349 protein-coding genes, 4 tRNA genes, 1 other RNA gene and 4 pseudogenes (2 of these 358 running past the window's edge) are annotated in these 461373 nt (G+C 55.9%); 197 read left to right on the top strand and 161 right to left on the bottom strand.

What is annotated here, in order from left to right:
• The 3 genes from RBB82_RS16010 to RBB82_RS16020 all read left to right on the top strand — a co-directional run.
• On the top strand, positions 1–134 hold the final stretch of the coding sequence (locus tag RBB82_RS16010; protein WP_433971750.1) for a lysophospholipid acyltransferase family protein. It extends 811 nt beyond the left edge of the window; only the last 134 of its 945 coding nucleotides appear in the window; the start codon falls outside the window, past its left edge; the stop codon is at positions 132–134.
• Positions 134–1060 carry a UDP-3-O-(3-hydroxymyristoyl)glucosamine N-acyltransferase gene (gene lpxD / locus RBB82_RS16015; protein ID WP_433971751.1) on the top strand — a complete coding sequence of 309 codons (927 nt, stop codon included), beginning with the start codon at positions 134–136 and terminating at the stop codon, positions 1058–1060. Before RBB82_RS16010 ends, lpxD begins: the two co-directional genes overlap by 1 nt.
• A gap of 87 nt (positions 1061–1147) precedes the next feature.
• Complete coding sequence (locus tag RBB82_RS16020) at positions 1148–1771, top strand: hypothetical protein (protein WP_433971752.1); 624 nt, start codon at positions 1148–1150, stop codon at positions 1769–1771.
• Between the two features lie 74 nt (positions 1772–1845).
• Here the strand turns inward: RBB82_RS16020 and RBB82_RS16025 are convergent, their stop codons facing one another.
• From RBB82_RS16025 to RBB82_RS16040, 4 genes are all read right to left on the bottom strand, one after another.
• On the bottom strand, positions 1846–2859 hold the full coding sequence (locus RBB82_RS16025) for a ferritin-like domain-containing protein (RefSeq protein WP_433971753.1): 1014 nt from the start codon (positions 2857–2859) through the stop codon (positions 1846–1848).
• 13 nt (positions 2860–2872) lie between these two features.
• On the bottom strand, positions 2873–3814 hold the full coding sequence (locus tag RBB82_RS16030; protein ID WP_433971754.1) for a ferritin-like domain-containing protein: 942 nt from the start codon (positions 3812–3814) through the stop codon (positions 2873–2875).
• 93 nt (positions 3815–3907) lie between these two features.
• The gene (gene bshB1 / locus RBB82_RS16035; RefSeq protein WP_433971755.1) at positions 3908–4639 is read right to left on the bottom strand and encodes a bacillithiol biosynthesis deacetylase BshB1; all 732 of its coding nucleotides are present in this window, start codon (positions 4637–4639) and stop codon (positions 3908–3910) included.
• Positions 4640–4714: 75 nt separating this feature from the next.
• A complete protein-coding gene (locus RBB82_RS16040; RefSeq protein WP_433971756.1) occupies positions 4715–6265 on the bottom strand; it encodes a hypothetical protein in 1551 nt (516 codons plus the stop codon).
• Positions 6266–6446: 181 nt separating this feature from the next.
• On the opposite strand from RBB82_RS16040, the gene RBB82_RS16045 reads away from it, so the two are divergent.
• The 3 genes from RBB82_RS16045 (at position 6447) to RBB82_RS16055 (ending at position 10199) form a co-directional block, all read left to right on the top strand.
• Positions 6447–8402 carry a bifunctional homocysteine S-methyltransferase/methylenetetrahydrofolate reductase gene (locus tag RBB82_RS16045; protein WP_433971757.1) on the top strand — a complete coding sequence of 652 codons (1956 nt, stop codon included), beginning with the start codon at positions 6447–6449 and terminating at the stop codon, positions 8400–8402.
• Entirely contained in the window at positions 8402–8641 is a 240-nt protein-coding gene (locus tag RBB82_RS16050; RefSeq protein WP_433971758.1) for an exodeoxyribonuclease VII small subunit, read from the top strand. Before RBB82_RS16045 ends, RBB82_RS16050 begins: the two co-directional genes overlap by 1 nt.
• A gap of 337 nt (positions 8642–8978) precedes the next feature.
• Positions 8979–10199: a glycosyl hydrolase gene (locus RBB82_RS16055; RefSeq protein WP_433971759.1), complete on the top strand. Its 1221-nt coding sequence runs from the start codon at positions 8979–8981 to the stop codon at positions 10197–10199.
• A gap of 75 nt (positions 10200–10274) precedes the next feature.
• On the opposite strand, the gene RBB82_RS16060 is transcribed toward RBB82_RS16055, so the two are convergent.
• From RBB82_RS16060 to RBB82_RS16080, 5 genes are all read right to left on the bottom strand, one after another.
• The gene (locus RBB82_RS16060) at positions 10275–11264 is read right to left on the bottom strand and encodes a polyprenyl synthetase family protein (RefSeq protein WP_433971760.1); all 990 of its coding nucleotides are present in this window, start codon (positions 11262–11264) and stop codon (positions 10275–10277) included.
• A gap of 141 nt (positions 11265–11405) precedes the next feature.
• A complete protein-coding gene (locus tag RBB82_RS16065; protein ID WP_433971761.1) occupies positions 11406–11906 on the bottom strand; it encodes a YajQ family cyclic di-GMP-binding protein in 501 nt (166 codons plus the stop codon).
• A 56-nt stretch (positions 11907–11962) separates the two neighbouring features.
• Positions 11963–12826: a TatD family hydrolase gene (locus RBB82_RS16070; protein WP_433971762.1), complete on the bottom strand. Its 864-nt coding sequence runs from the start codon at positions 12824–12826 to the stop codon at positions 11963–11965.
• A 381-nt stretch (positions 12827–13207) separates the two neighbouring features.
• On the bottom strand, positions 13208–13774 hold the full coding sequence (locus tag RBB82_RS16075) for a DUF4199 domain-containing protein (protein WP_433971763.1): 567 nt from the start codon (positions 13772–13774) through the stop codon (positions 13208–13210).
• A gap of 121 nt (positions 13775–13895) precedes the next feature.
• Positions 13896–14378, bottom strand: a complete 483-nt coding sequence (locus tag RBB82_RS16080) for a response regulator transcription factor (RefSeq protein ID WP_433971764.1) — start codon at positions 14376–14378, stop codon at positions 13896–13898.
• A gap of 42 nt (positions 14379–14420) precedes the next feature.
• On the opposite strand from RBB82_RS16080, the gene RBB82_RS16085 reads away from it, so the two are divergent.
• Positions 14421–14882 carry a cupin domain-containing protein gene (locus tag RBB82_RS16085; protein WP_433971765.1) on the top strand — a complete coding sequence of 154 codons (462 nt, stop codon included), beginning with the start codon at positions 14421–14423 and terminating at the stop codon, positions 14880–14882.
• Between the two features lie 32 nt (positions 14883–14914).
• A complete protein-coding gene (locus RBB82_RS16090) occupies positions 14915–15394 on the top strand; it encodes a cupin domain-containing protein (RefSeq protein WP_433971766.1) in 480 nt (159 codons plus the stop codon).
• A 153-nt stretch (positions 15395–15547) separates the two neighbouring features.
• On the opposite strand, the gene metG is transcribed toward RBB82_RS16090, so the two are convergent.
• Together metG and kdsB are read right to left on the bottom strand one after the other, a co-directional pair.
• A complete protein-coding gene (metG, locus tag RBB82_RS16095) occupies positions 15548–18133 on the bottom strand; it encodes a methionine--tRNA ligase subunit beta (RefSeq protein ID WP_433971767.1) in 2586 nt (861 codons plus the stop codon).
• Between the two features lie 340 nt (positions 18134–18473).
• Positions 18474–19364: a 3-deoxy-manno-octulosonate cytidylyltransferase gene (gene kdsB, locus RBB82_RS16100; protein WP_433971768.1), complete on the bottom strand. Its 891-nt coding sequence runs from the start codon at positions 19362–19364 to the stop codon at positions 18474–18476.
• A gap of 9 nt (positions 19365–19373) precedes the next feature.
• Between kdsB and RBB82_RS16105 the strand changes: the two genes are divergently transcribed.
• The 3 genes from RBB82_RS16105 to RBB82_RS16115 all read left to right on the top strand — a co-directional run bounded on the left by RBB82_RS16105 (position 19374) and on the right by RBB82_RS16115 (position 23491).
• Positions 19374–19450: transfer RNA gene (locus RBB82_RS16105), tRNA-Met, on the top strand.
• 127 nt (positions 19451–19577) lie between these two features.
• Complete coding sequence (locus tag RBB82_RS16110) at positions 19578–20810, top strand: S41 family peptidase (RefSeq protein WP_433971769.1); 1233 nt, start codon at positions 19578–19580, stop codon at positions 20808–20810.
• Positions 20811–20896: 86 nt separating this feature from the next.
• Positions 20897–23491: a penicillin-binding protein 1A gene (locus RBB82_RS16115; protein WP_433971770.1), complete on the top strand. Its 2595-nt coding sequence runs from the start codon at positions 20897–20899 to the stop codon at positions 23489–23491.
• Here RBB82_RS16115 and ribF read toward each other — a convergent pair.
• The 4 genes from ribF to RBB82_RS16135 are packed head-to-tail and all read right to left on the bottom strand — an operon-like array spanning position 23421 to position 26894.
• On the bottom strand, positions 23421–24422 hold the full coding sequence (gene ribF, locus RBB82_RS16120; protein ID WP_433971771.1) for a riboflavin biosynthesis protein RibF: 1002 nt from the start codon (positions 24420–24422) through the stop codon (positions 23421–23423). The genes RBB82_RS16115 and ribF overlap by 71 nt on opposite strands.
• Positions 24422–25207, bottom strand: a complete 786-nt coding sequence (locus RBB82_RS16125) for an MBL fold metallo-hydrolase (RefSeq protein ID WP_433971772.1) — start codon at positions 25205–25207, stop codon at positions 24422–24424. The genes ribF and RBB82_RS16125 overlap by 1 nt, the downstream gene beginning before the upstream one ends.
• 2 nt (positions 25208–25209) lie before the next feature.
• Positions 25210–25824, bottom strand: a complete 615-nt coding sequence (locus RBB82_RS16130) for a DUF1844 domain-containing protein (RefSeq protein WP_433971773.1) — start codon at positions 25822–25824, stop codon at positions 25210–25212.
• A 2-nt stretch (positions 25825–25826) separates the two neighbouring features.
• The gene (locus RBB82_RS16135; RefSeq protein WP_433971774.1) at positions 25827–26894 is read right to left on the bottom strand and encodes a YgfZ/GcvT domain-containing protein; all 1068 of its coding nucleotides are present in this window, start codon (positions 26892–26894) and stop codon (positions 25827–25829) included.
• A gap of 57 nt (positions 26895–26951) precedes the next feature.
• Between RBB82_RS16135 and RBB82_RS16140 the strand changes: the two genes are divergently transcribed.
• From RBB82_RS16140 to RBB82_RS16175, 8 genes are all read left to right on the top strand, one after another.
• Positions 26952–28523: a hypothetical protein gene (locus RBB82_RS16140; RefSeq protein WP_433971775.1), complete on the top strand. Its 1572-nt coding sequence runs from the start codon at positions 26952–26954 to the stop codon at positions 28521–28523.
• A gap of 27 nt (positions 28524–28550) precedes the next feature.
• The gene (mtnP, locus tag RBB82_RS16145; protein WP_433971776.1) at positions 28551–29417 is read left to right on the top strand and encodes an S-methyl-5'-thioadenosine phosphorylase; all 867 of its coding nucleotides are present in this window, start codon (positions 28551–28553) and stop codon (positions 29415–29417) included.
• 75 nt (positions 29418–29492) lie between these two features.
• Entirely contained in the window at positions 29493–30437 is a 945-nt protein-coding gene (locus RBB82_RS16150; RefSeq protein ID WP_433971777.1) for a PfkB family carbohydrate kinase, read from the top strand.
• A 73-nt stretch (positions 30438–30510) separates the two neighbouring features.
• A complete protein-coding gene (locus tag RBB82_RS16155; RefSeq protein ID WP_433971778.1) occupies positions 30511–32130 on the top strand; it encodes a glycosyltransferase family 39 protein in 1620 nt (539 codons plus the stop codon).
• A gap of 44 nt (positions 32131–32174) precedes the next feature.
• Complete coding sequence (gene dapF / locus RBB82_RS16160) at positions 32175–32978, top strand: diaminopimelate epimerase (protein WP_433971779.1); 804 nt, start codon at positions 32175–32177, stop codon at positions 32976–32978.
• Entirely contained in the window at positions 32975–33919 is a 945-nt protein-coding gene (locus tag RBB82_RS16165) for a S66 peptidase family protein (RefSeq protein ID WP_433971780.1), read from the top strand. The genes dapF and RBB82_RS16165 overlap by 4 nt, the downstream gene beginning before the upstream one ends.
• Positions 33920–33936: 17 nt before the next feature.
• Positions 33937–35373 (top strand): UDP-N-acetylmuramate:L-alanyl-gamma-D-glutamyl-meso-diaminopimelate ligase, encoded by a 1437-nt coding sequence (mpl, locus tag RBB82_RS16170; RefSeq protein ID WP_433971781.1) that lies wholly within the window; start codon positions 33937–33939, stop codon positions 35371–35373.
• 45 nt (positions 35374–35418) lie between these two features.
• Complete coding sequence (locus RBB82_RS16175; RefSeq protein ID WP_433971782.1) at positions 35419–36153, top strand: lysophospholipid acyltransferase family protein; 735 nt, start codon at positions 35419–35421, stop codon at positions 36151–36153.
• Here RBB82_RS16175 and RBB82_RS16180 read toward each other — a convergent pair.
• From RBB82_RS16180 to RBB82_RS16225, 10 genes are all read right to left on the bottom strand, one after another.
• Positions 36132–36833: an SPOR domain-containing protein gene (locus RBB82_RS16180; protein ID WP_433971783.1), complete on the bottom strand. Its 702-nt coding sequence runs from the start codon at positions 36831–36833 to the stop codon at positions 36132–36134. The two genes, RBB82_RS16175 and RBB82_RS16180, sit on opposite strands and share 22 nt — an antisense overlap.
• A 1-nt stretch (position 36834) precedes the next feature.
• The gene (locus tag RBB82_RS16185; RefSeq protein WP_433971784.1) at positions 36835–37614 is read right to left on the bottom strand and encodes a slipin family protein; all 780 of its coding nucleotides are present in this window, start codon (positions 37612–37614) and stop codon (positions 36835–36837) included.
• A gap of 80 nt (positions 37615–37694) precedes the next feature.
• Positions 37695–38384: an outer membrane beta-barrel protein gene (locus tag RBB82_RS16190; RefSeq protein WP_433971785.1), complete on the bottom strand. Its 690-nt coding sequence runs from the start codon at positions 38382–38384 to the stop codon at positions 37695–37697.
• A gap of 100 nt (positions 38385–38484) precedes the next feature.
• Positions 38485–39798 (bottom strand): NfeD family protein, encoded by a 1314-nt coding sequence (locus tag RBB82_RS16195; RefSeq protein WP_433971786.1) that lies wholly within the window; start codon positions 39796–39798, stop codon positions 38485–38487.
• Positions 39795–41429: a tetratricopeptide repeat protein gene (locus RBB82_RS16200; protein WP_433971787.1), complete on the bottom strand. Its 1635-nt coding sequence runs from the start codon at positions 41427–41429 to the stop codon at positions 39795–39797. The genes RBB82_RS16195 and RBB82_RS16200 overlap by 4 nt, the downstream gene beginning before the upstream one ends.
• A gap of 105 nt (positions 41430–41534) precedes the next feature.
• Entirely contained in the window at positions 41535–43169 is a 1635-nt protein-coding gene (locus RBB82_RS16205) for an ArnT family glycosyltransferase (RefSeq protein ID WP_433971788.1), read from the bottom strand.
• Between the two features lie 3 nt (positions 43170–43172).
• Entirely contained in the window at positions 43173–43562 is a 390-nt protein-coding gene (locus RBB82_RS16210; protein WP_433971789.1) for a DUF3467 domain-containing protein, read from the bottom strand.
• Positions 43533–43616: transfer RNA gene (locus RBB82_RS16215), tRNA-Leu, on the bottom strand. Before RBB82_RS16215 ends, RBB82_RS16210 begins: the two co-directional genes overlap by 30 nt.
• Before the next feature lie 104 nt (positions 43617–43720).
• Positions 43721–43897, bottom strand: coding sequence for a hypothetical protein (locus RBB82_RS16220; protein ID WP_260734607.1), 177 nt, complete (start codon positions 43895–43897; stop codon positions 43721–43723).
• A complete protein-coding gene (locus tag RBB82_RS16225) occupies positions 43894–44301 on the bottom strand; it encodes a DUF6677 family protein (protein WP_433971790.1) in 408 nt (135 codons plus the stop codon). Before RBB82_RS16225 ends, RBB82_RS16220 begins: the two co-directional genes overlap by 4 nt.
• Before the next feature lie 265 nt (positions 44302–44566).
• Here RBB82_RS16225 and RBB82_RS16230 point away from each other — a divergent pair, with 265 nt between their 5' ends.
• Positions 44567–47398 carry a M48 family metalloprotease gene (locus tag RBB82_RS16230; RefSeq protein WP_433971791.1) on the top strand — a complete coding sequence of 944 codons (2832 nt, stop codon included), beginning with the start codon at positions 44567–44569 and terminating at the stop codon, positions 47396–47398.
• Between the two features lie 23 nt (positions 47399–47421).
• On the opposite strand, the gene RBB82_RS16235 is transcribed toward RBB82_RS16230, so the two are convergent.
• On the bottom strand, positions 47422–48600 hold the full coding sequence (locus RBB82_RS16235) for a M24 family metallopeptidase (RefSeq protein ID WP_433971792.1): 1179 nt from the start codon (positions 48598–48600) through the stop codon (positions 47422–47424).
• Positions 48601–48861: 261 nt separating this feature from the next.
• On the opposite strand from RBB82_RS16235, the gene RBB82_RS16240 reads away from it, so the two are divergent.
• Positions 48862–49071 (top strand): hypothetical protein, encoded by a 210-nt coding sequence (locus RBB82_RS16240; protein ID WP_433971793.1) that lies wholly within the window; start codon positions 48862–48864, stop codon positions 49069–49071.
• Positions 49072–49086: 15 nt separating this feature from the next.
• Here the strand turns inward: RBB82_RS16240 and infB are convergent, their stop codons facing one another.
• The 3 genes from infB to rimP form a co-directional block, all read right to left on the bottom strand.
• Entirely contained in the window at positions 49087–52302 is a 3216-nt protein-coding gene (gene infB, locus RBB82_RS16245; RefSeq protein ID WP_433971794.1) for a translation initiation factor IF-2, read from the bottom strand.
• Between the two features lie 136 nt (positions 52303–52438).
• The gene (gene nusA / locus RBB82_RS16250; protein ID WP_433971795.1) at positions 52439–54034 is read right to left on the bottom strand and encodes a transcription termination factor NusA; all 1596 of its coding nucleotides are present in this window, start codon (positions 54032–54034) and stop codon (positions 52439–52441) included.
• An 88-nt stretch (positions 54035–54122) separates the two neighbouring features.
• The gene (gene rimP / locus RBB82_RS16255; protein WP_433971796.1) at positions 54123–54704 is read right to left on the bottom strand and encodes a ribosome maturation factor RimP; all 582 of its coding nucleotides are present in this window, start codon (positions 54702–54704) and stop codon (positions 54123–54125) included.
• Positions 54705–55060: 356 nt separating this feature from the next.
• Between rimP and guaB the strand changes: the two genes are divergently transcribed.
• Positions 55061–56587 carry an IMP dehydrogenase gene (guaB, locus tag RBB82_RS16260; protein ID WP_433971797.1) on the top strand — a complete coding sequence of 509 codons (1527 nt, stop codon included), beginning with the start codon at positions 55061–55063 and terminating at the stop codon, positions 56585–56587.
• A gap of 36 nt (positions 56588–56623) precedes the next feature.
• On the opposite strand, the gene RBB82_RS16265 is transcribed toward guaB, so the two are convergent.
• The 7 genes from RBB82_RS16265 to RBB82_RS16295 all read right to left on the bottom strand — a co-directional run bounded on the left by RBB82_RS16265 (position 56624) and on the right by RBB82_RS16295 (position 62757).
• Positions 56624–57613 carry a GNAT family N-acetyltransferase gene (locus tag RBB82_RS16265; RefSeq protein WP_433971798.1) on the bottom strand — a complete coding sequence of 330 codons (990 nt, stop codon included), beginning with the start codon at positions 57611–57613 and terminating at the stop codon, positions 56624–56626.
• Positions 57614–57696: 83 nt separating this feature from the next.
• On the bottom strand, positions 57697–59535 hold the full coding sequence (locus tag RBB82_RS16270; protein ID WP_433971799.1) for an ArnT family glycosyltransferase: 1839 nt from the start codon (positions 59533–59535) through the stop codon (positions 57697–57699).
• A 27-nt stretch (positions 59536–59562) separates the two neighbouring features.
• The gene (locus RBB82_RS16275; RefSeq protein WP_433971800.1) at positions 59563–60561 is read right to left on the bottom strand and encodes a DHH family phosphoesterase; all 999 of its coding nucleotides are present in this window, start codon (positions 60559–60561) and stop codon (positions 59563–59565) included.
• Positions 60558–60983 (bottom strand): 30S ribosome-binding factor RbfA, encoded by a 426-nt coding sequence (rbfA, locus tag RBB82_RS16280; protein ID WP_433971801.1) that lies wholly within the window; start codon positions 60981–60983, stop codon positions 60558–60560. The genes RBB82_RS16275 and rbfA overlap by 4 nt, the downstream gene beginning before the upstream one ends.
• 108 nt (positions 60984–61091) lie before the next feature.
• A complete protein-coding gene (locus RBB82_RS16285; protein WP_433971802.1) occupies positions 61092–61388 on the bottom strand; it encodes a DUF503 domain-containing protein in 297 nt (98 codons plus the stop codon).
• Positions 61389–61667: 279 nt separating this feature from the next.
• Positions 61668–62048 carry a YidH family protein gene (locus RBB82_RS16290; RefSeq protein WP_433971803.1) on the bottom strand — a complete coding sequence of 127 codons (381 nt, stop codon included), beginning with the start codon at positions 62046–62048 and terminating at the stop codon, positions 61668–61670.
• A gap of 76 nt (positions 62049–62124) precedes the next feature.
• On the bottom strand, positions 62125–62757 hold the full coding sequence (locus RBB82_RS16295; protein WP_433971804.1) for a class I SAM-dependent methyltransferase: 633 nt from the start codon (positions 62755–62757) through the stop codon (positions 62125–62127).
• A 246-nt stretch (positions 62758–63003) separates the two neighbouring features.
• Here RBB82_RS16295 and RBB82_RS16300 point away from each other — a divergent pair, with 246 nt between their 5' ends.
• The 3 genes from RBB82_RS16300 (at position 63004) to RBB82_RS16310 (ending at position 70717) form a co-directional block, all read left to right on the top strand.
• Positions 63004–64218, top strand: coding sequence for a cytochrome c3 family protein (locus tag RBB82_RS16300; RefSeq protein ID WP_433971805.1), 1215 nt, complete (start codon positions 63004–63006; stop codon positions 64216–64218).
• A 51-nt stretch (positions 64219–64269) separates the two neighbouring features.
• On the top strand, positions 64270–66420 hold the full coding sequence (dcp, locus tag RBB82_RS16305) for a peptidyl-dipeptidase Dcp (RefSeq protein ID WP_433971806.1): 2151 nt from the start codon (positions 64270–64272) through the stop codon (positions 66418–66420).
• A gap of 397 nt (positions 66421–66817) precedes the next feature.
• A complete protein-coding gene (locus RBB82_RS16310) occupies positions 66818–70717 on the top strand; it encodes a TonB-dependent receptor domain-containing protein (protein WP_433971807.1) in 3900 nt (1299 codons plus the stop codon).
• A 65-nt stretch (positions 70718–70782) separates the two neighbouring features.
• Here RBB82_RS16310 and eutC read toward each other — a convergent pair whose 3' ends face one another.
• Positions 70783–71589 (bottom strand): ethanolamine ammonia-lyase subunit EutC, encoded by an 807-nt coding sequence (eutC, locus tag RBB82_RS16315; protein WP_433971808.1) that lies wholly within the window; start codon positions 71587–71589, stop codon positions 70783–70785.
• Between the two features lie 223 nt (positions 71590–71812).
• Between eutC and RBB82_RS16320 the strand changes: the two genes are divergently transcribed.
• A complete protein-coding gene (locus RBB82_RS16320) occupies positions 71813–73603 on the top strand; it encodes an ABC transporter ATP-binding protein (protein ID WP_433971809.1) in 1791 nt (596 codons plus the stop codon).
• A 160-nt stretch (positions 73604–73763) separates the two neighbouring features.
• Positions 73764–74768 (top strand): phospholipase D-like domain-containing protein, encoded by a 1005-nt coding sequence (locus tag RBB82_RS16325; protein WP_433971810.1) that lies wholly within the window; start codon positions 73764–73766, stop codon positions 74766–74768.
• A 34-nt stretch (positions 74769–74802) separates the two neighbouring features.
• Here the strand turns inward: RBB82_RS16325 and RBB82_RS16330 are convergent, their stop codons facing one another.
• Positions 74803–76188 carry an ethanolamine ammonia-lyase subunit EutB gene (locus RBB82_RS16330; RefSeq protein ID WP_433971811.1) on the bottom strand — a complete coding sequence of 462 codons (1386 nt, stop codon included), beginning with the start codon at positions 76186–76188 and terminating at the stop codon, positions 74803–74805.
• A gap of 58 nt (positions 76189–76246) precedes the next feature.
• A complete protein-coding gene (locus RBB82_RS16335; protein WP_433971812.1) occupies positions 76247–78280 on the bottom strand; it encodes an EAL domain-containing protein in 2034 nt (677 codons plus the stop codon).
• Between the two features lie 306 nt (positions 78281–78586).
• Between RBB82_RS16335 and RBB82_RS16340 the strand changes: the two genes are divergently transcribed.
• Genes RBB82_RS16340 through RBB82_RS16350 form a run of 3 tightly spaced genes read left to right on the top strand, consistent with a single transcriptional unit; the run spans position 78587 to position 81999 of the window.
• A complete protein-coding gene (locus tag RBB82_RS16340; protein ID WP_433971813.1) occupies positions 78587–78988 on the top strand; it encodes a BlaI/MecI/CopY family transcriptional regulator in 402 nt (133 codons plus the stop codon).
• The gene (locus RBB82_RS16345) at positions 78988–80379 is read left to right on the top strand and encodes a M56 family metallopeptidase (protein WP_433971814.1); all 1392 of its coding nucleotides are present in this window, start codon (positions 78988–78990) and stop codon (positions 80377–80379) included. The genes RBB82_RS16340 and RBB82_RS16345 overlap by 1 nt, the downstream gene beginning before the upstream one ends.
• A 45-nt stretch (positions 80380–80424) precedes the next feature.
• The gene (locus RBB82_RS16350; RefSeq protein ID WP_433971815.1) at positions 80425–81999 is read left to right on the top strand and encodes a Do family serine endopeptidase; all 1575 of its coding nucleotides are present in this window, start codon (positions 80425–80427) and stop codon (positions 81997–81999) included.
• 67 nt (positions 82000–82066) lie between these two features.
• Here RBB82_RS16350 and fdhD read toward each other — a convergent pair whose 3' ends face one another.
• Together fdhD and RBB82_RS16360 are read right to left on the bottom strand one after the other, a co-directional pair.
• Positions 82067–83008: a formate dehydrogenase accessory sulfurtransferase FdhD gene (gene fdhD / locus RBB82_RS16355; RefSeq protein ID WP_433971816.1), complete on the bottom strand. Its 942-nt coding sequence runs from the start codon at positions 83006–83008 to the stop codon at positions 82067–82069.
• A 123-nt stretch (positions 83009–83131) separates the two neighbouring features.
• Positions 83132–85618: a TIM-barrel domain-containing protein gene (locus RBB82_RS16360; protein WP_433971817.1), complete on the bottom strand. Its 2487-nt coding sequence runs from the start codon at positions 85616–85618 to the stop codon at positions 83132–83134.
• A gap of 240 nt (positions 85619–85858) precedes the next feature.
• Between RBB82_RS16360 and RBB82_RS16365 the strand changes: the two genes are divergently transcribed.
• The 3 genes from RBB82_RS16365 (at position 85859) to RBB82_RS16375 (ending at position 87428) form a co-directional block, all read left to right on the top strand.
• Positions 85859–86122 (top strand): hypothetical protein, encoded by a 264-nt coding sequence (locus RBB82_RS16365; protein ID WP_433971818.1) that lies wholly within the window; start codon positions 85859–85861, stop codon positions 86120–86122.
• A complete protein-coding gene (locus tag RBB82_RS16370) occupies positions 86119–86667 on the top strand; it encodes a hypothetical protein (protein WP_433971819.1) in 549 nt (182 codons plus the stop codon). Before RBB82_RS16365 ends, RBB82_RS16370 begins: the two co-directional genes overlap by 4 nt.
• A 224-nt stretch (positions 86668–86891) precedes the next feature.
• On the top strand, positions 86892–87428 hold the full coding sequence (locus RBB82_RS16375) for a zinc-ribbon domain-containing protein (protein ID WP_433971820.1): 537 nt from the start codon (positions 86892–86894) through the stop codon (positions 87426–87428).
• On the opposite strand, the gene RBB82_RS16380 is transcribed toward RBB82_RS16375, so the two are convergent.
• On the bottom strand, positions 87391–88290 hold the full coding sequence (locus RBB82_RS16380; protein WP_433971821.1) for a DNA-methyltransferase: 900 nt from the start codon (positions 88288–88290) through the stop codon (positions 87391–87393). The two genes, RBB82_RS16375 and RBB82_RS16380, sit on opposite strands and share 38 nt — an antisense overlap.
• 55 nt (positions 88291–88345) lie before the next feature.
• Between RBB82_RS16380 and RBB82_RS16385 the strand changes: the two genes are divergently transcribed.
• The 7 genes from RBB82_RS16385 to RBB82_RS16415 all read left to right on the top strand — a co-directional run bounded on the left by RBB82_RS16385 (position 88346) and on the right by RBB82_RS16415 (position 93692).
• Positions 88346–89236, top strand: a complete 891-nt coding sequence (locus RBB82_RS16385) for a PP2C family protein-serine/threonine phosphatase (RefSeq protein WP_433971822.1) — start codon at positions 88346–88348, stop codon at positions 89234–89236.
• Between the two features lie 52 nt (positions 89237–89288).
• Positions 89289–90149 (top strand): 3-hydroxybutyryl-CoA dehydrogenase, encoded by an 861-nt coding sequence (locus RBB82_RS16390; RefSeq protein WP_433971823.1) that lies wholly within the window; start codon positions 89289–89291, stop codon positions 90147–90149.
• A gap of 98 nt (positions 90150–90247) precedes the next feature.
• Positions 90248–90703, top strand: coding sequence for a MaoC family dehydratase (locus RBB82_RS16395; protein ID WP_260734572.1), 456 nt, complete (start codon positions 90248–90250; stop codon positions 90701–90703).
• Between the two features lie 15 nt (positions 90704–90718).
• Entirely contained in the window at positions 90719–90958 is a 240-nt protein-coding gene (locus tag RBB82_RS16400) for a hypothetical protein (RefSeq protein ID WP_433971824.1), read from the top strand.
• Between the two features lie 84 nt (positions 90959–91042).
• Entirely contained in the window at positions 91043–92119 is a 1077-nt protein-coding gene (locus RBB82_RS16405; RefSeq protein WP_433971825.1) for an MBL fold metallo-hydrolase, read from the top strand.
• 116 nt (positions 92120–92235) lie between these two features.
• Positions 92236–92724, top strand: coding sequence for a hypothetical protein (locus RBB82_RS16410; RefSeq protein WP_433971826.1), 489 nt, complete (start codon positions 92236–92238; stop codon positions 92722–92724).
• Between the two features lie 140 nt (positions 92725–92864).
• Positions 92865–93692, top strand: a complete 828-nt coding sequence (locus RBB82_RS16415) for a rhomboid family intramembrane serine protease (protein ID WP_433971827.1) — start codon at positions 92865–92867, stop codon at positions 93690–93692.
• A 140-nt stretch (positions 93693–93832) separates the two neighbouring features.
• Here RBB82_RS16415 and RBB82_RS16420 read toward each other — a convergent pair whose 3' ends face one another.
• The 5 genes from RBB82_RS16420 to fabG form a co-directional block, all read right to left on the bottom strand.
• Entirely contained in the window at positions 93833–94300 is a 468-nt protein-coding gene (locus RBB82_RS16420) for a GAF domain-containing protein (protein ID WP_433971828.1), read from the bottom strand.
• Between the two features lie 85 nt (positions 94301–94385).
• Positions 94386–94790, bottom strand: a complete 405-nt coding sequence (locus RBB82_RS16425; RefSeq protein WP_433971829.1) for a helix-turn-helix domain-containing protein — start codon at positions 94788–94790, stop codon at positions 94386–94388.
• A gap of 201 nt (positions 94791–94991) precedes the next feature.
• Entirely contained in the window at positions 94992–95789 is a 798-nt protein-coding gene (locus tag RBB82_RS16430) for a methyltransferase domain-containing protein (RefSeq protein ID WP_433971830.1), read from the bottom strand.
• A 67-nt stretch (positions 95790–95856) separates the two neighbouring features.
• Positions 95857–96915 (bottom strand): hypothetical protein, encoded by a 1059-nt coding sequence (locus tag RBB82_RS16435; protein WP_433971831.1) that lies wholly within the window; start codon positions 96913–96915, stop codon positions 95857–95859.
• Positions 96916–97417: 502 nt separating this feature from the next.
• On the bottom strand, positions 97418–98164 hold the full coding sequence (fabG, locus tag RBB82_RS16440) for a 3-oxoacyl-[acyl-carrier-protein] reductase (RefSeq protein WP_433971832.1): 747 nt from the start codon (positions 98162–98164) through the stop codon (positions 97418–97420).
• Between the two features lie 66 nt (positions 98165–98230).
• Between fabG and RBB82_RS16445 the strand changes: the two genes are divergently transcribed.
• A complete protein-coding gene (locus RBB82_RS16445) occupies positions 98231–99826 on the top strand; it encodes an FAD-dependent thymidylate synthase (RefSeq protein ID WP_433971833.1) in 1596 nt (531 codons plus the stop codon).
• Positions 99827–99976: 150 nt separating this feature from the next.
• Here RBB82_RS16445 and RBB82_RS16450 read toward each other — a convergent pair whose 3' ends face one another.
• Positions 99977–100273, bottom strand: coding sequence for an RcnB family protein (locus tag RBB82_RS16450; protein WP_433971834.1), 297 nt, complete (start codon positions 100271–100273; stop codon positions 99977–99979).
• 177 nt (positions 100274–100450) lie between these two features.
• Here RBB82_RS16450 and recA point away from each other — a divergent pair, with 177 nt between their 5' ends.
• Positions 100451–101518: a recombinase RecA gene (gene recA, locus RBB82_RS16455; protein ID WP_433971835.1), complete on the top strand. Its 1068-nt coding sequence runs from the start codon at positions 100451–100453 to the stop codon at positions 101516–101518.
• Positions 101519–101947: 429 nt separating this feature from the next.
• On the opposite strand, the gene RBB82_RS16460 is transcribed toward recA, so the two are convergent.
• Genes RBB82_RS16460 through RBB82_RS16470 form a run of 3 tightly spaced genes read right to left on the bottom strand, consistent with a single transcriptional unit; the run spans position 101948 to position 103666 of the window.
• A complete protein-coding gene (locus RBB82_RS16460) occupies positions 101948–102553 on the bottom strand; it encodes a Spy/CpxP family protein refolding chaperone (RefSeq protein ID WP_433971836.1) in 606 nt (201 codons plus the stop codon).
• A 1-nt stretch (position 102554) separates the two neighbouring features.
• A complete protein-coding gene (locus RBB82_RS16465; RefSeq protein ID WP_433971837.1) occupies positions 102555–103061 on the bottom strand; it encodes a hypothetical protein in 507 nt (168 codons plus the stop codon).
• Positions 103058–103666 carry an RNA polymerase sigma factor gene (locus tag RBB82_RS16470; protein WP_433971838.1) on the bottom strand — a complete coding sequence of 203 codons (609 nt, stop codon included), beginning with the start codon at positions 103664–103666 and terminating at the stop codon, positions 103058–103060. The genes RBB82_RS16465 and RBB82_RS16470 overlap by 4 nt, the downstream gene beginning before the upstream one ends.
• A gap of 129 nt (positions 103667–103795) precedes the next feature.
• On the opposite strand from RBB82_RS16470, the gene coaD reads away from it, so the two are divergent.
• The 5 genes from coaD (at position 103796) to RBB82_RS16495 (ending at position 108919) form a co-directional block, all read left to right on the top strand.
• Entirely contained in the window at positions 103796–104293 is a 498-nt protein-coding gene (coaD, locus tag RBB82_RS16475; protein ID WP_433971839.1) for a pantetheine-phosphate adenylyltransferase, read from the top strand.
• Positions 104294–104346: 53 nt separating this feature from the next.
• Complete coding sequence (locus RBB82_RS16480; protein WP_433971840.1) at positions 104347–105543, top strand: pyridoxal phosphate-dependent aminotransferase; 1197 nt, start codon at positions 104347–104349, stop codon at positions 105541–105543.
• Positions 105544–105611: 68 nt separating this feature from the next.
• Complete coding sequence (locus RBB82_RS16485) at positions 105612–106778, top strand: mannose-1-phosphate guanylyltransferase (protein WP_433971841.1); 1167 nt, start codon at positions 105612–105614, stop codon at positions 106776–106778.
• Positions 106779–106820: 42 nt separating this feature from the next.
• Positions 106821–108257, top strand: coding sequence for a phosphoglucomutase/phosphomannomutase family protein (locus tag RBB82_RS16490; RefSeq protein ID WP_433971842.1), 1437 nt, complete (start codon positions 106821–106823; stop codon positions 108255–108257).
• Positions 108254–108919: an HAD family hydrolase gene (locus RBB82_RS16495; protein WP_433971843.1), complete on the top strand. Its 666-nt coding sequence runs from the start codon at positions 108254–108256 to the stop codon at positions 108917–108919. The genes RBB82_RS16490 and RBB82_RS16495 overlap by 4 nt, the downstream gene beginning before the upstream one ends.
• Positions 108920–109331: 412 nt before the next feature.
• On the opposite strand, the gene RBB82_RS16500 is transcribed toward RBB82_RS16495, so the two are convergent.
• Positions 109332–110111: a FadR/GntR family transcriptional regulator gene (locus RBB82_RS16500; RefSeq protein ID WP_433971844.1), complete on the bottom strand. Its 780-nt coding sequence runs from the start codon at positions 110109–110111 to the stop codon at positions 109332–109334.
• 132 nt (positions 110112–110243) lie between these two features.
• Positions 110244–111575, bottom strand: a complete 1332-nt coding sequence (locus tag RBB82_RS16505) for an MFS transporter (RefSeq protein WP_433971845.1) — start codon at positions 111573–111575, stop codon at positions 110244–110246.
• Positions 111576–111902: 327 nt separating this feature from the next.
• Between RBB82_RS16505 and meaB the strand changes: the two genes are divergently transcribed.
• The 16 genes from meaB (at position 111903) to RBB82_RS16585 (ending at position 131219) form a co-directional block, all read left to right on the top strand.
• On the top strand, positions 111903–113135 hold the full coding sequence (gene meaB, locus RBB82_RS16510) for a methylmalonyl Co-A mutase-associated GTPase MeaB (RefSeq protein ID WP_433971846.1): 1233 nt from the start codon (positions 111903–111905) through the stop codon (positions 113133–113135).
• On the top strand, positions 113135–114271 hold the full coding sequence (gene tsaB / locus RBB82_RS16515) for a tRNA (adenosine(37)-N6)-threonylcarbamoyltransferase complex dimerization subunit type 1 TsaB (RefSeq protein ID WP_433971847.1): 1137 nt from the start codon (positions 113135–113137) through the stop codon (positions 114269–114271). Before meaB ends, tsaB begins: the two co-directional genes overlap by 1 nt.
• 81 nt (positions 114272–114352) lie before the next feature.
• The gene (locus RBB82_RS16520; protein WP_433971848.1) at positions 114353–114571 is read left to right on the top strand and encodes a DUF465 domain-containing protein; all 219 of its coding nucleotides are present in this window, start codon (positions 114353–114355) and stop codon (positions 114569–114571) included.
• Positions 114572–114665: 94 nt separating this feature from the next.
• On the top strand, positions 114666–115325 hold the full coding sequence (locus tag RBB82_RS16525; RefSeq protein WP_433971849.1) for a phosphatidylserine decarboxylase: 660 nt from the start codon (positions 114666–114668) through the stop codon (positions 115323–115325).
• Entirely contained in the window at positions 115325–116179 is an 855-nt protein-coding gene (gene pssA / locus RBB82_RS16530; RefSeq protein WP_433971850.1) for a CDP-diacylglycerol--serine O-phosphatidyltransferase, read from the top strand. The genes RBB82_RS16525 and pssA overlap by 1 nt, the downstream gene beginning before the upstream one ends.
• Positions 116180–116241: 62 nt before the next feature.
• Positions 116242–117291 (top strand): Asd/ArgC dimerization domain-containing protein, encoded by a 1050-nt coding sequence (locus RBB82_RS16535; protein ID WP_433971851.1) that lies wholly within the window; start codon positions 116242–116244, stop codon positions 117289–117291.
• A 154-nt stretch (positions 117292–117445) separates the two neighbouring features.
• Complete coding sequence (gene mak, locus RBB82_RS16540) at positions 117446–118366, top strand: fructokinase (RefSeq protein WP_433971852.1); 921 nt, start codon at positions 117446–117448, stop codon at positions 118364–118366.
• Between the two features lie 152 nt (positions 118367–118518).
• Positions 118519–118605: transfer RNA gene (locus RBB82_RS16545), tRNA-Leu, on the top strand.
• 133 nt (positions 118606–118738) lie between these two features.
• The gene (locus tag RBB82_RS16550; RefSeq protein WP_433971853.1) at positions 118739–120019 is read left to right on the top strand and encodes a tyrosine-type recombinase/integrase; all 1281 of its coding nucleotides are present in this window, start codon (positions 118739–118741) and stop codon (positions 120017–120019) included.
• Positions 120020–120537: 518 nt separating this feature from the next.
• The gene (locus RBB82_RS16555) at positions 120538–120732 is read left to right on the top strand and encodes a hypothetical protein (RefSeq protein ID WP_433971854.1); all 195 of its coding nucleotides are present in this window, start codon (positions 120538–120540) and stop codon (positions 120730–120732) included.
• Positions 120733–120771: 39 nt separating this feature from the next.
• The gene (locus RBB82_RS16560) at positions 120772–121098 is read left to right on the top strand and encodes a hypothetical protein (protein ID WP_433971855.1); all 327 of its coding nucleotides are present in this window, start codon (positions 120772–120774) and stop codon (positions 121096–121098) included.
• A gap of 414 nt (positions 121099–121512) precedes the next feature.
• Positions 121513–123192, top strand: a complete 1680-nt coding sequence (locus RBB82_RS16565; RefSeq protein WP_433975395.1) for an NERD domain-containing protein — start codon at positions 121513–121515, stop codon at positions 123190–123192.
• A 584-nt stretch (positions 123193–123776) separates the two neighbouring features.
• Complete coding sequence (locus tag RBB82_RS16570) at positions 123777–126437, top strand: hypothetical protein (RefSeq protein ID WP_433971856.1); 2661 nt, start codon at positions 123777–123779, stop codon at positions 126435–126437.
• Positions 126437–128296, top strand: coding sequence for a DrmB family protein (drmB, locus tag RBB82_RS16575; protein WP_433971857.1), 1860 nt, complete (start codon positions 126437–126439; stop codon positions 128294–128296). The genes RBB82_RS16570 and drmB overlap by 1 nt, the downstream gene beginning before the upstream one ends.
• Positions 128293–129576, top strand: a complete 1284-nt coding sequence (locus tag RBB82_RS16580) for a hypothetical protein (protein WP_433971858.1) — start codon at positions 128293–128295, stop codon at positions 129574–129576. The genes drmB and RBB82_RS16580 overlap by 4 nt, the downstream gene beginning before the upstream one ends.
• A complete protein-coding gene (locus RBB82_RS16585) occupies positions 129573–131219 on the top strand; it encodes a hypothetical protein (protein ID WP_433971859.1) in 1647 nt (548 codons plus the stop codon). Before RBB82_RS16580 ends, RBB82_RS16585 begins: the two co-directional genes overlap by 4 nt.
• On the opposite strand, the gene RBB82_RS16590 is transcribed toward RBB82_RS16585, so the two are convergent.
• A complete protein-coding gene (locus RBB82_RS16590) occupies positions 131183–135817 on the bottom strand; it encodes a DEAD/DEAH box helicase (RefSeq protein WP_433971860.1) in 4635 nt (1544 codons plus the stop codon). The two genes, RBB82_RS16585 and RBB82_RS16590, sit on opposite strands and share 37 nt — an antisense overlap.
• 131 nt (positions 135818–135948) lie before the next feature.
• On the opposite strand from RBB82_RS16590, the gene RBB82_RS16595 reads away from it, so the two are divergent.
• From RBB82_RS16595 to RBB82_RS16610, 4 genes are all read left to right on the top strand, one after another.
• Entirely contained in the window at positions 135949–136872 is a 924-nt protein-coding gene (locus RBB82_RS16595; RefSeq protein WP_433971861.1) for a hypothetical protein, read from the top strand.
• A gap of 357 nt (positions 136873–137229) precedes the next feature.
• Positions 137230–138147, top strand: a complete 918-nt coding sequence (locus RBB82_RS16600; RefSeq protein WP_433971862.1) for an MvaI/BcnI family restriction endonuclease — start codon at positions 137230–137232, stop codon at positions 138145–138147.
• Between the two features lie 68 nt (positions 138148–138215).
• Complete coding sequence (locus tag RBB82_RS16605; protein WP_433971863.1) at positions 138216–139526, top strand: DNA cytosine methyltransferase; 1311 nt, start codon at positions 138216–138218, stop codon at positions 139524–139526.
• Positions 139513–140265, top strand: a complete 753-nt coding sequence (locus tag RBB82_RS16610) for a hypothetical protein (protein ID WP_433971864.1) — start codon at positions 139513–139515, stop codon at positions 140263–140265. The genes RBB82_RS16605 and RBB82_RS16610 overlap by 14 nt, the downstream gene beginning before the upstream one ends.
• Positions 140266–140778: 513 nt before the next feature.
• On the opposite strand, the gene RBB82_RS16615 is transcribed toward RBB82_RS16610, so the two are convergent.
• Complete coding sequence (locus RBB82_RS16615; protein WP_433971865.1) at positions 140779–141147, bottom strand: histidine triad nucleotide-binding protein; 369 nt, start codon at positions 141145–141147, stop codon at positions 140779–140781.
• A gap of 447 nt (positions 141148–141594) precedes the next feature.
• Between RBB82_RS16615 and RBB82_RS16620 the strand changes: the two genes are divergently transcribed.
• The 6 genes from RBB82_RS16620 to RBB82_RS16645 all read left to right on the top strand — a co-directional run bounded on the left by RBB82_RS16620 (position 141595) and on the right by RBB82_RS16645 (position 151129).
• Complete coding sequence (locus tag RBB82_RS16620; RefSeq protein ID WP_433971866.1) at positions 141595–141978, top strand: plasmid mobilization protein; 384 nt, start codon at positions 141595–141597, stop codon at positions 141976–141978.
• Positions 141959–143947, top strand: coding sequence for a type IV secretion system DNA-binding domain-containing protein (locus tag RBB82_RS16625; RefSeq protein WP_433971867.1), 1989 nt, complete (start codon positions 141959–141961; stop codon positions 143945–143947). Before RBB82_RS16620 ends, RBB82_RS16625 begins: the two co-directional genes overlap by 20 nt.
• 7 nt (positions 143948–143954) lie before the next feature.
• On the top strand, positions 143955–146711 hold the full coding sequence (gene mobF, locus RBB82_RS16630) for a MobF family relaxase (protein WP_433971868.1): 2757 nt from the start codon (positions 143955–143957) through the stop codon (positions 146709–146711).
• A 451-nt stretch (positions 146712–147162) separates the two neighbouring features.
• On the top strand, positions 147163–148368 hold the full coding sequence (locus RBB82_RS16635) for a hypothetical protein (protein WP_433971869.1): 1206 nt from the start codon (positions 147163–147165) through the stop codon (positions 148366–148368).
• Between the two features lie 155 nt (positions 148369–148523).
• On the top strand, positions 148524–149951 hold the full coding sequence (locus tag RBB82_RS16640) for a clostripain-related cysteine peptidase (RefSeq protein ID WP_433971870.1): 1428 nt from the start codon (positions 148524–148526) through the stop codon (positions 149949–149951).
• A 47-nt stretch (positions 149952–149998) separates the two neighbouring features.
• Positions 149999–151129, top strand: a complete 1131-nt coding sequence (locus tag RBB82_RS16645; RefSeq protein ID WP_433971871.1) for a caspase family protein — start codon at positions 149999–150001, stop codon at positions 151127–151129.
• 94 nt (positions 151130–151223) lie between these two features.
• On the opposite strand, the gene RBB82_RS16650 is transcribed toward RBB82_RS16645, so the two are convergent.
• The 3 genes from RBB82_RS16650 to RBB82_RS16660 all read right to left on the bottom strand — a co-directional run bounded on the left by RBB82_RS16650 (position 151224) and on the right by RBB82_RS16660 (position 153850).
• Positions 151224–151391, bottom strand: coding sequence for a hypothetical protein (locus RBB82_RS16650; protein ID WP_433971872.1), 168 nt, complete (start codon positions 151389–151391; stop codon positions 151224–151226).
• Positions 151375–152691 carry a hypothetical protein gene (locus RBB82_RS16655; RefSeq protein ID WP_433971873.1) on the bottom strand — a complete coding sequence of 439 codons (1317 nt, stop codon included), beginning with the start codon at positions 152689–152691 and terminating at the stop codon, positions 151375–151377. Before RBB82_RS16655 ends, RBB82_RS16650 begins: the two co-directional genes overlap by 17 nt.
• A gap of 817 nt (positions 152692–153508) precedes the next feature.
• Positions 153509–153850: a HEAT repeat domain-containing protein gene (locus RBB82_RS16660; RefSeq protein ID WP_433971874.1), complete on the bottom strand. Its 342-nt coding sequence runs from the start codon at positions 153848–153850 to the stop codon at positions 153509–153511.
• A gap of 321 nt (positions 153851–154171) precedes the next feature.
• On the opposite strand from RBB82_RS16660, the gene RBB82_RS16665 reads away from it, so the two are divergent.
• On the top strand, positions 154172–155146 hold the full coding sequence (locus RBB82_RS16665; protein ID WP_433971875.1) for a glycoside hydrolase family 25 protein: 975 nt from the start codon (positions 154172–154174) through the stop codon (positions 155144–155146).
• Positions 155143–156942 carry a GH25 family lysozyme gene (locus RBB82_RS16670; RefSeq protein ID WP_433971876.1) on the top strand — a complete coding sequence of 600 codons (1800 nt, stop codon included), beginning with the start codon at positions 155143–155145 and terminating at the stop codon, positions 156940–156942. Before RBB82_RS16665 ends, RBB82_RS16670 begins: the two co-directional genes overlap by 4 nt.
• Positions 156943–158220: 1278 nt before the next feature.
• On the opposite strand, the gene RBB82_RS16675 is transcribed toward RBB82_RS16670, so the two are convergent.
• From RBB82_RS16675 to RBB82_RS16685, 3 genes are all read right to left on the bottom strand, one after another.
• Positions 158221–159342 carry a PAS domain-containing sensor histidine kinase gene (locus RBB82_RS16675; protein ID WP_433971877.1) on the bottom strand — a complete coding sequence of 374 codons (1122 nt, stop codon included), beginning with the start codon at positions 159340–159342 and terminating at the stop codon, positions 158221–158223.
• 81 nt (positions 159343–159423) lie between these two features.
• Positions 159424–160341 carry an SDR family NAD(P)-dependent oxidoreductase gene (locus RBB82_RS16680; RefSeq protein ID WP_433971878.1) on the bottom strand — a complete coding sequence of 306 codons (918 nt, stop codon included), beginning with the start codon at positions 160339–160341 and terminating at the stop codon, positions 159424–159426.
• Between the two features lie 157 nt (positions 160342–160498).
• Positions 160499–161101 (bottom strand): TetR/AcrR family transcriptional regulator, encoded by a 603-nt coding sequence (locus RBB82_RS16685; protein WP_433971879.1) that lies wholly within the window; start codon positions 161099–161101, stop codon positions 160499–160501.
• Positions 161102–161258: 157 nt separating this feature from the next.
• On the opposite strand from RBB82_RS16685, the gene RBB82_RS16690 reads away from it, so the two are divergent.
• The 8 genes from RBB82_RS16690 to RBB82_RS16725 all read left to right on the top strand — a co-directional run bounded on the left by RBB82_RS16690 (position 161259) and on the right by RBB82_RS16725 (position 181086).
• On the top strand, positions 161259–161888 hold the full coding sequence (locus tag RBB82_RS16690; protein WP_433971880.1) for a TetR/AcrR family transcriptional regulator: 630 nt from the start codon (positions 161259–161261) through the stop codon (positions 161886–161888).
• Between the two features lie 528 nt (positions 161889–162416).
• Positions 162417–163943, top strand: a complete 1527-nt coding sequence (locus tag RBB82_RS16695) for a CoA transferase (RefSeq protein ID WP_433971881.1) — start codon at positions 162417–162419, stop codon at positions 163941–163943.
• A 140-nt stretch (positions 163944–164083) separates the two neighbouring features.
• Positions 164084–165025 (top strand): 3-hydroxyacyl-CoA dehydrogenase NAD-binding domain-containing protein, encoded by a 942-nt coding sequence (locus tag RBB82_RS16700; protein WP_433971882.1) that lies wholly within the window; start codon positions 164084–164086, stop codon positions 165023–165025.
• Positions 165026–165079: 54 nt separating this feature from the next.
• Entirely contained in the window at positions 165080–166027 is a 948-nt protein-coding gene (locus RBB82_RS16705; RefSeq protein WP_433971883.1) for a 3-hydroxyacyl-CoA dehydrogenase, read from the top strand.
• Positions 166028–166205: 178 nt separating this feature from the next.
• A complete protein-coding gene (locus tag RBB82_RS16710; protein WP_433971884.1) occupies positions 166206–167477 on the top strand; it encodes an NAD(P)/FAD-dependent oxidoreductase in 1272 nt (423 codons plus the stop codon).
• A 185-nt stretch (positions 167478–167662) separates the two neighbouring features.
• Positions 167663–168373 carry a MaoC family dehydratase gene (locus RBB82_RS16715; RefSeq protein ID WP_433971885.1) on the top strand — a complete coding sequence of 237 codons (711 nt, stop codon included), beginning with the start codon at positions 167663–167665 and terminating at the stop codon, positions 168371–168373.
• Between the two features lie 92 nt (positions 168374–168465).
• The gene (locus RBB82_RS16720) at positions 168466–169419 is read left to right on the top strand and encodes a D-2-hydroxyacid dehydrogenase family protein (RefSeq protein ID WP_433971886.1); all 954 of its coding nucleotides are present in this window, start codon (positions 168466–168468) and stop codon (positions 169417–169419) included.
• Positions 169420–170787: 1368 nt separating this feature from the next.
• Positions 170788–181086: a neuraminidase-like domain-containing protein gene (locus tag RBB82_RS16725; RefSeq protein ID WP_433971887.1), complete on the top strand. Its 10299-nt coding sequence runs from the start codon at positions 170788–170790 to the stop codon at positions 181084–181086.
• Between the two features lie 140 nt (positions 181087–181226).
• Here RBB82_RS16725 and RBB82_RS16730 read toward each other — a convergent pair whose 3' ends face one another.
• Together RBB82_RS16730 and RBB82_RS16735 are read right to left on the bottom strand one after the other, a co-directional pair.
• Positions 181227–181436, bottom strand: a complete 210-nt coding sequence (locus RBB82_RS16730) for a hypothetical protein (RefSeq protein WP_433971888.1) — start codon at positions 181434–181436, stop codon at positions 181227–181229.
• A 333-nt stretch (positions 181437–181769) separates the two neighbouring features.
• Positions 181770–189734, bottom strand: coding sequence for a SpvB/TcaC N-terminal domain-containing protein (locus tag RBB82_RS16735; protein ID WP_433971889.1), 7965 nt, complete (start codon positions 189732–189734; stop codon positions 181770–181772).
• Between the two features lie 1391 nt (positions 189735–191125).
• Here RBB82_RS16735 and RBB82_RS16740 point away from each other — a divergent pair.
• The 4 genes from RBB82_RS16740 (at position 191126) to RBB82_RS16755 (ending at position 197421) form a co-directional block, all read left to right on the top strand.
• Positions 191126–191827, top strand: coding sequence for a hypothetical protein (locus tag RBB82_RS16740; protein WP_433971890.1), 702 nt, complete (start codon positions 191126–191128; stop codon positions 191825–191827).
• An 869-nt stretch (positions 191828–192696) separates the two neighbouring features.
• Positions 192697–193251: a hypothetical protein gene (locus tag RBB82_RS16745; RefSeq protein ID WP_433971891.1), complete on the top strand. Its 555-nt coding sequence runs from the start codon at positions 192697–192699 to the stop codon at positions 193249–193251.
• A gap of 176 nt (positions 193252–193427) precedes the next feature.
• Positions 193428–196658, top strand: coding sequence for a hypothetical protein (locus tag RBB82_RS16750; protein WP_433971892.1), 3231 nt, complete (start codon positions 193428–193430; stop codon positions 196656–196658).
• A gap of 247 nt (positions 196659–196905) precedes the next feature.
• Positions 196906–197421, top strand: coding sequence for an Imm49 family immunity protein (locus RBB82_RS16755; RefSeq protein WP_433971893.1), 516 nt, complete (start codon positions 196906–196908; stop codon positions 197419–197421).
• Between the two features lie 1743 nt (positions 197422–199164).
• Here the strand turns inward: RBB82_RS16755 and RBB82_RS16760 are convergent.
• Both RBB82_RS16760 and RBB82_RS16765 read right to left on the bottom strand, forming a co-directional pair.
• Complete coding sequence (locus RBB82_RS16760) at positions 199165–200268, bottom strand: IS110 family transposase (RefSeq protein ID WP_433971894.1); 1104 nt, start codon at positions 200266–200268, stop codon at positions 199165–199167.
• Between the two features lie 404 nt (positions 200269–200672).
• Entirely contained in the window at positions 200673–200951 is a 279-nt protein-coding gene (locus RBB82_RS16765; RefSeq protein ID WP_433971895.1) for a hypothetical protein, read from the bottom strand.
• Between the two features lie 190 nt (positions 200952–201141).
• On the opposite strand from RBB82_RS16765, the gene RBB82_RS16770 reads away from it, so the two are divergent.
• From RBB82_RS16770 to RBB82_RS16825, 12 genes and pseudogenes are all read left to right on the top strand, one after another.
• Positions 201142–202110 carry a hypothetical protein gene (locus RBB82_RS16770; protein ID WP_433971896.1) on the top strand — a complete coding sequence of 323 codons (969 nt, stop codon included), beginning with the start codon at positions 201142–201144 and terminating at the stop codon, positions 202108–202110.
• Positions 202111–202609: 499 nt separating this feature from the next.
• The gene (locus RBB82_RS16775) at positions 202610–203038 is read left to right on the top strand and encodes a hypothetical protein (protein ID WP_433971897.1); all 429 of its coding nucleotides are present in this window, start codon (positions 202610–202612) and stop codon (positions 203036–203038) included.
• 289 nt (positions 203039–203327) lie between these two features.
• Positions 203328–204296, top strand: a complete 969-nt coding sequence (locus RBB82_RS16780) for a type IV secretion system DNA-binding domain-containing protein (protein WP_433971898.1) — start codon at positions 203328–203330, stop codon at positions 204294–204296.
• Positions 204241–204510, top strand: coding sequence for a type IV secretion system DNA-binding domain-containing protein (locus tag RBB82_RS16785; protein ID WP_433971899.1), 270 nt, complete (start codon positions 204241–204243; stop codon positions 204508–204510). Before RBB82_RS16780 ends, RBB82_RS16785 begins: the two co-directional genes overlap by 56 nt.
• Positions 204458–204637, top strand: a pseudogene (locus RBB82_RS16790) (hypothetical protein); the annotation flags it as partial. The gene RBB82_RS16785 and the pseudogene RBB82_RS16790, both read left to right, overlap by 53 nt.
• A 9-nt stretch (positions 204638–204646) precedes the next feature.
• A complete protein-coding gene (locus RBB82_RS16795; RefSeq protein ID WP_433975466.1) occupies positions 204647–204937 on the top strand; it encodes a hypothetical protein in 291 nt (96 codons plus the stop codon).
• A 9-nt stretch (positions 204938–204946) separates the two neighbouring features.
• On the top strand, positions 204947–205330 hold the full coding sequence (locus RBB82_RS16800; RefSeq protein ID WP_433971900.1) for a relaxase domain-containing protein: 384 nt from the start codon (positions 204947–204949) through the stop codon (positions 205328–205330).
• Positions 205331–205406: 76 nt separating this feature from the next.
• Positions 205407–205919: a MobF family relaxase gene (mobF, locus tag RBB82_RS16805; RefSeq protein WP_433971901.1), complete on the top strand. Its 513-nt coding sequence runs from the start codon at positions 205407–205409 to the stop codon at positions 205917–205919.
• Positions 205916–207286, top strand: coding sequence for an AAA family ATPase (locus tag RBB82_RS16810; RefSeq protein WP_433971902.1), 1371 nt, complete (start codon positions 205916–205918; stop codon positions 207284–207286). Before mobF (RBB82_RS16805) ends, RBB82_RS16810 begins: the two co-directional genes overlap by 4 nt.
• Positions 207240–207587 carry an ATP-binding domain-containing protein gene (locus RBB82_RS16815; RefSeq protein ID WP_433971903.1) on the top strand — a complete coding sequence of 116 codons (348 nt, stop codon included), beginning with the start codon at positions 207240–207242 and terminating at the stop codon, positions 207585–207587. Before RBB82_RS16810 ends, RBB82_RS16815 begins: the two co-directional genes overlap by 47 nt.
• Positions 207588–207781: 194 nt before the next feature.
• The gene (locus tag RBB82_RS16820) at positions 207782–208345 is read left to right on the top strand and encodes a type IV toxin-antitoxin system AbiEi family antitoxin domain-containing protein (RefSeq protein ID WP_433971904.1); all 564 of its coding nucleotides are present in this window, start codon (positions 207782–207784) and stop codon (positions 208343–208345) included.
• Positions 208346–209395: 1050 nt separating this feature from the next.
• Positions 209396–209974 carry a TetR/AcrR family transcriptional regulator gene (locus tag RBB82_RS16825; RefSeq protein WP_433971905.1) on the top strand — a complete coding sequence of 193 codons (579 nt, stop codon included), beginning with the start codon at positions 209396–209398 and terminating at the stop codon, positions 209972–209974.
• A 252-nt stretch (positions 209975–210226) separates the two neighbouring features.
• Here the strand turns inward: RBB82_RS16825 and RBB82_RS16830 are convergent, their stop codons facing one another.
• The gene (locus tag RBB82_RS16830) at positions 210227–212803 is read right to left on the bottom strand and encodes a PAS domain-containing protein (protein WP_433971906.1); all 2577 of its coding nucleotides are present in this window, start codon (positions 212801–212803) and stop codon (positions 210227–210229) included.
• 661 nt (positions 212804–213464) lie between these two features.
• Here RBB82_RS16830 and RBB82_RS16835 point away from each other — a divergent pair.
• Positions 213465–214367: a 3-hydroxyacyl-CoA dehydrogenase gene (locus RBB82_RS16835; protein ID WP_433971907.1), complete on the top strand. Its 903-nt coding sequence runs from the start codon at positions 213465–213467 to the stop codon at positions 214365–214367.
• A gap of 310 nt (positions 214368–214677) precedes the next feature.
• Here the strand turns inward: RBB82_RS16835 and RBB82_RS16840 are convergent, their stop codons facing one another.
• Positions 214678–215277 (bottom strand): TetR/AcrR family transcriptional regulator, encoded by a 600-nt coding sequence (locus RBB82_RS16840; RefSeq protein ID WP_433971908.1) that lies wholly within the window; start codon positions 215275–215277, stop codon positions 214678–214680.
• A 205-nt stretch (positions 215278–215482) separates the two neighbouring features.
• On the opposite strand from RBB82_RS16840, the gene RBB82_RS16845 reads away from it, so the two are divergent.
• Complete coding sequence (locus RBB82_RS16845; protein WP_433971909.1) at positions 215483–216223, top strand: SDR family NAD(P)-dependent oxidoreductase; 741 nt, start codon at positions 215483–215485, stop codon at positions 216221–216223.
• A 257-nt stretch (positions 216224–216480) separates the two neighbouring features.
• Positions 216481–217617 (top strand): alkene reductase, encoded by a 1137-nt coding sequence (locus tag RBB82_RS16850; RefSeq protein ID WP_433971910.1) that lies wholly within the window; start codon positions 216481–216483, stop codon positions 217615–217617.
• A gap of 49 nt (positions 217618–217666) precedes the next feature.
• Here the strand turns inward: RBB82_RS16850 and RBB82_RS16855 are convergent, their stop codons facing one another.
• Entirely contained in the window at positions 217667–217939 is a 273-nt protein-coding gene (locus RBB82_RS16855; protein WP_433971911.1) for a hypothetical protein, read from the bottom strand.
• A 148-nt stretch (positions 217940–218087) separates the two neighbouring features.
• Between RBB82_RS16855 and RBB82_RS16860 the strand changes: the two genes are divergently transcribed.
• Together RBB82_RS16860 and RBB82_RS16865 are read left to right on the top strand one after the other, a co-directional pair.
• On the top strand, positions 218088–219065 hold the full coding sequence (locus RBB82_RS16860) for an SDR family NAD(P)-dependent oxidoreductase (RefSeq protein WP_433971912.1): 978 nt from the start codon (positions 218088–218090) through the stop codon (positions 219063–219065).
• 148 nt (positions 219066–219213) lie between these two features.
• On the top strand, positions 219214–220758 hold the full coding sequence (locus tag RBB82_RS16865) for a protein adenylyltransferase SelO (RefSeq protein ID WP_433971913.1): 1545 nt from the start codon (positions 219214–219216) through the stop codon (positions 220756–220758).
• 52 nt (positions 220759–220810) lie between these two features.
• Here the strand turns inward: RBB82_RS16865 and RBB82_RS16870 are convergent, their stop codons facing one another.
• Positions 220811–222091, bottom strand: a complete 1281-nt coding sequence (locus tag RBB82_RS16870) for an amino acid deaminase (protein ID WP_433971914.1) — start codon at positions 222089–222091, stop codon at positions 220811–220813.
• Positions 222092–222166: 75 nt separating this feature from the next.
• On the opposite strand from RBB82_RS16870, the gene RBB82_RS16875 reads away from it, so the two are divergent.
• Genes RBB82_RS16875 through RBB82_RS16885 form a run of 3 tightly spaced genes read left to right on the top strand, consistent with a single transcriptional unit; the run spans position 222167 to position 225427 of the window.
• On the top strand, positions 222167–223621 hold the full coding sequence (locus RBB82_RS16875; RefSeq protein ID WP_433971915.1) for an N-acyl-D-amino-acid deacylase family protein: 1455 nt from the start codon (positions 222167–222169) through the stop codon (positions 223619–223621).
• A gap of 56 nt (positions 223622–223677) precedes the next feature.
• Complete coding sequence (locus RBB82_RS16880) at positions 223678–224070, top strand: RidA family protein (RefSeq protein ID WP_433971916.1); 393 nt, start codon at positions 223678–223680, stop codon at positions 224068–224070.
• A gap of 7 nt (positions 224071–224077) precedes the next feature.
• Positions 224078–225427, top strand: a complete 1350-nt coding sequence (locus RBB82_RS16885; protein WP_433971917.1) for a gluconate:H+ symporter — start codon at positions 224078–224080, stop codon at positions 225425–225427.
• A 56-nt stretch (positions 225428–225483) separates the two neighbouring features.
• Here RBB82_RS16885 and RBB82_RS16890 read toward each other — a convergent pair whose 3' ends face one another.
• The 7 genes from RBB82_RS16890 to RBB82_RS16920 all read right to left on the bottom strand — a co-directional run bounded on the left by RBB82_RS16890 (position 225484) and on the right by RBB82_RS16920 (position 233445).
• Entirely contained in the window at positions 225484–225801 is a 318-nt protein-coding gene (locus RBB82_RS16890) for a hypothetical protein (RefSeq protein WP_433971918.1), read from the bottom strand.
• Positions 225802–226121: 320 nt separating this feature from the next.
• Positions 226122–227339 carry a putative sugar O-methyltransferase gene (locus RBB82_RS16895; RefSeq protein ID WP_433971919.1) on the bottom strand — a complete coding sequence of 406 codons (1218 nt, stop codon included), beginning with the start codon at positions 227337–227339 and terminating at the stop codon, positions 226122–226124.
• Positions 227340–227380: 41 nt separating this feature from the next.
• Complete coding sequence (locus tag RBB82_RS16900; protein WP_433971920.1) at positions 227381–227689, bottom strand: hypothetical protein; 309 nt, start codon at positions 227687–227689, stop codon at positions 227381–227383.
• Positions 227686–228645 carry a hypothetical protein gene (locus RBB82_RS16905; protein ID WP_433971921.1) on the bottom strand — a complete coding sequence of 320 codons (960 nt, stop codon included), beginning with the start codon at positions 228643–228645 and terminating at the stop codon, positions 227686–227688. Before RBB82_RS16905 ends, RBB82_RS16900 begins: the two co-directional genes overlap by 4 nt.
• A gap of 242 nt (positions 228646–228887) precedes the next feature.
• Positions 228888–230477, bottom strand: a complete 1590-nt coding sequence (locus tag RBB82_RS16910) for an ArnT family glycosyltransferase (RefSeq protein ID WP_433971922.1) — start codon at positions 230475–230477, stop codon at positions 228888–228890.
• Positions 230478–230562: 85 nt separating this feature from the next.
• Positions 230563–232257, bottom strand: a complete 1695-nt coding sequence (locus tag RBB82_RS16915; RefSeq protein ID WP_433971923.1) for an ABC transporter ATP-binding protein — start codon at positions 232255–232257, stop codon at positions 230563–230565.
• Between the two features lie 258 nt (positions 232258–232515).
• Positions 232516–233445, bottom strand: coding sequence for a cupin-like domain-containing protein (locus RBB82_RS16920; protein WP_433971924.1), 930 nt, complete (start codon positions 233443–233445; stop codon positions 232516–232518).
• Positions 233446–233757: 312 nt separating this feature from the next.
• Here RBB82_RS16920 and RBB82_RS16925 point away from each other — a divergent pair, with 312 nt between their 5' ends.
• Positions 233758–234717 carry a hypothetical protein gene (locus RBB82_RS16925; protein WP_433971925.1) on the top strand — a complete coding sequence of 320 codons (960 nt, stop codon included), beginning with the start codon at positions 233758–233760 and terminating at the stop codon, positions 234715–234717.
• Positions 234718–235344: 627 nt separating this feature from the next.
• On the opposite strand, the gene RBB82_RS16930 is transcribed toward RBB82_RS16925, so the two are convergent.
• From RBB82_RS16930 to RBB82_RS16950, 5 genes are all read right to left on the bottom strand, one after another.
• Positions 235345–237003: an MFS transporter gene (locus RBB82_RS16930; protein ID WP_433971926.1), complete on the bottom strand. Its 1659-nt coding sequence runs from the start codon at positions 237001–237003 to the stop codon at positions 235345–235347.
• A 15-nt stretch (positions 237004–237018) separates the two neighbouring features.
• Positions 237019–238326 carry an HlyD family secretion protein gene (locus RBB82_RS16935; RefSeq protein ID WP_433971927.1) on the bottom strand — a complete coding sequence of 436 codons (1308 nt, stop codon included), beginning with the start codon at positions 238324–238326 and terminating at the stop codon, positions 237019–237021.
• Between the two features lie 27 nt (positions 238327–238353).
• The gene (locus RBB82_RS16940) at positions 238354–239715 is read right to left on the bottom strand and encodes a TolC family protein (RefSeq protein ID WP_433971928.1); all 1362 of its coding nucleotides are present in this window, start codon (positions 239713–239715) and stop codon (positions 238354–238356) included.
• 423 nt (positions 239716–240138) lie between these two features.
• A complete protein-coding gene (locus RBB82_RS16945; RefSeq protein ID WP_433971929.1) occupies positions 240139–240870 on the bottom strand; it encodes an SDR family NAD(P)-dependent oxidoreductase in 732 nt (243 codons plus the stop codon).
• 104 nt (positions 240871–240974) lie between these two features.
• Positions 240975–241721, bottom strand: a complete 747-nt coding sequence (locus RBB82_RS16950) for a glucose 1-dehydrogenase (RefSeq protein WP_433971930.1) — start codon at positions 241719–241721, stop codon at positions 240975–240977.
• A 272-nt stretch (positions 241722–241993) separates the two neighbouring features.
• On the opposite strand from RBB82_RS16950, the gene RBB82_RS16955 reads away from it, so the two are divergent.
• Positions 241994–242287 (top strand): ArsR/SmtB family transcription factor, encoded by a 294-nt coding sequence (locus RBB82_RS16955; RefSeq protein WP_433975396.1) that lies wholly within the window; start codon positions 241994–241996, stop codon positions 242285–242287.
• A gap of 348 nt (positions 242288–242635) precedes the next feature.
• Here the strand turns inward: RBB82_RS16955 and RBB82_RS16960 are convergent, their stop codons facing one another.
• The 3 genes from RBB82_RS16960 to RBB82_RS16970 form a co-directional block, all read right to left on the bottom strand.
• The gene (locus RBB82_RS16960) at positions 242636–243481 is read right to left on the bottom strand and encodes a hypothetical protein (protein ID WP_433971931.1); all 846 of its coding nucleotides are present in this window, start codon (positions 243479–243481) and stop codon (positions 242636–242638) included.
• A gap of 1094 nt (positions 243482–244575) precedes the next feature.
• On the bottom strand, positions 244576–245676 hold the full coding sequence (locus RBB82_RS16965; RefSeq protein ID WP_433971932.1) for a helix-turn-helix domain-containing protein: 1101 nt from the start codon (positions 245674–245676) through the stop codon (positions 244576–244578).
• On the bottom strand, positions 245660–246295 hold the full coding sequence (locus RBB82_RS16970; protein WP_433971933.1) for a hypothetical protein: 636 nt from the start codon (positions 246293–246295) through the stop codon (positions 245660–245662). The genes RBB82_RS16965 and RBB82_RS16970 overlap by 17 nt, the downstream gene beginning before the upstream one ends.
• Positions 246296–246672: 377 nt before the next feature.
• Between RBB82_RS16970 and RBB82_RS16975 the strand changes: the two genes are divergently transcribed.
• From RBB82_RS16975 to RBB82_RS17005, 7 genes are all read left to right on the top strand, one after another.
• Positions 246673–249432 (top strand): type I restriction-modification enzyme R subunit C-terminal domain-containing protein, encoded by a 2760-nt coding sequence (locus tag RBB82_RS16975; protein WP_433971934.1) that lies wholly within the window; start codon positions 246673–246675, stop codon positions 249430–249432.
• Positions 249429–250937, top strand: a complete 1509-nt coding sequence (locus tag RBB82_RS16980) for a restriction endonuclease subunit S (protein WP_433971935.1) — start codon at positions 249429–249431, stop codon at positions 250935–250937. Before RBB82_RS16975 ends, RBB82_RS16980 begins: the two co-directional genes overlap by 4 nt.
• Entirely contained in the window at positions 250934–252400 is a 1467-nt protein-coding gene (locus RBB82_RS16985) for an N-6 DNA methylase (RefSeq protein ID WP_433971936.1), read from the top strand. The genes RBB82_RS16980 and RBB82_RS16985 overlap by 4 nt, the downstream gene beginning before the upstream one ends.
• A gap of 12 nt (positions 252401–252412) precedes the next feature.
• Positions 252413–252742: a hypothetical protein gene (locus tag RBB82_RS16990; RefSeq protein ID WP_433971937.1), complete on the top strand. Its 330-nt coding sequence runs from the start codon at positions 252413–252415 to the stop codon at positions 252740–252742.
• 435 nt (positions 252743–253177) lie between these two features.
• The gene (locus RBB82_RS16995) at positions 253178–253798 is read left to right on the top strand and encodes a hypothetical protein (RefSeq protein WP_433971938.1); all 621 of its coding nucleotides are present in this window, start codon (positions 253178–253180) and stop codon (positions 253796–253798) included.
• Complete coding sequence (locus RBB82_RS17000; protein WP_433971939.1) at positions 253795–254325, top strand: hypothetical protein; 531 nt, start codon at positions 253795–253797, stop codon at positions 254323–254325. The genes RBB82_RS16995 and RBB82_RS17000 overlap by 4 nt, the downstream gene beginning before the upstream one ends.
• Before the next feature lie 41 nt (positions 254326–254366).
• A complete protein-coding gene (locus RBB82_RS17005; protein ID WP_433971940.1) occupies positions 254367–255554 on the top strand; it encodes a DNA polymerase in 1188 nt (395 codons plus the stop codon).
• Positions 255555–256112: 558 nt separating this feature from the next.
• On the opposite strand, the gene RBB82_RS17010 is transcribed toward RBB82_RS17005, so the two are convergent.
• Positions 256113–257858 carry a hypothetical protein gene (locus RBB82_RS17010; RefSeq protein ID WP_433971941.1) on the bottom strand — a complete coding sequence of 582 codons (1746 nt, stop codon included), beginning with the start codon at positions 257856–257858 and terminating at the stop codon, positions 256113–256115.
• 153 nt (positions 257859–258011) lie between these two features.
• The gene (locus RBB82_RS17015) at positions 258012–258257 is read right to left on the bottom strand and encodes a helix-turn-helix domain-containing protein (RefSeq protein WP_433971942.1); all 246 of its coding nucleotides are present in this window, start codon (positions 258255–258257) and stop codon (positions 258012–258014) included.
• Positions 258258–259326: 1069 nt separating this feature from the next.
• Here RBB82_RS17015 and RBB82_RS17020 point away from each other — a divergent pair.
• Positions 259327–260007: a hypothetical protein gene (locus RBB82_RS17020; protein WP_433971943.1), complete on the top strand. Its 681-nt coding sequence runs from the start codon at positions 259327–259329 to the stop codon at positions 260005–260007.
• A gap of 87 nt (positions 260008–260094) precedes the next feature.
• Here RBB82_RS17020 and RBB82_RS17025 read toward each other — a convergent pair whose 3' ends face one another.
• Positions 260095–260334, bottom strand: coding sequence for a hypothetical protein (locus tag RBB82_RS17025; protein ID WP_433971944.1), 240 nt, complete (start codon positions 260332–260334; stop codon positions 260095–260097).
• Between the two features lie 257 nt (positions 260335–260591).
• On the opposite strand from RBB82_RS17025, the gene RBB82_RS17030 reads away from it, so the two are divergent.
• From RBB82_RS17030 to RBB82_RS17040, 3 genes are all read left to right on the top strand, one after another.
• Entirely contained in the window at positions 260592–260813 is a 222-nt protein-coding gene (locus RBB82_RS17030) for a hypothetical protein (RefSeq protein WP_433971945.1), read from the top strand.
• A 592-nt stretch (positions 260814–261405) separates the two neighbouring features.
• The gene (locus RBB82_RS17035) at positions 261406–261726 is read left to right on the top strand and encodes a hypothetical protein (RefSeq protein WP_433971946.1); all 321 of its coding nucleotides are present in this window, start codon (positions 261406–261408) and stop codon (positions 261724–261726) included.
• A gap of 257 nt (positions 261727–261983) precedes the next feature.
• A complete protein-coding gene (locus RBB82_RS17040) occupies positions 261984–262583 on the top strand; it encodes an HIRAN domain-containing protein (protein WP_433971947.1) in 600 nt (199 codons plus the stop codon).
• Here the strand turns inward: RBB82_RS17040 and RBB82_RS17045 are convergent.
• The 5 genes from RBB82_RS17045 to RBB82_RS17065 form a co-directional block, all read right to left on the bottom strand.
• Positions 262571–262816 carry an HNH endonuclease gene (locus RBB82_RS17045; RefSeq protein WP_433971948.1) on the bottom strand — a complete coding sequence of 82 codons (246 nt, stop codon included), beginning with the start codon at positions 262814–262816 and terminating at the stop codon, positions 262571–262573. The genes RBB82_RS17040 and RBB82_RS17045 overlap by 13 nt on opposite strands.
• A gap of 1 nt (position 262817) precedes the next feature.
• On the bottom strand, positions 262818–263978 hold the full coding sequence (locus RBB82_RS17050; RefSeq protein WP_433971949.1) for an RDD family protein: 1161 nt from the start codon (positions 263976–263978) through the stop codon (positions 262818–262820).
• Between the two features lie 410 nt (positions 263979–264388).
• A complete protein-coding gene (locus RBB82_RS17055; RefSeq protein ID WP_433971950.1) occupies positions 264389–265279 on the bottom strand; it encodes a YaaW family protein in 891 nt (296 codons plus the stop codon).
• 182 nt (positions 265280–265461) lie between these two features.
• Positions 265462–267141 carry a hypothetical protein gene (locus RBB82_RS17060; protein ID WP_433971951.1) on the bottom strand — a complete coding sequence of 560 codons (1680 nt, stop codon included), beginning with the start codon at positions 267139–267141 and terminating at the stop codon, positions 265462–265464.
• Positions 267134–267898, bottom strand: coding sequence for an ABC transporter ATP-binding protein (locus RBB82_RS17065; protein WP_433971952.1), 765 nt, complete (start codon positions 267896–267898; stop codon positions 267134–267136). Before RBB82_RS17065 ends, RBB82_RS17060 begins: the two co-directional genes overlap by 8 nt.
• A gap of 53 nt (positions 267899–267951) precedes the next feature.
• Between RBB82_RS17065 and RBB82_RS17070 the strand changes: the two genes are divergently transcribed.
• From RBB82_RS17070 to RBB82_RS17080, 3 genes are all read left to right on the top strand, one after another.
• The gene (locus RBB82_RS17070) at positions 267952–268281 is read left to right on the top strand and encodes a PadR family transcriptional regulator (RefSeq protein ID WP_433971953.1); all 330 of its coding nucleotides are present in this window, start codon (positions 267952–267954) and stop codon (positions 268279–268281) included.
• Positions 268278–269204, top strand: a complete 927-nt coding sequence (locus tag RBB82_RS17075; RefSeq protein WP_433971954.1) for a hypothetical protein — start codon at positions 268278–268280, stop codon at positions 269202–269204. The genes RBB82_RS17070 and RBB82_RS17075 overlap by 4 nt, the downstream gene beginning before the upstream one ends.
• A gap of 655 nt (positions 269205–269859) precedes the next feature.
• A complete protein-coding gene (locus RBB82_RS17080; RefSeq protein ID WP_433971955.1) occupies positions 269860–270216 on the top strand; it encodes a hypothetical protein in 357 nt (118 codons plus the stop codon).
• Between the two features lie 312 nt (positions 270217–270528).
• Here the strand turns inward: RBB82_RS17080 and RBB82_RS17085 are convergent, their stop codons facing one another.
• Both RBB82_RS17085 and RBB82_RS17090 read right to left on the bottom strand, forming a co-directional pair.
• Positions 270529–271956 carry an AAA family ATPase gene (locus RBB82_RS17085; RefSeq protein WP_433971956.1) on the bottom strand — a complete coding sequence of 476 codons (1428 nt, stop codon included), beginning with the start codon at positions 271954–271956 and terminating at the stop codon, positions 270529–270531.
• Between the two features lie 57 nt (positions 271957–272013).
• Positions 272014–272988 carry a hypothetical protein gene (locus RBB82_RS17090; protein ID WP_433971957.1) on the bottom strand — a complete coding sequence of 325 codons (975 nt, stop codon included), beginning with the start codon at positions 272986–272988 and terminating at the stop codon, positions 272014–272016.
• Positions 272989–273261: 273 nt separating this feature from the next.
• On the opposite strand from RBB82_RS17090, the gene RBB82_RS17095 reads away from it, so the two are divergent.
• Both RBB82_RS17095 and RBB82_RS17100 read left to right on the top strand, forming a co-directional pair.
• A complete protein-coding gene (locus RBB82_RS17095; RefSeq protein ID WP_433971958.1) occupies positions 273262–273879 on the top strand; it encodes a PH domain-containing protein in 618 nt (205 codons plus the stop codon).
• Between the two features lie 183 nt (positions 273880–274062).
• Entirely contained in the window at positions 274063–274248 is a 186-nt protein-coding gene (locus RBB82_RS17100; RefSeq protein ID WP_433971959.1) for a hypothetical protein, read from the top strand.
• Here the strand turns inward: RBB82_RS17100 and RBB82_RS17105 are convergent.
• From RBB82_RS17105 to RBB82_RS17155, 11 genes and pseudogenes are all read right to left on the bottom strand, one after another.
• A complete protein-coding gene (locus tag RBB82_RS17105; protein ID WP_433971960.1) occupies positions 274226–275446 on the bottom strand; it encodes a tyrosine-type recombinase/integrase in 1221 nt (406 codons plus the stop codon). The two genes, RBB82_RS17100 and RBB82_RS17105, sit on opposite strands and share 23 nt — an antisense overlap.
• Positions 275447–275550: 104 nt before the next feature.
• Positions 275551–275903, bottom strand: a transfer-messenger RNA (tmRNA) gene (ssrA, locus tag RBB82_RS17110).
• Positions 275904–275980: 77 nt separating this feature from the next.
• Positions 275981–276400 carry an EamA family transporter gene (locus RBB82_RS17115; RefSeq protein WP_433971961.1) on the bottom strand — a complete coding sequence of 140 codons (420 nt, stop codon included), beginning with the start codon at positions 276398–276400 and terminating at the stop codon, positions 275981–275983.
• Positions 276401–276519: 119 nt separating this feature from the next.
• Positions 276520–276957: a CYCXC family (seleno)protein gene (locus RBB82_RS17120; protein WP_433971962.1), complete on the bottom strand. Its 438-nt coding sequence runs from the start codon at positions 276955–276957 to the stop codon at positions 276520–276522.
• Between the two features lie 901 nt (positions 276958–277858).
• Positions 277859–278140 (bottom strand): 4a-hydroxytetrahydrobiopterin dehydratase, encoded by a 282-nt coding sequence (locus RBB82_RS17125; protein ID WP_433971963.1) that lies wholly within the window; start codon positions 278138–278140, stop codon positions 277859–277861.
• Between the two features lie 70 nt (positions 278141–278210).
• Positions 278211–279269 (bottom strand): HD domain-containing phosphohydrolase, encoded by a 1059-nt coding sequence (locus RBB82_RS17130; protein WP_433971964.1) that lies wholly within the window; start codon positions 279267–279269, stop codon positions 278211–278213.
• Positions 279270–279716: 447 nt separating this feature from the next.
• Positions 279717–281138 (bottom strand): bifunctional UDP-N-acetylglucosamine diphosphorylase/glucosamine-1-phosphate N-acetyltransferase GlmU, encoded by a 1422-nt coding sequence (gene glmU, locus RBB82_RS17135; protein ID WP_433971965.1) that lies wholly within the window; start codon positions 281136–281138, stop codon positions 279717–279719.
• Between the two features lie 30 nt (positions 281139–281168).
• Positions 281169–282119: an energy transducer TonB gene (locus RBB82_RS17140; protein WP_433971966.1), complete on the bottom strand. Its 951-nt coding sequence runs from the start codon at positions 282117–282119 to the stop codon at positions 281169–281171.
• A 308-nt stretch (positions 282120–282427) separates the two neighbouring features.
• Positions 282428–282643: a Beta-galactosidase C-terminal domain gene (locus RBB82_RS17145; protein WP_433975397.1), complete on the bottom strand. Its 216-nt coding sequence runs from the start codon at positions 282641–282643 to the stop codon at positions 282428–282430.
• Between the two features lie 15 nt (positions 282644–282658).
• Positions 282659–284416 (bottom strand): annotated as a pseudogene (locus RBB82_RS17150) (beta-galactosidase); the annotation flags it as partial.
• 21 nt (positions 284417–284437) lie between these two features.
• Positions 284438–284608, bottom strand: coding sequence for a hypothetical protein (locus RBB82_RS17155; RefSeq protein WP_433971967.1), 171 nt, complete (start codon positions 284606–284608; stop codon positions 284438–284440).
• A 236-nt stretch (positions 284609–284844) separates the two neighbouring features.
• On the opposite strand from RBB82_RS17155, the gene glgA reads away from it, so the two are divergent.
• On the top strand, positions 284845–286062 hold the full coding sequence (glgA, locus tag RBB82_RS17160; RefSeq protein ID WP_433971968.1) for a glycogen synthase: 1218 nt from the start codon (positions 284845–284847) through the stop codon (positions 286060–286062).
• Between the two features lie 69 nt (positions 286063–286131).
• Here the strand turns inward: glgA and RBB82_RS17165 are convergent, their stop codons facing one another.
• From RBB82_RS17165 to RBB82_RS17180, 4 genes are all read right to left on the bottom strand, one after another.
• Positions 286132–287610 (bottom strand): M16 family metallopeptidase, encoded by a 1479-nt coding sequence (locus tag RBB82_RS17165; RefSeq protein WP_433971969.1) that lies wholly within the window; start codon positions 287608–287610, stop codon positions 286132–286134.
• A gap of 137 nt (positions 287611–287747) precedes the next feature.
• Positions 287748–289385, bottom strand: a complete 1638-nt coding sequence (locus RBB82_RS17170; RefSeq protein ID WP_433971970.1) for a M16 family metallopeptidase — start codon at positions 289383–289385, stop codon at positions 287748–287750.
• Between the two features lie 75 nt (positions 289386–289460).
• Entirely contained in the window at positions 289461–290102 is a 642-nt protein-coding gene (locus RBB82_RS17175; protein WP_433971971.1) for a glycoside hydrolase family protein, read from the bottom strand.
• Positions 290103–290394: 292 nt separating this feature from the next.
• A complete protein-coding gene (locus RBB82_RS17180; protein WP_433971972.1) occupies positions 290395–292914 on the bottom strand; it encodes a glycoside hydrolase family 2 TIM barrel-domain containing protein in 2520 nt (839 codons plus the stop codon).
• 252 nt (positions 292915–293166) lie between these two features.
• Here RBB82_RS17180 and RBB82_RS17185 point away from each other — a divergent pair, with 252 nt between their 5' ends.
• The 8 genes from RBB82_RS17185 to RBB82_RS17220 all read left to right on the top strand — a co-directional run bounded on the left by RBB82_RS17185 (position 293167) and on the right by RBB82_RS17220 (position 309710).
• Positions 293167–294339, top strand: coding sequence for an ROK family transcriptional regulator (locus tag RBB82_RS17185; RefSeq protein WP_433971973.1), 1173 nt, complete (start codon positions 293167–293169; stop codon positions 294337–294339).
• 19 nt (positions 294340–294358) lie between these two features.
• A complete protein-coding gene (locus RBB82_RS17190) occupies positions 294359–295555 on the top strand; it encodes a glycoside hydrolase family 88/105 protein (RefSeq protein ID WP_433971974.1) in 1197 nt (398 codons plus the stop codon).
• Positions 295556–295873: 318 nt separating this feature from the next.
• A complete protein-coding gene (locus RBB82_RS17195; RefSeq protein ID WP_433971975.1) occupies positions 295874–298363 on the top strand; it encodes a 3-hydroxyacyl-CoA dehydrogenase NAD-binding domain-containing protein in 2490 nt (829 codons plus the stop codon).
• 92 nt (positions 298364–298455) lie between these two features.
• A complete protein-coding gene (locus tag RBB82_RS17200; RefSeq protein WP_433971976.1) occupies positions 298456–299637 on the top strand; it encodes a thiolase family protein in 1182 nt (393 codons plus the stop codon).
• 95 nt (positions 299638–299732) lie between these two features.
• Positions 299733–300077, top strand: a complete 345-nt coding sequence (locus RBB82_RS17205) for a hypothetical protein (RefSeq protein ID WP_433971977.1) — start codon at positions 299733–299735, stop codon at positions 300075–300077.
• A gap of 42 nt (positions 300078–300119) precedes the next feature.
• Positions 300120–301940, top strand: coding sequence for an acyl-CoA dehydrogenase family protein (locus RBB82_RS17210; RefSeq protein ID WP_433971978.1), 1821 nt, complete (start codon positions 300120–300122; stop codon positions 301938–301940).
• Between the two features lie 336 nt (positions 301941–302276).
• On the top strand, positions 302277–305234 hold the full coding sequence (locus tag RBB82_RS17215; protein ID WP_433971979.1) for a protease pro-enzyme activation domain-containing protein: 2958 nt from the start codon (positions 302277–302279) through the stop codon (positions 305232–305234).
• Between the two features lie 195 nt (positions 305235–305429).
• Positions 305430–309710: an Ig-like domain repeat protein gene (locus RBB82_RS17220; protein WP_433971980.1), complete on the top strand. Its 4281-nt coding sequence runs from the start codon at positions 305430–305432 to the stop codon at positions 309708–309710.
• A gap of 33 nt (positions 309711–309743) precedes the next feature.
• Here RBB82_RS17220 and ppk1 read toward each other — a convergent pair whose 3' ends face one another.
• Positions 309744–311894 carry a polyphosphate kinase 1 gene (gene ppk1 / locus RBB82_RS17225; RefSeq protein WP_433971981.1) on the bottom strand — a complete coding sequence of 717 codons (2151 nt, stop codon included), beginning with the start codon at positions 311892–311894 and terminating at the stop codon, positions 309744–309746.
• A gap of 164 nt (positions 311895–312058) precedes the next feature.
• Here ppk1 and RBB82_RS17230 point away from each other — a divergent pair, with 164 nt between their 5' ends.
• The 3 genes from RBB82_RS17230 to RBB82_RS17240 are packed head-to-tail and all read left to right on the top strand — an operon-like array spanning position 312059 to position 313186.
• Positions 312059–312634 (top strand): RNA polymerase sigma factor, encoded by a 576-nt coding sequence (locus RBB82_RS17230; RefSeq protein WP_433971982.1) that lies wholly within the window; start codon positions 312059–312061, stop codon positions 312632–312634.
• Between the two features lie 10 nt (positions 312635–312644).
• Entirely contained in the window at positions 312645–312980 is a 336-nt protein-coding gene (locus RBB82_RS17235; protein WP_433971983.1) for a hypothetical protein, read from the top strand.
• A complete protein-coding gene (locus RBB82_RS17240) occupies positions 312977–313186 on the top strand; it encodes a hypothetical protein (RefSeq protein ID WP_433971984.1) in 210 nt (69 codons plus the stop codon). Before RBB82_RS17235 ends, RBB82_RS17240 begins: the two co-directional genes overlap by 4 nt.
• Before the next feature lie 15 nt (positions 313187–313201).
• Here RBB82_RS17240 and RBB82_RS17245 read toward each other — a convergent pair whose 3' ends face one another.
• The 3 genes from RBB82_RS17245 to RBB82_RS17255 all read right to left on the bottom strand — a co-directional run bounded on the left by RBB82_RS17245 (position 313202) and on the right by RBB82_RS17255 (position 316701).
• Positions 313202–314614 (bottom strand): L-fucose/L-arabinose isomerase family protein, encoded by a 1413-nt coding sequence (locus RBB82_RS17245; protein ID WP_433971985.1) that lies wholly within the window; start codon positions 314612–314614, stop codon positions 313202–313204.
• 103 nt (positions 314615–314717) lie between these two features.
• Positions 314718–314960, bottom strand: a complete 243-nt coding sequence (locus tag RBB82_RS17250; protein WP_433971986.1) for a hypothetical protein — start codon at positions 314958–314960, stop codon at positions 314718–314720.
• Between the two features lie 13 nt (positions 314961–314973).
• Entirely contained in the window at positions 314974–316701 is a 1728-nt protein-coding gene (locus RBB82_RS17255; RefSeq protein WP_433971987.1) for a sodium:solute symporter family protein, read from the bottom strand.
• 346 nt (positions 316702–317047) lie between these two features.
• Here RBB82_RS17255 and RBB82_RS17260 point away from each other — a divergent pair, with 346 nt between their 5' ends.
• Positions 317048–317422, top strand: a complete 375-nt coding sequence (locus RBB82_RS17260) for a hypothetical protein (RefSeq protein WP_433971988.1) — start codon at positions 317048–317050, stop codon at positions 317420–317422.
• Positions 317423–317542: 120 nt separating this feature from the next.
• Here the strand turns inward: RBB82_RS17260 and RBB82_RS17265 are convergent, their stop codons facing one another.
• The 5 genes from RBB82_RS17265 to RBB82_RS17285 form a co-directional block, all read right to left on the bottom strand.
• On the bottom strand, positions 317543–318523 hold the full coding sequence (locus RBB82_RS17265; protein ID WP_433971989.1) for a COX15/CtaA family protein: 981 nt from the start codon (positions 318521–318523) through the stop codon (positions 317543–317545).
• 69 nt (positions 318524–318592) lie between these two features.
• On the bottom strand, positions 318593–319444 hold the full coding sequence (proC, locus tag RBB82_RS17270; RefSeq protein WP_433971990.1) for a pyrroline-5-carboxylate reductase: 852 nt from the start codon (positions 319442–319444) through the stop codon (positions 318593–318595).
• Between the two features lie 19 nt (positions 319445–319463).
• The gene (locus tag RBB82_RS17275; RefSeq protein WP_433971991.1) at positions 319464–321263 is read right to left on the bottom strand and encodes a DUF885 domain-containing protein; all 1800 of its coding nucleotides are present in this window, start codon (positions 321261–321263) and stop codon (positions 319464–319466) included.
• Positions 321264–321346: 83 nt separating this feature from the next.
• Positions 321347–322357, bottom strand: a complete 1011-nt coding sequence (locus tag RBB82_RS17280; RefSeq protein WP_433971992.1) for a sigma 54-interacting transcriptional regulator — start codon at positions 322355–322357, stop codon at positions 321347–321349.
• Between the two features lie 114 nt (positions 322358–322471).
• On the bottom strand, positions 322472–322897 hold the full coding sequence (locus RBB82_RS17285) for a BrxA/BrxB family bacilliredoxin (protein WP_433971993.1): 426 nt from the start codon (positions 322895–322897) through the stop codon (positions 322472–322474).
• Between the two features lie 162 nt (positions 322898–323059).
• Here RBB82_RS17285 and RBB82_RS17290 point away from each other — a divergent pair, with 162 nt between their 5' ends.
• The gene (locus RBB82_RS17290; RefSeq protein ID WP_433971994.1) at positions 323060–324082 is read left to right on the top strand and encodes a UDP-N-acetylmuramate dehydrogenase; all 1023 of its coding nucleotides are present in this window, start codon (positions 323060–323062) and stop codon (positions 324080–324082) included.
• Here RBB82_RS17290 and RBB82_RS17295 read toward each other — a convergent pair.
• From RBB82_RS17295 to modA, 3 genes are all read right to left on the bottom strand, one after another.
• Positions 324071–324838 (bottom strand): ATP-binding cassette domain-containing protein, encoded by a 768-nt coding sequence (locus RBB82_RS17295; protein ID WP_433971995.1) that lies wholly within the window; start codon positions 324836–324838, stop codon positions 324071–324073. The genes RBB82_RS17290 and RBB82_RS17295 overlap by 12 nt on opposite strands.
• The gene (gene modB / locus RBB82_RS17300; protein WP_433971996.1) at positions 324828–325514 is read right to left on the bottom strand and encodes a molybdate ABC transporter permease subunit; all 687 of its coding nucleotides are present in this window, start codon (positions 325512–325514) and stop codon (positions 324828–324830) included. Before modB ends, RBB82_RS17295 begins: the two co-directional genes overlap by 11 nt.
• Positions 325515–325579: 65 nt before the next feature.
• Complete coding sequence (gene modA / locus RBB82_RS17305) at positions 325580–326305, bottom strand: molybdate ABC transporter substrate-binding protein (protein ID WP_433971997.1); 726 nt, start codon at positions 326303–326305, stop codon at positions 325580–325582.
• Between the two features lie 74 nt (positions 326306–326379).
• On the opposite strand from modA, the gene thrC reads away from it, so the two are divergent.
• The 6 genes from thrC to RBB82_RS17335 all read left to right on the top strand — a co-directional run bounded on the left by thrC (position 326380) and on the right by RBB82_RS17335 (position 332591).
• Positions 326380–327765, top strand: a complete 1386-nt coding sequence (thrC, locus tag RBB82_RS17310) for a threonine synthase (RefSeq protein ID WP_433971998.1) — start codon at positions 326380–326382, stop codon at positions 327763–327765.
• Complete coding sequence (thrB, locus tag RBB82_RS17315; protein ID WP_433971999.1) at positions 327762–328676, top strand: homoserine kinase; 915 nt, start codon at positions 327762–327764, stop codon at positions 328674–328676. Before thrC ends, thrB begins: the two co-directional genes overlap by 4 nt.
• A gap of 296 nt (positions 328677–328972) precedes the next feature.
• Complete coding sequence (gene trxA / locus RBB82_RS17320; protein ID WP_433972000.1) at positions 328973–329305, top strand: thioredoxin; 333 nt, start codon at positions 328973–328975, stop codon at positions 329303–329305.
• Between the two features lie 146 nt (positions 329306–329451).
• Positions 329452–330849 (top strand): hemolysin family protein, encoded by a 1398-nt coding sequence (locus RBB82_RS17325; RefSeq protein WP_433972001.1) that lies wholly within the window; start codon positions 329452–329454, stop codon positions 330847–330849.
• An 82-nt stretch (positions 330850–330931) separates the two neighbouring features.
• Positions 330932–331906: an ABC transporter permease gene (locus RBB82_RS17330; RefSeq protein ID WP_433972002.1), complete on the top strand. Its 975-nt coding sequence runs from the start codon at positions 330932–330934 to the stop codon at positions 331904–331906.
• A gap of 19 nt (positions 331907–331925) precedes the next feature.
• Positions 331926–332591, top strand: coding sequence for a hypothetical protein (locus tag RBB82_RS17335; RefSeq protein WP_433972003.1), 666 nt, complete (start codon positions 331926–331928; stop codon positions 332589–332591).
• Between the two features lie 256 nt (positions 332592–332847).
• Here the strand turns inward: RBB82_RS17335 and RBB82_RS17340 are convergent, their stop codons facing one another.
• From RBB82_RS17340 to RBB82_RS17355, 4 genes are all read right to left on the bottom strand, one after another.
• Complete coding sequence (locus tag RBB82_RS17340; protein ID WP_433972004.1) at positions 332848–333306, bottom strand: metallophosphoesterase family protein; 459 nt, start codon at positions 333304–333306, stop codon at positions 332848–332850.
• 99 nt (positions 333307–333405) lie between these two features.
• Positions 333406–333885: a hypothetical protein gene (locus RBB82_RS17345; RefSeq protein ID WP_433972005.1), complete on the bottom strand. Its 480-nt coding sequence runs from the start codon at positions 333883–333885 to the stop codon at positions 333406–333408.
• A gap of 66 nt (positions 333886–333951) precedes the next feature.
• Positions 333952–334776 carry an ABC transporter permease gene (locus tag RBB82_RS17350; RefSeq protein WP_433975398.1) on the bottom strand — a complete coding sequence of 275 codons (825 nt, stop codon included), beginning with the start codon at positions 334774–334776 and terminating at the stop codon, positions 333952–333954.
• Positions 334777–334894: 118 nt separating this feature from the next.
• Positions 334895–335230 carry an STAS domain-containing protein gene (locus RBB82_RS17355; protein ID WP_433972006.1) on the bottom strand — a complete coding sequence of 112 codons (336 nt, stop codon included), beginning with the start codon at positions 335228–335230 and terminating at the stop codon, positions 334895–334897.
• 248 nt (positions 335231–335478) lie between these two features.
• On the opposite strand from RBB82_RS17355, the gene RBB82_RS17360 reads away from it, so the two are divergent.
• The 3 genes from RBB82_RS17360 (at position 335479) to RBB82_RS17370 (ending at position 339414) form a co-directional block, all read left to right on the top strand.
• Positions 335479–337293, top strand: a complete 1815-nt coding sequence (locus tag RBB82_RS17360; RefSeq protein WP_433972007.1) for a mechanosensitive ion channel domain-containing protein — start codon at positions 335479–335481, stop codon at positions 337291–337293.
• A 392-nt stretch (positions 337294–337685) separates the two neighbouring features.
• Entirely contained in the window at positions 337686–338171 is a 486-nt protein-coding gene (locus tag RBB82_RS17365) for a hypothetical protein (RefSeq protein ID WP_433972008.1), read from the top strand.
• 238 nt (positions 338172–338409) lie between these two features.
• On the top strand, positions 338410–339414 hold the full coding sequence (locus tag RBB82_RS17370) for an NAD-dependent epimerase/dehydratase family protein (RefSeq protein ID WP_433972009.1): 1005 nt from the start codon (positions 338410–338412) through the stop codon (positions 339412–339414).
• A 141-nt stretch (positions 339415–339555) separates the two neighbouring features.
• On the opposite strand, the gene RBB82_RS17375 is transcribed toward RBB82_RS17370, so the two are convergent.
• The gene (locus RBB82_RS17375) at positions 339556–341649 is read right to left on the bottom strand and encodes a glutaminase domain-containing protein (RefSeq protein ID WP_433972010.1); all 2094 of its coding nucleotides are present in this window, start codon (positions 341647–341649) and stop codon (positions 339556–339558) included.
• 294 nt (positions 341650–341943) lie between these two features.
• Between RBB82_RS17375 and RBB82_RS17380 the strand changes: the two genes are divergently transcribed.
• The 5 genes from RBB82_RS17380 to RBB82_RS17400 all read left to right on the top strand — a co-directional run bounded on the left by RBB82_RS17380 (position 341944) and on the right by RBB82_RS17400 (position 344821).
• A complete protein-coding gene (locus RBB82_RS17380) occupies positions 341944–342705 on the top strand; it encodes a WecB/TagA/CpsF family glycosyltransferase (RefSeq protein WP_433972011.1) in 762 nt (253 codons plus the stop codon).
• 365 nt (positions 342706–343070) lie between these two features.
• Positions 343071–343886: a CAP domain-containing protein gene (locus tag RBB82_RS17385; protein WP_433972012.1), complete on the top strand. Its 816-nt coding sequence runs from the start codon at positions 343071–343073 to the stop codon at positions 343884–343886.
• 175 nt (positions 343887–344061) lie between these two features.
• Positions 344062–344136, top strand: a tRNA-Asn gene (locus RBB82_RS17390).
• 375 nt (positions 344137–344511) lie between these two features.
• Complete coding sequence (locus RBB82_RS17395; protein ID WP_433975399.1) at positions 344512–344658, top strand: hypothetical protein; 147 nt, start codon at positions 344512–344514, stop codon at positions 344656–344658.
• Positions 344591–344821 (top strand): hypothetical protein, encoded by a 231-nt coding sequence (locus RBB82_RS17400; protein WP_433975467.1) that lies wholly within the window; start codon positions 344591–344593, stop codon positions 344819–344821. The genes RBB82_RS17395 and RBB82_RS17400 overlap by 68 nt, the downstream gene beginning before the upstream one ends.
• A gap of 317 nt (positions 344822–345138) precedes the next feature.
• Here RBB82_RS17400 and RBB82_RS17405 read toward each other — a convergent pair whose 3' ends face one another.
• The gene (locus RBB82_RS17405; RefSeq protein WP_433972013.1) at positions 345139–345570 is read right to left on the bottom strand and encodes a glycoside hydrolase N-terminal domain-containing protein; all 432 of its coding nucleotides are present in this window, start codon (positions 345568–345570) and stop codon (positions 345139–345141) included.
• Positions 345571–345738: 168 nt separating this feature from the next.
• Here RBB82_RS17405 and RBB82_RS17410 point away from each other — a divergent pair, with 168 nt between their 5' ends.
• The 11 genes and pseudogenes from RBB82_RS17410 (at position 345739) to fucP (ending at position 363222) form a co-directional block, all read left to right on the top strand.
• Entirely contained in the window at positions 345739–347100 is a 1362-nt protein-coding gene (locus tag RBB82_RS17410) for a glycoside hydrolase family 27 protein (RefSeq protein WP_433972014.1), read from the top strand.
• Between the two features lie 196 nt (positions 347101–347296).
• A pseudogene (locus tag RBB82_RS17415) lies at positions 347297–347425 on the top strand (hypothetical protein); the annotation flags it as partial.
• 10 nt (positions 347426–347435) lie between these two features.
• The gene (locus RBB82_RS17420) at positions 347436–347876 is read left to right on the top strand and encodes a glycosyl hydrolase family 95 catalytic domain-containing protein (RefSeq protein WP_433975400.1); all 441 of its coding nucleotides are present in this window, start codon (positions 347436–347438) and stop codon (positions 347874–347876) included.
• A gap of 620 nt (positions 347877–348496) precedes the next feature.
• Positions 348497–350146 (top strand): tetratricopeptide repeat protein, encoded by a 1650-nt coding sequence (locus tag RBB82_RS17425; protein ID WP_433972015.1) that lies wholly within the window; start codon positions 348497–348499, stop codon positions 350144–350146.
• A gap of 372 nt (positions 350147–350518) precedes the next feature.
• On the top strand, positions 350519–353923 hold the full coding sequence (locus RBB82_RS17430; protein WP_433972016.1) for a TonB-dependent receptor domain-containing protein: 3405 nt from the start codon (positions 350519–350521) through the stop codon (positions 353921–353923).
• A 390-nt stretch (positions 353924–354313) separates the two neighbouring features.
• Complete coding sequence (locus RBB82_RS17435; RefSeq protein ID WP_433972017.1) at positions 354314–357955, top strand: FG-GAP-like repeat-containing protein; 3642 nt, start codon at positions 354314–354316, stop codon at positions 357953–357955.
• Positions 357952–358278, top strand: a pseudogene (locus tag RBB82_RS17440) (carboxypeptidase-like regulatory domain-containing protein); the annotation flags it as partial. The gene RBB82_RS17435 and the pseudogene RBB82_RS17440, both read left to right, overlap by 4 nt.
• A gap of 153 nt (positions 358279–358431) precedes the next feature.
• Positions 358432–359580 (top strand): tetratricopeptide repeat protein, encoded by a 1149-nt coding sequence (locus tag RBB82_RS17445; protein ID WP_433975401.1) that lies wholly within the window; start codon positions 358432–358434, stop codon positions 359578–359580.
• 217 nt (positions 359581–359797) lie between these two features.
• Entirely contained in the window at positions 359798–360763 is a 966-nt protein-coding gene (locus tag RBB82_RS17450; RefSeq protein WP_433972018.1) for an aldo/keto reductase, read from the top strand.
• An 85-nt stretch (positions 360764–360848) separates the two neighbouring features.
• On the top strand, positions 360849–361862 hold the full coding sequence (locus RBB82_RS17455) for a zinc-binding alcohol dehydrogenase family protein (RefSeq protein WP_433972019.1): 1014 nt from the start codon (positions 360849–360851) through the stop codon (positions 361860–361862).
• Between the two features lie 31 nt (positions 361863–361893).
• A complete protein-coding gene (gene fucP, locus RBB82_RS17460) occupies positions 361894–363222 on the top strand; it encodes an L-fucose:H+ symporter permease (protein ID WP_433972020.1) in 1329 nt (442 codons plus the stop codon).
• Between the two features lie 24 nt (positions 363223–363246).
• Here the strand turns inward: fucP and RBB82_RS17465 are convergent, their stop codons facing one another.
• Positions 363247–364290 carry a LacI family DNA-binding transcriptional regulator gene (locus tag RBB82_RS17465; protein WP_433972021.1) on the bottom strand — a complete coding sequence of 348 codons (1044 nt, stop codon included), beginning with the start codon at positions 364288–364290 and terminating at the stop codon, positions 363247–363249.
• Between the two features lie 314 nt (positions 364291–364604).
• Here RBB82_RS17465 and RBB82_RS17470 point away from each other — a divergent pair, with 314 nt between their 5' ends.
• Together RBB82_RS17470 and RBB82_RS17475 are read left to right on the top strand one after the other, a co-directional pair.
• Positions 364605–365153, top strand: coding sequence for a sugar-binding domain-containing protein (locus tag RBB82_RS17470; RefSeq protein WP_433972022.1), 549 nt, complete (start codon positions 364605–364607; stop codon positions 365151–365153).
• A gap of 5 nt (positions 365154–365158) precedes the next feature.
• Positions 365159–367297 carry a glycoside hydrolase family 2 TIM barrel-domain containing protein gene (locus tag RBB82_RS17475; protein ID WP_433972023.1) on the top strand — a complete coding sequence of 713 codons (2139 nt, stop codon included), beginning with the start codon at positions 365159–365161 and terminating at the stop codon, positions 367295–367297.
• On the opposite strand, the gene RBB82_RS17480 is transcribed toward RBB82_RS17475, so the two are convergent.
• From RBB82_RS17480 to RBB82_RS17495, 4 genes are all read right to left on the bottom strand, one after another.
• Complete coding sequence (locus RBB82_RS17480) at positions 367247–368548, bottom strand: enolase C-terminal domain-like protein (RefSeq protein WP_433972024.1); 1302 nt, start codon at positions 368546–368548, stop codon at positions 367247–367249. The genes RBB82_RS17475 and RBB82_RS17480 overlap by 51 nt on opposite strands.
• A 320-nt stretch (positions 368549–368868) precedes the next feature.
• On the bottom strand, positions 368869–369720 hold the full coding sequence (locus tag RBB82_RS17485) for an amidohydrolase family protein (RefSeq protein ID WP_433972025.1): 852 nt from the start codon (positions 369718–369720) through the stop codon (positions 368869–368871).
• Positions 369720–370103, bottom strand: coding sequence for an RbsD/FucU domain-containing protein (locus RBB82_RS17490; RefSeq protein WP_433972026.1), 384 nt, complete (start codon positions 370101–370103; stop codon positions 369720–369722). The genes RBB82_RS17485 and RBB82_RS17490 overlap by 1 nt, the downstream gene beginning before the upstream one ends.
• 6 nt (positions 370104–370109) lie before the next feature.
• A complete protein-coding gene (locus RBB82_RS17495; RefSeq protein WP_433972027.1) occupies positions 370110–370925 on the bottom strand; it encodes a fumarylacetoacetate hydrolase family protein in 816 nt (271 codons plus the stop codon).
• Between the two features lie 205 nt (positions 370926–371130).
• Here RBB82_RS17495 and RBB82_RS17500 point away from each other — a divergent pair, with 205 nt between their 5' ends.
• Genes RBB82_RS17500 through RBB82_RS17510 form a run of 3 tightly spaced genes read left to right on the top strand, consistent with a single transcriptional unit; the run spans position 371131 to position 373506 of the window.
• Positions 371131–371898, top strand: coding sequence for an SDR family NAD(P)-dependent oxidoreductase (locus tag RBB82_RS17500; protein WP_433972028.1), 768 nt, complete (start codon positions 371131–371133; stop codon positions 371896–371898).
• A 15-nt stretch (positions 371899–371913) separates the two neighbouring features.
• Positions 371914–372699, top strand: a complete 786-nt coding sequence (locus tag RBB82_RS17505) for an SDR family oxidoreductase (RefSeq protein ID WP_433972029.1) — start codon at positions 371914–371916, stop codon at positions 372697–372699.
• A 24-nt stretch (positions 372700–372723) separates the two neighbouring features.
• Complete coding sequence (locus RBB82_RS17510; protein ID WP_433972030.1) at positions 372724–373506, top strand: IclR family transcriptional regulator; 783 nt, start codon at positions 372724–372726, stop codon at positions 373504–373506.
• A gap of 90 nt (positions 373507–373596) precedes the next feature.
• Here the strand turns inward: RBB82_RS17510 and RBB82_RS17515 are convergent, their stop codons facing one another.
• Positions 373597–373713: a methyltransferase domain-containing protein gene (locus RBB82_RS17515; RefSeq protein WP_433972031.1), complete on the bottom strand. Its 117-nt coding sequence runs from the start codon at positions 373711–373713 to the stop codon at positions 373597–373599.
• A 369-nt stretch (positions 373714–374082) separates the two neighbouring features.
• Between RBB82_RS17515 and RBB82_RS17520 the strand changes: the two genes are divergently transcribed.
• From RBB82_RS17520 to RBB82_RS17530, 3 genes are all read left to right on the top strand, one after another.
• Entirely contained in the window at positions 374083–376395 is a 2313-nt protein-coding gene (locus RBB82_RS17520) for a hypothetical protein (protein WP_433972032.1), read from the top strand.
• Between the two features lie 65 nt (positions 376396–376460).
• Positions 376461–376964 carry a hypothetical protein gene (locus RBB82_RS17525; RefSeq protein ID WP_433972033.1) on the top strand — a complete coding sequence of 168 codons (504 nt, stop codon included), beginning with the start codon at positions 376461–376463 and terminating at the stop codon, positions 376962–376964.
• 644 nt (positions 376965–377608) lie between these two features.
• A complete protein-coding gene (locus tag RBB82_RS17530; protein ID WP_433972034.1) occupies positions 377609–382438 on the top strand; it encodes a beta strand repeat-containing protein in 4830 nt (1609 codons plus the stop codon).
• Between the two features lie 158 nt (positions 382439–382596).
• Here RBB82_RS17530 and RBB82_RS17535 read toward each other — a convergent pair whose 3' ends face one another.
• From RBB82_RS17535 to RBB82_RS17575, 9 genes are all read right to left on the bottom strand, one after another.
• Positions 382597–383721 (bottom strand): glycoside hydrolase family protein, encoded by a 1125-nt coding sequence (locus tag RBB82_RS17535; protein WP_433972035.1) that lies wholly within the window; start codon positions 383719–383721, stop codon positions 382597–382599.
• A gap of 512 nt (positions 383722–384233) precedes the next feature.
• Positions 384234–387842, bottom strand: a complete 3609-nt coding sequence (locus tag RBB82_RS17540) for an Ig-like domain repeat protein (protein ID WP_433972036.1) — start codon at positions 387840–387842, stop codon at positions 384234–384236.
• A gap of 716 nt (positions 387843–388558) precedes the next feature.
• Entirely contained in the window at positions 388559–391150 is a 2592-nt protein-coding gene (locus RBB82_RS17545) for a glycoside hydrolase family 3 protein (RefSeq protein ID WP_433972037.1), read from the bottom strand.
• A gap of 344 nt (positions 391151–391494) precedes the next feature.
• Entirely contained in the window at positions 391495–392817 is a 1323-nt protein-coding gene (locus tag RBB82_RS17550) for a BatD family protein (protein ID WP_433972038.1), read from the bottom strand.
• Complete coding sequence (locus RBB82_RS17555) at positions 392817–394421, bottom strand: VWA domain-containing protein (protein WP_433972039.1); 1605 nt, start codon at positions 394419–394421, stop codon at positions 392817–392819. Before RBB82_RS17555 ends, RBB82_RS17550 begins: the two co-directional genes overlap by 1 nt.
• Positions 394418–395461: a vWA domain-containing protein gene (locus tag RBB82_RS17560; protein WP_433972040.1), complete on the bottom strand. Its 1044-nt coding sequence runs from the start codon at positions 395459–395461 to the stop codon at positions 394418–394420. The genes RBB82_RS17555 and RBB82_RS17560 overlap by 4 nt, the downstream gene beginning before the upstream one ends.
• On the bottom strand, positions 395448–395921 hold the full coding sequence (locus RBB82_RS17565; RefSeq protein ID WP_433972041.1) for a DUF4381 domain-containing protein: 474 nt from the start codon (positions 395919–395921) through the stop codon (positions 395448–395450). Before RBB82_RS17565 ends, RBB82_RS17560 begins: the two co-directional genes overlap by 14 nt.
• Entirely contained in the window at positions 395918–396847 is a 930-nt protein-coding gene (locus RBB82_RS17570) for a DUF58 domain-containing protein (RefSeq protein WP_433972042.1), read from the bottom strand. Before RBB82_RS17570 ends, RBB82_RS17565 begins: the two co-directional genes overlap by 4 nt.
• A gap of 15 nt (positions 396848–396862) precedes the next feature.
• On the bottom strand, positions 396863–397687 hold the full coding sequence (locus tag RBB82_RS17575) for an AAA family ATPase (RefSeq protein ID WP_433972043.1): 825 nt from the start codon (positions 397685–397687) through the stop codon (positions 396863–396865).
• Between the two features lie 381 nt (positions 397688–398068).
• On the opposite strand from RBB82_RS17575, the gene RBB82_RS17580 reads away from it, so the two are divergent.
• On the top strand, positions 398069–398911 hold the full coding sequence (locus RBB82_RS17580) for an ATP-binding protein (protein ID WP_433972044.1): 843 nt from the start codon (positions 398069–398071) through the stop codon (positions 398909–398911).
• Positions 398912–399295: 384 nt separating this feature from the next.
• Positions 399296–400945, top strand: a complete 1650-nt coding sequence (locus RBB82_RS17585; protein ID WP_433972045.1) for a SpoIIE family protein phosphatase — start codon at positions 399296–399298, stop codon at positions 400943–400945.
• Positions 400946–401945: 1000 nt separating this feature from the next.
• Here the strand turns inward: RBB82_RS17585 and RBB82_RS17590 are convergent.
• Entirely contained in the window at positions 401946–404810 is a 2865-nt protein-coding gene (locus RBB82_RS17590; RefSeq protein ID WP_433972046.1) for a protein kinase domain-containing protein, read from the bottom strand.
• 386 nt (positions 404811–405196) lie between these two features.
• Here RBB82_RS17590 and RBB82_RS17595 point away from each other — a divergent pair, with 386 nt between their 5' ends.
• The 3 genes from RBB82_RS17595 (at position 405197) to RBB82_RS17605 (ending at position 409324) form a co-directional block, all read left to right on the top strand.
• Positions 405197–405766, top strand: coding sequence for a sigma-70 family RNA polymerase sigma factor (locus RBB82_RS17595; protein ID WP_433972047.1), 570 nt, complete (start codon positions 405197–405199; stop codon positions 405764–405766).
• Between the two features lie 90 nt (positions 405767–405856).
• Entirely contained in the window at positions 405857–406693 is an 837-nt protein-coding gene (locus tag RBB82_RS17600) for an MBL fold metallo-hydrolase (RefSeq protein ID WP_433972048.1), read from the top strand.
• 54 nt (positions 406694–406747) lie between these two features.
• Complete coding sequence (locus tag RBB82_RS17605) at positions 406748–409324, top strand: adenylate/guanylate cyclase domain-containing protein (protein WP_433972049.1); 2577 nt, start codon at positions 406748–406750, stop codon at positions 409322–409324.
• 207 nt (positions 409325–409531) lie between these two features.
• Here the strand turns inward: RBB82_RS17605 and RBB82_RS17610 are convergent, their stop codons facing one another.
• The 3 genes from RBB82_RS17610 to RBB82_RS17620 all read right to left on the bottom strand — a co-directional run bounded on the left by RBB82_RS17610 (position 409532) and on the right by RBB82_RS17620 (position 412756).
• The gene (locus RBB82_RS17610) at positions 409532–410785 is read right to left on the bottom strand and encodes a PP2C family protein-serine/threonine phosphatase (RefSeq protein WP_433972050.1); all 1254 of its coding nucleotides are present in this window, start codon (positions 410783–410785) and stop codon (positions 409532–409534) included.
• A 142-nt stretch (positions 410786–410927) separates the two neighbouring features.
• Complete coding sequence (locus tag RBB82_RS17615; RefSeq protein WP_433975402.1) at positions 410928–412205, bottom strand: Gfo/Idh/MocA family protein; 1278 nt, start codon at positions 412203–412205, stop codon at positions 410928–410930.
• Between the two features lie 224 nt (positions 412206–412429).
• Positions 412430–412756, bottom strand: coding sequence for a rhodanese-like domain-containing protein (locus tag RBB82_RS17620; RefSeq protein ID WP_433972051.1), 327 nt, complete (start codon positions 412754–412756; stop codon positions 412430–412432).
• A 179-nt stretch (positions 412757–412935) separates the two neighbouring features.
• Here RBB82_RS17620 and RBB82_RS17625 point away from each other — a divergent pair, with 179 nt between their 5' ends.
• Genes RBB82_RS17625 through RBB82_RS17635 form a run of 3 tightly spaced genes read left to right on the top strand, consistent with a single transcriptional unit; the run spans position 412936 to position 416944 of the window.
• Positions 412936–414393, top strand: coding sequence for a sigma-54-dependent transcriptional regulator (locus tag RBB82_RS17625; protein ID WP_433972052.1), 1458 nt, complete (start codon positions 412936–412938; stop codon positions 414391–414393).
• Positions 414394–414395: 2 nt separating this feature from the next.
• A complete protein-coding gene (locus RBB82_RS17630) occupies positions 414396–416366 on the top strand; it encodes a sensor histidine kinase (RefSeq protein WP_433972053.1) in 1971 nt (656 codons plus the stop codon).
• Complete coding sequence (locus RBB82_RS17635; protein WP_433972054.1) at positions 416363–416944, top strand: hypothetical protein; 582 nt, start codon at positions 416363–416365, stop codon at positions 416942–416944. Before RBB82_RS17630 ends, RBB82_RS17635 begins: the two co-directional genes overlap by 4 nt.
• 236 nt (positions 416945–417180) lie before the next feature.
• Here the strand turns inward: RBB82_RS17635 and secA are convergent, their stop codons facing one another.
• The 3 genes from secA to RBB82_RS17650 all read right to left on the bottom strand — a co-directional run bounded on the left by secA (position 417181) and on the right by RBB82_RS17650 (position 422971).
• Entirely contained in the window at positions 417181–420228 is a 3048-nt protein-coding gene (secA, locus tag RBB82_RS17640) for a preprotein translocase subunit SecA (protein ID WP_433972055.1), read from the bottom strand.
• A gap of 116 nt (positions 420229–420344) precedes the next feature.
• Positions 420345–420890: a hypothetical protein gene (locus RBB82_RS17645; protein WP_433972056.1), complete on the bottom strand. Its 546-nt coding sequence runs from the start codon at positions 420888–420890 to the stop codon at positions 420345–420347.
• A 476-nt stretch (positions 420891–421366) separates the two neighbouring features.
• Positions 421367–422971, bottom strand: a complete 1605-nt coding sequence (locus RBB82_RS17650; protein WP_433972057.1) for a DHA2 family efflux MFS transporter permease subunit — start codon at positions 422969–422971, stop codon at positions 421367–421369.
• 93 nt (positions 422972–423064) lie between these two features.
• Between RBB82_RS17650 and RBB82_RS17655 the strand changes: the two genes are divergently transcribed.
• On the top strand, positions 423065–423475 hold the full coding sequence (locus RBB82_RS17655; protein ID WP_433972058.1) for a MarR family winged helix-turn-helix transcriptional regulator: 411 nt from the start codon (positions 423065–423067) through the stop codon (positions 423473–423475).
• A gap of 45 nt (positions 423476–423520) precedes the next feature.
• Here RBB82_RS17655 and RBB82_RS17660 read toward each other — a convergent pair whose 3' ends face one another.
• Both RBB82_RS17660 and RBB82_RS17665 read right to left on the bottom strand, forming a co-directional pair.
• Positions 423521–424366: a hypothetical protein gene (locus tag RBB82_RS17660; protein ID WP_433972059.1), complete on the bottom strand. Its 846-nt coding sequence runs from the start codon at positions 424364–424366 to the stop codon at positions 423521–423523.
• Positions 424367–424528: 162 nt separating this feature from the next.
• Entirely contained in the window at positions 424529–425338 is an 810-nt protein-coding gene (locus RBB82_RS17665; RefSeq protein ID WP_433972060.1) for a class I SAM-dependent methyltransferase, read from the bottom strand.
• A 345-nt stretch (positions 425339–425683) separates the two neighbouring features.
• On the opposite strand from RBB82_RS17665, the gene RBB82_RS17670 reads away from it, so the two are divergent.
• From RBB82_RS17670 to RBB82_RS17705, 8 genes are all read left to right on the top strand, one after another.
• Positions 425684–427087, top strand: coding sequence for a dipeptidase (locus RBB82_RS17670; RefSeq protein WP_433975403.1), 1404 nt, complete (start codon positions 425684–425686; stop codon positions 427085–427087).
• Positions 427087–427806: a molybdenum cofactor guanylyltransferase gene (locus tag RBB82_RS17675; protein ID WP_433972061.1), complete on the top strand. Its 720-nt coding sequence runs from the start codon at positions 427087–427089 to the stop codon at positions 427804–427806. The genes RBB82_RS17670 and RBB82_RS17675 overlap by 1 nt, the downstream gene beginning before the upstream one ends.
• A gap of 58 nt (positions 427807–427864) precedes the next feature.
• Entirely contained in the window at positions 427865–428785 is a 921-nt protein-coding gene (locus tag RBB82_RS17680; RefSeq protein ID WP_433972062.1) for an ABC transporter ATP-binding protein, read from the top strand.
• Positions 428786–429092: 307 nt separating this feature from the next.
• The gene (locus RBB82_RS17685; RefSeq protein WP_433972063.1) at positions 429093–430607 is read left to right on the top strand and encodes a sugar transferase; all 1515 of its coding nucleotides are present in this window, start codon (positions 429093–429095) and stop codon (positions 430605–430607) included.
• 16 nt (positions 430608–430623) lie between these two features.
• A complete protein-coding gene (locus RBB82_RS17690; protein ID WP_433972064.1) occupies positions 430624–432303 on the top strand; it encodes an NAD+ synthase in 1680 nt (559 codons plus the stop codon).
• Positions 432304–432344: 41 nt separating this feature from the next.
• Positions 432345–433430, top strand: a complete 1086-nt coding sequence (locus RBB82_RS17695) for a thioredoxin domain-containing protein (RefSeq protein ID WP_433972065.1) — start codon at positions 432345–432347, stop codon at positions 433428–433430.
• Between the two features lie 393 nt (positions 433431–433823).
• Positions 433824–434726, top strand: a complete 903-nt coding sequence (locus RBB82_RS17700; RefSeq protein ID WP_433972066.1) for a Crp/Fnr family transcriptional regulator — start codon at positions 433824–433826, stop codon at positions 434724–434726.
• A 667-nt stretch (positions 434727–435393) separates the two neighbouring features.
• The gene (locus RBB82_RS17705; protein ID WP_433972067.1) at positions 435394–435561 is read left to right on the top strand and encodes a hypothetical protein; all 168 of its coding nucleotides are present in this window, start codon (positions 435394–435396) and stop codon (positions 435559–435561) included.
• A gap of 204 nt (positions 435562–435765) precedes the next feature.
• Here RBB82_RS17705 and RBB82_RS17710 read toward each other — a convergent pair whose 3' ends face one another.
• From RBB82_RS17710 to RBB82_RS17720, 3 genes are all read right to left on the bottom strand, one after another.
• Complete coding sequence (locus RBB82_RS17710) at positions 435766–439437, bottom strand: M1 family aminopeptidase (protein ID WP_433972068.1); 3672 nt, start codon at positions 439435–439437, stop codon at positions 435766–435768.
• A 21-nt stretch (positions 439438–439458) separates the two neighbouring features.
• Entirely contained in the window at positions 439459–440340 is an 882-nt protein-coding gene (locus RBB82_RS17715) for an ABC transporter ATP-binding protein (protein WP_433972069.1), read from the bottom strand.
• 123 nt (positions 440341–440463) lie between these two features.
• Complete coding sequence (locus RBB82_RS17720; RefSeq protein WP_433972070.1) at positions 440464–441777, bottom strand: NCS2 family permease; 1314 nt, start codon at positions 441775–441777, stop codon at positions 440464–440466.
• 70 nt (positions 441778–441847) lie between these two features.
• On the opposite strand from RBB82_RS17720, the gene RBB82_RS17725 reads away from it, so the two are divergent.
• Together RBB82_RS17725 and RBB82_RS17730 are read left to right on the top strand one after the other, a co-directional pair.
• Positions 441848–442363, top strand: a complete 516-nt coding sequence (locus RBB82_RS17725) for a cupin domain-containing protein (RefSeq protein WP_433972071.1) — start codon at positions 441848–441850, stop codon at positions 442361–442363.
• Positions 442364–442538: 175 nt separating this feature from the next.
• Positions 442539–444020, top strand: a complete 1482-nt coding sequence (locus RBB82_RS17730; protein ID WP_433972072.1) for a PLP-dependent aminotransferase family protein — start codon at positions 442539–442541, stop codon at positions 444018–444020.
• 25 nt (positions 444021–444045) lie between these two features.
• On the opposite strand, the gene RBB82_RS17735 is transcribed toward RBB82_RS17730, so the two are convergent.
• A complete protein-coding gene (locus RBB82_RS17735) occupies positions 444046–445713 on the bottom strand; it encodes an L-lactate permease (RefSeq protein ID WP_433972073.1) in 1668 nt (555 codons plus the stop codon).
• 176 nt (positions 445714–445889) lie between these two features.
• Between RBB82_RS17735 and RBB82_RS17740 the strand changes: the two genes are divergently transcribed.
• The 3 genes from RBB82_RS17740 (at position 445890) to RBB82_RS17750 (ending at position 451920) form a co-directional block, all read left to right on the top strand.
• The gene (locus RBB82_RS17740; RefSeq protein WP_433972074.1) at positions 445890–447284 is read left to right on the top strand and encodes a glycerate kinase type-2 family protein; all 1395 of its coding nucleotides are present in this window, start codon (positions 445890–445892) and stop codon (positions 447282–447284) included.
• 358 nt (positions 447285–447642) lie between these two features.
• Positions 447643–450480, top strand: a complete 2838-nt coding sequence (locus RBB82_RS17745; protein WP_433972075.1) for a DUF1800 family protein — start codon at positions 447643–447645, stop codon at positions 450478–450480.
• A gap of 9 nt (positions 450481–450489) precedes the next feature.
• Complete coding sequence (locus RBB82_RS17750; protein WP_433972076.1) at positions 450490–451920, top strand: DUF1501 domain-containing protein; 1431 nt, start codon at positions 450490–450492, stop codon at positions 451918–451920.
• Between the two features lie 44 nt (positions 451921–451964).
• Here the strand turns inward: RBB82_RS17750 and RBB82_RS17755 are convergent, their stop codons facing one another.
• Positions 451965–452606 carry an HD domain-containing protein gene (locus tag RBB82_RS17755; protein WP_433972077.1) on the bottom strand — a complete coding sequence of 214 codons (642 nt, stop codon included), beginning with the start codon at positions 452604–452606 and terminating at the stop codon, positions 451965–451967.
• Positions 452607–452729: 123 nt separating this feature from the next.
• Between RBB82_RS17755 and RBB82_RS17760 the strand changes: the two genes are divergently transcribed.
• Positions 452730–453689: a GlxA family transcriptional regulator gene (locus RBB82_RS17760; RefSeq protein ID WP_433972078.1), complete on the top strand. Its 960-nt coding sequence runs from the start codon at positions 452730–452732 to the stop codon at positions 453687–453689.
• A 3-nt stretch (positions 453690–453692) separates the two neighbouring features.
• On the opposite strand, the gene RBB82_RS17765 is transcribed toward RBB82_RS17760, so the two are convergent.
• The 3 genes from RBB82_RS17765 to RBB82_RS17775 are packed head-to-tail and all read right to left on the bottom strand — an operon-like array spanning position 453693 to position 457833.
• Positions 453693–454790, bottom strand: a complete 1098-nt coding sequence (locus tag RBB82_RS17765; RefSeq protein ID WP_433972079.1) for a glycoside hydrolase family 28 protein — start codon at positions 454788–454790, stop codon at positions 453693–453695.
• The gene (locus RBB82_RS17770; protein ID WP_433972080.1) at positions 454757–455086 is read right to left on the bottom strand and encodes a glycosyl hydrolase family 28-related protein; all 330 of its coding nucleotides are present in this window, start codon (positions 455084–455086) and stop codon (positions 454757–454759) included. Before RBB82_RS17770 ends, RBB82_RS17765 begins: the two co-directional genes overlap by 34 nt.
• On the bottom strand, positions 455086–457833 hold the full coding sequence (locus tag RBB82_RS17775; RefSeq protein WP_433972081.1) for a glycosyl hydrolase: 2748 nt from the start codon (positions 457831–457833) through the stop codon (positions 455086–455088). Before RBB82_RS17775 ends, RBB82_RS17770 begins: the two co-directional genes overlap by 1 nt.
• 490 nt (positions 457834–458323) lie before the next feature.
• On the opposite strand from RBB82_RS17775, the gene RBB82_RS17780 reads away from it, so the two are divergent.
• Both RBB82_RS17780 and RBB82_RS17785 read left to right on the top strand, forming a co-directional pair.
• Complete coding sequence (locus RBB82_RS17780) at positions 458324–458830, top strand: DinB family protein (protein ID WP_433972082.1); 507 nt, start codon at positions 458324–458326, stop codon at positions 458828–458830.
• 80 nt (positions 458831–458910) lie between these two features.
• Positions 458911–459471, top strand: coding sequence for a carbonic anhydrase (locus tag RBB82_RS17785; protein ID WP_433972083.1), 561 nt, complete (start codon positions 458911–458913; stop codon positions 459469–459471).
• 125 nt (positions 459472–459596) lie between these two features.
• Here RBB82_RS17785 and RBB82_RS17790 read toward each other — a convergent pair whose 3' ends face one another.
• Entirely contained in the window at positions 459597–460970 is a 1374-nt protein-coding gene (locus tag RBB82_RS17790) for an alpha-L-fucosidase (RefSeq protein WP_433972084.1), read from the bottom strand.
• 174 nt (positions 460971–461144) lie between these two features.
• Positions 461145–461373: the 3' portion of a thioredoxin domain-containing protein gene (locus RBB82_RS17795; protein WP_433972085.1), read on the bottom strand. Its footprint extends 1574 nt past the window's final position; the window shows 229 of its 1803 coding nt (coding positions 1575–1803); its start codon lies beyond the right edge, outside the window — the gene reads right to left on this strand; it ends in the stop codon at positions 461145–461147.

A 461373-nucleotide genomic window follows, 5' to 3' on the forward strand; every position in this document is an offset into this window, starting at 1 on the left:
AGCGCGATGCGGTGACCAATACGGCGGCGTTTACTGCGGCGATCGAAGGGATGATTCGGCAGTATCCTGAGCAGTGGTTGTGGATGCACCGGCGCTGGAAGACGCGACCGCCAGGAGATGAGGGGATCTACTGATGGCGACGATGAGTAAGGTGGCGGACTGGATTGGCGTGAGCGCGCCGTTGCTGGATGTCGAGATCAAGGCGGTCTCGAATATCGAGGGAGCGAGTGAGAACTCGGTGGTGTTTGCCGTGGAGGCGGCGGCGTTGGATAAGGCGCTTCGGTCGAATGCTGGAGTAATTCTTGCCAACAGAAAATTGGAGTCCGGGGAACTGCCGCTGGATCCGCGGGTGTTGTGGGTGAGCGATGCGCGGTATGCGTTTGCGGTGGTGGCACGCAAACTCAAAGGAGAGGTGTTGCGGGCGGGAGTGCATGCTTCGGCGATCATAGGGCAGGGCGTAACGATCGGAGTTGGCACACGGATTGGGCCGGGGGTGGTGCTGGAGGATGGTGTCGTGGTTGGTGCGGATTGCGATGTTCAGGCGCGGGTCACGATCTATGCTGGAACGGTGCTGGGCGATCGCGTGGTGGTGCAGGCTGGTGCGGTGCTGGGTTCTACGGGGTTTGGGTATGTGCGGAGCGAAGAGACGGGCAGGTATCTGATCTTTCCGCAGCAGGGGAGACTGGTGGTGGAGGATGATGTTGAGATCGGTGCGAATACTACGATCGATCGCGGTGCGCTGGGAGAGACGCGGATCGGGCGAGGGACGAAGATCGATAATCTTGTGCACATCGCGCACAACTGTGTGATTGGAAAGAACGTGATTATCGCCGCCCAGACTGGAATTTCGGGGTCGAGCGTGGTGGAGGATGGTGCGATTCTGGGCGGGCAGGTGGGAATAGGAGAGCATGCGACGGTGGGGGCGGGGGTAATTCTCGGTGGTGGAGCGGGTGTGTTGAGCGGGAAAAAAATGCGGGGGCCGGGGGAGGTGTTCTGGGGCAGGCCTGCGCGGCCTTTGAAGGAGTATCTGCGGGATCTGGCGCGGCTCAAACATCGTTGAAGAGCGTACGATTTGATGGTTCGTGGTGGAATTTCTGTGGTGCGTTGGTGGTGATTTGCTGGTGAGTTGTGGTGATAAGCGTGGTGGATGATGGCGATTGTTGTGGTTGGCGGACATACGAGGAATATCGGGAAGACGAGCGTAGTGGCGGGTCTGATTGCCGCGATGCCGGAGATGCATTGGACAGCGTTCAAGGTGACCCAGTTCGGGCATGGGATGTGTTCGGCGAATGGGGAGCCTTGTGACTGCGAGACGGCGGAGCACACGGTGGCGGTGAGTGAAGAACGGATTGGGGGAGACGCCACGACAGATTCGGGGCGTTATCTTGCGGCTGGGGCGGTGCGATCGTTCTGGGTGAGGACGAGGCAGGGAGATCTTTCGGAAGCGATGCCGCGGATTCGTAAGGAGATAGCACGAGCTGAGAATGTAGTGATTGAGTCGAACAGCATCATGCGATTTCTGCGACCGGACCTTTATTTGAGCGTGCTGGACCCTGAGACGGCGGACTTCAAGGACTCGGCGAAGTACTTTCTGGACCGCGCAGATGCGGTGCTGGTAGCGGATGGCGTGTTGGGACGGCCGGAGTGGAAGGGTGTTTCGTTGAAGCTCGTGGAGGGGACGCCGGTGTTGACGATGCGGCCTCCCCTGTATGTAACCAATGAAGTAACTAATTTCGTGAAGGAGCGGTTGCGGGTTCGCGTGGTGGTTTGATTTGATTTCTGGCATAAAAAGAGCCACAGCCTTTGCGGACTGAGGCTCTTTTTATTGATACGAGTCTTTTGAAGCTATGCGATGAGACCGTTGAGGCCATTAGGGAAGAAGACTCCCTGATGGACGGTAGCGGTGGGTGCTGTGCCGGTCACGATTGCGAGTATCTGGGAGGTATTGCGCGACCATCCCAAGGAGTTTTGGTCGCAATCGACGATGGTGGAGGCGGTGAAGGTAGCCGAACCTGTGTTAAGCGCTACCGGTGTTACTGTTACTCCGATGTCGTCTGCCTTGGAGCCTGTGAATGTGACGAACGGAGTGGTGATGGGGTTGGTAGGATCGGGATTCGCGAGTGAGGAACGAGCCGCCGAGATCATTTGGGTCAGAGTGCTGAGTGGTCCGGTGCCACCACCACCATCGAGGCCGTTGATGGTCGTACGGATGAGACCGGCATGGTATGCCTCAACGGCGTGGATGCCCACTGCAGCCGGGAGGATATTGGTCTTGTCGGAGATCAGAGGGGCAGCGCCGTGGTAGGCAGAGACTCCGACGTCTTCGAAGATGTATGCGCCAATGAGGAAGTTGGCGTCGCTGGCGAAGGGATTGAAGGCCGGGCCGATGCCTGCAGCCGTTGCGAGCGTGTTGAAGGAGTTGTACAGATCGATGTTGGGCATCGAAACTGCCTTGGTGGAGAGAGCGCCCTGGAGGAAGCTGACGTGCTTGCCTTCTTCGGTTGCTGTCTCCATCGCATAGGACTGAACGTACGGGAGAGAGAACGGAACCTTGGCGAACGTTGGGCTCAGTGTGACGGTTCCACCGGTGGTTCCGTTGACGCTGATAGGAATCGGCGTCGGCAGTTTGTCGATGGTGACGCCATAGACCGCGAGATTGTAGAACTGCGCCTCGAGGTACTCCAGGTTGAGGGCGAAGTTGAGGATGTCTGAATCGCCGATAGTGGCTTGCGCCTCCGCCTTTTTGGTTGTAAGTGCGCCGAAGGCGAGAGCGGCAAGTGCTGCGCCTCCTTTGGTGAGCATCTTTCGGCGGGTACTGACGATAATTTCATCGAGCTGCTGTGTCTCTAAAGTTGCCATGATGTCTCCGTCCTTAGGAAGCTGTTACTGAGATTTTGCCGTTGAGGCCATTGGGGAAGAATCCGCCCTTGCCCAAGCCTGCTCCGCCAGCCGCGCCATACACGATGTGCAGGACCTGATCGGTTGTGCGATGGAATGCGATGGCGTTGGTGGGATCAGCAGCGACGATACTGCTGACGCTGAGGGCCGTCTCATTGCCGCCACCGAGCATGCCTCGGAGAGCTGAGACCTTGTTGGCGATAGCGATGTACGTCTGATCGTTGGTGGCAATGGATGTACCTACGATCAGGGTGCGGATCTCAGCGGCATGGTAGGCCTCAACCGCTTGAATGCCAGCGGCAGCGCTGAGGATGTTGTTGTTGGTGAGCAGAGGCGCGGCACCACTGTAAGCAGTAACGCCAACATCCTCAAAGACGAAGGCGCCGATTAGGAAGTCGTTGGTTCCGTCAAATGGGTTGAAGGTGGGAGTGGTCGTGATGCCGGCGGCCACGGCCAGAGGAGCGAAGAAGGTGAGGTCGAGAGCAGGACGTGGCACCGGTGTTCCACTGTTTGCCGTGATGGCTGACTGGATGAGGCGGACGTGGTTCAGCTCATCCTGTGCGATCTCGTTGGCGTACTGAGCGTAGGTCGAGTTCGCCCAGGGAACGGCTGCGATGTTTGGAGGAACGATCGTGGTGCCTGCACCGGTGAGCGCATCGGCAGTAGAAAGGCCATGCCCGGTTGCGGCATAGAGATAGAACTCGGCCTCAAGGTACTCGAGGTTGAGGGCGAAGTTCAGGATGTCGTTATCGGGAACGTCCAGCGGTGTTGGTGTCGGCGTTGGTGTTGGGGTTGGCGCCGGTGAACTGCTGCTGCATCCGACAATCAACGCTGATGCTGTCGCAGTACCTGCGCCGGCCAGGAATTTGCGACGCGACAGGGCCTTGTCGATGAGATCATTGAGTTTTTTTTCCACGATTTACCTCTCCTCAGTGCACTGCAGACTGCACACTCGTTCTGATGACGAAGGGCAAGCAGGAACGGATTGCGGAGACGGTGATATTCGTCGCTAGATTGATTGAACAGCAAGGTTCATGACGTCATCAACAAGGCTGACTTCTTTTTGAACGAACGGCTCTGCGTAGCGCACACCTGCGAGCAGACCGTAGTGGCGCGCTGTGGCAAAGGTGCGTTCGCGGATCTCCTCCTCTGGGACGAAGAGGCCGGAGCCCTGCGGCTGAGTGCCGTATTGCGAGCGATATGCGAGGAGAGACTGAAGGCGCTGCTCCACGAACGGTGTGATGTCGACCACGAAGGTGGGGCGCACGTCCGCATAGAGACTGGCGTAGAGAATTTTGAAGGGGCGATGTGGCGGGTTGGCTTCGCCCGATGTGGCGACCTTGGCGAGGCCGCTGATGAAGCAGGCTTCGTAGCCTAAGGTGGCGCTGGTGTAGTGATCAGGATGCCGGCCCTGCCAATAAGGAAGGATGACGACGCGAGGACGAAGGCGTCGAAGGACCGCGGCGAGTTTGAGGCGATTGGCGAGGGTGTTCTCAACGTTGCCGTCGGGGAGATCGAGGGCCTCGCGATGGGCGACGTTGAGGATGCGAGCGGCTGCGTTTGCTTCTGCTTCGCGATCAGCGGCAGTTCCCCGGGTGCCGGACTCGCCTTGAGTGAGGTCGAGGATGCCGGTGCGCCAACCACGGGCGTGCATGGAGAGGAGCGTGCCGCCGCAGGTCTGCTCTACGTCGTCGCGGTGAGCGGCGATAGCGAGTATGTCGACGGTCGGGACGGTGGACATAGAAGGGAGGAGTGGAGGAAGCAGGGCTTAGGCACTTTTGTACGTCCTAAGCCCTATTCGCTCCGTTAGGTGACGTTAGTTGGCTGCGTCGGTGAAGGCGTCCATGTAGGCGACGTCGAGTGCGGTGCCTTGAATGGTGATGTTCTTGTTGTTAATCTCAGAGCCGTCGGCGGTGTTGAAGGCGTGGATCTGTCCACCGTAGGCGGTGTAGACCTTGTGAAGAGTCTGAACCCAGCAGAGGCCGGTCAGGTCGCCGTAGTAGAACTGATTCTGATTGGTGTTGGGGTAAGGAACGGCGACCGTGTTGGACTTGCTTTGCGAGACGGCTGGAATGATCGATGCGCTGATAGGGGTAGAGCCTGACGGCAATGCGACGCGGGTGAGGCAGTTGTAGTTGGCTGTCTGGTCGGTGATGCCCTGGGCGGCGCGGGCTGCACGTTCGCCGGTGGCGCAGAGCTGTGAGCCTACCCATAATGTGTTGTCGTCGGCGAAGAGCATCTTGGTGTGGGTGCCGTCGGAGATGGAGGTGACGCTGGTGATGGTGTTCGTTGCCAGATTGATAGTGGAGAGATTACCCGCGAGAAGACCGTCGGGTTGGATCTGCTGTCCTGAGACGTAGAGTGTGGTTCCGTCGGAGACGGCGGCAGTGACGCCGCCTTGGACGGGTAAGGCGGCGAGGAAGGCGTTTGGATTTGCAGGGGTGTTGTTGGTGTAGGTATTGACCTGAAGCGCGCCGTTCTGCAGATACGTCACGCCGGCGGTCTTGCCACCGCACTCCGGGCCGCAGTTGAGGACGTAGACGGAGTTGCCATCAAGCGAGAAGTAGGCGTTGACGGGGCGATCGAAGGTGGATGGTGCTGCAGGGGCAGCGGGATTGACGCTGTTGACGGCAACGACGCAGTACACGGGGAGGTTGAAGGGTTCGCAGTCAACTGCGCCCGTGACGTTTGCAATAGCCTCTGTTGAGGTCGCATACGGTGTGTTTGCGTTGAGCTTGATGACGCGGTAGATCGCGTCGGAGTTGCGGACCATGGCGAGCACGACGCTGTCGCCGGTGTTGACGACGACCTGGAAGACGTTGGGAAGATTGAGCCCGTAGCTTCTGCCGGTGCTGTTATCGATGATGCCGAGTTGGCCTATGCCCTCTTCTGCCGAATAGATATGGCCAAAGGTCGGTGGGATAGCGAGGCCGGTCGATTTAGTCGGGAAGCTGCCTGCGGAGCCGGTGACGGACTCTTTGCCGTAGTTGATGATCTGAACGTCGCCAAGGGTGTTGGAGTAGACGTAGCCGGTGATCTCAGACGGGAAGTTGAGGATGAGATTGGGAAATCCGGAGGAGTAGCCGCTGATGGAGAAGGAAAGCTTGGTGCCCTGGATGTTGCCGCGCAGGTCGTTCAGCGCATCGAGAATCTGCAGGCTGCCACTGCCGCCGCCGTTCGCGGTGACCCCAACCATGACCCGGTTTGCGAGCAGGCTTGGCGGAATGGGGCGGTTGGCGAAGGTGAACTGTGGGAACTTGTAGAGGATTTCCTGGCAGGATGTGAGCCCGAGCGTAGCGACAGCGATCAGGAGGCCGCAGAAGATCTGGGCACGGAGAGACTGGGTAAAGAGACTTCGATTCTTCAACGGTAACTAACTCCAACCTGAACGCTGCTATATGGTTTTGGCGGCCAATGCTATGTGCCGAGTATAACAAAGGACGCGTCGATCGCCCGTTTGGAAGCAGATCTGCACGTCTGGATTTTGCATTGGTTTGGAGCGCGTCCGGGCCGTGGCTTAGGATAGAGCGAAGCGCTTGGAGACGATCATGGCAGATGAGTTGAATACAAACGCGGGGCCTGGCACCGGACCTGCTGCGGTTGACAGACTGTTTGCAGGCGGAACGGTGTTGTGTGATGGGGCGATGGGGACGATGTTGTACGCGCGCGGGGTATTCATCAACCGCTGCTATGACGAGTTGAATCTGTCTCAGCCAGAGTTGGTCCGCGAGATTCACACGGAGTACCTGCAGGCGGGCGCCGAGGTCATCGAGACGAATACGTTTGGAGGAAACCGCTTCCGGCTGGGTCTGCACGGGCTCCAGGATAAGGTTCGCGAGATCAATTTGGCTGGCGTTGCGCTGGCGCGGGCTTGTGTGAACCAGATACTGGAGAAGCAGGCGAGCGAGGCGTTTGTCGCAGCGTCAATTGGGCCGCTGGGTGTGAGGCTGGAGCCGCTTGGGAAGGTCGGACTGGAGGAGGCGCGAGCTGCGTTTGCGGAGCAGATTCGGGCGCTGGTGGAGGGCGGCCCGGGCGTAGGAGCGGATCTGTTGATCGTGGAGACGATGACGTCGCTGGCCGAGGCGGAACAGGTGATTCTTGCGGCGCGGAGTGAGGCTCCGGGAACACCGGTGATCGTGATGATGACCGTCGATGAGGATGGGAGCTGTCTGGACGGAGCGTCGGCGGAGACGGCTGCGACCAAGCTGACGGAGTGGGGCGCGGATGCGATTGGATGCAACTGCAGCGCTGGCCCGGCGACGGTGTTGAGCGTGATCGAGCGGATGAGGCCGCTGACGAAGCTGCCGTTGGCTGCGATGCCGAACGCAGGGATTCCTCGGGCGGTGGAGGGCCGGACGATCTATTTGACCTCGCCGGAGTACATGGCGAGCTTTACTCGGAAGCTGGTGAAGGCGGGCGCGAGCATCGTAGGCGGGTGTTGCGGGACCACTCCAAGTTACACGCGGGCGATGAAGAGCTCGTTGCGAGCGCTAGATGCGATGGAGGGGGGGGCCCAGGTGATGGAGCGCGCTGGGTCGAACAAGACAGCGGCGATGGCGGGAAGCAAGGTTGAGCCGCCAGCGCTTGCGGGGCGGTCAAAGATTGGCGGGATGGTCGCGGCGGGGGAGTTCGTCACGATGGTGGAGATTGTGCCGCCGAAGGGGATCGACTGCAGCAAGGAGCTGGATGGTGCGGCGCAGCTGCATCGGCTTGGCGTGGATGCGATCAATGTGCCCGATTCGCCGCGAGCGAGCGCGAGGATGAGCGCGCAGAGCCTATGCGTGCAGATTCAACAGCATGTCGGGATCGAGACGATCCTGCACTACACGTGCCGCGACCGGAATGTGTTGAGTATTCAGAGTGATTTGTTGGGGGCGTCGTCGATTGGGCTGAAGAATATTCTCTGCCTGACGGGCGATCCGCCGAAGCTGGGGAACTATCCGAATGCGACAGCGGTGTTTGATGTGGATGCGATCGGGCTGGTGAACATCGTCCACAATTTGAACTACGGATTGGACATTGGGAAGAACTCGATCGGCGAGTCGACGGGTTTTGCGATCGCCGTGGCGGCGAATCCCGGTGTGCAGGATATGGATCACGAAGTGCGCCGCTTTGCCTACAAGGTTGAGGCGGGGGCGGAGTTTGCGATTACGCAGCCGGTATTCGACATGCGCGTGCTGGAGGAGTTTCTGCGGCGGATCGAAGGATTTCGGATTCCGGTGATTGCGGGAATCTGGCCGTTGACGAGCTTGCGGAATGCAGAGTTCATGAAGAACGATCTGCGGGTAAGTATGCCAGAGGAGATTATGAAGCGGATGGGTGCCGTGTCTTCTCCTGAGGCGGGCAGGGCTGAAGGTGTGAAGATCGCGCAGGAGATGCTCGCCGAGGCGCGGCCGATGGTACAGGGGGTGCAGGTGAGCGCGCCGTTTGGACGATACAGTGTTGCCGCGGATGTGCTGGGTTTGAGTGGGGAGAAGGTGGATGGTTTGGTCGAGGTCGCATAATGGCTAACTTTGAGCAGCAGTTAGCGGCGTTGGAGTCGGTGGTGGAGAGGCTGGAAAAGGGAGAGCTGTCACTCGAGGACTCGGTGCGTCTGTTTGAGGAAGGTATCAAGCTTTCGGACGCTTGCAAGAAGGAACTGGAGGCAGCCGAAGGACGGATCCAACTGCTGGTGGATAAGGGAAGTGGCGGGATGCGGGCGGTGGATTTCGATGTTACACAAGAGGGTGGGACAGAGAAGTAATCTGGATTCACGGTCTGAGGTGCTTGATTGGGGCTGCTGCCTGGCGGGACCGATTTTTGCGTAAAGAATGCTCCGAATCAGCCGATAACCATATAGACGACACAAAATAAATGGATTCCGGATCTTTGCCGTTACAACTTCCGGGTCAGAGACCACGCGCGTGGGGCATGATTTTCTAGCACTGTACGTGGGCCAACAGGCCGAACAGTGCAGTGACGACTGCATGTCGCCTCGACTGCGTCGGTTTTAACAATGGGAGTGTGCCTGGCTTCGGCTTAGCCTGACTATTTGTCCCGAGATGAGTGAGATTTCTACACGTTGTTTGGAAGGAGATACATTGAAGGGACTTCGCATGCCCGCTGAGAATCAGCATGCCTTTATGGTTCTTGTTCTTGCCGCGTGTTTTGCTATCTCCGGCTGTGGCAGTGGCGCAGGTTTGACACAGGTTGCTGGCGGCGGTTCAACGGTCGCTCCTCCATCGAATAGCTCTGGGTCAGGAACTACGCCGACGCCTACCCCGGCACCAACACCTACACCAACTCCAACTCCAACACCAACGCCAACGCCAACACCAACGCCAACGCCAACACCGACTCCAACACCGACTCCAACACCAACACCGACTCCAACACCAACACCGACACCAACACCGACTCCTACGCCTACACCAACTCCAACACCGACTCCTACGCCAACACCGACTCCTACGCCTACACCAACTCCTACGCCTACACCAACTCCAACGCCCAAACCTACTCCTGGGCCGAGTGCTCCGGCTAAGAGTGCGAAACGTGGAGTTGCCTACGATCTGTCTTCGCCGCTGGACATTGCAGTGCTTTCGCCTGGGGTGAGCTGGTGGTACAACTGGACCTCGGCTCCGAACTCTGGCGTGTCCGCCGATTATGAGACGCAGTATAGGATGGATTACTTTCCCATGTTGTGGAATGGGAACTTCAATGCGGCAAGTATTGTGACGTATCTGAAGGCGAATCCCGGCATCAAGTACATGCTTGTTCTCAATGAGCCGAGCCAGACGGGCCAGGCGAATATGACGCCGCAACAGGCTGCGGCTCTATGGCCGCAGTACGAGGCGGTCGCTGCGCAGACCGGGGTCAAGATCGTTGGGCCACAGATGAGCTACGGAAACGAGCTCAACACGGCGTATAACACTCCGGTTGCGTGGCTCGATGCCTTTTACGCTGCTTATCAGGCGGCCAACGGTGGCAACGATCCGCAGATCGACTACCTAGGCTTCCATTGGTACGACTATGGCTTGGATGCTCAGCTGGATCTGCTGGACAAGTACAACAAACCCTTCTGGGTGACGGAGTTTGCGAACTGGCATACAGGGGACGGCAGCGCGCAGATTGACACGCTGGCCAAGCAGGAGTCGCAGATGACCAGCATGGTCGCAACATGCGAGAGCCGGTCTGATGTCTTTCGTTACGCGTGGTTCACGGGGCGTTTGAGTCCTGACCCGCACTTCACGAGTCTGCTGGGTGGGACTGGCGTACTAACTCCTCTGGGAACGCTGTACCTCTCGTTGCCAATCCAGTGAAGTAAAACAGGCTTAAGGAAAGCGTGGTGCTCGCCGATTCGATGAGCACCACGTTTTATCTTTTAGCGAGAGCTTTTAGCGGTCGCGGCTGGTGACGAAGCCGGGTACCCAGAGGAGGGCGCGCTTGGCTTCGGTGTCGGGCAGGTCGGCGATGGTGAGGCGGGCGGCTTCGGCGTAGGCGCAGGCGGTGTCCATGGCGTAGTCGATGGAGCCGTGGCGCTGGAGGATCTCGAGGATCTCCGGATGGGAGACGCGGGCAAAGCTGCGGTCGGCAAGTACGGTGCGGATGGCCTCGCGGTCAGCGCCGGTGCCGCGTTCGAGCGCGTGGATGACGGCGAGCGTTGCCTTACCTTCGCGGAGGTCGCTGGCTACCGGCTTGCCGAGGACGTCTTCAGCGGCAGTGAGGTCGAGGACGTCATCGACGATCTGGAAGGCGAGGCCTAGGTTGCGGCCGTATTCGCCGAGCTGCGACTCCATCTCGTCGCCGGAGTGGGTGATGGCAGCGCCAAGCTGCATGGAGACCTGGAAGAGGCAGGCGGTCTTGCGGAAGATGAGATCGAAGTACTCCTCTTCGTTGATGAGGTGGCCTAGCTTCTCGATCTGGAGGAGTTCGCCCTCGACCATCTGCTGGGTGAGCGAGATGAGGAGTTCGAGGACCCGGAAGTTGCGCTCTTCGAGGGCGGAGGAGAAGGACTGCATGTAGAGCCAGTCGCCTGCTAGGACGCACTTGGCGTTGCCCCAGGTGGTGTTGGAGGAGGGGCGGCCGCGGCGGGTGTCGGCCTCGTCGATGATGTCGTCGTGGACGAGGGTCGCGGTGTGGAGCATCTCGACGACGGCGCCGAGACGGATTCGGCTCTGGTTCGTACAGCCGAGGGCCTTGGCGGAGAGCAGGAGGAGCAAGGGGCGAATGCGCTTGCCGCCGCCTGCGATAAGGTACTGGGCGATGTCGGTGATGACCTCCACGTTCGAGGCGGATTGCCGGGAGAACTCCTGCTCGATGGCGGCTAGATCGTCACGGAGGAGGTCGAACACCTCGGCTGCGGTCGCGATGGAGAGCGTGCTCACTTATAAGTCAGAGTATCAGGATGTTCGTTTGGCTTCAGAGTTGGCTCGAAAAAATTGACTACGATGTTCATGTAAGCAAAGGGTTGGCGAATTGGCAGGGCGGAGGGGCTTGCTGCCATTTCGAGTGCCAGTGAGCGCTGGTTAGTTGGAGCGAAAGTTGGTGAACTGGAGTTCGACGCCGATGTCTTTGCCGCGGAGCAGGGCCATGACCTCTTGCAATACGTCGCGGTCTTTGCTGACGACGCGGACCGTGTCTCCCTGAATGCTGGCCTGCGCTTTTTTCTTCGAGTCCTTGATGGCGGCGACGATGATCTTGGCCTTCTCGGAGGGGATGCCCTGGACGAGCTTGATCTTCTGGCGGACGCTGGAGTTGGCGGCGGGCTCGATCTTCTCGAACTCGAGGTTCTTGAGGGAGACGCCGCGCTTGACGAGCTTCTGCGAGAGGATCTCGGTGACGGCCTGGAGCTTGTACTCGTCCTGGCTGGCGAGCTGGATGGTGTCGGTGCCTTCGAGCTCGATCTTCGACTTGGAGTCTTTGAGGTCGAAGCGGGCGTGAACCTCTTTCGAGGCCTGGTCGATGGCGTTTTTTACTTCCTGAATCTCTACTTTGCTGACTACGTCGAAGCTGTTGTCGGATGCCATTGGTTTGTTCCTTCGTCTGTGACTTGTCGAACTCTATTATGTCAGCGCTGAAGAGTTTAGCGCGTTGTGGGGAAGAGATTTTTGAAGTTGTTGGTGGTGAGGGTCGCGAGTTCCTCTGGTGAGATGCCGCGGAGGGTAGCAAGGGCTGCCGCCGTATGGGTGACGAGGGCGGGTTCGTTGCGTTGGCCGCGCAGGGGGATGGGCGCTAGGAAGGGGGCGTCGGTTTCGACGAGGATGCGGTCGGCTGAGGCTGCGGCTGCTGCGTCGCGGATGGATTGGGCCTTGGGGTAGGTGAGGTTGCCGGCGAAGGAGAGGTGGAAGCCTGCGTCGATGGAGCGCTGGGCCTGTTCGACGGTGCCGGAGAAGCAGTGCATGATGCCGCCGTGGGCGATGCCATGGCCGGGATGCGTCCAGTGCTGTTCGATGAGGGCCAGGAGGTCCTCCCAGGCGTCGGCGGTGCCGTATTTTTCTTTGGCCTGAGGGGTGGCGAGCTCGCTGGTGCGGCAGTGGATGATGATCGGCTTGCGGGTCTGGGCGGCGATGTACATCTGGGCGGTGAAGGCGAGCTGCTGGGTTGCGATGTCGGGGTTGTCGAAGTGGTAGTAGTCGAGGCCGATCTCGCCGATGGCGATGCATCTGGGGTCGGCGGCCAGAGCGGTCAGCTTGGCGAGGGCCTCCTTGGTGGCGCTGGTGGCCTCCTGGGGGTGGATGCCCGCGGTGGCGTAGATCTTGGGTAGGTCGGGGCCGTTGGTGGCGTTGGCGATCTCGAGCGCCTGATGCATGGTGGCGGGGCCGTCGCCGATTCCGATGGCGAGGATGGTGTGGACTCCGGCCGCATAGGCCCGGCGGAGGACCTCATCGCGGTCGGTTGGGGTCTCGGTGTAGAAGTCGAGGTGGGCGTGTGAGTCGGTAAGGAACATGTGCGGTACGCCTGCTATATCAGAGGGGTGCCCCCCGGGGTGGTATTAGTTAAACCGCTTGGTTTCAGCGGGTTGCGTTTTTTAGTGACTGCAAAAATGTCATTCTAAAGGGGATGCAGGTAAATATGTCCATTCAAAGGGTTTACGCCTTGAATGGGCAAAAATGCCGGAATCATCCGCCTTTTGATGACCTGTATCCAGTATATCGGGTTCGATATAACTCATGCGCCAGATGCATGTTGTTGTGAGAGATGGGTTTAAGTGGCTTAGGGGCTTGACAGCATTCACTTCAGCGGATGTGAAGGACACGGCGGATTGAGCAGCTGTAGAAGCCGCTGGCATGGAAATACGCTAACGGTTCGAACGATGGACGGCTGGGGCTTACGCCCCGGCCTTTTGGTCAACGTGGATTGTAGCGGTGGCGGTGGGTTTGGCAGGGGCTTTGCGGCGGAGGATGGCAGCGGAGATGAGGGTAATGACGAGGCCGACGGGCAGGGGCTCCATGAAGGTGTAAGCCATGTTGACGAAGGGGTTCTGGTAGAGCTGCTGAGAGTGCTGAATGGCAGCAACCTTCGTTGCTATGTTGGCTGGCTCAAGTCCGGAGGCCTGAACCTTGTGAATCTGCGCGGCGAAGTAACCGTCCATGAAGTGGGGAATGAAGTTGAAGTAGATGATCTCCCAGGTGACGACGTAGCAGACGGTGGTGATGAGGGTGATCAGGATGCCGCAGGCGAAGGCACGGCCGAAGGAGATTCGGCCAGCGAGGGAGTTGTCGCGGTAGCTGCGGATGCCGAAGTAGACGAGCAGGAACGACGCCACCATGTTGGCGTAGCCCAGAATCATGCTGTGGCCGGAGCCGATCTTGTCGGCGAGGAGGACGGAGCCGTCCATAAGGACGGAGATGATGAGGCCGGCGATGAGGCCGAAGGTGAGGACGGTTTTCTTCATGCGAGGCTCCTAAGTGGGAGTGAGGATGGAGTCACGATGCAGTGTAACGGGGTCGGATGTCGTCATCCTTTCGGATGATTTTGCGGGAGTGGAGCGGAAATCGTGCTTTTGGGTGACACGTTCAGGGCAAGAGGCCTAGCTCTTTGCCGCGCTGGACGGCCTGGGTGCGGCGGGCGGCTCCGAGCTTGTCGAAGGTACGGGCGCAGTGTGTCTTGACGGTGTTTTCGGAGACGAAGAGCTGCGTGGCGATCTCGCGATTGCTGAGGCCACGGGCGATCAGAGCGAGGATTTCGAGTTCGCGTGGCGTGATGCCGAGGGTCTGCTGGTGGGCGGTGTTGGGAGCGAAGGAGACTTCCTCTTGGGCGGGGGCAGGGACTTCCGCGGGGACAAGGACTTCTTTGATCACGATCGTTTCGCGGATGACTTCGCGGCGGCGGGTGATGCGAAGGCCGAGCCAGATGCCGAAGGCTGCAAAGAGAATGGCGACGAGTGCGCTGTAGAGCTCGACGGAGTGCTCGATGATGACAAAGCGGTATTCGGTGTATTGGAGGGTGGCGATGAGGAGGCCGCCGACGAGGCCGAAGATGAGGGCGTGGCGCTTCATGATGGGGTTGTGAAGAAGTATATCTCCGCCTAGGATGGCTGGATGAGAGAGACGACCGGGTGGGGAGTGTTTGTGGGGCTGGCGCTGCTGGCTGCGATTGGAAGTGCGCGTGGTTGGACGCAGACACCGGAAGCGGCTTCTTCTGGGACGCTGTCGCAGTCGCGGGTGTATGTGCTGGAGCAGATGCCGGTGCGGAAGATGGCAAACGGTGGCGAGAGTCGTGATGTGTTGCATGGTGCGCTGGCTACGGGTGAGGCGGTGGGGGTGCATGAGTCTGTGCAGCCTGCGGGAGCGACACCCAGTCCGCTGCATACCATACAGCACTCGGAGTTGATCACGGTGCTGGAGGGGACTTTGGAGTTCGACCATGACGCCAAGGAGGAGAAGGTGGGGCCGGGCGGTGTGATCTATGTGGCGATGGGTACGCTGCACCGATTGAAGAATGTTGGAGATGTTCCGGCGAAGTACTGCGTGGTGCAGATTGGTGGGGACACGAAGAAGTAGATGGGGGCGGCGCAATCGCGTAGGATGGCGGCATGAAAAATCTGAACCGGCGTGATGTGTTTTTGGGCCTTTCGGCGATGGTTGCGATGGGTGTGGTGACGGCGGAGGGACAGACGACGGCGTTGCCGGGGGGCAATGTGTTGTCGCACTCGGAGACGTTTCCTTTTGAGAAGCTGCCGGTGAAGAAGACGGCGAATGGTGGGGCGAGCAGAGCCGTCGTGCAGGGTGTTCTGGCTACGGGCGAGACGGTGGAGATGCATGAGACGACGCTGCCGCCGGGACAGATGCCGCATCCGCCGCATAAGCACAGACACTCGGAGTTCATGATGGTGCGGGAGGGGCAGCTTGAGTTCGACAACGATGGCACGCCGGAGAGAGTGGGACCGGGTGGTGTGATCTTTGCGGCGTCGGACGTGATGCATGGGTTGAAGAACGTAGGGGATGTGGATGCGAATTATTTTGTGATTGCGATTGGGCGTGAGTCTGAGTTGCAGAAGGTTGGGGGCCGGTGAGCCGAAGGTTGGTCGGTGTCTCTTTGGCGAATGTAGATGAGTAAGACAAATACGGGGGTCTCTCCACTGCGCGGCGCACGATGGTACTGTGCGCCGCTTCGGTCGAGATGACGATTCCGTAATGGTTACAGTGCGTCTACCTGGTACTTTGTGCTAGCGGAGGCGGGAGCCGAGGGCTATGTCTTCGCCGAAGGTGGCGAGGATGGGTTTGCCGTTTTCGCCTTCGGATGCAGCGAGTAGCATGCCGTGGGATTCGAGGCCGCGCATCTTGCGGGGGGCGAGGTTGGCGATGACGACGATCTTTTTGCCGAGGAGCTCTTCGGGGGTGTACCACTCGGCGATGCCGGAGAGGATCTGGCGCTTTTCGTAGCCGAGGTCGACTTCGAGGCGGAGGAGTTTGTCGGCTTTGGGGATGCGCTCGGCGACGATGATCTGGGCGACGCGGAGGTCGATCTTGACGAAGTCGTCGATGGCGATCTGCGGGGTGTCGGGGATGTTTGACTGGGCAACGGCGTTGGCGAAGACGCCTGAGGCGTGGGCTTCGGTGTGGGATGGGGTTCCGGTGCGCTCGGTGCTGATGGCGTGGCTGCCACCGACGGTGGTGCCGGGAGCGGGTTCGGCGAGAGACGAGGTGCGGGGGGCGGCTCCGGGATGCGTGGGGTCGGTTGGGACCGGTGAGGTGTGGGTGGTGGTCTCGTCAACGAACTTGGAGGGCTTGGGGTGCTCGGGTTGCTGAGGAGCAGAGGTGGGGTTTTCCATGTCGATCATGATTTGTGCGAGTCCTTTGTCCGCTCGGGGGAAGATGGGGCTTAGGGGGCCTAGTTTTCCTGGTTCGAGGTCGTCCAATTGGCCCCATTTCAGGTCACGTAGTGCTCCAGTTTTGGCAGCTTCCTCGATCGAGCCTAGACCCAACTGGGCCCATACTTTGGCTGTTGCGTTTGGGATAACGGGATATAGAAGCGCGGTGATGATGCGAATCGATTCAGCGGCCGTGGAGAGTACGTACGCCAAATTTAGTTCCCAATGTTCCGCTTGCGCTTTCGCAATTTTCCATGGGGCGTGACTGGTTATGAAACCATCCGTAGCGCTCACCAGCCCAAAAACCGAGTCGATGAATTTGCCGAAGGAGTATGAACTCCAATTTTCCGACGCGCTTTCAATGACTTCATCTGCAGCTGACCGAACAGACTCGTTCGATATAGAAAAGGGTGTCGCTGGGTCGACGCTCGTTTGATTTCTGTTTGCGGCTTCAATGTATTTCTCGATCATCGAAAGCGTGCGGCTGACAAGGTTGCCGTAGCCGTTGGCCAGGTCGGCGTTGTAGCGGGTGATCATGGCTTCGAAGCTGAAGCTGCCGTCTTGGCCGAAGGGGATCTCGCGGAGGAGGAAGTAGCGGAGGACGTCGGAGGCGAAGAGGTCTTGTTCGGCCTTGGTTGGCGGTCGCGGTGGTTCGGGTGAAGCAGATCCCTCCGCTGCGCTGCGGGATGACAACAAAGAGGCGGATGCGGAGTTCGGTTCGGTTGCGGCGGAACTGATTGGGGAGGTGGGTACAGGGGGACAGAGAGTGCCGAAGGCGTCGAGGATGGTCTCGGTGCGGACGATGTTGCCCTTGGATTTGGACATCTTGCTGTCGTCGAAGAGGAGCCAGCCGTGGGCGGTGACGGCTTTGGGCAGCATCTTGCGGTTCCACTCTTCTTGCGGGACTTCGTTGGGTTTGAGCGCTAGGAGGAAGGCAGGCCAGTAGATGCAGTGCTGGCGGGTGATCTCCTTGGCCATGAGATGGAGGTCGGCGGGCCAGTAGCGTTCGAATTTGGCGATGTCTTCGGGGGCGTCGCTGCCGTAGCCGATGGCGGTCATGTAGTTGGCGAGGGCGTCGAGCCAGACGTAGATGACGTGTTTTTGCTGCGTCTCGGAGGCGGCGGGCTCGGGGACGGGGATGCCCCAGGTGAAGCTCGAGCGGGAGACGGAGAGGTCGCGGAGGTGCCCTTTGACGTAGGGGTTGCCTTGAGCGCTCCGGCCGATTTTTCCATCTTCCTCAGCTTTGCGGAGAGGATCTGGCGGAAGGTTGGATGGCGTTGGTTTCGAAGAAAGATCATCGCTCTGCTCAAAGAGCGCTCGATCGTATGCAGCCGAAACAAAGGCTTTGACATCGCCGCGGAGGAAGCTGAGGACTTCGTTTTTGCGGGACTCGGGTTGGATGTGGAGGGCGTCGGACTCGATGAGGTCGATGAGGGGGAGCTGGTATTCGCTGAGGCGGAAGAAGAAGTTCTCTTCGGTGACGGTTTCGGTGGGTTTGCCGTCGGGGCCGAGGACGCCGGGAGGGCCTTCGACGAAGATCTCCTCGCCGATGGAGTACTGGCCGGTGTAGGAGCTCAGGTAGATCTGTCCGCGCTGGTGGAGGTCGGCGAAGAGACGCTGGGCGCCGCGCTGGTGGCGGGGCTCGGTGGTGCGGATGTAGTCGTCGTAGGTGAGGCCCATGCGGTTCCAGAGGTTGCGGAACTCGGCGGAGACCTGGTCGGTGAACTCTTGCGGCGGGATGCCGGCGGCTGCGGCGGAGCGTTCGATTTTCTGGCCGTGCTCGTCGGTGCCGGTGAGGAAGAATGTGTCGTCGCCGAGGAGGCGGTGGCGGCGCGCGATGACGTCGGCCGCGATGGTCGAGTACGCGTGGCCGATGTGAGGGCGCGCGTTGACGTAGTAGATGGGGGTGGTGAGGTAGAACTTTTTCGGGGTTTCAGGCATGACGATATGGCCAGTTTAGCAGGGGATTGGTGGGGGCCGCTTGTCGCGTGATGGCTACTGCTGTGCGGCGGCTATCGCAGTTCTCCTGTAGGCGTGATGACGCTGCAACAAGAGATACAGGGATGCTTCACTGCGTTTAAGATGACGGCAGTGGCGGTTTGGATCATTTGGTTGCGGCTGGCGGAGGAACAGCAGATTCCTCCGCTCCGCTACGGAATGACAACAAAAGGGCAATGCAACCGCAACAACAACGACAGGGAGATGGATCCTTCCGCTTCGACGCGCTCAGGGTCAGGATGACGGCTGAAGAAAACTACTCCACAGCTGCAGGAGAACGGCTCTAACGGGTTAAGAGAGCTTCGACGCGGTGGAGGTCTTCTTCGGTGTCCACGCCGATGGTGTCGAAGTCGGTGGGCTCGACGTGGATGGGGATGCCGTTTTCGAGGAAGCGGAGTTGCTCGAGGCGCTCGGTGTGTTCGAGCGCGCTGTGGGGCAGGGTGGGGAAGCGCTCGAGGGTCGCTTTGCGGTAGGCGTAGAGGCCGATGTGCTTCCAGTACTGCGGTATGGTTTGGTCGCGGTCGTATGGGATGGTGGAGCGGGAGAAGTAGAGGGCGCGGCCGTCGGCGGCGGTGACGACTTTTACGGCGTTGGGGTTAGTAATGTTTTCGGTGGTGCAGAGGACTTTGAGGGTCGAGACCTGGGCGTGCGCGTGCCTGAAGGGACGAAGCAGGGCGGTGAGGTGTTGGGGTTTGAGAAGGGGTTCGTCGCCCTGGATGTTGACGTAGATGTCGGCGTGAATGTGGCGCGCTACGGCGTGGACGCGGTCAGTACCACTGGGTAGGTCGGGCGAGGTGAGCTGGACGGGCCAGTTGTTGCGGTGGCAGAGATCGGCGACCTCGTCGGAGTCGGTGGCGATGATGACGCGGTTGAGCTGTGGGCAGGCAGAGGCGGCGTCGAAGACCCAGGAGAGCATGGGACGGCCGGCGATGGTGCGGAGGACTTTGCGGGCGAGGCGCGTAGAGGCCAGGCGAGCCGGAATAACGCCGAGAACGGTCAGGCGAGTTGTTTCATCAGGCTGTGCTTCACCAGGCTGGGAAGCAGCTTTAGAGTCAGGCTTTTCGCCGGGGCGAGTCTCCGGCTTTTCGGTCTGCGGAGAATCAAGTATGATTGGAACTGGCTGTGCCGTGGCGATCGTCTCTCTCCGCAGAGAGTTTGTGCCGGCGTACTCCATACACACATTGGCGGTGTAGCTCAGATGGTTAGAGCGACGGACTCATAACCCGTAGGTCGGCAGTTCGATTCTGCCCACCGCCACCAAAGTGTTATAGCGACTGCCAGCGCACTCTCTATGGTTCGAGAGTATCATTTTGTCTATATCATTTCGTATGCGGGATGCGTCTAACCCCTTGTTGCCCCGGAAGTCCCCATGGAGTCGCTCTGAACTATGCCTAAGATTTCGAAGATCCTTCTTCTCGCCGTTTCGGTAGTTCTGGTCGTCACCGTTTTTCTGGGCGTGAATTCGAGCGGCGTCAGCGCCGCCACCGAGCCGCAGGATGGGGCCTATCGCCAGATCAATGTGTATAGCGAGGTTCTGCGACACATTCAGACGGACTATGTGGAAGAGCCGAATATCAACGCCGTGACCAATGGCGCGTTGCGCGGTTTGCTGGAGTCGCTTGATGCGGATTCGAGCTATCTGACGGCGGATGACTACAAGGCATACAAAGCGGACAAGGGCGGCAAGGCGCAGGTGGGGATCAATGTCTCCAAGCGTTTTGGATATGCGACGGTTGTGTCGGTGACTCCAGGCAGCCCGGCGGACAAGTCCAACCTGAGTGATGGCGACATCATTGAAGCTATTAACGGCCGGGACACGCGGGATATCTCTCTGGCGATGATTCAGTTACTGCTCGAGGGCCAGCCGGGAACGGAACTGACGCTCTCGGTTGTTCGGCCGCGCAAATCGGCTCCGGACAAGATTATTATGACCCGCGTTTCGCCAGCGTTGCCGCCGGTGACGGAGACGATGTATGAGAATGCGTCGATCCTTTATATGAAGCCTGGAATTGTTGATCACGACCACGTGCAGCAGATCGAGATCAAGCTGAAGGGCATGTCGAAGGCGGGGAACAAGAAGATTCTGCTGGATCTGCGCGATGTTGCTGCCGGTGATATGCCAGAGGCGACGCGGCTTGCGAACTTCTTTCTGAAGGACGGCACGATCGCGATTCTGGAAGGACAGAAGGTCGAGAAGCAGACCTTTACTGCCGAAGCTTCGAAGTCGATCAATACGACGGCGCCTGTGGTTGTGCTGGTGAATCGTGGAACGGCTGGTCCTGCGGAGCTTGTAGCCGCGGCTCTGCTGGATAACAAGCGGGCGGATCTGGTTGGTGAGAAGACGTTTGGTGAAGGCGCTCAGCAGAAGACGTTTGAGTTGCCGGATGGTGCGGCACTGATCCTGTCGATTGCAAAGTATGAGTCTCCGTCGGGCAAGAAGATTCAGGACGATGGCGTGACGCCCGGTGTGCTGGTGGCTTCGAACAACGATGAAGCTGCGGTGGCAGAGGACGACACGACGACCGCATCGGAGAATAAACCGCCGCTGCAGAAGCCCAGTGTAACGGTGGATGAGCAACTGACGAAGGCGCTCGATCTCCTGAAAAACAAAGCTGCTTAGTTCAATTTTCTGCCGGTTTTAGAGCGGTCGCTGTAGCACTTTCGCGCAGGCGACAGCGCTGCTCGACATGCTATCGTGAAGGGGCCGTGCAGAGTCTACACCACCGCAGAACAGAAGCATCCGAGAGTGAGGATCTGCCACAGTGGCAACGAGCGCTTCGCCGTGCCACGTTGAATGGTCCTGACTATCCTAGTCGTCGTATTGCGCGACGCGTCACGTTCTTTATTTTGCTCGGACTATCCGCGGTCTTCGGCTCACTTTGCGGCTTGATGCTGGTGTATTCGATCGATCTGCCGCAGATGGACGATCTGGCGCGCTACCATCCGAATACAACGACGGAACTGCTCGATGTGCATGGGAAGGTCTTCGGTTCCTTTGCGCTGGAGCGTCGCGTTGTGCTGCCGTATGCGGATTTTCCCCCTGTGCTGCGACAGGCAATTATCTCGATTGAAGACAAAAGCTTCGAGAGCAACTGGGGTGTGAACCTGGTGCGGGCTGTGGGGGCAGCGTACCGGGATCTGCATTCGAGTGGACGTGCGCAGGGTGCTTCGACACTGACCATGCAGCTGGCGCGCAATCTGTTTCTCTCGTCCGAGAAGACGTATGGTCGCAAGCTGCAGGAGGTTTTCCTTTCGGTACAGATTGAGCGGCGGTTTACGAAGCAGCAGATATTCGAGCTGTACGCCAACCAGATCTATCTGGGGCATGGGACGTATGGCTTCGAAGCAGGGTCGGAGTTTTTCTTCAACAAGCATGTGCGCGACCTGACGTTGCCAGAGGCTGCGCTGCTGGCTGCGCTGCCGAAGGGGCCTGAGGCTTACTCGCCGCTGAAGTATCCGGACCGTGCGTTGCGCAGGCGAAATCTTGTGCTGAGCGAGATGCTCGCGGACCGTAAGATCACGCAGAAGCAGGCCGACGATGCGAGGGAAGCGCCGCTTGGGCTGCATCTTGAGCCACCGGCCAACAGCGTTGCGCCTTATTTTGTGGAGGAGGTGCGGCGGCAACTGGAGAAGCAGTACGGCGTTGAGCAGGTTCATGGCGCGGGGCTGCGGGTTTATACGACGCTCGATCTTGATCTGCAGCAGGTCGCGAACAAAGCCATTCTTGATGGCACGGCGACGTATGAGCGGAGGCGTGGGTGGAAGGGACGGCTTCCGAACGTGGTGCTTGATGGTGCGGATGTGGCGATGTATCGCCATCCGGACTGGGTGCAGCCGCTCGATAAAGGGAGCTACGTTCACGGTGTGGTGACGGAGGTGGCGGCGAAGAAGGTCGTCGTCAAGGTTGGGGCTACGCAAGAGGCTGTGTTGACGCCTGAGGACTGGAAGTGGACGCAGAATCTGGATGCGGATGGCTTTTTGCGCACGGGCGATGTGGTTTACATAAGGGTGGAGAGCATCTCGTCGGACGGGACGCTGCGCGCTTCGTTGCAGCAGGATTCTGGCGCGCAGGCCTCGATGATGGCAGTCGATAACTCGAGCGGTGAGGTGCTGGCGATGGTGGGCGGCAGGGATTTTGCGCTGTCGCAGTTCAATCGCGCGACCCAGGCGCAACGGCAGGTGGGCTCGTCGTTCAAGCCGTATGTGTATACGACGGCGATCGAAGGCGGTTCGAAGCCTACGGACATTATTGTTGATGGACCTACGACTTTCCCGACGCCGAGTGGTCCTTACACGCCGCATAACTATGAGGGTGACTACAAGGGAGCGATGACGCTGCTGAATGCGTTCGCGGAATCGCGCAACATTCCGGCGTTGAAGCTTGCAGCGCGGTACGGCATTCGAAAGGTGATTGAGACGGCGCACCGTTTCGGTATCACGAGCGATATTCCGGCGTTTCTGCCGGTGGCGATTGGTTCGGCAGACATCACGCTGGCGGAGCAGGTTGGAGCGTATAGCGTATTCCCGAACGATGGCATTCGCATTGAGCCGCGCTACATCCGCAAGGTAACGCAATCGAATGGACTGCCGTTTGAGATGACTTCGTCCGATGTGACGGAGGTTATCTCGGTTGAGACAGCGCGCACGATGATGCAGTTGTTGCAGGCCGTGGTGCGACAGGGCACAGGCGTCGCTGCATCGCAGATGAAGCATCCGTTCGGTGGCAAGACAGGGACGACGAATGATTTTACGGACGCGTGGTTCATCGGGTTTTCGCCATCGGTGACGTGCGGGACGTGGATTGGGTTCGACGATCGACAGACGCTGGGAGAGAAAGAGACCGGCGCTCGCGCTGCGTTGCCGATGTGGATGGACTTCATGCGTGCGGCTATTGCGAATAAGCCAAATGAGGCGTTTCCGACTGCTGGTGCGCCGAAGAAGACTTTGGATGTGTCGGTGAATGGTGTGGCAGATGCGGCAAAGCCTGCACGGCCTCCAGTTGCGAAGCCGGATGAAGAAGATCCGGATGCGCCTGCGGGGAGTGCGCCGAAAGCTGTTGCTCCAGTGGCCGCTCCAGCACCTGCGCCTTGGGCTTCTACAACTACGCCTACGCCTACGGTTACGCCTGCGGCTCCGGTCGACCGGCCGAAGGCTTCTGAGGCTCCGCGGCGAGTTGCACCTGTGAATGCTGCTCCGGCTAGTCCGGCTCCAGCTAGTCCGCCACCGGCGACTACGGCTCCAGCAAAGTCGCCAGCGGATCCGCGGAGTGGGGTCTCGAGCCCACCACCCGACATAGATTGAAGTAGCGCTTCGCTTTGGCTACGTCGCGGCCGATCTGCTCTTTGAGGGCTTCGGGGTTTGGCCAGCGCATCTCTGCGCGAAGTCGATGCAGGAAGGTTAGCGTCAGGGGAGTGGACTCGTTCAGCTTAATTGGGTGAAAGTTGAGCAGGTACGACTCGACCGCGAAGGAGTCAGCGCCGAACGTCGGACGATTTCCTACGTTGGTGACGGCGTCGAAGGTTTCGCTTGATGCTCCCACACCCACTGTCAGCGATGTGATGTAGACGCCGTTTGCGGGGAGTAGCTCGGCGTAAGGTGCCAGGTTGATTGTTGGGACGGTGTAGCGCGTACCATAGCCGCGACCTGAGGCCGGTGTGCTGTGCACGGCAAAGCTGCGGCCAAGCAGAGCGCGAACATGGCTGACGTTGCCGTTGGCGATGAGCTGGCGGATGCGGCTTGAAGAGATGGCTTCGCCGCGGAGATGGCGCGGTGCGTAGACACGAACACTGAAGCCGAGTTCGCGGCCAAGTGCTTCGAGGTTCTCGACGCCGGCCTGTGCCTGATAGCCGAAGCGGAAGTTTTCGCCTTCATGAAGTTCTGTGACGTGGAGAGTCTGCTGAAGCACGTCTGTGGCGAAGATGCGTGCGGTCATCCTTGAAAGTTCTTCTGTGAAGGGAAGGATAAGCGTCGCGTCGATGCCTGTTGCCGATAGCAGTTCGAGTTTTTGCGCTAGGGGAGTGATGAGTGGTTGGCTCGATTCAGGCCGTATGACGCGTGCTGGATGCGGATCGAAGGTGATTGCGACAGAGCGCTGGTCGAGCGCCCGCGCCCGCGACACAACTTCGGCGATGACCCACTGATGACCGCGGTGCACGCCATCGAAGTTGCCGATCGTGGCGATCGACGGCCCGAAGTTCGCGGGGACTTCTGCGAGTTGGCGAAATATCTGCATCAGGCGATCTCGAAGTTGATCTTCAGGCCGTCGTAGGCGAGACGGATGTGGGGAGGGAGCAACGCGTCTGTTGCTTCGTGATCGAGGTCGTGGCCCATGTGAGTGAAGTAGGCACGGCGAGGCTTCAACTGCTCTACAAGGGCGACTGACTTTTCAACGTGCGAATGGCTGGGGTGTGGATCGTGGCGAAGAGCGTCGAGGATCAGCACGTCGAGATCTTGCAGCAACGGCATGCTCTCGGGTGGGATGTCGCTCATGTCTGTGAGGTATGCGGCGCCGCCGAAACGGTAGCCGGTAATCTCCTGGCGGCCGTGGGTTACTGGGACACGACGGAAGCAGGCGTGGAAGAGGTCGAAGCCTGATCCGGGGGTCAGGTCGATGCGATGGAGCTCTACCTGTGCGCTGGTGGGATAGCGGTCTTTTTCTCGGAAGGTGTACTCGAAGATGCGCTCGATGTTCCTTGCCGTTTCGTCGTCAGCGTAGATCGGCAGGTTGTCTTTGAGGCGAAAGCTGAGGGGGCGCAGATCGTCAAAGCCCATGACGTGATCGGCATGTCCGTGAGTGTAGAGCACTGCGTCTACGTGGCGGATGCCCTCGCGAAGCGCTTGCGCGTGAAAGTCCGGGCCGGTATCGACGAGGACAGTGTGGTTGTTGTACTGCAGAAGTATGGACGGGCGTGTGCGCCGGTTGCGTGGGTCGGGTGAAGTGCACACGGCACAGTCGCAACCGAGCGTCGGCACTCCCATAGAGGTGCCAGTGCCGAGAAATGTGAGGGTCGCCTCCATCGTTAGCGGACGATGCTGGGGCCGACCGGGCCGGGACGACCTGCGCCGCCTGGGGCTTTGGAGGCGGATGATCGCGCGAGCGCCTGAGTGATCTCCAGGAACGCCATGCGGAGTTCAAAGAGCGCGCTTTCGAGCAGGTTGGTCTCTTCAGGGGCCAGGTTGCCCTTGGTTTTGTCCTCAAGAACGGAGAGCATATCGATGCTCTGACGCGCTCCGAGGATGTCGACCTGGGGCTGCTGGCCCTCCTGCGTGGTGCCGCCCATCTGCATGATGGAGGTCATGTAGACCGATTGCACGAGCTGCGAAAAGTTCATCGTGGGCGGGTGATCCATGCCCGGGTTGGCGGAGCGGATTGCGATGTCGAGCCGTTCAGCCGTCATCTCGTAGGCGCGCTTGGCCTGTTCGTTTTGTTCTGCAGTGGGGGGTGGCGGCAGCTCCGGCTCTTGCGGGGCTTCCGTTGGTGGTGGGGCTTGCGGTGCAGCGGCTGCGGGCTCGGGTGTCGGGGGAGGAGTACGCTCTTCTCTCTCTGGTGAAGGGTCGGCATCGGGCCGCAAGTCTCCATCCATGGTGAACTTGCGACGATCGGTGACGACAAAGGGCTTGTTCTGTTCAGACATGATCACACTCTTTCAGAAGTTTCAGATGCAGCCAGCAGCTCGGAGGCTGCAGCGGCGGAAAAGGGAAGCAAAACCGGTAGTGCGGCACCGCCGGAGTAGACAATTGGTATGCCGCGATCAAGAGCTTCGCGTCTCACGTAGCCAAGTCCGAGTCGTATCGGGCCGCCGATCTCATCTGGAAGCGAAATAGCAGCGACACTCGTTAGCTCACCAACTTGTTTGCCGTCCGCTTCGAGCGGTGCGCCAGCGACTGGAAGCTCGCCGTTGAGGCGAAAGCCGCTGAAGGTGCGATGCACATTGCCGCGCGAACGAATACGTTCGACGATCTCCTGCCCGAGGTAGCAGCCCTTGGAAAAGTGCAGGGCGCGGGTCTGGCCGGTCTCCTGCGGAAGTTCGCGGTCGCGAATATCGGTGCCGTAAAGCGGGTTTCCTTCGAGCATTCGAAGCCAGTTCAGAGATTCGTGTTCGCAATGTGTCGCTCCAGCGGTAGATAGGGCGCCGTGAAGCTTTTCAATCGTTGCGGCATCTGCCCATAGCTCGTACCGCGGCACGAGAGGGCTATGAGCATGGACGACGCTGACCTCAGCGCCTTCCCAAGCAACGGCCTGCATTGATAACGGCTTGAGATTGTCTGCGAAAATACCGATCTGCTGCAGCAGGGAAGCGGCTTGCGGGCCAGCTAACGACAGGCCAGAGCGGTTGGTCGTGATATCCGCTAACTCCACGTCGTCCATGATGATGAAGCGATCGAGCAGCGCCATCAGGCCCGATATTTGTGAGATCTCCGTCTCCATCAGAAGGCCATCCGCGGTGGCAAAGATGGTGGCATCGCCCTGGATACGGCCTTGCACGCTCAGTAGAAAGTTATAGGTGCCCTCGCCGGGGCTCAGTGCCTGGATCGAGTTGGTGACCATTCCGTTCAGCCAACGAACTCGATCATCCCCTGTTACGAGGATCCATCCGACGTTTCCCAGGGGGGATATGCCTGTGCCACGGAGAAGCGCCGAGAGCTGTGAGGCAGAGCTGGATGTCGGTGAAATAGCAGGATCGGATTGGGTGGACGAGGTCATAACAGACGGTACCGAAAACTTGCGTACACTTGATTATAGCGGTGGATTGAGAGGGTCATGTTGCAGCGCGTGCTTTGTGGCAAGAGTGGAGGTTCGGTGAGGTGGGTCGCGGCGGTTGCGCTCTTGTCGATGAGTTTTGCAGCGATGGCGGCGGAGACGACGACCGCTAACGACGCTCAGACTCCGTCAGACTCGGCAAATCAAGCGCCGATGACGAAGGCACAAGCTAAGGAGCTCTTTCGGTCGGTGGATGAGATCCTGAGCTTCGTCAGTGCTGACACTAAACTGCCAATCGATCACAGCGTAAAGCGCAAACTTATCTCTCGTGATGAGGTAACCCACTACCTGAAAGAAAAGTTCGACGAGGACGAGGGAGCCAAACGGATGGAGCGCTCCGAGATTGTGCTCAAGAAGTTTGGGCTGCTCGACCAGGACTTTCATCTTCGTCCATTTCTGCTCTCCCTGTTGACGGAGCAGATTGCCGGCTTCTACGACAACAAGACCAAGACCGTTAATTTGCTGGATTGGATCGAGCCAGATGAGCAGAAGCCAGTGCTCGCCCATGAGCTAACTCACGCGCTGCAGGATCAGAAGATCGGTCTGACGAAGTGGTCGGATGTGAGCCTGAGTGACACCTCGAAAGATGTGCAGGATGACAACCGTCATCTGCAGGTGGATGAGGCCGACACTGCGCGCACAGCGGTTGCCGAGGGGCAGGCCATGGCGGTCTTTATCGACTACACCTTGCGCTCTACGGGCAAGACGCTGGCCGATGCGCCGGATCTCTCCGAGCGATTGAAAGAGCAGGTGACCGACACAAGCGGATCGCCAATCATGGCGCGTGCGCCGTTATTGCTTCAACAGTCACTGATGTTTCCGTACAGCGAAGGGCTGACCTTTGAGCAGGCGATTCTCATTAAGGCGGGCAAAGAGGCGGCGTTCGCCGGTGTCCTGGCCAATCCGCCTTCGTCGAGCTTCGAGATCATTCATCCCAATGCGTATATGGCGCATGCACCGGTGCCTGTGGTCCGGTTGCCGGACATTCATCCGCTGCTGGATCCCGAGTATGTGCCCTACGACATCGGCGTGATGGGCGAGCTTGATGTCCGCATCGTCGCTGAACTCTTTGGTGGCCGGGAGTTAGCAACTGCGCTGGCGCCCGAATGGAATGGGGGCGTGTACTACGCGGCGCAACGCAAATCTGCAGTGACGCCAGCTCAGAGGGCGTCGACCGCATCGATCGGTCTGCTCTATTACTCGCGCTGGAAGAACTCCGATTCAGCACGTTCGTTCATGCGAATCTATGCGTCGCAGATTCCAAGAAAATACTCCAACGTGGTGGAGCGTAAAAAAGACGAGGCCGATGACAAAGAGCTGATCTACTCCACGAACGAGGGCGATGTGTTGATCTCGCGTTCGGGAGATAGCGTCTTCATCGGTGAAAGTTTTGACCTGTCGTTAGCACGTAAGCTGCGTGACCTGATTGTGAGTGTGCAGCCTCACGGGCCGATGCAGCAGGCTGCAGCGCCTATGTCCGAACCGTCGCTTTCGATGGCGCGAATCATTGCCTCGTTCGGTGCGGCCAACGTGAGCAGCCTGCGACGATATACTTCTATAGGGGCTAAGTAAACAGGGTCGCCAGAGGAGCAACGTAGATTGAAGAAGGCAGAGATTGGCATCATCGGGGGCAGCGGTCTGTACGCGATGCCCGGACTTACCAACGTGCGCGAAGAGCGCGTCACAACACCGTTCGGCGAACCGTCCGACGTCTTCGTTCTCGGTGAACTTGAGGGTCGCAACGTCGCGTTTCTTACCCGTCATGGACGCGGGCACCGCATCCTGCCCAGTGAGTTGAACTTTCGAGCGAACATCTTCGCGATGAAGTTGCTCGGAGTTGATACGATTCTTTCGGTTTCGGCGGTGGGCTCACTCAAAGAAGAACACAAGCCAACTGACTTTGTTATTCCAGACCAGTTTATCGATCGCACGTTTGCTCGTGCCTCTACGTTTTTTGGCGAAGGGATCGTCGCTCATGTTTCGTTCGGCGACCCGATCTGCGGGCCGTTGGCTGGTGTGTTGAAGCAGGCTTGTGACACCGTGGGCGTTGTCGGTAAGAGTGGCGGAACCTACGTCTGCATGGAGGGGCCACAGTTTTCTACGCGTGCCGAGTCGAACCTTTATCGCAGCTGGGGTGCAGACGTTATCGGAATGACGAATCTCCAGGAGGCCAAGCTCGCCCGCGAGGCTGAGATCTGCTATGCCACAGTAGCGATGGTCACCGACTATGACTGCTGGCGTGAAGGTCACGACGATGTCACGGTCGATCAGATCGTCGCTGTGATGCACCAGAACGCCGAGAATGCATCGAAGGTCGTACGCGCCGCTGTCGCTGCAATGCCGGCGGATATGACGAAGGGTTGTGCCTGTGTCGATGCACTGAAGTACGCCATTCTCACGGATCGTAAGGCGATTCCCGCGGAGACTCGTAAAAAGCTTTCGCTGTTGCTCGACAAATATCTTTGAGATAGCCCGTCGACGATCAATTTTGTGCTTGAAGGTATTACAAATTACTTAGCTGTTGAAAGCGAAAAGGAGTTTATGGCGATTCTCGTGGTTGGATCGGTTGCATTCGACACTATTGAAACTCCGCATGGTGCGGTGCAGAACTGTCTCGGTGGTGCGGCAACGCACTTCTCTCTTGCAGCGAGTTATTTCACTCCTGTGCGCGTCATCGCTGTCGTCGGGAAAGACTTCACGGCTGAGCACGAGGCTATCTTTACTCGCCGTGGCATCGATATCCAGGGCATCGAGCACATGGACGGCCTCAGCTTCCACTGGACCGGATCCTACTCCGGCAACATGGACGAAGCGAAGACGCTAGGCACCGACTTGAACGTCTTCGAGACCTTTGAACCGAAGATTCCTGACGTTTATAAGGACAGCGAGTTTCTCTTTCTCGCCAACATCGATCCTGTGCTGCAGGCTCGTGTGCGCGGCCACATGCCGAAGGTGCGGATGGTCTGCGGCGACACGATGAACTACTGGATTGCCGACCACGCCGCGAACCTCGCCAAAGTGCTGCGCGAGCTCGACGTGCTGTTGATCAACGATGGCGAAGCGCGGATGTTGGCGAATGAACGTAACCTCGTGCTCGCGGCGGAAAAAGTACTCGCGATGGGGCCGAAGACACTAGTGGTCAAGCATGGTGAATACGGCGCGACCGCTTTCTTTAGTGATCGATCGTTCGGTGGTGGAACGAAGATCTCGCGTCCCTTCCGTGCGCCGGCTCTGCCGTTGTCGGAGGTGATCGATCCTACGGGTGCGGGCGATTCGTTCGCCGGAGGCTTCTACGGATACCTGGCTTCGCAGCCCACTCTTACTCCGGCGGTCTTCCGTACAGCGATGTTCTACGGAGGCGTGATGGGGTCGTTCGCCGTGGAGCGCTTCGGAACGGAGCGGTTGCAGAATGTGACCAAGCAGGAGATCGACGAGCGCTTTAAACTCTTTGTGGAGATCTCGCACCTTGAACACGCGAGCGTCTAAATCGTCTCGATCTGCAAGACGTTCCGGATCAGCGTCGTCCGCCTCATCGGCTCGCGGCGCTGCTTCGGATGTTTTGAAGACAGACCCTGACGCAGTGAGTCCAGCGACGCGCCAGGAGACGTTTCCGATTGCGCTGGGCGCGGTGCTCTTGTCATTTATTGCGCTGATGATCTCGTACTCGCGTGGATACCTTCTGCTCTACGGTGACGCCGTCGCGCATCTTGGCATCGCTCGCCGCATTCTTGACTCGCGAAATCCCGGCCTGGTTCAGTTAGGCGGAGTTTGGCTGCCGCTGCCTCATCTCATAATGCTGCCCTTCGTGCAGAAGATAGAGTGGTGGCAGAACGGGCTTGCCGGTGCATGGCCGTCTCTGCTGTGCTACATCGCAAGCGTTGCGGGACTATATCGTCTGGCGCGCCGGATGATGGTTCCGCGATGGGCCCTTGCTGCGACTGCACTCTATGCACTGAATCCCAACCTGCTTTACCTCTCCACGACCGCGATGACGGAACCGCTCTTTATCGCGCTCCTCATCTGGATAACACTGCTTACGGTCGAGTGTGCGTCGGCCATCCATGCCGCGCGGTACGCTCAGGTTGGCCGTCGCCTTCTTCTGCTTGCACTTTTTATTCCTGCGGCCGTTTACACGCGCTATGACGGTTGGATTCTTGGTGCTGCAGTCTGGTGTGTCCTCACATTCACGCTCGCGCGCCGTGGCGACGTATGGCGCAAAGCCGCACCTTCTTTTGCCGTCTTCACTCTCTTGACTGTGGCAGCACCACTCGGCTGGCTCGCGTATAACCAGCACTTCACGCACGATCCACTCGACTTCATGCGTGGGCCTTACTCCGCGGCGGCTATTGAGAAGAAGACGATGCCGCCAAACGGGCAACATCATCGCGGATGGCACAACCCACTATGGGCGCTCGTCTTTTACACTCGCACTGCGCAGATCGACGCCGCCTTCTGGGAGACTGGCTTCTTGCTGATGGCGGCTGCTGTCACCGGCATGGTATTGGCCATTCGCCGCCGCGTGGCTCTGGCATCGTTATTACTTTGGATGCCGCTGCCTTTCTACATCTACTCGATCGCGTATGGTTCAATTCCTATCTTTATTCCGCAGCTCTGGCCACACTCCTATTACAACTCGCGCTACGGCATGGAATTGCTCCCGGCCCTTTCGATCTTTGCGTTTTTGGCCGCGGCCTGGATTGAGAGCCGATGGAGCGAGACGCAGCCGCTTGCGAAGAGACTCATGCAGCCAGTTGCACTGCTTTTGATTGCGTTGAATACGGTTGGGATGATGCACCATACGCCGCTCGTGCTGAAAGAAGCGATGGTGAACTCCATGACCCGCGTCGGTTTTGAGACGGCACTCGCTCGCCAGCTGCGCGCATTTCCCGATGGAGCAACCATCCTGATGTACAACTCTGACCACGTCGGCGCCTTGCAGGATGCCGCGATGCCTCTGAAGCAGACCATCAATGAAGGAGACTACGATAGCTTCCAGGCCGCACTGGCCGCGCCTGCCGAACACGCAACCTACGTCGTCGCGATCGCCGGCGACCCTGTTGCCGCTGCCGTCGCAGCTCATCCTCAAGGTCTTACCGAGTTGACTATCTTGTGCACCACCGGCCAACCGTGTGCTCGCATCTATCGATCCGATCAACCGGTCTCTAATCCACTGAAGTAATAGTTGTCCACCTCGCATAGTGTGGTGAGGCAGAATAAGAGAACATGATTCCTTTCGTCAAAGCGCACGCCTGCGGGAACGACTTTCTCATTATCGACGAGCCGTTGGCGCAGCGCCGTCACGCCGATCTTGCACGAAAGCTCTGCGCTCGTAACGCCAGCGTGGGCGCTGATGGCATCGAGTTTCTCGACCGCAAACCGAACGGCGAATTCTTTCTCCGGCTCTTCAATGCGGATGGCAGCGAAGCAGAGCTCTCCGGCAACGGAACGCGTTGCGTTGCAGCATGGCTTGCAAGCAGCGAAGGAAAACGGGATGTTGCACTCGGTACTCATGGCGGTCTTCGTACCTGCCACGTCGTCGAAGCGGCTGATCCTGTCTACCTCATCGAGAGCGAGATGGGCGTCCCGCGTGTGATGCAGCGCACGATTGTGATCCCCGGTGTCGGCGATGTTCCCGGGGCCATGGTGAATGTGGGGAATCCGCACTTCGTTCTCTTCGTCGATACAGACGATTTCAGCGCACATGGCCATTCGTGGCAGGAGTTAGGCGCACAGATCAGCACCAGTCCGCTCTTTCCGCATGGCACCAACGTCGAGTTTGTTCGCGTGCTCTCACCTTCGAAGATTGCCTTCCGTATATTTGAGCGCGGCTGCGGTCCGACGACCTCGTCGGGCACTGGCACCTGCGCTTCGTCCGCTGCGGCGATGGTGCTGCGTGGCGTCGATCGCGAACTGACAGCCATCGCCGAGGGCGGACCACAACGGACTGTGTGGAAGTCGAACGACGCAGCGATGCAACTGACGGGACCGGCTGAGATTATCTGCCGTGGTGAGGTGAACGGCCTGTGAGCGCTACCTTAATCAAGCCGCGTGCGCTGAAGCCGGGAGCGACTCTTGCAGTGGTGTCTCCTGCCAGTACGCCGAAGCCCAAACTAGTCGAGCGCGGCGTCACGCATCTGCATAAGCTTGGTTACAAGACCGTCGTTGGGAGCCATGCGAACGACAGCGGGCCACTTTATTACGCTGGCACGCTCGAAGACCGCCTGCGTGATCTTCACGCAGCGTTTGCGGACCCGGCAGTCGACGGGATCGTCTGTACTCGCGGGGGATGGGGATCTGCGGAGCTGCTTCCGCATCTCGATGCTGCGCTCATTCGTGCTAACCCGAAGCCTTTCATCGGTTACAGCGATCACACGTCGCTTCATTGCTGGCTGCACAACGAGGCTAACCTCATCACCTTCCACGGACCGATGGTTGCTGCTGACTTCTCCCGCGAAGATGGTGCAGATGCTGCGAGTTGGGCACACAGCCTACGCGGGGAGAGCGAGTGGTCACTCGGCCCTGCAGATGGTCTGCGTACTCTTCGCCCGGGCCGCGCAAATGGTTTGCTAACCGGCGGCTGCGTGGCCATCTTTGTCGAAGCCCTCGGAACCTCTTACGCGCCGCGCATCGACAACAACAGCATTCTGTTTCTGGAAGATATCGGCACAAAGCCATACCAGTGGGATCGGATGCTTCTGCATCTTCGCTACTCCGGGCTCCTCGAAAAAATAACTGGGATCGTCTTCGGCGACATGAGTCAGTGCGTCTCTCCGGATGAGAACTACTACCTCGAACGCGCGATCTTGCACCGTCTACGCGACTTCGAAGGTCCGATTGCGATTGGGTTGCGTAGCGGTCATGTCAGCAGTTTGAACGTAACGATTCCTCTGGGTGTCGCAGCTGCGCTCGACCTGAACGAACCAGGGAACCCTCAGATACACTTTCTCGAAGCTGCCGTTAGCATCTAAGCTTGAAAAGTCCGGCCATGCAAACCTCAAAGCACATTCACCTCATCGGCATCTGTGGCACCGCGATGGCTTCGCTCGCCGGGATGTTGCAGTTGCAGGGTCACCGTGTCACCGGCTCAGACACCGCGGCCTATCCGCCGATGAGCAATCTGCTTGCTTCGCTCAACATCCCGATTCACGAGCCTTACTCCGAAAAGAATCTCGACCCGCGCCCAGACCTGGTGGTCGTCGGCAACGCGATCTCGCGAGGTAACGTTGAGCTGGAGCACGTCCTCGATACTCGCATTCCATTCTGTTCGATGGCGTCGATTCTGCATGACGAGTTTCTACCCGCTCGCGAATCGCTTGTTGTGGCCGGCACTCACGGTAAGACCACGACGACCAGCATGCTTGCCTGGATCTACGAGGTTGCCTCACGACGGAACACCGCGCTGGCACCATCGTTTCTCATCGGTGGGGTTGCCGAGAACTTCGGCACGAGCTTCATGGTTCGCCCAGCGAAGCCTTTTATACTCGAAGGCGATGAATACGATACGGCCTTCTTCGACAAGGGGCCGAAGTTTCTCCACTACTTTCCCGACGCGCTCATTCTGACACACGTTGAGTTTGATCACGCCGACATCTACGCAGACTTACCCGCGGTCAAGACTGCGTTCAAACGCCTCGTCAACCTTGTGCCTCGGCGTGGACGGATCGTTGCTTATGACGGCAGCGAAAATGTCAGCGAGTGCGTCGAAAAAGCGTTCTGCGCGGTAGAGCGTTATGGCTTCGGCCCGCTATCCCACTGGCGGCTGACTGATCTGCGTCACGAAGGATCTGTCACACGCTGGTCATTGACGCGGGCCGGTGTTCCGTTTGCTGAGCTCATGCTTCCGATGGCTGGCGCGCACAACGCGCTGAATGCCACCGCCGCTGCCGCGTTAGCAGCAGGGCAGGGAATCCCGACTGAGGACATCGTCGAAGCGCTCGCAACCTTCAAGAGCGTCAAACGTCGCCTGGAGGTCCGCGCTGTCGTTGGCGGCGTCACCATCATTGACGATTTCGCTCATCACCCTACGGCTATCCGCGAGACGCTTCGTGCTTTGCGTGAATCTTACCCAGGCCGCCGGCTGTGGGCTGTGCTCGAACCGCGTTCGAACACACTTCGTCGCAACGTCTTCGAGCTTGACCTTGTGGAGAGCCTCGCACTGGCCGACCAGGTGGTGTTGGCCTCAGTCTTTAAGTCCGAAAACATCCCGGCGGCCGAGCGACTGCATCCCGAGCATGTTGTCGCGGCGCTGAATACTCGCAAGATTCCATCCGAGCTGCTGGCCGACGTCGAAGCGATTGTCAAAACGATTGTGCCGCAGCTTCGAGAGGGAGATGTCGTCGCTATCCTCTCAAATGGCGGCTTTGGCGGCATCTATGAGAAGCTGCCTGCCGCCATCGCAAAGCGAGCTCCCGTCACATCGTAGGCGGTCTTTAGGCATCATCGCGATTACGGTATTCTTAAAGATGGAATGTTCGCGACCTTCAAGCTCGTCTTTGTTTACATCACGCTCGGTTCGATCGCCGGCTTTGTCGGCATCCCTTACACGCTGCTGATTGGCGACATTACCCGGCTCTATCGCGCTGCGATGTGGGTCACAAACGCGGGCGTTCGTGCGGCCGGAATCAAAATCGACATCGGTGGGTTCGAGAATATTCCGGCGGGTCGCAGCTGTATCTTCATGAGCAATCACGTGTCGAATCTTGACCCGCCGGTTACAATTCCCCTGATCCCTGGGCGTAGTTCGGTGCTGCTCAAAAAAGAGTTGATGAATATTCCGATTCTGGGCCGCGCAATGCGCATGGCGAAGTTTGTGCCGGTCGAGCGCGGCAGCCGTCGCGATGCTGCGCAGGCGAGCGTTGCAGCGGCTGCAGATGCGTTGCGGTCAGGGCTGCACATGCTGGTGTATCCGGAGGGAACGCGCTCGCTGGACGGAAGGCTCTCGACCTTCAAGAAGGGGCCATTCTTTCTGGCGCAGGAGACCAAGGCGCCGATCATCCCCGTTGCAGTCTCCGGCACCCAGAGCATGATGCGAAAAGGAAGCAGCGCAATTACACCGGAGGTAGCGCGGATTCGCCTGCTTCCGCCTATCGATCCGTCTGACTATGAGACGCGGGATGAGTTGATGCGAGCGGTCAGGAACGCCATTGCAGAGGCGCTCCCCGCTGACATGAAGCCGGCTGATTATTTGACGATGGCGTTGTAACCGTCTGTCTGAAGGTGCTGGCGCATCGCGTCCGCTTCTTTCTTGGTTGCAAACGGCCCAATCTGCACATGAAGGAGTTTGTCCTGCGGCTCATGGCGAACCGTGACGCTGTAGCCTCTGCGCTTGAGGGCTGTAACCAGAACATCGGCGTCCTCCTGATGCGAGACCGCGGCAACTTGAACGAGAGCTACCCCCGCCGATGGCGTTGCGGCTACCGCAGGAACGATCGCGGCGGCCTTTGGTGAAGGCTTTGCGGTGGTTTCGGCGTGTGGGGCAGGCTGTGAATTTGGCAGCGTCGCCTTGACCGGGGTGGGAGCAGGGATCTGCGGACTCTGGTCAGTCGCAGTTTCGGTGTCGGGGGCGTCGGAGATTGGTACCGAAGATTGGCTGGCTCCAGCGGCAGGCTTCAAAGAAACGCGCGCGGTTTGATTTGCGAGGCTTCCCGGAGCTGGTTTGGCGGCTGCGTTCTCCGAACTCGCTGCAACCGGTTCGTCCGCAACTGGTGTCGGGTGTGCCGACTTTCTCCCTAATGAATACCCAAATCCGAAGAAGATCGCGCAGAGCAGCGCAAGAACGAAGAAGATACCAAGGATGGTGGTCGTTCCAAGCGATATCTCGCGATCCTGCTCGCGAGTGTCGTTAAAGTCCAGATCATTATCGACTTCGTATCGGCTGCCCAAGTTAGACCTTCTTTTCCAGCGCCGCGTCGGGCGTGAATGTCTTATTGAACAGGTTCATCAGCTCCATGGGAAGGGGAAAGACGATGGTGGTATTTTTCTCGACACCTATCTCGGTAAGGGTTTGCAGATAACGGAGTTGCAGCGTCATGGGCTGGGTCGCCATCAGCTGAGCGGCCTCAACCAGCTTGGCTGCGGCGTTGAACTCACCCTCTGCGTGGATGATCTTGGCTCTCCGCTCGCGTTCGGCCTCGGCTTGTTTGGCCATGGCGCGGAGCATGGATTCGGGCATATCAACCTGTTTGACCTCGACCGAGACGACTTTGACGCCGAACGGGGCGGTGTGGCCGTCGATGATGGTCTGGATGCGAATATTCAGGGCTTCGCGATGCGCGAGCAGGCCGTCAAGGTCGACTTCACCCAGGACAGAGCGCAGTGTGGTCTGGGCAAACTGAGAGGTTTGATAGATGTAGTTCGCCACTTCGATCACGGCTTTCGTCGGATCGACGACACGAAGCGTGATGACGGCGTTCACCTTCAGGGTAACGTTGTCGCGGGTGATGACGTCCTGCGGCGGAACCTCCATCGCCTCCTGGCGTAGGCTTACGCGAACGATCTGGTCGAGGGGGCGGAAGATCCAGATGATGCCCGGTCCGGCCGCGGCCTGCTTGACCCTGCCCAGACGGAAGATGACGCCTCGTTCATACTCTTTCAGGATATTGAGGGAGTTGACCAGGTAGAGAACGACGATAACGACGGCAAAGAGGAGCGGGAGAGACATCATGGATGTAAACCTTCTGGCGCGCCGGACTGCGCCCGCCGAAGCGATTGTAAAGCAGGCGCATTGGCGTCGCCGCAAATTGCCTAGAAGTGGACGAAAAAGCCGAATCCAGGCTGGAAGTTCGTCGTGTGCTGCTTGATCGTCAGATAGTTCGTCTCAAAGTCCGGCGCGAGGAAGAACTGCTCGCGGAACTGAGCCCGCGCTCCCCAATGCTTCGACAGCATATAGTCGCCACCGATCGTGTAGTAATAGGTTGCGCGCGCCTGGGGTAGCAGGCCCTCACCGCCATTGGGAGTCGGACGGAAGTCCAGCGTTCCCAACCCTGCACCTGCAAAGGGTGTGATGCCATGACGTTCGCGGAAGTGTGCCACATAACCAAACGTGTATTCGGCAGTATTCTGCTGTACGCCGCCCGTCAGCGATGAGCCGGGAAGCGGAGCGCCGAAGGGAGTGAAGTTTTCGGTAAACCGCGCGTACCCATAGTTGAACTCTAAGCCGAAGAGGGGTTTCACCGTGTAGCGGATGGTCACCAGCGGACCGACGGTATTGCTAGGGGTCAGATTGACGGTCGTTGGGACGGTATTGATGATAGCGGTGCCGCTCTCGTCCTTGCCGATGATGACCGAAGCAGCCACTCCGATGTCGAGGCGAGAGAGTTGGTGGTCGAGACCGGGGTTCTGTGAGGTTTGGGCCTTCGCGGTTGACGCCGCCGTCGCTACCAGCAGGCAAAACAGAAGAGCGCGGACACACAACGGGCGAGGCACATTCAACATCAAGACAAAACTCCCTTATCTGGAAACTATTGCGAACTACTGCGAACTGCTGCTCTTCTAGTCTACTCTGGCGTGGGCGCTGGCGGGGCGCTGACACCGGTCAAATCGAATCCTGCGTGGGTTCTACGATCAGAACCAGACCCTCAATGGCGCGCACCGACACGGCAGAACCCGGGGCAAGCGTCGCATGGCCGCGCAGACTGGCCTGCCAGAGTTCGCCCCGAATTTCCACCTGGCCCGTGGGCGCAAGTGGGGTGCGCACGATGGCGGTGCCTCCAATCATCGCCTGAGGCCCCGTGAGGACCTTGCTGCGGCGTGCCCGCAGGGCGATCCAGGCGAGCCCGAAGGAGATCGCGCCAAAGCCCAGCCCTGCCCCCAGGGCAGTCGATGTGTGAACCCGCATCTCGGGGATGGGGCCGTCCACCAGCGTGGCGAGGCCGACGACGAGCGAAACAATGCCGGCAAGCGCAAGCACTCCGTGGCTGGTGAACTTCGACTCCAGCAGCATCAGCACGAAGGCAGCGACCAGCAGGACAATCGCCGTGTGCCGGACCGGCAGAAGATTCAAGCCAAACAGGCCGAGGACAATGAAGAGAGTGCCGAGAGAGCCGGGTACGACAGTGCCGGGAACATTGAACTCGAGGTAGATAAGAAGGGCGCCTAGGACCAGCAGAAGCACGGCAAGATTGGGATCAGCGAGTTTGCTGAGCAGGCGCTCACGCAGGGAGGGTGCCGTGGTCACGATCGCCGCGTCCTTCAGATGCAGAGTCTGGGTGCTGCCGTCGAAGCGATGAATCTCGCGGCCATCGAGCGCTGCCATCAGGGACGCATCATCGGTCGTGACAAGATCGATCAGCTTCAGCTTGAGAGCCTCTTCGTCGCTGTAGGACTTCGAGTTGCGGACGGCGTCCTCGGCGGCCTCCACGTTGCGGCTACGACGACTGGTATAAGAGCGCAGAAAGGCCGCAGCATCGTTCTCGATCTTCTCTTTGAGGATCGGATCGAGCTGACGTCCCTCCACGATCGGATGAGCTGCCCCAGCGTTCGTTCCCGGTGCCATCGCTGCGATGTCTGCTGCTTCGAGAAGAAAGAAACCAGCCGAACCTGCTCTGCTGCCTGTCGGCGAGATGAAGATAACAACCGGCACCGGCGAGTTCTCAATCGCCTCCACCATGACGCGAGTCGACTCGAGCAGGCCGCCCGGCGTGCCCATGGAGACGATGACCGCCTGCGCGTGAAGGTTCGCAGCCTCGCGAAGACCACGTTGGAGATAGTCCGCCGTGATGGGCTGGATCGTGTCGTGGATGGTGAGTTTGACGACCACTCCGGGAGCCGAAGCAGCGGTCAACTTCGCGGGCAGTACACAAGAGATCGTCATCAGCAGCATCAAGACGAATCTCGTGGCGTTGATCATGGCAAACTCTGTCCGCGTGTCTGCAAAGCCTGTCGCATTCCCTGTGCAGCCGGATCTTTCGGATCGAGTTGGAGCGCTTTGCTCACGTTGTCCGCCGAGGACGCTGTATTGCTCGTCTGAAGGTCGATGCGGGCGAGTACAAGGTAGGCGGGAACGTTGGGGCGCAAGTTAAGAGATGTTTGCGCCTCGGCGCGGGCATCTGCTGCGCTTCCGCTGCGTTCGCGCACCTGCGCGAGACCGGCATGCGCATCGGCACTGGACGCATCGGCAGCGATGGCGGCCTGAAACTCACGCTCCGCCTCGGGGATAAGTCCCTCGGCAAGATAGTCGCGACCCAGCTGCGTGTACTGCGTGGCCTGTTCCGCGGGAGGCAGACTCGCCATGCGAATCGCGCGCATCTGGTCAAGCTGGAAGGCGGCCTGCCGGAACGACGCCTCGGAGTAGGTGCGGCGAATGCGCTCGAGTGCATCGAAGTCGGAATCAGTAGCGGTGGTCGTGGCAGCCGCTGTGGGCGAGGCGATCTTTCGACCTGCACTGATGTTGGCCTTCAACTGTGCAGCTTCAGAGTCCGTCGGACGCAGCTTCAGAGCCAAATCGATTTCATGTTGAGCACCTGCGACGTCGCCTCGGCGCAGAAATGCGACGGCAAGGTTGTAGTGGTAGTCCGCGTCGTTGGGATCGGCGGTCGAGGCGCGCTGAAAGAGGGGAACGGCATCGTGGCCCTGGCGGCTGGACGCGACCGCCTGATTATTGACCACCTCGGGAAGTGGAAGGCGGCTCGCAACAAAGGTGAAGGCCGACTCCGCCTCGGCGTACTTTGCAGTGTTGAAGCGAGCGAGTCCGAGGTAGAAGTTAGCTTCAAGGGCGCGCCGGTCGGTGGGTTGAATCTTTGCGAGTGTCGCTGCCGCCTGATCGTACTCTCGATCCGCGTACAGCGCCTTGCCAAGAGCGAGAAGCGCAGCGGAGTAGTTAGGATTCGCCTGCACGGCGAGCTGAAGTCGCTTGATTCGCTCCTGCGACGTCGTTGCGTCCGTGCCGCGAATGTAATTTTCAAACGCGCTCAACTGAACCCCGCCTGAGGCTGCCAGAAAAGTCTGCTGAGCGACGTTGAGGTGTGGATCGATCTGTTTAGCAACCTTCCACGCAATCGCATTTTCAACATCGAAGAGGCGCGGCAGTTCACTCGAGTCTTCGAGCGGCGAGGAAAGCCTCAGCTTTTCCACCTCGAGAACCTGCGCCTGGACGGCAATGCGACCATTTGCAACGGTGTAACTTCCCACGATGACAAAATCTGCATCGAGCGTCTGCGCAATGCGAATGGTCGTCGCGCGCGAGGGCCTGAAGTCGGTTGGAAGGCCAAGATGGTCGAGCGCATACTGGCGGTCTTCGCGTGTAATGGTGAGAAACCCGACCGAAGTCAGACGCTGGTTGAGCGTGTCGGGAAACGAGTCTCCGACCCACGCCAAAGCAGTCTGTCCCGAGCGGTTATCAAAGGGGAGAACCAGCACGACGCGCCCGCCAGTCTCCGATGAGTCCGAAGCCGTTGGGTTCGAAGCCGCAGAGGTCTGTGAGAGCCCGGGGAGGGTGCACAGCAGAAGCAGCAGCAAGACCAGCCATGAGTTCTTGCACATGGAGGTTTGCTGCATCAAGCGTCGGAGAATTGAACCTCGGAGAATCGAGCGTCGGGGAATCGAGCGAACTTGAAGGCGCTTCGTCACAGTGATGAGTATAGAGCGTCAGGGCCTGCGTGGCTCGACCAATGCGGCTTCGACGATGCGGGGGAAGTGGAGCACTGCAGCCCACTCACCCTTTCGATGCGCCTGCCATACGACTTCACCGTGCAGGATCGCCGCCACCTCGGCAGGGGAGAGATCGCGATGGAAGTCGAAGTATTTTGTGTCTGCCGACTCGTTGCGGCGGCCCAGGTCAACGCGGTTTGCCGATGGTGCCCACTTCGTAGAGAAGATGAGGGCCACGTCGTAGCTGCCGGGATCAGCTGCGGCCTTCTGGATCTCCTCCATCGAGAAGTTTTGAATGGCCGTAGTCTTCAGCGGATGGTTCGTATAGCCGAGTTCGGGCCGGTTCAACTCCGAGGTAGCGGGCCACGCTGTCAACACCGTCGCCTGAGGATAGGTGAGGTCGATAAAACGGACTGCCTGCTGATGCAGAACAACAAAGTCGCGATAGGTCAGGTTGTCCTCAGGCGCAAAGGCGTAAGGAGGGTTAACCCAGATTCCCGCAAGGAAGCCTGCTGCGCTGAGTGCAGCGATAAGAGGCCACCGCTCCGGGATGCGCCGTCGCCATGTGTTGACGCAGACCAGCAGAATGAGCGGGTACATCGGCAGAAGATAGCGCGTCAACAGAGCACCGCCGAGTACCGAGAACGCGATCCAGTTGGCCAGCAGAACTACGCCGATTGCCTTCAACGGTGGACGTGCAATTGGTTTGCGCGTGTTGGTTGCGGCAACGGGAATAAACATCGCAGCCACCATGCAGGCGACGGGAACGAACATATTCATGTGCGTCGTCAGATGGAGCAGGCGATGCCACAGGCAGAGAGCGATGCGGTACGCACTAAGGTTCGCAGTTGCGTTGTAGCGAAGGAACTCAGGATTACCGAAGACGAAGCCGGTCTTGTGATAGTGATAGCCGTACCACGCCGCTAACGGAAGAATCGGAACGAGCAGCGCGGCAATCCAGCGAAGATGCAGCCTGCGCGACAGCGGTTCGCCACGCTCTTGAAGGAGGAGAATGCCCTCCCACAGCGCAAGCGCGACCGGCGTGACGATTGCCGTCTCCTTCGAGAGCGCCGCAAGGCAGAACATCAGCGCAGCCCAAAGCGAACTTTTGATGGAGCCCCCATTCGTCGTTGACTCCGAGTGATCGAAGTAAAACGCGAGTCCCCAGAGCGTGAAGGCAGCCGCAAAGATGTCGGCATGAGCCAGCGTGCTCTGCGCAAACCAGACCGGATAGAGCGCGGTAAGAAGAACGGTGACCGCAGCGACGGGAGAACTCGTCAGCGTCCTTGCAAGCTTGAAGACGCCAAGCAGAGCCGCCGCTGCGACCATGCAAACCAACGTCCGCGTACCGCTGACAACGTATCCCGAGAGGTGCCACCAACTCGCCAGAAGAATTGAGGGCAGCGGAGGGTGCGCGTTCGTGACCGTGCTCTGTGGGATCAGCGTGCCGGTACGAAAAAAATCCCACGCAGCCGGAATGTAATAGCCTCCTTCGTCCCAAAAGTAGGGAAGCCGAAGGAGGCGGAGATGGAAGAGGTAGATCGCGACGAAGAAGAGCGGATAGAGCATCCAGAGAGCGATCTCGCGGCTGGGTCTCTGAACGTCTTCGTCGGCGCTGCTTCGAGGTCGCACGCTTTAGTTGACGGGACCTTCGGAGTGGGGGAGTTGCTCGAGCGTGATGGCACCGAACGTCTGCTCGTACTGCGAGAGATTATGGCCGAGCACGTTCCACAAGGCCTTGGCCTGCTGCGGGCTCACGTAGATGCCCTGGAAGTTCTTGACGTTCAGCTCATCGGGGCTGTCCTGGCTCATCGTGCCGAAGACGAGGAAGAAGTCCCAAACGCTCATGCGGACCTGAACGCTGTTGGCGTAGCCGTCGCGATAATCGGGGGCGTTGGTGAGCTTGAGTTGGGGCTGCTTATCCTGCGGCTGACTGGGGTTCTGCTGGCTCATCGAATCTCTTTCGGGGTTGGGTTGCTTGCGACTACTGAAATCTGGTGCGGGAGAAGGGACTCGAACCCCCACGGATTGCTCCGCTTGGACCTAAACCAAGTGCGTCTGCCATTTCGCCACTCCCGCATTCTTCGTGGGCAACACCGTCAGGTGTGCGAAGAAATAAGTGCCTCGACTAGCCTATGGCAAAGGGATGTCGATTGCAACGTCAACCCCACCACGCACGCCGCTTAGTGCTTGATCAGCCACATCACCCAGCTCGCTGCTATCGTACCGCCGACAAACAGAACAAAACAGAATGCGCCGAAGCGAATCATCATGCGCGGCTCAGAGCGCTGCGTGATGCCAAACACAATCGAAGTGAACAGAGAGAAGAGCAGCACTGCTCCAAAGTGAGAGATGGTCACGAGCGCTTCCTCCCGGTTGCCAGCGAGTGCGCGTCGACGGCGGAGATTATATTCAACAGACCGGCCACCACCATGAACTTAGTGCCATAGTCAGCCGTAGCAACCTGCACTGTCACCTGGCCCAGATCGAAGATGCGGGCAAGAACATAAAGAATGCCATTGCCAAGATCACCCGCGAAGTTCAGGATGTCGAGCAGATCGCCGGTGTTCGGCGTATACACCTTGCCCTTCAGCGCGAGCCCGATGGTAAACATCGCGATGATCGAGACCATGATGAGGCCGCCGCGAATCCATTTGCGCTGCATCAGATGCCCCGCGCCGGGAATAAGCCAGCCGGCGATGAGCACCATCGTTGGGAATGAGGAAGATTGCGCGCGCGCTTGTGCCGAGACGTTGGTAGCCATTGCTTATTTGATGATAACAGGATGGTTGCCTGCTATGAATTTGCCCTGGGCAGGCGAGCCGCGAAGTTTCGAAGTTGATCTATCGTGACGTGTGCTCAGTCATGCCCCCGAAGGGGGATTGCAGCAGTCAAGCCGGCGTCGGATGATCTCTGACGAGGAGGCGAAACGGTTAGCTGCGGGTCCAGAAATTTGTTAGGGTTTCGCAAGAAGCACGCCTTCAATCGCCCTCAGATAACACTGTTTCTAATTAACCTCAGGCCATCTAATGCTCTCCCGTTTGACCTTGTTGTTCTCTTTGCTCCTCTTGATCTCTCACGCCTTCCCGCAAACGGGGCCTCGATCGGTCTGCGGACTGCCTCCTCCCGTCTTCCAGTCCGCCCAGCCTAATATCTTCTCCGAGCAGCAAGAGCAATGGCTCGGCGATGCGATGGCCGACTACATTGACCGCGAATACCGCCCTATAAAGAACCCCGAAGAAAACGCCTACCTTGACACCATTGGCGCCCGTCTCCTTGCCGTACTCCCGCCCACGAAGATCCGGTTCCACTTCACCCTCGTCGAATCTCCAGACGTCAACGGCTTTTCGCTCGCCGGCGGCCACGTCTACCTCACACGCAAGCTCGTCGCCAGCGCTCGCAGCGAAGACGAGGTAGCCGGCGTCATCGCTCACGAGATGGGCCACATCCTCTCCCACCAGTTCGCCATCGAGACCACCGCAGACCTCCGCACTCTGCTGGGCGTCACCTCGGTCAGCGACCGCGCTGACATCTATGCCAAATTCCAGCGCCTCACTGACGCCCGTCTGCACGGCAAGCACGCCACCAACGGCGACTCCGACGACAAGCAGGACGAGGCAGATCGCGTCGCCGTCTATGCCGCCGCTGCCTCCGGGTATCGCCCTCAGGCTTATGCCGAGTTCTGGGACCGTTCTTTCTTCGTTGAGGGCAAAACTGGCAGTCGCCTTGGCGATTTCTTCCACACCACCACTCCCTCGCAGAAGCGTCTCCGGCGCATCCGTGGCATCATCGCCGAACTCCCCACCGGCTGTGCCGTCGTCGCCGACAACACCTCCGCAGCCTTTAATCACTGGCACACTCTCGTTGTCGAGGACCAGACCGCAGCGACCCCCACTGCGCAGGCCGTCGCAGAAGTCTCGGCCAACGCAGCCCCAATCGAACTTACCCCACCGCTCCACCTCAATATCGAACGTCTGCGCTTCAGCCGCGACGGTCTGTACGTTCTTGCCCAGGACGAAAGCTCAATCTTTGTCCTCTCCCGCAACCCCTTCAAAGAGATCTTCCGCTTCGATGCCGACCACGCCCTCCCCGCAGACTTCACCCCCGACTCCAAACAGATCGCCTTCTACACCCCCAATCTTCATGTCGAACTTTGGAGCATCGCCCAGCAAAAACTCGTCTCTGCCCACGAGGTCGTCAGCCAGCAACAATGCCTCCAGTCCCTCCTCTCACCCGACGCCCGGACCCTCATCTGTGTCGCCTATCCAGCGGCCGATTTTGAACTCAGAATCCTACTCATCGACGTCGAAACCGGGCATGTCGTCTACGAAAATAAACACTGGTTCCACCCCAACTTCAACTTCGAGTTCTCGGTCTACCTTCGCCGGCTTGAAAACGACACCTCCGGCGTTCTCACCTCAGCATTTTCAGCCGACGGCAATACTCTCCTCTTCGGGCCGGGAGCCGACCGCGTTGCCTTTGATCTCCGCACCCGAACTCCCATCAAAATCGCAGGGGCCCTTACCAGCTACGAATTTCCGGTCACCTACTGCTTTCAGGGCAACGACAAAGTTCTCGCAGTTCACGACTCTCAGCCCGCACAATCAGGCGTCTTCAGCTTCCCGGCAGGCAAGCGTCTCCAATCGCTCAAACTCGGCCTTCCCTCTGTGAGCGCCACCACCAGCGCCGATTACATCACCACCTTCGGCTCCAAAGGAGCCGCAGTCGCCGTCGTCAATGTAAACGCGCCAACATATGTCCTCACGTCCAAGAACCCGGCGATCGACGTATTCGGTGACTCATTCGTCGTAGAGGCTCTTGACGGTTCTTTGGCTCTCGGAAAAGTCAACGATCAGACTGCTGCCAAGGTGCCTCGCGTCAACCTGCCGCTCAGTCAACTCGCTCCTGCAAGCTCCGCAGCTATCTCACCCGACGGCCGCTATATTGCCTACTCCGACCGAACCCGTGGTGCGGTGTGGGACGTTGCCACAGGCAAGCAGATCTTCCTCGTTCGCGGCTTTCGCTCTTCCTCGTGGACCTCCGGCGGTAAGCTTCTCGCCGAATTTACTCAAATTGACAAGGACCAGCCCGCAGTCATCGGGGAACTCGTACCCGAACCTCGCCTGGCCAGGAATATGTCCTATAAGCTTCCCGACAAGGCCCATCTTGAGAACAACTACCTGTTCGAGTGGAAGCAGCCGAATAAGAAAGGCTGGACACTCACCGCTTACTCGTCCACCGACCTCGCCGTGAAGTGGACCCGCCAATTCCCGGACGGTCGTCCCGGTTACACGACCAACGATGGAGACACAGACCTCATCTTCAGCGACCTGATCCAGTCTCCGGCCGCAAAGGAGAGACTCCGCAGTAACCCCACCATCAAAAAGCAGGCAGATGCAGTTAAGCAAAAGGCCGCAGGACGCCTCATTGAGATCGTCAACGCAGAGGACGGCACCACGCGCGCACAGGTTGTTGTCGAAGTGCCCCTCACCTACGAAGGTGTCGGCGGTTTCAACAGGGTAGGTGATCTGCTCTATCTCTCCACCGGAGACAACCGAACCATCGTCTACTCACTCAAGACAGGCGTCCAGCTCCGCCAGCTATTCGGGACAATCGTTACCGCAGACTCTTCCTCCCAGATCATTTGCAGCGCCAACCGCCGCGACGAGACCGTCGTCTCCGACAAGAGCGGTCGTGAACTCCTGCATCTCACTCTTGGCAGCCCGCTCCGCTTCGCCGCTCTTCAGAACCACGGGACTCAACTCCTCGTCCTCACCGCTGACCAGCGTATTCGCCGTTTCACCATCCCAACAAAGGTCTCCCAGGACGACACCCACGGTATAGCTTCAAACGTTCAATGATTGGCGTAAGGGGCTGGAAACCACTAAGCCCGCACTAACTCGGTTTGGATTCGACCAGTAACCTCGGCTTTTCCTTTGCGGGCGATCATGTCGATCTCGCTGCGAATGCCGAACTCTCCTGTGAAATAGAGGCCGGGTTCGACCGAGAAGCAGGTGTTGGGCAGAATGAGGCGCTCGTCGTGAGTCTCAAGGTTGTCGAGGTGCGCGCCGTTGCCGTGTAGTTCGGTGCCGATGTTGTGGCCGGTGCGGTGAGTGAACCAATCGCCAAATCCGGCTTTGCGGATGACGTTGCGTGAGGCATCGTCGGCTTGCCAGCCAGCGATGGGCTGGTTGGCAGCGAAGGCGTCCTGCACGGCCTTGCTGGAGGCGTCGCGAGCGTCCCGGACGGTGTTGAAGATGAGGTGTTCGCGCTCTGTGGGCTCGCGGCCGACAACTCCGGTCCAGGTGATGTCGTACCAGACCGCCGTGGGGTCGTTCGCCAGCTTGGCCCATATGTCGATAAGGACGAAGTTGCCTTGTTTGATTGCACGCGAATTAGCGGCGGTGGGCTCGTAATGAGAGTCGGCGGAGTTAGGACCTGCGCTGACGTTGGGACCATGCTCCCAGATGAGCCCTGCGCGCGACATCCCCTCCTGCAGGTACTGCACCATGGCGTGCTCATCGGTGCCCCCGGCCCGCGCGCGTGTGCCAATCTGCTTCCACGCCGCTGCGAGGATCTCGTCGATGTGCCTCTGCGCGACATAGTGAGTGGCAAGCTGCGCATCGGTGAGGACAGCTTCAAAGTGGCTGACCAAGTCGGCCGAACTAACGATCTCCATCCCGACCTCGTCGCGTAGGAACTCGACCGTTCCCGCATCGACCATAGAGACGTACATGATGGCGTTGCGCGGCGAGTACTGCATGGCGATCTTCTCTGAACCTATCAGTATTCCTTCCAGTCTTTGTTCCAATTCCTGCCACGAGGAATACTCCGTCTTCTCTCCTGGCAGCGAGTCGAGCCTGCCGGATTCGATTCGATGGACAAGCTTCTGCGGTACGCCCCCGCGCGAGGGAATGTAGTAGTACCAACGGCGGGTGACGTGCATGTTCGGATCAAGACCCAGAATGCTGTAGGCGAGTGGGTCGCGGTGGTGGTGATCGTAGAAGAGCCAGCCATCGAGGTTGGCGTCCCGCAAAGCAGACTGAATTGCAGTGAGGTTCATGTCCTCAATCCTAGAGCAACACCGCAGCTGGTGTACGACCGCTTTCGTTTCTTGGTTGTCATTCCCGAAGGGAATCTGCGTTTGAAGTCTCTACGCATGAGGGAGCGTTGTCACCACTCTGTTCGACAACGAAGACAAGGATCGAAGGATAGGGAAGCCTGGTCGCGAAGACGCCTTCCCCCTGACAAATCGCAAAGAATCAAAACGGGAAGACGAAAAAATAAAGTTCAAATTGGTGGCGTATTTTTCGAAGCCAAATAAGTGACCATCAAAACACCACATTCACCACGCATCTCACCACAAATTCACCATCAAAACACCACGTTTTACACCCCATTTTTGCCAAAACCCCCAGCAAAAACGCACATCTACCAGCGCAGAAAAAAGCGGCGGAAAAACATCCATTTGCCAGACATTTTCCTCGGCCGTAAACGTGAAGAGGCCGGGATCGCTCCCGGCCTCTTCGCTTGAATAAGTGAAACCGAACTAAGCGTTGACTGGGTTCTCCGAGTGCGCGGCAGCAGCAGCTGCGGCCTCGCGCTCCTTCTCAGCCTTCTCTGCTTTTCTAGCTGCAGCAGAGTTCTGACCCAGCTCGGCAGCCAGCGTCTCCGTAGTGAAGGACTCGATGACGTCGCCGACACGGATGTCCTTGTGTCCAGCGAGATCAATACCGCACTCAACGCCCTGACGAACCTCGGAAACGTCGTCCTTGAAGCGCTTGAGCGAAGCAATCTTGCCCTTCCAGACCTCGGCTCCTTCGCGCAGCAGACGTACCTGCTGATCGCGCTTGATAAGCCCGTCGGTGACGCGGCAACCCGCGATCTGACCGACCTTCGTGATCTTGAAGACGTTGAGCACTTCGGCGCGGCCAGCGTAGTTCTCCTTGAATACCGGCTCGAGGAGACCGTACATCGCCTTGGTGATCTCGTCCTGCAGCTCGTAGATGATGGAGTGCAGACGAATCTCGACGTTTTCGCGCTCGGCAACTTCGCCGGCCTTGCGATCAGGCCGCACGTTGAAGCCGATAACGACTGCGTTCGAAGCAGAGGCGAGCAGAACATCCGACTCGGTGATAGCGCCGACGCCGGAGTGGAGAACGCGAACGCGAACCTTCTCGGTGGACATGCGCTGGAGCGAGTCGGCAAGAACTTCGACCGAACCCTGCACGTCGCCCTTGAGGATCAGGTTCAGATCCTTCATGCCGGCCTGCTTGATCTGCTCTGCAAGGCCTTCGAGCGAGACGCGGGAGCTCTTGGCGAGTTGCGCCTCGCGCTCCTTCATCTTGCGGTACTGAGCGATGCCCTTGGCCTTGTCGCGGTCTGCCATGACGAGGAAGGTGTCGCCTGCGTCTGGCATACCCTCGAGACCGAGGATTTCAACCGGGGTTGACGGACCAGCCTCCGTGATGGGACGGCCACGGTCGTCAAACATCGCGCGGATCTTGCCGAAGGTGTTGCCGACGATGTAGCTGTCGCCAGTACGGAGAGTACCGTTCTGTACGAGGATTGAAGCGACGGCTCCACGGCCACGATCGAGTTTGGCTTCGATGACGGTTCCGACCGCGGGGCGGTCAGGTTGTGCCTTCTGCTCATTGACGTCGGCGACGAGGCAGATCATCTCCTCGAGCTTGTCGAGGTTGATGTGCTTCTTCGCGGAGACTTCGACGAACTCGGTGTCGCCGCCCATGTTGGAGGGTTGAAGGCCGCGCGCGGTGAGCTGCTGGATGACCTTGGACGGGTTGGCTTCGGGTTTATCGATCTTGTTGACAGCGACGATGATCGGCACGTTCGCGGCGCGGGCGTGGTCGATGGCTTCGAGCGTCTGGGGCATGACACCGTCGTCGGCTGCGACGACGATGACGACGATGTCGGTGACCTTGGCTCCGCGGGCACGCATGCGGGTGAAGGCTTCGTGACCAGGAGTGTCGAGGAAGACGATCTCGCGACCGAAGGCGGGAGAGTCGGGCTTGGTGATTTTGACCTTGTAGGCGCCGATGTGCTGAGTGATGCCTCCGGCTTCGCCGCCTGCGACGTCAGTGGATCGGATGGCGTCTAGGAGCGAGGTTTTTCCGTGGTCGACGTGGCCCATGACAGTGACGACAGGCGAGCGAACGACTTCGACCATGCCGGTGGTGTCTTCGAGGAAGCCTTCGATGGCCTCGTTTTCGAGCTGCTCTTCGACGGAGATGATGGTGGCGTCGGCCCCGAACTGGCGGGCTACATCTTTGACCAACTCGCCTTCAAGGGACTGGTTGACGGTGACGAAGACGCCCTTCATGAGAAGGGTGGCGATCAGATCTTTACCGCGAACGTCGAGTTTTTCGGCGAGGTCCTTGACGCTGATACCTTCAGTGACCGTAATGGTGCGGGTGATCGGCAACGGCTCACGCGAGACAGGCGCTCCACCGAAGCGTGGTGGCGGCTGAAAGCCCTTCATTGGGCCTTCCTTGGTCTTCTCGTAGCGTTGTCCGCCACGGCGTTGGCCAGGACGCGCAGCGGGGCGCATGCCCTCGCCTGGGCCGGGCATTACTCCGGGAGCGCCGCCCGGTGCGCCCGGGCGAGCTCCAAAGCCGGGACGTGGTGCGCCAAAACCAGGGCGAGCTCCGCCTGGGGTGAATCCGGGACGGCCAGGTGCTCCGCCTGGACCACCTGGGCCTCCAGGGAAGGTACGGGTCGGGTGCATCGGGCGGCGAGCACCAGGAGCGCCCGAAGACATCGGACGTGAGCCAGGAGTGCCGGGGGCCTGGGGACGGGGCCGCTCAAAGATGGGACGACCGCGCTGCGGTGTTCCCGGAGCGACAGGTGGCGCTGTGTAGATGGGGCGCGGGCCAGTCTGCGGCATGATGACACGCCGAACCGGCGGGCCTGGAGGTGTGACAGGAGCCGATGGGGCGGCTTCGGCCTCAGCAGTCACGGCAGGCGCCTCTGCTGCTGGCGCTTCAGGGGTAGCCGCTTCGACTTGAGGAGCGTTAGGGGCTGTTGGAGTCGCCGGTTTTGCAGCTGGCGCAGCCTCGCTTGTCGGATGTGCCGGAACCGCGGGTTTTGCTACTGGCGACGCCACGACGACTGGCGGAGTCGCGACGGCCGGGCGTTCAGCGGCTGGCGCAGCCACGGCTGGCGCGGCGACGGCTACAGGACGAGCGATAACTGGGCCGGCGGGTGGTCTGCTCGCTATAGCTGGGGAGGGCGCAGGAGCGACGATGTTTGCACCCTGGCGAGGAAGCGGAACGATGCGCCGAGGTGCTGCAGGTGCAGGCGTTGGCGCGACGTGCACTGGTGCCACATGGGTTGCTGGTGGCGTTAGCGGGGCTGCGCTGGCAGCAGGCGTTGCGACCGGACGCGGTGGCGCTGCAGCAACTATGCTGTGTGCCGGCGGCGGCGCAACGACGGGAGTCGGGCGTGGTGGCGGTGCAGCTTTCGCTGTAGCCTCGGCCTGCTTGCGCTCGAGGATGGCCTTCAGGGCATCGCCTGGCTTGGAGACCTTCGAAAGGTCGAACTTTGGCTTTGTGTCAACTTGCTGCCGGTTCGAACCGCTGCTTCTTCCGCCGTTTTTGAAGTAATCCCGAACTCTTTCGGCCTGATCGGCTTCAATCGAGCTGGAGTGAGTCTTTCCAGACACGCCAATCGCTTCGAGCGCGTCCAGAATAGGCCTGCTCTTTACTTCCAGTTCTCGTGCCAGATCGTTAATTCGAACTTTGCTCATCCGTCCCTTTTCGCTTGCCCTGCGCGGTTAGCTGTTCATAGCAGCCTCATCGTTGCAGGAATCTTTATTGTAAGTGCTCTCACTGGATTTGCAGCAGCTGCGATCCAGGGAATGCTGTGGCGCGTGGCTGAACTGACTAACCACGATCGTTTCCGTCGTCGATACCTTCATCCGAGTTTTCCTGGCTCTCATTCACCAGGCTGTCTACGGAGTCATTGTCCAATTCGATCTGTTCTTCGCGTGCGTCGTTGTCGCTGAAGGCATCGCTGGCCGACTCGGCCTCTTCGCTGTTTTCGATGTCTTCGGTGGAGAGGTTGCTGACCTCTTCTGCTGTACCGACGCCCGCTTCTTCGGCAAGAATTGCCTCTGGTGTCTTTTCCATGGAGCCCTCCTCTGGTTCTACCGCCACGGTCTCAGATGCGGCAGAGACGGCGACCGGCGGGCGTTCTTCGCCTTCTTCGTACTGACCGAAGTAGTGACGAACGGCGACGGAGATTTTTTCTACCGTCTTTTCGCCGATGCCGGGAACTTCCTCGAGCTGTTCGGGGGTCATGTCGGCGAGGGCTTCGACGGTGGTAATACCGGCTGCGATGAGTTTTTCGAGGATGGCCTCACCGAGTTCGGAGACCTGCTCGATTGGGGTCGTCGGACCACCGCTCATGGCCTGCATCTGGCTCTCGACCTCCTGGCGCTTCTCCTCTTCGCTCTTGATGTCGATCTTCCACTGGAGGAGCTTGGCGGCAAGGCGGACGTTCTGTCCCTTTTTGCCGATTGCGAGCGAGAGCTGCGTGTCATCGACGATGACTTCGATCTGTTTTTCGGCCAGGTCGGTGATAGAGACACGACTAACCTTGGCCGGCTGCAGCGCCTTTTCGGCGAAGGTGGTGATCTCTTCCGAAAACTCGATGATGTCGATCTTTTCGCCACGCAGTTCGCGGATGATGGACTGAACGCGCATGCCCTTCATGCCGACGCAGGCGCCGACCGGATCGACGTCCTTGTCGCGGCTCATAACGGCAATCTTGGTGCGCTCGCCTGCTTCGCGGGCGATGGCTCTGATGCTGACAGTGCCGTCGTAGATCTCGGGTACTTCGGACTGGAAGAGGTTCTGGACCAAGGCCGGAGCGGCGCGGGAGACAATGACCTGCGGACCTTTGGCGGCGCGGTCGACGCGGAGAAGGACCACGCGGACACGTTCGCCAACGGCAAACTGCTCCAGGCGAGACTGTTCCCGCTTTGGCATACGGGCTTCGGCCTTCCCCAGATCGAAGATGACGTCCATGGGTTCGAGGCGTTTCACGGTAGCGGTCAGAACTTCGCCTGCACGATGGTTGTACTCGTTGAAGACGGTGTCGCGTTCGGCTTCGCGAACCTTTTGGAAGATGACCTGCTTTGCCATCTGAGCGGCAATACGGCCGAGAGGGGTGGTGTCCTTGTAGAACCGCAGTTCGCCGCCGACCTCAACCTCGGGAGCGAGTTCGCGCGCCTGCTCGAGTGTCATCTGGTTGATGTCGTCCTCGACCTGTTCCGGGGTTTCGACCACCGTCTTGAAGACATAGGCGCGGATCTCGCCGGTTTCGCGGTCCATCTCGGCGCGCATATTCTCCTGCGTTTTGTAGTACTTGCGCGTGGCGAGCGCGATCGCGTCCTCGACGGCGCCCACTACAACTGCCGGCTCGATGCCCTTATCGCGGCTCAACGTCTCAATCGATTGATACAAAACACTTGCCATCGCTCACTCGTCCTTACTTTTTCCCGGAGTTCTCCGGGTATCTCTGTTTGTTTGCCGATTCGAAGGCTGCCTGTGGTGCGAACAGCTTCTAAATCTCCGCGACTAGATTTGCCTTTTCGACGTTCGCCAAAGCGATGTCGACTGTCGACTCTGTCACGGCCTTCTTTGCCTTGCCCTTCTGTTTGACGGCAGAAAGGTCGATCGTCAGTACACCGTCTGTAAACTTCGTCAAACGGCCTTGCCACTGCCTGTTCTTATTCACCGGAGTAAAGGTCTGGAGTTTGACCAGGCTGCCTTGAAACCGGATGTAGTCTGCGGGGCGAAGCAACTTCCGTTCTAAGCCCGGCGACGAGACCTCCAGGGTGTACTCCGCCCCCGGGATCAGGTCTTCTACGTCGAGCACCGTGCCAAAATCCTGCGCAAACAATGCGCAGTCCTCATGAGTAACGCCGGAGAGCATCTCGACCGGCACACCCTTTGGAAGATTCGTCTCCGCTTCACTTGCAGCAAGTTCGGTCAGCTTGGCCCGTTCTGCTGCGTTTTTTTCTACAAAGACGCGCAAGGTACGAAATTTGATGCCGCCCTGAAACTCGAGATCAACAAGCTCCAGGTTGTGGGAGGCAGCGACACGCTCCGCGGTTGCTCGAATTTGATCTAACTGAACTGCCATAAGCTTTATTTCGGTGCAATAGTCCCGTGTGCACAAACGTTTTTAAAGCAAATAAAAAGTGGGCTTTAGCCCACTCATCTCTTCCGTCAAATCACCGGTACGATCACGGCTCTCATACTTACGACGGAACAAAATCGTCTGCAAATTGAATGATACAACTAGTTTTCGCGAAGTTCAATAGCCGCGTCTGTCTGTTGGCCGTGACGAAGCAATGGCAGGTGTTGAGCATGGCACGAAACTTTCGTGAAATTCGGCCATCTGATTTGCTATGGGTCGTTTGCGACTCTACAATCGATGAAATCCCGCGAAATTCAGGCTTCCTGTAAGCCCGGCCCATCGCCTGGAACCATAAAAATATGATTATCTCCCCGATTCCTGAAGCCCTTACGTTTGATGATGTTCTCCTAGTGCCTGCTTATAGCGATGTTGTTCCGACGCAAGTGAGCACCCAGACGCAGTTGACGCGCAATATCACGCTGAGTACGCCGCTCATGTCGGCCGCGATGGACACAGTGACGGAGGCTCGGCTGGCGATTGCGATGGCACAGCAGGGCGGCCTGGGGGTGGTCCACCGCAACCTGACAATAGAGCAGCAGGCGGGAGAGATCGACAAGGTGAAGCGGTCGGAGAGCGGGATGATCGTCGATCCGGTGACGATTGCGCCGGAGCAGTCGATCGCAGACGCGCTGGAGGTAATGCGGAGGTACAAGATCTCCGGTGTGCCGGTGACGAAGAATAAAAAACTGGTGGGAATTTTGACGAATCGCGACCTGCGGTTCGTGTCGCGGACCGATCTGTCGATTGACTCCGTGATGACGAAGACAAACCTGATCACGGTGCCGGTAGGAACGACATTGGAGCAGGCGGAACAGATCCTGCATCAGCATCGCGTTGAGAAGTTGCTGGTCGTCAACGACGACTATGAGCTGAAGGGTCTGATTACGGTCAAGGATATTCAGAAGAAGTTGAAGTACCCGAATGCTTCCAAGGACAGCCAGGGCCGACTGCGGGTCGCAGGCGCGATCGGGGCAACTGGAGATTTTTTGGAGCGGGCTGCGGCACTGGTCGCGGCCAGGGTCGATGCGCTGGCGATTGATTCGGCGCATGGGCACTCGTCGCGTGTGCTGGAGGCGGTCGCAGCGGTGAAGAAGGCGTATCCGCATATCGATTTGCTCGCAGGAAATATTGCCACGTATGAAGGCGCAATTGCACTGATGGATGCCGGGGCCGACGCGGTCAAGGTAGGGATCGGGCCTGGGTCGATCTGCACCACGCGCATGGTGACCGGTGCGGGAATGCCGCAGATTACTGCTATCTCGGAGGCCTACCGGGCAGGACAGGAGCGGGCAATTCCGATTATTGCGGATGGGGGAATCAAGTACTCGGGCGATGTGACCAAGGCGATTGCTGCCGGGGCAAGCGTTGTGATGATGGGGTCACTCTTTGCTGGCGTGGATGAGAGCCCGGGCGAGACGATTCTGTATCAGGGGCGCTCGTTCAAGGCTTATCGCGGAATGGGTTCGTTGTCGGCGATGGCTCAGGGCTCGGGCGAGCGATATTTCCAAGGCAAGGATGATATGGACGATGCTGCGAGCACAGAGCGTCCGTCACTGACGGCTCGGGAGAACGGTGGCTCGAACCGGCTGGCGAAGTTTGTGCCGGAGGGGATCGAAGGGCGTGTACCGCATCGTGGGCCGCTTGAGGGGATGGTGTATCAGCTTGTCGGAGGGCTTCGCTCCGGGATGGGGTATCTGGGGTGCGGGACGATCGCGGAGTTACAGGCGAACGCTCGGTTTATTCGCATCTCGAATGCCGGCCTGCGCGAGAGCCACGTTCACGATGTGATCATCACACGCGAGGCTCCGAACTATCACGTTGAATAGTCCGTGGTGAGTGGATAGCCAGGGTTAGAAACTTGTTTACGACTTGTCCAAAATTATCGCATCGAAGCGGTGGCGTGTGAAGAATCCGAGGTCTTCGTACAGCTTCACCGCCTGATGATTAGCCTCGGTGACGGTAAGGGTGATCGCGGCGAAGTTTGCAGTTGCAAGATGGCGGATGCAATGGCCCAGAAGCGTTCGGCCAAGGCCATGCCCACGGTGAGCCGGGGAGATGCAGAGCTGGGTAATGTGAGCGACATTGCTGGCTACGCGGGAGCAGAGCAACATTCCGACAAGCGTGCCGGTGTGCCGATCGCGTAGCACCCAGGAGGCGTTGGGGTCGAAGACGCCACAGCCGGGAAAGCGAACGATATTGTGAAGAAACCTTAGAGATCCGTGCAGGGAGCAGTACTGATCGTTGATGCGTGCGTCGATGTGGCCGAGGTAGCACTCATGGATCAGCTCCGCGGCAGCTTGATAGAAGTCGGTGGACCAGCGTGTCAGCTCAATCTGGCTCGGGAGCTTCGATTCGTGTTGATCTGCGGTCTTCGTCACGGTGAGGCCGGGCGCGAGCCGTAGATCGTACTCCATGAACAGCCGCGGGTACATTGAGAAGCCAGCTGCGACAAATGGGCTGTTGATCGAGCCGGTGTCATAAAGCAGAAGCTGTGATTCTATCCGCAGGATGCCGGGGGAGTTTTGTAAGAGTTGGAGCAGATGGTGGAGGAGAGTCTGCGTGATTTGAAGCGCCTGCGTTGGATCGTTTGCAACGGCGAAGGCATCCCCAACGACGGCTTTCTGTCCTTCGTAGACGCAAAAGGCAAAGCCGCAGATACGCCCTCGGTCGAGAGCAACAAAGCCGGGCAGAATGCGGGAGTCGAGATATTGAAGCAGGAGTTCGGTGGAGCTTTGATAGTTCCATCGGAGGCGCTGGTCCCAGATGCGCGACTCGGTCTCAAGCAACGGGCGCAACTGACGCGCGGAGAAGTGGCGCAGGTCGAGGATCTCGAGTTGGGTGGCGACAGTCATACCCTTTGGGAAGTCTCCGTTGAGCTTATAGGATTTCCCAGGATAGGAGTGAGTGTTAGGTCAGGCACCCGGTCGCGGAACTTTTAAGGTTGGGCGTAGACGCGGTAGACTTCGAGGCCTTGCGACTCATAGAGAAAGAGGGGTTTGTAGACACGGCCGGCGAGCCAGCGATTAAGTTCGGCGTCGTCGTTTGCCCGAATGACGAGCAGGTGCTCTGCCGCAGGCACTCCGTCGGTACTGTAGTGAACCAGCGGCTGGTTGCGGTAGAACGCGAGTCCGTAGTCCATGTCCCTCTTGATAGCGGAGGCGGTGCTGCCGGGAACCTGGTCGGTGGCGACAAGCATTACGTTGGGGGCCTGTTGCTGGATCTCGCGGGCAAGGGGCCGAGCAGAATAGTTCACGTCAAGCTCTTTTCCGTAGAAACCCAGGAGAAAGACGAGCGTCGCAAGAATAGGCAGCAGGGTGACATTACAGACCTGCGGGATCCCCCAGCGACGTATGGTCAGGAAGACGACTGCTCCAAAGATGAGGGCCGCGGCACCTGCGATCAGTAGCCACTGTGTCGAAGGAATGAGGGTCTCGTACTTCATGTGCTGCGGAGCCAGGGCGAGTACAAAGACCAGAAAGCCACAGGTTGCGGCGTGAGCCCAAAGAAGCCATCGTGGCAGACCATCGCGGCGGCTGCGATTGAGGTAGTCAGCAGTCAGGATGGTGAGTGGAGGAATCGACGGAAGAATGTAGCCGGGCAACTTCGATCCTGAGAAAGAAAAGAAGACGATCGGAAAGAGCGCCCAGAGAACGAGGAACTCGGGAAAGGCATCGCCGGCGCGCGTGTGGCCAAGATAACGTTGCGGGTTGTGCCGCACCTTCCATTCGGCGATGGAGACTTCAACCGAATCGACAAGGGCTCGAACGGCCATGACGGTCCAGGGCATCAGGCCAACCAGAAGAACGGCGATGTAGTACCAGAAAGGTTGGTGGTGTTGGAAGCGGTTGGTGGCGAAGCGTTCCAGATTGTGTTCGAGAAAGAAGAGGCGGTAGAAGGTCGGATTGCGTTTCTGTACGGCGAGGAACCAGGGCAGCACCATCAACAGGTACAGCATAACGCCGGGCCACCAGATTGTCCGACGAAGGAGGGACCACTCGCGCCGGAGACCAGCAAAGAGAAGGATGATGGAAAGCGCAAGAAAGGGAGCGACGGGACCTTTGGCGAGCGTTGCGGCCGCGCCGAAGAAGTAGAGATCAAACAGCCAGAATTTTTTGCCGGTCTCGTACCAGGCATACCACCCGAGCATGCCAATGCAAAAGGGGGCAGCCAGTTGCATGTCGGTGGATGCTCCACGAGCGAAGCTGACAATGGCTACGCAGGAGGCGGTGATCAGTGCTGCATCGAGGTGGCCGCCGGGGCGGAATCGACGCATGTGAAGGAATACCAAAACGACGAGTGCGAGAGTTGCGGAGGAGGAGGGAAGTCGGGCGGTCCAGTCGGAGACGCCAAACTCCTTGAAGAAGCTCATGGCGCGCCAATAATAGAGGGCTGGCTTTTCGAGCCAGGGCTTGCCGTAGAGAATCGGCGTGACCGTGCCGCCGGCGATGCAGTGGAAAGAGTTGCGGATATCCTCGAGCCGGAGGCTGCGAGGGACCATCTTCGCGTTGACTTCGTGGCAGGCCTCGGAGTGAGCGGTGAGCATCTCTCGCGCGATCTGGGCGTATCTCGGCTCGTCCGCGCCTACCAGGCCCAACTGATCGCCACCGAAGGCTGGAACTAGGCCATAGAGCAGAAGGAAGATCGTTACGACGAAGAGGACGATAAACTCGCGTACGGTCGCCGCGCTCGGCAGTTTCAGGTATTGCTGGAGCCACATTGCAGTTGCGCTGTCACTCCTTGCGCCGGAGACGGCGGGATGTTGGATATCGTTCATTCTTTTATGTGGAGCGAGACAAGGCTATCAGAGTCCTGTCCGAAGCTGCGTGAGGATTTGATTGATAGCTGCATCGAGCGGGCCGTCGAGAGTGCATCCGCTGGCGCTGCGATGGCCGCCACCACCGAAGTGCTCGGCAATCTTCGCAACATCCGTCTTTCCCTTGCTGCGGATACTGAGGCGAAACTGACTGACGTCCGGAACCTCTCGTAGAAAAACGGCAGACTCAACGCCTGCAATGCTGATGAGGTAGTTCACGACGCCTTCACAATCCTCGGCGACGGCTCCAACGCTATCCATGTCCTCGCTGGTGACCCACGTCCAGGCGATGTCGTCACTGCATTGGAGGTTAGAGAGCGCAATGCCGAGCAAACGAATCTTACTAGCTGGGTTTGAGTGGTAGATGTCGCGGGCGATCTGGCTGGGGTTTGCTCCGCGATCGGCGAGCTGTTGGACGAGGGCAAACGTGTCGGCTGTCGTGCTGGAGTAAGTGAAGGAGCCCGTGTCGGACAGGATACCGGCGTAGATGCAGGTGGCCATCGAGGGCGTGATGTCGACGTTTGCGGCAACGGCGATGTGGTAGACCATGGCGGCAACGGCGCAGGCGTTTTCGTCGATCCAGTTGACCGAGGCGAAGGCGCGGCCGCTGGCGTGGTGGTCAATGTTGATAAGAGTGCGGTCTTCGAGACCGAGAAGTCCAGTTCGGGCGATGCCGTCACACTCCAACAGGATGGCGGGAGTGTTTCCGCTGGGGTCTATGTCGGTGGCGGAGGGGGTGTGGCGGATACGGTCTACGTTGGGGAGGGTGAGATAGGTGGTGGGAATCGGGTCGGCAAATACTACGTCCGCTTGGCAGCCGAGCTGGTCGAGTACCTCGGCGAGCGCCAGGACGGAGCCGATAGCGTCCCCGTCAGGGCGGGTATGAGAGGTGAGGAGGAAGCGAGGATGGGAGCGGAAGGCCGTCAGCAGATCATCGATTCGGGCTGCGTGCGGCGGAACTTCGAGGATCTGGGTTTTGGGGGTCATGATTTGGCTGGAACCCCTGTGGCCGGTGTGGTCGCGGGCGGTTCCGATGAGATACGCTTCTGCTCGCGCTTGCGGGTACGGGCGAGCAGCTCCTCCATCCGTCCGGTCATCTTCTCGGAGCGGTCGATGGCGAAGGAGAGCTCGGGGACGTGGCGGACGCCCATACGGTCACGGAGCTGGGAGCGGATGTAGGCTCGGGCGGTGGTAAGGCCCTCTAACGTGGAGGCTTCTTCCTCCTCGTTGCCGTGGACGGCGACGAAGACGCGGGCGGACTTGCCGCCAGGCGCGAGGACGACCTCGGTGACGTAACTTGGGGCGATGCGGGGATCGGAGAGCTCACCTTCGAGCATGGCTCCGATCTCTTCGGAGAAGGTGTTGGCGACGCGGTTGCGGTGGTACGTTCTGGCTCGTTGCTCGGGCATATGGTTTTGACTGGGTCGAACGGTTGAGGATATCAAAGTTAGAGCGTCTGGCCTAGCGTGTCTTGTCGATTCCGGCGGGTTTCCTGTGGATTGCGGAGGCGTAAGGCGTTATTCGGGCAGGATTTCCGCGTATGAGTCGACAATTTCGGTACTGGAAGCTGCAGCTATTCGGTGCACAGCCTGGTCAATCAGATGCATTTGTCCGGTCAAATAGTTGGCGGAGGAGGAGATGGCGGCTATTCCCAGTGTAGCGCGGTTCCAGACCACACCTTCGTCGAGCTCCGCTACCGATAAGTTGAAGCTGTGACGGAGTTTATCTTTCATTGAGCGGAGGACTCGGCGGCGGTCCTTGAGGGACTGGGCGTGGGGGATTTCAAGTTCGATGGTGAGTTTGGCTATTGGCATGGGATGGGTACCCCCTCCCCCTCTCGGGTATTTTGGGAGTAAGTCTTTTATTTTGTGTAGCTTGCCTAGTGTATGTAGCTGTAAAATATTCTATCTAAATGACTTACCTGCAAAATATTCTAAATAAACCCTTTATGGGGCTGATGACGTCTTCTCGTAATTCTTTGGGGCCGTTTCTGGGCGGCACGTTTGTCAAGTGGCGGCACTTTTTTTTGTGACCGCGGCTGGTGTTCACGAAGACGAAGTTGGGAGTCGGCAATCTTTAAGCATGCGGGGCTCTTAGCGGACGAGCGTGAGGTAGATGGCCATGCCTATTCCGATTGCAGCCAGGAGGAGGCCAAGGATGACCGCGTCGCGTGAGACTCTGCCGGGGCGCCAGGTGCCGGAGCTTAGCTCGTGGATGAGTTGGAAGTGGCGGAGGACGGCGCTGAGGTTCACGAGGACGCCCAAGGCTACCAGCGAGACGCCGGACCAGAGCGAGATACCTGTGGTGTGGGGAGGGGGATGGGATTCAGAGGCGCTGATCTGACGAAAAAAGAGGCCGAAGCGGCTGACTGCGAAGCCTATTCCCATCAGGCCGAGTCCGGTGCGTATCCAGGCGAGAAAGGTGCGCTCGGCCGCGAAGTAGACTCGTGGATCCTTTTCTGCCGGTTGGTCCATGCAGGGATTGTAAGGCAGGATCGGCTGGTGCAATTCGTGGTGTGATCGCGGTGGTTTGTGGTCAGTCTGTGGTTGTTTAGGGTCGTTCTGTAACGCGTTTCTCGAGGACCCAGGTGGTCATGCAGCGTTGGTTTTGGACTACGGTGGTCTTGATTGGGTCGACGAGTTGGCCATTGAGCTTTGCGGTGAGTTGCATGAGGAATGGTTCGTCGACGCAGAAGCGTTCTGCTCCGTCGGGGGCCAGGTAGCGATGGCCGGTGAGGTGACGGTGGGGCATGCCGATCGTGGAGGCGAGCCGGCAGAAGAAGAGGCCTCCGGGCTTGAGGACGCGCCAAAGGTTTTGCAGCATGGCATGGAAGTGGTCGTCGTCGCGTGAGAAGTGGAGCACGGCGCTGCAGAGGACGACGTCGAAGGAGGCGTCGGGAAAGGACATGCGCTCGATGGGTTCGACGCGAAAGTTTTCTACGGGGAGGGTTGGGGCGAGTGATGCGGCGAGAGCTCGGGTCTGCTCGATGGCTGGTGGATTGTCATCGACGGCGGAGACGTTCCAGCCTTCGCGGAGAAGATAGACGAGGTTGCGACCGGAGCCGCAGCCTGCGTCGAGGATGCGCATGCCGGGTGCGATGTTCCCGCGGAGGAGTTGATCGAAGACGTAAATGTCGATGGGGCCGAACTGCTCTTGGAGGGAAGACATGCGTGTTATTTGCATGATACGGGACCGCTCCGTTGTTTCAGTCGGCCGACGATCTGAAGAGCGCTCGCAACTCAACCGGCGCCCGACAGGCGATCGCGCGAGATTGCGATAGCCCATCGGTAGTCCCAGGAGTCGCGGAGGTTATGGTGACAACTCTCCTACGAGATATGCCTATAGTAAAAAATCATGACGAACGGTCGATCATGGAGAACGAACGGCGGGAGAAGGGCAGGAGCCGAGGTTCTTTCAGGGAGCTTTGAAGTGGGCTTTCGATTTGGTTTTGGATTGGTATTGGGATTTGTTTTAGTGAGCTTGCTTGCCAGAGGTGCACGCGGGGAAGCACCGGCGGCTCGCTTTGTGGGGTCGGAGAGTTGCAAGAGCTGCCACGTCGCGGCGTACAACGGATGGAAGCAGACTCGGATGGCAAATGTGGTGCGCGATCCGAAGGGGCATCCGGAGGCTGTGCTTGCAGATTTTATTCATCCTGATCCGCTGGTCACCTTTAAGCTCGACGATGTTGCGTTTGTGTATGGCAGCCGGTGGAAGCAACGATTTTTTACGAAGCGCGGGGATGACTACTATCCGCTGCCGGCACAGTGGGACGTAAAGAAGGGTCGGTGGCTGCCGTATCACGCGGAGACGGGCACGGACTGGTGGTTGCCGTTCTATGGCCCGAGTAACTTCGACCGACCGACGGGGCCGACGTGTGATGGATGTCATTCGGTGAACTATCACGTGGAGACCAAGCATGTGACGGAGTGGAATGTGGGCTGCGAGAAGTGCCACGGGCCGGGCAGTCTGCATGTTGCTCATCCTACTCGGAGTAACATCGTCAATCCAAATCGTCTCGATTATGTGCGGGGGAACGATACGTGTATCCAGTGTCATAGCCAGGGGCGTCCGGTATCGAATCCGATTGCTGGAAAGTACTTCGACTGGCCGGTGGGCTTTGTGCCGGGAGAGCGGCTGGCCGACTTCTGGCGGCTGGAAGAGTTGAAGCCGGGGGTGACGAACTTTTTTCAGTACGCCGATCTGACCGCGCACAAGAACAGGATGCAGGGGAACGATTTTGTTCAGAGCAATATGTATCACCGGCAGATTCGCTGCTTCGACTGTCACCAGGTGCATAGCAATCAGAACGAGTCGAACCTGAATGCGAAGGGCAATGCTGTCTGCCTGTCATGCCACACGAAGGAGAATCCTGCTGGATTGCAGGGAACGGTGAGCGAGCATACGCATCATGCGGCGGGGAGCGCGGGTAGCCAGTGCGTGTCGTGCCATATGCCGAAGATCGAGCAGACGATTAAAGACAACTATGTGGGGGCGCATACGTTTCGGTTTATAACGCCGACTGAAACGGAGCAGTCGGGGATTCCGAACCCCTGCACTTCGTGTCATACGGATAAGTCGACTGGATGGGCGACGAATGAGCTGCGGAGCTGGAAGACGACTTCCCCTTGGCGGGTGGCTCAATAGTTCATCTACAATCGGAGTTTTGGGAGATGTGACACGTGAGGAGATATGGCAATGCGGAGTTTGCTGCGGTGGGTTTATCTGCCGATGTTTGCGGGAGTGATTGTGAGTAGCGCGCAGGTTGCGGTTGCACAGGCGAAGAGCACGGAGTTTGGTCCGTCGAATCCGTTTTATGCGAAGAGTACGCTGCCGTTTCAGGCTCCTCCGTTCGACAAGATTAAGGACAGCGACTATCAGCCTGCGATCGAAGCCGGGATGGCGGAGCAGTTGAAGGAGATGAAGGCGATCGCGGATAATCCGGCTGCGCCTACGTTTGATAACACGGTTGTTGCGATGGAGAGGACCGGCGCGTTATTTGATCGTGTCATGGCGGCGTTCAGCGGCGTTGCGGGTGCGAATACGAATCCTGAGTTGGAGAGGATTCAGCAAGAAGAGGCGCCGAAGCTGGCTGCGCATCGCGATGCGATTTATCTGAATGAGAAGCTGTTTCATCGTGTGGCAGCGGTGTATGAGGCGCGGGCTTCGCTGAAGCTGAGCCCGGAGGGGCTGCGGCTGGTGGAGGTGAAGTACAGGGATTTTGTGCATGCGGGCGCGAACTTGTCCGACGCGGATAAAGCGGAGCTGAAGAAGATCAATGCGGAGGAGTCGACGCTGTCGAATGCCTTCAGGACCAAGGTGCTTGCAGGGACGAAGGATGGCGCGTACTTCACTGCGGACAAGAGTGCGTTGGCTGGGTTGACGGATGCGGAGGTGAGCGCGGCGGCGACGGCGGCGAAGGATCGGAAGAAAGACGGTTGGGTGCTTCCGCTGCAGAACACGACGCAGCAACCTGCGCTTTCGTCGTTGAGTGCGCGGGGGACGCGGAAAGCTTTGTTTGAGAACTCGTGGACGCGGACTGAGCGCGGCGATACGAACGATACGAGGGAGACGATTGCGCGGATGGCGCAGTTGCGTGCAGCGAAGGGAAAGCTGCTGGGGCATGACAGCTATGCAGGATGGAAGCTGGAAGACCAGATGGCGAAGACGCCGGAGAATGCGCTGAAGTTTATGGACGCGCTGGTGGCGCCGGCGACGGCGAATGCGGCGGATGAGGCGAAGGATATTCAGGCTGTGATCGATGCTCAGAAGAGTGGATTTTCTGTCGAGCCGTGGGACTGGGAGTTTTATTCGGAGCAGGTGCGGAAGGCGAAGTACGATCTGGATGAGTCGCAGGTGAGGCCCTACTTTGAGTTGAACAATGTGCTGCAGAATGGCGTGTTCTATGCGGCGAATCAGCTTTATGGAGTGACGTTTAAAGAGCGCAAGGATATTCCGGTGTGGAATCCGGATGTGCGGGTGTTCGAGGTGTCGGAGGCGGATGGCAAACCGCTGGCGCTTTTCTACTGCGACTACTACAAGCGGGACAATAAGAACGGCGGCGCGTGGATGAGCAACTTCGTCGACCAGTCGAAGCTGACGGGGGCGTTGCCGGTCGTGTTCAATGTGGCCAATCTGCCGAAGCCTGCGGAGGGTGAAGCTGCGCTGATCAGCTTCAGCGATGTGGTGACGATGTTCCACGAGTTTGGGCATGGGTTGCATGGGATGTTTGCGGCTAGTGAGTATCCGAGCCTATCGGGGACTTCGGTGGCGCGTGATTTTGTTGAGTTTCCGTCGCAGTTCAATGAGCATTGGGCGACGTATCCGGCGATCTTCAACCATTATGCGAAGCACTACAAGACGGGTGAAGCGATGCCGGCGGAGCTGGCGGCGAAGATCAAGAAGGCGGAGGACTTCAACCAGGGCTACGCGCTGACGGAGTTGGTGGCGGCGGCGGAGTTGGATATGCAGTGGCACACGCTGCCGGCGGGTGAGGGTTTGCAGGAGCCGGATGCGTTTGAGAAGGCGGCGCTGGCGAAGAAGGGGTTCACGCTGAGCTATGTGCCGCCGCGGTATCGGTCGAGCTACTTTTCGCACATCTGGGGCGGAGGCTATGCAGCGGGCTACTACGCGTATCTGTGGAGCGAGATGTTGGACGACGATGCGTTCCAGTGGTTTCAGGATCACGGCGGATTGACGCGTGCGAATGGCGACCGCTTTCGCGCGATGGTGCTGTCGCGTGGGAACACCGAGGACCTGGCGAAGATGTACGCTGCTTGGCTGGGGAGTGAGCCGAAGATCGAGCCGATGCTGAAGTATCGCGGCTTGGAGAAGACGGCGGCGAAGTAAGTCTTCAGGCGCTGGCGCAGAGTCGATTGGGGGTGGCTTCGACTCTGCGAGTGGTGCGTGAAGCGTGGTGATTTACCTGTTGATATCTGCGTCGTAATTAAACTTTCGCGGACCGCAAAGGTTTCTGGCGTGCGGAGTTAGGCCGGCGTGCGGCTGGCAATTTTTTTGGCGTCGAATTTGCTTCGCAATTTTGACAACTTCAGATATGCTCATTTTCATTCCAAGTTCACACAAGAAATAGAAATTCAGCTGCTCTGAGTTTTTGACTAGTTGACAGTTGCCTGAGCGCAGTCTCAAAGGGCCCGCCATGCTGCCCCTATGCATTCGTGTCTTCGTAAGCCGAGTACAGACAGAAATCTTGATTTGAGCATTCGCTGCACTTCTTTTGGAGCCAGATATGACTATTCGTCTTCGCTGTTGTTTCCTCGTCCTCGTTTGCCAGATGGCGTGCTTTCTTCTGGTGTGTCCTGTGTTTGGGCAGCAGACACTTGGCGGCCTGACGGGTGTGGTTACTGACAATCAGGGCGGCATTTTGTCGGGCACTGTGGTGACGGCGGTGGGCGATCAGACGGGATTGCAGCGGACGCAGACCTCGGGCAGCAACGGGTTCTATGACTTTCAGAACCTGCCGATCGGGACGTACACGCTTACGTTTTCGAAAGAAGGATTTCAGACGCAGAAGATGCAGTCGATTCCGGTGCAGGGCGACCGGACCGGAACGATCAATGCGCAGTTGAGCGTGGGCGCGGTCAATACCGTGGTGAGTGTGGATGCGGTGCCGCTGCTGAATGCTGTGGATACGACAAACGGATACGTTTTGGACAAAGCGCAGATCGATGCGATTCCGCTGCCGACGGGAAGCTTTACGGGACTGGCGATTCTGTCGCCTGGTGTGAACTCAGAGTTGCCGGGAGGGACGGGAGCTCTCTCAGGATTGGGGAACAATCCGATATGGGCAAACGGTCAGCGCGATACCAGCAACAGCTTTGCGTTGAATGGCGTGGATGCGAGCAATCTGTTCAACGGTAAGAGCACCAGCCAGGTTGGTTCGGCGCGTGTCATCAACAGCACTGGTGCTTCGACCAGCAATGGCGGTGGTGGGGTTATTCAATCGGTTGCGTCGGTTTACCTGTCTATCGGTAATGCAATACCGACTCCTGCGCCTGACACGATTCAGGAGGTGCGCGTGAACGCTTCGATGTACGACGCGCAGCAGGGATCGACCTCGGGCGCACACATCGATATGAGTACTGCTTCCGGAACGAACGCATATCACGGCACAGTGTATGGGGAACGTGCGACGAACTGGATTAACGCGGCTCCGTTCTTCTTCAAGAACGATCCCGTCATTCCTGACAACATGAAGAATCCGGATCTGCACCGCTACGTTGCTGGCGGCACGATTGGCGGACCGATCATCAAGGACAAGCTCTTTGGATTTGTTGCTTATCAGCACCTGCAGGTCTCCGATCAAGAGATCGGTGATGGTTTTCTCGCTGTGCCAACGGGGCTTTCTGATACGAACCGTACTGCCGCCGGGTTTGCAGGGATCATCAACGATCCGAATACGGGGTTCGGAACATCGCTCACTGCGGCGAACATCGATAACACCGCGCTCGCTCTGTTTAATTCGCCGTCGCTGCCAGGTGAGCCCGGCAAATGGCTGATACCGAATGACGCCGGAAGGGGTTTAACTCCGACTCATCCTTTCAATGCGTTTCTTCCTGGGACGGGCCGCTTCAAAGCAGACATGGGTGTGGCTAATCTCGACTACAACATCACAAGCAAAGACACACTTTCGCTGAAGTACTACTACCAGCACGATCCCACGCTTGCGCCGTATGCTTACTCGAGCGTTCCGGGATTCACCGAGCACCTCGACTCCGGTGCACAGGTCTTCGCAATTACCAACACGTACCTGGTAAAGCCGAATCTCAGCACGACGCAGACGATGGGGTTCATCCGCGAGAAGACGTGGGTGGACAACGAACAACCCTTCGGTCCGGCTGCGATCCCCGGTGGTTCGCTGGGGACGGTCTCCATCAACGAGTTCGGTTCGAATTACTTTCCGGGTGTGTCGATCGTCAATGTACTGGGCGCGTCTGCGGCCAACGCGGGCCTTTCGAGCACAGGCATCCTGAACATTGGACCGAATGCTGAAGGTCAGGCTCCGAATACCGGGGCATTTCAGAATCGCTGGCAGCCCTCCGGCAACGCCATCTGGACGTTGGGCAAACACACGGTCAGCTTTGGCTTGAGCTACAGCTATACGCAGCTGAACACGATCGACAAGCGTACGAATGCGGGCACCGTCGCGACGGACGACCTGAGCGCCTACGCACAGGGCTACGTGACTCCCGGCAGCTCTTCTACTTCTTTCTATGTGAGTTCTTTCCTGCAGGGCGATGCCAGCCGTTACTATCGCGCCAACCAGGTCGGAAGCTACGTCCAGGACAAGTTCCAGATCACGCCAACGCTTTCTCTCACGGCCGGTCTGCGCTATGACTGGGATGGCGGGCTCAGCGAGAAGAATGGCCGTATCTTCAACTTCGACCCGACTTTGTATAGCTACGACTCGGCGTCGGATGCGATCGTCAATCCGGGCTTCATCATCGCAGGCAACAACAAGAATGGAACCAGCGGCGTGAGTTCAACCACACTGACCGGCCGTCAGTGGGGGCTTGGGCCTCGGCTGGGCGCGGCATGGCAGCCTGAGATGTTCCATAGCAAAGTGGTGGTCCGCACGGGCTTTGGCATGTACTACGATCGTGGCGAGCTCTTCAGCTACTTCTCGCCTGGGTATGCCATTGGCACTGTCACAGGCGGTCCCTTTGGTGTCAATCAGCAGCTTCCATTCGTGACCGCACAGAGCTGTCCTGTGCAGAGTCTCTACAGCTACTACATTCCGACATGCGGCGGCGGCGGCGGAACGGCTCCTCCTGTTACTGCGCCGACGGCTGCAACCGGTAATCTTGCTAACCCCTATACGAACGTTCAAAGTGCGGCGCCGACCAATCCCAAATCGTCCGACCTGAGCAACTACCTGCCGAATATTGCAAGCATCGAGAATGGCGGGCAGCCGATTTCGCTGGGCGTTTATGATCGCGGCAACAAGCTTCCCTATACCTACAACTACACGCTGGACATCCAATGGCAGCCACGCAACGACCTGGCGATTGAGCTAGGCTATGTCGGCAATCTCGGACGTCATCAGGTGATACCGGTTCCGTTTAATCAGCCTGGGATCGCTTCACCTGGCGGTCAAATTCATGGTCAGAGCTACTCTTACGGTTACAACGTGCAGGGAGCCTCCTTGCCGGACGGTACTGGCTACCTCTTTGACTACGAGGGCGGCAACGTCGATCATCGCGTTCCCTATGTTGGCTATGCAGCAGAGTCGATTGACTACAGGGCAGCTGGCGTCGATGCGTACAACGCCCTGACCGCACACATTGAGAAGCGTATGTCGCACGGTCTGCAGGCGGCGGCCTCTTACACCTATTCTCATGCCCTTGATGAGCAGAGCGGTCTAGGCCTGTTTTACAACGGGAATAACCCGCTCAATCTCCGCGACGGATATGCTTCGGCAGACTTCGATCGTACTCACGTCATCAACTTCAACTACCTCTACCGTCTGCCGAATTTTGTGAGCGGCCATACGGTTGAGAGCTACTTTACGAATGGTTGGTCGCTTGTAGGGCTCACCGTTCTGCAGAGTGGACAGCCGTACAGCGTCATTGACTTCAGTGGCGCGGTGGCCAGTGTTTACTACGGGGTGAGCAACGGTATTACGAATCCGATTGTGCCGCTTGCTGCCGGCTGCAATGCAAAGAACGCAAAGACGGGCGCGTCCGGCGCGTTTGGAACACCGGCGCTGAAGGCCTCGTGCTTTACTGTGCCGTTGATTGGCGCGGGTGGACTGGGCGGTGCTATTCCCACCTCCGATCCTTATGAGACCGACTTCACGACCGGCCAGCGAAACATCTTCCGGCAGTCTTTTCAGAAGCGCTGGGATGCTTCCATTGTGAAGACAACTCAGTTCACGGAGCGTTACAGCCTGAAGTACACGTTCGACGTCTTCAACGTCTTCAACACCGCGAGCTTTGATGTGCCGGGCAACGAGGTCTCGCAGAACGAGAACTACAACGGATTCCCGGCTGCAGGAACGCCGGTTCTGCCTACTGCCTGCAATGCAAGCAACGAGGGTTTTTACAACTGCGCGTTTGACCTGGGCACGGTCAGTCATACGATCGGCAGCGCAAGGCAGATACAGATGACTTTGCGGTTTGTTTTTTAGAGTAGCTGGTTGGACCGAATTTATGTGGCTGGCCTGCGTGATGAGCGCGGGCCATTTTTTTAGGATTATTGATTCAGAAGTGGAGGCGTGATCTCTTTGAGTGCTGTACCGGTGAGTTGCAGGCGTTGGGCTTCGCTGCAGTAGAAGGCGATCTTCGCGGCTGCTGTGGCGTAATCGAGGCCAGCGGCGCGGATGTTCGAGATGCAGTTGCGATCGGCGTCGGTGCGGCCTGGGGTTGGATTCCAGGTGATGTAAGCGCCAAGGGAGTCTGGCGAACTGAGGCCGGGGCGCTCGCCGATGAGTATGAGAGATAGGCGAGCTTTGAGGAGAGCACCTATTTGGTCGGCGATGGCGACGCGGGCCTGGCTGACGATGCAGACAGGGCCGAGGGTGCAACTGGCCTGAGCAAAGGTCGGTATGAGGGTTGCGAGGAGCGGGATGGCGTGGTGTTCAATCGCTGTGGCGGAGAGTCCGTCGGCGATGATGATGACGATGTCGCAGGGCGCTGGTTTGAGCAGTGAAGCGGAGCCTGGTGTCAGCGTGCGGCCGAGGTCTGGACGGCGGAGGTAGGTTGTGCGATCGGGTGCCGCGCTGGCGAGGGTTAGGATGGGAGCGGCGAATGCCGGGAGTTCGGTTCGCAGGCGATGGCTCAAGTGGTTGGGGTCGAGTTCGGCTTTGACGGCGTCGCGGGCTTCTGCGTGGGCCAGTTGGAAGTTGAGTACTTCGGAGGTGGCGAGGCTGACGCCGGTGCGACGCAGAGAGACGCGGGCGGGGGTGTAGTTTTGCAGTGCGGTGGAGGCTGTCGCCGGTTTGGGAGGCGATGGATTGGTGGGCTGCACTGAGGGGATCTTCGTGATCTTCGAGGCGGTCATCTGTCGGTTCTCCAAATGCCGGTTCTCCAAAGCGCGGTTGCGCATTAGGTCGATGGACGATGATAGCCGCTGGCTGTGCGTTATGGTTCGCATTCGATGGCCTAATTAAGATCGAATCAGGACTTGTTGGAGAGGAGATGTTGGTTTCTACTCTTTGCATGGCCGGTTGGTCGTACGCTGTAGAGCGTAATGCAAAGTTAGTTTGTGTGTCAGGGCTACTTCTATGTTGCAGTTCATCAAAGGGTTGATCCGGCCTTATCGCAGCACTTTAGTTTTTATCCTTCTGGCAATGCTCGTCGAGACGGCGATGAGTCTGGCTGCTCCGTGGCCGCTGAAGATCATTCTGGACAACGTGGTGGGGGAACACAAGTTATCGCCGTGGCTTCATCATGTGATTGGTGACCTGGTTGGACGTGATTCCAGAATGCATGTGGCGGGGGTGGCTGCGCTGGTCTTTGTTTTAATTGCGGCGCTTGGTGCGATTGCGTCGTATATCGAGAACTATTACACAGAGAGCGTTGGTCAGTGGGTCGCGCACGATCTGCGGATGAAGATGTACGAGCACCTGCAGCGGCTTTCGCTGGGCTACTACAGTACCCATGCGACAGGCACGATTCTGAGTACGATTACGTCGGATATCCAGACGATCGAGGGATTCGCCTCGTCGTCCACGCTGAACATTGTGGTGGATATGTTGACGATCGTCTGCATGCTGGGATTGATGTTCTGGCTCAACTGGGACTTCACGCTGATTGCGGTGGCTGTCACGCCGTTTCTTCTTCTGTTTGTTTCGAGATTCAAGAAGGCGGTGAAGAAGGCGACTCACGAGGTGCGCAAGGAACAGAGTGAGATCGTTGCGGTGGTGCAGCAGGGGCTGGAGTCGATTCAGGCGGTGAAGGCCTTCGGGCAGGAGCAGGCGGAGCAGGCACAGTTGCAGGCGGTGAGCGAGGCGACGGTGAGCGCTGCGCTGAAGGCTCGAAGCGTGAAGGCGCTGCTGTCGCCGGTTGTAACGGTGACTGTGGCGGCTTGTACGGCTATTGTGTTGTGGCGTGGTGCTGCGCTGATCCTTGCAGGGGCGATGACGGTGGGCTCGCTTACGGTCTATCTTGCGTATCTGACGAAGTTCTTCAAGCCGGTGAAAGACCTTGCGACCACGACGAATGCGGTGGCGCAGGCTGCGGTCGGGACGGAGCGCATTCGCGCGATCCTCGACACGGATACGGTCATTCCCGAAAAAGAGGATGGACTTACTCCGGAGACGGTCGCTGGTGAGATTGAGTTTGAGCAGGTGGCGTTTGGGTATGATCCTGCGTACCCGATATTGACGGACGTGAGTTTCAAGATCAAACCGGGACAGTTCATTGGAATCGTTGGGCCGACGGGAAGTGGGAAGTCGACGGTCGTCAGCTTGATACCGAGGTTTTACGATGCGCAATCGGGAGCGGTAAGGATTGATGGGCAGGATGTTCGCGACTACAAGCTGAAGTCGCTGCGGGACAAGATCGGATATGTTCTTCAGGACACCGTGTTGTTCCGAGGTACGATTCTCGAGAACATTGCGTTTGGCCGCCCAGAGGCGACGAAAGAGGAGATTGTTGCGGCGGCGAAGCTCGCGAACGCGGACGAGTTCATCTCGCATATGCCGCAGGGGTACGACACGATGGTGGGTGAGCGCGGGTCGACTCTGTCGGGTGGGCAGCGGCAGAGGATCGGGATTGCGCGGGTGATGGTTCGGAACAGCCCGATTTTGCTGCTGGATGAGCCGACCGCTGCGCTGGACAGCGAATCGGAGAAGCTGGTCATCGATGCGCTGCAACGACTGATGGAAGGAAGGACAGTGATTGCGATTGCGCACAGGCTCAGCACGATCCGGGATGCGGACCAGATTATTGTGATTACCGGAGGAGTTGTGGCGGAGAATGGTACGCACGAAGAGTTGATGTCGAGGAATGGGCTCTATGCGGAGTTGCATCGGACGCAGTTTGATGCAGGGAAGGATAAAGTTCTGGCATAGAGTGCCGTTCTTGCTATGGTTTACTGTTGTTCGCGTAGCGTTTGCTTAGGTTGCTCGGCGTTTGCTTGTCGTTTTCTTGACGTTTGCTTGTCAAGGGCCGCCGGGAGTTGTACAACGGATCAATCACACGTTAGAGATCAGGAATTGAAGGGGAAACTGTATGTCCCGCTCCATTATTGTTTTACCTGACGACTCCGCCAAGCCGATCGTGGAGGCCATCAACGGGGCCAAGGACTCGATCCGGGTCAAGATGTTTCTGTTCTCTGACCCAACCTTGCTTCAGACGGTCCTTGACGCACAGAAGCGTGGCGTCAAGGTTCGCATTATGCTCAACCCGGAGAGGCGCGACGGGGAGAAAGAGAATGACGAATCGCGAAAGATGCTGATCGACGGGGGCGTCGAGGTGATCGATAGTAATCCCCACTTCGATCTGACGCATGAGAAGTCGATGGTGATCGACGATACGACAGCGTTCATTCAGTCGCTTAACTGGGAGACGAAAAATATTACGGAGACGCGTGACTATGCCGTGGTCACCACGCATAAGCACGAAGTGGAAGAGATTATGGAGTGCTTCGATGCGGACTGGAACCGGACGCAGTTCAACGCCGGTGACCATTCTCATCTCATTTGGTGCATCGGCAACGGCCGTCAAAGACTGGGGCACCTGATCGACGAAGCGAAGCATTCGCTATGGCTGCAGAACGAACGTTATCAGGATCCGACCATCATCGAGCACCTTGTACGAGCGAATCGCCGGGGAGTTGAGATCCACATCATGGCGCGGCCACCGCACAAGCTGAAGAAGGAGAAGCTGATCGAAGGCGTTAGCGGTTTGCGCGTGCTGCAGGATCTTGGTGTCAAGATCCATAAGTTGAAACACATCAAACTGCACGCAAAGCTGCTGCTGGCGGATGAAGCGCGCACAATCATCGGCTCGATCAATCTTGCTCCTGGCAGCTTCGATAGCCGTCGCGAGTTAGCGATCGAGGTGAAAGACGACCATATCGTCGATCGTGTTCACAAAGTGCTTCGGCATGATTGGGAGAACTCGAAGCCGCTCGATCTGTCGGATGAGGGGCTTTTGGCTGAGCTGAAAGACAGCGATCCGAATGTCGCAGAGGATCTGGCGTTGTCGACACACAAGCACGATAAAAAGAAGTGAGTGATCGCCGTTGAATGCTCTCCGGTGATCGATACTAGGGGAGCATGGCGGGGATTGCGAGTTGGTGCGGAGCGTTGGTGTTGAGCCACGCTTCGAACTCCGGTGCGGGGCTGAGGTTGAGAAGACGGCGGAGATAGAGGGCGTCGTGGAAGGACGTGCTCTGGTAGTTGAGCATGATGTCGTCTGCTCCCGGAACTCCCATGATGTAGTTGACGCCGGCGGCTCCCAGCATGGTGAGAAGCGCGTCCATATCGTCCTGATCGGCTTCGGCGTGGTTGGTGTAGCAGATGTCGCAGCCCATGGGGAGACCGAGGAGCTTGCCGCAGAGATGGTCTTCGAGGCCGGCGCGCAGGATCTGCTTGCCGTCATAGAGATACTCAGGGCCGATGAAGCCGACGACGGTATTAACCAGCATCGGGTTGAAGTGACGGGCTACGGCGTAGGCGCGTGATTCGAGGGTTTGCTGGTCTACGCCCTGGCCACCGGTGCCACGGTGTGCGTTGGCGCTGAGGCTGCTGCCCTGACCGGTCTCGAAGTACATGATGTTGGGCGAGGGGTTTTCAGCTGTCGGTGCGACGCGGTTTAGGCTGCGGGCCTGCTGATGAGCTTCTTCGATGAGGGCGAGGTTGATGCCGAAGCTGGTGTTGGTCGCTTCGGTGCCGCCGATGGATTGAAAGAGGAGGTCGAGAGGCGCGCCCTGCTGCATGGCCTGCATCTGCGTTGTGAGGTGAGCGAGAACGCAGGATTGGGTGGGGATCTCGTAGCGGCGGCGGATGTGGTCGATGAGGCGGAGGAGCGTTGTGAGGGTTGCTACGTTGTCGGAGACGGGGTTGATGCCGATGACGGCGTCGCCGGAGCCGAGAAGGAGGCCGTCGAGGATGGAGGCGGCGATGCCTGCAGGGTCGTCGGTGGGGTGATTGGGCTGGAGACGGGTGGAGAGGCGGCCGGGAAGGCCTACGGTGGTGCGGAACTTCGTGACGACGGAGATTTTACGCGCGACGAGGATGAGGTCCTGGAGGCGCATGAGTTTGGAGACGGCGGCGGCCATCTCGGGCGTGAGCCCTTGCGCGAGTGCTGTCAGGCTGTCTGGGGTGGAGTCGTCGGAGAGGAGGTAGTCGCGGAGTTCGCCTACGGTGAGGCTGGAGATTGGAGCGAAGGCTTCGGTGGCGGCTTCGGTGCGGCTGGTGTCGACGATGAGGCGTGTGACCTCGTCGGTATCATAGGGGACGACGGCCTCGTTGTGGAAGTGGGTGAGGGGCAGATCTGCGAGCGCCATCTGTGCGGCGACACGCTGCTGCACGCTGGTGGCGGCGATGCTTGCAAGTTCGTCGCCCGAGCGGGCAGGGGAGGCTTTGGCGAGGAGGTCGGCGAGGGAGCTGAAGGTGTAGCGGACGCTCGCGACGGTGTGGGCGTGGGCCATTGGCTACTACGCTAGCAGGTTGAGTGGGTGTTACGGTGGTGGGGGGCTAGCGAAGTTATCAGCGCGCCCCTATTTTGGTCTGGAGTACCAGGTTGAGGTCGGAGAGGCTTTGCAGCTTGCGCTTTTCTTCGTCGATGTCCTGGATGGCGAGGACACCGCCAGCAACTTTTCCGTCGTCGTCGAGGATGGGAACAGCGGTCAGGCTGATCCAGGCACTGGTGCCGTCACTGTAGTGACGAAGATATTCCTTCGGGCCGATGGTTTTGCCGTTCATGATGGCGTTGGCAAGAGGGTACTCGCTGGCCGGGTCGCCGCTATACGAGTCTCGCTCCATGCAATAGTCGTCGATCATGGCTGGAGGAGCGACGACGCTGCGAAGAATGTCGTCGGCGCGAGGATTGCTCATTACGACGTTGCCGTGGGGAGCTCCGGCGATGACGATACCAAACGGAACGGCATCGAAGACAGCCTGCAGCCGAGCTTCGCTGCGACGGAGAGCCTCTACCGCTTGCTTGTGGTCATGAATGTCCTCTACCGTGCCGTACCATCGGATGGCTTTGCCCTGGTCGTCAAGTCGCGGTGCGGCGCGGGATCGCATCCAGCGCCAGACGCCTTCCCGGATCAGGACGCGGTACTCCGAGTCATAGGGCGTGGTGGTGCGGACCGAATGGTTCCACTCGTGAATGGCTCGCGAGAGATCGTCGGGATGGACGATGCGGAACCATCCGCCGTTGGCCATCTCATGACTCGAGATACCTGTCAGTTCTTCGCATCGCGGGCTGACGTCGAGGATTGTGCCGTGGGCGTCGGCGGTCCATGGAACCTGAGGATTGAGTTCGACGGTGTGCCGGTAGTGATCTTCGCTTTCGATGAGCGCTTGTTCGGCTTGTTTGCGCCGGGTGATATCGACGACCGAGATGGAGACGCCGATAACCTCATCGACCTCGTCGCGCGCAGGCTGGTAGGAGATGAGAAAGGTGCATCGCTGACCGGAGCGCCGAGCATCGGGGAGACAGATCTCCAGGGCGGCAGTTGCCTCTCCATCGAGCGCGCGTAAGAGGTAGGGTTCGCACTCGGGGAATTTTTCCGGGAGGATATCGGCGAAGTATCGATTGAGATGGGAGGCGACGGGGAGATTGTGCATCTCGGCGAGACGCTTGTTGACGCTGACGTAACGGAGGTTGCGATCGAGGAAGCCTAAACCTACAGGGACGCCGTCGTAGATGGCGTTGAGTTGGGCGAGGCGCTGGGTGGGTAGCGCTTCGAGGCGTAACGGCAGGGTGGAGTTCGCGGCGGCGGAGCGGGGTTCGGTGAGTGTGGACGGGGGCGGGGGATCGAGCCTGGCCGCGAGGGTCTCAGGGAGCTCTTCGGGAGGTACAGGGCGGCCATACAGCCAGCCCTGGCCGACATCACAGCCGAGCCAGAGGAGCATGTCGGCGATGGCCTGAGTCTCGACCCCTTCGGCTACGGTCGTGAGGCTGAGGCTGTTGCCGAGACCGACGATGGCCGCGGCGATCTTCCGGCTCTCGCGCGTGTGGTCCATGGAACGGACGAAGCTTGCGTCGATCTTCAGCTCGTCGAAGGGAAGCGATTGCAGGTGCCGCAGGCTGGAGTAGCCGGTCCCAAAGTCGTCGAGCGCGAGGCGGGAGCCCTGTTCTTTGAGCTCGGTTGCAATGCGGTAGGCGTACTCGGTATTGCCGACCAGAGCACTCTCTGTGATCTCAAGAATGAGACGGTTGAGCGGGAAGCCGGCTTGCTCAGCGGCGGCGCGGATGTGTTTGGGGAGAGAGAGATCGGTGAGCTGCGTGAGGGAGATATTTACCGAAAGGGTGAGGTGATTGGGGATGTTTCTGGCAGCGTCGAAAGAGGCGCGAAGGAGGTTGCCGGTGAGCAGCCCGTTGAGGCCGGCCGCTTCGGCCAGTGGAATGAATTCGTTGGGAGGGATAAGGCCGCGGCTGGGATGCTGCCATCGCGCTAAGACTTCGAAGCCGCCGAGGAGGCCTGTGCGCAGCTCGACGAGCGGCTGGAAGTACGGAATGATTTCGTTCTTCTCAAGCGCTCTACGCAGATCGTTCGCGTCTTCAGCAGCCATGGTAAGAAACGATACTACGGCTCGGATGCAACTTATACCGGAATCTTCCGGCCTGGAAGCCGCGGGAGCAAGTGTGGCGTCGCGGAATCTCTGTTGAACGGTATTTACTGATGGGCTTGAGGATAGGAGGGGATATGTGCATGAAGCTTTGATGCGGCGATGGTTGAACTGGCGTCATTGGGCGGGATCGCCATCCGGGAGCGAAGTTTTTCAGATTTCGTTGCTAACTAATCGATTAGTTGGTCGTCTTTTGATTAGGACGACTCTCTGAAACCTCTGCCGGGGGAGAGCCTGCGAGGATGATTGATGCCGCCGAAGAAGTCCATCACGTTGACAGAGGCTGAGTTACGGCTCATGAAGCTGCTGTGGAGCCGCGGCGAGTCGGCTGTCGGGGAGCTTGTCTCGGCGATGCCGGATGGGGAAGCGCTGGCCTATAACTCGGTGCTGACGACGATTCGGATCCTGGAGCAAAAGGGCTATGTGCGGCACCGGCAGGAGGGCAGGGCGTTTTTGTACAGTCCCTGCGTCGCTGAGCAGGAGGCGAGCCGGTCTGAGGTTCGTCATATGATGCATCGTTTTTTTGGAAACTCTCGTGAGCGGCTGCTGCTCTCGTTGCTGGGTGATGACGAGGTGACTCCGGAGGAGTTGCAGCGTCTGAAAGAGGCGATTGCTGCGGCGGCGGATGACCGTGCGGGGGACGAACTGTAATGGCGATGGATCTGAGCCTCTTGCACGATGTGGAAGGTCTGTCGCGAATGGCGGCGTCTTCGGTAGTTTCGGGGATTTGGCAGGGCGCCGTGCTGGCGGCGGGGGTAGGGATCTGTCTGCGACTGGTGCCTAAGACGACGGCGGCGATCCGGTTTGCGTTGTGGACGGTGGTGTTTGCGATTCTTGTGGTGTTGCCGCTGTTGCATGCCTATGGATTCCGCGCTGGCAGCGAGATGGCTGGGCATGGCGCGATCGTGCAGGTGGATCCGCGATGGAGCTTTGCCATTGCGGCGCTGTGGGTTGTGGCTTCGCTGGTGCGGGCGGTGAAGCTTGTTGTCGGCGGGGTGCAACTGCGTTGGGTCTGGAAGAGAGCAACGCCGGTTGAGGCTGGTCCTGGTTCTGGTTGCGAAGCAGCGCTGGCCCTGGCTGGATCTCGTGGGGTGACGCTTTGCACATCAACGGATGTCGATCGGCCTAGCGTGATCGGGTTTTTCTCGCCACGGATTCTGATTCCTCGCGAGGTATTCGAACGAGTTACAGCCGCTGAATTGAAGCAGATTGTGCTGCATGAGGTTGGGCACCTGCGAAGACATGACGATTGGATCAACCTGCTGCAGAAGGTAAGCCTGGTGCTGGTGCCGCTGAATCCAGCCTTGTTGTGGATCGAGAAGCGGCTCTGCTTCGAGCGGGAGCTGGCTTGCGATGACGATGTTCTGCGGCTGACAAAGGCGCCGAAGGCCTATGCAACGTGCCTGACGAGTCTGGCTGAGGAACGGCTTGGACGGAGGGCTGCGGCGCTCTCGTTGGGAGCGTGGGAGCGGCGGTCGGAGCTGTCACGGCGAGTGCACAGGATTCTGAGTTGGACGGAAGGAATGAGCAGGACGCGGGCGTATGCGGTGATGAGTGTTGTGACGCTTGGTTTGATTGGCGGAGCAGCTGGGCTTTCGCGATGCCCGCAGTTCGTCTCTTTTTCCGGCGGTGCTGTCGCTCAGCAAGCTGCGGTGCAGAGTCTGCCGTCTGCGGGCTATCCGTCTGCGGGATATCAGGATGTGGTATTTCATCCTGCTGTTGCCTCTTCAGTATCGGGAGCGCCCCATGAGACCCTGCTGAAAGCTTCGATGCCGGTGGATTCATCTCATCGAGCGTTGCCGCCCACGAAGCGAGTTGCTGCCAAAGCTCATCGCAGCGCACCAAAACCGATTCTGATGCGAGCGAAACAGAATCGAGCGATGGTGCAAGGACCGCAACAGCTGCGGAGATGGGTTGTACTGACTGCATGGGATGGGTCGGCGAGGGCAAGGATGATGCTCACGGTGTCGAGTGAGCCTGAAGTTTCTTCTTCGTATGCAGCTGTGCCTACTCCGGACGGCTGGCTGGTAATTCAACTTTAAACACGCAACTCCAACCGTTGTTCTAACCATTTGTGAGGATCGACCATGTCGTTTGAAACTAATAAATTAGTAGGTAAGGCGGGGCGGCTTGCCGTTCCTGCAGGTGCTGCGGTGGCTCTGGTGCTGACTGCGGGGATGTTCTTCCATCACAACGGCGTTCATGCAGCGATGGCGTCGCCTGCGCCGATGGACGACAACAGTGTGTCGTCGCTGGTGGCGTTGGACAGCGCCGTGGAGGCAGTTGCGGCACGCGTCACGCCAGCGGTGGTCAACGTCGCTGTGACGTCGCGTGGTTCTTCGGAGCACGAGGTCGGCGAAGAGCAGGAGCAAGGGCAGGAAGGGGGCCAGGGTCAGATTCAGGGGTTGCCTCCGGGCTTTGCGCAGTTCTTTGGACAGGGACCTCAAGGAATGCAGAGACCGCAGCAGCCGCAGATCGAGCATGGAATCGGCAGCGGGATCATCATCTCTCCCGATGGTTATATCGTGACGAACAATCACGTCGTCGATGGAGCCGTGCAGATCAAAGTGACGCTGCATGACCGGCGTGTGATGAATGCGAAGTTGATCGGCGTGGATAAGCTGACCGACCTTGCGGTAATCAAGGTGGATGCGAAGGATCTGCCCAGCATCGCGTGGGGTGACTCGACGAAGTTGAAGCCCGGTCAGACGGTGTTGGCGTTCGGCAGCCCGTTCGGCTACTTCCAGTTCTCTGTGACGCGCGGAATTGTGAGCGCTGTAGATCGCCCGAATCCTTATCGTGACGATCCGCGGAAACCGGGCGGATACATCCAGACCGATGCTGCGATCAATCCGGGTAACTCGGGTGGTGCGTTGGTGAATGCCCGTGGCGAGCTGGTGGGTATCAACACATTCATCATCTCGAATAGTGGTTCGTTTGCCGGAGCTGGTTTTGCGATTCCGTCGCAGATTGTGCGGGCGACGACAGAGCAGTTGATTAAGACGGGCAGCGTCCACCATGGTTATCTCGGGATCAGCATGAACGATGTGACGCCTGAGAATGCGAGCTTCTTCAATTTGAAGGAGGCGACCGGTGCGATCGTTGCGCAGGTGACGCCTGATTCGCCAGCGAGCCAGGCAGGCTTGAAGAGCGGTGACGTCATCGACGAACTGAACGGACAGAAGGTGGTGAACGGCGGTGCGCTACAGGTTGCTGTGAGCGAGGATACTCCGGGCACGCAGATCACGTTGGGCATTCTTCGCAACGGCTCTCCACAAACTTTGACTCTAAAGGTTGGCGAGTTCCACAAGGATGCAGAGGTGGCTTCGAATGGCGACTCTGCCGGCCCGCAGAAGGGCAAGCTTGGGCTTGCTGTGGCTGAACTGACTCCTGATGTGCGCCAGCAGTTGCATATTCCATCGGAGATGAAGGGCGTTGCGATACAGAGCGTGCGCCCTGCAAGTCCTGCGGACGAGGCGAGCCTCGCTCCGGGAGATGTGATCCTGGAGGTGAATCGTCATCCAGTCGTTTCGGCTGAACAGTTTGTGAACGAGGCTCATGCGAACCCGGCGGGGAAGGATTTGCTGCTTCTTGTGTGGTCACAGGGGGGAGCGAGCTACCGCGTGATACACCCCGATGCGGGTAATCAGAGCGGTATGTAAGTTGAAGTGCGCTTGGGCCGCTGCGATTCATCTCGCGGCGGCCATTTTTTTTGCTTGCGGTTTTACTTCAATCCGCAGAATGTCCGAGAATGTGTTTTGCACCGTGGTAGATGTTGAAGTGATTGTCGCGAAGGAACCCGACCAGAATAATGTCGAAGTCGATCGCAACCTGCACGGCAAGGCTCGATGGAGCACCAACACAGGCGACCATCGAGACTCCGCCCATGAGAGCTTTCTGGAGGAGTTCGAAGCTGGCGCGTCCGGAGAGCAGGAGCAGAGCTTGGCGCAATGGGGTGCGGTCTGCGAGAAACTCCGCGCCGAGGAGCTTGTCGACTGCGTTGTGACGGCCGACATCTTCCTTGACTCCGAGTAGCTCGCCTTCTGAATTGAAGAGGCCGGCACCGTGGATGCCGCCCGTCAGGTTGAAGAGGCTTTGGGCTTCTCGCAGACGATCGGGAAGTCTGGTGAGAGTGTCGGCTTCGATCTGGAATATGTTTTTTCTGCGTGGCGGGCAGACGGTTTGGAGCGCCAGTAGAGAAGCTTTACCACAGATGCCGCAGCTGGAGGTGGTGTAGAAGTTACGCTCAAGATTTGCGAGGCTCACCACGACGTCGGGAGCCAGCTCTACGCGTACGACATTTTTTCCTGGCTGATAGGGAAGCGCGCTGTGTGTCTCTTCGCTCTCACGTGAAGCCTCTCCGATGCTGCTCGCTGCGTAGACAATCTGCTCTATGTCGTTTGAATCGCGCACGACGCCTTCGGTCATGAGGAAGCCCGCCGCGAGGTCGAAGTCGTCGCCAGGAGTGCGCATGGTTACAGAGATGGACTTGACCGATCTTGCACCGATGGCCCCGTGAGCCAACTGAATCTCGAGCGGCTCTTCAACGGCTAACGTGTCCTGCACGCGACGAAAGCTGTGCCCAATCACCTTCTCGATCGTCACTTCATGGGATGAGCGGTTTGCCGGTGGGGCGAGTTCTGAGACGAGATTGGGTGAGGGACTCTTCATGAGCGCTCTGATGCCTCTGTGGAGAGCTTAAATGATGAGGGCCGGCCCTCCGCTTTGATCCCCTACGAAGTGAGGCACTATTTGTTCGGTGCGGCCATTGGGGTTGGCGCGCTCCGCACAGGTCTATTGCAGAATAACTGTTTGAGCTTTGCCGGTATCGGCAACCGTTGCGGCCCAACCTAACTTGGTTTTTTCGAGTGCAGTCGTGCGGCCTTCGACAGTAGCTTGTGAGCGAGCCGGCACAAATCCGACAGCTTCGATTCGCAGCGTGCTCCACCACGGCTTGAAGTTGCCTTCGCGTTGCGGAATGCTCACTGTCAGTGCACCGCTCGCATCGATGCTGCAGGTTATATGCAGTCGCAGATAGGCGCCGTTGCGAAAGTCATAGCTGCTGCCGTCGTCGGTGTAAAGATCGCCGCCGCAGCTCTCGCCCGCAGCTGGCGCAAAGACACGGAGGGTCAGCGGGCCGTTTGGTATCTCGTCTGTCGACTGAACGAGGGGTTGCATCGGCACGATTGCTCCGGCACGAACGTAGACCGGTAGATCACCGAGCCCCGGATGCAGCATCACCGGCTGTAACGCAGGTGCGGTGTCGCGAATCTCCAGGTCCCGTGCGGTGGCGGGGCCTCGCCGGTCCAGCTTCGCACCCGTCCAATAGTCATACCAGATGCCCGACGGCAAATGTAACTCATACGGTGCCACATCATCCGGCAGCGGCGACGCGGCTACAAGGATGGAGGGGCCGAAGAAGAACTCCCCATCGGCATCGAGGTCCAGCGGGTGGCCGTCGCTGGTTGCGTGCGGGTATTCGACGAAAAGTGGCCGCACAATGGGCACGCCATCGCGAGAGGTCTGCTCCGCCGTCGTGTACAGGTAGGGTAGGAGCTGATATCGCTCTTCGATATAGCGCTTGCGGATCGCCTCCTGTTCGGGCCCATCCACCCACACCTCGTGCGTTCGTGTGCCCTTTGCTGCATGATTGCGATCGATTGGTTGAAACGCTGCCAGCATGATCCACTTCGTGAGTAAGTCGGGAGAGGGCGAGCCGCCGAATCCGCCTACATCCGCTCCGGTCATCGCAAATCCGCTCAACCCGAGGTTGAGGATCTGCGGAGTGGTCTGTCGCAGATGATTCCACGTCGCAAGATTGTCGCCGGTCCACGTTGCTGCGTAGCGCTGGCCTCCTGCGTAACTTGCGCGCGTAAGTACAAACGGCCGCTCATTCGGCTTCAGCGCCAGCAGACCGTCCCACGTTGCACGGGAGTTTTCCATTCCATAGAAGTTGTGAATCTCCGGGTGCATCGCGGTGCGTTTGACGAAGCCGGGCTCATCGATGCGATGCTCCACGTCGTCTGGCATCGTCTTTGTTGGGTAGCGAAAGACTGCGGGCTCGTTCATATCGTTCCAGAATCCGGATACGCCGTCCTGCACAAACTCCTTGTACAGCGTTCCCCACCAGGCCCGCGTCTGCTGTCGCGTAAAGTCGGGAAATACTGATGGGCCCGGCCAGACTGGGCCTACATAGTTCTGACCCTTTTCTTTCACGAAGTGATTACCGGCGCTGCCACTGTCGTACGGTGCATAGCCCTGGTTCGGCAGATTGGCGATATGAAGGTCGGTGATGAGCACCGTGTGCAGGTGCTGGGCGGTAAGTTTGCGAATCATCCCTTTAAAATCTGGATACGCTTCGGTATCCACCGTGAATGGGCGGTTCTTGTATTGATAGTCGATGTCCAGATAGATTGCATCGGCTGGAATCTTGTCTGCACGAAGGCGCGCTGCGATCTCTTCCACCTGGGTTTGCGGATAGTAGGTGTAGCGCGACTGTTGGTAGCCTAGCGTCCACAGGGGCGGCAGTGGTGTCGGCCCCGTCAGCCATGCGTATTCGTTGAGCACCTGTTTCGGCTCGGGGCCGTAGAGGAGGTAGTAGTCCAACGGGCCGCCAGGCGCACTGAAGGTCATCCGGTCGGTACGCTCGCGGCCAAAGTCGAAGAACGTTCGGAAGGTGTTGTCGAAGAGCACGCCCAGTGCTCGCCCCGACCTCATCTGAATCAAGAAAGGGATCGACTTATAGATTGGATCGGTGGACTCCTGCCATCCGAAGTTGTCGGTGTTCCACATGACGAATGCCTCGCCAGCGCGATCCAGCGGACCGGGTTTGTCACCGAGTCCAAAGTAGTGATCATCATCCGTCTTGGCCTTCGTCACCTTGAAGCCGTCAGAGCTCCATGCGACGGGTAGCGCGTCATTCTGCAGTGGGTTGCCTGCGAGGTCCGTTACCTTCAGCTGGAGGTTTGGTGACACGGTCACTCGCAACGCAGGTGTGCTAAAGCCGTTGACCTCGGGCGTCACGGCAACACGCGCATTGCGTGCCGCAGGCAATACGGCCCACGAAGCGTCTTCGGCTGGATGACCGGCAGGGAAGACTCGCACCCGCAGCACGTCGGGGCGGAGAGCGTCAACGCGGATCGTCAGCGTGCCACTCGACAGTTCGAGTCCGTTTGGCGTGTGGGCCGACGCAGGCAGTTTGGTCGTTTGAGCCTCGGCTATCGATAAAGAACACAGGGTCAGCGAACCAATCAGCAGGGAGGTGAAGACGGAGCGTCGCATCGGAAGATCCTTTCAAAATCGCGCAGAGACAAACCTGCAGATGAGTCGGTTACCAGCATCGCCAGAACGCGGCGATGATCTGAGTCGGGTCATTTGTTCTCAACAGAAAACTAACATAGTACCGGCTGTCTGCGACGAGAGGGAACTTGCGCAATGGCCAAGGTATCTAAGTGGCCGCGAGTCATTGGCCGATACTAATTTGGGCAGAGTTCAGTTTATTACCGTGGTACATTGGTAAATATGCCAGAGACGAAAAATACTGTCGAGATTGAGCGGATACAAACGGGCGTTCGCATGGAGAAGCGGCTGATCAAAGTTCTGAAAGCTGTCGCTGAGCTGAAAGACATGAGTCTCGGTGATCTTCTGGAAGGAATCGTGCTTCACGCCTTCGAAGGCAAGTCCGCCTTCTCCGCACAGACGCTGAAGGAGATCGACCAGTTCAAAAAGATATATGGCTTGACGCTTCGTGCGGCAGATAGCCATCACCTGAAGGAGCGTAGATGAAATCGACGATCTTACTTGCGGTTGGACTCGCTGCCGGAAGTGTTGGCGCTGGAGAGACTGCCGCAACAGCCCAGACAGACTCGCCACTCGCACATGTCAGCAATAGCTTTCATTTCGCAGTGCCTGCTTCGTTGAGCCGTGCATCGGCTTTTTTTGGCCCAGAGGGGGAGCGGTGCTGGGCAGGAGACCACTGGAACCCGGTGTTTTTGTATCCTCAGCCGGCAAAGGATGTTGAGGGAGCGGTGTTCACGGTGCAGCATGGTCCGCATTCGAGCGTGTGGGTGAATACTCTCTTCGATCAGGCGGGCGGTCGAATGCAGTATGTGTCGTTCGTTCCAGATACGCTCGTGTTCACCGTTGATGTGCGGCTTTCCGCGCTGACTTCGTCGACCACAAAGGTTGAGGTGACTTATATTCGGACAGCGCTCCATGCGGAGGCGAATGAGGATGTGCTCGCTATGGGCAAGCGCGATGGCGAGAATGGACCGGAGTGGCAACAGGCTATCGAACACTGTCTTGCCGCTGAACGGAAGAGCGAGCGCTAACGGGAGAGGCCTCTCGCGACTCAGTTCTGGCTGGCGATGAAACACCTGATTGCTGAAATGGCGAAGACAAATCTGTATGCAGCGTTTTTTGTCGGTGGAAGGGTTGACCTGCTCAGGTACTGAGGTATGCTGGGTAGCACTTCACGCGAGACGCAACCTGCCGAGCTGTAGTTAGCGCACGCGCGTGTGCATGTATGCTTAATTTTTCTCTCAGGAGTGATGTCATGCAGTGTCCCGCCTGCCACAACGAAGTCTCGCCTCAGAGCGCCTTCTGCAGTCAATGTGGCGCTCCCCTTGCATCCGGTGGAGCAGCAAGCGCAGGCTTTCCGCCCCCGCCGAACTACACGAATGCGCCGCCTGCCTACTCCACCGTTCCACCTGCGTATGCTGCCGGGTCACCCCCGGCTACCGGAGCTGGGCTCTCTGAAAATGGTGCTGCTGCGATTGCCTATCTCACGATTATTCCGGCGATCATCTTCCTTGTGCTCGAGCCGTATAACAAGATGCCACTGGTCCGCTTCCATTCCTGGCAGTCGATCGGGCTTGGTGTCATGGCGTTTCTCATTCAGATGGTCGTTACGATCATGGAGATTGCGGTGCACTTTATTCCGGGGATTGTCTTCTTGTTCGGGCTGGTTCACCTCGCGATCGGGGTAGGAATCTTTCTTGTCTGGCTCTTTATCATCTTGAAGGCCGCCAAAGGCGAGTGGTACAAGCTGCCAGTCATTGGGGACTTCGCCGAGAAGCAGGCGCGCGGCTAGTCTTTTTGCGTTTGGCTGCAGTTACGCGCTCGTGCCGAGGGGCATAATGCGCAAGCCGCTTCTCCATCACGGCAACTGCTGCCGCACTCTCATCCACCATCACGAAGCTGCGGCCATGCCTGGCTGCGGCCACGCCGGTCGTTCCACTGCCTGCAAAAAAATCCAGCACCCTCTCCCCGGGATTCGAGTGCACCCGCACGATGCGTTCGAGAATTCCAAGCGGTTTCTGCGTGGCGTATCCGGTCTTCTCCTTGCCGGTTGGCGAGACGATGGTGTGCCACCACACATCGGTCGGAGTCTTGCCGCGCGCTGCCTTCGCCGCGCCCACGAGTCCGGGGGCCATGTAGGGTATTCGATCGCTCTCGTTGAGGTTGAAGGTGTATCGCTTCGGGTCCTTCGTGTACCAGAGGATGTTGTCGTGCTTGGCCGGCCATCGTTTGGTGGCGCGGGCACCATAGTCGTAGGCCCAAATGATCTCGTTCTGGAAGCACTCCCGGCCGAAGATCTCATCGAGCATCACCTTGCAGTAGTGCACCTCGCGATAGTCGATATGGAAGAACAGAGAGCCGGCCGGGGCGAGCACGCGATGCGCTTCGAGCAGGCGCGGCCGCAGAAATCCCAGAAAGTCGTCGAAGCTGTCTCCGTAGCCTGTTCCAGCCGGCTGCTGCGCCAACACCTCCGTGCGGTAGCGTCGTCCACCAAAGCCGACTCGGTCGCCTGCCTCATCGCGGATGGTCTTCATCTGTTTTCTGCTCTGCCGCTTGCCGGTGTTGAACGGCGGATCGACGTAGATCAGCTCTACCGATTCCGCCTCCAGGCCCTGCAAAACGCTGAGGTTGTCCCCGTGCACGATCCGGTTCATTCCACGTATCTCCAGCTCCTAACACTAACGTACCCTTGGACTCTGAGGCGTCAGCGTGTATCTTTCTCTTCGGGCTGTAACCTCAACGATCATGTCGGCGAACCACCTTATCTACGCCATGCTTACCCATCGCGGCCGTGTACGCCATGGCAACGAAGATACCTGCGCGGCCGCACCCGAGATTGGGGCGTTTGTGGTCTGCGATGGCATGGGCGGAGCGGCGGCCGGCGAGATCGCCAGCAATCTTGCCGCCGATACCTTTCTCGCTGTCCTGAGCTCCCCGCCGCAGGGCGAAGCGCAATTGAAGCCGCACGCTCGTCTCAGCGCTGCAATTCAGGCCGCGAATCACGCTGTCTACCAGCAGTCCAGGCAGTCGCGGCAGTTCGCTGGGATGGGAACTACGCTGGTGGGTCTGCTCCACGCACCTCTTGTGAAGGGTAGCAACGGGAAGCCTTCCGCGCCCGGCCGCTCTCCGACGAACCACACCAACTCTCGCGTTACCGATCCTCCGACGCTCTGGCTCGGCCACGTGGGCGACAGCCGCTGCTACCGTTATCGCCGAAGCAGGCTTGAGCAGCTTACCTCCGACCATTCCCTCGTCGAAGAACAGGTGCGTGCCGGCCAGATCACTCAGGAGCAGGCGGCAGAGTCGCCCATGCGGAATTTGATCACGCGCGCCATCGGCTCACAGGCCACAGTCGAGCCGGAGATTCAAAGCCACCACCCACGGCCGAACGATTTGTATCTGCTTGCCTCCGATGGACTGACCCACGAGGTCACCGACGGAGAGATTGTGGAGATACTTGCGGCGATTCCCAAATCGCTGTCAACAGCGGCACTCACCACTGCGTGCGAAGCGCTGATTACGGCTGCAAACCGTAACGGAGGCAATGACAACATCACCGTGCTACTGGTCGGCGTTGCACCAGACATCAGCCGCGTGTGATTCGCCATCAGCCTCCAAACTGCTACACTGCAAAGTCGTCCGAAACACCTTTATGTCCGATACGAAAACGATTGCAATTCTCGGCGCCGGCACGATGGGCAACGGCATCGCGCATGTGTGTGCCCGCTCCGGCTTCAACGTCATCCTTTACGACCTGCAGCAGCCGTTCCTCGACCGCGGCCTCGCCACCATTGAAAAGAATCTCGCTCGCGAGGTTACGAAGAACAAACTGACTCAGCAGCAGGCCGACGATGCGAGAGCCCGCATCGCGCCTACGCTCGACCGCGAAGCTCTCGGCAGTTGCAGCCTCGCAATCGAAGCGGCGACAGAAAAATTCGTCATCAAGGCGGAGATCTTTCGCGATCTCGACCGTATTCTGCCGGCCGATGCGATCCTCGCGTCGAATACCAGCTCCATCTCCATCACCAGGCTCGCCGCGGTGACGAAGCGTCCGGAGAAGGTCATCGGCATGCACTTTTTCAACCCGGTTCCGGTGATGCAGCTCGTCGAGGTGATCCGCGGCCTGCAAACCTCGCAGGCCACCTTCGAAGTTGTCCATGCGCTTTCGGTTGAACTCGGCAAAAAGCCCGTCGAGGTCAACGACGCCGCCGGTTTCATCTCGAATCGCGTCCTGATGCCGCTGATCAACGAGGCCATCTACGCTGTGATGGAGGGAGTCGCGACAGCTGAGGCTGTCGATCAGGTCTTCATGCTTGGCATGGCGCATCCGATGGGGCCGCTGACGCTGGCGGACTTTATCGGCCTCGATGTCTGCGCCGACATTATGCGCGTCCTCGCCGACGGCCTCGGTAGTCCGAAATATAATCCTTGTCCGCTGCTGGTGCGCATGGTCGACGCGGGCTGGCTGGGCCGCAAATCCGGCCGCGGCTTCTACACGTATCCGTCACCATAGTTACGACATAGACACGACCAGCCCACCGGGCCCTACACTGAAGAGACGAAGAAGCCTGAAGCTGTGAGAAGCATCTAATTGGAGAAACAGGAGAAGACATGCCCCACGAGTTTTACTTCGAAGACTTTTACGTTGGCCAGAAGTTTCATTCCATCGGTCAGGCTAAGGTGACCGCCGAAGAGATCAAGGAATTCGGTAGCAAATACGACCCGCAGCCCTTTCACCTGGACGAAGCTGCCGGTGAAAACTCCTTCTTCAAGGGTCTCGCTGCCTCTGGCTGGCTTACCGCTGCTATCGTCATGCGTCTGCGCGTGCAATCGATCACGGTTGCGGGCGGCATGATCGGCGCGGGCGTCGAGGAGATGCGATGGACCGAACCTGTCCGGCCTGGTGATTCGCTTCGTACTGAGATCGAAGTCGTCGGTGTGCGCCAATCCAACTCCCGGAAAGAGTATGGCGTGGTTCGCACGCGAACGCTTGCCTACAATCAGCGCGACCAGGTGGTCATGCGTTCGACTGTCAACTTTCTGGCGCCGGTAAAACCGAAGGCCTGAGAAGCAGGAACGCATATGACCGACGAGCATCTTGCTCTGCTCAAATCAAGCATCGACATGGTCGTCACACTGGAGACCACGGAGGGCGAGCGGTTTCTCGCCCAGATTCTCTTCGTCTTTGAGGGAGAGGAGACCCCAGACGTCTTCTACCTCAAGGTCGAGCCTGATGCGGACGGCAGATTCGTCCCGATAGGAGGCGGCGGCCACTCGACCCTGTTAGCAGACATCGCTGCCGTGCATCGCCTCGAATCGTAATCAAGCGCGCTTAATCGACTGCACGACGAATCAACTTAGTTACCTCGCCCACATACCCACAACCAATCGGCGTATTCTTACCGAATGATGCGTATGACAGTGCTCGCCTCCGGCTCCAAAGGCAATAGCACCGTCATCTCCAGCTCTCGCACCCGCGTTCTGGTGGACGCTGGGCTGTCCTGCCGCGAACTTCTAAAGCGCATGGCTATCGCCGGCGAGGATCCCGGCAAGCTCGACGCCATCCTCATCACGCACGAGCATCAGGATCACATCGCCGGGCTCGCCGTGCTGGCTCGCCGCCTCAAGATTCCTGTCTTCTTCACGGAGCCGACTCACCGCGCCTGGGTTCGCATGCTCACCCCGCGCACGACGATGACCTACGCGAAGTGGCTCGATCACGTGCAGCGCGAAAAAGAGGCTCGTGCCGCCACGATCGCTGCGAGTACCACGGCTGCTGGCCTCGCCTCCCAGATTGCGGCGCAGGCAGAGGCTATCGCCAGCATCTCTGCCGAGGCAGCCGCACTGAATCGATCCGACGATCCTAACGCCACACTCGAGCTTCCCGTTGACCCCGACGAAGAGGATCTTTGCGCCCCCGAAGCAGAGTGCTCCGGAGCCCAAACGGCAGCCGAACCTGCGCAGAAGTCCGACCCGACGCAGCTCCCAGCCGTCGAGTACTTTCACTCCGGCACTCAGTTTTCAATCGGCGACATCGAGATTACCCCCTTCACCATTCCGCATGATGCCGCTGACCCCTGCGGCTTCGTCTTCGAGTCCGAGGGCATACGAATGGCGCTTGCGACCGACCTCGGCTATATGCCTCCCAACGTCAAGGCGGCACTGAAGCGCATCGATGTCCTTCTCCTTGAATCCAACCACGACCTCGAGATGCTTCGCGACGGTCCTTACCCCTGGTCGGTCAAACAGCGGGTTCTGTCGCGCGTCGGTCATCTGTCCAACGATGCCACTGCTGAGTGGCTCGAAAAGGACTACGACGGCGGAGCATCCTGGATCATCCTTGGCCACCTCTCCGAGTCCAACAACGCACCTGAACTTGCTCGCCTTTCCGCTGAAAAGGCCCTTGGTAACCACCCCACTCTGCTCGGTAACCGGATTTTGCTCGCAGGACAGTCGATTCCACTCGATCCGATAGCTCTATAGGTCGTGTAAGTTATTGATTTGCAGCAGGTTGTTTCTAGTGTCCAAATCGTTACTCTTCAATGAATCCTTTCTTTTCTTGGCAGTATCAAACAAGATAGAATGGTGACTACAAACTAATGAAAAAAACAGCGTTAGCATTTCCGCCGAGCCGAAACAACACCACTGCTTGCATCGATCAGGTGGTAGGGGACATTCTCTCCGGCTGGCGTTATGACATCTCGGGCCTGTCCCCAGCGATGCGAACCGACTACGATCAGCATCTCTCAGATTGTGGCCATTGCCGTCGCCGCCAGCGCATCGCCCGCACCATCGACGTTCTCCTGATTAGTGTCAGCACGCTCTCCATCGTCGCCTTTCTGCTGGCTGCAGTCGTCATTCGAAGGGTTGAGCTCGTCACCCACATCAACACCGTACGGCTGCACCTGAATCAGGCTCACGCCGTCGCTATTTCGCTCGAAGCAGTAGCGATAGCCGGCCTTGTCTTCTCGACCCTTCTCTGGGTTCTCGTTGCCGTCGCGACGCCGCTCCCCGGTTTTATCGGCAGCATCGTGCAGGAGCGTATCCCCGCTGATCTCCGCGACCGCTTTACCAAAAATGCAGCCTGATTGTAGCGGATTGATGCGTAGCTACTAGCGGTATTTGTAGCTGCGTCTCGACTTTTTAATCGGCACAACTCTTTTGTTGCGTTCCTTCTCGCTAAGAGGCGCCACGATTTCACCGCTTTTGATAGCGTAGAAGAACAACAATGTCCTCCTCCCCTCCATCTCAAGGCGAAGTTCTTCCACCGCACCCCGGTGGCGCTGCGCCTATTCCTGACTACGAACGCGAGGTTGATCGTCCCAGCTCTCGCGAGCGCGGATGGAACATCCTGGCCACCCCAGGCACCTATATCCTGCTCGGAATCAACGTCGCAGTCTTCTGCTACATGATCTTTCGCGGCGTCTCTCCCAGTAGCCCCACTTCAGCCCAGCTGCTTTACTTCGGCGCCACCAATCCGGAGCTGATTCTCCACGGTCAGTGGTACCGTCTGCTCACCGCGACCTTCGTCCACGTGGGGCTGCTTCATATTGCGACCAATATGTGGTGTCTGTGGAACCTCGGTCTGCTTGGCGAGCCGCTGCTTGGCCCATTCGGCCTGATCGCGGTCTATGTGATCACGGGCATCGCCGGCAACCTGCTCGGCCTCTTCTCCGCAGTCTTCTTCCGTGACTATAGTTCGGTCGGCGCGGGTGCCTCCGGCGCGGTCTTCGGGATCGCCGGAATCCTGATCGTGCTGCTCTCGAACAAAAAGCTTCCGATCCCTGCCTTCGAACTGAACCGTCTTCGCCGGTCGGTCATTCAGTTCGCGGTTTTGAATTTGATCATCGGTATCGGCGCCAACTTCACAAGTATCGTCCGTATTGACAACCACGCGCACATTGGCGGGTTTCTCAGTGGCTTGGCGTTGGGCGTTCCGCTGGTTCCGCGGATGACCTCCGGCCGCACCCGGTACCTCGCTCGACAGAAACTCACCTTCGCCGCTGCTGCTTTCGCGCTTATTCTCTTTGCCTACTTCATCACGAAGCTGCGGTAGCTGTCCCAAAGTTCATTTGTGCGGTGGCATTCCAGCCAACAAATAAACCCAGCCAACAAAGAGACGTAAATAAAGCCCTGACACCCGTCAGAGCTTTATTTGAGAGCAGATTATCTGGTTATCGCGTCTCTATTCCGGGCTCATTCGGCGTTCCTCCAAAAATCTTCAAGCAGATGGGAGCACTCTTCGAGCAGCGCCTGAGATTCAGCGTCAAATGCATTCAGATGCTCGCTTTCTACATCCAGAGTGCCGATAGCTCGATGATCGCGGTCCAGCACCGGGACAATGATCTCTGATTTGGTGCTATCGAACACCGTCAGATAACCTTTGTCACTGGCCACATCTCCCACATTGATGGTTCTTCCTTCAGCGATCGCTCTTGAAGTGATGCCTTCGGTGATGGGAAATCCTGGGCTGGCTGGTGCGCTGTACCCGCTCCATGCAATGTTCATGACCATGCCGCGCCGATAGTGCACGTCATACAGCCCCACCCAGCGATACGGCCCCGCGGCTCGAATCGCATCAGCGATGTACTTCGCCGTGACTGGACGGTCCAGGTCCTGGTCGACGATCGCTCTTAGTCTGTCAAGAAGTTTCGTATCCGGCACCAGTCGATCCTCCGGGTTGAGTCGAGGAGAGGAATACCCCTCATCGTGCGCTGCAACACGCTCGAAAGCCGACAGATTGCCTGTTCTAGGTGAGAGTCGTCTGAGCAAACTTACGCACCATAGCCAGCAGCAGCCTTCGGTCGCTCTCTGACAGGTGCGCCGAGTACCGCTGCACTTGGGTCAGGAACCGAATCTCATCTTCGCCAAGATTCAGCCCGGACATCTCCTTTGCAATGGTCTCTTCGGCGAAGAACTCGGAGAGCTGGAGATCCAGCGCCCGCGCAATCTTCTGCAAGGTCTCGAGCGACGGCACCGTGTGGCCGTTCTCCACCCGCGAAAGGTAGCAGCGCAACAGACCGGTGCGCTTCTCGATGTCGCCCTGCGACATCCCTTTTTGCAGCCGGTATCCGCGTATCGTCGTGCCAATATTCATCGAAATTGAAAGAGCCTCAATCGGCTCGTTCGCCACATCAACAGGGATAGTTTGCATGTCAGCCATTAGCCACAAAGTAAACACCCACAAAGACTTGGTCAATGACTATCTTAGGGGATCGTCGAGTCCGGTACCAGCGCAGGTTCATCCAGAGTCAGTTACCGGCGAAGACCTGAACTCTTACTTGAACCCCAGGGCGCTTTGGAACCGCGCACAACATTAGTGAACCAGTTACTAGCAAGCAAGTAATCGGCCATTCTATCGGTCTCCCACCCAGCGGTAGAAGCTGCAGAGGTCGTCGGCAGAGGCCACATAGTCGACCGCAGTATCCTCCTCAGACATCGGAATCGATCCCGTCCATAGCAACTCGAAGCCCTCGTGGGTATCCAGAAGATGGCCGGCCTCCGGATTGAAGTAAATCAGGTCGAGACTCCCTGGTCGCGCCGCAAACTCGGTGCTGATGCTTTCGATCAATCGCTTCACGACAGGCGCTGCGAAGGGGTTGAACAGATACAAGAGGCAGGGCCCATCGGGAAACACGAACTCGGTTGCATCCTGACATTCGACCTGCACAGGACAGACTGCCCTGCCTGCGGCCGTCCACGCTGCGACATTGTCTTTGGCGATCGTTGCGAGCGAAGGATTCAACTCGACCCCGATTACCTGTCGAAACGGAAACTCCGAGGCCAGCATGACGGCCCGGCCCTTCCCGCATCCCAGATCGACGAAGCTGTAGTCCGCGACTGCGGCGTGGCTTCGGTCGGAGAGCCAGTCAGCAATCGACTGGCGAAAGCGCGAGGGGGCCATTCCGTAGTAAGCGGTGTTGAACACGTCGTTTTTGTGCCCCGTCCGGAGATCGCCACCGCCGATCAGTCCGCTCGTATCGACACCATAACGCGTATCGAATGGATGCAGACGAGGCTTGGAGTCGCCGGCGGTCTCCTTTCGCCGCAATCGCACAAGCACGGTCCGCATCGTTCCGGCGAAACCACGGTGCGCCAGGGACCATCGCGCCTTCGACCATGCCCTTGCAGCTTTGGGGATCAAATCGTTCAACGTTGGCAGTCCAATCCTGAGATCTGGACTGCGTCAGCACCGAAGCGGTTCTTCTGGCTGTCCATGCTCAGCGAAGGTCCCACCGCAGCGCGGGATTGACCAGGGTCTGCAGCAAAAAGTTCTTATTCGGGCTCCGCCACTGGGCGGACCGGCGAAGCGCAAAGACAAAAGGCGACCGCTTCTTCACCACGATATCGATCGCCTTCTCGGAGATGAAGGCATGCCTCATCGAATGGGAGGTCCCGCCTTCAAACGACAGTCTGTTCGTTCCAATCGAGATCTCATGTTCGAGCAGGTAGGCTCGTATCACCGTTCCGACCGAGAACTTGTCCAGCCCTCCGCGGTTCATCTGCCATGCAATCTCCGAAACGCCATGGTGTCTGCGACCGCCCAGCAGGCTCATCCACTGTCCGTCCGGTGTCCTCACTCCGACGCAGAACAGCCCGTCGAGCGCCTTCATGGTTCTGTAACGCCGCTCCAGCGTCGGGAACCTCACCGGATGGGTGGAGGCCTCGTTCAGTTCGACCATCTGTGCCATGCTCAGCGAACTCTTCGCGTCGCTCTCAAACGTGCACATCAGCTCTATTTCCGCCTTTCGGCGGTAGTAGCGAAGATTGCGTCGCGTATGTTTTCCCATCGCGGCCAGCGTCTCGTCCAATGTCTTTTCGAGCAGAATCGTTGCGCCTACCTCGCGTGTCTGCGTCGTCCACAGGAACTTTTTGTCGCCCCCCACTGCGTTGGCAAACCACTCGGGGTCGGTCTCGTCCTCATCGCCCGCAAAGGTCAGCATCACAATCTGCGCGCCGCGCTCCATCAAATAGCGGCAGACCATCGCACAGACCCTGGCCCTGTCGGCTGCAGGCGCGATGACAGCACGGCTGCCATTGAAGTCGCTCGTGCTGAAGACTCTCGAATAAAACCCCATCGCTTTATATTCGTAGATCAAGACCGCGGCTATCAGATCGTTGGCCTCAAGTTCGAACACATTCAAGTCCGACCGAGTCGCCAGCAGTACAAGATACGGAGCCTTCTTCAGATTCTCTGTCGATGTCAGAAAGTATTCCAGGTAGTCCATCGCGCCGGTCTGACCGCAGCGTGCACTCAGATGAATCAGTGATTCTCGCATACGCAGAATCGCACTGCGGTCGCGTAGATGACAAACGTGCGCGGCTTCCACATCGAAACCCCTGAGATGCCCTGCTTCAACACTTGTCGACAACATAGATTAGGTTGTGAATCCGAGTACATTGAGATCAGAGTAAAAATACAGTTGATTCGTTAAGCGGTGGTGCCTCCGAGGCACTTCCCTGACTCTTCGGTCAGTTTGCTGATCAGATAGAGACAACTTCCTAAGACAAACTGCACCTATAGCTGAACTGTACCTATGGCTGAACAACATACGCCAAATTTATCGAACTGGATTCGTTTAATTTCCGTTATTCAACAATGCGGACGGGCGGTCTGTCTGGCTGCCAGTGCTGAGAAGAATATTCGCTTATTCAAGATACGACAGAGTTCGACTCATTTAGTTTTTCTGATATCAGGCTGCAAATCGATTGCTGCAAATAATTTATATAGCAATGAACTGTCTGCTGCTCGATAAAACGTCTCGCCCATCTACCCAATGGTCACCCCATGTGCATACCACCGTTTACATCCAGGGTATGTCCGGTAATGTAACCAGCCTCTTCCGACGCCAGGAAAGCAACGGCGTGCGCTACCTCGAGATCAGTTCCGACCCGTCCCAGCGGAATGAACTGCGCATTCGCCGCCTTCTGTTCCTCCGTCAGCACAGAGGTCATTGCGGTCTCGATAAATCCCGGTGCCACGGCATTCACCGTGATCGTACGGCTCGCCAACTCCCGCGCCAGCGACTTCGTCAGCCCGATCAACCCAGCCTTCGAGGCTGCGTAGTTAGCCTGTCCCGCCTGTCCCGTCTCGCCCACCACTGAGGTTACGTTGATAATCCTGCCCCAACGGCTTTTGACCATCTGCGACATCACCGCCTGCGTCATCAGAAAGGCTCCTGTGAGGTTGGTCGTCAGCACATCATCCCAATCCTTCCGCTTCATCCGCAGCGCCAGGATGTCCCGGGTGATCCCTGCGTTGTTGACCAGAATATTTACGCCACCGCAATGTGCGATGACAGACTTGGCACACTCCTTGATCGACTCTTCGCTCGATACGTCCAGCGCAAAGGCATGCGCGGTCCCCCCGGCGGCCGTAATCTCCGCCGCAACCTCGGCCAGCTTATCGAGATTCCTCGCCGCCAGCGCCAGGGTTGCCCCCGAACGTGCCAACTCCAGCGCACACGCGCGCCCGATTCCCTGTGATGCTCCTGTAACCAATGCAATACGACCTGCGAGAATGCTCATGAATCTCCTTAAAACCAAACCCGTCCATTATACGAATCGGTCTCTTCAAGTATTCTGAGTCTCACCATGTCTGACAGCCAGAAAGACCCCTCCCCGGCGATTACGCCGATCCAACACCCCACCGTCTCAAGCGAGACCGACGTCTACGCCATCCACGGTGCCGACCCCGAAGTCCTCGCCTACGCAATGGCCAAGTACTCCCGCTCGTCTCTCACCATGAAGGAGTCGCTGGCCGAGATCAGCTCTCAGCGCGCCGAGCAGTTCCTCAATACGTTCTACTTTGCCTACGGCCACCGCTCCATCGCCGACCTCGCCCACATCCCCTTTGCCATCGAGCGCCTGTCTCTGCTCGCCGCCATCGAGCTCGTCGACGAGCAGCGCTGGGATGGCCAGGAGCGCTCCACTCGCTACCAGAACTTCCGCCGCTCCGGCTGGTTCACTCCTGCGCTAAGTTCCGAGACGCCTAAATTTACCTCCGCCGTCGAGGCTCTCTTCTCGAACTACGAGAAGATCAGCGCCGGCATGCTCGCTGCCCTCAAGGCCGCGATCCCGCTACCTGAATCGATGAAGCCGGAGGCCTACGAGCGCACCCTCAAGGCCCGCGCCTTCGACGTTGCCCGCTACCTTCTTCCGCTTGCAACCAATACCTCGCTCGGCCAGATCGTCAACGCCCGCACCCTCGAAACGCAGGTCTCTCGCTTGCTCACCAGCGACTTCGCCGAAGTCCGTCAGCTAGGCGAAAAGCTTCGCACCGCCGCCTCCGAGCCTGCATGGAACGTCCAGCATGCTGCCGGCGAGGTTCTCTGTGAAGAGATCTCTTCCCTCGACGCCGACTGCGGCGAGCGCGTCCACGAAGCCTTCCTTCGCCCGGTCAAAACCGCGCCCACGCTGGTCAAATATGCAGCAGCCAACGAATACCAGCGCCAGACTCGCAGCGAACTCGCCCACGCCGCTGCAACACTGATGGGCAATCAGCCCATCGCCGCCGCGCCCGTAGTCGATCTCCTCGACGGCGACGAGCCGCTGGAGGTCGAACTCGCCACCTCGCTCCTCTACCCGCACTGCCACTACTCCTATCGCCAGCTCCGCCACCAGGTCGCCGCGCTTAGCGCGAACCAGCGCGGAGAGATCACCAGTCTCGGCGCAAAACATCGCGGTCGTCACGACGAGCTCCTCCGCAGCTTCTCCTCCGGCCACAGCATGCGCTTCGATATCCTCATGGACATTGGCGGCTTCCGCGACATGCACCGCCACCGCCGCTGCGTCCAGCTCCTCCAGCCCTACACCGATCTCCACGGCTACGACGAACCAATCTGCCCCGGCCAGCCCACGCTCGCCGAAGCAGGCCTCGAAGCAACCTACACCGCCGCCCTCGAAGCCGCCTACGCAACCTATCGCCAGCTCCGCGACAGCGGCGTCCCGGAGGCCGCGCAATCCGCGCAGTACTGCCTGCCGCTAGCGACTCGCTGCCGCTCTCTCTTCAAGATGGACTTCGCCGAAGCGCTATACATCTCCGAACTGCGCAGCGGTGTCGCCGGACACTTCAGCTACCGCCGCGTCGCCTGGGAGATGTATCGCGAGGTTGTTCGCAAGCACCCCTCTCTTGCGCAATACTTCCGCATCGAAGACGTCAATGAGCCGGTAGATCTGTTGCGTCGGTAACACCCAAAAAATAGAGCCGACATGATCAACAGACGGCGCCTGTCGATCATGTCGTCGTCGGCAATCAGTATTTCTTGCCATCTAAATAGAAACCCGCCGCGATTTGAAATCGCGGCGGAATTGGTTTTCACATCTTTAGGAACTAGAAACTTAGTGGATTGTTGAAGCCACAATTGCAGTGGCGATTACTCCTGTCGCGGCTGCGGCGAGAACGTAATTCCCGTCGACTTGGCGCCACTCATAACCACGCGGGGGCGCATTCAGATGATAGTGACGGTAGTCGACCTGTTGACCCCTCTCCCAGTCCTCGTGATTGATGTGGGCACCCTTCTTCCACTCATCATGGCGGACATAGTGATCGTGATCGTGATCTTGAGCAAATGCGAGGCCCGTACTAAGGGTTGCGGCCAAAGTTGAAAACGCTAAAACTTTGCGGATTAGTCTCATGTAGGCTCCTGAAAGGTACGATTCCTTCGAAGCAAGTCATGTTGCCTCAGGAACCAGGATGCCACCGAAAGAAGATCGAGATATGTTCGCTTTTTATTTGCCTTTCCCGTTTTGGATGCTAGAATCCGAAATTGAACTATCAACCTCCCTTTCACCCCCATTCAGGAGAGAAATATCGTGGCAGATGACCGCAGCAAAGCAATAGAACTGGCCCTTTCCGGGCTGGAAAAGCAGTTTGGTAAAGGTTCCATCATGCGGCTCGGCTCGAAGGATGTCGTGCCGATCTCGGTCATCTCTACCGGTTCCATCTCCTTCGACGCAGCCCTCGGAGTTGGTGGCGTTCCTCGTGGTCGCGTGATCGAGATCTTTGGCCCTGAGTCCTCGGGTAAGACCACCATCACCCTTCAGATCATCGCCGAGGCGCAGAAGTCCGGCGGTCTCGCTGCCTTCGTCGACGCAGAGCACGCACTCGACCCTGCCTATGCCGCCAAACTTGGCGTCGACATCGACAATCTCCTCGTCAGCCAGCCCGACTACGGCGAACAGGCCCTCGAGATTGTAGAAGCCCTCGTCCGCTCGAACGCAATCGACGTGCTCGTGGTCGACTCGGTTGCAGCGCTCGTCCCCAAGGCTGAACTCGACGGCGAGATGGGCGACTCCCACATGGGCCTGCAGGCTCGGCTCATGTCGCAGGCTCTCCGTAAGCTCACCGGAACTGTCTCCAAGTCGCGCACCTGCCTCATCTTCATCAACCAGATCCGCGAGAAGATCGGCGTCATGTTCGGCAACCCTGAGACCACGACGGGCGGCAAAGCCCTCAAGTTCTACTCGTCCGTCCGCATCGACATCCGGCGCATTGGCGCAGTCAAGGACGGCGACTCGGTCGTTGGATCCCGCACCAAGGTCAAGATCGTCAAGAACAAGGTAGCCGCTCCCTTCCGCGACGCCGAGTTCGACATCCTCTACGGCGAAGGCATCTCGCGCGAGGGCGACGTGCTCGATCTCGCCGTCCTGCACAACATCGTCGACAAGAGCGGCGCCTGGTACAGCTATCAGGGCGAGCGCATCGGTCAGGGCCGCGAGAACGTCCGTGCCTTTCTCAAGGAGAACAAGGAGGTCTTCGGTCGCGTGGATTCTGAGCTCCGCAAGAAGCTGGGTATCTCCGGTGTCGCGTCAGCCGATGTCCCGCCAGTTCCCGCCGACGGTCCTGTTCAGGCTAAGGAAGCGGTAAAGGCCAGAAAGTAACAGCAAGATGCAGCGTATGAGGCGCCGGCGGTTCTATCTGTCGGCGCTTTGTCGTCTTCCTCTCGACTAACCCCTTTGATAGCAGCCGTCCTAACTTTTCTTAGAGGTCTGTTTTGGGGGGGTGCCCCCCCGGTTGGGTATCGTTAACTTGCTATTTATCAGTGGTTTACGATTTTTAGACTCTGCAGATAGTTGATTCCAAATGGTTTATCGGTAAATATGACTTTCTAAACGAGTTACGCCGATTTTAGTTTCTTTCGCCAATCGAAGTCAAAAGCCCCGGCCTAATTAGCCGGGGCTTCTTTGATCTCTTAATCTAGTTTACCGGATTGATAGATACTCATACGCCAAAGCTAAGTTATTGAACTGTGATGAGTTATTGGGAGTCGGGGCTTGACAGCTTCTCTGATTGCTCTCTCAAAACTCTGCTTAGTCCATCCCTTCGCCACCGCCGCCGGGACCGGCTGGATTTGGGGGGGCACCTGGTCCGCCCTGACCGTCCGGCCCACCACGCATCCTCATGCCTCGGCGGTCGCGCCTTTCTGCCTGCAGCTTGGTCCACTGGTCCGGCGTGAGCACGTTGCGGATGCCAAGCAGCATCTTGGCGTTGGCCTTCTCAAGCTCGGCGCGAGCCTGCGCGGTGTGATCGATCTGCGCGAGGATCTTGTTCGTGTCCGGTGGATTGGCTGCGAGCATCGGCTCCATCAAAACCTCCTGCTTCTCGACGTCGGCCCTGAGGTCGATCAACTGGAGCTTGCTCTGCTGAAGAATGTCGTCCATCTTCTTCTGCTGATCAGGAGTGAGGTTCAGCTTCTGGATCAGGTCCGCATTGTGCCACCAGATGCCTGGAGGCCCGATGCGAAGGCCACCGCGCATCCCATCGCCACCTCCCCATCCGCCGCGGCCCTGCTCCATCTTGCCGCCGGAGGATCCGGGACCCACAGGTGGTGGCCCTCCACCAGGCTGCTGCGCAACCAGTAAAGTTCCGGAGAGAGTTGCAAATAAAACAAGCGAGAGTACAGGCTTCAAGCGCATGTTAGTTCGTCCTTTGGTCGGAAGTAGAGTTTGTCGAAGTTGATCCATCAGTCGGGTCCGCCAACGGTTCCATCGGAGAAGGCACATCCGCAGAGACCTTCTGGTCGATGTCCGCAAGCAAGGCGTCATCCGATTCCGTCTGAGAAGAGACCGCAGCAGCCTTCACAGAAGAGTCAGCGGCAGAGCGCTGCTGATGCAGGGTGATAGGAAAAAGGGCAGCGACGAAGATGACTGCCGCTGCCGCCCAGTAAAGAGGTTGCGAGAGATAGCTGTGAGGAGGCGCAATGGACGATCGTTGCGCGTAGCTTTGAGCAAACTCATGTCGAGCAAATGCGCTCGACGCATCGCGGAAGTGTGAGATGGAATCACGCAGGCTCTTCAGCTCTGCTGAGCAGATCAGGCATGCCTGCAGATGCTGCTCGACAACGTCGGACTCAGCATTGGGCTGGAGTGACGTATCGGCGAGGATCAGGTCGCAGAGTTGATCGTGAGTGAGGTGGAGGTTCATAGGGAATCCTTGAGGTTGGCGTTGTGGCGAGCCCGGATTGTAGCGAGTGCGCGATAAAGATGGGTCTTGACGGTGCTGATTGGCAGGCCGGTGATGCTGGCAATCTCGGAGAGCTCAAGCTCTTCCAGAAAGCGGAGAAGGAAGATGCTCCGCTGACGGTCTGAGAGCTGAGCTACGCTGTCCCACACGATAGCCATCTGCTCGCTGGCGATGAGGCGCGACTCGAGCGAACTATCGCGATGTGGAATATGCGACGAGATGTCGGATACATCGATAGCCGTCTCTGACACCTTCTTCCAGAAGCGAAAACGGTCGGTTCGGGTGTGATCGCGTACCAGGTTTAGCGCGATCCGCATCAGCCAGGTCGAGACGGAGCAATCGCCTCGAAAGCTGCTGCGCGCCGACCAGGCCCGGACGAAGGTGTCCTGAGTGAGTGTCTGCGCCACATCGCGGTCACGAATGGAGATGAGATGGAAGCGGAAGATCCGCTGTTCATACGTGGCAACGATCGCATCCATATCGTCGAGCGGCGTTGCCGACGCCTGCGTGATCGATGGCTGATGCGCAACGGAGAGACTGTCGGAAGTGATGGCGTGTGAGGGCATTGAGAACCGTATTCGAACTGCAGCCACGCTACATTTGGCTATTGGGAGAGACGCTTGGGGGTGTCCGGAAGACTACAGGAATTGGCCGATTTATTTTTTGTCACGAAAGCACGGTATGCTGCTTGATGCATGCATACCGTCAAGGCGATCTACCCTGGAACCTTCGATCCACTCACGAACGGCCATCTCGACCTGATCTCGCGTGGGTCGAAGATTGTCGATCATCTTGTGGTTGCGATCCTTCGCAACTCGGAGAAGGGAACTCCATTATTTACCGTTCCTGAGCGTGAGGAGATGATCTTTGAGGCGACCCGCAGCTTCGGGAACGTCTCTGTGACCACGTTTGATGGACTATTGGTCGATTTTGCGCGCCAGCAGGGAGCGAAGGCTGTTCTGCGAGGCATTCGCGCCATAAGTGACTACGAGTATGAGTTTCAGATGGCGATGATGAACCGAAAGCTCGATCCGGAGCTCGAAACCCTGTTCATGATGCCTGCGGAGAAGTACACCTACGTCAGTTCGCGGCTGATAAAAGGTGTGTTTCAGCTCGGTGGCGACGTTACGGCACTGGTTCCCCCGCTGGTCGTCGAACGCTTGAAGGCTAAGGTCCCAAAACCGTCTAAATAGGCTGTTCCTGGTAGTGGCTTTATCTCAGGGTCCAAATCTGCCAAACTAGAGACATGACCACAGCGACAGCGACCAAGATATTTGCGGACCGCATCGGCCGCATCGAAGTTTCCGCAACCATGGCTATCACCGCGGCGGCGTTGAAGCTGAAGTCCGAGGGCGTGAACCTGGCGGACTTCGGTGCAGGCGAGCCTCACTTCTCCACCCCTCGCCACATCAAGGATGCAGCCATCGAGGCGATCGAGAAGAACTTTACGCGCTACACGAACGTGGCTGGGGTTCCTGAGGTGCGTAAGGCGGTGGTCGATCGCCATGCGTGCGACTTCGGCTCGAACTACACGCCGGACGAGTGCGTCTTCACCACCGGTGGCAAGCTGGCGCTGTTCAATGCGATTCAGGTTCTGGTCGATCATGGGGACGAGGTGATTCTGCCGGTGCCGTACTGGGTCTCCTTCAAGGACATCATTCAGTACGCTGGCGGCAAGGTCGTTCTGGTCGAGAGCAAAGAGGAAGAGAACTTCCGCATTACCGCGAAGATGATTGAAGCGGCGATTACGCCGAAGACGAAGGCGATCATTCTGAATACGCCGTCGAACCCTTCCGGTGCTGTTGTGGCGCCAGAGGATCTGGAAGCGATCGTTCGCCTGGCGCACAAGCACGGCATCTACGTGCTGCTCGATGAATGCTACGTCTACCTCACCTTTACGGGCGAGGTTGTCAGTGGCGGCTCGTTTACCGACTGTAAGGAGCACATCGTTGTGTTGGGGTCGCTCTCGAAGACGTATGCGATGACTGGCTGGAGAGCGGGTTTCGCGCTTGGGCCGAAGGCGATTATTGCGGCGATGAGCAAGCTGCAGTCGCAGAGCACTTCGAACACAGCCAGCATGGTGCAGCGCGCCTCGATTGCGGCGTTGACCGGTTCTCAGGAGTGCGTGTCGGAGATGCGCGCCGACTACATCAAGCTGCGCGATCAGGTGTTGGTTGGATTCAAGACTATTCCTGGGCTTACTTGCACTGTGCCTCAGGGCGCCTTCTACGTGTATCCAAATGTGAAGAACTTTATCGGTAAGGGCGGGATCAAGTCTGCATCGGACCTGGCAGCGAAGCTTTTGAGTGAAGCACATGTTGTCGTTGTGCCAGGTGAGGCGTTTGGCACTGCGGAACATATTCGGCTGTCTTACGCCGTCTCGCACGATGTTGTTGATGAGGGCGTGAAGCGGATGCGGGACTACTTCGCAACGTTGAGTTAGCTGTTGATCTTATGGGTGGATCGCTTTAGCGTATTCGCGGGGCGATCTTTCCATTAAGACGGAGGCGTATGCCCATTGAAGGCAGTAGAACGGAGCAGAAGTTCGCTCCAGTGATTCTTGCAGGTGGCAGCGGAACTCGATTCTGGCCTCGAAGCCGGAAGACGCGGGCTAAGCAGGTGCTGGCGCTCGATGGTGAACGCACCATGATTCAGCAGACGGTGGAGCGACTCTCGCCGGTGGTGGATGCTGACCATGTGTGGGTCATTACCAATAACCTCCTTCATGGCCTGATTGCGGAGCAGCTTCCCGAGGTTCCTCGCGCGCACATTCTGAGCGAGCCTGCGGCGAGGAACACTGCTCCAGCTTGCGCTCTTGCTGCGTTTCTTCTGGAGAAGACCAGTCCAGAGACGGTCATTGGTATCTTTCCCTCAGATCATGTAGTGAAGAACCAGGCTCGCTTTGCGGAGGTCATTCGCGCTGGTATCGCACTGGCTGCGAGCGGCGAGAAGATCGTCGTGCTTGGTGTTCCTCCTACGCGGGCTGAGACCGGTTACGGTTACATCGAGTTGGGCGCGACCGTGAAGCCTTCGGATGTGCCTGTTCCTGAAGTTGCGGTGCGGCGCGTGAAGCGCTTTACTGAGAAGCCCAATAGTGAAGTCGCAGAAGAGTTCGTCGCATCCGGCAACTACGCGTGGAATGGCGGAATTTTTCTTTGGAGCGCACGGACGCTGGCAGATGCAATTCGCGAGCACTGCCCGCAGATGGCGCCGTTGCTTGAAAAGATTGCCGAGGCACATCGTACCTCGAAGGCGGAGTTTGATCGGGTGTTCGCGGAGGTCTATCCGCAGTGCGAGAACATCAGCATCGACTATGCGGTGCTGGAGCCACGCTCGGCCAAAGGGGAGGAAGGTGCGGAGATCTACTGCCTTCCTGGGGACTTCGAGTGGAATGACCTGGGTTGCTGGTCTGCGTTGCATGAGCATGCGTCGGGCTGCCCGCCGGAGAGCGTTTCGGTTGCTAACGTCTTCGAGGGTGACGATCCGTTGTGCATCGCTATCGACTCAAGCGGTAATTATGTGCACGCTCCGGGCAAGGTGATTGCGCTGGTTGGCGTCAGCAATCTCGTTGTTGTTCAGACTAAGGACGCCTTGTTGATTACGACTCGCGAACGATCGCAGGATGTGGGCAAAGTGGTCGCCGAGCTTAAGAGCGCCGGCCGCGAAGACCTGATCTAGTGACCGATTTACAAAGATTGAATACAGGACACTCGACGAGATATGGCAGATTCAGTAGTCAAGTTTGGGACCGACGGCTGGCGGGGCATCATTGCAGATGATTTCACTTACGCGAATGTACGTGTCGCGGCGTCTGCGATTGCGAATTATGTTCTGGCGCATGAGGACGCGTCCGCCGGCGTTTGCATCGCGTATGACACGCGCTTCGGCTCGCGTTCCTTCGCTAACGTCGTTGCTGACGTGCTTGCGAAGGCTGGGATTCCGGTTGCTATGGCTGCTGATATTACGCCGACGCCTGCGCTTTCTTACGCGGTCCGTGAGCGGAAGGCGGCTGGCGGCGTGATGATTACGTCGAGCCACAATCCTGCCGAGTGGAATGGCGTGAAGTATAAGGCGAGCTATGGTGGATCGGGCAAGCCTTCGATTATGGCGTCGATTGAAGGGTATCTTGGTGAGCCACTCGCGCAGGCTGCTCGACCCGCAGCTATTGAGACGGTTGACTTCAATCCGGATTACGTTGCGGCCATCGCTCGGTTTGTCGATCTCGATGCGATTCGTAAGTCGGGTTACAAGTTTCTGATCGACGTCATGTATGGCGCGGGACGGAATGTGATTGCGGGAATCTTTACCGAAGCGCATGTTCCTTTCGTGGAGATTCGCAACGAGATCAATCCAGCTTTTCCGGGGATCAATCCTGAGCCGATCTTGCCGCACATTCGTGCGACGCAGATCGCTGTTACAGCGGAGAAGTGTGATGCGGGACTGATCACTGATGGAGATGCGGATCGCATCGGCGCTGTCGATGAGCATGGCAATGTCGTTGATGCTCATAAGATTTTTGCTGTGCTGTTGAAGTGGTTGCTGGAGCGGAAGAAGTGGCCGGGAGATGTTACGCGGGCGTTCAATACGACGAAGATGCTGGACCGCATCTGTGCGAAGTATGGGCGGCGACTGCATGAGCATGGGATCGGCTTCAAATATGTCTGTGATCTCATGCTTGAGCAGGAGATTCTTGTTGGTGGCGAGGAGTCCGGCGGCATCGGCATCAGCCGACATCTGCCTGAGCGGGATGGTCTGCTGAACTCGCTGCTTCTGGCTAACGTGATGGCCGATGAGAAGAAGACGCTTGGTGAGTTGGTGGCGGCGTTGCAGCAGGAGTTCGGTGAACACCAGTATGGCCGCGTCGATATGCACATTGATGAGGCGTTGAAGCAGTCTGCAATTTCGCGGGCGAAGGCTGGTGTCACGGACTTTGCTGGCCTGAAGGTGCTTCGTGTTGAGACGCTGGATGGCATTAAGTTCTTTCTCGACAATCCGAGCTGCGCCGGGGTGCCGAATGCTGCTGAGACGTGGCTTCTGCTGCGTGCCTCCGGTACAGAGCCGCTGCTGCGGGTGTACTGCGAGAGCTGTTCGGTTGAGTCGGTCGCTCGTGTGCTTGAGGCGGCGCAGGCGTTTGTTCTGCAAGGGAGCACAGTTTGAGCGAGTCGGTACGGGTTGAGACCAAAGGCATCTTGTTTGACATGGATGGAGTGCTGATCAGCTCCATCGGGTCGGTTGTGCGGTGCTGGCGGCAATGGGCGGAGCACTATGACGTGCCGAACGCGGAGATCTATGAGGTGCCGCATGGCATGCGTGCGATTGAGATTGTGAAGGAGCTGCGACCCGACATCGATCCGCAGGAGGGGCTGCGGGTGATTGAAGATATGGAGATGGAGGATGTCTCCGGCCTCACGGTGTTGCCGGGTGTCAGGATTCTGCTTGCGAGCCTGCCGTTGGACCGTTGGGCAATCGTCACCTCGGCTACTCATCGGTTGCTCATCAGACGACTGGAGGTTGCCGGGTTGCCGATTCCGCAACGCATCATCAGCGCCGATATGGTGGAGCGCGGCAAGCCGGATCCGGAGCCGTACCGGCGCGGGGCGGAGTTGCTCGGCCTGCCGCCTGTGGAGTGCCTGGTGATCGAGGATGCGCCTTCGGGTGTGGGTGCCGGCCTTGCTGCGGGCTGTCGGGTGCTTGGGGTGCTTGGAACGCACTCTGCAGAAGACTTGAAAGCTGCTACATGGATCGTGCCGTCGCTTGAGGCGGTAACGGTTGACGCAGATGCTGATGGGCTTAAACTGCGGTTCCTGACGACTATTTGAACTCCCGGTTTCACCACTATCATCCTCCCTGCTTGACCGAGTGAACGCATGGGGACCCCACCCCCCCCAGTATCGGTGGTAAGTACAATCACTGCAATCATTTAGCAAAATTACGTCCTCTAAATTCGTGCAAGTAAAAGGCTTATAGCTAAATTCGTCCAGCGATTGGAGTTACGTCCATTTCGTTCAAAGTTGCATCTTCAAAATATCCAAAAATGCATCATTCCAAATGAGAGAGGCTCCGGAAACAGCCCGGAGCCTCGTTTCGATCTCTAATTCTATTTTAGCGGATCGGATGGAACTCATACGCCACGCAATTGTGCAGGATTGACGCGGTGAATTCTTGTTTTGGGGGTTGACAAGATTTTGGATGGTCCCCTGCCGAGATGTGGTGGGGGACCGTGATTCTGAGTCAGGTTGTTGGGCTTTCGGACGGGGTTGTAGAGCTCGGGGTGCCAGTGGGATTGGTGCCGTTCAGATCGGCTTCGGAGTCCTGGGCGATGCGGGCGAGGTTGAGGTGTTTTTCCATGGCCTGACGGGCCTGAGTGGGGTGATGGGAGCGGATGGCGCGATAGATCTCGCGATGCATCTCGGCGGATTCTTTGAGATCGACGGCGTTCTGCACGGTCTTGCTGCGGTACTCGTAGAGGTTGGCGGTGATGGTCTCCATGAGCGCGCCGAGGATGGGGTTTCCGGAGGCGCGAGCGACGGTGCGGTGGAAGCGGACGTCGTGAATGAGGTACTCCTGCGGGTCGGCGAGGGAGGCATACATCTCGGCGACCTCTTCAGCGAGTTCGGCGATGTGCTCGTCGGTGGCGCGCTCGGCGGCGAGTGCGGCTACGTTGGACTCGATGACGAGACGGGCCTCGAACATCTGCCATGGGAGGAAGCCGTGGAGAGCGCCGAGAACGGAGAGGGAACTGGAATCGAGTGCGGGCGGGCCCGAGGAGACGAAGGTTCCGGCACCGTGGCGGCTCTTGAGGACTCCCATGGCTGAGAGGAAGCCGATGCCGGCGCGGAGGCTGGAGCGGCTGATCTTGAGTTTGCGGGCGAGCTCGCGTTCAGGCGGGAGACGGTCGCCGGGGTGAACCTCGCCTTTGCTGATGAGGGAGCGGACGTGCTCGACGACCTGCATCGTGAGCTGACTGTGGCCGGTTACCTCGTCGAACTGTTCTTTAACCTCTTTTTTCACGCGATACGAAGCTCCTTGCCGAAGTTTGAGAAGGGTAACACGAGAGCAAAGGGGCCGTTGAGCAAATGGTGATAGCGGCTCGGTGAAGTGTTGACTGACATATGATCTACCTCTTACGCAAAGCGAAGGGAGTTAAGCCCTTTGGGGTGCGCCGAGTCTTGGAACGAGTAGTTGAAAGATGAGTAGAGCCGTGATGTAGGCGCAGGCCGCGAGGATAAAGATCGGCATTGGGTGAAGCGAGAAGTAGTGGGAGACAAGCCATGTGAAACATGCTCCGCCAGCGGCTCCGGTGGCGCCACCGATGCCGACGACGGTGCTGATGCTGGTGGATGGGAACATGTCGGTTGGTGTAGAGAAGAGGTTAGCAGACCATCCCTGATGAGCGGCGGTAGCGAGACAGAAGAGGGCGATGGCCGGCCATGCATTATTGGGGAAGAGCGTGTGCATGTGAGGGACGAGCATGATGGGAAGCACAGATACGGCGCAGATGAGGAGAGCGAATTTTCTGCCGGAGTTTACGGTGTGACCGTGCTTCATGCGGAAGCCGGAGAGCCAGCCACCTGCGATAGAACCGATGCTGGCGCAGGTGTAGATGACGATGAGTGGATATTTGACGTGGCTGAGATTGAGGCCGTAGTTGTCGTTGAGGAATTTTGGGAGATAGAAGAGATAGAACCACCAGACGGGGTCGGTGATTCCTTTGGCGATGCAGAAGGCCCAGAAGCCGCGATGGCGCAGAAGGATGGAGTAGATTGGTCCGGCGCCCTTGGTGACGGGGGCGAGGTTTGCCTGAGTCTGCGTGGCACCGCGACGAAGCTTGTTGTAGGGAAAGATGAGCCAGATGACTGCCCAGATGAGTCCCATGGAGCCGGTGCAGATGAAGGCGGCTTGCCAACCCCATTTAGCGGCGACTGCTGCGATGAGGGCGGGCGCGATGAAGGCAGATGCGTTGGAGCCCGAGTTGAAGAGGCCGGTGGCGAGAGCGCGCTCTTCGGAGGGGAACCACTCGGTTGTGGCTTTGATCGCTGCGGGGAAGTTTCCGGACTCGCCGAGGCCGAGAAAGATTCGAGCAATGCAGAAGCCGGCCACGCTGGCGACCATGGAGTGGCTGATGGAGGCGCATCCCCAGACGAGGATGGCGAGGGCGTATCCGGTTTTGGTGCCGAGCTTGTCGATGATGCGGCCGGCAAAGAGGAAGCCGACTCCGTAGGCGATCTGAAAACAGATGAGGACGCGGCCGAAGTTGATGTTGTAGGCGGTCTGATGGGCGGCGTCGAGGCCGGGGATCCAGCCCATGAAATCGAGGTGGAGGAGCGGCTCGATGAGGGAGAAGACCGAGCGGTCCATGTAGTTGATGGTGGTGGCAAGGAAGAGAAGACCACAGACGGCCCAGCGGATGTTGGGTTTATCGGGCGCTGTTGTGGTGAAACCCGGGGCTGGCACACTGGCGGTGTCAATCGGCATGCGGTAGCGGCTCCGGTGGAAGGGTTGGTCTGACCATTAATCGAACTCCGGTGATGGGACCTGATGACTTGGTAGAGTGCGTCGAGGATGAGGATAGTCTTTGGTGGGCTACTTGTGTCAAGCAGACGATGAGGGAGTTTTGTTGCGGTGTGATGTAGATGGATTCGGATTGCGATGAGACGAGTCTGGTTGCTTTGATGTCGGGGAGATCTTCTTGGGTTTTCGAGAATGGTTCGGCCACTGTTGGGTTGGTGGTTTTGAAGATGTCTTGCGCAGCTGGGGCTGGAGGGACGGCTGCGCGGTATCATCGCTGACGTGGATAAAGATTTGCAGGCGGAGATTGGTGAGGTCGCGCAGATGATGGGGCGGCTGCGTGCCGGAGATGTGAGAGCGCTGGCTCGGGCGGTGTCGGTTGTTGAGGACGGCGGGGCGCTGGCGGGTGAGTTGCTTGCGGCTTGCCGGGAGTTTGGCGGGAGAGCGCTGCGGGTGGGAGTGACCGGGCCGCCGGGAGCAGGGAAGAGCACGCTGGTTGATCAGATGGTGAAGTGGCTGCGTGCGGATGGGCAGATGGTTGGGGTGGTGGCAGTGGATCCGTCGAGTCCATATACCGGTGGGGCGCTGCTTGGGGATCGGATACGGATGCAGGGGTTCGCTGGCGATGCTGGTGTGTTTATTCGCAGTATGGCTTCGCGGGGGGCGATGGGTGGTGTGGCGCGTGCCGCTGAGGATGTTTGTGCGGTGATGGAGGCGGGGGGACGGCAGACGATTTTGATTGAGACGGTGGGTGTGGGGCAGGATGAGGTCGATGTGATCGGGCTGGCGGATGTGACGGTGCTGGTGCTCGTGCCGGGGATGGGGGACGAGGTGCAGAGTTTGAAGGCAGGGGTGATGGAGGTGGCGGATGTTTTTGTTGTTAATAAGAGCGATCGTGGGGGCGCGGAGCTGGTGGAGCAGGAGATTGTTGCGATGCAGGGGTTGGCGGCTTCGAGAGGGGGATGGGTGCCTCCTGTGGTGAAGACGGTTGCGACTACGGGTGAGGGGGTGGGGGAGCTGATGGAGGCGGTGCGGGCGTGTGCGGCGCAGCAGGTTGAGCGAAGGGTTCGGGTCGGGTTGGGCGATGTTCGGGTGGATGGGTTGCGGTTGGATCATCTGGGTGTTGCGGTGAAGAGTATTGCGGCGGCGCGTGGGTTTTATGGGGCGCTTGGGTTGGCGGTGAGCCATGAGGAGACGGTGGAGCATGAACAGGTGAAGACTGCGATGCTGCCGCTTGGAGAGAGTCGGATTGAGTTGCTGGAGGCGACCCAGGAAGACTCGACGATTGGGAGGTTTTTGTCGAAGCGTGGAGAGGGGCTGCATCATGTTGCCGTGCATGTTGATGGGATCGATGCGATGTTTGCGCGGTTGACTGAGCAAGGCGTGAGGATGGCTAGTGATGCAGTGAAGGTTGGGGCTGGTGGGCATCGGTATTTTTTTGTGCATCCGGCGAGTACGGGGGGCGTTTTGCTGGAGATTGTTGGGGATGGTGTTGCGTCGTCCGGCTTAAACGAAGGTCGGGAGTGATGCGGCTTCTGTTGATTCATACTGCGGGTGGTGAGGGGAGCGTTGCGCTGGGGGATACGGCGCTGGCGCAGGCGATTGTTGCGACTGAGGCGCTGCCGGGGAGGACTTCGTCGGAGAGATTGGTGCCGGCGGTGCGGCGGTTGATGGAGGCGAGTGGTTTTCGGCTGAGTGAGCTGGCGGCGGTGGTGGTGGTGTATGGGCCGGGATCGTTTACTGGCGTGCGCGTTGGGGTGAGCGCGGCGAAGGGGTTGAGCGAGGCGGGTGGAGTTCCGTTGGTTGCGGTGTCGCGGTTGGCGCTGCTTGCTGCTGCTGTTGATGGAGCGGGTGAAGCGGTGCATGCTGTGCTCGATGCGGGGCGTGGGGAGTTTTATTACGGGGAGTATGTTCGGCAGCGTTGCTTGCGCGAGGCGCTGATGGCGCGGGAAGATGTGATCGCGGCGGCTGCGAGTGGGGTTGTGGTGGTGTGCGAGGAGAAGGTGGCGGAGGCTTTGGCGGAGTTGCGGCCGAAGGTGCTGGAGGAGCCATCGGCTGCGGATGCTTTGCCGCTTGCGTTGGAGAGGATTGTTGCGGGGGAGTTTGATGATGCGATGACGCTCGATGCGAACTATCTGCGGCGAACGGATGCTGAGATTTTTGCGAAGCCTGCGTTGCCGAGAGCGGCGAAGCCTCGCGTTGGGGGTGCGGCGGATCTGGCTGAGGTGGTTGCACTCGAGCGGCGTGTTGTGGAGGCACCGCACTGGGCAGAGGCGGAGTATGGCGCGATTGTCGGAGGTGGTGCGGCGGGTGCTGTCAGGCGTGGTCTGTTTGTTGCGGAGACAGATGAGGGGCTACTGGGTTTTGCAGTCGGGAAGGTGATTCTGTCGGCGGCTGATGGTGTGGGCGAGCTTGAGAGCGTGGCGGTGGATGCGGCGGGCCGGCGGCGTGGAGTGGGAAGGTCTTTGTGTGAGGCGGTTATCGGGTGGTGCAGGGAACAGGGAGCCGTAGAGATGGAGCTGGAGGTTCGCGCAGGGAGCAGCGGCGCGATTGCCTTGTATGAGGGCCTTGGATTTGGTGTTGTTGGGCGACGCGGTGGGTACTATCGAGAGCCGGATGAGGACGCGGTACTGATGCAGTTGAAGTTAGCGGGAATCAAGTAATCCACATTGCCGGTGTTGTTTGCGCTGTGATAGCGTGTCGCCATTATGTGAAACGCTGTCTGTTGCTGGAGGTATTTCCACGTGCAAACTGGCAAGTTTATCGAACTTCCCCATCCTGCGTCTCTACCTTCCATCCAACAATTAACACAAGAACACAGCCTGTATGACCGCAGGCTGAATACGCTGCGCTCGAAACTTTTCCTGACTGACTCCGAGCAACTGGAAGAGGTACGGTTGAAGAAGCTGAAACTCAGTCTGAAGGACGAGATTGAGCGGCTTCGGCGATTAGGAGTGTCGTAAGGGCGCAAGCGCAGGCTTCGGTGTCTGGGTCAGTGGCCGGGGCGGCGGCTGACCTCAGAGTTGAGGTGTGCGAGGCCCTATAATTGAGTCACTTATGGTTCGAGATGGATTCTTCTACGCGTTAGGGCTTGGTGTTGTCGCGGCTGTGCTCTGGTATTTGAGTATGCCGGCTGCGCTGGTGGCTCTTCCGATAGTTCTGGCGGCGTTCTTTTTGTGGTTTTTTCGTGATCCGAATCGGACGATCCCGCAGGCGGCTGGTCAGATCGTTTCGCCTGGCGATGGGGTGGTTACTGAAGCGGAGTGGATCGAGACCATCGGTGGCAGCAGACTGCGGCTCAGCATCTTTTTGAACGTCTTCGATGTGCATGTGAACCGTGCGCCCGTGGGCGGAGTCGTGACCGTGTGCGAGTTTCGCAAGGGCGAGTTCATGAATGCGATGAAGGCAGAGTCTGTGCTGAATAACGAGCAGACGCTGATCACGATCGATGCTGGTGGGTACGAGGTAAGCTTCAAGCAGATCGCCGGGCTGCTGGCGCGGCGGATTGTGTGTAATTTGAAGGTCGGCGATCGAGTGGAGCGCGGCCAACGGATCGGGTTGATCAAGTTTGGTTCTCGAGTGGATGTGTTGATACCGGCTGCGGCAAATCTGAAGGTGAAGACGGGAGCGCGTGTGAAGGGCGGCTCGACTGTACTGGCTGTGCTTCCGGAGCTTACTGCGCAGGCGAAGAGTGCCGCTGCGGCAGTGGTGGCCTGATGGCGGACGGGGCGCAGATAGCCGTCGACGGTAAGGTGAGGCGACAGCCCAGCCGCGGGATGTATGTGTTGCCGTCGTTGTTTACGGCGGGCAACATGGCTGCTGGGTTCTATGCGATTACGCAGAGCATTCAGGGGTCGGCGACGGATCAGAGCTACTTTGACCGGGCCGCGCTGGCGCTGGGTATTGCCGTGTTGTTCGATGGGCTGGATGGCATCATTGCGCGGCTGACCAATACGACGAGCGACTTTGGCAAAGAGTTGGATTCGCTAGCGGACGTGGTTACATTCGGGGTTGCACCGAGCCTGCTGGCTTACATCTGGGGCTTTCGGATGCTGCCGGTGATGGCACATCCGCAGGCGCGGGAGCAGATTGTGCACATTGGTGTGTTCGTCTGTTTCATATTTTTAATTTGCGGTGCGAGCCGGTTGGCACGGTTCAATATCAGCGTCAATCCGCAGCCGCGAAATCCGGGTAGGCCAGGGAAGAAGTATTTTGTCGGCATGCCGATTCCGGCGGGCGCGGGCGTGATCAGTTCGGTGATCCACTTTCAAAAGGGATCGCCGATTGATAATCCCTGGATAGCGGTGGTGTGGATCTGCCTGCTGGTGTTTACGAGCTTCCTGATGGTCAGCAACTGGCGTTTCTGGAGCGCGAAGGAAGTTACGACCGGCGGAAGGCATCCTTTTCAGCTTGTAGCGGTGATTGTATTGATTGGCTCGCTGATTGTGCTGTATTCGGAGTACATGCTGATCATTCTTGCGATGGCTTACCTGGTGTCGGGTGTTGTGGCGCGGTTGGCGTATTCGTGGAGCAGAGGGCGGCGGCGCTCGACTTTTGTGAGTCAGCAGTAGCGTTCGCTCGAGCGTAGGGTCCGGCGCCTGCGAGGCGCATATTTTAAAGATTACGGAAGAACATGACGGATAGACTGGATCGAATCGGAATCGTTGGGGCGTCTTCGCTGGCTGGGAAAGAGCTGAGCGAGGAGTTGGGAGAGTCGCAGCTGGGGGCGTCGGATTTTGTGCTGCTCGATGAAGAAGAGGTCGCAGGACAGATGACTGCGGCTGGGGACGAGGTTGCGTTTATTCAGCGGCTGGAGGCATCTTCGTTCGAGCGAATGGATTTTGTGTTTTTTACAGGTAGTGCAGCGGTGACAAAGAAGCACTGGCACGAGGCTCGCCGTGCGGGTGCCAGCATCATTGATTTAACGTATGCACTGGATGGCGAGAAGGATGTTCTAGTGCGGGCGCCGTGGGTTGCTGAGGTTCTGGCCGACAAGGAGCAGCGGCCTGGGCCTGACCTGAAGACTCCCGCGGTGGTGGCGGCGCATCCGGTTGCAGTGATGCTTGCGTTGGTTGCGGGCAAGCTGAGGGCGAAGCTGGCTTTGACGAGCGTGGCGGCTACGGTGATGGAGCCTGCTTCAGAGTATGGCCGCGCAGCGATGGATGAGTTGCATCAGCAGACGGTGACTTTGCTTTCGTTTCAGACGCTGCCGCGCGAGCAGTATGACGCGCAGGTGTCGTTCAATCTGCTGCCTGCGCTGGGTGAAGCTGCGAAGGTAAAGCTTGGGGTGACGGAAGAGCGTATTCGAAGGCACTATGATGGGCTGGCCGGTGGTGTGTTGCCTGCGTTAGCGCTGCAGATCGTGCAGGCACCTGTGTTTCATGGCTATGTTGCTTCGATGCTGGTGGAGTTTGGTGAGTCGGTAAGCGTGGATGCGGTCGAGGCAGCGCTGGTTGGGGAGCATATCGACGTGGTGAGTAAGGATTCTGATCCGCCGAGCAATCTGAGTGCGGCGGGACAGGAAGACATTATGGTACGAGTGACCAAGGATGGTGGGGACGGAGAGCAGGGACGACGCTTCTGGCTTTGGCTGGCAGCGGATAACCTGAAGCTTTCGGCACTGAATTCGATTGCCTGTGCGACGGAGCTGAGACGGCTGCGTCCGCGTGGAAAGGTGCAGTAAGCATGGGCTCGCGGTAGCCGCGGCGCGCTGGTGACGCATGGGGACCAGGCTGTTCCTCTGCAGGTAGATGCAAGGTTGTTTTTCCAGAAACACTACGCTGCTTTTGTGTCTTGTCGCGAGCTCTGCGTTGAAGGCGGTAGATGAGGAAGATTGAATGACAGATACAGGGATGCGCATTGGCATTGACCTTGGCGGAACGAAGATCGAAGTGCTTGCTATCGATTGCCAGGGCGTAGAGTTGGCGCGGCATCGTGTGGATACGCCTCGAAACGACTACGATGCGACGATCAGCGCAATGGTGGGGCTTGTTCGTCGTATGGAGGAAGAGACTGGAAACACTGGTACGGTGGGGGCTGGGATTCCGGGAAGCATCTCTCGAATTACCGGGCTGGTTAAGAATTCGAATTCGACATGGTTGAATGGACGTCCGCTTCACAAAGACCTGACGGCTGCTCTTGGTCGCGAGGTGCGCGTTGCAAATGATGCAAACTGTTTCGCAGTATCGGAGGCCACTGATGGTGCTGCGGCCGGCGTGCATGTTGTGTATGGAGTGATTCTCGGAACAGGATGCGGTGGTGGAGTCGCGATTGATGGGCGTGTCCATGCCGGTCCGAATGGAGTTGGCGGAGAATGGGGGCACAATCCATTGCCTTGGCAGAGGCCCGAGGAGAATCCAGGACCTGCGTGCTATTGCGGAAAACGCGGATGCATGGAGATGTGGGTTTCGGGGACTGGAATAGCTCTCGATTACAAGGAGGTGACTGGCCGAACTCGAACGACGCGTGAGATTGTCTCGGACTTCGAAGCTGGCGATGAAGTTGCTGCTGCTTCGGTGGAGCGATTCGAAGATCGTCTGGCGCGCGGCCTGGCCAATGTGATCAATATCCTTGACCCTGATGTGATCGTGATTGGCGGTGGGGTGTCGCGAGTGCAACATATCTACCAGGCGCTGCCTGGATTGTTGCCGAAGTATGTGTTTGGTGGAGAAGCTTCGACACCGATTTTGCCCGCGATGTATGGAGATTCAAGTGGCGTTCGAGGGGCGGCATGGCTATGGCCTATTCAACGGTCCTGAGAGGTGCCGACAGGCGAAGGCTATGCGATACTAGAAGACGTAGGATCGTGATTGTTTCGGTCCGACTTCGCAGTTTCTGGTGATGTTTTCGCAAAAGGGGATTCACCAGGTCAACGTGCAAGGTAACCTCGTTGAACGAGATTATCGGTAGTGCCGGGATGGCGGAACTGGCAGACGCAGCGGACTCAAAATCCGCCGAGGGCAACCTCGTGGGGGTTCGACCCCCCCTCCCGGCACCAAATATCTTCAGTAAAAACAATGGTTTACGAAGCATCAAGCCTCTCGATTCGAGAGGCTCTTTTATGGCCTAATGCTGGCACAACCCTTGCACACTTTTTATGATATTTAGAAAGAGCGTGGAGGTGATTGCTGATGTCCGAACATCACACGATTCTCGGCGGCAAAGTGCATGTCTACAAACGTACAAACAGTTCCATCTGGCAGTGTGCGACCTATTTGGCAGGAAAAAATCGGCGCACGACTAGCAAAGAGGACAGTCTTTCGAAAGCAAAAGAGATCGCAGAGGACTGGTACCTGCTGCTACGGGGCAAACTTCGCGACGGAGAGTTGCAGGGCGGGAAATCGTTTCGCGAGACTGCAAAGTTGTACCTGCGCGAATTTGACGTCATGACTCAGGGACAACGAAGCCCAACATACGCGCGAGGACAACATGCGCGCACCCACAACTACCTGATCCCGTTCTTTGGCAGCATGATGCTTCCGGAGATCACAGCCGGCAAGGTCAATGAATATCGAGTCCACCGGCTTGAAGTATCCAGGGCTAAGTGCGGGAAGCCACCTGCCCGAAACACCATGCATCAGGAGATGGTCACGCTCCGTCAAATATTCAAGACGGCTTTGCGGCACGGATGGATCGATCATCTTCCGGACCTGTCAGAGCCATATCGCGCTTCACCGAAGATTTCTCATAGGGCGTGGTTTTCTCCAGAAGAGTACAAGCAGCTATACGAGGCGACCAGAAAGCGAGCTCTTCATCCTAAGCAGCCTCGCTTTCGTTGGGAAGGCGAACAGATTCATGATTTCGTCCTTTTTTCCGCGAACACGGGACTTCGACCCGATGAGGCTTTGCGCCTTCAGTTTCGAGACGTGACTGTCGTCGAAGATGCAGGCAGCGGCCAAACGATCTTGGAGATCGAAGTGAGAGGGAAGCGCGGGGTCGGTTATTGCAAGAGCACCGCGGGTGCAGTGCGGCCGTTCGAACGGTTGAAGGTTCGTCAACGTCCTGATGGTGGGCCGGGACGGTCAGGAAGCCGTACTGCGTCGATGTCCAGTGGGGAGTGGCATGCGCCAGGGCCAACCGACTTATTGTTTCCTAAATGGCCTCGTGACTTGTTCAACGCCATTCTCGAGGAAGAGAAGCTGCGTACAGATCGCGACGGGAAACCTCGGACAGCATATAGCCTCCGTCACACATACATATGCTTACGTCTGCTTGAGGGAGCCGACATCTACCAGATCGCAAAGAATTGCCGCACGAGCGTGGAGATGATCGAAAAGTATTACGCCGCTCATCTGAAGACCCAACTGGACGCTGCGGCCATCAACATCATGAGACCGCGATCGCAGAAGAAGGCAAATGGCAAGAAGGGACCGCAGCGTGTTGAAGCTGTTCCGCTGGCTCGCGAAATGTAGTCCAAGCTGCGAACCCGTCGTTGACGGGTCAACGATGTCGAAGTGGTCAGAGCTCGACCGCCGGATCGTACTTTCGCTGTCTATTTGGTCAGGATGGAACCATCCTGGTTTTGCATTACGCCGACAGAGGGCCGCTTCGGCCCTCGCTTTGGCGGCGCTTTCTGCCCACCGCGTCGTCTTCAGGATCCCAACTCGCACGCAAACGAGAGCCGGACATCGTTTGCGGCAGAGAAACAATTGCAAACTTGCCGACCCTCTATCTCCGAGGCACCAATCGCCCCAACGGAGCTTGAGCCGATGAGTGATCTACAGGACCAAATCGATCTCCATGACTCACGAGGCGGTCGTCATCACGCGGTTCATTCAGGGATCTTCTAACCACGCCAACAATCTCCAAACGCTCAGTTCTGGCAAGCCCAGAGCTATCACAAGCTTGAGTTCACGTGTGAGGCAACAAAGCTATTACAAGCAGGGCGACTCGGTGAAGCGCGACTGGTAAGGCGAACTCGCCGCCAGCCTTGGCTTGGCAGGCGAAATTCCTTCGTTGGAGTTCTCGCGCTTCGCAGACGGCGTTCACACACAAACCGGCGAGCACAGACCGTATCTGGGCGGCGCGTTACAACACTGGCGACGTACTTCAGTACAACAACGGCAGCAAGGCCGAGGGGATCGAGCGCGGCAGCTTCGCGACCGTCCAGTCCGTCGATGCCTGAGTAAACGGCGTCACCGTCTCTTTGGAAAGCGGTTCAACCGTGACCTACGACCCGCGTGGGCTGAAGGGCATTGACGTTTTCTGCGAGGTAGAGAGTGAGTTTGCCGCAGGAGATCGCGTCCAGTTCACAGCACCCAACAAACAGCTTGGCGTTGCCAATCGCGACTTGGGAACCGTCGTCAACCTAGAAGACGGCAAGATGACTCTGCGGATGGACGGCAAATCCGACCGCATGGTGACATTCGGTCCTCAGGAGTTCCGTCAGTTTGACCGCGGCTACGCCATAACCTCACATAGCTCACAAGGTTTTACCGCAGGCGCGTTCTTGCCCACATTGACACCGATTCGTCCCATAGCTTATCAATAATTGCCTCGCTTACGTCGCCATCTCACGCACGTCTGACAACACCCGCGTCCTAAACGAACAATGCTGAAACTCCCGGGAAACGCTTGGAGTCAGACATCACTAAAACGGTGGCAGTTGACTTCCCAAACCAGGATTCGGCAGGACCGGCACAGGGCTCTCTGCACATCGCTGGGACGCGTCCGGTCATGTCCGATATCGCAAGATAAGGCTTCAGCATAGGAATCTAGACATGGTGAGGACACCCTGATTGGCCAGAGGCGCGTTCGGCTTAGACTCTTGAACATCGTGGAGGCAAATGGCTTTACACTTGGTGCGTACTTCAATTCAATTTTTCGTGCGCATGGACCGTGGCTTCGGGTTTAGTTGACCTGGCTCGTCCGGTCTGTGTCGTGAGAGCACCGAGTCACGATGAAAATGATTCCGTCCCAAATTCTTCGGACTGACAGTTCGGCTGAACGAAAGATTTTTGCGATGCTTCAGGAGGTTGATCTTGGCGCCGGCGCAGTCGCATTACATTCGCTAAATTTGCCGCGCCACGAATACAAGAAGTGGGCAGAGGCTGATTTCGTCATACTCTCGACATTCGGGATTTTGCTCCTCGAAGTCAAGGGTGGCGGTGTTTCCTGCAAGAACGGGATGTGGGAGTTCACAAATCGGTATGGTGAGACCTCACGAAAACGCGAGAGTCCGGCGGTACAAGCTCGAACGGCCTTCTTCGCGTTGAGAGACAATTATCTCTTGCCATCCTTCCAGAACGAACTCTGGAACGCCCCCAGTGGTTGGGCTGTCGTGTTCACTGACATACCAAATCTTGGGCTTGTGCCGACGGGCGGCACACCCGACCAGCCGACGGACATTACCTGCTTTTCTGGAGACTGTGTTGGTCACAACACGTTTGCCAGATTCTTGAAAGCTGCGCTCCAGTATTGGGCATCCACGATCAGCGGTAAGACGACTTTTCTACAGCCCGAAGCCATAGCGAAGATGGTCTCGCATCTCAGGCCGAATTTTGAGCAGGTACCTCCGCTTGCGCGCCGTATAGAGGAATTCAGAGAAGACGTAACTCGACTAACAAACGAACAGTACGAGCGATTGGATGAACTTCAGGAAAACGACCGCTTATTCATACGGGGGGGCGCAGGCACTGGCAAGACCTTCCTAGCGGTCGCTTGTGCGAGATACGACCAAAGCCATGGGGCGGATGTGTTATTGACGACGCGAAGTGAGCCCCTTGTTGATTATCTAAAGAGTGCCGAGTTTCCTGCCGGTATCGACATAGCCGCCTACAATGATTTGCCTTCGCTCCTTGAGGCCAGAGGCAAGCCTTGGGATGTTTTGTTGGTAGACGAAGGTCAGGATCTCTGCCAGTTGGATTCTCTCGACATCTTGAACAGCATGGTCTCGGGAGGTCTAGACAAGGGACGCTGGCGTTGGTTTGGAGATCCTAATCAACAAATCTCGCCAAGCTTCCCGCTAGATGTCACTGCGCTCGGCTACCTCGAAGGACTGGGTATGAAGCGCAATCTCAAACAAAATGTGAGGAATACTCCGAAGATTGTTGAGACCATTGAACGCTACTCAGGAGCGACACTCGGAGCGCCTGCCGCGCTCGGGCAAGGGGCCGCAGCGCGATTTCAGGAGCTCAAGGATGGTGAAACATATCCAAGTGCCGTTGCTTCGATAGTCGCATCGTGGACGACCGGTGACTTACCGGTTCCGAGGTCTCATGTGGCGATCCTTGTTCACTCCCAAGACCAGAAACAAGTGATTCTAGACGAGATGAAAGCACGAAAGATTCGATCCGAAAGCCTGCGTCCAGCTGGCAGCCAGAATCGTGACAGCGTCGTAGTGGGAACCGTCGAGGAGTTCAAAGGCCTGGAGAGGCCTCTCATCTGTGTAGTAGGCCTCGGTGATGCGGCCGAACTAGCAGTTCTGGGTGGTCGACTCTATCGAGCGTTCTCGAGAGCCAACCACACGCTAGCCGTGGTTCTGACCCGCGAAGAAACTTCTGGATTAAAGAAGCTAGAGGCAGACGTACTGAAGCGCAGGGATAACCAAATTCAGGAGACAACGTGGCCGCACGCGATGAACTAGTTCAATACTTAAGATCTGTACTCATCGGCCCCGGATTGGGCGAGCCGCATTCCGAATGTGGGGCCGAAAAAGAGAAGATCACTGGACGTCTTAGCCTGGCCTACTCGATGGGGATGCTTTACGCTATGCCCTCCGAATCGGGCGATTCCATAGATCTCGACCCAGAACTCGATGTTGACGAAGTGGAAGGCGACGACGAAGAAACAGATCCACTCAGTATGGCAGGGACGGCAGCGCCATCAGCCATGGGGCTCTCCGTATGCCTATCGGGGGCAGGCCTCTTGGAGATTACTGTCCGCGGGGCTCTCTATAAGTCACTCGGCAAAACAACTCACGCCGATCAATCGTGGGTAAGGGTGCAGCTCACCGATTCTATTCACGTGGTGGGCGACAAGGGACTCGCGAGAACTGCCATTTTCGAGGGACTCGCAGACCTTGAAGTCTTGTCTAGGGCACTCGAAAACGGATGCTCGCTACTTACCGTCAGCGTATGCAACAGACAACAAGGAGCGGGAAGAAAACCAGATCTCTCCAAGGCACTTTTTCAGGTCTCAATTTCTTGCTTGCCCAAGACCGGGATCATCTTGCCATATCCGAGCTCACGCTTTATCCCTCCAACCGCGGAGGAACGAGAGCTCCGACTAATTTACGGCGAACAACGCCCATTTGCCGCTGGTCACGGGGTAGCTGCAGATTGGACCCTCGCAGGTGGAGTTTGTACGGAGGTATGCACGTCCGCGCTGCCCGCTGCTCATGTATGGCGACCGCGCTTCGACAGTTTGCGGGTGGGGCTGAATGGCGAAGTCTTCGAGGCGAAGGGCATTTTCGAAGTCTGTCGTCTGGCGTACACGGAGTTCTCGCCCGCGGAACTCGCGAATAACTTTCAGGAACTCGTAAGCTTCTATGAGCGCTGGATCGAAAGCCAGCACACGATAGAGGTGGAACAGGAGCTAAAGGCGGATTCTCAAGTCATCATCGGAAGGTGCAAGCAGAGCGCGGCAAGGATGAGAGCCGGCATCGAACTCTTGCGGACGAACACGGTTGCATACGAGGCGTTCGCCCTCGCCAATCGAGCGATGTTGATGTCAATGTGTCACGCAAACAGGGCCACGGGAAGAGATCGGCTTGACGGTCGTCAAGGTCCTTTCCCTCTCGGCGATGCTGACTTGAGCCCTATCGACTATAAGGCTCAATCGCAACATGCTTGGCGGCCTTTCCAGCTCGCATTCATGTTGCAGCTCCTTCCGTCACTGATGGACACTCACCATCCAGACCGTGAAATTGTCGACGTTATCTGGTTCGCTACAGGCGGCGGTAAGACTGAGGCTTACCTCCTTGCCGCTGCGTTCGAATTGGTGCGTCGACGCTTGGTTAATGGATTGGCCGGCGGCGGGACCGCCGTCATGAATAGGTACACATATCAATTTCTTACGGCGGATCAGTTCCAGAGAACCGCAGGGATGATCTGTGCGTTGGAGCTAATTCGACAAAGCCTCAGTGGTGACGGGATCAATAGGTTGGGTTCAAGTGAATTCAAGATTGGGCTATTTGCCGGGGAGAAAGTGAGCCCAAACCGGATCGCTTCAGGATTTGACAGTGGGGCCTTTGAGCTCTGCACTTCGCTCTTTGAATCGAAGACACCACGGGCCGAGAACCCTTTTCCAATCGAGAGCTGTCCCTGTTGCGGCACTCTCCTAGTGCCAGACGAGAGGGCCGAAACCCCGGATGGCTTCGTAGACAAATCTTTTTATGGATTCAGTTCAACGGCTAATTCCTTCGTAACGAGATGCCCCGAAGAGGAATGTCCGTTTCACGGGGGACTGCCGATATCGTTTATCGATGAGGAACTGTACCGGAATCCTCCTTCGTTTCTGCTGGGTACCATCGACAAATTCGCGATGATCCCCTGGAATGGGGAGGCGGGGCGACTACTTGGCGTGGGTACCAAATTTCATCCTCCCTCGCTCGTGATTCAGGATGAACTTCATCTCATATCGGGCCCGCTGGGAACTCTCGCTGGAATTTACGAAGCGGCTTTCGAGACAGTGATGTCCGTGGTGGCCAATGGTCGGCCGAAAGTTGTCGGATCAACAGCGACGATCAGAAATGCAGCCTCCCAATGTCGCCGTATCTACGGACGTGAAACCTCTATCTTTCCTTCTCCGGGAATCCGAGCCAAAGATTCCTTCTTTGCAACCCTTGACGAAGGCGAGACATCCAGATCACGACTCTACGTTGGAATCATGGCACAGGGAGTAAGGCCAACCATTGCGGTCTCTTGGGCCATCGCGGCAGTTCTTCAAGGCGTTCAAGATCTTGATGTGCAAGGTCGATTGACCAATCAAGAGCGGGATTCTTACTGGACTCTTATGGCCTACCACAATAGCAAGAGAGAGCTTGGTCGGATCACTAACGCGACGCGTGACGAAATTCCTGCCCGCGTGCAGGTCTACGCATCACGAAGTATCGAACGCCCCATGCCTCTCAAAGTTCTGGAGTTGAAGGCAAACTCAGAGCTTCCCGTGCCTCAGGCTCGGCAACTCCTAGGCCAACGGCATACACCTGAGCTTCCCGCTGTAGATATCGCGCCCTGTACCAGCATCATCTCCGTGGGCATCGACGTAGACAGGCTGGGTCTCATGCTAGTCAACGGTCAACCGAAGCTCACTGCTGAATACATTCAAGCAACCAGCCGAGTTGGACGCGGCAAAGTTCCAGGATTGGTCGTGACGTGTTATTCCGCAGGAAAGCCCCGAGATCGGTCGCATTATGAATCATTCCGTGACTACCACGATAAGTTTTACAGCTTCGTGGAGCCAACTAGCGTTACACCAGGGGCGCTCCCTGCGTTGGAACGCGCACTACACGCTGCTCTCGTCACGGTGGTTCGGCACGCCGGCAGCCTGAAAGACAACGACGACGCGAAGAAGTTCGACCCACAGGAGCCCAAGCTTGCCTCTCTCATTTCAAAGCTAGAGCTGCGCCTGAGACAAGCTTATCCAGAACTCCACGAAGACCTTGAGCGCACCAGGATCTCCTCGTTTCTGGCTGAGCGTGTGAAGGAGTGGACGGACTGGATTGTAGACGGCAAGGATTGGCACAACGGTCTCGTTTACAGGCTACAGCGGAACCAGTCAGGGGCTAGTTTGTTGCTGCCCTTCGGACAAGCAATCGCGGGCCGAATCGGATGGAACACGCTTACCTCGATGCGACACGTAGATACCGAAATAAGGCTGGAGGCGTAATGGTAAAGACACCAACGATCAGAAGCGCTCAACTCATCTCGCCATTTGGAATAGGTTCGCTGTGCGAAGCGGACGGTCAGTCTTTCTTCGTTCGAGGCACTGCGTCATGGCCAAACGAAAACTGGAATCTTCAGCGTCTCGAGCTTGCTGCAATCACGGAGCGAATGCATGCTGGTACAGTTCTGAAACGACCGCTAAAAGCTGTTGCTGTCAGCCGCTTTCCGCGATGGCACTTCTGTCCGAAGTGCCGCCGCATGACGTTTTGGAGCAAGGCGCGCGATGCTCATCAGGATTCTGAGCCACTGCCGCGGCCGCTCTGTGATAACGGGAAATGCCATGACCGGCTGGTGCCCATGCGCTTTGTGGCCGTTTGCGATGGGGGGCATCTCGATGAGGTCGATTGGTACGGGTGGGCACACCGCCGTAATCAACCTGCAGTGTCTGGGGCATGCGACCGAAATGTATCTCGTCTGGCTTTCGATGTGACGGGGCAAAGCGGTGGCGATTTCTCCAGTATGAAGATTACCTGTTCTTGCGGTGCAGCTGCCACGTTGGAAGGCATAAGCGATGGACCATTGCCGCAGAGATGCAAGGGCTACCAACCCGGCGAACAGAGTCCAGACGCTTGTATCGATCCTGAAGCAGCAGACAAGAAACCTCGCCGAATGTTCATGGAGCCAAGAGGATCTAGCGCTCTCCATTTTGCCTCGGTTGTCTCGGCGCTAGACATTTCCGCGAGCAAAATCGCCTCGGGACTCGAAGAAACAGTCGCCAACGATGCGTTGATGAAGAACATGCGCTCCTTAGCTTCTAAGCCAGGGAAGCCAATCTTAGTTGGCCTCGAATTCGTTCAAGAGGATGTTCTTGAGCGAGCCGCTCAACTTGACCTAGATCCCGCAGCTGCATGGCAGGCATTCAAGACTTTAGTCATCGCTGAGAGAGGCGAATCGAACTCTCAACAAGCGGGTGAGACCGATCTTGATCAACGCGACATTCTGGGCGAGGAGTATCCAGTTCTCGCGGATTCTACGGGGATCACGTCTTTAACACTTGTCACCCGGCCCTCCGAAATGGGAGCACAGTATTCCCTCAACGAACTCTTCGACCGTGTTGTGCAGGTTGAGAAGCTTAGAGAAGTTCGCGCCTTCCGCGGCTTTCAGAGGCGGAAACCCGTTGCCGAGAATCCGATGGTCTCCGCGAGTCTCAACCGCGGAGCACCATCATGGCTACCGGCGACTCAAGTTATGGGAGAAGGGGTTTTCGTAGAGTTTTCGAAGAAAGCCTTGAGCGACTGGCTTTTATTGAATAGCACGGAGATTCTCAACTTTTCGGAGGATCAACTCGTCGCTGCAGAGAAGGACAATCTTCCATCAAGACGCGGTTTTCATGCAAATCCCGTTTTCATCATGGTGCATACGTTCGCACACCTACTTATTAATCAATTGTCCTTCGATTGCGGTTATTCTTCCACTTCGCTAAGGGAGCGCATTTACTGCGGCACGGTCAGCGATTTGCATGCTGGAGTCCTCATCTACACAGCGGACTCTGATTCAGAAGGCTCTATGGGTGGCCTGTCTGAGATGGGAACACCGGATCGTTTCGCGGAAACTGTTCGCCGTGCTGTAGAGCGGAGTGAATGGTGTTCTGGAGACCCAGTTTGCCGCGAGCTCGAAGCTCAGGGTATCGGAGGAATGAACCGTGCAGCATGTCATGCCTGCTCGCTCGTCGCCGAAACTAGCTGCACGTTCTCGAACATCCTATTGAATCGGATTCTTGTTTCTGGACGAGGCGGAAAAAACGGGCGTGGCGTGGTTGAACCAAAGGGATTCTTCTCGCCAATGCTGGAGCAGCGCCGGTGAAATTTCCGAATCTAGCCGATCTCGAAAACGAACAACGTCGTATCTACGCATCAGCACCCACGACGGGTTCAATCCTGATTACTGGTGCGCCTGGAACAGGCAAAACGATCATGGCATTTCACCGGGCGCACAAGCTCCGCGAGCTGGGAGCCTTTCCTCAAGTAGTGATGAAGAACAAGGTACTGAAGGCGTACACGGATTCTCGGACAGGGGTTGCAATCGATGTCCCGGTCAGCACGATGGATCAGTGGATACATGCTTGGTGGAAGCGCTTCGGCGATACCCGCTACGCTCCGGGTGAGGGTTATACGAAGAACTGGGAAATGATTCTCCTGCGAGCGCGGGAAGTTTTATCAAGCTGGTCAAATGCCCCCGAGTGCCTAGGCTGGGGACATTTGCTAGTCGATGAAGGCCAAGATTTCCCGAAAGAGCTGTACTACGCTTTAGGTAGGCTTTCTCGAGACAAGACCCTCGAATCTAGGGCGCAATTGACGATCTTTGCGGATGACAATCAACGGATGGATATCGAGTCAAATAGCGAAACCAAGGAAATTAGAGAGTTTCTGTTGATTGAGGGAAACGCCGAAAGGAATTTTGTTCTCAAGAAGAACTTTCGAAACTCCCAAGAGATCGCTCGGTTTGCTTCGCACTTTCGAGTGTCAGCCAATTCTCATGAACTTGAGCTGCCAACCCGGCGAGGAGGGCTTCCACAAGTCATCTTTTCGCCAGAAGACAAGATCCTTATCCCATTCATTGAGCGCAAGATCAAGTCCAACCCGGGGCGTCAGGTTGGCGTCATCGTGCGCGGACTCAATAAGCGAGTAAAGCAGGTCTATAACAAGCTTAGCCATGCTCTGACTGGTTCCAATTTGAAAGTACAAATGTATCTTTACTCCGATCCGTCACATGCCGCTGACAATCTGGATTTCTCTCGACCGGATAGTGTCACCATTCTGAATGAGAAGTCGTCAAAGGGTTTGGAATTCGACATTGTTTTTTACGTTGGCCTTGAACACATTGATCTCAACGCTTCTGGTGGCCTAAACGAGCGGATGTCACTTTACGTGATGGCCTCACGCGCGCGTACAGACCTCACGATTGTCTTCAACGATTTGTCTCCTCAACACCCGTTGCCCGCTTCCGTGGGACTCATGCCCGCTCCACAAGCTGGGCTTTGCCGTTTCGCAGGGCTGGGAGACTGGGATGATCAGACGACAAAAACTCTTTTGAGCGGCGTCCAATGGACCGTGCCGCTAGTTGGATACGAGGGAAGCAAATGAAAAAAGGCAAAGGCCAAAAGATTACAAAGTCATCTGCAACGGAAGTCTTGATCCCGATGCACGCCGATAATTGGGCTTTATCTTTGGGCTCGGGCTACCTCGGGCCAGACCCGTCAAAGGATAGAAGTTCTGACATCCAGACGGGCCTGCGGAATCATATGATCGCATTCCGTGAATGCGTACCGTCAGCGGCTCTCAGCGGTGCATCTTCTGTCGTGCTCTCGGCCTCGCTAGTCGTGCCAACTGGACAAGAAGATCAAGAGGTCATATTCCTCAACGATCTTCTTCGCGTCACAGCCGTGAAAGCTGCAAGGTTTGAAAACGAAGATGAACGCAGGAACTTCATAGCGTCATACTCGTTGTTTCCAGATATTCCCTTAAGGCTAATCGAATGCGTCATTGGAGGGATCGAGAGGCCCCTTCTGGAAATCCAGATTCCTCCAGAGCCTATTGGGAAAGATTTGAGTTCTGCTCGAAAACGCAGAGACTATTTGGGCGGTCTAGCCGCAGGATTGATCACTCTCCTAGAAACGACGCCTTTCGAAGCCGAGGTTTCGCGGCTAATAGGCGCCATCGACAGTCCGGATAATGTTTACGAAATTGCTGCTGATTTACTTAAGTCGTTTCATCCCGATGCCACGCAGGAAGACGAGATGATTTGGTGTACTACCATCGAGGTTCTCTCTGAACGCGCAAGTGAACGGGGCTTCGATCGCGAGGAGCTACTTGAAGAGATCGCTAAGAGGGCGGCCCTTGCATCGGAGACACCTTCTGAAGCACTTAGGGTTTGGGTGGAGACGTGTCAAAAGGTCGTCCGTTCGTTGATTGACCCACCCGCACTCGATGATCGCAGAAGCATCGGACAGCGCGCCGCGTTAGGCGCAATTTTGGCTCCTGATTTTCAGAGTTCATCTATGCTTGGCACGACTATTGAGGTTGGGCCACGTGTGAAGGCGCTGGTAACGACCGCCGCATACGCGTTCGAGGGACTTTCGCGGGTTCCTGGGGAAACCAAGAGTAACCGTGAGCTGCTTGATCTGATCTGTGATCTAGCAGAGGCTCTTGACCATGGTCAATCTATTGAATTGCGACTCGTTCCCAGATCAATCACTAGCGAGTTGAAAGTTATTAGGAAGGTGCTTTTTGGCGGACGCCACGTGCTAACTACCGAACTTGAACCGAATGCCTTCGAACGGTTTGTCATCGAACAGGTTCGCAGTGGAACTGGTGTGGGGCTCTCACCAGAGGGACAGGCGATCGTGCCGAGAAGTGAAGGTTTGCATTCGGCCTTCATCGAGGACTACTTGTACCCGGACGGCCAACCAGGCGTGCGTATCGGTATTCCTGTAGGCGTAGGTACAAACAAGCGAACGGTTCCTGAACTCAACGCTTTTCTTTCAAGGGCATGGGAATTGGCTATTTCGGTCGGTCTCCGCGAAACCCTTAAAGGATCGCAGTATGTCGTGTTCGGCACCATCTCTTTGCTCGAGTTCAACTCGGCGTCGCTCACGCGAAACATCGAAAGGCTTGAGTGGGCAGAAAGACAACTGTCTACGCACGGGGTAAGCCCTGTCCGACCTATTCGGACACGAGCGAAACGAAAGACTCAGCCCAGCGAATCTGGAGAAGTTACAGCAAGTTGATCGTCAGCTTGAGAATCCCATAGGTGAGCGAAGCTATGAAACGCCAAGCTCGTACCGTACTGGGCCATGTTGTCCTCAATGTTGACGATGAGGCACTCCTCCTTGCCTCCATTCAGCTTGCCTCTGAGCCCGCGTCCAACCATTTGTTGATATAGGTTGGCACTAAAGGTGGGGCGGGCGACGTAGAGTGCGCGCACTGCGGGAGCATCAAATCCTTGTGTGAGGACGTTGAAGTTCGTCAAAACTCGAATCCTGCCTGATCGAAATTCTTCAATCGCGTCGGCTCGCGCCCCATCTGGCGTTTGCCCGGTGATACAAGCCGAAGGCACGCCCGCCAATGTAAGCAGACATGCCAATAACTCTGCATGCTGTACCGATGAAGCAAACAAGAGCATCGTCCAGTCTTTTGGCTTGCTAACCATGGACGTCAAGATGTTGATGTTCCGCTCATGATCACGGCCGATACGTTCCTCGAAATCAGGAGTAAGGCGTTTGTATTGCCTAAAGTGAGTCAGGTCGGCTGCTGTTGGCTCGATCGTGGCTCCGCCGAGTGTCTCATGTTGAACCCGCGCAAGAACTCCTAGCTCTTGGAGCGCTTCATGGGGATTAACACTGCCGAAAACGCCGGTATCAAGCTTTCGAGCGTCATAGCGCTCTACCAGTCTTCTCGACTCCTCTTCGTTTCCACGTTCTGGCGTAGCACTAAGGCCGATGAGGGGAGCCTTGTCTTTATTCCGATCCCGTCCAAAACCGGACCATTCCAACAGGGCTGTATAGCTCTTGGTGATGGAGGTATGTGCTTCATCAATCATTAATACTCCAACATCCTTGAGCCAGTCGTAACGTTCGTCTTTACATGCACCGTCAAGTTTTGCCATGGTTGCTACGACGATCTGTATTCCATCAAGCTGGCTCACATAATTCGGGCCCCATAGGCGACTGATGTTGAGCATTGAGGGCATACCGATGGCCGACCAAGCATCGCGCCAAGTCTGCACTGCCTGTTCACATAGTTCATCTTGTTGTGCCACCCAGAGAACCGGTCTAGTGATGAGCCCCGCTGAAATGCCTTTAATCAACCCTTGTACGGCTACCCGCGTCTTACCGGCGCCCGTTGGCAGAGAGATGAAGGCGCGGTAGCCGCCAACTCCGACGAACACTTCTTGCATCCTGTTCGTGATTTCTTCCTGAAAGGAATGAAGAGGAGGTAAAGGTTGAGGACCTCGGACTTCGACAAGTGGCTCACGACGCGGAGAAGGAGTGCCTGCAAACTTGTCGCTGAATCCGAGACTACGGGCAAACTCCCGTGCGCGTGGACTTCCAGCCCAATTGGTCGGTGGAGCAAAGCCGGCAGTCGCGAGCTCTTCACGATAGACGCGGAGCACGTCGGTTCCATAGAGGGCCAATGCTACCTCGCCAACTTCCGCTTCAGATAGCTCTTTGCCGTTTCGATCCGCTTGTACCGCCTCCATGAGGTTGACCGGTAGCTTACGCCGGAGAGCGTCCACCGAAAGGCACTCCACTAGCTTATGAGGGATAGATTCCGAAGTTAGTATCCTTGCTAACCGCTCGGGGCTGATTTTATCGGACTTCAGTATTGCCGCAGTGCCCGACTCCGAGTCGCCGCTGAACTTTGAGGCGAAACTCGCTATTTCTGATTCGCTGATTGCTGCGCCAGTGCTTTGCACAAGATCGCGGAAAAGCTCGGTGTCGCTGAGGGACTCATCAAAGTACGCTAGATTGCCAGCAAGAACAAACCTTCTGGATTCAACTTGCTTGCCTCCCTCCGAGATCTCGTTCACCAATACTGACGTGCAGGATATTAAAAAGATGTTTGCCGGAAGCCTTTCCGCCAACAATGGAAAACGATCTGCTAGCGGAACTTCGGGTCCAGGGTCAACGGGAGATATTTCGACTGCCACCTCCGACCTAGCAATCATCAAACCCCAACGGGCGGCTAGTATCTGCGCTTCAGCGGTATTGGCAGGTAGATACGGCGTCTCTGCGACCCGAAGAGCGTGAACGTCAATCATGCTGACGGCGATTGACACTGTACCTGGAGGGCGATTCTGGTACGTGTCCCCAAGAACACACCTAATCGCTTTAGGGGCAGGCACAACGAGAGAGGCTTTCGCATATAACTTCGCGAGAGCGCTCTCGTCATCAACCGAAAGAGATGTCTCGACCGCTTGTTCCCAATCGGCATGTTTCATAGTGGTGCGGAGAGCAAGACGGTCCGAGATATCCAGATCCAATTCTGCTACCGGTAGGAACAATCGCATCTCCGAAAGATGTGCAGATAATGCTTGGCCAATGGGCTTGATGCCCTCACTTGTGCGCACGTAGCCCCTTCGCCTAAGAAGCCATAAGGCAGGCGAAGGGCTGATCTCGACTGGATCGTATGCTTTCACCGTCGAGTGATACATCTTCCAGAGAGGATCAGGCAGTTCAAGTGCAGCGTGAGTAAATTCCGCTTTACCCTCGACTGACAGCTGGTCGAGCACGGGCAATGGCCCAATGCTTTTGTATCTGTCAAACACGAGGCGTTTTGAGTCCTGCGGTCTGGTCTTCGATTTCGCTACGAATTGGTCAATTGCGAACTGGCGGTAAGCGCTTAGCAATGGCCCCGGCGTTAAAACGTACTCTGGAACGGCGTCGTTTACCGCTCCGAGGGAGCCAAGTAAGTCCAGGTGTTTGGCGTGGTACTGAACGTCAATGGTCACTTCGTCTTCTTCGTTCGCGAGGCGGGGCACGATTGGTCCAGGTAGCAACGTTTGGCCGATCGGTCGGAAGGTGCCGTTCGCCGTGCGGACCATCAGCTTTCCTTGAGTAGCCGGCTCAGTTAGATGACGAAGTGCGTCGTTGCCTGCGCGCTCCGCGAGTTGCCAAAAGCGGTTCCAATGCTGATCCTTGTATGTTTCGAAACCCGTATTGATTAGGGCGGCGAGTTCGCCTGACGGATTCACTACCCTTACGTCAAAACTGAAGAGCGCCCTCAAGGCTGCTTTATCGCTTGCGACTCCTGAGTGAACCACGGAGGCTTCCGCTGTTGTGAGGTCGTACTCGCCTGGCAAAAAGAGGTGATGAGGATCGGGTGATACGAAAACATTGTCTTCCGTTAGGACTATCTTTGCTGTCCTGATGCCTTCCATCTCGAAATCATTGTCGAGAAGCAATTCAGCACAGCGAAGCGCAGCCACTGAGGATCTAACGTTGCCTTTCTGAATCAGCGCCTCTAACCAGATCTGTACAGGGGCAACTTGAGCGGTAGATGGTGCCAACCTTTCTATGCGTCTTCTACGTTGAGCGCGCTCTGTTGAAAGGTGGTTCCAGCGCCGACCCCGAGTTTCGCAACTGCTCCAGAGCTCAAGTGCCGCTTGAGGAAGTTCGCGTGGCGAAAGCTTAAGCCGATCTGGGGTTCTGAGTTTCCCGTCCTGATCAGGCACTGACGGACTTATCTTTGCCAGTTCGTAAACAACATCACTCAAATCACGGTCTGCCCAGTCTATGGGCTCCTGTCCGGGCAGCATGTCGAGGATCACACCTGGATCGTCCGATGTCGTGAGTTCCGGCAGGCTCTCAACAACCAGAGCGGCAGCGGCTCGGATGAGTTGGAAATTGAAAGCCCCGGGAAGAAGATGTAAGCGGTCTTCGTTCGTTTTCCACGGGGCGTTGACGATTCCCGAGAGAGTTGTTTGCTGTTGAGTTGGAAAGAAAGCCCAGAAAGCGCCCCGTGGTGCGGCGCGTTCAAGCGGAACTGCCCAACTGATTGGGATTTCGCCTCGACTCGCGCGGTCACCAGCGTCTGCCCGTGCTCTTTCATCAGGGATAACGACTGTTTTGAAGACTTTCCAGTTGATAGCTCGCCCCTGTTCGTTCAGGGTGAGGATTCCTGGCGCCCGCTTCACGGTAATCAAACGATCAGCGCCACCGTCCCGTTGATCTTGCAGCCTGAGCGACGCAACATGCGGTGCGAACAGCAGGAACTCCGCGGGGAAGTCTCGCAGGGAATTCTTGAGCCAGCTGTGATCTCCAGATAAGGGCAACTTCACCACCGTGGTCGCCCAACGAAGGAGGCTTTCAAGGGTCGGATCATCCGCTGCAGCGCTCCGCGCGTCCAATGGCTGCGCGATTCGTAGGATCGGCAGCCTGTTATTTCCCTGGCACAATGGCCGGATGTGCCTCTCTGCTAATTCCTCACTAAACCCGAAGGATCCAGACTTGCAAAAGAAAGAGGGATTACGACTAAGCCCAAGCACGGACTTGAAGCCCATACCGAAGCGACCAATCTCCGCTCCGCGCTTGTTTGAAACGCTGGAACTCAGGATCACATCGACGCCCTCAGTCTCAATCGGGGCTCCCTCGTTCGCACAGTAAAGTGCGTTTTCCGTGACAAGCAATTCAATTCGACCGGAAGTGGCGAGCATGGCATCGGCCCCATTCTGAACGAGCTCGTACAACTGCCGCTGACCGTACCCTCCGTAGATGATTCCTTCCTCAATGCCCGCATGTTCATTGATGAGCTTCGGGTTCGCTCGATAAGCGTCAAGGCAACGTTGACTCTCGATCTCTACATGCCTGGACACGGTGCTATTCATTGCGCAGTCGTTTCTCCTGAGACTATCTACCCTATCCCAAACCCTGATTTCTGGGCTAAGCCTTATTAAAACAGTGGTATGTCTGAGTCCAGCTAGGTGTAACAGTTTCAATGAAGCGGTACATTGGAGGGATGAACTTGATCGAGACCTTAAGGGCCAAAGCGGTACGTCATGAACGCGGCAAGATACAGTCCTTCGAGGATAGACGGTCAGTTCTGCTTGGGCATCTGGCATCGACATCGGGGCGGCTCACCGCGAAGCAGATCATCGATCTTGGCGATCACCTGTCTGCCGTATTCCAATTGCCAGAAGCTCTTAATAATCGAACCCCGTCCGGCCTAAATGCAGGTGGCTCGATTTGGACCGCGCTGGTGGGCTACTACCTCAACCTTTGCTTAGCCGGAACCGATGCAATCGCATTGACCGGCTCCTTCATTCCCAAGAGCCTCAAGCAAGCCCTCATGGTTACTCATTCCAGTTCTGCATCTACAAAGCTCAACTCTGACATCGACCTGATCGTTGTTAACTTGCCAGGCGCGTCCCTGCAGCACAGCCCTGCACGGCGAAATCCGAGCGCACTCTTTTCGGAGTTTTTTGAGGAAAACTTTCGGAACAGCTCCGCAATCATCATTCAAACAAAGACAAATTGGAACGACAATTCGCAGATCCCTATGCTCTGGAACCTCGTTTACAAGCTGGCGGTAGGCGGGCAGGTTCCTCAGGACGGGATGTCAATTGGGACGGGGCCGTTTCACATAACCGCCCTGAAAGGATTTGGATACGCTTTTGCCACGGTACCGACGCAAAAAAGATTTGTCTCTGTTCAAGCCGAACAGCACTCCTGTCGTCAGGGTTCGGGCAATGTTGACAGGCGCTTACTGGGGACGGCCGTCAAAACAAGGCATCATCTCGTCGCTGAAGGAATTCTTCAACACCGCTTACAACAGGACAAACCAATGTTTCCCCGAACCTCACACGATCGGCGCAGGCTATGTGCAGAGGTGAAGAACAAGCAAGGTATCGTAGACATCGAGGCCTTTGACCTGTTTCGATAAGAGACTGCAGGATCATCGACCTCTGAAGTTTCGACCGACGGGAGTGAAATGCCAATCAGGGCTCTGGAACGCCGAGAAGAGCATACAAGAGAGGTTCTCGCAGGTCTTGTCGGGGAAGTCGCCCTATTGATGCCGACGGCAACTGGACTTAGGAAGTCCATTCTCGACGCGACGATACAAATGCGATCCCTCTTGAAAGAGTCTGGAATCCACGACTACGCAGCGCAAATGCAAGGTGACCTTGGAAAGGTCCTAATCAACGCAGTATTCCTTTCAGAATCAAACAAGATCTCATCTACGGCTAGCCTCTACCGTCCACGCACGAAACATGGTGATCCAAGGATTTGGTTTCGAGGATTGCCATCCTTCGCAGGTCCGGACGAGATTCTTGGGGTCTTTCTTTACGTCGGCGTAATCTACCTAATTAATCTTAGCCAGGTCACCGTTGAATCCATCCGTGAAACTAGAAAGACTGATCTCAGTGAGTTTCTTGAGCAGGTTCGCCGAGATAAGGACCGAGTCTCAGATGAGCTATTGAGTAAGTTACGAGTCATTGCCTCCAGCGGTCCACTTCGAGCGGTTTGCGAAGGCGATACGGCAGTAGGTAGAACCCTTGAGCATGCCCTCGGAATTTTACAGAACCCATCGAAGCAGCCCGACTACCTCGGCATTGAGCTGAAAGCATATAGAGGTAAGCCTAAGCAGGAAAATCGTGCCGGGCTCTTCTCACAGGTTCCCAATTGGTCGATGAGCCGCCTCAAGTCCAGCGCGGAGTTTCTTCGAGAGTTTGGCTACGAGCGACGCGGGCTTCGCCGTCTTAACTGCACCGTCTCCGCCCGGATTGCCAACTCTCAAGGGCTCAGATTTCGATTGGATATGGATGAAGAGGTGCTTCACGAATTTCACCAGCCCACCAACTCCGATTGCGCAATATGGGCTTTACCTCACCTTCACGCGCGGCTGCTTGAAAAGCACCGAGAAACCTTTTGGATACGAGTCCGGTCGACACATTCAGAGGGAATCGAATACTTCGATCTGGAGTCTGTTCGGCATACGGAAAAACCGAGTGTCGTGCAATTCAATGCGTTACTGGGCCTTGGGTCGGTCACGATGGATCACGTGATTAAGGAAACAGCGAGTGGTGGGGCAAAGGACCAGGGATATCTCTTCAAACTGAACAAGCGCGATATTCCTGTGTTGTTCGCGCAGCCCCGCGATTACTCCTTCGGCCAAATTGGTGAAAATACACCTCTTGCTATCAGCAAGTTAGCCTAAAAAAGCCAGGTGGAAAAGTTTTTTGCTAGACTGCCTCTAGTGCAGTGGTTTTGCAACGGAGGTTCCCCATGCGTTCAGACGGCAAACTCGTTTTCGTGGATCTTTTTGCTGGTTGCGGAGGGCTTTCCCTCGGTCTAGAGCAAGCGGGACTTCATCCCATTCTCTTCTCAGAACTAAACAAATCTGCAGCCGAGACATATATCGCGAATCGAGCGGACATGAGAGACCTTTGGGTGCCTGATGTCTACGATTTGGATAAGAAGGAGCTGTCTTCGAAATGGTGGCCCAAGTGGCACGCTCAAGGCATTGCGGACGGAGAGGTCGATCTCGTTTGCGGGGGACCGCCCTGCCAGGGCTATTCCGGAATCGGGCACAGGCGCTCGTACAAGGTCGAAAAGGCGGATATTCCTTCGAACCATCTCTACCTTCAGATGATCGAGGTTATCAAGGCTGTTAAGCCCAAGATGTTTCTATTTGAAAACGTGCGTGGAATCACCTTCGGACGGTGGACAGATACCGGCCAAAAGGGGGAAATCTGGAGCGAGGTGCAGGCCTCCTTTAAGAAGCTGTCTGGATACTACGTGCCGGATGGCGTTCAATTGAATTCAAGCGATTATGGCGTTCCTCAACGGCGTCCGAGAGTGATGATTGTCGGGATACGGAAGGATCTGGTTCATCTTTTCAAGAAGGATCCTCAGGGAGTGGCCGAAGGCCTGCTACCTTCCAAGCTCGAAGGGGTGATGCCTCCCAATCTGAAAGATGTGCTTGGCGATCTAATGGATCCCCTCTACATGGAAAGGGACGCAACCGTCGCTTACCCAGGTTCTCCTAAGACAGCAACGCAGAAGTATTACCGGCAATCTCAGTGTTGTTCTTGTGTCGCCCAAAAAGGCGATCCCCTCACCGACCACGAGTATTCGCAACATAAGCCAAACATCAGGGCCAAGTTTCTTCACATGATCGATAATGAGGGGGCGATTCCGGAAAAGATGCGGACGAAGAAGTTTGCACAGAGAGTTCTGCCCGCCGTCTGGGGAGCGCAGGGGCCGTCACTCACGGTGACTTCCTTGCCAGACGATTTCGTACACTACGAACAGCCGAGAATACCCACCGTACGGGAATGGGCTCGACTGCAAACTTTTCCAGATTGGTATCAGTTCAAGGGCTCGCGAACTACCGGGGGATCGCGCAGGGCGGGTATCCCCACTGAGGGGGTTTGGGATAGAGAAGTACCTAAGTACACCCAGATCGGTAACGCAGTCCCGGTGAAACTCGCCCATGAAATTGGCAAACATCTTGCGACGATCCTCAATAGCGAGTCCGCGGTTCAGATCCGAAAGAAAGCGCCAGCCAAACAAGAGAACCTTGCATTGGTTTAGCTCGCACTTGATGAGCTGGTTTGCCAATAACAAGCGCATCTTCCCATGGCGGGCGTCCGACGCGAGTCTCTTCGTTCAGGTCGTTTCCGAAGTATTGCTCCAAAGAACCCGCGCGGAAACAGTTGCGAAGTTTTTTCCCTCGTTTGTGTTGAAATATCCAGACTGGAAGAGCCTGAGTGAAGCTTCAAACGCCGACCTGGAAAGATTTCTAAAGCCCATAGGGCTGTGGAGACGCCGTGCATCTTCTCTGAAGAATCTTGCCTGCGCAATGGCTGCTAGACATGGCGTCTTCCCTCTCGGTCGCGTTGAAATCGACGCACTGCCAAACGTGGGTCAATACATCGGGAATGCGATAGAAATGTTCAGCTTCGGGAAGCCTGTGCCCCTTCTTGACGTGAACATGGCACGTTTACTTGAGCGATTCTTCGGCTCACGGATATTGGCCGATATTCGTCACGATCCTTATCTTCAACGTTTGGCCGGCCGCGTTGTCGATCTGCAAGAACCTAAGCTGATGAACTGGGCAATTCTGGACTTCGCCTCAAGCGTTTGCAGCATCAAACCGCGATGCGAAACCTGTCCACTCCGAAAAAGATGCAGCTTTTATAAAGCCAACGCGCTAGAAACAACGTCCGGAAAGAAGCTCTTAACGAATGCTTCCGAGTTCGGCCTGTCCCCGCAAACGAAACGGGGCACGGCAGTACGTCCAATCTCTAACTCCACGACAAAACAGGAATAGGTGTTCCAGCTTTCTCGTGCGCCCTCTTCTATCCCTTCCCGCAGGCCTTCGAGATCTTCTTCCGAAAGCTCGATTCGGTTGCGGTGGTCTCGTCTAGATCGAGAGACGAAGCAAGGAAGCGGAGTGCAGGTTCGCTCAGAAGCGAGGAAGCTCTTGGCGAAGGATGCGTCGTAAACCTTCAATCAGCGTAGCCGAAGACGGCCGGAACTGCCCCGTGCGGTTTCTGGGAGCGATTCCGAATGCGGCAGACTGTATAACCAATATGGCGAAGCGACTCTCAAAGCACGGAGAACTCGACCTCTATTAAGAAGCGAGTGGTTGTGGGTACCCGCCAAAGCATGTTGCCGCGTGGATACAAGCGAACCAAGCCTCCGTTATGGCATAGAAGAGGAAGAGAGCCAAACTTCAATATCTAGGTAAACCCGCCGGAGAGCTTACGCTCCTCAGTTGGTGATTTTCAAGAGTCCGGGAGACATGTCGCGGGCTCTTTCCTTTCGATTCCCCAACCGACTGTTAGCCTGGAGGCCAGTTCATATGTCGGCCACCCAGCAGATGCAAATGAAGATGATTGACGGTCTGGCCGCCATCATCGCCGGTATTGACGACGATTCGGTAGCCTTTGCTCAGATTCTCGTCCCGTGCGATCTTCGTCGTTGCAGACATAAGCGAGCCCAAAAGCGCGGCGTGCTCAGCCTCTGCCTTTGCGATCGAAGATATGTGCTGTTTCGGGATGATCAACAGGTGAGTTGGAGCCTGAGGGTTAATGTCCGGGAAGCCGATACAGAACTCGTCCTCGTAAACGCGGTTTGCCGATATGTCTCCGGCCACTATTCTGCAGAAGAGACAATCGGAAGATGCGACATTGCTCGGCGTGATCTTCATTATGGTCGAAGGTAATTTGGATGCTGGCCTGCTGTCCAGAAACCTCTTCGGTTTCTCCCCGCCGATCTCATCCCGCCATCCCGGCCGGCCCTCGCTCGCCGGCTACGCGGCAGAAGACGTTCGCGATAGAGAGGTCCGCGCCTCCTTTATTTCCCCACTCCAACCAAGACCCCAACGGCCGCTGCTGCGCAGCGGTTTTAGGGTGACACGTCACCCCAGAATGGGAGCTGCACAGTAACCCGCGGTTGGCGATCGGGAACTTGCTGAAAACGCGAGGGCAATAGAAAAAGTATAAGAAACGCGGTACTCTTGAAGCGATCGCAGGTTGCTGACGGGGAACCATATGAGTTCCGATCCCTTAGCCCGCTTTCGGCCACGCTGCCCGAAACTGTGCAACGCGCAGGCGATGTGTGGCCTGTGTTCTCCCCTGGTTGCTGGCGGTGATCTATGAAGCCGCCGCTCCGTACAAAATCCGTTGGTACTAAAGTGAGCGAGGCCGAATTCGCCACGCTGGAGGAGCGAGCGCGTTCGGCGGGGCTGACACTGTCGGAGTGGGTCCGGGACGTGCTCCTTTCCGCACCACTGGACGGGGGAGTGGAGTCTGGCGAGGTCATCCTGGCTGAGTTGCTGGCCCTACGGTCTCTGTTCTTAAACCTGAGCTTTCGCACAGCTAAGGGCGAGCCGATGGTTGAGTCGGAGCTGCGCGGTCTGATCGAACGGGCGGATGCCACGAAGGTAGAGAGAGCACGTGAACGCCTGCAGGCCGCCCGTTCGGTCCTGCGGAAAACCCAATCGGAGGAGGTCGAAGGGGATGGCGGAATGGGGGCGTAAAGAGTACTCGAAAGCATGGCCGAGCCAAACGCCGGTGTGGACTTGGGCGGCGATCCTGCTGACGGGCGTGTTCCTTGCCGGCGCGCTGACGATGCAGTACAGGGAGCGATGGACAGCGGCGCAAAAACTGTACCTAACCGATTATCTTAGGAGCGGAACTCTAGGCCGGGGATCGCCGACCGCGACGGGGAAGTACACCTTGCTGGAGGCCGTCGTGGGCAAGGGCCAACGGCTGCTGATCGATGACGAGATCGAGCCGGTGACCGGGCCGGACGGGAGGCACGGGTACCAGCTGACGGATGAGGGCGTAAGCGACGGCATTTTGCGGTTGCAATATGTGACCGGGACGTACAACGACCGAGGGCTGCACACGCTGCTGGGACGGTTCGTGTTCAAAGATCAAAGGACTCGGGACCTGGCAAAGACGCCGGCGGAATGGACGGCAGGGTTCTTCGTCCTGTCACTGTTGGTTGCGGTTCCGAAGGACCGTGCGCGGCGGATGGTTTGGAAGCATGGTCGGCGGTTGCGCGGCCCGGAGTTAGTGAGGACGGCGGAGTTCAACGCGAAGCTGGGTCGTCCCGATGGCATTGCGTTCGTCAATGAGGAGCAGAGTTGGTCGGACCGGCTTGTGCATAAAAATCTTAGCCGCTGGGTACGTATTCCGCGTGACCGCGAGGCGATGCACTTCCTCATCGTGGGCGACAGCGGCACCGGCAAGAGTGCGACGATCCGGCAGCTTCTCTCGCAGATCGCCGACCGTGGCGAAGCCGCAATCGTATACGACCCTGCGATGGAATATCTGCCGCAGTTCTATAAGGAAGGACGCGGCGATGTGGTGCTGAATCCGCTCGATGCCCGATGTCCGTTCTGGACACCTGGCGATGAGGTTCCCCACGAAGCAGAGGCCCTGACCTTAGCTGTTAGCTTGTTTCCGGATCAGGGGCGAGAGAACCGCTTCTTCGTCGAAGCTCCACGCAAAATCTTCGCGCACTTGATCAATCTCCGACCGACTCCGCAAGAGCTTACATACTGGATGAGCAACGCAGACGAGATCGACAAACGAGTCGAAGGAACAGAGATGGCGGCCATGATCGACCGTGGCGCAGCGAACCAGCGAAGCGGTGTTCTGGGGTCCCTTAACATGGTCGCCGACGCGTTCAAGCTGCTCCCGACAGAGAGCGAAACTGACCGACGATGGAGCACCGTCGAGTGGGCGCAGCAGCGCAAAGGATGGGTGTTTATCACATCGAAACCGACGATGCGCGAGCGGATGCGGCCACTGGTGAGCCTATGGCTCGACCTGCTGGTGCTGCGGATGATGAACGACGACACGGCTCGACGCAAGACCTGGTTCGTGCTCGACGAGCTGGCGAGCTTACAGCATCTCCCGCAACTCAAAACGGCGGTGACAGAGAACCGCAAATCGAATAACCCGATGGTACTTGGCTTCCAGGGTAAAGCGCAGGTCGAGGCACTGTACGGACATGTTGCGGAGGCAATGTTGAGCCAGCCAGCGACGAAGATCTTCCTGAAGACGAGCGAGCCGCATGCATCCGAATGGATCTCAAAAGCCATTGGAGAGATCGAGGTAGAACGCTTCCGCGAGTCGCGCGTAAAGGGCGCATTTCCCCGCGGGCGCGAGAGCGAACAGCGTGACATAACTCGTGAGCCATTGGTCATGGCATCCGAAGTTGGTGGACTCGATCCACTGCACGGCTATCTGAAGCACGGCAATCTGGTGGTACAGATGCGCTTCCCGTACATGGAGCTGGCAAATCATGCGGAGAAATTCATCGAGCGAAAGTTAACGCCATTGGTTCCGGTGCCAATAGCAGCAGAGCCTACGGCTGTTGCGGTTGAAAAACCGGTCATGCAGCCTGCCCCGCAACGGAAGTCGCCGCAGGGAGTTTTAAAGAAGCAGGAACAACAGCCAGCGAAGGTGAACGAGCAACATCCATACTTCGAGTGAATCGCTTATGGTGACACTTTCCAAACCGATCAGCTCCGGCCAGGCGCAGGCGTATCACAAAGCGGAGTTTGCCAACGCCAAAGAGAACTACTACACCGAAGGCGAACGTGTGCGCGGCGAGTGGCAGGGCCGGCTTGCGGAGCGGTGGGGGTTGTCCGGCGAGGTGCAGGAGCAACAGTTCACAAGATTGTCCGAAGGCCAGCACCCATCGACCGGAGAGCAGCTTGTGCGTCATCAAACCGCGCGTGAGTATGAGAATGAGCGTGGCGAGATGGTGCGGACGATGGAGCATCGTGCCGGCTGGGATGCGACATTCAGCGCACCGAAGTCTGTATCGCTCACTGCCTTGGTGGGCGGCGACAGTCGTGTGTGTGAAGCCCACCAGGAGAGCGTCAGGACAGCGCTTGACGAGATGGAGAAGTACGTCCAGGCCCGCATAGGTGGCATCGCTCCGGCTCAGACGACGGGTGCATGGGCTGTCGCTAAGTTCGAGCATGACAGTAGCCGACCCGTTGGTGGCTATGCCGCGCCGCAACTTCACACGCACGCGGTGGTATTCAACCTCACCGAGACTGTTGATGGAAACACTCGGGCTCTGCAGCCGCAGGAGCTGTACAAGACGCAGCAGTATGCGACGGCGGTCTATCGCTCGGAGCTGGCATCGCATCTGCAGGGGCTGGGTTACGAGATCGAACGTGGCGAACACGGACAACCAGAGATCAAGGGGTACTCGCGCGAGTATCTGGAGGCGTCGAGCCCGCGGCGGCAGCAGATCGTCGATCACATGGAAGCCCGCGGGACTTCGGGAGCTGGCGCTGCGCAGATCGCGGCCCACCGGACGCGCGATGCAAAGCAGCCGCTCTCCCATGAAGAGGTCCGTCAACGCCATCAGCAGTTGGCCGTCGAGTACGGTGAACAGCCCCAGCGCCTGCTCAGAGAAGCAGCCCGGCGAGATGTCGTAATGCTAAGGCCCGAGTCTTCGCAACGTGCGGCACAAGAGGGCATGAGTTACGCTCGAGAGCGTGGTATGGAGCGCGAAGCTGTTGTGGATGAGCGTTCTCTCATGAGAGATGCGTTGAAACACACGATGGGCGATGCTCGTCTGCCGCAGATCCGCGTCGAATTCGATCGCCGCTCTGCCGACGGGAACCTGATTGAGGTTGAGCGCAGAGCCGGAGTCGGATCTCGTGCGTACACGACCCATGAGATGCAGAGATATGAGCGGGAGATGATCGAGCGCATGAGACAGGGAAGAGATGCACGCGAGGTGTTGGCCGACGGGAGAGTACGGCAGCAAATTATGGCAGAAAACGGGCATCTCAGCGTGAGCCAGCGGCACGCGGTCGAAGCGGTGCTGACAAGTCGTGATCAGATGATGGCCCTGGAAGGTGTTGCGGGAGCAGGGAAGACAACATCACTAACCGTAGTCCGCGACGCTGCGGAGGGTGCAGGCTATGGGGTTGAGGGTCTCGCTCCAACGTCGCGAGCCGCGAAGAAGCTCGCCGAAGCTGGCATCGAGACGCAAACCTTGCAATGTTACCTTGCACGCGGAGAACAGGTCGACGACAGTCAAAAGCGATTCTACGTCGTCGACGAATCGAGCATGGCAAGCACACAGCAGATGCACACGTTTGTGCGGCGGCTAAAGGAGAATGATCGTGTGCTTTTTGTCGGTGACACGCAGCAGCATGAGGCTGTCGAGGCTGGGCGGCCTTATGCGCAGTTGCAGGAGGCGGGTCTGCGCACGGCTCATCTCGATGAGATCATTCGGCAGAAAGACCCCGTCCTGAGAGAAGCTGTCGAGCAGCTCTCACGAGGCGAAGTGCGCGCAGCGATTGGCAATCTTGACCAACAAGGCCGTGTGGTCGAGATCAAAGATCGTGAAGGGCGTATCAGTGAAATAGCGCATGAGTACGTACGCTTTCCTCAGAGCAGCTTGGTCATCTCGCCTGACAATGAATCTCGCCGCGAGATCAATCAGCGCATCCATCGCGCGATGCAGGCAGAGAACAAAGTCAGCCACGAAGAGCATCGCGTGCACGTGCTAAATGTACGGCAAGACATAACCGGCGCAGACCGGCAGCATGCGCAGAACTACGAGAAAGGGGATGTGATCCGGTATTCGAAAGGAAGTAAGCCTCTCGGTTTGCAGGCTGGAGAATACACCCGGGTGACAGCCACGGATCGAAAAACGAACATCGTGACTGTCAAGCGTCGCGGCGGCGAAGAACTGAGTTATGATCCGCGGCGTCTGCAGGGTGTGACTGTCTATCGCGACCACGAACGCAGCTTCGCCATTGGCGACCGTGTGCAGATGACGGCGCCGTTTTATGAACAGAAGCTCGCAAACCGGGAGCTAGGCACGGTCGAGCAAATTGACAAAGACGGCAATCTGAAACTGAAGATGGACTCAGGCAATGAGGTCAATTTCAACGCGAGGAAGCATCCGCATCTCGACTATGGCTATGCGGTGACGAGCCATAGCAGCCAGGGGCAGACCGCAGACCGGGTACTGATTCATGTGGACTCCTCGCAAGCCCTTGGTGAGTTGCTGAACAGTCGCATGGCTTACGTCTCAGTCTCGCGTGCGCAGTTCGACGTCAAGATGTATACAAACGATGCTAAGACGCTCGGGCAGGAGTTAAGCCGGAATGTAACGAAAGCCACAGCACTCCAGGAAACTTCTCAGCCTCAAGAGACGGAACAGCGCATCGGGCCGCAGGCTGTTGATCTAGAAATATCGCAGGGTCTCCGCATGAGTTGAAACCAACTGCGAGGTTCAAGAGCACAACCACTCGGGTGGGTTTACATGTACGGCTTTGTCGCAAATCTTCTGGAGTGAGACCACCAAATTGCCGGGGTTAGTGCAGCATCTGACTCTTTGCGCTCACCCCCGAGTGCCCCCAGGTGAATTTTTGCCTGTTACGTCAGTTATGTCTCAAAGTTTTGCGCCAAATAATCCCCAGTCAATATGTACAGAGGAAAATCCGTTCGCCAGAACAGGCGGTCGCTATTGACACGCGGTAAAACTTGCGATATGACTTGCTTCTGATAATTATAGAGATTCGATCGCGGTAAACGTAATTCCGTGTAACGCGATGAACTTTACAATCATGGTTTACAGATAATTGAATATTTCTTCCGGGCCTTTCTACAAAATAAGTTGAGCCGAACATTTTGTCAGAGGTGCATAAATGCCCCGATATTCACTGCCTATGTTGATTTCGACTTTGCTTTTGGTGTCTTCATACAACCTAAAAGCACAACCAGCCGCTGCTACCACACCTACGACAAATGTTTCTACGCCAGGACAGCAGATTGCTACGATTGAAGGTGTTCCTACGGCTGCAACTGCAGCAAGCCCCCTGATTGGAATCGATGCGTCGGGCAACCTAGATCTATCGGCAGTGTCAAAACTCCTGGCTCAAACCGTGTGCCAGTTGGGTTCATCGCCCTCATGCAACCTCGATAACAAAAGCACATATGTCGTCATCCACGTTCTTGTCTGGGGAGATCCCGCTCCCGGGGGGGACCCCAACACCGCAGTCCAGTCCATAAAGACGACGAATTGGTATGTCTACAGGAATTATGGGACTCGTAAATGGAACAGATGGGGTCAGGGCGATTTCAGCGGCAACAATCGTTTATATGGTGCTTCGAAGATCGTGCTTCTCTACTTACATCTCAATGCAAGTGATTTTGGCCCCCACCCTTACAGCGTGCGTTACCAATTAACGATAGCAAAGAGAATTCCGACGAACCTTCAAGCAGTCTCGCAGTTAGCACAACTGATTATCCCCTCCTCCAAAGTTGCCGCAGCGCCGACGAAAAGCAATCTATGGGGGGGAGGAGTGATCGATGTCGGTTACAAGACTAGCGATATTAAGGTGGATTCATTCCTTGAGACTCCATCGACCACTGGCGCTTCGACTGCAGTCTCCACAAAGTTATCGCCAACTTACTCGCTGATAAATGAGCCGAAGGAATACTGGGACGTGAGCGTCGCAGTGCCCGTACACAGCGTAAGTTCACTGCAGTACACAAGTTCAAATAACACCGTAGTACCTACCCAGATAAGTAAACAAAACGTCTTCGCGGCTCTAGACTTATATTTCCCGCCAATAGACTTAGCTGGGTCTAACTATAGCCTTATTCCGCACCCAATAGTAGGAGTGTCAATGGCGAGTCAACCATTGCATTCGATTCTTGTGGGAGGAGCCATAGGCTTTTCGTTTGCCGAAGTCTATGTTGCAAATGATTTTGTCAAACAACAACTCTTGAACGGGGTAACTTCAGGTGGTGCCGCGACTCCGGCACAGCTGGCAGCAGCTTCCAAGTATAGCTTCACTTCTCAATTCACGATTGGAATAAATCTTCCTATTAAAGCCGCTGTGAGCGCTCTGCAGAAAGCCACAAAATGAATTGCTTACGAATGCCAGAGTTGAACTTGTCTGAACTCTTTCAAAGGCAAAATACCCCGCACGAGATCTGTCGAACCCCGTTCTTGAACCCGTCAGAGTCAACGCGAAAGGTGGAAGTCTCTTATAGATCGAGGTGGGTGCAGTGAGGAGGCGAAATGGGTAAGCTTTATCGCATAATAGTTCACATTTTTATATTTTTCGTCGCGCTCACCATAAAAAGCACTGCACTAGGCGGTCACCAACCAACCGCCATGCCACCTAATGTCGTTCCGTGGACAATTCTTATATTCATGAACGGTGATAACAATCTAGAACCAGATGCCCTGATGAACTTTGGCCAGTTAGCCAAGATCGGCGGCAATGCGGACGTCAATGTCGTCGTTCAACTCGATAGGATCGCGAAATATGCTCATACTCAACCTGACTGGGCGCAAACTTTGCGCTTTCGTGTCACAAAAGGGATGAAGCCTCTACCTTCTAATGCTATGGAGGATATCGGCGAAGCAAATATGGGCGATCCAAAAGTTTTATCCGACTTCGTGACTTGGGGGCAGAGTCATTTTCCGGCACAGCATTACATGCTAATCATTTGGGATCACGGCCAAGGGTGGCGACTCTTCCTAAACACACTCCTCACAAAAGAACGCTCAATGAGACACTCTCGTGCGTATGCCCCGACTGACAATGCTGTCAGTCAGCGATCTGCTACCACCGCGCTTCGATCAGGGGTGGGAAAGGCTGATAGTCAGGGTATCACCGCGCCACTCAACAGTGCTCCAGGAGCAACATTTCGATCCGCTTCAAATGATGAAACTAATAATGATCAGCTTTACGACAGTGAGATTGAATCAGGGCTGAAAAGTGCACTTAACGGTAAGAAGATCGACGTCATTGGCTTTGATGCCTGTTTAATGTCAATGCTTGAGGTCGGCTATGCTTTGCGAGACGTCGGCTCATACATGGTGGGAAGCGAAGAGCTTGAACCTGGCGACGGCTGGAAGTACGATGATTGGCTTTCAGCAATTGAAACTCATCTCCCGCAGGACGGGGCCGAATTGGCTAAAATGACGGTTGCCTCTTACGAAGCAACTTACCAAAACCCAACTGCGGAAACTACTCTCTCAGCATTAGATCTCAGTAAAATCCCGGCGGTGGCATCTTCGGTATCGGCCTTAGCCGATTCGTTGATGACGAACATTGTTCCCAATTTGCAAGCAATTATTACAGCTCGCAACGAAACGTCCACTTACGCGCCGGGGTATCAGTTCTATCATGTTGACATCGTTGAGTTCTTGACTAATCTGCGTGCTCAGGTCACTGATGCTAAGCTGCTGGCCGTGATTTCTGAAACAGAGTCTTCTGTGCGCTCATCCATAATTGCCAACTATGCGGGCACAGCCAGGCAGGGATCTTACGGTTCATTTGGTCTAGCTATCTATTTTCCTGCAACTTCCACCGATCATACAAATGATCCTTTCGCGGAGGGTGGCTATGAGAAAAACAATACCTATTATCCCGTCGATTTTGTGCAGGATTACCACTGGTCCGATTTTCTCCATCAATACTGGAGTAAAGTGCCGTGAGATACATACCGATAGGTTTCATCCGTTGCCTTAGTGCAATAGTGTTCATGATTGCAACTGTTACCTCTAGGCAGATGATCGCTCAAGCCACCATTACTAAAGGCGTCGCGCTCGTCATTGGAAACACAAATTACAAAGTGGGAAGCCTACCTAATGGATCCAATGATGCAAAGGACATGAGTGATGCACTGAAAAGTCTCGGATTTGACGTATTGCTCGAACAAGATGTCAATCTCGAAAATCTAAGGTCGGCCATAAAATCATTCGGCGCAACCGCACAAGCCAGTGGGAAGGTGGCGATATTCTATTTCTCAGGTCACGGTATCCAAGTGAACGGGCAAAATTATTTGATTCCTGTCGATGCAAAATCTATGAAGGAAATGGATGTCAACAACAAGACCGTTTCTTTGCAGACGGTCTTTGATGCCCTTGGTAGCCGAACCGCACCGAACATCATCATATTAGACGCATGTAGAGTAAATCCCTTTTTATCAGGCGCATCTGAGGGATGGGTGAAGGGGCTTATTGCTCCAGCGAATCCGCCTTCCAACTCGGTTATAGCCTTCTCTACGTCTCCGGGCAGCGTAGCAGCCGACGGTGAAGGCACTCACTCACCTTACACAAGAGCTCTCCTAAAGTACATGCGCAGGCCAGGCCAGAACACCGACGAGCTCTTTACAAAAGTCAGGGCCGACGTCGAGGACAATACCGATAACATTCAGGTTCCGTGGGAAAATACTTCGCTCGGTTCGCGTACTATGCTCCGCGACCCCGTATTCATAGAAGCCCAGTTTTCTTCCGCAGACGACGACGCTTTGCTAATGATAAACGGACAGTCAGTGTTGGATTGGAACGAAAACGGAGCCGTTAAGAAACGCATTCAGCTCCAAGGTGGCATCAATGATGTTGTTGTAAAAGTATACAATCAGAGAAGTTACACTGGCGGTATTCCCGGGCTCGGAGGACATCTTCCAGAAGGATGGAACTACGGGCTGATTATGACGAAGATTGATGGCACTCCTCTCTTCCCTGCACTGTCAGGAGGAGAAGACCATCCTGCAGATAATGGAGCACATCACGGCAAATTATTCACGGTAGCTTCAATGAAGATTTTTGTTGATGAGTTTGCAGATAATATTAGCGTGCTCTCAATTAATGCAGCCGCTTGGAAACAATAGCTCAATAGCTGGATTAAAGTGTACTTTCGCGGTCATAGCTTCATCCATCATGGCCGTATAGCTATAAGTTTTTCTTGAATATCGAGCCAATCGATCAAAGCTGACGGGCGAATGCTAAGAGCGACGCTTTTACTTTTATATCGAGGTCTGTCTCGGCCGAGACATTGGTGGTGCCCAGCGAGACGTGCACCAGCCATGCGCGGATATTGTTGATGTCTACTCCGGCGCGAACTGATTCCGCCGCGTCATTGCCCAACGCCATCGGGCGTGCTCACGAGATAAACCGCTCTTTGCACCGGACCCGATGAAATTAGATCCTGAAATTTTAAGTTTGCGTCGCTGGTTCTCGCGACGACATCAATAGTCTCAAAACTTGCATTCTTGCCTTGTATCTTCCAGAAGGTCGTGGATAACGGAAGCTCGACCACGAGATGTTCACCGTATATCAGGTCATACTGCTTAACTACGCTCTTCTCACCAGTGGGTTTATATTCTTGTAGAGGCGCCCAGTAGTGGTAGGTGCAAGGTGATCCCCAAGAGTCTCCATTGAGCGTCAAAGACTTTCCGCCACCGAGTACTTTAACGCCATTGCAACGACTGTATTGACAATTCGGTTGCGTCTCCGCGAATGTGTTGGCTTGGCATGATACCGGCTCTGCAAATTGATGATTGTCATCGACCTTATTCGAGAAGGTAAACGGGAATTGCCTGACGTCACCGTGTTGATTATGGTCATCGGTGGTGCCTGTAAACTCCTGTCTACTGTTGACTGTGACCCATTCCATGATTGGCTCAGTCCACGTGACAGTGACTGCCGAGGCGACCTTCGGCATCAGCGTCACTGAAACTGGCACCTTATAAAAATGCGATTGCTTACCGAAAGGGTGTTCGGAAATGACCTCAACGGTGATCACAATAGGGATGATGGAGATGGCGCGCTCCTTGCCGAAGGGACCGAACACTGAAGCTGGAATACTAATCTCACTTGTATAGGCCCTAACTTTGTTCTCACGAAAGGAACTCAGGGCGTTATCGCCTACCTGAACCGCTTTCACGGCCTGAGATCGCTTACTTGAATCTGTCCCAAAGCCAATTCCAACAAACGTCAGGACGTACGTGCCGTCAGGCTTCTGTAATTGGGTGATGCCCCTAATACTCTGCAATAGAAAATCATACTGTGACCATCTTGCCAAATCACCCGTCAGGGTTGTGATATCAAGGTATGTCGACTCCTTGAGTTCAAATGCTGACGTCTTAAACGTCTTCGATTGGGAGGTGAGCTCCTCAAGACGACTCAAAAGCAATCTATTCTCGGTCGATAGAGCGCCAACTTTTTTGTTCAGGTCAGTTCCGACAGTGATCGCCGCGTTGTTCGCCGCCACACTTAGTTCGTTCGCAGCCTTTACCTCTAATGCATCGCCAGCGTTTCTTGCATTGGCAATTAGGGCGTCACCTGTTTCTTGGGCATTTTGGATGACGTTCTTAGCTATTGGGCCAGAGGCGAAAATACCGGCTAATCCGCAACCAGACAGCAACAGAGCAGGAGATATGCTCAGGAGCATAAGGCACGGGCCTTTTGCAAGCCACGTAAAGTAGGGCCTTCGCATAGATTTCCTCCGTGAGGTGTCCTCAAACGCTTCTTACTTTGAACTTCACCAGCGGAACCTCGGCATAATACCAGTACACCCCACAATCCGTTGCAGTTCGCTATGTAACGGACCCCAGGTCGCAAGGAAACGAAGACGTCAGTTCCCACAAAAAATTATATCCACAACGACCAGCTCGAATCTGGATTTCTCAAAGAGACCACCGGGCTGAACCGCTACAATCACGGTGCCGCGCCGAATGTAAATGTCAGGGCAATACCTGAGTGCAAGTTTGTTGCTACCAGGATCGAAGTCAATCCATTCGCCAGTACGTCACCAAGTTTGTAACCCGGCAGTAACTGATCTCGCCTTACAATTTGCAGCAGAGGCGTAATGAAAATGCTCGTCGGTGTATTGAAAGTGGCGGCCGGCGAGAAACTTTAGGTTCGTGGTTCCCGAAGTTGATCCGACTGCCGCTCTTATCGTTCCATGTAGACCGAAGCTGCTGGCACCCCTCCTATAAGCGAATGTTGAACTGAATAGAATAGAGGGGTGTTATCGAAGGATCCGTCGTTGTTTCCAGTTGAGAAGGTTGGGCTCGCATGCCTCGTTTGAGATGGATGACATCAAGAGACCGGCCATCGCGATCGCCTTCAGGCTCGTTTGTAGTAGCATTCTAATGCTGAACTTCCTGAGTTGAAGTCGAAGCAATTGCAGGTTATACCTGGGAACGGACCACGCGCAGTTGTCGGATGCGTTCCGTGGAACAGTAGATCAGGATGTCATGCGCGGCCTAGGCCTGGACACACTCTCCCACATACGAATGACAGTAAACGCTGCCGCCCCCAATCGCTTGGGGGTGCTTTTGTAGTTCAGTCAGCACTTGATAGGCACGCTGTGGCTCAATATCGAGCGTGCTAGCCGCCGCTGCATATTTTACCCACGGGTTCTCGTCCTGCAGCATTCTTAGGAAAAGGCTAATAGTGATTTCCCTGCGCAACGATCTTTTCTTCCCCATCAAGACGGGCCGCATGATTGGCCCCTTGTGGGTGCCTGTTTCAAGAGCCTCTCCGTAGTCCACTGCCGCTGCCCTGAAGTCTTCCAACAACTTCGCGTCGAAAAATGACTTTTTCATGGAATGATTTTTCTCAGATGTACGCGCAGGGTCAACTCGCCGTCCCCTGCCTAGCGGATCTACGAACATTCAATTTTGGAACCTCCAAAATGGCTACGGTCGCAATGGGTGCGGTCGTGCCGGTATTGATCGCGTCACCGGAGTTAGCAGGCGTACGCGTGGCTTATGAGACTCAAGCAAGTCCAATCAATTCCTAGCGCTTCGGTACGCGCCATGCAACAATATGTGCGAGTTTCGTAGTCGCGCAGCGTCGTCTTATTGGTCACTTTTCACCGTCTGAACGGTCGGTTGCACTATGCTGCCGGGAGCTAGAGGGGTCCGATGAAAAGCAGAACGCTCGTTGCCATGTGCGTAACACTACTGGCGGGATCGACAGCCGCGACACGGGCTCGCCCGGAACCGACCGAATGGAGAAACACCGAGGACTATTCGCGCGGTCAGCTTTTTGAGGAACATTTGGTGGCGACGGCTGCGCCGTTGCTGTACGCGGATCGGTCCAAGGCACTGAACGGTCCATTTGAGTTTCCCAAGAATGCCGCCAATGACGGTGGCAAACCCCGCGCCAATGCGATCTTCGGTATCGATGTCAGCCACTGGTCGTCAGTGGATCCACAATGCAAGGCCCAACTCGATCCGCGTAAGGAGATCGACTTTTCGACGCTCACCGGCCAGCGCATCCGGTTCGTGTATGTCAAAGCGACGCAGGACGTGAATTTTCGCGACTGCCGGTTCGCCGAATATTGGTCGGCGCTGGGCGCCCTGACATCGAAATCGAGGCCGCTGCGCGGCGCGTATCACTTCCTTACCGCGACCAAGCCGAGCCATGATCAAGCGCTGAGCTATGTTCGACTCCGCGCGCAATTAGGCGGCTTTGACAAGGCCGAGCTGCCGTCCGTGCTTGATCTTGAATGGGACAAGACGCCGACCAATCCTGACCGCTGGGTCGGAACGAAAAATGATGCCATCGTTGATGATGCAATCGATTGGCTCACATATGTCGCCAAACAATCGGGCAAAAATCCAATAATATATACGAGCAACGCTTGGCTGAGAGAGCATAACTTCACGGCAGCGCAGCTCGCTCGTCTCAAGCCCTATCGTTTGTGGATCGCGGATTATTCGGAAACGCGCCGCGCAATCGAGCAACCGTCGCGGCCGGCCGGCTTTGCTTGGGTGCTGTGGCAATTCACTGCAGCGTCGAAGCTGAGCATCGGAGCACCTAAGCCGCTCGATGCCTCGATCTTCAAGGGCACTGACGCAGAGTTCGCTGACCTCATGCAGATATCAGGCTCATGAGCACCCGCAACGGTTTGGGGGCGTTTGTTCTCCTGTGCAGTCTCATCTTGATTACGGGCGCGGTGAGCACTCGGGCAGCCTATGCCGAGGACGACGTGCGGTGCTCCAACGGCGCGTTTGTCGACAGGGAAGCGCGCTGCAAGTTCTTTGTCCACTTCGCACCCCGAGACAGCGACACTAAAGATGCGCGCATTCTTGCCGCGTTCGGCCACAATGCGTCGCAAATCCGCAGCATCGCTCTGGTCGTCGGAGTCAGTAAATATAGCAGCAGCTTCGAGAAGGGATCGCTGCCCGCCGCCCATGCTGACGTCGAGCGACTGAAAACCTTCCTCGTCAACCAGCAGTTCGATGAAATCATCGTTCTCGAGGACGAGGCGGCGACCCAGGAAACGATCAGCTACTTTTTAAGCAAGTATGTTGTCACCGAGGCTAACGCATTCGAGGGCCGCGCACGTGTGCTGTTTGCCTTCTCTGGGCATGGGGTCCCAGATGGTGCCGGATCAGCGCTGGCACTGTCGAGTGCGCAGACGACAAGTGACGTTCGCGGCCTCTATCGCTTGAGAGCGCTTCAAGGCGATCTGCAGACCGCAGCAGCGGCAAGTTGGCAGACACTGGGTTTAATCGACGCTTGCTACGGCGGCGATATTTTCGGCGTTGGCTTCGTCGGCGGAAACCCCAACGATTATCACGACAAAGGCGCTTACGTTATCACTGCGGGCAGCAAAGGCAGCCTCACGTGGACGATTGATAAAGGAGGCAGCGTCTTCTTCCAGGCGCTGATCGACGGCATCGAAAACGGGACTGCCAACAGCTTTCCCGTCCAAGTCGTCGATCCGAATAACCCCAAATCTTTAATCAATTATGGTGGCGTTGTCACACAGGGTCAGGCCTTCGCCGAGGCGACGCGAGTAATTCTCGACGTGCAAGCCGGAGTCATCAAAGCAGAGGTGAACCCTGCCGCACTCTCACCGCCATGGGAAGGATCGGTGATGCCCGACAGTGCGTCGACGGGCGCATTCTTCTTTCTTGCTAACACGCCAACAACCAAGGCCGTGCCCATCGCCGAGATCGCCCCCAAGATCGATCCGCGCGAATTTTCAGGGCAAGGCCAGAAGACACAGACGCAGCTCCATTCGTATGTGGTGCGTGGGATCGACGTCAGCCATTATTCGGGCCAAGTCGATTGGCAAAAGGTTGCGGCGAGTGGCATCGATTTTGCCTACGTCAAGGCAACGCAGGGCACTACTCTGATCGATCCGATGCTCCAACGAAATCTCGACGCGCTCCACATCGCCTCACTGCCGCACGGCGTCTATCTGACCTACGACTTCTGCCAGAATCCCGACTTGGAGGTAGAGAACTTGCTGAGGATCGTACCGTACGGGACGGACATGCTGCCGATAGCCCTCGACCTTGAATGGTTCGAAGGCAGCGGCATTAATACGCCGTCTTCGTTCCGCATGCAGATGAAGTGCGCCAATGCTGACATAACTCTGACTAGGAATAATGTGCTTCGGGTCTTGCAGCGCTTGACAGTCGCATACGGGCGCGCGCCGATCATCTTCCTGCCCAGTGTGTCCCGCAATTTGCTCGACACACGGTTCGACGCTTATCCACGCTGGACCGCCGATTACAGCCACGGTTCGAACGAAGCAGGTAGGCCAAGAGATTTGATTTGGACGATATGGCAATACAGCGACAGAGGCGTGATCTCCGGCGTGACAGGACCCACGGATGTGGATGTCTTCGCGGGCGACCAGAAGGCATTTGCGCTTTTCTTGAAAGGCCACCACTGATCTTGGTGAACCTGAGGAACCGAACTTGACCCCTCCCTGAATTCGCGTACTTCAAGTGCAGGGCTAAAATAGAGCGGCAGCTTACCTATTGCAGCAGTTTTACCGCTCGGCCACCGAGGGGGCACGGCCTGGCGCCTTGGGGCCTGACGGGAAATCGGTCTGCCAAGCCTGGCGTTCTAATTCGGTTTCTGGACAGAAAGCGTTGCCCAGTCGGAAACGAAGTTCCTTGAAAACAGGGCGGTCTCAACCGGTCGATGCAACAGTATCTAATCAGCTGATCCACAAATGCTTACCTTGAAGAATCGATCTGTTTGGCTGATTGTGGCCAAACCGTTCCGGGTGATCTAACCCTGGCCAGCGCATTTAGCTTTTGTTTCAACGAATGTGGGAGTGTTGGTCGACCCATTGAGACCGCCGGGGTTATAGGAAATCCCAAACGTAGCTCTGGCCGAGAACTGTTCGATTCCCCAAAGCGCCTACTCGAGAAGTTAACCACATGAAATCCTCCCTCGTGTATTCACTTACTTACTCTAGGTAAAATTTACACATAAACTTACACATTCAGCTGTTGTGTTGGTATAACTAATTCATAATATTGGCGGAACTGGCAGACGCAGCGGACTCAAAATCCGTCGGAAGCAATTCCATGGGGGTTCGATTCCCCCTCCCGGCACCAAGTATCCCATTTGTTTGCAATGATTTGCGAGCATGGAAGAGGCCGACCCGAGTTCGTCCCGGTACAAATACGGTACAGTGCGCATCCTTTTTATTTTGAATAACTTGGGGTATGTGGTGCGTTTCCGCCCATTCGCTAGACTACGTTTGGCTGGCACCCGCTTACGCTAAATTAGCGTTTGCGTGGCAGATAATCGGTCCGCTAAAAGAGGGCACTCGCCTGACAACACCTCCGCGGTGGACTAGCCTCGAGCGACGGTTTGGGAAGCCGCCGGAGCTCTCAGCGGTGACTCTCTGCGGGCAACCTGGTCTTCGCAGGGCTTCTATCTCCCGATTTGCGATATAGCTGCCAGGCTTCAACGACGCAGGCAGGTCTAGCTTGGATCGCCATATCAGAGGTTTGAATCTAGATAGGGTGAGCCTCCCTTGCAGGGACCAAGGCTTATGGCAGGTATCCGTCCTTCTGCCACTGGACGAACAACGCTAGCTGGGCTGCCGTCCAATAAGGTCCGCCGGGCGGCGTGGAAGGCTGCTCACCATTGTGAACAGCGGCTCGCCGGTACGTTTCCTGTGAACTCAAGATCGGAGATCGTTGAGCGCGGATTAATGGACCTCGCGTTTTGACGACACGGGCAAGGCGACATTGAAAGTTGCGCCGCCATCAGGATTGTTCTCCGCCCAGAGCCGCCCGCCGTGGGCTTCGACGATAGATCTTGAGACGGCCAGGCCTATGCCCATGCCCTTTTCCTTGGTTGTCACAAAGGCATCGAATATCTTTTCGGTATCTTGGAGTCCGGTGCCATTATCGATGACCTGGACAACGACCTCGTGCTCCTGTGTAACAAAGGACTTCAGCAGAATCCTGGCCGCATTTGCACTCCCGTCGGTCGCTTCAATCGCATTCGAAACCAGGTTGATAAACAGCTGCTGGATTTGAATACGGTCGACCCAAATTGGCGGCAGGCTACTTTCGATGGACCAGTCAACTTGAACCTGGCGCTTTTTGGGGTCTTCATGGACAAAACGTATGGACTCCCGAATGATGTCCAGAACACTCTCGTCACGCTTCTTGTATGGTCCGCTCCTAAAAAGAGCGCGAATGCGCTGCATGGTCTCATCAGCTAAACGAAGATCTCTCAATATTCGCCCAATCGAGGCGTTTGTTTCGATTAGATCTGGCGGATTGGCTGCCAACCAACGCTTCGCGGCTTGAGCATTTCCAAGCACAGCCATAAGCGGCTGATTAAGTTCATGAGCGATCGATGCTGAGAGCTCAGCTACGGTTGCGATTTTCGACGCTGTGCTGAGCTTGTTGCGCGTATCCCTAAGATGGTTTTCTGCCCGTTTACGCTCATCGATGTCGATCGAGAGACCATACCACTGAATGATCTTGCCGTGGGGATCACGTAACGGTTCGCCCATGGAATGATGCCATCGGTACTCTCCATCTGCACGTCGATAGCGGTGAATCACGTTGTAAGACTCTCCAGTTTCGATTGCCCGGAAGAATGCCTTCGCGCTCTCCTCTCGATCATCAGGATGAAGTCCCTCCCACCCGCGATTAACGAATTCTTCGAAGGACGTTCCACGATATTCAAGAAATCTCTGAGAGAGATGCGTTGGTTCTCCGGCCGGCGACGTTGACCAAAGCATTGCAGGAATCGTTTCGATAATGCCAAGGAGTTCATGCTCTCGCATCTGAAGAGCAGTTTCAGTCTTCTTCATGACCGGAATCCACGCTGCTCGGAATTTCTCCGCCGTTTACGACGTCGATCGGATGCGGTGGGATTAAGCGAGCATTCATATCTACGAAATGAGAGTTTGTGCAATCGCCCAGAGACGTGCAGCATTATCAGGATTCAAAGCATAAGGAGCGACGCCTCCGCTAAAGTCCGACGGGCGTTGGCTAACGGTACTTGCCTCGTTACAATCCTCGAAATAACACCCGCCTATGCCGGCAAGGAGAGGAGATACCGCCACCAGCACCGATGTCGCCGCACCCTGTTGAATTGACTTCCGTCGTTCAGGCGGAGTCTTCAAGCCGCCTGTATGCTTCTGAAGGTTTGTTGCGATAGCGCCCGGGTTGACGGCATTTACAAAAATTCCGTCCTCCATCCAGCGGCGCGTAGCCTCCACCGCGAACAAAACGTTCGCCGTCTTCGATTGTCCATAGGCAACAAACGGCTGATAAGGAAGAAAGTTGAAGTGCAAGTCATCGAAGATGACCGGTGAAATCATATTTGCGCTTGAACTCAGCGACACGACACGCGCACCGTTTGCGGTTGCCAAGAAACGATGTAGTCCGACGGTCAAAGCGAAATGTCCCAGGAAGTTTGTGGCAAACTGCCCCTCGTATCCCTCCCGCGTTCGCACCAGTTCCGGGAGTGCCATGATCCCTGCGTTGTTAATCAGAATGTGAAGGGGACCCCTCCACGCACCAACAAACGCTCTCACAGACGCGAGATCAGACAAATCAAGATGGGCAACAGCGATCTTCGGATTACCGGTTGTTTCTTTGATATTCGCTGCCACGATATTGCCGGCTTCAACGTTCCTGACAGCCAAAGTCACTTCTGCGCCAGTGAGAGCCAACGTCCTGGCGGTCTCGATTCCGATACCGGACGACCCTCCCGTTACGATGACACGGGTTTCGGAAAGATTGATACCATTCACCACCTCTTCAGCGGTAGAGTGAAAACCGAATGTCGTTTTAATTTGAGGCATGTGTTATCCAATTCTGCGGTTCGTGGTTGAAGTTCTATAGCCTGCAAAGCAATCTGCCGAGAGTTTATGCGAGAAAAGAAATCAGTAAAACTCGAGCAGCTGAACGCGCCTTCATCGACTTCCTCTGGAACACCTTCGTGGTTTTTACGAATCGTGCTCACCTCCGACTCCTTGTTGTTTTGATCTGGCAACACGCGCGTATGCAGGTGTTTACCTTCTTCATAAAATCTGCCCGAGAGGGATTCCCCTCTTTCCAGGTGAGCCCAAACAGGAAGAGTACTTCTGAGATTTCTTCGGGCGTGCAAACATTTCTGGCATTCTTGAACTCAGATGAACGGGCTATTGTCTCCGCAAGCTTTTCCTTGAAGGCAACCTTGAATTCCTCGATCTGACTTCCGGACAAGCGCTCTCCTGCTTCGATGACATCGAACGATCGCGGGGTGAACGTCACCAGATGACGTCCGAACCATGCGTCCATCGCGCCCATAAGCCGCTGAACGAGCGCAGTGTCAGCCTTGCCCAATTCTTGTCGAACCAGGTTCAGGCCGTCCTCCAGGTATTTCTGATTCGCAGCCCGGAATATCTCCTCTTTGCTTGAGAAATGGAGATAGAGTCCCTGCTTCGAAATATCCGCGGCGTCAGCCAGATCTTCGATTGAGGTCTTCTTAAATCCCGACTTGCCGAAAACCAGGATAGCCGCATTCAAGATCAATTCTTTCTTGTCCGGCCTGGCTAGCTGGGATTTAGGTTGATTCTTCATTTGACCATATTGACTAAAATGTTCAAATTAGTCAAGTGCGGTGTTAGCATTTAGGGACGAAATCTCGAGCAGATGTGAGCCGAAGGGGAGATTGCGGTTCCAGAAAGCGACAGCACCCCAGGCTTCATTCGCATAAAATGCGAGAATGCTCTCGACTGTGTCAAATTCTGCCCGAGTGGAGCCGCAGCAGGAGCGTGCAACACGGCGGCTTGCGAATTTTCTAGATGTTGCAGCGGTGCTCTTTGCAGAGATCGGCTATGAGGCCACAACCATGACTGCTATCGCTGAGCGTAGCGGTTCAGGGATTGGCACGCTTTATCACTATTTCCCAGACAAGCAATCCATGGCCTTCGCTCTTTTGAACCAATACGCACAGAAACTCGAGGCTTATTGGAAGCCTTTGATGGAACAGGCGGAGACACTGTCCCACACCGCATTTGCGGAAACGTTCCTTGAACGCGTTATCGAATTCCTAAGGGAACGTCCCGCATATCTGCAGCTACTGGCCGCGCCGATCCAGTTTTCTCGTGATCCCGCTGCGCGCAGGGCTTTGCGCGTTGCCATCGCGAATGCCTTTAGAGCGAAGGACCCATCGCTCACCAGCGTAAAGGCTATGTTGGCCGCAAACATCACTCTCCAGATGGTCAAAGGCATGACAACGCTCTACGGAGAAGCAGGTCCGAGGGAGAAGCCTCTCATCATCGCAGAATATAAGAAGGCCCTTACTCACTACCTGGGAAGCATTTTGTCCGAGGACGAGCGGTCTTCAAAAGAGAGGTCACGGTAAGGCAGGCCGTTTCTCGACCGCACCATGAGCTTTAAGGCGCTCGCCGTAGGGGAAACTCGGAAAAGTTGGCACACGACTTAAAGTCAGCTTGCTGGCGGACAAGGACCTGTTTTGCTGCGTGGCTCATACCGAATGGGGCAGACCAGAATAGCCTCTACGACAAAACATCATCAGTGACAGAGATCCATCTTGGCCGTTTCGATCGGGGCGATGCGCACGATAAGACTCTGACGAAGCACTTGGGCAACCAGAATGGGAGCCGAACGCTAGTCCGCCCTGGATCGGCGATGCTCTTTCTTCCGGCGGGCCCGGACGCGCTTCAGTACAAAGAGCCGTTGTCTTGAACCGCTCATACCCGCAAATCTCCGCCATCAGCTCAACATAAACATGTAATAGATCAAGGGTGCTACTTGGCATATTGTCTTATTCGTAAAGCCGAGGGTGCCCTCGGGTTATGGAGCTACGTTGAACTCATGGCGCAGCGTCTCAGAAAAACACGTTGCACTCACAACATCCAGGAGTCTACAAATGCCATCTGTATCCGCGATTAAGGAAGAAACCCAGACCCCAACTCATCTAACTGAGACTATCGTCGACAAACTAAACAATCCCTCCACCTCCTCAGATTTTGATTTGCATGAGGGAGTGAATCAAGTGCTTGCAGATGTCGGAATGTCAGCCGCGGACAGCGGTGGGCAACTAACTTTCTATGGCCAGGACCCGATCATTCCGAGCCGGATCCGGTTTGCAACGACGGCAGGTATAGGGCTTGCCGCCAAAACCATTGCGGCGGCGGCGGTGTGGAGAGACCGAACCGGACAGGGCCAGGACATTCATGTCGACATCCGTAAGGCATATCGACGCTTCAGTGGCTTCTTCGATGGGATCTGGGAGACCATAAACGGGCGCTCTCCCGCAATGGGAGTTTTTGAAAATAGTCCCTTCTTAAAGTTTCCCCTCTTCCGTGAGACACGTGATGGCCGGCATATCACGTGTCTGAGTTTCTATCCTAAAGCGCATCAACGCGCACTCAACTTCTTCCGTTGCAGCGACAGCCTCGAATCACTTCAGAATTCCGTTCTGCAGTGGCGCGCAGATGACCTTGAGGTCGCTGCAGCGGAAGAGGGTTTGATCCTTGGCAAAGTTCGTACTTTTGAAGAGTTCAGCAAGGAGCTGCAGTACACCGAAGTGCTTGCGAAGATGCCCCTAATCTCGGTCGAGAAGATCGGTGAAAGCGAGCCTGTTCCATTCAAGCCAGACGCCAAAGCACCACTTGACGGCATTCGGGCTTTCGGAATGGGGCATGTGATTGCGGGCGCTGGAATGGGACGAGATTTGGCCTTCTATGGCGCCGATGTCCTGAATATCTGGAGGCCTGACAACGCCGAAGTAGAGGCCTTCTTCTGGGACGTTCAGGTTGGCATGCGCTCTACCATTCTGGACTCCTCTAAGGAAGATCGCGCCAAGTTCGATACCTTGCTCAAGGATGCCGACATCTTCTTCATTAACAAACGCCCTGGATATTCGAAGTCCAACGGGCTGGATGCGGAAGAATTGTGTGCGAAAAAGCCAGGACTGATCCACGCCAGCATCGTTCTTCACGGAGAAACCGGGCCGTGGTCGAACCGGCCTGGCTTTGATGAGACTGGTGCAACGGTGGCGGGTATCTTTGCTGCCGAAGGGACTCTCGCCAGTCCGAAGCAGCCGCCTATTAAGCCCATCTGCGACAACGTTGTGGGGTGGCTCGGCACTGTGGGCATTCTCGCAGCGTTGCGCAGGCGCGCCGTGGAGGGAGGAAGCTATAAGGTTGTTGTCTCCCTCACTCGCACTGTGCTCTGGCAGCTCTCGCTCGGCATCTTCGACAAGACCTACGCCCAAACGGCTGCCGGCTCCACGGAAGAACGCACCAATATCGCCCCGGATCTGTTCACCGCAGAGACTCCACTTGGCACATACCAAGGGCTCGACGAGCAGGTCTACCTGTCCAAGTCGCCTGGATCGTTTCGGACCGTGCTCGTTCCGCGTGGATCGAACAAACCTGAGTGGCGGAGTTGATTCGGATACGTGTGTCTCATTTCGGACTGCCTCCAGTCGGATTTGACAAGAGCGCGTTGAGGCGATGGTAGGCGGTCAAGGGAACGCAATGTCAATTCCTGCGGCTTCGTGGCGAAGTTCAAACAACAAGGAGAAGTATCATGGCAAAAATCGAAGAGATCCAAAATGTAGCTATAGTCGGCACAGGAGTCATCGGTGCAAGCTGGGCGGCTTATTACCTGTCCCGCGGATTCAGCGTAGTTGCAACCGACCCCGCGCCGAATGCAGAGGCTAGTCTTCGCAAGTATGTTGACGAAGCCTGGAAGATACTCAGCAAAAACGGACTGTCTCCCAGTGCTTCGCGTGACCGGTTGAGCTTCGCGCCAAGCATGGCTCAGGCGCTCGCCAAAGCGGACTTTGTTCAGGAAAACGGACCCGAACGCCCTGACTTCAAGGCGAAGTTATTCGCAGAGATGGACGATGCCACGCCTCCTGACTCGATCATTGCCTCGAGTTCTTCGGGCATAACTATGGATGTGATCCAGTCCGCGTGCAAGCGCCCCGAGCGGTGTGTGATCGGACACCCTTTCAATCCGCCTCACGTTATTCCATTGGTTGAAGTGGTGGGCGGAGCCAAAACGTCGCCAGAAACGATCGAGAGGGCCATGGCGTTTTATGCGTCGATCGGAAAAAAGCCAATTCGTTTGTTCAAGGCGCTTCCCGGTCACGTCGCCAACCGGCTGCAGGCGGCACTCTACAAGGAAGTGCTCTACCTCATTCAGGAAGGCGTACTGAGCGTCGCCGACGCCGACGTTGCAGTGAGCTACGGGCCCGGGCCTCGATGGGGCGTGATGGGACCAAGCCTCCAGTGGCACCTCGGCGGAGGGGCGGGTGGGATTAAGCATTTTATGGAACACATCATGGGTCCTATGGAGACCTGGATGAAGGCTCTCGGCACCCCGAACATTACGCCGGAGCTGAAGCAGACCGTCGCCGACGCCGTCCTGAAAATTGCTGGCAATCGTTCGGTCGAACAGCTCGCTGCAGAGGAGAACGAGGTCGTCACGGAGCTCCTCAGCAATCGCGCGAACGCTGGTCTCTAATTCTTGGACCTGCGCTTTTGAACGACATTGAAAACAGAACAAGGAGATTTGTACATGAATACGATAACTTCAACACCCGTCAACGCAGGAACTGGTAAGTCAACGTTGTCCGGGCGGCTCTTCTTCCTGGATAACGGAGCCGGTCGCGTGTTGACCGCAAATCCGGACGGTTCTGATTTGAGGACCCTCATCGAGGAAGGTCGAAAAGGGCCGGACGGAGTGGTGATCGACGTTCCCGCCGGACACATCTACTGGACCAACATGGGCAATTTTAAAGAGAATGATGGCGCCATCCTTCGCTCGGATCTCGATGGCAAAAACATCACCGCCGTCGTTCCTCCAGGTGATACATTCACGCCCAAGCAGATCAAACTGGAGAAGAAGAGCGGCAAGCTCTACTGGTCAGATCGCGAAGGTATGAGGGTGATGCGAGCAAACCTGGATGGATCGAAGATCGAAACTCTCGTGGACACGAGCCACGGCGATCCACGCCCTGGGCAAGAGGTGAGGAAATGGTGTGTTGGCATCGCCGTGGATGCTGAAGGCGGCAAGTTTTACTGGACCCAGAAAGGGGCAGGCAACGCCGGTGATGGTCGAATCTTTCGGGCTAACATCAAGATCCCGAAAGGTCAGTCACCCGCGAATCGCACTGACATTGAACTTCTTTATGAAAACCTGCCTGAGCCGATCGATCTGGACCTCGACCTCGCCAATCGGACCCTTTATTGGACCGACCGCGGGGACCCGCCGCGTGGCAACACGGTGAATCGTGCACCGATGGATCCTGAAACAGGGAATCGAAAGGAGCCTGAGATTCTTTTTACGCATTTAGAGGAAGGCATTGGGCTGGCTTTAGACCTGAAAGGCGGTCGCATGTTTATGACGGATTACGCCGGCTCGCTCTACAGCGCCAATATCGACGGATCAAACCGGAAGATGTTGGCGTATGCGCAAGGAAACCTCACAGGCATCGCGTATGTAGAGCTGCCAGCCGAGCATTAACCGAAAACCACGGGTTCGCCATAATCGACATCCCATGCTTTCAGGCTCGTAATGCGGGAAACGCATTACGAGCCTGGAAACAATCTTCGAAAGGCTAGTCGCTTCTAACTGGACTGTGTCTCTGGGGCGTTCCAAAGTAAAGTACCGTCTCAAAAATTAAAGATCTGAGAGCAAAGAGATGACAACGAAAGCTACTCTTGTGGTAATTGTTGGCGGCGGATTTGGCGGACTCGCCGCAGCCAAGGGATTAAAACGCTCTCCGGTCGAAGTGCTACTCATCGATCGCTCCAATCATCACGTCTTCCAGCCCCTCCTATATCAGGTGGCAACCTCGGTTTTGGCCCCCGGTCAGATTGCATCGCCCATCCGAAGTCTCCTGGCTGAGCAGGCAAACACATCGGTGATGTTGGGCGACGTGACCGGCGTCGATGCGGCTTCAAAGCAGGTGATCGTGGATGGCGACGACAAGGTCGGAATCCGGATCAGCTATGACTATCTGATTCTTGCGACTGGGGCGACTCACAGTTACTTCGGCCATGACGAGTTCGCTGCGTTTGCGCCGGGGCTCAAGAGCCTGTCGGATGCTGAATCTCTCCGAAACCATTTACTGGAAGTCTTTGAGAAAGCTGAGATCGAAGACGATCAAGATCGACGCCAGGCCTTGATGACCTTTGTGATGGTCGGCGCAGGACCGACTGGTGTCGAGATGGCAAGCGCAATTGCAGTCATGACCGAAACCACATTCCGAAAAGACTTCCGTCGAATCGATCCGAAGTCAGCCCACATCGTTCTCGCGGATATGGCGTCTCGCCCTCTTGGCACATTTTCGGAGAAGCTGTCTGAAGCCGCAAGGCAGCACATGGTGTCGCTTGGTATCGATGTCCGTCTCGGAAAGCCGGTTCAGGCCATCGACGGAGATGGCGTGGTGATTGGAGATGAACGTATTCACGCAAAGACGGTAGTATGGACGGCGGGTGTTGCTCCTTCGCCGGCGGGAAAATGGCTCGGGTGTGCAGTTGACCGTGCGGGCCGCGTTCGAATTCAACCAGACCTTACAGTCCCCGGTCATCCGGATGTGTTTGTTGTTGGAGACACGGCATCACTCGATCAGGACGGCCGACCGCTCCCCGGAGTCGCTCAAGTTGCGATGCAGCAAGGTAAGTATGCGGCCAAGTCCATCTCCCGCAAGGTGATTGGCCATCCTCCCTTGCCACCATTTCGTTATTTCGATAAAGGCAATCTTGCCGTTGTGGGCAAGAGTTTCGCAGTGCTACAAAGCGCAGGCGTTCAACTCAGCGGCTTTATGGCCTGGCTCGTGTGGGCTCTCATCCACATTCAATTCCTGACGGAGACCAGCCTAAGGTTCAGTGTCTTTCTGCAATGGGTGTGGACTTATCTGAGTGGCAAGCGCGGTGCTCAGCTGATTATCCGGCCGCGGTCGGGCAGTTGAGTCAAGTTGTGTTACCAAGGACCTTCTTATGTCAATCGAAAAGGTAATTACACCGCCTGGGCAAAGGCAATGGACGGACGGGTTGGCAATCAGACTTCATGTCCGAATTGGTCTCTGCGATAAAGGCCAGAAAAACAATCTGCAAACGCTCAGCTTCACTGCCGAGCGCAACGGAGGAAATTTCTATGAACGTATCAACTCAAATGAATGATCCGGAATCAGGTATATCCCCTGACTCCGATGAGGGATCAAGCTGTTTATCCCGCCGCAAGATGATTCTTGGTGGTGCAGCAGTTGTAGCAGCCATAAGTCTGCCGAAGAACAGCTTGGCATCAACGCCACTCTCAACGACAGACCAGCCTTGGAAGAACAACAATGGAAAGGATGACAACGTGAATTCGACAACAGACATACCGGGAACAACGCAAACCTTCGACCCCAGCAACTTCACCGTTGTACCTGCGCGAACGTTTGAAGACTTACGCGTTGGCGAAATCTTTCGCGCACCAAGCCGCACACTCACCGATGCGCACGCCTCGGCCTTCCAGGCAGTTTCGGCTGACAATCATCCTATTCACTACGACGTGGAGTATGCACGGCGTCACGGACACACAGCCCCAGTAGTGCATGGCTTGCAGGTACTTGCGTTCACGGCTCCCGGGGCAACGCTGTTTCCTCAGTACATCGGAGACGTGTTCATCGCGTTTACCGAGGCGTCCTGCAAATTTCTTAAGGAAGTACATGCCGGAGACACGCTCTATTCTGCTCTTGAGATTGTTGCTCTCACCCCGCAGGGAGATAGCGGCCAGGTAACGACGAGGGCCACAGTCCATAACCAGCGCGGTGAACTCGTGCTCTCTGGGGAACACAAGTATCTTCTACGCCGACCCGCCTAATCTCATTGCTAGCAAAACCGTGTGACGTCGTGCGGCGAGTATGATGCCTGCTTTAGGTAATTGGCCGCAATTGGTCCCCCTAGGAGAGATATATGCCAGCCAAGCCTGAACAGATACGCATTGCCATCCTCGATGATTATCAGAACGTTGCCCTTTCAATGGCTGACTGGTCAGCGCTCGACGGACGAGCGACGGTCACTGTATTCAATGACCATCTCGAAAGCACCGATGATGTTGTCGCGCGCCTTCAGCCCTTCGAGATCGTCTGTGTCATGCGAGAGCGCACGCCGATGACGCGCGCGATCATCGAGCGACTACCCAAGCTTCGCGTGATTGCCTCGACGGGGTTTCGGAATGCCTCGATCGACCTTGAGGCCGCTGCAGAGCGAGGCGTGCAGACTCTCAATACTGGCTACAGTTCGGCGCCGACAATCGAAATGACCTGGGCGCTGATACTGGCCAGCTCGCGCAACCTGATTGAAGAGAATGCCGCACTACGCAGTGGCGGATGGCAGCGTCATGTCGGTGACGAAATCGCAGGGCGAACACTTGGCCTGCTCGGCTTGGGCAACATTGGTCGCGAGGTAGCACGGATCGGGAAGGCGTTCGGCATGACCGTCATAGCCTGGAGCCAAAACCTCACCGGTGAGCAAGCGGCTGATGTCGGTGCTGTCAAGGTACCAAAGGACGATTTGTTTCGACGAGCCGATATCGTGAGTATCCACCTGGTTCTGAGTGACCGTACCCGTGGGCTCGTGGGGGCGGCGGAGTTTGCGCTCATGAAGCCGACAGCCCGGCTCGTGAACACGTCGCGCGGACCGATCGTTGTCGAGGCCGATCTCCTCGATGCGCTCAAAAGCGGCAAGATCGCGGGGGCAGGGATAGACGTCTTCGATCAGGAGCCGCTTCCGCTCGATCACCCTTTCCGCAGCCTGCCGAACCTGCTGGCTACTCCACATATCGGCTACGTCTCGCGCAACCTATACGGGCGCTTCTACCAGGACACAGTCAGCAACATTATTCGATGGCTCGATGGTAAAGATTAGAGGACTTCTGCCGGTTTGGGGTCTTGGCGTAAGCGATGATGTAAAGTCTCAAAGCAATGGCTCAGATCACTCAATCAGAGGTCTCACGCGCGACAGGACCGTAGCAGCCTCTCCTTATCCGGATAGATGATTACCACGTTGCTGGCTAACTGCCAAGTGTACGAGATGGCATGTTCCGGAATCGGAACGCTTCATAGCGATGGGCTTGTAGGATGATCTATATATGTAATCTAAACAGTTACATTTGCGGTGCAATAGCGGTACACTCATCAGCTTTTCCGTGTTTCGCTAAATTGCTCTAAATTGCGGTTGCTCAACTACGTAGGGCTATGCTTAATTACGCTAGCATTTCTTCTATTGTCATAGACTTACAGAGATATTAGGAAACTCAAAATCCGTCGGAAGCAATTCCATGGGGGTTCGATTCCCCCTCCCGGCACCAAGTATCCCGTTTATTTGCAATGATTTGAGGGCAGGGAAGTGACGCGACCGCCTTCGTCCGGTACAGATACGGTACAGTGCGCATCCTATTTATTTTGAATAACTTGCGACATTGTAGACGTTTCCGCCCCTTCGCTAGCATACGTTCGAATGGGATTCGCTTATGCTCGATTACGGAGTGCGCGGCGGATAATCGGTCCGCTAAACCGCCAGTGTCTACTTTCGCTCTTTAGCATCAACGCTGCAGACCCGAACAGCGTGGCGCTGTCTGAAAGTGCAACGTGTGACTTCCGCGAAGTGATCCTCGCGTTGGAGATGGTTACCATATTGAGCGCAAGTGCGATTCTCCGATGCTGAGGGATCGCTTTACAGCCTAGCGCGCGTCGATTGACAGAGCGATAGAATTTCAAACACCGGAGTGCGCATCTGTTTCTGTCTGCGATTTGACATCAGGGTATATGCTCTTCGACTATGCCTGAGGTTTCGCCAGGAACGCGCGCCAGATCTGTGCAGCTTCTTTCGAAGAGCGGCAATAGTCCAGCAGCAAAGTTCGAGGAGTTGAAGGAGCGGGGTTCACACGGGAACTTGCCGAACGACGGGAAGGCCTATTTAGTCACCTTATTGGCGAGTTCAAAATCTCAGAACTATTTGCAAGGATGATGAGGCAAAAGAATGAGCTCAAGAGGTGGTCACCAGGGCTGAAGATCCGAAGACAAAGGACACGATGACGTGGCGTGACGCCTACATGCTTGATACCGCTATTGCCGCGTCAAACTAACTGTCTCGCTGGCACAAATCATCGGGCAGTCCAGTTTCTGTGTAGTGGCAGCTCCGAGGGAATATTGCCTTCCAAAAGTTCAGGCGATGTGCAAGTCCATCTCATCGTTCCAGCAATCGAGATTCGTCGGAGGAAAGTGAGGCTCCAAAATGGCCACAATTACCGGCAAAGATTATTTGGTTCGCGGAACAGTCAGCTACAGGAGGGGCGCAGGCGCATCCGGGATGCTCATCCGCGCATACGACAAGGATATGCGCAGCGAACAGCTCTTGGGCAACGAGACGAAAACAGACCACGCGGGAAGGTATCAAATTTCCTACTCTGCCGAGAAATACGTTCGTGCCGAAGCCGGCAGCGCCGATCTCCGCATCAGCGTGTGCGACCCGGAAGGCCGTGAAATCGCGACGTCGCAAATTCTCTTCAACGCATCCGCGGAAGAAGTCATCGACGTTACCTTGCCAGTGAGCTTTGCAGGTCCGACGGAATACGAAAAGCTCGTTGCTGCCATCACTCCCGACCTCCAGGGAATTGCGCTCAATGATTTGACATCGGCCGACATCCAGTTTTTGGCGGGTGACACCAACGAAGATGCCAAGCGCATTGCCTGGATCGCCAGCGCTAATAGGGCAGCTAAGTCGGTAGACGGCATTCCGGCCGAAATCTTCTACGGCTTATACCGACAAGCATTGCCTACCGATTTGCCCGCGCTCAGCAAGAGCAGCCAGAAGACACTGCTTGCAGCCATCCAAAGTTCGATCTCTCAGAATCTGATTCGCACGTTCACCGGCAAGGAAATCCAAGCGTATCTTTCCATTCTTCAGAAACTCGCTGCAGAAAACGAGTTGAAACCTGGGGCCGAGAAGCAGCCGGCGACTTTGGGTGACCTTCTGGCGCTTACTTCGCTCTCGCCCGAAAAGCAAAAGAATTTCGCTGCGGCATGGGTGAGTCGTACTGACACGGGCGATGATTTCTGGCAACGGGCGCAAAAGTCCGCCGGCCTGACAGACGCGGAAACCACGCAGGTCCGCACCACGACAGTTTTGGGAAGCGTTACAGGTGGCTACGTTCCCTTGGTCAATGATCTCCAGCAGAGAATGCAATCCGATCCGGCACTCAAGACTGTTGCCGGCCTCGCTTCTTATGATTTACAAGCCTGGAAAGCGGTAGTGAAGGCCGTTGGTCCACCGCCCGGCGTTACTGGCACAACTTTGCGCGAGCGCATCACAACGTACGCCACGAACGTCGCGAACGCGTTCGAGTTCAACTATCCCACTGCTGTCATTTCCAGCCGCATCCAGCAAGGACTGTTCGGGTTCGACGACAAACAGAAAACGGACCTCGCCACGTTTATCACCAACAACTCCACCATCGAATTTGGCGAGGCCACGAATCCGTTGAGCTCATATTTGAACGGCAAGACCGTGAACTGGACCAGCGTGGAGGATCAGGCCGGAACTACGATTCTTCTATCCAACATAGACCGCATTTCAAAGCTGACTTCTAACGCGAGTCAGACAGCCACTCTGATCAAAGACGGCTACGCAAGCGCCCACGCCGTCGTCTCTGCTGGCAAGCCTTTTCTTCAAGAAAAGTATGGGAACACCTTTGGCCCGACACAGATCGAGCAGATTTGCGATCGCGGTTTGAAGGTCTACAACACCTCGCTTCTCGCCTTCGTCGATAACCACCCCATTCTGCGCCTCCCTCTTCCTTATGTACTGACGGGGGCGACCTTGGCCGATACCGCTTCCATCGACGTGCCCCCGGACTGGCGCTCCATTTTCGGCTCCATCGACATCTGCGAATGTACGGAGTGCAATTCGTTATACGGCCCATCCGCGTATCTGGTGGACATTCTGAATTGGCTTAAGAAAGGAACAACTCTCTCCGGCCTGACACCGCTGGACGTTCTTCTTGGGAGGCGGCCCGATATCGCGCAAGTCGAATTGACATGCGATAACGCCGACACCGAGCTTTCCTACATCGATCTCGTAAACGAAATCCTCGAACAGGCCCTGGTCAGCCGCAGTTGGGAAATGTCTGTTGGCCGCCGCTCCAGAGTCATTACACTTTTAAATCAGGGGCAGATTCCGGATCCTCTACGCCAAGAACTGCTTGCAAAGTTCTACCCGCTGAGCGACTCGGCCGAGGTCGAAGTGATCAAGCCTGGCCGTCGATGGGACCTGCGCGACGCTGGCTGGCGATTCACGCTCACCAGTCAAGGGAGTCACACGTCGTTTCCTCCCGCCCTCGACATAAAGATCACCATCTCAGCGTGGCCACAGACCGGCTGGAAAGAACCCGAACTCGCCGCCAATGCGGAACACCTGACGCCCCTAGCCTACGACAAATTCCTCTCCCAGACCGTTTATCCCGCAACCCTGCCATTCGACCTATGGCTCGAAATGGTGCGCGTTTACCTCAATCATCTTGGTGTTCCGCGCCCGCAATTGATGGAATCGTTTTTCAACGGCGACTTCGATTCCGCAATTGCCAGTCCGGCGATCGTCAACGAATACCTGGGTCTCTCTCAGATAGAAGCCGACATTTGCACCGGAGCTCTCACCCAAGACCCTAACAAACCAATCACCCTCGGAGGCCCCGAGCGCATCTTCGATTTTTGGGGCTTAATTCAGATTGCTTCTGTGCCGGATCCATCGGGAGGCGCCACGCCCATCATTGGCAGCTGGGATTCTGTTTTGCAGCGCGTGGATATCTTCCTCGCTCAATCTGTCCTAAGCTATATCGATCTTCTCGAACTCCTCGAAACCTGGTTCGTCAATCCCGTTGTCCTTGATACCACAACCATCCCTCCCAAGCCCAAGCGTGATGCGCAAGGCCGCGTAATCCGCACGCTGACTCTGGTCTCTTCTGATCCGAACGATCAGACAACCTGCGATCCGCATAAACTGCTCATCAACGGACTCACGCCAGCCATTCTGAAGAATATCCACAGGTTCATCCGGCAGTCTCGCAAACTGGGCTGGATTTTCCGCGATCTGGATCGCGCATTGACAGCGATTCCAGTCGATCCGCCTTTGGATACGCCGGCCCACGGACTTTCAACTCTCCTTTGTCTTTCCCACGCAAATCGACTGGGCGCAAAACTCGACATTCCTACCCAGAATGTTTTCGCATGGTGGTCCGCAACTCTTGACACCAATCTCTACCTCGATCACACCACCGAAACTCAGTCTCTCGTTCCCTCCGTCTACGACTCCATCTTCCGCACGAAAACCGTAACCACCTCGGCAGTCGACGTCTTCGCCTCGACACAGGGCCAGACGGCTCCCCCGGTGGACTATTTCGAACTGAACGCAGACCGTACAGAACTTAACTACATTTCGTCAGGGGCCGCAGATCCCATCCTGCAACATGCGGACCGTGTGATGGCTGCGCTCAACATCGGTTCGAACGATCTGGCGCTTTTGCTCGCCCTGACACCTGCCGAAATCAACGCGATGTCCCCGCTGCCGGGCGGTGTCACGGTCAATCTCGGCTCGATGACGCTATCGTCTCTCTCTTTTCTCTACCGCGTGAGTTCTTTCGCCCGAGCCCTGCAGCTCTCAATTCCTGATTCCATTACGGTTTGGCGCTTGACCGCGCAACCTTCGGTGTTCGGAAGCTCTCTGGATACTATCCGTTTTGCTTACCGCGTATCGACGATTCGCTCCACGAGTTTCACCATCGCCGATCTGGATTACCTTCTGCGCCACGAATTTCTTCCTTCTTCGCCGGCAGCGTCAAATGACCAAACCGTCGCCCTCTTTCTGGAGACACTCCGCGCTGGTCTGCTTCAAATTGCGAAAGACAATACATTCCGCAACGACCCGAGCGATCTTCTGAACGCTACGTCCGACCCAAACGGCGATCTAACACGCTCCAAGCTGGCTCTCCTGAATTGGGATAGCGACTTGACCACGCAAATCGTGACGACTCTAAAAGGTACGCTTACTTATCAGGTCAAGTTAACGAATCCGTTGGCCGCCGGATTTTCCATCCCCAACGCCTCAGAGACTTTTACTGTAACTCTCACAGGAGCTTTGCCTGCGGGATTTTCGATTCCCAGTCCTCTGAATAGCGCCGTGAGCTACGACGCGACGACTCCGAAATTGACCGCCACGCGCTTCTTGACCGCGCCGGAACGAACCCAGTTGATCTCCATAGCCACAGCCGCAAACTTGGTGGCCCTTACGACGGGTGTCAATCAACTTCTGGATTTGCAGGATGGCCTCGACGGCGACCTCAACTACGACGCTGCGGCGCTGACTCTCAGCTTTGTCGGTCCTATGACCGCAAAGCGGAGAGCCGCTCTTGCGAATGCCAATGGCGCCACCGCGGAATTTACCGGCTTTGTCCAGGCGCTGTTCGATGCCCCGCGCAAGTTCATTGCGCGCAACATGAGAACTTTCAGCGTCATCGACTTTTCGCTGGATCTGCCAACCCCCCTGTCCATTGTTTTTCCGGCCTCCCTCGGAGCAAGGGCCTACACAGAATCCGCCGGCGGGACGATGGAGTTGCATTACGTCGGCGTGATGTCGGCACAGGATCAGTCGATCCTGAATTTGCTTTCCGGGGATGTCGGCTACCTGGCGGCGGTCAACACTCTCTTCCAAAAGCCCGTAACAATTGTGCCCGCGCTGGGCGATGCTTTTCTCAACGGCTTCGCAGCTGGAGCTCCACCGCCCTTTGGACCGGACATTTCTGCGCTGTTTGATGGAAACACACAACCAGCTGATCGGTTCGGCATCGTTCTGCAAAAACTTCTCCCTTACTTGAAACAAAAGCTCAGCACCGATCTCGTCGTCCAATCCACGGCGACAGCCTTCCAGTTGGACTCGCGCTCGGCGGAATCCTTGCTCTCCACCTGGCTCACTGCGCAGTTGGATCCACTCAATCCCACCGCCCCGGTACCTTGCCTGAGGGTCTGGCTCGACCCGGCCTTCTCGGAAAGTAACCCGAATTCGACTACGTCGTGGGACAATTTCCCCGCTCAGTTCCTGACATACACCCGTGTTCAAAAAGCTGCGATGGTGGTTTCCAGGTTGAAGCAGACTTTTGTTCAACTCGGTTGGCTCTTCGATCATGGGGCCACTGCCGGATGGTTGGACTTGAACTCGCTCCCCCTGCAGGCCGGCGCGGCTACGGCGTCCTTCGACGCGTGGAGACACACGGTAGCTCTCGCTGCATTGCGTGATGCGCTGCCGGACGGTGAGACCCTTCTTTCGGAGATCTTCGCGATTGCGTATGCGACGGCAGCCCCAGCTGATCCCACATCTCCGATAAGAGAGCTTCTTGTGGACAATCTCGAGTGGAACGCCGATGACTTGACGTTTCTGACCGGGACTCAAGGATTATCCTTTAGCACGCTCTCTTCTTATCAGAACGAACGCGCCTTGCATCGCCTCGTGAATTGCTTCGCGAAGATAAAGCGCTTGGGGGCTTCTGCAAAACAATGCATGCAGTGGTGCGTGACAAAGCTCAAAGTGACCGACGCCATTAGCGCCAAATCCGCCGCCAGAAGCAAATACAACGAAGCGGACTGGCTGCAGCGCGCCAAGCCGTTGAACGACGCTCTGCGAGACAAGCAGCGGAATGCCTTGGTCGCGTACCTCATCGCGAATCCCCAGAAGGATGCGGCAGGCCGCCCGATTTGGAGCGATGATGACGGACTGTACGGCTACTATCTCATCGACGTAGACATGGGAACGTGCATGAAAACGTCCCGTCTGGTGCAGGCCACTGCTTCCGCACAACTCTTCGTGCAACGCTGCCTCTTGAACCTGGAATCGCGCGTTTCCATCGACCCGGATCAGGCGATCGAATGGAATGAATGGCGAAAGTACTACCGGGTATGGGAGGCAAATCGCGAAGTCTTCCTATACCCGGAAAACTGGATCCAGCCTGAACTCCGCGACGACAAAACGCCGTTCTTCAAGGACCTGGAGAGCGAATTACTTCAGGACAATATCACTTCCGATTCTGCTGAGGCCGCCTTCGCCCATTACCTGGACAAACTTCATCAGATCGGACGCCTCGAGATCATTGCGATTTACCACGAAATGGAAGCGGCTACGCCGCAAAATGGGTTGGATGGTGCCATTGATCAGTTGCACGTGGTTGGCCGCACGATGGCAAGCCCCAACTTCTACTATTACCGCAAACTGGAAAACTCCCTGTGGAGTCCATGGGAAAAGATGGATGTCGACATCAACGGCGACCATCTGATTCTAGGTGTGACAAATCGGCGTCTCTATGCTTTTTGGCCCATCTTCAAGGAACAGACGGCGCCTAGTAACTCTTCCCAGCCTCTGAGTTCCAGCGATCTCACGCCGCAACCATCTCTTTGGGAGGTCCAGCTCGCCGCGAGTTCCTACCGCGACGGCCGTTGGAGTGCGAAAAAGCTGTCATCGGACACTCCTCCTCTGAGCTGCCCCAAGATTGACGGCGTTGCGCTCAAAGAGGCTTTCACATTTCGTCGAATTGGCACTCCCGACAACTTCACCATTAATTGTTTCGCGGCAGAGAACATAATCACGGGGCCGGCGCCTATAACTTACCAGCAACCCGTGGATGGTATGACTCCATGGCCGGACCCGAAAACGCCGAGTAACGTTGAAGTCCACGTGGTCGACGCTGCGAATGGCTATCAGCCGATCCCATCAGCCTACGTGACGTTTAATAGCGTGGATCACTCACAAGGAGTCGATGCTCAAGGTAATTGGTATGACTATCCGATCCACACATTTTCCGCCTACACAGACGTGAATGGCCTGATTATCTTCAACGCTGTTAGTCCAGATGACTACGTTTTCGCGGTGACGCCACCAAGTTCGGATTATGATCCTAACTCGCTTGCAGCTATTTCACCGGCGGATCTAACGCAACAGGTTGCGTTAGGAAACATCTATTCGCGCTACTTGTTGCTATCGGGTACGCCACAGTCCCAACCGGCTCAGGCAACCGTGCAGGAACTGGTACTGATCGGCTTCTTCTCCTTGACGTGTGGGGAGCAGTTGGTGACCACCCCGTTCGATGGCAACCAACTTTTCAGCGGCGCCTACGATACATATATCGACGGAATGATGCTCGATTCAAACCGGAACAGCCTCTCCCCTCCGCTCTATCTTTCGCTGGATCAGAGTTTACCAATCTTCACCAAGACACCCGCGCCGTTCAGTCTGCTGTTGCCGAATACCGAGTCGGCTGAATTTGCTAACGATCAATTCTTTCAAGACGATGTCTGCACCTACTACATCAGGCAGGCAGCCAACGCAGTCAAGATTCAATTTGTCGACTTTTATCACCCGTATGTCTGCAATTTTCTCAGTGTCCTTTATGCTAGGGGTCTCGATGGATTGCTGACTCTCGAAACACAACAGCTCTCGGATGCCATCTCGTTGACCCAGACAGTTGCCATCGGCAGAACTTTCTACTTACGCTACGGTTTGTACGTGGCGCCCGGCAGCTTGCTCGACGTTCAGCATCTGCCGCGGGAAATTGTGGACTTTTCTCCTCAGGGCGCCTATTCCATTTACAACTGGGAAGTCTTCTTCCACATTCCGTTCGAGATTGCAGTACGTTTAAGCACAAATCAGCGTTTCGAAGAGGCCCAGGAGTGGTTCAATTACATCTTCGATCCGACCGCTTCCGGCACGCCGACCACGGGCGTTTCCAACCGGGCAGCCAGCTTTTGGAAGTTCAAGCCGTTCCGCGATCTGCTTGCTGACCCGCCACAGACTCTGCAGGATCTATTGAACGACGCCGCGGAATTAGACATTGAGGTGGACGCTTGGACGGCGGATCCTTTCAATCCTCATCTCATCGCACGCCATCGTCCGCTCGCGTACATGAAGTCAGTGGTGATGAAGTACATCGGGAATCTGCTTGATTGGGGCGACATGCTCTTCACCAGCGACACCCGCGAGACCGACGCGGAGGCCACTCAAATCTATATCCTCGCTGCGCAAATCCTGGGCAAACGTCCGGAGCGGCGACCTGCTCGCGCCACCTCCGAGGTTTCCACCTATGATTCCATTACCGCCTCTGGAGTGTCATTCGACCCGTTCTCCAATGCCATGGTGGCCATTGAATCGTTTGTTTTTCCTTCCGGCCCTTCTACCGGAACCTCAAATCCTCCAGTCCAGTTGCCCTATTTCTGTTTGTCAGGAAACGATGTTCTCCTTGGCTATTGGGATCGCGTCGCGGACAGGCTCTTCAAATTGCGCAATTGCATGAACATTGAAGGTATTGTTCGTGATCTGCCTCTATTCCAGCCTCCCATCGACCCGGCGATTCTCGTGCGTGCGGTCGCTGCGGGGGCAGACCTGAGTAGTGTGCTGAGTGACCTGAACGCGCCCCTCCCTTACTACCGCTTCAATGTCCTTCTGCAAAAGGCAATGGAGATGTGCAACGAGGTGAAGTCCCTCGGCGGCGCGTTGCTTTCCGCCCTCGAAAAGCGCGACGCGGAGTCCTTGGCTGCTTTGCGCTCGCAGCACGACATACAAGCGCTCACGGCGATGAAAGCGGTCAAGGAACAACAACTTGCGGAAGCGACGAACAACCTGACGGCCGCACAACAAAGCCTTGCGGTCGTCCAAGTTCGCAAGACCTACTATCAAGGCCTCGTGCAGGCTGGTGCGACCTCGCCCGGCCCGACTCCTCCTTCACAAGGGCAGTTGGGCAAGAACTCACTCAAGCTCAACGCCAACGAATCCCAGCAACTAGACCTAATGGGCCAGGCCCTATCAACCCAGCAAGATCAAACCACAGTCGAACTCCTTGGAGGAATTCTCAGCTTGGTTCCAGACATAAAGATCGGCGCAATTACGACCGACGGCGCATCGTTTGGAGGTTCGCAACTAGGGAATGCCCTTCGCACAGTCAGTTCCTACATGGGCTCCATGGTCTCGATGATGAACTCTATCGCCAGTATGAGCGGAATCGTTGGCGGTCACGAGCGACGATCCGAAGAATGGCAATTTCAGTTGAATCTAGCCACCGCCGAAGTAACGCAGTTCACCACGCAAGTTGCGGCCGCAACCGTGCGTCAGGCTATTGCCCAGGCAGACCTCGATGCCCAGAACTTACAGATCGACAACGCCAATGACGTGGATACCTTCTTGCGCGAGAAATACACCAACCAGGATCTCTACGTTTGGATGATCGGCCAGCTCGCCGGCACCTACTTCCAAAGCTACCAACTCGCCTACTCACTCGCCAAACGCGCTGAGCAGTGTTACCGACACGAACTTGGCCTGGAGGATTCAAACTTCATTCAATTCGGCTACTGGGACAGCCTCAAGAAAGGCCTGCTCGCTGGAGAGCGTCTTGCCTACGACCTAAAGCGGATGGACTCCGCCTACATGGACCAGAATCGCAGGGAATACGAGATTCTGAAACACGTCTCGATCCTCTCTCTCGATCCCTACGCGCTGCTCCAACTGAAAGAAACCGGCGAGTGCACTGTAAATATTCCCGAGTCAGCCTTTGATTTGGATTTCGCCGGCCATTACCTGCGCCGCATCAAATCCGTGGGTCTAACAATTCCGTGTGTTACCGGCCCCTACACCAGTGTTCCCTGCACCTTGACTCTTCTCAAGAGCACGCTGCGTCGCGTCAGTCAAGTGAATTCCGGCTCTGCTGCGTATGCACGCTCATCCACCGACGACACGCGATTTATTGACATACCCGCCGGAACGGAGTCGATCGTCACCAGCAGTGGCCAGAACGATGCCGGTCTGTTTGAAGCCAATCTGCGGGACGAGCGCTTCCTGCCGTTTGAGGGCATGGGGGCAGTAAGCGAATGGCGCCTGCACCTTCCTGCAGATTTAAGGCAGTTTGACTACAACACGATTTCCGATGTCATCCTTCATATGCGTTATACCGCAAGGGATGGCGGCGAATCCCTCCGGGCTGCCGCTGCCGCTGAACTGCAAAAAGCAATCAACGCGGCCGTCAGCGATTCGCAGAATACGGGTGCTTTTCGTCTCTTCAGTGCGCGCCAGGAATTTCCCGACGCCTGGTACCAATTCTCGCAAGCCCTCGCAACGACCGATGCTGCCGGAGCCCCCAAGGCGATCACTTTTCCACTGGCCAAGGAACGATTCCCGTTCGTATTTCGAACCCGAAACATCACTTTAACTTCGATCGATGTCATCCTGAACTTCAGTGATGCATATCTGGCGAAAAACGATCCATCGAAACTCCAATGGACGTTCGCATCAGGGACAAATGCCGTTGCTCCCGTCACCACCAACCCCATTCCTACTCCCAATCCCAATCTGCAGTCGTCCCAATTGGCGGGGACACTTTGGATCGGCAGCAAGGACGCGAACGCCGGGCCGGACAACAACTGGACCTTGGGTTTATGGCTTGGCGCGGGCGTTACCGTACCAAAGGATTTCATCGAGGACATCTTCCTTTTAAGCAAGTACGCGATCGCCTGAGCTGATGGGTCATAAGGGGTCGTGAATGGAAGCGGTCGGTTGCTGCCGGTGGCATACAGAGTCATGAGTCATGACCATCGCGCGATGCCATCAGGTTGCCGGTCGAGTCGACGAGTTGATTCCGGCTCCGGTCACGGATCTCAACTCAGCCCGACGTCTTCCAGAACGAGTATCATTCCGTCGAAACTGCATTTGGTGCAGCGTAGTTTTGCCATGTGGCAGGTGTTGGAAGTGTCGATCCCGTGCGGGCCAGCAGCAAACGGATGCAGTGCGTCGTCATCGACTTCTGTCACCTCGATGAGGTCTGGCGAGGCTTGGCACTTCGGACACTGCCGTCCAGCCGAGATCATCCATTCACATATTTCCTGACGTAGCCTGTCGGTTATTTGCATTGACGTCCTCCCGCAAAGTGGCCTGCACCTAATTCCGAGCGCGTGATTCTGAAAATTTATCCCGTCCGAGGCGCCCTGGATTTCTGCCCTGCCCGCGGAGGAAACTGGACCGGGTCTTTTCCCAACAGGTCGAGCGCACCGTGGACGGGGGCGTGCACGATGGTCGCATCCACAATCGTCCCGGTGCTGATGCGGATGCCCCGCGCCTCGAGATGCAGAGGCTCCCTAGACCAATAAGTCGTCGCGATCCAACTTGTACAACTAGCTGCTCTTTGTCACAATTTATCCTGCTTAGTGAGCCGAGAGCATTAGAGGAGTACCGCCAGCAATCCCAAGCGTGGATCGTAACCAATCACCCGTGTAGCGCATGGTTCTCTTTGCAGTCAAAACCATTATGAAGGCATCTCGGACTATAGGCTTTTCAAATTGTGGATCCTGTTCCCACTTGCTTGTGTTGTAGTTGTGCTCAAATCCCGCATAATCCATGAACTCCCGGTCCTCATCCGACAGTGAGTAGTAGGGCTTCTTCTGAATCTCTGCAACCATCTCATCCTGCTTACGTTCGAACATCGCAAAAGCAACTTGGGCATAGTCTGCTTTGCCCAAGCCTATTCCGCTATGTAGTTCGACCGGTCCAACTTTGGAGTTTGTAACGGTAGGGGGTTCCACTCGGGGAGAAGTAAGATATCTTTCAATTTCGACTGAGAGATTTTGTCCTCTCCGTAGGTCTGACGGAATATTTCTCGGTGCGTCCGGCACACGCTGGGGGACTGCGCCCGCTTCTTGTAATTGCTTTCTGGAGTCCACCACGTTCTTAAGAGCATCTTTCTGTGAGGCTCCTTTTTCAAGTTCCTTGTAGTACGATTTTGTGTCCTCGAACCACTGTGAAGGAGTGGCTGATTTGGTTACACCTGTTCTAGTGTCTCCTATTGCTTCAAGAGTAACCTTTCCTACGCCTTTTCGACCGGCCGGTCTTCTACTGTTGTCTTTTCCCCACGCAGCTTGGTTTATGGCTCTCTCCACTTTCTGACCGCGTTCGTCCGCTGCACGCGCGCGTTTGCTTTTCGTGCTCGCCGCCAAGGCTTCGTGGTATTGAGGGGCAGACGTCCGCTCGGCGCCAGGTTGATTCGTGCGCGAAGCTACTTGATGAATGTGGTCACCCCGAACCTCATCGTAGGGGCCGACTGCCGGAAGGGCGCCCGATGAATCGACGAGCCCGGTCGGGCGGCACAGGCTATAGATATATCGGTTCTCCGATTCGACGGGGTCGCAACTTGCCCACCTTCCCAACCAACATGCGTAATATCGCGCACCGTGATAAGCGAACCCCGTTTCTTCGTCGCGCTCTTTGCCCGTGTATCGGTAGCGTTTGAGGCTGACTTCGGCGGCGCTGCGTCCAGCCTGTACGGATGGATTGCCGTACGGCGTGTATTCTTCGTAGGAAATCAAACGTGCCCGATCGTCGAGTTCCAGGCAGACAGAGCCCAGATGATTCCCAAGTTGATAGCGCTGCGCAGCAACGGGATTGTTCACAGCCTTTGCCGCGTTGATTGTCTGAGTCTCCACGAGCGCGACGCGCTGTTTGTCGTCCATCACGTCCAGAGATTGGCGTTCAAGGTCAACATTGCCACCCGCCGTATATTCTCTGTAAATCTCGAAGCCGCCAAGATACCTGCGCTCGTTTCGACGCGTTCCGCCCTGCGATTCGTTCACTTTTCGGACGCGCTGACCCGTGCCATCGTAAACGTAGTAGGTACTTCCCGGGACCGTATTGCCCGGGGAATTGGGATTCGTCACCTGGCGCGAAGTCCCGCTCAGGCGGTCCAGGAAATCCCATTGCATGGTCGAAAGGTGCGGCATGGAAACGATGTTTCCGTGCCCGTCGTATGCATAATTCTCTAGCGCGGGGTTAGGGCCACTGCCAAATCTCGCTCCGCTGAGCCGGTTGCTTCTCACGCCCGCCTCTATCAGGCTGCCTTCCTTATACAGGTAAGTTCTTGTCCAGCTGCTCCCACCCATCGGAGTGTGGGTCATACTGAGAAAATTCCCCACGTCGTCGTATTCGTAGCCCTCAGTGTAATTCCGCAGCGCTTGAAGATTGGTGAGATCGCGAAATCCCAGGAAGGGATGATCGCGGTAGTTGCTATCTGAGGGGTTGAAAAAGAATCCCGATTGAGTGATGTGTTCGCGCCCCGTCGCGGAAAGCAACCGGTAAATCGCGTCATAAGTGTACTCACAGGCACCGTCAACAATTTGCCCGTTGTAAACCACACGCTGGATCGCCGCATCCGCAATCTGTGTGATATTTCCGATTGGATCATACGTAAAGCTAAGATCCTGCAAGGTGGCCGCGTCGGCGAACAGCGCTTGTGCGGTGCCGTTCAGACCTGCGGCGCGGATGGTCACCAAACGCGTCAGCCGGGATGTCTCATAGTCGTAGGTGTATTCCGTTTTTGTTCCGTTGCCGTACTCGATCAGTTCGCGTTGCCCCTTGGAGTTGTAATCGATGTTGGCCACGAAGGGCGTGGCCGCCGCGGATCCTCTCAAATTTACGGAGAGTCGCTCCAGCAGATTCGCCTCGTTGTATTGCGGAATCGTTGTGCTCTGGTCCGGGGTATGAATCGATACAAAGCGATTCAACGCGTCGTAGAATGTCGTGGTTGTGTAATTCTGCGTCTCCAAAGTATTGGCCAACGCAGTTTCGAGGCTCGTTAGATTCAGCACCACAGCCGCGAACTCCATCTCCACAGCTTTCCAGTCCGGCGCATCCTTGTAGTTGGTTGCAAACCGGCGGGTGCTGCTCAACAGGTTCCCTTTGAAGTCGTACCCTTCGCTCACCAGGATGCCAGCCGTATCCGCGACCAGGAATGGTTTTCCCCTCAAATTAAGCGTCAACGCGGCGGGCGCACCGCCGGTCGCATTGGAATCCGGATGGCTATCGCCGTAGACGGTCCGTTGATACAAAATCTCTCGCGTCGGGTTCTTGGGATCAAACCCCAGGACATAAGAACGCACCATTCGCCGCAACGCGTCATATTCGGTTCGAAAGGTACGCCGCGGTTCGCCCAGCTGTTTTGGATTGTCCCAAATCCTGATCGTCTTGCCGGTGACATCGTTCAATACCCATTTCTCCCCGGCTTCCATACTTAACTGGTGACTGCGATTCCCGGCGATGTCGTAGTCATATTGCATCGTGCTGCGTCCCATCGGGCTGGACGCGTCCACGTGCGCATCTCGTATCTCGCGCTGATTTCCTTGGATGTCCAAGGTCACTCGGGCGGACAAGAACTCGTCCGCGCCCCCCACGGCCTTCCGATTGTGGGCCACAGTCAGGAAAGTTCTGCCCAGCGTATCGAAGTGCTCGGCCGCAGGCGTTCCCTGGTGCGCTTCCGTTTTTTGCGCTGCACTTTGTTCATCCGCTCCCAAGGCCCCACCGCTGCGTTGCTCGTACCACGTTGGCAGGTAATCCGAGTCAGGCAAACGCGTGAAAAAATCTCGGAGCACGTTGTCGGTTTTGGGATCAAGACCGTCCGTGTCATTGACATCCGAGGTTTCCTTCCACCAAGGACCAAATCTCACCTTTTCCCAAGTGTGATTCGGGTGCAGTTTCCCGATAACTCGCTCCACCGGGTCGTAGAAAAGAGTTGTACTCACTCCTACACGAATTGCGAATTCAAACTGATGCGTATTGGAGAAGAACGGTTCGAATTGCTGGACTGGTTTTCCTTTGTTGTTGAAAATCGTCCAACCGCTGCCAACCCAACGCGGGTCTATGGATGGCCCGTTTCTGACGACGGGACCTACCTCGGCGGGAATCTTTTTCTGAATTTCGCGTCCGAACCCATCGGAGTAACTGAAATTGATTTGAATCTTTGTGGCCGGATTGAGCCCGAGGTCGCTGACGTGAGTTTCCCGCACGAGCGTTGCGGCAAAACTTGGCGGGACCTGGCCCGTGGCCGCACCAGCATGGTTTGCCCATCGAGCGTATGCATTCACATCGTAAACAACGCGCGTTGTCGCTGTGCCCAGTAAACCCGCAGCCTGGCCGATCGGATCGGCGTAGAAATCCAAAATCTGTTGCTCGGTCAGATCCGGGTTGAACGTTTTGAAGGAGTCTCCCGGCGTAGGCGTCCTTGACTGGTTTCCCGCGACCGCACTCCCGGCAACCAAGCCCAGCGCATCAAATCGAAACGCGGTCTGATTCCCGTTAGGATCGGTCATCATAGCAGCCTGCAGGACTCGATAGTCATTCTGTGACTGCACCATATTCCCTATCGGGTCCTTGACCGCGACGGTCAGCAAATCGTAGGCATCGTAAGTAACGCGTGTGATCCATCCGTATGGGTCACGCTCGGCCATCGGCATAAAGAAGTGGGTAACAGCGGAAGTTTGATCGCCGGCCAACGGTTGAGGCCTGCCCGCGGGTAGCGGCGTTTCCGTCAAGTCAGAATACAGTCTTTGCCCCGAGGGAATCCACCACTCACCCGGTTTGTCGGAATGGGGAAACCAGCCAGTCGTCACGAAATCGTCGCCCAGCGCATATCCACCTTCCCGACCGAGCACGGAGGCTGGGCTTGGCAGGAATTTCTCTGTTCTCGATTTGTAAATCAGATTCAGAAGAGAAGACGTGAAGGCAAGCTTGTAGGATTCATAGAGCAGTCCGAGCGAGTCCGTTTGTCCCAACACCTTAGGACCCGACAAATCATTGTCGTAATAGAGGTGACGGACTCTTTCGATGGGCCGCCGCCGCGGTCCTGTCAGCGTAGACTCATCCATATTCCAACCCTCATACAGGAGGTCAGTCAGCCCGTCGCTTAGCGGTGCGAGGACATTGGCCACGGTGTTGAATTTCAGAAGGCTGGTCACGTTTGAGGACGTGGGAGCTGGCATGATCTTCAGGATTTCGTACGTAGACGATTCACAACGCAAAGGCGTCCGGTAGTCATCCGGGTCGTCAAGCAGAGGCGTCGTGTACGAATTCTCGGTAAAGGTAACGTGAGCACGTTTTTGGTTGTCTGGGTCTGGTCCGGTCAACTGCGTGCTCGTCGATGGCCGCCTTCTTCCATAACCAATCGCGACAGATTGTTTCACATTGCCGTAAGCATCGACACACAGAATCATGTCGTGACTTACGCGAGGATCGGCCAGATCATATGGCCCAACACGATAAAGTTCGCGCTCGTAGTGGAAATCAACAGTTTCTCGCGCATGTGAGAACACCACGGCATGAGGGTTCATTCCCTTGGGCTGAAGAATCTCAATGGTGAAATTCTTTTCCGATACGAGATAGGGTCTGTCCTGCGCAGTTGTTCCGTCGAGACCATACACTTCCTGCCGGAGCATGGAACCCTTGAGCCCTCGCGCGATTTCCCGCGCTTCTTCCGGCGCTGGTTTGTACCCTTTCAGGATCTTGTCCGGCAGAAGAATCGTCGTAGGCCAGAGCGTGTCGGGAAGCAGCATGGACTCGCGTTCTGCAGCGGAGAAATTCCCCGACCCTCCACCGGAAGCCCATTCCTGGTAGTACTCGTGCTCAAAATGCCTGGAGAGTTTCCCGCCCTCCAAGTAAGCGCCGGTGTGAAACCAGGTCTTCGTCAAAATGGGAGGGACACGTGATGCCTTGCTGAGGTTCAGCGCTCCCGAAGTGTCCGCACTTGCATCGAGCTCCGTGTCCCACTGCTCGATCATTCCAAAGCCGCGGAATTCTCTTTCCGGACCATCAAAATATCCATGGTGGTAGGCGTACCGCGTGACGAAGACGTTGTGGCTCACCGCGTCGCGAATCTTGACTTGTTCAACGCAGTGAACTGGGAACGGTAATTGCGTCACCCATGGCATGCGGCCGTCGAGTTTGTCCCGCAAATAAAACTTTGTGGACGGCGCGTAGCGAACCTCCGTCTCGGCCCCAAGATTGTTGCGAATGCGGGTGAGCAGGTGCGGCTTTTGGCCGCCCATCAGGTCGATGTAGCGCATCGCGCGCTGCGCGTTGCCCGGCAACGGCGAGGACCAGACTAGACAAGCCGTTCCGACGCCGAGTAGATCGAGCGCATGGACAGAAGCTAGATCGTCTACGGCAGGAAATTGGCTCAACGTCCTTTTCTCACTCCAACTGTTACCCGAGTGATTGAAGTAGACCTGCACGCCTGTGCTGTCTAGGTAGATGATGTCTGTGACGCCGGATCCGTCCACGTCGGCCAGGCGAATGCGCCGTCCGTCGAACTGATCCGGAGACTCAAACCACGGCGCATTATCCATCTGCACTTTTCGGCCAAACCGTCCATAACCGAGGCTGGGCCAGTAACAAACCTCACCGTTGCGGACCCGCACGACATCCGTTAGCCCGTCTCCTGAGAAATCCGCAAGAAAGATGGACTCCGTGCCATCCGCGAACAACACGGCAGGGCCCCGGTCTTCGTGCATCGGTTTTGGAGCTGACTCCTCCGGACCAAATCCGGCTTCTGCCAAGGAGGCGTGCCAGCGAAAAACCTGCTCATCACTGATCAAAATATCCGCGTGGCCATTGCCGGTAAGGTCGATGAACTTCAAATTGGGATTGTTCCAATCGAGAACTGGCAATACCTGGAAAGGAGAGAATGGCTTCCAGCCTTTGTGGTCTTCGCGCTTGTAGAATCCTGGTGCTTCGCCCCTGAAGTCCACTAAATCGAGGTGGCCATCACCGGCGAGATCCAGGAATTGCTGGCGTGCGCCTGCGGTCACGAGAGCGGGCTGCTTGGCGAGAACTTCCTGCGCTCCAAATTTTGCCAGCACCCCCGCACTTACCGTGCCAGGAAGGCCGTTGATGGGACTCAGATTTCTTTTGTAAAACCATGCACCGCCTTGCTCGCTGAGAATGCCGGAAGCGCCCTCGCCATCCAGATCGAGCCATTGATAGCGTGTTCCGTCTAACCCGCCAGGAACATTTTCAAGGCTCTGCGGATCGACATCGCGCACCGGTTGTTGAGCGAGTTGGGCCGGATCGAGAACCTGGCTGTACTCGAAGGTTAACGACGGCAGGGATTCCTTGAGATAACGATTTCGCTGGTTCGCGGTGGGTTGGAGTACATGCCCGGATTGCTTGACGCCCGTCATGAATGACGCGATTGGGCTCTCCGAATAGTTAAATTCAGTCGATCGCACCAGATAGTCCGCGACTCCCAGCTCTTGCGGAAAGTGGTGAAACATGAGCGCCCGGCGGCACAGACGATAGGTGCGTACTTCAAAACAAGAGCGGTAGGTCGAGAATGGATCTTGCCGGGCGGCCCAGAATGTTCCGGCGGGAGGATTGATTTGCGCGCGCGCAAATATCTGCTGTTTGGTATCGGGTGGATCCTCAGCGTAGCGTCCCTGGCCATAATCGAACACTAACTCAAACATCCAGGTGCTCGCAGGAAGGAGTGTTGGATCAGTGGCTTGAAGAGTTTTGGCTTCTCGATTGGTCGCACGATTGCCGTACAGGATCCTTTGCAAATACCGGTTGGCAGTGCGGCTGCCGCGCGCCCGGTTGCTTTCATTGGTTAACGCGACGGCGTTGCCTTGGGAGTTCTCAAAAATCCGCTGTTCGTCTTCCTGTTGATAGCAGTAGACGATCACGTTTCCTTTGTCGTCGTAGCTTTCAGAAATTAGCCAGCCAAATATCCGATAGGGTGAGCCGCTTTCCATGATCCGGCTGTTTGCGGATCGCCCGTACCAAGTCGTGACATTGTCGCGGGAAATTGAGCGCCAGAAAATGTCACTCAGGTCGCTATCATTGGTCCATCGCTCTATTCTTGCGAACAAAGGGTCGATCCGAGGCCGGTATTTCCGGATGGAGTACGTCTGCTTGGATCCAAAGAGCCTGCCTGAACCATCACTCAGCGACTTCCAATTTGCATTGGCATCCAGAACAGGGACCAGATCTTCCACACCGGAGAGGATGAACACGTCGGAGTCGGTGTTATCCCGGTACCGCGGCAAGCCTTTATCTGTCTTGCGTTGAATGGACGGCAACGAAAGATTCCAGCCCAATCCAAACGGGCCGTTTCCCGCACCCGAATCGTAGGAAAGCGATAATTGCGGTGTAAAACCAGAGCGGCTTGGGCTGGTAAAGATGGGAACCACAATCGATCCGGTTCCTGTCACTGGATTGGCAGAGAATTTCTCCCCCATGCCGCGAATTGCGCCTCCGCCCTTCGGGACATTGATTTGAGGGGGGGCGAGGAGAAAAGCTCCTCTACTCGGCTGGTTAGTCGCGGTATCGTTTGAGTTGTTCGGATAGTTCACCGGTAACAGCTCCAGAGCAATAGGCTAGGAGACGAACTCTGCACATTACCAGCAGCGCTGGCTTGCGGAAAGCATTCGCGTGAGAATACACCTATTTGGCTCACCAGACAACTCTCCGGTCCTTGGAACTGGGGGAGCGAGACACGAGATTCGTTTGGTCTCTCCGGCTCTTTGCCATAAACCATTCGGTGGCCGCCGAACGTTCTGCTGGCTTCCAACTCATTGGGAAAACTAAGGTCGACTCTTAAACGAACAGCTCGAACACACTCTGCAGCTCTACGAGTCGTTTATCACAATGGACGTCGCGAGTTTGTCTATCCCAGCTCGGGAGCATATGGATTTGGCGTCCGTTGCCAAGGTCCAGTTTACGACGATTTGCTAGTAGTTACGGCTGCCAGGATGTCGCGTTGCTCGTGCAAAGCAAGCCACGTTTCCAGCAGAAAGCCAGTCTGCTCAGGTTGAGGGGCGAGACAGTCGCCGGAAACGTAGAACGACGCGACAGCCTGGCTACGCAATCAGTCTGAGCCGCCACTGGCTGATACGAGAGGCGACAAGGCCGTGCACGCCGCATCACTGTGGGCGCCGACAAGGCGTATGACAGTAAGGATTTCGTGTGCACCGCACGGGAGGCAGGAACCAGCATACCGCCGTGGTTGGTGTTCGGGGGCGCTGCCTATCTAACTTCAAGATAGAGGCTCCTTTTGAGAATGCCCTATCGTTCAGCCGTACACTCCGCCTCCTGGGTTCTCTCAAAAGGCCGCAATTCGGCGCTCTTTTGAGTGCAGTCCTTCATCCTGCTGTTGAATTCGGCGGAGTGAATTTCATTCGAGGCCTTCTCAAAGGCCAGGCCAAGACCGTAAGTTGGTGGCCGTGATCAGCATTTCTTTTCGCCAAATATCTTCTAACTGTCGAGGGGCTCATGGGCTCGCAGTCCCGCGGGCCCGGCGGCCAGTTAACACAGGGCGCGCTCTTTGATGAAAGATGAAAAGCCATATCAATTTGAGGAAGTTGCATGGATTGCTGCTCGTTGTTTTCCCTCTGAACTACTCTCAGTTCGGCCTTTCCTTACGCTTCGATTTGATTACGGTGGCGCGGCGGTTAATCGCCAGGGTATGGCGATGCAACTGGAGCAATCCGCGTTCCTCTAAATCGTATCGGACCAGTCGGGTGCAGCACACACTGCAGTTCATGGGCCGGCGTGGCAGCGAGCCCCTGACTTTCCGCCCCGCACGCGAAGGGTGTGAACGCATCGGTGCCACAGTCGTGCTCGAAGGCACCATCTCCAAACTCGGCAGTGACTACGTGATCGGATTGTGTGCGAACCAGTACGATTCCGGAGATCGGCCGGATGTGGAACAAACTACCCCCAGGTCTAAAGGAACAAATGCTGGATGATTAAGCTTTTGATTTCAGAACTGCACGCCTTAGAGGCTATAGTTCGTTTAGGTAACGGCAGAATTCTGTCTCAGGGAGGACGTAAGATGACCCTCGAAAAAGATGAGATTCTTGTGGAGAACCTGCGGAGATCCCTCGACTTTTACCAGCAAGCGATTGTGTGGTCGATGACTGCGGCGTCAGTCTGTTTGCTACTCTCACTGAGATTGCGCAACCCGAATAGCCCTCCTATTGAGGTGCTTTATGGCGTAGTGAACGTTTCTTTTGGGTGGGCCGTTGCGTTCGCAGCCACTTTTGTTTTTGGCATTGTCGCCTGGTCCGCAATTGAGAATGTCGCACGGATTCTGGGTAGGATGTCTGTTGAAGAGGATTTACGTGAAGCGGTACTCATGTATCCATCATTTGCTACGAACCCGAACAAATGGGTGCGTTTTGGAACAGCGCTGCTGCCGCCATTTTTGGGGCTCGTTGCTTCAGGTATAGAACTGATCAATGAGTCTCATTTACCGGGTGGTCAGCCACTGCTGCATAGGAGTATGGGCCAATGGGTCGGGTGTATTATGTGGCTCCTCGTATTGTTTGGTCCTTATGAAGGAATCATTCGGGGATTGCGGAGCGAGTTTGCCGAGGTCGTGGTTCGACGGACGTCTCGAATCGTAATTCATACCAAGGTCGAAGATCCTGAAGAAAAAGAGTGAGAATCGGCGTTAGAGACGAGGGGCGCCTCAGTTCGCCGATTACCTGCTGGAAATCGTTGCCGCTTATCCGAACGCGGACACCATTCACCTGGTGATGGACAATACTGAAGGGCGGGGAGGTGTGCCGGCAACGCTCTCTGAGGATCTTTTTTCGGCTGTGTTTTATCTTCAGAAGCCACAGAGGGAACTTCGATACGTCTGCTTAGCGATGACGGTCAAGGCTAACTGACGGCTCGATTTCTATGGAGTTTTGGGTACAGGATCAGGTACAGACACCAGTTTTGGCAATTTACGCTGAACTACTCTAAATTACTCATGGCAATGGGTTTAGCTGCTTCATTAATTACGCTCGATTTCTCTTCATTATCATAGATTTACGGCGTTCTCCGGAGATTTACGGCGTTCTCCGGAGACTCAAAATCCGTCGGAAGCAATTCCATGGGGGTTCGATTCCCCCTCCCGGCACCAGATATCCCATTGATTTGCAACAAGTTGCCAGCAGGGAAGCGACCGACACGAGTTCGTGCGGCACAAATACGATACAGTGCGCAGCCTATTTATTTTCAATAACTTGCGTAGTTTGATGCATTTGCGACCATTCGCTAGCGTACGTGCAGTTGAAACCTGCTTACGCTCAATTACGGAATGCGCGCGGATAAAATGTCCGCTGGTCCCAAATATTACTCGCGCATGATCGATTTCCGTCCTAGACTACCCTCACATATTTCTCGGATGCCACAAGCTTCCCGACGTGTATTCCGGCTGCACCGCAACGTTCGCGGGCGAGTCGCTCACCGCCGTTCAGTGCCAGTCAGACGGGGTGGTTCAACCTTCAGATTTTAGCATTGGCCTCGCGGGCAATCGAGAGTATGAGGCAAGAGATTTTGCTCACTGGGTTTGGGACCGGAGTCGCCGACGAACACCCAAGAAGGCCGGCCGCAGGAAACATCGAGGACAACCAGGACGGAAAGGGGGACAGAATGGATCCGATAACGCTCGTCACTTCAGCCATAACTCTGCTGAGTCCATATGTTGCAAAGGGCGCCGAAGAATTCGCCAAGGAACTCGGCAAAGATGCCGCCCCCAAAGTGAAGGAATTGTACGCGTATCTGAAGGGCAAATTCAGCGCAAGTTCAGAAGAATCACAGCTTCTTTCGTTGTTCGAAAAGAAGCCCGAGAAGTACGAGAAAGCTCTCACCGATGTGCTTGAAGAGCGGGCGCGAACGGATCCCGAGTTTGCGGGCGAATTGGAGAAACATGTGAACGGCGTTGGACCTTACATCAAGGTCGTTCAGTCGCTTAAGGACAGCGACAAGGCAGTTGCGGCTGAAGTGAAAAAGGCCCGGGCCGGCACTTTCGACATCGATCAAAATGCGGTCAACGTCAAAGAAATAATCGGATTCAAGGCCGAAGAATCGGGTTGACGCGGGAGTGGCAACCGCAGGAGGCAGGCGACCGAAGCGAAGGTTCAGTCAATTGAACAGCGCTCGAGCGTGAAAGGTCCCTGGATATCTTTTCGTGGTTCCTGCTGTGCGGATCCCGATACTATCCAGACCATCGACGGAATTGCCCGAGCCAAATCCAATTCCAGGATTTCCCCATGGCTAGCAAGACGGCACAACTCACTCACGAATTCGACACTTATATCGCTGAGCGGACAAGCGGATTCTCAGAAAGAAACTGGGTGTTCGAACGCGTTCACGCCTGGTTAGCCGACCCGGGCGCCCCAAGATTTCTGCTTCTCACCGGGGAGCCAGGTAGCGGAAAAACGGCAATCGCCGCACGGCTGGTCCAGTTCTCGCGTGGCGAAGCTCCCGCACCTGCGATTTGTCCGGAGTTCCGCAACGGATTCCTGTCGGCGTCGCACTTCTGCGTTGCGCGCGCCGGGGAATGGATTGACCCATCCAGCTTCGCGCGATCAATCTCGCTGCAATTGGCCGGACGTTTCCCGGAGTTCGCGCAGGAGCTGATCAACGTGGGTGAACGGAGCGTCAACATTCACGTGGTGCAAAACGTGACGAACGCCGGAGTCGTGACGGGAGTGGTCATCGATCTGAATCTGACCGGACTGAATCCGCAGGCATCGTTCAACGCAGTTGTGGCCAAGCCGGTTGCAGGACTCTTTCAGGGCGGTTTCGATGTGCCGATCACCATCCTCGTCGATGGTCTCGATGAGGCGCTGGCATTCAAAGGCGACACAACTATCATCAAGCTGCTCGCCTCTCTCGATCAGCTTCCTGCAAAGGTACGGTTCATCCTCACCAGCCGCCCGGAAAGCGCGGTTGAGAATGAGTTCCCGAACGTGGATAACTTCTATCTATCGGCTGAAGAGCACGACGATGCCAATGATCAGGACATGAAGACCTTTGTACGCAACAAGCTGCGGGGGACGGCTCTGGAAAGGCATTCCGACGAAATTGCGTTCAAGGCCGACCGCAATTTCCAGTACGTGACATTCCTGCTCAGAAGCCTGCCAACGGCTGGCCCCATATCCATCGACGGTCTTCCCAACGGCCTCGACGCTCTCTATGGCGATTGGCTGCGCCGGCTTAGTGACGCTGCAGTGTGGAGGAATGAATACGCTCCAGTGATGGGACCGCTTTCTGTCGCTTTTGAAAGCGTGACCGAGAAACAGCTCAGGAAATACTCGGGATTGAAGGAGAGCGAAGTCTCCTATCGTCTGCTGAACCTGCGCCAGTTTATTGAAGAAACAGCGGGGGGGTATCACCTATATCACCAGTCCATGGTGGACTTCCTCAAACTTCCGGAGATCAAGAGTCCGGGGCGCAGATTGAAGAACGAGTTTTATCTTCCCCGGGCTGAGTGGCACACAAACCTGGCGACTTATTATTTCTGCAACGGCACCCCACATTGGCCGAATTGGGATCTGTATGGCTTCCGATACACTGCAGCTCATCTTGCGGAGGCGGTGCGCGAGGAGCCAAACGGAAATCGGCATGCCCTTGTTCAGCGTCTGGTCAGCCTTGTATCGGATCCCGACTATCGGAAACGACATCAAACAGAGCTCGACGATGTGCCGGCATTGCTGCGCGACCATGATGCAGCCGTCCGTTGCGCCGCACTGGATCAGGACGGCGTTCAGAACCTGATTAGGGCGACGTTCGCTTTGCATACCTTCCGCGAACAGCAGTTGCGTCCCAATGCCTTGTTTGAACTAGCGTCGAAAGGCCAGATCCAGCAGGCAATTCGGCGTCTGGAATTCTTCGATGTGGATGATGACTGGGCTCATGCCGCGCAGTTGATCATCCTCTGGCTGGCGGCAAAGTCAAATCCGAATGATGTTCGATTCCGGTTAGCCAAACTACAGTATCCTCCGGGACCTTTAGAGATCCTTCTCGAACTGGTGCGTGGGTCCGTTGAGAATTGGCCTGCTCCCCCGCGTCCCTTGCTCATGGTTCCAGCACCTTTGGAATCGGATGTTGCGAACCTGGTTGATTGGTTCGGCGGAAAGGGCAGCGATCCCGAGATGCTCCAGCGCCTGGTGAACGACAGCTTCATCGCGGCGTCAGCCAATGGCACCGGTGGTCCCGACTATCTCGCTGCCCACGACGCACCGTTGTTGGTTGCGTTTGCGGCGGCGAACCCGGTAGACGGGGACATCTACCTGCGTAGATATGTCGCGATTCACAGCGGATATCAGTATGTTCAATATCGCAACAGGTCCCTGTGGATCATTCTCGAAAATGTTCTAGCGCACCCTGACCCGGATTGGATTTGCACGAGCTTGCGGGAGCTGGCCACGACGGCTCTTGCAGGAAGTTCTCTGGAGTTCAGAGAGACCCTTCCGCTTACCGTACTTGCCCTGCAGACGGCTTCAGGCAAGCCTGGCGCGAAGGAAGCATTGAGTGCTCTGCAAACTGACGCAATCGAGCAAGCGGCGCGGGTCCCTGATGAGCCGGGAAATCCCGTTAATGTGAACATGCTTACCACCTGGAGATTTCAGTCCACATCGGCCATGCCCGCACCCGGTGACGATTCGTGGGGCGCCCATCGCCGGCGCCTCGCCGCGCATGCGCAGATCCTTGCGCGTCTTCAGAATGACATTCCGGGTGCCGTTGATCTCCTTACCGGAGCGGCCGCTCTGAAGCGGGGTTTCGCCGGCTTCCAGGCACCCGTTTATCTTATGTTGGCCGAAGCATTCCTGATCTGTAACGGCGCGCGTCTGCCGGTCATCGATACGGTTCTCGACATGGCACTGGCCGCAGCTCAAAATGTCCAAGATGCCTCGTTTTGCTTCCGCATGACCTCACGATGCAATGCCATGCGCGAGCGGTGGTGGTCGGCCCCTTTTGACCTGCCGTTGGCAGTGTCCACGCTTGTTGAGAACCCGCACCATGAGCAGTTCACTGCGCGGCACTGCATACTTCAGCCCTTTGTGCATCGTGACGCCAGTTGCCTGCCGATCCCCTTCTCGATGCTTTATGCAGCAAGCCTGGTGTCCATCGCCGAGAGCTATCATCGCCCCCTGGCTGAGGTTCGCAGCGTCAATACAGGGGTTGACGCCGAGGGGATACTCGCACCGGGAACCTGGGTCAATATCCCCGACCCTGGCTTCGCCACTTGGATTGCCGCGCGATTATCCGCCGAAATCCTCGTCGATCAAAACTTGGGGCATGCGCAACGCGAGGTGTTGATGAAGCTCCTGGTTCCAGTAGCCATGCCTAATCCCACCGTCGTCGACCTGGTGATTTCCCGGTTACTGCTGCTGGCGCCTCCCGGAGATGCGGCAGCCTTGGACTCGATCGAACAAATCGTGGGTGCACCCACTATTACTCCGATCGTCGCATTCGAAGCTAATCTGCCCGCATAAACCCGACAGACGGCTTTACCGAACAGCCTCAGTAACGCATGAGGAGCGTGTTTCCCTTTCGGACGATGCTTCCGTAGAGCTCGTTCGGGTGCTCTATACCGTTGCGGACCACCAAGAAATTCAGAACGCCGCACGTTGACCCATCCCTTCAGAAACAGTGCTGCGTTCAGGACATTTTTCAATTTCGGAGCTGCTCATTGTTCATCGTCAGCGAAAAATAATTGGTATCATGAGTGGCGTGAGCAGAATGAACATCCCCCGACATTCATTTGACGTAACAAGAATCGAACGAAACTGGAAGTCGGAGTGCGAACTGGTTCCGATCAAGGTCGATCAGACCCGGAGTGACGCGGCAGCTTTGCCTGATTTAATCGGCGCTAGACTACGAAGGGCGTTTCTCACGGCAGCGCTTCAACCTGAGTCCTCAGATATCGAACGCTTCTTTCGCGATGCGGCGCAATGTGGCGCGGCGGCGTTCGTGCTGGCTCGCAGCGATCGCGAAGTTGATCTTCCTCTGGCTTCCGATGTTGCGATACGTCTGCGAGGACCGGTGCCGCCGTATGCATTCAGTACCGCCAATTGGCTGAGTGCGGTGTGGTGCGCGATGGCGACCAACGACTTTCCTTCTTTGATGAATCTTTGTTACGCATCACCGGATCTGGTGCGGAATTCTCCCAATCGCGACGATGACTTCTCCTATCTCTACGTGGACGCGTCTATATCTCCGGTAAGTGGCCGAATAACCGGCTATCCGGATAGATGATTGCCACGTTGCTGGCTAGCTGCCAAGTGTACGAGATGGCATGTCCTGGCCCCCCGTAAACACCGCTTCGGCTGATTTCTTGAACCGGAACGCTTCGTAGCGATGGGCTTGCAGGATGATCTATATATGTAATCGAAATGGTTACATTTTCGGTGCAATAGCGGTACACTCATCAGCTTTTCCCTGTTGCGCTAAATTGCTCTAAAGTACGGTTGCTCAGCCACTTAAGGCTACGCTTAATTACGCTAGCATTTCTTTTATTGTCATAGACTTACAGAGATATCCGGAAACTCAAAATCCGCCGACCGCAAGGTCGTGGGGGTTCGACCCCCCCTCCCGGCACCAAGATAATAAATGGCTTATATAGAAAATGGCACCTCACGAGGAGGGGCCATTTTTATTTGGTGGCTGTTTTGGTGGCTGTTGGCTTTGAGTTTCTCCTACATTTTGCTTCCGTCGTTATTGCTCCAGCGATTCGATCGATGACCGATAGACGGTGCTCAGGGGACAGGTGTCCTAACTCGCAAGCTGCTGGAGCGTCATGCTCCCAGCTCGACCTACCTTCGTTACCAAGGTTTTTAGCAAGCCGGATGCAAAGCTTATGTGCCGGGCGCAAGGGAGCGGAGTTTTCGCGATTTCTTCCGCTTACCGCCGACGAAGGAGAATCGCCGTCAGTAGGCGGACCGTGCGCATGGTGCATAGGAACAAAAGAATCCTAGTTTCATCTCAACGTTATGGGAGTAGGCACCCCACTCACCGCGGAGCAGGTTGGCATCGCTTCCACAGGGTGGCAGGGAGAGACACCGCTGTGGTACTACATTCTTCGCGAGGCCGACATCTCCACAGGGGGGATTTTCTCGGCCCAGTGGGTGGCCGGATTGTGGCAGACGTGTTGGTTGGGCTCATCAATGCGGACCCGACGTTCTTTCGTCGAAGCCAGCAGCAATGGCAGCCACGAAACACACTGAGCGAACTCCTGGCCTCACAATGAAAAGTTATTCCGCCCATCCGCGAGAACCTTGCGCTAGCGTATGCATTAAAGGTCTTAATCAATCCGACATTGCACGACAGCTTGGAATCTCGCGCCAAGCGGTCTCAAAAACTGTTTCATCAGAGGACTTCAAGAAAGTTTCCATGATGTACCGTTCCGACGTCACATCATCCATCAAAGCTACCAAATCTTCCGCCCGCAGCTGAGTCACCCATCAAACGAAGGCTCAAGCCTGTTCCTCGAAAACGGAGTTTCACGCAATAACCGGATCGAAGTCGGCGCAAACCCGACTCTAAGGGAAACTTCCGGTTTGCCCGTCATCCGACAACAATCCACAAACTTGAGTCTTTCACAACGCTCAATGAGTGCATTGCCCTTCCATGAGAAGGCCGGTCGGTGTCAACCCGTTTTTGTGTAGTTGGGGACAAATTCATCTCCTTCCCGGTCTTCCATGAGAAGGCCGGTCGGTGTCAACCCGTTTTTGTGTAGTTGGGGACAAATTCATCTCCTTCCCGGTCTGAACGCGATTCCTTGCACGCCGAGCTGCCGCTTTTGTCGCCACCCTTCCATCCGCACTCTGTTGTGAGCGTTCCATCGCTCGGTGCAAGTTGGGTGTTCTCGATTTAGCCGGTGCTGCCACCTGTTATTGCGACCTTTCACTCGATCTCGCAGACGGAGTGTTGGGCCAGGCCAATGACGCAGTCACCGGAACTCGGCTTATGACGCTAAACCTCCATACATCTGGAACTGAACTATGCAACCGCCGGCAGTGTAGCCCGGCCACTTGATCGTAGCGGCATATAAACATCTCCGCTCACCCATAGTCGATGCAGCAGGACGGCCAGTTTACGGGCGACCGCTATCACTGCGCGTTTCTTCCCGCGTTTGCCTCCGTGCTCAGCCAGCTTCATGCCCCATCGGCGCAGGTCGCTGTCGACTCCCCAGGGGCCGAGAACGTGGTGCGCAGCCTGCACCAGAAGTGTTCGTAGGTAAGGATCGCCCTCTTTGCTGATGTGCATCTGCGGCTCGCTCTGTCCCGAGTTACGCCTTCCAGGTTGGAGACCCACGTAGCAGGCGGCATCCCGGCTCTTGCGAAAACGGTGTGGATCTTCCAGCGTCAGCATATAGGTGAGGGCGATTAGCGTTCCCACTCCCTTGATCTGCTTCAGCCGCTCCGCTTCTGGATACTTATTCCGCGTCATGGACTCAAGCAGGTGGTCGTACTCGCAGATCCGTTCGCTGACCGACTCTATCTCTCTCATCATCGGTTCCAGTGCACTCTTCAACTCCGGACTCAGATCCTGGGCCGCCTTCGGCTTCATCCCGCGTGCGTTGCATCCGCGGAGCCGCTCTCCGTAGGACTTCGTCAGGCCGCGCGCCGCGTTGACCAACATCGTCCGTGCACGCACCAGAGCGGCTCGCGCACGGATCACCGTCAGGTCCGCTTGGGCCTCCGCGCTTCGATGCTTCACTGGACACAACAACTGTGGATCGATCCGTACCAGTCGCGCAAGCGTTCTAGCGTCGATCCGATCATCCTTGCGCCTGCTCTCCCCGATCAGTCGCACGCTGCGAGCGTGCGCCACGATCGCCTCATGACCGAGCTCGCTAAGCAACCGGCTTACCCACGGTGAATGCGTTCCGGTCTCCAGTGCGATACGGCTCCGAGGCATCGCTCCGAAGATCTCTTTTATCGCCTTGGGCGTCGTGTTCACCCTCTGCTCCATCAGGACGTCACCTGCTTCATCGAGCACGCAATAAAAGCTCGATCTGTCGCCCAGATCCAGACCGACGGTCAGGCGTCGGTCCTGCTTGTTGAGTGTCTGCTGCATCATCGTAGTGGTAAGCTTCTTCATCGCCGGTCTCCTTGTCTCCCGCGCTTCAAGCGCGTCGATAACTTGGGAGCTTAACGCATCCCGCTGGAGACCGGCCTTCTCATCCCATCTGTTATCGCCAACTGAAGACTGAATGAAATTGATTGCCTAGGACAAAAGTCAACTGATAGGGCTCATACGAACGATATTGCGGCAACGTTCGTCCTCGAAGAGATACAAATCCAGCACTCGCGCCAAGACCCACAGAAAAGGATCTTCGAGACCTTTTCTCTTAGCTACGGCGATGCTCCGAAGATTACATGTGTGATGTTCAACCCTGATGATTTCGGACTCAAACTTTTCCTTGCTCCTTCGAGCTCGTCGATAAGCTGGGTTCCAACTCCCATCATGGTGTTTTGGGCGGTGACCGGAACAATATTGAGAGCTCAGATTCGCCTTCCCATAAGGATTATCCTGCGGCCATTCCGCTCCCCTGATAACTGCGGCCAATTCAGGAGGATTGCCGAACCTCCATGTGCTTTTTCACGCTCTTCATTCGAGAACGACAGATCTTCTCCCTTAATGCCTGCCTGTTCGAGCTTGAGGCTCCAGTCGAGTAGGGCAGTTCTCACTGCGTCGACGATCCCCCACGCCTCGCCCGAACTGATGATGACTGCAAAGGGTAGTTCGTACGGGCACCCGAATGCGGCGACTTTTACCTCCATTAGATGTGTGGTACCGCAAAGATCCGTTGATATCCAGTACCGGGCCGGACGGTAAGGAATTTCTCGCTTATCTCTCCAATTTCGGCGGAATATCCATATTCAGAGACGAGATCAACGTCTTTCCCGCGGAGTGGGGAAAGAGACGGACTGGCTGAATCTGAGCACCCGGCACATAAAACAGGGATACCGCATGTCGTACTACAATATGATCGGTAATCTTGAAATTAATCAGGCTTCAAACATTGAGCTGATCGATAAGACCAATCGTGAAGGACTGATAGCAAACCGGGCGAGCAAAGATCTCATTCAGCTCGTCTACGCGATCATCGCGAATATTATCGAAAACCAGTTCATCGGTAAGCGTGACGAGTACAACGCCCTCACGGGGGAGGCTGAACGCGATCCCAAGGTGCTCACCAACTATGTAAAACAGGGTGCCTCACTGGTTAGAGACATCAAGGATCGATATCCCTACGAGGAAGATCCTTACAAGATTCTTGATCATGTCGGCAAGCGCGCTGAAAGAGGGGATGGCCTGGTGAACCTATCAACCTCGCTGAAGAATCTTCAGCAGAGCATCGGTCTGATGGAGGAAGCACAGGATCTGTTCACCGAGCAGGCTGGCTATGGGATGGCTGTTGCTGTTTCTGTGCACGAGATAGCGAAGATCGCAGCGAATTTCTACGCCGGCGTTAATCATCTGCTCAAGTCAGATTCTCCGGATGTAGAAAGTCTGAACAACCTGAAGGAGGCTTCTGCGTCGCTGCAATCGAAACTGCGGCGACTGAGCCCACTTCGCGCGATTAAGAGTGAATCAGAAACAGAATTCAAAATAGTTAAGGTCGTCAGCTTCCTCCTGGAAATCTTCCGGTCCCGTCTTGAAAAGAGCGGCATATCGATCGAGGTAAACGCCAAGGAGAACTTTTCGATCTACGGACGTTACGGAGCGCTGATTCAGATTTTCTCGAACCTTCTGGACAACAGCTGCTACTGGCTGAGCATGGTGCCGAAGGCACAGGGCCGACTCAAGATTGCGATCGATCCGGTCCCGGCATCGACGCCGTCATCCTCCAGTATCTCTTTCAGCCCGGTTACAGCCTGCGTGTGCCGCCGAGCGGCCTTGGGCTCTACATCTGCCGTTACTATATGCGGAGCATGAAGGGCGACGCCTACAGCACGCTTCACAGAGAAAGACTCCAGGGCGTCGAGGGCGCTCAGTTCACACTCGATTTTGCATCGGTTCCGTCTGAACGACCTGCAGGGGAGAAAAAGTAGAGAAATGAGCTATTCCGTCTGCATTATCGACAATGACATCCCCGCCTCCGGCCAGAAGGCCCAAGCGCTGGGAATAACGGACACCGGCCTTCTGAACAGAGCTAATCTGCAGCTCCTGCTTAAGGAGGAAACATGCCGGACGAGATCATCCGCAAACTGGCAGAAACTCTTCTGAATGAGGCCGACGCGAATGGACTCAACCCCAAATGGGATGTCTATGGTTTCACGAATCCCTCTTTCTACATCAACGCTCTGAATGACGGTTTTTTTCGGTCGGATGTGCATGTCTTTGACTGGCAATATCCAGGCGCACAGAACGCCACCGCCACAAACTCCGAGAGCATCCTCAAGGAGATTGTCGAGCGCACTTTCTGCCTGATTTCGTGTTTTCAAAGGCGGATAAGAAAGACGAGATTGAAGCGATCCTGGCCAAGCCGGAATTCCTGCCATATAAGGAGCGGTTGCAATATCTCGACAAAGCAAAGGACGGCACAGACCAGACCGCCATTCTCCTGCAAAGAGCAGACGCGATGTACGCCGCTAATTTTTCTTTCAAATTTGCAAGTGTACTCCGCAACCGCTCGGTTCAGTGCGCAGATCAAATCCTCGCTGACATGGGCGCAGCCTCACTGAACGACGTGAAAAATCTGCCTGCAGATGGCGACAGCGGCAAAAAAGACTTCATTGATTTTCTGGCCGAGAGGTTTCGTACTTCACTTGCCAGCGAGAATATTTATGATCTTGTCGAAAAAATTCCCGCGGCTCCGGCGACAGGCAGTCCTGTGGACGCGAATCTTGCGTCGAACGTCTAATCCTATCGTCTGTACTTTCGCCAGACGACCGGGGATGACCTCGTCAGGCGCGGGGATATTGTCAAGGTCGATGATCGCTTTCTGTTTGTATTATCCGCAGACTGTGATTTGGTTCGCCTATGGGTCAAGAACCTCGGAATCGTGAACGCAGTCGCCCTGCATGATCTGGACAGGGCTAACGCAAGCCTACGTGACCTGCTGACTCTCGTCGTGAAGGCTGACAAGCTCAGCGGAAAAGGGGTCAGCAGTCTTCTGGGCAATGTCGGCGAGCTTTCAGAGGGGCCTTTTTGTGCTTCCGTTTGTTCCTGTCGGCGTGACCCTGAAAAATTTCATCGCGATTCCGAAAGAGCTTGTATCCATCAGAACTCCCACTCCCGACACTTGGACGACTTTTACGGCGGCTCAAAAGAAATATCACCCAATGAAGTATGCGTACTGGAAGGGGGCTGAAAGAATCTGCACTATTTCGGAGCCCTTTCTGACGCCGGTCGTCCAGCACGTTCTTGGCGCGCTTGGCATCGCGCTCATCAATGAGGAGCAGAGCTGGATCGACAAGGTCATGCGCAATGATTTGAGTCGCTGGGCGCGGGTTCCGCGCGAGCGGGAGGCGATGCACTTCCTCATCGTAGGAGACAGCGGCACTGGCAAGAGCGTGGCTATAAGACAGATACTCTCGCAAGTTTGGGAGCGCGGCGAAGCGGCTATCGTGTACGACCCGGCGATGGAATATCTGCCGCAGTTTTATAACGAAGCCAGGGGCGACGTGGTGCTGAATCCGCTCGATACGCGGTGTCCGTTCTGGACTCCCGGCGACGAGGTTCCGCATGAAGCCGAGGCCCTTACGCTGTCCGTCAGCCTGTTCCCAGATCAGGGCCGGGAGAACCGGTTCTTTGTCGAAGCACCGAGGAAAATCTTCGCACACCTAATCAATCTGAGGCCGACGCCAGAGGAGCTAACGTACTGGATGACGAACGCGGATGAGATCGACAAGCGGATCGCCGGGACGGAGATGGCGGCGATGATTGAGAAGGGCGCGGCAAACCAGCGCAGCGGCGTTCTGGGGTCCCTGAACATGGTTGCGGATGCGTTCAAGCTGCTGCCCAGAGAGTCGGAGACGAAGCAGCGCTGGAGCACGGTCGAGTGGGCAAAGGAGCGCAAAGGATGGGTGTTCCTTACATCGAAGCCGACAAATGCGGGAGAGAATGCGCCCGCTCATCAGCCTGTGGCTGGACTTGCTTGTATTGCGTCTGATGAATGAGGAATCGAGTACCCGCAAGATGTGGTTCGTGCTCGACGAGTTGGCCAGCTTGCAGCATCTACCGCAGCTTAAAACGGCGGTGACGGAGAACAGAAAATCGAATAATCCGATGGTGCTGGGCTTACAGGGCAAGGCGCAGGTGGAGGCTCTGTACGGCCACGTTGCGGAGGCGATGCTGTCGCAGCCGGCGACGAAAATCTTCCAAAACCAGTGAGCCTCATGCGTCCGAGTGGATCTCGAAAGCCATCGGCGAGATAGAAATCGAACGCTTCCGCGAGTCGCGGACAGTAGGCCGCTTTCCCGCAAACTCGCAGAACGAGCAGCGCGACATCACGCGGGAGCCGTTGGTTATGTCCTCGGAAGTAGCGGGGCTTGACCCGTTGCATGGCTACCTAAAGCACGGCAATCTGGTCGTGCGGATGCGCTTCCCGTATCTTGAGCTGCCGAACAATGCGCAGAAATTCCTCGAGCGGAAGATGACCGCGACTGCTGCAAGAATGACCGCGCAGCCGGAGCCTGTTGCGGTCAAAGAGGCCGAGCCGGTGATCGAGGCTGCTCCGCTGAAGAAGCCGCCGGTCGCCGTCTCTGAGCAGTTGGAGCCGCCCGCCCAGGTCAATGAACAGCAGCACTTTTTCGAGTGATAAATCGTGGTGACGCTCTCAAAACCGATCAGCGCGGGACAGGCTCAGGCATATCACAAAGAGGAGTTTGCCAACGCCAATGAGAACTACTACACGGAGGGCGAGCGTGTGCGCGGCGATTGGCAGGGCCAGCTTGCCGCACATTTCGGTTTGACTGGCGAGGTCCAGGAGGAGCAGTTCGCCCGACTGTCAGAAGGCCAGCATCCGTTGACTGGCGAGCAACTTGTGCGGCATCAGACGGCGCGTGAATATGAGAACGGGCGCGGTGAGATGGTGCGTTCAATGGAGCATCGCGCCGGTTGGGATGCGACGTTCAGCGTACCGAAGTCCGTCTCGTTGACCGCTCTTGTTGGAAGCGATGACCGGATTAGAGAGGTCCTCGGGAAAGTGTGACGGTCGCGCTAAACGAGATGGAGAGATACGTTCAGGCGCGAATCGGCGGCAACATCCCGGCACAGACGACGGGTGCATGGCTGTCGCTAAGTTCGAACATGACAGCAGCCGACCTGTCGAAGGCTATGCCGCGCCGCAACTTCATACCCATGCCGTTGTCTTCAATATCACCGAAACGGCGGACGGCGACACACGGGCGTTACAGCCGCAGGAACTCTACAAGACGCAACAGTACGCGACGGCGGTCTACCGGTCGGAGTTGGCGGCGCGTTTGCAGGGAATGGGCTACGAGATCGAGCGCGGGGAACACGGCCAGCCGGAGATTAAGGGCTACTCGCGCGAGTACATGGAGGCTTCGAGTCCGCGGCGGCAGCAAATCAAAGATCATCTTGTGGAGCATGGTCGCACCGGCCCTGAAGCTGCGGAGATAGCAGCGCACCACACGCGCGGCAACAAACAGAATCTCTCACACGATGAGGTACGAGCCCAGCATCAGGCGATGGCAACCGCACACGGAGATCAGCCGCAGCGGATTGTTCTAAGATCCTCACAGCGCCCGGTTGTCGAGCTATCCCGGAGGGATCATTGACCGCCGCAGCCAACGGCATGAGCTACGCGGGAGAGCGCGGCATGGAGCGGGAGGCCGTGACCGACGAGCGTTCTTTGATGCGCGACGCTCTTAAGCACACGATGGGCGAGGCCCGATTGCCAGAGATACGCGCCGAGTTCGGGCGGCGGGTTGAGGCGTCGGAACTGATCGAGGTGTCACATCGAGAAGGCGCGGCTGGGCGCACGTTCACAACTCTCGAGATGCAAGGCTACGAGCGCGAGTTTATTGACCGGATGAAGTTGAGCCAGGGCAACCGCGAGGTATTGGTGCACGGCAACGTGCGGCAGCAGACGATGGAGCAGCATCCGCATCTGAGCTTGAGCCAGCGGAGCGCCGTTGACACGGTGCTGACAAGCCGCGACCAGATGACAGCGTTGGAGGGCGTGGCTGGAGCCGGGAAGACAACTTCTTTAGCCGCCGTTCGTGAGGCCGCTGTGAGCGCGGGCTGCAAGGTCGAAGGGCTTGCGCCGACATCGAGAGCCGCGCAGAAACTCGGCGAGGCGGGCATAGAAACGCACACGTTGCAGCATCATCTCGCGCGTGGTGACAGGCCCGACGACGGCCAGAAACGGCTCTATGTAATCGACGAATCGAGCATGGCAAGCACCAAGCAGATGAACACGTTTGTCGAGCGGCTAAGGGAAAATGACCGTGTGTTGTTCGTCGGCGACACGCGGCAGCATGAGGCCGTCGAAGCCGGAAGACCATACGCGCAGTTGCAGGAGGCGGGGCTTCGCACGGCTCGTCTTGACGAGATCATCCGGCAAAAAGACCCGGCATTGAAGGAGGTTGTCGAGCAGCTTGCGCGTGGTGAAGTACGCGACGCCATCGGCAATCTGAATCAGCAGGGCCGGGTGCATGAGATCGGCGACCGGCAGGAGCGTATCGCGGAGATCGCCCGCGAGTATGTGCGTTCGCCGGAGAACACGTTGGTCGTCTCACCCGACAACGAAAGCCGCCGCGAGATCGACGGCAGCATACATCGCGCGATGCAGGACGCAGGCCAGGTGAAAGGCGACGAGCACCGAGTGCATGTGCTCTACGCACGACTGGACATCACTGGAGCCGACCGGCAATACGCGCAGAACTACGAGCGGGGCGACGTGATCCGCTACTCGAAAGGGTCGAAGCCGCTGGGAATCGAGGCCGGGGAATATGCGCGTGTGGCCCGTACCGAGCCGGAGAACAACATCGTCACGGTGACGCGGAAAAGCGGCGAGGAGTTGAGCTATGACCCGCGCCGGTTGCAGGGCGTGACGGTCTACCGACACCGAACGCACGTTTGCAGTTGGCGACCGGGTGCAGTTGACCGCGCCATATCACGAGCAAAAGTTAGCCAATCGTGAGCTGGGCACGGTGGAGCAGATCGACGGAGGCGGCAACCTCAAACTGAAGATGGACTCGGGTCGTGAGGTCGAGTTCAATGCGCGACAGCATCCGCATCTCGACTACGGCTATGCCGTGACCAGCCATAGCAGCCAGGGCCAGACCGCCGACCGTGTGCTCATTCACGTTGACTCCAACCAGGCACACGGCGAGCTGTTGAATAGCCGCATGGCCTACGTCTCCGTCTCGCGCGCGCAGTACGACGTACAGATGTATGTATACGAACGACGCGGCAACGCTGGGCCAAGAGTTGAGCCGTGACGTGTCAAAGTCTGTTGCTCTCGAGGATATGACTATCGCGAAGAGTCTTGATCCTCAGCCGGTTCAGCAGATGGTAGAACAGCCTGGATTGGGCTTGAAACTTAGAAGTGTTGCAATACGTCATCCTTTATAATCAACTAATGACGTTTTAAGACAAACGACCATGACAAACAACATGACGAAGACAATGCGCTATGTTGGCAAGCACGGGATCGTCAGACCCCGCGATCTTGAAGCGCTGGGCATTCCGCGAATATCTTCTGCGTCTGCATCGGCGAGGCAAACTCAGCCGAACTGGTCGCGGCGTCTACACACTACCCGACGCGGCCATCACCGAGAGACATTCCTATGCTGAGGTGACGAAGCGATTTCCAGGAGCTGTTCTTTGCCTTCTGACGGCGCTCGCGTTCCACGAGATCACGACCCAGAACCCCTCTTCGATATGGATTGCCCTGGGGAAGGGAGCCAGAACACCCGCGCTGGAGTCTCCTTCGCTCAGGATTGCTCGGCTGTCCGGGCCATCCCTTACAGAAGGCATTGAGACCCATCGTGTCGAGGGCGTTTCTGTCCGTGTTTACTCCGCTGCAAAGACCGTCGCCGACTGTTTTAAGTTTCGCAACAAGATTGGTCTTGATATCGCAATCGAGGCTCTCAGAGATTGCCTTTCTCAGAGGAAGGCGAGCATCAATGATATCTACCGCTACGCTAAAATTTGCCGCGTCAGCAATGTCATTCGCCCATACATGGAGGCCATATGACGCGAGAGCCCAACAAGAATCCGGCGGCATCCATCCGAGCCAAGCTCCTCTCCCTCTCCCGCGAAAAGGGCGAGGATTATCAGAGAGTGCTCGGCAGGTTCGCCATTGAAAGAATCCTTTATAGGCTGGGGATTTCGTCCTACAGAGATCGCTTTGTGCTCAAGGCGCAACGCTCTTTACGCTGTGGACCGGGGAAACCCATCGACCGACGAAGGACCTGGATTTGCTTGGCGGAGTTCGGGCAATTCGGGCCCTGCGAGAGTATGAGCTTTCCTCGACTGATAGAGCTTGATGGCGTCGGATTTAAGACCAACTTTTTCCCGGCGTCGGTTGCTGCCGACATAGCAGAGAATCCACCAATTCCAGTGCCCTCGGGCTGTTCATGATGCCGCGCGCCACAATCCGTCCAGTGACTAGTGCGTCGGACTGCAAAAATGTCAAATCCGATTTTACAGCCACCGCTTCGTGACGGCTGACTAAAAGTTTGTGGTTCGAAGAGTCAGATGCTCGCGCTGGCGGCTTCTTGCGAACTCCGTGCGGTTGGTTCATAGGACGATCCTCCAATGAGTCGATTGCGTGCAATCGACTTCTTTTAGCGCACGGTACTATGCCAAAAAAACACTTAAAACACGTGATGAACTTGTCGCGATGGCTTGCGCAGTCCACCTTGGAAATGTTCCGTTGCTACGTCTGTGCTTCTCTTCTTTCGTGAACGCTAGTCTGCTTCAATCAAATATGAAGTAATGTTTTCGGGATGCCAAATAACTCTAGCTGGCGGGGACCTCAAACACGTACCCCAAAGGATCAATCGGCGCGTCTTGGATTGTGCCATCCTTCCGATGCCAATGGACAAAAAGATTTATCGCGTTCAGCAAATCTTGCAATCGCCGTACGTTCGCTTGCGTAAATGATGATCTTCTTGTATCTCAGGGCCATGCTGTACTCTCTGATCACGAATCTTTGACAAGAGCCTCGGCTCGGAATAAAACGGAGTTAGTCTCCGTTATGCAGCGGTAGATTACGGGAAAATTCTCTCGGATTCAGGAGTCTATGAAAACTTCAACACCACAAAAAACCGTCCGCAAACCCCGAGCCGATGCGCAGCGCAACCGTGAGCGGATTCTCGAAGTCGCGAAACAGCTTTTTACTCGCCGCGGTGTGGAGGTAAGCATGGACGAGATCGCCAAGCGCTCTAAGATTGGCCCGGGGACGCTCTATCGTCACTTTCCTACGCGCGATGACCTACTGGCTGCTGTCTATATCAGTGAGGTCGAGAAGCTGGCAAAAGCCCAGAAAAAGTTCTCCGCCGAGTTGCCTCCGGTCGAAGCTCTGCAGGCGTGGCTGCTGGTCTTTATTGACTACATTATTGCCAAAAAAATCATTGCCTCGGCGTTGAACGCAATGACCGGCGGTCCTTCTCGGGTTTTTCAGCAGACGAACCGTCTCATGGAAGACGCAGCGAATGCGCTGGCGAGCCGCGCCGTTGCTACCAGAGATCTTCGGCCCGACGTCGATCCAATGGATATGCTGCGTGCCATTTATGGAATTGCCAGCGCAGGCAGCACAGAGGATTGGCCCGAAAAGGCGCGACGTTTTGTAGCGATTCTCATTCAGGGCTCACGGCCTTAAAAAGAAACAACTTCAACTGGCTGCCATATCGAAGGAACTAGGAGCCCGAGACTTACCTGCGTTTCCCAACCGAACTTGCAGATCAGTCACTACAAATCGACCATAGGTAATTTCCAACACAAAATGGGCCACTTTCTGTGTGAAATTTCTGCTTGGGCTAAACCGTAGCAGGAGCCCGCGAGAAGCGAGTTTTCTGGATGCTGCAGTGCGAACTCTTCGTAGAGATCGGCTACGCAGCAGCAACGACGGCTGCTATCGCTGCGCCAAGGATATCTCGGCGTTCAAATGCCGGTGGGGTACTGATCGCGCGCCGCAGGGAAGCTTAACGCTGAACTTGGCTCCATAGTCCGGATTGTTCTCAGCCCATAATTGTCCATCGTGCGCTTCAATAATAGACCGGGAAATGGCTAGACCTATCCCCATTCCTTTTTCTTTGGTAGTTGCAAAGGCATCAAAAATACTCTGAGTATCTTTCAGGCCTGGTCCATTGTCTATAACTTCAATTAGAAGCTCGCTTTCGTTGACGAAAGCGGCCCTGATCATGAGATGAGGCGTCCGGGCGTTGCTTTCCATCGCCTCGATTCCGTTCGAGATAAGGTTGATCAATACTTCCTGAATTTGAATTTGTTCAACTAAGATTGGCGGAAGATGACCCGCAATTTGTACATCAATGAGAATTTCATCTCTCTTCGGGTCTTCATGAACAAATCGTATCGCTTCGCGGATGATCTGTGACGGCCACGCGTGCTTCTTCCTGAGCGGTTGCTGTTTGAACAACGCCCGAATGTGCTGCATCCTCTCGTCGGCAACACGGCCGTCGCGCAGCACTCGTTCTATGGAAGTCATTGCTTCACTAAAATTCGTCGGACTGTTCAATAGCCAGCGCCGTGCAGCCTGAGCGTTTGCGATCACAGCAGTGAGAGGCTGGTTTAATTCGTGCGCGATAGATGCGGACAATTCAGCGACGGTGGCGATACGCGATGCTCGCGCCAGCTTGACGCGTGTTTCCCGTAAATGATCCTCGGCTCGCTTTCGCTCGTCGATATCGATGGCGACCCCAAACCACTGTACGATCTGCCCGTCTTCGTCTCGCAGGGGCTCTGCGCGACTAAGATGCCAATGATAAATCCCGTCTGCTCGTCGGATCCGATGTTCGTTGCTGTAGGAACTGCCGGTCCCAAGAGCCTTCTTGAATTCTTTGACGACGTATTCCTGCTCCTCAGAGTGAGTAGCTTCAACCCATCCCCAGCCCTTGATCTGATCTAGGGTCATTCCAAGGTAGTCACGTGCCTTCTTGTTGACGAACGTATACTTCCCATCAGGTGCCGTCGAATACAAGCTCGAGGGAACCGTGTCCATCATTCTCTGCATCTGATGCTCAGACTGTTGAACAGCGTATTCCGCAGCCTTCTGGGCACTCGTATCGAGCATTATTCCATGAAACGCTATCGTCTTTCCGGTGTCATCGAGGCAAGCGGCAACGCTAGTGTGAAACCATCGGTATTGCCCGTCAGCGCCCATGAAGCGATGGACAGTGTCATATCCAAGGCCTTCAGTGAGCATTCGATTCCAATGCTTTGTAGTTTCCTCAATATCATCTGGGTGGATCAGATCGATCCAACCCTTCTGCTGCAGATCCTCAAGTGTTCTCCCGCCGTATTCGATCCCTTTTTGATTGATGTAGACGATCGACCCGTCTGGCGCGGCCTTGAACAGGACCGCGGGGAGATTCTCGGTAAAAAGACTCAGTTGCAACTCTCTCTCCCTGAGTAACTCTCTTGAGCTGTAGAGCTCATCGATGTCTGTTGTGACACCATACCAGCAACAGGACTTCCCATCCACGCTTGGATATGGTTCTGCGATCGTACGGAACCAGCGATACACCCCATCCGCTCCACGGAGCCGATACAGGTGATCCATGGTTTCCATTTCTTCCGTTGAACGTGCCTGATTTGCCAACGCGCGTTCTTGATCCTCAGGATGGAGATATTTCTGCCAACCCCCACCTTGTAATTCTTGATGTTCGACGCCGATGTAGTTGTGAATAGGTTGATTTGTGTAGGTAATACCCGTCGCAGTTCGAAGAGAGATCATTGCAGGCACTCGTTCCAGCAGTTCTCGCGCCTCATGTTCCGCCGCACGCAGCTCTTGCTCAACCCGTTTGCGATCTTCGATGTCGGTGCCAATGCCGTACCACTTCACAATCCGTCCGTGCTCATCCCGGAACGGCTCGGCAGCAACAACAAACCAGCGGAATTCCCCGTCGGAGCGCCGGAACCGTACCTCATCCTCAAAGGGCACGCCTGCTGCCGAGCACTTGCGAAAAGCCTCAATATGCCGTTCAAGGTCGTCGGGGTGAACTGCGGCCTGCCAGCCCAAGCCGGTCGGGGAGAGACCCGCATACTCGGTCCAACGCCTGTTCATAGATAGATTCGAGCCGTCCGGTAGCGCGATCCACACCATTGCCGGAATGGTGTCCATTACCTCGCGCAGCTCTCTCTTGCTTCGGCGAATGACCTTTTCGGCACTGTCGCGGTTATTTGCAATAACAATGACGACCCAAACACAAGCGACGCACAGGGCAGTCTCCAGGAAGCCTCTATCGACTTTGAACTGAGAGTGAGGTGCGGGTGCAAGGAGAGCTGACACAACTGTAAAGGTACTCGCGGCTAGCTGCGCCTCGAATCTACCGAAACGCTTGACAAGAACCACGATGAAGACAACAGCAACTACTCCGATCGCTTGGACAAACCAGCCGAGCGATGCTGCCAAGAGCATGATCAGTAGCGGTGCGCCGAAATGTCTTAGTTTCCGGGGACCCGTGTTCATAACGTCCGCCCTACTTCCAATCCACATTGCGCGTGGCGTTGGCTGATTCGCTTCAAAGGAATAATTAACGCGGGGGTGGCATTTTGGGTCGACCGCTGGATGCGTTGCGGGTTCTTTTCGGCTCGAGATCCGACGAGTTCAACGTAGCTCTAAGAGCGAGACATCCTCGACTATATGAAGAAGACAATATGTCACTTGGCGTTCATGATCTATTACATGTTTATGTCAAGCATGTCTTGAGCTGATGGAATGGATTAGCAGTTAGGTGTGGTTCAAGGCAACCAAGAAAACAGCTGCCCTATCCCATGTCGACCATAGTGTTGGCATTCCGCGCTTAGCGACAAGATGGAAGGGTGGCAACTTACAGGAACATGTGATTGTTTCGGCACGATGTGATTGCTACTCTCTGGCAGAAAGAGTCGCACTGCCGCGGCCAGGTCTCTGGTCTTATCGAACCGTGACCGTTCCGTGAGGATCGAGCACGACCTGAGTAGAGGGATTGATTTGAGTGTTGAGTACTATTTCGGACTGTCAACAGTTCGGATTTGACAATAGCCAGCTTGGACGGCGGTTACGGAACCGAATCGTTGGGGTTTCTGAAAACCGAGCTATCTGAGTTAAGCGGGGATCAATTGCACTTTGACGGAAGCGAGGACAAGAAGTGAATTCAGGGAAACTCTACATTCTGCAGTACCGGCCAGGTGGCGAAATCATCGAGATGGATCCCGATGGTGGCAATCGTCGCACCTTGCTTGGGAATCTGCTCGGCAATGTTGACGGTATCGCCATCGACAAAAAAACAAAGACGTTGTACTGGACAAACATGGGGCCTGCGATCGGTCCAAGTGAAGGTGAGTTCTTTCAGGCTGACGGTTCGATCGAGTGCATCGGGCTAGACGGTGCTAATCGACGTATGTTGGTTGGCCATGGTCTCACCGTGACGCCTAAGCAGGTAACCGCTGACTTCGACGCGGGACTCTTGTATTGGTGCGATCGTGAGGGCATGCGCGTGATGCGCTCAAACCTCGACGGTTCGAACGTGACTGTTCTCGTCCGCAACGGTGTGTTTCCTGTCGATTCGAACGACGTTATGCGTCACTGCGTCGGCATTGCCATTGATCCGGTCAATCGCTATATCTACTGGACGCAAAAAGGGCCACCGGATGGCGGCAAGGGGCGCATCTTCCGAACCGGGCTTGAAATTCCGGCGGGTCAGCAGCCCGAGAACCGCACGGATATCGAGTTGCTGATCGATCACCTGCCTGAGCCGATCGATCTCGAACTCGACACTAAGAACAACCTTCTCTACTGGACTGACCGAGGCAACCTCGATGGCGGCAACTCTCTAAACCGTGCGCGTATCGGTACCAAGCAGCTGGAAAACCACGAGGTACTCGCAACTGGATTGCAGGAAGGCATTGGGCTGGCTATCGATCACGCCAATCAGCGTGCGTTTACGACAGAACTCGGTGGAGAAGTGCGGGTAGCCTCGCTCACGGCCAATGCGCAATTCACTACGATTGCAAAGTTAGGGATCTTAACTGGAATTGCCTACGTTGTGTAAGCGGCGACGCTCGTCTTGTTAGCCGCTGCTTCAGCTGGGATGGAATCCAGCTGAAGTACGCGTAGTATCGGTCGCTTCGAGAAGGCTAGGAAAGGAATCTGCGAACGCTCAGCTTTACGGCCAGCGCGCGACGGAGGAGATCGCTATGAACCTACCAACGCAAACGAATGATGCGGAGTCAGGTGTTTCCACTAACTCCGATGAAGGATCGAGCCGTTTATCCCGCCGCAATATGATTTTTGGCGGTGCAGCCGTTGTAGCAGCCATAAGCCGCTGCTACAACGGGGCTAAACACAGCTGAAGAAGATGTTCAGCTGTTGTTGACCAATATTTTCTGAAGACCTTTCATGGCATGTTCAAAGATTTCGTCGATGTAAGCATCGGTCAATGGACCTGTACCCATCTGCAAGCGGTAATAGAGGGGAGCGTAGAGCACATCGATCATCGCGTTAGGGTCCACATCCGATCGCAGAAACCCATCCCGGATTCCTTGCTGAAAATAAGCGATGGCCATTATGCGCCTGGGCATCGTCCATCTTTCGCGGAACGCTACGGCAAGCTCGGGATCGAACTGGGCCTCCGCGAGGAGTGCTCGGATGAGCGCCCCGTCTTTACCGCGGAACGCCTTTGCCATAGTACGCATCTGCAGGCGAATGCTGTCTTTATAAGTTTTGGCAGGTACGAACAGGGTGCCGGGATCTACTTTCGACACGAAGGCGTCCATAACGATTGCGGCCTTGTTGGGCCAGCGGCGATAGACGGTCATGCGGCCTACACCGGCAGCGCAGGCAATAGCGTCCATCGTAAGCGCCCGAAAGCCGTGAGCAAGTACAAGGTCCGCCGCAGCCTTCAGAACTGCCTGATGAATTTTGGGGCTTCGAGGCCGGCCAATAGTCGCCCTATTCGTCATTTGGTGCCCTTTTTTCTGCTTCCATCTGGTACAGGTGAAAGCCCAACAATTTCCTGAATCTTTAATGATACGTAGAGTATCTTATCTCTGATAAACGATACGATATGTATCGTATCGTAAAGAAAGTAGGAAGTCTCTCAATAGGCCCAATGTGATCTTGGGACGTTTTTTAGAGAAGTATAGAGTTGCCAATAAAGGAGATTTTATGTCGAACTTGACCAATAAAGTAGCACTCGTTACGGGCGGTTCCCGAGGTATTGGCGCAGCGATTGCGAAACGTCTTGCGGCAGATGGAGCGAGCGTGGCCATTACTTACGCGAAGGACGCCACTTCGGCTGGCGAAGTAGTCAAAGCGATTGAACTCAAAGGTGGAAAGGCGATATCGATCAAGGCCGACGGTGGCGATGCTGCAGCGGTGAAGGCCGCTGTTGATAAGACCGTTGCGACCTATGGTCAATTGGATGTGCTTGTGAACAACGCTGGCACGGCTATTCCGAAGCCATTTGAGGAGACGCCGCTGGAAGAGATGGAGCATGTCCTCAATCTCAACGTCCGTGGCGTGCTGGTCGCGACACAAGAGGCGCTGAAGCATATGAAGAGCGGCAGTCGCATCATTATGATCGGTTCATGTGTCGGTGAGCGCGTCATCGCACCGGGACTTGTTGCATATTCGGCAACGAAGGGCGCCGTGAAGATGTTTGCGCAGGGTTTGGCCAGGGAGATTGGTGCTCGGGGCATAACGGTCAACAACGTTCAGCCAGGGCCGATCGATACGGAGCTGAATCCAGCTGGTGGCGATTGGGCGGTGTCTCAGAAGGCTGCCACGGCGCTCGGCCGGTACGGGCATGTCGACGAAGTCGCTGCTCTCGTTGCATTCGTCGCCGGGCCTGAGTCCTCGTACATTACTGGGGCGAATCTGACGGTCGACGGCGGCACAAACGCGTAATCAACGAGCAGACTCAAGCAGGGTGCCTGCGGCACAAGACCTTCTAGTGAAACAGGTCTTGTGTCGACAGGAGTTCGCGCGACGAGAGTTTGCGCATATAGGCGTGTGACATGTAAATCGATGAATTGCCGTTTAGAGAAGATGTAAACGCTCTTTCCGGTCTGATAAGCGTACGTGCCTATTTTGTTTCGCACCGGCGACGATGGCTTGAAATCCAGAAAAATACTATAGATACGACTTAGAGAAGGGCACTGCAAATGAAGACCACAACGAAATCAGCTCTCTTTACTCCCGTAGAATTCGGGGCGATAAAACTAAAGCACAGGATCATAATGGCCCCCTTGACGCGTTCTCGCTCGGTCCAGCCGAACTCGGTCCCCGGGGATTTGATGGCCAAATACTATTCGCAACGGGCATCCGATGGTGGCCTCATCATCGGCGAAGCTACCAATATCTCCCTTACCAGTCGTGGGTGGTTTGGTGCCCCTGGCCTCTATACGAGCGAGCAGGTGCAAGGCTGGAAGGCTATTGTCGACGCTGTTCATGCCAAAGGCGGCGTCATGTTCGCCCAACTCTGGCACACCGGCCGTTCCTCGCACGTTTCAATGACGGGTGGGGAAACCCCGGTCAGCGCCTCTGTCAATCCTTCGTACTGGGAGGATCCGGCTCGCCTTACTTCCACGCCCAGTGGCTGGATCCAGCCGTCGCCTCATCGTGCACTGACGGTCCCGGAGATCGCCGCAATTGTGGAGGACTACCGCAAGGCGGCAGAGCGCGCCAAACAAGCGGGTTTCGATGGGGTGGAATTGCACGGGGCGAATGGCTATCTTATCGACCAATTCCTCCAGGATGGCAGCAACACGCGTACCGATCAGTACGGCGGCTCGATCGAAAACCGCTCCCGCCTTCTGCTTGAAGCGGTAGACGCGCTTGTTTCCGTCTGGGGTGGCGACCGAGTCGCTGTCCGTGTCGGGCCCGGAGGCACGTTCAACGCCATGCATGACAGCAACCCGGAGCCTCTATTTTCCTACGTTGCCGAGCAGTTAAATGCGTTTGGTCTTGCTTACCTGCATGTCATTGAACCGCGCGTAAGAGGCAATATGCTGATTTACGAGAATCAGGGGCCCGTTGCTGCAGAACAACTGAGGGAGATCTTCAAAGGCAAGCTAGTCGCAGCTGGCGGGTTTGAGCCTGACTCTGCTGAAGAGGCTATCAAGGAGGACATTGCCGACGCTGTAGCGTTCGGGCGTCACTTCATCTCCAACCCAGATTTGCCGAGGCGAATTGAGGAGGGTCTGCCCCTCGCAGAGTATGATCGGGACACCTTTTACACGTTCGAGGCACGCGGTTATAGTGACTACCCCTCGTACACGCCGGAACTTGCCACGAGATAAATGGCTGAGGCGGCATGTAGTCCAATAACAGGAGCATCCAAGCGCGCCTCTATGGGGGCATCCTGCTTGAGAAATCTGCCTCGGCCGCAGCCAGTCTTTCGGCCTCGGTGCGGTAGACGGCTTCCAAAAGCGCGTCACGCATAGGGAAGTCCGGTACACGGTTCCAGATTCCAATTCCGACGCTCTTCGCGGGTTCATCGAGGCTGATGTCTGCACCGGATTGGTGTACGCCTTCTCGGGGCCTCGAGAATGCATTCGCGATGGCGTTGAGCATACGCACGAGGGCTTTCTTGTGATTGTTTGTGAAGTTCTGGCGTTCCATGGGTGAGGCCACTTGTAAGTGGAGACTATCTCCGTTTAGTATTTATTTACGGAGATTGTCTCCGCTTTATCGGAAGGCGAGATCATCGTCAATCAACGCGCAACGACGTTGCAGCTGGAAGCAGTTTTGGCAAGCTCGGGGGAAGAAAATGAAAGATATTTTTGGTGCGACGTCAACGACGGAAGATGTTCTTTCCGGATTAGATCTTCATAGCAAACGGATCCTTGTAACCGGCGTTTCGGCAGGATTGGGCGTGGAAACTGCGCGCTCCCTGGCTGCGCACGGAGCCCAAGTTGTGGGTGCCGCGCGCGATTTGAAAAAAGCAGAGAGCGCAACGGCTGAAGTGAGTAAGGAAGCGGCTGCACATGGCGGTAGCTTCAAACTTGTCGAGCTTGATCTCGCGAGTCTTGCGAGTGTGCGAGCCTCCGCTGATGGGTTGCTGGCAAAGGGGGATCTCTTCGATGTGGTCATCGCCAACGCTGGTGTCATGGCGACTCCATTTGGCCATACTGCGGACGGCTTTGAGACGCAGTTCGGAACCAACCATCTCGGTCACTTCGTCTTTGTCAATCGGATTGCGCCGCTCTTTCGGGCAGGCGGGCGATTGATCAATCTTTCTTCTGCAGGGCACCGTTTCTCGAATGTCGATTTTGAAGATCCAAACTTTGAGCACACACCATACGATCCCTTCGTCTCCTATGGCCGGTCGAAGACAGCAAACATTCTCTTTGCAGTCGCTTTTGATCAGCGTCATCGGGAGCGTGGAGTGCGCGCAGCTGCGGTTCATCCTGGAGGCATCCAGACTGAGCTAGCTCGTCATATGGACCCGAGTCAACTTCAAGCCATGGTCGAGCAAATCAATCAGCAGGCAGCGGCAGAGGGTAAGGAGCCTTTCAAGTTCAAGACAATCCCGCAGGGGGCAGCGACCTCGGTATGGGCTGGAGTTGTCGCTGCAGTTGATGAGATCGGCGGTCGGTATTGTGAGAACTGCCATGTTAGCGATGTCGTTCGGGATGATGCGGTTCTTGGTCTCATGAACGAAGGTGTGCGCGGCTACGCGGTCGATCCAAAGAATGCTGAGGCACTCTGGGCGAAGAGCGAAGAACTCGTCGAAGAGCACTTCTGAAGATGATCGCTCGAGACGCGGGCGTTTAACGCCCGCGTTTCAGCGCCAGTTCCGGTCCCGGTTCTTCGTTGATGGAAGAATCGAAGTGGGCATGTACGGCGCGATTGCTGAGCGGAAACAAAAACAGCCTGGACGCATCTAAAACATAATGACTTCACCAAAGGCTCCCGCAATCTCACCGCGCGTCGGCTCCGGAACCGATCGCTCCACCGTCCGTTTCGGCTTCAAAAACACTTATGCGCGGCTGCCCGAGCGGTTCTATGCGCGGCTGAATCCAGCACCAGTAACGAACCCTCGTCTGGTCAAGGTTAACGTGGAACTGGCTTGCGGTCTGGGGTTGGACCCGGACGCGCTAGCGAGCGCGCAAGGAGTCGAGATATTGGCTGGCAACCGTGTAGCTGAGGGCGCTGAACCTCTGGCGGCGGCTTATGCTGGGCACCAGTTCGGGCATTTCGTGCCCCAACTCGGTGACGGCCGCGCCAATCTACTTGGTGAGGTGATGGGGCTTGACGGCGTGCGCTATGACATTCAGCTCAAGGGCTCCGGTCCGACTCCCTTCTCCCGTGGCGGCGACGGCAGGGCAGCGCTCGGTCCGGTTTTGCGCGAGTACATCGTCAGCGAAGCAATGGCGGCGCTAGGTGTGCCGACCACCCGTGCTCTGGCCGCTGTGACCACCGGGGAACGAGTGCTGCGCGAAACGGTACTGCCGGGAGCCGTACTGACCCGGGTAGCAGCGAGTCATCTCCGAGTGGGTACTTTCCAGTATTTTGCCGCACAGGGCGATACGGAGGGTACGCGTCAGCTCGCGGACTATGCGATCGCTCGGCACTATCCGGAGGCGGCACAGACGAAACGGCCGTATAGATTTCTTTTGGATAGCGTGATTGCCCGGCAAGCGCAATTGATCGCGCAGTGGCTGCTTTTAGGTTTCATCCATGGTGTGATGAACACCGATAACACATCGATTTCAGGCGAGACAATCGACTACGGTCCCTGTGCCTTCATGGAGGCGTACGATCCGGACAAGGTATTCAGTTCGATCGACCGTCAAGGGCGCTATGCGTACGGGAATCAGCCGCGCGCCGCACACTGGAACCTGATACGTCTCGCAGAGGCATTGTTGCCTGTTTTAGTGGATGAGGAAGGAAGCGAAGAGGCTGCGCTCGTCTCCGCTAATGAAGCGCTCGCTGGCTTCGTCCCGCAGTTCGAGGCGGCTCATCGTGCTGGCCTCCGACGCAAGGTCGGTTTCTTGTCGGAGCGCGAAGGTGATGAAACGCTAGTTCAAGATCTGCTAGATCGCATGGCCACCAATCACGCTGATTTCACACTGACCTTCCGCCGACTATGCGATGCAGTAGACGGGCCGATGGGGGACGAAGGAGCACGTGCGCTGTTCACCAAACCTGAGGCCTTCGATTTGTGGGCTGCTGGATGGCGTCTTCGCATGGCGAAAGAGTCTGTATCGGCGCGAGAACGTGCTGCAGATATGCGGATGGCAAATCCCGCATTCATCCCGCGCAACCATATAGTAGAGGCGGCACTCCTGGCCGCTGTCGAGCGACAGGACTTCCAACCGTTCGAGGAACTTCTCGACGTTGTGTCACGGCCCTATGAAGACAGGACGGGACTGCAACGGTATGCTACGCCAGCTCGTCCCGAAGAGTTCGTGAGTCAAACCTTCTGCGGAACATAACAGGTGTGACTCTCTTACTATGTTTATTGTCCAGCCGTCGTTGACGGACTATTTAGAAGAAGGTCTGAATGATATCGATGACCTGATAGTCGGCATTTATCAGTGGCAGCAGACGCCATTTGTCGAAGGTTAGACAAGGGTGCGAAATATCGAAGCCGACCATGTCGCCTACGCGAAGATCGTCCTGTGCGGTGATCTGCAAATATCCATGCTGATCCATCATTTTGGTAAGTGCCCAGTGGGCGGGGGCAGCTTTCGGTGCCGTATCGCCTGGTCTGAAGTGCAATACAGGAGTTGGAAGTCCGGAATCAAAGGCGGCATCGCGCTTGCCCATTCCGATGATCGCCTTCCCGGTTTCGGGTATTGACTGCACATAGGCCCAGACCTGAAGTGCAGGCAGAAGACTTGAATGCATCTGGTGTGCGATAGGATTGCGTCGTTGGATCTTCGTTTGTGCCTCGCGATACGCGCCGACGTCGTGTGTGAGATAGCAGCCGGGGCGTAGAACAATGTCAACAGTATCTCCAAACCCTGCGGCCGAGAATTCTTCGGCAACCACGTCGTACCAAGCAGAACCGGCGCCTGAAAGCAGGATTGGCGATTGTTGGAAGCGCTTCTCGTCAGCGAGCGTTCGGGTGATGCTAACCGCCTTTTGGAGAAAGGCGCGGATGGAAGACTCCTTTTCCAGAACACCTTCATAAATCTCGACACCGCTTAGAATGATGGAATTACTCCAGCGTGAAAGGGCATCCAACACCGCCTGTAAGTGCTGCTCGTCGCGGACGCCAGAGCGCCCCCCCATCACGCCTAACTCGAGCAACACATTAAGACGCTGATTCCGCTTCGAGTAAAACGCTCCAAGCTGTTCGACCTGAGCCGCCGAATCGACGAGGCAGTAGTAAACAAAATCCGGGTCCTCCAGCAGCCGCGCAACGATCGACATATTTTCTTTGCCAACCAGTTGGTTTGCCATGAGAACACGACGTACTCCATGCTTGTATGCGACCAGCGTCTGATCGGCAGTAGCAAGCGTGATCCCCCATGCGCCACCTTGCAATTGCAGCTCAAATAATCTTGGAGCCATGGTGGTCTTGCCGTGCGGAGCCAGTTTGACGCCATATCGGTTAATGAACTGCTGCATCCAGTTCAGGTTGTGCAATATCCTGTCTTTGTACAAAACAGCTGTGGGCAGGCTGAGGTCTTCCCGCAATAGGTTCCAGCCGAGTTGTGCAATGTCCTCGTGTTCGACCGCTTGATCAAGAAAGCCCACACCTTTATTTAAAGGGGCGATGGCGGAAAGGTTGGATGTGCGCGCCGAGACTCGATTTTTCAAGGAATGAACGTCCATAGCAGAGAGTGCGGGAACGAAGACACCGATGGATATAGCCTATATCTTGAAGGAGCCGGGATGCTACGTTGCGACACACTGATCCGTAATGCGCGGGTGCTGGACGGCACGGGCATGGCGTCCGAACTCCTGGATGTCGCTGTTCGTAGTGACAGAATCTGCGAGATCGGCGTTTCTCTTGATTACGAAGCGCGAAAGTCGATGGACGCCGATGGTCTGGTGCTGGCGCCCGGTTTTATCGATGTCCATACCCATGACGACACCGCCGTGATTCGGACGCCGGCGATGCTGCCGAAGATTTCGCAGGGTATTACCACGGTGATCGTCGGCAACTGCGGCATCGGTGCCACTCCAGTAGTGTTGCGCAGCGAGCTCCCTGACCCTATGAACCTACTTGGTGAGGCAGAAGATTTTTGTTATCCGACTTTTGCCACCTATCTCACCGCCATCGGGGCTGCGCGACCTGCGGTAAACGTTGGCGTGCTGATTGGTCACACGGCGCTGCGGAATAATCATATGGACCGGCTTGATCGTGCTGCAACGGAGGCTGAAGCCGAAGCGATGCGCGAGCAACTGCAGGATGCTCTTAGCCGTGGAGCGTTGGGGCTGAGTTCCGGTCTGGCCTATCTCTCCGCATATGCGGCGTCCACGGAAGAAGTGCTAGCGCTGGCAAAGCCGTTGAAGGCGGCAGGCGCAGTGTACACAACGCACATGCGCACTGAGGCAGACGGCATCCTCGATGCGATGAGCGAGGCCTTTGCAATCGGTAGTATCAGCCATGTGCCAGTCATCGTCTCTCATTTGAAGTGCGCCGGCATCGCCAACTGGGGCCGCAGTGGTGAGGTACTCCATGCGCTGGAAATCGCGCGAACGTCGCAACCTGCTGGCTGCGATTGTTATCCCTATGCGGCAGGTTCGAGCACACTCGATCTTCGGCAAGTGGATGAGCGAGTTCACATCACTATTACGTGGAGCACGCCACATCCGGAGGTAGCCGGCCAATCTCTGGCGCAGATTGCCGAGGACTGGCAGACAAGTCAGTTGCAGGCGGCGCAACGACTGCAACCGGCTGGCGCGATTTATCACAGCATCTCCGAGGACGACATGCGCCGAATTTTGCGCCACCCGGCGACCATGATCGGCTCCGATGGCTTGCCTAACGATCCGCGACCACATCCCCGCCTGTGGGGTACTTTTCCTCGCGTGCTTGGGCGATACAGCCGCGACGAAGGACTTTTTTCACTCGCAGAGGCGATCTACAAGATGACCGGACTGCCAGCGCAGAGATTCGCTCTTTCCAAGCGCGGATTCATACGCGAGGGCTATTATGCCGATCTGGTTCTCTTCGATCCGGAGACCATCATTGACATGGCAACGTTCTCCGATCCAATCCGCCCAGCCGAGGGGATCGCGGCCGTATGGGTGAACGGCATTCTCACTTATACGAGCGAAGGAGCGTCGGGGGATCGCGGAGGACGCTTTCTGCCCCGCGGCGAGAGTTCATGGGTTCAGTGATTTCAGTCAGTAGTTCAACGGACGCTTTTCGTGATTTGATCCTTAAGGAGCTCAAGATGAACATCAAGCGGTATGGGATAGAAGGCGGTAAGGGTACCGGTGGTCAACACCTTCCTTTTGCGCGAGCGGTCGAGGCGGACGGATGGCTTTATGTATCGGGTCAGGTTCCAATGATCCACGGTGAGGTTATTGCCGGCAACATTGTTGTCCAGTCGCAACAGGCAATTAGCAACCTGCTATCGATCTTGAATGAAGCCGGGTATGGTCCGGAGCACGTAGTGCGTTGCGGCGTCTGGCTTGAAGATCCGCGCGACTTCTCCTCATTCAATGCCGTTTTTAAAGAGCACTTTGGCGGAAATCCTCCGGCCCGCGCGTGCGTCGTATCGAGCATGGTCGTCGACTGTAAGGTAGAGATCGATTGCGTGGCCTACAAGGCGCCGGGGAACTAATCTGCCAATGGTCGACCACCACAGTATCTTTTTGCTGCTCTCCGCGTGCGTATCGGTCATTGGCCTGATCCTGCTCATTGCCGTCTTCAAACTGAATCCGGTCATCACTCTCATTCTCACCGCCCTATCGCTTGCCGTGGTTGTGGGCATGCCGCCTACCACCGTGATTCATTCCTTTGAGGCCGGTGTCGGCGCGACTCTGGGTCATATCGCGATCGTAGTGGCGTTGGGCACCATGCTGGGCAAGATGATGGCTGAATCGGGTGGTGCAGACCAGATCGCGTATACCCTTATCCGACTGTTCGGCGAAAAGAATATCCCATGGGCAATGGTAGTTATCGGGTTCCTGGTAGGCCTACCTGCTTTCTTTGAGGTAGGTTTCGTGCTACTGATTCCAGTTGTGTTTACAGTGGCCCGGCGTACCGGAACTTCACTTATCCTGGTGGGCCTACCCATGCTGGCTGGACTCTCCGTGGTCCACGGATTGATACCGCCGCACCCCGCGGCGCTCCTGGCAGTAACGATCTACAAGGCCGATGTGGGTCGCACGATTCTTTATGCATTGATCGTCGGACTTCCAACAGCGGTGATCGCGGGACCAATATACGCCAAGCTGATTGCGCCACATGTGCAGCTTGCGGCAGAGAACCCAATGGCACAGGATTTCGTTGGTAACGATGAAGAACGCAGCCTACCAAGTTTCGGGCTCACCTTATTCACCATCCTGCTGCCGGTCCTTCTAATGCTGATCGGGAGTTGGGCAGATGCAATCTCGAAACATGGAAGCGCCTTGAATAATGGATTGCACTTTGTCGGCAACGATGATCTGGCTCTTCTCGTCGGTGTGTTGTTCAGCTTCGTAACATTAGGTCGGATGAGGGGCTTCTCACGAGAAACAATCCTGCGCTTCAGCAATGAATGCCTTGCGCCCACCGCAACCATTACGCTGCTGGTTGGCGCAGGCGGCGGTTTCGGACGGATATTGCTAGATAGTGGAGTATCCAACGCGATTATTGTTCTCGCGATGCGCAGTCACGTCCCCCTGATCCTGCTTGCCTGGACTCTTGCTGCGCTGCTCCGCCTCGCGACCGGATCGGCAACCGTAGCGATGACGACGGCCGCCGGCATTGTGGCTCCGATCGCTTTGAATAGCACGGGAGTTCATCCCGAATTGCTTGCCATCGCCACCGGTGCGGGTTCGCTCATCTTCTCGCACGTCAATGACGGTGGCTTCTGGCTGGTGAAGGAGTACTTCGGGATGAGCGTTGTCCAAACGATCAAGACCTGGTCCGTCTGTGAAACGATCATTTCGGTTATGGCGCTCATTCTCACGCTTGCTCTGTCGTTCGTATTGTGAAGACGCATTCCGTGGTACCGCGAGTCTCAAATATTGTGCTTGACTTGGAGACGGTGTCATGACACTTGCTTGGAGCATGACGGTCGCCCTGAAGGTCTATTGCGATCGCCCGTAGAGTACTCGACCTCAGGCTCGCGAAGTCCCAGGCGCTGTGGAAACTCGTCGGCCTCGTCCGGTGGGGTGTCGAGAGTGGACTGCGCCATCAGGCTGGTCTGTGTGCTTTGCAGAATAAGGTGCGTGCCTATAAAGAGGATTGTTGTGGTGAGAAGATGCGACGCAGAGGCTTCGATCCATGCTTCCTGCATAACCAGAATCGAGACGCAGATGGGAAAGAGCACGATGTAACGAAGGGTAGCTACAGGGAGATTGTTCACTGAGCTTTTGTGTAGATGAGTAAACGGAATGTCCCGTAAGGAGAACAGCAACACGTCGGGGCGTAGAAGAGACAAACATACTGCTACTAGGAATTGCATCGTTGCTATGCGAGAAATCTTCATGCCGGATGGAGAGAGGATGTGAAGTAGAAGCGCCGTACTGGTGCTGATGAGGAATGTGCCAGGCGGTGAAACTAGCTTGGCTCTGGCGAATTATATAACCAAAAAAATAATTTCGCGATCACCTTACGACGTTGGCTCGGTGTTGACGTGGTGGTCATCCCGCAAAGTCCGTCAGGAAGCGAATGGATCTCGTCAACTTATCTCGTGACCGATTTTGTTCTCATGTAGTGCTGCTCCAATATGGTTGAAGCCGCAATGCCCTCAGCACTACCGATACCCGCACTGAAGACCTTGTGACTGTGCCAATCCGACGAGCGCGCATCAACCAAGTCGAAGGAAGCGCATCCCTGGCTTATCAAGCTTGAAATCAGCTCACTCGCGCGTTTATTCCCGATATGTAAAAAGCAATCTCCTGTCACTCGGTCGATATGATTTAGATACTCTACCAATGCGTCGGAAGATATATCTGACATCGCATGGGAGCTGAAAGTAAGATCGACACTTCCGGGGGGCATACTTGCCAGTACGTACGTCGGCATCAGTACAACGTCTACCTCGTCAATGGCCTTCTTCGTCAGATTGTGCTCGCCGAAGAGTAAAAACCTTAGTTGAGGAAAGGCTTTCATGAGGTAGTACGAGGTCAGTGCTATGCTCTCTGGAACATCGAAATCGAGGTAGGTTACTCCTGGCCGGTCACGGAGAAGATAATAAGCCATACCGCCGAACCCGCCCCCAATCTCTGCGACGGTTGCGATTTTAGAGTCGAGCAATGTGTCGATCTTATGTGCGCAATAATGTGCAAACTCGGCACCGACTCTTATGTGCGTTTCTCCAAACAACACACCAAACGGGTTCCCAATATCTGGACCGGCCAAATCATTCAACGTAAAGCGGCCGCCTGTCCTTTCCATCCAGTAGTCAAAACGATGCAGGACAAGGCCCAAATAGAATCGACGGTGAATATCTTTTATCTTTCCCCCAAAATATGCCTTCGACATGCCGTACGGCGCAGTTATCAGGCCCGCGGAACAGGGATCGCGAAAGAAATTCTGGTACATTCCTTTCAATGCTTCGATATCTGATGTGAGTAACGCCCGCATTACGGGGGCTAGACTTTGCTGCTGCACCTGCTGCCACCACTCAGTAGCTCTAAATGCCTCAGGTGCGAACTTTTGCTGTTCCACGGCTCGAATGTATGATGCGCAAACCCTTGCCAGAATTTCTGCATCATCGTCAGCGTGTTGGATACGAGATAAGAAACCGTCAGTAACACTTTGCAGATCGTAGCGCGCATCGCCACGAAAGCGGCGTTCGCTATAAGCAGCAAACTTCCACATACTTAAACGCGCCGCGAATAAAGCTTTCGCGGCTTTTGACGTTCTTAGAGGATGGCGAAGGTATCTCATCTTCACCATGTGACACATCCTCCGGAGACAACGAAGTGTTCAGCAACTCATTATGGATTAAGGAAGCGTAGGATTGCCTGTTCGTCTTCCTTGCTTAGCCCAGCACGCACGCGCATATGTCGAGCAACCGTTCCTGAGATTCTTGGAGAGAAGCCCTGTGGCGTGGTATGGCAGCGCGAACAGTTCTCCTCGAACGCTTTTTGACCATCTCTCTGTTGAGCAACAACATGTACGGCTGTGCTCTTCGACTGATGCTCGCTGTTGTTGACTGTAGTCTTGTTAGCATCTGCCGTCTGTGATAGTCCCGGCATTGCGATCAAAATCAGGAGGCTAAAAAAAGTACGGCTCGCAATCTTCATGATTTACCTCTCCACGCTGGAAAGAGAAAGCGATAAACGATACCGGTCTCCCAGATGTTGACATTGCCGGTGGAAGAAAACTGCCGCGCATAGGTTGTGTTGAGCCTGACCTCATGCGGTAGGTGATACGCCAGTCCGAAGTCTACTCTCTGCGTGTTCGCTGCGGGTAGTTCATCGCTCGGATCAGGAGCATTTCGAAATGTCTGCTGCAGGCGAAAGACTGGTTCCAGTCTTCCGATCAAACTTTCCTCGCCATGGATTTGTGATAAGCGGTAATCCGCCTCTGCCCAATAACCCTGCGAATGCGGCCCGTGGGCCCACTCTGAGCGAATCCTCAACGGACTATTAATGGGTTCCCACCATACGTGCATCCCAACGGCATTTGTCTGGTTATGCTCCAACGATCGGCCATAGGATGTTCCTACTTCAAGCCCCTTCTTTGGGAAGTAAACATTTAGTTGTCCCCCCGACGAACGTTGTGATTGGAACTCTTTCGTTGTGCTGCCGGCTGAGAAGTACGCCGCATAGCTGATCGAGACGTTCTCCGTCGAGAACGCATTCCCTCTTAACATCGCACCAGTACCGCTGGCATTCACCATGGTCCCGATACCAAAAATTAGTGGACCATCTAAATTGTTGATCCAGATTGGACTGAGCCGTTCATTGTAGGTTCCGAATGGCGTCAGGAAGTACCCCCCCACTAGCGTTACATGCGAATTGGCAATGTAGTCGCCTTGCAGATACGACAACCCCAGGAAGGTTGAGTGGTTGTAGCCTTGCCCATTGCCCTGCGGGGAAAATGTCTCCACCACATTCGCCCGAGATTCGATCAGCAGATGCTGGCCAATCGGAGCCGCAAGCACGGGTGTCAATATTGGCTGGTATGTCGTATTACCGCCCGTTGTATTCGTAAAAAAGCCAGCACCTCCCGAAAGAAGGGGGATATCCTGGGCCATTAGATCTACCGCAAGAGATGATAAACCTAGAATTAGCAGTATGGCGCCAATTCGTCGCGGAAGTTTGCGACAGTTGAACCCTGGTGAGAGACACATAATGAATCAAATTTATCCTCCTGCCTCTGGGAGTGTGTCACTGCATGATCGAGACTCTGTCATTTGATTGTCATAGAGGTGAGAGCCGATTCAGATTCCGTCCACCAAAACAAAGGGTTAAAGTCGGTCGGCGCGCATGAATTTTTTTAGCTCCCTACACAGTGATTCGAATCGAAGTTTCCTCCGATGGCCTTCTGGTCGCTACCAAGAGTTCCGTTGCGCTGCCAAATCTCTCCTCCAGAAACAACCCTAGCCAAGTGGTAGTTTGTGGCAACATATTGGCGGAACGGCTTTAGGTTGTCTGTCGCACAATTGGATTGATTTAGCTCGGGATAGAGAAAAATATATCTTGTACGGTGACGAGTCATGGAAGAGAGCAAATCATTAACCTGCTGCGGTCGAGTAAAGTCACTCGGCGTCACAAAATCTAGAGGGCCAGGGCTCTCCAAAGACAGGGCAAAAGCCATAGTCGGGTCGTTAAAAAACGTATCGCCTGAGTTCGTATGCTGAGCAAGCCACCATATTTTTTCATATTGCTTGTCGTTTACTAATGCCACACTCCCTGTCGGCAGACTGACTATAGTATGTCGATGTAGCTGCCGAGCAATCGGAAGATAAATGACAGCGAATATTGTAATGATCCACAGTACGGTCCTTGCCCGGCGATACGGTCCGCCAGTACGTTCACAAAGCCATACACAGAGAATCACAGCAGGAGGGGCAACGACACATAGCCGGAGAAACGTCGGCGCACTCATGACCGAAACGAAGAGTGCAGTTCCCACCGAGGTCAGGAGAAATATATTTCTCCATTCGGTGTGGCGCATACTCTTCTTATTTTTCACTAGCCGGTATGTACATAGCACATAGATAAGCGGCAGGACAGCATGAATAAATGAATATGGAATTAAAGAAACGAGATCGCCTGCTCCATGCATTGGAGGCTTCTGAAAAAAAGTCTTATAGGTATTGCCTTCATTGTGATGAAAAAAAACAACCGGAAAATAAATTGTCCAGTATGCGATCGTGCGAAGACCAACCATATGGGCGTAGGGTCCGACTACAAAGGCTAATACGGCTACGAATGGCATACACAGTAGAAGTAGCTCGCGGAGGAGATATGTGCTCTGCTCATCTTCACGATTTGTCCATGAAAGATAGATGCCAAATGCAAGCAATGCGAGCCCGCCATGCATCTGTGTGAAAAGTGCTGCGATGCCGCATGAGATTCCCGCGGCAAGTATCCTGCCCTGGCTTCTGCCGCGCAATAGAAAGCCTACTGCGATCAATACAAATAGGGTGCTCCACCAGTGATGTGTCGCATCGAGTGCACTATTGAAATCGATTACGAGAAAGAGCACTGCCGCTAATATCGCGGATGACCCACTGAGAACTCTGCTGGAAATCCAGAGTACGACCCAAGCAAGACATAACCCCAATACAAGCAGAATCGCTTGCACCAGCCACTGGTGCACTCCGAGGAGTCGAAAGATTCCGGCATATAACAGATCGGTTCCGGGAAAGATGAAAGTAAAGAAGTCCCGATAGGGGAGCTCTCCATGCAGAATACGAAGAGCGTGCAGAAAATAGTGCGCTTCGTCGCCAAGGGTTAAGAAGGGTGTAGCGGGAAGATAAAATGTCTTTAAGTAGAGAAACAATATTAAGGCGAAAGAGAATAGGAGGATTTCGACTCGACTTAGATTTGCTGGATTTGATTCAATCTTAGAGATCTTCATGGCAATGTCGTTCTCTCTCTGCGTCGGTTCATTTATCTGCGAAACGTCCGTGATTCAGCTATTTAGCAACCTGACCTCGAGTACTTCACATGATTCTGTCGCCTTCTCCCGGTGCAAGAAAGAGGTTGGCTTCGAGGCCATGTTGACGGTCATAAAGTTCGTGGTAGCGGCCGTCGATACGGTAGAGTGAATCGTGGGTGCCACGTTCGACAATCCTTCCGCTCTCGATTACTAAAATCTGATCGGCGCGCCGAATGGTGGATAGTCGATGAGCAATGACAAACGTTGTGCGTCCCTGCATAAGATAGTGCAGGCCGTTCTGGATCAGGGCCTCAGACTCTGAGTCGAGCGAACTGGTGGCTTCATCTAGAATGAGAATACGTGGATCGGCAAGTATGGCGCGGGCAATCGAGATGCGCTGGCGCTGACCTCCAGATAACCGAATGCCGCGTTCACCAACGATGGTTTCGTATCGCTCCGCAAAACGTTCGGCGAATTCGTCAACGCGGGCGATGCGGCAGGCCTGTATGAATCTTTCCTCGGTTGCCTCAGGACGGCTGAAGAGAATGTTCTCTCGTACGGTGCCATCGAACAGGAAAGTATCTTGCAGCACAACACCGAGTTGCTGCCTAAAGCTACTTAACCGAATGCTGCCGAGGTCAATACTATCGATTGAGATGTGGCCGCCTGTTGCAGTGTGAAAGCCGCAGAGGAGCGATAGGATGGTCGATTTTCCAGATCCAGAAGAGCCAACAAGGGCGGTAACGCTGCCCGGCTTAGCTTCAAAGCTAATGCTATGAAGGACTGGCTTGTCCGGGACATAAGCGAAGGTAACATCTTTGAAAGTGACCTCTCCGCAAATGGAGTTGATCTCTTGAGTGCGTTCTGGCTCACTGCCCTCACCGCATTCATTGAGAATATCTGCGGTACGATCTAGACCGGCGATGGCTTCGGTAAGTTGAGTGCCAATGCTAACCGACATCGCAATAGGCGCAACCATAAAAGCAAGCAACATGGTGAACTCAACGTAACCACCAACATCAAGACGATGCATCTTTACCTCTCGTGCACCTAGATACATGATGAGTGGGCCGAGTACTCCAAGGACCACTGTCTTGCAAAGTGACATGAAGGCTTGCGCCTTGATTGAAAGGGTGATGTTCTGAAGTAGGCGATTTGTGCCATCAGAGAAGACGCGTGCTTCGCGTGCTTCGGCGTGGTAACCCTTGACTACCCGCACGCCGCCAAGCGACTCCGTCAGGCGGCCGGTAACCTCGGCGTTTATTCGAGAGCGCTCGCGAAAAAGGGGCCGAGTCACCCCAAATGCCCTTTTCAAAAACCAACCGAAGGCAATGACAATGCATATCGTGAGGATTGTCATGAGTGTACTGATGTGGATGAGGATGGCAATCGCGATAATTGCAGTAAGAATTCCTCCAAGGAAATCCAGAAGGCCCGCACCAATGAGGTTACGCACACTTTCAGTGTCAGTCATGATGCGGGCGACCAGTGTCCCGGTATGGTTATCGTCGTAGAAGGAGATCGGTAGACGGCCGACGTGCTCCTGTACCTGTGCTCGAAGCTCCGCGACAAGGCTCTGGCCTGCGACGGACAGATAGCGATCTAAGATGTAAGTGATGGTGGCTGAGATAAAAGTCGCGCTGGCGACAACGCCGATGATTAAGGGAAGTTTATCGAGTTGATGTTGGTACATCACATCGTTGATAAGGTAGCGCGATGAAATTGGTACCGCGAAGCTGCAGAACCGCTCTACCATCATCAGTAGGAGGCTACCGGCGAGAGGCCATCGCCGAGCCCTTACAAGTTTCCAAACCTCATTCCTTGCTTTACCGAACGTCTGCCCGGAACGCGACGTCTTCTTGCAAGGATCAGACGGAGGCCGCTCAACGGTCTCTTTTGTGCGGCCGAAGCCCGAGTAACAGGAAGAGGGTGGCATACTATAAACCAGTTATGTTGGGTTAACTTCCACCTACCGTTGCCGACACCGTCGAGGTAATTCCGGCTTCAACATGTGGCGTTACTCGCCATGCATTGTCGGCTCATCTCCCTTCGCTTTCAATCGTTTTAATCTTGTACTCGCTGCATGCGTCAGAGTAATTGCGGACGCCTTCACAGAGTCAACAAGCGGTGAGCTTCCTAGGGGCCGTGGTTTCAGCCCCATTTTCCTCAGGTAGTAATTGGCTTGGTAAACGTTCTTGCGTAACGTATCCTTATATTGATAATTGATGCTGAGAGAAATTGAGATGGCATCTCCATTTTTCAACCAGTGTGGATTGTTCAGCGGTATATGAACTCCCGCCCCTGGGCGCAAGGTAAAGACTTGGGCGCGGTCTTCATGGGCCAGTGGATACGTCGCTGCATAATTGTCCTCCGACCAGAATCGCTCCAACTCCTCTTCTGGTAACACCTCTCTGTCATTGCGATCGAAGATGTGAATCTGCTTTTCGCCACTGACCTGCATCAGAAAATTGCAGATTGGATCAACGTGATACATGGTCACACGTCCCGGCGAAGTGATGTAAATATCCGCTTCTTGGGTCTTCTTGTCGTCGTCGACTACGCGACCGCTGAGCCTCTTCACCTCCGATAGGCAATCCTCAAGAAGCTGTCTGTAAGCAGGATCTTCATCTACTCGCAGAGCAGCGATCCAGGCTCCGGCATTTTCTAAAGAGTCGAAGACTTCTTCTACAGGCCTTGTCCGCTCCGGGACAGACTCTAGACTCTGGTCGACACGAATTTCACCGGCGTTGTAATAGACGTTCTTCTTGGTTGCAGGACTAGTCAGCAGCTTTCGAAGGCGTTCACGCGAGAACAAGGGGTGGTCCGATGTTAAGTTGTGTCTGAATTCGAAAGATCTCTCGTCGAAGTCTTCCTTGGAAGTGGGATAGTTAAATTCGAAGATATTTTCTTTTAAATTTAGATCTTCTTTAAAAGCTCTTGCTGACATATACCTCCTGCGACACTCACCACACAGGTAAACTCTTGACACCTTTTGTCTCAGATTTGGAACAAGGCAACAAGCTTGATAATAGTCGTCGAACGTTCGCTAGAGGCCGCTTCAATAGCTGTGGTTGTCTTTTTCTTGTCACGAAATTGTCAAATGATAACTACTAAGAACCAAGGCCGGTGACAAGTCGTGCCAGCAAGATAGATCATTACCTTGTGGCGGTCTGACATAACGATGAATGCCCCACTTGGAGCATCGCGCGTTTCGTGATTATGTCGATTTTAGCGGAAGGTAGATGAGAAGAGGATTCACATGTCAGCAAGGCTAGAACGTGTTTTTCACTGCGACCCCGAGGTCTTCAGGCAGAACTTCAACCATTTACCGCATGAAGTTAAGCACACGCTGACACCCCATCCTCTATTTAAACTTCCAGCACTTGCGGAGCTTGCCCAGAGAGTTGCGGCACGCAAAAATCCACACCATCCGCAAGGTGACATTCACGTCGATCGAGAGCCAGCACCAACAAATCGTAAGGTTCATTTACACAACTGGCCACAAAAGAACGGTATCTCCAAATTGGTAGAGGACATTGAAGACGGGAAAACCTGGATTATCTTGAAACACATTGAGCGCGAACCCGGTTATCGTGAGGTCTTCGAAAACTGCATCTGCGACATCCTGGATCTTACTGGTAGTGGGATTGTCGAGAACATCAAGTGGTTTGAAGCTATCCTCTTCATCACTTCTCCCAATCGAGTTACCAAATATCACATTGACCGCGAGTGTTCTTGGTTACTTCAAATCCATGGTAATAAAGACATTCACTTTTTTGACCGGTCTGACAAAGATGTGCTGCCCGACGAAGAGCTCGAGCAGTATTGGATGTATAACAATCGTTTTTCGGCGATCTACAGACCACAGTATGAATCGCGCGCTATTGTCCACCACATGCGTCCAGGCACTGGCGTACACAGCCCCGTAAACACGCCACACTGGTTGCAAAACGACAACAATGTATCTGTTAGTCTCAGCATTAACTTCCAATTTCACGAAAGCGCTTGGGAGAATCTTTTTAAAGCGAACTACTACCTCCGTCGAGTTGGACTCACTCCTACGCCGCCGGGGAGGAATCGCTTTGTAGATCGCGTTAAGAGAAGCACCTACACGGCCGTTCAAAGCGTCCGGCGCAATATTAAAGGCATTCCGGACGTTCGCACTGCCGACTCGCGTCAGGACTACAACCGTATCGTGAGGCTCCTTGCCTCGCGCTGAACAGCGATGCAAAGCGCTGATATTCACGGATTGTGTAATTCAACTGATTAAATAATCTCAATTTATCCGATACGCACGACTTCATACCGCTCTGCGGACAGTGTGCCTGATGGTTCTGAAGTAGTTCGTCTTTACTTTCATGCAATGGATATGCGAAGGGCAATCGGTGCGGCGACTCATTTGGTCCCGACAGAATTCAGTGAGGGCATCGCAAAAAAAAATCATTTTCTGACTACGAACGGCCATCGCATCGTGTGAACGACGAGAGAGTTCAGATGTTGAGAGCGCTTCGTTTCTCAGTCTCTGCATTGCAGAGAATCTTCTCAGACTTGTTGTTCATCGGTTCGGCGGGCCGAATTATCTTCTGGCTATCGAACTGAAAGTTCGACGATCCGATTCAGAATACGCAGGATGCTGAACTTCGCTTTGGCATGTCTTGACTGCAGTGTGCAGAAAACACATGAAAGCCTGTGATTGGTGTACTCCCTACACGAGGAAGGAACAATAAGTGTGGATCATTCTGCTCCCACTCTCTATGTCTGTTTCGCTGGGGATAGGGTATTCTTCTGCAACAGAATTGTAGCTATGAGTCATAGAGTGATCGTCGAAAATGAATCAGCTTATCCCTCACCACAAGTGGAAGTGAGAGCGTACGGGTGAGGGCTCGTTCTTTAGGCGCGTTGCTATTATCACGCAGAGGATGACGACACTTAGAACAGCAAGACCGAAGTAAATGTCGATGTAGGAGAGCAGCCGACTTTGCGTTATCACGTTCGATTGGAAGATTTGGATCGCACCCAAAGTGGGATTGCTGGATGCTCCGCCATCGCGCGTGATCAGGCTGGAGTATTGCGAGAGGGTTGATTGAAGCGTTGGGTCAAGGCGATTGGCCACATCAACCAGACGCGCCGAGTGCAACGTCTGGCGGTGGTCGAACATGACGGTTGCGGCGGTGACGCCAAACGTGTTTCCCAATTGTCGAACGAAAAAATAACTTGTGGAGACGTCGTTCAAATCCGAGAACGCGGCCTGGCTCGTGGCAACGTTGGAAGCGCCTATCACAAGAGGTGCTATGGACAGTCCTTGCAGGAAGGTCGAGAGCGCGAGGAGCCACGTCGGGGTAGTAGGCGTCCAGATGTAAATGAAGTTGACGCAGGCGGCGCACATCATCAATGCGCCGACAGCGACCACTTTGGATCCACCAAGCCGGGGTAGAACGTAACGGACTGTAACTAGGAGGCCGACTCCCAATCCCGACGTATACGCTGAGATGAAGCCGCCCGTTTGAGTGGCGCTGTAATCCTGCACATTGCGCAGATATTGAGGCAAGACGAACAGACCTGCGCCCATCATCGCGCCGACGATAGCCACGATCACAATGGAGGCTCGTAACGGAGTTTGCCGCCAGACGGTGCGCAGATGCAAAACAGGCGCCGGATTTTCAGGCCTCCAGTCCCACCACAGGAAACCTACAAAGCAAAGGACTGCCACGAGCAGGAAACACACGATGAAAGGCGACTGAAACCAAAGATCACGCTCACCCCTGCTGAGTGCAATTTGCATAGAGCCAAGTGCGGCGATCAGCAGGCCCGCGCCCCAAGCGTCGACGTATGACTTCTCGCTGCGTAAGTACAGTTGTCCCCACGGTACATGTTTCCAGACCAGAAATGTGCCGATAGCGAGAAAGGGGAAATCCAACAGGAAGGCATAGTTCCAGCGCAACGTATCGGAGATCCATCCCATGGCGATGGGATAGATTACTTCGAAAATCGAGAGTTCCAAGTAAAGCAAAGATACCGCGAAGACGCTGGCCTTACCTGGGAACATCAGGCGGATAAGGATAACGGTGCGAACCAAAAATGCTCCACCGCCAAAGCCCATGACGACTCGTGAGATGAGCAGAAGCCTAAGGCTGTGTGGACTGCAAAAACAGCCGATTGCTCCTGTAGCGTACAACGCAATGCTGAGAAGCAGGTGGCGCCGTGCGCCGAGAACGCGACTCATCCAATAGCTGATCGCCATAGAGCACAAAAAGCCGAGGTTGTAGAGGATAATCACCCAACTGACGTCGTCCGAGCTGCCAGCCACGTTGCCTTGCAAGTCCGGGAGCAGGACGTTGATTGAGAGTCGATTCGAAATTTCGATTGCTGTGACCAGGCCAACGCTGAGCAGAATGATGAGTCTGCTTTTCTGAGAGAGTTGGGCAAGCGATTGGGTTATCCGCCGGCCGTATTCCTCTTCCCAGGGTTCGAGATTGCTAAGGTTGTTTCCAGCAATATAGCTCATGACATTTCCGTTATTTCAGCGAGTGTAAATCGTAGCCTCTACGTTCATTCCCGGACGCAGGACTAAACGAAAGTCGCTGCTCTGTTTCACAAGAATTTTCACCGGGAGCCGCTGCACCACTTTGATAAAGTTGCCGGTGGCGTTCTGCGGAGGCAAGAGCGCCTGCCGCGAGCCGGCCGCGCCGGCAATCGAGTCTACGACACCATCGAAGTCGCGGTCGTAGGTGTCGACGTGAATTTTCGCGCGTTGACCAGGATGCACGTTTTTCATCTGTGTTTCCTTGAAGTTCGCGGTTATATACACCTGATCAAGTGGCACCAGCGTGAACAGTAAGTTTCCGGGCAGCACGTACTGTCCAAGGTGTACCGTCAGCTGAGTCACTTGGCCAGAGATAGGCGCTCTAATTGTCGTGTAATCAAGATTTAGCTCGGCCTGGTCCCGCACGGCTTTGGCCCGCTCGACGGCCGCTTCGGTTGATTTGTACGTTGCCTCGGTGATCGGAACCTGTTGCTCCTGAGCCTTCGATTCCAGCAGCAGCGATTGCGAGCGCGCAACTCTTGCTTTTGACGAGTTCATCGTGGCTCGCGCGATCTCCACATTCTGCTGTGCGGCGGCGAGTTGCTGCTCGGCGGCTGCAAGATCATTTTGTGCGACGCGTGCGGTAGCGTCTACGGCGTCGAATTGAAATTTAGAAACGTCGTTTGTTTGCAAAAGCGGCTTGTAACGTTCGAGGTCGGCCTGTGCACGTTCGTTGGTTGCGCGTTTGGCGGCGACCTCAGCTTTTGCTTGAAGCAGATTTGCAGTGGCGGTACGTTCCAGTTGGGCCTCCGACATCGCATAGTCGGCAGCATCAGATTCGTGCTGCGCCACGGCTCCTCCGGTGCTGTGCGTTGTGGTGCCACGCGTTAGTCCAATTTGAAGTTCGGCTGATTTTGACTGGGCTTCGGCAAGATCTAGAGCAGCTTTTGCCTGATCGAGTTCTGCCTTGTATTCGCGCGGATCGATCTGCACCAGCACATCTCCGATTTTAACGTTCACATTGTCGTCGATCGGCAACGCGACGACGTAACCAGACACCTGGGATGCGACGGCTGTGATGTGAGCATCTACTTCTGCATCGTCAGTTGAGACGCGTCCTAGCCAGATGTACCAGGTTACAAGCAGGATGAGTAGAAGTCCGATAATGCCAAACTTCGCAGGGCGGGGAAGTTCGCGAATCGCTTTACCCGCCGTAGCTGGCAAGGAAGGTATGGTGTCCATCGCTGATGCCGACATTGGTGGGGGCTCTGGCGATGCAGTGGGTGGTGTGGGTATTGAGCTCATTGGCGCGATTTTCTTTCGGCGGTTCCTTTATTTGGCATATGTGTTCTGCACCTCGCCCATCGCTCGAGCCAGATTCACTCTGGACTGGTTAAAACGGTATAGCGCATCGATCTGATTGGAGTTCGCGCGTGCCAGCGCATCCTGTGCGGTGACAACTTCAACGTTTGTAGTAACTCCGGCTGCAAAACGGCGATCAGCCTGCGCGACCTCGTCGTTCGCGAGCTGAAGCCCCAGATTTGCGACTTCGACGTTTTTACGTGCCGCGTCGAGCTCATCGGTCGCCGACTTCACCTCACGAACGATACGCGCTTCCAAGAGCTGACGATTCTCCTCAATACGCTTTTGCTCCAGGTCTGCGAGGGCAATTTCGGCGTGAATCCGCCCACTAGTGAAAAGCGGAACGATCAAATCGATCTGATATCTGTACGCGGGAACGCCATTGTCGAACCGAGAGCCCTGGTAGAGCCAGAATCCGGAAAACCCTATCTGGGGCACGCGCTCTTCAGAAGCCGATCTACGTTCCAGATTCGCGATACGCTCCTGCGAAGCCTGTGCCTGCATCTCCGGGCGGCTTGCCAATGCTGTGTTGATGGCTGCTGTTTTTTCAAAATCAGGCAAATCGAAGAACTTCAATTTGTCGGTGACTACCGGCTCCTTGTCGCGTGGAAGATTGAGCAGTTCCGCCAGAACATAGTTAGTGGTGTGCGTCGAAGTTTCCGCGTCGATCAGATTTTGTCGTTCATTCTGCAACTCGACCTGAGCACGAACGGTATCGATGTTCAGACCAATCCCTGTCTTCTGCAAACTCGAAGCTTGCTCGTAAAGGCGCTCGGCGAGAGCAACGCGGACCTTTGCAGCGTCGTAAGTAGCGAACGCACGGAGAACCAGAATATATTGGGTTACTACCGAAGCAGCAACATCTTCGCGCGTTACAGTCTCTTGCGCTCCCGCCTCACGGACGCCTTCGCGGGAGACCTGATAGTTGCGAAATAAGGGAAGACTGAGGAGTTTTTGCGAAAAAGCTGGACCAGCTTGAATGAATTGATAGGGGCCGGCAGTGTCGCGCGTGGTTGTACGCTCGACCGAGGCCAGGTTGTACTGACTGACTGCTCCGGTGCTGGTCAGGCTTGCTTGCGGCAGTAGAGCCGAGCGCGAGATCTGGCGTTGGCGGTCGCTTTCCAAAGAGAGCAAACGAAAGGCCACGACCTGGGGGTTCTGCTTCAGCGCCAATTGCACCGCCTCCTTCAGCGTAAGCTGAACCGATTGTATGGGCGGAGCAGAACTCGGTTGCGTGAGGCCTTTTTCAGGAAAAATCACAACAAACGGTAAAAAGAAAGAGATAGCTGCAACAATGCGCACCGGGACAGACTTGTTTGTCGTAATACCCATAACTCCTCCGTGGTGAGCCCGTTTCGCTGTTCTTCGATATTACCGGCGACCTAAAAGCACAACAAGAATGTATTTGGAAAGGCTTCAAGACTGTAGTGGCCGGTCAGAAAATATGCAGCATCCGGCGAAATTGCCTAAGAAGTGTGCAAACTCAAATACGCACTACCATCACGCAAAGCTAGCTTACGACTTGAAAATCTTCTGACAATTCTCGCACTGCCGCAAGTGATGTTGAACACATAATGGCTGGATAACGTTCGTCAGGAGGCCAATTTCAGCTGCGACATCGGAATACAAGGGTGAAATCGCATGAGATTATCAATGCATAGCAGGCAGTTTTTCGCACTTAAATTCGTTACGCCGCTTCGTGCTGACAGCGGCGTGGCGATTTCACTAGATTTGTATCAGCTATATACAGTTGTGTTAGATCTGTGCTGTTCCGCCGTCGACGAATAGCTCGACGCCATTGACGAAACTTGAATCGTCAGAGGCGAGGAAGAGCGCTACGCTTGCTATCTCTTCGGGGCGACCAATTTCGCCACGTGGAATAAGAGTCTTGAAGTATTCTTTCGCATCAGGCCCAAGAGGATCGAGGATGGCGGTGTCGATTGTTCCTGGACTGAGGACGTTGACGCGGATTTTGCGGTCTTTGAGATCATTCAACCATGTACGTGCGAAGGATCGAACTGCGGCTTTACTGGCGCTGTAGACCCCAAATGCTGGGAAGCCCTTGACGCTGGCGATTGAACCGTTCATGAAGATAGAACCGCCATCTGAAAATAGCGGGAGAGCCTTTTGCACAGTGAATAGTGTGCCACGCACGTTCAGATCGAAAGTCTTATCGAAGTGTTCCTCGGTGACTTCGCCGATCTTTGCGAATTCCCCTTTGCCTGCGCTTGCGAAGAGGACGTCGATCTTTCCTTTCTCCTTCTTGACTATCTCGTATAAGCGATCGAGGTCGGCGAGGTTTGCCGCGTCGCCCTGGACGCCGGTTACGTTCTTGCCGATTGCCTTAACCGCTTCATCGAGCTTGTCCTGACGACGGCCGGTGATGAAGACATACGCGCCTTCCTTCACGAAGAGCTTTGCTGTGGCGAGTGCCATACCTGACGTCGCTGCTGTAATAACCGCCACTTTTCCTTCAAGCTTTCCCATGTCAATTCTCCCTTTCGCTTTTACAGTGCTTGTTTTTCCACCCTTGCGATGAAAAGACCGTTCAAACGCCTGATGATCAAGCGTTGAACGGGCTGACTGCGAGGTTATCGGAGACCGCCACCCGCAATGACGCGCTCGCCGGTAATCCACTTTGCGTCGTCGGATGCGAAGAAGGTAACAACAGAGGCGATGTCGTCGACCTGACCTGCGCGACCCAGGGGAGTTTGCGTGACGAGAGCTTTCTCGAAATCAGATCCGATAAAGCCGGCGGATTGAGTACCTTCGGTGTCAACAATGCCAGGATTAACGGAGTTGACCCTGATCTTTTTCGGACCGAGTTCCTTTGCGAGCACGCCCGTGATGGCATCGAGAGCGCCCTTAGTGCCGGTGTAGACGGCGCTGTTGGGAGGGGTGATGCTACTGACGCCGGAGCCGATATTGATGATGCTGCCACCCGCTCCGAGGTGCTTGACGGCTGCTTGCGTGACAAGAAGAACACCGAGTACGTTGATGTTGAAGATCTTGTGGAACTGCTCTTCGGTTACGGCTTCGATAGGAGAGAACTCGTACACTCCAGAGTTGTTGACGAGGATGTCAAGGCGTCCGTAGTTCTTGATGGCTGCATCGATGATACCTTGCGCTTCACCGGCCTTGGAGACGTCACCACCTGCGGCAACTGCTTTGCCACCCGCGGCTGTAATTGAAGAGACGACTTTGTCCGCGCCAGATTTGCTGGATGCGTAATTGACGATGACGGACGCACCTTCCGCGGCGAGCGATTTGGCGATGGCGGCTCCGATACCCTTGGATGCGCCTGTAACGACTGCTACTTTACCTTTTAGCTTGCTCATGACTGGCTCCTCTTCGAGATTGCTCTCATTGAACTTGGAATCGTCGGAAAACCACCAGTAACGGTCATGTTCCGGTTTCTGCTGAATAGATGGAGTTCAATGATTAGAAGATTCATTAGTTCCGAAGTTATGCACTATTGAACAATCTATTAAAAAAGACTACTGTGACATGTGTGAGACCTCTGTTCCACCCTTCGGTCCAAGACGTTACGGTTGAAGCGATCCTTCATGCGTTGTCTGATCCTGTGCGTGTCGCGATATTTGCCAACATTGTGGGGCAGGATTGTTCGCACAACTGCGTAGCGTTTTCCAATATCAATGAGAAGCCGATACCAAAATCAACGCTTTCGCAGCACTTCAAAATCCTTCGCGAGGCAGGGTTGATTCGAGGCGAACGACAAGGTGTCGAGATGCACAATACCTCTCGTTGCACGGAGATCGAAAAACGCTTCCCAGGGTTAATCCTAGCCATTGTTACGGCTCACAACATCCAGTTGGGAAATACGAAGCGGTCAACGAGAGCGATTAAGCGAAACTCTGTCAAGCAGTCTGCAAGAAGCAAGTGAGACGCCGATCGGTACTATCATCAGCGATGATCGACAAGCTTCTCTATTCATCATGTGAGAGATACGCGAGATTTATGTAAGTGATAGTTTTCTGTAAATGGTGGAGGCGGTGGGAGTCGAACCGGGAAGGCTCTAATGAAATCAGTAAGTTACACATTGCAAAAGCCGATGTTCCCGCTCATTCCCGTGATCCCGACAATCTGTGACACAAAATTGACACAAAATTGTGGCAGGGGTGCCACCTCAGTGTAGTCTCCGGCGTGTAGCAGTCTGAGTGATTGGAGTGCCTCAGAAACTCAAACTCCTCCACCAAGATGGATCAGTATCAACAGGTATGGACTCTCAGGCTTACTGTCTGGGGCGAATGATGACCTTCACATCCATGCCGTCAGTCGGCTTGGACAGATCGGCCTCAAGAACAGCCGGGTTCTTTAGCTTGTGCTCAGGGTCATAGACAAAGCAGATCATCGTCTTGCAGCCGCGTTGCTTGTAATGCGCGATATCGTTTATGAGTTCTTCGCCCAGCTTCCTGTCGTTCAAGCCTTCCCGAATCATCTTCATTTCAAGCACAATCGAATCGTCCTTGAGATAGAAGTCGGATCGCGTAGATGCGCCAGCATAGCTCGGTCCATACTCTTCGCGCCGTACTGTCTTAAATCTCGTCAGCAGCAACCCGTGATACAGGTCCTGCACGTCGTACTCGTTTTGGATCAAAAAGTCAGGTCGATTGTGCTGCCGATTGCGCAGGGCCAGCGCTGCGCGATGGAATGTCTCAGCCAACTGCATCACATGCTGAAGCGCGGCGGCGTTGTTGGTATTGAAGGTAGTACGGAGTTCGCGACGATTCACTTCGGCCTCAAATTGCGTCACAACGTCAAGTAATGCTGGTTCGTTGGGATCGAAGATTTCAATGACACCATCCCAATCGTCGTTGCCGCCAGAGTGGAAACCCGCTATGACGCCATGTTTTTTCAGGAAGCCGCAAGCCTTCCAACGCAATTCGCAGTATCGGGTGATGATGCCGGGTGTATTGGCAGGACAGAGTATCTCGTACCGTACCAGCATTCGACGGAACGGTATGTAGATCGGGTCAGAGCCAGCGTCCATGTTCGCCTGAATGTCTTGGCTGACATCTAGCACCGCATATAGCAACTCATCTTCTAGGCGTTGTACTAGCGCAGCGTCCAAAGGCATGATTCCAAGTCTACGTCTGTCGCGCGAAAAGCGGCCCTGTCCACAGCATCCATGATCCCCTTAGACCTCGCCTCGTTTACTCGCCGATAAAAGAATTCCCGCAGATCGTAACGAACGCGGAAAGATTTACTCCGCCGAGGAGCGTGAATGCCTCAGGGCCAAGAGTTTGCTCGTCCCCTGAGTTCGCCAATGCGATGCTGCAAACCCAGACCCCAATAAGCGAAGCCGTATCGTTCCGTCAACTCTCTAAGGTTTTGGGTGGCTTTGGTACCTTGTGTTTACTGATTTGTTCCCCTTTTTCTTGATGGCCTATATGCATTGCGTTACAGACGACACATTGGTATATGCGGAGATTTGACTCACTGCGGCCTTGGGTGAGTTGCTGGAGATGGTGGAGAGCTGAGAGGAAGTTGGTGTGGACGAACTTACTGCGGCACTGGCGTCGAAGGCGATTATTGGGAGCTGTGCGCTCCGGTGCAAGCGGGTAAAGTGGCACCAGTCCCCCCGCAGCGTGTGCGAGGGAAGTTCTATTTAGGAGAAGCGCGACGGCTCTCTTGGCCTTCTTGGCTTTCTTCGACCCAATCTGGAGTTTGAGTTGTGCCGCTTGCTTCTCCAGGTCCTTCTGATAGGTCACAAAGTCGGTATGTTCGAAGGGTAGCGGTTCTCTTCCCATAGCCTTTAGGTAGAGAGCGAGCCGCATGGCGGTGCGCCTTGGTTTGCTGGGCAAGAGGCCTGCTGTTCAGCGGGCGGGATATCGGGGAGGCTCCGCTGGAAGAAATATAGTGTAGGCGAAAATAAGGCGAACATTCAAGTCCAAAATGGGGACGCACTTCATGCGATGAAAGTGGTCCATGCTCTCCCCTCATCGTCATCGCACCTTCGTTTCACATGCGACCTACAGTCGGATGCAACTGAGCGGTGACGTTGACATCAAAATTTGGCTGATATCTGCTGGTTGCCCAGTCCGTTGATATCGGCATCAGATGCTGGCAGTCATTAATCACGTCCTCACGATTGCTCAGAGTTTAACACGACCGCGATGGTGGGTTCCCCGCTCCTGCTAGTCACCCTCCGTCTTATACTCTTAATCACACCTAAGCAATTCTCATAGAAATTACTTCTGCCATTTTGGGAGACGAAGTTGCTATTTGAACTCCCGTGACATCTTTGAATGTTTTATGGGTGAAATGCAGTTTAGAACGCAACTGATCTACAGTCAGGTCTACTCCGTTTCCGAGAGCATTAAACGCGGTCTGTAAAAGCTCTGGTTCTTGAAAAACTGGCTCGGCGGGTTCCCCCTTTGTCCACCCCTTGAACGACATATATTGAAACGCCCTGCGATACTGTGCTGCACCAATGAGTCCAAGGTCGTATGCTCTACGGACGATAGCGGACGCACTCGTATGCCAACGACGCTTGAGGTCGAAAATGTGTTTCCATGAAAACGGTGCCGCTAGAAATTCTCGGCTGAATGCTCTTCTCGGCATTAGAAACGCGCTCGCAAATCTATCCGCTTGCTCCTCAGTCTGGACATCACCAGTGTGAATGCCAGCATGCATGATTAAGTGGCCACACTCGTGCCCGATGTCAAAATTCCATCTCGAAGGACTTTGTATCGCTTCGTTCAAGAAGATTACCGTGGTCTTGCCTTGCCGGGAAAACGCATCGACTTTAGACGATTGAACAAAATGCCGAACGATGATTACGCCTGCGTGTTCCAAGACTCTCCCCATCTGCCAAATGGGGCCATCGAGCCCTAAACGCCAATGATTTCGCGCATTCTCAGCAGCTAGTTCAACGTCTTCGAATGTGGTTGCGGGAATCCTTGGTAGGTCAACTTCCGGAAATGCAAAATACCCCCGCAGTTGTTGGATGACCATTCCAAGCAGCGTCGCGTGCGCCCGTATCTGTGTCTTGGTCTTTTCGGGTGTTGATCTGCGGTGACGGAAACTGCATTCACGCTCTAGAAAAACGTCGTCTAGTTCTCTATAAAAAAAATCTTCTTCAAACCCTAAAACTTCGGCGCATGCTTCTACCAAATCGGGAGCCGGGTCTCTCTTGATACCAGTTTCGCAGCGTGCAATCATCGCGCTCGACGCGGCGACTTCTTCTCCAAGCTGCTTCTGGGTAAGTCCCCGAAAATCCCTTGCAAGTTGTAACCGTTCTCCCCAAAAAACCTCATTTTGCAACGGCATTGATCGGCGTTTCCTTATTCTTCTTTTCTTCGGCGGTTTCTTTCTTCAAGGGGACAGCAACGACAGGCGGCATGCTGACTGGCGGTGCCTTCATCGGAGTTATGTTCGTCTTGAGTTGAGACTCGAACGGAATCCTATAGACTCCAACGACTTCTTTGAACTCATCAATTTCGACAAGGCTAACTGACGCTGCATGCCGAGTCGAATCAACTTCGACGGCCAGTCTCAAAACAGTATCTAGCGCCGGAATTCCCTCGAACTCAAATGACAACTGAATGGCACGTTCCTCGCCGGGAGTAAGAGTCAGGTAGCGGCTGGGCGGTTCTTCGGGATCACCTTTATAAATCCGCAGTGGCACCCGACCAATACTAAAACTAAACTGGAGTGCCTTAAGTTCTGTGTTCATCTTTAGCCAGTCCACAGTCACCGAGAGTTCGCGAATCTCGAAGTAGTTGCGCTGATAGACTCTGGTACCAAGCGACCAGTCTCCATCACCCTTTTCCGGCTCGTGCAGCCTCACGCACTCGGCACGAACATCGCGGAGCAGGGTGGCGATAGTTGAGAGATACTCCTCGGTTAGGTCGGGATACTTAGTCCACGGTTCCAGTTCGATGATCATGGGTTCGAATATACACGAATCGCGACATTGGTGTAGAAAAATTTCAACAAGTGAATTAATTTCACACAATGAAGCGAAATATGTTCCTGACTGTGACGGCCATCCCAGAGTATCGAAAGGGGATAATCATCGATAGTGCGGGATAATCACGTCTGCAAAAGCGGACTTCATCACGGCTCGTTTTGCAAAGATCCAGCGGTAGTAAAAGTTATTGCTCACTTGTTTGAATCATTGACTAGCCCCGAGTGATATTGGGCATAATGCCTCTACCAATCGTCCGTTTAGTCTTACGAGCCCTTATTCAAAACCGAGAATTTTCAATTGCTTAAAGTAGCTGATTCCAATACGGTTAGAACGTTGCGTCCAGAGCTGCCACCTTGCAATCTACCCCTGAACAACGCGCGAGACAGAATATCGACTTACTCCTCGCTGCGGCTGGATGGAACCTTCAGAACAATACTGACTTCAATCGCAATGCCGCCGAAGGCGTCGCTGTGCGAGAGTTCCAACTTCCTAACGGCCCATGCGACTATCTCCTCTTCATAGGTGGCAGGGCAGCAGGGGTCATCGAGGCCAAGAGAGCAGGGTTGACCCTGAGTGGCGTCGCTGAGCAGTCGGCCAAGTACATGACGAAGCTGCCTGAGCATCTCGCCCGCTGGTCCGATGGGTTGATCTTTCACTACGAGTCAACCGGCGAAGAGACCTTCTTTCGCGATACCCGCGACCCAAAGGCCCGCTCGCGCCGTTTGTTTGCTTTTCACAAGCCTCAAACCCTTCATGCGTGGCTCAAGGAAGAAGAAACCTTGCGTGCTCGACTTCAGAAGATGCCTCCTCTTGACCCAAGCGGCCTCCGCGATTGCCAAGTCGATGCCGTTCATGGTCTGGAGGCTTCCCTGGCCGAGGACCATCCGCGAGCCCTTATCCAGATGGCGACCGGCGCTGGCAAGACTTTCACAGCCTGCACCTTCAGTTGGCGGCTCCTCAAGTACGCGAAGGCCCGCCGCATCCTCTTTCTGGTCGACCGCAACAACCTCGGCGATCAGACCCTGAAGGAGTACCAGAACTACGACCCGCCCGGCTCCGGTCGCAAGTTCACCCAGACCTACATCGTCCAGCACCTTCACTCGAACCACATCGACCCAGACGCCAAGGTCGTCATCACCACCATCCAGCGGCTCTACGCCATGCTCCGCGGCGAGGAACTCGACGAGTCCAACGAGGAGGCATCCGCCTTCGAGACCTGGACCAACGAGGACGGCGAGCTGCGCCCCGTCACCTACAATCCCGACATCCCCATCGAGCACTTCGATTTCATTGTCACCGACGAGTGCCACCGCTCCATCTACGGTCTCTGGCGGCAAGTGCTGGAATACTTCGACGCGCATCTCATCGGCCTCACCGCTACGCCGTCCATGCATACCCTTGGCTTCTTCAATCAGAACCTCGTCGCCGAGTACCCCTACGAGCAATCCGTCGTCGATGGCGTCAATGTCGGATTCGAGGTCTACCGTATTCGCACTCAAGTCGGTGAGCAGGGTGGTGTGGTCGATGCCAGCTACCATGTCCCTGTCCGCGACCGCCGCACACGAGCCATCCGCTACAAGCAGCTCGACAGCAATATGACTTACACGCACCGGCAGCTCGACAATGATGTCACCGTCCCCAACCAGATTCGTGCCGTGCTCCAGTGCTACAAAGACAAACTGTTTACCGACCTCTTCCCAGGCCGCACCGGTCAATGGGTCCCCAAGACGCTAATCTTTGCCAAAGACGATAACCACGCCGAAGAGATCGTCCACGCCGTCCGAGAAGTCTTCAGCCAGGGCAACGACTTCGCCAAGAAGATCACCTACCAGACCACGGAGAAACCAAAGGAGTTGATCGCAGCCTTCCGCGTCGATCCCTTCCCTCGCATCGCGGTGACGGTTGACATGATCGCCACCGGCACCGACATCAAGCCAGTCGAGTGCCTCATCTTCATGCGCAACGTCAAATCTGAGGGCTACTTCGAGCAGATGAAAGGTCGCGGCGTCCGCACCGTCAAAGACGCAGACCTTCGCCAAGTCACTCCCGACGCCCAGACCAAAACCCGCTTCGTGCTCATCGACGCCGTCGGCGTCACCGAGAGCAAGAAGACAGTCTCCCAGCCTCTGGAACGCAAGCGTACCATCTCGTTCGATCAGCTCATCGACCAGATCGCCCAAGGCCGCCGCGACTTCGACTCCATCTCCAGCCTCGCCGGACGGCTCGCCGCGATGGACCGCGAGATTGAGGACGAGGACCGCCAACGCATTGCCGAGGCCGCGCACGGCGAGACCCTCAAGAAGCTCGCCCAAACGCTGCTAGAGTCCATCAGTCCCGACGTCATTCGCACCGAGGTCGAAAAGCGTCATGGCGCAGGCCACGAACCGAGCGAGGCTCAGCTTCAGGCGGTCGAAGAGGACCTGAAGGACCTCGCTTGTAAACCACTGGATGATGCCAGTCTGCGAAACCTTATGAAGGCCATCAAGAAGAAGGCCGATATCGTTATCGACGAGGGCACGGTCGACCAGGTCACCTCCGCCGGATACGACCTCCAGCAGGCTGAGAAGCGCACCACCAGCTTCAACGACTTCATCGAGCAGCACAAGAACGAATTGCTCGCGCTACAGATTCTCTATAGCCAACCCTATCCGAAGCGTCAGCTCACCTATGACAGCATTCGGGAACTTGCCACCCGACTCACGGACCCGCCCTACCACCTCACGACGGCTGACGTCTGGCAGGCATATAACCGACTTGAGGCGTCGCTCGTGCGCGGCGCACCCAGCGACAAGGTGCTAACGGATATCATCTCCTTAGTGCGCTTCTCCACCGGCCAGTCTGAGATTCTTGAGCCTTATTCAGCCCGCGTCGAGCAACGCTTCAATCTATGGATAGGCCGCCAGCTCAAAGCGGGGCGCACCTTTAGTGAGGATCAGATGAACTGGCTCAAAGCTATTAAGGATTACCTTGCCGCAAACGTCGAGATCAAAGCCGCCGACATGATGCGGGATCAACCTTTCAGCGAATGGGGCGGCATCGTTGCTGCCCGGAATCTTTTCGGGGCGGACTTGAATGGAATGTTGGATGAGTTGAGTGAGGCGTTGGCAGCGTGACCGAAACCTTGGATTCAGAGGAAAACAATTGGGAGCCCCGGGTGGCGGAGGTTCCATTTTCCTGGGTCAATGTGGACTTTGAAGATGCTTTCGAACCGATTTCAGTGAACAAAAGTAAGGTACCTGCAAAGGCATACCTTCCAGTTGGAACTCTTCCAATCGTGGATCAAGGGCAGACGTTCATTGGCGGTTATACCAACGATCTCAGTTTGGCTATTGATCCTGGTGATGGTGTTATTGTCTTTGGGGATCATACTCGCACGTTTAAACGTATCGACTTCCCTTTCGCCGCCGGTGCCGATGGAATCAAAGTTCTGCGTCCGATACTCGCCGAGGCCAGATATGCCTATTACGCTTGTCTTTCACTTCAATTTCCGAACAAAGGCTATTCCCGTCATTATTCCTATCTGAAAAAATGCAAATTCCCGATAGCACCATTACCGGAGCGAGAGCGCATCGTATCCAAGATCGAAGAACTCTTCAGCGAGATTGAAGAGGGCATGCGGGCGTTACAGAAGGTGCAGAAGCTGATGAAGCGGTATCGTCAGTCCATGCTCAAGGATGCCGTTACCGGCGAACTCACACGCGAATGGCGCGAGAAGCACAAGGGCAAACTGGAGTCTGGCGAAGCCCTGTTCGCCCGCATCCTCAAAGCCCGCCGCGAAGCCTGGGAAACGTCCGAACTGGAAAAGATGAAGGCCAAGGGCCAGAAGCCCACCAACAACAACTGGAAGACCAAATACAAGGAACCAATCCCACCCGACACAACCGACCTCCCGGAACTACCCGCGGGCTGGGTTTGGGCATCATTGGATCAACTTACTATTCTGATAACTAGCGGATCACGAGGCTGGAAAGAGCACTATTCAGAATCCGGTGCGATGTTTATCAGGGCTCAGAACCTGAAACATGACGCTCTTAACCTTGACGATATCGCTTTTGTGAATCTTGAAAATGTGACCGAGGGTCTGCGAACCCGTGTCACGGTCCACGACTTACTTGTAACAATCACTGGCGCGAATGTGACGAAGAGTGCCTTGGTAAAGCAAGAATTGCCAGAGGCATACGTCAGTCAGCATGTTGCACTCGTAAGACCTGCACTTGCTCAGTCATCAGGCTTTCTCTTCCATTGGATCGTCTCGGCTGCGAACGGCAGGCATCAACTACTCGATGCTGCCTACGGGGCGGGTAAACCGGGTTTGAGCCTTGAAGACCTGAAGCAGGTCACGGTGGCGTTACCTTGCTTGGAAGAGCAGAGGAGAATCTGCGACGCGGTTGACGTTGAGACGGAGAGGCTCGCTCATCTGACTTCTGAGGTTGGCTCGATCAAACCTGATGTCCTACGTCAGACTCTTCTCAGATCTGCCTTCTCAGGCCAACTGGTTAGACAAAACCCAACCGACGAGCCTGCTTCCATCCTGCTCGAACGCATCGCAAGCGGGCACAACGGTCAGAAGTCGAAAGCCAGACCGAACACCACTCGCAGAAAGAAAGTCATTGCATGAGCACTACCGACTCCTCCAGCCTCGTCGCCAAAGTCTGGAACTACGCCCACGTCTTGCGCGACCAGGGCATCAGCTACGGCGATTACGTTGAGCAGATTACCTTCCTCCTTTTCCTCAAGATGGACCAAGAGCGCAGCGACTTGCTCGGCGAGTCATCCATAATTCCTGCCAAGTGGCGTTGGGACAAGCTGGCACCACTCGCCGGAGACGACTTGGAGCTCCAGTACCGCCGCACCCTCGAAAACCTCGCCAAAGAGAAGGGCCTGATCGGCACCATATTCCGTAAGGCGCAGAACAAGCTCACCGACCCGGCGAAGCTGAAGCGCATCGTCTCGCTCATCGACGGTGAAACCTGGATTGGCATTGGCGTCGATGTGAAGGGTGCCATCTACGAGGGTCTGCTCGAAAAGAACGCCGCCGAGGTCAAATCCGGCGCAGGCCAGTACTTCACACCGCGTCCCCTGATCGAGGCTGCGGTCAAGGTCATCAACCCGCGGATCGGCGAGACCGTCCACGACCCGGCTTGTGGCACCGGCGGATTCCTGCTCGCCGCCTACGACCACATGAAGGACCAGTCCCACGACCGCACCAAACAGCGGAAGCTGCGCGAAGAATCCCTGAGCGGCGTGGACATCGTGGACGAGGTCGTGCGCCTGTGCGGCATGAACCTTTATCTGCACGGTATCGGCAACGGCGAAAGCCCCATCCGTTCTGGCGACGCCTTGGCCACGGACCCCGGCGACCGCTACGACGTAATCCTGACCAATCCGCCCTTCGGCAAGAAGTCGAGCTACAAGGTCATTGGCGAGGACGGCGAAGTTGATACCGAGCGGGAGGACTACGAGCGTGAGGACTTCAAGTTCACCACCTCAAACAAACAGCTCAACTTCCTCCAGCACATCATGACGATCATGGAGAGCGACGGCCGCGCCGCGGTCGTGCTGCCGGACAACGTGCTCTTCGAGGCAGGTAGCGCAGGCGAGGGCATCCGCAAACGTCTTCTGACGCAGTTCGACTTCCATACCTTGATGCGCCTGCCCACCGGCATCTTCTACAAGCCCGGCGTGAGGGCCAATGTTCTCTTCTTCGACAAACACCCGCCCCGCGCCGACGGAAAGCCTAACACGAAGGCTCTCTGGATATACGACTTCCGCACGAACATGCACTTCACCCTGCGCAAGAACACCCTGAAGCCCTCAGACCTCGACGACTTCGTGGAACGTTACTCGTCGGCTGACCGCAGCAAACGCAAACCCAAAGAACGTTTCAAACGATTCGAGGCCGATGACCTGTTGAAGCGCGACAAGATCAACCTGGATATCTTCTGGCTCAAGGACGACAGCCTCAACGACGTGGACAGCCTGCCCCCGCCAGATGTGATCGCCGCCGAGATAGTCGAAAACCTTGTTGCAGCCCTGGAGGCATTCCAATCCGTAATTACTGAACTTGCGAAGACAAACTGATCGCGAGGGGTTGTGACAGTCAACGATTTCGCTAAAATACTCCGTCATCCTGCTGCTCGCTTAGAAAGCGAAGATTACTACGTGGCGCACAAGACAGGGCAAACAGGATATAAGGCACACTTTCGTTTGCATGATCTTTGGTATTGGTACAGCGTGTCAGGAACATCAGTTTCTGTATCGAGGTTTGAAGTCGCCGACGCCATCACTCATCCAGATTGCAGCGTTGACCGGGAAGGTTCATATAAACGTGAGAAGGGTTTTGAGGCAACGGTCCGTTTGAATGGACACTCGTACATGCTCGGTCATGGAAATAACCGCCCATTCGGCAAAAAGGAGATTTGAATCAGCGCTCATAACCTTGGTTGGCTTGCGGTGGTAGAGCACTTTTCACATCGTCTTTAGTTGTCCAACGAAGTCACAACACGGGACTCCGGGCATCTCTAAATTCTCTCTCTGTATTAATCTGTATTTAAATTGTTAGTATCCACCCACCCACCTACCTGCCCCCCTATCTCCGTACCTACCCCCTATGTTGGTGTAGATGTTATTCGCTCTGAGGTCCGATGGTCGGTTGTTATGTGTCAACGACAAATCGCAGTGGACTGCAGCAGAAAAAATTCTCGGAATAATGTGCCGGACCACTAAAAACGGTATTTCCCTTTGGGGGACAAGATTGTTAGGTCGGGCTGCAGGGCTCGACCTAGACCCATAAGATGGCGGCGGTTTGCGCAAGATTTGGTCGTCACCTGTGCGTCGACCCCCGGAAAGGAACTCACGATGGGTTCTGTTGAGAAGCAAAAGAAGTCGGGTCCGGACGCTCCGGATCTCGGTGTAACCCAAACCTCTGTACCTACTCGGAGTGGTCTCATGGATCTAGCTGCATCTCTGATTCACACCGGAGCCGTAGATCTTGAAGAGACGCGCGACGAGATCATCTCCCTCCCCGTTGGCCGCCCCAGTCTGGTCGATTATTTCCGCATACATCCGACTTTGCATGGCGACGTGAGCCTCTTGAAGATCAAGGGTACGTTCGGCGACGAGCTTTACGCGGTGGCCCCCCAGATGATCTCATCGGTTGATAACGTCAAACGTTACACTCTGTTCTTTGGCGTGACGCGCGAGGGGTCATCATTCCTGTGGCCGATCTCAGCCACGGGCAAGGATGGTTATAGCCGTTCGGCGCGACAGATCGCCCTCGACGCGATGAAGTCATGGTGCCGGATTGTGCCGGATCACGCCAGCTCTACCTATAAGAAGCGCGTTGCACAGCATTGCAATGAAGAGCCGGTCTGGCAGGGGGACAAGACCTTCACCGAACTGCTGGTGTTGGCCTTCGGCGACGGTCGAATCATTGACTCCGAAGATCATCCGATCGTGAAGCGGATGTGGCTCCGGTGAACAAGCTGTCACGCCTACTCGATTACTTCGGGGAAGTAGTAGTCGTCGATAGCGAGTACCGCAGTCAGGGAGATGGTACACACGAAGTTCGGTGCGTGTGTGCCATCGAACTGGGGGGTGGCCGGGAGCATCGTGTGTGGGTCGATGGTTCCACCGTCTGCCCTTATCCGGTGGATGATCAATCTCTCATCGTCGCGCATTACGCGTCAGCAGAACTGGTGACACACGACTCTCTGGGATGGCCGAGGCCCTTCAACGTTCTCGACACCTGCGTCGAGTTCTCGGCGGTTACAGCGGGCAAACGCCGCCGCGACCAAGGTCGCGGTCTCGTTGACGCGCTCATGTATTTCAACCTCCCCCATTTAGATCACCACGAGAAGGACGAGATGCAGGAACTTGCTTTAGCTGATCGGCGGAACGACATGTACAGCTCTGAGGAACGGAGCGCTCTTCTCGGATACTGCTGGTCGGACGTGGCCGGTGCCGTCAGGCTGCTCGGCGTACTGGAGGGTTACTTGTGCCCATGATCCCCCGCCAGCTTCAATCGGCGCTTCTACGAGGACGTTACATGCAGTCCAATTCAAAGTTCCGATTCGCTCCTCTCGACGTTGTGACTCTGCGGCACTTGCAGAACAACTGGACCACTGTTCGGCAGCGCCTCGCAGGAGAGAACGCGTCTCGATACGACATCTTCGACGGCCACCACTTTAATCCTGAGAAGTTCGAACAGTTTCTCGGTCAGCGCGGACTCAACGGTGTATGGCCTCGGACGGCAAAATCTGGCGTCCGGAGCACGGACAAAGACACGTGGGAGTCAATGTGGGCAATCGATCCGGATATCGGGAACGTGTATCAGATGTTCAGGACCATCACGATGCCGCGCCTAAACATCGCCTGCGATCCTGACGGGCGAAACCGGGTCATGCTCGGGCCGTTCGGGGCGATTACATCAAGGAATACTCCCAGCGGCGGCGACCGAGGTGCCTACATCTTCGCACTTGCCAAGTGGACGCGCTTCCTGATGAAACCGCCTGAGGGGTGGGCTCTCGCCTACATCGATTGGTCCTGTCAGGAATATGGCATCGGTGCAGTCCTGAGTGGTGACCCGAACATGCTTCGTTCATACCAAGCCGGTGATCCCTACATCCAGTTCGCCATCCTCGCCGGTGCAGCGCCACCTGGGGCGACGAAGAACAGCCACCCCTCCGAGCGGAAGATGTACAAACAGGCGACTCTTGCGATCGGCTACGGTCAAAAAGTTCCCGGATTCGCGCGTAAGACCGGTGTGAGTACGCCACTGGCCGACCAGGTCTTCAGGGATTACAGGCGCGTGTACTCGCGCTACTGTCACTGGCGCGAGCAGCAAATAGACACGTACTCAATCCGTTCCCGGCTGGAAACAAAGCTCGGATGGGCACTGCATAGAGGGACGAGGGTGAAGCCGAACACGTTGCTCAACTTCACAGCCCAGGCGACCGGGGCGGAGATGCTCAGGTTGGCCGTCATGCAGATGATGGATCACGGCGTCGACGTGTGTTGCCCGGTACATGACGCTGTGCTGATCGAGGCTCCGATCACGCAGATCGAAAGCGCCGTTGCGGAAGCCCGTGCCGCCATGAACGAAGCCTCGGCCCTACTGCTGGACGGGTACATGCTGCGGACCGAGCATACGGTCTTCCGTAATCCCGACACCTTCGAGGACGAGGACGGCAAGAGCACGTGGGACAAAATCTCAGAGATTGCCAAGGGTCTCTGACTTTGGCGGCTGTGCCATGAGACAGCAGCCACCATGTCTGCGTCACAGCCTTTTAACGGCGGTGTGTAACTGCCGGAGCACCTTGTCACGCTTACTCGGGTACGGAGGTCGACGAAGGGAGCTACCCACGGCAGACGACCTTTGGTTCACGTTCGTTCGCGATCGCAGCTTTTTTAGGTAATTGGGATATCACGACTTCCTAATTCCGTGGTGAGGGGGTGATCACATCTCCGGCAGACCTTGGACAACCGAGGTCCGCTACAACGGGAGTACAACACCAAATTCGTCGTCAAGCCATCTGCAACCTGGCTGAGTTCACATATGCGCCATGCGACACAAATCTACTGGCACCAGGTTGAGAGGGTTTAGACCATGTTGCCAGCCTGTATTCGTGGTGAATCCGAGGGCAGAGAATCAGTCTGACGCAGCCTTGGCCAGATGACGCTTCTGAACCACCATTGCTCAGATCGGCATGACAGCGCAAGTCTGGCCTGATATTCGAAAAAATGGCAAAAATTACAAGACTAGAATTCATTTAAAATTGACATCTCAAAACATCTAGGCCACGGCCCTGCGACGCCCTGCACGCCAATCGTCCATGCGAGCGACTCCCGCCGACTCATCAAATCGACTGGCGTACCTCCTAAGTGTTGTGTCGATGTTTCGGTGCCAAAGGATCTTCGATACGGTTAGATAATCCTCAGGATGATGCTCGAGCCAATTGTCGGCGACGATATCACGGAAGAGGTGAGGGGTTGTGGCCCTTCCGGCATGTAGGGCGACGAGGTCCGTTACGTGTGTAGTCAACGTTCCTTCCTCGTAAGTCCCTCCTCGTTCACCGACAAAAAGTGTTCCCGGGTCTTCCTTGTCGCCGATAAGAACCGCCCTGTGTTTGGATAAATACTCCTCAAGGATAGCGATGAGATCGAATGGCACGAACGCATGAACAGGGTTCCCTGTCTTTGTTTCCTCCTTGCTGAAATGAAACTGCCAGTACAAGCTTTTGGGCTGGTGTTTCTCTTGTTCAACGATCCAGTTTGATTTCTTCATTTGGGAAAATGGCCCGATTGGTTCCTTGGCTAAGTTTGGGTTGTCGCCGAAGATCCTGCATTGTCTGATGTTTTTCTGCCGCCACGGCAAAAGAACGAGCCAGGTCATAAGAAGTTCATCTCGCACGCTATTCGCATATGCGGGCGAACCAATTTTGTGTCTCTGCCGTATTCTGTCCGCGAGAATACTGCTGGGAATTTTTTCAGCTTCATCGAAGCTAATAAACTTCTTCGCTTTGCGTCCATCGACCGCGGCTTGCGGCTCGATCGGTGCTTGTCTGGCCAAATGCCCCAGCCATTCGAGATTCACGTCTTTATACCGTGGGTTTTGCTCTATTGCAGCTCGTAGTGCAGTGAGTCCGGCAGCCAAAGAATCTCCTTGAATCTCACGGTCGTTGATGGCCCACGAAGCATAACCTTTGATTAGGGTAGGGGTGACCAACTCTCTTAATGACGTTATCGGCGGATGCGCTAATTCATTCTGGACGTAACCAACAATCCGGCAAAGATGGTCGGTAAGATTCTTGGCACTTACTGGTCGGATCCTCGCGTTGGCAGGACGATCGGGTTCAAAACCGCGCGTTTTCCAGGCTGCGAGTTCTTTGATCTCATTACTGAGTTGAGGGTCCATCTTGGCTAGGGACACGCCATAAGGAGCCTTCCTGAACCTGATCAGAGGAAATGATTTTGTCAGTCCAGCTTCCGCCACGGCGACGCGAAAGAGACAACAAGCGGGGCTCGTGCCAGAGAAGGCATAACCGGTCTTAACTCGATTCAAGCGCCAAGTGGTCAGGTCATCTTCACTGAAGTCCTTCGGCTTTCTGCCTAGCTCGACCGCAAAACGGATAATCTCTCTGTTCGTCGTACTCTCCGCAGCGAGATCCCAAAAGGGCCGCCATGCCGCGGGCACTTCAAATGGGAGCGCTATCCATCCAGACGCCCGTGCCGATTTCAATAGAATGTTGACGAAGTTCCTATAGGACTTTATGGAATTAGGCTTATACTTCCCGGCCCGGAGGTGCTGAAGGAATGGCTCTATCTGTTTTTCGAGGAGATCGATGGAGATGTTTTCCGCCGCCTGACCCTGGAACTCGACGAACTTGCCGATCGTTGAGCAGAGCATCGCCTTATCGGATCGATCCTGTTTTCTGATCACAAGAAGAAGATCTTGGAGAGTGACTAGAGCAACGGTGGTGGAGACCTTTGCAAGGCTATAAGCAATTTGGATGCCAGATACGATCAATTCTTCATTCATATATGCGTTCTTACCTACTATAACCCTTCAAAATACAAGCACTTACGGCATATAAAAGACGAAGCAAGGCGACGCTTGCTGAAGAACTCGGAAGCTTTGCGCAGGCCACGCGAGACCACGAGATATACCGACGCTGTGAGAACAACTGCGAAGCTAAACGTCCTCGGACTTCTTGCTCTCCACAAGAAAGGTCTCCAGATCAATGGGTAAAAACCGTGCCCTGCCGATCAACTTTCGGCTTGGCAGACTTCCATTGGCGGTTCGACTTTGAATCGTACGAACGGTCATGCCGAACAGCGACGCTACGTCCGCGTTTGTGTAGGTAGGCTGCAGCGTGAGTCCCTTAATACAAAGCAGGCCTTCGAGTAGAGGGTATGCGGGTTGGTTCTTCGGATCCACGGTGATGCTCCTTGGGGCGCATCCCGTTTATCTATCGGGGTATTTTGCGCCACAAAGGTAGATACTCATGTGAAGTAGGGAAGAGAAATTATCGCAAGAAAAAGTTTTCCCGTTGTTTGAGATCGAACAGCCTGCAGATGATGCCAGTTTGTAACCGACGGTACCTTCGAATCGTCGAAAACCGTGTCAATATGAGCGAACTCCCATTGAGGTTTCCGCATAGGGCGCTGCCGTCGCCAGTGCCGTGTATCACGCGACTGGTGCACGGGAACCATAGACTCCTGGGTTGGGGTGCTCCATTGGCGGATCGCCTAGACAGGGCCAAGTTCACAGTGAAGCGTGTTTCGCGTTCCCAGCGAGACTAGAAAATCGCATCCCACAAGGCCGTGTCACTCAGCCAGGCCTCATCCTCGGATTAAGTTGCTCCATAAACGACGTCTCGACGAGCGTCGCCCTCTGCCACTCCACATCGGAATCTGATGCGTATTTCGGACTGCCAATGTTCCCTGGTTTGTCCTCGCCGCCGGAGAGTGTCATATATGGTGCCCAACATTCCTCAGAGAGTAAGTCGTGGATATTCGACCACACGTGGAGGGGCTCTACCTTGAAAGCGACCGCGTCGTCTTCGACTTCATAGAGGTCTGGAATATGTTTTGGAGATCGTTGAATCAAGCACCGCTGTCGCTCGCGAAATCCTAAGGTCGCTGAACCTATATTGCGATGCCGCGCCGTATTGCTAGTCCGAAGAAATGTGCTCACTAGAGCAGAGGAAGAAAAGTCGATGGGTGACGACTGGGTTGAAATACGAGCACCGAAGAAGCTCGAAGCGGTGATCGCCAAGTGCTCTCCCATGAAGGCAAGTCTGTGGGGTATTGTCTTGTGTGCGACTCGGTCATCCAGGACGAATCCGAGATCATCCCCGGTACGAAAATGACCACCGGCGTAAAAAGAAGCCAGCCAACGAGAAATGGAGATCAATGAAGCCATGACACCCGCGCATAGCCGAAAACTTTAGGTGAATTTGCCGGAGCTGCACTCCTTTGGAGTATCTACCTTCAGAGGAATAAATATGGCAGACTGCTGCACCGATATTCGGACCAAACTTTCCGACGATAACCTGACTCATACTCAGTCCCCGCTCAAAGAAAACAGAACTTATACGCCGCGCAAGCCAAAGACGTGCGTGTCCGATGTCACAGAACCTGGCTGGCCACCCACGGCAGAAGGTTTCGCAGACTTTTTGCGTGAATCAGAACTCACCCGCTACCATGAAGCAGGTCATGCCGTCGCCTACTACATATACCGTTTCAAGCCGAAGCGGATTACCGGACCGCTCGCCGAGCATGACCGTCGCACTACAGCGTTCTTTAGCAGTAGGCCTGGATTGCTTATGACACCAGTAGCACGTGAGCGAGCTCAGGATTATGCAGTGACCGTCATTGCCGGGATAGCAGCCGAGAGCAAGATCGCAGATGTGCCGATGGCGGAGCTGAGAAGGACGTCGGGGCTTGACGACTACGAAATTGTCTACAGGGTGATCGATCAACTTATGTATAACCAGGGCTTTGAGAACAAACCAGATGTATTTGCTGCACGTCTGAATCTGTTGGAGGCACGGGCGGTGACGATGATGAACCAGCCACTCGTCTGGTCCGCAGTGGAATCGGTGGCTGAGGAACTTTTGGATTCCTGTGGAGACTTGGAGAGAGGTGAGTTGGTCTCGGCAATAGAGCGAGGCCTGGGACTTTAGGATCGAGCCGTAACGCACGGGGTCCCGTGGAGTCAGTAGTGGTAACTGCTCTTAGAAAGCAACAGGGATTGTGTTAGCCATGATTTTCTAGCTCTGACCATCTACGACTCCCTTGACGACTCGATTTATGTCTGCATACCACGTATCCATATGTGAGATGAGGAGACCGGCAGCGACGCACGCGTCGAGGCACTCTGGCCGGTGTGTGGGCGGACTTACCAGATAAAGGACCATCACTAGAGCTTCATGTCGGACGGACATGGCGGCAACATCAAGCCCGTCGGTCTTGACACGGATGTAAGAGATGAACTCTTCGGGAGTCGTCATGCGATCACCGCCTTCGATCGGAATGACATGCGAAGACGTTGGTAGAGCGTCCAAGATCGCCTAGCATCTGACGCCGATGATCGCGAACAGCCGTGTTGCCGGATCACAGACTGAGGGGATGAACGGCACACCTGTCGTTTACATCCCTCCGCCTTCACGGGACAGGAGGAGACTTCTTCGTCATTTTCAAATGATCGCATCTGTAAAAGAAGTCTGGAAGTCTTGTTTTCGTTGCTCGTTGTAGGATGGACGTCGTCATGGATACTGCTGAAAGCCGACAACACCTCAGTGATTCGCCACCCCAGACGACGGTCGCCCGCTCCGTCCTGATTGTTGATGACCTACCAGAGCTTTTGCCGTTGCTGGCGAAGAAGAACTTCATCATGTTTGGGTTGACCCCTGGCGCGACAGAGGAACAGATCGGTGAGCTCGTCGCGCATCGCGTGTTGGTGACAAAGCGTCCTGACCTTTGGAGATAACACGCGGCGATTGACGAGTTCAGCCTCATCGGTGTGGCGGATGAACGCAACTTTGAAGCCTCAAGTCAAACTGGAACAGACAATAACCAAACGTGCAGTCGCGGGACAGCCCGGTTATTGGCTGACCGCCGTTGACGTACGTGCAACGAATATCGGAAAGGTGAAGGTCTTTCTGACCGGGGGCACTCTGTCACTGACTCAAATAAATCGGGTGCCAGGTGAAGATCTTACGACGACTTCTCTCAGGATTTGGAACTTGATCCCGGGGAAGCGGACCAAGCCATATTTGTAACATTTGTTGTTCCTGACTATATCCATACTGTGCAGGCCACTTCGAGCTATCAAGTCCCGAAGGACAAGGGTTATTTTTGGGAGTTGGTGAGTGCCTTAGATCTCGACGATGGCAAGCCTGACAAGACGGTTGCCGTCAGCCATTAGAGATCAGACTAGGTCCGCGTTTTAGCAACCTGCAATGCAAAACAATGAAACTCCGAAACGCGGAGGTAAGAATAAGACCGCTGTCTCGGTGGCGATCCATCTGCTGTACGCGACGGCGTAGCTGGAGAGCACACTGACATCGGTGGCACGGAGCATGTCGATTCGCAAGTTCGGCAACGATGCGCTGGTACTCGCGCTTGGCATCCTTGTCGAGCCAGGAGGGAGGCTTGCCCTTGAAACCCTCAACGAGCTAAACGAAGACGTCTTACAACTTCCGGACGACCTGATCAGTGAAAGTGTTCAACAGAACTACTACAGAGACCGGCTAGAGGTCTGGAGCGAAATCCTTCGTACCCGAGGGCGTCTCAATAAAGGCAAGGCAGCCCGTCTTAAGATCGCGCAAGCCCTTCTCGCTCTCGGAATGACCACAGTGGCTTTCTTGCTCTTTGTGATGATCAGGACTATTCTCCGGTAGTAATTCGGGAAGGAGGATCATCCCATGTGTATTGTCGCCGGTTGCGATAATTTACCTGAGCCAACCAGTAACTATTGCAAGTACCACCTCCGACAGAAAGTTAAGAAGGGGATGGATCAGCGCCAACAAATCGACCAAGATATGCCCGACGATCTCAAGGATGTCGAGCGCGGACTCTAGCGTAAGACCATTAGAAAAAACGAATTTCAAAACGCGCACATAAAAATGAAACCGGTGTGTGGTCTCGGGTTATGTCCATGAAAACAAATGTTATACCCATACCCCTTCGGTCACGGTATGCTTTTACGAATGCCTGCCAATGGACTGACACGAACGGAAAACTTAACCAGTGCATTCACCGCTACCATCGGCAACTAGTTGGTCTAACACACGTCAACCATCTAGGTAACGATCGTGTCGCGTTGGCACGCAAGCTTTCGATCGGTACGTCACTGGTGCTTGTGGCGTACCCGAACAACCCGGCGGACCGCAACGCTGTTCTGATCTATCGCGAAGATGACCAGGCGGATGACTTGGGATACCTCGACTCTGTCGGCGCGAGGATGCTATGTAAGCTGATGGAACGTGGTGCACAGTTCAGTGCAGAGGTACATTGGATCGACAATGACAATATAAATCTGCCCAAGGTGTACATCTACGTTTATCAACTAAGTGAGCCGGTTCACCGGCGCAGACCGAGGCGTATAAACGCACCTAAGTATAAGCGAGGCGTAACGCTGTCGCCGTTAGCGGACACTCAAGCAAGCAGAACGACACTGATAGTTGAACCTCAGCAAGGTGAAAACGAGTCTTACCTATCGCGATTTGTTCAATGGATCATCAGTTACTTTCGATGATCTTCAGCAGTCTTGATGAGGTGACATGCACGGCACAGCGACTGTAGGTTGTCGAGCGACAGTCGATCACCTCCACCCTGCGCATACAAATGCATCTCGACTGGGACCCCAGCGTTCTTCAGTGCAATGTAATAAACCAGCGAGTCTTTTACGTTGTCCGAACTATCGTCTTCGTTCTGGAGCAGAAACGTAGCCGGGCAGCGGACGCGCTTGAGGAGTCGGAACAGCCGCAACTCATTTCAATAGGTCTTGCTCGCCTACGATCTTCCAGCCAGCATCAGTATTCTGCAACCAAAGTCGAGAGTGAATTCTTTTTGTGACAGGTGCCTTATCCGGATCCGTGAATTCATATGACTTCACAAGTGAGACTCTTGCGGAACTAGAAGACACTTCGTCGAAGTTCACCTGCTCAATCCGATAAGAATTAAACCTAAGGCCTTTTGTCCAAGAAGCTTCTTTGTCCTGCAGCACGTCTGATTTGGTGATGTTTCGCGACAAGAAATATCTGTCCACTGACTCCCCATAGAAACTTGCGGCGGCAGACGGGTCATTCGCTTCGGTCGCCGATGCGAAGCGTGTCAAAACTTCTTTTATCTGAGATTCCAATAGCATTTCTTGCGGATCGTCAGTCGAATTTGCTGACGGCGCCACAGGCTCGACTGCCGGGGTTGTTGAGTCCGCATTGTCAGAGATGGTGTTTGCGCTGGGTTGGGCCGCTAAGTTAGGCGACCGAAATTCAGACTGGTTTGGCTCGGCTATCTGCGGGTAACCCTGTTTCTTGGTTGTCTCGGACCAAGCCGGGTCAACAATACTCACCACTTGAAGAACAAATACGGCTAGAAATGCTATGCACGCAGCTGCGGGCCACATTGTGGACTGCTGGTCTGTTGACGACACAGTGTCCCTCCGAACGACAACTGTGCCAGCCAGTTTGTCATGCCAAGCCTGGCTATCTCTATCCCAGATTGCCCAGAAGAATCCCAGACCAAAGAAGAGTCCGCTAACAAACTTTCCGATTATCTCGCGGACTAGCATACGACCTAATCCGGGAGCTTCTCCGTTTCGCTTATCGATCGCTCTGATTCCTAAGATCCACTTTCCCGGGGTCGCTCCCTGTGAAAGAGAACTGCAGAACGCAATCGAATATGCAACAAGAGCAAAGCAAGAAACAAGAACAATCACAAGCTGCGGACCGGAGACGGCACCTGTGGTCGATATCAGCCATCGGATGGACAGAATCAAAATGGTAAGCGCCAAAACCTGATCAACAATTACGGCAACAACACGCCGAACAAGCCCTGCTTTCAAACCGGTTAAAGGGGTCGGAAGGTAGCGGTCGCAGACATGGCAGAAAAGTGTTGGACCGGATTCGGTGTTGCAATTAGTGCAATACATTTGGGCTCCTGATGCTCTACTGAGACTCCTGAGAGTGTAACGTACAGTGGATGGTGAAGCAGCCGCAAGTCGCTACAACCATTGGGGTAAGCGGACTTGTGATTTAAGCCCTTAACATCTAGAGGTTATTACCGCTAATTCAGTCAATAACCGCGCCCATACGTCGTTGATCGTGACCGCAAGCCTACGGAGCGAAAGGTTTACACGCTGACATCGCTCGTGATTTGATGTTGGCGTTTAGCTGATAGCCCATGTCACAGTCCTCTCGGTGATGCAAAGCATCCCTAGAATGCTCGCTGTTGAAGTTGCTGCGAATAGCTTGGTCGCCTGCTAAGGTCTGTTGGCGACGATCTGGATCGACTGATAGCGTACCCGGGAGCACGATCAGCAGGGCGCCTATACTCCCGCGCCTATCGGACAAGGAGCATGATTGCAGCTATAACCGCTGCACAAAGGAGGACTAGAGCGACGGCCAGCAGCTTAGGGTTTACTGGTAGCTTACGGCGCGTGCGCTCGGCGTCTTGCTCGCGCCGTGCCTCAATTGCGCTCCGTATCAATGCCACCTGTACGACAGCGGGGATCGTTACACGATAGGCTTCGCTCGCAATTGAATGAGCAGTCAGAAAAGCCACGAGGCACCAGCCCGGCGGCCCCGCAAAGATGGAAACACCCTTGGTCAAACCTGCATTGGCTGCAAGTGAGAGGCCACGTCCGAGAACGGCATGCGCGATAGCATTCGCGACGATGACTGTGAACTGATAGGCGGCGAAACCAGAGAGATGTACCGCAGAGATGACCGCGGCTGGAAGCGCGGGACGGGCGACGAGAGAATAGTCTCTGACACCGACCTGGTTCAGAAGCGCAAGTCTCTGCTCGGCGGTTGCACCCTCCCAGAATTTTTCAGCAAGCTTTTGAAGGATGCACTTTTCTATGTCCATAGTTGTGCCTTCTCTGCTAATGCCAAGCCGATCGGCTACATCCTGAACTATTTCCCTATACGCGACGCCTTTGCCAGACCGAAACGCAGACGCAATGGTGTTAGCACCAAATTTCTGCAATTCAGCAGCGATGTCGTTTACGTAGACGCGGTGATGAGGCTGATTTGCCTTATAGACCGTAAGGCGCTTGAGTTGACAAGTAATTCCTCCCTGCAGGAGGCACGCGACGAGTCCGTCGAGTTCTGATTCCGCTCCCTGCTGCAAAATGGAAACCAGTTCGTCTTCAGCTATTAGTGGCAGTTCGGCAGGGAGACCAACGGCAGGCATGAACTCTTCAGGAGATACAGCAAGGGAGAAGGACATCGTGCGCCTTTGACTAAAATAGTTGCTCACGGATTCTAGCAGGTGGCCGGTCTTAGTTCGTTTTACTCACGATATCTACACGTGACGCAACCGAATCTCATGGGGTTATTTTCCTGCAGCTTCAATGGGCGCCGCTGCATTCAAAGCAGGTCTTGAATACGAAGCAGCGCATTCTGCGAGCGTCAGAGGCCCAAAGATTGCAGATCCTCTGTGGGAGCTTCCTCGAAGAGTAATCCCATCTCATCTGAGGACTCTCCCTCCAGCTTCCATTTGAGGCCCGCAAGGGCACCCCCCAACAGAGCTGTACTAAGCAGGCACCGCGCTGGTGTTTGTAGACTTCGGTAGAAGCACTTCGCAACGAACTCTGTTATGGGTAGCAGCAGGAGTGTTCCACACCAGAAGACCATGTGAACATTGCCCTGACCAGGAAGATAAGAACAAGCGAAAGGAATCTTACGGAGCCGGAAACTGCATAGGTGGATGAGTAAACTTCCTATGAGGCCGAGATCAACCGCGTAGATGATGGTCGTCCAGCTTGGCCAGCGCCACAGAGCGAAGGCGGTCAGAAAGCACCAGATAGGACTCATCGCGAACGCCTCCAAGAAGCGACGTGTAGCGCCACGATAGATTCTGACTCCCTCAAATTCAGTTATGCGAAAGATCCATTCAGCTTTCGCCGTGATCGGTAGAACAAGAAGAGTCCGTAGAGCGCCCACCGCAAGGCCGATGAGGAGCAGGCTTGCCATAAGGTACGTCTCCGTAGGAATTCTCGACGGTCTAAGACCTGCGGCGTTTAGGGCTGAACTCTGAGTGTTCGCTATAGCGTAGACAATCGCGGCTCCCGCACCCCAGTAAAAAGCTAACAACACACGATGTTTTCGACTACGAAGTAGGGTCATGGCACTGAACAGAAGGACCGCAGCCGCAGATCCCGTACCCAACTGAAAGACCTGCCATATCCCGCCCTTGCGTGGAATGATGTCAGGCTGTTCCACAATTCTCCTGATTGACCGTAAGTACCCCAGAGAAATGGAAAGGACCGCTGTGGAGGCGGCGACTGCAAGAGCGCGCCAAGCATGTCTAGCAAGGGGAATCGAGCCTTGTTCCACCGAGCCGTTCAACTGCTGGAATAGACCGAAGAACCAGTACGAAGGGAGCATTCCAAGCAGCCTCTGGTTTTCAGGTGCTGTGAGCGCTTCCGGGGCTTCGAGTGATGGCTCCAAGATGTAGACGGCGAGCAGAAGAGAAAAAGCACATGCCTGGAACCACACCGCGGAACGAAGGAACAGTTGACGTGGAAGGAACTGCGAGAGCACGCCTTGGAATCCAATCACAGTGAAGACAGTGAAGAGGCCAGCCGCGAGGATCACTCCCCAATATGCGGCGAGCGAGCGCAGATTACCTGCAAGTCCAGAGGAGTGAGGCGAAAAAAGAAGCGGCCAGATTAAACCAGTAAAGCAGTTGAGAGCGAGCATCGACAGGGCCAACGCTCCAATCAATGCTGCAAGCTTCGCCAGGAACACCGTTCGTACTTGAACTGGTTGAGGGCCCATGATGAGGAGATCGAGGCGCTCAGGAAAGATCGATTCCCAAGCCAGTATGGATAGCAGGCCTACCACGAGCATCGACGTAGCTATTAGAAGATGTTCCATAGTCCATAACGAGCTGGGTGGAAGCCCCCCGCCAAAGAGGACCAGTGGAGCCGTGAACAGAAAGCTGGCACCGGCGAAGAGAGCAGCGACCTGTCCAAGAATTTTGCTGGTATCAGCGTCTGTGGATAGGAGATCGAGATCGACGACGCGCCGCAAGAAGATCCGGTACAGTACACGAAAGTGCGCGTCACTTTGCCAGACCTTACGCATAGATCAAGTCCGCGATTTGTCGTGAGATAGAAGCCGAATCCTGCTCGACTGCAAGTTGTGCGAAGATACTTTCCAGACTCGGCGCGGACATCAAGATTCTCAGTTGTTTCACTGAATCGTCAGCTACGATGCGTCCGCGATGCAGAATGACGACATGAGAGCAGAGACGCTCCACCGTATCAAGTTCGTGTGAGCTGAACAGCACCACCTTCCCACGAGAGCCGAGTTCCTCAATAAGGCTTCGTAGGATGAGAGCCGACCCGACGTCAAGCCCGGAGAATGGCTCGTCAAGGATGACTAGGTCTGGGTTATGCAAGAGCGCTGCTGCCAACAATACCTTCTGTCTCATTCCCTTCGAATAGCTTGAGATGAGAACTTCGCGATCGTTATAAAGCTCAAAGGCTTGTAAAAGGCCCCCAATCCGCTCTTGCGCTCTTTTCCCAGGAAGATGATGCAGTTGAGCCACCATCACCAAGTACTCCAATCCGCTCAGATGCGTGTACAGATATGGTTCTTCCGGGACGTAACCGAGACGTTTCCGGTAACCGATTAGATCGTCATCGATTCGTCTCCCGTCAAAAAAGATATCTCCTGAGCTTGCTCCGATTAGGCCCGTAATCATCTTCATGGTGGTCGATTTTCCTGAGCCGTTCGGTCCGAGGTAGCCAGTGACTTCACCTGCTCTGGCAATGAAGCTAACATTCTCCACCGCAGGAATTTGTGAGTACCGTTTCGATAGGTTGCGCAGTTCAAGCATTACCCTATGTAGCAGGAGACGTATATCCTAGTCAAGTAGCAGGCGACATAGGTATGATTGCGGGCATGGCCGGTTCTCCTAAGCTTTCCCATACAGCAGCCCTTATCTTGCACGCGATTGGCGTGGGCTATGCCTATGGGTTCAGCATTATGGAGGTGACTGGCCTTGCTAGCGGGACGGTGTATCCCGCCGTACGACGGTTGGAACGAGATGATTTGATTCGCTCCAAATGGGAAAAGCAGTCGATTGCAGATGAAGCACAGCGTCCGCCGCGTAAGTATTACACGATCACATCCGATGGCCGGGTGACACTCCGGACCATGCGAGAGAGATACCCTCTGCTTGAACGATCGATCCCTTCTGCCGCTGTGGAACACGCATGAATACTCCGACCTCTATTCACTGGACTCAGGTGCTTCTTCGTTGTTCCTCTGTGTTCGTGCCTAAATCTGAGCGTAGCGAGTGGCTGGCCGAATGGACGGGAGAACTTGCATACATCCTGCAGGAGAGGGATGCAGTGGCGGCTCCGCATTACGCCGTCATCTTCTGCTTCGGTTCATTCCAGGATGCACTCTTCCTTTGGTGGGAAAACTTAGGCTCATACGCTAAGGGGCCGTTCATACCAGGATCATGGGTGAAGTGCTTCGCCTTACTGAGCGTTCTCTTAGTCAGCAGCTACCTTGCTGCGCAATTGCACATTGGCTTCGAACGAGCGCCCCACCCTGATTTCTATAACGTATGGATTGATGATTCACTGGCAAATGTCGCTCTCCAGGTCGTTATCGCGTTTCTTTCCCTTCCAGCAACTACGTCTATGGAATTGGGAGAATATCGCTCTAACTCCTTGCAGATTGAGAGATCTGGCGTTTGGCGGTTTTGGGTCTTTCTTGTCTTAAAGATCGTTGCCGTCGTCTTCGTCTCACACTACATCGGGCTCTGCATAACCCACACCGCTGAATCGATTGCGATTCTCCGCAACTATTCCGACATTTACTGTGCGATCCGTGATGCCTTGCTTCCCATACAATTTCTGGCCACATTTGCTACATGTCTCTATGGCTTGGGCTGGGCGCTACGCGATCAACGGCGTCGCTGCCCTGTTTGTCTACATTCACTTGGCGAACCTGCAAGCCAAGGTCATCGTGGCCGGACCTTCCTGTCCTGGGGTCGAAGCGAAAGAGCCTGCTTGAGTGGACATGGCTTATTACTGACACCTCACATACAAACCAGTTGGCAGGCCGCTCAGACTTGGCAGCCCCTCGATTCGTTCTGGAAACAGTTTTCCGTGAATGATCGTAGAGCATGAGATCAATTTCAATAGCTTCAATTGTCCTGCACTACTCACCGTGTGGCAGTGAGATAACGATCTAACGGATCCCCTCCTCGCTGCTGCAACTAACCTGCATCAGTGCACAAAGCGACTTGCTCATTATTGGATGCAACTTGAACGAGCGTCGGCCTGAGTGAACGATTCCGATGCCACGCACACCATATCGAGGAGATAGCTGTCTTTGAAGACTCCGACGGATCGTCCGTTTAAACGCCGACTTCTTGATTTGTCGTTCGAGTTCGCGATGCGACCATCGTCCGGTTGATCGATTTCGTTCGGGCTAGACGAAACTCGTGAGCCCTCACCCATTCACTACTCCTGACCAGCTTATAGTCTGAGAAAGGTGTTTCGGCCATATTATGGTTCCAATCGCCGTCTTCCCCGATTGAGAACCGCATTCATAACAAAAAGGTTATGTTGGCCAGCTTATGGTATCAATCGGCCATGATTCGGGTTGTTTTTCAATGTGAAGGTCCGGTGGACACTGTCGCTCAAGTCGCGCCAGCTACGAAGGTGGCGAGGGAACCTCTTCTGTTTGGACACGATGGCCCCCCTGTTAAAGAGATCAGGAAGTCTGCTAATTGAATTTGGCGTGTTTTCGATGCGGCGGTAAGTGCAGTATTGTCGAGGAGTGACCGATCAAGACATCATCGACCGCTACCAAGAACTGTTCGACCTTGGCGGCGTGACCACATCACAAATGCGGTGGGGCTTTCAAGGCGTCGGGTCGGGATGGCTTCCCATCATGGAGCGTTTGTGCATCCGGCTTCAGTCGATCGCCAAACCCACGTTCAAATTGATCAGCGTAAAGGAGAAGCTTGGCAGCCTGCGCATCACCTTTTGCGGTGGCAGCGATGCCATCGGGGAGGCAGTGGACGCGGCGAAGGCGGAGGCGATGGTTACATGCGACCAGTGTGGGGCGGCGGGGGCGCTCCTAGTGACGGATGAGCTCTGGGCTGTACGGTGCGGGAAGTGCGCGGTGGTGTAGCGCACTAATGAAAGCAACTATTTGGCATCTCCTCGTCCGTCGCAACGTACCAAGCCACATCTTTCGATTGAAAGAGATCAGGATGCCGGGAGGTTAAATGCGAAAGCACAATCTTAGCGATTCTCACACTATGTTCGACTTCCTTCTCCCATTCAACGTTTGCAAGTTTGTCGCTGTGCATCGGGGCCCAACGCGCGGTTCTGATTGCAAGGATAAGACTCGAGGCGATGAGAGAGCTGGCCCTAGTTTTGATAGTCGACCTCGCAACTGCCAGCCCCACGACTATGGCAGCAATAGGCGCGATCCATTTAATTAAGGCGTTCTTATGATCTCTATCATTGCCTTGGTGGATTCTTTTAATTCCTCGGACGAATAGAAAGCGTTTCGCATACCAATATTCTCTGGATGATGAATCTTATTGCGGATGAAGACCTGCAATGGGACGTCCATATCTCCATGCGGCGTTCCATTTCGTTCGGGGCTCCACTTGCGGACTTTTTTTTGCCCCTTAGAATTGAGATACGAGATCATATCGGTCTCACTGAATTTTTTCTGTGTCTCTTGAATACGGCCATAGAGTTCGTCATGATACTCGGCGGTTGCCAAGCCGAACGCGAGGTAATTGATCTCGTTCGATGAAGCATAGGGAAGAACGCCTTCCCCAATTGGAACTGAGCGAGGCACGCCGCCTTCCCTGCGGAGTATCTGGATACCGACTTTCTTATTCATCGATAGCTGCTTGATGAGCAACGGTGAATGAGTGGACAGTATGATCTGCGCATCCTTTGAAAATTCAAGTAGGATTTTGACGAATTGCTCTTGCAGGGCAGGATGGAGATGCAATTCTGGTTCATCTATTAGGCAGATGAGTTGCTTCCCGCTCTGCTGAGATAGGTGAAATGCCAGCAAGAGCGAAAATACCATTTCGTAGCCGGAGCCAAGCATGTGCAGCGGTAGCTGCTGTTTGTTTTCTTTCGTCACCGCTAGGAAAGCCTTGTTGAATGGCTTCCAATTGTTTATGAGGTTGAGGCTCAATTCGTTCCCGCTTATCGTCTCGAATTGGTCGATCGCCCTCTTCAGAAATGCATTCGATGTTATATCGCGGGTTTCGTCGAGAAGTTGTTGGATATTCGGGACATCCGGCTTGTGCTTGCCAATGTATTGAAAATCGCAGTCCTCCATCAAACGATCGAACCGCGTGGAATTGTACGTCCCAAGTCGAGTCTGGTAAGTACGACCCTTGTCCAGCAGCAATACATCGTTTTCGTCAAAACGCCTTCCCTTGAAAGGATTGTTGACTGAAACCCTGAGATCAGGACTTCCTTCTTTAGGTTTGTCGTTGGCTCGTAAGAAGAGCTGATCGCTCACAACGACGGAAGAGAGGTATGCTTTGTTTCCCCTCGATCGCACATTCGCTTTGAGTAAAAAGCCTTTTGCTGCAAAGGTGCTGTTCGGCATTGTCCCGTCGACGCTGAAGATGCAATCCGACAACACTTTGATGTTCACGTCCTTCGCGGGATCATTGAAATCCTCCAGAACAAAGCCCTCCGCTTTGAAAGAAACGATAGGCAATGCAATTGCGTCCAACAATGTCGTTTTACCGCACCCATTCTCTCCAACAAATGCAGTTAGGCCGCCACCTTCGTTTTGAGCATCGGGCACATTTAACGCGACGATGAACGCAGGACTCGTCGCCGCGAACAGCCTGAAATTACTGACCTGCACTTCTTTGATGAACATTGGATCTCCTGCCTCAAAGAGGTTCTAAATGTGGGATTCGTACCTGTTCCTAGCGCCCTAAACGCCTTGGAACACTTCGGCAACCGAGCGCTCTACGTGTAGCGTCTCTCCATCGACCACGGCATCCGCCACGATCTTGTCTGCTAACGTCCCTTCAACATCACCTGCCAAATTCGTTCCAACCATCTTCAACTGGTCGATGCCGAGATCCAGCGAGAACACTTGCAACCTGTCGCCGGAATGAATTTCAACACCAGAGAAGTTCTTTTCTGTATGTCTAAATCTGCGCCGACCCGGTACATCGGACTGGATTTCCGATGGATACCGCGCCGACTCGAAAGTGAGGCAAGCGGCGGGCACCGACACCGTGACACTGTACTCGCGGATTCTCACCGAAGACGACAGGTTGGTGATCTCTGCGACAACTTTCACAGTGTTCACGTCTCCGCTTCTGCCCTTTGAGCCGATCCGCAAGTCGAGTCGAGCCAGATCAGACTTTGGATTGGCCGGTTCGGCAACAGGTGCGCCGGTCAGTGCATTGATCTTCGAGGCCAGGTGCCTCGAAACCATGCGGCGGAACTCGTGAACGTCCGGGAAGTCGAAAGCCACCCCCTCTTGGCGCATCCGCACCTTGTACTCGCGCACAGACGCAAGTTGCTTGGCATCGTGGTCGATGGGGACGGACGCTTGAGAGAAATACAGCGACACTGGCCGCTTCGCTGCAACGAACCGTTCGATCTCTTCGACCGTACCTGACACGGCCAGACCCGTCGGGGTGCCGATACGGTGCCAGAAGACGCCCAGAACGATGTCAGAGATATCGACGATTTGTGTGTTGATGATCTCTTGCGGCCTGTCACCGAGTTCGGGATATGCGTCGAGTTCCCAACGGCGCGGCTGCAGAATCACGTTGCTTGAGCGCGAGTGCGCCGCGTTCCAATCCTCGATGCATTCAACGATGATTTGACGTTCAGTCCGAACATCGCTAGGCGAGGCGATAAGTACTTCGTAACAGCGGGTGTTTCTCGGCATAGGTAGTAGCAGTCTAACCCGTTTTGACCGAACAGCTCGATCGGGTGAAACTCATCTTGCGACAGCCGCGAAACTGATCCAGTCTTGATCCGGGTTCTACCAGTTGCGATCGCCAATGTTGGGATTCACATGCATTAGGTTGTGGGTTGTCGCGACTGGTAGCACTCTTTAAGCCATTGGGTTCGGGTTCGAAACCCGGGCGCACCAGATCGGTCTTAGGACAAACGAGGAGCGTCCTCCTAGAGCCTCTCTGAGTGATAGGCTGGTGGCACCATGAACGAAGGAACGGTAATAGATTCAGATAGCAAGCCATGCCCGATATGCGCTGAAACAATCAAAACTGCAGCTTTGAAGTGCCGCTTCTGCAATTCCGATTTGGAAGCCTTTGCCGCAAGAAAAGAATTCGAGACTGAGAGGCCACTCTTCTCAGGTAACCCGGCTGTCTTCTTCAGCATCGGCCAATTTGTTCCGTTTGTACTGCTGATTTTGATCGCCTTAGTGCTCGCATATTTCATGCACTACTGGCAGCAAATCTTTTACATTGCCATTGGGTTGCTGATAGCGTGCGGCCTCATCTACCTTCGTTTCTACCTGATAAGCCGGAGCGTCCACTACACCATAACGACCCAACGAATCAAACTCGAACGTGGCTTACTATCGAAAATACAAGAGACGTTAGAGTTGTTTCGGATCGACCACCTAGAACTGCGAAAACCTCTTGGGAGGCGAATACTCGGCCAGGCCTCGCTGCATCTCTTTTCCTCCGATGCGGAACTTGAAAATTTCTCTATCTACGCAATCCCTGATTTGGAAGAACTTGCTAACACCTTACGCGATTGTCAACTTCGCGAACGCATTAGGCGCGGCCTGAGAACGTTCGTTCGGGCTTAGACGTTACGCAAACGGCAAACACTCCTGAGATATTCATAGCTCCAGACCGAGCGCAATAAAATCCACTTGGTAATTCAGGTTGAGCGGCCAGCTTCGGTATCTCCCTTTATGAAGGCAGATACGAACACCCAAACCCACAGCCCTGCAACCCAGACACGGATCGAATACCTAACCGTAGGAGACGTGGCTACAATTTTGGCCGTATCGGACGACACCATCCTCAAGCAGTTCGGTGCGTTGGATGGTGTGATCGATATAGGAACGCCTGCTGGCATGCATCGTCGTCGCAAGCGGGTACTCCGCATTCCGCGGCGCACACTGGAGCGGTACATCGCTGACAGGCAGGTCAAGGGTAGACGGAGGGCGTAGACCTGGTGCTTCCCAGACGCGCCTTCCTGGTTGCTGGAGTAACCCACGCTGACACCACCGCCTTATCGAGTACCTCCTGCCGGGAAGGCACCCACGCAGCGTAAGACTGCTCAGTTGTCCGAATCGAGCGGTGGCCAAGCAGTTTGGAGACATGTTCCAGTGACACACCGGCCTTGAGAAGTTCGCAGGCAAATGTATCTCGCAGACGATGCGACTTCATATGGCCATTGTCATCGATTTTTGCCTCGGTAAAGCAGGGGGCTACGAACCTTTTCCCCCAGTTGCCGCAGATGGACTTCGGCGCACCGACCCCGGACCAGAAGAGGTACTTGTCATTGTCGTTCGGCACGGCAAGGAGTTCAGCGGCAACGTCGGTAGGTAGTAGGACACTGACATCAGTCCCGGTCTTGGTTCGCTGGGTCACAACTCTGTATCCAGTCGCACTCTTAACTAGGGCAGAGCGGGGAAGTGTCAGAGCGTCTTGGATGGACAGACCGCTGTGCCGCATCAGTTGGAACAGTCCATGTACCCGCTGGCACCAGTACTCATGGCTCTGGTTTTTCACCACCGCATCCTGCGGTGACCTCACCACCACATATACCGCATCGAGCAGCCGCCTATACTCCTCCGCGGTGAGAGGTAGCGTGGGTGTCTGCTCAGCCTTCATCTTCGGCCACTGGGGAATCTCGACCAGCCACCCGGCCAAACGGCACAACTTGAGGAATGACTTGTATCGCTCGGCGAGCCTGTTGCGGGTGAGGCTAGATGGGTACCGTTCATGCCAGTCAGAGCAGAACCCGGTGATGATCTCACGGTTGATGCCTCCGAGGGTGAAGACGGCCCGGGCCTCGCAATAGGACGCTAGACGCCCAAGCTCACGTTCGTACTTGCGTATAAGGTCAGCCGTTAGGTTCTCGACCTTTTTGTCAGTGATGAACACCTCAATTGCTGAACGGATGTTTCTTGTGCCGGTTGTTTCAGACACGACGGTCTTACCGGTCAACTGGTCTTCCAGGTCTCGCTTGACCTGTTCAGCTTCAGCCCATGAGCGGGTGTTGGCCTTTAGCCGATGACGGGTGCCGTGTTGAGTCCAGCGCAACCACTTACGGCAGTCGCAACGCTTCGCGAACTCATCACCTTCATATTTGCAGCCTGCCGAGTGTCTGACGTAGATAGTGATGGTGGGTGTGGTAGTCACTGTGCCGCTCTCCGTTCCGTGACGCAACGAAAAGTATTAGACACGTTTTTGACACAAAAAGTAAAGCCACCTTCGCAGGTGGCTCATTATAAAGTGTTTATCTATGGTGGAGGCGGTGGGAGTCGAACCCACGTCCGAAAAAACTTCCAACAGAGAGCATTCATGCTTTTTCACGTTCATCTTTGTCTCGTCATCGGCGCTTAGAACGGACGAAGATGCGACGACGACCAGTCTGATTGATCTCATCCGACCCGCTCAGACGGAGCAGGGAAGACCAGCCTACTGTGCGACGATCGGTACAGGCCCGTAGGCGAAGCTTGAGCGATCGGCTACTTAATTATTAAGCAGCAAGAGCGAACTGAGGTTCGGCACTTATAGTTTTGTGAGCGATTACGGGTGTCCACACCCCGGCATGCCTCTCTGCCACAAGCAATCCCGTCGAAGCCGTGACGCCCCCATCTGGAGCTGGCACCAACATTGCATTGGGCGCTACAAAGAACTACCTCGATTATAACGCTTACTGCATACGCGACTTTAGGCGAAGGCGAGGATAACGGCGCCTATTGTGATCAGCGATGCGCCACCAATCTTCAGTGGCGTAAGGTGCTCACCGAGAAATAGCCATGCGCCCAGAATCACAAGCACGACGCTCAACTTGTCGACTGGCGCAACGCTCGAAGCCGGTCCAATCTGTAATGCTCGGAAATAGCACAACCACGATAAGCCGGTACAGATGCCAGACAACACCAGGAACAGCCAGCTTCGTCTTCCGATTTGTGCCATTGCATGATGCTTCTCGAAGCCAATGGCGATAGCCCAGGTGAAGATTAAAATGACCGTGGTCCGTATGGCTGTCGCCAGGTTCGAATCGATCCCCGACACGCCTACCTTAGCCAATAACGCAGTTGCAGCGGCGAAGACAGCGGAGAGAACTGCCCAGAAGACCCAACCCATAAAAGAAGCATACGCGGATGAGAGTGAGCTTGACGATCTTCAATGTTCGAAGGTAAATACTTTCTATGTTAAAACTCGAGTCTTTCCATTTCTCTGGCTCTGACCGCGCCGGCGACTAGCTACAGTGCTGCCTTCTCCAGGTCGACAGCCTGCCACTCGCCGCGCTCGATGCCTGCACGGATCTGGGCTGGGGTCTGTCCCTTTTTCGTCTGCTGATAGGCGTAGACTGCCTCTTTCATGCAGGTCGAACAGGCTGCTCCGTGGGTTCCCTCAAAGCAGCTGTGCAGACTGTTGTGCCGCAACTCACGGTCGCAGTGACAGTAACAAGGTTGCTGATGCAGCACCGCAGGGATCGCGGCGGCCATCTTATACGCGGTCACCTGGTATGGGTGCGAGAAGTAGACGCCGGTAAGCTGGTTGCCACTCAATACCGGGGGAAGAGGCTTTGCCGGTGCTGTCGCGTTGTAGGCAGGGATATCCTCGGACGGGTTTGACCACTGAGCTGACGCTGCCATTGTTGCGAGGCCCAACGCGATGCATCCGAGTAGTTGCTTCATGTCATTATCTTAGACTACCCCTCCACGAATTCGTCGAGTTGCGGTCTGTATCTCCCTATCCTTGATGCGGTTGTGAAGCACCCGCCTGCCCGGTGGCCTGGCGTTCTAATGCTGGAATCCCACGTACCCCCACCCCCCGGGGGTTGGTATAGGTAAGTCATTTATTTACATATTATTACGATTTTTGCTGTCTGCAAAATATTCATATGACAGGTGTTACAGGCAAATATGTGATTCAAGAAGGGTTACATGTCTCCAAGATGAGGCGCCCATTCCTTGCGAGATGGGTCTCCTAGTCTGTTTAAAGTATAGCCGCCGAACGGTAACTCATGCGCCAAGGCTAAGTTGCTGTATATCAATGATTTGATGGCGGAAGGGACTTGACAAAGGTTTTCGTCGATTTCATGGCTCGTCTTTCCCCCTATGCCTCGGTGGGAAGCACTTGAAACTAGATCTGTAGCGTGAGATGGGTCGCTACAGCTTCACAGACGCATCAGCTTGAGAGATTGAGGAGGAATCGGTGGTTAATTTGGGCAAAAAAAGGCGGCACGAACGTTGATTTGCTCGTGCCGGGAGGCCAGTGACGCAACTTGTGTCAGCCTGTCTACTGCATTGGCTGAAAAACTTCACGGGCGGAGAGTCACGCTCACGTTGAATAAAAGATACCACAATATGGAGGCGATAATAGAAAAATATGTTCAATCATAGAAATTAGATGGTTTTGACGGTATTGTGCCCGCTCAGACGCGTGCCATCTGCCATGGATTCTTATATTTTTCATTGGTTTACGCGGAAGATGATTTTGTGCACTACTTTTCCCATTGAAAAGTAATGCCCCAAAATATCACCTATGAAATTTAGTTATTTTGATGGGGTAAGGGAGATTTGAAGTTCTACCAGATTAGAGTTCTTTGCTAATCCGGTTCGCCATGGCAGTATCGCGTTGGGTGATACCGCCGGCATCATGAGATACGAGACCGAGGGTGACCTGGTTGTATCGCACGTCGATATCTGGATGGTGTCCTGCGGCCTCGGCCAGGTCGGCTACTCGATTTACAAAAGACATGGCCTCGACGAAGTCCTTGAAGGTCCACTCCCGTACGAGCTTCCCGTTTTGCAGCTTCCACTCCGGATCGCCCCGTAGTACCTCTTCGATCTCGGCGGAGTTCAATGTCTTTGTCATGACCAAAATACCTCGCGTCTGCGATCGTAGCCGCCTTATTTGTTCCGTGCAACAGTTTGCGCGTTATCTACTATGACGATCGTATGGTCGCGGCGCGCAATTCGCGCCAAGTCTTGTGGGGAATGGCGAGAAAGAGCTCGACGATCTGCGGGTCGAACTGGGTTCCGGCACATCGGACGATCTCGTCTCTCGCCGCGGCGAAGGTGGTTCCTCTTCGATAGGGGCGGTCCGAGGTCATGGCGTCCAGTGTGTCGGCGATGGCGAAGACTCGTGCGCCAAGAGGTATCTCCTCGCCTCGCAAGCCGCGTGGATAGCCGGAGCCGTCGAACTGCTCCTGATGAGCGTAGACGATCTCCGCGGCCTCGCGCAGGAATGGAATCTTGCGGACCATTTCGTAGCCGCGCTCGCAGTGCTGCTTCATGATGGCCATCTCGTCGGAGGTGAGTCTGCCGGGTTTGAGGAGGATATTGTCTGGTGTTGCGATCTTTCCGATGTCGTGAAGAAAGGCGCCGCGTGCGATGATTCGCAACTCCTCGGAGTCGAGTCCCATGGCCTGGGCGAGAGTGATCGCATAAGCGGTCACTCGTTTTGAGTGGCCTTCGGTCTCCTGATCGCGAAGGTCGAGTGCGTCTCCCATGGCTTCGAGGGTGATGTCGTAGCTCCGTTCGAGGTCCTGCATGGTGGAACGGAGCCGCCCCGTTCTGGCTGAGACAATTGACTCTAAATTTTGTCGATAGATTGTGTTCTGTTTGCGCAGGCGGCCATGTTCGATGGCACGCATGACGACGCTGTCCAGTTCGGAGCGTTCGAACGGTTTTAGGAGATAGTCGATTGAGCCGCGACGGAAGGCGTTGGTGACGACGTAGGCGTCGTTGACTGCGGAGAACATGACGACGGGCAGACCGGGGTGGTCGGCGCAGATATGGTCAAGCAGGGTGAGGCCGTCGGTGCCGGGCATCATGATGTCGGAGAGGACGAGGTCGTAGTCGGGGTCTTGCTGGAGACGGGTGAGTGCGTCTTCAGCACTCTCGGTTGTTGTGACTGCGTAGCCGCTGCGTTCGAGAAGGGCAGCGGCGACTGCTCGGACGGGTTCTTCGTCGTCGACTACGAGAATTCTTTCCTGCGGCATGGGCGGGTACTTTCGCGTTGTGGCGCTGCCGTCTCTTTCCAGGATCGGATGCGAGCGGTTTCTGTACCTTTATCGGCAGGAGAGGCGTTGGCATGAGGAGCTTGTTTGTGGATATTTCTCCCGGAAAAATTTTGGATAGATTTGGAGTGTGCTCTTTGCTGTTTTCGGGGGTGGTTCGCAGGATGCCGTGGTTTTTTGATGGTCAATTGGTGGTGAGTTGGTGGTGGAATGCGTGGTGAACGTGGTGATTTGGAGCAACGTTTTTGAGCGACGAAAAATGCGCCACATCTTTCAACTATTTTTTTTGGTGGATCGGGCAAAGTACAAATACGGGGATGCTTCGGTGCGCTCAGGATGACGCTTCTTTAAGCAGACGACTCGTCGAAGAATTACGACATCATGAGGTGAAGTGATGGCGCCTTCGGGCGATTGGAGGCTGGTTGCGGATCAGTCCTTCTTTGCTTCTGCTGCTGCTTTGCGAGCGGCTACCCAGCCGGGCTTGGTGGTTTGGCGGCTGCGACCTAAGGCTAAGGCTCCCTCGGGAACGTCCTCGGTGATGCTGCTGCCTGCGGCTATGTAGGAGCCTGCACCGATGGTGACGGGAGCGACCAAGGTTGAGTCGGAGCCGATGAAGGCGCCGTCGCCGATGGTGGTGAGGTGCTTGTTGACGCCGTCGTAGTTGCAGGTGATGGCGCCTGCTCCGATGTTGACTCCTGCGCCGATGACGGTGTCGCCGAGGTAGTTGAGGTGGTTGGCTTTCGAGCCTTTGCCTATTGTGGCTTTTTTGGTTTCGACGAAGTTGCCGACGTGGGCGCCGTCGCCGATGCGGCTCTCGGGGCGGAGGTGGGCATAGGGGCCGAGGATTGCGTTGTTGGCGACCTCGGCGTTGTCGAGGATGCAGCCGTTGCGGACGAGGACGTTGTCGCCGAGGGCGGAGTCTTGAATGACGGAGTAGGAGCGGATGCGGGAGTCGCTGCCGATGCGGGTGTTGCCGAGGAGTTGGACGTAAGGCTCGATGGTGGTGTCGGAGCCGACGGTGACCTGGGCGTCGATGACGCAGGTTTCGGGGCGGAAGATGGTGACGCCGGCGGCCATGAGGCGTTTGGCTGTGGCGAGGCGCATGGCGGCGTCGAGGTGCATCATCTCGGCGATGGTATTGGCACCGAGGACTTCGTCTACGCTGTCGGCTTTGATGGCTACGACGCGCTTGCCTTCGGCGACGAGCATGGCGGCGACGTCGGTGAGGTAGAACTCGCCGTGGGCGTTGTTGGTGTCGAGGGCGTCGAGTTTGGCGAAGAGGGCGCGGGTCTCGAAGCAGTAGATGCCGGAGTTGATCTCGGGCGCGTTGAGTTGGTCGGGGCGGAGGGCTTTTTGCTCGACGATGGCAGTGACTTCGGGCGTGTTGGGATTTGCGCGGAGGACGCGGCCGTAGCCGGTGGGGTCGGCGGGGACGGCGGTGAGGATTGTCATGGCGGCGTGCTCGCGGAGGTGGGTGTCGCGGACGGCGGCTATGGTTTCGGGGCGGATGAGGGGAACGTCGCCTGAGAGGACGAGGAGGTGTTGCGGAATTGGTTTGCCGGAGAGTTCGAAGTCAGCTTTCAGCATCTGCATGGCGTGACCGGTGCCGCGTTGCTCGGGCTGGAGGACGAATTGGACGCCGGTGGAGGCGACTGCGGCTTTTACACGCTCGGATTCGTGGCCGATGATGCAGTAGATGTGGTCGGCGGGGACTACGGTTTCGGCGGCGGCGATGACGTGGAGGAGGAGCGCGCGGCCACTGATCTCGTGGAGGACTTTGGGGCGCTTGCTTTTGAGCCGCGTGCCTTTGCCGGCGGCCATGATGGCGATGGCGAATTCGTTAGAGACCATAGATGAATATGGTCTCATGTGGGGGCAGACTTATTGGTTGCTGAGTTGAACTTTGGTTTCTACCTCGGAGGGCTCGCCGAGCACGAGGTAGGGCTCGAATACCCACTTTCGAACCGCGTTTTCGGCAGACTTGTAAGCGTCAGCAGGGCCACTGATGGCCTGGGCACTTACGACGTGTCCATCTTGTCCAATGACGATCTGAAGCCCAATGATGAAGTGCTGTTGGCGAAGAGATTCTGGCCACTCGGGAAAACTCATCTTGACAGGTTGCCGAAGGACGCCCGTTACTCGCTTACCGATTAGGCTAACTGCGTTGTTGGGGGGTGTGAAATCGTTCTCGTCGAGCTGGGTGATCGGCTCCAGAGCCTTTACGGTTAGTTTGAGGAACGGCTTTCCGCCATTTGTGACATTTACCTGCTGAGCGACGCTGCGGCCTCTGAACGAGATGATGTCGTTATACGTTGTTTGATCCCAGCCCTGACCTCGGACGTAACGAAGAACAGAACTACTCTGCTCGAAGCAGTATTGATTTGACACGCTGATACCACCCGTTTTTTTGAAGGCAACACAGTGGAGCGTGTGTGTGCCGAAGGTGTTCTCTTCGCTGCTTGAAGTAAGACCGCGAAGTTTTGACGCGAAGGAAAATGGGTCGACGATCTCGGCGCGGACTTGAATTTCGGCGGGGTTGGGCCAGCGCTGATCACCGAGTCGGTAGAGGCCCTGATCGGTCGCGTAATCAGTTTGAGTGAGAGCATCACTCTTGTAACTTATTTTGTATTTTTTTGGGTTGGCCCAAAGTTCCTCAACAACTCCACTGTGAACATTGTCGCCATCTTCATCAAATTGGTCGTAGGTAATGACAATGTGCCATGGCTGGATGTCGGCTGACTGGAGGCCGTTAAGACTCGACACTTTGTGCAACCACTCGGCAACATCGCCGGAGTTCAGAGGCTCCTTTGGAGTCTCCGCGTTCCTTTCCATGGAGGCTGTCCATGAAGTGAAAGGAGGAATTGCGATGACATTGCCCGATGATTTGTCGGGTGGTGCAACTACAACTTGGATCTGCCTGGCGTGATCAGGCGTTGCGGCGTCATCTTGTGCATGTAATCTGCCTGTAGACCAACCTCCCAGCATGACGACGACCAAGCTTACAGAGGCTATTTTCTTTGCTGGAGTGACGTGTATGGAGCAGTTTTTACTGTTTCTTCTGGCGTGCGTCATGATGGCGAATTTGCTGGGTCCCATAAATTCTCTGAGTTTGAAGTTATATTTCATCGCTAAGATATTCACTAGTTTTCTTCGAGGATGATGAGGTCCCAGGGGTTTAGGGTTACGGATGTTTGTGCGGGTATGGCTTTGCCGGTGAGTAGATCGGTTCCGGCGGCGAAGGGGGATGTGAATGTTTGTGAATCGCTGGAATAGTTGAGGAGGTAGTGGATCTGCTTGCCTTGGGCGTTGGTTCCGCTCTTGACTCGGACTGATGGCGGCAACTGGGAGGCGCGCATTTCGACGCCGCTTTGTTTGAGTGCGTCGGTGACGACTCTTCGTTGCAGTGTGTCGGAGAGCCAGGTTCCCTCGTAGGTGAGGGTTCCTTTGCCGTAGGTGTTTTGAGTAATTGCGGGCCACTGGCCGAAGAACGGGTGGTCGTAGGTTGCGAGAACCTTTGCGTGGTCGGGGATGAGGAACTCGGCCCAGTAGGATACTTTGTTGTCTTCGCCGGCTCCGTAGGGGTCGCCCTTTAATTTGAGCGGTGTCTCGAGGTTGGAGAACTCCTGATAGCTGAAGCCTGCAGCGGCTCGCAGGGGGCCGGGTGCGCGTACGTCTCGAACCATTGAGTTTTCGTTTGCGAATCCGCTCTTGAAGGTCATCAGGATGTGGCCGCCTTGTTTTACGTAGTTCGCCAGGCGTTCCAGGAGCGCGTCGTCTGCGATGTAGAGTGCGGGGACCACGATTAATTTGTAGCGGGCGAAGTCGGTGCTGTCGGGAAGGATGAAGTCGGTTCCGACGTTGTCCAGGTAGAGCGCGTGGTGGAGTTGGTCGAGAAGGGCTGTGTAGTCGGCCACCGTGGGAGCGAAGGACCACTGGGGTGACGGGCTGGCAAAGGGCATGAAGTCGAGTGCATTCGCAGAGTCGACGCTGTAGAGAATGGCTACGTCGTTTTTTATTTTGAGGTTTACCAGGTGTGGGCCGATGCGCTCGAGTTCGTGCGCGGTGCGGGTGAACTCGGCATAGATTCGGTTGGGCTCCATGTCGTGGCTCAGGATGCCCTTCCAGTAGGTCTCCTGGCCGGAGTGAATAGAGTGCCAATGCCAGTACTCGACCATGTTTGCACCGCTCGATAGATGGGTGTAGACGTTGAGGCGGAGTTGGCCGTCGTAGGGAGGAAATTGAAAGGAGGAACTCCAGTCGGTCGTTTGGGCGTTGGTCTCTGTGACGAGGTAGTTCTGCTGTTTTAGTGAGCGGTAGTAGTCTCCATCGAGTGTCTGCTTCTCGCCATCCATGCGATCCTGCGCGCGGAAGTAGGGATTGACGGATACGACGTCGAGCGCTTTGGCGACCTCTCCTTCGTTGACGTCGCGGTGCAGATGGTCGGAGAAGTCCTGCGTGACGAACTGGTCTGGACGACGGTATTTGCGGACGAGCGCGGCCTGCCAGGTGAGGAAATCGGTGACACGCATCTGCTCCCAGCGGGTCCACTCAAGTTTGTATGCGGTGCTGGTCGCGCTTGCGCGTGTGGGCATGTCGTTCCAGTCGTTCACATCCTGTCCCCAGTAGTTGAGCAGCCATGCTTTGTTGAGTGCGTCGGTTGTGCCGAACTTCTTTTGTAGATGACGGACGAATCCTTGGAAGACGTCGGGATTCGCGGCTCCGTAGGAGGCGGTTTCGTTGTCCACCTGCCAACCGATTACGGCTGGATTGTCTTTGTAGTGCTCGACCATCTTGCGAATGACGCGCTCTGCGTAGAAGCGATAGTCTGCGTTGTCGGTGTCCATGTTCTGGCGCATGCCGTAGGTGGCTTGTTTTCCGTCCAGCGTGACTACCAGCATCTCCGGATGCTTCTTTGCCATCCACGCTGGCACGGAGTAGGTGGGGGTTCCCATAATTATTTTGATCCCGGCTTTGCTCAGGGCGTCTATGGCGCGGTCCATCCATGCGGTTTCAAATGCGCCGTCTTGCGGCTCCCACAGACTCCATGTCGATTCGCCCATGCGTACTACAGTGAGGCCTGCGGCCTTCATGAGGGCGATGTCCTCGTTCAGGTGATCGGTTGGCTCGTACTCCGGGTAGTAGGCGGCGCCTTAGAGGACGTTGGTGATTTGGGGTGGCGCTGTTGATGACGGGGGCGTGGCCGGCGTTGTTTCCTGGGCGGTGGAGGTTGCGGCACCTGCGAGCAGAACGATGGTGCAGAGCGTCGCCGAAAGCACCTGGAAGCTGGAGCGGGTCTTCGAGTGTGTTCTTGAGTATGGCAATGTCATCCCCTGTATTTCTGAATAAGCTTTTTCTCGAGTGATGGCTTAGCGCTGCAAGTCGCTTCAGAACAATATAGTCGCGTCCGTTCTATCGCTGGCCGAGTTGGCCTGGGGCGGCTCGATGCTTGGCTGGCGGTCGCGTTGCGTGAGGCTTCTCGTCAACAGGCTGCGGTGTGCGTATGATAGCTTCGGTTCTGCATCCAAGGGTTGATGGAAAGATTTTCAGGAGGACCAAATTGCGAGTTGGCCTGATGACGCGCGAGTATCCGCCAAATGTGTACGGCGGAGCGGGAGTTCACGTTGAATACCTAAGCCGCGAGCTGGCGAAGAAGATCGACGTTGAGGTGCATTGCTGGGGGAAGCAGAGATCCGACGAGGGCAATCTTCATGTTCGAGGCGCGGAGCCTTGGTCTCTGCTTGCGGAGGGGAAGCAGGAGAAGTTTCAAGCGGCGCTCGAGGCGTTTAGCCTGAATCTTGCGCAGATGAAACCGCTGGCGGGGATCGACATTGTGCATACGCATACTTGGTATGTGGCGATGGCGGGATTTCTTGCGAAGAAGCTGTTTGGCATACCGTTTGTGCTGACGACGCATAGCCTCGAACCGCTGCGGGCGTGGAAGGCGGAGCAGCTGGGTAGTGGGTATGCGATGAGCTCGTGGATGGAGCGGACGGCGGTATTGGATGCAGACGCGATTATTGCTGTTTCGAAGGGGACGAAGGAAGACATTTTGCTCGCTTACCCTGACGTGAAGGCGGAGCGGATTCATGTTATCTACAACGGGATTGATCTGAAGGAATATCAGAAGACAGCGGAGACTACGGCGCTGACTCAGTATGGCGTCGATCCTAGTGTGCCGTATGTGTTGTTTGTTGGGCGGATTACGAGGCAGAAGGGCGTTACGCATTTAGTGGAAGCGATTCGGTATCTGCCGAAGAATACGCAGGTGGTGCTGTGTGCTGGCGCGCCGGATACGCCTGAGATTGCAGCGGAGATGCGGGAGAAGGTGGAGGAGGCGAAGGCCTTCAATCCTAATGTGGTGTGGATTGAGAAGATGGTGACGAAGCCTGAGGTGATTCAGCTTTACAGCAATGCTGCAGTCTTTTGTTGCCCGTCGGTGTATGAGCCGTTCGGCATCATCAACCTTGAGGCCATGGCTTGTCGCGCACCGGTGGTTGCGAGTGCTACCGGAGGAATTCTTGAGGTTGTGGTGGATGGTGTGACGGGGCATCTGGTGCCGTTCGACCAGGATGCTGTTACTAAGTTTCCTTCGAAGCCGGACAAGTTCGCGCGCGATCTTGCGGCGAAGGTTTCGGACCTTCTGGAGAACCCGGAGAAGGCGAAACGGTTTGGTGAGGCAGGCCGAAAGCGCGTGGAAGAGACGTTCTCGTGGTCTGCGATTGCTGACCAGACGATCGAGCTTTATCGTCAGCTGACGAAGGCGCCGAAGAAGTGAATCGACGCCCGTTTTGATGGGCGTCGATTTCTCTCTCGTTGATTTTCTGTTGATGTTGTGGCGACGAGACTACTCTGCGGATTTGCCTGCCGGCGGTGGGGGGATGGCGATGTCGAGGTTGGTGACCTTGCCGAGAGTGTCGATTTTTGGCGCGATCTGAGATTCGTTGCCTACGACGAGGATGGCGAGCTTTGAGGTGTCGATGTATTTGTTGGCTACTCGCGAGACGTCGGCGGCGGTGACCTTTTCGATGCCGGTCTTGTATTTTTCGAGGGTGTCGGCGGGATAGCCGTAGAAGGCCAGGGTGACTTGTTCGCCGAGCGTTTTGTCGGGTGAGTCGTAGTGGAAGATGAACGAGTTGAGGACGTGGTCTTTGGCCTTGCTGAGTTCGGCTGCTGTTGGGGGATCGGTTTTTAGGCGATCGATCTCGGCCAGGAGGGCCTTGGCTGCGGCAACGGTGGTTGCGCTCTTGGTTGCGGCCTCGACGAAGAAGACGCCAGGGTGATCATAGGAGGCGCCGTAGCTGCCTTCGACGCTGTAGGCTAGGCCGAGTTTGGTGCGGACGTTCTGGACGACGCGTGAGCCGAAGCCGCCGGAGAAGATCTGGTTCATGACGGAGAGGGCGTAGTAGTCGGGGTTGCTGCGCTCGGTGCCGAGGCCGACGATGAGGACGTTGGACTGGTTGACGTCATCCTTTTCGACGAAGTTGACGCCAGGCTTCGGGTCGGTGAAGGTGACTTTGGCGGTTTGGAGGCGTTGGCCGCGAGGGAGCGGTTCGAAGGCGGCGCGGAGTTTGGCTTCCATGGCAGCGCTGTCGAAGTCGCCGGAGACGGCGATGATGATGTTGCTGGCGACGACGGTGCGGTCGTGCCAGGCCTTGAGGTCGTCGAGTTTGACGGCGTCGACGGTGGCGTATTCGAGCTCGCGAGCGTAGGGGTTGTGTGCCCCGTAGGCCAGCTTGATGGCTTCGCGGTGGGCGATGCCGCCGGCGTCGTCGTTGCGGCGGGAGATGCCAGTGTTGAGTTGCTGCTTGGCGAGTTGAAGTTTGTCTTCCTTGAAGGCGGGGTGGAGGAGGAGGTCGACCGCTGCGGTGAAGACGGTGTCGAAGTCGCCCTTGAGGCTGGACCAGGTCATCGTGGTTGAGGCGCCGCCGCCGGCGGTCTCGAGGGATGCGGCTTTTGCTTCGAGCTCGTCATCGAGCTTGTCGCCGTCGATGGTGGCGGTGCCGCTGGTGCGCCAGGTTTCGCCGTAGAGGGAGACGAGGCCCGTCTTTCCGGTGGGTTCGTCACGATTGCCGCCGCGGATGAGGATGGTGCCTTCGATGAAGGGAAGCTCGTGGTCTTCCTGGAGGAAGATGACGAGGCCGTTGGGGAGTTCGATGCGGCGCGGCTGTGTGGGCTTGAACGCGTGGAGGGGTGGGATGGGGATCTGCTTCCACGGTTGAGCTTCGGTTGCGCTTAGAGTGGCCGGCGCGCTTTGGGCGTAGATGGTAAGGGGGAGCAGGAAGGCTGCGGTGGCTATTGTCTTAACGAGTTTCAGGGTGGGCACTGGCCTTTGTGGTTTTTGGTGGTGGGGCGAGTTCGAGATTTCGCGCGTGGCATGTGCGGCTGCAAGGACAACAGCAGATTCCTCCGCTTCGCTGCGGAATGACAACCAAGAAAAACGGGAGAAACGGTGACTTGAGTTCATTTCGTGCCTCCGGCGTTTTGTGCGGATAATGCGGTCGGCGCGGAGGGTGCGGTTAGCATGGCTGTTCCTGGGCTTCCTGGGCTTCCTGGGGTTCCGGGGGGTGCTTCGGTCTGTGGAGAGACTCGAGTTTTTTGTTGGGGCGGGACGAATTCAATGCGTGCGCTGGTGCGGTTGCTGTCGACAAAGATCTTGTTGGCGACGCGGCGGATGTCTGATTTTTTGACGGCGTCGATCTTCTGGAGTTGATTGAAGAGTTCGCGCCAGTCGCCGAAGCGAGTTTGATATTCGGCGAGCTGGTGGGCGAGGCCTTCGTTGTCGGCGAGACCGCGGAGTAGGTCGGCGCGGGAGCGGGTCTTGAAGCGCTCGAGTTCGGCGTCGGTGACGTCTTCGTTCTTGAGGCGGTCGAGTTCTTTGTGGATTGCGGTACGCATCTCGTCGGGCGAGTGGCCGGGGAGGGGGACTGCGTAGACGGCGAAGAGGCCGGGGTACTTGTCGCCGGGGAAGCCGCTGAAGCCTTGCGCTTCTGCAGCGATGCCCTGGTCGCGGACGAGCGAGCGATAGAGGCGGGCGGTGCGGCCGTTGGAGAAGATGTCGGAGATGGCGTCGTAGGCTGAGTCGTCGACGTCGAGGTAGTCGGGGCGGTGGTAGCCCTCGATGTAGAAGGGCTGGGTGGCCTCGCGGATAGTGACGGATTTTTCTGCGACCTGCGGGGGCTCGACGGTGGTCATGGGTTCGGGGCGCGGGGCGGCGGGGATGGGTGCGAAGTAGCGCTCGAGGATGGGCATGGTCTCGGAGGCTTTGAGGTCGCCTACGACTGCGATGACGATGTTGGAGGGCACGTAATACTTTTCGTGGAAGGTAGTGGCCTCGGTGGCGGAGACCTGACTGATCTCGCTCTCCCAACCTACGCCGGGGCGGCGGTAGGGGTGTGCGACGTAGGCGCTGGCGAGAAACTGCTCGACCATGCGACCGATGGGGTTGGAGTCGACACGCATGCGGCGCTCTTCCTGGACGACGTTGCGCTCTTTGTAGAACTCGCGCTCGACGGGGTGGGCGATGCGCTGGCTTTCAAGGTAGGCCCAGAGTTCGAGACGGTTGGAGGGCATGCTCCAGAAGTATTGGGTGGAGTCTTCGGTGGTGTTGGCGTTGATGCCGACGGCGCCGTTCTCTTCTGCGATCTGGGAGAACTGGTTGGGGATGACGTACTTTTGTGCTTCGGCTTGCGCGTCCTGGAAGGCTTTGAGGAGTTGAGCTAATTTTTCGGGGTTCTGGCCGACGCGCTTGCGGTACTCGGCGTCGTAGGCGGCGTAGGTTGACTCGACTTTTTCGAGGGCTACTTTTTCGGCGGGGTAGTTGGTGGTGCCGATCTCGGTGGTGCCCTTGAAAGCCATGTGCTCGAACATGTGGGCGATGCCGCTGGCGCCGTCGGGATCGTCTGCTGAGCCTGCATCGACGAGTGTGTAGAAGCTGAAGACGGGGGCTTCGGGGCGCTCGCAGACGATGAGGGTTAGACCGTTGGGGAGAACTTTGACGGTGGTGCGCTTTTCGAAGCTTGCCAGGTCTTGTGCTCTCGCAACCCAGCTTAGAGCGATCGCACATACCGCAATCGCTGCAATTCTACGTTTTACTTGCACCAAAGCCCTCCGCAGACCTTTTGAGTCGTGAATCATTGAGTCGGAAATTCATTCTATCGAAGCTACAGGCCGGGGCTATGGCCGCCGGCCAAATAGAACATTCAAGGTTTGACGTATGCGCCCCCAGATTCGCTTCAGCCAGGTCTCGGTTTCTGCCTTGATGGTGGTGACGACGGCGTCGAGGAACTGCTCTCGTGTCCATGCGTTACGGGCTGCACTGGGGCCTCGACGCATGCAGCATTCGGCTGCCTCGGCCCATGCTCCCGCGTCGACTGCAGCGATGAGATGAGGGAAGCCTTTGAAGAGGCCCGCAGGACCGAGGTTGTAGATCATGTCGAGGAGTGCCATCTTTACCGTGTCGGGGAAGGTGTCGTAGTGAGGGAGTTGGGTGCGGAGATCGGCTTCGAAGCCTTCGAGGACGGAGGTGAGTTTGGCGTCGATGGTTTGCTGAGTCAGTTGAAGGGCGGTGGGGGATTTGTAGAACGCGGGTGCTCGGCCTAGGGGCAGGGTGTCTACGCGAGTGTATTCGGCGGCGATCTCTTCGGGCGTGGCGGGGCTTGTGCCGAGTGTGAAGGGAAGGGCCTGCGCGGCTTCGGCGTCAGGAAGCATCAGGCCGACGCCGACGGTTATTTTGCCTACCGTGTCGCGATACATCCACGGGACGCAGCCTTCAAACTCTTTTAGCTTGGCAAGCGATTGTTCTAGGTAAGTCGCCACTGTAGTCAGGCTAGCATGGGGATTTGATGTTTGGCGGCGACTCCTTCGATGGAACTCCTCGACGGTAGCTCAGACAATGAGGTCGTGAGTTAGTTCTAACTGTTTATGGATGGAGATGAAGAAGCGGTTCGCGCGTGGCGCGAATAACCCACCCTTTGTGATGAGACTACAAAGGATGGGCCACCCGAGGGTCTTTGTGATGCGACTACAAGGGGCACCCCGAGAGTCTTGTGCTCAGATTACCTAGCGATGGTCCTCCCCCGAGAGTCTTTGTGGTGAGGTTGCATATTGATTAGGTGATGTTGCAGAAGGCGGGTTTGATGTTTGGTGTGGTGACGCTGACTACGGAACTGCCGTTGTTGCGAGTGAGGGTGATCTCGGAGCGGCCGTTGCAGAGTTCGACGGCGCGGGAGGCTTTGGTGGTGCCGCGGTTGTCGATGAGAGTGCCCAGGCCGGCGATGGTGAAACGTATGCGGTTGCGCGCGTCGAGGCAAAGGACGCCTTTTGCGTCGTAGAGCTTTGCTTCTACGGTGACTGTCTCTTTACCGTCCAGAGTGCTGCGGGATTTTTCGGTGAGCTTGATCTCTGCGGGGGTGCCCCAGGTTTCGGTTTGGTAGACGAAGGTGATCTCATCGGTGACGGTTTTGCCGGATTTGGTTGCGGTGACGCGGAGGGTGTTTTTGCCGGGATTGAAAGGAGTCATCCAGCGAAGGCCTGCGGCAGGAAAGTTCTGGCTGTCGCGGTGCTTTACTCCTGCGGATCTTCCGTTGACGAAGAGTTCGGCGGTGTCGCAGTTGGAGTAGACCTTGACCATCTTCTCTTCGCCGGCGGCGCCCCAGCGGATGGGCCAGGTGTGGCCGTAGATGCGGGCCATTGGAGCTTCGGTCCAGTAGGACTGAAAGACGTAGTAGGACTCTTTGGGGGTCATGTCGCGTTCGATCAGGCCCTTCTGATTGATGCGGGGGACGGGGTTTTCTATGCGCAGGGGAGTAGTGAAGTCTTTGAAGACCCATTGGGCGGAGCCGGTGAGCCAGGGTAGAGTTTCCTGAGTTTTGAGGTGCCAGTCGAAGAGATTGCAGGCGTAGGTTTCGGACCAGTCGCCGTCCTTTGAGACGCGAGCCTGTCCTCCGGTCGAGAGGTAGTCCAGGCCGCGCTCATCTGTGCCTTTGCCGGTTACAACTTTGGCGAGTGCCTTGTCGGGGTCTTCGGAGTGACGGCCTGCGTGGCTGTCGGCACCCCACTCGGCGTGGAAGAGATGGTTGACGCGATCGCGCTCGGTTTCGAGGGTCTTTTGGTACTCGGGGTAGGTTCCGCGATACCAGCCTGCCCAGATGGATGGGGAGTAGACGTCAGGGATGTCGCGTGCGAAGTCGCAGCGGCGGATGGTGGTGAAGCGTGATGGATCGAGGTGATGGGAGAGAGTGTTGAGCTCCTGCAGGTAGGTGCGTATGGCTTGCTGGTTGACCTCGGGGTATTCGGTGGGCCAATCATCTTCGTTGCCGAGACCCCAGAGAATGATGCTGGGGTGGTTGTAGTGCTGCGCGATCATGTTGCGGAGGGTGCGGCGGCCCATCTCCTGGAAGGTGTCGTCACCGACGCCTCCGCGGCACCAGGGGATCTCTTCCCAGACGAGGATGCCGAGGCGGTCGCAGAGTTCGAGTACGCGGCGTGATTGCTGGTAGTGGGCGAGGCGGATAAAGTTCACGCCCATGTCTTTGATGAGATGCATCTCCTGGTCAATCAGGTCGTCGGGCATCGCGGCTGCATAGCCTGCGTGGTCTTCGTGGCGATGCGTGCCGCGCAGGAGGAGGCGTTCGCCGTTGAGTTTGAAGGGACCGTGTTGGACGAACTCGGCGTGGCGAATGCCGAAGGTCTCGTGGGTGACGTACTCCGTATCTGATCCGTTGTTTGAGGCTCCATGAAGCGTGATGTGGCACTCGTAGAGATGAGGATCTGAGGGGCTCCAGAGATGTGGCTTCTGGATCGTAAAGCTGGTTAACGCGGTTGCATCTTTCCAAGGCGCAACGGTGTGCTTTGAAGCGTGGATTTGAGTGCCGTTTGCGTCCACGACTTCAATGGAGATTTGTAGTTGCTCGGTGGAGGCTGTGGGGTTACGCAGCGAGCCGAGGACGGAGACTATTTGTCCTGCGATCGATGCCAGTTCGGTGTGGATGTGGATGGTCTCGAATGAGACCTCGGGCACGAAGACCATGTTTACGTGTCGGTAGAGGCCGCCGTAGAGGCTGAAGTCGCTGAGGTCGGAGGGCATGCGGTCCTGGTCGCGCGAGTTGTCGCAGAAGACCGAGATTGGAACGCCTTTGTTTGTTGCTGTTTTTATGTTGTCAGAAGTTGGAAGGAGGTCCGTGATATCGAAGACGAACTCGTCGTAGCCTCCGGTATGTTTGCCTGCGAGTTTTTCACCGACGTAGACGGTTGTCGTTTGGCCTGCGCCTTCGAAGTGCAATAAAGTGCGGCCGTTTTTGAATGGGTTGGCGATGGGTACATGCGTTCGATACCAGCCATTGCCGCGGTAGTACGGGACGTCGGGGTCGCAGCCGTCGTAGGCGTTGAAGCAGTGGGGCATTGCAACCTGCTGCCAGACGGCAACCTCTTCGCTGTGCCATGCCTCCCACGGACTACCCAGAGAGCCTTGCAAGAACTCCCATCCGTTGGCGAGACGATGCGCGTGCGGATCTGCACTGCCGCCCATGGTTGCGACGGATGCACGCAGGGGAAGGCTTGGGAGTAGCGAAGCAGCCGTTGCGATGGCGCTGGTCTTAAGGAAACTTCTCCGCGAATATGTCCTGGTCACAGTTCTCCTGCCGGCTTGTGGGATCTACGCAGAGCTGGCTATTTGCCGGTCATTTTTACGAAATATGAACAATAATTCAAAGTATCTACAAAATGCCTAACCTCCAGTGGTATAAAGACTCGTCGTCAAAGATGTCAAGCAAGCGTGTGCCAGGAGACGATGCGACGACGTGCCGTGATGCTTTGTTTTCGCTGAATTGAAGATGGTTCATTTCGTAATTGCTGCATTGATCTCGATGGACGGAAATTAAATATGCCTACCTCCCAGTCTTCTCGATTTACGTTTACCCGCAGACAAAGCGCGTCGAACAAAACGCCACGTCAGATCAACCGGAATCTCGTCTTCAATTTGATACGGACTCGCCAACCGCTGTCGCGCGCGGATCTTGCTCGCGTCTCTGGTTTGCAGCGCAGCACGGTTTCGCTGATCGTCGAGGAGCTGATCAAGGAGAGGTGGGTTCTTGAGGGCTCGACCGGAAGGCCGCCGCGGGGGCGGAGACCGACGTTTCTCGAACTGAATCTTCAGCGGGCTGTGATTGCGCTTGATATTCATCCGTCGCAGACGACAGTTGCCGTGGCGGATCTTGGCGGCAAGATTGTTGCGCAGAATGTCGTTGAGTTGCCGGATGATCCTAAAAAGGCGATTCAGCCGATCATTGCGGCGATTCGGAAGCTCATTGCAGCGAATAGTGATAAGTCGTTTGACGGTATCGGCATTAGCTTGCCTGGGCGCGCTGACCCGATTCGTGAGGAGCCGATCTTTGCACCGAATCTGAAATGGCCCATCTCCAGCATCAAATCTCGCATTCAAAAGGCTACCGGGTTGCGCGTTGAGATGGACAATGTGGCAAATGCGTGTGCGCTCTCTGAGGTGTGGTTCGGAGACAGCGATGGCGTGCATGATCTCGTGGTGGTGAACGTGTCAGAGGGAATTGGGACAGGTATCTTCGCAAACGGACAGCTGCTGCGTGGTGCTAACGGTATGGCAGGAGAGTTTGGCCATGTCCAGATGGAGATCAATGGACCGCGCTGTGGGTGCGGAGGGCGTGGATGCTGGGAGACCGTGGGGTCGAATCGCGCGGGTCTGCGTTACTACGAGGAGATGAGTGGAAATGCTTCGCCTGCGAGCTTCGGTGCTTTGGTAAAGATGGCGCAAGCTAACGATACGAATGCTGTAAAGGCGCTTGAGAAGATGTCTTCGTTTCTGGGCCGTGGGCTGCGGATGATTGCTTCTGCGCTGGCGCCTAGCGAGATCGTCGTTGTGGGCGATATTACTGCTGCGTGGTACTTGTTCGGGCCGATCGTTGAGGCAGAGCTGAAGCAAAATGCGCTCTCGAAGGAGCCGAGGTTGCGGCCTTCTTTTGAAGGTAATACCGCAAGGCTGCGTAGCGCGGTCGCCTTGGTTATGAATGGAAGTTTGGTCTAACTTTCTAAAGGGAATTGCTATGTATTCATTGAATTTTGTATTGCTTCGCCGTGTCGGTCTGAGTGTACTGTTTGGCGCGGCTTGTTCCTGCTGTTTTGCGCAGACGGCACCGGTTGCTGCGCCGGTTGCCAAGGTTGTTCCAGTAGATGGTGCCGCTGCTGGTGATGCGCCGGATGATCCAGGCCCGCTTGCAACTGACCTCTCCGCTCAGTTGAAGCCGAAGGCGATCGATAAGGCGATGAAAAAGGTTGCGGACTGGCAGGTTGGATACGCGGAGGCGCACTTCAATAAGCAATGGACGTTTGCTGCGCTCTACGATGGTCTGCTGGCGGCTTCGAAGACTACGGGTGATCCAAAGTATCGCGAAGCTGTGCAGCGTTTAGCGGAGCGGTCGGACTGGACGCTACTCAATGCACGGTTTCCGCATGCGGATGACCAGGCGTTGGGGCAGGCTTATCTCGATCTTTATCTTAACGACCCGCGACCGGTGCGGATGTCCGATACCAAAGAGATTATGGATCGGTTGATTGTTCGACAGGACGATCCGGACAAGCTGCTGTGGTGGTGGTGCGATGCGTTGTTCATGTCGCCGCCGGTGTTGTCGCGTATGTATCTGATTACGAATGATCGCAAATATCTCGACTACATGGATCATGAGTGGTGGCTTACTTCTGGAAGTCTCTACGACCCGCATGAGCATCTGTACTTCCGCGACAGCCGATACTTCACGCAGAAGCAAGCGAATGGCAAGCCAATCTTCTGGTCGCGAGGGAATGGTTGGGTGATGGGCGCACTCGTCAATGTGCTTCGAATTATGCCGGCGGATTATCCGTCGCGTCCAAAGTATGTTGCGCAATTCAAGGAGATGGCGGAGAAGCTGGCGGCGATCCAGGGCCCGGATGGGCTGTGGCGTTCGGGTCTGCTTGATCCGGACTCGTATGATCTGCCGGAGGTCTCGGGCTCGGCGTTTTTTACTTACGCGATTGCTTACGGGATCAACGAGAAGATTCTTGACCGCAAAACATATCTGCCGGTGGTGGAGCGTTCATGGAAGGGAATACTTGCGCATGTCTATGCCAATGGACGGCTGGGGTCCATTCAGCCTATTGATGGGCAACCGGGCAAGTTCAAACCGTCGGCGAGCTATGTGTACGGAGTGGGTGGCTTTCTGTTGGCGGGATCCGAGATGCATCGGCTCGCTGAATCGAAGCACTAATACTCTTTCTTACCCTGGGTCTGCCGTAGCCGCATCAGGGTTGGCGGATCTAGACGTTGCGCGAGATTTTTTTGATGTGTATGTAGCACTTCTAACCGCAGAGCTACGAAATCTCGTCGCACCGTAAATCTGCATGTCCTGCGTCTGCGTGACTCGAAGCACTTGCGACTTTGATGCATAAAAGGAGCTACTGTTCTGGGCTCTTCTTTTGCGCAATGAGTGACTTAGCGGATTGATAGAAGGTTTACTTGACGAAATGAATGGTCATTCAGTATGCTTCGCATCGTTCGGGAATATCACCCGTTGGAGCCTTCCTTCATGCCCCCCAGCACCACTGCCGTGAGTTCGACCAAGCATAAACAGATCAGAAAAGTAGCAGTTCTTGGAGCTGGAACGATGGGCTCCCGCATCGCCGCTCATATAACGAACGCGGGTCTGCCTGTCGTTCTGCTGGACATCGTTCCTCCGGCGACGGAGGCTGGGGCGGCGAAGCAGGAGCGCAATAAGTTCGTTCTGGCTGCGATGGATGGTTTGAAGAAGTCGAAGCCCGCGGCTTTCTACTCTCCTGAGAGCGCGAGGTTGATTACGATTGGGAACTTCGATGACGATCTTGCGCTGATCGCTGATTGCGACTGGATCATTGAAGTTGTGGCAGAGAACCTTGAGATCAAGCGTGCGCTGCTCGATAAGGTACAGAAGCACCGACGTGCAGATTCGATTATCACGAGTAATACAAGCGGTCTTCCGATCCATGAGATTGTCGAGGGCATGCCGATGGAGCTTCGGCGCCATTGGTTCGGCACGCATTTTTTCAATCCGCCACGGTACATGCGGCTGCTTGAGATTATTCCTACGCCGGATACGGATCCGACGGATTTTGCAGCGGTGGAGCACTTCTGCGATCTGCGGTTGGGGAAGGCCATTGTGCACTCGCACGATACGCCGAACTTCATTGCGAATCGCATCGGTACGTTTTCGATGGGCAATGCGATTCGTTTGATGCAGGCGCAGGGACTGTCGATCGAAGAGGTTGATACGCTGACTGGTTCGGCGTTGGGATGGCCGAAGACAGGTACGTTCCGGCTGGGCGATATGGTTGGTGTGGATGTGCTCGCGCATGTTGCTACAAACTTTTCCAAACAGGCAGAACGCATCAAAGATGAACGTGCCGAGGTGACGCTTGCTCCGTTTATCGGCAAGATGCTGGAGAACAAATGGCTAGGGGATAAGGCCAAGCAGGGCTTTTACAAGAAAGAAGGAAAAGATGCTGAAGGCCGCGATCTGCGGCATGTTCTCGATTGGCAGACCCTGGATTACAAGCCCAGTATGCGTCCGAAGTTTCCTGCGATTGAGATGGCAAAGAATGTGGAGTCGAGCGCTGCTCGCATTGCGCAGCTCCTGCACGCCGATGTCACCAAGGACAAGGCGGCTGCGTTTTATTGGCCATTGCTAACGGAATTGTTTACCTACAGCGCGAATCGTGTGCCTGAGATCGCAGACAACATTGTTGAGATCGATCAGGCGATGAAGACTGGCTTCAATTGGGAGCTTGGGCCGTTCGAGATGTTCGACGCTGCAGGCGTTCGCGCTACCACGGAGAAGATGCGTGCGAGTGGCTCGCCTATTTCTGCAAATGTGGAGAAGCTGCTTGCCTATGCGGAGAAGCATGGCGAGTCGAATGTGAGCTGGTATAAAGACGACGCTTCGGTGCCGTCGGGTCGACTCTTCTTCGATCCGGTAAGCAGTTCGTATAAGCCTGTTGTTACGGCAGATGGTGTTACTTCGCTGGCTGCGATCAAGAAAGCGAATGGCGTCGTCAAGAAGAATCCGGGTGCGTCGGTGATCGATCTGGGCAATGGAGTTGCCGCGATTGAACTTCACTCGAAGATGAATGCCCTCGGCGATGACATCGTTAATCTGATCACACACACGCTGAAGCCTTCGAGTGAGATTGTCGGGAACTTTGAGGCGTTCGTGATTACTGGTGACTCTGCTAACTTCTCGGTCGGCGCGAATCTGATGCAACTATTGCTCGGCGTGCAGGAAGAGGAGTGGGACGAGGTCGAGATGGCGATGCGGGCGTTCCAGAATATGACGCAGGCGATCAAGTTCTGCCCACGTCCGGTGGTGGTTGCGCCGTATGGAATGTGTCTTGGGGGAGGCGTGGAGATTTCGCTGCATGCTGCGGCGCGACAGCCTCATGCTGAGTTGTATATGGGATTGGTCGAAGCTGGTGTTGGGTTAATCCCCGGTGGCGGTGGCTGCAAAGAGATGACCATTCGGAGCATCGAAGCGGGATCGAGTATTCGGCCTGACGCGCGCGGCGAGGGCGTGGAGATCTTTGAGGCTCTAAAGAAGAACTTTGAGACGATTGCAATGGCCAAAGTTTCGACCAGTGCGGCGGAAGCCCGGACGATGGGATTCTTCAGGCCGTCCGACAGCATTACGATGAATCGCGAACGGCTGCTTACGGATGCGAAGACGAAGGCCCGGGCAGTTGCAGATGCTGGATATACCGCGCCTGCTGTTCGTACTGATATCGCAGCGCCTGGTGAGAATGCACTGGCTACATTGAAGTTAGCGGTGTGGACGATGCGGGAGGGGCAGTACATCTCCGATCATGATGCGAAGATTGCGAACTGGGTGGCGTACGCTTTGTGTGGAGGCAAGGTTACGCCGGGTACTCCCGTGACGGAGCAGTATCTGCTTGATCTTGAACGCGAGGCGTTTTTGTCGCTGTGCGGTGAGAAGAAGACTCAGGAGCGGATTGCGTTCACGCTGAAGACTGGAAAGCCTTTGAGGAACTAGGAGCCGCTTACATCACGGTTGAATTTGAATTCACGTTGTATCTACAGCTTTTCCGGTGACAGCCGGAGGCAGAGGTTAGGAGTTAGCTTCCGATGAAAGAAGTGATCATCGCATCCGCAGTTCGCACCGCCGTTGGCAAGGCCCCCCGGGGAACGCTTCGTTCTACTCGCCCGGACGATCTCGCTGCGTTCGCTATCAGTGGGGCTTTGGAGCGTGTTCCGCAGCTCGATAAGTCGGAGATCGAAGATGTAATTCTGGGCTGCGCGATGCCTGAGGCAGAGCAGGGAATGAATGTGGCCAAGGTCGCCAGCTTTCGCGCTGGTTTGCCGGTCACTACTGCAGGGATGACGATCAATCGGTACTGCGCTTCGGGGTTGCAGTCGATCGCGTTGGCAGCGGATCGGATTCGTGGTGGATCTGCGGATGTGATCGTGGCGGGTGGAACGGAGAGCATGTCATATGTTCCGTTCGGCGGCAACAAGATATCGGTGAATCCGTGGCTGGTGGAGAATTATCCGGGGTCTTATATGTCGATGGGGCTCACTGCGGAGCGCGTTGCGACACACTACGGGATCACCCGCGAGCAGATGGACCAGTTTTCATATGAGAGCCATCAGAAGGCTCTTGCTGCAATTGCGGCAAATAAGTTTGAGGATGAGATTGTTGCGGTAGCGGTTACAAATACTGCTCCGAATGGAAAGGGGAAGGCTAAGTCGGTCGAGTCAACTTTCAAGCAGGATGAGGGGCCGCGCGCCGATACTTCGCTCGAGGCGCTGGCTAAGTTGAAGCCGGTATTTCATGCGAAGGGAACGGTGACGGCGGGTAACTCCAGCCAGACTTCGGATGGAGCGGCGGCGGCGGTTGTGATGTCGGCTGAACGAGCTGCGCAGTTGGGGATCAAGCCGATGGGGAAGTTTATTGCCTTTGCTTACGCCGGGTGCGATCCCGAGGAGATGGGGATAGGGCCGATCCATGCCATTCCGAAGGTGCTGAAGATGGCTGGCCTTTCGCTTGAGGATATAGATCTGTTTGAGTTGAATGAGGCCTTTGCTGCGCAGTCGCTGGCCGTGTTGAAGGTGCTTGGGATTGACGGGGCGAAGGTGAATGTAAACGGTGGAGCGATTGCGCTTGGTCATCCGCTTGGTTGTACCGGAGCTAAATTGACTGCGACGCTTTTGCGGGAGATGCCACGACGTAAGGCTAAGTATGGGATTGTGACGATGTGTGTTGGTGGTGGGATGGGCGCCGCAGGAATTTACGAGGCTGTGAGTTAGTAATGAGCAGAGACTCCATGTCGGCAACAGCAGGGAGTAGATTGAGCCCTGGCGAGAGCACGGCTTGGCATTGGATTCGACTATTGATTGGATGCGTGGCAGTAGTTGCGATCCTTGTTTCGGCGCTGTTTATCTTCAGACACAGGCATTTCGAGAGTTTGGAGCAAAACTGGAAGTGTGCGACAGCCACCATTGAAGATGTCCGTTCCAGAGAGATAGAGCAAGTCAGCAGCGCGAGAGGTGGAGTAGTGGTCTATGAGGTTTCCATACTCGCGAAGTACGCCTCGGGAGGTACGGACCACGAACAGTGGATAGTCGTCGACCAACCGCCCGTCACTCTTGCTGAAGTGGAACTTGAGACATTTCGCTGGAAGGGACAGCAATGTGTTGTTCGGTGGGAGTCGTCCGAGCCCGAACAGATGATCGCTGAAGTGAGTTAGGTTGCATCTTTAGAGTTCAGAATTCGCAGAAGGAGTAAGACCATGGCAACGATGACCACACCCGAACCGACCACTGCTTCCCGTATTGCGGGCGGCAGCTTCCTTATCAGCGACCCAACACCTGTGGACTGTTTTTTCCCGGAGGATTTTACCGACGAGCAGAAGCAGATTGCGGAGACGACTGCGAACTTTGCCCTCAATGAGATTATGCCGGCGTCTGATGCGATTGAAGCAAAGGACTTTTCGGTGACGAAGCGTCTGCTGAAGGAGGCCGCGGAGCTTGGGCTCACCGCGATCGATATTCCTGAGGAGTATGGCGGACTGGAGATGGATAAGGCGTCGTCGGCCATTGTCGCCGAGAACATCTCGAAGCAGGCTAGTTTCTCTGTGGCGTTCTCTGCACATACCGGCATCGGTACACTGCCGCTGGTGTGGTACGGGAACGCGGAGCAGAAGAAGAAGTATCTGCCGAAGATTGCGTCGGGAGAGATTGTGTCGGCCTATGCGTTGTCGGAGTCGACCAGTGGCTCGGACGCGGTGAATGCCAAGACGAAGGCGGTGCTCTCTGCCGATGGAAAGACCTACACGCTGAACGGTGAGAAGATGTGGATCTCGAATGCGGGATTTGCGGATCTGTTTACTGTGTTTGCGAAGTGCGCGATTCCAGATGGGCCGGATGCAGGGAAGGAGAAGCTTACGGCGTTCTTGATCGAGCGTGGGACACCTGGTTTTACGCAAGGGAAGGAAGAGCACAAGCTTGGTATTCGCGGCAGTTCGACTTGCCCGTTGATCCTGACTGACTGTGTGATTCCGGCCGGCAACCTTCTGGGTGAGGTGGGTAAGGGACATCATATTGCGTTCAATATTTTGAATGTGGGTCGTTACAAGCTGGGCAATGCTGCCATTGGCGGTGGACGAATGGCGTTGAATAACGGGATTCGCTATGCCATCGATCGTAAGGCGTTTGGTAAGTCCATCTCGGAGTTCGGGTTGATCCAGGAGAAGATTGCGAACTGCGCTACCGGGATCTTTGTTGGCGGTGCGGTCTGCTATCGGACGGTTGGACTGATCGATCGTGCTCTTGCGGGGGTGGACAAGAACGATACGAAGGAGATTCAGAAGCGTATTGAGAACTACGCGGTTGAGTGTTCGATTGTGAAGGTGTGGGCGAGCGAGATGCTTGACATGGTCGTCGACGAGACGCTGCAGATCTTCGCCGGTTATGGCTACGTCGAGGAGTATCCTGCTGAGCGCGCTTACAGGGATGCTCGTATCAACCGTATATTCGAGGGTACAAACGAGATCAATCGCCTCATCATTACGGGCTGGCTGATGAAGTCGGCGATGAGCGGCAAACTGGCTCTGATGCCTGCAATCAAGGAGTTGATGGACGAGGTGATGTCAGGACCTAGCGAGAAGGCGGAGCGCGACGGCCCGCTGGCTGACGAGCTCAATCTTCTCTCCAACGCGAAGAAGCTGACGTTGTTTGTCGCTGGGGCGGCTACGCAGAAGTACATGACCCAGATCGCCGATGAGCAGGAGGTGATGGGATCAATCGCCGATATGATCATCGAGGTGTTTGCGATGGAGAGTGCGATTCTGCGCGCGGAGAAGATTGCGGCTGCGCAGGGGAGCGAGACCTCCGCGATACCGGTGGCGATGGCGCGCATCTATGCCGATAAGGCGATGTCGACGATTGAGCTGGCGGCGCGCAAGGTGATTGCTGCGGTTGCTGAAGGCGATATGTTGCGGACCCAGCTTACGATTCTTCGTCGTCTCTCCAAGCACGACTCGGCCGATACCATTAGTCTGCGGCGTCAGGTGGCACGCCACGTGATTAAAGCGGGCAAGTATAGCTTGTAAGGTTCCTTGTTTCAGCGGGCGAGCTTTGAGGGGCCAACCAACGCGCTGATGGTTGGCCTTTCATTGCCTGCGAGGTTGCTCTGAATAAAATTTTCAGTCTCGCAGGGTGCGCGGTCAAGACGTGAAGACATAATTGTGGGTCCTAATTGCAAGTCCACGGCTTCCCGGAATGGATTCGCGAATTAATCTCTTTGCGTGTAGACGCAACATTTCTCTACAACGTCTGTCTAAGCATGTACCTTGGTCTCTATGCTCTGGTTCAACGGAACCGGTTTCATCCTGAGTGGGTCGACCAGCAGGCCACTTTGTAAACTGGTAAGAAGGTAGAAAATATCCATGCGCAGCCGTTTTCTCGCTTCACTGACTCTTCCCGTCGCCCTCTTTGCTGCATCGATGAGCGCCGTCGCCCATGCCGCCGTCCGCGACCGGATCGCCGGCACGATCAACAGCGGAAGTCGCGTTGCGATGCCTGGGATGATCATGGCGCGCGCTAAGAATTCAACGGATCTGGGTCTGGCGCCGGCCAATACGAAACTAAATTCGTTGTCGTTGCGTTTCAGCATGACCGCGGCCCAGCAGGCAGATCTGACACAGCTTCTGGCTGCGCAGCTGAACCCCAGCTCGCCAAGTTATCACCAGTGGCTGACTCCAGAGCAGTTTGGCGCGCGGTTTGGACTGAGTAGCGCGGATCTGGCGAAGGTTTCGTCGTGGCTCACCAGCCAGGGGTTCACCATCACAAGTGTTTCTCGCAGTTCTACTTTTATCAATTTCACCGGTACTGTGGCGCAGGCGCAGACCGCATTTGGCACTACCATTCACAGTTTGTCTTATAACGGTGAGCAGCACATCTCGAACATGACGGATCCGGTCATCCCGTCGGCCATTGCGAGCGTTGTGGGTGTCGTGAACGGGTTGAATGATTTCAAACTTAAACCACGCTCCCGTGCGCGTCACGCCTCGTCTATCGACCCGTCGCAGCCGCTCTACACGCTGAACAGCACTACCCCGCCAAGTCACTTCATCTCTCCAGCTGACTTCTATACGATCTATGACTTCAATCCTTTAGCTACTTCTTCAGCGCCGGCAGGCGGGACGGGAGTAACGATTGCTGTGATGGGGCAGACCGATCTTACTGCGAATCCAGACCCCAACATCGCCCAGTTTCGTGCGGCGGCTGGCCTTCCCTCCCTCACCGCCAATCCAATCAAACTACAGCTTGTGGGGACAGATCCCGGCCTCTCAACGGGAGATATCGACGAAGCACATCTGGATCTGGAGTGGTCGGGTGCTGCCGCTCCGGGAGCCACTCTCCTCTACGTCTACAGTGAAGATGTCTTCACTTCCCTCGATTATGCCGTTGACTCCAAAGTCGCTCCGATCATTACCATTAGCTATGGCGAGTGTGAGAGCGGATGGGGCACCGCAATGCTCGCCAGCAACAATTTGGTCCTTGAAAAGGCGAACGCTCAGGGTCAGACCATCATAAGTTCTTCGGGTGACTCTGGTTCTACCGACTGCGATGTAACCGGGCTTGCTACCGAAGGTCTCAATGTGGACTTTCCTGCCAGTTCGCCTTACGTGACCGCCGCCGGCGGAACGATGTTTAGTGGTGACGCGAGTACACCAGCCAATTATTGGAGCAGCAGCAACGGCTCCAATGGAGGTTCGGTCCTGCCCTCACCTGGGTACATCCCCGAACAGCCCTGGAACGAAACTACCGCCTCCGCTGGGCTTGGCGATAACGCCGGCAATGGCGGAGGTGCAGGTGGTGGCGGCGCGAGCGCATTCTTCGCTAAACCTGCATGGCAGGTAGGCACAGGAGTTCCCCTAGACTCAGCTCGCGACTTGCCAGATTTTTCACTGAACGCTGCCGCTGAGCATGATGGTTATCTTGTCTGCAGCTCGGGCGATAGCACCACCACAGCGGAGCCCACATGTACGAATGGCTTCCTCTCCTCTGCTGGAGTGCCAAACGTCTTCGGTGGCACCTCATTCGTAGCGCCCACCTTTGCGGGTATTCTTGCGCTCGTCGAGCAGAAACTTGGCAATACCACTGGCCTTGGCAATATCGGGCCAACGCTGTACGGCTTCCTGAACGGGCCGACATATTCCAGCGTCTTCCACGACATCAACTCTGGCAGCAACGCTGTTCCATGCACGCAGGGAACGCTGAACTGCCCGAGTGGCGGCTCGATTGGTTCCTACAACGCAGGTACTGGATATGACCAGGCTTCTGGTATTGGCAGTATCGATGTCAATCAGCTCGTGAACGGCTGGAGCTCGGTGACTCCAACTGGTTCAGGCAGCACGGTCGGGGCTGGCATCACAACCACTGCACTTACGACCAGCAGCCAGTTGTGCGCGGTCTCGTCGGGCACCCTTGCACTGAGCGTCGCGGTGACTGGTTCCATCTCAGGGACAACACCCACGGGATCTGTTCAATTCTTTGTCGATAACGTAGCCGTAACGGCGAGCACAACGCAGCTGCAAGGCGGAACCGCAACCTACACTCTGGCTACTTCTTCGCTTTCGTCGGGCGGCCACACTGTCAGCGCGGTCTATTCCGGCGATGGCAACTACGCGGGATCGAAGGGAACGCTTCTTGCACCGGCTAATCTCAGCGGGGTCGTTGTTGTTCCGAACGAGGGCAGCTTCCCGCTTTACCCTAACGGCGCATTGGCATCGGTCGATATCGTCTCGGGAACTAAACCAGATTTTTCGATCACCAATAGCTCGTCAACTAGTCCATGTGGCGCAACCGCGACTGTGCTGCCCGGCGCTACGGCTTCGGGAATTACGTTCGTCATCACACCGTTCAACGGGTTCCAAGGGACGGTCAACCTCACTGCTACGAATCAAGACGGGATGGCCGCAACAACAAGCTTCTCAGTTTCGCCCGTGAGTATTACGACCGCTTCTGGAGTCAACACGTCCTTTGTTGTGCAGGCCTCTCAGCCGACGACTGCGAAACTTATCAAGCCCCGAACGATTCCATCGGGTAAAGTGCCTTGGTATGCTGCCGGCTCTGGCGCTACGCTCGCCGGTTTGCTTCTTCTCACGCTTCCACGTCGCCGTCGATGGACTGCACTTCTCGCAGTGGTGCTTTCCGCTGCTGCTTTGACCACGTTCGGCTGCGGAGGTTCAAGCACTTCGAATACCGGTGGCGGCGGGAGCGGCGGCGGCGGGACTACTCCAGTCAACGATGCGGCTCCGGGTACCTATACCTTCACGATTACCGCAACAACCAGCACAGGGTTGGTGCATAGCATACAGGCGGCTTACACCGTTCAGTAATCTAAGAGTGGTTACTTTAGCCGCGCCTCTCATGGCGCGGCTTTTCCTTTAACGGAACTATCACCCAAATATGCCATTTTGGGTTACAAATCTTTCTTGACGCGGCTTCGGGATCAGGAAAGAATCAGGCCTACTTTATTGCTTCACTTGTTTTGCTGAGGAGTTCACGATCTTCTCAGCATTTGGAAATAACGAATGCCTGGTCTCTCAAGAGTTTTGTTGTTGTCCCTGCACCCTGTCGTTTTGTTGCTTGCTGCCCTTGCTCCGGCATCTGCACAGTCTCCGCTACCCGCTCCGCGGTCGCGGATTCTCCAAGCCGTTGACGACAGTCACCGCACGGTCCTTCACGGCAATACCCACCCTCTGGCGCGCGCTGAGTTCGACCAAGGCGCTCTCGCAGATGCCACACCGCTTCGCCGCATGGTTCTGGTTCTCCAACGCAGCGCAGACCAGGAGACCGAGCTGCAACAGCTTATCGACGAGCAGCAGGACAAGAGCTCGTCGATGTATCACCAGTGGCTCACGCCCGATAGCTTCGGTGCTGCGTTTGGCCCGTCGGATCGTGACATCTCTGCAGTCACTACGTGGCTCTCTGGTCATGGCTTCTCAAATCTACAGGTCAATGCCGGACGCACTCTCATTGAATTCAACGGGACCGCAGGGATGGTGCGAAGTGCCTTTCGTGTTGGCATGCATCGTTATGCGATTCAGGGAGAGCAGCATTTCGCAAACGACTCCGACCCGCAGATTCCCGCTGCGCTTGCTCCGGTCGTCGCAGGCATTGCATCGCTCAACAACTTTCCACGCAAAGCATCGAGTCACAGGGCAGGTAACTTTCGTCATGATGTGGCGACCAATCGCACGACCCCTCTGTCCGAGCAACGATCGGGGAAAGCTCTTCCAGCCTTCACGATCGATAATGGCGGTGTCGCGGCTTATGGAGTAACTCCATACGACTTCGCCACGATCTATAACGTTCTTCCACTCTGGAACGCCAGCACGCCGATCGACGGTACGGGTCAGACGATCGCCATCGTTGGTCAGACGGATATCAATCCAGCCGATTTTGTTAACTTCCGCAAGCTATTCAGCCTGCCTCTCGGAAACACCGCGACTCCTACGGGAACGGAGTACCTCAACATTATTTACAACGGCCCGAACCCGGGGGTGACAGGAGACGAGGGTGAGGGTGACATCGATACACAGTGGTCTGCTGCCGTTGCAAAGAGAGCGATCATCGACTATGTCGTCTCTGAAGGAACCGAGGTGATGCAGGGGACGGACCTATCGGCGATTTACATCGTCAATAACAATCTTGCGCCTGTGATGAGTTATAGCTACGGCGAATGCGAGCTATTTCTTGGTACTTCGGGAAACAGTTTTTACAAGACACTCTGGCAGCAGGCTGCTGCACAGGGCATCACTGTACTGTTGGCAAGTGGAGACTCCGGATCGGCGGGTTGCGATAATGCCGGTGTCATAGGCGCCAGCGGCGGAATCGCCGTCAACGGTATTGGAAGCACGCCCTACAACATCTCTGTCGGCGGCACTGACTTCTATATGCCTCAGGGAGGCGCTGCCTTCTGGAGCGCCACCAATAGCTCTGCCACGCAAGCCTCGGCCAAAGGCTACATCCCCGAATCTCCCTGGAATGAGAGTTGCACCAACAGTGTATTCAGCACCTCACGCATCTTTTCCGGCGAGACGCGCGAACAGGTTTGCAATAGCGCGACTGCTGTGGTTGATGGCCTCCTCAGCGTAGTCGGTGGTGGCGGCGGCCCCAGTTCCTGCACTCAGTCCAATGGCACATCTCCCGCAAGTTGCAGAGGCGGGTACGCCAAGCCATCATGGCAAACTGGCGTTGGCGTTCCGTCTGACGGCGTCCGCGATACTCCCGACGTCTCTTTGTTTGCCAGTTCGGGTTTCTTCGGGGCCTTCTATGTGGTCTGCCAACAGAGTACGAATCCCGACGGCCAGCCCTGCAGTCTCGGTGGTCCGACGTACGACTTTGCAGGGTATGGCGGGACCTCAGTCGCGGCCCCCGCATTCGCCGGAATTTTGTCCTTGGTCAATCAGAAGATGGGAAGCCGTCAGGGCAACGCCAACTATGTTCTTTATCGTCTAGCTAGCCAGCAGGCCAAGGCCGGCACGGCTTGTAGCGCTATCACCGGAACTCCGGCTGCTGGGTGCGTCTTTAACGACATCACTACGGATACGACCGCGATGCCCTGTCTTAAGGGCACTCCGAATTGCACCGCGACTAATCCAAACGATCTCTATGGCACTCTCTCAGGCTTCAACAGCACCTCTGGCTACGATCTGACGACAGGATTGGGCAGCGTCAACGCTGCGAACCTCGTCGAGAACTGGTCGAACGCCAGCTTCACGGCTAGTGCGACGAAGCTTTCGCTCTCTCCCTCAACGATCTCGCATGGGAGCAGCGTGGCTGCTACTGTCAACGTGACCTCTACCACCGGTGCGCCAACGGGGGACGTTTCGATCAATGCGTTATCGGCCAATGGTTCCATACAAACCGGTACGCTACACGACGGCAGCTATACTGCGTCGCTCAACAAATTTCCTGGAGGCTCATATTCGGTTCAGGCTCACTACGCCGGTGACGGCACCTATGCATCCAGCGATTCAAATCCCGTCACTCTGACGGTAACTCCAGAAGCCAGCACTACGACGCTTGCGCCTCTGCTCTTCAACGCAATCTCCGGAGTTAGTACGCCAGTGGCGTCGGGCTTGACGTATCCGTATGGCGGTGTCTTTGTCTTTGGAGTCGCTGTAGCCGGTAGTTCAGGGCAGGGAGTCGCTACCGGCAACATCGCCCTCACTGACTCAGGTATCCCGCTTGATGGCGGTGTCTTTCGCCTTAACTCGACTTCGAATACCGAAGATCAGACCCGTTCGCTTGCGCCCGGAAAGCACGTCATCTCCGCAAGCTACTCGGGCGACGCAAGTTTCAATGCGAGCCGATCGTCTTCGTTCTCTGTCACGATCGTCAAAGCCCAAACGGACAGCGTTGTTCAGACTACCTCTGGATACGTCTCCGCCGCAGCGACCGTCACGCTCACCGCTCAAATCAATGCGCAAGGCTTTGCTGCCAGCGGACTAGATGGCTTCGGCGCCGCCGCGCCAAGTGGCGTAGTAACTTTCACCTCCGGAAGTACAACGCTCGGGAGTTCAGTAGTCACGCAAAATGTCTTTCCCGCTGCTTCAACAGACACTGGTGTTGCGAACTTCACTTTTCCGGCGAATCAACTGCCAATCGGAAACAACTCGATCACGGCCAGTTATTCCGGCGACGCCAACTATCAGCCCTCGGTCTCTTCAGCGGCTGGCGTTTACGTTGCTGCCTCGACACTTGCCACCAGCACTACTTCTCTCACTCTATCGAGCCCTTCCGTAGCGCCGGGAGATCCTTTCACCTTCACGGCAAGCGTCTCATCTGGGAGCGCCCAACCCACTGGCACCGTCACTTTTATCAGCGATGGCCAAGCGATAAGCAGCCAGCTCCCGCTCTCGGGCGGTACCGTCAGCGTGTCGAGCAAATCTCTCGCGATCGGAATTGGTTCGCATATCATCACGGCAGTTTACTCCGGGGATGCAAACTACCAGGCCTCCGTCTCCGCTCCTGTTCCTTTCAGTATCAGCTCTGCGAATTCACCTAGCACCGTGTCGGTCGCACTCTCCGATGCAAGTGCTGTCCAAGGGATCAGCGTCACCGTTGTTGCGACGATCGCGCCGGCTTCGCCCAGGCCGGGTGGCACGGCACAGTTGATACTTGATGGCAATCTTTATGGCCAGCCACTGACAGTAACCGGCGTTACCATCACTCTTCCGCTGCTGACCAACACGCTCCAGTCCGGTGTACACGCCGTACAGGTCACTTACTCAGGCGACAATGCGCATAGATCAACTACGTCGGTTGCGGCCACTCTTAACGTCTTCGACCCAACTGGGAGCTTTACCCTCTCGCCATCCACCACATCTACCAGCACATCTCAAGGCAAAAACTCTGAAGCCGTTACTCTGACCGTAAATCCCACTGGCGGCTTTGCTTCGCCCATCACCTTTGCTTGCACTGGCGGGCTGCCTGCAGGAGCTGTCTGCACCTTTGCCCCGGTCACGAGCGCACCGATTGGCTCAGAGCCGGTAACCACCGTTCTGACAATCTCCACTACCGCCGGCCAGACCGCCGCCGAATATAATGCTGTCTCAGGCATCTCTCGAGGCGTCGGAGTCATGGTGGCAGGGATGTTCCTGTTCTTCCGCCCTGGCCGCAACCGTCGATGGAGCGCGCTGACGGCCCTTCTCCTGTTTTCTTCTTTGGGAGTCCTCAGTGGCTGCGGCCGAGGTGGAGTCGACCCGAACTCAAGCCTCCTTCGTCCGGGGACCTACGCCGTCACTGTAAGTGCAGCTGGTGGCTCGACCATCCAGACTGTCATCATCAACTACACCGTTCAGTAGTGGTCGGTGTTTTGGGCAAATGCGATGAGCTGGTTATTTTTGTTTCGGAGATTCAGAGGCCTTCTCAACACTACCTTCTGCCACTTGCATCAGGTAATTTTGAGCACTGAACGCAACCCCAGTCTTTGGCGCACGCACATATTCTCCGTCAGGCTGTAGCAGTCGTGCCTTGGTGTTGTCTGTCAGATATGCCATAAGAATCTCTTCACGCAGCCGCTTGTGCAAGTCAGGCTGCGTCACAGGAAATACCACCTCGCATCGTTCGATGAGATTACGGGGCATCCAGTCCGCGCTTCCGCAGTAGACCTCCTCCTTGCCGCCATTGGCAAAGCAGAAGATCCGACTATGTTCAAGGAATCGTCCGACAATGCTGCGCACTCGTATCCGCTCGCTCAGTCCTTTCACGCCTGGCCGCAGCGAACACATACCCCGGACGATCAGATCGATCTCAACACCTGCCTTCGAGGCCAGATACAACGCTTCGACCGTTCTCCGGTCTAGAAGGCCATTCATCTTGGCAATGATGGATGCAGGACGACCCGCCTTCGCATGGGCCGCTTCCCTCTCGATCAGCTCAACCAGCCCGTCGGCCAGCGTCAGCGGCGCGACCATCAGTGGTTTGTAAGACTCTGACTCGGTCTCAGCCGTGAGGTAGTTAAAGACCTTCTGCACCTCGCCGGTAATGTCTGGTTTCGAGGTCAGCAGGCTGATATCGCTATAGAAACGCGCAGTAACAGGATTGTAGTTTCCAGTTCCCAGGTGCGCGTATCGCCTCACCACACCGTCCGGGTCGCGTCGAACCAGCAGGGACAACTTGCAGTGCGTCTTCAATCCAAAGATGCCGTGAAAGACACCTACACCAGCGTCTTCCAACTCACGCGCCCAGCGGATGTTCGAGTCCTCATCGAAGCGGGCCATGAGTTCTACAACAACGGTAACTTCCTTGCTCTGTCCAGCCTCGGTCAAGGCTGTGAAGATCGACGAATCGTTGCTGGTCCGATAGAGCGTCTGCTTCATTGAAATTACAAGCGGATCCGCCGCCCCGGCACCGATAAACTCCTCGACCGTTTTGTACGAGTCGAAGGGATGATGAAGCATTACATCTCGTTTCCGTAGCTCGTCGAATATGTCGGTGCACTTCGGACTCAGCTTGAACTCTTTTGCGACGAACGCCGGATACTTCAGCAGTGGCTGCTTGACCTGCGAATAAAGGTTCATGAGCCGAGAGAGGTTGACCGGGCCATTTGTCTTGAAGACCTGATCGGGCTCCAACTCGAAGTTGATCCTCAGTCGCTCGATCATCTCCTCGGTAGCGGAACTCTCAATCTCCAGGCGAACAGCATCCCCTTTGCGCCGATTATGTAACTCAGCACGAACACTTTCCAGTACAGAACGCGACTCTTCCTCCTGCATGTAGAGATTGCTGTTGCGGGTGACGCGGAAAGCCGACCGCGACAATATCTCGTATCCGCGGAACATCCTTTCCACCTGAGATTCGACTAGCTCATGCAGCAGGATGAAGTCGCAGTTGCCGCCAGTACCTGGCAGCGAAACCAGCCGCGGCAACGCACGAGGCACCGTGACCACGCCCAAAGACGTCGCTGCTTTAACGCCGCGACGCTTGTGCCGCAGCATTAAGCCGATGCAAAGCGCCTTGTTCAGCACACGGGGAAAAGGATGCGAAGGATCGATCGTTACTGGAGTGAGTAAGGGATCGACCTCATTCTCATAGAAGTCCAGCGCCTGTCTCCGCGCCACATCGCTTAACTCGCTCCAGCGTAGTATGCGGATCTTCTGCGCCTGCAAGGCTGGCATAAGCTGCTCGTTCAGGCAACGGTACTGCGCATTCACAAACTCGTGGATCCGGATCATCAGTCCATCGAGCCGTTCCTGAGGAGTCAAGCCGCCTTCGTCGGGCGGCTGCGCCAGATTGTAACCATCTTCGATTCGCTGCAGGAAACCTGCGACTCGAATCTCAACAAACTCGTCCAGATTGCTGGCGGTGATTGCCAAAAACTTGACCCGCTCCAGCAACGGGTTCGTCTCGTCCTGAGCTTCTTCCAGCACACGCTGGTTGAAACGCATCCATGACTCGTCTCGGCTGAAGAACAGATTTTCAACAACCTTTGGTGCAGCTTTTTTCGCGCTGGAAGACCTTCCGGGAGTGTGTTTCTTCGTAGTCATAGAGGTCTAAAAGATTACCGCACTCGTATGAAACCTCAGTATGAAGAACCGGCGAATATCGGTAGGAACCGTCTTTGTCACGACTTGCAGGGCACCACTGCCCTATTTCAATAAATATTGCACTCCCTAAAATATTTGCGCTGGCCATCCGTCTACACCTGTAGATGAGTGAAATTCCAAGCAACTGGACGATTATCGAGCAAGATCAGCTCCTCTCCCAGGCACTTGAGAGAGATCGCCCTAGACTGCGCAGCTTTATCCGTAAGCACGTAGCCGATACAGGTGAAGCCGAGGACATACTTCAAGATGTTTTCTACGAACTCCTTGAGGCGTATCGCCTGATGAAGCCCGTAGAACATGTAACCGCGTGGCTCTATCGTGTGGCGCGAAATCGCATGATCGATCTTTTTCGAAGGAGTAAGCCAAGTTCGCTCAACAATCCGGTGTCGGCAGAAGATGAGGGCGACACGCTGGAAGACCTTCTTCCCTCAGCGGACGCGGGTCCGGAAGCCGCCTACGCTCGGAGCCTTCTTCTCGATGCGCTGGACGAGGCTTTGGAGGAGTTGCCTGAGGCACAACGTGAGGTGTTCGTTGCCCATGAATTGATGGGCCAGAGTTTCAAAGAGATATCCGCGGAGACAGGTCGAAGTGTCAACACGCTGCTCTCGCGCAAACGCTACGCAGTAATGCATTTACGCGAAAGTCTGCAATCGATCTACGAAAATTTTGGAAAGAAATAAGGAGTTAGATATGGGACGCCATCCGATACTTAAGGGAATTAGAATCGCGATCTCCGTTGTCATCGCCGTCATTGTGTTTGGCTTCATCGTCAAAAGCCTATGGAATGTCCTCATTCCACCAATCTTTGGATGGCACACGATCACCTTCTGGCAGGGAATTGGGCTGCTTCTGCTGAGCAAGATTCTCTTCGGCGGATTCCATCGCCATGGTGGGGGGCGTAACCGCTGGAGGCAACGCATGAAGGACCGTTGGGAGAACATGACCCCGGACGAGCGCGACAAGTTCCGCCGTGGAATGCGTTGTGGACGCGGTCCCTTCACCGCGTCTGCGGAGACTCAGATATGAATGACCTCGACGCAAGCCCCAGCAAAAGTGCAGAAGAGGTAGAGCTCGGAATATGCTACAGAGACCCTGTATCGCTAAGACGCTACAGCCAGTCCAATGTCGACTACAGCGAACGTCTTGTCGAGCTTGAGATGGAGAATTTGCGCCTGCATCGCCTTGTTGCAGAGCTGCTGATCAAAAACCAGCAGCTCCGCAAGCCGGTCTAGAGGCGCAAATACACTTTAGCGATGCCAGTGCATCTTCCAGCCGAGATATTTGTTGCCTGCTTCGTAAACGTGAGCTGCGGTGGTTGAGAAGTTGGCAGCGACGTGGTGTTCAAACCCGTTCTCGCAGATGTATCTCAACAACTCCTGCATCTTCGGGATTTCAACGACACCGGCTCCGCCAAAGGTGTGGAGCGGGTCGTTTGTGAAGGCGCCCTCGCCAACGTAGCCGGTGATCTGTCCGGCGAAGTCATCGGTTGAAAAGCGGGCGAAGCTCATTGCTCCGGCCTTCACCGTTCCGTCGAGAGTGCCGTGCGTGTTCTCTTTGCCTACGGTGCCAGCGATGATCTGCTGGAAGTCCATCTTCACTCCCTCATTGAAAAAGTGCTTGGGCAGGTTTGAACAATGGAAACATACAGCCTTGTCCGGATTGTCGCCGTAGTTGTTGTTCCAGTCCAGTAGTGCGCTGGGTGTTTCGCTGGCCAGCGTCAACGCATACATACTCAGGGTGCCCAGCACGTCTACCTCGCAGGCGGAAGGAATCAGATTCTCGCTCATCATGCTCATCACGGTGCAGGGAACGATGCCGAGGAACTCTTCGATCGAGGTCCAGCACTGCACCGCACTTACGGTGAGTTCGCTGGCGGCCATCCACTGGTCGATCACCGCGCCCAGCTTCGCCATCTTCAGCAGTGCAGCGTCAGGCGTCTCTCCGACCGGGATGTACTTCCTGATTGCTGCGAGCTTCGTCTGCGCAGCGTCGTCGGTATCGTTCATGCGTCCGATTCGCCCCATCACTTCGCTGAGATCGAGCGTTTCGACGGTGATGCCAGAGCGTTCCAGCAATTTTTCTGAGTAGCGAACTGTGTTGAATGCCGTGGGCCGCGCTCCAATTGCGCCGAAGCGCACGTTCTTCAGGCCACGCACGACGCGGCAGACGCCCGAAAACCATTCAAGGTCAGCCTTGAATTCCTTTGAGTCCGGAGCCTCTGTGTGCAGCTTCGTCAGAGAGTAGGGAATGCCGTACTGTTTCAGGTTGTTGCAGATCGACATCTTGCCGCAGAAGCTGTCGCGCCGAAACGCAATCGTCATCTTGCCGGCGTGGTCAGGAGTCGCTTGAATCAGCACTGGTACCTGAAGGTTAGCTAGCCGCAGCGCATCGGCGAGGCCGCGCTCTTCACCGAAGTTCGGCAGCGTAATGATGATTCCGTCGATCTCAGCCGCGTGCTTTTTGAATAACTTCGCGCACTTCTTCGCATCCTCATAGGTCTCGACTGCTCCGTGCGCGGTCTCCTCTGGTTTGAGGACAATGGGCTTGATTCCCGCGGCCTCGAGCGCTGCGATCATCTCGAGCCGTCCGCTGGTGGCGAGGTGACTCGGAAAAAATCCACGGTTACCTACAATCACGCCCATTGTCATTTGCTTTGCCATAATGCTCCTCAGTCCGTCTCAGCCCCCGCGGGGGTCTTGGTCTTAGTAGTCCATTCACACATCGCCTCGGTTATACCTTCGTTCCGCGGCACTTCAACAATTTCTATGCCCTGCCAGGGCGAAACCGGATTGAATAAAAAGCACCGAACACGGTTAGCACCACTCCCCACCACAATGTAGGGTGTAGCGACTCGAGCCATGGCAATAGCACTTCGTTCGCAGGTGGATGGTTGAACTCTGCAACTCCTGTGACCACAAGCACCAGGCCATAGGCCAACATCAAGATGCCGCAGAAGAACCAGATCGACAGTTCAGCCGACTCAATCTCGCGCTCTTTCTCATCCATAACTCTGCCACCTCTACCAAAAGATCAGGTTCAAAATAAAGAAGACGACGATGACGATGATGGCCCAGAAGATCGGCTTCTGCCAGATCGTCGTTGCCCCATCGTCAGGGATTGGCGTCACACCATAGACAAGTCCCGCGAGTTGCGCGGTTGGCACCGGTTTAGTCATCAGACTCACTACTACTGTGACGACTACGCAGATAATCCAGCTCCACAACGCGCGATAGAGATTTTCGGCCATCGGCTTCGCATTCGCACTCATGGCGATGTAGCGAAGAGCGCCGGCATCTCCTTGCACCCAGATAAACATTCCGACCGAAGAGACGGTTCCCGCCAGCAAGCCGAGAAAACCTCCCATATGCGTTGCACGCTTCCACAGCATGCCAAGGATCACCGTGCCGAACAGCGGAGCGATAAAGAAGCTGAACAGCGCCTGCACGTAATCCATGATGCTGGCGGCGTTCATGACGAGGTACGCGGTGCCGATCGACACCAACATGCCGATTACTGTCGACCAGCGTCCCATTGCGACATAGTGCTTATCGCTAGCCTTTTTGTTGATGAATGCGCCGTAGAGGTCATAGGTCCAGACGGTGGAGAACGCGCTGACGTTTCCCGCCATGCCGCTCATGAATCCGGCGATCAGGGCAGTGATGCCAAGACCGAGCAGTCCAGGGCCACAATAACGGATTAGCATCAACGGCAGCACTTCGTTGTAACTATGCTGTCCTGTCGTGGCTGCCACGCTCTCGGGAACCAGGTGCATGATGCTGCCATCAGCGTTCTTCAACACCGCCAGCGCCAGCAGCCCAGGCAAAATAACGATAAAAGGCACGGCCATTTTGAACGCCGCGCCGATCACTGGAGCCAGTTTGGCCGAACGTAGATTATTTGCGCTCAATACCCGCTGGACCACAAGAAAGTCGGTTGTCCAATATCCGAAGCTGATCACGAAGCCCAGCCCAAAGACGATTCCTGTCCAGTGCACTCCCATTGGGTTGTCTTTGAAGCTGCCCAGCGTGCTCCACATGTGCCCGTAGTCCGTTGTCCCAACGTTGACGGCGATCTGTGCCTTCAGCTTTGTCCATCCACCGGCTTCGATGAGGCCGAGGATCGGAATCATTGCGGCGCCAGCCCAAATCAACACAAACTGAAGTACTTCATTGATGATCGCCGACCGCAAGCCACCTAGCATCACGTATAAAGCAACCGTCGCTGCGCCCACCCAGATGCTAAAGCTAATGTTCCATCCAAGCACTGTCTTCATCACGAGTGCCATGGCGTACATATTGACGCCACTCATCAGGATGGTCATCACTGCAAACGAGACGGCTGATACTGCCCGCGCCCCTTCGCCGAACCGAAGCTGCAGGTAGCCGGGCACGGAGTGGGTCTTCGAGATGTAGTAGAACGGCATCATCACGATGCCGAGAAACAGCATCGCCGGGATCGCCCCGATCCAATACCAGTGCGCCGCCAGAATGCCATACTGATACGCCGCGCCGGCCCATCCCATCAGCTCCAGCGAACCGAGGTTGGCCGACACAAAACTCAGCCCGGCGATCCACGCTGTCATCTCGCGGCCAGCCAGGAAGAAGTCTTCGCTGGTATTTGCCTTGCCCTTTGCGTAAAAGCCGATGAAGACAACCAAAGCGAAATAAAGCACCAGGATGAGAATGTCAACGGGCGCCAATCTCGTCAGTTGTTGGTTCAGGAGCAAAATCGCTGCAGAAGCGTGCATTGGTCAGATCCCCGGGTAAACGTTATCTCGTGCGGAGAAGCAATTGCTGAAACGTCTACCTCTCTCCATTGAAGCTTTATACGGTCGCTGCAGAATCTTTTCGGTACACCACACGGGAATTACCCTTTCAGGATGGTGGGACCGAGAACTGTCGAACGTTGCAACTATACAACAATGATTTCGCCACAAGACAGATCAATCCTCTATCTTTCCGATCTGCACCGTAAGGACGAGACAGTTTCCCTATCTCTCGCCTTGCAATTGAGCCATCTTCGCTCTGCTTTGCATCACTTCTCTTCAACCGCTAATCTATCTGACAAGGGCTTATAAGCTCCAAGGAGAATCTATGAAAATTCGCAAGTTAGAGGCCGTGCTTCTGGCATCTGCGCTCACTATTTCCATGTCGGCCGGCCTCGCTCTCGCGCAGGACGTTGCCACCGATACGAAAAAGGCTGCCGATAAGACAGCAGACGGCACCAAGACAGTAGCGCACAAGACCGCCAGCGGCACCAAAACGGCTGCCGATAAGACGGCAGACGGCACCAAGACAGTAGCGCATAAAACTGCCAGCGGCACCAAAACAGCTGCCGACAAGACCGCGGATGGCACCAAGACAGTTGGTAAAGATATTGGTCATGGGACCAAAACCGCTGCCAAAGACACGGTCCACGGGACCGAAAAGCTCGGTGACAAGATCGCAGGTAAGCCCACACCGCAGTAGCGCTGTGGCAACCTGGCTTCCGATAACTCCTCAGGTCTCGAGATCGAGCTTGAGGAGTTTCCTGCTTTAAAGTGCTCACAAGCTAACCGCACGAACGTTTGTCGGACGAGGGCCCGCTCTTCAGATTGGGTGGTATGTCTCACGGGCATTGTGATTTGGCCATATCACTGCCGCTGCCAGCGTAACGAGAGCAACCCAGTACAGATCAGCGCCCAACAAGTGCATAATCTGCATCCACACCGGTGCCAGCAGTGCGACATCTGCTAGCCCTAACAAAAACTGAAACCCGAGCGATCCCAAAACCAGCCCTGCGAGTCGTCCAGCACCGGTCCGCCTCGCCTGAGCCACCAGCCAAAAGACGAACAGAGCCGCTATGACCGCACTCGCCGGGTGGACACCTCTCAACCGCAGGATCCACGGCGCACCTGCGGCAAAGTCCTGAGCAAACGCCGCCCGCAGAGAGGAAGCAGGGAAGAGCGTATCTCCCAAAGCTGCGAGCGAACCGCTCACTCCGACGATCAGAGTCGCCGCCAACCCCAATAGCGCCCAGAGCTTCTTTGCACCGTGAGCGCCCAGTTCCCGGCTGGTTTGCCCCGTACCGAGGAGCGTCGCCGTCAGCGTCAGCGCAGCTAACAGCAGCAGCGTATTGCTGAGATGGACCGACAGCAACACCACCCGCCCCACGGATTGATTGCCGGTCACGTATCCCAGCTTCACCAGCAACGCGCCAAGAAACGCCTCATTCAGCAGGAGCACCATTGAAATCACTGCCAGCGTTCGCGCCGCCTGCCCCTTCACGGTCCCCCGAAACGTCCATACCAGCAGCCCAATTACAAGAAACGTCGAGCCACCCGTCATACACCGGTGCGTGAACTCGATGATCGTGTCGACGCGCGGAGAAAGCGGAATTACCTGACCGTTGCACAGCGGCCAATGATTTCCGCAGCCAGCGCCCGAGCCCGTCGCGCGTACCAGCGCGCCCCATAGGACAACCAGCACGTTGTACGCCACCACGACCCACGCAAATCTCACGAGTGCCCGAGACACCTCAGGCCTCATCGTCAATTTCATCGGCACCGTTACCGCACCAGTCGCAGCCATATCCTTATTCTACGCAAGCTCCGTAGCAATGTTTCTCTACTGCGCGCCAGTACGAGCGAGTCCGGACTTCTATCCGTTTGCCAACTCTTTGGCACGCTGGGTCGCCCTCTTCACCGCTTTGATTAAGGTCACCCGCAGGCCACCTTCTTCGAGCTCGAGAATTCCATCGACGGTACATCCTGCCGGTGTCGTCACCGCGTCCTTCAACAGCGCCGGATGGTATCCCGTCTCGAGCACCATTCGAGCCGAACCGAGCGTTGTCTGTGCCGCCAGCAACGTCGCGATGTCCCGCGGAAGCCCAACGTTCACGCCGGCTTCAGCGAGCGCCTCGATGATGATGTAAAGGAACGCCGGCCCCGATCCCGACAAGCCGGTCACTGCGTCCATGTGTTTTTCATCGACGACAACAGTTCGGCCTACCGTCTGAAAGATCCGCTGCGCAACGGCCATCTGTTCCGCCGAAACAAAGCGACCGCTACAGAGTGCAGTGATTCCCGCAGCCAGCATCGCGGGAGTGTTTGGCATCGCACGAATCACCGGCAACTCGCAGCCAGCGCCATCCTCGATGCTCCGCGTCTTCACCGAAGCCGCGAATGAAAGCACCAGCTTCTCCGGCGTCAATGCAGGCTTGATCACCTCGATCAACGCCGGGACCTGAATCGGCTTCACGCCCAGCAAAATCACATCGGCCTGTTGCGCAGCAGCGAGATTGTCGGTCGTTACCTCGACCCCGAACTGTGCGGAAAGGGCCTGCGCACGTTCAGCATGATGCACGGTGGCGAAGATCTGCTCCGGTGCCAGCAGGTTGTTCTTCAGAAAGGCCTGCAGCAAAATGCCGCCCATCTTGCCTGCTCCCAGCACCGCGACCCGCAACTCCGGCATCACCGGCGGCGGAACCGAAACCTCATAGCTCTCACTCATCCCCAAAGGCTATCAGACCCTACTTCTTCTGTGCCGCGATCCAGGCGTCTATGCGCCGCTCGAGCACATCCATTGGCAGCGCACCAGAGTCCAGCACCTGATCATGAAATGCTCGGATGTCAAACTTCGGTCCCAGCTCTGTTTTGGCTCTGTCCCTAAGCTCCAGAATCTTTAACTGGCCCATCTTGTATCCAAGCGCCTGTCCCGGCCACGCAATATAGCGGTCGACCTCTGCCTGAATGTTGGTCTCATCGATGGCCGAGTGTTCATGGAAGTAATCCACCATCTGCTGCCGCGTCCAATGCTGCGAGTGAACGCCGGTGTCGACGACCAGTCGTATGGCACGCCAGATATCCGCCTCCAGCCGGCCGTAGTCGCTATAAGGATCTTTGTAGAAGCCGATGTCCTTGCCAAGGCGTTCGCTATAGAGTCCCCAGCCTTCGGTATACGCCGTGTAGTAGGTAAATTTGCGGAACTCCGGCAATCCTGTCAGCTCCTGCGCGATTGAGATCTGCAGATGGTGCCCCGGAACGCCTTCGTGATACGACACCGCCTCGACGGGAGCCAGCGATCGTTCTGCAAAGTTATAAGTGTTCACATCCACTCGTCCCGGCCTGCTCCCATCGGGCGTGCCGTTATCGTAGAACGCCGCGGCCTGGTCCTTTTCTATGAACGCCGGCATCTGCACTACTTCGAGCGGAGCCTTTGGCAGTCGTCCGAACAGCTCAGGCAACTTTGGCTTCATGCCCGCAAGGTACGCTTTGTAGCTATCAATCAACGCATCCGCGGATGTGGGGTGTTCCTTTGGATTCGTCTTGAGTGCGGCGCTGAAGCTCTTGATATCGGAGAAGCCCAGACTCTTCACGATCGCCAGCATCTCGGTCTCATCGCGCTTCACTTCATCAAGTCCGATCTGGTGGATCTCCGCAGCCGATTTATTCAACGTCGTGCTCTGCCGAATGCGGAACGCATAGTACGCATCTCCATCCGGGATGACCGATACACCAGGCTCCTTGCGCGACTTCGGTATATATTCAGCCTTCAAAAACCCTGCAAACCGTTTGTACGAAGGCAACACATCGGTCGAGATGGCTGCAAGCAGCTCCGTCGAGATTCGCTTCTGTTCCTCAGCACTCACGATCTTAGGAAACTTCTTCAATGGAAGCGCAAACGGGCTCTCCTCCGGCTTCTGATCCGCCAGAGTTTGGGTCTGTACCAGCACCTTCTCCATCAGGTACTGCGGCGGCACACGACCTTCATCCGCGCCCAGCTGCATGTTTGTCATGATCTGCGAGAAGGCAGTCGGGACCTTCTTCATCCGCTTAATGTAATCGTCGTAGTCTTTGACGGAGTCGAACTGCAACCTGCTCGGAAGCTGCGGAAGATCGGTATGAAAGCCGTTGAACTGATTTACTGGCATCTCCCATTCTTTGAACTTCGCTCCTTGCTGATCGTCGATCAGGGAGCGCAGCATCAGCTCAGACGACAGCTTCTCCTGGTCGGTCAAGCCGGTCGTATCGATCTCACCCAATCGCTGGATGTACTCCAGCCCCTTTGCCAGCGAGGCATTGACCGCTTTGACCGAATAGTCGGTCAATTGATCGTTGTAGCGTTTGTCGCCGATCGACGAGGCAAACTCCGGCGAAAGCCTCAGCCGATCCTCCCATATCTCGGCCAACAAAGCGGACAGCGCTTTGCTTCGCGCTTCTACCGATGGAGACGCCGGTTCTACGGCCGTCAGCTTGGGATATTTCTGTGCCACACCCGGCGCGATACCCAGACAGCAAGCCACGACTAACCCGCCCGCTCGACCCAACAAGAATCTAGTTATTTCCATCCTGTCAGTCTATCGCGACAGCCCGAAGATTCATTGGTACATCCCGAGCAGCTTTCCTGTCCGAGCTATTGCAGGGTGTTTGGAGATACTGCATCCAACATCCGGTAGAGCGTCGATCGGCTGATTCCAAGCACCTCTGCGGCTCGCAGTTTATTTCCGCGACAGTCCTTCAACACCCTCAGCACATGCTGATCCACAACATCCTGAAGTCGAGCACTCTCCCCCGCACCTCCGGTCGTCGAGTCGGACACAGTTACATCCGCAAGCGGCGGCAGGTGATGCGGTTCAAGCACGCTCCCTTCAACCTGAAGCAGGCTGTTCCGCAACACGCTCTCCAGCTCCCGTACATTCCCGCGCCAGCGATACCCCAGCATCCGCTCCATCGCGTTATGAGAGAGTTTGGGTGCCGTCCTGCCGTAGAGCAGGGCAAATCTGTCTAGAAAACGCTTAGACAACTCGGGAAGATCGTCCATGCGAGTGCGCAGTGGCGGAACAACGATCTCGACCGTGGCAAGCCGTTGGTACAGATCCTGCCGAAAGCGACCGGCAGACGCCAGAATCCTCAGGTTCTCGCTTGTTGTGGCGATCATCCGCACGTCCGGCCGCTGACCCTCCAGGTGGCTCTGTGCCAGCTCATGCCGTCTCAAAATCCGCAGCAGGCGAAGCTGCGAATCCAAAGGCATCTCACTAATTCCGTCGAGAAAAAGTGTCCCACGCTGAGACATTCTCACGAGGCGATCGAAGGTATCGCCAGAAGCCGCGCTCTCTCCTTCGCGCTCATTCAAACTAGCGAGTGAATCCTCAAGCGCTGCTGCATGGCATGTCACAAACGGTCCACTGGAGCCCAGGCTCATCTCATGCAGTGCATGGGCCACTAGCTCCTTTCCTGTTCCCACCTCTCCACTCACCAGTACGGTGCGAAAGTGAGGCCCGATCCGCTGCACTTGCAGCCTTAAACGCCGCATCGCGGCACTGTTGCCAACTATCTCGAACTCGCTCGGACGGGGGGACCGTACTTCGACGGGTCCAGGGGGAGGATCGATGAAATACGAAGCATGAGTTCGGGAGATCGACATGGCTTCTCCCTACATCGGCAAATTCGGCTTTTTGTTGAGGCTCAAAGACGCAAAAAAGCCGGAGACCGTATCCAGCAGCGGGTCTCCGGCTCTTTGTTTTGTGTAACTAGCGAACTAGGCAGTCGTCGGGGCGCAGTAGGTATCAAATGCGCGCTGCAACTCCTGAGCGATCGCCGGAGCGGTCGAGGTCTCGATCGCCGAGCGCTGCATCAGGTACACCAACTGGCCATCGCGCAGAATCGCAATCGCGGGCGAGGTCGGCGGATGTCCACCAAAGTAGCTGCGAGCCTTCTCGGTTGCTTCGCGATCCTGTCCTGCGAACACCGTCACCGCGTGGTCAGGCTTGGCAGTGTGCTGCATCGCCAGACGAACTCCCGGACGCATCTTGCCAGCCGCACAACCGCAGATGGAGTTCACTACCACCATCGTCGTTCCCGGCTTTGCAACGGCTGCATCCACCTCGGCCGCACTGCGGACCTCCGTCAAGCCAGCGCGTGTCAACTCCTCGCGCATCGGAATCACCATAATTTCTGGATACATAACACTCTCCCTTTAACCCTTTTTTTCGCGGGTAAAAGCCGCGCTTCCCTCGATTGTACGGTCTTCGCCCCCGCTCCGCCAATCGCGCGTGCCAGCCCTGCCCGCCAGTGTTGTACTCTCAAACCCGTGCCATCTACCGCGATCCGTATCCAGGAGCATGTCTTGCTGGCTCCTTACACCACCCTCCGCATCGGCGGTCCGGCTCGTTTTTTCTGCGAAATTACCGCCGAATCCGAGCTGCTCGAAGCGGTCACCTTCGCCCGCGAGCGCAATCTGTCTCTCTTCGTCCTTGGCGGCGGCAGCAATCTCCTGGTTAGCGACGGCGGCTTCGATGGCCTGATCCTTCACATGGCCATCGCCACACCAAACCAGACAAACTTAGAAGGCAGTACCCTCGACGTCACCGCCGCCGCCGGCACCGACTGGAACGCCTTCGTCCTCTCCCTCTGCGAGCAGTCCTTTAGCGGCGTAGAGTGCCTCGCCGGCATTCCCGGCAGTGTCGGCGGCACGCCTGTCCAGAACGTCGGAGCCTATGGTCAAGAGGTCGCCGACACGATAACGCAAGTCCGAGCCCTCGACCTCGAAACTCTCTGCTTCGTCACCCTCAGCCACGAGCAGTGCCGTTTCGCCTATCGCAGCAGCATCTTCAACACCACGCATCGCGGACGCTACATCGTCACTCAGGTCACCTTTCGCTTCAACCGCACTGCAAGCCCGCGTCTCACCTACGCCGATCTCACACGCCACTTTGCGGGCCAGTCACCCACTCCAATCGAGATCTACCACGCCGTCCGCGAGATCCGTCACAGCAAGGGAATGTTGATCGTCGAGGGCGAAGCAGACTGCCGCAGTGCAGGCTCGTTCTTCAAAAATCCTGTCGTCCCCGAATCCGTCCTAACCGATATAGCGACCAACCTTCAACTTCCGGCCGACAAAATCCCCCACTGGCCTGCCGGGCCATCTCTCATCAAGCTTCCCGCAGCGTGGCTTCTCGAAAAGGCAGGCTTCACAAAAGGTTTTCAACTCGGCAACGCCGGTATCTCCTCCCGGCACACGCTGGCTCTCATCAACAGGAGTAACGCCAGCGCCGCCGACATACAGAATCTGCGCAACACTATCCAGCAAGAAGTGAACATACGTTTTCATATCCAGTTAGAGCAGGAGCCAGTTCAACTAGGCCGTTGATCCAGCCCTGAGCCGCTCCATCAGCCTTCGTCGCTCCTCCGCGAGCACAACCTCGACTGGCCCTTGCTCGATCACCTGTCCGTCCGCCATCCTGACAACATCCGCGGCCAACAGATAGCACTCGCCCACGTCATGCGACACCGACAGTACCGGAACCTTCCAGCGTGCCAGCCAGCTACGGAGCTCCAGCGCAAGATCATCCCTCAAGATCTCGTCCAATCCGGCGAATGGTTCATCCAGCAGGAGCAAAGCTTTGTCCGGACCGTCGAAGGCCACAGCCGCTGCCATCGCCCGCGCAACCGACACCCTCTGCCGCTCGCCGCCACTGAGTTTTGTCACGTCACGCTCCGCCAGGGTCGTCAGCCGCATCAGTCCGAGGACTTCGTTCAACACTTGCTCTTCGTCCGCAGGGTGCGAGCGCCAAGCCATTCCATAAAGAACATTCTCCCGCACGCTCATGTTAGGAAACAACCTCGCCGCCTGAGCTGCGCTGCGCACCGGTCTCAAGTGCGCCGGCATAAACACACCTTCTTTGGTGCTCACCAGCAACCGCTCCATCGGTCCGTAGACGATACGCCCCGCATCCGGGCGTACGAATCCCGCGATCGCCCTCAACACTGTTGTCTTGCCACTCCCCGAAGGTCCGAACAGCACGGTCCACGGCTGCGTCAACACAAAGTTCAACTTGAGCGAGACCGTTCCCACTCGATGCTCTATCTCCACCGTCAACAGATGCTCCGGCAGCTTATCGGACAATGTCAGCCTGCCTTCCATCTGTCTTCCGCACACTCGGTAAAAGATAGATGACCATCAGGGCGACAATCGCAAACGCGACCAGCACCAATGCAGTCCGATTCGCCGCAGCGTAGTTTCCTTCCTGAACCAGATCGTAGAGCGAGATCGAAAGTGTTCGAGTCGCTCCCGGAATATTTCCGCCCAGCATCAGCACCACGCCGAACTCGCCGACCGTATGCGTAAACGCGAGAATCGCACTCGTGAGCAGGGAAGCGCGTGCCATCGGCAACACCACCGACACGAAGACCTTCGCCGGTGGCGCCCCCAACCCAGCGGCAGCCTCGATAAATCCTCGGTCCACCGCCTGAAATCCAGCCACCAGCGGCTGCACCGCAAAAGGCAAGCTATAAAGAATCGACCCAACAAGCAGCCCGCCAAAGCTGAATGCCAGCGGATGACCCAGTACACGCATCAGCAGACGCCCAGGTGCTGTCATTGGCCCCAACGCGACCAGCAGATAAAACCCAATTACCGTGGGCGGCAACACCAGTGGCAGCGCCACAACCGCCTGCACCAGAGCACGCCCGGCCCCGTGTCCTGAAGCCACCCACCATGCCAGTGGCAGTGCAACCACCAGCAGAATCGCCGTCGTCCCCACGGCCAGCCGCAACGTTAACCAGAGCGCCTCAAAATCCATACAGCGCCAGTCTATGACAAGTGTGGATACTCACTGACACTTGAGAGGACGCGCGCAACAAACGGCTACTTCACAGCACCCAGCCCAAGCGTGCTGAGCTTCCCCTGCACCGCAGGCGACAACATCCAGGCAAGAAAGGCCTGCGCGTCCCCCTTTCGGTCGGAGTTCTTCATGATCACCGCGCACTGGTGGATCTCCGAATACTGCGACGTCGGTACCAGCACATACGTTCCGATCTCCTTGAAGTGCTGCGAACTCGCAGCCGTCAGCGAGATCAGTCCCAACTGCGCATTGCCCGACTCCACAAACTGTGCCGTCTGAGCGATGTTCTCCCCAACGACAAAGTGTGGCGCAACCTCATCGTAGATATGCATCCGGCGCAACGCTTCTGCCGCAGCCCTGCCATACGGAGCATGCAGTTCGTTCGCAATCGCAACCGTCTTCACCCGTGGATCGGTCAGGCGCTCCAGGCTTAGCGGTAGTAGCTGTGAATCCTTCCGTGCCCACAGCACCAACGTCCCATTCGCATACGGTATCGGCGCAGAGCCTTCGGCCAATCCTGCCGCGACAACCTTCTCCGGATAAGTAAAATCAGCACCGAGAAAGACATCCATCGGAGCACCGTTCAAAATCTGCGTCGCCAGCGTCGACGAAGACCCGAAGCTCACCACCAACTTCACTCCAGTCGCTTTTTCATACTCTTGAGCCAACACCGGCATCACAGGCTGAAGATCCGCAGCAGCAGCTACCCGCAACTGCTTCTGTCCCCACGCATCCGTTCCGCTCACCATCAAACCGCAACACATCACAAGGCACACAAAGGCAGCGCACGCACTCCGCCCTTTACGATAGGCTAGTAGAGACCATGAAAGTAGCAACACATCACCTTAGATGCACCGAATGCGCTACCGTCATCCAAAATGACGCAGTCAGCAGCAACTTCCGCTGCCCGCTGTGCAATGGTCTCTACGAAGTCCTCTACTCATGGTCTGAGGGGCCAACCAGCCCCGAGAGCCGCCTCCCCAATCCCAGCGCGCTCCGCTGGCTCTGGCAGGAGCGCCGCTCTTCTACGATGGCGGTTGACCAGTCCGGCGTCTGGCGCTTCCGCGATCTGCTTCCCATCGTCGACGATCTCGAAAAAGTCGTCACCCTGCGCGAGGGCAATACGCCTCTCTACGATCTTCCCCGCTGCGCCAAAGCCGCCGGTATCGACTGGCTCCTCGCGAAGCATCAGGGCATGAACCCTACCGGGTCCTTCAAGGACACCGGCATGACCGCCGCGCTCTCCGTCGCCGCGCAGCGTGGCTTCGAGTGGGTCGCCTGCGCTTCCACCGGCAACACCTCCGCCGCCATGGCCGCCTACGCTGCCCGCGCCGGCCTCCGCAGCATCGTCTTCATCCCGGAAGGCAAGATCGCCTGGGGGAAGCTCTCTCAGTCGATGGACTACGGCGCCCTCACCATCCAGCTCAAGACCGACTTCGACGGCTGCGTAAAAATTCTTGGCGAACTGGTCCAGAAGTTCCCAATCTACCTCTTAAACTCCGTCAACCCCTACCGCCTTGAAGGCCAAAAAACTCCAGCCTTCGAGATGGTCGAGCAGATGGACTGGCAGGTCCCCGAACACATTGTGGTCCCAGGCGGAAATCTCGCGAACTCCGCCGCCCTCGCCAAAGGCTTTTCCGAGATGTTCCAGCTCGGGCTGATCCCCCGCAGACCCAAGATCAGCATCATCCAGGCCGAGGGGGCCAACCCTCTCTACCGCTGGTTCATCGACTCCAACCGGGAGATGAAGCCCGTCACGGCCGACACACGCGCCACCGCCATCCGCATCGGCAACCCGGCCTCCTGGCGCAAAGCTGCTAAAGCCATCGACGAACTCGGCGGCTGGTGCGAGCAGGCCTCGGAGCAGGAGATTGCCTTGGCCAAGGCCGAGATCGGTGCAGAGGGAATCGGCTGCGAACCCGCCTCAGCGGTCACTCTCGCCGGCCTCAAAAAGCTCGTCGCTCTCGGAAAAATCACTCCAGAAGAGCGCGTCGTCCTCATCCTCACCGGCCACACCCTCAAAGACTCCGCCTACACCATCGACTACCATCGCAACGAGCTCTTCACCGACGCTGAAAACGCCCAGCTTAGTCAAGCCGAACGGATCCAGCACGCGGCTCTTCGCAAGGCCCCCATCGTCCTTGAAGCCGACCCAAGCCTGGTCCTCCGCACCCTTGAATCGCACATGAACCAGCCGCAGCCAGCATGACCGTACCGATCTCTAGTCCAATCAAGCCACTGCACCTTCGCCTCCCCGCAACCTCAGCCAACCTCGGTCCCGGCTTCGACGCCCTTGGCCTGGCCATGGCTCTCTATCTCACCATCGACGCCAGCGCAGCGGAGGACTTCCATATCGTAGCCACCGGCCGCAATGCCGATCAGTGCGCTCGCATCGAAGACAATCTCATCCTCACTACCTACATCGATGTACTTGCAAACGCAGGCGTTCTGGCCCGCAGATTACATCTAAAACTTCACAATGAGATCCCCCTCGGGATGGGCTGCGGCTCCAGTGCCTCCGCGCTTTTAGCGGGAGTTCTGCTTGCCAATCACTTTGGCGGCTTGAATTGGACCGACCAACAGATTCTTGAAGAAGCCTGTACTCGCGAAGGTCATCCCGACAACGTCGCGGCGTGTTTTTTTGGCGGAATGACTGTATCGGCGGTCAAGCAAGATGCAGTCGTGACAGCCACTTGCGGTCAAAATTTGTCATGGGGCCTCACTCTGGCACTGCCCTCTGTAAGCCTCGACACTCCAAAAGCTCGAGCCCTGCTTCCAGCAACCTACTCTCGGGAAGATACCGTCGCCAACATTCAATCGACAGCACTTCTGGTAGCTGCCTTCGCTCAAGGGCGTGGCGACCTCCTCCGCGCGGCGATGCAGGACCGCCTGCACCAGCCCTACCGCATGGAAGCGTGCCCGCTTCTCCCTCAGCTGCTATCACTTACGGAAAATCCCGCAATCCTTGGCGTAGCTCTCAGCGGAGCAGGCCCGTCCGTCCTGCTCATCACCGAAGTGGAGTCGGCACCAGCACTTCCAGCTATCATCCGCCAGACCGCGGCAGATCAATCCCTTGAAATCATCCAGACACGCATCGCTTCGGGCGCAATTCGAGCCTGAAACCGCCACCGCCAACACTCAAAAGGACTTAATAACAAAGTACAGTCGGTAACTTAAATTGGTATTACCTAAGATTTCTTTACGAAACGCAAAAACCTCCGTACCTTAGCCGTGTGGGCAGTTCTGGGGAGGGCTGCTACGCCGCCCGTTGACCTCTGCATCAGAGGTCCGGGCGTTTGCTTTTTAACCCTGTAACTTCGGTCTGAAACTCCTGGTTCAGAATTGCATCTATTATTGAGAAGACTGCGCTGCACCGGATGGGTGTAACAAGTGCAGAGCAATCTGGAGGAAGCTAAATGGCAGGACAGTACGTCACCGAAGTAAACGATGCAAACTTTGAAAAGGATGTTCTCCAGTCGGCAGAGCCCGTTCTGGTAGATTTTTGGGCTGCCTGGTGCGGTCCTTGTCGCGCTCTCGCCCCGGTCGTCGATGAAGTTGCCACCCACTATCATGGCAAGCTCAAGGTCATGAAGATGGACGTTGACTCCAACACGGCCACCCCGATGCGTTATGGCATCCGCGGCATCCCCGCCCTGCTCATCTTCAAGGATGGCAAGGTTGCGGAGCAGATCGTCGGGTTCGTCCCCAAGGACACCATCGACAAGTCTGTGAATAAAGTTTTGGCCTAAGCGCCAGTTGTACTTATTTGGGGACACATCGAACGGCCCGGATCGAGTTCATCTCGCCGGGCCGTTTCGTCTGCTCGCCACACAGCGGAGCGCCGCAATTACCCCTCAAAACCCCCTGAAATCAGCCCTGATAAACTCAAGCCTTAATGCTTGAGTGGATGCTCTTTCGCGTGATCATGGTGGCCTTTTTCATTCTGGCCAGCAGCTTCTTCGTGGCTGCCGAGTTCGCCCTGGTCAGCGTCCGCGAGACCCGCATCCAGCAACTCATCGCCCTTGGCCGACCCGGCGCCCGCACCGCCCTCAAACTAAAACACTCCATCGACGAGTTTCTTCCAGCCGTCCAGCTTGGTGTGACCGTCGCCGGCCTCGCCCTCGGCTGGATCGGCGAGCCAGCCGTCGTCGATATCATCCTCAACCTTGGCTCGAACTGGCTGCACCGCCTCCCGCCCCATTCGCTGCTCTACGCCCACACCCTCGCCGTCATCATCTCCTTCTCGTTGATCACTTACTTCGAAGTGCTCCTCGGTGAACTCGTCCCGAAGTCCCTCGCGCTCCAGCGTGCCGAGCGCATCGCCCTTGCCGTCGCTGGCCCGATGGACGTCTTCATCCGCATCACCCGCCCCATCGTGCGCCTGATGAACACCTCAGCGGCCATCGTCCTCAGGCTCTTCCGCGCCCCTCTGCGCGGCGAAGGCGCCGTCCACTCCCCGGAAGAGCTGAAGCTCATCGCTACCGCCACCCGCCGCATGGGCCTCCTCCCGGTCTTTCAGGAAGAGATCATCCACCGCGCCATCGAGCTCAACCACGTCACCGTCCGCGAGATCATGACTCCCCGCGGCAACATCTTCTCCCTTCCCGCCGACATGCCTCTCCAGCAGGCCTCCGCCCGCATCGTCGAAGAGCAGCACTCCCGCGTCCCCGTCTACGACCCCGCCGCAGGTCACGAGCACATCATCGGCATCGTCTACTCCAAAGACATCTCCCGCCTCATGCACTTCCGCACCGTCGCGCTCTCCCTCGGCGGCAAAGGCGAGTCCGGCCTCACCCTCCGCCAGGTCATGCGCGAGCTCACCGTGGTCCCCGAGACGAAACTCGCCATCGAGCTCCTGCAGGAGTTTCAGGAGCGCCGCCGACACATCGCCATCGTCGTCGATGAGTTCGGCAGCACCGTAGGCCTGGTCACTGCTGAAGACGTCCTCGAACAGATCGTTGGTGAGCTCGAGGACGAGTTCGACGTCAGCAAATCGCCTCTCCTAAGCACCACCGGAGCCATGTCGCTCGACGGCAGCACGACCCTTCGCGACCTCGGCAACCAACTCCACTGGACCTTCCCCCGCGAAGCCGGAGTTGAAACCCTCGCTGGCTTTCTCCTCGCCAACCTGGGTCACATTCCCACCGTCGGCGAGAGTATCGAGCACGGCGGCCGGCGCTACGAGGTCGCAGAGATGTCCGGTCACCGCATCAGCCGCGTCATCGTAGAAGACGTCGCCGCCCCGCAAACAGAACCCGCCGACGAAGTCGACAGCAGGGAAGCGATCCAATGAAAACCTCGCAGTCAGCCCGGAAAAAGGTGTCACTCTGAGCGAAGTGAACCCTCGCATCTTGCCCGACGAGGCGCCACATCAGGTGCCAGCGCAAAAAAGCTCACGCTCGTCTGTAGCGAGCCTGTGGCGCCCCGTACGACGCATCCTGATCACCCTCCCAGTCCTCTGGGTTGTCGTCTCCGTCGTCTTCCTCCTCATCCATCTCGTACCCGGCGATCCCATCGTCCAGATGCTCGGCGAGGGAGCGACCGCCTCCGACATCGCATCTCTCCGCCACTCCTACGGACTCGACGCGCCGCTCAGCCAGCAGTACAGCCACTACTGGCACGGAATCCTTCACGCGGATCTCGGCCAATCCCTGCGCCTCCACGACTCCGTCACCCACCTTGTCCTTCAGCGCTACCCCTACACCCTCGCCCTCACCGTCGCGGCCCTGCTCATCGGCATCGTGGTATCGATCCCCGCTGGCGTCTGGTCGGCTCTCCATCGCAACCGCTGGCAGGACCGCACCCTAGGCGTCGTCTCACTCGTCGGTCTATCCTTTCCCAACTTCGCACTCGGCCCGATCCTCATCCTCTTCTTCTCCATCTATTTGGGCTGGCTCCCGGTCTCAGGAGCAGGGAACGGCGATCCCGCGAGCTTCCTGCTTCACCTCATCCTCCCGGCAGTAACGTTAGGTCTGTCGCTCGCAGCCATCCTCACCCGCATGGTCCGCACCGCGATGCTCGAAGAGCTAAACCAGGACTACATCCGCACCGCCCGAGCCAAAGGTCTTACGGAAAACGCCGTAATCTACCGTCATGCCCTCCGTAACGCCCTCATTCCGGTCCTGACCGTCGTCGGCCTCCAGTTCGGCAGCCTGCTCGCCGGAGCCATCGTCACGGAAACCATCTTCAGCTGGCCCGGCATCGGCCGTCTCACCTTGTCCGCCATCTCCAACCGTGACTACGCTTTAGTTCAAGGCTGTATCTTGGCTGTAGGGCTAACTTATGTGGGAGTGAATCTCCTCACCGACATCGCCTACACTGTAGCCAATCCGCGCATGCGCGGTGAATAACGGTAACCGAGAAGGACGCATGAGACCCTACCCCGTGTCGTTTTGCACAACGATCGCCCTGCTGACCATCGCTGCCACCGCTGTCGCCTCCGCACAGGTCAAAACCGAGCCAGTCCCGCCTTTGCTCCGCTCCAAGCCCCCGGCGATCGAACCCACCATGCCCCCGGCTCATCCCTTCCACGACGCCCGGTACGGCGTCTCCTTCACCGTCCCAGCCGCCTGGGACGTCACCCGCAAAGACGCCGAGGTCAGCACCTTCAACCTCGACGCCCGCACCATCGCCCACACCACTCAGTTGCGCGCTGTCGCCAGTATCGACTTCAACCCCCACCCCAACTCCACCTTCAGCGGCGCGCTCTTCTACTTCAGCGTCACGCCACACGTCACGCCAGCCGAGTGCAGCGCCCAGGCCACCGCCCAGGCTCCACGCACCGCATCGACAGCCGAGATCGGCGGCCTGCCCTTCACTCACGGCTACGACGAGCACGGCGGCATATGCACCGAATCCCGCGACGAGATCTACACCACGCCACGCAACAACGCCTGCTATCGCTTCGACGCCGTCATCAACACCTTCTGCGGCGGCGACGTCAGCGGAGTACAAGACATAACACCCCACGAACTCGACGCCGTCCGCCATCGCATGCAGAAGATCCTCGACTCCGTCCACTTCGACACGAATTAGGGTCGCGTGGATGGATAAGCAACAAGGATTACGTCCACAGGAAAAGTTGTCATCCTGACCCTGAGCGAAGTCGAAGGGGAAGGACCCCCGCATTTGCCTTGGTTGTTGTCTGTCCCTAACGCTCATCTAAAAGTCGCCCTCAGACAGCGCCACGCAAACCCTCGACGGACGGTGGAGAAGGGTTCATGTCCAATGAGTGACTGAAACAATGAGTCCTATCCAAAATGCTTATGCAAGCGAGCGTGCAAACTGCTCCTCACCCAACCACCAACTCCCGCACAGTAGCCTCAACCCCGTCCTCAACAGTCACAAACCCCACCGTAATCGGCAACGAAAATCTCCGCGGCCCAGCACTCCCAGGATTGAAATAAACTACGCCATCCTTCACCGTCACCGAAGACTTATGCGAGTGCCCGCTCACCACTATCGCCACCCCAGCCGCTTTAGGATTGATATCCAGATCATGCACCGAGTGCACCAGATAAAACAGCTGGCCACCTAACTCCACCACATCGGTTGCAGGCAACTCCGCACAAACGCCAGACACATCCACATTCCCACGAATGGCTGTCACCGGAGCAGTCTCCCGCAGCGCATCGAGGATCGCAACATCCCCCACATCGCCTGCGTGCAGAATATGCTCCACCCCACGCAGCGCAGCCAAAGCCTCCGGCCGCAACAACCCATGCGTATCCGAGATCACCCCAATCAACATTAGCCGATCTTCCTCGAGTGTAAAAATACGTCATCTCGACCGAAGGCGGCGCACTTTGCCGCCGCAGTGGAGAGACCCCGTATTTCGTTGTCGTTGCGTCTAAGCCAGCTTCAAACTCTGCAACGAAGCATACTCATGGCTCTGCTTCGGATCGTGGCTTCGATCCGGATCGATCCGCAGCTCGAACGTCGTCACGCCCTTCAGATCAACCGTGTAATCTTCAATCTCTTCGGTCGAACCCTGCGGCGAAAACGACCACTGCTGCCGCACCACTTCCTTCAACTCCGCACCCGCGCCAGCAAACACTGCAAACTCCTGCGACCGCTCCGAAGCCTGATCAACAAAATGCAGATGCAACCGCTTGATCGTGAGCGGCTCATCAAAATGCAGCCGGATCAACTGTGGCCCAGTCTCTGCGGCCTTCCATCCCGTCGTCGCCTTCTTGCCCAACGCCTGTTCAATCGGAAACTGCTCATCCTCGGAGCTGATCTCCACCCGCGCAATTCGCTCCAAATCACGCCACTGATCGCTGATTGGTGTTACCGCTGTAGCCGAAGGTGAAACGATACTCTTGCGCATTGAAGTTGCCTCTCAGTTCCAAGGCCAAGCATATCCGATAACCCCCCAACCCGCTTAAAACCCCGTTTACATCCCAGCTCCAAGCCTCGTCCGCGGATCAAGATAATCACGCAGCGCATCTCCAATAAAGTTGAACGAGAGCACACAAAGCATCACCGCCACCGCCGGAAAGAACACCAGATGCGGCGAATCAAACAGATGCGACCGCGCGTCATTCAGCATCGATCCCCAACTAGCCGTAGGCGGCGGAACGCCCAGCCCCAGAAAGCTCAACGTAGCCTCCGCCAGCACCGCTCCCGCCATACCAATCGCGGCCTGCACAATCAGCGGCTGCAGAATATTCGGCAGGATATGCCGCGTCATCACCCGCAGGTCGCTCGCACCAAGCGCCCGCGCTGCCTCCACAAACTCCCGCTCCTTCACCGTCATCACCTGCGCCCGCACCAGCCGCGCATACCCCACCCAACCCGAGATCGCCAGCGCTAGAATCACATTGAACAGCCCCGGCCCCATGAACGCGACAAACGCAATCGCCAGCAAAATCCCCGGCAGCGCCAGAAACGCATTCATCACATAGATATTCACCACCGTATCGGTCCACCCGCCATAAAATCCCGCCAGCCCGCCAGCCACCAGCCCAACCGCCAGCGACAAACCCACAACACTCACGGCCACAATAAGCGAGATCCTCGCTCCAAAGAGCGTTCGAGAAAGAATATCCCGCCCCAACTCATCCGTCCCAAACCAATGTGCCGCCGAAGGCCCCATCAGCCTGCCTGTCAGATCCAGTCGCGCCGGATCTTGCGGAGCCAGCCACGGCGCAAACACCGCACACAACACAAAAACCGCCAGCAGCGCGATCCCCACTGCCGCCAGCGGCTGTCTCCTCACCGCTCCCGCAATTGACCGTCCAGGTACAACCTCAGCGTTTGCTTCAGAACTCACACCTGAATCCTACATCCACACTGGACCCGGAGACATGGAAGCCCGTCCATCTGAGAACTGTAGTCTAAGACGAAAACAGCTTCGTAAGACTCGTAAGCTTCACCAGCTCCTGGATGCGTGGCGACAGGTTCTCCAGCTTCAACGTGCAGAAACCTTCGTTGATCGCCGAAACCTTCAACCCAACGAGCGTCCCCAACCCGAGACTGTCGAGAAAGGTCACGTCTTTCAGATCGATCACGATGGTCCCGCCCTGAGGGATCAAGGGCTTCACAATGTCTTTTACTTCACCAGCCGTCTGGTTGATCAAACGGCCATGGCATCGAACAGTTGTCACCTTAATGCCGTCTTCGGTCGAAGCTTCTACGTCACAACGAAAGGGAACCTCTTGCGTATTCGTCAACTCTATCTCCCGGGAATATTGAACTAAGGTGAAACTACTCCTGCGCTGATCCGCGCACTGTTAAATTCCGATTACGAAGGATCGCTCGACCGAAATTGCCCCGGCTTGGATCACATCGAATCGTTATGAACGCACATTCGAAATAAGACCTGTATCTGCAACAGATATAGCAAACCGCCGCATCCTGCCTCGCGCAATGACCCAAACGGTACGTTGGAGCTAACTCGCCGAACATGTAGGGTTGAAGCATGAAGGATCTTCGCCGCCTCGCCGTTGCCCTCCCCGCCGCCATCTTCCTCCTCTGCCTTGTGGCGACATGGTGGACGCGCGGTGCCATGACGCACATGCCGTTCCTGCACTCCAGGGGCAACTCCTATGGGACCAATAACCTCGTCGACCAGAGCCCCTGGCAGACCATCGAGTCCCTCGCACCCCTCGCCGTCTCCGCCGAAGAGCAGTCCCTCGCCCACGAGGCCGAACGCCTCGCCGACCACGAAATAGACCAGTCCTTCGCCTTCGCCCTCCGTCAGTCGGCGCAACAGGCTCGCACCCTCACCGGAGACACTCTCGTCCTCCAGCAGAAAGTTACCCAACTCCAATCCCTCGTCAAAGAAGATCAGGCCAAGGTAGATGCCCTCACCGCGTCCCTGAAGCAACCGAATGGCGCAATCGCCGCCTCCGACGACCTCGACATCGCCAAGGCCCAGCTCCAACTCGACAGTGACGAACTCGCCGACGCCACCGAGCAGTTCTCTCGCGCCAGCGGCGACAAGCGCGGCCAGATCCAGCAGGAGCTTAACGCCCGCCAGGCCGCCATGAAGAAGTACGAAGCCTCACAGGCCAACAGCGGCGGCCAGATCGGCGTCCTCTCCGCTCGTCGCTACGGCACCTTCTACGGCCGAGCCTCCGCCTGGCTCGATCAGCGCAGCCGCATGGCGCTTATCCGCCAGGCCAAAGCACAGACCGACTCCGACATCGCAACCCTCACCGCAAAACACGCCGACTTCGAAAAGAGAGCCGCCGCTGCAACAGCCTCGGTCGGCTCCGATGCTCCCGCCAGCACGGTCCAAAGCCGCGTCGCCCTCATGGCTCAGGCTCACTCCCTCTCGCAGATGCACGGCATCGTCGAAGACCAGCTCCAGACCCAGCAACAACTCTCCACCGTCTACGCCAAGTGGCTCGCTCAGGTCCAGCTTCAACACAGCATCGTCGCTCACCTCGCGCTGCAATCGCTCTCTACCATCTGCTTCCTCATCCTCCTCGGCGTCCTTCTCGCAACTGCGGCGCGCAAGCTCCTCGAACGCTCCACCATGGATCGCCGCCGCCTCCACACCCTCCGCACCATCGCGATCCTCGCCATTCAATTCGTCACGCTGATCGTGATTCTTCTCGTCGTCTTCGGAGCGCCCAGTCAGGTCCCAACCATCCTCGGTCTCGCCACCGCTGGCCTCACCGTCGTCTTCCAGGACTTCATCCTCGCCTTCTTCGGCTGGTTCATTCTCATGGGCAAAAACGGCATCCGCGTCGGCGACTGGGTCGAGATCAACGGCGTCGGCGGCGAGGTCCTCGAGATCGGCCTCTTCCGCACCTCGCTGCTCGAAACCGGCAACTGGACGGCAAAAGGCCACCCCACCGGCCGTCGCGTCACCTTCATCAACAACTTCGCCGTCACCGGTCAATACTTCAACTTCTCTACCACCGGTCAGTGGATGTGGGACGAGATCAGCGTCAACATCCCCGCCAACGCCGACAGCTACAGGATCATAGAAGCCATCCACAAAGTCGTCCTCGAACAGACAGAAAAAGACGCCAACCTTGCCAAGCAGGAGTGGCAGACCACCGGCCAGAATGGCCTCAACCAATTCAAAGCCACGCCTTCAGTCGACATGCGCCCCGCCGCCTCCGGCATCGACATCGTCGTCCGCTACGTCATCCGCGCCGCCGATCGCTTCGACACCCGCAACCACCTCTACCAGGCCGTCATCGATCTGCTTCACAAGCCAGACGCCGATACCCCCGAGCAACAGTATGCAAATCTCGCCGAGACAGTAAGCAGTCGTTGACATAGAATTCCGCACGGAGAAGCGAACTATAAAAGACTCCGGTCTTTCGTATGGCTCAACCGCCGTCAATTATCTAATTTTGTAATTATCTCAGTTACAAAACTAAAAAAACTCCTAGCTGGCCATGGCCATGATGATGCGTCCAGTGACGGCGAATCCTCCTCCGCCGCACCCGTACATTCATATTCGAGCCACGTCCCTAGTACTTCTGCGAGTTCCACGCTCTTGGAACGCCAAGGTACTCTTGGTAGTTCATTACGAAAAACATAGTCATCGGGAGTTCCTGCAAGCCCAGTGATTCCCAGTACTCTCAGTTGTCGAAAAGCTCTTGCCAAAGCAGCGATGGAACTTGCTCCCACTTGTTTTTGCTCACAAGAAGAAGGAAGGTCTGGATGAGTATCGCGTTAGCCGCTCTTGTCTTTCTCTCCGATATTCGTGCCCCCTGGAGCGTCGATTGGGTATGGGGCTGTCCCTTGATCGTAATCACTGTGATCTTCCATGTCCTGGGCCTCGGCTTCATCAGCTCAAAGGCTATCCAGTTTCACGCTGACTTAAGGGAACCCCGACGAGCGACCGTTGGATCCGCACTGGTGGTAGGAGCGATGACTCTCCTCGCAACCTGTTTGCACGGGATCGAAGCGGGCATCTGGGCCGCAGCCTACTGTCTCAACGGCGCTCTGCCGGATTTCAAGGACGCAATGCTCTATTCGCTCGGCGCCCTGACAACCTACGGGCATCGAAACCTCTATCTCGAAGACCGCTGGCGCCTGATGGGGCCGATCGAAGCGCTCGACGGATGGCTGCTCTTCGGTCTGTCCACAGCCTTTCTCTTTTGGCTGATTCAGGAAGTCTCCCCTCACAATCGAAATCGTCACTAGATCGCGCCGCCGAGGCCGTCTTTGGGAGAAGCCGTTCCTCGGGCTTTATCCGTCCCTATGGCGCCACTCCTGCAACTGTGTGGCATCAAATCCGCATGTCCCAAATGGTGCATTTCCCCGAAACCCCCTGCCAGCTATACTTAAGACAGGCAGGCTGGATTCGCCGGACGCTGTACTGGATAACCCAAATCAGTGCAACAAATTACATAGCGAAAGACTCAAAGGAGCCCTCCCTCGAATGAAGCTCAAAGGACAAAAAGCAGTCGTCTGTGGTGCCGGCGGATTCATCGGCGGCCATCTCGTACAGAGCCTGCTTAGCAATGGCGTCGAGGTCATCCGCGCCGTCGACATCAAACCCATCGACGAGTGGTACCAGGCCTCCAAAGACGTCGAAAGCCTCCAGCTCGACCTGAAGGACAAAGACAGCTGCCTCAGGACAGCCGCTGGCGCCAACGTCATCTTCCAGCTCGCCGCCGACATGGGTGGCATGGGCTTCATCGAAAACAACAAGGCCCTCTGCATGTTGAGCGTCCTCACCAACACCCACATGATCATGGCCGCACGCGACAAGGGTGTCGAGCGCTTCTTCTACTCCTCCTCCGCCTGCGTCTACAACGCCGAAAAGCAGACCAACCCCAACGTCGTCGCTCTCAAAGAAGAAGATGCCTACCCCGCGCTTCCCGAAGACGGCTACGGCTGGGAGAAACTCTTCTCCGAGCGCATGTGCCGCCACTTCGAAGAGGACTACGGCCTGCAGTCCCGCGTCGCCCGCTACCACAACGTCTACGGCCCTCTCGGCACATGGACCGGCGGCCGCGAAAAGGCTCCCGCTGCCGTCTGCCGCAAGGTCATCGAGGCCAAGCACTCCGGCAAACACGAGATCGAGATCTGGGGCGACGGCAAACAGACCCGCTCCTTCATGTACATCGACGACTGCACCAAGGGCACGCAGATGATCGCTGAGAGCGAGATCCACGAGCCACTCAACCTCGGCTCCGACGAACTCGTCACCATCAACCAGCTCGTCGACATCGCCGAAGACATCGCCGGCATCAAGCTCAAGCGCAACTACAAGCTCGACGCACCCAAGGGCGTCAACGGCCGCAACAGCGACAACACGCTCATCCAGCAGAAGCTCAACTGGGCACCCTCGATCAAACTTCGCGAAGGCCTCGCCAAGACCTACGCCTGGATCGAAGAAGAGATGTTAGCCGCCAAACCCCTCGCAGCCGCCACGCGCTAGTCAGTCGTCTTAGCAGGCAATACCCATGTGTCTCGCGATACCTCACATCAAATGTGTCGAAACCGAAGGAGTCTTCGATCGACGTGGCTCGACATCGATGAACCCGAGCCAATGACCTTTATAAGTTTTGTTCCGTACACATTACCTTCCGGTCAGTTGAGCCTGTGCGCGCCACTTGCTGGCGAGTTCTTTGTCGGAAAGTGCTTTGATGAAGACGCCGCCGACGACGGAACGAGCCTGGAAACCGATTTGCTTCCCGTTTTTGGTGTCGTACCAGTCTGTCAAGGGGACGCGGGTAGGAGTCTCATTTACCCAGAGGGCGATGGGATCCATAATGGCGTTGAAGTCGGCCGGGTTAGAGGCAAGGGTGGCGGTCCAGATCGACCAATCGAGCTTGGTGTAGTCGGCGCGGCTATCGAGCGGGAGACCGTACTTGTTGAGCTTCGTCTTATAGAATGCGATTTCGCTTTCGCGGACGGAAGGTGGAAAGAGGTTGTAGCCGAGTAGCTGATCCCAGACGAGGTTGTACTTCTGACTCCAGGTGTTGGCGGAGTCATACGCGATCTTGTAGTGGTCGCCTTCCTTGTCGAGATCGATCCACTTGAGGGCATACTCATGAGCAGTCTTCGAGAAGCCGCGTGCCACATCGTTCTTGCCCAGAAGCCTGGCTAGATCGGCGTAAGCCTCAAGCGCGTCTATTGCCTTCAGGGCAAGGTTCGCGTTGTGTGTGACGTGACCCGCGAAGTCGTCGGTCGTGAGCTGGTTCTCGGGATCCAGGCCATGCTCTTTGAGGAAGTTGGCCCACTGGGTGAGTTTCGGCCAGAACTGGGCGGCGAGGTCAGTTTTGCCTTCGGAACGAGCGACGGCATCGATCATGAGGAGCATGTTGCCGGACTCTTCAACGGGCATCTGGTCCTCTTCGGTTGCCTCGCCGCCGCCGTAGGTCTGACCGTTGGCGAGGGGATAGGTGCCGAGGTCGTGCGGCGCAAAGGGAAAGCGCCAGCGGTTAGGAAGAGCGGTGTACTCCAGAAGAGGACGGAGCTCAGCTTCAAGCAGGACTGGGTTGAACAGAAGGAAGAACGGGGACGCAGGGTAGAGAACGTCAACGGTGGCGATCGAACCGTTCGAGAAGTTTTCCTTTCCGAACACCAGAGGCTGGCCGTCCAGGTCCGCGACGAAGCCATGCGCTGCCCACGCCTGGCGGTAGGCAAGGATGCAAAGGTCGGCGTAGCTGGCTCCTCCGACGCGGGTGAGGTCGGCGGTAAGGTTAGTGTCGAGTTCGTTGCCGCGTCTTTCGAGCGCGGGCATCTCGCGCTCTGCGGTGTCGAGCATGGCTGCCACGGATAGACCGTTGCGCTGCCACCAGGGGCGCAGGTTGCGCTGGAGGTACTGGATAGCGAAGCCCTCGGTGTACGAGACGAGGAGGTGGCGAGTGACCGGCTGGTCCGCGACCGTGTGGAGGATGAGTTCGGTTGCGAGATGGGCGTCGCCGCGACCGACAATGGGGGACGCGTCCATATCGTCGGCTTTGGGGAGAAGGCCGGTGGAGACGAAGGCGCCGTCCGCAGAGGCAGACGTATCGCGCACGATGGCCGACGCGGACTCTTCGTCGTTGGGTACGGAGAGGTGGAAGTAACCCCAGTCGATGCGGAGGTCGTCGCCGGCGCGGTTGAGGATGTGCTGGTCGCGGGAGCCGACGGAAAGCACGGTCTGCGTCTCTGTCTGGTTACGCGAGTAAGTAACGGCTTCACCAGCAGCGTTCACCGCGATGATCGGATCGACATCGAGCAGGATCGACACGTCGTGATGAGGTTTGCCGTCGATCGACTTTGTGGTGAAGCTGATGTAAGTGACTGTGCGGGAGAGAACTTCCAGGTCCGAGAGGATCGTCGGAGTGAAAAACGTCAGGTCGAGCTGGACACCACCACTTGTGAAGCTGTACCGCGTATGCGTCGGCGTTATCGTATGCGCGGTTTGCTGCATGGCGGGGAGCTGGCGTGGACGCTCGCCCATGAAGCGAATAGTGTGGCCATCGACGCGAAGGAGGCCGGTGATGGGCTGAGGTTTGCCGGTCCAGTGGACGGTATCGGAGTCGGTGAGCTTGTCTGTGTTCGACCATATGGAGAAGTAGGGGTTGTGGGTGATGAGCGGAGTCGCGGGCGGGCGGAGGGTCTGCTGCTGGGCGGGGAGAAGGGTGGTAAAGAACGTGAATAACGCAAAGAATCGAAACTTCATGCAAGCCCGCCTTAGGATCGGTATCAGCGGGAATCATAAATCAGTGGGCGAGCATATTAGAGAATCGGGACCATCGCTCCGCTGTCTCACTTGTTGATATTTGTCTTGGCAAGTCGCTATTCGGAAGTAATCGAGCCATCATCTCACTGGAGGACAAATCGCATATGAATCTTCGACGAGCGAAATCAGCCCTCAGAAGTCGGCTGGTAGGTAGTTATAAGGTGACGTCGCAAGAATTGGCGGCTATTCATCCTTCGTGTGTCGAAATAAGATAAGAGACGAACAGATCTCTTCATGGCGACAACTCCCCCCAACCATCACCGCATCCTCGGCATCGACTTCTTCGACGGCTCCGCAAAGGAAGCCATCGACATCATGCGAACCAACGGCGGTCTCCTCGTCGTTCCCGCGGCCCCAGCGCTCAAAGACCTTGACCGCAGTCGCGACTATCGCGAATCCCTACTCAACGCGGATCTCGCCATCACAGACTCCGCCTTCATGGTTCTCATCTGGAACCGGCTCCAATCCACCCAGATCACGCGTCTCTCCGGCCTCGAGTATCTCCGCGAGCTTCTCCTCCAGCCAGACATCCGCACACCAGGCAACACCTTCTGGATCATGGCCAGCCCCATCAGCGCCAAACGCAATCTGGATTGGCTGGCAGGGCAGGGAATCACCATCCCCGAAGACCACATCTACATGGCGCCCATGTACGGCAACGCACCCATCGACGATCCTGCTTTGATCGAATGCCTCGACCGACTCCGTCCCCAACATGTCATCGTCACCATCGGCGGTGGAACCCAGGAGCGGCTCGGCCTCTACCTCAAGCGCAACCTCTCGTACCGTCCTGCCATCCACTGCATCGGCGCTGCCATTGCCTTCCTCAGCGGCGACCAAGTCCACATCCCCGTGTGGGCCGACAAGTACTACCTCGGCTGGCTCCTCCGCTCCTTCGCCGAACCGAAGCGCTACATCCCCCGCTACTGGGACGCCCGCAAACTCTTCGCCCTCATGCTCCGTCACCGCAGTCGCCTACCCGACCTCAAGACTTAGTCGAGCCGACAAGCAAACGTAACTGTCTCAAAATGATCCACTCGGTTCCGGCCGTCCCGAAAATAAACTTGTAAAACGTGGCGTATTTCTCAGCGCTCAAAAAGTGTGCTGCAAAGCACCACGTTTACCACGCAAACCACCACAAACTCACCACGATTTCACCATCAAAAAACACGACAAAAAGCCAAAACCCCCAGCAAAAACGAGATTCTCCCACGCCAGATTTTTTCTGGCAAAAGATCTAATCTCCGGGCATCGTCCAGTCAACTTTTCACCGTCACAGTCGATAGGTAGATAAGAGAAACCTAATGTTCACCCGAAAGTTGTATTACCCAGCCCGGCACCCCGAACCTAGAATCACGTTCATGCCGGCTCCTCGTACTCCGCGCGTCAAGTCATTGATTCAATTGCTAGAATCGCCCTTCTGGGCACTCGCTACTCTACTGTTTCTATCGACCCCAGCCCTGCGATCGCAGAGCTTCGACACCGGAAGAAACCTCACCGTAGCCGAGCAATATCTTTTGGCAGCAGCGAACGAAGACCGCGCCAATCAAGGACTTCCGCCACTTCACTTCGATCCCGTCCTCGCCGAAGCCTCCGCAGTCCACGCCCGCGAGATGGCCGATCACGAAGAAATATCTCACCAATTCGACGGTGAACCCGAACTCGCAGCCCGCGGCGCCAATGCTGGCGCGCACTTCAGCCTCATCACGGAAAACGTAGGAGAAGCCCCCACCTCCGTCATCATCCACAATCTCTGGATGCACTCACCCGGCCACCGCGCCAATCTGCTTGATCCCAACGTCGACTCCATCGGCATCGCCATCGTTACCCGCGATAACCAACTCTTCGCAGTAGAAGACTTCGCACGCACAGTCGAAACGATCACTCTCAACCAGCAAGAGCGCACCGTCGCCGACATCATCGCGCGCTCAGGAATACACATAGCAGAGACAACAAAGGACGCTCGCGAAACCTGCACAATGTCCACTGGTTACGCGGGTTCCCACCAACCCTGGTTCATCATGCGCTACACCGCCGGAAGTTTGAACGAAATTCCCAGCCAACTTAAAATCAAGCTGACCTCCGGCAAATATCATCAAGCCGTAGTCGGTGCCTGCGCCCTCCCGCGAAACACTCCATTTACGGCTTACAACATCGCCGTCCTCTTGTACCCATAGAAATCTTCGACAGTGCCGAGCTTCACCAATTCCTCGCGCTGACTAAGGGCGAATCCATTTCAGCAGATCGTTCTACCGATGAAGTCATTGGATAGCTCAATTTTGGTTCTTTGACCCACTTATCTGTATTTGTTATAACTGTTAAGGCGCGTATGCCTCTCGCGTTCTGTAACGTTCCTGAGTAGCTCAATGGCAGAGCATTCGGCTGTTAACCGAAGGGTTGTAGGTTCGAGTCCTACCTCAGGAGCCATAGCACCATTAGAATCAATGTAATGCAAGGCAGCCAAAAACGGCTGCCTATTTTATTTTGTCAGGGTGGGTGTTTTGTGGCTGTTGAAGTTGAGAGTGGCAAGAAATAATTCTCGCGACGACCTGTTCAGGACGTTTCTGTCCGGCAAAGGCCATTCTGCCCTGCAACAGACGTTGAGCGATGAGCTTATAACTCCTACTCATAGTGGTCCAACTTAGGCCGGTTCATGATGCCGTGTTGACTGCCCTGCCCGAGACCTCCGGGAAACCCGACCCCATATAGTCAGGGGGATTACCCAGATTCCACACAAGACAATCCCTGGTTTCAAGAGGAAAGATGGCAGATTACGCTTTGATCGTCGGCATTGAGCAATATATGACGGCAGGCATCTCTCCCGTCCGATACGCGGAAGCGGACGCGAAGGGCATGAGAGAAGCCCTTCAGGAACTAGGTTATGAAGTTGACTGCGTTCTCCTGGAGTCATCAGGCGACCAAGAACACCGTCGAGCATCGAGTTTCTGAGCTTCTGGAGAGCCTCACGAAAGAGGATCGCTTTCTCATGTATTACGCGGGGTATGGTTTTGCCGAAGTTGGAAACACAATCCTAAGCTGCAGCGATTCTGTTCTAAAGAAGATCGGAGACACCGGAGTGCCGATGTCATGGATTGCCGATCGCGCAGCGTGATCGACGCCCTCAACGTCACTGTACTGAACGGGGTTCTCAGCAAGCCGATCTGATGCGGCCTGTGCTTCCACTTCCACTGCGCTCATCGACGGTCTCGCCCTTGGAACTTGCGGTTCCGTCGGGTGTGTTGCCCCACCCGGAGTTGGCACTGATGGAACCCATGCTTTGCGAGGGTGTTCCAGGCGCAAAGAGATAGTTGGGAGCCGATTCGCTCGGAGCTTTTCCGGCCTGCGGCCTCGTACGTAACCTTTGCGGTAGCGGTATCAAGGTTTAGTTAGCGGCGATAGTTATGGACCGTATCCGGATGCTGAAGTCAATCAGAAGGTCGCCGAGTGGCTGGTATGCCTGGTTGTAGGGTCCCTGCATTCTCTCCGACATTCGTGATCTGCTGCTTGATAGTCCTTCTGCTCGAGAATCAGCTTTCGTATAGCAGGCAGGTGGTTTTTTGCGTCAGGATTGTTCCAGTCTCTCGGCGCTCCAGACCATAGCGTGTCTTCATTGAGCGCGATGCGTTCCTGTTGTACGGTATCAAATAGCATCGCGCCAATCCTTCCGTTGCCAACCGGCAGCGCGGCAGCCCATTCAGAGGCGGGTCGCTCGAACCAGATCAACACATCTTTGGCCTCAGGTTTCAGTGTTGGCGATGATGAAGGTTGAGTCTGAGCTAATGCATTGCGTTCGATCTGCGCTGAGGCCAGTTCTGAACTGAGCAGTGCAACAAAGCGTCGTCGCGATGTTTCGAAGTCCATGCTTACCCCTGAGTCAGATATCGAACTGCGTGGTAGGAGTGCTTGAAAGAGCTTCTGCTTGACAAGAACCGAATAGATCCGCTATTTGTCATTGATCATCAAAGTAAACGATTACTTAGGCATTGTGCAATGTTTGATTTTTTTCTACTGATTAAGAAGGACTATCGAATGAAATTTTCTCTTCGTGTATTCTCACGCTGCATCCTGGCGTTGACCGCCTACACCGCGACCGCATTTTGTAGTCCTGCAGCCTCCCCAAGCAAGATGCTGGCTCCCACACCCCCTATGGGTTGGAATAGTTGGGATTCGTTCGGCCCCACGGTCCGCGAAGATGAAGTTAAGGCAAATGCAGATGCCATGGCTGCGAAGCTCGCTCAGTTCGGTTGGCAGTACATCGTTGTTGATATCGAGTGGTATCAGCCCAAGGCAAAATCGCATGGATACGTTGCCAGAGGTGAAGTCACGATGGATCAATATGGTCGCTTCGTCCCTTCGCCGAATCGGTTTCCATCCGCGGCGAACGATGCAGGCTTCAAAACTCTGGCCGACTATGTGCACAGCAAAGGGCTTAAGTTTGGCATTCATATCATGCGCGGAATTCCCCGCGAAGCCGTGGAGAAGAACCTGCCCATCAAAGGCACGAAGTTCCATGCTGCGGATGTAGCCGACAAAGTCAACGTCTGTAAGTGGAAGGACATGGAAGATACCTACGGCGTAGATATGTCCAAGCCCGGTGCGCAAGCCTATTACGACTCCATCGCAGAACTCTATGCCTCTTGGGGAGTGGACTACGTCAAAGCCGACGACATGAGCCGCCCATATCGTGGCCCCGAGATCCACGCCCTCAGTGTGGCACTCAGGAAGACCGGTCGCCCAATTGTTCTCAGCCTGTCGCCTGGACCTGCTCCTGTTGATCAGTATGAAGATCTGAAAGCGAACGCGCAGCTATGGCGCATCTCCAACGACTTCTGGGACCGCTGGATCGATGTGAAGAAGCAGTTCGAGCTGATGAAGAACTGGGAGGGCAAGGTCCATCCGAATGGCTGGCCCGATGCCGACATGCTTCCTCTTGGTCACATTGGAATTCGCGCGGAACGCGGGGACGACCGGGCGAGTCTGCTGACTCACGATGAACAGTACACATTGATGTCGCTGTGGTCCATCTTCCGCTCTCCGCTCATGTTGGGAGGCGATATTCCGTCAAGTGATCCGTTCACGATTGAGATCCTCACGAATCCTGAGGTGCTGGACGTCAATCAGCACAGTGACAATGGACACCAGTCTTTTCGCGAGGGCGCCACTGTCGCCTGGACAGCAGATGTTCCCGGCTCTAAGTCCAAGTATGTGGCGATCTTCAATATCGGTGACACCGCGAAAGACATCAACCTTCCGTGGACATCAGTTGGGGTCACTGCTTCCAAGGCCACCGTACGCGACCTCTGGCTGCACACGGACGCGAAAGACGTTGACGCAATCCACCTATCGCTGCGTCCACATGCCAGCACCTTAGTTAAAGTTACCGCAGAGTGACCTCGCTCGATACTGCCTCTATGTCTCGATGAATGAGCGATGGGGATTTCAGCGAAATAACGGCGATGACAAATGAGAATGGAGGACAACAGCACTTTATGAGGTACGTAGCGCCTGGACTCAGAGAGCTTGCACTCTTCTATGAAGACTATCTGAAGGAGACGGATAAGAACGGTGACTATATCTTCGTCCTTCTTACTCTCCGGAAAATTACCCCCGTAATTCAGAGAGATCTCCAGCCGTTATCAACGCGACGATGGATATCTCTATATGCAGGGAGGTTTTGACACACGTCATCGAAGCGTCACAGGTCTTGGGAATTAATTCTGAAGAAAATTCCGCGTTGGAAGGCTATGTTAGCGAAGCTGCCCCCGTATCTTTTGGATACCGATGGTGCACTCAAGGAGTGGGCCTGGCCGACCCTCGAAGAGAACCAGGATCATCGGCACGTCTCTCATCTCTATGGCGCGTGGCCTGGGGATGAGTTCACTCCAGGCTTTACTCCAGAACTCGCCAGAGCGGCCTCGATTGCGTCACGGAAACGAGCGCAAGGAAATGATTCAGCGCACGGCATCTTGCATCGGGGATTGGCTGCAGCAAGACTGAAGGATTCGTACCTGGTCAACTTCGACTCGAAACAGATTCTTGAGCAGGGCTACGTCAACCCGAGTCTGACTACGATGCATAATCCCTATGCAATTCCTTCCCCGATCCGCAAGGAGCTCTCCTCGCACTCATTATGGAGATGCTGGTCTATTCCAGGCCGGGTGTCATAGGTTTGCTGCCGGCGGCACCTGATTCGCTCTCAGAAGGAACCATAAAGGGGGGTCGTGAGCCGCACTCAGGCGACAATAGACAATCTCGCATGGGATCTAAAGAGAAGAAAGATAGACGTGACGATCAGTTCGAAGGTGGACCAAACGATGAAGCTCTTTGTTCGATACGGAATCGAAAGTGTTGATGCGCCTTCGGGAGCGCTCGTCGGTTCAGTGACACCTGGTTAGGTCGAATGTAATGTGCATCTCACTCAAGGGTATCCGGTTACCTTGCATTTTTCTACAGGAAGCGAAGATCACTTCACTTGGATCAAGACATCGGTCCTTCTGCCGCGAGATTAGCGTGGTTTGGCGTGGACACCACGAACGAGCGGGTGTCGGATCGGTCTGGCGTGGCCATAAAAGAGAAATCGAAATCTTGAAGTAGTTTATGCCGATTCTGCATGGCCAAATTGAAGATTTCTAGCGAGGGTTGCTTACTGGAAGCCGTTACTGTAGAGGGAATCGCTGTAATATGAATTGTTTTGATAACCCAGTCTAGGTCGGAACACCATCGATGTTTCCAATCCCTCTTTTTTTTCACGGTCGTCCGCGTCGCACCTCAATTTTTGGAGTATCTGATGCGGTCCGAGATAAAAAGAAATAGACGATATGTAGCGGATCGGCGCGAGCGCCTTGTTACGGCGTCTTTGGCTCTTGTTGCTTCGATCTTCTGGGCTACCTCGGTTCTGGCACAGCGCAATAGCTACGCGGACTATATGCGCGAGGGGACTGAAGCGCTCACTCGGGGTAGTCTCTCAACGGCTAAGGCAGATCTTGAGGCTGCAGTTCACCTTGAGCCGAGGAATCCAGCCGGATGGTACGAGATGGGGGAACTTTACGGACAGCTTGGGGACTTCCGAAAAGCCGAAGAGGCATTTCGACACACACTTCAATTGCAGCCGGATCTTGCGAAAGCGCATTACATGCTTGGGCTGTCCCTCGTTGCCAACCCGAAAAGCAAACTCGATTGGCCTGCCGCGATAACAGAGTTCCGCGCGGCCCTGAAGATACAGCCCGACTACCCGGAGGCATCCACTTACCTTGGTGTTGGGTTGACTGCTACAGGGCAGACGGATCTGGCGATCTCTGAACTAGAACAGGCGGTACGTATTGCACCGTCGTTGCCATCGGCTCACTTTAATTTAGCGATCGCGCTAGAGAACAGTAACCGGCTCGAAGATGCAGTAAAGCAATATCGAGAGGCGATCGCGGCAAAAGGAAGTTACGCGGAGGCAAGCAGTGCATTGGGCAAGCTCCTTTTACGCTTGGGCCGGGGAGAGGAGGCGGAGAAAGAGCTGCGAAATTCCTTGCGCCTAAACCCTGATCTGCAGGATGCCCACTATGGATTGGCGCGGGTCCTCCAGTCATTAAAGAGGCCAACCGAAGCTAAGATTGAGTTCGATGAGGCCGTTCTTTTAGGCAGACGCGAACCCGACGCAGTCGAGTCCTCGCAGCTAAGCAACTTGGCTCTCCAGATGGCGTCGAAGGGCGACATGGCGGGAGCGGAGAGCTCATTACGAAAGGCGATCTTGCTCCGGCCAGACTATGGTGTTCCTCATTACAATCTCGGTCTAATTCTTGCCGATCGGGGAGACAGGAACGGGGCCGTCCAGCAGTTGACGGAGGCGATATCGCTGTTACCCGGGCAGGCAAAGCCCTGGTTTGATTTGGGAAGAGTTCAGCGACTGCAAGGAAAGCCAGAGAGTGCGCTGGAGTCACTCTCCTGGGCTGACCGCCTTGCTCCATCCGATCCGCGCATCCAGGCGGAGTTGCAACTCACACGGTCGGAGATGAAAATGCCGCCTGCGACCGATGCCGCTATGCCCGCATTGCAGCCGAAGGCAGGCGCCTTTGCAGACACGGCGGCTGAGCATCTTGTGTTTGCGAAGCAGCTAAGTGCGAATGGAGACTTGCTGGGAGCCATAGGGGAGTTATTGCGATCGCTGGCGCTATCACCTGCGGCAGTCGACGTCCGGTCTCGTTTGGCCCACAGCTATGAGCAACTTGGAGACTTGGATCGTGCACGGTTGGAGTATCGGAAGATTCTGCTCGTAGTGCCTGACGATGTCGATCCTTATCTGGCGATGGGCAAAATCTCTCTTGCGCTAGGCCGTACCGATGAAGCATCTGAAGAATTTCGCACCGTACTGAGGCTCCAACCGGACTCCGTCGACGCTAAGAGGGCGCTGCTGGAGATGGACCGTGAATCCCAGAAAAGTAGGGAATAAGCGGTTCGAAAGCATGGTTTTGGCCTTGCTGAGCGGTTAGGTCAAAGCATGGCTTTTTGTGCAAATTATCCCAAAGTTATCGAATAAAACCATCGCAGACGAAAATTCCTTGACATCTGTGTATTCGTAAGAGTAAACGTTACCTGAAATTCCGATAGAACCTTTGGTGGAGCTATGTCTCCACCAGAAAGAAAAGATCTGGTGAGCCTTTTCTGAGCTATTTCATCAGTTCAAGTACCTGGTCTTCGATAAAAGACAGTGATGAATTCATTTGAGGTGACGGGAATGACGCAGAACACGATAAAAGGATATTTGCAGCCAATACCCGCTGCTGAAATCGAGAGAACAACTTCATCCAGGCGAACTGTGTCGATGCTAAGGTTTGGCATCGCAGTATTGGTGGTATCGATGCTTGCGTCAGCCCACTTGTATGCCCAGGTAAATACTGCGACGTTGCAAGGAGTTTCGGTCGATCCCGCTGGGGCCGTGGTGCCCGGCACTACTATCGCCGTTCGGAACACGGCGACTGACGTCGTCCGCAATACCATAACCGATGAGAAAGGGGATTACTTCCTCGGGGCTCTGCAACCCGGCAGCTACGTGATAACAGCATCTCATGTTGGATTTGAGATGGTGAAACAGACAAACGTCACGCTAACAGTGGGCCAAGTCGCTACCTTGAACTTTACGTTGCCGATTGGGAATGTCTCACAGACAGTCGAGGTTGCGACTACTTCGTCGAGTATTGAAAATTATGACACTACGTTGGGCACAGTGATCTCGCAGAGACAAGTGGTAGATCTTCCACTCAACGGACGCCAGTTCTCTCAACTTATCCAACTGGCGCCTGGTGTGGTGCCGATCGACAATTCGCAGAACACTGGCAAGGCGCCGAACTTTGGCGCAGGTGCGTCAAGCCCTGGAGTCAATGGCCAATCCAATCGCAGCAACCTGTTCTTTGTCGACGGCATCATCGATTCGAACCCATTCTTTGGCGGCTTTTCATTCAGCCCGTCGATTGACGACATCCAAGAGTTCAAAGCTCAATCGCACACCGACCAAGCCGAGTATGGTCAGGCGACGGGAGCCATTGTCAGTGTGATTACACGGCCTGGCACGAACAGCCTTCATGGCGAAGCGTATGAATTCGTACGCAATACGATCTTCAACACTCAGATCAAAAACTTTGCTGCGACCCCTCAGCCCAAGCTTCCTTACCATCAGAACCAGTTCGGCGGATCATTGGGCGGTCCAATCATCAAGGACAAGCTGTTCTTCTTTGCGAACTACGAAGGCGGCCGACTGATCCAGCCGCAGCCTAGTTACTCGACCGTTCCAACGACGGCTGAGCGCAATGGTGATTTCACCGGACTTCTGCCGGGAAACACAGCACCCGTTACGATCTACGATCCGTCGACGTATAACCCGATAACGCAGACAGAGTCCCCGTTCCCCGGTAACAAGATTCCAACCGCCAGCATCAATACGGGCATGCAGGCTTATTTGAACGGCATTTATCCGATGCCGAACATTGCACCCGGAGTCAACGGAACCAACAACTACCTTGCAACTACAGGCATAACGACGGTCGCTGATCAGGGCACCGCCCGCATCGACTATAACCTTGGGAAGAGAGACATTCTCATGGGCAAATATAGCCAGAATTCGGCTACCCTTACGTCTCCGGCTAACCTCAGCAATCTCTTCGAGACAGGATTCAACGGCAAGAACACCGGGGGAAGCTGGGTCCACACCTACTCGCCAACTTTGGTGAGTGATGTCGTGGTTGCCTACAATTCGCTGAACATACCCCAGGCCGTCGTTCTGCCAGTCTCTCAGGAAGCTCTCTTTACCGCAGCGGGTCTCGGAGCAGGATTCAATAAGAATCCAGGGCTGACCCCCTTTACTCTCGTGCCCGGCTACGGCCTGCAAGGTGGAAACTACAGCGGGTTTTGGAATGGCGCAGGACCTATCGGCCCCATGGACATCTGGCAGTTTACCGCTTCGGTGTCGAAGACGGTGGGGCATCACTCACTGAAGTTCGGAGGCTCCTTTTACCACACGGCGATGTACACCAACTGGTCCGGAAACAACGAGGATTTTTCGAACAAGGGAACCTGGAATGCAGCATGCCAGTTCGCGGGAAGCAATCCTGCCGCTCTCACAGCGTGCCCGACCTACGATCCCACGGCAGGAAATCTGGGTGGAGGCGGCGATCCGGTAGCTAGCATGCTGCTAAGTCTGCCCATCGATGCTACCCGTGCTTTAGGCAATACCGGCGTCAATCTCCGTCAAAACACAACCACCGCGTTTGCCCAGGATACCTGGGTGGTGAAACCCAAACTGACGGTGACTTATGGACTTCGCTGGGACTATAACGCGCCGATGACGGAAGCTAATAATCGACTTGCTGTTTATGACATCTACACCAAACAATACCTGGTGGTGAAGGGCAATCAAGACCTGCCCGCTGGACCGCTGCCAACTAACGTCACAATAGGGTCGACTAACTCTATTACGACGAAGCACTATAACGGCTTCCAGCCACGACTGGGTTTTGCGTATCAGTTCACCCCCAAGACGACACTGCGCCTCGGAATTGGACGTAGCATCGACAGTTGGGGACTTCCGTTGCAGGTTGGACAACAGGACCGTGGAGCCTGGCCTTCAGGCTACTCGCAAAACGCAAGTATTCAGACACTGAATGTTGCAGGAATATCGTATAAGCCAGATGGAACTCCGTACTCAGGGCAGAACCCATTTGTGGGCACTGCCACGTTGCCAGCCAGTCCGTTTCCGCTGGGTGGTCTCGGATTCCAGGATACGAAGTGGCAATCGGCTTCCTCCTATCAGTGGAACGTACAGCTGCAGCAAGAGTTCGATCACGTCGGCACCTTCTCGCTCGCCTATGTCGGATCCCAAACAGAGCATTTGACCAATCCCGTTCCATATAACCTCGCAACGCCATCCACCAACACTACGAAGGTCTATCCCGATACCGTATTTGGAGGACCGGGAACCGACCTTCAGAGTGGAGGAACAGGCAAGTATTCAGCACTGCAGGCACAACTTTCTCGGACCTACGCTGGTGGGTTGGCCTTCAACGCTGCGTTCACGTGGTCCAAATCGCGGGCACTTGCACAATGCGGCGATTTTTACACGTCATGTATTCAGAACCCATATAACGTCCGGGCAGATTACGGGGCAACTAGTTTAGACGTCCCGCTGGTCTTCACCTTCAACTCCACCTATCAACTTCCTTTTGGGAAAGGTAGGCAGTACCTAACGAGTGGTCCATCAAGCTGGATTTTGGGTGGCTGGCAGGTGAACGGAATTATCGCCGCACGCGACGGCACTGTGATAAACCCCGCGAACGGCGTCAATGGTGGCAATAACTCGGATATCGCAAATACAGGCGGAGGACAACAGCGTGTCAACTTCGTCGGCAACCCGAACACTGGGGCGCCACACCAGATCGGAGCATGGTTCAATGCCTCTGCCTTCCAGTTACCTGCCAATGGAACGTATGGCAACGCAGGACTCGATTCACTGCGCGGTCCGGGCTTTGTGCAGGTAGACGGTTCGATCTTCCGCGATATTCCATTCACAGAAAGGGTTACTTTGCAGTTCCGTGTTGAAGCGTTCAACTTATTCAACCATCCGAACCTGGCCAATCCAAACGGAACCTTCGGTTTCGGAGGGTTTAATGCGATAACAGCTACCAGCTCCGCAGGTACAAATCGAGTCGGTCAACTTGCAGCTAAATTGATCTTCTAGCCTCCGCTACTTGATTCTTATCAGCCCCGGCGTCTCCCGCATTGTGTGTCAGACGTCGGGGTTCCTAACGAAAGGCAGTTTAGTCTTCACCACGTCTTGGATGCTAAAAAAATAGACTTCGACTAGGCGTTTATTATGTCCCCGCATTCTGGGTGGACATTCTCCAATTTCGAAATTAGTATGACCGCAACACCGGCTTTCCCATCTAACGTCAAGGAATTTGGATTGCCAGCAACATTTTCTCGGCGGACTTTTTTAACGGCTTCGGGGTACTATCTTGTGCTACAAGCGGCGAGACCGCGGACAAATTGGTTGTTCGCGTCTCCACCCCCCGCGGAATCAAATGCTGTCCCAAGGTGCTTTGAAAGTTCGCGTACAGCCTATCCACCTTTGCTCGAGCGATTCATCGAGAAGCTTGACCCAGCCGCTGACATATTCCCGACGGAGGTATACGTCGCAGAACTTGAAAAACTGCTCGCAGGATGGAGTGCTGCACTCTCCCATTCGGTACATGACACGAAGGTCATCGGCGGCGATCTATCAGCTAACCTAGTCGCGTCGTCGCTTCGAGCTCCCGAAGCGATTACTCTCCGAGCGTCCTTACCATTGCACATCGAGCGTCGATCATTCCGCGGTGCTGAGACGATGGGGCGCGAGGCCTTCCTGAGTAGTTGGGCGATGTATTTCGCCCCATACGCTGCGCTACACCTCGCGGAATTCGAGATATATGCGATTCGTATCTTAAGCCAACTGCCTTTACGCGTGGACACAGAAATTCATTATGACCTGGTTGGTATAGGAACGGATGGGACAAAGGAGCAGAGGGTAGGTTCATGGAGTATCTCGTGGCAGAAAGACAACTCTGGACGCTGGACAGCGGAGAGGTGGATTGCGAATAGCGAAGTTCGCAGCCGATTGACCGGTCCAGGATTCACAGAGATCACGGCGCAATGTCTGGAGGCAGGTACGCCAGCGATGGCACAGCTCCTCCCTGGAATCGACGAGTGGAGAGCTTCGTTGGATGGCGCAAGCGGCATCGATGTATATGGAAACCACGGAATTGCGGTTGGAGACATCGATGGCAGCGGGTTCGACAGCTTCTACGTATGCCAGCCTTCTGGCCTGCCAAATCGATTGTTCCGCAATCGCGGTGACGGGACCTTCGAAGATATTACTGAGAGATCCGGTGTAGGTATTCTCGATGGCACCGCATCCGCACTGTTTGTCGACTTTTGTAATCGTGGAAAGCAAGATCTTTTGGTCATACGCAGCGGGGGGCCTCTGTTGTTCACTAACATGGGCGATGGACGATTTGAGGTGAAGCCCGATGCGTTTCATTTCGCGCGGCCGCCCCAGGGAACGTTCACGAGTGCAGCGGTGGCGGACTATAACCGCGATGGGTTCCTTGATGTCTATTTTTGTGTTTATAGCTACTACCAGGGACTAAATCAATATCAGTTTCCGTCGCCCTACTATGACGCGCAGAATGGGCCGCCGAATTTTCTATTTCGCAATCGTGGCGACGGAACATTTGAAGATGTAACAGTTGCCAGTGGGGTTGACCAGAACAACAATCGCTTTAGTTTTGCGGTGGAGTGGTGTGACTATGACAACAACGGTTGGCCAGACCTTTACGTTGCGAATGATTTTGGACGCAAGAATCTCTATCGAAACAACGGTGACGGAACATTCACCGATATCGCGGCGAAGGCAGGTGTCGAGGACTACGGGCCTGGCATGAGCACCTGCTGGTTCGACTATGACAACGATGGTCGGCAAGACTTGTATGTGGCCAACATGTGGCTCCCTGAAGGAAAGAGAATCACCGCGGATGATCAGTTTCTGCCGGGCGTCGCGCCGGAGATCCGGGCTCTCTACCGGAAACACAACGCCGGCAACTCTCTTTATCGGAATAGCGTAAATGGCGCATTTGAAGATAAATCGATCGAAGCTGGGACCGCCAAAGGTGGTTGGTCCTGGTCTTGTTCCTCGTGGGACTTCGACAACGATGGCTATGCTGACTTGTATGTCGCAAATGGTTTCGTCTCAGGTGAGAAACACCTCGATCTGCAGAGTTTTTTCTGGAGACAGGTGGCACAGCGATCGGCAAGTCCACCGGGCAAGTCGCCGGATTATGAGATGGCGTGGAACGCCGTAAATGAGTTGGTGCGCTCAGACTATAGCTGGAGCGGGTACCAGAGAAACGTCTTCTTTGCGAATAATCACGATGGCACTTTCTCTGACGTCTCAGGCGCACTTGGGTTGGATCTGCGTGATGACAGCCGAGCATACGCATTGAGCGACTTCGACCACGACGGGCGTCTCGAGTTTATCCTGAAGAATCGAACTGGTCCGCAGCTACGAATCCTTCGCAGTGATCTTGAGGGCATCGGTAACTCCGTCGTCTTCCGACTGACCGGACACAAGAGCAACCGCGACGCTATAGGAGCGGTGGTCACCATCGAGGCGGGTGCGATTCGGCAAACAAAGTTTGTCTCAGCAGGTTCAGGTTTCGCATCTCAACACACGAAGGAGCTCTTCTTTGGAGTGGGGGAGGGGGGGCGGCCTATCACTATCTCAGTACGCTGGCCGTCCGGAACGATCGATCGATATGAAAACATCTCGATCAACCACCGTGTCGAGATCGATGAAGGGAAGCAAGAGTTCAAGTCGACTGCCTATCAGGTGCCGCGTTCAAAGTCTGGATTGCAGACAGATGAGACGAAAGCTCCAACCATCTCCGTTGACGTAGGCACATGGCTGATCGCACCGCTCTTCGGGCCGGACGTCAAACTCCTCGACTTGCAAGGGGCAACGCATCAATTGAGCGCGTTGCGCGGTCGAGCGGTTCTACTCACCTTTGTCCGTCTTGATTGCAGTGACGGCCAAAGGCAGCTGGAAGAACTACAAAAAGCCTCGGCCACGCTGACGTCCGCCGGCATCACTGCAATGGCAGTAATCGTGAACACCAGCACCGATCAGACACGGGTCCATGAGTTCGCTAACTCTTCCCGCGTTTCGTTTCCGATGCTCGTGGCAGATGAACGCCTAGTAGCTGTCTGGAACATACAGTACCGCTATCTATTTGATCGCCGACGCGACATGAACTTCCCAATTTCATTTCTCGTAGACAAGAGCGGTGCGACGATCCGCGTTTACCACGGGTTCGCGATTCCGCAGAATGTTGTAGATGACTGGGAGTCTGCGCCTGCAACGCCTGAGGCGAGATTTGCGCGTGCTATGCCGTTCCCAGGACACTACTATGGCAATGCGATGAAGCGTGACTATTTCACTTACGGTGTAGCGTTCGTGGAATACGGCTATCTTGACGAAGCGCAAGCCGCCTTACAGAGGGTGGTCGATGCTGAGCCCTCTTATGCAGCCGCGTGGTTTAACTTGGGGACGATTTATTTAGGAAAAAAGCTGTACCCAGATGCCCAGCGGTGTCTGAGAGAGGCCGTTCGACTGAACCCGGAGGACTCCGATGCATGGAATAACCTGGGTATGATCGCCGGAGAGCAGGAGAAGTACGACGAGGCGCTTGAAGATTTCCGACAGTCTGCGAGGGCCAATCCGAACCACCCGCAGGCGGTGCAAAACATGATGAGTATCTACCAGTTCCAGGCGCGGCCAGCCGATGCGCAAAAAGCACTGGAGGAGCTTATCGCAAAGGCTCCAGAGAACGCAGGTCTCCATCTGGCCCTCGCGATGGCTCTATTGGGTCAGGATCAGGTAGCACACGGGCGTGAGGAACTTGAGACCGCGGTACGTCTTCGGCCTGACTACGTGGATGCCTTGAATAATTTAGGAACGGTTCTTCTGCAAACAGGCCATCCTCAGGATGCTTTGCAGCTGTTTGAGAGATGCCGTCGGCTCGCTCCGGAGCTGGACCGACCGGTCATTAATTCGGCCATTGTCTATACCCGCACGGGTCAACCCGCGAAAGCACGTGAGATTCTTGAGGAGTTCCTGGCTCGCCATCCGGACGATGCCGAGGCCCGTAGCGCATACGAAAAGATGGTGGCGAGATGAGCGTGGCTCGTATCGCGACTTGGACAAAGTATCTCGTCGCAATATGGATTCTAGTAGTGTGTTTCGAGACCATTATCGAAGCCGCGACGATTGCTGGAGTCGTTCGAGATGCTCAAGGTAATCCTCTTGGCGGGGTGCGAGTCAGGATGACGTGCAAGCAAGCTCCCGAGCGAGCTGAGGAGATGACCAGCGACAAAGTCGGAGCTTACAGTTTCACAAAACTCCCTCCCGGGATATATCGGCTTTCAGTCGAAAAGAACGGATTTGGCGCGGCTGAGCCGAAGGACGTCAGAGTATCAACAGAACTCACCTCTGTAACGACAGACTTTACTTTGAGTCGACTCGAACAAAATGGAGAGCGTGCGGCATCGCAGCCTCGGCTCAAGTTCGAAGCTGCAGGCATCCGAGGCTTGATCGACCCAGGCGGATACTCGGCGCCGGCGAACGCTGCGGCTGCCTCTGGACTAATCTCCGGTGTGGCTGACATCCGACGTACAGAAAATGGCGCGGGATTCCCACTCGCGGCAGACTTTCCGTGCTCTCTCGAGTCCGAACTGACAAAGGCAGTTGCGGCGACTCCAAATAGCGCAGATGCCAACCGCCAACTCGGCGAATTCTATCTCGCGCACGGGTCGATTGGGCAGGCCATCTTGTATCTTCAACGCGCACGGCAAATCGGTCCCGCAGATTCACGCACGATCTTATATCTTTCAGAAGCGCTACTAAGGAGTGGCAACTTCGATGCCGCCCGCGAGCAGTTGAAAACAATGCCTGCAGGTGCAAAAGACGTTAGCTTCCATCGCCTTTCAGCGAAAGCGGAAGAAGGGTCTGGGCATTTCGCGACGGCTTCTGAGGAATACTTGAATGCAGCAGAACTGGACCCCAGCGAAGAAAATATCTTTGGCGGAGGGTATGAACTGATTTTAGCGGGCCACCCTATGGATGCAGCGAGGGTCTTTGGCGCAGGCGTGGCGCGTTATCCCCTTTCGAGTACGCTTCTGATCGGTGCTGGGACAGCGAAGTTCCTCCAGGGGGACAGTTCTGCAGCGGTGATGCTATTCCTTCAAGCGGCAGATCTAAATCCATCAGATCCGCGACCCTATTCGTTTCTTACTGAGGCATTTGAAACCTCCCGGGTAAAAGATGCGCAGGTTCTGGCGTGCCTGAAGCGCTATTCGGAACAGTTTCCCGCCAGGGCTGAAGCTTCTTATCTCTATGCGGTAGTGCTGTCGAAAGACAACGCTGGTGGTGCCGCCACAGGCGCTCAAGTTGAATCTCTTCTAAAGCAAGCAACCGCGCTCGACCCTAACTTCGCAAAGCCACACTTCCAACTTGGAGCTTTGTACGCGCATCGTGAGGATTACGAGAGCGCCATAAGAGAGTTTGAAGCCGCGGAGCATCTAGCCCCCGGCATGAAAGAGGTGCACTATCGTTTGACATCTGCATATGAAAGGGCCGGACACGCTGAGGCGGCGGAACGCGAGATGAAACTATTTCGTGAATCGCACGAGCCGAATGCCGAAGACGGAGGAGGTGGAATCAGCATCGGACAATTTATTTCTGTGGTCGATCGCCCTCACTCCGCTAGCAAAGACGTGCGCTGTCTTCAGAGTGCCGATAAATAGTGTTGCCACACCTGCAATGTACGAGAGACCCGATGCCTGCATGCGTTCCAAGAGGTGGATTTTGGAATCGCGAGAGTAGTTTCCTGGAGTGTCGCTATGATCTAGAGATTTCGCTTGCATCTTATTTAGTATATCGTTTACTGTAACGAATGTTTAAAGCCCAGCTTTTTCGGCCATACGCCATCCGAGCGACGTTCGTACAAGTCGGAGGAATTTGATGCGCTATCGAAGACTCGGTCAGACAGATCTTGAGGTGTCTGTTCTCGGGTTTGGAGCCTCCCCGCTAGGGAACGTGTTTTCGGTGGTTGATCCGGTGGAAGGCACACGCGCAGTTCATCGAGCAATCGATAGTGGACTCAATTTTTTCGATGTGTCACCCTACTACGGTTTGACTCTCGCTGAGCAACGACTGGGAACAGCCCTTGTCGGAAGACGAAAAGAAGTTATCTTGGCAACGAAGTGCGGACGTTATGGCACCGACGACTTTGATTTCTCCGCTCGCACGATCGTAGATGGAGTAGATGCATCGCTGAGGCGACTAAAAACCGACTACGTCGATCTACTTCAGGTGCATGATGTGGAGTTTGGAAGCGTCGACCAGATCGTCACAGAAACGTTGCCAGCTCTACGAGACTTGCAGAAGGCAGGAAAAACACGCTACGTAGGTATTACAGGCTATTCTCTGGAGACTCTCATCGCGACTGCTGATCTGGCGCCGGTTGATTCGATCCTGAGCTATTGCCGCTACAACTTGATGGTGCGCGACATGGACCAGTGTTTAACACCGTTCGCGAAGGAAAACGGCATCGGGCTCATTAATGCATCGCCACTTCACATGGGGGTCCTTAGTTCTGGGGAGATACCGACTTGGCATCCAGCTGCTCCAGAGGTCTGGGCCGCGGGGCGTCGGGCGGCTGTGATCTGCAAAGCTCATGGATTGCGGCTACCAGAGGTGGCGCTCCGCTTCTGCCTCTCAGAGCCTTCCGTTGCGTCCACCCTCGTAGGCATGTCGACAGTTGAACAACTGGAAGAGAACCTGCGAGCGCTTGAACCATCCGACGATACAAACGTGATTCGAGAGATCACTACAGCTATCGGTTCCAGCTTGAACTATGTCTGGCCGTCAGGCATCATCAACTCCGTCGAGCCTTCCGGTCGCGTCGAGACCCATGATAGATCGTAACGATTCACCAACATTGTGGCGAGTAGGAACCAAGCTTTGAGGCAAATCGCTGTCTGCGCAGGAGAGCAACGAAGGGAAGATATCGATGCAAGCACTGATGCTAAAACATCCCGGGGACGTCGCAGTAGAGACAGTGAAAGACCCATCAGTCACCGAGGAAGAGATACTCCTAAAGGTAAAAAGGGTTGGCTTGTGTGGCAGTGATCTGAATAGCTACCGTGGGAAGAACCCTTTGATTCAGTTTCCGCGCATCCTGGGTCATGAAGTTGCTGCAACGATTGTTCATGACGTACCAGGGCGTCCAGATCTCGTCGCAGGAACAGATGTGACGTTGTCGCCATATACGAGCTGTGGCAGATGTGCGTCATGCAGGCGCGGTCGTTCAAATGCTTGTCAGTTTAATCAGACCCTTGGGGTACAGCGCGATGGAGCGCTCACCGAATACATTGTGGAGGTTCCCGAGAAACTTTATCCGGCAAATCTTTCACTTAAGGAGCTTTGTCTTGTCGAACCACTTACCGTAGGCTTTCACGCCGTGGCCCGTGGCCGAGTAACCGCACAAGATACTGTGGCGATCATCGGATGTGGCGGAGTCGGCCTGGGTTCGGTTGCTGCCTCTGGTTTCATTGGGGCCCGTACGATTGCAATCGATGTAGACGATAAGAAACTGCAGCTGGCTCGTAAAGCTGGGGCGACAGACACTATCAACACTACGCAAGAGTCGATGCACGACCGCCTGGTTGAGTTCACTGCGGGACATGGGCCCGACGTAATCATCGAGGCCATCGGCCTGCCAGAGACCTTTCGCGCCGCGGTTGAAGAAGTCGCATTCACGGGCCGGGTGGTTTACATTGGTTACGCGAAAGAGCCAGTAGCTTACGAGACCCGGTTATTCGTTCAGAAGGAGTTGGATATTCTTGGGTCGCGAAATGCCTTGCCGGAAGACTTTCACGCTGTTATTCAAATGCTTGAACAAGGTCGATTTCCTGTTAACGATGCGGTTAGCGCGGTTATCAGTCTTGAAGAAGCACCTGAGATCCTCGCCGCATGGAGTAGCAATCCGTCGCAGTTTTCTAAGATCATGATCCGACTTGGCTAATTTTCGTGACGACGTCCAACAAGGAAAATAAATGATTCCTGTCGCACATCAACAAAACGCCCCGTCTCCCTCCCGAACAGATCAGCCGCTGATTGGGCCAGGTCAGAGGACTCCGTTCGTTCTTGTGACCTCGCTATTTTTTCTCTGGGGCATTCCTAACAATCTCAACGACGTGCTGATTGGCCAGTTTATGAAGGCGTTCACACTTAGTCGCTTTGAAGCTGGCTTGGTCCAGTCGGCCTTTTACCTTGGATACTTTCTGCTGGCCATGCCGGCTGCATTGTTAATGCGCAAGAAAGGTTACAGGGCGGGGATGATTTCCGGACTGGTGCTTTTCGGTGTGGGTGCCTTCCTTTTCTGGCCGGCGGCTTTGTCAATGCGCTATGGATTCTTTCTGGTTGCGCTCTTCGTCATGGCGGGCGGTCTGGCATTTCTGGAAACAGCGTCCAACCCGTTCATTACACAAATAGGTGATCCTGCTGGCTCGGAGCGGCGACTGAATCTCGCCCAGGCCTTCAATCCTCTCGGCGCCATCTCGGGAGTTCTTCTGGGAACCATCTTTATCTTTTCTGGTATCGAACTGTCGCCTCAAAACATTGCAATGAGTAAAGCGAACCATACGTATGAGGCGTACCTCCGGTCGGAGACGCTTCGTGTCGTGAGCCCGTATATGGCACTGGGAATCTTAGCGTTCGTGTTGGCGGTCATCTTTTTTTTTACGACGTTTCCTCGGATCAGCGCAGAATCAACATCGACACAGGGGAGCGAAGGAAGTTTCTCCGAACTATTGACGAAGCGACACTTCCTGCTGGCAGTGGCCACACAGTTCATGTATGTCGGTGCCCAAGTGGGCACTTGGAGTTACTTCATCCAGTATGTGCAGGTCTACGCACATCAGACACAAAAACTTGCCGGGCTTTTTCTTACCGGAACGCTCGTTGCGTTCGCACTGGGGAGGTTCTCATCCGCGTGGATCATGCAGAGAGTTCCTCCTGCAAAACTGATGGGAGTTTACGCAGGGGTCAACATTGTCTTGGTCGCATTGGCCATTGGTTTTCCTGGCTGGATAGGTCTCTGGGCCATCTTTCTAACTAGCTTCTTTATGTCAGTCATGTTCCCCACAATCTTTGCGCTCGGTCTTCGAGGTCTTGGAGTCAACACAAAAATAGGCGGATCCATCCTGGTGATGTCGATCATCGGTGGCGCCATTCTGACCCCGGCTATGGGATTGATTTCGGAGATCGGACATAGCATTGCTCTCGCTTACGCGGTGCCGCTCATTGCGTACGTATGTGTTGCACTCTTCTCTTTTCTAGCGAACGGACCGAGTGCGCTGGGCAAATTGGAGATCAATACCTAGTTTCCAATTTGCCCGCAAGTAAAGCTACTTTTTCGATTTCCGCTTCGGATTTTCAGAATGGTTTGCTGAATTTCGCAAAGTAGACAACCGAGCAACTAGAGCAGGTTCAAACACAATCTTTTGTGGCGGCTTTGGCACTTTAGATTCGATAATTTCGAGAACAACCTCACCTGCGCGTCGACCAATATTAACGTTTTGTTGATCGATGCTTGAGAGTGGTACCCGTAGCGAGGAGTCATAGTGCAAGTTGCCACAGCCGATGACTGCAATATCGTTGGGCACACTAAGACCCTCCTCGAATATTTTTTCCATCGCTCCTATCGCGAGAGGATCGTTGTAGCAAAACACGCCATCCGGACGAACCTTACGCTCCAACAGCATTTGCATGGCTTGCTTACCTTGTTCGATACTATCGGCGTCCACATGGGGTCGACTGACAACATATTCTTCGCGATAGCGCAGCCCGTGCGATTGCAATGCCGCTTGATACCCTTTCAGTCGCCCATGACCGGTACTGTTACTTCGTCCGCTGATATGAGCGATACGTCGGCAACCCATCTGGATTAGATGCTCTGTTGCAATCCGACCTGCGGCCTCATCATCTGTTCCGACAAAGTTAGACTTGACCTTCGAAAAGTTGCGATCGATCAATACGTACGGATTGCTATGGAGGGCAAGTTGATCGATAGACGTGTTATTCAAGGCGCAGGACGCGATGACAAGAGCATCCAGATGACGGGCTTGCAGTTGGCGAATTTCCCTTGCCTCTACCTCAGGATCTTCGTCCGATGACGCAATGATGAGCGAATACCCTTTAACGCCGATCTCTCGTGACAGTGATTTTGCGATCTCAGCAAAGAAAGGATGAAGTAGATCGGGCACAATCAGACCCACAAGATAACTGCGGCCGGTCACTAGACCTCGCGCCAGAATGTTGGGTTGATAGTCCACCTTCTTTACGTACTTCAGCACTCTTTCGCGGGTTTCATCGCTGATATCCGGGTGGTCGCGGAGTACTTTCGAGATCGTCACCACAGAGACCCCAAGTTCCTTCGCGATGTCCTTCATGCGCATTGTCATAGGCTTAGATCTTCTCGAACTACTTTTTTACTTTACAGGAAATCTGGATAGCAAACGCATGTAGGTTTGAGCCTCAGCCATGGGAGTATGCGGCTGGCTACGGCGTTCGTACCGTATCGCGATCATCCTAAGTTGGTCGACCCTGTCGATAAAGTAAACGATATATACTATCTTCGTCACTGTTTCATCTCTTGATAACGATGTCTTTTTGTGAAGAACTTTGCCGGAAGGATCTTACGCTGGACGAAGCCGATACAGAGGCGGACGGTACCATGCAAGCTATTTCGACAGGGGATGATCTCATGATGAGATCAATCCTTCGTTCCACCAAGTTGTTAGGTCTTATTCTCCTCTTCATTCTCTTGTTCCAGGCAAAAGCCGCCTCAGCGCAGAGTGCGGTCCAGACGGTACAGTCTGGACGAGAGCGCTTGTCGCTGGACCGCGGGTGGCTGTTTCATGAAGGAGACATTCCATTTCCAGTGATCACCGGACATCAGCCGTCCTATGATAACGCCAAGGCGGGGAGTTCCTCCGGTGCGGCATCGCCGGACTACGACGACTCCTCCTGGAGCCAGGTAAACCTCCCGCATGACTGGGCTGTATGGCAACCCTTCGACAAGGACGCCAACATCGCCCAAGGTTATCGACAGCGCGGTATGGGTTGGTATCGCAAGTACTTTCGCCTCGATCCGGCGGACCGTGGCAAGCACTTGGAGATTCAGCTCGACGGCATCGCGACGCACTCGACGATCTGGATCAACGGTGTTCTGTCTGCGCGAAACTGGTCGGGTTACAACTCCATCTACATTGACATGAGCCCTTCGCAAGGTTCGGCAGTGAGCTCAACATAATCAGCGTGCAGGTAGACGCGAATGCGATGGAGGGCTGGTGGTATGAGGGTGCCGGTATGTATCGGCATACCTGGCTGGTGAAACGAAATCCGCTGCACATTGCGACCGATGGAGTCTTCGCTAACCCGGTCAAAAACGCCGATGGTAGCTGGTCGATCCCGGTCGAGACGACGCTGTACGGCATGGAACAGAAGCCATCGACCGTGCAGGTGGAGTCGACGCTGATTGACCCTGAAGGAAAGCCAGTGGTGAGCGGTCATATCGAAGCCACCATCCAGCCTCTCGGGGAGTCGGTCGCGAAGTTTACGCTTCCGGTGTCCTCACCCAGGCTCTGGTCGGTCGATCAGCCTACCTTGTACACCGTGCGCACTGTGGTCAAACGAGATGGGGTCGTTTTGGATGAACTTACGATCCACAACGGCTTTCGCACCATCCGCTTCGATCCAGACAAGGGGTTCTTTCTGAACGACAAGCCGGTCAAGCTGTTAGGCACCGCAAACCACCAGGATCATGCTGGCGTTGGTGTTGCCGTTCCCGACTCCTTATGGGAATTCCGCGTGCGCCGCCTGAAAGAGATGGGCTCGAATGCATATCGGTGTGCGCACAATGCACCTGCCGCAGAGTTCCTGGACGCCACCGATCGTCTCGGTCTGATGGAAATCGATGAGAATCGGAACTTTGGCTCCAGCCCTGAGCATCTCAGACAGTTGGACTGGATGATCCGTCGCGATCGCAATCACCCCAGCGTCATCATGTGGTCGGTCTTCAATGAGGAGCCCTCGCAGGGCTCTGAGATGGGCTACCAACTCGTGCGCAGAATGAGTGCTTCAGTGAAGGAGTTGGACACAACGCGCCCGGTCACTGCGGCACAAAGCAACTCGGATCTGAATCCGGTCAATGCGTCGCAAGCGGCGGACGTCGCCGGCTTCAACTACGTCTATCGGGACTTCGACGAGTACCGCAGGGTCAATCCCTCCAAGCCGATGTTCAGCTCCGAAGACACCTCCTCCGTGATGACTCGCGATCAGTACACCACGGATCGGAAGGCGATGCTTCTGGACTCCTACGACGACCAGGTGCTGCCGTGGGGCCTTTCGCATCGGGATGCCTGGAAGCAAGTCGACGAGCGGCCTTTTATCTTCGGAACAATGGTCTGGACTGGCTTCGACTATCGCGGCGAGCCACAGCCTCTCTCCTGGCCGGCCGCCGGATCATCTTTTGGAATCATGGATCTTTGCGGTTTCCCTAAGGCTGCATACTGGATTCACCAGGCCCAGTGGATTACCGACCGCCCCATACTCCATGTGATTCCGCATTGGAACTGGGCTGGCAGCGAAGGCAAACCAATCAAGATCATGGTGGCGACCAACGCTGAAAGTGTCGCACTATTCCTGAACGGCAATCACATCGCGGAGAAGCCTGTCGACAGATATGAGATGGTGACATTTGACGTGCCGTACACGACTGGCACCTTAGAGGCGCGAGCCCTCAACGGTGGCAAGGAGGTCGCCCGCTTCGATGTCGAAACAACCGGTGTACCCTCGGCCATTCGGTTGACTCCGGATCGCAAGAGCATGGCCGGCGACGGCAATGATGCGCAGCCCTTTACGGTGGAGGTAGTCGATGCCAGGGGGCGTGTGGTTCCCACGGCAGACGTCCCCGTGACCTTTTCGCTGAGCGGTCCGGGAGCCATCATCGGGCTCAACAACGGCGACCCAACCAATCACGAGCCGGAGAAGGGAACCCAGCACAGCACCTACCACGGGTCGGCCCAGGTTATCGTGCAGAGCGAGCTGGCGGGTCAGGGTAAGCTGACGCTCCACGCAACTAGCCCACGCCTGAGTGCGGGAGATGTCTCAGTTGACGTGATAGCTACCGCGGCACCGCCAGCTGTAACGGAGATCACGAATCCGCCACTGACGCTGACAGATTGGAGGCGATCACCGATATCGATGGATCGTCCGGACCTAAAGGTGCAGGAAGCCCACCATGCATGGACTCTCACACGAACTCCGGCAGTCCTGCCGTCTCGGTGTACTCGGCGGCGGACACGTCGTCACTCGCGCACCGATCGACTCCGAGTCAACCGGCTTCTATGTCAAAGATGCCCAAACTTCGCCGCCTGGAAAGGAATACCTCTCTAGCGAATCCTGCTTGACCTGGATACTGTATCCGGGTGTCTGAGGCATCAGGTAGCGGCCGCGACGAATGCGTACCGGGTCAACAAAGTGCTCATGCAGATGGTCGACGTATTCGATCACGCGGTCCCGCATGGAGCGGCTCACACGAAGGTAGTCGAAAGCCGAAAGATGCTGGACGTACTCACAAAGGCCAACACCGCCGGCATGCGGGCAAACCGGCACGCCCATCTTCGAAGCCATGAGGAGGATAGCGAGATTTTCGTTCACTCCGGCGACACGGCAACTGTCAATCTGGCAGACGTCGATCGCTTCGGCCTGCAGAAGCTGCTTGAACATCACGCGATTGTGGCAGTGTTCGCCGGTGGCAATACGAACGGGTTTGCATTCGCGACGTATGCGCGCGTGTCCCAGAATGTCATCCGGGCTTGTAGGTTCTTCCATCCACCACGGCTGTAGTTGAGCAAGCTCTCTGGTGCGGGCGATGGCCTCGGTCACGCCCCACTTCTGATTGGCATCCACCATCAGGCGGTTTTCCCAGCCAATTTCCTCGCGCACAATCAGGCCGCGGCGAAGGTCGTCGACAGGATCACCGCCCACCTTCAGCTTGAAGTGCGTCCAGCCTTCGGCAATGCCTTCGCGAGCGAGACGGCGAATCTTTTCCTCGCTGTAGCCGAACCAGCCCACGGAAGTGGTGTACGCGGGATAGCCTTGGCGCACTAGCAGGTCCATGCGTTCCTGCAGGCCCTCTTGCCCTTCGCAAAGAATGTCTATCGCCTCTTCGCGCGAAAGTAGATCGTCGATATATTGGAAGTCAATACAATCGGCGATACGTTCTGCAGACATCTCTGCCAGAAGTCTCCATACCGGTTTTCCTTCGGCCTTCGCCCACAAGTCCCAGACCGCATTGATGAGCGCACCGCACGCAAGATGGGTTACGCCTTTTTCCGGACCCAGCCAGCGGTATTGACTCTCGCCCGTGAGCTCGCGCAAAAATGCCGCGAGGTTCGAAACGATGGAGTCGAGTGTGCGACCTTCAGCGTGCTTTCCCAGATGCTGCAATGCCTGCACGCATAAATCCGTGCCGAGGCCCAGTGTGAAGGTCAATCCGTGGCCTTCAATTTCGGCATTTGTCTCCAAAATGCAATAGGCGGCGGAATAGTCAGGGTTCTTGTTCACAGCGTCTGAACCGATCGCTTCGCGCGAGGTCGGGAAGCGGAGATCGACGGTCCGCACGCGCTCTATTCGAATATCCATTCGTTGCTCTACTCCCCTCTAGCTGGATGCAATACACATCAGTTGATACTGACCACCGCATTCGTTCGGCGAACTGCGACGAGTGCGTATGCGGCTACCGCGACATAACACGCTCCTGTCACGAGATATCCAACTGCATAACTCGCATGTTCCCGCGCAAGATATCCGGAACTGCTGCACAAGAATGTCTGTGACATTGTTCGACATCCCCCACAGGAAAAACAGTGCGGTGACGAGGAAGAACGCACGCTTAGGCCCGGCTGGTAACAGCGAGCCGCTGGAGTTGACTGAGGTGACCGATGAGCCCGGGAGATGGATGCTCATCGCATCTCCCGCGGAGCGCCGACCTCAAGTCCATAGAAGCTGCGCGCGGTCCCACCGAAGAACGCAATGCGCTCCTCACTCTTGAAGCCAGAGGTGTATTGTTCGAGGACTGACCACCACTTCTTATAGGTGGCTGCTACCAGGAGAACGGGCCAGTCCGATCCTGCCATGCATCGTTCCGCGCCGAAGGCCTCCAGCACGGTGTCCAGATAGGGCCGCAGGATCTCGAGTGACCAGACCTGCCAGTTCGCCTCGGTCACAAGCCCAGATACCTTGCACCACACGTTGTTGCGCCGTGCTAACTCCATCATCTGCTGCTTCCACGGCTCGAGTTTCGCGTTCTTGATCTGCGGCTTTGCACAATGATCAACTACGAAGCGCTGGTTGGGGTGCCGATCGACGAAGTCGATGACCTCGTTCAACTGCGCTGAATAGACCAGCACGTCGTAGGTGAGTCGATTTGCAGTCAAGTACCGGATTCCTCGATTGAAGCCTTCTTCGCTTAGAAAACCAACCGGCTCAGACTGAAGAATGTGCCTTAGCCCCACCAACTTCCGGTGCGAGAGGAGAGGTTCGATGCTCTTTTCAAAATCGGCATCAGCAATCGGTCCCCATCCCACTACGCCTGCAATGGCATCCGACGCTGTTGCCTGCTGCAGAAGCCACTCCGTCTCGGCGACCGTCTGTCGCGCCTGCACCACGACCGTCGCATCGACTCCTGTGCTCGCCATCTGCTGCTCAAGCTCCGGCAGAAGGAAGTCGCGGCGCAGGAGAGCCATGTCGTCGGTGATCCATCCGAACTCCTCTGGGGTATAGCGCCACAGGTGATGGTGAGCGTCGATACGCATTATGCCGACTCCAAGATCACGTTCCCATACTGCGTTGTGTCACCGGTGCGGATGAGACCAATCGCGTGCGGCACGCGCTTCTTAAAGTCAACGTGAGGCTCGAACTCAAGCTTTGACAAGAGAGTGGCATAGCCGTTCACGACCGAAGCATCGTTATGCTCCCGAAACTCAGACGCCATCCAAGATCGTCCAACCGCGAAGTTGGGCAGTAGGGCGTGAAGCACATCCACAACGCGCGGGATATCGTCCACCAAGGCTATATCGATCGTCTCTATCTGGGGCCAGAACGGAAATCCGCGATCTGCGATCACCAGTGTGTTGGTGTGGCGCACCCGAGCCAGCAGCGAATTGATATGGGGATTGAGAATCCCTGACTTCAGCACAATTCTTTACCTCTCAACTGCAACGGTCCGATTGCGCAGCGATCCGATCTTTTCAATCGTGATCACGACATCTTCCTCAGGCTTGAGCCAGCGTTGTGGTGTGCGTCCTAAACCAACGCCGGGCGGCGTGCCAGTGCTGATGATGTCGCCCGGCTCCAACGGTGTGACGCTGGAGATATATTCAATCAGTGCTGGGATACGGAAGATGAGGTCGCGTGTGTTAGCGGACTGGAGCGTCTCTCCAGCGACGACACACTCAATGTTCAGAGCATGCGGGTCGCCAACTTCGTCCGCAGTAATGATCCACGGCCCAAGCGGCGTAAAGGAAGGGAAGCTCTTCCCCAGCGTCCATTGCGTGGTGGCAAGCTGTACTCCGCGAGCGCTTACGTCATTCAGGATGGTGTACCCGAAGACATACTCTTTCCAGGCGGCGGCTGCGATATTGTGGCCGCCCTTGCCGATCACTACGGCTAGTTCCGCTTCATAGTCGGGCTGGGTCGCCTGTGGCGGCAGGAAGATTGGCATCTCCGGACCAGTGATGGAGGACGTCAGCTTCATAAAGACAGTCGGCACATCCTGCACCTTCATCTTTGATTCAGCTGCATGCTCAACGTAGTTTAGTCCAATCCCGAAGATGCGCGGCGGATTCAATAGTGGCGGCTGCAGCGTGACATCGCTCAGTAAGACTGATGCTCCTTCCGCTACATGCGTATGTCTGCCAGCGATGGTGCTCAGCATGTCCTGCACAAGGGGAAAAACCTCACCCTCTCTTACAACTCCGGCGCGCAAAATACCCTCATAAATGTAGGTAACTAGCTTCATAAGTTGCCTTCAAGAGTACCTGCGCACTCCGGGAATGTGTGCTCCAAGTGAATTGATGAAGTGTAAGTTGCAGCACTTGTTTTCGTCAATGAAAATATGTTTTCATGTGTAGAGAGCTCTTGGGTCTTTCGAATATTCGACGCCCTGGGAGAATTGACAAGAAGACTCGTCACGGCTAAAACGAGAGGCGACTACGAATAGCCCCATGGAAGAGTTCAATCTCACAGGCAGACTGGCCATCATCACCGGCGGAGCAAGCGGCATCGGCAGAGCCATTGCCCAGCGCTTCGCGCAGGCTGGAGCCCGCATCGCGGTGGTAGATATCCGCGCTGACGCCGCCGAAGCTGTCGCCGCATCGCTTGGAAATGGCTCAGCAGGATTTGGGTGCGATGTTTCCGATGAAGACAGCGTCGCGGACACATTCGCAAAGATCGATGCGATGAATACGAACCAGATTTTGGTGAACAGCGCCGGCATCGCGCATGTGGGATCGCTCAACACAACCAGCCTGGAGGATTTTGACCGTCTGTTTCGAGTCAACGTTCGAGGCACATTTCTCGCGATGCGATCTGCGCTGGAGCGCATGCGTCCCAACAAGCACGGTGTAATCCTGAACATGGCGTCTATTGCCGCGACTGCAGGGTTGCAAGACCGGTTTGCCTACTCCATGACGAAGGGGGCGGTGTTATCAATGACTTTTTCCGTTGCCCGCGATTACCTAGCAGATGGCATTCGGTGCAACTGCATTTCGCCGGCGCGCGTCCACACGCCATTTGTGGACGGCTTTCTGGCAAAGAATTATCCTGGCCGCGAAGTGGAGCAAATGGCGAAGCTGGCCGCCGCGCAACCCATTGGTCGCATCGGCCAGCCGGCCGAGGTCGCCTCACTCGCACTTTTTCTCTGCTCGGATGCCGCCAGTTTCATCACCGGCGCCGACTACCTGATCGACGGCGGCTTCTCCAACCTTCGCTAAAGAAAGTAGGAAAAGGTGGACCTCGGATTGAGAGATGCCGTCATCGCAGTGACCGGCGGAGGTGCTGGAATCGGCGAAGGCATCTCTCGGGCTTGCCTCGCTGAAGGTGCGCGCGTTGTTGTTCTAAGCCGTGTGTCAGACAACGTAAAGCGCTTCATGGCGGAGATGGAACAGAAGGGAGAACGTGTCGAGCTGATCGAAACGCATCTGGGCGAGATGGACCAATGCCGGGCTGCCGTTGCAGCGATAAATCAACGTTACGGTCGGCTTGACGGGCTGGTGAACAATGCCGGCGCCAACGATGGAGTTGGACTCGAGTCCGGTACACCGGAGCGCTTCATGGAGAGTCTCCGTCAGAACCTGCTGCATTACTATGCCTTGGCTCATTACATGTTGCCTATGCTCAAAGCCTCGAAAGGTTCAATTGTCAACATTAGCTCTAAGGTCGCGTTGACGGGACAAGGGAACACGTCGGCCTATGCCGCTGCTAAAGGCGCGCAACTTGCGTTGACCCGCGAATGGGCGGCCGAGCTGCTCCCGTTCGGAATCCGTGTGAATGCCGTACTTCCTGCAGAGGTGATGACACCGCTCTACCGACGCTGGCTGGAGACCTTGGGCGAGCCAGACAAAGAGATCCGTCGCATTGAAAGTCGCATCCCTCTTGGTCATCGCATGACCACCCTCCAAGAGATGGGTTCGATCGCGGTCTATCTACTATCGCCCACGCAGTCCTCTCACACGACGGGGCAGCAGATCGTGGTCGATGGCGGCTATACGCACCTGGATCGTTCCCTTACCTAGCCGTCTGCTATAGTCTGTTGACCAATGAAGGGCAAGAAGAAAAGCCAAAACAAGACCTCGTACTCTACTCCGGCGCTGGAGAAGGGCCTCGATGTTATCGAACTCCTGGCTCACCAGCCAGCTGGACTGACGAAGAGCCAAATCGCGCGTGAACTCGATCGCACCGTGTCGGAAATCTTCCGCATGCTGGTATGCCTGGAGCGACGAGGATACATCTCTCAGGTGCAGGGCGACCAATACGCGCTGACCCTTAAACTCTTCAAGCTCGTGCAGGAACACCCTCCAACAGAGCGCCTCATCGTGGATGCGCTGCCGGTCATGCGGCGGTTCACCGAGCAGACAATGCAGAGCTGTCATTTGGGAGTGATTGAAGGCGGCCGCGTCGTTATTCTTGCGCAGGTGAACGCGCCCACAAGCGTTGGCTTCTATGTGAAGCTGGGCTCAAGCGTCGACGTTATGGACGCATCGACCGGTTACGTCATCCTCGCGCATCAGGACAATGCTCAGCGTGAAGCCTCTCTTGCGGAGTGGAAGAGTTTGACCGGGAGAAAGCTTCCGACCGATCTCGGCGACCATCTCGCACGCGTTCGCAAGAAGGGATTTGAAGAGCACGACAGTTACCAGGTTCGAGGTGTGGTCAACGTTACATTTCCGATCTTCGACAATCGAGGCTCAGCTCTTGGAGCTTTGACGGCGCCCTATATAGAACATGTCGACTCAAAGGTTACACGCAGCGCCGTGGTCGCGGCACTTCGCAAGAGTGCTGAGGAGATTTCGTTCACGCTCGGTGGCACCGTTAAGACTTAGCGATCTTCAGCTTCGTATCGAATTCCACCGGTACATAGGCAAACCACTTCTCAACTGCCGTCAGGCTGGTTCTGAAACGGCCTCGATTGACTACCTCGCCATCGTGGTTAATGGTGCAGTAATGGCTCCAGACATTTCCAAGGCCACATGTTCAAGCACGTGGCTACAGAAAACGAAGTCGAAGGTTTGATTTCTGTACGGCAGCACATGATATCTACACCGACCATCGGATTGCGACTGTTCAGGGGCTGGTCTGGAGTTCGGCTAAAAGATAGTGTTCTTAACTACATTCCCCGATGATCAGTGATTGTATCGATGGTCCGTTGACTTCTTCTCGCGAAAGATTCATGATGAACCGCAGAGTTTCTCCAAGCTCCGAATTCTGAAGTGAGCTTATACCTTCAAGTATCGAACTTGCTACACGTTTGCAGGTGCCTCTGGAACGTACAGGGAACTCCCGGGCCGGTTTGAACCTGATCAATAAAGATTTCTGAGCAGCAACTGTGAAGGATGCCCTCTCACGGCGTAACGATACTGTCCCTACTATTTCATCGTGCAACTCAGGAGCGAAATCCGATGAAGGTTGATGTTCTTACGAATCGCTACAACGTCTTTCGGACTGGAGCAAACACAGCAGAAACAGTGTTGAACCAGACGAACGTCAACGTCAACGGCTTCGGCAAGATATTCACCCGCGGGGTCGATGGGCAGATTTATGCGCAGCCCTTGATCGTCTCCGATCTGGACTTTGCCGGAGGTGTGACCCGGTCTGTTGTAATTGTTGCAACCTCACGCAACATGGTTTACGCGTTCGATGCCGAGGACCCGGCACAATGCCACCCGGTGTGGCGGGTCGACCTTGACGTCGCGGGCGCGATGCCCGTTCCGCGGATGGACTACGGGCCTGGATACCAGGACTTTACGGCGGAGATTGGCGTCACCTCGACGCCGGTGATTGACCGCCAGTCTGGGACGATCTATCTCACGTCGAAGTCGAAGGCTATCAACAATGGAATACCTCACTACGCCTATAGGCTGCATGCGCTGGACCTGCGTACGGGTTCGGGTAAGCTGGCCGGGGCCGTTACCATTGCTGAGACCGCAGTCAACGGCAATGGTTCGTTCGATTTCATCAGCGGGCCTTCCGTACCGGGTACGGGGGAGGGTAATGTCAACGGAGCCGTAACCTTCAATGCCTTCCTCCAATTGCAGCGTCCGGGACTTCTGATCCAGGACAACGTAATCTATCTTGCCTTCGCCTCACAGGGCGATCGTGATCCGTTCCACGGCTGGATTCTTGCTTATGACGCAATGAACCTAAAGTTCATCGACGCATATTGCACGACGCCGGACTGGGGCGAAGGTGGTATCTGGCAGTCTGGCTGTGGTTTGGCGGGCGATGGAGTTGGCAATATCTTCGCGGTGTGTGGTAATGGCGAGTGCCAAAAAGATGGTTCTGGAAAAGCTCTCCCCAGCCCTCCTAACCCAACGAACGCACAGCTTGGATCAGGTCCATCCTTCGGTCACAGCCTCCTTGAGCTTTCACTCGGAGCGGATCGAAAGTTCAAGCTAGTGGACTGGTACACGCCTTTCGACATCCTCGACCGGAACGCAGCCGACGATGATATGTGCGCAGGCCCAGTTATTTTGCCATGGAACAACTTGGTTGGCCTGTGGGGAAAGGACCGCGCATATCACATTGCGAACCGTAACAACCTCGGCAAGTTCACGGTGGGGCGCAACAATATCATTCAGTTCGCACCGGCTATGACGACGCCTGTCAACGGTGCTGGCACGGCGCACATTCATTGCGCGCCCGTCATCTTCGACAATCCAGACGTAGGGCCAGTGTCCTACGTCTGGGGAGAAAACGACAAACTACGTGGCTATCGCTTTGATATCGCATCGTCTAGTTTCGAAACCACTCCTCCGGTAAATCTTCTAAGCAATTCGAACCTTCCAATCGGAATGCCCGGTGGCATGCTAAGCGTTTCAAGCAATGGCGAAGGTGCCGGAGGGACCAAAGGCAGCGCCATACTCTGGGCGCTCCATCCCACACTTGGCAATGCAAACCGGTTTACTGTTTCGGGAGTCCTCCAAGCCTACCGCGCGGATGATATCCGCCAGCCCATCTATGCGAGTAACCACGATCCCCGCGGGAGCGACGATTTAGGGGACTTCGCGAAGTTTTGCCCTCCTGTCGTTGCGAATGGACGTGTTTATGTGGCGACGTTTTCTCAGCAACTCGTCGTCTATGGCCTACTTTCAGAAGGCCTGAGTGACCCTCTGGGGCCATGGTCACAAGATGACGTTCCCGAGCAGAGCGCTGCCGATACGACCTTCCAAGTTGAGGGCACCTCATCTTTCTCTTGCAACCGTTTCACTATCGTGGGAGGCGGCTCTGACATCTGGGGTCCTTCCGACTCGTTCCACTTCGTGTACCAGGCTGCGACCAAGGATGAAGTGAGCATCACGGCACGCGTTCTTTCCGTGCAGGACTCAAACGCTTGGGCAAAAGCCGGCGTGATGATTCGTGAGCGCCTGGACGCGCAGTCATCCCATGCAATGATGGTTGTTACTCCGGGTAGTGGCGCTGCATTTCAGTTCCGTGCGACAGATGGGGGCGCGAGCGTTAACATCAGCTTCCCCAAGGAGATGGCTGCGCCTTGCTGGGTTCGTCTAGTCCGAACAGGAACATCTGCCGCCTATACATTCATTGGCTCGGTGTCCATAGATGGAGTGAATTGGACACAGGTAGGGAAGACGACGTTTACGATGAGCACGGCGTCATTCGCAGGCATGCCAGTGTGTGCCCATTCATCGAATACCAATCCGGTGTTGCAGGATTTGTGCGTGGCCCTTATCGACAAAGTGACATTGCAGATGTAGTTCACGACAAAGGCTTTGACATTCTCGTTTGGCGATTCAACATTTTCAGGAAGGTCAGGTGCGATTTGATCCAACTTCTCTTTCTCTCCATCGATAGCTTCCTCGCGGCATCCGCCCTCGGTGCGCTAGCCCCGAACTGCTCGGGAAGGCGCGCGCTATGCCTCGCGTTTGGCCTGTGCGATGGTGCGGCAAGCTTCGCCGGACTGCACTTCCGTCTCGCGCCCTTCGTTGCGCGGACCAATCAGACCGTCCCGCTTATCGTGATGACCTATTTCTGGGTATTCTTCGTTGCGTTTCTAACGCTCAGGATTACGGCGAAAGGAAAGATGAGCGTAATCGAACTGTCGTTGTTGCCCCTGCTCCTATCTGTCGACAATTTGTTCGGCACGTCGCTGGCAAGTGAAATCGCCACTCACACCGTTGTGGTCCCTTGTTTTACGGGGATCCTCAGCGGAGGTCTTGCCTTCATGGGCTACCAGGCGGGATCACTGTTCGCCGGCCGAATCCCATCCAAGTGGGCGGTCGGTGTGAGTTCCGGACTGTTGCTTCTCTTGCCGGTTCTCAGCTAATGCGGATCCATCGATGAATTCGCAATGGCGATTCGTTCGCCTAAAACCTTTGGGGCTTTCACAGTGATGGACGACAAATCTTTGAAACGGCCGCTGCCGGGGCGGCCCCGGGGTGTGTCTAAAAACGTTCCATTTTCATCTCCAAAAAAGTTCGTGCTAGTCGGCGCCAGATTTGGAGACGCTGATCTGAACACGTAGAAACCTAGCGTGTCGATCAGGAAGATGTTGGGAACGTCGACTCAGTTCATCTGTGCAATCAGCTGTTCACTAGTTGTAATAAAGACTCTGAAAACCTGCACTAGCTTAAGCCGCTATGTACCTACTCTTCCATGAGATGCGATGCAAGATCCGGCGCTGTGTCATCCATCTCGCTTGACGGTAACAGACCGAGTCACTTATTTGAGTGCATTGCGATTTGTCACTAATTGATGAGAGGAGAACTACGCCACCTTCCGCAATGTGTGGGACGCTGCATCGAAAGACCCGAAGCCTTTACGATGGGCATCATGGGGCCCTTCGTAACGTATAAAAGGCGAGAATGCATTAAATTACACAACGTGCACTCGATTCGGGATGACATAATAATCGATTCCCCCTAGACTTACGGCTAATCAACCATGAGACTCTCCGTTCGTTTTCGAGGCGTGGCCCTTGTCCTTCTCTCTGCTTTGACCTTGTTCCTTGCTGCTTGTGGTGGCAACAGCGGCAATACAAGCGGCATGACACCCCCCGTTCCCACACCAGCAATATCAGCCATCACTCCGAGCACGATCGCGGCAGGTGCGTCAGGCGCGGTCCAGATCACGATCACCGGCAGCGGTTTCATTGCGACGTCGGTGGCGCAGATCAACGGCACTGCCTTGACTTCTACGTACGTCAGTGCGACTGAGCTTCAGGCATCGATTCCAGCTTCGCTGATTGTGCCTGGTATGCAGTTAGGGATTGTCGTTTCGAACGGCAGTAGTTCCAGTGCGAACTCGGCAGCGTCCCTCGTCAGTGTGCTGAACCCTGTTCCAGGCCTCATCTCTCTGGCGCCGACGGGCGTGATTGCCGGCTCAGGTCCGCAGACGATCACAGTAACTGGAACCGGATTTGTACCAACAACCAGCATTGTTGCGAACTCTGCCGCTCGCACGACAACGTACGTCAGCCCGACGCAGGTAACAGTCGTCCTCACAGCAGCCGACCTCGCCTCCGTTGGTACGATTAGCCTGGTTGCGACAAACGGCGCTCCAGGTGGAGGAAGCTCAGCGGTGCTTACCTTAGCGGTCAATAATCCGGCGCCTGTGATCGTGTCGCTCACGCCTTCCACCATCGCCGAGGGCAGTGCGGCCTTCACTTTGAATGTTGTGGGGAGTGGGTTCATCGCCGGGTCTGTCGTGTACTGGAATCAAACCGCATTGACGACTACGCCGGTGAGCACGACGGCGTTGACCGCTGCTGTGCCAGCCTCGCTACTGGCGGGCGCGTCCTCGCCTTCGATTACGGTAGTGAACTCCTCACCAGGAGGAGGGCAATCGGCGACGGTCGCTTTTTCGGTAACCTCAGCGATGCCAATACTCAGCGCGCTGCAGCCTGGGACTGTCGAGATCAACCAGGCAGCGGTGATCAATCTAAGTGGATCTGGATTTGGTCCTGACTCGGTTGCTCTTTGGAATGGCGCACCCCGCCCGACAACGGTCGTGAGCCCGTCTCAACTCACCGTGAGCCTAAGTGCTAACGATCTTGCCGCAGTTGGAACGGGGACGATAACAGTTTCTAATCCGGCACCAGGAGGAGGCGTAACCAAGGCGCTCTCACTGGCTATTACCAATCAGCCCATCCCCACAATTACTGGCCTGAGCTTCTCGGTCCCGTCTTTCTATACTGGGGCATGTCCACAGGTTCAGGTGCATGCAGTTGGCACAAACCTTTACGGGATGGAGCTCGTGGTGAACGGCCAGATCCTCCTGCCGTTCTCTCAGGCCACAAACGGCACCGATCTTTACGGTGAGTTGCCCATCGGATTTTCTTCCGCACCCGGGCAGTTCTCAGCGGTTGCCACCCAACCCTACCTGCAGTTGAGCTCGGATCCGTACCTTCTCCCAACTACCGCAGCGCCTGTTCTCACCTTTTGTGCCTCTCCGGCAGGAGCAACGATCTACCCCAACAGCAAGTTCCTACTCAACTTCGCGGCGACCCAAATCAATTCATCCTCTACCGCGGCCGTGACCTCGATCACTCTGCCTGCAGGAATCACGACGAATGCTACCTTCCCAATCTCTATCGGGCAGGGCTATCCGGGAAGCGCTCACCAGGTCTTCACCGCAGCGAGCAGTTTAGCTTCCGGTCCTCTGAGCTTTCCCTTCACAGGAAGCGCCGGTACTTTGTCTTCGACCGGCACGGTCACGCTCACGGTCTCTTCCACGGCCGCTCTACCTACGTCCTTCTCCAGCTTTCCGTCGTCCGAACTTGGTGTTCCGATTGGAGGCAGCAACAGTCTGGTCTTCAGCAGCACGGGGCAAAACCAAGACTACGCTCTTGATCTCACTGTGAGCGGACTGCCTGCGGGAACCACAGCTACAATCACGCCGACACCTATCATTCCTGGTGACAGCTTCACCGTTACCGTGGCTGCCGCAAGTACCGCTCCCGAGAGCCAGAACGTTCCAATTACAATCACAGCAACACCTTCGTTGGCGTCGGTTACACCGGCCACTGGATCGTTCAGTCTCGATGTCACTCCTCGACCGGGCACTTTGGCGAATAATCGGACCGACTTCGTCTCGACTCAGGCAACGCCCTTCGGTGTCGTCTACGACCGCCAGGCCGATCTGATCTTTGCCAGTAACTCGGTATGGAACAGGATCGACGTCATTTCGAACAAGACACATCTGCTTCAGCAGAGCATTCCACTTCGTGGAGCGCAGGCGATCGATGTCTCGCAGGATGGCTCTACCGTATGGATTGGTACTGATTCACAGCAGGTATTTGCCCTGAATACCAGCACGTTTGCCCTGATTCGGTATATTGTCCCGATGATTGCGGGAAGCGGATGGGAAGACAATCTGCTGCTTGCGCTTTCGGATGGAACTTTGCTGCTGAACACTTCTCCAGGGGCGGGGCAGGGAATCTACAATAACGTGATCTGGACACCCTCAACCAACCAGCTTACCGTTCTGCCGACTTTTGACTACTTCACCTTGAGAAGTGGAGACGGCAGCAAAGCGTACGGAACTACCTATGCGTCTGGCTACTCAAATGTCGTCTACGACGTCGCCACGAAGGCCCTCACGCCTCTTCCTAAACTAGGTCAGGGCTCTCAGCTCATCGCGGCGAATAGCAACGGCTCAATGCTTGTCGGGGGCGACAACGGCGTTTATACCGGAGCCGGTCAACTGTTAGGTACGATCCCGGATTACCTCGGAAACTACTATTTTGAACAGCACGGATCCACAGCCTTCAGCAGAGATGGAACCACGCTCTACCAGATCGGGTCCGGAGCGGATAGCCGGATTGCAACGATCGATGTGGCGTCTCTTACTTTGCGAGGAGTGGCTCCAGCGCTTGCGACACTGCCCAATGAAGTCAGCGAAACTCCTGTTAGTACGTCCAATGCCTCTGTTGATGACAGCGGAATGATGATCGGGATCCAGACCTTTGGGGTTGGGTTTGAGGACAGCACGTTCTTCCAAAACTTTGGGACTTCGGCGCGCGGTTCCGAATCGCCTGTCTCACTCTCACCGAACGCTGGTCCTCTCGCTGGTGGCACAGTCTCGTCGCCATATGGCAGCTTCGATCTGACTCCAGACATCTGGTATGGCACAAACCGCGGATCGGCGAATCTTGATGGCACCGGTAGTCTAACTATCACCTCGCCCCCAGGAAACGCGAACGGCCCGGTGAACCTGAAGTACATCTACCCCAATGGAGAACAGGTCTTCACGCCACAGGCATTCTCTTACTCTTCGTTTCCGCAGGATTCCATCCTTTCAGGCGCGACCCCGCTCGGCGGGGTTCCGGGACGTATCTCAGGGTACGGCATGCCTGCAGATAGTAGCGGTGGCACGCTTACGGTTGGAGGGCAGACGGCTACTATTACGACGACAGTGGGCCAGTATCCTCCTTATACCAGCGAAGCCTTTCCATCGACTTATCTGGACTACACGATTCCATCTGGAACGCCAGGGTATGCCGATTTGTCCATCACCACTCCAATCGGGAGTGGAACTCTGCCGAAGGCTGTGTTCTACGCAAAGAGCGTGACCGACTACAGCTCAGCCGACAGCTTCTCCGATGTGCTTTACGATTCAGTCCGGCAGCAACTGTATCTCTCTGGCACGGACCATATCGACGTGTTCTCACTGACGTCGAACTCCTGGCAGGCCCCACTGAAGCCTGCCACTCTCGGTTCTGCATCGCAGTTCCGTGGGCTCGCGCTCAGTCCGGATGGCACGCAACTCCTTGCCGCGAACCTGCTGGACCAGTCACTCAGTGTCATCAACATCGACACTCCATCCCAGACGTTCGCGATCGCGATTCCGCATCCGAGCAGTTCAGGGCCAGGCTGTCAGACTGGACCGTTTGCCGTCACCGCGCTCGCGGGACAACAGGCCCTCCTATCAAGCGGTCTGCCGCCAACTATCGGAGGATGTCCGTACGCTCAGACTCTCTATATCGCGAACCTGCAGGCGAGGACTGCGGCCTCACTATCGTCGCAAGCGCGGTCTTATGTCTGCTCGACGGTGGCGAGTACCAGTGAAGGCACTACAGACGGGACGCTCGCGATCATTGGCGCAGAAGAGGGAGGCTCGTGTCTTTACTCCACCACTAGCAACTCTTTCATCGCAACGCAGTCGGGAGCCATCAACTACTACGGGGTCGGCATATCGGGAGACGGCAATATCGCGTCGGTAAGCAACGCATTTGTCGATCCCTCAGGGAACATGCTTGGCGGCCTGGGCCGGCCGGCGGCTCTCTTTCCCAATCAAACACAGACGCCTTATCCGTTGAACAACTATCCTTCCAATACCCTTGAGCGCCCTCGGCTCAACGCCTCAGGAAGCCTCTATTACTGGGCCTACCCAAACTACTTCGAGATCTTCGATGTACCCACGGCGACGCTGAAGATGCGCTTCTCCCTTGCGGAAACAATCCAGAACGTCGAGACCCCGCTTGCAATCGATGAAGGCGGACGGCAGATATTTCTTATAACCGACAAGGGCTTGACCGTCGTTGACCTTGGAACGGCACCTCTCTCGATAGGCCATCTTGACCCTGTATCGGGAGGAGCTTCGCAGATTCAGGTTCGCGGCAGTGGGTTTGTGTCAGGTCTGAGCGCCATGATCGATCAACAATCGGCAACAGCCGTTTTTATTGACGAGAACACCTTCAAACTCACTGTCCCGACGATGTCCGCCGGATACCACGACCTTACGATCACCAATCCGGATGGCAGTACCTACACGCTTAAGAGTGCTATCTCCGTGCAGTAAAACTGCTAGGTTTCATCACGTTCAGGATTCTGTGAAATCTTTCGCTTCAACAGCGTCAGGCGATGAAGGTGGGGTCCCCCTACCGCCGCTGGCCGGCAACTGCGGTCTACCAATCCACGTCGAAACCGCCGCCTGCATAACCTCTTACACAGCCTCTGCTATTTGTGCTGTTGTAGATCGCGGTCGAACGCTGCGCCGTCGAAGGGGATCACGATGACCTTGCTACCGTGTCCGTCGTTACCCTTCTCGTCGTCCTTCGGGACATCGATGACGGCTAGCGTCACCGCGACCACGTGGCCGTTCTCAAGAAAGACGCTAGGGCGTTCCATCTTGTTCCAGTGGTTGACGGTACCGTCGGTGTAGCGGACGAAGTCTCTCCGGGGATCGTAGGCGAGACCGCGGAAGGTCCAGTCGTGGATGCCATCGGCGGATGTGAGGTGGAAGGCCTTGCGATCGTTCCAGTCATTAACGGTGATGTGGAAGAGACCGCCGCTGAACCATATAGCAGGATCTTCGAGGTACTCTGATTTGCGTACGGCCAGCTCCGGAATGGTGGCATAGATCGGCGGCCCTTGTACCGTGTAGGGGCCGATGATCCCGGTTTTGCTGATCCAGATGCGGCCTGAGCGTGGGACAATCTCGAAGGCCCCGTCGGGGCGGACCATGATGCTGACGTTGGACATCCGTTCATGCGCGCTGAACTCGTTGGGGACGAGTGTGATCTTGCCGATGTTCTTCCATGGGCCATCGAGCGAGCTGGAGACGAAGACGTCGCCGGGCCGGGATTCACTAACGACGATGGCGTAACGGCCATCAGGGAGAACGAGCGCTGTGACATTGTGGCCCTTGCCCTCCTGATCGTCGGGCCAGCAAAGGCCTTTATCGATGTAGGGCCCGATGAGATTGTCGCTGACAGCGTGGACGGCCTTGGAACGGAACCAGGCGTTGTGGCCGAAGGACTCGTCCCAGCGGCTGGCGAAGATGTGGTACTTGCCGTCCGGGCCGTGGATGATCTGCCCGTCCCAGTAGTCCCACAGCTTCATGGTGGGGTCTTCGAGGCCGTTCTTTTGATCGCGCGGGCCAACGGTGGCCGCACCCCAGGCAGTCGTCGAGAGTGGGGAGAGGATCGGCGTGGGCTGGAAGTAGTCGATAAAGGTCTTGCCGGTCGTCGCGGAGGTCTGCGCAGGGCTTTGAGCGAAGGAGGCGCCGATAGCGGTTACGCCGAAGAGAAGGCCAGCAATCGCGGGCCAGGATAAGCGTAAAAGTAAACGATTATCATTCATAAACGTACAGTATCAGTGGAGCGCCGAGATTGGCAAGGGAGACTGCTACGGTGAATTGAGACGCACAGGGCTACCTCTTTGTGGTTGTCCGTCGAGAGGAGTGCTACGGAGTTTGCTGCTTATCGGCTTTGCCGTTTTTTCCATCTCTTCAAAGGAACTCCACTCGATGGTTGACGACGGCGATGGACACGGCCGCTAATCAGCCCTCGTTGGCCTTCACTTTTAATGCATAGGCACAAATCGAAATTTCGGCAGACACTGGATAAACGATTGCTGTAACGTTATTTACACATAAAGAGATCGATCAGACACGATTTCGTCCGAATGCTCGGGAATACGGTGACTGCGGCGGCCGCCGGTGCAAACTGACAAGAGACCGCGTTTACACAACTCCCGCTTAGTCAGAATCGCGCCCGACCGCGTCATCCAGGACTTGAGCTCAAAAAGGTGGCAGGCCTTTGAGGCCTGCCACCTTTTTTGTTGAGGGGTGTTGGCGACTGTCGGCCCCCTAATTATTGGTCGTCGTCTGACCCCCTGTGTCTCTTGACGTCGATAACCGAAGGAGCGGAGACAACACTCTTCCAATTCGCATCACCGGAATAGATCGCAGTGATGACATTTACGCCTTTCGGCAGCGTGGTGGCTAACGTTGCCCCCAATGCACCATTTTCACTAATCACGACCTGCGGGACACCGATCGCACGAGGTCTATCGCCGTCCACTGCATCGAAGAGTTGAATGGTGCCAGTAGGCGCCTGGACATTTGTCGAGGCCACGGAGTTGGTCAACAAAGCGGTGATGCTTGTTTCCTCCCGAACCCTCACAACGTTATCCCTGGGTTGTACCGTAACCGTTGGCACACCCTGCGCCACGTTGACGGATACTGGTGTGCTGCTGGCTACGGCAAAGTTGGTATCACCCGCATAGACCGCGTAAACGCCCTGTGCTCCGACAGCGTCCCACTCGGCTGTGCCAGTCGCCTTGCCCCCAGCAAGTACAATTTGGCCGCTGATCTGGCCGTTGTTTGAAAACAGTGTGACGGTGCCGGTGGGGAGAGCCGTGCCGACCTTGGTTGCCGGCGCGACGGTAACGGAGAATGAGCTCCGTTCGCCCAACGCAAACGTTGGTTTACCCAGGTTGACGCTGATGTTCACCGGTTGGGTTCCGCTGTTGCCGTCGATTGTTTGGATCGACTGCAAAGAACCCAGGTTTACAGCGGTGTAGTTTGCATCACCGGCGTAGTTCGGAGTCAGGAAGTACTCTCCTGCGGGCGAGTTGAACGGAATCGTTGCTGTACCGGTGTTGTCAATCGTGCCCGTGCCCAGAGCGGCGCCGGTATCCGACCGCGTGAGAATCACCACTCCGGTAGGCTGAATGGTCGTGGGCCCCAATGGGCCGCGGAACGTAACGAAAGCGATATCCCGGCTGCCCGCAACCGGAGTAATGGTGTTGGCCCTGGTATCGGCAAACACGAAGCCCGGGACGATCTCGAAGGCGAGCGTGGTGCTGCTTGGGTTGAAGCTGCTGCCGCCGGAATAGTCTGCCTTGAAGGTATACGTTCCGGGCCAGTAATCGCATGGTGTCTTAGGTCCGCACTGGACATAGATCTGGCCGCTGCTGCTCACGGGATACGTGCCAATTACCTTGTTTCCCTGAGACAACTTGATCGTGCCGGTCCCGTCCGTTGAGCCCGATACTCCATTCACCTGGAACTGCAGCCAGAACGGCTCCCCAAGTAGACCAGTGGTCGATGGAACCACGATCGGAGAAAAATGTCTGAGAAGAACTTTCTGGGCGAAGCTCGTCCCGGTTAGAACGCTGTTTTCCGGAGTCACTGTAACGACGACGGGTCGCGAGGAACTGGCGCCAAAGACACTGTCGCCGGAGTACTCCGCGGTGAGAGTGTACTGGCCGCCCGGCAGATTGATGGTGCTTGCACTGTAAGCTCCAGAGACCACGGCCGTACTCTGAGGCGCTCCGGTGGTGGTGCTCGCAGTAAGGAGTACTTCTCCGGAAGGAGTTCCGCCGCCAACTCCGACGACCTTACCGGAAAAAGTAATGGACGTGCCGTGCTGGAAGATGGTTTGAGAGAGGTTTAGCGTGGTCCTCGAATGGAAGGTTCTGCGCTTACCCCATCCCTCTACGAGATTGGCGACGTCCACCGATCCGAGGCCAGTTCCAAGGTCATAGCCTCCTGTCGAAGCGTAGCCGTCCGTAAAACTGTTGGGAGCGAACTTCCCCGGCGGAAGAGATATACCAACCGGTACAGGCGAATCGGGCCCTTGGCAATCTGGCGCACCGTGAAGGCACGGCACCGCATTCGATCCGAGGGTGATGTCGTGGAAGATGCAGGTGGTGGGTTCCGTCGGGCTGGTGAGTTGGCTTGAGTCGCAGCTTTGATCCTTGTCTGCGGCTGCCAACTGATAGAGCTGGTAGTTGGCTACGCCCTGGAACTGACCGTGCTTCTGCTCAATGAGAGCCATGATGCTGGCCATGGAGGGGGAGGCCGCCGAGGTGCCACCGACGATTGAGGCCTGTTGCAGGGTAATGGAGCCGTCGCTGTTCTTGGTCCACTGGCAGCTACCTTCGACACAGAGGATGTAGCCGTCATGTCCACCGGCGGCTGCAAGAGAAACGTCCGGGAGATCGCGCACTCCGTCCTGCGGAACGCCCGGGCCTGCCTGCCACGAGGGCTTGGCATAACCGGCCGCACAGAACTCCGTTTCGGTATCGTCTGTAGTTCGGCTTGCACAGGAACTGACGCCACCACCGCCCGCAAATGAGGAGCCATGGAATGCGAAGTTACAGTTGGTGATGCTCTGCGGGAGGCCGAACGCACAGGATTCGTTCCACACTGCTTCCGGGATGTAGCCCTTGGCGGAGGATAGGTCGTTTGTATTGCTCGCGTTCCAATAGGTGGCGAGGTTGACGTCGTTGAATTCCGTGCCACCGACAGCGACGTTGTAGGGCGTAGAGGCAAGGCCGCTGACGCCAAAGCTATAGACCGTGCTCAAATTGGATGGGTTATTGCACATGCTGGATCCGGCATCGCCTGCGGAGACAAAAACCGTAATGCCCTCCGCCGCTGCCTGTTGCCAAAGCAGATGGTAGAACGCAATTTGCGAATCCGTCATATCGGCTTCACACAAGCCGAAGCTCACAGTCATGATGGGCGCTAATGCCTTATCGACGATGTAGGACGCTGATATATCTACGCCGTCCGTGGTGGTGGTGGTGGCGCCGACGACGTAAGCGATTTTAGCTTTGGGAGCGATCGCGCCCGCCCATTCCACGTCGAGCGAGGCTTCCACATCGTCGCCCGGAACCACGCCGGGATCTGTTGTTGCGTAGATCACTGTGGGGTCGTTAAAGGGCAGGCCTGCAATGGTGCGGAAGGCTTCGACATCCGACATGCTGATATCGGAGCGACCTACGACCGCGATCGAGACCCCAGATCCATCGATACCATTCGCGACTACACTCTGTGCATCGTAGATCTTTGAAAAGTCACCGGGCATGAGGAATGCTTCGGTCTGGTTAGGATTCGTAAAGGCCGCGGAGAGTGGCGTCTGCCCTGCGCTGGTGTCGGCCACGCGCACCAATTTCCCCGCCTGATTGCGCGCGACTTTGCCTGGAGGTGTGTGCTGCGGGTTGGAAAGAAAATTGTTTGTGCTGACCACTCCGGTGACTGCAGGATCCAGCGCAGCGGGAATCGACAGATTCGTAGCATTGGCGTATCTCTGTAATCCACTGATGGAATATTGATGGATCTGTGTCTGAAATGCATTCTCGACCTGCGCTGCATTGCCGCTGAACCGGATCCAGTTCTTGCCGTGTGAAACTTCGTCCACTGAAAATCCATTCGATGTCAGCCAGCTGCGTACTATCTCGACGTCCGCATCGTTGGCGCCAAACTGTTCTGCATAGAGTGCAGGAGTAAGCCACTTATGGAAGTTCGGTGAGTTGGGATTGTGCAGATCATCGACATATTTCTTAAGTGCAGCTGCCTGATCAGCCGACGGCCGTAGCGTAAGCAGCATGTCCTTCATCGCCAGACTAGCATCGACTCCACCTTGATCGCTTGCGGTTTTGGCCAACGGATGTACTGTGCCGGCTAACATCTTTCTCTGAGAGGGATCAACCGCTTGCATAATCTTCGGCTGGATCTGGGCATGCGCGAAAGATGCAAGACTAATCAAAACACCTGCTATACCCGTAACGAATTTCGTAGCTCTGCAAAAACTAACTTCCATTCACTGACCTCCGGGGGATTGCGTGGGTAGATTGTCGTTTGATCCATGCACATCAGGGAGTATGAATCTATGCATGGACAGGGAGGCTTGCAGCGCGAGAAAAAATCGCGAGATTGGCAACCATGGAAAGCAAAAACGCTGGACGCATTGCTGCGCCCTCATATTCCTTGAATCTGCGGTAACAATTTGTCGTGATAATAGTGACGGCGTGCAACTGTGCCTATTACATGAAGCTGGTATCGCACGCCTCGCATGAGCTCAACACGGCCGCTTGACGGACGCTTACAAGCGGACAAATAGTGTTTGCCGTTTCATGTCGAGACTGAGAGACGATGCGCAGATGACAGATTGCGGATATGCGTAGGCCTGCTTTAAGTGCAATTGCGGCTGCAAAGCGTAGGCGTGCATTCAACGAAGCTGCCGTTGAATTAACAAGTTGGCTGTGGGCGGTTCGGATCGACGAAGAAGTGCGCGGATGCGACCCAAAAGTTCTTCAGGATCGAACGACTTGCCCGGCGGCGAGTAGAAACAGATAGGGCTCCAATGCTCAAAGTCATTGGAGCCCTACTCTTCACCACAATCGCCTAGTTGCTGCCAAGCTTCAAACTGAGCCCTTCCTTCAAAGGAAGCGACTCAAGCGAATCGCCCACGGAGATTGTGAACTGATTCGAGCCGATGGCCCACTTCTTTGCTGCAACGTCGTAGTAAGAGAAAGATCGCGCGTCCAGCGGGATAGTCACATGTCGCGTCTCTCCCGGCGCCAGCTCCACGCGCTCAAAGCCCTTCAGCTCATGCTCTGGTCGCGCGATCTTTGGGTGATCCTCCGTCACATATAACTGCGCAACGTCAGCACCCTTCCGAGCACCTGTATTCGTTACGTCAAAGGTGGCACTTGCATGCACAACACCACTCGCGTCCTCCTGCTTCACTGTCAGGTTCGAGAATCTGAAGGTCGTGTAGGACAGCCCATATCCAAACGGAAACAGCGGCTTGACCTTGTTCTTCTCATACCCGCGATACCCAACAAAGATGCCTTCTTTATAGTCAACCCGCTTTGAGTCGCCTTCAGGGTAGTAGGTTGCGAAGGTCGGATTATCCCTCTCGTTTCGTTCAAACGTTGCAGGCAGATGCCCCGATGGATTGACGTCGCCAAACAGAATCTCCGCCAACGCCCGTCCACCCTCCTGCCCTGCGTACCACGTCTCCAAAACCGCAGGCACGCGATCAATCCACTTCGTGGAATCCACATTCCCGCCCGACGTGATCGCAACCACAACCTTCGGATTCGCTGCCGCCATCTCGCGAATCAGTTCAGTCTGGCCATAGGGCAACGCAAACGTCCTATCCCCGCCCTCGCTTTCGCTCTCAGGCTCAAATCCAGCCGTGACCAGTACAACATCCGCTTTGGCAGCAAGCTTCACGGCCTCAGGATTCACAATCTTATCTTCCGGCACGATCGCAAGCGCCACGTGCCCACCGATAGGAGATTTCTGCCACTCCTCTACGACGATCTTATGAGGGCCGGCCGCAAACTCCAGCGTCACATGCGGCTGAAACGCACGCACGATCTTCCAGTTGTCGATCACGAGCTTGCCATCCACGTAGACGCGATTCCCCGAACCCTCCCCTGAATCCTCCAATGCAAGGATGTATTTCGTCGAGGTCGCAGCGTTGTAAAAACCCGTAAGACGGTGCGATATCTGCGACGGTGGCGAGTTGAACAGCATCTCCATCACAGCATCAATATCCGCAATCGCTTCCTTGATAGTGAGTCCAGACAACACTGCATGACGAGTAACGGTCTTCGAAGCAGGAGTTCCAGACAAATCGAGGTTGTTGAAGGCTTCCAGTGTGAGCCCAGGCTTGCCGCCCTTCGCCTCTGTCGTAAACTCCGTCGCCGACGCCAGATGAGACAGGGTAGGAACACCACTGTCGTACAGCACGGTCGTTGATGCACCGACTAAATTGGCGATGCCCTCAAGCGCACTCACCTGGTGGAACGGCACCACGCCCGCGCTGCCTCCACCTACCGGAACACCCGGATAGCCATCCGGCCCAACGATCAAAATCGTCTTCACCGCCGACTTATCCAGCGGCAACAGATTGCCTTCGTTCTTCAGCAGCACTGCACCTTCGCGTGCCGAATCAAGCGCAGCGGCATTATTCTTCGCGTCGATAAACGAGATGGAACTATCGACTTGATCGCGGGTCAGCCATCCATACGAAGCTGCTGTCTCGAGAATGCGTCGCACCTTCTCGTCAATCGTCGCCTCTGAGACCTTGCCAGCCTTAATCGCCGGCCCAAGGTTCGCGTTGTTCATGAACTTTCCCGTCGGCTCCTCAATGTCGAGTCCGCCGTTTGCCGCGCCGACCGCATCATAGGTCGCATCCCAATCGGACATCATGATGCCTTTGAAGCCCCACTCTTTGCGCATGATCTCAGTGTTGAAGTAGCTGTTCTGGGTGGCATGCAGACCGTTGATCAAGTTGTAAGAGTCCATCACCGAACTCACATGGCCGTCTTTCACCGCTGCTTCAAATGCAGGCAGATAGATCTCGCGCAACGTTCGCTCGTCGATCTCAGAGTCAGAGTCGTGTCGCAAAAACTCACTGTTGTTTCCCAGATAATGCTTCACCGTCGCACTGACACCCTGCTCCTGCATCCCGGTGATATAGCCCACCGCAATCTTTCCCGACAGGAACGGGTCCTCGCCGAAATACTCAAAGTTGCGTCCGTTGTGCGGCGAACGGTAGATATTAACTCCCGGCCCAAGCATGAAGTGAACTCCACGCGCACGCGCATCGCGGCCAATCCCCGCTCCTATCCGCGCTGCCAGCGCCGGATCCCACGAAGCCGCCATATTAATTCCGGCCGCATACGTAGTCGACGGAAAACCTGAGTTAGAACGAGTCCCATACGGCCCGTCCGACATATTGAGCGGAGGAATCCCGAGCGAAGGAACACCTCGCACTCCAAAGCCTGTCCCACCGATATAGTCGATCTTCTGTTGAAGCGTCATCTGCTTCACCAAAGAATCCACCTTCTGCTGTTCAGCCGCGTCCAGCGTATGGGGAGCCTGTGCGAATCCCGGCGTATGCGTGACCAGAAGAGTCGCACCCAAAATAAGAGTTGTTAGACAAGAAGAGCGGAACGCGCATGAAGGCTTCAAATACATGAGATGGTGTCCTCGGTGTTGAAAATTGTAACTGCACCATCAGACACTTGTCTCATACCCGCAGCCACATCAGCCCAAAACCCAAAAATAGGAGCGCGATGTTGGTCAGACCAAACAGGCCAAGACCACCGGACCGCAGTTTCCAAAACGAAACCCCCGAAAATAAACCCAGAATCCGTGTCACATTTTTCATGGCATAGAACATGACCATTAAGCGACCACGTTCACCACGCAATCCACCATAAATTGACCACTAAAACACCACGTTCAGCCCCCCATTTTCTTCAAAACCCCCAGCAAAACACCACAAACACCACCGGAAAAATAAACGCGCCAATTCATTTTTATGGATTCAGTTGAGGAAGAATCCCCCGCGAGCCTAGCTCTTTTTCCCGCTCGTGACGATGATTTCGAAGCAGCCGCGACAGTCGACTCCCATCCCAACTCTGTTTGCTTTCACGGGAATAGATCGAAGCACCAAGTTCTTCCACCGCAACAATTAGCTCGTCATCTTTCGCTCGTCGCAAATACTCCTGCAAAGTCATGCCACCCTTACACCGCGCAATCCAGCCAATCAGAGATCGATAAGCCCCTTGTGTGTCATTGCGTTTGCAGGCAAGAATCAGTTGTCGAAAGAAAGTCCGCTCTGATTTTTTTCTTATCTCGATACGCTCTAACAATCGACGACGCAACATCGGAATGTATTGACTTATAAGCCAAAAAACGAAAAGTGCGAACACGAAAGATGGAACACCGACAAGGATCCAAAAGCGATATCGGTGCCAAAAACTCACAGCTGGAGGTTGAGCAACTGCAACAGGTTCTTGCTCCGGCGGCAACTCTTCCACGTAGCCTGGATTATCCGCGACCGAAAGATGAACGGAGGGAAGCGTCGTGGTAACAAGCTTATGAGCGTTCAGATTCCACCATTGCAGCTGAATAGGCGGCAACGTATATTCGCCAGCCCTCCGCAGAAAATACCGCGCTGACTCAGTACGTCGTCCATAAACAAATTCCCCCGTCGGTGTCTTCTGGTCCACGACAGTGGGTTGTTCTGGATACACCCGTATACCGTCAGTGGCTTCAAAAACCAATGGTGGGATCATCATCCCCTGCGTTTTTACAGTTGTTACTATGACTGTGCGATGAAGCGTGTCACCCACGCGAAGTTCCTTCAGAGATGACTCCCATCTCTGTTGAAGCGTAAGCGAAGTAGTTGGGAGAAAGTAATCGAGACCTTGAGCCGCAGCTGGAATATTGGCGCGGAATATCAAATGCGGTAACGAAAGATGTGCCTCTGCTGTCTTGGGTGGATTTGCAGCATAAGGAACGGTGAACTGTGCCGGAGGGAGCCGAAACTCCCCGGCCTGCTGTGGATAGATTGTGTAGGACTGACTGATCCCAGCGTAATGTACGCCACCGATAGTCTCTGACAAATTCTGTGGCCGGTCCTGCGGCTGAACGACGATTGCGTTTTCAAGCTCGAAGACCGGAAAATCGGGACTGCCAGTGAAGTAGTTAGGTACAAGAACGGTAACAGTGAGGTGCACAGCCTGGCCAACTATAACTTCTTTCGTCGGCGTCAGAGTAGCCCGGATAACAGGCGACTGCGCTAATGAAATAGTTGCAGCGCAGACAGCGAGAAGACAGAGAAGGCCACGCCTCATCACCGTTTCTCCTGCGCAGCCTGAATAGCAAACCGTTGACGCAGGAAGTCGGCTGGCGTTGTCTGAATATTTCGCATCCAGATGTCGGCAATCGTCTTCGGATCAAGATTCGCCTTCATGGCAATCTTTTTCCCCTGCTTACCTTTATTGTCGAATTTGATCTGATCAGGTGGAAGGTTCGGTGCTTGTTCTTTTTCCTTTTCATCGTCATTCTTCGTGGATTTTTTAGGAATCAAGGACTTCACCAGCGCGATATTCTCCTGCGCTTCGATCCAAGTGTGGCGCCGCTCTAGTGCCTGGCCGTAGGCCTCAACAGCCTCAGAATATTTGCTGAGGTGAGCAAGAGCATTGCCTTGGTTGTACCAGGCCTCCGCGGAGCCGCTGAGAGCAAACGCATTGATTGCGTCGTCGAAGTCGCCTGTGCGTTCCAGCGCAATGCCACGCCAAATGGGATCTTCGAAGTGCTTTGCAGCCTCTTCAAACTCGCCTCGTTCAAAATAGTACCGACCCTGCTGATCAGCTGTAAGCCACAAATTCATCCAACGGAATCGATGTTCTATTGTTGTCGGGGGGAGTACGAAAACGAAAGCAAGCGCTGCGGACGTCCAACGTACGGTCCATCCCCTTCGAAAAGAGAATGCAGCAATAACCGCTATAGGAATGCTCAACCAGTAACCTTCATCGATAGGACGGGTCTTGCTGTCCAGCTGCTCCACCGCATGCAGATGATGCTGCACGCGTCGTTGAATCCACCGGATGTCGTCATCGTTAAGCGTAAGGGAAGTCGCTTCAATGCCGTACTGTTTGAGATTGCGGAGAGCATTTACGTCGAGTTTGGAATAGACTCGTCGTCCCGCAGAGTCGGTGAGGAAGCGATTGCCGTACGTGCGAACAGGACCCCCAGCCGAAGTGCCGACACCCATTACAAGGATGTCGTCTTTATCTGCATTACGCGAGACGAACTGCCGAAAAGCTGGTAGAGCCTGAGGTTCGATGCCATCAGTAACGAACAGGATCGTCCCAGGATCTGTTTCGTCTTTGAGAAAGTCTTCAATCGCATCGATGGCATGAGCCGTATTTTTACCGGAACGCGGCATAAGGCTCGTTGATAGCGAACTGAGATATAGCTCGAAGAGCGAGTTGTCCGTAGTGAAGGGAAGCACCATGTGTGCGGAGCCCGCATAGACGAAGAGTGCTGTCCGTGCTCCGGGGCGTTCCTTAAGCAGATCGCGGATCTTCAGCTTGGCGCGCTCCAGGCGGGTAGGATCCAGATCGATTGCATCCATAGTCTGCGAGAGATCGAGCGCGATGACAAGAGGAGCCTTGTCTTCTGTAAACGGCGGCTGTTCGCGCCTCCATGTAGGACCGGCCAACGCGATTGCCCCGAGAGCGATAAGTGCGCAGAGCGTGTGTGTCGGGCGAAGGCGCCAACTTCGCCCTGGAGAGACGATAAGGTGATCGAGCAATCCGAGATCGATATAGCGCCGCCAGCGCGCGCGAATGTCTTCGTTAAAGCGAAGTGAGAAAAGCAGGATCGGCACGGCTGCCAGCAGCCAGAACCAATGTGGTCGAAGGAAGTGAAGAGCCTGGAGCCACTCCTTCATACGCGTACCTTCAATACCGAAGATGTCGTCGCTTCTTCATTCGGATGATCGCCGTGAGTAAACAGGCGTATTCCCAGGCTTACGAGCAACATCAACAGGTGATATCCGGTCAGTAGAACAAGGGCTGCAGCAAGTGGAACTGTGAATAGCTCACGCTTAGGCTGATAGCTCAAGGTTTTGAACTTCTGAGGCGTGATCTGATCCAATGTCGCGTATGCGCGTTCGAGTTCTGTGCTGTTTTCACCATGAAACACCTGACCTCCGGTCGCTTGAGCGATGCTACCCAAGGCCGCATAGTCCACCTTGTCTTCCCCTTTTGCGTGCGGGTCACCGATGCCAACGACGTGGACAGTAATATTGTTCTGTTTCGCAATCTCGGCGGCTCTTTGAGGTGGCACACGGCTGCCCGTATCGTTTCCGTCAGTGAGCAGAATCAACACACGCTCCTTCGCATCACTCGCGTTGAACTGCTTGATCGCGAGTCCGATGGCATCGCCGATCATCGTCTGCGGACCAGCCATGCCAGCGTCCGTCTGGCCCAAAATCTTCAGGCATGCATCATGATCAAGCGTGAAAGGCGCGACGGGATACGCGGCCTGACCGAAGACAATCAGCCCGATCCGATCGTTCTTGCGTCTTCGAATGAAGTCGCTGACAACCTGCTTGACGGCGTCGACGCGACGGATGCGTCTATGTTCAGACGTGAAGAAGTCAGGCGTCTCCATTGATTGCGAGATATCGAGTGCAAGCATTAGATCGCGCCCAGGTTGAATCTTCTGGATTGGAGGCTCGACAAACTGCGGCCGCGCGAGTGCAGTGACTATCAAAGCCCAGCAAACTGCGGATAGGATCTTCTGCAGCCAGTTGGTTCGAGGTACGACAGCTCCCGGAGCAGGCGTGAGGCCCAGCGCGGAGGAGATGAAGTTGAAAAAGGTGAGGCGCACTGAATCCTGTTCTTCCTTGTAGGGAGGCAGCAACCAGTAGACAAGGATTGGAAGCGGAAGCAGCGCCAACAACCATGGGTATTCAAGCCTGTACACGATGCCTCCGAATCCATTGCGCTGATAAATCCCTGAGCACAACTTCGTCTTCCGAAGAGAGAGAGGGTAGTGCAAAAGCTATCTGTTCGATGAGGTTGCCGGGCTTCTCTCGAAACGCCGGCATGGCGGAGCTCTCTGCGAGGAACCCAATCCACTTGTCTCCACTGAGCGAAGCCACCTGCTGCCGGGGCCATGCAGCTAGAGCCGTACGCTTGAGCAGTCCGGAGAGTTGCTCTGGGGATGTAGAGATCAGTTCACGAAGAGCTTCACGACGATAACGGTTTTGCCGCCAGTGACGGATCTTCCGAATCGTTAGCCACACGATGAGCAGAGCAAGAATGCCGAATACGATGTCCCAGCCAGGTGTCTGCGGAGTCCAAGGTACAGGCGGCGGCTGATAGAAGCCGTGCAATCTGTCGAGTGCCGCCGGCGATACGGTTTGTGACGCGGGCGATGTCATGTCCGCCTCCGCAACTCCGCAACGCCGCCAAGCAGATGGCGAAGTTGCGCAGGGACGTCATCCGCCGTGCTGATAGGTAAAATCGGAATTCCAAGCTCATGCTGCCACGAAAGAATGAACCCAACTCGTTTGTCGGAAGCATCGAGAATGCTCTTGCGAACCTTCTCTTGTGCGAGCTGCAGCTCAACCTGCAACTCTCCGTCGCTGACGATAAGCTGCTCGGCAGCCGGCAGCTTCACGGACAACGGATCATACGTGAGACAACAAACAATATCGTTAGAGCGCGAGAGACGCAGCAAAAGATCACGTGTCATCTGATCGGCGCCGTCGAAGTCGCTCGTGATTACGATGAGCGCATCGCGGCGACAGACCCGCGCGGCCGACTCGATCGCCTCATTGAGACGACCCGCGCTGGCCTTGACGGGGAGAGCCGCACGAAGAAGGTGGTTCATGTTCGAGATGCGGTCGAGGATTCGCAGAACAGTGGGACGGCTGCGACGCATGGGGATATTCTCGACGGAGTCGTCATTGAAGATGAAAGCGCCCACCCGATCGCCTTGGTGGAAGACACGCCACGCGGCAAGCGCTGCGATCTCCGCTGCAACGACTGACTTCATCGAGACGCGGCTACCGAAAAACATATTGATGCGCTGATCAACAATCAGCATCGTTGGCCGGTCGCGCTCTTCGGTATACACGCGAACATAGGGCTTCGGCATGCGTGCAGTCACCTGCCAATCGATGCTTCGCACATCGTCTCCGGGAACGTAAGCGCGCAACTCTTCAAAGTCGAGTCCGCGCCCACGAACGCGTGAGGTGCGGCGACCGAAGAGCAGGCTGTGCACCGGCTGGCGGTGATGCAGGGAGAAGCCGCGCGACTTGAATTGCAGCGCGATCAGCGAATCGAGTTCAGCATAAGCGCCCATGGCATCATTACTTTGCTAAACGACTGCAACCAGTTGAATGACCTTATCGAGGATTTGATTCGCGTTGATCCCCTCAGCCTGCGCATCATAGCTCAGCAGAATCCGATGACGAAGCGCATCATGAAAGATCGCCTGCACGTCATCGGGCCGTACAAACGAGCTGCCTCTAAGCCATGCGTAAGCACGCGAACACTTATCGAGAGCAATCGTACCGCGCGGGCTCGCGCCGATTTGAATCCACTTGCGTAAATCTTTGTCGTAGCGCTCAGGATACCGTGTCGCTTCGATCAGGCTGACGATATATTGCTCAACAGCCGGGGCCATCTCGGTTGAGTGAATCTCAGTTCGCGCTGCAAAGATTACATCTTGTGATATGAGCGCGGCTTTGCTAGATGAGTCTACAGAAGGCGTCGCGGCTGACGGCGGTTCTTCATTGCGCACCAGCAGCATGATGTCTCGTTCCGATCTCTCCTCCGGATAGCCGACATAGATATGCATCAGGAAACGATCCATCTGGGCCTCCGGAAGAGGATAGGTACCCTCCTGCTCTATCGGATTCTGCGTTGCCATCACGAGGAAGAGCGGAGGCAGAGAGTGGGTTTTGCCCGCGACCGTTACCTGGCGCTCCTCCATCGCCTCCAGTAATGCGGATTGCACCTTGGCCGGAGCACGATTTATCTCGTCGGCGAGGACAAGATTATTGAAGATCGGTCCAGGCTGAAACCGAAACTCTCCTTTGCCCTCAACGCTGTAATAAATCTCCGAGCCCGTGATATCCGACGGTAGCAGATCAGGCGTGAATTGGATGCGCGACAGACCAGCGTCCAAAAATCTGGACATCTTCTTAATGGCTCGAGTCTTCGCCAGCCCTGGCAGCCTTCGACGAGAAGATGCCCATTCGCCAGCAGGCCAATAATTAACCGCTCGATCATTGCTTCCTGGCCAAGTACCGTTTGCCCCACCAGTTTTTGCAGAGTTAGGACTGATTCGCGTGCCCCCACTATCACCTGCCTGCCATGAAATTTGCTTGCCACCGGATTGCAAATCGTCGAACGGACAATATCCGTACCATTATGCACTCCTCACCCCAAAATTCCGTTCTGCACGTAGTTATATTTCAAATGCATGGGGGGCAGCATATTGACTGGGTCTACGCAGCAAACTGAAAGAAACGCGTGAGAGAGATAATCTAGAATTATCAGCTGACTCCTCGGAGGCACAATGAGCCGCGTCCTTGTTATCGGAAGTCATTCTCAAATAAGCCGCGAGGTTGGTGGCGCACTTTCAGCCGCCGGTATTCCCTTGGAGTATTCGGCAGGGAACGCTGACGCGTTACAGCGACTGCGGATGCGATCCTTCGGGGTAGTAATCACCAACCCCGATAGCGCAGTTGATGAAGACTTGGCGCTCCTCGAGGAGATGCGCGTCATCAGACCTGGGGTAAAGTGCATCGTTTTGGCCCATAGCAGCACCCCGGACGAAGTCATTGCTGCTATGCGTGCCCGAGTGTTCGCGTGCTTCACGCCTCCGATTAATTGCTACGATGTCGCGAACATAGCCAGTAGAGCGGCATCTGACAGTCAGTGGCGGGATGACATCCAAATCATATCGGCAAGGCCAGGATGGGTGTCGGTACGCGTTAACTGCCGGCTGATCACTGCCGAGCGCCTCATGACCTTCGCGAATGAGCTCAACGCTCAATTGCCTGAAGATACGCGGCAAGAGATGATGCAGGCATTGCGAGAGATTCTGCTAAACGCCATGGAGCACGGAGCGGCATTTAATGCCGAACAGGTGGTGGAAGTCACTGCGGTCCGTACTGCGAGAACACTGGTATTTTACGTGCGTGACCCGGGTTCTGGTTTCCGTCAGGAATCGCTGAGCCATGCGGCCATTGCAACTTCTTCCCACGATCCCGCGGCGCACATCGCTACACGAGAAGAAGAGGGTATGCGACCCGGGGGATATGGTCTTCTTCTAGCGAGCGGCACGGTCGACGAGCTTATCTACAGTGAGATCGGCAACGAGGTGCTGCTGATCAAATACGTGACTTGGCCGCAATAGAATTTACAGCTTACTCTGATCCCTCATCGCGGTTCGGAGAGCCACTCTCGGACAAATCTTGCACTGTTGCTGTGGCATCAGCGAAGACACTAAATAAGGGTTCTGAACCGTGGCACAAAAAACCGACGATCTCCGCTTTAACAAAACGAAGGCAGTTCTAGGTAATACGGGCCAAAACAGCTGGCCGCAAACGGACGCGGCCAGCTGTTTTTTGGTTTAAATAGTGCATGGCCGCAGGCTCGCAGCGACATGCAATTCGAATTTCAGGCTGTATCATGAGTGGCATCGTCAGCCGACATCATCTCGGACGAGGAAGTGATTGACATGGTGATTGAGCAAATCGAGTCGGTCTCCAATACATCGTTAACAAACAGGATTCTCTCAATGGGTATTGCCACGCTTAGCTACTCCGATGCCAGTGGACACCACAGCATCCATCTTGATCGCGAGTCTACGTCGATCGGTCGCTCCCAAGGCCAGGATGTCATACTCACCGACCCTTCGGTCTCTCGTCAGCACGCAGTGATTCTCCGAGAGGACGGCCGCTATACGATCGTCGATCGGAACAGCACTCACGGAACTTTTGTTAACTCCGTCCGCGTTGGGCGATCGGTGCTCCAGCTCAACGACGTCCTGCAGATAGGCTCTCTGAATGGCCCAAGGTTACGATTTCATCTGCAGCAAAACGACGAGTCAAGCACCCAACTATCCGAGCCAGCCGGTCATCTGATCTCTTCACTCAGCGAACTCCGTCTTCCCACTGACGAGCTTCTTCCGGCAGCGCTCGAGATGGAGAAGTTGAACTGGCTGATCCGTGCAGCACGTCAACTCAATCAGGGTGGCGCCATCGAAGATATCCTCAGCGCATTTCTTCATCTGACGCTGCAACTCACTGGCCTGGAGCGAGGTTTTGTCTTCCTTCGCGAAAGAGGTGAGATGCGGCTCGCGCAAGGCCTCAGCGCTGACGGTAAAGCTGTGGGAGAGGATTCCACCGTCTCGCGCAATGCCATGCAGAGAGCGATCGAAAGTGAATCGAACTTTTCCATCAGCGACACTCTGGCCGATCAAAAGGCCTCCGGATGGTCGAGTGTCATGGCACACAGGATTCGCAGTATCTATTGCATCCCTCTGAGGAAGCGCGCTTCAACAGCCGAGCCCGGCAAACTGCTCGGGTTGCTTTATCTGGACAGTCAGATCCGGCTCGGAGAACTTACCGAAGTCGATCACCAGTTACTCGAAACGATCGCCACCGAAGCGGCAGCGCTGCTGCACAATGCTCTCCTTGCGGAAGATGAGTCCAAAGCACGACAGGCTCGCGATGAGCTCGCTGTCGCGGCAAGGATCCACGGTGGTTTGATGGCCATCTCACTCCCGACCATCTCCTATGCAAAACTCCAGGCGAAGAGTGTACCGTGTCTTGCCATCGGTGGAGACTTCTACGATGCTGTCGTACTTAAAGATAGCGTTTGCGTCGCAATCGCGGATGTCTCCGGCAAAGGAGTCTCAGCCGCCATCGTAGCGGCCACGCTTCAAGGCATCATTCACTCTCAGTTGCTTGCCGGTCAAGACCTGCCAGAGATAGCTTCACTCGCAAATCAGTTTCTATGCACCCGAAACGTTGGCAAGTACGCGACGATGATTCTGCTCAAACTCTTTCCAGACGGCCGCGTCGAGTACATGAACTGCGGCCACGTTCACCCACTTACAATTCTAGGTACGGAGATACGGCGTCTGAAAGAAAACAACCTGATCGTCGGACTCATTGACGGCGCGACTTACACCTCCGCTCACTGCACTTTACGACCAGGAGAACGCATTCTCCTGGCAACCGACGGCCTCACCGAAGCAGAGGACCCATCTGGCCAGCAGTTCGGCGATGATGGCCTGAACACCATCGCCCACTACGAAGACATCGACTCCATCCTAGATCACATCGCAAACTTTCAAGCCCCAAACCCAGCCCAGGACGACTGCACCTTACTAGGCATCCAGTACCTCGCTGAGTCAATCCTGCCAAAACCAACTCCGCAATAAATCTTTCAACTTACATTGACACACAGGGCTACGAGCCAAAAGCAGCAAGTGATTTGCCGTGCGCTCAATACGTCCTTGTCACAAGCAGACTGCAAGAGGCGTAAAAACGAATGTCTTTACGCCTCCACGGCTGGCAGATGCCATTCATGTGCTTAAAAAAAAGATGTGGCACCTGCCTCTTATTTGGCCGCTGGGACTGGGAATGTCGCAGGTGTCGGACAGTCAGTTGTAGTTATGCTGAAAGTTGATTTGACAGGTGGATTCGAAAGAGTACAAACACTGTTGCCCGCATTGAATGTGGTTATTCCTCCCTGACAAAGTGGTTTAGTTCCGGTTGCCGGAAAAGTAACAGACCATCCGGCTGCGTCGGAATTAGCTTGCCAATAAAGATAGTTCCCTGGTTTACTCGGACCTTCCACGCTTATCTTGCCCGAATTGCAATCAATATATATCGCACCATCGGTTGTGGCGGTCGAAGACATAGCATTGGAAGCACCTGAAGGAGAGGCGGTAGTGGAGTTACTTGAAGCAGCACCCGATCCGGGCTGTCCCGCAGTGCTTGCGCCTTGCTGTAATGAACAGCCTCCGCATGAATGTGGTCCGCTGAGCGGTTCTTCTGAGAGTTTCTTATTATCGATGTAGTACTTGTAATAGATCGGACCTGGATTCGCAGGTGCAACTACCTTGCAACTAGCGACCCCATTAACACTGGCCACAATTTTTGTCGTGCCGCAAGGGCCCGAGCCGATGAAATGTACATAAAATGTGGGGCTCCCCGGTATAGAGGAACGCCATTCCAATGTGTCTCCAGCTGAGGTTACCTGAAGAATATTCATGTCTGGTGTGACAGTCATCACTTGAGTATTGCCTGCCGGTGGTGCAGGCGTTGGTGGAGGAACTGGAGCTTGCTGCTGACATCCGACAATCATTGCCAGCCCGAATAAGACTGCAACTCTGAAGTTCACGTACTCGCGCATCCTGACTCCTTCGCCTATTTGGGTTAGATTTTTGAATCTACTGCAGGCCCAGTTGATGCGACCAACCGATGATAGCGACTGTCGATTCGAAGAGGTTCTAAATCGGGCATTGTTTGAAATTGAAATGCTGTGGCACCGCGCTGAATACAACGCGACAAAGTGTCGAAAGCCTCGTCAAGTTTGCTTAGAAGTGTAACGACGCGCACCTTGAGCAGTTGTGAATCGAGATCGTTTATGCCAAGAGCTTCTGCTTTCTTCAACAGCACGGCAGATCCCGCCAGATCACTAACCTTGGCGTTGCAGAGAGCCAGGAACAAGCACGCGGGCCCATTCTTTGGCTCAATCCTTAGTTGTTCTTCTTGTACTTCTTTAGCCTTTTTATACGCAGCGGCAGCGTCCTTCTGCATACCAGGGATATTCGAACAGCAATCCCCAAGTTCTACCCAGTTACTGGCCGCCGACGGGCTAAGCGCGACCGCTTCTTTCGCATGAGTTACCGCGTCCTTATAGTTGCCCTGGATTCGATTTACTTCGGCGATGCCTACAGCGGCCAGATCATTCGTATTAAGCTGATAACTCTTCGTGTAATTGGTCAGAGACTCAGGTAATTTGCCTAGCTGCAGATAGACTGCTGCGATGTTGGCGTAAGCGAGAGAGCTCTTTGGAGAAGCAAGACTAGCTGCGCGAAATTCCATCAAAGCTTGTGGATACTTGCCTTGAGAATTCAGGAACATGCCGAATTCGTTATGTGCCAACCAGTAGTTTGGACGTAACCGCACAAGTCTCGCATATGCATCTTCTGCTTCCTTCCAGTGTTCGGTGGCAGCGTAGAATTCTGCTCGGTAGAGAAGCGTACGGGGATTCGACGGATCTAACGCCAGCGCCTTTAACAACTCCTTATCCGCCTTCTGAAAATCACCAGTTCTTTGGTAAATCCAGGCGAGACCCACATGAGCTTCCACCAAATTGGGATCGACCGCGATAGCCGCTTCACAGTTTTCGCGGGCAAGGATCAACGCTGCTTCGTCGCCGTGCAGGAAATAAGATCGGATAAAAGCCCATGAAAGTTTTGCTTGGGCGACTGCATAATGCGGGTCTATCTCCATTGCCTGTTTGTACTTCTCGATAGCCCCTTCAAGACCGGTGTCATTCGGTTCTTTCATTAGCACTTCGGCGTCTTGAAAAGTCGAGTACGCCTCTACATTATCGGTTCCGACTTTAATGCGATGCCCGCTAGGTTGATAGTGGGAGATATTAAGTAGCTCGGCCGCCGCTCGAACTGCCTTTTCGGGAAGAGATGTTTGCTGGTCGGCGGGAACGCGAATTTGCTTTTCGCGCAGTGTGCGGGTGCCGGAAGAATCGAGAACACTAAGCGATAGATGAAGCTCTTTAGTCGTCGGTAGTCCAGAGGCAGCAAGGACAAGATTGGCTCCGAGAGACTCCCGGAGTGCGCTTAGCTGCGCTGGCGTCGTGATATCGGTAATTGTCTTCTGTGCAATGACTAAGAGATCGCGATCGAATGCTTCGGCACGGGAGAGTTCGGTTGCGATTGCGTCAAGAACGCTTAGAAGCATGGGTTTGACACGGTTGTCAGGTGGTGGCCAATCGAGAAGAGCCACAAACCGTTTGCGTGGAATGGGGTGAACCAAATCGTCGACCAGGTCCCACTTCCAGGCGATGCCCCCAGCCGCCGCACACGCAGTAAGCGCAGACCCCACAACAAAGTTACGCCGAGTTAAAAACCGTCGCGCAGGAACATCGATCGAGCTGACCGGTTCAACCAGATTCCGCTCAGTGATCGAACCTCCCGACTCAAAGGCAGATCGAATCTGTTGAAAGGCTGCGCAGCGGCGCTTCGGATCTTCGGAGAGAAACTCCTTCACCGAATGAATGTAGACAGACGGAACGTCAGCAGCATCAAGCGCCGGAGACGCCTTAACGGACAGTCCATGTACCTCTTCGCTCAGGCACCTATTCGTCAATACCTGCTGAAACAAAACGCCAAGCGCAAAGATATCCGTGGCCTGCGACGGAGGATCTCCCCGCAGCAGTTCCGGCGCGATGTAACCCGGAGTTCCTGCGATGAGCCCAACCGTGATCGTAGTCTGAGAGTCATACAGCCGCGCCAGCCCGAAGTCCATGATCGAAACGCAAAGCTCCGAGCCCGAGTAATCGAGCATCACATTATTCGGCTTGATGTCTCTATGGACGATTCCGCCATCGTGAATAGCGCCAAGCCCCACAGTCATCTGTCGGAAGATCGACAGGCATTCGTTGCGAGGGATGCTCAGAGGTCTCTTCAGCCGTGAAGCCAGCGTCTCCCCGGCGAGCAGCTTCATCGTCAGAAACACGAACGGTGGCGTGGGCTCTTGGCAGCGCGATATGTCATAGATGGGGCAGAGATTCGGGTGCGTTACCTTACGTGCAAGCAGCACTTCCTGCTCGAAGCGACGCGACGATCCTGCATCGCCCGCGATATGCGGAAGAATCACTTTGAGTGCAATGTGAACTCCCTGCAAAAAGCGATCTTCGACCTCGTAGACCTCTCCCATTCCACCGTGCGCAATGAAGCGAATTACCGTGAAGCGTTCAGCGATAATTTGCCCAGGGTCAAATCGCCCGATCGGTGCAGGCTTGAAATCACTTGCGGCCGCGCGAGCGCCATCGTCGACAGGCGTTATGTCGTCCCACTTATCTGCAAGAGAACTCAGGAGCGGTGTTTCGAGAAAACTTCCCGCCTCTTCGTCGGCAAGCAGTAACTCTTCGACACGTCGCCTCAGTTCAGGAGCGCAGGCGCACGCGCGATCAAGAAAGGCGGGACGATCCTCCGGCCTCTGGTCCAGCGCGGCACCGAACAACTGCTCGACGGATTGTTCTTGACTGGCCATGATTCCTACCTGGGGAGGAAAAGGAATGCAGCTTAGCTATCTTTATGAGCGCTTTGATGTCTGCGAAACAACGGATGATTCCAGGGGCCCGAGTCGAACGAACAAACTAGTTTGGACTACGCCGACATAACAAGGACGTGCAAATGTTCTGGTCTCGGCGCCAATAGTTACATAACGGCCGACGAATTTCCAGTACTAAGTCGCAGTGAAATCATGGCTTAGTCGTTCTGACACCTATTAAAGCGAAGACGAGGGCCGAAAAGGGCCAAACCGACTCTCAATCTCTGTTAGATCGTGTTACTAAGGTCCCATAAGTCGAATAGTTGCGATATGGCAATTTTTTGCGTAGCAACGCAACACAAGCTTGGTGTAGCGTTGAGCCACTGATGACGAGCGACAGCGGTGAGGTTACTCAACTTCTAAAAGCGATGAATGACGGAGACCTTGCCGCAGCGGACCGGCTGCTGCCGCTCGTCTACGCCGAACTCCATCGTCTTGCAACGTCGTACATGCGCAGGGAGCGGCAAGACCATACCCTCCAACCCACGGCGCTCATCAACGAAGCCTACATGCGCCTCGCCAAAGAAGATCTTGATTGGCAAAATCGAGAGCACTTCATCGGAATCGCCGCGCACGTCATGCGCCGAGTTCTGGTCGACTACGCAAGGGCGCACAAAGCGAAGATCAGGGGAGGCGAACTGAAGCGTGTCGAACTCGAAGAAGGTCTCGCGATCTCCGACGAGCGCACCGAGGAGATGCTCGCACTCGACGAGGCACTCAACAGATTGACCGAAGTAAACTCCCGGCAGGCAAAGGTCGTAGAGCTCCGATACTTTGGCGGTCTGTCGTTGGAGCAGATCGCCGCCGCCCTCGGGGTCGCTCCTCGAACGGTAAAGCGCGACTGGGCTATGGCCAGAATCTGGTTGTTCAAGGAGCTTCGCAAGACTCCCGAGTAAGCTTTTTGTTTACACAATCCTAAGAAACGAATACCGTTACTCCCAGCCCAGAAAATCGTAGATAGCTCAAGAACGGATCGAGATTTGTCCATGAGTTCAGCTTCAGAACAGATGTTGTTGAGATTCTGGGGTGTGCGGGGCTCTATCCCGACGCCTTGCGTCCAGAACATGGGAAGCGGCGGCAACACCAGTTGCCTCGAGGTGCGTCTCCCAGGTGGCCAGGTTGTAATCGTCGATGGAGGCACCGGTGTCCGCCCCCTCGGAGCGGCTTTGATGAAAGAGGCGGCCGGCCAGCCAGCGGATCTTCATCTCTTCCTGACCCATTTCCATTGGGACCACATTCAGGGCCTGCCATTCTTTCAGCCGCTCTACTCAAGAGAAAACAGCGTCACATTCTATTCCATGAAGTCGCCATCCGAGACGAGTGAGACGCTCGAAGGCCAGATGAGCGTGCCATATTTCCCCGTCGACTTCCGTTTTCTTCCCGCGCAACGTCACTTCGTCAATGTCTCGCAGCAACTCGTCCACTTCGGCGAAACCACCGTGCGTAGCTTTCCTCTGAATCACCCGCAGGGCTGCCTGGGCTACAGCTTCAGGCACGGCGATCGCAAAGTTGTCTTCGCCAGCGACCTAGAGCACGGCGTCCCCGAGTTCGACCGCGGCCTCATCGATGTGGCGAAAAACGCCGACATCCTGATCTACGATGCTCAATTCACTCCAGAGGAGTACGAACATCGTCACGGATGGGGCCACAGCACCTGGCTCGAAGCCACAAAAGTCGCGAAAAACGCAGGCGTAAAGAAGCTCTTGCTCTTCCATCACGACCCAGCTCACGACGATGACACCCTACACTCCATCCTCGACAACGCACGTCGAGAGTTTCCTGAAACCTACTTAGCGACCGAAGGCGAGACCATCGGCGTCTAGGAGAACCAGTTACACCGGGCCCTGTTCGTTATTGCTTTTCTAGGAGTCGATCCCTTGGCTGATGTTCATAGATTTCCCGATCCCTTGCCTGAACCCGAGCCAGCTCATCCAACACTGAAGCTCGCTCCCACGCCTCTCACTCTGGTCTTTACCGACATGGTCGGCTCCAGCGCTGCCAAACGCGCAGCCTCGCTTGGTGCAGACGCTCACGAGCGCGACCGTGCCTATCTGGAAGGAATTCAGAGCAAGCATCTCCGCCTCATCCGCGACGCAATCGCAGATCATAACGGCAAAGAGATCATGACGATCGGCGACTCATTCTTTCTCACCTTCGCCGACCCCGTCGATGCCATTCGTTGCGCCGCTGCAATCCAGCAACGCCTCCGCACACACCCAATCGACACGCCATCCGGCCCCATGCAAGTGCGCATTGGCATTCACAATGGCACGCCAGAGTACTTTGAAAATAGCTGGCATGGAACCGATGTCGACACCGCCGCACGCGCCGAGTCCGCCGGTTCGCCCCAGCAGATCGTCGTCACCGACGTAGCACGCAAGCTCATCGGCGACCCCATTGGCATCAAGTTCCGCCCCCTTGGCACCTTCACGCTAAAGGGCGTAGGCGAAGTAAAGCTATGGGACGCCGACTACGATCAACACGGCCTCCGCACGCCATCGCTCCGCTCAAATGAACTGAAGAAGCGCAGCCGCCTCATCGGTGTCTCCATCGCATCGCTTCTTGTCCTCGCCGTGCTCGGCTTTACCGGCTTTCAACTTTGGCAAAACCACAAAGCCCAACAATTGGTAACGAAATCTGTCACACCCTCCGCCAAAGACTCCATCATCCTCGCCGACTTCGAGAACAAGACCGGCGACCCTGTCTTCGACACCACACTGACTCAGGCATTCGCCATCCAGATGCAGCAGTCGCCTGTCCTCAACCTCGTCAGCCAGCAGCACATCCGGCAGAGCATGCAATATCTGGGCAAGCAATCAACGGAAGCCCTGACCCCAGCCATCGTCCGTGAAGTCGCGCAGCGTGAGGGAATCAAAGCCTACCTCACCGGCAACATCGCAAAGTTCGGCAACGAGTACGTAATCAGCGTCACCGCGCAGAACACGAACACCGGCGACGACATCGCCAGCGTTCAGGCCCAGGCTCCCGACAAGGAACACGTCATCGACGCCATCGGCACCGTCGCCACTTCCATGCGAGCCCGTCTCGGCGAATCCCTCTCGTCCATCCAGAAGCTCGACACGCCCATGGGTCAAGCCACCACGCCGTCGCTCGAGGCCTTCCGTGCCTATGCCCTCGGCGACGTCGAGCACGAGAAAGGTCTCGACATCCCACAGGCCGAAGGCCACTATCGTCAGGCCGTCGAACTCGATCCGAACTTTGCGATGGCCTGGGCGCGCCTCGGTGTCGTCTACGGCAACTCAGGTCAGCGCGGCAGGTCACTCGACTGCTACGGAAAGGCCTACGCCCTCTCGAAAAACGTTAGCGAACGTGAGCGGCTTTACATTCAAGCCCACTACTTTCTCAACGCAATCGGTAACGTCCAGAAGGCCATCGACACCTTGGAACTTGCAGTTCGAACCTATCCTCTGGACATCTCAAACTGGATCAACCTCGGTAGCGCTCAAAGCAACATCGGCCTCATCAACGAAGCTATCGAAAACACGAAAAGATCGCTTACTCTCGATCCGACAGATGGCGTCGCGTTCCTGAACCTCGCGTCCATGCAGGTTTCCATCGACCGGTTCAGCGACGCAGCACAGACCTTGGCCGAAGCCGATCGTCAGCACGCCGACAGCGGTACCGGAAGCCTCACTGCTGTTTACCAGCTGGCCTTCCTAACCGGCGATCGTGCCGCGATGACGAAGGCGGCCGCGAAGGTGGAAGGTCGAGTCGATCAATACCAGATGAGCCAGGGCATCGCCGCAACGCAGGAGTTTGCAGGTCAGTATCGTGAGGCAAGCCAGTCATGGAACCTGGCTGCAACACAGGCTGCGACGCAGAAAGCAACCGATGCCCAGGCCAGCAGTCTCCTGCTCCGACTATCGGGTCGCGGCTATGCAGGCATGTGCGAAAACTCAGCCCGCGACATCAAAGCTGCCCTTGCACTGGATAAAACAAAACCGACCCTTATCTCCGCCACCATCTCCGCCGCAATCTGTAACCAACCTGCCATCGCTCTGCCGCTGATTGAGAGCCTCGTCAAGCAGTACCCGGAAGACACGCAGATCAATCAGATCGTTGCTCCCCAAGCCCGAGCTGCGCTCGCGCTGGCCGCAAACCAGCCCCAGGAAGCCCTCACCGATCTCGAAGGAGCAAAAGCCTTCGATCTCGTCTCCCCCGGAGCCTACCTGCAGGGCCTCGCCTACCTCGATCTCAAAGACTCAGCCAACGCCATCGACGCCTTCCAGCGCGCGACAAAGTACAAAGGCGCAGCCCTCCAGACCCTGCAGGACTACGGCCAAGCTCAGCTAGGCCTGGCACGCGCCTACGCCATGGCAGGAAGCAAGCCTGAAGCGAAAAAGGCCTACGAAGCTCTCTTCGTCACATGGAAAGACGCCGACGCCGACCTTCCCCAGCTCCTCGCCGCCAAAAAGGAGTATGCCGCCCTGTAGTTACTGAAAAGTAAACTCGAGAACTCAAAAATAAATATGCAAAACGTGGCGCATTTTTCGAGCATGAAAAAGTGGTCGTTAAAGCACCACGTTTACCATGCAAACCACCACAAACTCACCACCAAATCACCACGTTTTGGACACCGTTTTTCGCAAATACCCTGCAAAAACGCCACTCCACCACGCCAAATTAAATCCGCACACAAATCAGGAAATGCGGACCGCCACCACGGTCATATCGTCATACTGCTCCGCCCCATTCGCATACGTATCCACCGCCCGGCACAGCTTCTCCGGCAGCTCCAGGACATCGCTCACCCCATGTCCAAGCACAATCCGATCAACCTCCGCCTCCTCCCAAAACTCATCTTCCTGATTACAAGCCTCTACAATCCCATCCGAAACCACAACCAGCAAATCTCCCGGCCGCAACGCCGCACTGCTCTGCTCATACACCGCTTCCGGCATCATCGCGACCGGCAAACCACTACCTTCCAGCCGCTCCAACTGCCCATCCGAGTGCAACAGCATAGGCTGAACCTGCGCAGCATTCACGTACGTCAGCTTCGTCCGATCCGCAGAGATAACCCCACAAAACAGCGTCGAATAACGCTCTGCCGTCGAGCTGACATAGAGCGTCCGATTCAACTCGCTAAGCACCCCCGCAAGATCTTCGGACCCGCGCTGTAACAGGCTGCGAAGCAATGTTTGTATGCTCGCCATCATCACCGCAGCTGGAATCCCCTTGCCGGAAACATCGCCCAGCGTGAGCGCAAAACCCCCATCACGCAGCGGCAACAAATCATAGTAGTCGCCGCCAATCGACCGCGCAGGACGGCAAAAACCAACGCATCCCAGCCCAAGTACCCCAGTAGGATTCTGCGGCAATAGCCGCGCTTGCACATCACGCGCAAGATTCAATTCATGCTTCATCAGCTTCGCCCCGAGAGCCTCTTGGCGCAGCCGTTCATTGTCGATGGCACTCGCCGCGAAATGAGCGAGTAAGCCCAGCAAACCGGCATCCGCCTCAGTAAATCCGCTTGGCTTATTAAGCAACTGCAGCGCGCCGATTACGCGGCCTTCAGCTCGAAGAGGGACACAGAGTACCTGCTGCGTGTGGTAACCGCTACTCTGATCGACTTTGCGCAGCAGTCGCGTTTCGCTGGTTATATCGTTGACCAGCAGCACCTTATCTTCGTTGACGCACGCGCCGACCAAACCTTCTCCCAACGGGATGCGAATCGGATCGACACCATGCGCGACTTTCGTCCAAAGTTCATTCGACTTCGTATCGATCAGCCACAAGCTGCATCGATCTGCGCCCGCGAGGTTTCGCGCAAAGTCCGCGTTGAGGCGCACCAGCTCTTCGATCTCCTGCTCTTGGCTAATACGGGTCGCATGTTCAAATATGGCGCGTGTAATGCGGTCGGCGCTGCTGCTCTCGGCTGTTGTCGTATTCACGTATCGACCTTTCAGCGGGCGGAAGTGAAGTCAGCATATCTCGCAAACAACTTGTACACAAACAACAGGCTAGGGTGGAACGCTCACGGAGCATCTTTTGGCAGCTACGTTGCCTTGTCTGGAAGCACTGATCCGGGGACCGTTAAATCACCTTCATGTTATCTGGATCCCAACGAACAATAGCGCCACGTTCGATACTAAGGTTGCTGAGCAGTGCGGCTCCGGCTGCGCGGTAGCCGAATACAGCATCTTCCACGACAGGTTTGCGGGTCCGAACCGCATCGAAGAAATTGTGGAAGTGATCGTAGCTATCGCTGTACCCCGGAGGTGCAACGTATTTTTCGTATCCCGTAGGCGGCTCTCCTGCAGGGTGCGAGAGCGGGTACTTCTGACGGTAGGCGTCGAGAATCTCTTTCTGCATTGCATCAGTGAATGTGCCAACCGTATACCCTGGTTCCTTCTGACTCGGCGAGCGACTTACGCTGACTGTATTCCCAGCGATTTCCATCGTGCCCTCTGAGCCGGTAAAAATTAACCCTTCGCTCTCCTCCCCACCGTCCACGAAATTTACACGGAGGCTCAGGTTGAAACCCTCCTGATAGTCAAAGAGGCCGAGCATTACGTCTGGTACATCTCTGCCGTCCTTCCAGAAGCGAAGGCCGCCAGTCGCCATTGCGCGCGTAGGACCGTGTGCGCCTGTAATAAAGTGTGTGCCACTGAACAGATGAACGAAAAGATCCCCGGCAACGCCGCTTCCATAAGCCTTCCACTTACGCCACTGAAAAAACTGCTCGGCGCTGAAAGGAAGTTTAGGAGCAGTCCCTAAAAAGCGCGGCCAGTCACAGGTCTCTGTCGAAGCGTCCAGCGGAACAGTATAGTTCCAGGCCCCCATCGACGAGTTACGATCCCACCGCGCAGTCACCATATTGAGTTGACCGATAGCACCTGCGGCGAGCAGTTCCTTCGCCTTTGCGTAAATCATTGAGCTCACACGCTGGCTACCAATCTGGAGTATCCGATTCGTCTTGCGGGCACTTTCAATCATCTCAGGCCCGTCGGAGTACAGATGAATCATCGGTTTCTCGCAGTAGACATCCTTTCCGGCCTCCATCGCGTCGATTGCGGCCTGCTTATGCCAATGGTCTGGCGTGGCGATGATGACAGCGTCGATATCCTTCCGCGCTAAAATCTCGCGATAGTCACGCGTCGTAAAGATGTCATTACCCCAAAGTTCCTTACTATGTGCAAGTCGTCCATCGTAACAATCCGCCACCGCAACGAGCTTGACGCCCGGAACCTGTATTGCGACTTTCGCATCTCCTTGGCCCTGTATGCCCGCGCCAATGAGTGCGATCTGGATGTGATCGTTGGCCCCAACCGCCTTCAAGCCTTCGTCTACGGGACCGACCAACGCATGCAGCTTCCGTCCGAGAACCGTTGTAGACGTTGCCGCCCCTGCTACTAGAAGAAAACTCCTGCGATTAACTATTCCCACAGCGACCTCACGTTTAAAAATTGTTCCTCATTTTGTATACATTGAGGGGTAGTAGCCGCTTGTAACAGCCCGACAGGGCCAGCAAAGGTGAGCACTTGATTTATTGAAACCGTGATAGGTAATATTTGCGGTTCCAAAAAGCGTAGAGATCAATAGCGGGGAATCGTGGGATCAATGGCCCGAGACCATGCGTCGATGCCGCCGGCGAGTGATTGGACGTGCTCAAAACCTTGATTGCGTAGCCACATGGTGACATTAAGTGAGCGGGCGCCATGGTGACAGATGACGACAATGGGTGCGTCGGGGTCGAGCTCGGTGTGAGCCCGGGCGGGGATTTCGCCCATAGGCATCAGGAGGGAGTTTGGTAGGCTAGCCGTCTGATACTCCCAGGGTTCTCGGACGTCTAGGAGGATTGGGGCATCGGGTTGTTGGCGGCGCTGGGCAAAGACTTCTGCGGTAATTTCGGGCTCAAGCATGTATTCAAGGATATCCTTAGAGGTGGTATAAAGCACAAGCTCAAGGAACGGGCCTTGGGCTTCTGGGCGTAACGCTTTGGTTGAAATTGACGACTTCGGTAATACCGGGGAGTGCCGACTAGGAACGCTACTGAGCATTTTGCATCCTTACCTGGATACTCCAAAAAGTTGAAATAGGGATGGTGACTGTCTTGGAAAAGGTTCTGATTGTTGAAGACGAGATGCATGCCCGTAGCGGCTTGACGGAACTGGTCGAGAGCTGGGGATATCGGGCGGAGTGTGCTGCTGACGGCATGGAGGGTCTGGAAAAGGCGATCGCCTGGGCTCCCGCCATCGTGGTGACCGACCTGAAGATGCCTCGGATGGACGGGATGGAACTACTGAATCGCATTGGCGAATTGCCACAGCGCATCGCGGTAATTATGCTCACGGCACAAGGATCGATCGAGTCGGCGGTCGATGCGATGCGGATGGGCGCGTACGACTATATTCCGAAGCCGGTGGACCCACATCGGCTGAAGACGATTCTGCACAATGCGAGCCAGCAACGAGAGGCGGACGTTGAACTGGAGGCGACGCGGAGGCAACTGCGGGATACGGGCGTGCTGGGTCCGATGGTGGGCTCGTCTCCACAGATGATGGAGATTTTTACCATGATCGAGCGGATTGCGCCGTCGAATGTGTCAGTGTTGGTGACCGGTGAGAGCGGGACAGGGAAAGAGCTGGTAGCCAGAGCCCTGCATGACCTGAGTGCGAGGAGGCTGAAGCCATTTGTGGCGGTGAACTGCGCTGCGATTCCCGAGACGTTGATCGAGAGCGAGATATTCGGGCATGAGAAGGGTGCATTTACTGGGGCACTCGAACGGCGGGCCGGATGTTTTGAGCTGGCTGAGGAAGGGACGTTGCTGCTCGATGAGATCGGCGAGATGCCAATGGCGACACAGGCTAAGTTGCTCCGTGTGCTGGAGGATCGAAAGCTAAGAAGATTGGGCAGCAAGATCGAAACGCCAGTGGATGTTCGAGTGGTCGCGGCGACGAATAAAGATCCGGAGAAGGCTGTTGCGAGTGGTGAGCTACGAGGGGATCTCTACTATCGGCTTAATGTGTTCAACATCCAGATGCCTCCGCTGAGAGATCATTTGATGGACGTTTCGGCGATCGCGGAGAAGATGATTGACGACATGAATGAACGGCATCGCTGCACAGTTGCAGGGCTGAAGGACTCGCTCATGACGCGGCTGGAGGGGTACAAGTGGCCGGGGAATGTTCGGGAGTTACGAAATACGATTGAACGGGCGGTGATTCTGGCCGGGGCGGGGATGCTGGGCGTGGAGCACTTGCCGCCACACTTTGGCGAGCCAGGGTTTGCACCGCCTCCGACCAGGGTTGCCGTGGCCGAGGTTGGAGGCGCGCACACGTCGTCGCCGTCAGACGAGATGCAGCGGCATTTGGATGAGTCGAACTCGGTGCGGGTCGAGGTTGGGACAACGGTCGATGAGGCGGAGCGGCAGCTGATTCTGAAGACTTTGGTGGCGACGAATAACAACAAGACGAAGGCAGCTGAGATTTTGGGGATAAGTTCGAAGACATTGCAGAATAAGTTGAAAGAATATTCGAACCCAGCTGTAACGGAGTAACGATGCGCCTGAAGACGAAGCTGGTGCTGTCGGCGACCGGGGTAACGTTTGCGATCGTGCTGGTGCTGTCAGCGTTGTTTGTCAGCGAGTTGATGCGTCAGAGGATCGAGCAGACGGCGGCAGCCAACGATGTGTTAGCACATGAAGTCTGGCTGGAGATGAGGAAAGCGGTTGAGGCGGGGTTACGAGCAAACCCGCCGATTGATCGGAGCGATGAGGCACTGCATGCTGCCGTAGTGGATGCGTTGAGAAGCCAGACAGCGCTATCGGACGTGATGAACACGGTTGTGCGTTACTCGCCGACAGTGCAGGACGTGAGTGTGACGGACGCCCATGGAATGACGCTGGTGAGTACGGATCCGGACGCGGTTGGGCAGCCCGCGGTGTTCCGGTTTAGTCTTGCGGGTGTGCAAAATGGGACCGTGGCCCACCAGATGAAGGTCGTGTTCGGCAAACCGCGGGTGCTTGATATTTCGCAGGCACTGGATCGGAACGGGATTCCCTTCCTGGTGGTTCATGTGGGGGTGCGGTCGACATTTTTGAAGAATGCGTATGAACCGTGGCTTCTGTCGGCGCTCATTTTTACCGCGCTTGCTGCGGTGGCGGCAATGCTCGCGGCGGGGTTGCTGGCAAATGTAGCACTACGGCCATTGGAGACGATCAGCGCGAGGCTTGAAAGCCTTACGTCGGCGGGCAGTTTGCTGGGCGGCGCCGATGCGGCGCTGCAGTTGGAGAGTAGTGAAGGTAAGAGCGATGCAGTGGTGCGTGTGACTAAAACGCTCGACCGGCTGGGCGAACAAATGCGCACGCAGGAGGCCGGGTATACGGCTCTGCAAGCGAACTTGAACCAAATGTTGGACACGCTACGGGACGGAGTACTGCTGTTTACTGCGGACCGGCGAGCCGTTATGGTATCCGATGCGGTGGCTTACTTCCTTGGCGCTCCGTTGAACGAAGATCACGAAAAGCTTGTGGGGATGCGCATGGAAGAGATCTTCGCGCCGGATAGCGCGCTGGGAGAGGCGGTTTTAGAGGCGTTTGCCGAGGGCGGCCAGGTGAGTGCGCAGGCAGTGACGCTCGAGGATGGACGGCAGGTGCAGATCTCGTTGGACCGGATCGACGACGGGGTCGGTGGGGCCGGGAATGTGACGACGCTGTTGACGCTCCGCGACATGGAATCGGTGGCGCAACTGGGACAGGAGATTGAGGTAGCAAGAAGGTTGGCTGCGATTGGGAGACTGACGGCAGGGGTGGGGCACGAAGTGAAGAACCCAATCAATGCGATGGTATTGCATCTCGAATTGCTACGCGGAAAGCTGGTGCCGGGTGGAACTGAGGCTTTTGGCGGGGCGCAGCGGCATGTCGACATTCTGGCGGGAGAGATGCAACGACTGGACAGGGTGGTGCAGACGTTGGCGGACTTTTCGCGGCCGATGGAATTGCATCTGCGAGAGCACGACCTGCGGCAGGTGGTGGGAGTTGTGATGGAGTTGACGGCCGCCGAAATGCAGGAGAATCAGGTGGCTGTGATAGTAGATGCTCCGAGAGAGCCACTGATGGTGCGGGTGGATGCGGAGCTAATGCGGCAGGCGCTGTTAAATCTGCTATTAAACGGGATGCAGGCCATGCCCGAGGGTGGGGAGATGAGGGTTCGGCTGCGCCGGGAGCACCAATTTGCAGTGGTTGAGGTGATTGATGAAGGAGAGGGTATACCTCCGGAGCTATTACCGCGTATCTTCGAACTGTACTTCACAACAAAACCGAAGGGCAGCGGCATCGGATTGGCGATGACGTATCGAATTCTGCAGTTGCATGGCGGCGCGATGGAGGTACGATCCAATGCAGACCCAGATTCGGTTGAGCGTGGGACGACATTCACGTTCCAATTACCGATCGCCGCCGGAACCGGCGGCGAGGGCAGGAAAGTAGTTGCGGTTGGAGCGGTTCATAAAGGAATAGGGGAACGGGTTTGAAGGGCAAGGGCAAGCTTTCGCGGAAGATCGCATGGACGACTCTCTGCTTTGGATTGGCGATTGGGGTATCGGGCTGCCGGCATAGGCCGCAGCTTGCGCCTTTGCCGCCAGTACTGACGCCAGTGGCGCTCGAGGACATTCCTGAGCCGCAGAATCTGCCGATGGTGGAGGCACCACCAGAAAAGCTTCCGCCGGTGCCGGTTTCGACCGAGGCGGGTAAGCCGAAGAGGAGGAAGAAGCAACCGCCGAAGATTATCATGCCGCCTGAACCAGCGCCGGAGACACAGGTGACTAGTGCTGCGGGAGCGGTTCCGTCGTCCGATACTGCGGTCGGTGCCCTAACCGCTGGCGGAGAGACGAATCCGCAGACAAAACAAGAGGCGGAGGACCTGATTGCTTCCATTGACAAAAGGCTGAATGCGCTGCCGGCGCAGAAGGTGGAGGAGGAGAAAGGTCAGGTGAGCAAGATACGCAACTTCTGGAAGGATGCGCAGGATGCGCTGAAGTCCGGGGATGCGGAAGGGGCGAAGACGCTGGCGACGAAGGCTAAACTTCTGCTGGATGATCTGGAGAAGTGAGGATAGAACGGATTTTCTTACGAGTTTGCTGCCGATAACCAACCAAATGTCGAATTGAGGTGAATTTGTGGTTTTGTCGGCAACGGTAAGTCGTACTGGCTTGACAAAAAGCGCCCAATGTCGACTCTGGTGGCGATGGTTGATGCAAGGCTGCTCGTGATGGACCTGCGAGCAGCTGCTTTTGAATTGACGGGTGTTTCTTTCTTTACAAAACAATGCACTTCAGCTAATGATCGCTACGCTGTGGCGCCGTGGCACTTTTTATACTTCTTGCCAGAGCCGCAGGGGCACTCGTCGTTGCGGCCGACTTTTTCGCCGGCGTGACGGGGGCCGGAGCCGTTGGTTTCGGCGGAGGCCGAGCTGACGGAGCGGGCCTGCTCTAGTTCACGCTGTTTCTTCTTTTGGAACTCGCGCTCGAGTGCGTCGATGGTAGTAGAAGGAGCGCGGTTGGGTGGTGCTGGCGCATTTTGACGGGCGGCCGGGGCGTTAGTGTGTTGCGGTGGACCGGATAGGGGAAGTGCATTTTGGGGAGCAGCGGAGGCTAGCTGCTGTTGGGCCTGTTGCGCTTGAGCGAGAGCTTGCGCGTGGGCTTGGGCGTTTGCCAGCTGTTCGGCGGATTCGATGGGGCTGCCGTCCGGGCCGATGATTTGCATACGGAAGAGGTGCCGTGCAGTGTCCTCCTGGAAGCGCATCATCATACCTTCGAACATCTCGAAGGATTCCTTCTTGTAAGCAACTAAGGGATCCTGCTGGGCGTAACCGCGGAGGCCGATGCCTTCTTTGAGATGGTCCATGGCAAGAAGGTGATCTTTCCAAAGGCCGTCGAGGACCGATAGCATGACGATGCGCTCGTGGTAGCGCATGGCTTCAGCACCGAGGATGCTCTCTTTGATGTCGTAGCGGGCGCGGAGGTTTTGGAAGATCGCTTCGCCTAGCTCGTGGCGATTGAGTTGAGTTGCGTCGATTTCCTTTTCGAGGCGCGCGCCAAAGACGTCGTAGATCTGATTGAAGAGAGGCTCGAGCTTCCACTCGTCGGCGTGAACTTTTTCGGGAGCATTCTCGTCGAGGATGCTGGAGAGGATAGTGGAGGTGTAGTCCTCGGTGATGAGTTGCTTCTGATCAACGCCTTCCATGAGCTGGCGACGGAGTCCATAGACCGCTTCGCGCTGCTTGTTCATGACGTCGTCATACTCTAAAACGTGTTTGCGAGACTCGAAGTTCTGAGTTTCGACGGCCTTCTGAGCGGCTTCGATGCGGCGGGAGATCATGCCGGATTCGATGGGAACGCCCTCCTCCATGCCGAGGCGCTGGAGGAGCGTCGAGACCCACTCGCGGGCGAAGATGCGCATGAGGTCGTCTTCGAGGGAGAGGAAGAAGCGGGAGGAGCCGGGGTCACCCTGACGGCCAGCGCGGCCACGAAGCTGGTTGTCGACGCGGCGGGACTCGTGGCGCTCGGTGCCGAGGATGTGAAGGCCGCCTGCGCTAATGACGCTTTCGTGTTCGGTTTTGGCTGCGCCCTCGTGGGCAGCAGTGGCGGCGTCCCATGCGGCTTGAGTTGTTTCGAACTCCTGGCCGGTGTAGTAGAAGCGGACCATACCGGGGCCAGCTACGGGGTTGATCGCGCCTTCGGCTGCGGATACAGCGCGGGCTTGTTGCTTACGAACGAGGTCCTGGCGAGCCATGAACTCTGCGTTGCCGCCGAGGAGAATGTCGGTACCACGGCCTGCCATGTTGGTTGCGATGGTGACCATGCCTAGACGGCCGGCTTGTGCGACGATCTCGGCTTCCTTCTCGTGGAACTTTGCGTTGAGGACGACGTGGCGGACGCCTTTGCGTTTGAGAATCTCGGAAAGGAGCTCGGATTTTTCAATCGACGTGGTGCCGACGAGGACGGGCTGCTTTTCGGCATGGAGACGAGCGATTTCATCGGCGACAGCGAAGTACTTTTCCTGCGCAGTGCGGTAGACCACGTCGGCGTTTTCGATGCGGAGCATCTTCCGATTTGTGGGGGTGACGACGATCTCGAGCTTGTAGATCTTGTCAAACTCGGCAGCTTCGGTTTCGGCAGTGCCGGTCATGCCGCTGAGCTTTTTGTACATGCGAAAGTAATTTTGGAATGTAATAGTGGCTAGAGTTTGGTCTTCCTTGCGGATAGCCACGCCTTCTTTCGCTTCGACAGCCTGGTGGAGACCGTCGGACCAGCGGCGGCCTGGCATGAGGCGGCCGGTAAACTCATCGACGATGATGACTTCGCCGTCTTTGACCACGTACTCGACGTCGCGCTTGTAAAGGGAATGGGCCTTGATAGCGGTCTCGACATGGTGTTTAAGGTCCCAATTTTCCGGGTCCGCAATATTTCCAATCCCTAGCAGACCTTCGACCTTCTCCCAGCCTTCATCGGTGACAGTGATGGAGCGTGTCTTTTCGTCGACTACGTAGTCCCCGGACCAGGTTTTGGTCTCGACGGTCTCGATAAGCTCGCCTAATTCGAGTTTGGGAATAATAACGTTGACCCGCGCATACTTGTCGGTGGTCTGATCGGTGGGTCCGGAGATGATGAGGGGAGTGCGGGCTTCGTCGATGAGAATCGAGTCCACTTCGTCGACGATGCAGTAGTAGTGGCCGCGCTGAACCTGGTCCTTGAGTTCGAACTTCATGTTATCGCGGAGATAGTCGAAGCCGAACTCGTTGTTGGTCCCGTAGGTGATGTCGGATGCATAGGCATCTCGGCGCTGCTGGTCGTCTAGATCGTGGACGATGACGCCGACAGTGAGACCGAGGAAGCCGTAGATCTTGCCCATCCATTCAGCGTCGCGTTTGGCGAGGTAGTCGTTGACAGTGACTACATGGACGCCGCGGCCTGCTAGCGCATTCAGGTAGCAGGGGAGGGTGGCGACGAGGGTTTTTCCTTCGCCGGTTTTCATTTCGGCGATCTTGCCGGAGTGAAGGACAATGCCGCCGATCATCTGGACGTCGAAGTGGCGCATGCCGACGGCGCGTTTGCCGGCTTCGCGGACTACGGCGAAGGCTTCGGGCAGGATGGCGCTGAGGGCTTCCTTTTCGGCGGCGTAGCGCTCGTCAGCGTTCTCGGGGGTGTCGGCGATGTGAGAGATGGCCGCGGCGATGCGCTGGCGGAACTCGGCGGTTTTGTTGCGAAGAGACTCGTCGGAGAGCGCCTGAATGGTCGGCTCGAGCGCGTTGATCTGCGCAACAGTGGGCTGGATGCGCTTGACGGCGCGTTCGTTACTAGTGCCAAAGACTTTTGCAATGACTGAGTTGAGCAAAACGGTATCCTTCGGGGTGCACTTTGTCCCAAATACTAGTGTAACTGGTATGGGCGGCACAGGTGGAAGTGGAGTTGGCCGTTTGAGATACGGCGAAATCTGGGCGTCCGACTCGGCTAGATCTTCGAGCGCACGTAGACCGGGTCACGCTTGAGATAGGCGAAGCGGTATTTGGCATCCTGGCCGGAAGCGACGCGATGATGGTCACTGAAGGAAGCTGGAACGATGTCGGTTCCCAACGCGATTCTGAATGAAGCTGTGGAGACGTACTTGCTTATATCGGATACGTCGCCAGACCGTTGGTACATTTTGCTGCTGGCTTCAGCGCCTGGGATGGGAACGAAGATGATGACTGGGTGGGGGTGCATTCCCGTTGAGGCTTTACGGAAGACGGGAAGCCTGGTGTTCAAGGCGTCTTCGAAGACTAAAGGAGCGCGACAAGAATAGGTTCGGGAGCCAATGTTTCGGAGGACCAGCAGGGCGCCGGATTGAGACAAGCCGCTGAGGTTGCCTCCTTTGCCGTCGAAGCTGAGCGATAGTTGAGCTGCGGTGCAGGCCAGGAGGGTCGACGCGGACTGTACTGGGGCAGCTTGTGCTGAGGCCGCAAAGATGAGCATCACTGCGACAACTACGTAAACCGCGTTTGAGGCAGTTTTGTTCACTGTCAGAATTCTATTCTTTCCTCTGCCATTTGTTGGGACGTTTTCGAATGGTTGCGCAACGCGGCCATTATTTTGAGGGGTTGCTGGTCTTCAAGTAGGCGACGAGAGGAGAGTGGGCGTTGCGGAGGGCGATTACGACAGATTCGGCATTGAGTTCGGCGCCTTCCGCGCTCGTATGCGTGTGGGTATGGCGGGATTCTGTGGGAAGGCAGTGGCGGTGAGTAGGAGGAGGTAGAAAATACGGAAGAACTTGGACCGGTTAATACTGGTGTTATGCGTGGCCGAGTGAGAAGAGTTCAGTCGTCTCCTGATCAATGAAAACAAATGGCTGTGCTACTGCGGAGTATTGCCGTTGACGTTCGCGATTAGGATCACACGGATGGCGAGTGCAGCTTGGTAACGGCGTTTCGAAGACCAAATAGCAATGAAGTGGCTGCGGGGGATTAGAGCGGATTTTCATCGCTGATTTTCGTTAATTAGTGACCACCTAGGGCCTCGGGATCAGGCTTCGCAGCTTTGGTGGGTAGCCGCATAATGAAGGGCAAAGGGGAAAGGAGGAAGATCATACCAGCGAGGATGGCGAATGCGTTCTTGTAGCTAAGCATGGATGCCTGACGGAGCATCTGCTGGTAGGCTTGGCCGATCGCCATCTGCGATGCGTTTGCCGCGGACATTCCTTGTGCCATCATCATCTTTGTCATGCTGTCCATATAAAGGCGATAGGGGACGCTGCCTGGGATCACGTTGGCAGCCAACGTAACTTGCTGAACCTGCGAGTTGCGTGCGAGGTAGGTGGTAAGGAGTGCGGTTCCGGCGCTGCCGCCGAGGTTGCGTGCGAAGTTGGAGAGGCTGGAGATCTGGTTAGTTTTGCTGGCAGGCACGCCGACGTAGTTCAGCGTGCTGATAGGTATGAAGATGAAGGCGAGACCGATCACCTGTAGCATGCGCCAGAGGGTGACGGTGCCGAAGGCGGCGTTGAGATCGAGGCGGGTGAGGTTGAAGATACCGACTGCGGTGACTAGGTAGCCGAGGCAGACCATAAGCCGTGGGTCGATTTTGCCGAGGCTGCGGCCGGCGACGAACATCATGAGCATCATGACGAACCCTGCAGGGGAAAGAACCATACCAGCGCGTTCGGCTGTGTAGCCTAAGAGCCCCTGGAGATACTGTGGAATGAGTACAGTCGAACCGAAGAGGACCATGCCGAGGATAAGTTGCAGGAAGACTGCCGTACCGAAGTTGCGGTTCTTGAGCAGTTTCAGGTCGACGATGGGGTCGGGGTGGTGCCACTCCCACCATGTGAAGAAAATGAGTGTGACCGCGGCTAAGATGGCGAAGGTGCGGATCAATGGATCGCCAAACCAGTCCTTCTCTTGACCCTTGTCGAGGGTGAACTCGAGGCAGCCAACACCAAAGGCGACAAGCCCGAGACCAAGAAAGTCAATCTTGAGGTGTTTGGCCTGCTCCCTGCGAAGCTTGAGGTGAGGTGGGTCTTCAACCATACGGTTGCTAAGGTAGAGCGAGATTAGTCCGATGGGTATGTTGATGAAGAAGATCCAATGCCAGTTGAAGTTGTCTGTGATCCAGCCGCCGAGAGTTGGTCCGATGGCGGGAGCCACAACGACGGCCATACCGTAGACCGCGAAAGCCTGGCCTCGTTTTTCGATAGGGAAGGTATCGGCGAGGATTGCCTGCTCGCTCGGAGCGAGGCCGCCTCCACCTGCACCCTGGAGGATGCGCGCGAAGATGAGGAGAGGCAGGGTGTTCGCTATGCCGCAGAGAAAGGAGCAGATGGTAAACAAAGCGACGCAGACCATGTAGAAACGTTTGCGTCCATAGCGGTTGGAGAGCCAGCCGGAGATGGGGAGGACGATGGCGCTGGAGACCAGATAGCTGGTGAGGACCCAGGTAGCTTCTTCGGAGCTTGCCCCGAGCGTGCCTGCTATGTGGGGAAGGGCGACGTTGGCGATGGAGGTGTCGAGCACCTCCATGAATGTGGCGAGGGTAACAGTGAGTGCGACCGCCCACGGATTGTGGTGGGGCTTCCAGACGGCGGGCGGGCTCATTGTCATCGTTGCCATATCAGTCTCCTGATATAATATCAGGAGACTGATATGAATACTGCCGTCCGGATTGGGAAAAATCAACAAGCGGAGCGAAGACGGACTGCGCAAATGATGAAGCGCATCTTGATCCATTTCCGCAGCCAGATGGACGAGAGTCTGCGTCCGCAGGGGGTAACCACGGCGCAATTACAAGTGCTAAAGGCGATTCGAGATCAACCGGGGGTGTCTGGCGCACAGCTGGCGCGATCATGCTACGTTACGCCCCAATCCGCGCAGTCGTTATTGAGGGGGCTTGAAGATGGCAAGTGGATCGTTCGTAGCAAAGATAACCAAAACGATCGTATTCTTACGGCACGATTGACTTCGGAGGGAGAGAAGCTACTACTGAGCGCAGAAAAGACCGCGAAATTGATTGAAGGGAAGCTGTGGCGAGGTGTTCCGGAGAGTTCGATTGAGGCAGTGAATGAAGTATTGGAGCAGTGCTTGGCTAATCTTGAGCCTGAGGCAGACGCCGAATAGAGTTGGGCCGCCGGCATTGGCTAAAGCCTATGCCGGCTGGCGGGCTCAGTCAGTTTGTTTTTTTCCGTGGAAGAGCGCGTGGTTGATATCCGGCCAGAATTCATGAACACAAAAGGTGGCGGCGTCGATGCCTACGTTCAAGCCCCATCTGCTTGCGGTGTTACCGAAAGTTCGTTCTCCTGACGGATAGTAAAGGTTCGAGACGCCCGCGGCTGCCCCAGCTCCCACGACTTCGCTTATATTGAAGGTGTTATGACCTGCGTCGCTGCGTGTGACGACGGCACGACTGAGAGAGTATCCAGTGCGTTTCCAGAATCCGCCGTTGCCTAGCGTGTAGTAACGAGTGTCTTCGTGAGTTATTACGGGCACGATGAACTCGACAAAGTAATTCTCACTGGTCTGGTCGAGGTAGGTGTGCCAGAAGTACCTCCCATATCCGGCTGCACCCTGGTGAAATTCAGGGGTTGCGTTTGTCGCCTGCGAGTAGCCTGCAACGACTGCCGGTAAAAAGATCGAGGAGTAGTCGAAGCTGTCGTGCGTAGCCGTAATGAATTTTTCCTTCACCGTCTGGGGGGGGAGGTGAACGTTAGCGCTGACTGCTCGAAAATTGGGAAAGATGCCAAGGATGCGTTTGGTCTGCTGACCTTCATCTGATGGCGGAACTGACGCTGATGTCGGTGCCGTCTGGGGGGCGTCGGGAAATTCAGTTGATGGAGTTGCGTCACTATTGGACGACGACCAATGTGACGTGAACACGCTCGTGTTGAGGCTAATCGTACGAACTGCGCCATACGCATCCGTCTGGATGGGCGCAGAGACAGACTGGGCCTGTGTGATTCTGCAAAAAAAGCACAGCGACAGGAACATATTTATAGAACGAAGGGAGAGCATTTTTATTTTCATAGTCATGTTTGCAGTGATTCATTTATTAGACGCAAGAATAGGATGTTCTGGCTGCAAATGATGATTCACTCCAACCTTACTAGATCCGTTCTTCCTTCACACATGATGTGAGGTATAACGGATTGAAACATGCGAAGCTTGCGCCATCGTTCATTTTGTAGCGTGAAAACGAAGTCGTACGTAGTCGGCCATCCAATTGCCGTCGGCATCGCGCAGCATGGGCTCAAGGAGAGCAATGGTGTTGGCGAGGGCGGTTGCTCGATTGGCTACGTTGAGGCGGTTGAGAACGCCATTGCGGAATGTGTTGAGCCAGGACTCCATACCAGTGGGGAGTGGCGTGGGGCGTGGGATAAGTTCGATTGATTGGACGGTAAAGCCTGTTGTCTCGAGAAGACGACGATAGAGCGTAGGTGATGGGAAGAAGCTGGCCGATGCGGCTTCGGCGTCAATCTGAAATGGCGCGAGAGTAGCCTGGAGCGCTGTGCGGATAGCGGCGATATTACCGTGACCACCCATCTCTGCAACAAAACGCCCCCCTGAGCGTAAAGAACGATAGACGCCTGCAAGGGCGGAATTGTGTCCAGAGAGTCCGGTGATCCAGTGGAGGGCGGCGTTGGAAAAGACGGCATCGAATTGCTGGTGGTAGGGAAGCGCAGTGGCATTGTGCTGTTCGACGTGGAGATTGCGCCGTCGCGCAGCAGCGAGCATCGTGGAAGAGTTATCGACGCCGGTAAGAACGGCCCCAGTTGCTGCGAGTTGTTCTGTAAGAACCCCATCGCCGCAACCGAGGTCAAGGATGTGTTCGCCGGCTTGTGCGGCAAGGAGGGCGACTACGTCGGATGCTAGGTTCGCGACGAAACGGCCATTGATGGCGTAGGCCTCAGTGTCCCAAGTCTGGCCGTTTCTTTGGTCAGTCGAAGAGTTGGTCGAGGCTGAGGCTGTCTTCGGGATTGTGTCCATGGTAGTTATTATCTTTCAAAAGACATGTGATGAGCGAGGATGATAAGAAATTGCGAGGAGTCGATTAGTAGCGCATTGCCGGGTAAGAAATGAAAGAGTGTATCGCTGAAAATGAAATAGCTTGTGTCTCGAAGATCTGAGTGAAACGAGTGCAAGGCTTCTTGTCATGGCTCTGATATTGGCCGAGAAGGTTGTTCTTTTTTATCGAGCAGCTCGGCGATTGATGGGCGTCGCACTGACTCTGTTTATCACTTCGTGCCTTAAGGCGAGATGCTTCCATATACTTATGTTCGCAGGAACCATCGCTTGCAGAAGAATTTAGGAGAGTAAACCGTGGCGAAGAAGATGATGACGGCGGTTGCGTTTGCGCAGGAAAATAAAGGACGGTTTGTCGAGGAGTTAAAGGCGCTACTGCGAATACCTTCGGTATCAACTGCGCCAGAGCACGTAGCGGATGTGCGGAGGGCGGCAGAGTTTGTTGCTGCGGAGCTGAAAAGGATTGGGATGGAGAACGTTCGTCTGATCGAAACGACTACGACCAAACGGAACGGACACCCTCTGGTGTATGCAGATTGGCTGCATGCGACTCGTGAGGGCGATGGAAAGGCCAAGCCTACGGTTCTTTGTTATGGACATTATGATGTGCAGCCTGCTGAACCTTTAGATGAGTGGAAGTCTCCGCCGTTTGAGCCCACTGAAAGGAATGGGAATCTGTACGCCCGAGGCGCGGTGGACGACAAGGGGCAGATGTGGATGCACCTAAAGGCGCTGGAGTCGCTAATGGTTGCAGGCGGCGGTACGCTTCCTGCAAATGTTCGAATCATCGTCGAGGGTGAGGAAGAGGTTGGCGGTGAAGGGATCGCGACTTTCGTTCGCGAGCATGGAGACCAGTTGAAGGCGGATGTTGCGCTTGTCTCGGACACGGAGATGTTCGCGCCGGAGATGCCGACGCTGTGTGTTGGCTTACGGGGGATGATTTATACCGAGATCGAGGCCCATGGGGCGAGGACGGATCTGCATTCGGGGATGTATGGAGGTGCAGCGCCGAATCCTTTTGTTGCCCTGTCACAAGTGATCGCACGGTTGAAAGACGAAGGTGGAAAGATTTTGATCCCGGGATTTTATGACAAGGTCCAGAAACCAAGTGCTGACGAGCTAAAGGCGTGGAAGGCGCTCTCGTTTGATGAAGAACACTATCGGGAGAACGAGATCGGATCAGTTGAACTAACTGGCGAGGCCGGTTTTAGTGTTCAAGAGAGGACATGGGCGCGGCCCACACTTGACGTGCATGGAATGCCTGGTGGGTTTGTTGGGGTCGGGGCCAAGACGGTAATTCCTGCGAAGGCTGTAGCAAAGGTAAGTATGCGGTTAGTGCCGAATATGAATCCGGCGGAGAGCTTTGCAATGTATAAAGCATACGTGGAGTCGATTACGCCGAAAGGGATCGTCTTGGAGGTGCGGTTGATCCACTCGGGTGACCCGATTGTGGTGAGCACGGATAACTCCTACGTGAAAGCCGCAACTGAGGCAATGCATGAGGTGTTTGGGAGGGAGACCGTCTTTGTACGAGGAGGAGGCTCAATTCCGATTGTGGGAGATTTTGTGCGTGAGCTGAAAATACCAACGGTATTGATGGGGTTTGGGCTGCCCGACGATAATCTTCATGCACCGAATGAGAAGTTTCATCTGGCGAACTTCCATCGGGGGATCGAGTCGATTATTCGCTTTTTCAGTGGTGTCGCTGTTTGATGCAAGAACAAACACCAGAAGCGGTCGGCGGCTACGTGCTAGCCGGTGGGAAGAGTTCGCGCATGGGAGCGAACAAGGCTTTGTTAGAGCTTGCTGGTAAGCCGTTGGTGCGTCATGCGGTAGAGAAGTTGCGACGTGTATGCGCGGATGTTTGGGTTTTGAGCAACGACCCAAAGCTCTCAGAATGCGCGCCCGTCTTGCCAGATCTGCATCCAGAATGTGGGCCCATGGGAGGAATGGAGGCGGCCCTTCTTCATTCGGCCTTCGATTGGAATCTTTTCTTACCGGTGGATATGCCATTTTTGCCTTCCTCTTTTATTGCTGCTTGGCTGAGGAAATGGTTGCAGGAATGGAAAGACGGGACAGGGATGCCTGTACGCATGTTGACGGTCGATGGGCGCCCGCAGCCTGGGTTTTGTCTGCTGCACAAGGATGTTGTTCCGTTTCTATCCGTGTCGCTCGATCGGGCGCAGTTCAAGTTGCTTCCCGCGTTTGAAGCCGCGAGTAAAGAGTTGGCGATCCAACGCAGACTTTTACCAGGAGCGCGATTGTGGAACGTTCCGGTAACTGGCTTTGCGAATCCCGAGAACGAATGTCGCGAAGGTTGGTCGGAGATGACTGATGCGCAGCAGGCGGCGAAGCACCTATGGTTTGCGAACCTTAACACGCCCGAAGAACTTGCGGAAGCTAAGCTGCATGTGGACGCGTTGGATGCTTAGCTGGGGCCATAGGTTAGGCTAGATTTGTATCGTGATTTGATAAATCGGAGTCGGTAACATGGCTGAACCGGATGAAAAGATAGACGAACGACGGATCGAGGTGACCGCGGATACTCCTTTAGTTGAGAGTGTGTCCGAAGACGTGTCGCCTGTTGTGGGCGATTTCATGGAGCAGGCGGCGCAGCAGAACGAAGCTGCGGCAGAGGCTGTTGTTAATGTAAAGAATAAGCCTGGGCCGTATATTTCGTTTGAACATGTCTACAAGTCTTTCGGTGACTTCGTGGTGCTGGAGGATGTGAGTTTTTATGTTTTTCCCGGGGAAACGCTCTGCATCCTTGGCCGAAGCGGCGTTGGGAAATCGGTCTCGTTGCAGATGCTTCTGGGCTTTTTGAAGCCGGATAAGGGGATGATCAAGGTTGCGGGGGAAAATATCTGTGGCTTCAAAGAACTCGAGTTGCAAGAGATTCGCCGAAAAGTAACAATGGTCTTCCAAAACGGAGCACTCTTCGATTCCATTACGGTGGGCGAAAACGTTGCGTTTCCGATGAGAGAACGTGGCGAGATGGCAGAAGACCAAATTCTGCAGGTGGTAAAGGGACTACTTGAGATGGTAGGAGTAGCCGGAATGGAGAGCCTGCTGCCCTCGGATCTGTCGACAGGGATGAAGCGGTCGGTGGCGATTGCGCGAGCGCTGGCGTCACAACCAGAAGCGGTTCTGTACGATGAGCCAACGACCATGGTAGATCCGCTTATGGCCCATCTGCTGGGAGATTTAATTGAAAGATTAAAGCAACAGTTACATCTAACGAGCATAGTGGTGACACATGACATGCGTTTAGCCAAAAAGTTGGCTGATCGCGTGGTCTTTTTAAGTGCTGGGAAAGCGATTTTTTTTGGCACAATGGAAGAAATGGAACGATGCCAAGACCCAATCGTGCAGGAGTTTTTGACACTGGACGAACTAGTTACACCCGTTTAGATGAGACTGAGGACGAGGTGTTTAAGTTAGCTAAATTGATCTGGATGCGCATGTTACGTCAACATTGCAAGAAGCTGCACTGCTATTGCCAAGCCGGAGCGCGCAACGTATGCTGCAAGTATCAGCTCAGACTCAAACACTTCCGTTAAAAAGCATTGATAAGAGGATTAAGAGCTTGGAAACGGCGTGTTCCATCGGGATTCGTAACTGTAGTAATTCTTTTTATCGGAGGGTCACTCCTGAATTTCAATTCAGGCATCCTAACGACTATACGGCCTAGGGACTCATGAGTTGAAAGGCGTTCGCGATGGCGACACCGGATTATCTGCAGCAGGTGATTGTTTCAGGAAAGAAATATTCAGGGAGCGACACGCGCACGTCAAGCGCTGGCACGGGATTGTTCCGCAGGCCATCGGTTACGAGTTCTGTCTGGGCATCTCTCGATATGTTGACTGTAGTAGTCGCTGCAATGCTGGCGTTGCGGTTTCGCGTGGACTTGCCTCCTGATGTTTCTACTCTTCATGTTCTGCCACACTTAATCCATTCCTCTCCCAATCTTCTGTTTTTCTATATCGGCTGGTTTGGGATTTGCCTGGTCTTCTTCACACGCTCGTACGGATTGTATGGAGCGATCCAGCATCGCAGCGGTTTGCACGAACAGAGGATGACTATGCAAGCGACTCTGACCTCCGGGTTGCTTCTTTGTGGAACGCTATACCTATCCGACGGTAAGGCCATATCTAGGGTAGTAGTTGCGCTGATGGTGGTATTCACTACTGCGCTACTCTGTCTGCGGCGAGCGTTATGGCGACGGATGGTGTACCGACGGTTCCGTGCTGGGATCGAGACACGGAATGTATTGATTGTCGGCGCAGGACGGGTGGGGCATGCGCTACGAAACCATATTGACACACTTCAGCACTTGGGATTCCGCTTCAAAGGCTTCGTTGCTCTCACTGAACGCGAGGCGGAGTCTGGTGATGCAGATGTTATCGGCGATGCTCGAAACTGCCTATCACTAGCGCGGTCCCTTTTTGTAGATGAAATTTTTTTCTCAGTGCCAGCAGAAAAGAAACTGGTGATCAGCATGGTGGAGGAGGCCCGGGTGGCCGGCATCGACGTGCGGGTGGTGCCGGATCTGTACGACGGGCTTGCATGGAACGCAAAGATTGAGTATGTCGGTCAATTCCCGACGATACCACTGCACCGGAAGGACTTCCCCATCGGAGGATTTCTAGTGAAGCGGGTGCTTGACATCACGGTTTCGTCGATCGCGTTGTTGGTAACAGCTCCGGTGATGTTGGCGATTGCTATTGCAATCCGTATTGACTCAACGGGGTCAATTTTTTATAAGGCACAGAGAATCGGGCGCAAAGGACGCGCCTTCTCCTGCTATAAGTTCCGGACGATGGTGCCTAATGCCGACAAATTGAAGGCTGATCTGCAACACATGAACGAACGAGACAGCGTGCTGTTCAAGATAGCCAAGGATCCTAGAATTACAAGAGTGGGCAGGTGGTTGCGGAAGTACTCGCTCGATGAACTTCCCCAGTTTTACAACGTGCTAAAAGGAGATATGAGTTTGGTGGGCCCCAGGCCTCCAATGGCTGCTGAGGTGGAGCAGTATGATCTGGCGCATCTGCGTAGGCTGGACGTGCTGCCTGGAATTACAGGCCTGTGGCAGGTCGAAGCGCGGCAAGATCCATCGTTCGATAGCTACATCTCTCTGGACACCGCATATGTGGAAAACTGGAACCTACGGATGGATTTGCGCATTCTGGCGCGGACGGTGGCCGTCGTACTGAGCGGGACCGGCTCCTAAGCGTTAGACTTAACAGGTGAAGATAGCTCTTGCCCAGATCAATCCGACCGTTGGGGATTTCGTCGGGAATACGAAGAAGATTCTTGAATACGCTGCCCGTGGTGAAGAATCGCGGGTACACCTTGTAGTGTTTCCCGAACTGGCCGTATGTGGGTATCCGCCAGCCGATTTGTTAGAAAAATCTTCTTTCGTGGCGCGAGCGGAACAGGTAACGGCTGAACTGGCTGAATGGACGGCGAGCGCGGGACGACCGGCACTATTATGTGGGACGGTGATGGCTGCGACCTCAAGCGTGGGGAAGCAAGTGCGGAATGTCGCTGCTCTGCTTGATAGAGGGAAAGTGCGCTTTGTGCAGCAAAAGATGTTGCTGCCGTTCTACGATGTCTTTGACGAGCAGAGATATTTTGAGCCGGCGGCGGAGCAGACGCTGATCAGCGTCGGTGGGGAACCGTTGGCAATTACGATCTGTGAAGATGCTTGGAACGATAAAGGTTTCTGGCCGCGACAGATGTATCCAGTTGACCCGGTAGAGAGGTTGATGGCGCAGTGGAAGACTCAGCCGGAGGAGCGCGCTGGACAGCAACGCATTATTGTGAACATCTCAGCATCTCCTTATTGGCAAGGAAAGCCGCAAGTACGGCAAAGTATGCTGACTGCGCTTGCGGTGCGGCATGGCGCATATGTGGCAATGACAAACCAGGTGGGAGGAAACGACAGTCTGGTATTTGATGGTTCATCGCTGGTTATTCGACCAGATGGTGAGGTTGGTGCGCGAGCAACTTCCTTCAGTGAAGACCTTGTTGTCTTCGATACAAACGATCGAGAGGCTGTCGCCGTCGACGCTGAGGTGGATGAGGTGGCGGCGATGTGGGATGCACTGGTGCTCGGAACCCGGGACTATGTGCGGAAGTGTGGGTTTAGTAAGGTGCTGGTGGGTCTGAGTGGGGGGATAGACTCCGCGCTGGTGGCGGCGATTGCGGTAGAGGCTTTGGGAGCGGAGAACGTGATCGGCGTTGGGATGCCTACTGAGTACTCGTCTTTGGGGTCGATCGAGGATGCGCGGAAGTTGGCGAGGAATCTCAAGGTGAGGTTCGAATTGCTGCCGATTCACGACGTGTTCGCGCAGTATCAACACGTGCTGCAACCGTTATTTGCAGGAACACCGTTTGGGTTAGCGGAGGAGAATCTGCAGCCGCGAATTCGGGGAACACTGCTGATGGCGTTGTCGAATAAATTTGGGGCGTTGGTATTGACGACCGGGAACAAGAGCGAAATGTCTACGGGGTACTGTACGCTCTACGGCGATATGGTGGGGGCGCTGGCGGTGATTGGGGATGTGATGAAGACGCGGGTGTACGCCTTGAGTCGGTACGTGAACCGAGTGCGGGAGGTTATACCTTGGGAGACGATCGAGAAGCCGCCGTCTGCGGAGCTGCGACCGGAGCAGTTGGATACGGATTCGCTGCCGCCCTATGAGGTGCTGGATCCGATCCTGGAAGCGTATGTGGAGCGCTACTGCTCGGCGGAACAGATTGCGGAGGAGCAGGGAGTTGATGTTGCGCTGGTAAGGTCGGTGTTACAGCTTGTGGAGCGGAGTGAATACAAGCGACAACAGGCCGCGCCTGTGTTGAAGGTTACGAAAAAGTCGTTCGGAATGGGCCGTCGGTTTCCCATTGCGGTCAAGGTTCAGGTGTAATAGAGATGCTGCGCGGATTGCGTCAGCGGAGGATGGATTCTTTGAAGATTTCAAGTTGGATGTTGGCGGGATTGGCAACAGTTTTCAGTGTCACTGCGGCGGGAGCACAGACAGGAACGGGTGCGGCACCTACTCCGGCTCAGCCTGCTGGTGCAGCGCAGACGGCTCCGGCAGCTCAGAAGGCTGCGGCTCCGCTACAGTTGCAGAGTCTCGGGCAGCAGACGAAGGCCGATCCGTTTCCGCCAGTGAACCAGAAGTATTTCACTGCAGCTTCGCCGTCGGTCGATACGGTCAACGCTTTTTTGAAGGCGTTGTGGGGATATGACTCCAACCGCATCTGGCGGGTGGAGGCGATTCAGACGACCGCGGCTCCGAATGTGAGCAAGGTTGTGGTCTTCGTATCGGATAAGACGCCGAATGCCAAGGTTCAGCCGACTGCGTTCTTTGTGACTCCCGATGGGAAGCATGCGGTTGCGGGTGACGCGGTCGTACCGTTTGGTGATAAACCGTTCGCCGATCTGCGTAAAGTGCTGCAGGCCCGTGCCGATGGTGCAACGCGTGGTGTTGCGAGTAAAGATTTTATGCTGGTCGAGTTCGCCGATCTGCAGTGCCCGCATTGCAAAGAAGCGCAGTCCACCATGGAGCAACTGGTCAAGGATTTCCCGAACGCTCACGTGGTCTACCAGAGCTTTCCGCTCGTCGATCTGCATCCCTTCGCTTACAAGGCGGCGGCCTACGGGTACTGCGTGCAGAAGCAGAAGAACGATGCGTACTTTGTCTACTCTGCGGCTGTCTTTGATACGCAGGATGCTTTGACACCTGAGACCGGCGACGAGACGCTGAAGGCTGCCGTGACCAAGGCTGGGCTAGATCCAGCGGCCGTGGCTACATGCGCGGCGACACAGGCGACTAAGGACCAGGTGGATGCCTCGATCAAGCTTGCGCAGGAGATCCAGGTTGATCAGACTCCCATGCTGGCGGTGAATGGCCATCTGCTACCTCTATCGGGCATTCCGTACGAGACGTTGAAGACGATCATCTCCTATCAGGCCGCGTCGGATGGTGTGAGCACTGGCTCTCCTGCGGCATCGGTAAGTACTTCGACTCAGCCAACGCTTGGCAAATAACGGGCGTCTTCACCTTATTGTGTGCCTCCTCTCTTCTCGAGGTGAATCCAGTATGGGCTTAGCCAGGGTATCCCCGCCCCCTCGGGGTATTCTAGCTAAGCCTTTTTATTTCAACGATTTGCGATTTGAGCGTTTCGTAAAATAGTCATTCCATGCGGGTTATTGATAAATACGTCATTCTAATGGCTTAATCCTAAGTAAGTGCAGTAGAAACAGAGATGCCCCAAGACATTCAGCCTTGGGGCATCTCTGTTTATCTCTCTGTACTAAGTATATAGGCATTGGCGTAACTCATACGCCACGCGTAACTGGTTGATACGTAGTGGGATGAGGCTATTTGAGGCTTGACAGATATTTCCCCGAAGGAAATTGGGCTACTGACAAGGTTGGGTAATGGGTCAGTTTAATGTGGTTACTGAACTTTCCGAAAACGCAGACTTCGCAGGGACTCCAGAAACGTCCTGGATATATCGCCGTTCGGATCAACCGGCACAACCTTACAAGCTGATTCCTTTCAACTCCCTTGAGCGACCCCGGCTGGAATATGTTGCCTATGCAACATACCTGCTAGAGTCCTCGCAGGGGTGGTATATGAATCCTCTCGTTCTTAAGAACAAGTTACTCGGCGCACTTGACCCCGAAATAACCGCCCGACTTCAACTCAGACCGTTGAAATTGCCAATTGGTCAGGAGATTGAGAATCCAGGTCAACCCATCGACAACTTGATCTTCATTGAGCAAGGCATCGGCTCAATGACCACCACCTTCGAGGACAGGTTTCAGGTCGAAGTCGGATTGTTTGGCTACGAGTCCGTCATGGGTGGCTCAGCTCTCATTGGAACGAAGCTAAGCCTCAATAAGGTGTACATGCAGATGGGCGGCCATGGCTACTCCTGCCGAACTGAGTTAGCTGTGGCAGAGTTCTCGCGCTTTGGCCTTTTCCATGATGTTGTCCTTCGTTACCAGCAGGCGTTGTTAATCCAGGCGTGTCAGTCGGTAGGTTGCATCGCCCATCATGTAGTCGCTCAACGCCTTTCACGGTGGTTGCTGTTGTGTGCGGATCGGTCAGAGTCCAGCGTTCTCCTACTGACACATGAATACCTCGGGGATATGCTGGGCACCAATCGCTCTACGGTCAGTTCGGCAGCTGCGCGACTGCAAAGCGAGCATCTTATCGAATATTCCAGAGGCAAGGTCACAATTACCGACCGAAGAGGGCTGGAGGCACGGTCGTGCGAATGCTACCGGGTCGTTAGAGACCATCTCAACAATTATTTGGAAGTTCAGCAGAACTGAGAACGCTAGCAATATGACTTGTGTTGAGGACAACAGAGTTATGTCTTCCACTAGACACAGCCCTCATGTGAGCGTAGTGTCCGTTACAGCCTACCGTATATGCGCTGGCATTCAGCCCCCGCCACAGCCTTGGCTCCCTCTTTAAGGGGGAAGCTATGTGCACGATTCTCGCCATTGGACACGATGAAGAGCTTTTGAACACAAGATCTGCTGTACTCCGCAGGTGCAATGCAGGGGTCATCGCGGCACGACCATCCGAAGCGACAGAGATCCTCAAAGCAGGTCGCTTCGACCTTGTCGTTCTCTGCCACACATTGAGTACGGAAGATATGAAAAAGCTTGTGTCACTAGCTCATCAGCAAGCGAACTATATTCAAGTGCTCGAAATTCTGCAAGCTGCAGAACCGAGCTGGCACCATTCAACCTCAGGTGCGGACGATACGGCACCGTCAAATCCAGCTGGTCTGGTAGCAAAGGTTACAGAGATGTGTGCGCCAATTCGCATTCACTGAAAGCTGGAGTGAGCCCTTTATCTTGATTAGGTTAAACACTAGACATAGCGTTAGATAAAGCCAACCCGTAGCTGTTCCACCACATCCCAAGCTTTGACGACACAAATGCAAGAGGTTTTAGTGTTGATCCCATCACCCGAGGGGAACACGCTGCCATGTCTGACAAACGAATTGAAGGATCGGCACAGTTGGCAAATGCGCTTGAGGCATTGGTGAACCTGCTCTACCTCATTCGGATCGACCGGAATTATCCGGATAAGGTTCTCCAATGGGTCGAGATGGCGGACGACCAGTCTAGGCGAATGGAGTCCATACTCCAATGATGAGTACCTTCCATCGCCGACCACATCAGTCAAAAGCCAAATTTACCGGGGACAAAGGGCTTCCGCCGTAATCCCAAACTAATATGCACTTGCCTGGGTGTTTCTTCGAAACGGGGTTTGCGGCAACTTCGCTTGTCCCGAACTCGAAGCTGAGCCACTACCCAAGGTTGCGACCTTTTCTCTTGAATCGAGAGGCAGTGTTGCCTACTGCTTCGTGACCTCGATCAGATTGTCGTCGGCGTTGCGGTCGATGAGTTTGTTGTAGGGATCGATGCCTGCGCGGGTTGGAAGTTGATCGACGGTGACTGTGAAGGTTTGAGAGGGTTGATTCATCCAGACCTTTTTCAGATAGAGAGTTTTCTCATCGTCTTTGTTCCCATTCACAATGCCGATATCGATCAGGTCGTTGAGCGGCATTGCGGTTTCGTTTCCGCTTCCATCTGCTTTGACCTTACGAGCCTGAACTGTGAAGGTGACCTTGTACTTGTGATCGGGAGTTTCGGTGTAAGTCGCTGAGACCGCCTTGTTGTCGTAGAGGACGATGTTTTCGAAGGCATCCGTGATGTAGTACTGGAGTTCGGGTGGGGTCTGGGCGCGAAGAGCATCGACGAACTGGCGAGTATCGGGATAGGGGCCGGACTGGCTGTCGGTCGCGTTCGCATAGCCATACTGTTTTAAGAAGTTGTGCAGGGCGAGATTGACCTTGTCTTCCCCGATATAGTCGGCGAGTGTGTACATGACCTGCCCGCCCTTCTGGTACCAGACATACGGTTCGTTTTGTACGAGCACGACGGGGCGCTCGCGACGAATCTCACCCGCTCGGCCTCTCAGATAGCGGTCGAGTTCATGCTTGAGGAACTTGCGCATGTTGTCTGGGCCGTACTTCTGCTGCATTACCATCAGGGCGGAGTATTCGGCGAGTGTTTCGGACATCATGTTGGAGCCTTCAACGCGAGCACCGATGAGTTGATGTCCCCACCACTGGTGGCCTAGCTCGTGAGCTGTGACGAAGTAGGTGAAGTCGATGTCGGTGGGTTTCTCCTGGCGGCCGATGAACCCGATTGCTTCGGAGAAGGGAATGGTGTTGGGGAAGGATTGTGCGAAGCCTCGGTAACGTGGGAACTCGAGGATGCGGTACTGGCGGAACTGAAACGGAGTAAAGTTTTTCTCGTCGTATGCGAGGCCGGCTTTGGATGCGGCGATCATGTCGTCAACATCGTAGGTGTGAGTGGGTGTGTGATAGACCTCGATGGAGATCGGGTTGGCAACACCCTTGTAGGTATTACGCTTGACCTCGTAGCGGGCGGAGACGAAGGCAAAGAAATCAAGTGTTCGAACCTCGCCCATGTCGTAGCTGAAGTAGTGGCGGCCGTTGGCGTGCCACTCTTTGGTCAGGTAGCCGGGTGAGATTGGGATCTGCGGCTTGCCTTCAGAGTCTGAGTCGGAGGTGCTGACCGTGGTGCGGTACGTGATCCAGTCTGAGTATGGAGTGAAGAGGTTTGTGAGGCTGCCGGCCGTGTCTCCGCGTTGAGGGAGCAGCTCCTGATCGGGCAGATGTTCTTCGCGGCGACGGCGGGGATCGTCGAGTTCGATTCCGTTGTTGTAGCCGATGGTAGGGAAGTAATCGGAGTCGAAGAAGGTACCGGAGTATGCGAGTTCGGGGCGTTCGTTGCCGTCTCTGAAGCCACGGCTGGTGTACGCGACCGTAAAGTTCAAGTTCAGCTTGTCGCCGGGAGCGAGCGGAGTGTCGAGTTGATAGATAGTGTAGGCGTCGCGAGCGCTCGTCGAGACGATGTGAAACGGGCGATCGAACTGAACGTTGGAGACTGATTGTTTCTGATCGGTGAGATGAATTTGGATTATAGGCTGCGGGGTTTTGTTCTGAAGGACAAAGTGGCCGGTGCCGGAGAGAGACCGTCGTTCGGGGAAGATGTCGATATTGGAATCGACAGCGATGACTTTAGGCTGAGGGAAGTTTTCATACTTCTTGAAGTTTCGTTCGTAGTCAGCCTGGATGTGCCGGCGGTCCTTTGCGGTGAGGTACTCGTTGAGGACGTGCGCGTTGTAGAAGTACCACGCGCCACTGCCGATGGCGATGATGAGGAAGAGAGCTGCGGCGGGGATAAGGCGTGGAGCACGCTGACGGGCCAAGCGGATTCGCGCGGGCCATGCGTCGTCAGAGCCGCGGCGTGCAAAGGCGATAGAGATGACGGCCAGGACGCTGGAGATGGATAGCCAATAGATGATCGACCATAAGAGTGACGGGACAAAGTGCCCGTAGCCGTTCATGTCGGAGTAGGTGTAAGGAGGAGTGTTGCCGAAGAGGTAGAGGGTATTTTCCCAGCCGAAGTTGAACAGGATGGGCGTCATGACGAAGATGCCGATGACAATCCCGTGGCCGATGAATTTGTTGGACACGACTGTCTGGACGAATAGCGACAGCAGGGCAAAGATGAGTATCTGCGGGAAGGTAATGACGTAGAGTTCCTTCACGTATTGCAGGAGCTCGTAGTGGTAGTAGCCCGCGATGGTCTGCATGATGATGCCGCAGAGGCCGGTTACTGTGAGCAGAATGAGTTCGACGAAGCAGAGGGCGAAGAGCTTTGAGAACCAGTCAGTGGTTTCGCGGATGGGGAGCGCGTCGTGGATTCCTGAGAAGTGAGTGTCGCGTTCGCGCCATATCAGCTCCGCTGCGTATAACGTGGCGACGATGTAGAGAAAGAGTACAGCGCCACCTTCGACGGACTGCAGCATGAGGTAGGTGACAGGCCATACATTCTGCTCTGCGACACGACCGGCGAAGTGGCCGTTGTTGAGCGCGAGACCCGCCATGAGAATGAGAATTCCCCAGAACGGAATTTCGTGAAGGATGTTGGAGATGCGGATGCGAGTGAGCGATGCCAACTGCGAGAAGGTTGTGCTGGGGCCGAATATCTGGTGTATCTTCGGCAACTGAACGGATACGAGGCTTCGCTTGGGCTTAATTTCATCGAGCTCTTGCTCGCGGGCGAGGGCAGCGCGTTTGCCGCTGGTGCGAGCGGTGAGCGCTTCAACCGACATTGGGAAGAGCTTCCAAACTGCTAGCAGCGCGAGTACGCCGATGGAGCCCCAGAGGAGGCGGTTGTAGAGAAAGACTCCGTAGCCGGAGTGCGCGGACCATGAGTAGAGCTGCGAGTTACGCTCAACGACTGTCCAGTAGCGGGTGATGTCGTCGTGGTACTGGAAGCCGACGGGATCGAGTATGCCTGACCAGAAGTGTTCCAGCGAGCGCGTCGCGCCAAAGGCATTGACTCCGATGAGGTAGAGCATGAAGATCGCCGCGCCCTGTAGGTACACGATGAAGATCTTGCGAGAGAGCGCTGCGACAAGGAAGAAGAGTGAGCCAAGGAAAAAGATCTGAAAGACGACGATGGAGAAGAAGGGCTGCAGGTACCAGCTGAGATGGTTCGGACCGATGCGCGCGTGATCGGCCCAGGGCGCGAGGGTGCCGAAGAACTCGCCGAAGAGAAGGCCTGAAAATGCAAAGACAGTGGCGACGAAGGAGCCGGCCCAACGTCCGCCAAGGTAGGCGAACTTAGAGACGGGTTTCGTGAAGAGGATTTGTACTGTATCGCGCTGGAAGTCGCGCAGGATCGAGGTTCCGAAGATCGCGGCGATGACGATGAGGCCAAAGAAACTGATGCCAATGTCGTTGTAGATGTTGGCATAGGGGCCGTTGAGCAGGATCTTTCCGTTGGAGTTACCGACTGGGCCAAAGTTCTCGCTGGCTACGTCGAGAAAGTTGAAGGTAAACCAGAGGAGAAAGTAGATGTAGGTCGAGATGCTCTTGAAGCGGAACTTGAGCTCGAAGGTGAAGAACTCCCAGAACATGGCCATAATTTCGTCTCCTGTGCTGGGTTAGTTCTTGATCTGGTTCGCGAGGTTGAGGAAGTAGACATCTTCGAGGCCGGATTCGACTGGACGGAAGCCTTCTCCGGGGCTGGAATCTGCGTAGACGCGCACCTCATGAAGACCGCCGATGAGGTGAGTGGAGATGACGTTGAAGGTCGCTTCGAGAGTGCGGAGTTCGTCGTCCGTCGCTACGACCTTCGACCAGATCTTGCCGCGAAGAACTTCGAGCGCCTCTGCTGGTGCGCCTTCGAGGAGGAGTTCGCCATTGGAGATGATGGCCATGCGGGGGCATAGTTCGCGGACATCTTCGACGATGTGAGTGGAGAGAATTACCGTTACGTTTGAGCCGATTGAGCTGAGGAGATTCAGGAAGCGATTGCGCTCGGCGGGGTCGAGGCCCGCAGTTGGTTCATCGACGATGATTAGTTTGGGATTCGCGAGAAGCGCTTGTGCGATGCCAAAACGCTGCTTCATTCCGCCGGAGTAGCCGCTGAGGGCTTTTTTTCTAACGTCCCAAAGATTCGTCTGTTGGAGCAGAGCTTCTACCATCTGGACACGCTCGGTTTTGTTGGTGATTCCTTTGAGGATGGCGAGGTGGTGGAGCATGTCGAGGGCTGACATCTTCGGGTAGACGCCGAACTCCTGTGGGAGATATCCCAGGATTCTGCGCACTTCATCTTTTTGAGTCAGAACGTTAAGTTCGTCAAGTTGGACTGTGCCCGAATCCGGGTCCTGGAGTGTGGCTACGGTTCGCATGAGCGTGCTCTTGCCAGCGCCATTTGGGCCGAGCAGACCAAACATGTTGTTGCCAATTGTGAGGGAGAGATTCTTGAGGGCTTTGACGCCATTCGGATAGGTCTTGGAGAGACCTGTGATGGTAAGTGCCATAGGGTGTTGACCTCAGGGTTCAACCGGAAGATCAGATCTATTGATAGGCGGAATTTATCACATCGTGCACGAAATAAGGCTTTTAATAGGGCGACGGCGAGGTGTTTCGAACGTTTTTGAGCGCTATTTGCGGACAAGATAGACGAAGCGTAAGAGGAAGAGGGTGGCGAGGAGGTAGAGCATCCAATCCTGACGGCGGGCACGGCCGGTTAGAAGTTGGAGGAGAGCGTAACTGGTGAGGCCGAAGCTGAGACCGTCGGCGATAGACCACGTGAGGGGGATGGTGGCGACCGTGAGGAAGGCTGGGATGCCAATCTGGGGGTCGTCCCATTCGATCTCGCCGAGGCCGGTGAGCATGAGGCCGCCGACCAGGATGAGCGCTGGTGCGGTGGCGAAGGTGGGTATAGCACCGACCACAGGTGCGATGAAGAGAGCGACAAAAAAGAGGATGCCGGTGACAATAGCGGTGACGCCCGTACGACCGCCTGCGGCGACTCCGGCGGAGGACTCGATATAGCTGGTCACGGTGCTGGTGCCGGTGATTGAGCCGAGGATGGTGGAGCTTGCATCCGCGAGGAAGATGCGGTTGAGTCGCGGAATGGTGTGGTCGGGAGCGATGAGGCCTGCGCGTTGGGTGACGGCAACAAGGGTGCCGATGTTGTCGAATAGATCGACGAACAAAAAGACGAAGATGATTTCGAAGGCACCGACATGCAGGGCGCCCAGAATGTCGAGGTGGAAGGCGGTGGATTTGATGGCCGTCAGGTCATACGCGGCGGGCTGCCAATGAACCTGATGGAAGAGGATACCGACGAGGGTAGTGGTGAGAACGCCAATGAGCATTGAGGCCCGGATGCGCATGACCTGCATGACCGCAATGAGGAGTAGGCCGAAGATGGCGAGTGAGGTGCCAGGAGCGCGAAGGTTACCGAGTGTGACCGTAGTTGCGGCGCTGGGGACGATGATGCCGGCGTTGCGGAATCCGATGAAGGCGATGTAGAGGCCTATGCCTCCGCCGACAGCGGCGTGAAGTTGATGAGGAATGGCTGCGACGAGGCGCTGACGGATGCCGGTAAAGGTGAGGGCAAGAAAGATGATGCCGGAGAGGAAGACGGCTCCGAGGGCGGTCTGCCATGGAACGCCCATGCCAAGTACGACGGTGTAGGTGAAGTAGGCGTTGAGGCCCATGCCGGGAGCCAGGGCCAGTGGGTAGTTGGCGAGCGCTCCCATGAGGATGCTGCCGAAGGCGGCGCAGAGACAGGTGGCGGTGGTTACGGCGGCGAGGGGCATGCCGGTTTTGCTGAGGAGGGAGGGATTCACGAAGATGATGTACGCCATCGTGATGAAGGTGGTGAGTCCGGCGAGGATCTCTGTGCGCCAGTCGGTGGCGTGTGCGGAGAAGCCGAAGTAGTGCTCCAGGCGGGTACGGATGGGCATCAGGTCAGGCTCCTGTGTGGCGTGAAACTAAAATAGGTGGAGTGTTACCAGCATAGCCTGAGAGGACTCGATGACAGCAGTGGAAGTGAAGAAATTACTTGGGTTACAGCCTCATCCTCGAGAGGGCGGGTGGTATGTGCGCACTTATGAGGCTACGGAGGTGGTTGGCGCCGAGGCGTTTAGCGATATGAGATACGACGGAGCGCGGCGCACGGGGACTGCGATCTACTATCTGCTTGAACCGGAGACGTTCAGTGAGATGCACCGACTGAAGTCGGATGAAGTGTTTCATTTTTATGCAGGCGACGCGGTGGCGATGTTGCAATTGACCGCCAACGGTAAGGGTGCAACCGTGGTGATTGGGAACGATCTGCTGAGGGGGCAGCGACCGCAGGTTGTGGTGGAGCGTGGGGTTTGGCAGGGGGCTCGGCTGGTAGAGGGCGGACGGTGGGCACTGCTGGGATGCACCGTCAGCCCTGGGTTCGAGTTTGAGGACTATGAAGAGGGGTCACGAGAGCAGTTATGTGCAGAGTGGCCGCAGTTCGTCGAAGAGATTACGGCTTTAACCAAGGCTACTTCTCGTTAAATGATTCGTTCGACGAAAACCGGCAGCGGAATTCTCCGTCGTCGAAACTTGAGGCTAGTGCTCATGTTTCTGGTGATGGTAGGGAGTGTCCGCTCGCTCCCCTCTAGTGACAGGTTATTTGGCGTTAAATAATATCCACTTGACGGTGTTCCGACATAGCCATATTCTCCGTGGCATGACTAGAGTGGCTCCAGGCATTCTGCCAATCATCACCATCGACCGAAAAAGTCGAAAGGCGTTGCATAAGCAGATTTGCGATGCGTATCGCGTGGCCATTGTTGACGGGATCTTGCGTCCGGGGCAGCGTGTGCCTTCTACCCGGGCTCTTGCCACCGAACTTCGTATCTCGCGATTACCTGTTCTGAACGCGTATGCTCAGCTTCTCGCCGAAGGCTACTTTGAGAGCCGTGTTGGTGCCGGGACGGTGATCTGCACTTCGTTGCCGGACCGGTTCACTGTCAGCGAGTCGACAGGTGCGCGCTCCACGGTGGTTCGCTCAGGGCCGCGGCCTGTTGCTCAGCGTACGTCAATTCTTCCGCGGCGCGACGCTCCTCCCTGGGTGCGTGGCTGGGGAGCATTCGGTGTGGGACGAATGGCCTTCGACCAATTTCCACTCCAGGTGTGGACCCCACTGGTCGCGCGCCATCTTCGAAATATGCGCGCTAACTCCTTCCATTATGGAGAAGTGATGGGCTCTCTCGCCCTTCGAGAGACAGTTGCGAGCTATCTTCGAACCGCACGGTCGGTGCGCTGTGAAGCGTCACAAGTCATGATCGTCACAGGGTCGCAACAAGCGCTGGATATTTCCGTACGTGCACTTCTGGATCCGGGTAACGCGGTGTGGTTCGAAGAGCCTGGATATCGTCTGGCTCGCGAATCGTTTGCACTGGCTGGTTGTCGTCTCGTGCCGGTTCCCGTCGATGACGAAGGCCTGGACGTTTCCGCCGGTATCAAGCTGTGCCCCAAGGCGCGAGCTGCGGTTGTGACGCCCTCACATCAATTTCCTCTCGGCGTGACCATGACCGCTCAGCGGCGTTTTCAATTGTTGGATTGGGCTCAGAACACGGGCTCGTGGATTATCGAAGACGACTATGACAGCGAATATCGATATGAGAGTTCACCAATTGCATCGCTGCAGGGGCTCGATGTAAACGCGCGCGTGATCTATATTGGAACTTTCAGCAAGGTTTTATTTCCGTCGGTGCGTCTCGGATACATGGTTATTCCGCCAGATCTTGTTGACCACTTTATGATCATCCGTCGCGCGATGGATCTTGGAACACCGACTTTTTATCAGGATGTGCTGACCGATTTTATTGGCGAAGGACATTTTGCGCGCCACCTTCGAAGAATGCGGGTTCTTTATCAAGAGCGAAGGACTGTGTTGGTGAACAGCCTCCGCAAGCAGCTCGGATCTGCCGTCGACGTTATAGGAAGTGAAGCCGGCATGCATCTTACCGTGACACTGCCGCAGGGGACCGATGACGTGGAGATTGGTGAGCTAGCTGCTCGGCAGAATCTTTGGGTCTGGCCGCTCTCCACTACGTACCTCGGCCAGGTGACTCGCCCGGGCTTCATTCTGGGTTTTGGCAGCACTGATGTATCTGACATTCCACAAGGTGTTGAAAAGCTTCACAGCCTCATAGCTGGCAGATGATCTGCTTACGTTGTCTCAAAGTTCGTTAGAAGTGTATGACGTAGGTGTACAGCAGAGCTATGAGGCCGACGATGCCGGCCAGGAATACGCTGTGTTTTAGCGTGAAGCGGAAGAGCTTTGCTTGCTCTGACTGTGTAAGGCCGGTGGCTGCAGCTGCGATCGCGATACTTTGTAGACTGATCATCTTTCCCATTACTCCTCCTGAAGAGTTTGCCGCTGCCATCAGAACAGGATCGAAGCCGAGACGGTTTGCAGTGACTACCTGAAGATTGCCGAAGAGTGCATTTGCTGAAGTGTCCGAGCCGGTGAGAAAGACGCCAATCCAACCGAGCAACGCGCTGAAGAAAGGAAAGGCACGACCGGTAGCCGAGAAGGCGAGTCCAAGGGTGGCCGTTGCGCCGCAATAGTTCATCACAAAGGCAAGCGCGATCACTGAAGTTACGGTGATTGTAGGAAGTTTGAGTTGATCGATCGTTTTGCCGATGATGCGCACAAAGTCGCGCAGCTTCATTCTGAGACAAAGTGCGGAGAGCATCGTCGCCACCATGCACGCGGTGCCTGAGGCAGAAAGCCAACTAAGACGGTAGATCGCGTGATAGGGCATCGGTGCAGGGACGATCGGCGGCATTCGTTGCACGACATTATCTAAATAAGGCCAGTGAATCATGACGTCGGTCTTATTCAAAAGCGCCTGAAACGGTAGCCATCCCCAGAGTAGGACGCAAAGTACGAGAAGCGCGTAGGGAAGCCATGCGTAAAGTATTTTGCCGAGACTGTGTGTCGATGGATTTTTACCGTCGCGTCCGGTACTGCTTCCATCTGCGTGGGTGTGTGTGAAACGCGTCCATGGGCCTGCTGTCGATGCGATTTCTTCGTTATTGGTTTTGTGCGATCGGAGCCAGATTATGAGTGCAGCCAATGTGATGATCGCAGCAAGAATATCAGTCAAATGAGGACCGAGGTACACGGATACGAGGAGTTGTATGACGGCAAAAGTGCCGCCAGCGATGAGAGTGGGAACCCAGATTCCTGAAAGCGAGCCGAAGCCTCCCATCGCAGCTATTAGATAGACGGGGATGAGAAGCGACATGGGCGTGCAGATGCGTCCTACTGCAGCACTGAGCTGGTCGAGGGGTAAGCCGGTTGTGCCCGCGAGCGTGACCACCGGAATTCCGATGGAGCCGAAGGCTACGGGTGCCGTGTTGGCCAAAAGACAAATTGCAGAGGCGCTAAAAGCGGTGAATCCGAGCCCGATGAGCATTGTGGATGCGATTGCGACCGGGGTTCCAAATCCGGCGGCGCCCTCGAGAAATCCTCCAAAGGCAAACGCGATCAGGAGAGCCTGCAGGCGAGGGTCCGGGGTGAGGCGACCCAGAGAGTCTTTGATGACCTCGAAGTGACCGGTTTCGACCGTAACTCGAAACAGAACGATTGCCCAAAATACGATCCACGAGATAGGAAGGAAGCCGAACGCTACGCCGTTTGCCGCTGCACTGATGGCGACCTTTACTGGCATGCGGTAGGCCAGCGTTGCTAGCAGGAGTGTGACCGTCAGACCGATAAGGCCGGCTACCCAGGCCGGCTTTCTCATAAAGCCAAGCAGGATTAATAGAGCGAGGACAGGTAAAGATGCCAAGACAACAGAGAGTGTCAAGCCTTGCCCGAATAGATAGTACGTTTGATTCCAGATCACGGCGGTGGTTATCCCTCGGATAGTTGAGCTGCGACGGACCTAACAGGCTGATAGGATGACATGCGAATATTATCAGTATGCTAAAAGGCTGACGGTGAAGCATCTGTTCGCCGGCAACGTGCAGTGGAACTAGTAGTCCCGTCGTTCGGAGAGTTTCTACTGCTGAGGTATTGTGATTGAAAGATGCTGCGCTTGACTTACGTGAAATTGCACATGGTCTCTTCCTGCATTCTCTTGAGCAATGCAGCGTTGAGCAGGCTTTCGCGCGGAAGGTGAAGCGTCTTTCGGGAGAGAACAATGAGAGCTTGTTCAGGCTTGGCGACGATGTGATTGATCTGGGCGGCATTCGTCGTATTCGAATCGTTGCTGTAGGTAAAGCAGCGTCCGGGATGTTGAACTCTTTGTTGCCGTTCTTCGACGGGCTGCCGAATTGCGACATCTCTGGCGTATTGATTACGAGCCATAAGCCATCGAACCATCCGCCACGCTTTCAGTTCTTTGCCGGTGGGCATCCCACCCCGAATCAAGCCTCGGTCGATGGAGCGAAGGCAGCTTTAGATCTTGTGCGTTCTTTGCGTGCGGATGCGATTGGCGATGCACTCTGTTTTTTTCTGGTTAGCGGAGGTGCATCCGCGATGATGGAGCTGCCGCTGGATCCTGCTATCTCACTCGAAGATATTATGAGCTTTCATCGGGAGTTAGTGCACAGTGGGGGGACGATTGCTGAGATCAACTGTGTTCGTAAACATTTCTCAGCGATAAAGGGCGGCCGACTAGCGATGGAGGCCGATGGCTTATCGAGCTACTCAATACTCGTGTCGGATGTTCCATCGGATCGCCTCGATTCGCTCGGTTCCGGGCCAACATTACCTGATACATCTACAGTCGAGGAGTGCCGCGAGGTGCTGGCGCGGTATGGTCTGATGGAGAGGCTTCCTGCTTCTGTCCTGCGGTTCTTTTCGTCGGAAGCGTTCTGTGAAACTCCCAAGCAGAGGCAGCTTCAGGCACGCGTCCTGACACTACTATCTGCTGACGACACTGCGGTGATCGCGAAACAGCGTGCTGCGGAGCTTGGTTTCTATGCTGTCATAGACAATACATGCGATGACTGGGACTACCGCGCTGCGGCCGAATATCTGCTTAATCGCCTTCGTGAATTGAGGAGGGAATATCCGCGGGTCTGCCTCATCTCGTCAGGGGAGGTTACGGTTGAGTTGTCAGGGCCTGCGTTGATTCCTGATGATGCGGGTGGGACTGAGAGGCGGGGAGTCGGCGGCCGTAATCAGCATTTTGCACTCTATGTAGCGACGCTGTTGAAGCCTGCTGATGCGTCGGTAGTCATCTTGTCTGCAGGTACTGACGGTGTTGATGGAAATAGCTCGTCTGCGGGAGCGATTGTGGATGAGAAGATTTTTTATGGAAACGAGGAAGGTCTTATTCGCGCTCGCACGGCACTACGCCACTTCGAGTCGGGTACGTTTTTGCAAGAAGCAGGTTTGAGCATAGTGACTGGGCCTACAGGAAACAACCTGCGGGACCTGCGAATTTTGTTGGCAACAGCTGCTTCATAAAAACAGATCTTTTCTGCCATCGTGGTCAATGGATTGTGGATCTGATGGGTTGCTGTAGATAGAGAGACGCAAGAGATGCCCCTCTTCGCGCCAGAACCTAATTGTTTTTTTTTGAGAATGCTCGGTCAGTGGGGCGGCTAAGCCTCAGCTGAAGCTTTTGATGGGACGTCATCTATTGCTGCAAATTCATTCGCGTTAGCTCAATTCAATTTCTCTACAACTTTTGTTGCAGCGCGTGATGTCAAAAGGGGCTCTATCTCGTTACAGATCAAGAATAGGCTAGAGAGGAATCGTGAATGCATCTCTGTAGCACTGAAGGTCTGGAACCGTTGCCTCATCCTGTATCACTGGAGTACTCATGCAGCGGAGCTCTGCGCGCTATCACTCGTTGAATGTTGCGTTGGTAGTTGGATTCATCTCGACCGTAGCGTTATTTATCTCTGGTTGCGCACCGGGATTTGAGAGAGGTTACGCGTCTTACATTTCTCCTCCCAGCAGTGCCGTTCGGGTCAACCAGACGCTGCAATTGAGCACTCAGTCGAAGGTCACCGGTTCGCCCATGAATTTTTGGGTCAATGGTATTCAGGGCGGGGATGCGACGGTTGGGACGATTGATAGTAATGGCCTGTACACGGCTCCGGCTCTTGTTCCAAGCCCTAATAATTCGGTGACGATTACGAGTCTAGCTACTATGTTCCCGCAAGACATACCTGGCTCTGTCACAGTCAGTGTGTTGAATCCGATTCCCATCATCAATACGGTGACTCCTTCGAGTTTTTCCGAGGGAACGGAGACGATCACGATTAGTGGATCTCAGTTTATTTACGGTGCACAGATCATGTGGAACGGAGCGCCAGTTCCAACCACGTTTGTGTCAAATACTGAGTTGGCAGCATCGATCGCCGCACCTAATCCTGGGACCTATCCGCTGGCTGTCAACAACCCCGATCCAGGATCGGCGAACTCAGCTGTGCTCTCTGAGCTAGTGGGCCCGGGGCAGGTGGTGCTTACTTTACAAACGAACGCCGGGACCAGTGTGCGTGTCACGAACAGTTTGAAGATTGGGCTCACGATCACGGGCACCAATAACACGGGTGTGAACTGGTTGATCAATGGGATCGCCGGTGGCAATGCGCAGATTGGGACCATAGTAGGCAACGCAGATGGCAGTGTGACTTACACGGCACCCGCAGTTGTTCCAACGCCAAATAACGTTGTTCAGTTGACTGCAGTCAGCGTTGATAATCCGACAGTAACGATTAGCCAAAATGTCTCCGTGCTAAATCCGATCCCGATTCTGACGTCGGGTGCGCCGATGGCCTTCGACGTCGGCCCTTCGACGGTGGTGCTGACCGGCAGCAACTTCATCAATGGGGCCCAGGTCTTGATGAACGGTGCTGCTGTACCAACGACCTTCAACAGTGGTGGCCAACTTACCGCGAGTATCAGCCCGACGGACCCAGGCAATCTCGATCTCCAGGTCTTGAATCCGAGTCCGGGACCAGCGACTTCGACCGATCTCATTGCTCAGGTAAACGGGACGCCTCCTGTGCCTCTGGTGACGCCTACTGACGCATCGCGCTTTTTGGCGCAGGCTACATTCGGCGCCACCGACGCTGACATTCATACCCTTTCAAAGATTGGCTATAACGCGTGGCTTAATCAACAATTCAGTACACCGCCGACTTTGCACGAACCGGCAGTCGAACAAGCTCTCATTATCAATAACCCTCCATGCAATGCTGGCGATGTGAAGTGTAACGCCGCCCTCTTCGTTCAGAACGATACCAACGCAGGGTATGTGGAGCAGAGCTTCTGGCAGCAGGCGTTGACTGGAAGCGACCAGCTCCGACAGCGTGTGAAGTATGCGCTTACCGAAATAATGGTGATCTCAGGGGTAGATTTTGCCGTTACCGAGATGCCGCGAGGCATGGCGAATTACTACGATGTACTTGGGGCAGATGCGTTTGGCAACTTTCGTCAGCTGCTTCAAGACGTGACGTTGAACCCAATGATGGGTCAGTATCTCTCCGTGATGGGGAATGACAAGGGAGATGCGACGCGAGATCCCGATGAGAACTATGCGCGCGAGGTGATGCAGCTCTTTACCATCGGGCTCTATCAACTCAATCCGGATGGCTCTCAGAAGCTGGATCCGACGGGCCAACCGATTCCAACTTACTCGAACACGGATGTGATGGGATTGGCGAAGGTGTTCACCGGCTTTAGCTGGAACATACCTGGCGATCAAAGCAACACAGCCTGGTCTAATTGCTGCGCGTATGTCGGTACGGGCTTTGGCGAAGATATTCTGCCGATGCAGAGCTTCCCGAATCACCATTCGACAGACGAAAAAGATTTTCTTGGTGTCACGATTCCGACGCAATCTAACCCCGATCCTGTTGGCGATCTGAAGATTGCGTTGGATACCTTATTCAACCATCCAAATCTTCCGCCCTTTTTCTGCAAGCAGATGATCCAGCATCTCGTCACTAGTAATCCGAGTCCGGCATATGTTGGTCGTGTCGCGTCGGTGTTTCAGGATGACGGGACGGGTGTGCGAGGGAATATGCAGGCGGTAATTCAGGCGATTCTGCTCGATGATGAAGCACGCAACTCCACGGCGGCAAGCAGTAGTCCGCAGTACGGCAAAGTGCGTGAATCGCTGGTTCGCTACACGGAGTGGGCGCGTGCGTTTACAGCTCAGTCGCGGAATGGAGCATTCAATATCGGAAGCACGGAAGATCCTATCTATGGGCTTGGTGAGATGTCGCTGCGATCGCCCAGCGTCTTCAACTGGTTTGCTCCGGGATATGTTCCTCCTGGAACGAGTATCGCGCAGGCTGGATTGGTGGCACCTGAGATGGAGATGACGGATGTGTCGACGGTGGTCGGGTATCTGAACTACATGCAGAGCGCGATCGGCGCCAACGCGACGGCTGGGCCAGATGTCTTCTCGAACTACTCGACGGAGATCGGATTAGCCGGGACTCCCGATCAGTTGGTCGACCGAGTCAATTTGCTTTTGTTGGCGGGGGAGATGGATAGCACGCTTCGTAGCCAGATTCTCTCTGCAGTGAACTCCATTGCTATACCTGCCGGTGATCAGAACGCGATCAACGCGGCACTCGTGGCTCGAGTGGAGACGGCAATTTATCTTGCGATGGCAGCGCCATCTTATAGCGCGCAGTTCTGAACGGAGATCATGATGAATAAGCACGAACTATCGCGGCGGCAGTTCCTTCGGACAGCGTCCATGGCGTCGATGGCAGGTCTTTCCGTCAGTCCTTTTCTTCTGGAACTCAACTCAGTTGCGGCGATGGCGCAGCAGGGAAACCCTACTGACTATCGGGCGCTCGTTTGTATCTTCTTACAGGGTGGCAACGACGGCCATGGAACGGTGATCGCAACGGATACAGAGTCATTCAGCGCATTTACAACGGCACGGTCAGGGGCACCGGGCCTTGCTTACAGCCTGAGTGATCTGCTTCCGATTGTTTTGAAGACTCCGCAGAGCGGCCGCACCTTTGCACTGAATCCTTATCTGACCGGTGTGCAGAATTTGTTCAACGCAGGTCGTGCCGCAATCGTTACCAATACTGGAACGCTGATCTCTCCTACGACAAAGACGCAGATTCAGAAAAATTCGGTGCCACTGCCGGCTTCGCTCTACTCCCACTTCGACCAGACGGCAGCATGGCAGGCGATTACAGCCGATGGAGGGAGTGCGGTTCATACGGGGTGGGGAGGCGCGATGGCAGACCTGATCGCGTCAATGAACACGAACTCAGCCTTCACGTGTATCTCCACCGCAGGGGTAGCTCTTTTTCTTTCAGGGCAGACGTCGTTTCAGTTGAACGTGACCTCTGCGGGGCCGATACCGATTGGCGGCTTGGCACAACCGTTATTTGGGCAGCAAGCTGGGTCCACTGCACTGGCGTCGATCCTCAGCGCTGAAGAGACAAATCTCTTTGCCAAGGAGTACGAAGTAATTATCGGCCGCTCGATTGCTGCTCAGGCTAGTCTTGCGAGTTCGATGTTGCCTGCGGGAGCAGGTGGGGTGGCGAATCCTCCGCAATATTTGGATCCGGTCACAAATAAGCTGACGAACAACTCGCTTGCTGTCTCATTGCAGACCGTGGCGAGAATTATTGGAGGAAAAAGCAGCCTGGGAGTGAACAGGCAGATTTTTTACGTCACACTTGGCGGCTTCGATACGCATGACAATCAAGCGCCACAGCATGCGCGCCTACTTACGGAGCTTGGACAGGCGCTTGAGTACTTTGATTCGGTCATGACGACTGCAGGGCTGAATAATCAAGTGACCACCTTTACAGCCTCCGACTTTGGAAGAACGCTTACGGCGAACAGCGCAGGCACCGACCACGGTTGGGGGAGCCACCACATTGTTACCGGCGGCGCGGTGGTGGGACAGGATATGTACGGTCAATATCCCGTGATCGGTTCGAACCAGGCCAACGATATGGGCGCCGGCCGGTTGATACCGACGACCTCCGTTGAACAATACGCAGGAACGCTTGCGCGATGGTTTGGGCTATCTGACAGCCAGGTGAAAGAGGTCTTTCCTAATTTTGCCAACTTTGGTTCGAACCCCTACATGGGATTTATGGGCTAATTCTTTCCGTATTGAAAGATGAACTCCGAAGAGCCCAATTCGGCTTAGGAGTTGGGAAATGGGGAGTTGGCGATCAGGTCGCAAAAGTTGGGGCTCTTGTAGCCGGGAATGTAGCATTCGCAGACGTCTGCTTTGACGGTGCCGAAGGTTGAACCGGGTTTGTGCTCGAAGCCTCCGAAGAAAGCATTTACGATACCTTCCTTGAAGTTGTGGCGAGGGTATTCTTTGACGATCTGTTCGCGGAGCTCGGCAGGGAAGTTGTCGAAGCCTTCGCCGAGGACGTCGAGTCCGACACCAGTAAAGAGGAGTGCGACTTCGGGCTTCATGTACTGGGTGACACCAGGGGTAGTGTGCAGCGCGATAGCTTCCCAAGCGGTTTGGACCTGCACTTCTGGGAGGTTGTGCGCGGTGAGGAACTGACGGACGGCGTTGGCTCCATCGACTTCGAAGCGCTCAGTAGCGCTGGAGTACTTCTTAATGAGGCCAAGATCGTGGAAGGCGGCGCTGACGTAGAGGAGCTCGGGATCGAAGCGGAGTTTTTGTTGGCGACCTTGCTCGGCAGCGAAGAGGTACACGCGTAGCGAGTGGTTGTAGAGCAGATCGGTGCTCTGCTCGCGGAGGATCTGAGTTGCTTCCTTTGCGAGCTTGGTGTCAGGGATCGAAGTGGCCGTGATAGTGAGATTCATTTGAATTCTCCTTTGTCGTACGTCGTGACTTCTTTACCGTAGACCTCCGCGAGGATGGACGCCACGACGCAGATCCGACGATTTCGGACATTCGTTAGAGCCTCCATCCCGTAGTCTTGATGCATGCGAAGGATCGTGATTACGGGGCCGCCGCCGGTCCAGGTTCTCGATGTAACGGGGCCACTCGAAGTATTTGCGAACGCTCCCGGTTATGAGATTGTGCTGGCCAGCGCGAATGGCAGCGATGTATTGCTGACCAGTCGTGGCTTTTCGCTCACTGGTGCTTTGCCGCTGAGGGATCTTTCGGGGCCGATTGACACGCTGATGGTGGTGGGCGGGTCTGGAGCGGAGAGCGGTGTCTATGACACGGAATATGTGGCGAAGATTGCCGAGCTGGCGAAACAGTCACGACGTGTGGCGTCGATCTGTACCGGAGCATTTCTGTTGGCTGCTGCGGGATTGCTTGACGGCAAACAGGCTGTAACTCATTGGGATTTCTGTGACCGGCTGGCGCGGGAGTTTCCAGCGGTGGCGGTGAAGCCTGATCCGATCTTTCTGCGGGATGGATCGGTGTACACATCAGCAGGGATCACGGCGGGGATGGATCTGACGCTGGCTTTGGTGGAAGAGGATCATGGACACAAGGTTGCGCTGAATGTGGCGCGGAAGCTGGTGATGTTTCTGGTGAGGCCAGGTGGGCAGGCGCAGTACAGCCACATGCTTTCGAGGCAGGCGGTGACGTTCCAACCGCTGCGGGAGTTGCAGGTGTGGATGCTGGAACATCTGCGCGAGGATCTGGGGGTAGAAAAGCTGGCGGAGCGGATGGCGATGAGTGCGCGACACTTTACGCGTGTGTGCCTGCGAGAGACGAAGATGAATCCAGGTCAGTTTGTAGACCGGATGCGGGTGGAGGCGGCGCAGCAGATGATCGACAGCTCCACGATGGGCTTGAAGGAGATTGCGGATTCCTGTGGGTTCAAGAGCGCTGATTCAATGCGGCGGACATTTCTTCGTGTACTTGGCGTGACGGCTGGGGATTATATGGATCGATTTAAACGATCGCGCGCCGTGCCTGGGGGATAGCGGCTATCTCGGTTCTCCGTAGGGGATGTCTTTTGGGTCGGCTTTACCGACGGAGCCGGTAAGAGTGATTTTGCTGCCATCAGAGGTTTGGATAGCGTTGTCGGTAAGTGTCCAGTTTTTGGCGTTGGCGATGGTGCCCGCGGTGGCTGCTTCGATGTTCAGGTGGTCGAGGCGGAAGTTGTCGAGGGTGGCGTTGGGGTAGGCGCTGACGTTGAAGGCTTGTTTGGCGCCAGTGGCTTTGATGTTCCAGATGTGGACATCGCTGAAGTGGGGAAGACCCTGTGCTTCGGTAACTTTGGTGGTGAGGACGATCCAGTAAGGTGGGGGATTCTTCACATCAGCGGGGAGAGTCGCGTAGCTGTAACTGGGATTCCAGTTCATGGTGATGTGAATGGGAGTGGCGACGCCTTCGAGGGTTAGATCGTGAATGCGGATGTCTATTGCGGTGCCGCCGCGAGTGTGAGCGGATTTGAAGAGAACACCGGAGGGAACGCCGGAGAGCGCGGTGAGGTTGTAGGCTTCGATGTTGCGGAAGCCCCCGGAGGTCTCGCTGCCGATAGTGATGGCGGCGGCGCCGTGACGGATGATGGAGTCGCGAAGGACAACGTTTTCCGTGGGGCGATTGACGCGGAGACCGTCGGAGTCGCGGCCGGCTTTGAGGCAGAGGGCGTCGTCGTTGACGTCGATGTCGGCGTGCTGGACGAGGATATCGTGAGATGAGTCGATGTCGATTCCGTCGGTGCTGGGGCCTTTACCTCCTTCGTTGTTGCGGATGGTGACGCCGTCGATAGTGACGGCGTGGGAGTAGAGGATCTGGATGGTCCAAAAACCAGAACGTTTTAGAGTGAGGCCACCGCCGAGGCGGATGTTGGCAGAGTTTTGCAGGAGGATCAGGCGAGGTCGGCGGGCATCGTAGTCAGAGGCCCAGCGAAGGCCGCGGGGTTCGTATGTGGCGCGGAGGTCCCAGTAAGACTTCCACCAGATGGGACCGTCGCCGTCGATGATGCCGTGACCGGTGAGGGTGACGTTGTGCTGATCGCGAGAGTTGATGAGGGCGGCGGGCCAGGTCATCTCGATGCCAGCGATACGGGTGGGGAGCATGGGGTAGTCTTCGAGTTTTTCCGAGCCGATGAGGGTAACACCTTCGGGGATGTCGAGGGTGACATTGGATTTAGGAAGAGCGAGCCAGTGAGGTAGGTGCCGGGATCGAAGTTGACGGTGCTGCCCTTGAGGGATGCAGCGTCGATGGCTTTCTGGATGGCCTGGGTATTGAGCGTGGTGCCGTCGCCTTTGGCACCGTAGTCGGTGGCGTGGAGGATTTTTTGCGGCGCGGCCCAGAGGCTGGCTGCGATTAGGAAGGTGGCTCCGATCAAGGTGGCCCCATAGATTGGTCGCATTATTTAGCCGGCTCCTCTACGAGGATTTTGATTGGACCAAAGAGGCCAGAGGGGATGGGCTTGAGGTTATCCATGTCCTGGGGATCGAAGCGCTTGCCGAATTTGGCGTTCAGGGAGGTGTAGTCGCGGGGTGGTTGGCCGGCCAGCTCGTTGATCGCGGTATTGGTGACGCGGACCTCGAGGGTGTTGCTGCCAGCGTGGGCGAAGGGGGTGATGTCCAGACGATAGGGCGGGTGCCAGAGGGAGCCGACGCGCTGTTCATTTACATATATGACGGCAGCTTCGTGGATGGGTGGATCGAGCAGGGCGTGGATGCCGCTGGAGTTGGGCGGACGGGTGTCGATGGTCGCGGTGCCCTGGCCGAAATCGATGATGGTGTGGCCGGGGTTGGCCGGGACTGTGAAATTGTTAGTGTAGGTCGCTTCGCCGGAGTAAAACTGGTGACCTGTGAGGTCGGTCCATGAGGTGAATTGCGGTAAGTATTGAGTGGAGGCGTCGTTTGCGAATCGGATCTGCCAGTTGGAGCTGAAGTCGATAGATTTACCTTCGGTGAAGTCTGAGGTTGTGATTGATCGGTGGGTAGGAGCGTCTCCGAGAACAAAGATACGTGATTCGTAGGGAGCCAAACTCAGGGGAATTTGCGTGCCGGTTCGGCTGGCCACCAAGTTTGTCTCTGCGGTATCGGCGTTCCATGTTTCGGTGATCGGGTGCGGAGCGCGAAAGCGGATGGTCGTGTGGATGGGCTGGTTGCTGGAGTTTACGACGAAATAGATGTCAGATGTCGGAAGCTTACGGTGGATGAAGCCAAAGTCTGTGGTTTGGCCGACGACGGCTACGTCCGGGGGGAGAGCGCGGTGGAGCGTTTCAGTCAGGTTGGACAGGGAACTGAGGAGGATCCCCTTGTGATCTTTGCTGTGGAAAAGTTGTGTAGAAAGGGACTGTATCTTCAGGTTTTCAGCTTGGTCGAGGAAGCCGGGGGCAATCGACGGAACTTTTTCGATTGCGACGACCCTGCCGCCGCGCGAAGCATATTCTCCCATTTTTTTGTAGGTTGCGAGTGGTATTCGATCTGTTGGTGGAAGAATTAGGATTGAGTAGGAGATGATGCCAAGCTTGTTGATCGTGGTGGCGTCGATGTAGTCGATGTTGTAACCGGCGTTAAGGATTGTGGACATCAACTCGGGGGTGATCCATTGCTTCATCAGTTCGGTGATAGACGCGTGACCGGGGGTAAAACTGGCTTGGGCGTCATTTTCAGGGAGGAGGATGGCGACGTCGTTCGCCGGTTCTCCTTGCCGCAGGAGCCAACTTACGCGTTGAATGTAGCGGCTGATGTCAGGCATTACGGAGAACCAGGGGTTGTGAGTGTTGAAGGCGGCAGCGGCGTAGAGGTTCCAGCCGGGTTCGCCGGCTGAAGGAGGAGAATAAGGCCAGCCATGGCCGATGACCTGATTGACTCCAAGGAGGAACATGCGGTCGGCTTCGACTTTCATGTCGAGTGGAGTGGCGCGGAAGGCGGGGGAGTGGAGCCAGGTGAAGGTTTCAGCGGAGGTGACGTTGCGGTGGTAGAGGTGACTTGCCGAGCTTGCCCATCGGGTGAAAGAGAACGCGCGCCATTGTGGGCCTTCACCTTCTGGTAGGGCAGGGATGACTTCATCGGCGAGCGTAACCGCTGGTACGCCATAGGTTTGTGAGCGGAATTTTGTGTTGTGGTTTGTGGCCCAAGTGTTGATCGGCGTTAGGTAGTTTTCACGGATGAGGTCGGAGAGGGTCTGGCCCCAGTCGTGGCGGATAGCGTCGGCTTGAGGGCTTCCTCCTGCAGCGAGTTCAGGCAGGTGGGGGACGATGTCGTAGCCACGACGCTTCTGGAATTCGGCAGGGAGGTTCCTCGTCCAGTCAGCGCCGTAAACTTCGAGGGAGTCGGAGAAGACGGCGTATGGTGGCTGATTGCCGAAGGCTTTGATGAGCGGGGCGGCTACGTCGGCGAGGTGTTCGTCGGTAGCGGTGCGGGAGAAGTGGTCGAGGACGAGACCTTCTGCGCCGACGGAGGGACGCTTTACGGTTTGTTTTGTGTGGCTTGCGATGAAGAGCAGAGCTACGCGGTCGCCTGATGTGGATGATGGAACGATGATCGGGTTGGAGGTGTTGGGGAGTGGTTTGGCGGTGCTTGCCTGGTAGGAATCGGGGGTGCCGGATGCGTAGAAGGAGGCTATAAGTGACTCTCCTGCTTGCAGTTGCGGGGCGTAGATTGTGCTGCTGGTGATGGGAAGTGCGACGATTTTTAAGCGGCCTGCGGATTGGTTCAAGGTGGTGTGAGGGCCGCCGTAGGGCCAGCCACTGCCGAGGGTGATGTCGACGCGCATTCCGAGGGAGCGGGCGGTCTTGTTGGCGAAGGAGATGGCGTCGAGAAACTCGGGGGATAGATACGGTAAGTTCTTGATTCCTTTGGACTCATCGTCGAGTGCGAGGGGGTAGACCGGCTGGATTTCCACACCTCCGATGCCGGCGTTGTGCATATCCTGAAGCTCTTTTTCCAGCTCCGGTTTGGTGACCGCACCGCCGAACCACCACCAGCGCATCATGGGTTTTGCATCGTCTGGTGGATTATGGAAGTTTTGGTTGAGATCAGCGATGGAAGTTTGACTAAATAAAGAGTTTGATTGGGATAAAAGTACGGTTGCGACCAGGAAAAATGCAGATGCAAATTTGTGGCGTTTTTGTGGTGCGATGTGTGGTGAAGATGGCATTCTGTTAGGTCCTAATTTCTGGTGGGAGGGCCGAGGCGGGTCGTGGAGAGTTGGATGAGGCGCGGTCTACGACGTCGGCAGTCCTTACTACGTGGAATTAGAGATCGGAGTCACCTTAGTTCATTTGAGAGAATGTTTCAACAGAGAACTTTGCAACCTTTAGCTTATGTCCCTTTATTACTCCACGAGAGCCCAGCGTGAGCTTGAAAATCCACGGAGCCTGAAGATCTACTGAGCCCGGAAATCTACTGAGCTTGGGAATCTACTAAGCTTGAGGATCTCTTTCGTTTGAGAGTTCACTGAACCTGGTGGGCGGTCTTTCAATGGGGATTGTTTGTGAGTTGTCCGAAGTTGCATTTCAGTTCAGGAAGAAGTTGATTTCAGTGGGCAGTGGCGGGGTAACTGGATACCTCTGGACGAGCGTCTGCCTGAACGTCTAGTTATCTTCTTAGCTTTTATCTTTCTATCTTCATCGACAGAGGTGGTTGGAGTGGCGAGTGCAAACGACGGCAAACTGCTGGAGGTCATCCTGGACTCCTGGGACCGGAATAATCTCATTTTGGTTAATCTGCTTGGAGCGCTGCCGCCTGGCGGGTTGGAGGCGAGGGCTATGTCGGGTAGTCCGACGGTAGCGGAGATGTTTACGCACATGCATTTTGTGCGTCTCATCTTTCTCTCTGAAGATGTGCCCGAGTGCGCGGTTCCGCTGCCCGAGCGAGAGTGGGTCAGGGAAGGGAGTGCTGACGTCATCGCGAAGGAGTTGGAGCGGAGCGCGGGAGCCGTGCGCCATGCTGTGAAGAGCCGCATTCAGTCTGGTGAGGCGATGAATCTCCACTACGACCATCCGCTTTTGTATCTCCAGCACATGATTTGGCATGAGGGGTATCATCACGGTCAGATCAAGCTGGCGCTCAAGGCAGCGGGCCATCCCTTCGATGATGAGGTAATTGGTCCACTCACGTGGGACATCTGGATGGACAAGACTCAGAAGCGCTGAGGCGCGTACGATTCGATCGCTTCGGCTCGACAAAGCCGTTTCATCAACGTATCTCTTACGGCCTCTTAAGGAGAATCAACGTGGACATTCTCGACTCGATGTTGGAGCGTAACAAGGATTTTGCTGCGGAGCATACTGCTGCCGGCACACTGATGCCGTCGCTTCCACTGGCGACGCCAAATTTAAAAGCAACGATCATCGGTTGCGCTGATATGCGAGTTGACCCTGCTCACGTGCTTGGAATTAAACAGGGCGAGGCTCTGGTGATTCGTAACATTGGCGGTCGAATTACACCGGTGGTGTTGGAGGAGTTGGGTCTGCTCGGGCGAATTGGTGAAGTTGCCAGAGTGGTTCCTGCAGGTGGCGGGGAGTTTCACCTTATTGTGTTTCAGCACACCGATTGCGGCATCACTCGCCTTGCGGGGGACCCTGCCAAGCTGGCGCACTATTTTCAAATCCCGGACGCGGAGGTGAATTCAAAAACGGTCACCGATCCCCGCGCGGCGGTTGCTGGTGATGTTGCTCTGCTCCGGACGATTCCCGCGTTGCCGGGCAAGTGGCTACTCTCAGGCCTTGTCTATGACGTGGCGACGGGGCTGGTTGAGGTTGTTGTACCGCCAGCGCCGATTCGTCCTGCGTGACTATCAGTTGAGATCCTGTGTCGGCTTAGATTGAGCGCGGATGGTTTAGATGAAGCGTGTTGCGACGTGTTGATTCGCTTGATGAGTGGATCAACCTATTGTCGTCGACTGGGAGGGTGTCTCTGTTATTTTTTCACGGTAACCGGAGTCGTTATCGGTTTAATCTCAGCAGCTGGCGATGCGACTGTTAGCGCGATGATTGTATCGACGGCGTCCATATTCCCGTTCAGTGTAATCTCCACAGAATTATTGGCTTGTTTGCAATCGGAGCTTCCTCCCGTAAGGCTCGAGCAACTTAGTATCTTGGTCGGAAGAGCTGGAAGCGAGAGTGTGGTGCCTGTGGGATGGAGAATGTGGAGATAGATGGTTTTGTCGTGATAGGTTGAGACGCCGAAGTCGCCCGGCAGATAGGGGCCGCCGCGGGTGGTGTAGATGCTTTGGCCATATCGGGTGAGCCAATCGCCGACTTCGCGGAGACGCGCGGCTTGTTCCGGCACGATCTGTCCGTCGGGGCGGGGGCCGACGTTGAGAAGCAGATTGCCGTCGCGACCGACGGCGCCTACCAGGAGGCGAATGACCTCGTCTCGTGATTTGATGCTGGCGTTCGGCTGATAGCCCCATGCTCCGGTTGTGAGGGTTGTGCAGAGTTCCCACGGATGCTGGTTGTCGAAGTTGCCCATGGCCTGGTCGCCCTCGCGCGATAGAAAGTCGGCGGGGGCGTCGGTGCGGTCGTTCATGATGAGTGATGGCTGGAGCTTTCTGAGGTTGTCGACGGCTTGATCATCCTGCCAAGTGAACGAACCGGTGTAGTGTTGATCCTTTGGCCGCGCCTTCCATCCACCTTTGAAGGCGATGCCGTTGAAGCCGAGCCAATCGACGCCTCCGCCATCAAACCAGAGGATGTCGATGGGGCCGTAATGAGAGGCGAGTTCGTTGAGCTGGCGATGGTACTGCTCGCGCATCTCGATGGCGTTGGCCTGATAGATGCCAGGGAAGAAGAAGCCGGGATAGCGCCAGTCGAGGGGCGAGTAGTAGAGGCCGACGTGAAGGCCTGCGCTGCGGATAGCTTTGACGTAGTCGGCGACGAAGTCGTGGTGAGCGGCTGACTTCATGGAGGTGAAGGTGCTGTCGGGGTCATCGAAGAGTGCAAAGCCGTCGTGGTGGCGCGCGGTGAGGACTGTGTACTTCATGCCAGCCGATTTCGCAGTTGCAGCCCATGCGTCAGGGTCGAACTTGTCAGGATGAAATTGGCCGGCCAGCTTGGCGTATTCGCTGACTGGAATCTGCTCGTCCCATTGCACCCATTCGCCGCGACCTGGGATGGAGTAGACGCCCCAATGCATAAAGAGACCGAACTTGGCGTCGCGCCACCATGCAATACGCGAAACGGCTGCAGCGTCCGATATGGTCGACTGCTGCTGGGCCGTGGCGGCAGATGTTATTCCGAGGACGAGCAGCAAAGCCGATGTGAGCCTGGTAATCGTGAGATTTTTCTTCATCTTGTTACGGCTTTGACTATGCAAGAAGCCCATGAGAATTCTTCCGCACCTATTACATCATCATTTATTGCAAATGCTGGAAAATTGCCAATGCATTCGCCGGGAAACAGGCTTGTTCGTTGTCGACATTCGTTCAATTACTTTGGTTGTGCCAGCGGATGCTTGCCGTTGCGATCAGTTTGAGAGTTGGGCTTTGTGGATCTTTGCGGCTACGTCTTCCGGCCGGTAGATTGGCGAGGAGCAGGCGCGGGCGGTGCAGAGGAAGAGAGCGGATTGCTTGAGGGGTGGGTAGGTGACGGCGGTTGGGAGGGGGTTGTGGTCGGTGGGGTCGCGCCACTCGATGAGCTCGTGTGAGGTGAGGGAGCGGAGCGCGGCGGTGTGGAGGGCGGCGGCTTGCTGGTCG

Source organism: Tunturiibacter lichenicola, assembly GCF_051013355.1.
GTDB classification, from domain to species: Bacteria; Acidobacteriota; Terriglobia; order Terriglobales; family Acidobacteriaceae; genus Edaphobacter; species Edaphobacter lichenicola_F.

Coding starts and splice junctions, on each gene's coding strand:
- RBB82_RS16230 (WP_433971791.1), top strand. CDS start 44,567: ATGCTCTCCCGTTTGACCTTGTTGTTCTCTTTGCTCCTCTTGATCTCT.
- RBB82_RS16380 (WP_433971821.1), bottom strand. CDS start 88,290: ATGAACCGGATCGTGCACGGGGACAACCTCAGCGTTTTGCAGGGCCTG.
- RBB82_RS17030 (WP_433971945.1), top strand. CDS start 260,592: ATGGATACTGCTGAAAGCCGACAACACCTCAGTGATTCGCCACCCCAG.
- RBB82_RS16525 (WP_433971849.1), top strand. CDS start 114,666: ATGGTTCGAGATGGATTCTTCTACGCGTTAGGGCTTGGTGTTGTCGCG.
- RBB82_RS16945 (WP_433971929.1), bottom strand. CDS start 240,870: ATGGGAAAGCTTGAAGGAAAAGTGGCGGTTATTACAGCAGCGACGTCA.
- RBB82_RS17535 (WP_433972035.1), bottom strand. CDS start 383,721: ATGAATGATAATCGTTTACTTTTACGCTTATCCTGGCCCGCGATTGCT.
- RBB82_RS17705 (WP_433972067.1), top strand. CDS start 435,394: ATGTCTGACAAACGAATTGAAGGATCGGCACAGTTGGCAAATGCGCTT.
- RBB82_RS16320 (WP_433971809.1), top strand. CDS start 71,813: ATGTTGCAGTTCATCAAAGGGTTGATCCGGCCTTATCGCAGCACTTTA.
- RBB82_RS17040 (WP_433971947.1), top strand. CDS start 261,984: ATGAAAACAAATGTTATACCCATACCCCTTCGGTCACGGTATGCTTTT.
- RBB82_RS17540 (WP_433972036.1), bottom strand. CDS start 387,842: ATGTTAGCCGGCACAGTACATCCGTTGGCCAAAACCGCAAGCGATCAA.
- RBB82_RS17620 (WP_433972051.1), bottom strand. CDS start 412,756: ATGCTTGAGCCCGAAATTACCGCAGAAGTCTTTGCCCAGCGCCGCCAA.
- RBB82_RS17260 (WP_433971988.1), top strand. CDS start 317,048: ATGAAAATTCGCAAGTTAGAGGCCGTGCTTCTGGCATCTGCGCTCACT.
- RBB82_RS17250 (WP_433971986.1), bottom strand. CDS start 314,960: ATGGATGAGAAAGAGCGCGAGATTGAGTCGGCTGAACTGTCGATCTGG.
- modB (WP_433971996.1), bottom strand. CDS start 325,514: ATGGATTTTGAGGCGCTCTGGTTAACGTTGCGGCTGGCCGTGGGGACG.
- RBB82_RS16360 (WP_433971817.1), bottom strand. CDS start 85,618: ATGCGACGCTCCGTCTTCACCTCCCTGCTGATTGGTTCGCTGACCCTG.
- RBB82_RS17255 (WP_433971987.1), bottom strand. CDS start 316,701: ATGCACGCTTCTGCAGCGATTTTGCTCCTGAACCAACAACTGACGAGA.
- RBB82_RS17340 (WP_433972004.1), bottom strand. CDS start 333,306: ATGTTGATTGGGGTGATCTCGGATACGCATGGGTTGTTGCGGCCGGAG.
- RBB82_RS16605 (WP_433971863.1), top strand. CDS start 138,216: ATGCGTTCAGACGGCAAACTCGTTTTCGTGGATCTTTTTGCTGGTTGC.
- RBB82_RS16175 (WP_433971782.1), top strand. CDS start 35,419: ATGTTCGCGACCTTCAAGCTCGTCTTTGTTTACATCACGCTCGGTTCG.
- RBB82_RS17210 (WP_433971978.1), top strand. CDS start 300,120: ATGGCAACGATGACCACACCCGAACCGACCACTGCTTCCCGTATTGCG.
- RBB82_RS16400 (WP_433971824.1), top strand. CDS start 90,719: ATGACCGACGAGCATCTTGCTCTGCTCAAATCAAGCATCGACATGGTC.
- eutC (WP_433971808.1), bottom strand. CDS start 71,589: ATGACCGCCTCGAAGATCACGAAGATCCCCTCAGTGCAGCCCACCAAT.
- RBB82_RS17230 (WP_433971982.1), top strand. CDS start 312,059: ATGAGTGAAATTCCAAGCAACTGGACGATTATCGAGCAAGATCAGCTC.
- RBB82_RS16585 (WP_433971859.1), top strand. CDS start 129,573: ATGAAAAAAGGCAAAGGCCAAAAGATTACAAAGTCATCTGCAACGGAA.
- RBB82_RS16720 (WP_433971886.1), top strand. CDS start 168,466: ATGCCAGCCAAGCCTGAACAGATACGCATTGCCATCCTCGATGATTAT.
- mobF (WP_433971868.1), top strand. CDS start 143,955: ATGGTGACACTTTCCAAACCGATCAGCTCCGGCCAGGCGCAGGCGTAT.
- RBB82_RS17335 (WP_433972003.1), top strand. CDS start 331,926: ATGAGACCCTACCCCGTGTCGTTTTGCACAACGATCGCCCTGCTGACC.
- RBB82_RS16020 (WP_433971752.1), top strand. CDS start 1,148: ATGATGGCGATTGTTGTGGTTGGCGGACATACGAGGAATATCGGGAAG.
- RBB82_RS17545 (WP_433972037.1), bottom strand. CDS start 391,150: ATGTATTTGAAGCCTTCATGCGCGTTCCGCTCTTCTTGTCTAACAACT.
- RBB82_RS17600 (WP_433972048.1), top strand. CDS start 405,857: ATGAGTTCAGCTTCAGAACAGATGTTGTTGAGATTCTGGGGTGTGCGG.
- fucP (WP_433972020.1), top strand. CDS start 361,894: ATGATTCCTGTCGCACATCAACAAAACGCCCCGTCTCCCTCCCGAACA.
- RBB82_RS17370 (WP_433972009.1), top strand. CDS start 338,410: ATGAAGCTCAAAGGACAAAAAGCAGTCGTCTGTGGTGCCGGCGGATTC.
- RBB82_RS17380 (WP_433972011.1), top strand. CDS start 341,944: ATGGCGACAACTCCCCCCAACCATCACCGCATCCTCGGCATCGACTTC.
- RBB82_RS17280 (WP_433971992.1), bottom strand. CDS start 322,357: ATGTCGATCTCCCGAACTCATGCTTCGTATTTCATCGATCCTCCCCCT.
- RBB82_RS17510 (WP_433972030.1), top strand. CDS start 372,724: ATGAAGGGCAAGAAGAAAAGCCAAAACAAGACCTCGTACTCTACTCCG.
- bshB1 (WP_433971755.1), bottom strand. CDS start 4,639: ATGTCCACCGTCCCGACCGTCGACATACTCGCTATCGCCGCTCACCGC.
- proC (WP_433971990.1), bottom strand. CDS start 319,444: ATGAGTGAGAGCTATGAGGTTTCGGTTCCGCCGCCGGTGATGCCGGAG.
- RBB82_RS16200 (WP_433971787.1), bottom strand. CDS start 41,429: ATGTGCAAGAACTCATGGCTGGTCTTGCTGCTGCTTCTGCTGTGCACC.
- RBB82_RS16080 (WP_433971764.1), bottom strand. CDS start 14,378: ATGAAGCGCCACGCCCTCATCTTCGGCCTCGTCGGCGGCCTCCTCATC.
- RBB82_RS17385 (WP_433972012.1), top strand. CDS start 343,071: ATGCCGGCTCCTCGTACTCCGCGCGTCAAGTCATTGATTCAATTGCTA.
- RBB82_RS17425 (WP_433972015.1), top strand. CDS start 348,497: ATGCGGTCCGAGATAAAAAGAAATAGACGATATGTAGCGGATCGGCGC.
- RBB82_RS17730 (WP_433972072.1), top strand. CDS start 442,539: ATGACTAGAGTGGCTCCAGGCATTCTGCCAATCATCACCATCGACCGA.
- lpxD (WP_433971751.1), top strand. CDS start 134: ATGGCGACGATGAGTAAGGTGGCGGACTGGATTGGCGTGAGCGCGCCG.
- nusA (WP_433971795.1), bottom strand. CDS start 54,034: ATGGCAAGTGTTTTGTATCAATCGATTGAGACGTTGAGCCGCGATAAG.
- coaD (WP_433971839.1), top strand. CDS start 103,796: ATGCATACCGTCAAGGCGATCTACCCTGGAACCTTCGATCCACTCACG.
- RBB82_RS17095 (WP_433971958.1), top strand. CDS start 273,262: ATGAACGAAGGAACGGTAATAGATTCAGATAGCAAGCCATGCCCGATA.
- RBB82_RS17775 (WP_433972081.1), bottom strand. CDS start 457,833: ATGCCATCTTCACCACACATCGCACCACAAAAACGCCACAAATTTGCA.
- RBB82_RS16275 (WP_433971800.1), bottom strand. CDS start 60,561: ATGACCCCCAAAACCCAGATCCTCGAAGTTCCGCCGCACGCAGCCCGA.
- RBB82_RS16445 (WP_433971833.1), top strand. CDS start 98,231: ATGTCTGACAGCCAGAAAGACCCCTCCCCGGCGATTACGCCGATCCAA.
- guaB (WP_433971797.1), top strand. CDS start 55,061: ATGATTATCTCCCCGATTCCTGAAGCCCTTACGTTTGATGATGTTCTC.
- RBB82_RS17650 (WP_433972057.1), bottom strand. CDS start 422,971: ATGGCAACGATGACAATGAGCCCGCCCGCCGTCTGGAAGCCCCACCAC.
- RBB82_RS17470 (WP_433972022.1), top strand. CDS start 364,605: ATGATGAGATCAATCCTTCGTTCCACCAAGTTGTTAGGTCTTATTCTC.
- RBB82_RS16415 (WP_433971827.1), top strand. CDS start 92,865: ATGTCCTCCTCCCCTCCATCTCAAGGCGAAGTTCTTCCACCGCACCCC.
- pssA (WP_433971850.1), top strand. CDS start 115,325: ATGGCGGACGGGGCGCAGATAGCCGTCGACGGTAAGGTGAGGCGACAG.
- RBB82_RS17120 (WP_433971962.1), bottom strand. CDS start 276,957: ATGAAGCAACTACTCGGATGCATCGCGTTGGGCCTCGCAACAATGGCA.
- RBB82_RS16985 (WP_433971936.1), top strand. CDS start 250,934: ATGAGCACTACCGACTCCTCCAGCCTCGTCGCCAAAGTCTGGAACTAC.
- RBB82_RS17090 (WP_433971957.1), bottom strand. CDS start 272,988: ATGCCGAGAAACACCCGCTGTTACGAAGTACTTATCGCCTCGCCTAGC.
- RBB82_RS16085 (WP_433971765.1), top strand. CDS start 14,421: ATGAGAGAGACGACCGGGTGGGGAGTGTTTGTGGGGCTGGCGCTGCTG.
- RBB82_RS16875 (WP_433971915.1), top strand. CDS start 222,167: ATGCTACGTTGCGACACACTGATCCGTAATGCGCGGGTGCTGGACGGC.
- RBB82_RS16615 (WP_433971865.1), bottom strand. CDS start 141,147: ATGAAGATCACGCCGAGCAATGTCGCATCTTCCGATTGTCTCTTCTGC.
- rimP (WP_433971796.1), bottom strand. CDS start 54,704: ATGGCAGTTCAGTTAGATCAAATTCGAGCAACCGCGGAGCGTGTCGCT.
- RBB82_RS16625 (WP_433971867.1), top strand. CDS start 141,959: ATGGCGGAATGGGGGCGTAAAGAGTACTCGAAAGCATGGCCGAGCCAA.
- RBB82_RS17495 (WP_433972027.1), bottom strand. CDS start 370,925: ATGAAGCTAGTTACCTACATTTATGAGGGTATTTTGCGCGCCGGAGTT.
- RBB82_RS17240 (WP_433971984.1), top strand. CDS start 312,977: ATGAATGACCTCGACGCAAGCCCCAGCAAAAGTGCAGAAGAGGTAGAG.
- RBB82_RS16915 (WP_433971923.1), bottom strand. CDS start 232,257: ATGATGGTAGAGCGGTTCTGCAGCTTCGCGGTACCAATTTCATCGCGC.
- RBB82_RS17580 (WP_433972044.1), top strand. CDS start 398,069: ATGAGCCGCGTCCTTGTTATCGGAAGTCATTCTCAAATAAGCCGCGAG.
- RBB82_RS16725 (WP_433971887.1), top strand. CDS start 170,788: ATGGCCACAATTACCGGCAAAGATTATTTGGTTCGCGGAACAGTCAGC.
- RBB82_RS16770 (WP_433971896.1), top strand. CDS start 201,142: ATGTCGTACTACAATATGATCGGTAATCTTGAAATTAATCAGGCTTCA.
- RBB82_RS16090 (WP_433971766.1), top strand. CDS start 14,915: ATGAAAAATCTGAACCGGCGTGATGTGTTTTTGGGCCTTTCGGCGATG.
- RBB82_RS16760 (WP_433971894.1), bottom strand. CDS start 200,268: ATGAAGAAGCTTACCACTACGATGATGCAGCAGACACTCAACAAGCAG.
- rbfA (WP_433971801.1), bottom strand. CDS start 60,983: ATGCCCGAGCAACGAGCCAGAACGTACCACCGCAACCGCGTCGCCAAC.
- dcp (WP_433971806.1), top strand. CDS start 64,270: ATGCGGAGTTTGCTGCGGTGGGTTTATCTGCCGATGTTTGCGGGAGTG.
- RBB82_RS16620 (WP_433971866.1), top strand. CDS start 141,595: ATGAAGCCGCCGCTCCGTACAAAATCCGTTGGTACTAAAGTGAGCGAG.
- RBB82_RS16705 (WP_433971883.1), top strand. CDS start 165,080: ATGAATACGATAACTTCAACACCCGTCAACGCAGGAACTGGTAAGTCA.
- RBB82_RS16750 (WP_433971892.1), top strand. CDS start 193,428: ATGGCTAGCAAGACGGCACAACTCACTCACGAATTCGACACTTATATC.
- kdsB (WP_433971768.1), bottom strand. CDS start 19,364: ATGGAGTACGCCGGCACAAACTCTCTGCGGAGAGAGACGATCGCCACG.
- RBB82_RS16425 (WP_433971829.1), bottom strand. CDS start 94,790: ATGCAAACTATCCCTGTTGATGTGGCGAACGAGCCGATTGAGGCTCTT.
- fdhD (WP_433971816.1), bottom strand. CDS start 83,008: ATGAAGAGTCCCTCACCCAATCTCGTCTCAGAACTCGCCCCACCGGCA.
- RBB82_RS16550 (WP_433971853.1), top strand. CDS start 118,739: ATGTCCGAACATCACACGATTCTCGGCGGCAAAGTGCATGTCTACAAA.
- RBB82_RS16670 (WP_433971876.1), top strand. CDS start 155,143: ATGAGCACCCGCAACGGTTTGGGGGCGTTTGTTCTCCTGTGCAGTCTC.
- RBB82_RS17500 (WP_433972028.1), top strand. CDS start 371,131: ATGGAAGAGTTCAATCTCACAGGCAGACTGGCCATCATCACCGGCGGA.
- RBB82_RS17485 (WP_433972025.1), bottom strand. CDS start 369,720: ATGCGTATCGACGCTCACCATCACCTGTGGCGCTATACCCCAGAGGAG.
- RBB82_RS16235 (WP_433971792.1), bottom strand. CDS start 48,600: ATGAACCTCACTGCAATTCAGTCTGCTTTGCGGGACGCCAACCTCGAT.
- RBB82_RS17400 (WP_433975467.1), top strand. CDS start 344,591: ATGAAGTTGACTGCGTTCTCCTGGAGTCATCAGGCGACCAAGAACACC.
- RBB82_RS16330 (WP_433971811.1), bottom strand. CDS start 76,188: ATGGCCCACGCCCACACCGTCGCGAGCGTCCGCTACACCTTCAGCTCC.
- RBB82_RS16755 (WP_433971893.1), top strand. CDS start 196,906: ATGAACATCCCCCGACATTCATTTGACGTAACAAGAATCGAACGAAAC.
- RBB82_RS16070 (WP_433971762.1), bottom strand. CDS start 12,826: ATGTTCCTTACCGACTCACACGCCCACCTCGACTTCTACACCGAGACC.
- RBB82_RS16365 (WP_433971818.1), top strand. CDS start 85,859: ATGCCAGAGACGAAAAATACTGTCGAGATTGAGCGGATACAAACGGGC.
- RBB82_RS16640 (WP_433971870.1), top strand. CDS start 148,524: ATGGGTAAGCTTTATCGCATAATAGTTCACATTTTTATATTTTTCGTC.
- RBB82_RS16905 (WP_433971921.1), bottom strand. CDS start 228,645: ATGGCCCAGGATATCCCCCTTCTTTCGGGAGGTGCTGGCTTTTTTACG.
- RBB82_RS16075 (WP_433971763.1), bottom strand. CDS start 13,774: ATGAAGAAAACCGTCCTCACCTTCGGCCTCATCGCCGGCCTCATCATC.
- RBB82_RS17060 (WP_433971951.1), bottom strand. CDS start 267,141: ATGCGTAAGGTCTGGCAAAGTGACGCGCACTTTCGTGTACTGTACCGG.
- RBB82_RS16465 (WP_433971837.1), bottom strand. CDS start 103,061: ATGAACCTCCACCTCACTCACGATCAACTCTGCGACCTGATCCTCGCC.
- RBB82_RS16025 (WP_433971753.1), bottom strand. CDS start 2,859: ATGGCAACTTTAGAGACACAGCAGCTCGATGAAATTATCGTCAGTACC.
- RBB82_RS17215 (WP_433971979.1), top strand. CDS start 302,277: ATGCGCAGCCGTTTTCTCGCTTCACTGACTCTTCCCGTCGCCCTCTTT.
- RBB82_RS16485 (WP_433971841.1), top strand. CDS start 105,612: ATGCCCATTGAAGGCAGTAGAACGGAGCAGAAGTTCGCTCCAGTGATT.
- RBB82_RS17360 (WP_433972007.1), top strand. CDS start 335,479: ATGAAGGATCTTCGCCGCCTCGCCGTTGCCCTCCCCGCCGCCATCTTC.
- RBB82_RS16565 (WP_433975395.1), top strand. CDS start 121,513: ATGATTCCGTCCCAAATTCTTCGGACTGACAGTTCGGCTGAACGAAAG.
- RBB82_RS17065 (WP_433971952.1), bottom strand. CDS start 267,898: ATGCTTGAACTGCGCAACCTATCGAAACGGTACTCACAAATTCCTGCG.
- RBB82_RS17220 (WP_433971980.1), top strand. CDS start 305,430: ATGCCTGGTCTCTCAAGAGTTTTGTTGTTGTCCCTGCACCCTGTCGTT.
- RBB82_RS17450 (WP_433972018.1), top strand. CDS start 359,798: ATGCGCTATCGAAGACTCGGTCAGACAGATCTTGAGGTGTCTGTTCTC.
- RBB82_RS16110 (WP_433971769.1), top strand. CDS start 19,578: ATGCCTAAGATTTCGAAGATCCTTCTTCTCGCCGTTTCGGTAGTTCTG.
- RBB82_RS17245 (WP_433971985.1), bottom strand. CDS start 314,614: ATGGCAAAGCAAATGACAATGGGCGTGATTGTAGGTAACCGTGGATTT.
- RBB82_RS16345 (WP_433971814.1), top strand. CDS start 78,988: ATGGCGATGGATCTGAGCCTCTTGCACGATGTGGAAGGTCTGTCGCGA.
- RBB82_RS17630 (WP_433972053.1), top strand. CDS start 414,396: ATGCGCCTGAAGACGAAGCTGGTGCTGTCGGCGACCGGGGTAACGTTT.
- RBB82_RS17070 (WP_433971953.1), top strand. CDS start 267,952: ATGATTGCGGGCATGGCCGGTTCTCCTAAGCTTTCCCATACAGCAGCC.
- RBB82_RS16505 (WP_433971845.1), bottom strand. CDS start 111,575: ATGCCGATTGACACCGCCAGTGTGCCAGCCCCGGGTTTCACCACAACA.
- RBB82_RS16745 (WP_433971891.1), top strand. CDS start 192,697: ATGAGGCAAGAGATTTTGCTCACTGGGTTTGGGACCGGAGTCGCCGAC.
- RBB82_RS16460 (WP_433971836.1), bottom strand. CDS start 102,553: ATGCGCTTGAAGCCTGTACTCTCGCTTGTTTTATTTGCAACTCTCTCC.
- RBB82_RS17430 (WP_433972016.1), top strand. CDS start 350,519: ATGCTAAGGTTTGGCATCGCAGTATTGGTGGTATCGATGCTTGCGTCA.
- RBB82_RS16900 (WP_433971920.1), bottom strand. CDS start 227,689: ATGAAGATTGCGAGCCGTACTTTTTTTAGCCTCCTGATTTTGATCGCA.
- RBB82_RS16390 (WP_433971823.1), top strand. CDS start 89,289: ATGTCCGATACGAAAACGATTGCAATTCTCGGCGCCGGCACGATGGGC.
- RBB82_RS17680 (WP_433972062.1), top strand. CDS start 427,865: ATGGCTGAACCGGATGAAAAGATAGACGAACGACGGATCGAGGTGACC.
- RBB82_RS16435 (WP_433971831.1), bottom strand. CDS start 96,915: ATGCGAGAATCACTGATTCATCTGAGTGCACGCTGCGGTCAGACCGGC.
- RBB82_RS17020 (WP_433971943.1), top strand. CDS start 259,327: ATGGCAGACTGCTGCACCGATATTCGGACCAAACTTTCCGACGATAAC.
- RBB82_RS17055 (WP_433971950.1), bottom strand. CDS start 265,279: ATGTCCTTCTCCCTTGCTGTATCTCCTGAAGAGTTCATGCCTGCCGTT.
- RBB82_RS16190 (WP_433971785.1), bottom strand. CDS start 38,384: ATGTTGAATGTGCCTCGCCCGTTGTGTGTCCGCGCTCTTCTGTTTTGC.
- dapF (WP_433971779.1), top strand. CDS start 32,175: ATGATTCCTTTCGTCAAAGCGCACGCCTGCGGGAACGACTTTCTCATT.
- RBB82_RS17570 (WP_433972042.1), bottom strand. CDS start 396,847: ATGGGCGCTTATGCTGAACTCGATTCGCTGATCGCGCTGCAATTCAAG.
- RBB82_RS17265 (WP_433971989.1), bottom strand. CDS start 318,523: ATGGCTGCGACTGGTGCGGTAACGGTGCCGATGAAATTGACGATGAGG.
- RBB82_RS16490 (WP_433971842.1), top strand. CDS start 106,821: ATGGCAGATTCAGTAGTCAAGTTTGGGACCGACGGCTGGCGGGGCATC.
- RBB82_RS16855 (WP_433971911.1), bottom strand. CDS start 217,939: ATGGAACGCCAGAACTTCACAAACAATCACAAGAAAGCCCTCGTGCGT.
- RBB82_RS17710 (WP_433972068.1), bottom strand. CDS start 439,437: ATGGCCATGTTCTGGGAGTTCTTCACCTTCGAGCTCAAGTTCCGCTTC.
- RBB82_RS16940 (WP_433971928.1), bottom strand. CDS start 239,715: ATGGGTATTACGACAAACAAGTCTGTCCCGGTGCGCATTGTTGCAGCT.
- RBB82_RS17715 (WP_433972069.1), bottom strand. CDS start 440,340: ATGGCACTTACCATCACAGGTCTCTCCAAGACCTATCCGAATGGCGTC.
- drmB (WP_433971857.1), top strand. CDS start 126,437: ATGGTAAAGACACCAACGATCAGAAGCGCTCAACTCATCTCGCCATTT.
- tsaB (WP_433971847.1), top strand. CDS start 113,135: ATGCGGCTTCTGTTGATTCATACTGCGGGTGGTGAGGGGAGCGTTGCG.
- RBB82_RS16125 (WP_433971772.1), bottom strand. CDS start 25,207: ATGGAGGCGACCCTCACATTTCTCGGCACTGGCACCTCTATGGGAGTG.
- RBB82_RS16695 (WP_433971881.1), top strand. CDS start 162,417: ATGCCATCTGTATCCGCGATTAAGGAAGAAACCCAGACCCCAACTCAT.
- RBB82_RS17765 (WP_433972079.1), bottom strand. CDS start 454,790: ATGCTCCCCACCCGTATCGCTGGCATCGAGATGACCTGGCCCGCCGCC.
- RBB82_RS17125 (WP_433971963.1), bottom strand. CDS start 278,140: ATGACAAAGACATTGAACTCCGCCGAGATCGAAGAGGTACTACGGGGC.
- RBB82_RS17700 (WP_433972066.1), top strand. CDS start 433,824: ATGGGTCAGTTTAATGTGGTTACTGAACTTTCCGAAAACGCAGACTTC.
- RBB82_RS17660 (WP_433972059.1), bottom strand. CDS start 424,366: ATGCTCTCCCTTCGTTCTATAAATATGTTCCTGTCGCTGTGCTTTTTT.
- RBB82_RS16715 (WP_433971885.1), top strand. CDS start 167,663: ATGAACGTATCAACTCAAATGAATGATCCGGAATCAGGTATATCCCCT.
- RBB82_RS16335 (WP_433971812.1), bottom strand. CDS start 78,280: ATGGCTGCTGAAGACGCGAACGATCTGCGTAGAGCGCTTGAGAAGAAC.
- RBB82_RS16935 (WP_433971927.1), bottom strand. CDS start 238,326: ATGAGCTCAATACCCACACCACCCACTGCATCGCCAGAGCCCCCACCA.
- RBB82_RS16820 (WP_433971904.1), top strand. CDS start 207,782: ATGTTGGCAAGCACGGGATCGTCAGACCCCGCGATCTTGAAGCGCTGG.
- RBB82_RS17405 (WP_433972013.1), bottom strand. CDS start 345,570: ATGGACTTCGAAACATCGCGACGACGCTTTGTTGCACTGCTCAGTTCA.
- RBB82_RS16845 (WP_433971909.1), top strand. CDS start 215,483: ATGTCGAACTTGACCAATAAAGTAGCACTCGTTACGGGCGGTTCCCGA.
- RBB82_RS17365 (WP_433972008.1), top strand. CDS start 337,686: ATGAGTATCGCGTTAGCCGCTCTTGTCTTTCTCTCCGATATTCGTGCC.
- RBB82_RS17005 (WP_433971940.1), top strand. CDS start 254,367: ATGCAGTCCAATTCAAAGTTCCGATTCGCTCCTCTCGACGTTGTGACT.
- RBB82_RS16970 (WP_433971933.1), bottom strand. CDS start 246,295: ATGATCATCGAACTGGAACCGTGGACTAAGTATCCCGACCTAACCGAG.
- RBB82_RS16045 (WP_433971757.1), top strand. CDS start 6,447: ATGGCAGATGAGTTGAATACAAACGCGGGGCCTGGCACCGGACCTGCT.
- RBB82_RS17035 (WP_433971946.1), top strand. CDS start 261,406: ATGTCGATTCGCAAGTTCGGCAACGATGCGCTGGTACTCGCGCTTGGC.
- RBB82_RS17750 (WP_433972076.1), top strand. CDS start 450,490: ATGATGAATAAGCACGAACTATCGCGGCGGCAGTTCCTTCGGACAGCG.
- RBB82_RS17190 (WP_433971974.1), top strand. CDS start 294,359: ATGTATTCATTGAATTTTGTATTGCTTCGCCGTGTCGGTCTGAGTGTA.
- RBB82_RS17625 (WP_433972052.1), top strand. CDS start 412,936: ATGGTGACTGTCTTGGAAAAGGTTCTGATTGTTGAAGACGAGATGCAT.
- RBB82_RS16950 (WP_433971930.1), bottom strand. CDS start 241,721: ATGAGCAAGCTAAAAGGTAAAGTAGCAGTCGTTACAGGCGCATCCAAG.
- RBB82_RS16830 (WP_433971906.1), bottom strand. CDS start 212,803: ATGAACACGGGTCCCCGGAAACTAAGACATTTCGGCGCACCGCTACTG.
- RBB82_RS16660 (WP_433971874.1), bottom strand. CDS start 153,850: ATGAAAAAGTCATTTTTCGACGCGAAGTTGTTGGAAGACTTCAGGGCA.
- RBB82_RS16850 (WP_433971910.1), top strand. CDS start 216,481: ATGAAGACCACAACGAAATCAGCTCTCTTTACTCCCGTAGAATTCGGG.
- RBB82_RS16795 (WP_433975466.1), top strand. CDS start 204,647: ATGTCCTCGGAAGTAGCGGGGCTTGACCCGTTGCATGGCTACCTAAAG.
- RBB82_RS16480 (WP_433971840.1), top strand. CDS start 104,347: ATGACCACAGCGACAGCGACCAAGATATTTGCGGACCGCATCGGCCGC.
- RBB82_RS17480 (WP_433972024.1), bottom strand. CDS start 368,548: ATGGATATTCGAATAGAGCGCGTGCGGACCGTCGATCTCCGCTTCCCG.
- RBB82_RS16285 (WP_433971802.1), bottom strand. CDS start 61,388: ATGCCAATAGCCAAACTCACCATCGAACTTGAAATCCCCCACGCCCAG.
- RBB82_RS17395 (WP_433975399.1), top strand. CDS start 344,512: ATGACGGCAGGCATCTCTCCCGTCCGATACGCGGAAGCGGACGCGAAG.
- RBB82_RS17575 (WP_433972043.1), bottom strand. CDS start 397,687: ATGTCCAGATTTTTGGACGCTGGTCTGTCGCGCATCCAATTCACGCCT.
- RBB82_RS17550 (WP_433972038.1), bottom strand. CDS start 392,817: ATGAGGCGTGGCCTTCTCTGTCTTCTCGCTGTCTGCGCTGCAACTATT.
- RBB82_RS16645 (WP_433971871.1), top strand. CDS start 149,999: ATGATTGCAACTGTTACCTCTAGGCAGATGATCGCTCAAGCCACCATT.
- RBB82_RS17345 (WP_433972005.1), bottom strand. CDS start 333,885: ATGCGCAAGAGTATCGTTTCACCTTCGGCTACAGCGGTAACACCAATC.
- RBB82_RS16375 (WP_433971820.1), top strand. CDS start 86,892: ATGCAGTGTCCCGCCTGCCACAACGAAGTCTCGCCTCAGAGCGCCTTC.
- RBB82_RS16655 (WP_433971873.1), bottom strand. CDS start 152,691: ATGCTCCTGAGCATATCTCCTGCTCTGTTGCTGTCTGGTTGCGGATTA.
- RBB82_RS16195 (WP_433971786.1), bottom strand. CDS start 39,798: ATGATCAACGCCACGAGATTCGTCTTGATGCTGCTGATGACGATCTCT.
- RBB82_RS16135 (WP_433971774.1), bottom strand. CDS start 26,894: ATGACCTCGTCCACCCAATCCGATCCTGCTATTTCACCGACATCCAGC.
- RBB82_RS17520 (WP_433972032.1), top strand. CDS start 374,083: ATGAAGGTTGATGTTCTTACGAATCGCTACAACGTCTTTCGGACTGGA.
- RBB82_RS16860 (WP_433971912.1), top strand. CDS start 218,088: ATGAAAGATATTTTTGGTGCGACGTCAACGACGGAAGATGTTCTTTCC.
- RBB82_RS16450 (WP_433971834.1), bottom strand. CDS start 100,273: ATGAGACTAATCCGCAAAGTTTTAGCGTTTTCAACTTTGGCCGCAACC.
- RBB82_RS17200 (WP_433971976.1), top strand. CDS start 298,456: ATGAAAGAAGTGATCATCGCATCCGCAGTTCGCACCGCCGTTGGCAAG.
- RBB82_RS17725 (WP_433972071.1), top strand. CDS start 441,848: ATGACAGCAGTGGAAGTGAAGAAATTACTTGGGTTACAGCCTCATCCT.
- RBB82_RS17085 (WP_433971956.1), bottom strand. CDS start 271,956: ATGTTCATCAAAGAAGTGCAGGTCAGTAATTTCAGGCTGTTCGCGGCG.
- RBB82_RS17675 (WP_433972061.1), top strand. CDS start 427,087: ATGCAAGAACAAACACCAGAAGCGGTCGGCGGCTACGTGCTAGCCGGT.
- RBB82_RS17115 (WP_433971961.1), bottom strand. CDS start 276,400: ATGGGTTGGGTCTTCTGGGCAGTTCTCTCCGCTGTCTTCGCCGCTGCA.
- RBB82_RS16065 (WP_433971761.1), bottom strand. CDS start 11,906: ATGGCATCCGACAACAGCTTCGACGTAGTCAGCAAAGTAGAGATTCAG.
- RBB82_RS16340 (WP_433971813.1), top strand. CDS start 78,587: ATGCCGCCGAAGAAGTCCATCACGTTGACAGAGGCTGAGTTACGGCTC.
- RBB82_RS17140 (WP_433971966.1), bottom strand. CDS start 282,119: ATGGAAAGGAACGCGGAGACTCCAAAGGAGCCTCTGAACTCCGGCGAT.
- RBB82_RS17195 (WP_433971975.1), top strand. CDS start 295,874: ATGCCCCCCAGCACCACTGCCGTGAGTTCGACCAAGCATAAACAGATC.
- RBB82_RS16920 (WP_433971924.1), bottom strand. CDS start 233,445: ATGTCAGCAAGAGCTTTTAAAGAAGATCTAAATTTAAAAGAAAATATC.
- RBB82_RS17050 (WP_433971949.1), bottom strand. CDS start 263,978: ATGTATTGCACTAATTGCAACACCGAATCCGGTCCAACACTTTTCTGC.
- RBB82_RS17145 (WP_433975397.1), bottom strand. CDS start 282,643: ATGCGCGCCTCCCAGTTGCCGCCATCAGTCCGAGTCAAGAGCGGAACC.
- RBB82_RS16410 (WP_433971826.1), top strand. CDS start 92,236: ATGAAAAAAACAGCGTTAGCATTTCCGCCGAGCCGAAACAACACCACT.
- RBB82_RS16395 (WP_260734572.1), top strand. CDS start 90,248: ATGCCCCACGAGTTTTACTTCGAAGACTTTTACGTTGGCCAGAAGTTT.
- RBB82_RS16050 (WP_433971758.1), top strand. CDS start 8,402: ATGGCTAACTTTGAGCAGCAGTTAGCGGCGTTGGAGTCGGTGGTGGAG.
- modA (WP_433971997.1), bottom strand. CDS start 326,305: ATGGTGAGCGGAACGGATGCGTGGGGACAGAAGCAGTTGCGGGTAGCT.
- RBB82_RS17455 (WP_433972019.1), top strand. CDS start 360,849: ATGCAAGCACTGATGCTAAAACATCCCGGGGACGTCGCAGTAGAGACA.
- RBB82_RS16965 (WP_433971932.1), bottom strand. CDS start 245,676: ATGCCGTTGCAAAATGAGGTTTTTTGGGGAGAACGGTTACAACTTGCA.
- RBB82_RS16595 (WP_433971861.1), top strand. CDS start 135,949: ATGAACTTGATCGAGACCTTAAGGGCCAAAGCGGTACGTCATGAACGC.
- trxA (WP_433972000.1), top strand. CDS start 328,973: ATGGCAGGACAGTACGTCACCGAAGTAAACGATGCAAACTTTGAAAAG.
- RBB82_RS16710 (WP_433971884.1), top strand. CDS start 166,206: ATGACAACGAAAGCTACTCTTGTGGTAATTGTTGGCGGCGGATTTGGC.
- RBB82_RS16895 (WP_433971919.1), bottom strand. CDS start 227,339: ATGGTGAAGATGAGATACCTTCGCCATCCTCTAAGAACGTCAAAAGCC.
- RBB82_RS16925 (WP_433971925.1), top strand. CDS start 233,758: ATGTCAGCAAGGCTAGAACGTGTTTTTCACTGCGACCCCGAGGTCTTC.
- RBB82_RS16470 (WP_433971838.1), bottom strand. CDS start 103,666: ATGCCCTCACACGCCATCACTTCCGACAGTCTCTCCGTTGCGCATCAG.
- RBB82_RS17555 (WP_433972039.1), bottom strand. CDS start 394,421: ATGAAGGAGTGGCTCCAGGCTCTTCACTTCCTTCGACCACATTGGTTC.
- RBB82_RS16685 (WP_433971879.1), bottom strand. CDS start 161,101: ATGAAGAATCAACCTAAATCCCAGCTAGCCAGGCCGGACAAGAAAGAA.
- RBB82_RS16740 (WP_433971890.1), top strand. CDS start 191,126: ATGATTAAGCTTTTGATTTCAGAACTGCACGCCTTAGAGGCTATAGTT.
- thrC (WP_433971998.1), top strand. CDS start 326,380: ATGAAAGTAGCAACACATCACCTTAGATGCACCGAATGCGCTACCGTC.
- RBB82_RS16150 (WP_433971777.1), top strand. CDS start 29,493: ATGGCGATTCTCGTGGTTGGATCGGTTGCATTCGACACTATTGAAACT.
- RBB82_RS17745 (WP_433972075.1), top strand. CDS start 447,643: ATGCAGCGGAGCTCTGCGCGCTATCACTCGTTGAATGTTGCGTTGGTA.
- RBB82_RS16675 (WP_433971877.1), bottom strand. CDS start 159,342: ATGAAGAAGACTGAAACTGCTCTTCAGATGCGAGAGCATGAACTCCTT.
- RBB82_RS16765 (WP_433971895.1), bottom strand. CDS start 200,951: ATGGAGGTAAAAGTCGCCGCATTCGGGTGCCCGTACGAACTACCCTTT.
- RBB82_RS16290 (WP_433971803.1), bottom strand. CDS start 62,048: ATGGACCAACCGGCAGAAAAGGATCCACGAGTCTACTTCGCGGCCGAG.
- ppk1 (WP_433971981.1), bottom strand. CDS start 311,894: ATGACTACGAAGAAACACACTCCCGGAAGGTCTTCCAGCGCGAAAAAA.
- glmU (WP_433971965.1), bottom strand. CDS start 281,138: ATGGTCTCTAACGAATTCGCCATCGCCATCATGGCCGCCGGCAAAGGC.
- RBB82_RS16265 (WP_433971798.1), bottom strand. CDS start 57,613: ATGACTGTCGCCACCCAACTCGAGATCCTCGACCTGCGCCACTTCTCC.
- RBB82_RS17720 (WP_433972070.1), bottom strand. CDS start 441,777: ATGCCCATCCGTACCCGCCTGGAGCACTACTTCGGCTTCTCCGCACAC.
- ribF (WP_433971771.1), bottom strand. CDS start 24,422: ATGCAGATATTTCGCCAACTCGCAGAAGTCCCCGCGAACTTCGGGCCG.
- RBB82_RS16995 (WP_433971938.1), top strand. CDS start 253,178: ATGGGTTCTGTTGAGAAGCAAAAGAAGTCGGGTCCGGACGCTCCGGAT.
- RBB82_RS17130 (WP_433971964.1), bottom strand. CDS start 279,269: ATGCCGCAGGAAAGAATTCTCGTAGTCGACGACGAAGAACCCGTCCGA.
- RBB82_RS16650 (WP_433971872.1), bottom strand. CDS start 151,391: ATGGCGTTGGGCAATGACGCGGCGGAATCAGTTCGCGCCGGAGTAGAC.
- fabG (WP_433971832.1), bottom strand. CDS start 98,164: ATGAGCATTCTCGCAGGTCGTATTGCATTGGTTACAGGAGCATCACAG.
- RBB82_RS17025 (WP_433971944.1), bottom strand. CDS start 260,334: ATGACGACTCCCGAAGAGTTCATCTCTTACATCCGTGTCAAGACCGAC.
- RBB82_RS17655 (WP_433972058.1), top strand. CDS start 423,065: ATGATGAAGCGCATCTTGATCCATTTCCGCAGCCAGATGGACGAGAGT.
- RBB82_RS16225 (WP_433971790.1), bottom strand. CDS start 44,301: ATGGCTACCAACGTCTCGGCACAAGCGCGCGCGCAATCTTCCTCATTC.
- RBB82_RS17590 (WP_433972046.1), bottom strand. CDS start 404,810: ATGGCCAGTCAAGAACAATCCGTCGAGCAGTTGTTCGGTGCCGCGCTG.
- RBB82_RS16535 (WP_433971851.1), top strand. CDS start 116,242: ATGACGGATAGACTGGATCGAATCGGAATCGTTGGGGCGTCTTCGCTG.
- RBB82_RS16635 (WP_433971869.1), top strand. CDS start 147,163: ATGTTGATTTCGACTTTGCTTTTGGTGTCTTCATACAACCTAAAAGCA.
- RBB82_RS16370 (WP_433971819.1), top strand. CDS start 86,119: ATGAAATCGACGATCTTACTTGCGGTTGGACTCGCTGCCGGAAGTGTT.
- RBB82_RS17760 (WP_433972078.1), top strand. CDS start 452,730: ATGCGAAGGATCGTGATTACGGGGCCGCCGCCGGTCCAGGTTCTCGAT.
- mpl (WP_433971781.1), top strand. CDS start 33,937: ATGCAAACCTCAAAGCACATTCACCTCATCGGCATCTGTGGCACCGCG.
- RBB82_RS17285 (WP_433971993.1), bottom strand. CDS start 322,897: ATGTATCCAGAAATTATGGTGATTCCGATGCGCGAGGAGTTGACACGC.
- RBB82_RS17010 (WP_433971941.1), bottom strand. CDS start 257,858: ATGAATGAAGAATTGATCGTATCTGGCATCCAAATTGCTTATAGCCTT.
- RBB82_RS16910 (WP_433971922.1), bottom strand. CDS start 230,477: ATGAAGATCTCTAAGATTGAATCAAATCCAGCAAATCTAAGTCGAGTC.
- RBB82_RS17075 (WP_433971954.1), top strand. CDS start 268,278: ATGAATACTCCGACCTCTATTCACTGGACTCAGGTGCTTCTTCGTTGT.
- RBB82_RS16930 (WP_433971926.1), bottom strand. CDS start 237,003: ATGAGCTATATTGCTGGAAACAACCTTAGCAATCTCGAACCCTGGGAA.
- RBB82_RS16665 (WP_433971875.1), top strand. CDS start 154,172: ATGAAAAGCAGAACGCTCGTTGCCATGTGCGTAACACTACTGGCGGGA.
- RBB82_RS17770 (WP_433972080.1), bottom strand. CDS start 455,086: ATGCGACCAATCTATGGGGCCACCTTGATCGGAGCCACCTTCCTAATC.
- RBB82_RS16140 (WP_433971775.1), top strand. CDS start 26,952: ATGTTGCAGCGCGTGCTTTGTGGCAAGAGTGGAGGTTCGGTGAGGTGG.
- RBB82_RS17665 (WP_433972060.1), bottom strand. CDS start 425,338: ATGGACACAATCCCGAAGACAGCCTCAGCCTCGACCAACTCTTCGACT.
- RBB82_RS16350 (WP_433971815.1), top strand. CDS start 80,425: ATGTCGTTTGAAACTAATAAATTAGTAGGTAAGGCGGGGCGGCTTGCC.
- RBB82_RS17185 (WP_433971973.1), top strand. CDS start 293,167: ATGCCTACCTCCCAGTCTTCTCGATTTACGTTTACCCGCAGACAAAGC.
- RBB82_RS17465 (WP_433972021.1), bottom strand. CDS start 364,290: ATGAAGGACATCGCGAAGGAACTTGGGGTCTCTGTGGTGACGATCTCG.
- RBB82_RS17670 (WP_433975403.1), top strand. CDS start 425,684: ATGATGACGGCGGTTGCGTTTGCGCAGGAAAATAAAGGACGGTTTGTC.
- RBB82_RS17235 (WP_433971983.1), top strand. CDS start 312,645: ATGGGACGCCATCCGATACTTAAGGGAATTAGAATCGCGATCTCCGTT.
- thrB (WP_433971999.1), top strand. CDS start 327,762: ATGACCGTACCGATCTCTAGTCCAATCAAGCCACTGCACCTTCGCCTC.
- RBB82_RS17755 (WP_433972077.1), bottom strand. CDS start 452,606: ATGAATCTCACTATCACGGCCACTTCGATCCCTGACACCAAGCTCGCA.
- RBB82_RS16130 (WP_433971773.1), bottom strand. CDS start 25,824: ATGTCTGAACAGAACAAGCCCTTTGTCGTCACCGATCGTCGCAAGTTC.
- RBB82_RS16405 (WP_433971825.1), top strand. CDS start 91,043: ATGATGCGTATGACAGTGCTCGCCTCCGGCTCCAAAGGCAATAGCACC.
- RBB82_RS16865 (WP_433971913.1), top strand. CDS start 219,214: ATGACTTCACCAAAGGCTCCCGCAATCTCACCGCGCGTCGGCTCCGGA.
- RBB82_RS16960 (WP_433971931.1), bottom strand. CDS start 243,481: ATGCCTTTGGACGCTGCGCTAGTACAACGCCTAGAAGATGAGTTGCTA.
- RBB82_RS17375 (WP_433972010.1), bottom strand. CDS start 341,649: ATGAAGTTTCGATTCTTTGCGTTATTCACGTTCTTTACCACCCTTCTC.
- RBB82_RS16880 (WP_433971916.1), top strand. CDS start 223,678: ATGAACATCAAGCGGTATGGGATAGAAGGCGGTAAGGGTACCGGTGGT.
- metG (WP_433971767.1), bottom strand. CDS start 18,133: ATGCCTGAAACCCCGAAAAAGTTCTACCTCACCACCCCCATCTACTAC.
- mobF (WP_433971901.1), top strand. CDS start 205,407: ATGGCTGTCGCTAAGTTCGAACATGACAGCAGCCGACCTGTCGAAGGC.
- RBB82_RS16785 (WP_433971899.1), top strand. CDS start 204,241: ATGCGCCCGCTCATCAGCCTGTGGCTGGACTTGCTTGTATTGCGTCTG.
- RBB82_RS17685 (WP_433972063.1), top strand. CDS start 429,093: ATGGCGACACCGGATTATCTGCAGCAGGTGATTGTTTCAGGAAAGAAA.
- RBB82_RS17325 (WP_433972001.1), top strand. CDS start 329,452: ATGCTTGAGTGGATGCTCTTTCGCGTGATCATGGTGGCCTTTTTCATT.
- RBB82_RS16185 (WP_433971784.1), bottom strand. CDS start 37,614: ATGATGTCTCTCCCGCTCCTCTTTGCCGTCGTTATCGTCGTTCTCTAC.
- RBB82_RS16825 (WP_433971905.1), top strand. CDS start 209,396: ATGAAAACTTCAACACCACAAAAAACCGTCCGCAAACCCCGAGCCGAT.
- RBB82_RS16325 (WP_433971810.1), top strand. CDS start 73,764: ATGTCCCGCTCCATTATTGTTTTACCTGACGACTCCGCCAAGCCGATC.
- RBB82_RS16270 (WP_433971799.1), bottom strand. CDS start 59,535: ATGAACGATATCCAACATCCCGCCGTCTCCGGCGCAAGGAGTGACAGC.
- RBB82_RS17790 (WP_433972084.1), bottom strand. CDS start 460,970: ATGAAGAAAAATCTCACGATTACCAGGCTCACATCGGCTTTGCTGCTC.
- RBB82_RS17585 (WP_433972045.1), top strand. CDS start 399,296: ATGGGTATTGCCACGCTTAGCTACTCCGATGCCAGTGGACACCACAGC.
- RBB82_RS16840 (WP_433971908.1), bottom strand. CDS start 215,277: ATGACGAATAGGGCGACTATTGGCCGGCCTCGAAGCCCCAAAATTCAT.
- RBB82_RS16680 (WP_433971878.1), bottom strand. CDS start 160,341: ATGCCTCAAATTAAAACGACATTCGGTTTTCACTCTACCGCTGAAGAG.
- RBB82_RS17410 (WP_433972014.1), top strand. CDS start 345,739: ATGAAATTTTCTCTTCGTGTATTCTCACGCTGCATCCTGGCGTTGACC.
- RBB82_RS17565 (WP_433972041.1), bottom strand. CDS start 395,921: ATGACATCGCCCGCGTCACAAACCGTATCGCCGGCGGCACTCGACAGA.
- RBB82_RS17595 (WP_433972047.1), top strand. CDS start 405,197: ATGACGAGCGACAGCGGTGAGGTTACTCAACTTCTAAAAGCGATGAAT.
- RBB82_RS16590 (WP_433971860.1), bottom strand. CDS start 135,817: ATGAATAGCACCGTGTCCAGGCATGTAGAGATCGAGAGTCAACGTTGC.
- RBB82_RS16730 (WP_433971888.1), bottom strand. CDS start 181,436: ATGATCTCGGCTGGACGGCAGTGTCCGAAGTGCCAAGCCTCGCCAGAC.
- RBB82_RS16310 (WP_433971807.1), top strand. CDS start 66,818: ATGACTATTCGTCTTCGCTGTTGTTTCCTCGTCCTCGTTTGCCAGATG.
- infB (WP_433971794.1), bottom strand. CDS start 52,302: ATGAGCAAAGTTCGAATTAACGATCTGGCACGAGAACTGGAAGTAAAG.
- mak (WP_433971852.1), top strand. CDS start 117,446: ATGACAGATACAGGGATGCGCATTGGCATTGACCTTGGCGGAACGAAG.
- RBB82_RS16700 (WP_433971882.1), top strand. CDS start 164,084: ATGGCAAAAATCGAAGAGATCCAAAATGTAGCTATAGTCGGCACAGGA.
- RBB82_RS16885 (WP_433971917.1), top strand. CDS start 224,078: ATGGTCGACCACCACAGTATCTTTTTGCTGCTCTCCGCGTGCGTATCG.
- RBB82_RS16295 (WP_433971804.1), bottom strand. CDS start 62,757: ATGCAAATAACACGCATGTCTTCCCTCCAAGAGCAGTTCGGCCCCATC.